This window comes from Nitrospira sp. Ecomares 2.1, assembly GCF_965152585.1.
The window spans coordinates 921061-1382433 of record NZ_OZ224219.1; the positions used below are offsets into that span (position 1 = coordinate 921061).

The 461373-nt window shown below is 48.3% G+C and carries 359 protein-coding genes, 1 tRNA gene, 5 pseudogenes and 2 riboswitches (2 of these 367 cut by a window edge); of the genes and pseudogenes, 230 read left to right on the forward strand and 135 right to left on the reverse strand.

Features of this window, described 5'->3' with window-relative positions; genetic code table 11:
• Window positions 1-118: the 3' portion of a hypothetical protein gene (locus tag ACWHYD_RS04205; protein WP_447964667.1), read on the forward strand. 821 nt of this gene lie to the left of the window's left edge; the window shows 118 of its 939 coding nt (coding positions 822-939); its start codon lies beyond the left edge, outside the window; the stop codon is at window positions 116-118.
• Between the two features lie 156 nt (window positions 119-274).
• Here the strand turns inward: ACWHYD_RS04205 and ACWHYD_RS04210 are convergent, their stop codons facing one another.
• The 12 genes from ACWHYD_RS04210 to ACWHYD_RS04265 all read right to left on the reverse strand — a co-directional run bounded on the left by ACWHYD_RS04210 (window position 275) and on the right by ACWHYD_RS04265 (window position 14589).
• Window positions 275-1297 (reverse strand): class I SAM-dependent methyltransferase, encoded by a 1023-nt coding sequence (locus tag ACWHYD_RS04210; protein WP_447964668.1) that lies wholly within the window; start codon window positions 1295-1297, stop codon window positions 275-277.
• 167 nt (window positions 1298-1464) lie between these two features.
• The gene (locus ACWHYD_RS04215; protein ID WP_447964669.1) at window positions 1465-2172 is read right to left on the reverse strand and encodes an acylneuraminate cytidylyltransferase family protein; all 708 of its coding nucleotides are present in this window, start codon (window positions 2170-2172) and stop codon (window positions 1465-1467) included.
• Window positions 2173-2287: 115 nt separating this feature from the next.
• Window positions 2288-2980, reverse strand: coding sequence for an HAD family hydrolase (locus ACWHYD_RS04220; RefSeq protein WP_447964670.1), 693 nt, complete (start codon window positions 2978-2980; stop codon window positions 2288-2290).
• Window positions 2977-4560, reverse strand: a complete 1584-nt coding sequence (locus ACWHYD_RS04225; RefSeq protein ID WP_447964671.1) for a D-lyxose/D-mannose family sugar isomerase — start codon at window positions 4558-4560, stop codon at window positions 2977-2979. Before ACWHYD_RS04225 ends, ACWHYD_RS04220 begins: the two co-directional genes overlap by 4 nt.
• 23 nt (window positions 4561-4583) lie before the next feature.
• Window positions 4584-5675 carry a Gfo/Idh/MocA family protein gene (locus ACWHYD_RS04230; protein WP_447964672.1) on the reverse strand — a complete coding sequence of 364 codons (1092 nt, stop codon included), beginning with the start codon at window positions 5673-5675 and terminating at the stop codon, window positions 4584-4586.
• 94 nt (window positions 5676-5769) lie between these two features.
• Window positions 5770-7170, reverse strand: a complete 1401-nt coding sequence (locus tag ACWHYD_RS04235) for a surface carbohydrate biosynthesis protein (protein WP_447964673.1) — start codon at window positions 7168-7170, stop codon at window positions 5770-5772.
• An 18-nt stretch (window positions 7171-7188) separates the two neighbouring features.
• Complete coding sequence (locus tag ACWHYD_RS04240; RefSeq protein WP_447964674.1) at window positions 7189-9552, reverse strand: ELM1/GtrOC1 family putative glycosyltransferase; 2364 nt, start codon at window positions 9550-9552, stop codon at window positions 7189-7191.
• A gap of 118 nt (window positions 9553-9670) precedes the next feature.
• Complete coding sequence (gene spt, locus ACWHYD_RS04245) at window positions 9671-10900, reverse strand: serine palmitoyltransferase (RefSeq protein WP_447964675.1); 1230 nt, start codon at window positions 10898-10900, stop codon at window positions 9671-9673.
• 2 nt (window positions 10901-10902) lie between these two features.
• Complete coding sequence (locus ACWHYD_RS04250) at window positions 10903-11148, reverse strand: acyl carrier protein (RefSeq protein WP_447964676.1); 246 nt, start codon at window positions 11146-11148, stop codon at window positions 10903-10905.
• Window positions 11149-11185: 37 nt separating this feature from the next.
• Window positions 11186-12130 (reverse strand): NAD-dependent epimerase/dehydratase family protein, encoded by a 945-nt coding sequence (locus ACWHYD_RS04255; protein ID WP_447964677.1) that lies wholly within the window; start codon window positions 12128-12130, stop codon window positions 11186-11188.
• A gap of 34 nt (window positions 12131-12164) precedes the next feature.
• On the reverse strand, window positions 12165-13928 hold the full coding sequence (locus ACWHYD_RS04260) for a fatty acyl-AMP ligase (RefSeq protein WP_447964678.1): 1764 nt from the start codon (window positions 13926-13928) through the stop codon (window positions 12165-12167).
• 229 nt (window positions 13929-14157) lie between these two features.
• Window positions 14158-14589 (reverse strand): HIT family protein, encoded by a 432-nt coding sequence (locus ACWHYD_RS04265; protein WP_447964679.1) that lies wholly within the window; start codon window positions 14587-14589, stop codon window positions 14158-14160.
• 382 nt (window positions 14590-14971) lie between these two features.
• On the opposite strand from ACWHYD_RS04265, the gene ACWHYD_RS04270 reads away from it, so the two are divergent.
• From ACWHYD_RS04270 to ACWHYD_RS04280, 3 genes are all read left to right on the forward strand, one after another.
• On the forward strand, window positions 14972-15706 hold the full coding sequence (locus ACWHYD_RS04270; RefSeq protein ID WP_447964680.1) for a sterol desaturase family protein: 735 nt from the start codon (window positions 14972-14974) through the stop codon (window positions 15704-15706).
• A 99-nt stretch (window positions 15707-15805) separates the two neighbouring features.
• Window positions 15806-16930 (forward strand): N-acetyltransferase family protein, encoded by a 1125-nt coding sequence (locus tag ACWHYD_RS04275; RefSeq protein ID WP_447964681.1) that lies wholly within the window; start codon window positions 15806-15808, stop codon window positions 16928-16930.
• 27 nt (window positions 16931-16957) lie between these two features.
• Window positions 16958-17788: an NTP transferase domain-containing protein gene (locus ACWHYD_RS04280; protein WP_447964682.1), complete on the forward strand. Its 831-nt coding sequence runs from the start codon at window positions 16958-16960 to the stop codon at window positions 17786-17788.
• Between the two features lie 69 nt (window positions 17789-17857).
• Here the strand turns inward: ACWHYD_RS04280 and ACWHYD_RS04285 are convergent, their stop codons facing one another.
• Window positions 17858-18586, reverse strand: coding sequence for a phosphocholine cytidylyltransferase family protein (locus tag ACWHYD_RS04285; protein ID WP_447964683.1), 729 nt, complete (start codon window positions 18584-18586; stop codon window positions 17858-17860).
• Window positions 18587-18645: 59 nt separating this feature from the next.
• On the opposite strand from ACWHYD_RS04285, the gene lptF reads away from it, so the two are divergent.
• The 5 genes from lptF (at window position 18646) to ACWHYD_RS04310 (ending at window position 24406) form a co-directional block, all read left to right on the forward strand.
• Window positions 18646-19704, forward strand: a complete 1059-nt coding sequence (gene lptF, locus ACWHYD_RS04290) for an LPS export ABC transporter permease LptF (protein ID WP_447964684.1) — start codon at window positions 18646-18648, stop codon at window positions 19702-19704.
• A gap of 94 nt (window positions 19705-19798) precedes the next feature.
• Window positions 19799-20869 (forward strand): LPS export ABC transporter permease LptG, encoded by a 1071-nt coding sequence (gene lptG / locus ACWHYD_RS04295; protein ID WP_447964685.1) that lies wholly within the window; start codon window positions 19799-19801, stop codon window positions 20867-20869.
• A 299-nt stretch (window positions 20870-21168) separates the two neighbouring features.
• Window positions 21169-22374 carry a CDP-alcohol phosphatidyltransferase family protein gene (locus ACWHYD_RS04300; protein WP_447964686.1) on the forward strand — a complete coding sequence of 402 codons (1206 nt, stop codon included), beginning with the start codon at window positions 21169-21171 and terminating at the stop codon, window positions 22372-22374.
• 107 nt (window positions 22375-22481) lie between these two features.
• The gene (locus ACWHYD_RS04305; protein WP_447964687.1) at window positions 22482-23447 is read left to right on the forward strand and encodes a diacylglycerol/lipid kinase family protein; all 966 of its coding nucleotides are present in this window, start codon (window positions 22482-22484) and stop codon (window positions 23445-23447) included.
• Between the two features lie 5 nt (window positions 23448-23452).
• On the forward strand, window positions 23453-24406 hold the full coding sequence (locus ACWHYD_RS04310; protein WP_447964688.1) for a hypothetical protein: 954 nt from the start codon (window positions 23453-23455) through the stop codon (window positions 24404-24406).
• 24 nt (window positions 24407-24430) lie between these two features.
• Here the strand turns inward: ACWHYD_RS04310 and ACWHYD_RS04315 are convergent, their stop codons facing one another.
• Complete coding sequence (locus ACWHYD_RS04315) at window positions 24431-25738, reverse strand: IS4 family transposase (RefSeq protein ID WP_447965821.1); 1308 nt, start codon at window positions 25736-25738, stop codon at window positions 24431-24433.
• Window positions 25739-25778: 40 nt separating this feature from the next.
• The gene (locus ACWHYD_RS04320) at window positions 25779-26114 is read right to left on the reverse strand and encodes a DUF6788 family protein (RefSeq protein WP_447963655.1); all 336 of its coding nucleotides are present in this window, start codon (window positions 26112-26114) and stop codon (window positions 25779-25781) included.
• 341 nt (window positions 26115-26455) lie between these two features.
• On the opposite strand from ACWHYD_RS04320, the gene ACWHYD_RS04325 reads away from it, so the two are divergent.
• Window positions 26456-26599, forward strand: a complete 144-nt coding sequence (locus tag ACWHYD_RS04325; protein ID WP_447964689.1) for a hypothetical protein — start codon at window positions 26456-26458, stop codon at window positions 26597-26599.
• On the opposite strand, the gene ACWHYD_RS04330 is transcribed toward ACWHYD_RS04325, so the two are convergent.
• Together ACWHYD_RS04330 and ACWHYD_RS04335 are read right to left on the reverse strand one after the other, a co-directional pair.
• Window positions 26596-27549 (reverse strand): lysophospholipid acyltransferase family protein, encoded by a 954-nt coding sequence (locus tag ACWHYD_RS04330; RefSeq protein WP_447964690.1) that lies wholly within the window; start codon window positions 27547-27549, stop codon window positions 26596-26598. The genes ACWHYD_RS04325 and ACWHYD_RS04330 overlap by 4 nt on opposite strands.
• A 732-nt stretch (window positions 27550-28281) precedes the next feature.
• Window positions 28282-29286, reverse strand: coding sequence for a polyprenyl synthetase family protein (locus ACWHYD_RS04335; protein WP_447964691.1), 1005 nt, complete (start codon window positions 29284-29286; stop codon window positions 28282-28284).
• Between the two features lie 307 nt (window positions 29287-29593).
• Between ACWHYD_RS04335 and gltB the strand changes: the two genes are divergently transcribed.
• The 3 genes from gltB to ACWHYD_RS04350 all read left to right on the forward strand — a co-directional run bounded on the left by gltB (window position 29594) and on the right by ACWHYD_RS04350 (window position 37349).
• Entirely contained in the window at window positions 29594-34165 is a 4572-nt protein-coding gene (gltB, locus tag ACWHYD_RS04340; RefSeq protein WP_447964692.1) for a glutamate synthase large subunit, read from the forward strand.
• Window positions 34158-35588 (forward strand): glutamate synthase subunit beta, encoded by a 1431-nt coding sequence (locus ACWHYD_RS04345; RefSeq protein ID WP_447964693.1) that lies wholly within the window; start codon window positions 34158-34160, stop codon window positions 35586-35588. Before gltB ends, ACWHYD_RS04345 begins: the two co-directional genes overlap by 8 nt.
• A gap of 267 nt (window positions 35589-35855) precedes the next feature.
• On the forward strand, window positions 35856-37349 hold the full coding sequence (locus tag ACWHYD_RS04350; RefSeq protein ID WP_447964694.1) for a multinuclear nonheme iron-dependent oxidase: 1494 nt from the start codon (window positions 35856-35858) through the stop codon (window positions 37347-37349).
• Window positions 37350-37436: 87 nt separating this feature from the next.
• Here ACWHYD_RS04350 and ACWHYD_RS04355 read toward each other — a convergent pair whose 3' ends face one another.
• Window positions 37437-38204 carry a hypothetical protein gene (locus tag ACWHYD_RS04355; protein WP_447964695.1) on the reverse strand — a complete coding sequence of 256 codons (768 nt, stop codon included), beginning with the start codon at window positions 38202-38204 and terminating at the stop codon, window positions 37437-37439.
• A 290-nt stretch (window positions 38205-38494) separates the two neighbouring features.
• Here ACWHYD_RS04355 and ACWHYD_RS04360 point away from each other — a divergent pair, with 290 nt between their 5' ends.
• Together ACWHYD_RS04360 and ACWHYD_RS04365 are read left to right on the forward strand one after the other, a co-directional pair.
• Window positions 38495-39133: an MBL fold metallo-hydrolase gene (locus ACWHYD_RS04360; RefSeq protein WP_447964696.1), complete on the forward strand. Its 639-nt coding sequence runs from the start codon at window positions 38495-38497 to the stop codon at window positions 39131-39133.
• A 380-nt stretch (window positions 39134-39513) separates the two neighbouring features.
• The gene (locus ACWHYD_RS04365; RefSeq protein WP_447964697.1) at window positions 39514-40011 is read left to right on the forward strand and encodes a hypothetical protein; all 498 of its coding nucleotides are present in this window, start codon (window positions 39514-39516) and stop codon (window positions 40009-40011) included.
• Window positions 40012-40100: 89 nt separating this feature from the next.
• Here the strand turns inward: ACWHYD_RS04365 and ACWHYD_RS04370 are convergent, their stop codons facing one another.
• The gene (locus tag ACWHYD_RS04370) at window positions 40101-40433 is read right to left on the reverse strand and encodes a hypothetical protein (protein WP_447964698.1); all 333 of its coding nucleotides are present in this window, start codon (window positions 40431-40433) and stop codon (window positions 40101-40103) included.
• A 228-nt stretch (window positions 40434-40661) separates the two neighbouring features.
• Between ACWHYD_RS04370 and ACWHYD_RS04375 the strand changes: the two genes are divergently transcribed.
• The 34 genes from ACWHYD_RS04375 (at window position 40662) to ACWHYD_RS04540 (ending at window position 84851) form a co-directional block, all read left to right on the forward strand.
• Window positions 40662-41159 carry a DUF192 domain-containing protein gene (locus ACWHYD_RS04375; RefSeq protein WP_447964699.1) on the forward strand — a complete coding sequence of 166 codons (498 nt, stop codon included), beginning with the start codon at window positions 40662-40664 and terminating at the stop codon, window positions 41157-41159.
• Window positions 41160-41169: 10 nt separating this feature from the next.
• Window positions 41170-41565: a Rieske (2Fe-2S) protein gene (locus tag ACWHYD_RS04380; protein ID WP_447964700.1), complete on the forward strand. Its 396-nt coding sequence runs from the start codon at window positions 41170-41172 to the stop codon at window positions 41563-41565.
• Window positions 41566-41614: 49 nt separating this feature from the next.
• Entirely contained in the window at window positions 41615-41929 is a 315-nt protein-coding gene (locus tag ACWHYD_RS04385; RefSeq protein ID WP_447964701.1) for a protease inhibitor I42 family protein, read from the forward strand.
• Between the two features lie 13 nt (window positions 41930-41942).
• Window positions 41943-42797 (forward strand): D-amino-acid transaminase, encoded by an 855-nt coding sequence (gene dat, locus ACWHYD_RS04390; RefSeq protein WP_447964702.1) that lies wholly within the window; start codon window positions 41943-41945, stop codon window positions 42795-42797.
• Window positions 42798-43075: 278 nt separating this feature from the next.
• A complete protein-coding gene (locus tag ACWHYD_RS04395) occupies window positions 43076-47950 on the forward strand; it encodes a hypothetical protein (RefSeq protein WP_447964703.1) in 4875 nt (1624 codons plus the stop codon).
• A gap of 441 nt (window positions 47951-48391) precedes the next feature.
• Window positions 48392-49333 (forward strand): formylglycine-generating enzyme family protein, encoded by a 942-nt coding sequence (locus ACWHYD_RS04400; RefSeq protein WP_447964704.1) that lies wholly within the window; start codon window positions 48392-48394, stop codon window positions 49331-49333.
• Window positions 49334-49697: 364 nt separating this feature from the next.
• Window positions 49698-50615 carry a carboxypeptidase-like regulatory domain-containing protein gene (locus ACWHYD_RS04405; protein ID WP_447964705.1) on the forward strand — a complete coding sequence of 306 codons (918 nt, stop codon included), beginning with the start codon at window positions 49698-49700 and terminating at the stop codon, window positions 50613-50615.
• A gap of 14 nt (window positions 50616-50629) precedes the next feature.
• Window positions 50630-51553, forward strand: a complete 924-nt coding sequence (locus ACWHYD_RS04410) for a carboxypeptidase-like regulatory domain-containing protein (protein ID WP_447964706.1) — start codon at window positions 50630-50632, stop codon at window positions 51551-51553.
• Between the two features lie 59 nt (window positions 51554-51612).
• Window positions 51613-52224, forward strand: a complete 612-nt coding sequence (locus ACWHYD_RS04415) for a hypothetical protein (protein ID WP_447964707.1) — start codon at window positions 51613-51615, stop codon at window positions 52222-52224.
• A 40-nt stretch (window positions 52225-52264) separates the two neighbouring features.
• A complete protein-coding gene (locus ACWHYD_RS04420; protein ID WP_447964708.1) occupies window positions 52265-53608 on the forward strand; it encodes a HEAT repeat domain-containing protein in 1344 nt (447 codons plus the stop codon).
• A gap of 212 nt (window positions 53609-53820) precedes the next feature.
• The gene (locus ACWHYD_RS04425) at window positions 53821-55689 is read left to right on the forward strand and encodes a thioredoxin domain-containing protein (protein ID WP_447964709.1); all 1869 of its coding nucleotides are present in this window, start codon (window positions 53821-53823) and stop codon (window positions 55687-55689) included.
• A 301-nt stretch (window positions 55690-55990) separates the two neighbouring features.
• Window positions 55991-56785, forward strand: coding sequence for a carboxypeptidase-like regulatory domain-containing protein (locus tag ACWHYD_RS04430; protein WP_447964710.1), 795 nt, complete (start codon window positions 55991-55993; stop codon window positions 56783-56785).
• A 185-nt stretch (window positions 56786-56970) separates the two neighbouring features.
• On the forward strand, window positions 56971-57948 hold the full coding sequence (locus ACWHYD_RS04435; protein WP_447964711.1) for a methyltransferase: 978 nt from the start codon (window positions 56971-56973) through the stop codon (window positions 57946-57948).
• A gap of 31 nt (window positions 57949-57979) precedes the next feature.
• Window positions 57980-58696 (forward strand): DUF420 domain-containing protein, encoded by a 717-nt coding sequence (locus tag ACWHYD_RS04440; RefSeq protein WP_447964712.1) that lies wholly within the window; start codon window positions 57980-57982, stop codon window positions 58694-58696.
• A gap of 7 nt (window positions 58697-58703) precedes the next feature.
• Window positions 58704-59183, forward strand: a complete 480-nt coding sequence (locus ACWHYD_RS04445; RefSeq protein WP_447964713.1) for a PCP reductase family protein — start codon at window positions 58704-58706, stop codon at window positions 59181-59183.
• Window positions 59184-59249: 66 nt separating this feature from the next.
• Entirely contained in the window at window positions 59250-60323 is a 1074-nt protein-coding gene (locus ACWHYD_RS04450; protein ID WP_447964714.1) for a hypothetical protein, read from the forward strand.
• Between the two features lies 1 nt (window position 60324).
• Window positions 60325-62196 (forward strand): cytochrome ubiquinol oxidase subunit I, encoded by a 1872-nt coding sequence (locus ACWHYD_RS04455; protein WP_447964715.1) that lies wholly within the window; start codon window positions 60325-60327, stop codon window positions 62194-62196.
• Window positions 62196-62930: a DUF3047 domain-containing protein gene (locus ACWHYD_RS04460; protein ID WP_447964716.1), complete on the forward strand. Its 735-nt coding sequence runs from the start codon at window positions 62196-62198 to the stop codon at window positions 62928-62930. The genes ACWHYD_RS04455 and ACWHYD_RS04460 overlap by 1 nt, the downstream gene beginning before the upstream one ends.
• Before the next feature lie 10 nt (window positions 62931-62940).
• On the forward strand, window positions 62941-63315 hold the full coding sequence (locus ACWHYD_RS04465) for a hypothetical protein (RefSeq protein ID WP_447964717.1): 375 nt from the start codon (window positions 62941-62943) through the stop codon (window positions 63313-63315).
• Window positions 63316-63365: 50 nt separating this feature from the next.
• Window positions 63366-64286, forward strand: coding sequence for a formylglycine-generating enzyme family protein (locus ACWHYD_RS04470; RefSeq protein WP_447964718.1), 921 nt, complete (start codon window positions 63366-63368; stop codon window positions 64284-64286).
• 85 nt (window positions 64287-64371) lie between these two features.
• The gene (locus tag ACWHYD_RS04475; protein ID WP_447964719.1) at window positions 64372-65244 is read left to right on the forward strand and encodes a formylglycine-generating enzyme family protein; all 873 of its coding nucleotides are present in this window, start codon (window positions 64372-64374) and stop codon (window positions 65242-65244) included.
• Between the two features lie 688 nt (window positions 65245-65932).
• Entirely contained in the window at window positions 65933-67900 is a 1968-nt protein-coding gene (locus ACWHYD_RS04480) for a cytochrome ubiquinol oxidase subunit I (protein WP_447964720.1), read from the forward strand.
• Between the two features lie 66 nt (window positions 67901-67966).
• Window positions 67967-69280 (forward strand): c-type cytochrome, encoded by a 1314-nt coding sequence (locus ACWHYD_RS04485; RefSeq protein ID WP_447964721.1) that lies wholly within the window; start codon window positions 67967-67969, stop codon window positions 69278-69280.
• A gap of 45 nt (window positions 69281-69325) precedes the next feature.
• Complete coding sequence (locus ACWHYD_RS04490; RefSeq protein ID WP_447964722.1) at window positions 69326-70294, forward strand: c-type cytochrome; 969 nt, start codon at window positions 69326-69328, stop codon at window positions 70292-70294.
• A gap of 13 nt (window positions 70295-70307) precedes the next feature.
• Window positions 70308-72182, forward strand: coding sequence for a c-type cytochrome (locus tag ACWHYD_RS04495; RefSeq protein WP_447964723.1), 1875 nt, complete (start codon window positions 70308-70310; stop codon window positions 72180-72182).
• A gap of 64 nt (window positions 72183-72246) precedes the next feature.
• On the forward strand, window positions 72247-72867 hold the full coding sequence (gene mobA, locus ACWHYD_RS04500) for a molybdenum cofactor guanylyltransferase (protein ID WP_447964724.1): 621 nt from the start codon (window positions 72247-72249) through the stop codon (window positions 72865-72867).
• A 388-nt stretch (window positions 72868-73255) separates the two neighbouring features.
• Window positions 73256-73951, forward strand: a complete 696-nt coding sequence (locus ACWHYD_RS04505) for a glycosyltransferase family 9 protein (RefSeq protein WP_447964725.1) — start codon at window positions 73256-73258, stop codon at window positions 73949-73951.
• 68 nt (window positions 73952-74019) lie between these two features.
• The gene (argS, locus tag ACWHYD_RS04510) at window positions 74020-75801 is read left to right on the forward strand and encodes an arginine--tRNA ligase (RefSeq protein ID WP_447964726.1); all 1782 of its coding nucleotides are present in this window, start codon (window positions 74020-74022) and stop codon (window positions 75799-75801) included.
• 1 nt (window position 75802) lies between these two features.
• Window positions 75803-77008, forward strand: a complete 1206-nt coding sequence (gene tgt / locus ACWHYD_RS04515; protein ID WP_447964727.1) for a tRNA guanosine(34) transglycosylase Tgt — start codon at window positions 75803-75805, stop codon at window positions 77006-77008.
• Window positions 77009-77049: 41 nt separating this feature from the next.
• Complete coding sequence (gene yajC, locus ACWHYD_RS04520) at window positions 77050-77373, forward strand: preprotein translocase subunit YajC (protein WP_447964728.1); 324 nt, start codon at window positions 77050-77052, stop codon at window positions 77371-77373.
• A gap of 19 nt (window positions 77374-77392) precedes the next feature.
• Window positions 77393-79027 carry a protein translocase subunit SecD gene (secD, locus tag ACWHYD_RS04525; protein ID WP_447964729.1) on the forward strand — a complete coding sequence of 545 codons (1635 nt, stop codon included), beginning with the start codon at window positions 77393-77395 and terminating at the stop codon, window positions 79025-79027.
• 158 nt (window positions 79028-79185) lie between these two features.
• Window positions 79186-80106: a protein translocase subunit SecF gene (gene secF / locus ACWHYD_RS04530; protein WP_447964730.1), complete on the forward strand. Its 921-nt coding sequence runs from the start codon at window positions 79186-79188 to the stop codon at window positions 80104-80106.
• A 63-nt stretch (window positions 80107-80169) separates the two neighbouring features.
• Entirely contained in the window at window positions 80170-83394 is a 3225-nt protein-coding gene (locus tag ACWHYD_RS04535) for a PAS domain S-box protein (protein ID WP_447964731.1), read from the forward strand.
• A complete protein-coding gene (locus ACWHYD_RS04540; RefSeq protein ID WP_447964732.1) occupies window positions 83391-84851 on the forward strand; it encodes a sigma-54-dependent transcriptional regulator in 1461 nt (486 codons plus the stop codon). The genes ACWHYD_RS04535 and ACWHYD_RS04540 overlap by 4 nt, the downstream gene beginning before the upstream one ends.
• A gap of 73 nt (window positions 84852-84924) precedes the next feature.
• On the opposite strand, the gene ACWHYD_RS04545 is transcribed toward ACWHYD_RS04540, so the two are convergent.
• Window positions 84925-86019, reverse strand: coding sequence for a WD40 repeat domain-containing protein (locus ACWHYD_RS04545; RefSeq protein WP_447964733.1), 1095 nt, complete (start codon window positions 86017-86019; stop codon window positions 84925-84927).
• 255 nt (window positions 86020-86274) lie between these two features.
• Between ACWHYD_RS04545 and ACWHYD_RS04550 the strand changes: the two genes are divergently transcribed.
• The 13 genes from ACWHYD_RS04550 (at window position 86275) to ACWHYD_RS04610 (ending at window position 100410) form a co-directional block, all read left to right on the forward strand.
• On the forward strand, window positions 86275-87273 hold the full coding sequence (locus tag ACWHYD_RS04550; protein ID WP_447964734.1) for a hypothetical protein: 999 nt from the start codon (window positions 86275-86277) through the stop codon (window positions 87271-87273).
• Window positions 87274-87389: 116 nt separating this feature from the next.
• The gene (locus tag ACWHYD_RS04555; protein WP_447964735.1) at window positions 87390-87944 is read left to right on the forward strand and encodes a 4Fe-4S dicluster domain-containing protein; all 555 of its coding nucleotides are present in this window, start codon (window positions 87390-87392) and stop codon (window positions 87942-87944) included.
• Window positions 87945-88264: 320 nt separating this feature from the next.
• Window positions 88265-89236 (forward strand): TorD/DmsD family molecular chaperone, encoded by a 972-nt coding sequence (locus tag ACWHYD_RS04560; protein WP_447964736.1) that lies wholly within the window; start codon window positions 88265-88267, stop codon window positions 89234-89236.
• 115 nt (window positions 89237-89351) lie between these two features.
• A complete protein-coding gene (locus ACWHYD_RS04565) occupies window positions 89352-90308 on the forward strand; it encodes an ethylbenzene dehydrogenase-related protein (protein ID WP_312643612.1) in 957 nt (318 codons plus the stop codon).
• A 252-nt stretch (window positions 90309-90560) separates the two neighbouring features.
• On the forward strand, window positions 90561-92333 hold the full coding sequence (locus ACWHYD_RS04570) for a B12-binding domain-containing radical SAM protein (RefSeq protein ID WP_447964737.1): 1773 nt from the start codon (window positions 90561-90563) through the stop codon (window positions 92331-92333).
• Between the two features lie 69 nt (window positions 92334-92402).
• Window positions 92403-93515, forward strand: coding sequence for a hypothetical protein (locus tag ACWHYD_RS04575; RefSeq protein ID WP_447964738.1), 1113 nt, complete (start codon window positions 92403-92405; stop codon window positions 93513-93515).
• Window positions 93516-93529: 14 nt separating this feature from the next.
• Complete coding sequence (locus ACWHYD_RS04580) at window positions 93530-94345, forward strand: tetratricopeptide repeat protein (protein ID WP_447964739.1); 816 nt, start codon at window positions 93530-93532, stop codon at window positions 94343-94345.
• Between the two features lie 22 nt (window positions 94346-94367).
• Complete coding sequence (tatA, locus tag ACWHYD_RS04585; RefSeq protein ID WP_447964740.1) at window positions 94368-94691, forward strand: twin-arginine translocase TatA/TatE family subunit; 324 nt, start codon at window positions 94368-94370, stop codon at window positions 94689-94691.
• Window positions 94692-94782: 91 nt separating this feature from the next.
• Window positions 94783-96036 (forward strand): hypothetical protein, encoded by a 1254-nt coding sequence (locus tag ACWHYD_RS04590; protein WP_447964741.1) that lies wholly within the window; start codon window positions 94783-94785, stop codon window positions 96034-96036.
• Window positions 96037-96407: 371 nt separating this feature from the next.
• On the forward strand, window positions 96408-97283 hold the full coding sequence (locus ACWHYD_RS04595; protein ID WP_447964742.1) for an ethylbenzene dehydrogenase-related protein: 876 nt from the start codon (window positions 96408-96410) through the stop codon (window positions 97281-97283).
• A 38-nt stretch (window positions 97284-97321) separates the two neighbouring features.
• Window positions 97322-97753, forward strand: a complete 432-nt coding sequence (locus ACWHYD_RS04600) for a hypothetical protein (RefSeq protein WP_447964743.1) — start codon at window positions 97322-97324, stop codon at window positions 97751-97753.
• Between the two features lie 9 nt (window positions 97754-97762).
• Window positions 97763-99100: a multiheme c-type cytochrome gene (locus tag ACWHYD_RS04605; protein WP_447964744.1), complete on the forward strand. Its 1338-nt coding sequence runs from the start codon at window positions 97763-97765 to the stop codon at window positions 99098-99100.
• A gap of 92 nt (window positions 99101-99192) precedes the next feature.
• Window positions 99193-100410 carry a multiheme c-type cytochrome gene (locus ACWHYD_RS04610; protein WP_447964745.1) on the forward strand — a complete coding sequence of 406 codons (1218 nt, stop codon included), beginning with the start codon at window positions 99193-99195 and terminating at the stop codon, window positions 100408-100410.
• 24 nt (window positions 100411-100434) lie between these two features.
• Here ACWHYD_RS04610 and ilvD read toward each other — a convergent pair whose 3' ends face one another.
• A complete protein-coding gene (gene ilvD, locus ACWHYD_RS04615) occupies window positions 100435-102108 on the reverse strand; it encodes a dihydroxy-acid dehydratase (RefSeq protein ID WP_447964746.1) in 1674 nt (557 codons plus the stop codon).
• A 668-nt stretch (window positions 102109-102776) separates the two neighbouring features.
• On the opposite strand from ilvD, the gene ACWHYD_RS04620 reads away from it, so the two are divergent.
• Window positions 102777-103607 carry a hypothetical protein gene (locus ACWHYD_RS04620; RefSeq protein WP_447964747.1) on the forward strand — a complete coding sequence of 277 codons (831 nt, stop codon included), beginning with the start codon at window positions 102777-102779 and terminating at the stop codon, window positions 103605-103607.
• Between the two features lie 11 nt (window positions 103608-103618).
• On the opposite strand, the gene ACWHYD_RS04625 is transcribed toward ACWHYD_RS04620, so the two are convergent.
• Both ACWHYD_RS04625 and ACWHYD_RS04630 read right to left on the reverse strand, forming a co-directional pair.
• Window positions 103619-104587 carry a Gfo/Idh/MocA family protein gene (locus tag ACWHYD_RS04625; RefSeq protein ID WP_447964748.1) on the reverse strand — a complete coding sequence of 323 codons (969 nt, stop codon included), beginning with the start codon at window positions 104585-104587 and terminating at the stop codon, window positions 103619-103621.
• Between the two features lie 55 nt (window positions 104588-104642).
• Window positions 104643-105338: a hypothetical protein gene (locus ACWHYD_RS04630; RefSeq protein WP_447964749.1), complete on the reverse strand. Its 696-nt coding sequence runs from the start codon at window positions 105336-105338 to the stop codon at window positions 104643-104645.
• A 435-nt stretch (window positions 105339-105773) separates the two neighbouring features.
• Between ACWHYD_RS04630 and ACWHYD_RS04635 the strand changes: the two genes are divergently transcribed.
• The 4 genes from ACWHYD_RS04635 (at window position 105774) to ACWHYD_RS04650 (ending at window position 114932) form a co-directional block, all read left to right on the forward strand.
• Window positions 105774-106739, forward strand: a complete 966-nt coding sequence (locus ACWHYD_RS04635; RefSeq protein WP_447964750.1) for a KpsF/GutQ family sugar-phosphate isomerase — start codon at window positions 105774-105776, stop codon at window positions 106737-106739.
• A gap of 233 nt (window positions 106740-106972) precedes the next feature.
• Window positions 106973-108259, forward strand: coding sequence for an O-antigen ligase family protein (locus ACWHYD_RS04640; RefSeq protein ID WP_447964751.1), 1287 nt, complete (start codon window positions 106973-106975; stop codon window positions 108257-108259).
• 1608 nt (window positions 108260-109867) lie between these two features.
• A complete protein-coding gene (locus tag ACWHYD_RS04645; RefSeq protein WP_447964752.1) occupies window positions 109868-111511 on the forward strand; it encodes an FG-GAP repeat domain-containing protein in 1644 nt (547 codons plus the stop codon).
• A gap of 1144 nt (window positions 111512-112655) precedes the next feature.
• The gene (locus ACWHYD_RS04650) at window positions 112656-114932 is read left to right on the forward strand and encodes an FG-GAP-like repeat-containing protein (RefSeq protein ID WP_447964753.1); all 2277 of its coding nucleotides are present in this window, start codon (window positions 112656-112658) and stop codon (window positions 114930-114932) included.
• A gap of 151 nt (window positions 114933-115083) precedes the next feature.
• Here the strand turns inward: ACWHYD_RS04650 and ACWHYD_RS04655 are convergent.
• The 5 genes and pseudogenes from ACWHYD_RS04655 to ACWHYD_RS04675 form a co-directional block, all read right to left on the reverse strand.
• A pseudogene (locus ACWHYD_RS04655) lies at window positions 115084-115735 on the reverse strand (IS1595 family transposase).
• Between the two features lie 154 nt (window positions 115736-115889).
• Window positions 115890-116138: a hypothetical protein gene (locus tag ACWHYD_RS04660; protein ID WP_447964754.1), complete on the reverse strand. Its 249-nt coding sequence runs from the start codon at window positions 116136-116138 to the stop codon at window positions 115890-115892.
• A gap of 772 nt (window positions 116139-116910) precedes the next feature.
• A complete protein-coding gene (locus tag ACWHYD_RS04665) occupies window positions 116911-118071 on the reverse strand; it encodes an IS30 family transposase (RefSeq protein WP_447964755.1) in 1161 nt (386 codons plus the stop codon).
• Between the two features lie 255 nt (window positions 118072-118326).
• Window positions 118327-122592: a PKD domain-containing protein gene (locus ACWHYD_RS04670; protein ID WP_447964756.1), complete on the reverse strand. Its 4266-nt coding sequence runs from the start codon at window positions 122590-122592 to the stop codon at window positions 118327-118329.
• A gap of 37 nt (window positions 122593-122629) precedes the next feature.
• The gene (locus tag ACWHYD_RS04675) at window positions 122630-123592 is read right to left on the reverse strand and encodes a tetratricopeptide repeat protein (protein ID WP_447964757.1); all 963 of its coding nucleotides are present in this window, start codon (window positions 123590-123592) and stop codon (window positions 122630-122632) included.
• A gap of 1210 nt (window positions 123593-124802) precedes the next feature.
• On the opposite strand from ACWHYD_RS04675, the gene ACWHYD_RS04680 reads away from it, so the two are divergent.
• The 24 genes from ACWHYD_RS04680 (at window position 124803) to ACWHYD_RS04795 (ending at window position 158508) form a co-directional block, all read left to right on the forward strand.
• The gene (locus ACWHYD_RS04680; RefSeq protein ID WP_447964758.1) at window positions 124803-125000 is read left to right on the forward strand and encodes a hypothetical protein; all 198 of its coding nucleotides are present in this window, start codon (window positions 124803-124805) and stop codon (window positions 124998-125000) included.
• A 1355-nt stretch (window positions 125001-126355) separates the two neighbouring features.
• Window positions 126356-126544 (forward strand): FAD-dependent oxidoreductase, encoded by a 189-nt coding sequence (locus tag ACWHYD_RS04685; RefSeq protein WP_447964759.1) that lies wholly within the window; start codon window positions 126356-126358, stop codon window positions 126542-126544.
• 1214 nt (window positions 126545-127758) lie between these two features.
• Complete coding sequence (gene rfbF, locus ACWHYD_RS04690; protein WP_447964760.1) at window positions 127759-128532, forward strand: glucose-1-phosphate cytidylyltransferase; 774 nt, start codon at window positions 127759-127761, stop codon at window positions 128530-128532.
• The gene (locus ACWHYD_RS04695) at window positions 128529-129524 is read left to right on the forward strand and encodes a GDP-mannose 4,6-dehydratase (RefSeq protein ID WP_447964761.1); all 996 of its coding nucleotides are present in this window, start codon (window positions 128529-128531) and stop codon (window positions 129522-129524) included. Before rfbF ends, ACWHYD_RS04695 begins: the two co-directional genes overlap by 4 nt.
• A gap of 162 nt (window positions 129525-129686) precedes the next feature.
• Window positions 129687-130925, forward strand: a complete 1239-nt coding sequence (locus ACWHYD_RS04700) for a methyltransferase domain-containing protein (RefSeq protein WP_447964762.1) — start codon at window positions 129687-129689, stop codon at window positions 130923-130925.
• A complete protein-coding gene (gene rfbC / locus ACWHYD_RS04705) occupies window positions 130922-131461 on the forward strand; it encodes a dTDP-4-dehydrorhamnose 3,5-epimerase (protein ID WP_447964763.1) in 540 nt (179 codons plus the stop codon). The genes ACWHYD_RS04700 and rfbC overlap by 4 nt, the downstream gene beginning before the upstream one ends.
• A 23-nt stretch (window positions 131462-131484) precedes the next feature.
• Window positions 131485-132780: a DUF4910 domain-containing protein gene (locus ACWHYD_RS04710; protein WP_447964764.1), complete on the forward strand. Its 1296-nt coding sequence runs from the start codon at window positions 131485-131487 to the stop codon at window positions 132778-132780.
• 165 nt (window positions 132781-132945) lie between these two features.
• Window positions 132946-133926 carry an NAD-dependent epimerase/dehydratase family protein gene (locus tag ACWHYD_RS04715; RefSeq protein WP_447964765.1) on the forward strand — a complete coding sequence of 327 codons (981 nt, stop codon included), beginning with the start codon at window positions 132946-132948 and terminating at the stop codon, window positions 133924-133926.
• 129 nt (window positions 133927-134055) lie between these two features.
• Window positions 134056-135258 (forward strand): glycosyltransferase, encoded by a 1203-nt coding sequence (locus ACWHYD_RS04720; RefSeq protein ID WP_447964766.1) that lies wholly within the window; start codon window positions 134056-134058, stop codon window positions 135256-135258.
• A 105-nt stretch (window positions 135259-135363) separates the two neighbouring features.
• Window positions 135364-136116, forward strand: coding sequence for a class I SAM-dependent methyltransferase (locus ACWHYD_RS04725; RefSeq protein WP_447964767.1), 753 nt, complete (start codon window positions 135364-135366; stop codon window positions 136114-136116).
• A gap of 157 nt (window positions 136117-136273) precedes the next feature.
• On the forward strand, window positions 136274-137293 hold the full coding sequence (locus ACWHYD_RS04730) for a glucosamine inositolphosphorylceramide transferase family protein (protein ID WP_447964768.1): 1020 nt from the start codon (window positions 136274-136276) through the stop codon (window positions 137291-137293).
• Window positions 137294-138620: 1327 nt separating this feature from the next.
• Window positions 138621-139103, forward strand: a complete 483-nt coding sequence (locus ACWHYD_RS04735) for a hypothetical protein (RefSeq protein ID WP_447964769.1) — start codon at window positions 138621-138623, stop codon at window positions 139101-139103.
• A gap of 322 nt (window positions 139104-139425) precedes the next feature.
• Window positions 139426-140277, forward strand: a complete 852-nt coding sequence (locus ACWHYD_RS04740) for an ABC transporter permease (RefSeq protein ID WP_447964770.1) — start codon at window positions 139426-139428, stop codon at window positions 140275-140277.
• 26 nt (window positions 140278-140303) lie between these two features.
• Window positions 140304-141653 carry an ABC transporter ATP-binding protein gene (locus ACWHYD_RS04745; protein WP_447964771.1) on the forward strand — a complete coding sequence of 450 codons (1350 nt, stop codon included), beginning with the start codon at window positions 140304-140306 and terminating at the stop codon, window positions 141651-141653.
• A gap of 203 nt (window positions 141654-141856) precedes the next feature.
• Window positions 141857-143035, forward strand: coding sequence for a phosphotransferase family protein (locus tag ACWHYD_RS04750; RefSeq protein WP_447964772.1), 1179 nt, complete (start codon window positions 141857-141859; stop codon window positions 143033-143035).
• Window positions 143036-143121: 86 nt separating this feature from the next.
• The gene (gene asnB / locus ACWHYD_RS04755) at window positions 143122-144963 is read left to right on the forward strand and encodes an asparagine synthase (glutamine-hydrolyzing) (protein ID WP_447964773.1); all 1842 of its coding nucleotides are present in this window, start codon (window positions 143122-143124) and stop codon (window positions 144961-144963) included.
• A 305-nt stretch (window positions 144964-145268) separates the two neighbouring features.
• A complete protein-coding gene (locus tag ACWHYD_RS04760; protein ID WP_447964774.1) occupies window positions 145269-146240 on the forward strand; it encodes a glycosyltransferase family 2 protein in 972 nt (323 codons plus the stop codon).
• Window positions 146241-146552: 312 nt separating this feature from the next.
• Entirely contained in the window at window positions 146553-147977 is a 1425-nt protein-coding gene (locus ACWHYD_RS04765; protein ID WP_447964775.1) for a hypothetical protein, read from the forward strand.
• Between the two features lie 167 nt (window positions 147978-148144).
• Entirely contained in the window at window positions 148145-149302 is a 1158-nt protein-coding gene (locus ACWHYD_RS04770; RefSeq protein ID WP_447964776.1) for a glycosyltransferase, read from the forward strand.
• A gap of 255 nt (window positions 149303-149557) precedes the next feature.
• Window positions 149558-150826, forward strand: coding sequence for a glycosyltransferase (locus tag ACWHYD_RS04775; RefSeq protein ID WP_447964777.1), 1269 nt, complete (start codon window positions 149558-149560; stop codon window positions 150824-150826).
• Between the two features lie 211 nt (window positions 150827-151037).
• Window positions 151038-152483: an O-antigen ligase family protein gene (locus ACWHYD_RS04780; RefSeq protein WP_447964778.1), complete on the forward strand. Its 1446-nt coding sequence runs from the start codon at window positions 151038-151040 to the stop codon at window positions 152481-152483.
• Window positions 152484-152627: 144 nt separating this feature from the next.
• Complete coding sequence (locus ACWHYD_RS04785; RefSeq protein WP_447964779.1) at window positions 152628-153791, forward strand: glycosyltransferase; 1164 nt, start codon at window positions 152628-152630, stop codon at window positions 153789-153791.
• Between the two features lie 13 nt (window positions 153792-153804).
• Complete coding sequence (locus tag ACWHYD_RS04790; protein WP_447964780.1) at window positions 153805-154947, forward strand: glycosyltransferase; 1143 nt, start codon at window positions 153805-153807, stop codon at window positions 154945-154947.
• Window positions 154948-156273: 1326 nt separating this feature from the next.
• Entirely contained in the window at window positions 156274-158508 is a 2235-nt protein-coding gene (locus tag ACWHYD_RS04795; RefSeq protein WP_447964781.1) for a right-handed parallel beta-helix repeat-containing protein, read from the forward strand.
• Between the two features lie 261 nt (window positions 158509-158769).
• On the opposite strand, the gene ACWHYD_RS04800 is transcribed toward ACWHYD_RS04795, so the two are convergent.
• The gene (locus ACWHYD_RS04800) at window positions 158770-159018 is read right to left on the reverse strand and encodes a transposase (RefSeq protein ID WP_447965822.1); all 249 of its coding nucleotides are present in this window, start codon (window positions 159016-159018) and stop codon (window positions 158770-158772) included.
• Between ACWHYD_RS04800 and ACWHYD_RS04805 the strand changes: the two genes are divergently transcribed.
• From ACWHYD_RS04805 to ACWHYD_RS04865, 13 genes and pseudogenes are all read left to right on the forward strand, one after another.
• Window positions 158980-159162 carry a hypothetical protein gene (locus tag ACWHYD_RS04805; RefSeq protein ID WP_447964782.1) on the forward strand — a complete coding sequence of 61 codons (183 nt, stop codon included), beginning with the start codon at window positions 158980-158982 and terminating at the stop codon, window positions 159160-159162. The two genes, ACWHYD_RS04800 and ACWHYD_RS04805, sit on opposite strands and share 39 nt — an antisense overlap.
• A 1282-nt stretch (window positions 159163-160444) precedes the next feature.
• Window positions 160445-160642, forward strand: coding sequence for a hypothetical protein (locus ACWHYD_RS04810; protein WP_447964783.1), 198 nt, complete (start codon window positions 160445-160447; stop codon window positions 160640-160642).
• Window positions 160643-160706: 64 nt separating this feature from the next.
• Window positions 160707-160988 (forward strand): hypothetical protein, encoded by a 282-nt coding sequence (locus tag ACWHYD_RS04815; RefSeq protein ID WP_447964784.1) that lies wholly within the window; start codon window positions 160707-160709, stop codon window positions 160986-160988.
• A gap of 758 nt (window positions 160989-161746) precedes the next feature.
• Window positions 161747-163066 carry a right-handed parallel beta-helix repeat-containing protein gene (locus tag ACWHYD_RS04820; RefSeq protein ID WP_447964785.1) on the forward strand — a complete coding sequence of 440 codons (1320 nt, stop codon included), beginning with the start codon at window positions 161747-161749 and terminating at the stop codon, window positions 163064-163066.
• A gap of 197 nt (window positions 163067-163263) precedes the next feature.
• Window positions 163264-164388: pseudogene (locus tag ACWHYD_RS04825) on the forward strand (IS3 family transposase).
• A 237-nt stretch (window positions 164389-164625) separates the two neighbouring features.
• Window positions 164626-165678, forward strand: a complete 1053-nt coding sequence (locus ACWHYD_RS04830) for a glycosyltransferase family 4 protein (protein WP_447964786.1) — start codon at window positions 164626-164628, stop codon at window positions 165676-165678.
• Window positions 165679-166326: 648 nt separating this feature from the next.
• Window positions 166327-167727 (forward strand): phenylacetate--CoA ligase family protein, encoded by a 1401-nt coding sequence (locus ACWHYD_RS04835; RefSeq protein WP_447964787.1) that lies wholly within the window; start codon window positions 166327-166329, stop codon window positions 167725-167727.
• Between the two features lie 552 nt (window positions 167728-168279).
• Window positions 168280-169893: a Gfo/Idh/MocA family oxidoreductase gene (locus ACWHYD_RS04840; RefSeq protein ID WP_447964788.1), complete on the forward strand. Its 1614-nt coding sequence runs from the start codon at window positions 168280-168282 to the stop codon at window positions 169891-169893.
• Between the two features lie 17 nt (window positions 169894-169910).
• Window positions 169911-171047 carry a DegT/DnrJ/EryC1/StrS family aminotransferase gene (locus ACWHYD_RS04845; protein WP_447964789.1) on the forward strand — a complete coding sequence of 379 codons (1137 nt, stop codon included), beginning with the start codon at window positions 169911-169913 and terminating at the stop codon, window positions 171045-171047.
• 682 nt (window positions 171048-171729) lie between these two features.
• The gene (locus ACWHYD_RS04850) at window positions 171730-172941 is read left to right on the forward strand and encodes a glycosyltransferase family 4 protein (protein WP_447964790.1); all 1212 of its coding nucleotides are present in this window, start codon (window positions 171730-171732) and stop codon (window positions 172939-172941) included.
• Window positions 172938-173852, forward strand: a complete 915-nt coding sequence (locus tag ACWHYD_RS04855; RefSeq protein ID WP_447964791.1) for an NAD-dependent epimerase/dehydratase family protein — start codon at window positions 172938-172940, stop codon at window positions 173850-173852. The genes ACWHYD_RS04850 and ACWHYD_RS04855 overlap by 4 nt, the downstream gene beginning before the upstream one ends.
• Window positions 173833-174840 (forward strand): MraY family glycosyltransferase, encoded by a 1008-nt coding sequence (locus ACWHYD_RS04860; protein WP_447964792.1) that lies wholly within the window; start codon window positions 173833-173835, stop codon window positions 174838-174840. Before ACWHYD_RS04855 ends, ACWHYD_RS04860 begins: the two co-directional genes overlap by 20 nt.
• Before the next feature lie 115 nt (window positions 174841-174955).
• Complete coding sequence (locus ACWHYD_RS04865; RefSeq protein ID WP_447965915.1) at window positions 174956-175165, forward strand: hypothetical protein; 210 nt, start codon at window positions 174956-174958, stop codon at window positions 175163-175165.
• Here the strand turns inward: ACWHYD_RS04865 and ACWHYD_RS04870 are convergent.
• Window positions 175102-175266, reverse strand: a complete 165-nt coding sequence (locus ACWHYD_RS04870) for an integrase core domain-containing protein (RefSeq protein WP_447964793.1) — start codon at window positions 175264-175266, stop codon at window positions 175102-175104. The two genes, ACWHYD_RS04865 and ACWHYD_RS04870, sit on opposite strands and share 64 nt — an antisense overlap.
• Before the next feature lie 127 nt (window positions 175267-175393).
• Between ACWHYD_RS04870 and ACWHYD_RS04875 the strand changes: the two genes are divergently transcribed.
• Window positions 175394-175714: a transposase gene (locus tag ACWHYD_RS04875; RefSeq protein ID WP_447964794.1), complete on the forward strand. Its 321-nt coding sequence runs from the start codon at window positions 175394-175396 to the stop codon at window positions 175712-175714.
• A complete protein-coding gene (locus ACWHYD_RS04880; RefSeq protein ID WP_447964795.1) occupies window positions 175711-176016 on the forward strand; it encodes an IS3 family transposase in 306 nt (101 codons plus the stop codon). Before ACWHYD_RS04875 ends, ACWHYD_RS04880 begins: the two co-directional genes overlap by 4 nt.
• A 131-nt stretch (window positions 176017-176147) precedes the next feature.
• Here ACWHYD_RS04880 and ACWHYD_RS04885 read toward each other — a convergent pair whose 3' ends face one another.
• On the reverse strand, window positions 176148-176345 hold the full coding sequence (locus ACWHYD_RS04885) for a hypothetical protein (RefSeq protein ID WP_447964796.1): 198 nt from the start codon (window positions 176343-176345) through the stop codon (window positions 176148-176150).
• Complete coding sequence (locus tag ACWHYD_RS04890; protein ID WP_447964797.1) at window positions 176342-176668, reverse strand: helix-turn-helix domain-containing protein; 327 nt, start codon at window positions 176666-176668, stop codon at window positions 176342-176344. The genes ACWHYD_RS04885 and ACWHYD_RS04890 overlap by 4 nt, the downstream gene beginning before the upstream one ends.
• Window positions 176669-176730: 62 nt before the next feature.
• Here ACWHYD_RS04890 and ACWHYD_RS04895 point away from each other — a divergent pair.
• Window positions 176731-177687 (forward strand): annotated as a pseudogene (locus tag ACWHYD_RS04895) (IS256 family transposase); the annotation flags it as partial.
• A gap of 64 nt (window positions 177688-177751) precedes the next feature.
• Here ACWHYD_RS04895 and ACWHYD_RS04900 read toward each other — a convergent pair.
• Window positions 177752-178878: pseudogene (locus ACWHYD_RS04900) on the reverse strand (IS3 family transposase).
• Between the two features lie 477 nt (window positions 178879-179355).
• Between ACWHYD_RS04900 and ACWHYD_RS04905 the strand changes: the two are divergent.
• The 7 genes from ACWHYD_RS04905 (at window position 179356) to ACWHYD_RS04935 (ending at window position 188302) form a co-directional block, all read left to right on the forward strand.
• The gene (locus ACWHYD_RS04905; protein ID WP_447964798.1) at window positions 179356-179526 is read left to right on the forward strand and encodes a DegT/DnrJ/EryC1/StrS family aminotransferase; all 171 of its coding nucleotides are present in this window, start codon (window positions 179356-179358) and stop codon (window positions 179524-179526) included.
• Between the two features lie 216 nt (window positions 179527-179742).
• Complete coding sequence (locus tag ACWHYD_RS04910) at window positions 179743-182289, forward strand: polysaccharide biosynthesis protein (protein WP_447964799.1); 2547 nt, start codon at window positions 179743-179745, stop codon at window positions 182287-182289.
• Between the two features lie 342 nt (window positions 182290-182631).
• Window positions 182632-183384, forward strand: a complete 753-nt coding sequence (locus ACWHYD_RS04915) for a polysaccharide biosynthesis/export family protein (protein WP_447964800.1) — start codon at window positions 182632-182634, stop codon at window positions 183382-183384.
• A gap of 126 nt (window positions 183385-183510) precedes the next feature.
• The gene (locus ACWHYD_RS04920) at window positions 183511-184656 is read left to right on the forward strand and encodes a polysaccharide biosynthesis/export family protein (protein WP_447964801.1); all 1146 of its coding nucleotides are present in this window, start codon (window positions 183511-183513) and stop codon (window positions 184654-184656) included.
• A gap of 3 nt (window positions 184657-184659) precedes the next feature.
• Window positions 184660-186138, forward strand: coding sequence for a GumC family protein (locus ACWHYD_RS04925; RefSeq protein WP_447964802.1), 1479 nt, complete (start codon window positions 184660-184662; stop codon window positions 186136-186138).
• 109 nt (window positions 186139-186247) lie between these two features.
• On the forward strand, window positions 186248-187516 hold the full coding sequence (locus tag ACWHYD_RS04930) for an AAA family ATPase (protein WP_447964803.1): 1269 nt from the start codon (window positions 186248-186250) through the stop codon (window positions 187514-187516).
• 9 nt (window positions 187517-187525) lie between these two features.
• On the forward strand, window positions 187526-188302 hold the full coding sequence (locus tag ACWHYD_RS04935) for a CpsD/CapB family tyrosine-protein kinase (RefSeq protein WP_447964804.1): 777 nt from the start codon (window positions 187526-187528) through the stop codon (window positions 188300-188302).
• Window positions 188303-188352: 50 nt separating this feature from the next.
• Here the strand turns inward: ACWHYD_RS04935 and ACWHYD_RS04940 are convergent, their stop codons facing one another.
• From ACWHYD_RS04940 to ACWHYD_RS05025, 18 genes and pseudogenes are all read right to left on the reverse strand, one after another.
• Window positions 188353-188688, reverse strand: a complete 336-nt coding sequence (locus ACWHYD_RS04940; protein WP_447964805.1) for an integrase core domain-containing protein — start codon at window positions 188686-188688, stop codon at window positions 188353-188355.
• Window positions 188689-188927: 239 nt separating this feature from the next.
• Window positions 188928-189302, reverse strand: a complete 375-nt coding sequence (locus tag ACWHYD_RS04945) for a hypothetical protein (protein ID WP_447964806.1) — start codon at window positions 189300-189302, stop codon at window positions 188928-188930.
• A 44-nt stretch (window positions 189303-189346) separates the two neighbouring features.
• Window positions 189347-189496 (reverse strand): transposase, encoded by a 150-nt coding sequence (locus ACWHYD_RS04950; protein WP_447964807.1) that lies wholly within the window; start codon window positions 189494-189496, stop codon window positions 189347-189349.
• Window positions 189497-189637: 141 nt separating this feature from the next.
• Complete coding sequence (locus ACWHYD_RS04955) at window positions 189638-190312, reverse strand: glutathione peroxidase (protein ID WP_447964808.1); 675 nt, start codon at window positions 190310-190312, stop codon at window positions 189638-189640.
• Between the two features lie 779 nt (window positions 190313-191091).
• A complete protein-coding gene (locus ACWHYD_RS04960; RefSeq protein WP_447964809.1) occupies window positions 191092-191421 on the reverse strand; it encodes a thioredoxin family protein in 330 nt (109 codons plus the stop codon).
• A 410-nt stretch (window positions 191422-191831) separates the two neighbouring features.
• On the reverse strand, window positions 191832-192221 hold the full coding sequence (locus tag ACWHYD_RS04965) for a thiol-disulfide oxidoreductase DCC family protein (RefSeq protein ID WP_447964810.1): 390 nt from the start codon (window positions 192219-192221) through the stop codon (window positions 191832-191834).
• A gap of 98 nt (window positions 192222-192319) precedes the next feature.
• Window positions 192320-193750 (reverse strand): cryptochrome/photolyase family protein, encoded by a 1431-nt coding sequence (locus tag ACWHYD_RS04970; RefSeq protein ID WP_447964811.1) that lies wholly within the window; start codon window positions 193748-193750, stop codon window positions 192320-192322.
• Window positions 193751-193905: 155 nt separating this feature from the next.
• Window positions 193906-194790 (reverse strand): phosphate-starvation-inducible PsiE family protein, encoded by an 885-nt coding sequence (locus ACWHYD_RS04975; RefSeq protein ID WP_447964812.1) that lies wholly within the window; start codon window positions 194788-194790, stop codon window positions 193906-193908.
• A 431-nt stretch (window positions 194791-195221) separates the two neighbouring features.
• Window positions 195222-196178, reverse strand: a complete 957-nt coding sequence (locus ACWHYD_RS04980) for an ethylbenzene dehydrogenase-related protein (protein ID WP_447964813.1) — start codon at window positions 196176-196178, stop codon at window positions 195222-195224.
• Between the two features lie 90 nt (window positions 196179-196268).
• Window positions 196269-196907, reverse strand: a complete 639-nt coding sequence (locus ACWHYD_RS04985; protein ID WP_447964814.1) for a globin — start codon at window positions 196905-196907, stop codon at window positions 196269-196271.
• A gap of 220 nt (window positions 196908-197127) precedes the next feature.
• The gene (locus ACWHYD_RS04990) at window positions 197128-198063 is read right to left on the reverse strand and encodes an FAD-dependent oxidoreductase (protein ID WP_447965823.1); all 936 of its coding nucleotides are present in this window, start codon (window positions 198061-198063) and stop codon (window positions 197128-197130) included.
• Window positions 198064-198221: 158 nt separating this feature from the next.
• Window positions 198222-198338 (reverse strand): annotated as a pseudogene (locus ACWHYD_RS04995) (FAD-dependent oxidoreductase); the annotation flags it as partial.
• 105 nt (window positions 198339-198443) lie between these two features.
• Window positions 198444-198800, reverse strand: a complete 357-nt coding sequence (locus ACWHYD_RS05000; protein ID WP_447964815.1) for a VOC family protein — start codon at window positions 198798-198800, stop codon at window positions 198444-198446.
• A gap of 60 nt (window positions 198801-198860) precedes the next feature.
• Window positions 198861-199367, reverse strand: coding sequence for a sirohydrochlorin chelatase (locus tag ACWHYD_RS05005; protein WP_447964816.1), 507 nt, complete (start codon window positions 199365-199367; stop codon window positions 198861-198863).
• A 21-nt stretch (window positions 199368-199388) separates the two neighbouring features.
• The gene (locus tag ACWHYD_RS05010) at window positions 199389-200348 is read right to left on the reverse strand and encodes a MerR family transcriptional regulator (protein WP_447964817.1); all 960 of its coding nucleotides are present in this window, start codon (window positions 200346-200348) and stop codon (window positions 199389-199391) included.
• Window positions 200341-201309, reverse strand: a complete 969-nt coding sequence (locus ACWHYD_RS05015; RefSeq protein ID WP_447965824.1) for a YbgA family protein — start codon at window positions 201307-201309, stop codon at window positions 200341-200343. Before ACWHYD_RS05015 ends, ACWHYD_RS05010 begins: the two co-directional genes overlap by 8 nt.
• Window positions 201310-201581: 272 nt before the next feature.
• The gene (locus tag ACWHYD_RS05020; RefSeq protein WP_447964818.1) at window positions 201582-202073 is read right to left on the reverse strand and encodes a PDZ domain-containing protein; all 492 of its coding nucleotides are present in this window, start codon (window positions 202071-202073) and stop codon (window positions 201582-201584) included.
• 22 nt (window positions 202074-202095) lie between these two features.
• Entirely contained in the window at window positions 202096-202572 is a 477-nt protein-coding gene (locus ACWHYD_RS05025) for a DUF4149 domain-containing protein (RefSeq protein ID WP_447964819.1), read from the reverse strand.
• A 174-nt stretch (window positions 202573-202746) separates the two neighbouring features.
• Between ACWHYD_RS05025 and ACWHYD_RS05030 the strand changes: the two genes are divergently transcribed.
• Window positions 202747-202953, forward strand: coding sequence for a hypothetical protein (locus ACWHYD_RS05030; RefSeq protein ID WP_447964820.1), 207 nt, complete (start codon window positions 202747-202749; stop codon window positions 202951-202953).
• 263 nt (window positions 202954-203216) lie between these two features.
• On the opposite strand, the gene ACWHYD_RS05035 is transcribed toward ACWHYD_RS05030, so the two are convergent.
• From ACWHYD_RS05035 to ACWHYD_RS05065, 7 genes are all read right to left on the reverse strand, one after another.
• The gene (locus ACWHYD_RS05035; RefSeq protein ID WP_447964821.1) at window positions 203217-204134 is read right to left on the reverse strand and encodes a TIGR01777 family oxidoreductase; all 918 of its coding nucleotides are present in this window, start codon (window positions 204132-204134) and stop codon (window positions 203217-203219) included.
• Between the two features lie 10 nt (window positions 204135-204144).
• On the reverse strand, window positions 204145-205113 hold the full coding sequence (locus tag ACWHYD_RS05040; RefSeq protein ID WP_447964822.1) for a hypothetical protein: 969 nt from the start codon (window positions 205111-205113) through the stop codon (window positions 204145-204147).
• Window positions 205114-205166: 53 nt separating this feature from the next.
• Window positions 205167-205775 carry a Tll0287-like domain-containing protein gene (locus ACWHYD_RS05045; RefSeq protein ID WP_447964823.1) on the reverse strand — a complete coding sequence of 203 codons (609 nt, stop codon included), beginning with the start codon at window positions 205773-205775 and terminating at the stop codon, window positions 205167-205169.
• On the reverse strand, window positions 205775-206602 hold the full coding sequence (locus tag ACWHYD_RS05050) for a formylglycine-generating enzyme family protein (RefSeq protein ID WP_447964824.1): 828 nt from the start codon (window positions 206600-206602) through the stop codon (window positions 205775-205777). The genes ACWHYD_RS05045 and ACWHYD_RS05050 overlap by 1 nt, the downstream gene beginning before the upstream one ends.
• Window positions 206599-206982: a hypothetical protein gene (locus tag ACWHYD_RS05055; RefSeq protein ID WP_447964825.1), complete on the reverse strand. Its 384-nt coding sequence runs from the start codon at window positions 206980-206982 to the stop codon at window positions 206599-206601. Before ACWHYD_RS05055 ends, ACWHYD_RS05050 begins: the two co-directional genes overlap by 4 nt.
• Window positions 206983-207025: 43 nt before the next feature.
• Entirely contained in the window at window positions 207026-208141 is a 1116-nt protein-coding gene (locus ACWHYD_RS05060; protein ID WP_447964826.1) for a formylglycine-generating enzyme family protein, read from the reverse strand.
• Window positions 208142-208213: 72 nt separating this feature from the next.
• Entirely contained in the window at window positions 208214-209164 is a 951-nt protein-coding gene (locus tag ACWHYD_RS05065; protein WP_447964827.1) for an SUMF1/EgtB/PvdO family nonheme iron enzyme, read from the reverse strand.
• 471 nt (window positions 209165-209635) lie between these two features.
• On the opposite strand from ACWHYD_RS05065, the gene ACWHYD_RS05070 reads away from it, so the two are divergent.
• From ACWHYD_RS05070 to ACWHYD_RS05100, 7 genes are all read left to right on the forward strand, one after another.
• Window positions 209636-210535, forward strand: coding sequence for a MerR family transcriptional regulator (locus ACWHYD_RS05070; protein ID WP_447964828.1), 900 nt, complete (start codon window positions 209636-209638; stop codon window positions 210533-210535).
• Between the two features lie 194 nt (window positions 210536-210729).
• Window positions 210730-211185 (forward strand): BLUF domain-containing protein, encoded by a 456-nt coding sequence (locus tag ACWHYD_RS05075; RefSeq protein WP_447964829.1) that lies wholly within the window; start codon window positions 210730-210732, stop codon window positions 211183-211185.
• A gap of 431 nt (window positions 211186-211616) precedes the next feature.
• Entirely contained in the window at window positions 211617-212432 is an 816-nt protein-coding gene (locus tag ACWHYD_RS05080; RefSeq protein ID WP_447964830.1) for a CPBP family intramembrane glutamic endopeptidase, read from the forward strand.
• 446 nt (window positions 212433-212878) lie between these two features.
• On the forward strand, window positions 212879-213769 hold the full coding sequence (locus ACWHYD_RS05085) for a formate/nitrite transporter family protein (RefSeq protein ID WP_447964831.1): 891 nt from the start codon (window positions 212879-212881) through the stop codon (window positions 213767-213769).
• Between the two features lie 53 nt (window positions 213770-213822).
• Complete coding sequence (locus ACWHYD_RS05090; protein WP_447964832.1) at window positions 213823-215439, forward strand: ferredoxin--nitrite reductase; 1617 nt, start codon at window positions 213823-213825, stop codon at window positions 215437-215439.
• Between the two features lie 99 nt (window positions 215440-215538).
• Window positions 215539-216057, forward strand: a complete 519-nt coding sequence (locus ACWHYD_RS05095) for a TIGR03546 family protein (protein ID WP_447964833.1) — start codon at window positions 215539-215541, stop codon at window positions 216055-216057.
• On the forward strand, window positions 216057-217847 hold the full coding sequence (locus ACWHYD_RS05100) for a TIGR03545 family protein (RefSeq protein ID WP_447964834.1): 1791 nt from the start codon (window positions 216057-216059) through the stop codon (window positions 217845-217847). The genes ACWHYD_RS05095 and ACWHYD_RS05100 overlap by 1 nt, the downstream gene beginning before the upstream one ends.
• Before the next feature lie 19 nt (window positions 217848-217866).
• Here the strand turns inward: ACWHYD_RS05100 and sthA are convergent, their stop codons facing one another.
• Both sthA and ACWHYD_RS05110 read right to left on the reverse strand, forming a co-directional pair.
• The gene (sthA, locus tag ACWHYD_RS05105; protein ID WP_447965825.1) at window positions 217867-219318 is read right to left on the reverse strand and encodes a Si-specific NAD(P)(+) transhydrogenase; all 1452 of its coding nucleotides are present in this window, start codon (window positions 219316-219318) and stop codon (window positions 217867-217869) included.
• A 260-nt stretch (window positions 219319-219578) separates the two neighbouring features.
• Window positions 219579-220544 carry a metallophosphoesterase gene (locus tag ACWHYD_RS05110; protein ID WP_447964835.1) on the reverse strand — a complete coding sequence of 322 codons (966 nt, stop codon included), beginning with the start codon at window positions 220542-220544 and terminating at the stop codon, window positions 219579-219581.
• A gap of 41 nt (window positions 220545-220585) precedes the next feature.
• Between ACWHYD_RS05110 and ACWHYD_RS05115 the strand changes: the two genes are divergently transcribed.
• Window positions 220586-220990, forward strand: a complete 405-nt coding sequence (locus ACWHYD_RS05115; RefSeq protein ID WP_447964836.1) for a hypothetical protein — start codon at window positions 220586-220588, stop codon at window positions 220988-220990.
• 276 nt (window positions 220991-221266) lie between these two features.
• Here the strand turns inward: ACWHYD_RS05115 and ACWHYD_RS05120 are convergent, their stop codons facing one another.
• Together ACWHYD_RS05120 and ACWHYD_RS05125 are read right to left on the reverse strand one after the other, a co-directional pair.
• Window positions 221267-222262 carry an acetyl-CoA carboxylase carboxyltransferase subunit alpha gene (locus tag ACWHYD_RS05120; RefSeq protein ID WP_447965826.1) on the reverse strand — a complete coding sequence of 332 codons (996 nt, stop codon included), beginning with the start codon at window positions 222260-222262 and terminating at the stop codon, window positions 221267-221269.
• A 19-nt stretch (window positions 222263-222281) separates the two neighbouring features.
• Window positions 222282-225746: a DNA polymerase III subunit alpha gene (locus ACWHYD_RS05125; RefSeq protein ID WP_447964837.1), complete on the reverse strand. Its 3465-nt coding sequence runs from the start codon at window positions 225744-225746 to the stop codon at window positions 222282-222284.
• A 612-nt stretch (window positions 225747-226358) separates the two neighbouring features.
• Between ACWHYD_RS05125 and ACWHYD_RS05130 the strand changes: the two genes are divergently transcribed.
• The gene (locus ACWHYD_RS05130) at window positions 226359-226679 is read left to right on the forward strand and encodes a heavy metal-binding domain-containing protein (protein ID WP_342349156.1); all 321 of its coding nucleotides are present in this window, start codon (window positions 226359-226361) and stop codon (window positions 226677-226679) included.
• Window positions 226680-226902: 223 nt separating this feature from the next.
• On the forward strand, window positions 226903-227376 hold the full coding sequence (gene bfr / locus ACWHYD_RS05135; RefSeq protein WP_447964838.1) for a bacterioferritin: 474 nt from the start codon (window positions 226903-226905) through the stop codon (window positions 227374-227376).
• A 158-nt stretch (window positions 227377-227534) separates the two neighbouring features.
• On the opposite strand, the gene ACWHYD_RS05140 is transcribed toward bfr, so the two are convergent.
• The 4 genes from ACWHYD_RS05140 to ACWHYD_RS05155 form a co-directional block, all read right to left on the reverse strand.
• Window positions 227535-229613, reverse strand: a complete 2079-nt coding sequence (locus tag ACWHYD_RS05140) for a TonB-dependent receptor (protein ID WP_447964839.1) — start codon at window positions 229611-229613, stop codon at window positions 227535-227537.
• Window positions 229614-229818: 205 nt separating this feature from the next.
• The gene (gene nikR, locus ACWHYD_RS05145; RefSeq protein WP_447965827.1) at window positions 229819-230235 is read right to left on the reverse strand and encodes a nickel-responsive transcriptional regulator NikR; all 417 of its coding nucleotides are present in this window, start codon (window positions 230233-230235) and stop codon (window positions 229819-229821) included.
• A 634-nt stretch (window positions 230236-230869) separates the two neighbouring features.
• Window positions 230870-231328, reverse strand: coding sequence for a hydrogenase maturation protease (locus ACWHYD_RS05150; RefSeq protein ID WP_447964840.1), 459 nt, complete (start codon window positions 231326-231328; stop codon window positions 230870-230872).
• A 102-nt stretch (window positions 231329-231430) separates the two neighbouring features.
• Window positions 231431-233263, reverse strand: coding sequence for a glycoside hydrolase family 15 protein (locus ACWHYD_RS05155; protein WP_447964841.1), 1833 nt, complete (start codon window positions 233261-233263; stop codon window positions 231431-231433).
• A gap of 357 nt (window positions 233264-233620) precedes the next feature.
• Here ACWHYD_RS05155 and ACWHYD_RS05160 point away from each other — a divergent pair, with 357 nt between their 5' ends.
• The gene (locus ACWHYD_RS05160; protein ID WP_447964842.1) at window positions 233621-234439 is read left to right on the forward strand and encodes a hypothetical protein; all 819 of its coding nucleotides are present in this window, start codon (window positions 233621-233623) and stop codon (window positions 234437-234439) included.
• Window positions 234440-234550: 111 nt separating this feature from the next.
• Here ACWHYD_RS05160 and ACWHYD_RS05165 read toward each other — a convergent pair whose 3' ends face one another.
• Window positions 234551-235072 (reverse strand): gluconokinase, encoded by a 522-nt coding sequence (locus tag ACWHYD_RS05165; RefSeq protein WP_447964843.1) that lies wholly within the window; start codon window positions 235070-235072, stop codon window positions 234551-234553.
• 9 nt (window positions 235073-235081) lie between these two features.
• Window positions 235082-235621 (reverse strand): ferritin-like domain-containing protein, encoded by a 540-nt coding sequence (locus tag ACWHYD_RS05170; protein ID WP_447964844.1) that lies wholly within the window; start codon window positions 235619-235621, stop codon window positions 235082-235084.
• Between the two features lie 410 nt (window positions 235622-236031).
• On the opposite strand from ACWHYD_RS05170, the gene ACWHYD_RS05175 reads away from it, so the two are divergent.
• Window positions 236032-237171, forward strand: a complete 1140-nt coding sequence (locus ACWHYD_RS05175) for a glutathione-independent formaldehyde dehydrogenase (protein ID WP_447964845.1) — start codon at window positions 236032-236034, stop codon at window positions 237169-237171.
• A gap of 162 nt (window positions 237172-237333) precedes the next feature.
• On the opposite strand, the gene ACWHYD_RS05180 is transcribed toward ACWHYD_RS05175, so the two are convergent.
• The 18 genes from ACWHYD_RS05180 to ACWHYD_RS05265 all read right to left on the reverse strand — a co-directional run bounded on the left by ACWHYD_RS05180 (window position 237334) and on the right by ACWHYD_RS05265 (window position 264498).
• The gene (locus ACWHYD_RS05180; RefSeq protein WP_447964846.1) at window positions 237334-237885 is read right to left on the reverse strand and encodes an inorganic diphosphatase; all 552 of its coding nucleotides are present in this window, start codon (window positions 237883-237885) and stop codon (window positions 237334-237336) included.
• A gap of 570 nt (window positions 237886-238455) precedes the next feature.
• Window positions 238456-238944 (reverse strand): HugZ family pyridoxamine 5'-phosphate oxidase, encoded by a 489-nt coding sequence (locus ACWHYD_RS05185; RefSeq protein ID WP_447964847.1) that lies wholly within the window; start codon window positions 238942-238944, stop codon window positions 238456-238458.
• Window positions 238945-239404: 460 nt separating this feature from the next.
• The gene (locus ACWHYD_RS05190) at window positions 239405-239614 is read right to left on the reverse strand and encodes a hypothetical protein (RefSeq protein WP_447964848.1); all 210 of its coding nucleotides are present in this window, start codon (window positions 239612-239614) and stop codon (window positions 239405-239407) included.
• 156 nt (window positions 239615-239770) lie between these two features.
• Window positions 239771-240181 carry a hypothetical protein gene (locus tag ACWHYD_RS05195; protein ID WP_447964849.1) on the reverse strand — a complete coding sequence of 137 codons (411 nt, stop codon included), beginning with the start codon at window positions 240179-240181 and terminating at the stop codon, window positions 239771-239773.
• Between the two features lie 126 nt (window positions 240182-240307).
• The gene (locus ACWHYD_RS05200; protein ID WP_447964850.1) at window positions 240308-243514 is read right to left on the reverse strand and encodes a PAS domain S-box protein; all 3207 of its coding nucleotides are present in this window, start codon (window positions 243512-243514) and stop codon (window positions 240308-240310) included.
• A 744-nt stretch (window positions 243515-244258) separates the two neighbouring features.
• The gene (locus ACWHYD_RS05205) at window positions 244259-244642 is read right to left on the reverse strand and encodes a type II toxin-antitoxin system death-on-curing family toxin (RefSeq protein ID WP_447964851.1); all 384 of its coding nucleotides are present in this window, start codon (window positions 244640-244642) and stop codon (window positions 244259-244261) included.
• A gap of 30 nt (window positions 244643-244672) precedes the next feature.
• Complete coding sequence (gene rhuM / locus ACWHYD_RS05210) at window positions 244673-245071, reverse strand: RhuM family protein (RefSeq protein WP_447965828.1); 399 nt, start codon at window positions 245069-245071, stop codon at window positions 244673-244675.
• Window positions 244969-245289, reverse strand: a complete 321-nt coding sequence (locus ACWHYD_RS05215; protein WP_447964852.1) for a hypothetical protein — start codon at window positions 245287-245289, stop codon at window positions 244969-244971. The genes rhuM and ACWHYD_RS05215 overlap by 103 nt, the downstream gene beginning before the upstream one ends.
• A gap of 193 nt (window positions 245290-245482) precedes the next feature.
• A complete protein-coding gene (locus tag ACWHYD_RS05220) occupies window positions 245483-248179 on the reverse strand; it encodes a hypothetical protein (protein ID WP_447964853.1) in 2697 nt (898 codons plus the stop codon).
• Window positions 248180-248375: 196 nt separating this feature from the next.
• Window positions 248376-249074 (reverse strand): hypothetical protein, encoded by a 699-nt coding sequence (locus ACWHYD_RS05225; RefSeq protein WP_447964854.1) that lies wholly within the window; start codon window positions 249072-249074, stop codon window positions 248376-248378.
• 692 nt (window positions 249075-249766) lie between these two features.
• Complete coding sequence (locus tag ACWHYD_RS05230; protein ID WP_447964855.1) at window positions 249767-250417, reverse strand: thiopurine S-methyltransferase; 651 nt, start codon at window positions 250415-250417, stop codon at window positions 249767-249769.
• A gap of 739 nt (window positions 250418-251156) precedes the next feature.
• Entirely contained in the window at window positions 251157-253673 is a 2517-nt protein-coding gene (locus ACWHYD_RS05235) for an ATP-binding protein (RefSeq protein WP_447964856.1), read from the reverse strand.
• A gap of 693 nt (window positions 253674-254366) precedes the next feature.
• The gene (locus ACWHYD_RS05240) at window positions 254367-256451 is read right to left on the reverse strand and encodes an amylo-alpha-1,6-glucosidase (RefSeq protein WP_447964857.1); all 2085 of its coding nucleotides are present in this window, start codon (window positions 256449-256451) and stop codon (window positions 254367-254369) included.
• A 3-nt stretch (window positions 256452-256454) separates the two neighbouring features.
• Window positions 256455-259124 carry an MGH1-like glycoside hydrolase domain-containing protein gene (locus tag ACWHYD_RS05245; RefSeq protein ID WP_447964858.1) on the reverse strand — a complete coding sequence of 890 codons (2670 nt, stop codon included), beginning with the start codon at window positions 259122-259124 and terminating at the stop codon, window positions 256455-256457.
• Between the two features lie 697 nt (window positions 259125-259821).
• Window positions 259822-261159, reverse strand: coding sequence for a M20/M25/M40 family metallo-hydrolase (locus ACWHYD_RS05250; RefSeq protein ID WP_447964859.1), 1338 nt, complete (start codon window positions 261157-261159; stop codon window positions 259822-259824).
• A gap of 499 nt (window positions 261160-261658) precedes the next feature.
• A complete protein-coding gene (locus ACWHYD_RS05255) occupies window positions 261659-262471 on the reverse strand; it encodes an SDR family NAD(P)-dependent oxidoreductase (protein ID WP_447964860.1) in 813 nt (270 codons plus the stop codon).
• A gap of 13 nt (window positions 262472-262484) precedes the next feature.
• Window positions 262485-263459, reverse strand: coding sequence for an LLM class oxidoreductase (locus ACWHYD_RS05260; protein ID WP_447964861.1), 975 nt, complete (start codon window positions 263457-263459; stop codon window positions 262485-262487).
• A 52-nt stretch (window positions 263460-263511) separates the two neighbouring features.
• Window positions 263512-264498: a zinc-dependent alcohol dehydrogenase family protein gene (locus ACWHYD_RS05265; RefSeq protein ID WP_447964862.1), complete on the reverse strand. Its 987-nt coding sequence runs from the start codon at window positions 264496-264498 to the stop codon at window positions 263512-263514.
• Between the two features lie 485 nt (window positions 264499-264983).
• Here ACWHYD_RS05265 and ACWHYD_RS05270 point away from each other — a divergent pair, with 485 nt between their 5' ends.
• Entirely contained in the window at window positions 264984-266300 is a 1317-nt protein-coding gene (locus ACWHYD_RS05270) for a hypothetical protein (RefSeq protein WP_447964863.1), read from the forward strand.
• Between the two features lie 68 nt (window positions 266301-266368).
• On the forward strand, window positions 266369-267271 hold the full coding sequence (locus tag ACWHYD_RS05275; RefSeq protein WP_447964864.1) for an NAD(P)-dependent oxidoreductase: 903 nt from the start codon (window positions 266369-266371) through the stop codon (window positions 267269-267271).
• A 364-nt stretch (window positions 267272-267635) separates the two neighbouring features.
• Here ACWHYD_RS05275 and ACWHYD_RS05280 read toward each other — a convergent pair whose 3' ends face one another.
• Window positions 267636-268094, reverse strand: a complete 459-nt coding sequence (locus ACWHYD_RS05280; RefSeq protein ID WP_447964865.1) for a hypothetical protein — start codon at window positions 268092-268094, stop codon at window positions 267636-267638.
• 275 nt (window positions 268095-268369) lie between these two features.
• On the opposite strand from ACWHYD_RS05280, the gene ACWHYD_RS05285 reads away from it, so the two are divergent.
• The 37 genes from ACWHYD_RS05285 to ACWHYD_RS05465 all read left to right on the forward strand — a co-directional run bounded on the left by ACWHYD_RS05285 (window position 268370) and on the right by ACWHYD_RS05465 (window position 311483).
• On the forward strand, window positions 268370-268969 hold the full coding sequence (locus ACWHYD_RS05285; RefSeq protein WP_447964866.1) for a Slp family lipoprotein: 600 nt from the start codon (window positions 268370-268372) through the stop codon (window positions 268967-268969).
• Window positions 268970-269066: 97 nt separating this feature from the next.
• Window positions 269067-269366, forward strand: a complete 300-nt coding sequence (locus tag ACWHYD_RS05290) for a hypothetical protein (RefSeq protein ID WP_447964867.1) — start codon at window positions 269067-269069, stop codon at window positions 269364-269366.
• Between the two features lie 560 nt (window positions 269367-269926).
• Window positions 269927-270691: a chlorite dismutase family protein gene (locus tag ACWHYD_RS05295; protein ID WP_447964868.1), complete on the forward strand. Its 765-nt coding sequence runs from the start codon at window positions 269927-269929 to the stop codon at window positions 270689-270691.
• Between the two features lie 425 nt (window positions 270692-271116).
• Window positions 271117-272376 (forward strand): DUF1207 domain-containing protein, encoded by a 1260-nt coding sequence (locus tag ACWHYD_RS05300; protein WP_447964869.1) that lies wholly within the window; start codon window positions 271117-271119, stop codon window positions 272374-272376.
• A 176-nt stretch (window positions 272377-272552) separates the two neighbouring features.
• Complete coding sequence (gene pdhA, locus ACWHYD_RS05305) at window positions 272553-273581, forward strand: pyruvate dehydrogenase (acetyl-transferring) E1 component subunit alpha (protein WP_447964870.1); 1029 nt, start codon at window positions 272553-272555, stop codon at window positions 273579-273581.
• A gap of 90 nt (window positions 273582-273671) precedes the next feature.
• Entirely contained in the window at window positions 273672-274640 is a 969-nt protein-coding gene (locus ACWHYD_RS05310) for a pyruvate dehydrogenase complex E1 component subunit beta (RefSeq protein ID WP_447964871.1), read from the forward strand.
• A 91-nt stretch (window positions 274641-274731) separates the two neighbouring features.
• Entirely contained in the window at window positions 274732-276033 is a 1302-nt protein-coding gene (locus ACWHYD_RS05315) for a dihydrolipoamide acetyltransferase family protein (RefSeq protein ID WP_447964872.1), read from the forward strand.
• Window positions 276034-276232: 199 nt separating this feature from the next.
• Window positions 276233-276913: an ankyrin repeat domain-containing protein gene (locus tag ACWHYD_RS05320; RefSeq protein ID WP_447964873.1), complete on the forward strand. Its 681-nt coding sequence runs from the start codon at window positions 276233-276235 to the stop codon at window positions 276911-276913.
• A gap of 92 nt (window positions 276914-277005) precedes the next feature.
• On the forward strand, window positions 277006-277557 hold the full coding sequence (locus ACWHYD_RS05325) for a GlcG/HbpS family heme-binding protein (RefSeq protein WP_447964874.1): 552 nt from the start codon (window positions 277006-277008) through the stop codon (window positions 277555-277557).
• A 396-nt stretch (window positions 277558-277953) separates the two neighbouring features.
• Entirely contained in the window at window positions 277954-278400 is a 447-nt protein-coding gene (locus ACWHYD_RS05330) for a VOC family protein (RefSeq protein ID WP_447964875.1), read from the forward strand.
• A 412-nt stretch (window positions 278401-278812) separates the two neighbouring features.
• The gene (locus tag ACWHYD_RS05335) at window positions 278813-279835 is read left to right on the forward strand and encodes a methyltransferase (protein ID WP_447964876.1); all 1023 of its coding nucleotides are present in this window, start codon (window positions 278813-278815) and stop codon (window positions 279833-279835) included.
• An 18-nt stretch (window positions 279836-279853) separates the two neighbouring features.
• Window positions 279854-280279 carry a VOC family protein gene (locus tag ACWHYD_RS05340; protein WP_447964877.1) on the forward strand — a complete coding sequence of 142 codons (426 nt, stop codon included), beginning with the start codon at window positions 279854-279856 and terminating at the stop codon, window positions 280277-280279.
• A gap of 66 nt (window positions 280280-280345) precedes the next feature.
• Window positions 280346-282397: a sigma 54-interacting transcriptional regulator gene (locus ACWHYD_RS05345; protein WP_447964878.1), complete on the forward strand. Its 2052-nt coding sequence runs from the start codon at window positions 280346-280348 to the stop codon at window positions 282395-282397.
• Window positions 282398-282514: 117 nt separating this feature from the next.
• Window positions 282515-283612: a cytochrome-c peroxidase gene (locus ACWHYD_RS05350; RefSeq protein WP_447964879.1), complete on the forward strand. Its 1098-nt coding sequence runs from the start codon at window positions 282515-282517 to the stop codon at window positions 283610-283612.
• A gap of 138 nt (window positions 283613-283750) precedes the next feature.
• Complete coding sequence (locus ACWHYD_RS05355) at window positions 283751-284191, forward strand: VOC family protein (RefSeq protein ID WP_447964880.1); 441 nt, start codon at window positions 283751-283753, stop codon at window positions 284189-284191.
• A 549-nt stretch (window positions 284192-284740) separates the two neighbouring features.
• Entirely contained in the window at window positions 284741-285235 is a 495-nt protein-coding gene (locus ACWHYD_RS05360; RefSeq protein ID WP_447964881.1) for a DoxX family protein, read from the forward strand.
• 124 nt (window positions 285236-285359) lie between these two features.
• Window positions 285360-285905 (forward strand): hypothetical protein, encoded by a 546-nt coding sequence (locus ACWHYD_RS05365; RefSeq protein ID WP_447964882.1) that lies wholly within the window; start codon window positions 285360-285362, stop codon window positions 285903-285905.
• Between the two features lie 124 nt (window positions 285906-286029).
• On the forward strand, window positions 286030-286713 hold the full coding sequence (locus ACWHYD_RS05370; protein WP_447964883.1) for an SDR family NAD(P)-dependent oxidoreductase: 684 nt from the start codon (window positions 286030-286032) through the stop codon (window positions 286711-286713).
• Between the two features lie 80 nt (window positions 286714-286793).
• Window positions 286794-287141: a nuclear transport factor 2 family protein gene (locus ACWHYD_RS05375; RefSeq protein ID WP_447964884.1), complete on the forward strand. Its 348-nt coding sequence runs from the start codon at window positions 286794-286796 to the stop codon at window positions 287139-287141.
• 115 nt (window positions 287142-287256) lie between these two features.
• Entirely contained in the window at window positions 287257-287535 is a 279-nt protein-coding gene (locus ACWHYD_RS05380) for a hypothetical protein (RefSeq protein ID WP_447964885.1), read from the forward strand.
• A 46-nt stretch (window positions 287536-287581) separates the two neighbouring features.
• Window positions 287582-288445 carry a pirin family protein gene (locus ACWHYD_RS05385; protein ID WP_447965829.1) on the forward strand — a complete coding sequence of 288 codons (864 nt, stop codon included), beginning with the start codon at window positions 287582-287584 and terminating at the stop codon, window positions 288443-288445.
• Window positions 288446-288673: 228 nt separating this feature from the next.
• Window positions 288674-289930 (forward strand): efflux RND transporter periplasmic adaptor subunit, encoded by a 1257-nt coding sequence (locus ACWHYD_RS05390; protein ID WP_447964886.1) that lies wholly within the window; start codon window positions 288674-288676, stop codon window positions 289928-289930.
• Entirely contained in the window at window positions 289927-293097 is a 3171-nt protein-coding gene (locus ACWHYD_RS05395; protein ID WP_447964887.1) for a multidrug efflux RND transporter permease subunit, read from the forward strand. The genes ACWHYD_RS05390 and ACWHYD_RS05395 overlap by 4 nt, the downstream gene beginning before the upstream one ends.
• A 1-nt stretch (window position 293098) precedes the next feature.
• Window positions 293099-294541 (forward strand): efflux transporter outer membrane subunit, encoded by a 1443-nt coding sequence (locus tag ACWHYD_RS05400; protein WP_447964888.1) that lies wholly within the window; start codon window positions 293099-293101, stop codon window positions 294539-294541.
• Between the two features lie 1060 nt (window positions 294542-295601).
• Window positions 295602-297041 (forward strand): sugar transferase, encoded by a 1440-nt coding sequence (locus tag ACWHYD_RS05405; RefSeq protein WP_447964889.1) that lies wholly within the window; start codon window positions 295602-295604, stop codon window positions 297039-297041.
• Between the two features lie 34 nt (window positions 297042-297075).
• A complete protein-coding gene (gmd, locus tag ACWHYD_RS05410; RefSeq protein ID WP_447964890.1) occupies window positions 297076-298122 on the forward strand; it encodes a GDP-mannose 4,6-dehydratase in 1047 nt (348 codons plus the stop codon).
• Between the two features lie 109 nt (window positions 298123-298231).
• On the forward strand, window positions 298232-299215 hold the full coding sequence (locus tag ACWHYD_RS05415; RefSeq protein WP_447964891.1) for a GDP-L-fucose synthase family protein: 984 nt from the start codon (window positions 298232-298234) through the stop codon (window positions 299213-299215).
• On the forward strand, window positions 299212-300048 hold the full coding sequence (locus ACWHYD_RS05420; RefSeq protein ID WP_447964892.1) for a WecB/TagA/CpsF family glycosyltransferase: 837 nt from the start codon (window positions 299212-299214) through the stop codon (window positions 300046-300048). Before ACWHYD_RS05415 ends, ACWHYD_RS05420 begins: the two co-directional genes overlap by 4 nt.
• Before the next feature lie 186 nt (window positions 300049-300234).
• A complete protein-coding gene (locus ACWHYD_RS05425; protein WP_447964893.1) occupies window positions 300235-301338 on the forward strand; it encodes a bifunctional UDP-4-keto-pentose/UDP-xylose synthase in 1104 nt (367 codons plus the stop codon).
• 140 nt (window positions 301339-301478) lie between these two features.
• The gene (locus tag ACWHYD_RS05430; protein WP_447964894.1) at window positions 301479-302630 is read left to right on the forward strand and encodes a glycosyltransferase; all 1152 of its coding nucleotides are present in this window, start codon (window positions 301479-301481) and stop codon (window positions 302628-302630) included.
• A 55-nt stretch (window positions 302631-302685) separates the two neighbouring features.
• Complete coding sequence (locus ACWHYD_RS05435) at window positions 302686-303930, forward strand: lipopolysaccharide biosynthesis protein (RefSeq protein ID WP_447964895.1); 1245 nt, start codon at window positions 302686-302688, stop codon at window positions 303928-303930.
• 16 nt (window positions 303931-303946) lie between these two features.
• Window positions 303947-305131: a glycosyltransferase gene (locus ACWHYD_RS05440; RefSeq protein WP_447964896.1), complete on the forward strand. Its 1185-nt coding sequence runs from the start codon at window positions 303947-303949 to the stop codon at window positions 305129-305131.
• A 37-nt stretch (window positions 305132-305168) separates the two neighbouring features.
• Window positions 305169-306530, forward strand: a complete 1362-nt coding sequence (locus ACWHYD_RS05445; protein ID WP_447964897.1) for a dTMP kinase — start codon at window positions 305169-305171, stop codon at window positions 306528-306530.
• A gap of 70 nt (window positions 306531-306600) precedes the next feature.
• Window positions 306601-307554: a hypothetical protein gene (locus ACWHYD_RS05450; RefSeq protein ID WP_447964898.1), complete on the forward strand. Its 954-nt coding sequence runs from the start codon at window positions 306601-306603 to the stop codon at window positions 307552-307554.
• Window positions 307536-308789, forward strand: a complete 1254-nt coding sequence (locus ACWHYD_RS05455) for a glycosyltransferase family 4 protein (protein ID WP_447964899.1) — start codon at window positions 307536-307538, stop codon at window positions 308787-308789. The genes ACWHYD_RS05450 and ACWHYD_RS05455 overlap by 19 nt, the downstream gene beginning before the upstream one ends.
• A 145-nt stretch (window positions 308790-308934) precedes the next feature.
• Window positions 308935-310134 carry a glycosyltransferase family 4 protein gene (locus ACWHYD_RS05460; protein WP_447964900.1) on the forward strand — a complete coding sequence of 400 codons (1200 nt, stop codon included), beginning with the start codon at window positions 308935-308937 and terminating at the stop codon, window positions 310132-310134.
• A gap of 41 nt (window positions 310135-310175) precedes the next feature.
• The gene (locus ACWHYD_RS05465) at window positions 310176-311483 is read left to right on the forward strand and encodes a hypothetical protein (protein WP_447964901.1); all 1308 of its coding nucleotides are present in this window, start codon (window positions 310176-310178) and stop codon (window positions 311481-311483) included.
• A 290-nt stretch (window positions 311484-311773) separates the two neighbouring features.
• Here ACWHYD_RS05465 and ACWHYD_RS05470 read toward each other — a convergent pair whose 3' ends face one another.
• The 5 genes from ACWHYD_RS05470 to ACWHYD_RS05490 all read right to left on the reverse strand — a co-directional run bounded on the left by ACWHYD_RS05470 (window position 311774) and on the right by ACWHYD_RS05490 (window position 320984).
• Window positions 311774-313450, reverse strand: a complete 1677-nt coding sequence (locus tag ACWHYD_RS05470) for a right-handed parallel beta-helix repeat-containing protein (protein WP_447964902.1) — start codon at window positions 313448-313450, stop codon at window positions 311774-311776.
• A gap of 635 nt (window positions 313451-314085) precedes the next feature.
• Window positions 314086-315732 carry a right-handed parallel beta-helix repeat-containing protein gene (locus tag ACWHYD_RS05475; RefSeq protein WP_447964903.1) on the reverse strand — a complete coding sequence of 549 codons (1647 nt, stop codon included), beginning with the start codon at window positions 315730-315732 and terminating at the stop codon, window positions 314086-314088.
• 337 nt (window positions 315733-316069) lie between these two features.
• Entirely contained in the window at window positions 316070-316843 is a 774-nt protein-coding gene (locus tag ACWHYD_RS05480) for a CpsD/CapB family tyrosine-protein kinase (protein WP_447964904.1), read from the reverse strand.
• A 180-nt stretch (window positions 316844-317023) separates the two neighbouring features.
• Entirely contained in the window at window positions 317024-318484 is a 1461-nt protein-coding gene (locus tag ACWHYD_RS05485) for a GumC family protein (protein ID WP_447964905.1), read from the reverse strand.
• Between the two features lie 229 nt (window positions 318485-318713).
• Window positions 318714-320984 carry an AAA family ATPase gene (locus ACWHYD_RS05490; RefSeq protein WP_447964906.1) on the reverse strand — a complete coding sequence of 757 codons (2271 nt, stop codon included), beginning with the start codon at window positions 320982-320984 and terminating at the stop codon, window positions 318714-318716.
• A gap of 967 nt (window positions 320985-321951) precedes the next feature.
• Between ACWHYD_RS05490 and ACWHYD_RS05495 the strand changes: the two genes are divergently transcribed.
• The gene (locus ACWHYD_RS05495) at window positions 321952-325464 is read left to right on the forward strand and encodes a PAS domain S-box protein (RefSeq protein WP_447964907.1); all 3513 of its coding nucleotides are present in this window, start codon (window positions 321952-321954) and stop codon (window positions 325462-325464) included.
• A 231-nt stretch (window positions 325465-325695) separates the two neighbouring features.
• Window positions 325696-326565, forward strand: coding sequence for a transporter (locus ACWHYD_RS05500; RefSeq protein WP_447964908.1), 870 nt, complete (start codon window positions 325696-325698; stop codon window positions 326563-326565).
• A 72-nt stretch (window positions 326566-326637) separates the two neighbouring features.
• Here the strand turns inward: ACWHYD_RS05500 and ACWHYD_RS05505 are convergent, their stop codons facing one another.
• Window positions 326638-327522, reverse strand: a complete 885-nt coding sequence (locus ACWHYD_RS05505; RefSeq protein WP_447964909.1) for a tetratricopeptide repeat protein — start codon at window positions 327520-327522, stop codon at window positions 326638-326640.
• A gap of 238 nt (window positions 327523-327760) precedes the next feature.
• Here ACWHYD_RS05505 and kaiC point away from each other — a divergent pair, with 238 nt between their 5' ends.
• From kaiC to ACWHYD_RS05525, 4 genes are all read left to right on the forward strand, one after another.
• A complete protein-coding gene (kaiC, locus tag ACWHYD_RS05510) occupies window positions 327761-329209 on the forward strand; it encodes a circadian clock protein KaiC (RefSeq protein ID WP_447964910.1) in 1449 nt (482 codons plus the stop codon).
• 159 nt (window positions 329210-329368) lie between these two features.
• Entirely contained in the window at window positions 329369-329737 is a 369-nt protein-coding gene (locus ACWHYD_RS05515; RefSeq protein ID WP_447965830.1) for a circadian clock KaiB family protein, read from the forward strand.
• Window positions 329734-330084: a circadian clock KaiB family protein gene (locus ACWHYD_RS05520; RefSeq protein ID WP_447964911.1), complete on the forward strand. Its 351-nt coding sequence runs from the start codon at window positions 329734-329736 to the stop codon at window positions 330082-330084. The genes ACWHYD_RS05515 and ACWHYD_RS05520 overlap by 4 nt, the downstream gene beginning before the upstream one ends.
• Window positions 330085-330093: 9 nt before the next feature.
• Window positions 330094-332208, forward strand: a complete 2115-nt coding sequence (locus ACWHYD_RS05525; RefSeq protein ID WP_447964912.1) for a response regulator — start codon at window positions 330094-330096, stop codon at window positions 332206-332208.
• Window positions 332209-332407: 199 nt separating this feature from the next.
• On the opposite strand, the gene ACWHYD_RS05530 is transcribed toward ACWHYD_RS05525, so the two are convergent.
• The 3 genes from ACWHYD_RS05530 to ACWHYD_RS05540 all read right to left on the reverse strand — a co-directional run bounded on the left by ACWHYD_RS05530 (window position 332408) and on the right by ACWHYD_RS05540 (window position 335006).
• The gene (locus ACWHYD_RS05530) at window positions 332408-333502 is read right to left on the reverse strand and encodes a zinc-binding metallopeptidase family protein (protein ID WP_447964913.1); all 1095 of its coding nucleotides are present in this window, start codon (window positions 333500-333502) and stop codon (window positions 332408-332410) included.
• A 93-nt stretch (window positions 333503-333595) separates the two neighbouring features.
• A complete protein-coding gene (locus ACWHYD_RS05535; protein WP_447964914.1) occupies window positions 333596-334510 on the reverse strand; it encodes a glutaminase in 915 nt (304 codons plus the stop codon).
• 79 nt (window positions 334511-334589) lie between these two features.
• Entirely contained in the window at window positions 334590-335006 is a 417-nt protein-coding gene (locus tag ACWHYD_RS05540; RefSeq protein WP_447964915.1) for a DUF5069 domain-containing protein, read from the reverse strand.
• Between the two features lie 658 nt (window positions 335007-335664).
• Between ACWHYD_RS05540 and ACWHYD_RS05545 the strand changes: the two genes are divergently transcribed.
• Window positions 335665-336108, forward strand: coding sequence for a CBS domain-containing protein (locus ACWHYD_RS05545; protein WP_447964916.1), 444 nt, complete (start codon window positions 335665-335667; stop codon window positions 336106-336108).
• Window positions 336109-336130: 22 nt separating this feature from the next.
• On the opposite strand, the gene ACWHYD_RS05550 is transcribed toward ACWHYD_RS05545, so the two are convergent.
• From ACWHYD_RS05550 to ACWHYD_RS05565, 4 genes are all read right to left on the reverse strand, one after another.
• The gene (locus ACWHYD_RS05550) at window positions 336131-339193 is read right to left on the reverse strand and encodes a PAS domain S-box protein (RefSeq protein ID WP_447964917.1); all 3063 of its coding nucleotides are present in this window, start codon (window positions 339191-339193) and stop codon (window positions 336131-336133) included.
• Window positions 339194-339209: 16 nt separating this feature from the next.
• The gene (locus ACWHYD_RS05555; RefSeq protein ID WP_447964918.1) at window positions 339210-339671 is read right to left on the reverse strand and encodes a response regulator; all 462 of its coding nucleotides are present in this window, start codon (window positions 339669-339671) and stop codon (window positions 339210-339212) included.
• On the reverse strand, window positions 339622-341223 hold the full coding sequence (locus ACWHYD_RS05560) for a sensor histidine kinase (protein WP_447964919.1): 1602 nt from the start codon (window positions 341221-341223) through the stop codon (window positions 339622-339624). The genes ACWHYD_RS05555 and ACWHYD_RS05560 overlap by 50 nt, the downstream gene beginning before the upstream one ends.
• A gap of 1068 nt (window positions 341224-342291) precedes the next feature.
• Window positions 342292-343287 carry a DUF488 family protein, N3 subclade gene (locus ACWHYD_RS05565; protein WP_447964920.1) on the reverse strand — a complete coding sequence of 332 codons (996 nt, stop codon included), beginning with the start codon at window positions 343285-343287 and terminating at the stop codon, window positions 342292-342294.
• A gap of 229 nt (window positions 343288-343516) precedes the next feature.
• Between ACWHYD_RS05565 and ACWHYD_RS05570 the strand changes: the two genes are divergently transcribed.
• Window positions 343517-344056: a hypothetical protein gene (locus ACWHYD_RS05570; RefSeq protein WP_447964921.1), complete on the forward strand. Its 540-nt coding sequence runs from the start codon at window positions 343517-343519 to the stop codon at window positions 344054-344056.
• Window positions 344057-344165: 109 nt separating this feature from the next.
• Here the strand turns inward: ACWHYD_RS05570 and ACWHYD_RS05575 are convergent, their stop codons facing one another.
• The 6 genes from ACWHYD_RS05575 to ACWHYD_RS05600 form a co-directional block, all read right to left on the reverse strand.
• Window positions 344166-344531 carry a cupin domain-containing protein gene (locus ACWHYD_RS05575; RefSeq protein ID WP_447964922.1) on the reverse strand — a complete coding sequence of 122 codons (366 nt, stop codon included), beginning with the start codon at window positions 344529-344531 and terminating at the stop codon, window positions 344166-344168.
• 615 nt (window positions 344532-345146) lie between these two features.
• Complete coding sequence (locus ACWHYD_RS05580; protein WP_447964923.1) at window positions 345147-346052, reverse strand: InlB B-repeat-containing protein; 906 nt, start codon at window positions 346050-346052, stop codon at window positions 345147-345149.
• Window positions 346053-346119: 67 nt separating this feature from the next.
• Window positions 346120-346201: riboswitch (cyclic di-GMP riboswitch) on the reverse strand.
• A 739-nt stretch (window positions 346202-346940) separates the two neighbouring features.
• Window positions 346941-348911: an FG-GAP-like repeat-containing protein gene (locus tag ACWHYD_RS05585; protein WP_447964924.1), complete on the reverse strand. Its 1971-nt coding sequence runs from the start codon at window positions 348909-348911 to the stop codon at window positions 346941-346943.
• Window positions 348912-348978: 67 nt separating this feature from the next.
• Window positions 348979-349060: riboswitch (cyclic di-GMP riboswitch) on the reverse strand.
• Between the two features lie 886 nt (window positions 349061-349946).
• Complete coding sequence (locus ACWHYD_RS05590) at window positions 349947-351188, reverse strand: FG-GAP-like repeat-containing protein (RefSeq protein ID WP_447964925.1); 1242 nt, start codon at window positions 351186-351188, stop codon at window positions 349947-349949.
• Between the two features lie 396 nt (window positions 351189-351584).
• A complete protein-coding gene (locus ACWHYD_RS05595; RefSeq protein WP_447964926.1) occupies window positions 351585-352286 on the reverse strand; it encodes a DUF2490 domain-containing protein in 702 nt (233 codons plus the stop codon).
• Window positions 352287-352503: 217 nt separating this feature from the next.
• Window positions 352504-352899, reverse strand: coding sequence for a DsbA family oxidoreductase (locus ACWHYD_RS05600; protein WP_447964927.1), 396 nt, complete (start codon window positions 352897-352899; stop codon window positions 352504-352506).
• Window positions 352900-353106: 207 nt separating this feature from the next.
• Here ACWHYD_RS05600 and ACWHYD_RS05605 point away from each other — a divergent pair, with 207 nt between their 5' ends.
• From ACWHYD_RS05605 to ACWHYD_RS05615, 3 genes are read left to right on the forward strand one after another with little or no spacing between them, the layout of a single operon-like run.
• On the forward strand, window positions 353107-354213 hold the full coding sequence (locus tag ACWHYD_RS05605; protein ID WP_447964928.1) for a saccharopine dehydrogenase family protein: 1107 nt from the start codon (window positions 353107-353109) through the stop codon (window positions 354211-354213).
• Window positions 354214-354247: 34 nt separating this feature from the next.
• Entirely contained in the window at window positions 354248-355768 is a 1521-nt protein-coding gene (gene amaB, locus ACWHYD_RS05610; RefSeq protein ID WP_447964929.1) for an L-piperidine-6-carboxylate dehydrogenase, read from the forward strand.
• 15 nt (window positions 355769-355783) lie between these two features.
• Window positions 355784-356380: a VOC family protein gene (locus ACWHYD_RS05615; RefSeq protein ID WP_447964930.1), complete on the forward strand. Its 597-nt coding sequence runs from the start codon at window positions 355784-355786 to the stop codon at window positions 356378-356380.
• Between the two features lie 35 nt (window positions 356381-356415).
• On the opposite strand, the gene ACWHYD_RS05620 is transcribed toward ACWHYD_RS05615, so the two are convergent.
• From ACWHYD_RS05620 to ACWHYD_RS05640, 5 genes are all read right to left on the reverse strand, one after another.
• Window positions 356416-356805 carry a hypothetical protein gene (locus tag ACWHYD_RS05620; protein WP_447964931.1) on the reverse strand — a complete coding sequence of 130 codons (390 nt, stop codon included), beginning with the start codon at window positions 356803-356805 and terminating at the stop codon, window positions 356416-356418.
• 12 nt (window positions 356806-356817) lie between these two features.
• Window positions 356818-357714, reverse strand: a complete 897-nt coding sequence (locus ACWHYD_RS05625; RefSeq protein ID WP_447964932.1) for a hypothetical protein — start codon at window positions 357712-357714, stop codon at window positions 356818-356820.
• A 347-nt stretch (window positions 357715-358061) separates the two neighbouring features.
• A complete protein-coding gene (locus ACWHYD_RS05630) occupies window positions 358062-359240 on the reverse strand; it encodes an SGNH/GDSL hydrolase family protein (RefSeq protein WP_447964933.1) in 1179 nt (392 codons plus the stop codon).
• Window positions 359241-360178: 938 nt separating this feature from the next.
• Window positions 360179-361411: a tetratricopeptide repeat protein gene (locus ACWHYD_RS05635; protein ID WP_447964934.1), complete on the reverse strand. Its 1233-nt coding sequence runs from the start codon at window positions 361409-361411 to the stop codon at window positions 360179-360181.
• A 106-nt stretch (window positions 361412-361517) separates the two neighbouring features.
• Complete coding sequence (locus ACWHYD_RS05640) at window positions 361518-362546, reverse strand: PA0069 family radical SAM protein (protein ID WP_447964935.1); 1029 nt, start codon at window positions 362544-362546, stop codon at window positions 361518-361520.
• A gap of 157 nt (window positions 362547-362703) precedes the next feature.
• Here ACWHYD_RS05640 and ACWHYD_RS05645 point away from each other — a divergent pair.
• From ACWHYD_RS05645 to ACWHYD_RS05735, 19 genes are all read left to right on the forward strand, one after another.
• Window positions 362704-362780: transfer RNA gene (locus ACWHYD_RS05645), tRNA-Arg, on the forward strand.
• Between the two features lie 534 nt (window positions 362781-363314).
• Window positions 363315-363989 (forward strand): polysaccharide biosynthesis/export family protein, encoded by a 675-nt coding sequence (locus ACWHYD_RS05650; RefSeq protein WP_447964936.1) that lies wholly within the window; start codon window positions 363315-363317, stop codon window positions 363987-363989.
• A gap of 30 nt (window positions 363990-364019) precedes the next feature.
• Window positions 364020-364631 carry a polysaccharide biosynthesis/export family protein gene (locus tag ACWHYD_RS05655; RefSeq protein WP_447964937.1) on the forward strand — a complete coding sequence of 204 codons (612 nt, stop codon included), beginning with the start codon at window positions 364020-364022 and terminating at the stop codon, window positions 364629-364631.
• A 67-nt stretch (window positions 364632-364698) separates the two neighbouring features.
• Entirely contained in the window at window positions 364699-367056 is a 2358-nt protein-coding gene (locus tag ACWHYD_RS05660; protein ID WP_447964938.1) for a GumC family protein, read from the forward strand.
• A gap of 258 nt (window positions 367057-367314) precedes the next feature.
• Window positions 367315-368376 (forward strand): TIGR03013 family XrtA/PEP-CTERM system glycosyltransferase, encoded by a 1062-nt coding sequence (locus ACWHYD_RS05665; protein WP_447964939.1) that lies wholly within the window; start codon window positions 367315-367317, stop codon window positions 368374-368376.
• A 442-nt stretch (window positions 368377-368818) separates the two neighbouring features.
• On the forward strand, window positions 368819-369643 hold the full coding sequence (locus tag ACWHYD_RS05670; RefSeq protein WP_447964940.1) for an XrtA system polysaccharide deacetylase: 825 nt from the start codon (window positions 368819-368821) through the stop codon (window positions 369641-369643).
• Between the two features lie 456 nt (window positions 369644-370099).
• Window positions 370100-371464, forward strand: coding sequence for a hypothetical protein (locus ACWHYD_RS05675; protein ID WP_447964941.1), 1365 nt, complete (start codon window positions 370100-370102; stop codon window positions 371462-371464).
• A 449-nt stretch (window positions 371465-371913) separates the two neighbouring features.
• Complete coding sequence (locus tag ACWHYD_RS05680) at window positions 371914-373092, forward strand: glycosyltransferase family 4 protein (protein ID WP_447964942.1); 1179 nt, start codon at window positions 371914-371916, stop codon at window positions 373090-373092.
• Window positions 373093-373120: 28 nt separating this feature from the next.
• Window positions 373121-374794 (forward strand): glycerol-3-phosphate dehydrogenase/oxidase, encoded by a 1674-nt coding sequence (locus ACWHYD_RS05685; protein WP_447964943.1) that lies wholly within the window; start codon window positions 373121-373123, stop codon window positions 374792-374794.
• A complete protein-coding gene (locus ACWHYD_RS05690; protein ID WP_447964944.1) occupies window positions 374791-375597 on the forward strand; it encodes a class I SAM-dependent methyltransferase in 807 nt (268 codons plus the stop codon). Before ACWHYD_RS05685 ends, ACWHYD_RS05690 begins: the two co-directional genes overlap by 4 nt.
• Window positions 375597-376586 carry an NAD-dependent epimerase/dehydratase family protein gene (locus ACWHYD_RS05695; protein ID WP_447964945.1) on the forward strand — a complete coding sequence of 330 codons (990 nt, stop codon included), beginning with the start codon at window positions 375597-375599 and terminating at the stop codon, window positions 376584-376586. The genes ACWHYD_RS05690 and ACWHYD_RS05695 overlap by 1 nt, the downstream gene beginning before the upstream one ends.
• A gap of 83 nt (window positions 376587-376669) precedes the next feature.
• On the forward strand, window positions 376670-377410 hold the full coding sequence (locus ACWHYD_RS05700; RefSeq protein ID WP_447964946.1) for an acyltransferase: 741 nt from the start codon (window positions 376670-376672) through the stop codon (window positions 377408-377410).
• Window positions 377407-378975: a class I adenylate-forming enzyme family protein gene (locus ACWHYD_RS05705; RefSeq protein WP_447964947.1), complete on the forward strand. Its 1569-nt coding sequence runs from the start codon at window positions 377407-377409 to the stop codon at window positions 378973-378975. Before ACWHYD_RS05700 ends, ACWHYD_RS05705 begins: the two co-directional genes overlap by 4 nt.
• 11 nt (window positions 378976-378986) lie before the next feature.
• The gene (locus ACWHYD_RS05710) at window positions 378987-379247 is read left to right on the forward strand and encodes an acyl carrier protein (RefSeq protein ID WP_447964948.1); all 261 of its coding nucleotides are present in this window, start codon (window positions 378987-378989) and stop codon (window positions 379245-379247) included.
• On the forward strand, window positions 379244-380353 hold the full coding sequence (locus ACWHYD_RS05715) for a glycosyltransferase family 4 protein (RefSeq protein WP_447964949.1): 1110 nt from the start codon (window positions 379244-379246) through the stop codon (window positions 380351-380353). The genes ACWHYD_RS05710 and ACWHYD_RS05715 overlap by 4 nt, the downstream gene beginning before the upstream one ends.
• A 9-nt stretch (window positions 380354-380362) precedes the next feature.
• Window positions 380363-381487, forward strand: a complete 1125-nt coding sequence (locus ACWHYD_RS05720) for a polysaccharide deacetylase family protein (RefSeq protein ID WP_447964950.1) — start codon at window positions 380363-380365, stop codon at window positions 381485-381487.
• 102 nt (window positions 381488-381589) lie between these two features.
• The gene (locus ACWHYD_RS05725; protein WP_447964951.1) at window positions 381590-383068 is read left to right on the forward strand and encodes a flippase; all 1479 of its coding nucleotides are present in this window, start codon (window positions 381590-381592) and stop codon (window positions 383066-383068) included.
• A gap of 474 nt (window positions 383069-383542) precedes the next feature.
• Window positions 383543-384451: a GNAT family N-acetyltransferase gene (locus tag ACWHYD_RS05730; RefSeq protein WP_447964952.1), complete on the forward strand. Its 909-nt coding sequence runs from the start codon at window positions 383543-383545 to the stop codon at window positions 384449-384451.
• A gap of 57 nt (window positions 384452-384508) precedes the next feature.
• A complete protein-coding gene (locus tag ACWHYD_RS05735; protein ID WP_447964953.1) occupies window positions 384509-385627 on the forward strand; it encodes a GNAT family N-acetyltransferase in 1119 nt (372 codons plus the stop codon).
• 81 nt (window positions 385628-385708) lie between these two features.
• Here the strand turns inward: ACWHYD_RS05735 and ACWHYD_RS05740 are convergent, their stop codons facing one another.
• Window positions 385709-386575, reverse strand: coding sequence for a formyl transferase (locus ACWHYD_RS05740; protein WP_447964954.1), 867 nt, complete (start codon window positions 386573-386575; stop codon window positions 385709-385711).
• A gap of 1661 nt (window positions 386576-388236) precedes the next feature.
• Here ACWHYD_RS05740 and ACWHYD_RS05745 point away from each other — a divergent pair.
• The 15 genes from ACWHYD_RS05745 (at window position 388237) to ACWHYD_RS05815 (ending at window position 410709) form a co-directional block, all read left to right on the forward strand.
• The gene (locus ACWHYD_RS05745; protein ID WP_447964955.1) at window positions 388237-389244 is read left to right on the forward strand and encodes a methyltransferase domain-containing protein; all 1008 of its coding nucleotides are present in this window, start codon (window positions 388237-388239) and stop codon (window positions 389242-389244) included.
• An 806-nt stretch (window positions 389245-390050) separates the two neighbouring features.
• Window positions 390051-391121, forward strand: coding sequence for a hypothetical protein (locus ACWHYD_RS05750; protein WP_447964956.1), 1071 nt, complete (start codon window positions 390051-390053; stop codon window positions 391119-391121).
• A 965-nt stretch (window positions 391122-392086) separates the two neighbouring features.
• On the forward strand, window positions 392087-393010 hold the full coding sequence (locus ACWHYD_RS05755) for a glycosyltransferase family 2 protein (RefSeq protein ID WP_447964957.1): 924 nt from the start codon (window positions 392087-392089) through the stop codon (window positions 393008-393010).
• 223 nt (window positions 393011-393233) lie between these two features.
• Window positions 393234-394223 (forward strand): glycosyltransferase, encoded by a 990-nt coding sequence (locus ACWHYD_RS05760; RefSeq protein WP_447964958.1) that lies wholly within the window; start codon window positions 393234-393236, stop codon window positions 394221-394223.
• An 85-nt stretch (window positions 394224-394308) separates the two neighbouring features.
• A complete protein-coding gene (locus ACWHYD_RS05765) occupies window positions 394309-396336 on the forward strand; it encodes a hypothetical protein (protein ID WP_447964959.1) in 2028 nt (675 codons plus the stop codon).
• A 2-nt stretch (window positions 396337-396338) separates the two neighbouring features.
• Window positions 396339-397322: a glycosyltransferase family A protein gene (locus ACWHYD_RS05770; RefSeq protein ID WP_447964960.1), complete on the forward strand. Its 984-nt coding sequence runs from the start codon at window positions 396339-396341 to the stop codon at window positions 397320-397322.
• Complete coding sequence (locus ACWHYD_RS05775) at window positions 397322-399037, forward strand: phosphotransferase (RefSeq protein WP_447964961.1); 1716 nt, start codon at window positions 397322-397324, stop codon at window positions 399035-399037. Before ACWHYD_RS05770 ends, ACWHYD_RS05775 begins: the two co-directional genes overlap by 1 nt.
• A 72-nt stretch (window positions 399038-399109) precedes the next feature.
• The gene (locus tag ACWHYD_RS05780; RefSeq protein WP_447964962.1) at window positions 399110-400591 is read left to right on the forward strand and encodes a lipopolysaccharide biosynthesis protein; all 1482 of its coding nucleotides are present in this window, start codon (window positions 399110-399112) and stop codon (window positions 400589-400591) included.
• A gap of 58 nt (window positions 400592-400649) precedes the next feature.
• Window positions 400650-402416: a glycosyltransferase gene (locus ACWHYD_RS05785; protein WP_447964963.1), complete on the forward strand. Its 1767-nt coding sequence runs from the start codon at window positions 400650-400652 to the stop codon at window positions 402414-402416.
• 12 nt (window positions 402417-402428) lie between these two features.
• Window positions 402429-403619, forward strand: a complete 1191-nt coding sequence (locus ACWHYD_RS05790) for a glycosyltransferase family 4 protein (RefSeq protein ID WP_447964964.1) — start codon at window positions 402429-402431, stop codon at window positions 403617-403619.
• A 198-nt stretch (window positions 403620-403817) separates the two neighbouring features.
• Complete coding sequence (locus ACWHYD_RS05795) at window positions 403818-404954, forward strand: glycosyltransferase family 2 protein (protein WP_447964965.1); 1137 nt, start codon at window positions 403818-403820, stop codon at window positions 404952-404954.
• 27 nt (window positions 404955-404981) lie between these two features.
• Window positions 404982-406157 (forward strand): hypothetical protein, encoded by a 1176-nt coding sequence (locus ACWHYD_RS05800; protein ID WP_447964966.1) that lies wholly within the window; start codon window positions 404982-404984, stop codon window positions 406155-406157.
• A gap of 64 nt (window positions 406158-406221) precedes the next feature.
• Window positions 406222-407586: an O-antigen ligase family protein gene (locus ACWHYD_RS05805; protein WP_447964967.1), complete on the forward strand. Its 1365-nt coding sequence runs from the start codon at window positions 406222-406224 to the stop codon at window positions 407584-407586.
• A 24-nt stretch (window positions 407587-407610) separates the two neighbouring features.
• Complete coding sequence (asnB, locus tag ACWHYD_RS05810; RefSeq protein WP_447964968.1) at window positions 407611-409476, forward strand: asparagine synthase (glutamine-hydrolyzing); 1866 nt, start codon at window positions 407611-407613, stop codon at window positions 409474-409476.
• 36 nt (window positions 409477-409512) lie between these two features.
• Complete coding sequence (locus ACWHYD_RS05815; protein WP_447965831.1) at window positions 409513-410709, forward strand: glycosyltransferase family 4 protein; 1197 nt, start codon at window positions 409513-409515, stop codon at window positions 410707-410709.
• 88 nt (window positions 410710-410797) lie between these two features.
• Here the strand turns inward: ACWHYD_RS05815 and ACWHYD_RS05820 are convergent, their stop codons facing one another.
• The 3 genes from ACWHYD_RS05820 to ACWHYD_RS05830 all read right to left on the reverse strand — a co-directional run bounded on the left by ACWHYD_RS05820 (window position 410798) and on the right by ACWHYD_RS05830 (window position 415785).
• Window positions 410798-412339 (reverse strand): hypothetical protein, encoded by a 1542-nt coding sequence (locus tag ACWHYD_RS05820; RefSeq protein WP_447964969.1) that lies wholly within the window; start codon window positions 412337-412339, stop codon window positions 410798-410800.
• A 725-nt stretch (window positions 412340-413064) separates the two neighbouring features.
• Entirely contained in the window at window positions 413065-413778 is a 714-nt protein-coding gene (locus tag ACWHYD_RS05825) for an Ig-like domain-containing protein (RefSeq protein ID WP_447965832.1), read from the reverse strand.
• A 21-nt stretch (window positions 413779-413799) separates the two neighbouring features.
• The gene (locus tag ACWHYD_RS05830; protein WP_447964970.1) at window positions 413800-415785 is read right to left on the reverse strand and encodes an Ig-like domain-containing protein; all 1986 of its coding nucleotides are present in this window, start codon (window positions 415783-415785) and stop codon (window positions 413800-413802) included.
• A 769-nt stretch (window positions 415786-416554) separates the two neighbouring features.
• On the opposite strand from ACWHYD_RS05830, the gene ACWHYD_RS05835 reads away from it, so the two are divergent.
• The 5 genes from ACWHYD_RS05835 to prsR all read left to right on the forward strand — a co-directional run bounded on the left by ACWHYD_RS05835 (window position 416555) and on the right by prsR (window position 424609).
• The gene (locus tag ACWHYD_RS05835) at window positions 416555-418039 is read left to right on the forward strand and encodes a sensor histidine kinase (protein ID WP_447964971.1); all 1485 of its coding nucleotides are present in this window, start codon (window positions 416555-416557) and stop codon (window positions 418037-418039) included.
• A 107-nt stretch (window positions 418040-418146) separates the two neighbouring features.
• The gene (locus tag ACWHYD_RS05840) at window positions 418147-418863 is read left to right on the forward strand and encodes a hypothetical protein (RefSeq protein WP_447964972.1); all 717 of its coding nucleotides are present in this window, start codon (window positions 418147-418149) and stop codon (window positions 418861-418863) included.
• A complete protein-coding gene (locus ACWHYD_RS05845) occupies window positions 418841-420274 on the forward strand; it encodes a sigma-54-dependent transcriptional regulator (protein ID WP_447964973.1) in 1434 nt (477 codons plus the stop codon). Before ACWHYD_RS05840 ends, ACWHYD_RS05845 begins: the two co-directional genes overlap by 23 nt.
• A 769-nt stretch (window positions 420275-421043) precedes the next feature.
• The gene (locus tag ACWHYD_RS05850; protein WP_447964974.1) at window positions 421044-423227 is read left to right on the forward strand and encodes an ATP-binding protein; all 2184 of its coding nucleotides are present in this window, start codon (window positions 421044-421046) and stop codon (window positions 423225-423227) included.
• A complete protein-coding gene (gene prsR, locus ACWHYD_RS05855; RefSeq protein ID WP_447964975.1) occupies window positions 423224-424609 on the forward strand; it encodes a PEP-CTERM-box response regulator transcription factor in 1386 nt (461 codons plus the stop codon). Before ACWHYD_RS05850 ends, prsR begins: the two co-directional genes overlap by 4 nt.
• A gap of 54 nt (window positions 424610-424663) precedes the next feature.
• On the opposite strand, the gene argJ is transcribed toward prsR, so the two are convergent.
• The 11 genes from argJ to ACWHYD_RS05910 all read right to left on the reverse strand — a co-directional run bounded on the left by argJ (window position 424664) and on the right by ACWHYD_RS05910 (window position 435415).
• The gene (gene argJ, locus ACWHYD_RS05860) at window positions 424664-425872 is read right to left on the reverse strand and encodes a bifunctional glutamate N-acetyltransferase/amino-acid acetyltransferase ArgJ (RefSeq protein ID WP_447964976.1); all 1209 of its coding nucleotides are present in this window, start codon (window positions 425870-425872) and stop codon (window positions 424664-424666) included.
• Between the two features lie 43 nt (window positions 425873-425915).
• On the reverse strand, window positions 425916-426992 hold the full coding sequence (argC, locus tag ACWHYD_RS05865; RefSeq protein WP_447964977.1) for an N-acetyl-gamma-glutamyl-phosphate reductase: 1077 nt from the start codon (window positions 426990-426992) through the stop codon (window positions 425916-425918).
• Window positions 426993-427189: 197 nt separating this feature from the next.
• The gene (rpsI, locus tag ACWHYD_RS05870) at window positions 427190-427582 is read right to left on the reverse strand and encodes a 30S ribosomal protein S9 (RefSeq protein ID WP_447964978.1); all 393 of its coding nucleotides are present in this window, start codon (window positions 427580-427582) and stop codon (window positions 427190-427192) included.
• 46 nt (window positions 427583-427628) lie between these two features.
• Entirely contained in the window at window positions 427629-428057 is a 429-nt protein-coding gene (gene rplM / locus ACWHYD_RS05875; protein ID WP_447964979.1) for a 50S ribosomal protein L13, read from the reverse strand.
• Window positions 428058-428094: 37 nt separating this feature from the next.
• Window positions 428095-428565 carry a bifunctional nuclease family protein gene (locus ACWHYD_RS05880; RefSeq protein ID WP_312642971.1) on the reverse strand — a complete coding sequence of 157 codons (471 nt, stop codon included), beginning with the start codon at window positions 428563-428565 and terminating at the stop codon, window positions 428095-428097.
• 55 nt (window positions 428566-428620) lie between these two features.
• Window positions 428621-429076 carry a bifunctional nuclease family protein gene (locus ACWHYD_RS05885; protein ID WP_312642969.1) on the reverse strand — a complete coding sequence of 152 codons (456 nt, stop codon included), beginning with the start codon at window positions 429074-429076 and terminating at the stop codon, window positions 428621-428623.
• Between the two features lie 235 nt (window positions 429077-429311).
• Window positions 429312-431033: a proline--tRNA ligase gene (locus tag ACWHYD_RS05890; RefSeq protein WP_447964980.1), complete on the reverse strand. Its 1722-nt coding sequence runs from the start codon at window positions 431031-431033 to the stop codon at window positions 429312-429314.
• 87 nt (window positions 431034-431120) lie between these two features.
• A complete protein-coding gene (gene rseP / locus ACWHYD_RS05895) occupies window positions 431121-432512 on the reverse strand; it encodes an RIP metalloprotease RseP (RefSeq protein WP_447964981.1) in 1392 nt (463 codons plus the stop codon).
• A 24-nt stretch (window positions 432513-432536) separates the two neighbouring features.
• A complete protein-coding gene (locus ACWHYD_RS05900) occupies window positions 432537-433706 on the reverse strand; it encodes a 1-deoxy-D-xylulose-5-phosphate reductoisomerase (RefSeq protein WP_447964982.1) in 1170 nt (389 codons plus the stop codon).
• A 33-nt stretch (window positions 433707-433739) separates the two neighbouring features.
• Window positions 433740-434549, reverse strand: a complete 810-nt coding sequence (locus tag ACWHYD_RS05905; RefSeq protein ID WP_447964983.1) for a phosphatidate cytidylyltransferase — start codon at window positions 434547-434549, stop codon at window positions 433740-433742.
• Window positions 434550-434629: 80 nt separating this feature from the next.
• Window positions 434630-435415, reverse strand: coding sequence for an isoprenyl transferase (locus ACWHYD_RS05910; protein ID WP_447964984.1), 786 nt, complete (start codon window positions 435413-435415; stop codon window positions 434630-434632).
• Between the two features lie 220 nt (window positions 435416-435635).
• Between ACWHYD_RS05910 and tldD the strand changes: the two genes are divergently transcribed.
• The 4 genes from tldD to ACWHYD_RS05930 all read left to right on the forward strand — a co-directional run bounded on the left by tldD (window position 435636) and on the right by ACWHYD_RS05930 (window position 439819).
• The gene (tldD, locus tag ACWHYD_RS05915; protein ID WP_447964985.1) at window positions 435636-437063 is read left to right on the forward strand and encodes a metalloprotease TldD; all 1428 of its coding nucleotides are present in this window, start codon (window positions 435636-435638) and stop codon (window positions 437061-437063) included.
• Window positions 437064-437100: 37 nt separating this feature from the next.
• The gene (locus ACWHYD_RS05920) at window positions 437101-438471 is read left to right on the forward strand and encodes a TldD/PmbA family protein (protein WP_447964986.1); all 1371 of its coding nucleotides are present in this window, start codon (window positions 437101-437103) and stop codon (window positions 438469-438471) included.
• Between the two features lie 92 nt (window positions 438472-438563).
• Window positions 438564-439064 carry a hypothetical protein gene (locus ACWHYD_RS05925; RefSeq protein ID WP_447964987.1) on the forward strand — a complete coding sequence of 167 codons (501 nt, stop codon included), beginning with the start codon at window positions 438564-438566 and terminating at the stop codon, window positions 439062-439064.
• A gap of 194 nt (window positions 439065-439258) precedes the next feature.
• Window positions 439259-439819 (forward strand): lysophospholipid acyltransferase family protein, encoded by a 561-nt coding sequence (locus ACWHYD_RS05930; protein WP_447964988.1) that lies wholly within the window; start codon window positions 439259-439261, stop codon window positions 439817-439819.
• A 931-nt stretch (window positions 439820-440750) separates the two neighbouring features.
• Here ACWHYD_RS05930 and ACWHYD_RS05935 read toward each other — a convergent pair.
• The 6 genes from ACWHYD_RS05935 to ACWHYD_RS05960 all read right to left on the reverse strand — a co-directional run bounded on the left by ACWHYD_RS05935 (window position 440751) and on the right by ACWHYD_RS05960 (window position 446090).
• Window positions 440751-441584 (reverse strand): hypothetical protein, encoded by an 834-nt coding sequence (locus ACWHYD_RS05935; RefSeq protein ID WP_447964989.1) that lies wholly within the window; start codon window positions 441582-441584, stop codon window positions 440751-440753.
• A gap of 224 nt (window positions 441585-441808) precedes the next feature.
• Window positions 441809-441976: a DUF1318 domain-containing protein gene (locus tag ACWHYD_RS05940; protein ID WP_447964990.1), complete on the reverse strand. Its 168-nt coding sequence runs from the start codon at window positions 441974-441976 to the stop codon at window positions 441809-441811.
• Between the two features lie 163 nt (window positions 441977-442139).
• Window positions 442140-442799: a uracil-DNA glycosylase gene (locus tag ACWHYD_RS05945; protein ID WP_447964991.1), complete on the reverse strand. Its 660-nt coding sequence runs from the start codon at window positions 442797-442799 to the stop codon at window positions 442140-442142.
• 34 nt (window positions 442800-442833) lie between these two features.
• A complete protein-coding gene (locus tag ACWHYD_RS05950) occupies window positions 442834-444222 on the reverse strand; it encodes an FAD-dependent oxidoreductase (protein ID WP_447964992.1) in 1389 nt (462 codons plus the stop codon).
• Window positions 444219-445109: a presqualene diphosphate synthase HpnD gene (gene hpnD, locus ACWHYD_RS05955; RefSeq protein WP_447964993.1), complete on the reverse strand. Its 891-nt coding sequence runs from the start codon at window positions 445107-445109 to the stop codon at window positions 444219-444221. The genes ACWHYD_RS05950 and hpnD overlap by 4 nt, the downstream gene beginning before the upstream one ends.
• A gap of 447 nt (window positions 445110-445556) precedes the next feature.
• Window positions 445557-446090 carry a hypothetical protein gene (locus tag ACWHYD_RS05960; RefSeq protein WP_447964994.1) on the reverse strand — a complete coding sequence of 178 codons (534 nt, stop codon included), beginning with the start codon at window positions 446088-446090 and terminating at the stop codon, window positions 445557-445559.
• A 336-nt stretch (window positions 446091-446426) separates the two neighbouring features.
• On the opposite strand from ACWHYD_RS05960, the gene ACWHYD_RS05965 reads away from it, so the two are divergent.
• Entirely contained in the window at window positions 446427-446840 is a 414-nt protein-coding gene (locus tag ACWHYD_RS05965; RefSeq protein WP_447964995.1) for a secondary thiamine-phosphate synthase enzyme YjbQ, read from the forward strand.
• 102 nt (window positions 446841-446942) lie between these two features.
• On the forward strand, window positions 446943-447965 hold the full coding sequence (locus ACWHYD_RS05970; protein WP_447964996.1) for a hypothetical protein: 1023 nt from the start codon (window positions 446943-446945) through the stop codon (window positions 447963-447965).
• 37 nt (window positions 447966-448002) lie between these two features.
• Here the strand turns inward: ACWHYD_RS05970 and ACWHYD_RS05975 are convergent, their stop codons facing one another.
• Window positions 448003-448848: a PHP domain-containing protein gene (locus ACWHYD_RS05975; RefSeq protein WP_447964997.1), complete on the reverse strand. Its 846-nt coding sequence runs from the start codon at window positions 448846-448848 to the stop codon at window positions 448003-448005.
• Window positions 448849-448859: 11 nt separating this feature from the next.
• Entirely contained in the window at window positions 448860-449771 is a 912-nt protein-coding gene (folB, locus tag ACWHYD_RS05980; protein ID WP_447964998.1) for a dihydroneopterin aldolase, read from the reverse strand.
• A gap of 118 nt (window positions 449772-449889) precedes the next feature.
• Here folB and ACWHYD_RS05985 point away from each other — a divergent pair, with 118 nt between their 5' ends.
• A complete protein-coding gene (locus ACWHYD_RS05985) occupies window positions 449890-450336 on the forward strand; it encodes a cupredoxin domain-containing protein (protein WP_447964999.1) in 447 nt (148 codons plus the stop codon).
• Between the two features lie 197 nt (window positions 450337-450533).
• Here the strand turns inward: ACWHYD_RS05985 and ACWHYD_RS05990 are convergent, their stop codons facing one another.
• Window positions 450534-450854 (reverse strand): hypothetical protein, encoded by a 321-nt coding sequence (locus ACWHYD_RS05990; protein ID WP_447965000.1) that lies wholly within the window; start codon window positions 450852-450854, stop codon window positions 450534-450536.
• Between the two features lie 262 nt (window positions 450855-451116).
• Here ACWHYD_RS05990 and ACWHYD_RS05995 point away from each other — a divergent pair, with 262 nt between their 5' ends.
• The 7 genes from ACWHYD_RS05995 to ACWHYD_RS06025 all read left to right on the forward strand — a co-directional run.
• A complete protein-coding gene (locus ACWHYD_RS05995) occupies window positions 451117-452034 on the forward strand; it encodes a glycine--tRNA ligase subunit alpha (protein ID WP_447965001.1) in 918 nt (305 codons plus the stop codon).
• 37 nt (window positions 452035-452071) lie between these two features.
• Window positions 452072-454261 carry a glycine--tRNA ligase subunit beta gene (gene glyS, locus ACWHYD_RS06000; protein WP_447965002.1) on the forward strand — a complete coding sequence of 730 codons (2190 nt, stop codon included), beginning with the start codon at window positions 452072-452074 and terminating at the stop codon, window positions 454259-454261.
• Between the two features lie 66 nt (window positions 454262-454327).
• Window positions 454328-454813, forward strand: a complete 486-nt coding sequence (locus ACWHYD_RS06005) for a hypothetical protein (RefSeq protein ID WP_447965003.1) — start codon at window positions 454328-454330, stop codon at window positions 454811-454813.
• Between the two features lie 221 nt (window positions 454814-455034).
• Complete coding sequence (gene ppdK, locus ACWHYD_RS06010) at window positions 455035-458151, forward strand: pyruvate, phosphate dikinase (protein ID WP_447965004.1); 3117 nt, start codon at window positions 455035-455037, stop codon at window positions 458149-458151.
• Complete coding sequence (ribD, locus tag ACWHYD_RS06015; protein WP_447965005.1) at window positions 458148-459278, forward strand: bifunctional diaminohydroxyphosphoribosylaminopyrimidine deaminase/5-amino-6-(5-phosphoribosylamino)uracil reductase RibD; 1131 nt, start codon at window positions 458148-458150, stop codon at window positions 459276-459278. Before ppdK ends, ribD begins: the two co-directional genes overlap by 4 nt.
• A gap of 109 nt (window positions 459279-459387) precedes the next feature.
• A complete protein-coding gene (locus ACWHYD_RS06020) occupies window positions 459388-460182 on the forward strand; it encodes an EcsC family protein (RefSeq protein WP_447965006.1) in 795 nt (264 codons plus the stop codon).
• Window positions 460183-460591: 409 nt separating this feature from the next.
• Window positions 460592-461373, forward strand: partial view of a carboxylesterase family protein gene (locus ACWHYD_RS06025; protein ID WP_447965007.1) — the 5' portion only. The gene runs 550 nt beyond the window's last position; the window shows 782 of its 1332 coding nt (coding positions 1-782); it begins with the start codon at window positions 460592-460594; its stop codon lies beyond the right edge, outside the window.

Consider the following 461373-nt stretch of genomic DNA (forward strand, 5'->3'; position numbering starts at 1 on the left):
CATCCAATTTCTCAACTGCTATTCCGCATTCCGACCAACGGCTCCATTCACTGTGCCTCCTGACCTTCCAGGATTTAAGCCGGACCTTGTTCAGAAGCTGGCCTTAGGGATCCATTGATTGGATCGGCTTCCGTATGGGATGTGCGGCTGCATAGTTGCCTAGGAGTGCATCGGAATCGGAATTTTGATGATCCTCCCTCGAAGATAGAAAAATTGTTGTGATAATGGCTTAGTTAACACCTATGGGCCAAAACCGTTAGCAAGACTATGCGTATTATGTTGGGGCAATCCGTCGACGGATTCGGCGTAGAAGTTTATGGGTTTTGCGTTTTCCTAAGAAGGAAATCTGTCTAAGTGTCCATGTCTGGTTGAGCCACCATAATCGCCTTCTGATTCTTTCTAGGGATGAATCATCTCGAATGGTTTGAGGTGGTACCCAGGAAAGGTTTTGAGCATCAGGCTTTCGTGCCACGGCCCGGATGTGATGGAAATCGCTTGTCCGGCCGTTGTCTATCGTGCATTCAATCAATACAAAGCCAGCGGCTTCAAGATATCTGGCAGTGGTCTGTGCGGTGAGATGATATTGGTGGACTGGACCTGATTGAAAAACCGATCCGGTTTTGTACCGAGCTGGCCGCAGCACATCCTTCTCGTCAAGAAAGAGATAGCCGCCTGGCGCGAGTACGCTGAAAATTTTTTCCAGGAGTATGCGGGGGGACAGGACGTGGGCCAGGACATGATGCGTCAGAACATTGACCGCATCGAAGGGACCTTGAAAGGGAATCGGTAACTGGGAAAACCGGGAAAATGGCAAAGGAAAGATCTCAGATAATCCGCGTCGGTCCCTAGCGTACTGTCTGTTTTTTTCGAACGGCTCCACGCAGAATACCTCCGCCCCCGCGGATCGGAGCCGTGCCGAGAATGCACCAGTTTGGCATCTCAGGTCGAGAATCCGTTTGTCTTTTACCTGAATGAAACGGTTGATAATGTTTAAACCCCACTCTGCGAAGGCATCCTGTTTTTGAATGTCATCTTCATCTTCGATTCCTTCCCCAGGCCTACTGCGGCTACCGGGGTCGTTGGCAAAGCTACTTTCATAGAATTTGTCCAAATCCTCCTGTTCAATTTGTGGAAAAGCGTACATCAATTGACAATGGATGCATATCACAATGCGGCAATTCAGTTTCGATGGTTCTGCCACAACAAAGGCTTCTGTGGAACGGCAGAGATCACAGTTTCCCTTTACGACGCGATCCCTGTCCATTTTCTGAACGGGTTGGGCTAGAAGTTTACTCAAGCCATTATTCCTTATCCTAAGGGTAAAAGTGGAACTTTAAGGGAAAGCACTGGTTGGTTCGTCAGGGGCTGAACATAGGGGGTGTTCATAGCCAACCGAGCCATTTGACCTGCGAGATGACCTCTGAATAGCAGATGGTTCATCCTCATCTTGACTGGATTCAGATGTTATGCCTGATTCTTGGCATAGATGAATTCTGCAAGTTCCAAATCCCACATGGTATCGATACTGACCAGATCCTCGTCGAGAAGGAGGGCTCCAGTTCGTTGACCCATGATGCTCCTTCCTTCCAGAAGGCAGTTTCGTGTCATGACATAGGCCACCCCGTTCCGGTGATAGACGGGAGTGAGTTGCTGTCGGGCGATGATTTGGCTCCCGTTGGGGTCATAATAGTCGATCCTGCCTGAGTCAAGAGTCAGTTGTTTGAGAGGGTGTGACTTGGAATCGGTTTCGGACAGCGTCCAGACGGCATCCCATTGTTCATTCACCAGCATTTCGATGGCCTGGATGACGTGTTCCGGCCGGCGAAGAGGAGATGTTGGCTGCAACATGATCACGATGTCGTATTGGACATTGTCTTGATGCTCCATTTCTTCTAATGCATGGATCAATACCGGGGCGTCGGATATTCGGTCCCCTGAAAGGTCGGGAGGCCGGAAAAAAGGGGCGTCTAGGCCAGATTTTTTCGCACACTCGGCAATTTCAGGATGGTCGGTCGAGACTACGGCTCGGTCGATGAAGGGGATCTCCTTAACCAACTGGCCAACTCTGGCGACTAACGGGATTCCTAGAAAGGGAGTCAGATTTTTGAGCGGAATCCCTTTGCTGCCGCCCCTGGCTGGACACACAGCCAGAATCCGTTGCGTACCTATCATTGGGTCTTTTTAGGGATATACCGCATTGTTGATAAAGCCATCGGTTGGGTGTAAATCATAACTTCCTGTGGCAAAAGTGTAAAGAATTTTCGACTGCAATGGTGCGAATAGATGCTCAATGGTTTTGGGTAGGTGCATTTCCGTTTTCCTGAAGGTTTTGCACGATTCCTCTGAGATTATCCAGACTTTTCACATGGAGTGATGGGATCAGTCTGAAGCGGCTGTTCTCACCAAGAATGACTCCCGCAAAGTGACAGCCAAATTTACCAGCAGCCTCCAGATCATCCTCACTGTCTCCAACAAAAAGCATCTCATCTGGTTTTGCCTGAGTCAGCTCTTGGATGTGAAGCAAGTTTTCCAGTTTACTTGCGGGAGCTCCGTATATCCCTGAGAAATAGTGGGTGAGGTTTCGTAGGGTCACAAGTCGATTGAGGGCGTTGGTGGGTGTTTTTGAGTTGAGGTATAGAGGAATCCCTTCATTCAACAGCCATGTCAGTATCCCTGAGGCCCCAGGTACTTCCTGGCACCTGACAATGGCGGTTTCGCAGGTAGCTGTGTAGGTCTCCGCCCATTGTAAGCCGAGGATTTCTGTGCTTGTGGGTGGCGGGATTAGCCCTTTCGCCTTGAACTCGCGGGCAAGTTCACGGGTGATTCCGTATCGATCTTTTTGAGAGCATCGCTGAAGAACTTCAGTGACAGTGCAACCGCTGGGATCGTATTCCTCGACAATCTTGTAAAAGGACTGAACCTTCACCTGGTTTGAATCAACCAGCGTTCCGTCAAAATCGAATGCGACGCAAGCAATCATTGCGCCTGAGGATCGGGCAAAGGCACTTCAGGAGCTTTCTCCGATGATGGCTGTTGGGCGATTTGAAACCGTCCCCAATGATCAACCATGGTTTTCCGCTCGGACCGTTGCAGCTTATTGATTCGTTTGTCGGCATAGAAGGAGTCGTTGTTGTAGTGGGTGGTGGACACTTCTTCAAAAACCACCCCGGTGTCTGTCCAAAAGGAATGCCAAACTCCAGGCAGGATGAGAATGGTTTCACCGGGATGTAAAATGCGGGGATAGCCGTCGATATTCACGTGGAGGATGCCAAACAGTATTTGAAAGGTTTCCTCTTTCCTCGCATGATAATGTGAGGGGTGTCGTTGTCCCGGCAATTGAATGACGAGTTTTTTGCAATACTCCCGATTGATACATTCAATAAGGACTGCGCCGGTTTGTCGGAAATTTTCAAGTCCGTAATGATGCGAATATTCGACTTTAAACTCACTGCCTAGTTGGATGTTGGCTTGGTTGAGCAAGGCTTTGACTTCGTGAATCGCTTGTTTAAGGGTCACGAGACCTTGGTTGACCGTGATCTCGACCGCGTCCCGCATGACCGGTTGATCCGGCGTCATGTCCTGGACGGCCGTATAGCCATCTTTCCATGCCCCGCTTTCCATCTGCCCTTCGACGTAGGGCATGGCAAAATACACAAGATCCCGTGTGAGTTCACGGCCTTTTTTAATGAGCCGTTTGGCAAAGACTCCACGCCGAAGGCCATCCAATGAGGCCTGTTCCACTTCTGAGGCCGGTGGACGGGTTTTTGAGCCACACAAGCCTTTCGCTCGATGGTAGGCTTGCAGCCAGGTGTCCACTTGCTGTGAGGTGGACGAGTAGGCATTCAATTTGATGGATTCGGTTTCCAGTCCAATGTGCCGTTCGAAAAGTCTGGCTCCAAGAGCGACGGCAATTTGAACAGGAACCGTGTCACCCGGATTTTCATGAGTGGACCAGCCGATGGGAATATTGGGATACCGGTTGCGCAAGACCTGGATTTGATTCAAATTCATTAACGGGTCAGGAGTTGGATACACCGACACGCAGTGCATGAGTGCGAATTGCACGGCCCGATGTTGAAAGAAACTCACCACATTATCGATGTCCTCCAGTGTCAGGCCACCGGTTGAGCACACCACGGGCGGCCCGGCGCCGGCAATTTCCTCCAGAAGCGGCCAATCCTTGGCTGAACAACTGGCGACCTTTAACACATTAAAACCCATGTCGACGGCAATATTGACAGATTCTTCATCGAAAGGGGTGCACATGGCTAGCAGCCCTTGAGCCCAGACTTCATTGAGCAATGTTTGAAATTGTGCCTGGTCCAATCGGGTGGATTGAAATCGTTGGATGTATTTGAGTTCGCTGTTGGATTGATGATCTGTATGAATAAAGGTGTCGAGTTGGCGGAATTGGAATTTAATTGCTGCCCGGACCTGATGCCGTTTGACCACCTCAGCCATTGATTGGATGATTCCCAGGCCGTGTTCCACGCTTCCCTGGTGGTTGTTGGCTAGATCCAATATGAATAAATCATGGAAATTGAAATCTTGGTCTATCATGCTTTTTCCCTTCCTCTGAAGATCTACAGCACTTCTAGTGCCTGTGGTGTATAGCCCTTGCGGTAATCGATGCGCACAGTTCGTTTCTTGGCTGATGAGAGATGCGCGGCGGCCACCACCAGCATGGTTTCCAGGCCTCGCTCCAGTGAGAGGACGGAATCTTTGATTTTGCCTGTCATCACGGCCTCGATATGCTGTAATTCCCAGATGAAATCATCCGGTCGCGTTTTCTGAATGGTGCGGAATTGGGCATCGTCTTTGCCGGTTTTCCAATCAACTCTGTCGACCCCTGGTTGGTGCCCGATGGTGAGTTCCGCGAAACCGTCATTTCCTTGAATCCTTGCCCACTTTCTGGAAGGGGAGGTAATGACGTCTTGCACCACCCTCCCGATTAAGCCTGTTTCAGTCCTCAGGGTAAGCAGGCAGAGTTTATCGTACTCCACCATATCTGTCTGGACATAATCCAGTGTCGCGGACACTTCGGTGATGCGGCCTTTTCCCAGGCCCCCACTCAAAAATTGCCAAAGGTTTATCGCGTGGGAATGTTCTCCGCTAGCACCTCCACCCCGTTTCCAAAACCCCAGATAACTGTCCTGTGGACCCTGTAACCATGAATGAGCCGCGAAGATGCCGCCCCAATGTTCACGAAATTCCACGTCGATAGTTTCAATGGTCGATAATTGGCGACCGGCTTGAAGTGTTTGCTGCGCGGCCTTTCCCACGACGTGGTCATATCCTACGAATGCGAATGTGCCAGACTCGGTTACCATATTTTGTAATGTTTGGGCCTGTTCCAGGTCTGGGGAGCAGAGAGGTTTTTCCACAAGAATAGCTTTGGGCTTTTCCTCAAGAGCCCCGAGGGCCAGGGGGAGGTGGGAATCTGGCGGCGTTCCAACGACAATGAGGTCAAACCCTCCTCTCGGGGCGTTTTTGACCAGGGAAAGCTTGATGGCCTCGTCCCATTTTCCATAACGAGTGGGATAAATTGTCTGTTTTGTCCGATCCAATGCCGCTTGGTCCACATCGCATATCGTGACGTTCCAACCGAGGGAGCGGGATGCATGGGCTAAATGGTTACCAATGGAGCCCGCTCCAAAAATTTTTACGTTATACATGTATCCTCCTTAGAATGTTCACGAGACTCGGTATATGGATGCACATTTATGCTCAGCAAAATTGCGGGTGCAGGGATTCTTCATTCCTGAGTATTTATTTGGGAAGTATTTCAAAAATATTGTCGTGCAGGGGCCTGACTTGTGTATGATGAAATCTTCCTAATGCATGTTGTAACCGCTTGATGCGGTCTTCGATCTGCGCCAGGTTGATGTCAGGGAAAATGTGGTTCAGATAATTGTAGCGTTGCGATCGATTTTGATCGCTCATGCGAAATTGAGCGTTGAATCGCCGCCGTAATTTTCTGCCGAGCGCCTGGGATTTTGCGGCCAATTGCGTGCCTAATTTCGGGGTCGGGGGTGAATAGGTGGTGTCGAATGTTTCGAGCGTATTCACGATGTTTTCTGAGGCAAAAGGCCCTTGAAGGGCGGCGAGATATTGTTCAATTAAACGGGTTTGGGCTTCAGAGTCATGTTCCTGTGCAGTCTGGTTACCTGAAAGGGTTGTTTTGACCAGTTCAATTAATTCCGGAGAGGATGTTGCACGGCGGCTAACGGCATTCGGAAGTTGTTTGTCAAAACGGTCGGACATGATCGGCTGAAAGGCAAAAACGGGACGTTTCAGAACATACCCTTCCAGGCCGGTGGTGCAACTATTATGAATAATGGCATCGGCCGCCAATAACCAGGGAATGACATGTCCTTCTATGTGAACCCGGACATTTGGATATCCTTTTGCCGCCTGTCTCCATGTCTCATGGCTTTCAGAGGGATGGGGACGGATCAATATGGTGTGTGCGGGGAAGGCTGCGGCCATTTGGCCTACCATATCCTGGAAATGCTGAAATAGCGCCAGGCGGTGCCGGGCCATGCCAAGTTCAGATTCGTCCACGTCAGATGGTGAGACCGTTGCTCGTTCAAGCGCCTCCTTCTCAGCTCCCTTGTTGGGCCTGAAGTGGTTCAATTTACCGAAATTGGTATTGATCAGGATGATCTTTCCGAATTTTTTATGGATGGATTCGACTTCCGGTTTCCAATATTGGCGCAGTTCCGGTCGTAATAAATCCACACGGGAATTTCCGGTTATATGGATGGGCATCCCGTTGTATTGGGGCTGTGACTTCCAGATTCTGGCATTCTCTGTTCCCCATGCTAAAAAGAAATTTGGTCGGGTAAATTCTGTCGAGCCCAATTTTTCTTTCACATACACTTCCGGAGAACAGTATACAATCGCCTCCTCGTCCGTTCCTACCAGCGCGTGCCCCAATTGAGCCAGAAGGGAGAAGACAATAGCATTCCGGTTATGAAGGTTTGTGGGGAGATAGATGGATCTGGGTAAAGAGGCCAGATTGAGTTGAATTTCATGCTTTTCGCCAATAATGACGGAAAATCCCCGTTCTGCGGCGAAGCAGGAAAGCAAAACTTTGGCGTCAAATTCCCTGTTGAAGACTTCAACGGGGATAGTCAGTTGTCGACGGGGTTTTGGTATGCGTGACAATGAAATTTCCGTAGATTTTCAAGACTGATCAAAAAAACCCAAGGCCTTTTTGACTTTTTTAGCCACGTCCCCGGTTTCGTTTAATTGTGGGCGCTTCCCGTTTTCTATGGGTTCGCCAAATGGTCGAGCCACCCCATTTTTGAAAAGGGAATCATGCAACATGCTGAGATTTCGTCGAGGCTGAATCAACCCCGAACGAATCAGGCGGGCGCAAAGCCGTTCAATCCCTTGTTGGGGACGGGCGGTTCCCCTTTTATTGAGGGGTTGGAAGTGCGCACGTTGTACAATCTTTTCACTGAGGCGCACTTTCCACGTTGGTGAATGTTCAGGAAGTGGGACGATATAGACGGGCTTGCCCAGAGATGCGGCTTCGGCCAACATCGATTCGCTTTCTCCTGTGACAATTAGCACGTCTGCGCCAGCTAAATACGCAAAATACGGATTGTCGGATTGGTTTGGTTGCCATGTATGAACAACATGGTCAGGAGTCAGAGTTTCCTCAAGGGCTTGACTCAGATCCTTACCCGTTCTGGGGGATGTGACAGCAAAAATCTTCCCATGGCATGTTTCGGCCAAGTCTTTGAGTTGGTTCCCAATCATGCGAGCCATATCCGGGGTAAATTTGAACCGTGCGGTGGAACCTCCCACGACAAAGACTATGCGAGGATGGGGAGCGTTGCCAAAGAGGTCCGGCCAACGTTGGCTGACTGTCTCCAAGTCTTCTTGTGTCAATCCGTTCAACGGGGCGAGTGTCTCAATACGGTTCGGATGCGGCGAAAATCCATAATAGGTTGGTGTAATCACGACATCAAATAAATCAGCAGGACCTCCTCCCTTCCGACCTAATTGAATGATTCGTGTTCTTCCCTGGCTCTGGTCACGAATCCATCTGGCAATTGGTGCGGGTCGCCATCCCGTCGAGATTACCACGTCAGGCCAAGGGGCCTGGAGTGGGGAAGAGTGACGTTGATCTAACCCTATAATATTCGGTGGGGCCAACCCCCACAGGAATTTTTGAATTTTATGCCACCCGTAGAATCGTAACTGTTTAATATCATAAGGCCACCCCAACGACTTTGCGAGTAATTCTGATTGGGTCGTATGTCCAGTTTTGCCGTCTGAGAGTATCCAGATTCGCGGAAGCGTCCCAATCCAATTGCCTCCACAACGGATTTGACTCTGTGTTATTCCCTTTGAGGAGTGGGTGTGGAACACGACTTTCCAGTGAATGGCCGGATAGCGGGCACTGATTGAGTCAATATGGCTGATCCACCAGTTGAAATCTCGTGTTAAATCTGATTGAAGAGGGGCGGGCGTGAAGGACTGGAGTGGATACGTGCTTTCTATTCCCACATAGACCATGCATTTTGCCCGATGAAACAGGGCTTCGATGACCCATGGAATATCGTCATCTGGAATGAGTTGCAGTCCTTTGGGTGCAAGAACAATGTCGAATTTTTGAAATCCTAGATCCCTGGAGTCTGGATGACAAAGGTCAAGAGTCGTCATGGCTAATGGGGAAAGGCCGCCGGACTTCAGATGTTCCGGAATGCGGTGAACAGGTTCCCCGAGATGACAATAGAGAAGAGTTTTCGGCTTGAGAATGTGGATTGCTTCTTCTATCTCGGATACGGTCTCGGTATCCTGGATAGGGATGTTGGACTGGATATCGCGTGCTTGAGTGGCAAATTTGGTAAATAATGAAGATGGATTGGATTGGGTGAAGGTCAGGAACCCTTCTTGATTCGCGCTGTATTCCAAATTGAACCACACATCTCCAACCGAGCTTTTCTGGTACACAAATTCCTCGGGGAAAGGCTGCCAGGGTTGCGTATGAAGAGCAGTAAAATGGAGGACTTTTGACCGCCCTGTTTGATATTCCTCGTCGCGGGCATTCCATTCGGGTTCCAATTGTCCCCAGAGGTTGGGTACATTTAAGGCGCGTTCCAATAGTGCATTTTTTCTTTCAAATTTGGCTGCATTAAGGGACCAGACCTTTGCCATTTTGGCGCAATCCATCAGCATGACGGAGGAATCATTTTGAGCAATAGAGAGAAAGCCATGATCGTTCAAGTCGTGGTCGAATAATTCCCCAGGATCGGCCAGGTAGATTTGGTCTACATCGTTGTAAATCGCTCGTCCGACCTGGCCTGCAAAGGATGGAATCGCAAATCGATAATTCGTAAACCCTGTGAGCCATTTCCGTCTGTCAAATCCTGATAATTCCTTCATGAGAAAAATTTCGTAGACTCGACCTGGATCACGAACCTGTTCAATGGACCACACGAGGATGCGTTCAGCCCTGTATTGGGATGATTCACTTCCAATAAAAATTCTGACTGGAGATTTCCCGGAGGAGGTATGTCCTTCTCTGGCTTCCAAGGTTATTTTTTCGGGAATTGCCCTAATGCCGTTTGGTCTAGAGCGGTGGCGTGTCATGGGAGGTTTGGAAATAGGTTTAGGTGGTTATTTCGACATGTGATCGAAACAGAAACATTGTTTAATTGAGAATTGCATCCGGTTGCACCTGAGCAGGGTTGGTGTGGGTTGGAGTGATATGAGACAACTCTGCAAATGCAGAAATAATTTTTTCAATTTGTTTCTTCGTATGGGCTGCGCTGACACTTAATCGAAGGAGGCATTCGCCGTTTGGTGTGGCAGGAGGAATCATGAGGTTGACATAAATGCCATATTCCAAGAGTTGTTGCCACATAGCAAGAGCCAATTCTCTGGTAGGGATCATCGCTGCCATAATCGGTCCGACCTCTGCCCCAAGCGTATACCCACTCTTTATTAATCCATTATACAAATCCTGTGAATTCGTCCATAGTTGTTGGCGAAGTTCGGGGTGAGACTGGATAATCCGAATGGTTGCCCGTGTGGAAGCGACAACAGATGGACATGGGGAGGCCGTAAAAATATAGGGACGACTGGCATAGCGGATTAACTCGAACTCTGGATGAGAACTTATACCGAATCCTCCTGTTGAGCCTAGGCTTTTACTGAATGTCCCGACGATGCAATCGACGTCCTGTTCGACGCCTGTTTCTTCCGCCAAGCCTCGTCCATGTTGGCCGAGTATGCCCAACGAATGGGCTTCGTCAACGATCAGTGTGGCTCCATACTTTTTCTTTACTTCGACGATCTCGGCCAGAGGAGCTCGATCTCCCAACATGCTATAAATGCCCTCGACGACAATTAAGGTTTGCTGACTTCTGTCCCCCAATCGACGGAGACGTTTTTCTAAGTCTGCCACGTCATTATGCTTAAACCGGATGATCTCTGCCCCTCCAAGCCTGCATCCATCGTAAATGCTGGCATGAGAGTCCCCATCCATTAATATGGTATCCCCCGCGCCTGCAAGAGCAGAAAGGACGCCAAGATTAGCTTGGTACCCCGTGGAAAAAACGATTGCATAAGGCGCACCATAGAATTCCGCGATGGCCTTCTCAAGCTCACGGTGGCTCGCAAAAGATCCATTCGCCATCCTCGATCCCGTTGTGCCGGTCCCTTCCTGAGCAAGAGCCTGTTGACCGGCCAGAATGGCATCAGGGTGAAAGGTTAGACCTAAGTAGTTATTCGTGCCAACCAGAATAGTCGTTCGCCCGTTGATGATGGCCTCTGTTGGTGAAAGGATCTTGTCGACTGTGATATGAAAGGGGTTGACTCCACTTTTTAGCAACTCATTTCTGGCTTCTTGAATAGGAAGAAATTTGTCGAATAATGACATGATTACCCTTTCAGCAATTTCTCAATCTCTTCGCCTAGGTCCTTCACTGTTCGGATTTTGGGAAGATTGTTCAGAGGGATGGAAATATCAAAGTGATCCTCGATTTTCAAGAGAACTTGCATAACCTGCAAGGAATCTAATCCCAACTCGGCAACCAGCTCTGTTTGTTCTTTTAACCGAAAGTTCTCTTTGGCAAACGGCTTAAGGGTGTCGAACAGTTGGGGGAGAATGTCAGAATAACTTATCATAATAGCCTTCTTGATGAGGGAGGAGGACGGATCTGTACTAATCCCTATGGGATGGCATGAGACTATCCGATGTGAACAATCGACGCAAGCCTTCTTTGAGTGAGATTTGAGGAGTCCAGCCGAGGGTCTGAGCCACCTGGGTATTGTCACAGACCCAATTGAGGTGGAGAAGTTCAGCCGCCTTCCCGCTGGTGAAAAGAGGAGTATATCTCAAGAGGTGGGAAAATATTTCATTACTTTTTCCTCCAATTTGTAGGAGGCTTGGTGGAATTCGCAAGCACAGGCGGAGGCGAGGATTGGAAATACGAAAAACATCCTCCCAGGAATATCCCCCAGGGAAGCCATCATCAATCTCAAAAATCTGAGAGGGTGGGGCCTGGATTTTCAGCCAATAAAGAATAGCGTTGCAGAGATCATCAACATGAATCAAGGAAAATCTGGCTTGGGAAGGACCAAGTTGAATCCCTATTCCTTTGCGTAATATGGTAAAAAGTGGGAGCAGGGCACGGTCTTGCGGTCCATAGACGGCAGGTGGACGAAAAATACTCCACTTCAGGTCCCCCGCCTCACGGGTTAAAACTGCTTCACCTTCATGTTTGCTCCAGGCATAGGGTGAAAGTGATGGCTCACGAGCGGCGAGGGATGAGAGAAGAACAAATCGTTGGGGAGAGGAATGCGCGAGACAGGCTTGAATGATATTAGAGACTCCCATCACATTGGTCGGATAGAAGTCCTCCCGGCTAATTCCGCGAATCGCACCTGCACAATGAATGACGGCAAACGAGTCTTTGACCAGGGCTAAAAGGCTGGCAGGATTTTCCAACCGGCATTGGACCGGTTCTATTCCGAGATTTTCGAGCTTTTGAACTTGGCGTGGAGAGCGGGCCAAACCACGGACATGCCACCCAGCTTTCTTTAAATGCTGAGCAAGGACTCCCCCAATAAAACCGGAAGCCCCTGTTAGGGCGACGGTAGTACCCATAGTGGAGGACGAGTGAGGAAAGGATAGTCCGGTCTTAAGCAGACCTGGCTATGGACAGCATTGGAGTGACCTCTTCCCACTGAATTCGAGTGAGAAAGTCTGCTTTGGCTCGAGATCGAGAAAGTTTTCCAGATGATGTTCGCGGGAGTGTCCTGGGGGGAATAAGTTCAATATAGCAGGGAATAGACAACTCCTTGTGAACTAAGGATCGTAGGCGCTGAACCAAGTCCTCCCGTTTTTGAGAATCCATTTCACGGCATTGCACAACCATGATGGCGATCTCATGACCGTCAGGGGAGGAAACGGAAAAAGCGGATGAATCGCCAGGTCGGACTTCCGCCTGTTGTTCTGCCATGAATTCTAAATCTTGAGGCCAGATATTCCGTCCATTAATGATGATCATATCTTTGGACCGGCCAATAATGACGAGACTGTTGTTGACCCAATAGCCGATGTCGCCTGTATTGAGCCAGCCATCTTGGGAGAGGACCTCTTCCGTCATGATTGGATCATTGAAATATCCAGTCATGGTGCTTGCCCCACGCACAAAAATTACTCCACTTTCTCGCTCATCGAGGACATCTCCGTTCATATTACGTATTTGAACTTCATATCCAGGGAGAGGAACACCGCAATTCACAAATTTGCTGCATCGAGCCTGGTTGTCATCAGTGGAGGATGGGACAAAAGGCATGGCTAACCGGTTATTCGAGAGCTGATCTCCGTCAACCCTGTCAACCTCGAGGCCTTTGTTCAATGGAGCGAAACTAACTGCCAAAGAACATTCAGCCATCCCATAGCAAGCCAAAAATGCTTCAGATTTAAACCCGCTGGCCTTCAGGGTTTTGGCAAAACGGGAGAGGCTATCGGCACGAATTGTTTCTGCTCCAGCGCCAGCGATTCGCCAGGAGCTGAGATCATACTGTTCATTGAAATCTTCCCCAAGTCTTCGCACGCAGAGCTCGTATCCAAAGGAAGGGCTGAATGAAATTGTTGCCCGACTCTTGGTCATTAAACTCAGCCACTGACGAGGACGCATGGCAAAATCGCGTGTGCTCAAATAATCAACAGAAAGCTGTGAAGCGATTGGACCAAGAACGAATCCGACCAGTCCCATATCATGGTAAAAGGGAAGCCAGGAGACACAACGGTCGCCAGTCTGAACTTGTAAGCCATGCTGAATGATTCCTGATAGATTGGTCATCACGGCCGATTGAGTGACTTCAACGCCTCTAGGCCAACGTGTGCTGCCAGAGGTGTATTGAATATAGGCTAATTCGTGCGGCTCCAGTGGTCTGAGCGGATCATGAGTTTCTTGCAATGAGGCGAATGTTTCTGGGCCTCCGATGAGGGCCAGATCCATCTCGGCTGCTGCTTCCTCTAAAAATGGCAAAAAGCCTTCAGGTGCCATGGCGATAGAGGCTTGGCAGCTCTCAAGTAGCCGTTTAAGTTGGGTGACGTATGCCTGATGTCCCCCTAAATGCAGCGAAATAGGGAGAGGAACCGGAACAAGTCCGGCATACTGACAGGCGAAAAAGAATCGAATGAAATCCGGGGTGGTGTCAGCAATGAGGGCCACCCGAGCGCCACGAGCTAGTTCTAATCCGTTCAGTCTTCTGGCTAGATTTTGAGCTTGTTGTTGTAGACCGGCATATGTCAACACGTGGGTGAGTTTGCCTCTCCCTGAATAAAAATTACAGCCGGTTTCTCCTGAAGCCGCATAATCAAGGGCCTCTGAAAGGGTGGAGAAGTTCCCATGTTTAAGTCTGAGTTGGTGATGAGTTGGTGTAGCGTTCATTCTATCTCAAGGATTAAAGGCAATATTATTCCAAATGGTTTGCTATAAAGCATTTTATTAATTAAGCAATTATAGTGCCATGATGATTTTTTGATTAATGATTAAGAACGAAGGAAAAGTGAAAGTGAATTTTCCTATTCGGTTTAAATTGTAGTAAAAAAACCGCAATTTGAGTCTATTTTGCAACAGTCAGTTTCCGGTATATAAGTAATTGTAGCTAGATAAAAGTTTAGAGAATCCAGTTGTTTTTGAGGTGACTGAAAATTGTTTGGTGCACCTCTTCTGAGGTGTCATTTGAATTCTTAAGTTGAGGTGGCCCAGGCCATCCATGGTCAAAAAATTGCTGCTGAGAAAATAATCGAGGCGTGTCATACCGGGGAATGACATGAAAATGAACCTCGGGGTCAACCATCATCAACATAAGGTAATTTATTTTGCTATAGCCAAATGTGCGTGAGACACTTGTCTCAATCTCACGTATGATCCCAGGCAGTTCTTTAAATGCATCGGCACTAATTTGGGAAAACGCTGTGGCCTCCTCTCGACAAATTAATACCAGGGAGCCAAGGGTCACCTGTTGGGGGCGTAGGAGCACAACCCATTGGGAAAAATCTTTGAGACAGGTATCGGGATACCCAAATTTTTTCATTGTGGTGTTCATGGACCTGCACTTATACCCAAAGAGATATTCTTGTGTCTATGAGGCAAAGAGTCTCTTCTGTCCCCATGGGCCTATATTGGCATCCCGAGTGGCCCATCGAAATATATCACGGGTTTTATGTTAAACCCGGTTTCAATATTACTATGCAGCTATGTTAGGCATTGATCCTGTAATGGATTGAACCAGGTTTTTGAGTGTGGGAATTAATGCATTCCGTTATAATCATTCAGGCTTTTCGATTGGAGGTATCGGTTTCCAGTTGTCTATTCTTGTGGCTTCTTCGGAAGGTTTCTATAATTGTCATAGGGGATGATCCTGAAGAATCAGGTGTGGGATGGATTGAGGGCAACAGGCAAATGAGGAAAGGGATGGAGGTTCCAGGGTGCTAACCAGTCAATGGTATCGTGAAAAGTATCTCCTTGATCGCATGACGTTTCGCGATCTGATATGGGCGTACGTTTTATACCCGAGTATTCAATTATATGGGGTGTTATTGGCCTGTAGTATCGTCGGTGCCATCGTCATTTTCGAGTACTTTCCTGTTTCTCCCCTTCGCATGGCAGTAAGTATTGTTCTGACCCTGCTTGCTTATCCCTTCGTAGAATATGCTGTCCATCGGTTTATTTTACATGGGCGATACCTGTATCGGTCGCCATGGACGGCAGCCTTGTGGAAACGGATTCACTATGATCACCACCAAGATTCCAATGATTTACGGGTGTTGTTCGGGGCGGGCTCGACCACACTACCTACGATTGTCGTGGCCACTTTCCCTATTGGGATGAGTGTTGGAGGCTGGGTGGGGGCCGCCCTTTCTTTTGGGACAGGATTGGCGTGTTTTATGGTGTATGAACTCTGTCATTGCATGCAGCATCTGCGCGTGAATCCCAAAGTTAAGTTTTTACGGCGGATCAAGCGACATCATTTGCTGCATCATTTTCATAACGAACAAGGAAACTTTGGGATCACGAGTCTGTTTTGTGACCGGATTTTCGGTAGTGAGTATGGGAGTGCTGAGGATGTGCCGTTCAGTCAGACCGTTTCCAACCTGGGTTATGCGGATGAGGAACGATCCCACTACCCTTGGGTGGCCCAACTATCCGAACAGAAGCCATAAAAGGCCCATGAAGATTCGTAGTAGTGATCCTCGCATCGCCTCACGAGGCCGCACTTCCTGTAGGCGAAGGGTGCGCCAAGATGGCTGGGGAAAGGCGTTTTGATTCGCATTGAACCGGTCACCGACCGCGCCGGTCTCAAAGAGTTTATTCGCCTTCCCTGGAAGTTGTACCACTCAGATCCTCATTGGATTCCGCCTTTATTGGTCGAACGGCTCCATACCTTTTCCCAGAAAAATCCCTATTTTCAACATGCTCGTTGGCAATGTTGGCTGGCTTATCGAGGACAGGAACCCGTTGGTCGAATTTCTGCCCAGATTGATGACCTGCATCTCAATCGTTATCAGGATCGGACGGGGTTTTTTGGCCTGCTTGAAGCAGAGGAGGAGTCCAGTATCTTTCAGGCGCTATTTCAGGCTGCGGAAACCTGGCTTCAGACTCAGGGGATGACGAACGTTCGTGGGCCGTTTAACCTGTCGATCAATCAGGAATGTGGTCTGTTGGTTGATGGGTTTGATTCACCGCCCATGATTATGATGGGCCACGCCATGCCTTACTACCCATACGGTGTTGAACAAAATGCCTATGAAAAGGCCCAAGATCTTCTGGCCTATCGTATTGGAATACATTTTAGTTTTCCCCCTGGAGTTTCTCTGTTTCTCAAAAAAGCGAAAATCTCGATGCGAATTCGTCCGTTACGGCGGAAGCATCTGAATGAAGATTTAGCGATTATTAAGGATATTTTCGAAGAGGCCTGGTCAGATAATTGGGGATTTCTTCCGTTTACCGATGCAGAATTTGCTGAGATCGGACAGCAGCTTAAGCTATTGGTTGAAGATGATTTTGTCCAGATCGCTGAAATCGATGGTGAACCAACGGCGATGTTGGTTGCCTTTCCCAATATGCATGAGGTCATTCGAGATCTGAATGGGCATCTATTTCCATGGGGTTGGCTGAAAATCTTATGGCGGTTGAAAGCGTCCTATCCCCGGTCGGGTCGGGTTGCCTTAATGGGCGTGCGTAAACGATTTCAATCAAGTCCGATGGGTGCGGCGATGGCCTATGGATTAATTGAAGCGGTGAGGGAAGCAGGGCTTCGAAAACAAATTCAGCATGTCGAAATGTCCTGGATTTTAGAAAATAATAAACGCATGCGTCACATTCTAGAATCCCTCGGAGCCGAACCATACAAGACGTATAGAATTTACGAGAAGCATCTTCAATGAATGCAGATATGTGTTTCGTGAAGCCATATGGAGCTTGACCATCCACCTGTGACGGCCCTGGTGCTTGCTGGTGCCCGATCCGGGCGAGATCCGGTTGCCCAGATGGCAGGGGTATCAACTAAGGTCCTGGCACAGGTGGGTGGGGAACCCATGATTTCCCGTGTATTGCAGACGTTAGACCAGTCGCGCACGGTGGGGAAAAGAATATTATGCGGGCCTTCATGGGAAACAATACAAAATAATCCGTTTCTAGGAACATTGATTGAGTCAGGAGGGGTACAGTGGGTGGAGCCTCAACAAGGTCCGAGTCTGAGTGTTGCGAGGTTTTTGGATGAACACCCTCAGGAATTCCCTGTTCTGGTCACGACGGCGGACCATGCCTTGTTAACGGCAGAAATGGTTGATTATTTTCTCCATGCGGTGCAGGAAAAACAGATGGATGTGGCCGTGGGGCTGGTGCCGTATTCCTCAGTTGTGGCGTCATACCCTCAATCTAAGCGAACGGTTACCCGACTCACGGGCGGAGGGTTTTGCGGGTGTAATCTTTTTGTTCTCTGCACCCCAAAGGCTAAGCGAATGGTGGAATTTTGGAGCCAGGTTGAGCGAGAGCGCAAGCATCCCATTCGCCTGATTCGAACTCTTGGAGGGCTGGCCCTGGTCCGTTATCTATTTGGTTGGTTGTCGCTTGCGGAAGCCTTGAATCGACTTGGGCGGAAGCTCAATCTTCAGGTGCAAGAAGTGCTGCTTCCGTTTCCCGAAGCGGCTATTGATGTAGACACTCCTGAAGATCTTGCCTTGGCGGAAGCCATCTTGGCGAAACGACAGGAAGACATGGAGAAAGGCGTGGCTCCTGGCTAATCATGGAGGAATGGGCATGGGCGTCTTCCTCGACAATCACCTAACGTAAGTAATCGTTGGAGCCCCATTTCACGAGGGATGAATTTTGAACAGACGTTCAGCATGTTCTAAGTCGGATGGATTATCGATCTCAGCCCAATTCAACCCCTTAATGCAAAAAGTGGACACATGACCCTGTTGGGCCAATTCGTCGAGGAGTGATAAGTACCATTGCTTGAGGGCCTCCGGTTTACGAATTCGTTGGTCTAGTGTTGATAGAAAGATTTTAGGTCCATTGCCCTGAAAACGGATCATGCCGATGGACTCTCCGTTTACCTGTTCGATTGGCAGGGTTTTGCCGATTCGATCCAATTGTGTGCCACGGACGATGACTTTCATGTCGTCAGCATCGTAGCAAGCTTTCTCATCGGTTACTAAGGTAATGGGCGTAGGGGGGGCCTGCAGCAGACCTTGTAGCACCGCCGATTCAAATAGGGTGTCCCCATTAATTAATATAAAATCCTGGGTCATGTCGTTTCGGGCCGCCCAACAACTCATCAAATTATCTGCCATGGCAAAAAATGGATTATAGATCGTACGGACAGAACCGGAGGCGATATCGTCAGCCAGAAGAGCTTCGACCTTCTCGGCCCCGAACCCTACCACAATGTGAATGGAATCAATTCCCAGGCGAAGAAGTTCCTGGATTTGCCATTTCACAATTGGTTGTCCATTGACCGGAACGGTACATTTGGGTTTGTCGACTGTATGCGGGAGTAACCGTTTTCCCTGTCCAGCACTTAAGATCACGGCTTTCATCGTGGTAAGCCTCCTATCATGAGATGTTCACTGTCTATTGCTGTGTTGAGGTATGGTCGATGTTAGTCAGATATCTAGTTCGAGAGGTCCTGAAGCCAACAGCTGTCGTCTGTGGCCTTTTGGTGGCCTTGTTTGCCGGATACAGTTGGGTCACATTTTTAGCCAAGGCCGTCAATGCACTTTTGCCGGCAAATATGATTCTCACGCTCATTGCGTTAAAAGTGGGAATTGCGCTTGAGGTCCTCATTCCTATTTCGTTGTATTTCGGGGTTATTTTAGGTTTTGGCCGTTTGTATACCGATTCTGAAATGAAAGCCTTTATGGCGTGTGGTGTCAATCCGTATCGGATCCTTCTGGCGATTTTTGTTCTTAGCTGTTTTGTGGGCGTGATTGTCAGCATCTTTTCTTTGTATCTTCGTCCATTGGCCTATGAGGAAAGTTATCGATTAAAGGCTGAAGGAGAGGCTGGATTTCGTTTGAGCAATTTAGATGCCGGGCATTTTTATGAACGACGAAATGGATCCCTGGTGTTTTTTGCAGAGGGTGTCGATCAAGACCATCAAAAATTAAGTGGGGTCTTTGTTCAAAGTGAAAACGGAGATAATTTGCAAGTCTTTTCGGCAAAGACCGCTCAAGAGGAGATTGATCCCCAAAGTGGTATCTCGATTCCAGTTCTCTTTGATGGATTCGAATATAAACTGACAAGGGAGGGGGAGATCAAGCACATTTCTGGTTTTTCACGGTTAGCAATTTATCCTCAGGAGCTTGTAGCGGAGTATAAACGCAAGGCCGAATCCACACAAAATTTATTAAAATCTGATGCTCGCAAGGATATCGCAGAACTTCAATGGAGGTTTATCGCTCCTTTTTCGGCTATTCTCATGGGTCTGCTAGGAGTTCCCTTGAGTCGTGCTTCTCCAAGACAAGGCAAATATGCCAAAACCTTCACAGCCACCGTAATTTTTTCAGTCTATTACTTTGCCCAGTTGATGGTGAAGACGTTGGTGGAGCAAGGCAACCTCCCCATCATTCCCGGTCTTTGGTGGATTATTCTTGGGTTAGGAGCCTTACTAGCCTATTGGCTGGCCCCCAAACGTTTCACCAGGTCTTTATCGTAGAAGCAGTAGTCCATGGTTTTCCAATATTCTCAGGTATTCTGACGGGATGCCTGGTAAGAGATAAACCCCCGTCAATGGGCTTCACGATATTTTCATGAAAACTCTCAATCGGTACCTGGCGGGTAGTTTACTAAAGGGATATCTTCCGGTCCTGGCGATCTTTTTGGCGGTTTTTAGTTTAATTGTTTTTGTTGAAGAACTGGATGAGGTAGGCAAAGGCCGTTATACATTTTGGAGCGCGAGTGAGTATTTGTTGCTGACCATGCCAAGCCGACTGGTGTTTTTGGCTCCGTTTGTAGCCTTATTAGGGAGTATTATGGCCTTAGGGGGGCTTGCCAATGGTTGTGAACTCATCGCAATGCAGGCCGGGGGAGTTTCTCCCTATCAAATAGCCTGGTCGGTGATGAAGGTTGGGGCATGTTTTATTGTACTCGTGGGAATTCTGGAAGAGGTTGTCAATCCTCCCCTGGACCAGGAGGCGTATTTTAAGCGATCAATGGCCCTGTCGGATTCCGGGGCCTATAAGGGAAAGCAGGGTTTCTGGTTTCGTGAAGGAAGGCGCTTCATCAGAATTCATCAAATTCGCTACGGAGAGAGTCCGCAAGGCCTTGATATTTTTGAATTTAATGATGGCGGCCAATTGGACTTCTATATGCATGCTCAAGAGGCAGAAATTGTCAATCCTCAGAAGTGGACTCTGAAAAATATTAAAAAGCAGGTCATTCACGGATATCGTGTTTCTCAGGAGCAGTTGGCGAGCCTGGAATGGGACTCTCCGCTTAAACAGAATGAAGTCCGGTTATTGACTCTTCCTTCTTCCACATTGGCCCCTTCGGAGCTCTACCAATACATGGAATTCTTAAAACGTAAAAAACAAAATTTTCTGAGATATGAGTTAAGCTTTTGGGACAAAATATTTATGCCCTTGAATACCGGTCTCATGATCTTAGTGGCCATACCGTTTGTCTTCGGTCCCTTGCGAATGTCTCCAGCTGGGAAGAGGGTATTCATTGGATCCCTGGTCGGTCTGGCATATTATTTGATGACGGAAATTTCTAAACATGTTGGAATTTTGTTCGGAGCCTCTCCGTTATTGACGACGGCCGCTCCCTTCCTACTGTTGTCCCTTGTCACGTTTGTTTTGTGGCGGCGTTATCTCAATTGAAAAGTAGTGGAAAGTGGACATAGAGATCATGCATGATCAACGACTCTTTGGTTCCATGTGGGTGTCTGGTCCCGGTCGATGGGGCATGGGGGATATTTATCGGCATCCCATTGATGAGGTATAAGCCATGTTGTTTGCGAATTCAGGCGTATGCTCTAGGGATTTGTTGGAATGAATTCCGATGGCAGTCATAGACCGGATTAAGACCGCAATCAGATTTATCTCCGTCAGTTAGTAAGGGAAAGTCAGTCGACTCTATTAATATTTAATGTGTAAGGGAAATAAGGCGTGGTAGTTCAATGACTGTGTCTGCATATATTATCAATGATCCGAATGTCCGTTTGTGGAATTTGACCTCCCGTATCCGGTATGAACGAATGTTAAGTCGATTGGGGGTTGGGAATTTTCTCAATAATCTCAGCGATCTTCCATCCGATCATTCGCTTCTTGTTATTAGAGGAGATTTTTTATTTGATGCGCGCATATTCTCCTTCCTCCTGAAACAAACCAATGTTGTCCTGGAAGTTGAGGTTCAAGCTGGGTTGCGCCCGGTTATGGCTCATGTCGATTCCACTTTAGCTTCCGCAACGTGTGAAGGGATGCAACGAGAACACACCAGAGATGTTGCAAACTTACAATCTGTGACATTGCAAGATCTTTCAATTTCTTTTTCAAACGAATTGCGAAAAACTGATCATCCCTACGTGTTCCCCATTCGCGAAAATAACCGGGTGGCTTTGGAAGAACATTTATTTACGGGATCATATAAAGGCGTCACTGATCTGGTGACGAAGTTTCTTTGGCCTGTTCCGGCCAAATGGGCCACTCGGCTTTGTGCGGGTTGGGGGATTTCGCCTAATCAGGTGACCTCGCTGAGCTTATTACTTGTGATTGCCGCGGGAGTGTTGTTCGCGTTTGGGCAGTTTTTCTGGGGACTTGTCCTGGGCTGGATAATGACGTTCCTCGATACGGTGGACGGAAAATTAGCTCGAGTAACGGTGACCTCCAGTAAATGGGGCAATATTTTTGATCATGGCATTGATTTAATCCACCCTCCTCTTTGGTATTTAGCTTGGGGGTTGGGTCTCACCGCGTTTTCCCCTTTTCTCTCTTGGTTGACTCTGGAAATCACCTTTGGAATCATTTTGCTCGGATATGTGTTGGGACGCATGGTTGAAGGAATTTTTCAATGGTGGTTGGGGGGATTTGTCATCTTTTGTTGGAAACCGTTGGACTCCTATTTCAGGCTTGTCACGGCTCGGCGTAATCCTAATCTCATCTTCTTAACGGCTAGCCTTCTTGTTGGACGTCCCGATTTGGGTTTGGAGGCTGTGGCCATTTGGACGGTGGGCTCGACTTTGATTCTTCTGGGCAGACTCCTAATGGCGGGCTGGGGAAAAGCTCGGGTAGGTTCCCTCACTTCCTGGTTGGCTGAGATCGATCCAGTGAATCGAAATTCTTTGGCAGTGAGAATGTTTACCAATCCTCCGGTCACCATCAAATGATCGTTCATGTAGATATGACATATTTGTACGTCTACCCGAACTCCCCAATGTAAATGCTTCCTATCTCATCTTTGCCGTCGCTTGAGCTCGGTCGCACCGGGTCTAAGATGCATGTGGGGATCCTTCATAATTCGCTGAGTGGTCGTAATAGGCGGAAGCCAGCCCTTTTCCAGGAAATTTACCTCAAATATCCCGAAGTGCAACGGGCTGAGGTCAGCACGCCTGCGGATATCCTGGAAGCTCTGAAGACGTTTGCCCACCGTCAGGTGAATTGTGTGGTCGTCAATGGAGGGGATGGGACCATTCAAGCCACCATTGGGGCTTTGTTTCATCATCGTCCGTTTGCCCTCATGCCCCGGTTGGCTGTGTTGCCAGCAGGGACGGCCAATCTGATTGCGGGAGATGTGGGTTTAGGGAGATTTGAGTCACACACGCTTGAACAGTTATTGGTTCAAGCCGAAGCCATGACTCCGGGATTATGTTTTGAAACACGACCAGTTCTTCGTATTCAATTTCCAGAAAGCCGCGAACCCCTGCATGGGATGTTTTTCGGGGCCGGGGCTATTTATCATGGCACGCAACTCGGCATTGAAACCAAACAATCGATAGGCCGGTTAGGGGAATGGGGAGCCGGGCTGATTCTGCTGAAATTTTTATTGGCGTTGGCCTCCGGGTCCCGAAAAGGGTTGAATCCGATCACGGTGCGTGTGGCAACTGGAGAATCAGCACCTCTCCAGCATGAGTATTTAGTCTTGTTGGTCACCACCCTGGATCGCTTATTTTTAGGGATGAAACCGTTCTGGGGCAAGCAATCCCAGCCTCTGCGATACACGAGTCTTCGAGTGCCGTATCGCTATTTATGGCGTGCCTTGCCAACATTGTTTCGTGGGAAGACCCACCCTTTAGCCACGACAGAACATGGCTATGTCAGTGAAAATCTCTCAAGGCTTCGTTTAGTGTTTAACAGCGGATTTGTCTTGGATGGTGAAGTGTATGCGTCTTCCCTGCCTGAAGAGCCTTTAACCCTGGATTCTCCTGGCGAGTTGTCATTTGTGCGGTTAAAGACTGAATAACTGTGATGGATGGCTCCCCAACAGTCCTCGAGGTCGTGAGCCAGCCGAGCGCTCGACCCATTCCTGTGCCTATTCAAGCAGCGGGAAATTTCCTGGCTAAAAAATACGGGAATGCTGTCCAAGGAATCTTATTGTATGGCTCCTGCCTGCGGGCGGGAACGGATCAAGACGGATTAGTGGATTGTTATGTCATTGTGGATCAGTATGCTTCGGTCTACCAGTCTGTTTGGTTGGCCCTCCTCAATCGTTGGCTTCCACCAAACGTGTTCTATGGAGAAGTGAACCTGGAAGGACGGATTGTTCGAATGAAGTATGCCGTGCTCTCGTTAGGGGATTTTGAGCGAAGTGTGACTTCAAAATGGTTTCATTCATACTTTTGGGGACGCTTTGCGCAACCGACGGCCGTGATGGCCAGTCCGAGCCACACGATAAGTCAACGGATTATTTCAGGCTTGGGACGGGCGGTCCTGACATTTTTGGGGAATGTTGTTCCTCAAATGCCGCAACAATTTTCTGCCAAAGATGCATGGAGTATTGGGTTGGCCCTCAGTTATAGCGCCGAATTACGTGCCGAATCAAAAGGGCGAATCGCCACATTGTGGGACAGTAACCAAGCCTATTATGAACAAGTCGCACATGCGGCGTTTTCAGCCAATTTCCCAAAGATCAAGGTCATTCAGGGGAATGACATAATCATGTATGAGATGGAATATTCCAGGTGGGACCACATGAAGAATCGCATAGCCTGGATTGTTCGGAAAGTGCAGGGGAAGGTGTTATCTATTTTGCGGTTGATGAAAGCGGCCTTTACGTTTCAGGGAGGGGCGGACTACCTCATCTGGAAAATCGAGCGGCATTCCGGAGTGAAAATCGAATTGACCCCCGCCCAGCGTCGGCATCCCATTTGGGCCGGACTTACGACATTCTGGCGCCTCTATCGCAAAGGGGCCTTCCGGTAGATGCCGGGTTTCGGCCCATAGGTGTTAAGCTAAGCCTTGCCCTTGCCCTCTGTAGAGTTTCGGATCGAAGCCCACTTCGAGCATGTCCAGCGTGCTCATCCGTGAGCGCTGTCGATGTTTTCGACAGTGCCTGAGCAGCGACTCAAGCTCTTGGGACAGATAGCCCATGGCGTGGGCCTCCGACCACATGACGAATTGCGCGAGGAGAAACGCGCGTTCCTGGAGCCGCTTGTAGAGCTTCGCCAGGCTGATCTCTTGGCGTGAGGTATTCCACCGGGCGGTGTTGGCGACCGCATGCAGCCGCTGCACCCACACCGCGGCAATCAATTTGCCGTAAAGCTCGCATCGCAAGCGATGAACATTGCCGGTGGCCGACTGATGCACACGCAGAATGGATTTAAATTGTTTGAACAGCAACTCGATCTGCCACCGGAGCGTATACAAGGCCCGGACCATGTCCAAGGGCACCCAGGGCTCCGGCACATTGGTGATCAAGAGCGTCCAGTCGCACATGGCCACATGCCGTGGACTGCCGGTCCGGCCTTGTCGGCGGGCGTGGGCCTTGAACCGCCGGCGTCGGGCCTGGGCCACCTGGGCGGTCACGCGCAGGCAGACCAGCCGACAGGCGCGCGTTTGATTCTTGCCCTGCCCCAGGCACACCAGGCGTTCCTCCGTCGTCCCCGGGGCGGCCCGTAAGACCTGGCCGAGGTCAAGCGGCTCGCCCGTCTGGCCATCGTGCACCGTGGTGTCGAGGAACAAGCGCGTCAGAAAGAAGGCGCCTTTCCTCATCATGGCGTTGACGGTCGCCAGCTTGAAGTAGCCCTGATCGAAGAGCACCAGGTCGGTCGTGTTGACCAGAGCGGGCAGGTGGTCGGTGTAGCGATTATCCGGCACGGTACCGGCGGTGTCCGCCAGAAAGGTCAGTTCGCCCTGCTTATAGTCATACGCCGTTTGAAGCTTGCAATTGGCGGTGGAGGCGTTGCCCCCCGAGCCGGGGAAGATCGCGCCCAGTTGCTCGCTGACATCCCAACTCGAGCTATCCACGAGCAGGACGCGAGCAAACGGCTGGAGCAGGTTCGTGCGGATCGGCACCGGCTGCAGTTTGTGTCGAAGCACGGTGTGCAGACAGTGGCGGAGAAAGACGGCCGCTGAGGCCGTAAAGCGTTGATGTAAGGCTTCGCGACTGATGCGCGAGGAGAGCGCCGCGACCATCCCCTCCAAGGACGGATGCATCATCCCCAGTTGGCCCAGCGTCAGCAGGACGAGAAAGTCATAGGGCGTGAGCCGCCCGTGGCGTTGCTGAAATCCCGTGTGTTTGGCCAGTCGAGTGATCTCGTTTTTTTTAACCCCGCAAACAACTTCGGCAGCCCCCTCATGCTGACGCCCCCCTGAAGCCCTGGCTGCGAGCCAGGCCGAGACACGCCTGGACCCAGGCCGTGGTTAACACCTTAAAGCGCTGATAGCGCTTGAGTCGCCGCCGTACCTCGCCCAGGTCCTCCTTCTGGACGAAGAGCGTGGAGCTCTTGCCCGCCACAGTAAAACTGAGCTGATAGTAGGGCCCATGCTTCTTGGGATTGGAGGGAGCTTTGCACCGGCAGCCCGGTGTCCCGCACACATTCCACTGCTCACTCAGGCTCCCCGGCAAAACCGGGCCCAAGGTGGCCAGCTGCCGTTGAATCCGTTGCAGGGTCTGCTCTTCTCGCGTCATCGGTGCCTCCTCTTAGTTTCTCATTAAACCCGATAGCTCTATAATGCTATCGGTAATATAGCACAAAAAAAGCGCAAGGCAAGCGGAGGAACAAGGAACATCTTTGGCTTAGCTTAACAGCTATGGGGCGAGACCCGGCAACGTCAAAAGTCGCTTGGATATAACTCAAGGGCGTGAGCTTCCACCGTTCAAGCGGTCACACGGATTGATGACAGGATGGATTTCCGCTAAAACTTGGGGAAATGACGGGAAAAAATACATGCAGGCTTTGTAGGTGTGTAAGGAAGAAGGCTATTCCTTAGGACATTCAATACCGGATTTATTGTTGGAAGGAGAGGCTATTGATCGCGGTTGACTATGTAGAAGGCGGTGATGGAGAGGAATCGTTTGGCTATGCAGGCGGAGAACGGTTCGAGGTCGAGACGGCGGTTTTGACGTATTCTCGTGCGTCGAAGCGTTCGAGAGTAGTCACAGGGGAGGGCTAGTGCTCTACCTCTACTCTATCTACCTTTGACTTTTTAGGCCAGCGACGTTTCAGGCATATCCATTGTCCCGGTGCTTCTCTAATCCACTGTTCAAATTTTCGATTCAATTGACACGTCATATCGATAGCCTGTTCCGAGGAAGATGCTGAAGGGTTGTCGGGGAGTATTGGTTTGTCCACACAGATTCGGTAACGATAGTCCGGCAGTCGCACCACATGAACCGGGATAAAAGCGCATTGGTTGCGCAAGGCAAGGCGAGCCGGCGTGGTATTCGTGGGTGCCTCAATACCAAAGAAGGGGATCATTTCGGCACCGTCCAGCCGCGTATCTATGGCCAAACCAATGGAATGGCCATTCTTGAGTTCGCGAGCCAGCGTTCGAATACCACCATCACGGGATACCAGGCGTACGGGGAAGGCGTTGCGTAATTTGAAAAAAAACTCTCTAAGATAGGGGTTGGACTCCGGTGCATAGATGATAGAGACACGCAAACTAAATTGGGCTGCCAAAAAATTCGTGAATTGCCAGGCTTGGGTGTGTGCAGTAACAAAAACGATGGGTCGATCACCGCACAAAACTTCTTCGCTCTCTGGGGCAACGGAAAATTCAAGGCGTTGGTCACGCTGTTCCCACACTGTAAGCATATGAATTAATTCTGAAAGAGCAAGCCCCAGGCTGTGAAAGGTTTCTCGGCTAAGTTGCTGGATCTCTTGTTCGGTTTTATCGGGAAAGGTCAGTCGCAAATTTTTTTTGGCTGTATTAATCCTTGGAGTGAAACCTGCGAATGTTTTGAAAATCCCGCCACTAAGCGCCCCCGAAAACTGCATAGGTAATGCTCTTAATACCAGAAAAACTCCAGCGAATAGCCATGCTTCAATTTTCCACACGATTTTTTTTAGCGAGGGGAAAGCCAGGCTTAGGCGGCGAGAAATTAAATAGTGTTCAGCCATTGTTAATCTTACGTCATATGGGGCGAAATTTCGAACATTTGCGTTTGAGTCGGTTTGCGATAGTCGTATCTGAGCCTAACTCCGAAGCGCTCGCGTCGGCGGGCTGGTCTAGCACGTGCCCATGTTGGCAGGGTAATTAGGCAGTCCCCTGACCTTTCAATTCACCCGTTCCGGTTTTTAGGCTTTAACTCCTGTGTTACAAATGACTCCTGCCTATGTGTTAAGCAAAAAATCGATTTCTCCATTTGCGCCGCGCCTTCGGTACAGCGCCTGTCAGCCACTTTTTTCATGGTGTGTTGTTCATTTGCTTACGACGCCTGCTGTCCGATCATGGGGACGGGCGCTCTTTTTTCTTGGCGGGCCTTGTTTGAGCCCTTCGCCCCGACTCAGGACAGCCTCCGCGAGTTGGACCGCCCTCTTGTATTCCGCGGCCGTCCTATCTAATGAGGTCGGACTGAGCGTCAATGGTTTTGGGTCCTTTTCCAGAAAGAAAAGGACCTTGCCTGCCGGGGCAAGACCCGGCAACATTGAACATCGCTCAGACATGGTCATTTGATAAACGAGTAAGACGCATTGTCTTAAAACACCGTTTTGGGGACTTTCAAAAGCGAAGATGGATTTCCGCCAAAAACTGGCGGGAATGACAGGGGGTGGAGGATGGGCTTAGGCGAAGAATGAGCCAATGCTCGATTCTTATACTTCGAAAAAGGAACTACGAAGAATTTTGGAGTGTTATTGGTCGCGGTTGACCATGTAGCAGGCGGTGATGGAGAGGGATCGTTTGGCGGTGCAGGCGGAGAACGGTTCAAGGTCAAGGGCCGCGGCTTCGACGAACTCCCGTGCTCGAGCGGTGGAATAGGCCAGTGATCCTTGTTTCTGCATTAATTGGATGATTTTCGTGACGTCCTCATCTTCAATGGCATGGGCCAAAATCTTTTCGGTGATCCATTGGTTGTCTTGAGAAGAGCAAGTCTGGAGAAGGTGGAGTAATGGGATGGTAATCATGCCCTGGCGAATATCCTGACCAAGGGCTTTACCGAGTTTTGCACGGTCTGCCGCATAATCCAAGCGATCATCAGCCAATTGAAAGGCCATGCCAAGATGATAGCCAAACCGATAAAGAGCGGCTTGTTCTTCGATTGAGGCACCTCCAACGATCGCCCCAACCTTACAGGAGGCAGCAACAAGGGCTGCTGTTTTATATTCAACAATTTTGAGGTAGGCGGCCTCCGATAGGTGTGGTTGACTATTGGCGCAGAGTTGAAGAACCTCCCCTTCAGCCATCTTTCGGCAGGCATCCGCTAAGGCTTCGTTGATGCCATGATTGTGGAAGGTGGCAATCAGGGCCATGGCCTGAGAATACAAATAATCGCCCACAAGGATGCTGGCCTGGTTTCCCCAGAGTTTCCTTGCGGTAGGTTGTCCCCGTCGGAGGTCGGCTTCGTCTAAGACGTCATCATGTAATAACGTGGCCGTATGAATAAACTCGACGAGACTGCCCAGCAACAAAAAGTCTTTTTGGAGATATCCACAGAGACGAGCGCAGAGAATCAGAAGCAGCGGACGGATACGTTTCCCTCCACTGGCAAAGATGTGACCAGCGACGGTATTTATGAGCGGGGCATGCGATTCAAGGTGTTTGGTAATCTGGCTTTCAACCTCAATTAGGTCCGGCCGAAAGGCTTCCCACACATCCTCCATGGATTCCAGGTCTCTGAGGGCTGGTTCCTGATGCATGGCGGCGATACTAGGGGGTAGCCTGTGGATTGTCAAGCTGAACCACATGCTGGAAATCGATCAACATATTTTTAAAAACCAAATGGCTGGATGGAAAAATTTCCATAGGGAAAAGGGGATCGTCTTGACAGATTTTTTGACCATCCATTAATGTTGTTCCTTAATTTTGATTCGTTCTTCCCTTATTCTTCCGTCGCTCTCCGGGACCACACAAAGGCATACATGGCCCATTGAGTCTCTGCTAAGGGGTGGCGTGTCTCCCTCGTGACGATGGCCAACAACATTTTTTAGGTGAAACGTGAAACAGGTGCATAACCAACCAGTGTGGAATCTCCCGGGATTGCCTTCAGCCCAAGGCCTCTACCACCCTGGAAATGAGCATGATGGCTGTGGAATCGGGTTTGTTGCCCATATAAAGGGGCAAAAATCACACGACATCATAGAAAAGGGCCTGGAGGTCAACAAAAATCTGACTCATCGGGGAGCACAAGGATCTGACCCATGTACCGGCGATGGGGCAGGAATTCTCTCCCAGATACCCCATGATTTTTTTCATCGGGTTGCCACTGAATCTGGTATCGACCTTCCGGTAGCCGGGGCCTATGGGGTAGGCATGGTGTTTTTGCCCCAGGATGCCAAGACCAGGCAACAGTGCGAAGCCGTCTTTGAAGCGATCATAGGGGAAGAGGGTCAAAGATTTTTAGGGTGGCGTGATGTTCCAGCCAAAGAGGATCAAATCGGGGAACAGGCTCGAAAAACGATGCCCGCCATTCGACAGTTTTTTGTCGCACGTGAATTACTGAATCCGATGCAGTTTGAACGAAAACTGTATGTCATTCGTAAACGCATAACCCGGGCCGTTCGGGAATCAGCTCTCCCGGGGAAAGAATGGGTGTATATATCCAGTCTATCCGGCAACACGATTGTCTATAAGGGAATGTTGTTGCCTGAACAGGTTTCACTGTTTTATCCCGATCTTGCGGATCCCACATTTACCTCGGCGTTGGCCCTTGTGCATTCCCGCTTTAGTACAAACACGTTTCCAACCTGGGCCTTAGCCCATCCCTATCGCTATTCGGTCCATAATGGCGAAATTAATACGCTGAAGGGGAATGTCAATTGGATGCGGGCCCGACAGGGGCGGCTGGCCTCTGAACTATTTGGAGAGGATCTGAAAAAACTCTTTCCGATTATCGATGATTCCACGCAAAGCGATTCAGCCTGTTTGGATAATGCCATTGAGTTTTTGGTGATGGCCGGCCGGTCCCTGCCTCATGCCATGATGATGTTGATTCCGGAACCGTGGGTGGGAAATCCTCAAATGGATTTTGACCGACGAGGGTTTTATGAATATCACGCGGCCGTGATGGAACCGTGGGATGGACCAGCGGCCGTGTGCTTTACCGATGGGAAACTTGTCGGTGCGACCTTGGATCGGAATGGTCTGCGTCCCTGCCGGTATCAAATTACCAAGGATGATGTCGTGGTGTTGGCTTCAGAAGCAGGAGTGCTTCCGGTAGATCCTAAGACCATTCGCATGAAGGGACGCCTGCAACCGGGTCGGATGTTTGTCGTGGATACCGTCCAAGGGCGTATTCTTGACGACGAAGAAATTAAAGCCGATATCACCAAACGGAAGCCCTATCGACAATGGTTAACGCAATATCGGGTGTCTTTAGATGAACTGCCTGAGCCACTCAATGTGCCGCAACCCGATCATCCGACGTTGCGCCAACGCCAGCAAGCCTTTGGCTATACGGTGGAAGAATTGAAAATGGTGTTGATTCCTATGGCGGTAACCGGTGAAGAGCCTATTTCTTCAATGGGAACCGATACGCCTTTAGCCGTGTTGTCCGAACGGCCGCAACTTCTTTTCAAATATTTCAAACAATTGTTTGCTCAAGTCACGAATCCTCCTATCGATCCGATCCGGGAGCATCTGGTGATGTCCCTTTTCACCAACATCGGGCCTAAGCCGAACGTTATTGCGGAGATTCCTGAGGCCTGTCGAAGGATTAAATTGCAGCAACCGATCCTTAGCAATCTTGACCTGCAAAAGATTCGCATGATTGGAGATCCTCACTTTAAAAGTAAGACCCTTTCATTGCTCTTTAACGTGGCTGAGGGACCTGAGGGCATGGCTGCAGCTCTTGATCAATTATGTCAGCAAGCTTCGAGAGCCATTAAGGATGGGGAAAAGTTTCTGATTCTGAGCGATCGAGGCATTAATGCCGAGTGGGCACCTATTCCCAGTTTATTGGGTGTCTCAGCCGTTCATCATCATCTGGTTCGAGAAGAAACCCGAACAGAGGTCGGGTTGATTCTGGAAACAGGGGAACCGCGTGATGTGCATCATTTTGCCTGCCTCATTGGATACGGAGTCGGGGCCATCAATCCGTATTTGGTGTTTGAGTCCCTCGTGGATATGGAACGGGAAGGGTATTTTCCTGAAAGTGTCGATGCGGCGACGGCCGAATCCAAGTTTATCAAGGCAGTTAACAAAGGATTGCTGAAAATTTTCTCAAAGATGGGGATTTCTACGGTCCAGTCCTATTGTGGCGCTCAAATTTTTGAGGCTATTGGCCTGAATAACCAGTTGATTGATCGGTTTTTTACCGGAACGGCTTCACGGATCGAAGGCATTGGTCTCAGTGAGGTGGGTGAAGAGACCTTGCGCCGGCATGCTCTGGCCTATCGTCCCGTCCCCATGCGCCAATTAGATTTTGGTGGCGAAATCCATTATCGGATTCAGGGAGAGCATCATAATTGGAATCCTGAAACGATTTACAAACTTCAGCATGCGTCGCGTGCGAATGATGCCAAAGCCTATGCCGATTTTTCAGCCCTCGTGAATAAGGAAGACCAACGGCGCTCGAATCTTCGTGGGTTGTTTGAGTTTAACTGGGCAGCCGAACCCATCCCCCTTGAGGACGTGGAACCTGCCAGTGAAATTGTGAAGCGATTTACCACGGGTGCCATGTCATTTGGGGCAATCAGTAAAGAAGCACATGAAACATTGGCCATCGCCATGAATCGCATCGGTGCCAAAAGTAATACCGGAGAGGGCGGCGAGGACCCGGAACGATTTAACCCCTTGCCCAACGGGGATTCCAAAAATTCCTATATAAAGCAGGTGGCGTCCGGTCGTTTTGGGGTGACGGCACATTATCTGGTGAATGCCCGGGAATTGCAGATCAAAATGGCCCAGGGGGCTAAGCCTGGTGAAGGAGGACAGTTGCCGGGACACAAGGTGGATGAAATTATTGCCAGGCTTCGGTATTCCACGCCAGGAGTGCAACTGATCTCGCCCCCTCCTCATCATGATATTTATTCTATCGAGGATCTCAAACAACTCATTTTTGACCTGAAGAATTCCAATCCCGAAGCCGCGATTTCCGTGAAACTCGTGGCCGAAGTCGGGGTCGGAACCGTGGCGGCAGGAGTGGCAAAGGCTCATGCCGATAAAGTCCTTATCAGCGGTGATTCCGGTGGAACCGGGGCTTCTCCCTTATCCTCCATCAAGTATGCGGGAGTACCCTGGGAATTGGGTCTGGCCGAAACGCACCAGACGCTCGTGCTCAATGATCTGCGTGGACGTATTCGAGTGGAAACCGACGGCCAACTTAAAACGGGCCGTGATGTGGTGATTGCGACGCTTTTGGGGGCGGAAGAATTCGGTTTTTCTACGGCGCCATTGATCGTTGAGGGGTGCATCATGATGAGGAAATGCCACCTCAATACCTGTCCGGTAGGAGTGGCCACCCAAGATGGGGAGTTGCGAAAACAATTTACGGGGAAACCAGAGCATGTTGTGAACTTCTTTATGTTTGTGGCGGAAGAAATTCGCTCTCTGATGGCAAAGCTCGGATTCAGGACCATTCGGGAGATGATCGGACGTGTGGATAAGCTCAAAGTGCATAAAGCTGTTGATCATTGGAAAGCCAAAGGGCTGGATTTGTCTCCGTTATTGATCAAGCCGGATGTCGGTCCTGAAGTGGCCACATCGTGTGTGCAAAAACAAGATCACGGTCTGAAGGAGATTTTGGATAATCAATTGGTGGAATGGTGTCAACCAGCCATTGAGCGGGGAGAGTCGGTTTCCTTGGATCTGCCTATACGAAATGTAAACCGGACCACCGGGACTGTTCTGTCAAGCCATATTGCCCGTAGGTACGGGCCGGATGGACTCCCTTCTGACACGATTCGGATTAAGTTTACCGGATCGGCTGGACAATCCTTTGGTGCCTTTTTGTCGAAGGGTATTACGCTCATTCTGGAAGGCGAGTCGAATGACTATTTGGGGAAAGGTCTCTCTGGAGGGAAAATTATTGTGATTCCACCGAAGGGAGTGACGTATTCGCCGGAAGACACGATTCTGATCGGGAACACGTCCCTCTATGGGGCGACAGGTGGTGAAGGGTATTTTTATGGCATTGCGGGAGAACGGTTTGCTGTCCGGAATAGTGGCGCACGGGCCGTCATTGATGGAACCGGTGATCATGGGTGTGAATATATGACCGGGGGTGTGGTGGTGGTTCTTGGGAAAACGGGACGTAATTTTGCGGCCGGGATGTCCGGAGGCGATGCCTATGTGTTGGATGAGGATGGGCAATTCCCCGCACGTTGCAATATGGGCATGGTGGAATTAGAACCTGTTGTGTCATCGGAAGATAAACAGACCCTTCGTGGGATGATAGAGGCCCATCTTCGTTACACCCAAAGTGCCAATGCCAGGAGGGTTCTTGAATCGTGGGATATGATGTTGCCGAAATTTGTCAAAGTCATGCCCAGTGATTACAAGCGAGTGCTGCAGGAAAGGAAAACGGCCTTGGCCAAAGAACATGCTCAACGGGAGCGGGAGGCGGTGAGCCGTGGCTGATCCTCGTGGTTTTTTGAAATATAAACGGGAAGGACCTCGACGACGGCCGGTTGAGCTACGGGTTCTCGATTGGAAAGAAATTTATGAACCCTTTTCCGACGACAAACTCAAAACGCAGGGTGCACGCTGTATGGATTGCGGGGTGCCATTTTGTCAAAGCCCCTCTGGCTGTCCTGTGGTGAATTTGATCCCGGAATGGAACGATCTGGTACATAAGGGACGATGGAAAGATGCCCTCAAAGCGCTTCATGCCACCAATAACTTTCCTGAGTTTACCGGACGTCTCTGTCCGGCTCCATGCGAGTCAGCATGTGTGTTAGGCATTAATAGCGATCCGGTCTCTATCCGAGTCATTGAATGGAATATTATTGATAAAGGGTTTGAAGAAGGGTGGGTTGAACCGGTGCTACCGGTTGTCTCATCCGGGAAACGGGTTGCCATTGTCGGGTCGGGTCCAGCAGGGTTGGCGGCGGCCCAACAATTAGCCCGGACTGGTCATGAAGTGACAGTTTTGGAAAAGGCTGATCGGATTGGAGGCTTGCTTCGCTATGGTATTCCAGATTTTAAAATGGAGAAGTGGGTATTAGACCGTCGATTGGAGCAGATGCGGAAAGAGGGGGTGACCTTTCAGACTAGCGTGTGCGTTGGTGTGGACACCACTGTCGAGGCACTCCGTCGTGACTATGATGCGGTGTTGCTGGCGATGGGGGCCGAGCAACCAAGAGAATTGCCCGTTCCAGGAAGAGATCTTAAGGGCGTTCATCTCGCCATGGATTATCTTACTCAACAGAATAAGCAAGTGGCCGGGGATACCCTTCTGGGAGAGCACATATCGGCTAAAGGCAAACGGGTGGTGATTATCGGTGGTGGTGATACGGGATCGGATTGTCTTGGTACGGCTCATCGTCAAGGGTGTGTTGAAGCTCATCAATTTGAGTTGTTACCCGAACCTCCACCGAATCGGGCTCAATCGACACCATGGCCTTTATGGCCCATGCAATTACGAACGTCGCATGCCCACGAAGAAGGGTGTGATCGCGAATGGAGTATCTCCACCACAAAGTTTTCAGGGGAAAATGGGCACCTCACCAGATTGCATGCGACCCGTGTGAATTTTGAGAATGGAAAGGTGGTTCCTGTTCCCGGGGCCGAGATCAAGATGGATGTTGAGCTGGTCTTGTTGGCGATGGGGTTTGTCGGGCCGGTTAAAGGGGGCCTGCTGGATTCTCTTGGGCTTCAATATGATTCTCGTGGGAATGTGGCTGTTGATGAACACTTCATGACTAATATGGATGGGGTGTTTGCCACAGGGGACACTAAGCGTGGCGCGTCTTTGATTGTCTGGGCTATTGCAGAAGGGAGAAAGTCTGCGGCCGGGATTCACCGGTATCTACAAGCTGGACGATCCTTTCGGGTGTCCTGATTTCTTTCCATCCCTGGATGTTTTCCGCTTAGGTCGGTTTTTCAAAAGCTCTTGTGAAATGTAAAGTGGGTGTGTGTCCATCACAGATCATCAAGAAAGTGTTGAGTCCTACCAACAGCAGTCCGTCCGTCACGTGGCTGTGACTATGCCTCCTTCCCCTGCTCTGTTCGTCCCGGTAATATTGAGCTTGCTGACGCGCATTTTTTGAACGTCTTTCCTCTGGATTATTATCCCCTTAGCTTCTTAAGTCACTGAATGAGGAAACCTTTGCGCTATACAGATTTGTCACGTGGGGAGGCTATTTACGAAGATTTCCTTCGGCGGGCAGGCAGGATTCCATTTCTGGGCCTTGGTTTATCGGTGGATGTGTATTCACCTGATATATTTGACCTATACGAGGAACTTCGAAGTCAGCAAATCCCGATGGCCTATCTTGAAATCTTTCATGCGGCTTCGGAGGCTTTGGCGATGGTTCGAGCCCGACTTTCTGACATTCCTCTGGCCTACCATGCCGAGGGGATTTGGGTCACACAACCTGATTGGGACACCGCGTACAATTCTCAAGAGCGATTACAGGCTACTGCCTTCAATCTTCGAATGTTACAGCCTCATTGGGTTAATCAAGAATGTGCGGCCAAAGAAATAGGCGGCTTTTCGTTCGGGACCTACTTGCCTCCCGTATTTACCAGAGCTTCTGCAGAAATTACGGCTTACCAGACGTGGAATGCTCAGCTGCAGCTCGATCAATTTGATTGGGGACAGCAGGTCAGCTCGCCATTGCTGCTTTTGGAGGTTCCGCCCTTAACCTATTTTTCGATGGGTGAGATGCCTTATGCAGAATTTTTCGCGAACATTTCAGCCAAGTCACCCTGCGGGTTGGTATTGGATCTGGGCCACGTCTGGACGGCCTATCGATATTCCGGCGCTTGGCGAAAACAGGGGCTGGAATCGTTTTTCGAAGCCTTTCTTGAGCAATTTCCCCTGGAGAGAGTCATTGAAATTCATATCGCCGGTCTGGATTGCCATCCGAACATCCACACCGGACTTGATACAGAGCCACACGGACCCCAAAATTGGATTGATGCCCATGAGGCTCCCATCCCAGACGAATTACTTATGCTCCTGACTCGGGTTTTAGGGGATTCTCGTCTTCTCAATCTCAAAGGAATCGCCTTAGAAGTAGACAATAAGCCCATACCGCTTATCTGCCGGGAAATGAAAATGGTGATGGAGATGGTAGAGCCTCCGGGGCATTTGATTGCTCAGGTGCGTTCGTCTGCCACAGAATTGCAAAGGGAATCAAACTTTCCAGTGGAAAACGTCGAGCCTTCTAGGGAAACCCGTGATGGATTAACCCTCCAATACAGGGAGTACATGGCACTGGTCAGAGAAGTCCTGAGTGGTCGGCTGGATGTACCTGGTTCTTTGGATGCTGAAATGAATATGGGGCTTCATGTGTATGCGACTCAGTATTTACCATATGAAATTCTCACATGGGGTGGAGATGTGAGGGTGATGTTTCCCAATGCGTGTGATCTTTTGGCTCAATACGGGATTTCATTGAAACAATTCGTGGAATTTTGGTTTGCCCATCCTCGAACATCTGAGTCTGGGATTGAGTATGATTTTTTTCTGCTCAAAATTGATTTATTTGTGAAATTTATTGGGCAGATCTTTCCTGAGGCAAGTTCCCTTGTCAAACAGGAAGCCGAACTTCTTATTCAGGGATACCTCCTCGCATCTCAGGGGGCATCGACGTAACCACGACGGTTCCTAGGAAAATCGGTTCTGTCTGTCAGTGACCTGATCAGGTGAATAGTGGATTGGGAACTTCTGCTTGGCAGGGATTTAAAAGTTCTTGGCCTGGGCTGCTGCTCCGGTAGACAGGGCTTGATGAATTTCCTGAATGAGGCGCAGTTCAATATCGGTGACTTCAGATTGCTGAGCTGAGAACATCTGGCCGTTTTTGGAAATTTTTTCGAATTCGGCACGGACCCAAATGATGGTATGATCGGAAGGCCCTTTCTCAATCGAGAGGAGGTATTGGTTCCGAAAACCTGATAGTTCCAGTGAGGGAGGAAGTGACGTTTTGCGATCAGTAATATAGACGGCTTTTTGATCTGTTTGCATGCTGGAAAGTATTGAATAGCCGTTTTTTGTGAGTGCGCCTTCTATGATTTCTGAAGCTGAGGAAAAGGGAAACGGCAACTCCTGGCTTTGACCACCAATTTGATGAAGGGTAAGGGTCTTCCTCATCTGGTCCCTTTGGCTCCTGAGCCATTTGTTTTCTCCTTCCAACTTTCGATGTTCTTCTTCCAATATTTTAATTTTGGCTCCATCTTTTTTGGGGCTGTTTGCCAGTTCCGCCATTTGAGCCTGTGCATCTCGAAGTTGTTCTTTGTGTGTCGCTTCGGCTGTTCTAGCATCTTGGTTCAGCCGGTCGATTTGTTGTTGTAGGACTTTATTGCCTTCCTGCAGTGATTGAATAAATGACTCCAATTTGTCGATCTTTTTGGTCAGCTTTTTATTTTCTTCTTGAAAAGCAGAATGATCTTCGGGACACCCGGTGAGAAAGAGTAGGAGTATGGCTGCCAAAAGGTAAAAGGCCTTGCTCACACTGCAGGGGAGTATTTCTTGCCTCTGCCGGAATGTTCGCGGGCGCTGGAAGAATGCTTGAGTTTTCACCGGCTCAGCGCATCCGTGAATGGAGGATAGTGTTGTGATTTGATCAAATGGGTACCTTTTATTAGGTATTTTATTCCTAATCAGTTCTTATTTCAAACTTCCATATTGAGGGGGTATAAAGAATGGGGAATAATCTGTTATTCCTTTGAGAAATCGTGAAAATCTGAAGACAACTTAAGGGTGGAAGGTAGGTCGTGTTGAAACATTATGAGGAATCTGAAATGGATCAGTTTATTAGAATAACTTTCCCCGTCCCTCCACTTTCATGTAATTGTTCGATCATCGGTGATAACGAAACTAAACAGGCCATTGTGGTGGACCCAGGGGGAAACCCTGAGCGCATACTCGGGGAAATTGATGCCATGGGATTCACGGTCACTGCCGTTTTGCATACGCATGCCCATTTTGACCATTTCCTAGCCTCCGGTCATATTAAGGAGGCGACCGGGGCTTCCCTGTTTTTGCATCCGCAAGATCAGGATCTTTGGGGCATGCTGGAAATTCAATGTCGAATGTTTAATATTCCTTATGTGCCTGTCCCTCCGCCGGACAAATGGATTAAAGATGAGTCAGAAGTGCAAGTTGGTCCCTATACGGGAACCGTGATCCATACTCCTGGCCACACTCCTGGCTCGGTTTGTTTTTTCTTTGAAAGCCAAAGTTTGGTGTTTTCAGGGGATACCTTGTTTCGTGGCGGAATTGGCCGAACTGATCTTTGGGGTGGAGATGGTCAGATAATCGAGCGATCTATTCGAGAACGCTTGTACACCCTCAAGGAAAGCACGCTTGTGATCCCAGGGCATGGGCCTGAATCATCCATTGGATGGGAACGAGAGCATAATATGTTTGTGCATGGATAAGCATTGAGGATTAATGTTTGAAAGATAATGGGACTTTTGGGATTGGCTATTAGGTATGTTGAGAAATAAGAGAAAAATAGTCTTAAAAAAATAATTGCCCCGTTATAAAAACCCATTCTTCATTGAGGAAAGGAATCTTAATCCTAAAAAAAATGAAAAAGGGTTGAGTATTTCTTAGTACTCTTATTGATTTAATAGGGCACACTTTCCTATTTTAATCTCCAAGAATTGCAATTATAAATACCATCTTGCGTCGAAGAATGTCATATGCTATAACCAACCCTCTTGTTGAAAACTAAGACGGTATAAATAAGAAATTTGGCTTGCGTTTTTCAGGTAAAACTTTCATTATCAACAGCTTCTCAATGAGGAGGTAGGCGATGCACAGAGTGCTTCTATCCGTCCTTTTAAGTGTAGTGTTCGTTGTGGCCGGAAGTTCAGCAGCATTTGCGTTACAGTCCGGTGGTGTGGAAATTGGCGACCTTGAAACAGGATCTGTCGTGGGCCAGCCATTCCAAAAGTTGGATGTGGATATTGAGTTGAATGCCATGGAAATTGGTGGCAAGAAAGTCTGGTATCCTCCGGTATCAATTTTGAGTCTTATTTCCAGTGCGACAGGTGGTAGAGCCGGAAGGCCGGTTTTGGTCAAGGTCACCAATACTATGAAGGAGGCGCACGGTTTTTCTCTTTCCGCGGCTTCCACACAGACTGGTCCAACTACGATGGAAATCAACCTTGAGTTGGCTCCAGGTGAGACCAAGTATATTGGGATACCCATCAGTGATCTCACCTATGTGACTTCGAACAGTTTGTTGAATTATAAGTGTCAACTACATTCAGCCCACCTTGGTGGACAATTATTAGTGTTGACCAAGTAGAAATTATTCAGACGTAGAGTTTTGTAAAGATAAGCCCCATCCTTTTCACAAGGGATGGGGCTTATTTAATATATGAATGCCTTTATCAACTACACTTCCTCATCGCTACGACAATCCACATTAGCATTCAACGGAATTTTCTGAGCCGCAAACAGTTCTCCTTCTACAACCAATAATAAAAAACGACTCTCCGTCGGTGCCTCATCAGGTAAATTTCTGACGCTGGTGTTGAGGTCGACAATTATTTCTTCGGGGGATTCGGTTGTGGTGTTATTAATCACCCAGAAGTAATGGCTACCCTTTGGGTACAGGGTAGAGACAAACCGGTCGATGGCGGTTGAAATCGAAGGGTGAGCTGAGGTGCTGGTAAAGGAAATGAATACCAAAGAGATTCCGAGCAGGAGAGTTGGGAGGTAGCGCATACGAGGCCTCCATGGTATGAGGTAAAGGTTTACTTTGTGATGAATGTCGAGAGAGGGCTTTTTATCCATATTTCATTGTGGCTGAAATGTTAACAATCTACATGATATCTTAATATCTTATCCCTCGTCTGTTGTTTGAGCAAATCGGGAAATGATTCAATTGAGGTTGCCTGGGGAAATTTCCATGGACCGAGGCAAGGGAAGAAAAATAAGGAAATATGTAAAATCATGTTGTCTTTTCTCAAAGGTAAAGGGGCTCCAAGTAAAAAGCGAATTATCTTTCTTCTGGTAATGGCGTTGTTCCTGATTTCCGGTGCATTATTGTTTAATGCTCCGGAACAGACACAGGTGATCAATATAAATTTTCCCGAGGGCGGTGTATTGAAAGCGGAGGTTGCGGATACACCGGAAAAACTTTTATTCGGATTGGCATTTAGAAATGCTCTTCCTCCCAATGAGGGAATGATTTATATTTTTGAAGATTCCGGTCTCCATCGGGTCTGGACAAAAGAGTTTCAATTTCCTGTTGATGTGATTTGGGTCGATGAGAGTAAAATTGTCGTGCACATAGTCGAAGGGGCTCTTCCATGCCGTGAAAGGCAATGTCCCTGGTATGGTCCCCCGCCTCAAGATGCGCGTTATATTGTTGAAGCCAATGCTGGGTTTGTGGACCAAGCCAAAATTAAGATAGGTGCGCAGGTAACCTTTACATTGCTTGTCTCGTAAAGATAAACGGATGATGAATGATTCCAGTTCCGAGCGTGATATGGACTGCAGGATACATGAACCATTGAGTCCCAAAGAGGGATTTGTGTTTGTCGGGAAGCTGGAGGATATCCCCAAAGGAAAAGGGCGTGTATTCAAGGTCGGCGGGAAAAGTGTGGCTGTATTTCGCATTGATGATCGGTGCTTTGCTATTAATGATATTTGTCCGCACCAGGGAGCCTCATTGGGGAAAGGCCGATTGAAAGGTTTTGTGGTTTCTTGCCCGTGGCATCATCAACAATTTGACATTCGATCGGGATTCGGGCCAGATGGCGGAGGTTATTGTGTGGTCAATTATGATGTGGTGGTTGATAAGGGAAATGTTTTTGTCTGTCTGAAAAAACGTGATTGGCTGACAGGAGAATGATAGATTTTACAGGCGTAACAAGGAGTCAAGGTTTCGTCAAGGTGAAAGCATGAACATAGAGCAGGTGCAGACAAAAACTATTCAGGTGTTCAAATCGGCCACCTTTATGGTGCATTTATGGGAAGATCGGACCCGCGGGGAACAATGGGTGCCAAGTTATGACCCTAAAGCGCTGGGATTGGTGGGAGATGAATTTCTTCGAACTGTTAGTAATAATGCGGTAGATTCCGGTCGGCGATCATTTGAATTTCAAGCGTTGGAACCAGGGACCCATCATTTGGAATTTAGTAAAAGGATGGCTTGGAAGTTTACAGCAGAGGATCGACGGATTTTTAAGGTCATTGTCCTGCAGTCACCTTCCTGAATAAATTTTCATCATGCCGGATATCGGGTATCTCAATGGACACTTTTCTCCATTAGGAGAGGTGAAGATCTCTCCGGATGATCGTGGGTTCTTATTTGGGGATGGTGTCTATGAGGTTATTCGTGCTTATCATGGGGTTCCCGCCTTTTTGGGTGAGCATTTCAAGAGGCTCGTTAGGAGTGCCAAAGAAATCCAGCTCCCTTTTTCTTTAGAACAAGCCGAATTTCAGCGTCTCCTACTTCACGGCCTTCAGCAGAGTGGGTATCAGGAAGGGAAAATCTATATTCAGGTGACCAGAGGGGTGGCTCCACGGGAGCATATCTTCCCCCCAATTGGAGAACCAACGGTCTTTTTGGCATTTCGGAAAATGGTTGCCTTGCCGACAGAAGTCTGCCAACGGGGAGTCAATGTCATTACCCTACCTGATACACGTTGGCACCGCTGTGATATAAAAAGCCTGAATTTGCTTCCGAATGTATTGGCTAAGCAAAAGGCCCGGGAGGCCAATGCCTTTGAGGGAATTTTTGTGAGAGACGGACAGGTGACCGAAGGGGCTACCAGTAATATCTTTGCTGTGAAAAATGGCACAATTATCACTCCGGAACGCAATCATTTGGTTCTCGCCGGTGTGACGCAACAGCAGGTGGTGACCTTAGCTCAGGCAAAAGGTTTAAACGTCCAATTTCGACCTATTCCTATTTCAGAGTTCCTGCAATCCGACGAAGCCTTTCTTGTGGGTACCACAATTGAAATTCTGCCAGTCATTCAAGTTAATGGGGAAACGCTACGGGATGGAAAGCCTGGTCCCATTACCACAATTCTGCAACAGCAGTTTACTGCCCATGTTTCCCGCCTCACGATGTCGTAGTTTCTAAAAGTCAGAATTTTTAATCTGAAGGGGAATTAAACTGGCAGCCATTCGGCGACCGTTTGCCTAGATTTACATTTTCATTTCGGGTATGCCATTTTAATATTTCTGATGATAAATGCGAATGAAATCAAACTTAAATCTTTCGGACTTGACAGCCTGAATCGATTGGATTACCTTTGGCCCTTCCCAACATTTTGATGGAATATTATCGACTGTTTGATTTGTAAGAAAAGTCTTTGGTTTGTCAGTTTATTTCACATTAAGGAGGCCGGTCCATGTTTCACGTGAAATCTAGGAAAGCCATCACCACACTTTCCATTGGATTGTTAGTCGGGGGAACAAGTTTTTTGTCAGGGGGAACGCTCCTGGCCGAAGAAATCCAGGATAAAGTTATCCACAGCACGGGAATGGTTCATCAAGAATCACCTGGATGGGCAGAGCGGTTAAAGGGGCAGACAATCATGGAGGACACCCAGGAAGGTCGTCCGAACAGGGCCGCCATGGTAGAACGCCAACATGATCGGATCATGTTGAGAATGGAAAACGAATCCGGTGCCCAACATGCCGACCATACAGCGACCGGTTTTTACAATACGATGACCAACATGCATCAATATGGCGCAGGAGGCCAGGATTTACTTTTGGCATCCGATCGGAATGTGGAACCTGTTGCGGCGAGTGGTGGAAATTGTCCATCAACTGCCCCTGTCAGGGAATATGACATTTCCGCCATCAATGCCGAGATTACCCTCAACCAATGGCTTGATTACTATCCGGGCTACATGTATGTCCTGACGGAGAATATCGATAAGGTACGCGAAGAGGAAACCAAGAATGCGGAAGCGAGAGAGGTGGATGGTCATGGTGACCCCGGCGCGGTGACAAACGGTCTTCAGAACCAATGGATTCAACCTCTTGTGATCAGAGGAAATCAAGGCGATTGTGTGAAATTCACTCTCCGGAATCAACTCGAGTTTGGTGAGGAGGCCAGTCTCCACATTCATGGTTCGAATATGGTTATCAGCAAAACCGGACAGCCTGCTACGACAACCAATCGTGATACCGTGGCTGAAGAAGGGCAAGTTGTAGAGATGGAATGGTATATCCATCCAGACACCCAGGAGGGTGGCCGACAATTTCATACATTTAGTAATGATCGCGAATTAACGGTTATGGGTCTCATGGGGACTTTTGTGGTTGAACCACACGGTTCCGAATATTTGGATCCGTTAGGAAACGGGGACCCAACACCTATGGCCAGTGGATGGCAAGCTATTATCAAAAATGGAACGGGACCAGATTTTCGTGAGTTCGTGTTGATTTACCATGAGGTGGGTGATGAAGCGTTTCGCCCGGTAAACAAGCATGGTGATTTCTTACCACAACGGGATCCCCTCACCGATGCCTATCGTCCTGGGGCTCGAGCTCTTAATTATCGGAGTGAGCCATTTGGCATCAACAACATGCATGTGCAGCACGAATATTTCGGTTTTGAAGATGAATCGATGGGCTATAGTTCTTACACCTTTGGTGATGCTCCAACGACGATTCCTCGATCCTATCTCGGTGATCCTGCCAAGTTCAGGTTGGTTCACGGAGGGTCTGAGGTATTTCATTCCCACCATCCACATGGTGGGACGATCCGATGGCCGAGGAGCCCGCGGGCAATTGACGAAATGCCACTGTGGCATGCCGCGAAAAACGGTCCGGTCAAATATCCCGTAATCAGGACTAAAACCGACAGGGTTGATGTTGAAGTAATCGGGCCTTCAGAAGCTTTGGATTTGGAGACGGAATGTGGGTCTGGCTTATGCCAACAACTGGCAGGGGATTTTCTATTTCATTGCCATGTCGCCCATCATTACGTTGCAGGAATGTGGGGGTATTGGCGGGTATATAATACCATGCAGACAGATGACAACCGCACGGATGTCATGCCAAACCTCAGAGAGTTGCCCGATAGAAAAGGGCGGATGAAGGCGGGTGTCACTTCTGATCAATTGATTGGAAAAACAGTCGATTGGTTTGGGAAAAAATTCACCATCGTTGAAAAAGGAAAGAGCGATTGGAAATCGAACCCAGCGGTTATCAATATTAAAGAATGGGTGGAAATTCAGTTGCCGGCCCAAGGAAAGCCTGGTCATAAAGATGACGAAAAGGGTCAGATTATTTCTTATGATGCAACGGTATTGGATTGGGCTTGGGATGGTAATAAAGCCATGTCCGAGAAGGAAAGCACAATTGAAAATCCCAAGTACCATTCCCGAACTCCTGGTAAGCGCCGGCCGATCCTATTTGAGTCGATGACGGGAAAGGTATCATGGCCGCATTTGACTCCACATTTCGGGAAACGGGTCATGTTCCCACCAAATCACAATCCCGCCCCTTGGTTGGAAATGATTCATCAGGATGAAAATGGTCTACGAACTTCTGAGCCGGCCAAACCAGGAGAAAACGGCCGGTGGAGTTTGTGCCCGGAGAATGCCGGACGAAAATACTATAATATTCATTTCATCAACACTCCAATTGAAATGGCCGGCCCTCAGGGTAAGGAAGCTCCTGTCATTGATCCTTACGGGTTGATTTATGTCCTTCATGAAGAGGAAGAGGAAACACGAAAAAATAACGACAAAAAATTGCCGTTGGTGTTTCGTGCCAATGTTTATGATTGTGTGGATTATACGCTGACCAGCGAATGGTTGGATGACGACTTTACAAACTTCCAATCCTCCAAAATCAATATTCATCCTCATTTTCTCCAATTCGACAACCAGGCATCTGATGGAGTGATCACCGGTTTTTCATATGAACAGTCTGTCCGTCCGTTTACAATGCTGGAGAAAAAGACCAAGAAGGGTCTTCCTGTGCCGATGAATACAGTCTTTACGGCAAAGGCAAAAAAGGGCGATTCCAGCATTAAGGTCAAAAATGCGGCGCAATACCATGTCAATACGGAATTGTTGGTTGGTGCCGATAATGTCAAGGGCAACGAGATTCGTCGCATCAAATCTATTAAGGGCGACACCATTACCTTTGTTCGACCCCTGAAGCATGATCATCCCGTCGGGGATATCGTGACGGTGGAATTTGTGCGGTCACGACTTTGGGCTGATGCTGACGTGGGAACCGTGTTTTGGCATGATCATGCCTTCGGGGCCACTACTTGGCCTCATGGTGGATTCGGCACCTTAGTCGTGGAACCAGTTGGATCAACCTATCATGATCCTAAGACCGGGAAACTGGTCAGGAGCGGTCCAATTGCGGATATCCATACCGTTGAACCGGTTGGCTATGGTGTAGATAATAGCTTCCGGGAAATGGTGGTCCAAGTTCATGATACGGTTCCTCATACGGTCAATATTGTGACCGCTGGCAACCCGCCAGGGCAGCCGGTTGAGGTAGCGTTGGAAGCCGGTAAAACGGTGTCATTTATGATGCCGGAAAAAATTCTTATGACCCCAATGCCCTTCCTCAACGGAGGGACGCATACAACGGGAAGCGGCCTGAATTTCAGGGCGGAACCCATCGCCCAACGTTTGGCGGTGAATCCCGATGCTTCAAAAATATTCAGTAGCGCTGAACATGGTGATCCGGATACGCCATTATTACGAGCGTACCTGGGAGATACTGTAGTTTTCCGTCTTCTTCATACCCTCATGAATGAGACGATGACCTGGACAATATCAGGGCACACGTTTTTGAGTGAGCGGTATGCCGGTGATGCCAATAGGAAAAATTCCATGCATATTGGGATCGCTGAGCGATATGATTTAGTGGTTCCAAAGGCAGGCGGTCCTCGTCTGCAACCTGGAGACTATATTCATTTTAATGGACGGTCCTCAAAGTTTTCCGAGGGAGGTTGGGGAATCCTGAGAGTCTTGGATAAGGAGACGCCAGATCTTAAGCCGCTACCAACAGGGTATTCAGGTAGAAATGTGATTCCCAAGCCCCTTCCTGTTTGTCCGGAAGAGGCTCCTGTGAAATCATTTAATGTGGTCGCCATGGACTTTCCAGGGATGAGTTTTAATCCCAGTGCTCCGGAATCCATTGAGATTGACTTTGAGAGGACCATTGAGCTGAGAAATCCTGAGGGCAAGATCTACGTCCTTGAGGATGAGGTCACTAAAGTGGCCGGGGATTACCACCCGATGCCATTGACTATTCGAGCAAACGTGGGAGATTGCATTAAAGTTAATCTCAAAAATAAAATGAAGGAGAGCCGGGCTTCCTTCTCCGCCATTTCATTGGCCTTTAATCCACAAGATTCATTGGGGGCAAATGTCGGTAATAACAAAGGCGATCAAACGATTGCCCCAGGCGAGTCAAAGACCTATACCTATTATGCAGATCCTTTTAACGGAGAGATTTCTTCCTTGGTATGGGATTGGGGAAATGTGATGGTCAACCCACGAAACGGTTTGTTCGGGGCGGTCATCATCGGGCCTAAAGGGTCGCAATACCGTGATCCGAAGACCGGTGCGGACATTTCCTTGAAAAATAGCTGGGAAGCGGATGTGATTGTCGATAAGGCCATTCCAGGTCAAGAAAACCGCAAAAATTACCGTGATGTGGCTTTACTCTTTCAAGATGAAGACAACATCATCGGCACCAGCTTTATGCCGTATGTTCAGAATGTAGCCGGTCTCACCGGTGTCAATTATCGTTCTGAGCCTTACCTTCACAGAGAAGAAGCTGGTTGTACGCTTGGACGCATGTTTCAGCCTTGTGAGGTAGATAATCCACAAGATCCTGTTACACCGCTTATCCAGGCGCATGCTGGCGACCCTGTGAGGATTCATGTGTTCGGTGCCAGCAGCGAGCAAAACGGGATGTTTAGTGTGGAAAAACATGAATGGCCCATCGAACCATTCATGCCGGGAGCGGACGAAATCAGTGTGGTGGAGTTCGCCGGTTCGGAAACGATCGATGTGTTTATTCCGTCCGCTGGCGGACGTGATATGCTTCCCGCAGATTATGTCTGGAATAATCAGCGGCTGCCTTACTCTCAATCAGGTCAGTGGGGCTATTTAAGGGTACTCCCGAAAAATGACCAACGGATCCTGCCTCTGGAAAGAGGAGCGAGTGAGATCAAGCAAGCTTCGATCGACGCGGTGGAGACTGGAAGGGTGTTGCCGGTGGCAGCCAAATAACCAACTTCATCATTAAGGTTTTAAGAATGGGGGATTCGCAAGGATCCCCCATTTTTTTATATTTGTATTGGATTTCTTTTATCGGTTGTGAAACGAAACGGATCAAAGTTTTAATTTAAGCCAAATTGAAAATGCCGTTAGGTAAGCTGTTATGATATTTCTACAAGAAGTATCCCCCATTTAAGCGAATCTAGGATTATTAATTCTAATAGTTTTTTTTTAAGCCAATTATGGCTTTTGGCAAATGCCTTGACCTCGTCGAAAGGTGAAGCTACGATTTGGTCAATTAAATGACCATACTGACATAAAAATATTGGGGTTCCCAGCGAATGCCTTCTTTTCCGAGCGAAATGAAGTCATCCGAATTCGGCCTTGGGGTGGTGAATTCTCCAATTTTTCCATCAGTGGCGTCTTAGTCATCGGATTAATTTGGAGGGGTTTATGCGTGGAAGACAAAGTAAGAAACGTCTTGTTGCGACCGGTTTGTTGGTGATCGGGTTTACTTTGATATCGGTGATGATGGCATGGGCGTTGGACGTGTCAGACATACGACCGGAATGGACTGAAGCTGGTAAGAAATTGGCTTTACAGCGAGCCCAATGGCCGACTAAAGAAAAGAAAGTGGTAATTCCAGCCGGATGGTTTACCATGGGGAGTAATAAAAAAATTGATCGGAAGGCCTACCGGCCTGAGATGCCCCAACGCCAGGTGTACCTGGATGCCTTTGAGATTGATGCCTATGAAGTCACGGCTTTGGAGTATTTGCGTTTTGTCGTGGACACGGGTCGTCCGCCATTACCGGATTGGAAGTTCGACGGAGGAAACTTTCAGGAGAGTATGGCCCATCATCCCGTGATGCATGTCTCGTGGTTTGAAGCCGATGCCTATTGTCGGTGGGCAGGAAAGCGGCTGCCTACGGAAGCGGAGTGGGAAAAAGCTGCCAGAGGAACGGACGCACGAATTTATCCATGGGGAAATACCCCGGCAGGGCTTACGCGAGCAAATTTTGGGAGATCGGGCATTTCCGGCCCAGTTCGTGATCGACCTGAACGGCTGCTTCTTTATCCACCTATAATCTCCGTTGATAAGTATGAAATCGGGGTCAGTCCTTATAACGTTTTTCAAATGGCAGGGAATGTCGCAGAATGGGTGAACGATTGGTACGATCCGGAATATTATCAGACGGCTCCGGACCGGAATCCGCAAGGCCCGTCGACCGGTGAACATCGGGTATTTCGTGGCGGTGGCTGGATGGATAGTACTCCGACTGTGCGGACAGCCCAGCGCAATGGAAAAGCTCCTGAGGCACAGGCCAACTGGCTGGGCTTTCGGTGTGCTGCTGGATTGAAGAATGACCTCACTCATTCGATTTCCACTCCCTAATGGTGAGAAATGGATGCGTTCTCGTTGCTGAGTTGCTCTCCATTTCCTCTCACAAAGATTATTGATGTATTTTTCAATACTTCTTACTAAACGCAGGGGACGGTACTGATTTCAGAGGGTTTGAGTTCGCAAAAGGTTTAAATCTGAATTTCTGGTGATTCGAATGTGATAGGGTGATATGAGAGGAGTGGCTCACCAAAGAAAGCTACCAATCACTATGAGATGCTCGCAAGGATATTTTAATGCTCGAGTGTCTTGTTGTATGTGACCGGGAGTACTTCCTGATTATAGGGTTTTTGGGAAGAGGGCAGATATAACACATTGATATTTTTGGGCCGGCAGTGATGAGAAGGAGGGCGTTGGAATGATGATGAGAGTTTTGGTGGTCGTGATCTTCCTGATGATGGTGTCATCCATGGGGTGGGCCTATCAAGAGAGCCAGGTCAGCAATGGAGGGGCAATTCAAGGGCATGTCCGTTTACTTGGTGAACCCCCAAGACCGATGGCGTTTAATCTCGTCACGATCCCGGATGCCGTATATTGTGGAAGAATTTCTACCGGAACTGGGTGGCGCATTGTTGAGGATTTTATTATTGGGCCTCAGGGATCGCTTAAGGATGCGGTGGTGATGGTGAAAGGGGTAGACAAAGGCAAACCGTTTTCTTTGCCAAAGGTCGAGGTTGAGGCGATTGATTGCGATTTTTTGCCATTTGTCAATGTCTTAAAGGACCAGGATGAAATCACCGTGATTAATATGGATCCGGTAGAACATGATATCCAGGGATATGAAACGGCAAGAGAACGAGGGGCCAGGGTCTTGTTTAATCGTCCGTTGCCCATGAACCCCTTTCACAATGTAGTTGGTATGTTTGGGGAAAATGTCCATACCCATCTTCCCGGAAAACCGATGATTGAAAAAATTCATTTGCGAAAGGGCCGTGATGTGTTTGTTATGCAATGTGGATTTCATCCCTATATGTTTTCTTGGGGATTAGTGGTGGAAAATCCCTATTATTCGATTTCCAAAGAGGATGGAGCCTACGAAATTAGCGATATTCCAGCAGGAGAATATGAGGTGGCTGTTTGGCATCCTGGTATGAAAACCTATTTAGAAAAAACAGTCCGGGTGGAATCGGGAAAAACGCTGACATTAGACTTTCAATATGAGTCTCCCCAGGGACGGCGAAGCGTGCATGAAATGCAGGAAAATCCGCATTTTGGGCTGGAGATGCTTGGAGAGGGCGTTGAGATTATCCCGTCGTTACGACGACAAGTTCCCTGAGAGAAGGGGTGAGCATGAAACAGAAGCGAGTGATGGAAATTGTCGTGATAATAGGCTTGCTCTGGATCACCAGTTCGACCGCTTTCGGTTATGAAGTGATTGACGTAACGGATGGGGCCACCATTGTCGGCACGGTGACTCTCAAGGGCATTCCGCCTTCTCCTAAAGCGTACAACCTGGTGACGTTCCCTGATCCAGAGTATTGCGGCCGCATTTCTGATGGCCAGGGTTGGCGGCTCCTTAAGGACTTTGTGGTGAATGATCACAATCAACTTCAAGGGGTCGTGATTGTGGTTGAAGGTGTAAATGCCGGGAAACCGTTTTCCCTTTCTATTCCGAAGGTGGAAGCTCGCGACTGTCAATTTCTCCCATTTACGACGGTTGTTCGTGATGAGCATGGGATTGAAGTGGTGAATATGGATCCGGTCATGCATGATATTCAAGCCTATGAGACGTCGTTGAGCCAAGGTACGCGGGTGTTATTTAATTCTCCTCTGCCCTTTAATCCCCGGCATCAACGTGAAGATATTCATGCGACACATGAGCATCTGCCGGGGAAATCCTTGGTCCATCAATTTCAACTGAGCAAGGGACGTAAAACCTTTGTGATGCAGTGCGGGTTTCATGCCTACATGGAAAGCTGGGGGATTGCGGTGGATAATCCCTATTTCAACTTTACCAATGAAAGGGGAGAGTATGTTATTTCATCACTCCCGCCTGGAAGTTATCGCATTCGTGCATGGCATCCAAGTGTGAAGCATGAGCAGGTTTATGAATTTTCCGTGGAACCGAATCAAACCGTGAGAAGGGATTTTTCCTTGGAATCTCCCGTAGGCCGTTGGACGGCACATACCATCAGGACCCCGCCTCGATTTTCTGCCGCTGCTCTGGGCCACCCTGTTCTAATAGAGCCTTTGGTTGAACACCAAAGACCATGAAATGGATAGACGTTTCCCTTCTTTTCTCCCGAACTTGTGATAAGAAATTGGCGGGCGTGGTGGGTTGTGCCATTTTTGGAATAGTGGCTTGGTTCCCGCCCGGGTGGGCCTTCGCCGACTCTCCCAACATCTCTGACCACAGTCCCAGGGAATTCTCCGCAAGACTCATATGGAAGACGGGAGGCCATATCGCCAAAGCCCAGTTGTTTGCGAAAAAGGATCGCTATCGCATTGAGCCGGCAGGGGGAATACGAACAGGGTTAGGCTATGCGGGCGTTCTCATTATTCGATTGGATAAACAAAAAACCTGGTATATGTTGTCGCAACGGCGAATGATCTTAAGCGTTCCCTTAATTTTGGATTATTTGTTACCATTTTCTATCCGGTTGGAGGGAGAGACGAGTCGAACGGTTATTGGGGAATCCGTGGTAGGGGATCAACCTGCCCTGCTCTATGACGTGGAGGTCAAAGATCGTTTTGGCCAACTCGAACGATTTTTCGAATGGGTGGATCCTCAACGGGAGGTTCTCTTGAAACTCTTAAGCCAGGATCGGGACTGGTTTGTGGAATATCATCATGTGGTGCTTTCTTCGCAACCAGATTATTACTTTGAAGCACCATTAGGCTATCGAATTATTGAGGCTCAGGAAGCCCCGATTCCGAGGGGGTAGACATATGATGTGGCTAGCAAATGGGGGTAAATAAAAAAGGATGAATCGTTATAATGCAATGTTTTTTCTGGGAGTCCTGTGGATTTTCTCAGGTTCGGTTTGGGCGGAAGAGGCACAGGAGGAAACGGTTGTTCAGGTGCAAAAAGCCTATGAGCAGGGTCTTTTTCAGCAGGTCGTTGACCTCGTTAAGCCATTAGAAAAAGAGTTCTCTTCCCCCTCGCAAGTTTCTCGCCTGTACATTCTTGCCTTGGCTAACCTGGGAAAAACTCCTGAAGCCATTGAAACCTATGATAAAGAGGTTGGCGTAACCAAGCGGGAAGACGAGCCTTTGCTACGGCAGATGGTCATTGCCAGTATATTGCCTCTCCGTTCCGATATGCGGGAGCAAATGCGAGGGGCCGCCTATACCGCGTTAAAGGAAATCGAATCTGATAATGCCGTGGAATATTTGGAAAAAGGCTTAACTGATGAAAACGGCATGGTGAGAACATTGGTGGCAGAAGCTTTAGGGCAAAGAAAAGCCGGACTGCGTTCCAAGGTGTTTCGTGAGGCATTGAACGACGAGGCCGGTTTGGTACGGGCAACCGTTCTGGGTGGACTTGGACAATCTGGAGACGTGAGTCTGGTGCCATTGATTGAACCATCGTTGAACGATGAGCAGCATCTTGTCCAAATTGCCGCAGCAAGAGCATTATATCAGTTGGGTCACAAGCAATATTGGGCTCGTTTGGAGCAAGGTGCGAAAAGCGAGGAAGGGTATGAACGGGGGGCAGCTATCCGTGCCTTTGGCGAATTAGGGGATCGTCGGGCAATACCAATATTGGAAAAAACTATTTCTGACTCACAGCCTTCGATACGTGCCGCAGCTATTGCATCCCTAGGGAAATTGAAGGCGCCTGAATCCCTACCGACATTGAAAGCAATGTTGTTTGATCGAATTCCTGCAGTACGGAGTGTGGCGGCTTTTAGCATGGGGTATTACGAACAACATCAAGTGTTAACACCGTTAACCAGGGCCTTGGCCGATTCCAATTCCGGCGTGCAGGCGGCGGCCGTGGCGTCATTGCTAAAGTCAGGAGCGCCTTATTCAGTAGTCAGGAATACCGTCCAGCATCTTCTCAATGACCAAAATCCGGCCATACGGTCCGGTGCAGTCAAGGCGCTTGGAAATGGGAAAGGTCAGGATGTCCTCAATGCTCTCATGTTGGCTCTCAATGATCCGTTGCCTCGTCCCAGAATTGGGGCTTCCCGCGCACTGGGTCGTATTGGCGACCGCACTCTCTTACCGACTTTGAAGCGCACACTTCGAGATACTGATGAAGCGGTGCGGGTGACCGCCGCCGCTGCCATTGTGAGGATTTTGGATAAGGAGATCGGTATTTAACCAGTTTGGTTGTTGCCCTATAAGCGGTCTTCCTGAAGATGGACAGGTACGACCAGATAAAGGGTGTTCACATGTTCCTCCAACTTGTGCGGTGCATTGGGAAATGCATCCCTTTGGGCCAATTCTGGCGCACGATCATCAAGTTCGCATTTGTCTCGGTGACTGAGGTGCGGAATGACTTATGCCGTATCCAGGGAGGTTGCAGATTATGGATGCTGGCCGGATTCGGTGCATGGCTTCTCGTCAGTCCCGTTCATGCTGAAATACGGCCTCATAGTGAGTCTATCGACCATCCAATTATTCAATGGCATGAATGGGGAAATGAAGCGTTCGAACGTGCGCAAGCCGAAGACAAATTAATTATTTTGGATCTAACCGCCATATGGTGTCATGCCTGCCATGTGATGGATCAGACGACTTACGCTAACCCTCGTATCGTACAGTTGCTCAACACCAAATTTATTCCTGTTCGGGTCGATACGGATCAGCGCCCAGATTTGGATGCTCGTTATCGAGCGGGAGGGTGGCCGACGACCAACGTCCTTCTGCCGACCGGAGAAATTCTTTTTCAGGCGAACGCCTTGGGTTCTGAGGAAATGGAAACCATGCTCCTTGAGGTGCAGTCTATTTATGTCGCCGACAAAGGTGAGTTGCTCAAGCAGGCCTCTCATTTATGGGAGCGGGTAAACGAGAAGGTGAAGAACGATTCTTCCAGAGGGAATGAGCTTCAGGCGTCTATGGCAAAGCAAAGTGTGGCTATGATGAGAGCTCAATTTGACGCTGTCAATGGAGGGTTTCGGGATGCCCCTAAATTCTTCGAACCGGAAGCCATCCAAATGGTTTTTGCCTATGGCTTCTTTGAGGAGGATCCTGAGCTACTCAAAATAGGATTGGATACCTTAAAAAGACAAGTGCGCTTACTTGATCCGGTTTGGGGAGGATTTTACCGCTATGCCGAACAAGCAGATTGGAGTCAACCGCATTTTGAAAAGATGTTGTCGATTCAAGCTCTGAATCTTCGTAACTATGTTGAAGCCTTCCAACTCACCGGGGATCTTCAATTTAAACGCATCGCCCTGGCGCTCATTGAATATGTTTCGCGGTTTTTAACCGATTCGCAAACGGGGTTATTGTATGAAAGCCAAGATGCCGACGTTCTGGGAACTGAAGGGGAAGCTTTCATGCCTGGAGCCGAGTACTATTCTCTCAATGAGAGCAAACGATTGGCCGTCGGTATCCCATATGTGGACCAACGAGTTTTTACAGGGAGTAATGCATTGATGGCTTGGGCCTATTTGCATGCCTCATTGGTATTGGAAAAAGTCGAAATAGGGAACATGGCTCTTCAGATGTTGAGCCGATTGTATGAGAAGCGTTTTGACATGGAAAAGGGGCTTGCTCATGTTGAGACGGGAGGGGTTCCAAGCCTTTACGGTTTATTGTCTGACCATGTGCTCTTTGGTCAAGCGTTACTTGAGGCCTTTAAAGTGACAGGGCAATCTCAGTATTTACAAAACGCTGAAGCCCTCGCCGATGTAAGCCGGCGGTTATTGCACGATTCGGAGAATGGGGGATTTTTTGATCATCCACAGACGTCTGGTAAATTAGGTCTTCTGAAGTTCCCAGCTAAACCGGTGAAGGAAAATCTTCAAGCCGCCATTTGGTACCTCGATCTTTTTCATCTGACGGGGAAGCAACCATATCGTTTTCTGGCTGAGAATGCCTTGCAGGCCATGGTCACGTCCCGAGAGCCACTCCCTCTCGCATTGTCCGGATTGGCTATCGATCAATGGTTTCGGATCCCTATTCATATTGCGGTGGTAGGAGATTTTGACGATGCCATGACCAAAACCCTATTGGTGGAAGGTCAGCGAATGTTTTGCCCTGGAAAAATTGTGAAAAGTTTTGACTCCAATGAGGGACCGCCGAAATGGGGTGACATTATTTTTCCCTATGAGGAACGACCTGTCGCGTTTGTCTGTACTGACCGGATGTGTTCGGCTCCGGTCTTTCATGCAGAGGACATGAAAAAGAGTGTGGCCGACATGGTGGCCCTACTCAGGGACCCTGTACAAAAATGATGCGAGTGTGTTCAGATGCCCGGTTACCATTCCATTGATTTTTAGGGAAAATATTGTCTGTTCAAACTTTTCATGTTTCCGCGAACTAAAAGGCCTAATGGTTAGCACAAAGGACCTAGTTCTTGTTGGGTTTCTTGACACGTTTTTTTTATTCCTGATATATACGGAAGTGGGTGCTGTCGGACGATCCATTTCAAGATCAGCTTTTTTATACCTGGCCGGGGTAAAAGGGGTTGATCTCATCAAGTTAGGTTGTTTTCCCACGTCAACTCAATTTCATTCTTAACTAGGAGGAAGAATCATGAGGAACCGTCAGTCTTTAACTATGTCTTTTTTAGTGGGCTGCATGCTTATTGCTGCCCCATTAGTCGCCCAGGCGGGGGGAACTATTAAAGGGAAAGTCACGTTTGCCGGAGAAGTACCCCCACCAAAAGAATTTGCTTTCTCAAAATTTCCCAATGTGGAGTTTTGCAAAAAAAATGAGAGCAAGAGTGCGGATGGAGAGACACGATTGCTGAAGGAAGTGGAAGTAGATGGAAGCAAGGGTTTAAAGAATGCGGTGGTGGCGGTTACGGATATTCAAGACAAAGCATTCTTAGGCAAAGCCGACAAGGAAGCTCCGCAATTGGTGGAGGCTGAATTGTGTGAGTTTAAGCCATATACCGGAGTAGCCGTAAGTAAAGGACTGTTTAAGGTTGTCAATAATGATGCCGATCCCAGCGACCCTAAGTCGGCGGAAGGTGTGTTGCACAATCCTCATAGCTTTGATCAATTAGGTGCCAAGTCCAGCACCGAGTTCAATATCGGTCTGGCCAAAAAAGGTGATTCTTTAGAAAAAAGCGTCAAATTGAAAATGTCGAAAAAGGGGTCTGTGTTGCGGTTGCAATGTGACCAACATGAATTTATGCAAGGCTGGTATTTGCCGGTGACCAATGCGCATTATAGTGTGGCCGGTGCCGACGGAACCTTTGAAATCAAGGACGTGCCTGCTGGTAAGCACAAAGTAAAGGCCTGGCATCCTATTGCCGGGGAAGTGGAAGCCGATGTGGATGTGAAGGACGGGGGAACCGTCGAAGCCAATTTCGAGATTAAATAAGTCTCTTTCGATTGAGGCATAGCTCTTCTGTCAAGGGCAACTAGCCACGGGCTAGTTGCCCTTGTTTTTTGTGAGAAGCTTAGGCGATTTTTCTGATCGTTCAGCATTTGACCTCGCAAAATGACCCCGTTAAGATCGACATCGAAAATGATTTTTCATGTTGCCAGTTGAGTTTGAGGCCCCATGTGATTCGTGAATCATCTCTCGCAGATATTTTTCAGATAGGCTACTACTGGGAAACCAAAATTCTCCTCACCGCTGTGAAGCTGGATCTTTTTACCGCACTCAAGGGACAGTCGCTCACGGTTAATGAGGTTGCCGATTCTCTGAAGCTCAATCCACGGGCCTTGGAGTTGGTGATGAACGCCTTAGTGGCGATGCGTGTGTTAACGAAAGAAGAGAAGTTGTATGCCAATACTCCTGTGGCTGAACGACATTTGGTGCAATCAAGCTCAGAGTATGTAGGGCATTTATTACTGTTGCATGATGCGGAGTGGAGTCATTGGGGACAGCTGGAACAGACAGTAAGAACCGGACGGTCACCGGTAACCCAACATGTGTTTGAAACCAATCCGGAATTGGGGGCCCATGTGCTTACCGTCTTGGATCGGATCGGACAGGGAAGTGGGCAGGGATTGGCGAAAAGTGTCCCCATTCATGGAGCGGTGCGAATGCTGGATGTTGGCGGTGGGGCAGGAACCAATGCCATTGCCTTTTGCCTGGAACATCCCGGATTGTCCGCCACGGTTTTCGATCTTCCACAAACACTGAAGGTAACTAAACAACATGTCGAGCGTGCGGGATTAGCGGATCGTATTCACTTGCAAAGCGGAAACTTTCATGTTGATGCATTTCAGGGATCGTATGATCTTGCCCTCATGTCGGATATTCTTCATTATCAGGATGGCAAAACCAATGCGGAATTGGTGAAAAAAGTATATGCCTGCCTGAGTGAGGGTGGAAGACTGATCATTAAAGACCGGTTTTTGGATCAGACCAAAACGAGTCCTGCTTGGACGACAGCCTTTGCTGTTCATATCCTGGTGAATACCGAATGTGGCGAATGCTTTACGATTCAGGAAAGTCGCCAATGGATGGATCAAGCCGGGTTTCGAATCGTGGAAGAATTAGAACCGCGTGCCATGATTCAAGGCACCAAATAACAGAAGGGCATGGCACAAAATTATGGATGAAATGGCGGTATGGCTGAGAGAACCCGGATTTTTCGGCACCCATGCCACGGTTGGAGCGGATGTGAGCCAACTTATGGCGACGTTCTTTACGGCATTGTTTATTGTCGGATGGATTCAGGCGAGGCAGCACAACAATGATCGGCACCATTGGCTGATGTTCGGTGGGATGATTGCCATGCTCGCCTTCTTTATCAGCTATTATTTGTTTCGCAGTCTGGGTGTCCTGGCTTTTGAGGGAAAGGAAGGCTTTGGCGGACCTCAATGGTTATATGACCAGGTGTTTGTCCCTGTCTTGACCCTTCATATTCTCCTGGTCGTGATCGGCCTCGTGATGGCCATTTATATGATGGTGTTGGGGTTCCGGTCACAGACTTTCGTGGAAGGGAAGCGGGTTTTGAAGGATGCGATATTAAAGACTTCCGGGAGACGTATTGCGATGATCCTGGGAGGGGTGACCACCATTGTCCTCCTATTTTTCCTGTCACGGGTCATGACCTCTGGATTTTCCATGGGAAAATTCAGTGTGTATCTTGGTCTTATTCTTCTCATTGCATTGGTGTTTGGCATTGAAATATCTATCCAGCGGATTTGGCCAAATGGGGCCAGGCGGCATCGAGTGCTTGGACGATTCACCATGGTGATTTACTGTGTCTTGTTCGTAACGGGAACGTTCACCTACACGATGCTCTACATCCTCTATCCAGGAAAAATTGGGTAGGCTGTTCATGCAATGCGGTTGTGATTATTTCTTGCGGATCATGGATATTGAAGAGTTGCCCTCCGATTCTGTGTTTGCCAAATTTCATTGCGATCGGTGTGAATTTTCTCTCGGGGCCGAAGGAAGTGCCAAGGAATTGGATTCTATGGCCCCTCACACTTTATGGTCAGATGAGGCTTTATATCAGTTGAGCCGGCTTCCTCCCTATTTACTTCCCCTTGTTCGGGAAGAGGTGGAGGAGTTTGCCTCTACCAGGGGGCAAAGGGTTGTGACGGTTTCCCGAGTTGGGTCGGCGCGGAATAAGGGGATGGTGGAGTGGAGCCCGGACGCAGAGCGCCGTATCAATAATGTTCCGTCAGGAATTCGGGCAATGGCGAGAATTGAATTGGAGCGTACAGCTTTGGATCGCGGGATGCCTGCGGTCACGGTTGCACTCATGGAAGAGGTGAAAGCCCGTTATTTTGGTATGGCGGCAGGGCGCGGATGAAACGCCTTGTGAGCGAATTAGCGAAAACGATTAATCTCTGGAAATCTCTTCAAAGCGAGTAACGATATGTTGCATCGACTTTCCCTTCGTGTTCTTCCGCAATTGAATGCCTTAGTAACGGATCAACCCGTTCGCAAGCGGAAACGTTTGGTGATGCTGGCTCCCGGCTTAGTGGCCTTTGGGATCTATCACCTTCTCAAGCCTGTCTTGCCGCTTGCCGATCCGTTGGTGCTTCTGGCATTCACCGGCTGTATTTGTATGCTTACCGCCATCTGGTCCTATCGACAGGGACGTGGAGTCTCTCTCATGGAATCCTGGCGCGAAGACGGGGTAAAGCAGTGGGTCTGGTTGGTGGGATGGATTGGTCTGGTCTATGGGATTCAATTATCCCTTTTGGTTTTGGCGATTCTTCAAGTTTTTGTGGCCTATGATTTTTTGCTCCATCCGGAAGGTCCAGCCATGATGGCAACCATCATTTCATGCACGTCTGTCACCCGGGATGCCTTTGAAATCGGGCATGTGCAACGGATGAGGCAACAAGGGGTTGTCGTCCCAACCTTTCCTGACGGAGAGGCGTTACGAAAATGGATTCCGCAGGAAATAGGAAACATTGTGAAATGGGGCGCGTTGGCAACCATGATAGGGATAGCCGGTTCGTGGCTCCTGTTCACTGTGGGGCCGATTGAACTGCAACCCATCCTTCAATCATTGCTTGTTCCCGTTATGATCGCCTCCATCGGAATGAAGACGTTTTTCAGCGGGGAATCGTTATATGCTCAAAATACACAGGGAAGTAGGCCACGAACCTGGCTGTCATCCCTTTGGTTTTGGATGTGGCCAAATCTGACCTTTTCAGCGACGTATTTTCTGGTTCTCATGGGGATGGCCGCCTTTGTCTTCCGGGTGGAGCAGATTTCCCAAGTAGGATTTATGGGGATAGCCGCCTGTACCGCCATGGTGATGGCGCTGTATACCCTCTTTCTTGGTTGGCGCAAATCCTATGAAGAACAGCTTGTCGGCATTCCTGAATCCATACAACGGTGTCCCTTTGTGATGGGGATACTCCAAAATTCTAAATCCTCAGAACCTCTTCCTTCCCTCGCTGCTGCCAAAGTCGGGCATGGCAATTTGGTGAATTAAATTGAAAAATCTTTTCAAACCATTATTGAGTGTGCTGTTCATCTTTCTCATGCAGTCCGGAATTGCGTTGGGTATGGATGCTTATTCCTTACCGGCAACTGATGGGCAGGCAAGCCAGGATATTTTCTACAAAACTCCCGGAACGATTGAGGGTCCATCTGTCGCGGAGACCCACCAGGATTATTCAGCTTATCCTCTCGTGGATAACCGGTTGGTGGTCTGGTTTGTGACTCAGCAACACACCTACTTTGGGGGATTTGTCTTATCAATTCCCCTATTTTGTCTATTATTGGAATTCATAGGAATTACTCGAAAGCAGCCGGCATCCCAACAGAAGTTCGATGGACTGGCTCGTGATATTTTGCGCGTGGCCCTGTTGTCCTTGTCCATAACCGCTTTATTAGGCTGTCTCATGCTCATAACCTTTGTGACTCTTTACCCTGGGTTTATGAGTTACATGGGATCGACGTTTAAGCCCGTCATGCCGGTGTATGCCACGGTGTTTGTGAGTGAAGCATTCCTGTTGGCCCTCTATTATTACACCTGGGATTTCCTCAAGACTCCGGCGGCAAAGTGGGTCCATATGACTCTTGGAGTTCTTTCAAACGCAACCGGAGTGGTTTTACTGTTGTTAGCCAATTCATGGGCTTCGTTTATGATGGCACCAGCCGGAGTTGATGCCGAAGGGCACTTTTTAGGAAATGTGTGGCATCTTTTGCATTCTCCATTATGGAATCCACTGAACACGCATCGCTTTTTGGCGGATATTATGTCAGGTGGCGCCGTGGTCGTCGCCTATGCGACATACCGGTATTTCATGGCAAAAACCCCTGAGGATCGGGCGTATTATGATTGGGTTGGGCATGTCTTTATTGTGGTTGTGGTCTGTGCGCTCCTGCCCATGCCACTTGCAGGCTACTGGTTGATGCGCTCTGTGTTTGAGTTTCGGCAAACTATGGGCATGGCCATGATGGGGGGCATGTTGTCGTGGCTGTTTGTGCTTCAAGCCATTATGGTTGGTGTCTTGTTTTTGGGAATTAATTATTACATCTGGCAATCATTGGCCCGCCTTCAGGGTGGTGAGCGCTTTCATCCACATTTTAAGGCCATTCTCTTTACATTGATGGTGTGTTTTCTCGTGTGGTTTACCCCGCACACCATTGCGATGAGTGGGAGTGAGATGAAAGCCATGGGCGGGCAACAGCATCCGGTGCTTGGGAATTATGGGGTCATGTCCGCAAAGAATGGTGCGGTTAATGTCATGATCTGTTTAACCGCACTGAGTTACATTCTGTATCGGCGAGCCAATTATGTGATGACAGTACCGTGGGCATCCAAGGGAAATATTTTTCTTGTGGGGTTGTTCCTCATGGGTATTGCCAATATTGTGTGGTTGGCTATTTACGGATTTTATATTCCGGCAAATGTCCGCGTGGGCCTTTCTTACCCTCAAGGGATGACGACCGCGACTATGGTGGTTGGTGGGTTATTGTTGAATCGGTTGTTATTGCGTGGCGCTCACATGAACGGGCCTGTGCATTGGGGACGAATTACCCCGCGTGGGATTGTGGCATTGTTTGTTGTGGCTGCCGCCTTTACCTGGGTAATGGGGTTGATGGGGTATATACGGTCCGTTGGCCGATTGGAGTGGCATATTTCCGAAATAATGCCGGATCAATCCTCGTGGGCATTTACCCCTTCTCTGGGATTTGCAGCAAAAATGGTCACCCTCAATATGATTGTTTTTTGGTCTTCAGTCTTTTTCGTGTTTTGGCTTAGCCGACGGGATCAACAAGTGGTAGAGCGGCGAACGGCTGAATTTGCAAGGCCTTCTCCGGTGATTCAGGTTATTTCAGAAGAGGAATCCGCATAATGAAAGTTTATCATGGGCAATACAATAATTTAGGAAATGTGAAGCGAGTCCGTGCAAGGTCTTCTTTTTTGGCCTGTTTAATCGTGAGTATTTTAGTATATGGAAGTGGTGCCGCATGGGCCCAAGAGGTTCCGAACACAGGGTCTTCCAGTAGTTCGATGGTGTTGGAGGATTTTCAGCATCCTGATGCTAAAGGATTTCCCGTGGGATGGGAAGCGCAGCGGAGTACGGTCACTGCCCATGAAACCTATACGATTCAGGAAGAGGATGGGACTTTTTTCCTTTCGGCAAAGGACGCCAATCAACGGGTTTATACCAAGCACATGACGTGGGACCCGAAGCAGCACCCTATTCTGACCTGGCGTTGGCGGATACAGACGGTTCCCGATAACGCCGATTTCCTGGCCGCAATCTACCCGTCATTGGATGTTGACTTGATGTTTATTCCCGTGAATACGAAATATGTGTGGAGTGCAACGCTTCCGGTAGGGTCAGTTAAAGAGGGTGGCATGTTTAGCTCCACGGAAATTGTCATTCGTAGTGGGACTGAATCCCTTGGGACGTGGGTTGAGGAGCGGGTTAATGTATATGAAGATTTTCTGAGGATTCATGATCATGAGCCGGCTCCACATGCCTGGGGTATTTCTTTGTTAGGAGGGCCGGGAGTGGAAGTGGACTTTGGGTCCATTCAGGTTCAGGCTGAATCATCCAAAGGTGATCTTGTGCGTGAATGAAGAGTGAAAAGTGAAGATAACTCCAGCTAAAATTTTTGATGTCCTCCTTGGAGTCCTTGGATTAGGGACAGTGGGCCTCTTGATCGGGGTCTTCATGGGGGATGGGTGGCTTCCTGTTGCGTTAGCATTGGGAGCCATTCTTGGGGCCGGAGTGGGCTTGGTAGGCGGACGAGGATTTTTTTTGAGTATTTTTATCGGAACCATTTTAGGTGGTTTGCTGACATTAGGAGTGAGTGGAACCGAGGCTGTGACGGTTGGCGCAGCCTCGGGTGCGGCAATGGGTGGATTTTTGGGAATTTGGATTTCGATGCTTATAGAGACGTGGCGACAACGGAATCAAACCGTTCCTGAGTGCGACAAGCATCCTAATCATTTACAACCGTAATCAATCTGAATCATCGAGGTGAGCGTGTCAAAGCGAGAGGCAAGGTAGTCATGGAAAATCAGCGGGTACTCATCGGCTCAATTTTATTTGTATTCGGCTCATTTATCATGATGATCGTGATGTTGATTTATATGACTTATAAAGGGAAGGCTGATTTGGCGGAATTGTCGGCCGGCCAACCGGCCAACGTCAGGGTCTTGCAGCCAATGCCCACACAAGATTTTTCCATGTATAAAACGTTTGTCGGGGATGATGGCCGGGAAATGGTCGAAATTCCTGAAGGGCCGTTTACCATGGGCATTGAGGATGGGGATCCCGATGAAGGGCCATCGCATCCGGTGTATCTCCAAACGTTTTATATCGACCTTAAAGAAGTCACACAAGCAGATTATGATCGGTATATCAAGATGACGAAACGGGACAAACCTAAGGTGCCGGTCTTTGAAGATGATGTCTCCAAGCTGGTCGGTCTCGATTATCCGGTGGTGGCTGTGACCTGGAACGATGCCTTTGGGTATTGTCAGTGGGCTGGGAAGCGGTTGCCGACCGAAGCGGAGTGGGAAAAGGCGGCCAGGGGAGAAGGGAAGCGGCGTTATCCTTGGGGGGAAAAATTCGAATATCAGTTTGCCAATGTTGATGGGAAGGAAGATGGCTTTCAGTATTTAGCTCCTGTGGGATCCTTTGAGGTAGGGAGAAGCCCTTTCGGACTCTATGATGCCACCGGCAATGTAGCCGAGTGGGTCATGGATAGTTATGCTGCTGACTATTATCAACAGGCCCCATATCGGGATCCCCCAGGACCAAAAGTCGAAGATGAGAATAAAGTCATTCGTGGGGGCTCTTGGCGAGAATCTCGTATCGGCGCCAGGGTTACCAAGCGTTTTGCAGCTAAAATGTGGAGGAACGATGCCAGTGTTGGATTTCGGTGCGCAAAAGATCCTCCGGCCACTGAGACTCCTCAATCCTCCTAAGCGGTAAGCAGGCTCCTCGCCGGCGTGAATAATCGCCCATGGTTTCTCGAGATAGGACATATTGACGGATAAGGAATAGGGAGACATGGACGGTCGATTTAAATTAATTTTTCTGATTGCGGTCCTGTTTATGACCGGCCTGCCATTATTAGGGATTTTGAAAGGGACCGACACTCCCCCAAGTCTCCCGGACCCAACTCCCCAATCAATGCCTTCTTCAGCATTGGAGCCGTCCACAGAATCGATGGTTCCTGATCCTGACATAGGGAATGAGATGGTTGAGATACCTGCAGGGGAATTCATTCTTGGCAGTAATGAAGGCGGATTTAATGAAAAGCCTGCCCACGTCGCTAATTTAGGGACGTACTGGATTGATCGATATGAAGTCACCTATAAACGGTATATGGAATTTGTGGAAGCTACAGGCCATCGGCAACCTGGCCCGCCATCTCGTTATGCCGCAAAGCTCGGACTGTTGAGAGGGCCTTATCAGCCGATTACCTATGTGTCATGGAGCGATGCGAATGACTATTGTCAGTGGAAAGGCAAGCGTCTCCCTACTGAACAGGAATGGGAAAAAGCTATGCGAGGGACAGATGGACGCACCTGGCCGTGGGGTGATGGGTTGACCGGACATCCTGCCAATTTTGCAGGGGAGGGCGATGGGTTTGAAGTATCGGCTCCAGTAGGTTCGTTTCCCCTTGATCAAAGTGTATTCGGGGTCTTTGACGGGGCAGGAAATGTTATGGAATGGACGGATAATTGGTACGTGGAAGATCTATATCTACAGAAAGATTCAGTTTCGCAAGAAAATAATCGGCCAACCTCGACTTACAAGACAATGAGAGGAAGTGGGTATACGAGCCGAGGCGTAGATCTCCGAATCACCAATAGGAGTTTTATGGTTCCTGATTTTCGAGATGAGACAATTGGTTTCAGATGTGCACGTTCAAATTAATGACAATAAAGGTGACGAAATTCTGTTGAGGAAAATCAAAAAAATTAAAGAAAATCAAAATAGTAGAGGATGAGAAAGACGGCAAGCAGAATATTGACAACCATTCCGGCCAAAACTATAATGTCGAACACTTTTGCATTTGTACGCATGTGCAATCCCTCTTTTTACGTGATCAATAAATGTTTGAATAGCACGAAAAATTATATTATGTCAATGAAGTTTATTAGGGAAAATCATTTAAGATTCAGTTTCGAATTAAGCACAGGGAGGAATTGAAATGGGTGATTCGACGGCTGTCATAAGAGAGTCAACGGAGTTAGAGACTAAAATTGGAAAAGCGATTTTTTATGTAACCTGCTCGGTAAGCCTTTGGTTTTTCTATTGGTTTTCAGGCATTCAGTGCCCCTGCTAAAAAAGCATGATTTCCAATAAGACAATCAATTATTTAATACTCTTAGACGCAAGGAGGGGCGCATGCAGACAGCTCTGTATGTAATAGTTTCATTGGTTATTTGTTTTGTGTATTTTCAGGCACTGGATTATGTACTGATGGACGCTCAGGGGTTGGACTATTTCTACATGTTCAGATAGTCGTAAGAATGGAAATATTTAAGATTCACATTCATGACGAATTTTAGGTAAATTTGATGGGTTTAAACACAACACGTTTTCACAAGGAGGTAGGTCAATGGGTCGCCTGTTCAATCAAATGACCCGGGGGAAGAAAAAGTTGTTCGCCGTTTCGGCCCTGATGGTAATGGGCGGTCTGCTTTTGCTGCCAATTTTCCTGTCGGTCTCAGCTGTGGCGAGTGGTGGCGGGGCACCAGCAGGTGGTCCTCCACCAGATGTCGTTGCCGCACAAAAGGCGGGAGAGGAAGGCGAGGCGGAAAAGGTGGAGATGGGCCGTGACATTTATTACAAGACGGAAGGTCCAGCCATTGGAGAGGGCGCACCGGTAACGGCCGACAACGAAACTTTTTATCCTCGGTATAACTTCGAGAGTCGTGTCCTCCTTTGGGTAGCCAACCAGCAGCATCTTTATTACGGTAGCTTTGTGTTGGCGGTTCCAATCTTTTGTATGTGTATCGAATTTGCCGGTATGGTGAGCAAAGATAAGGCTATGGCCAAGAAGTATGACCAATTGGCTTATGATTTTATCAAGATCAGTCTGACGGCCTATTCTTTGACTGCGATCCTGGGTGGGATCCTGATCTTTACCTTCCTGACTCTTTATCCTGCCTTTTTTGGATACTTATCTAGTATTTTCCGTCCGGTCATGCACATTTATGCATTAACATTCGTGGCGGAAAGTGCAACCCTCTACATTTATTACTACGGATGGGACAAGATGAGGGAAGGGGTCCTGAAGTGGGTTCATCTCAGCATGTCCGTGATTCTGAATGTGATTGGAACGGTGCTGATGTTCCTCGCTAATTCATGGATTGCGTTTATGATGTCCCCGGCTGGAGTTGATGAGCAGGGGAGATATCTTGGAAATATTTGGCATGTAATTCATACGGCCCTTTGGAATCCTTTGAATGTTCATAGGATTCTTGGGAACATGGCATTTGGTGGTGGTGTGGTAGCTGCCTATGCTGCCTATCGCTTCCTTTCATCAAAAACGGATGAAGAGCGTGCTCATTATGACTGGATGGGCTATATCGCAATGAGTTTAGGTGTGGCGTTTTTAATTCCGCTACCCTTTGCCGGATATTGGTTGATGCGGGAGGTGTATGCCTACCGTCAGCAGATGGGAATTACCTTAATGGGTGGGTTGCTGGCTTGGTTATTTATTATTCAAGCCACCATGATTGGAATTCTATTCCTCACCACCAATTATTACCTGTGGCAAGCTCTTGGCCGTATGACGGGTGGGGAGCGTTTCCAAAGGTATATTAAATATCTCGTGTTTATCTTAGTGGTTGGGCTTCTGGTGTTTATTACGCCGCACACGATCGTGATGTCTCCCGCGGAATTGAAAGCGATGGGCGGGCAGCAGCATCCGGTCCTCGGAAATTATGGTGTCATGTCTGCCAAAAATGGTGGAATTAACGCCATTATCATGACAACCATTCTGAGTTTTATTTGGTACCAGCGAGGGAACAGGGTCCCCACAGTTAGCTGGGCTAAGTTTGGTAATATTTTTATGGGCTGTTTTTTTGTCATAGCACAGCTAAATAATGTTTGGTTGGCTTGTTATGGGTACTTTATACCTGCAAACGTACGAATCGGTTTGTCTGTGCCTCAGGTGGCGGGAACCTTGTCTTGTCTGCTCTTAATGACCCCGCTCAACCTGGCGATGTTGAAAAATGGAAGACAATTGGGGCCGATCAGATGGGGCCAAATTCCACCACGTTCACAATATGCGATCATCATGTTGGCCACAGCATTCACGTGGATGATGGGATTAATGGGGTATATCCGTTCTTCGGTGCGATTATTCTGGCACGTGAATGAAGTAATGCGGGATAATTCTCCATGGGCCTACACCCATACAATTGGTTTTGCGGCAAACGTTATTTCGTTTAATGTGCTGTTTTTCTGGATCAGTATAATGTTTGTCTTTTGGCTTGGCACACTAGGTGCTAAAAAAATACCGGTTCCTTCGCCTGCAGGGCAGCCAGTTCCATCTCCTCAATCTGCAACTGGTCATTAACGAAAAATACAATTACAAACAATCGTGGGGCTGCATTAGGCAGCCCCCAAGTTGGAGGATTGCACTGTGGTTGAGTTATTGGGACGGGCGATAGGAATGGGTTGGCCAGTATTACTGATGCTGGTTGGGCTATTGCTGTATTTCCAGGCAACTATTTCGGATCCTGAAAAAAAGAAAAGGGCAAGTTTTCAGACCATAATTGGAATTTTTTGTGCTTTTTTAGCGTTTATCGCTATTTCCAATTATACCCATAATTTTGAAGGGGAAAGTCGGTTGCTGCCGGTTTCCCTTGTCATGATCACAATCATGTCTTTTATTATGGGTCTCTATTTTCCGAATATCAGTGCCCTAATGAAAATTGGAGGGTTCATGTTTTTTGTGGCGGCCGCGCTTTCCGGGTACGGAAATTGGCTGCCTCAGGTCGAGGGCGGATTTCCTCCACCGGTCGTGAAGTTAGACTTCCAAAGTATGTCACCGCAACAACTTGGTGATGAAGGGGAAAAAATTATATTTGGTGGGATTGGGCAAAGTAAAACCCAAGGAGCCATAGGGAAAGGCCAGTGCCCGTTGTGTCATGGGTTCCAACAGGGATTTTTAAGTGAACGGGCACCTAATTTATTTGGAATTCCTGAAAGATCTGAAGAAAGACTAAAAGAGCCAAATTACCATATGAATAATGCCGCTGCTCGAACTACTGAACAAAAGGAAGCTTTTGAAGGATCGGGGACGGCTACAAATGCTCAGGAATACATTGCTGAGTCACATGCATGCCCGAGTTGTTTTGTAGTAACGGGATTTGGGGTCAAAGGATCAAATGATACCGTAAGTCCCATGCCTAAGATTCATAAACCACCGATATCTTTAACAATCGGCGAAATGGCAGCAGTGGATACCTGGATGTATACGAGGGAAGGAAAAGAAGCTCCTGCTTATGATGTGATTGCTACCTCATATGAAAAGTTCATTCCAGAAGCCGATCGCCCCTCTGCTGGTGGAGAAGAAGAAGCTGGTGGTGGTGGTGGGAATCTTTTAGCGGACGGGAGCGAGCCTTACGACAAGCTCTTTATGAAAGCCGGTTGTCCTGCCTGTCATACCATTCCCGGGATTGAAGGAGCCACGGGAAAAGTTGGTCCTCTTCTCATGGAGGGATCAAATGCTCCCAATCGGATTAAAGATCCCAACTATAAGGGTAAAGCAAAATCTCCAAAGGAGTACATTACTGAATCGATATTAGACCCAAGTGCCTACGTGGTGAAAGATTTTCCTGACGATCAAATGCCAAAGGACTTTGGTGTAAGGCTCACAGGCGGTGCACTTAGTAAGATGGTCGATTACTTGGCGCAATTAAAAGAAGGCCAACCTTTACCTCCAAAAGAATAAGAAATATTAATTTAGGGTATAACCCTTTATAAGGAGTAAGGAAGAATGACGTGGCTTAAATTAGTTGAAGGCTACATGCCGATGCAGATGATTTCCGAGTTGGCGATCTGCATCCTTGTGTTTTCTATTATTAATTACTCTCTCAAGAGAGCAGGCATGGGATTGCCAAAGTTTTGGGCAGGAATCTTTGTCTGGTGTTTCGTGAATTTGTTTTATTTGAAATATCGAATTTACCCACCAATACCATTTAGTGTGCGGGCTATTTATGGCACCGTGGCCGCTTGCGGTATTTTTATGTGGGTTTCGGGGTCACAGCAGGAATGGGAAGAATTCAAGCGCCCAATTATCAATGTGTTGGACGCAAAAACGGGTTTGACCAAGTTCGTTCGTACGGCCCTATTGATTTTATTACCAATTGGACTCTGGGGATTTGCCTACAACTCCTTCCTACCAAGTTTTGATGAACCAATTGAGCTAAGAACTGTGCATCCGGCCCCACCGGCCACAACTAAAGTGCATGGGAAAACCTATGTATTGCAAACCGCGGCTAATCCTTTTCGTATCAATACGGAAGGGAAATACGATCAGGCATACAGCAACGCTCATATCGTCAGCCAGGATATGGGGCGATTAATGAAGGATGTGAAAAATCCGGAAGATAACCCCTGGGATCCCAATGCGAAAGGCTACATCAAACATGTTCGTGAGGGGGGGGAGATCTTTTTTCAAAATTGCCATTTTTGCCATGGGGATAATTTAAATGGCCGTGGTCTTTGGGCATTCGCCTTCAATCCAATACCTGCCAATTTTACGGATGCAGGAACTATCGCTCAGCTACAGGAAACCTTTGTTTTCTGGAGGGTTGCTAAAGGTGGAATTGGTCTTCCTGGTGAGGGGTTCCCATGGGCATCAGTTATGCCACCGTGGGAACAGCATTTAACCGTTGATGAAATATGGAAAGTCATCATGTTTGAATACTGGCACACCGGGTATTACCCGCGGACTTGGGAATAAGGAGGACGCGGACATGAATGGTAATAAATCCCAAAATGGACTTTTTGAAAAGAGGATGGTCATGAACGAAACGACGACACCGGCCGAATATGGAAGGAGGGGTTTAGGAGCCTGGCTTCTGAGTTGCGGTCTCCTGATTGGTGGCCTAGGCCTAGCCACCACCTCCCACGCGGAAATGGCGGAAGGATTTGCCGAAGGGAGTCGCCCCGCCCCGCCATCTGCGGAACAGGTTGAAGCAGGGAAGCGAGTGTATTTCACCAAATGTGTATGGTGTCATGGGGTTGAGGGGGCTGGTGACGGACCCGGAGCCGATCGATTATGGCCGCGTCCACGGAATTTTAATGCAGGGACATTTAAAATCCGACATACCGCGAGCGGTGAATTGCCCCTAATAGACGTGGATTTATTTCAAACCGTTACCCATGGATTGCCTGGTTCGGCCATGCCGTCATGGGAGGGTATTTTGACCGAAGATCAACGCAGAGATGTATTGGCTTTTGTGACAACTGAGTTAGTCAAGGATCGTAGTTGGCAGGATACGGAATTTGAAGAATTCCATGTTTTGCAATTGGATAAAATTCAACCGGTTGCTCCCTCGGCTGAATCAATCAAACGCGGTTCGGAGTTAGTAAAAGAAATGAAATGTATCGAATGCCATGGGGTAGAAGGTCGGGGAGATGGGAATGCCTTTAATCTCAAAGATGACTGGGGCTTTTCCATTCAACCTGCGGATTGGCATAAATGCTGGAATTTCAGAGGCAGCCGACAAGATGCCTATAATGTAAAAAACATTTTCCGGACATTTTCCACAGGGGTAAGTGGAACGCCGATGCCATCTTTTGCAGATAATACTACTGTAGAGGACAGGTGGCATATTGCCAATTACGTCAATCATCTTTGTGAACGTGATGTTGATGTGGATATTGCCGGCGGTAATGTGACGGATGAAATTGCTGCGGCTTTACTAGCGGCAAAGCCCAGGGGAATTGATCCTCTTACGGATAAACCCAAAGTTGATTTCGTGGTTCCTTCTAAGTTTGTCGAAGGAGAGTTGCCGGCTGACGAGCATGATGAACGGTGGAAACTGGTTGACCGTCGCATTGTAGCCATGGGAGGGCAGATCACCCATAAACCAAGAAACTTTGTGACAAGAATTGACGATGTGTGGGTTCAATCCTTGTACAATGAAACCCATATCTCATTTATGTTCCGTTGGGATGACCGGACCAAGAGTGTGCAGCAAGATAGCGTTGACTGGGAACCCTATGAGGTAAATCTTGGAGACTACGGTATAGAAGAACAGGCACCAGGAGGATCAAAATTTGCCGATGATCCTGAACACCCTGAATCGATTGCCGCGAAACAAACGGCCTATCAAGTGTTTAATGACGGGCTGGCTTTTCAGTTCCCAATAAAATGGCAGGAATTGCCTGCGCCAAGAAAGCCTAGATATTTCTGGGGAGATGAGGGATTTCCCGTGGACATCGCCAAATGGACGGCTGATGGAGAATTGAAAGCGTACCAAGGTGAAGGTTGGGATGTTGATTTCGAAGATCGTGACGATTTCACCGAAGAACTGAAAACTGTGAAAGCTGAATGGAAAGATGGACGATGGACGGTTATCATAACGCGCCCACTCAAGGGTGACTATGAGGAAGATGCTTACATTGAATTGGGAAAATATATTCCTATTAATTTCTTTGTTTGGGATGGTCACAATGGGGATGTCGGGCGAAAGATGGCAGTCTCCGCTTTCTATTATCTCGTGTTAGAGCCACCCATTGAAAAAGAAACATATATTTACCCAACACTGGCCGCCATTGGGTTGGTCCTTGTTGAAGGGTGGATTTTGACCCGACGGGCTAATCGTCGTAAGGGTAAAGTCTAAGGAAAATGTGAACTTCGGAAATATCCGAAAAAATGAAGGGGGTGGGCAACCACCCCCTTTTTTTATGACCAATATTAAAAAATTTACAAACATTTCCGGTGTAGTCTTAGCAGGCGGGAAAAGCCGGAGGATGGGGAAAGATAAGAGAATCCTCGAATGGGAGGGGGTTAAATTTCTCGATAAAGTTTGCCTCACCCTCGTAGAATTATTTGATGAGATCATTGTGGTGACTGCCATTGAAGATTACCCTTGCGGACACCTCCCTGTTAGATCAGTGACCGACGCCATTCCTCATACAGGTTCCTTAGGGGGCATGTTTACCGGGATCAAGGAGGCCTCTCATTCTTCTGTATTTGTAGTGGCCTGTGATATGCCATTTTTAAATCCATCGGTTATTTCAAGACTGTGCGCTTTACCTGATAATGATGTGGTGATGGCCAATCTTTCAACTGGATATCAACCTCTTCATGCACGATATTCCAAACGTTGCTCCCTCATAATGGAGAAGATGATTCAGGACGGGAATCTTCGAATTCATAGCCTGATTCAGGACTCATCTCTCTCGGTCCAAATCGTTGAGGAATCTTTATTCGATGATATCGATCCTCATGGGTATTCTTTTTTGAATATTAATACCCCCGTTGATTATGAATTCGCTAGAAAAGCTGCTTCTCATCTGAAATAATAGTATGCCTCCCGCCCGCCACAATTTATTGATTATTCATCCTGGAGCATTAGGGGATGGATTATTAGCTCTGCCTGCTCTTCGGATATTGCAGATTAGATTTCCTGACCATCGCCTAATTTGGTTTGGTCATAAGGAATTGGGTGAGGTACTTGTGCATACGCAGGAGGTTCATCAGGCCTATTCTTTTGATAGACTGGAATTTTTGGCATATCGTGTGGAAAATGACTCCCTTCAAGAGAATTTTCTGTCGATTCTCCGTCGTTGCGATAGAGCCATATGTTGGTTAGAGGACACAGACGGAATTTGGTTAAGTTGGTTGAAGACTGCGGGAATTCCAAACTGTATTCTTCGGTCCCCTCGTGACCCGACATTGATAAATAAACATATGGTTGATCGGTATGTTGAAATACTTCAACCTTGGGCTAGGACGACAGAGGTCCGTAGTGACATAGGAGCACATGAGAGGCCTGCACGGCATCTTGTTTTCCACAAATCACTCTCGTTAAGAGTCCATTCTCCCATCAAGGAGCCACTTATTGTTCTTCATGTTGGAAGCGGTTGTCGATATAAATGTGCCTCTCCGATGTTTTGGGCGAGTATTGTAAATGGCCTGATGAGGACGAATCCGAAACGGAAGATTTGTCTTGTAGGAGGACCCGCAGATATTGACTCTCTTCGAAATGTGCAAGGGTTACTGACTGACATTGAGTATGCCACTCTTACCGGAATGGATCTGCTTCAGGTCGCAAAATATTTACAATATGCCCAAATATTTATTGGGCATGATTCTGGACTTTCGCATTTCGCTGCAAGCTTTGGCATTTCTTCCGTATTGTTGTTTGGGCCAACCGATCCGGCAAAATGGGCGCCGCAGGGAGCTCATGTAACCATTATACGAAAATCCTGTCATTGCATTGGTAAGACGTCCATTGCTGGTTGTATGGATAGACAATGTCTTTCTGTTTCTCCACTTGAAGTCCTCGGAAAGGTTGAAGAGGTATTATGTGGAGTGAAGACAGCCGTAAATTACCCAGCCTTTGAGTGCGTTGATGAAGACTTAACTGTGCCTTGCCTTGGTTAGAATGCTGTGCTACATTCGCCGCGGCCATTGAAAAACCCATATATTCTGCGGAGATAGGATGTTTCAGCGTGGAGAAAATCCTCCAAAACCAAGTCATTGAGGCAATTGCGGTTATCCTTAGCACGGCCAAGGAATCCGGCGAGTTAATGGTGGATACGATTCCTACCATCGTTGTGGAACCTCCTAAACGGCCGGAATGGGGAGACTTTTCTTCTAGTGTCGCAATGACATTGGCCTCACAAGCTCGACAACCACCTTTGAATGTAGCCGAACTGTTGGCAGCAGGCCTTCGTGCGCAGTTTTCAGATCTATTCGTCCACGTTAACGTTGTCCCTCCAGGATTTTTGAATTTGACCCTCCATCCCCACCGGTGGATTCAAGTCCTACGGATGATTCAGGACAAGGGATCGTTATATGGAACCAGCGACATTGGAAAAGGGAAACGCATCCTCCTGGAGTTTGTGAGTGCGAATCCGACAGGCCCGTTGCATGTCGGCCATGGACGAGGTGCTGCATTGGGGCAAGCCATTGCCAGCTTATTGAAATCTACCGGATTTTCGGTTTTTCGTGAATATTATATTAACGATGCCGGTCGCCAATTACAGTTGTTGGGCCGTTCCGTCCATGCCCGTTATCGAGAGCATTGGGGCAAACCGTCATCGTTTCCTGAGGATGGCTATCATGGAGACTATATAAAAATTGTGGCTGAATCGGTGGCGAAGACTCATGGGCAAACCTTACTGGATGAATCATCGGAAAAGGCGGAGACACTCTGTGCGCAATTGGCCAGTCAGATGCTTTTGGATCGAATCAAAGAAGATTTGGCCACATTTGGTGTTGAATTTGAAACCTGGTTTAGCGAGACATTTCTGCATAAGACTGGTCTTATTCAACAGTCGTTGGACGAACTTCGACAGAAAAGGCTGCTCATAGAAGAGGAGGGAGCCTGGTGGTTTCGTTCATCTCAGTTTGGAGATGAAAAAGATCGTGTGGCTCAAAAACAGGATGGGAGCTATACCTATTTAGCGGCCGATATAGCCTACCATCGACAAAAATTAGAACGTGGGTTTGATACCTTAATAAATATTTGGGGTGCTGATCATCATGGCTATATTCCACGGATGGAAGCCACAGTTCAAGCGTTTGGCTTTGCCAAGGAGACTTTGCGGATCGTTTTGGTGCAAATGGTGAGTCTGCGACGTGGTGGGCAAAAAATTGAGATGTCGAAGCGAGCTGGTGAATTTGTGACCCTACGCGAGGTGATTGATGAGGTGGGTCCAGATGCCGCTAAGTTCTTTTTCCTGATGAGACGAGCCGATACGCATTTGGATTTTGACTTGGATTTAGCCAAACAACAGTCTTCGGATAATCCCGTCTATTATGTTCAGTATGCGCATGCTCGATTGGCCAGTCTCTTTCGAGTTGCCCAGGAACGCCAAGTACGCCTTCCGGTCATCCAGGACGTTAAGCAGGCATTATTGATTCAGGATGAAGAGTTAGGGCTTATTAAAACATTGGCACAGTATCCTTTGGTGGTCGAAAGCAGTGCTCTCGCGTTAGAGCCTCATCGGGTGACGTTTTATCTCCAAGAGCTTGCTGCGCAATTGCATGCCTACTACAACAAAAATCGGGTCCTTCCCTCATTGGATCCTGAGAGGGACACTGGGGGTAGGGGAGAAAATATTAAATTCGAGACAAGTGGGAATACTGGAACGTTGAATCAGGAGCTCAGGTACGAAAGTATTTCGCCGGATTTGACCGCTGCTCGCTTAGCCCTGCTTCGGCAAGTCCAGACGGTTCTTGGTAATGGGCTATCTCTCCTGGGAATATCCGCACCGGAGAAAATGTAACGTGCGTGAAGGTCAAGCATTCGCGAAGATAATGCCTCAAGAGCCATCCATCTCACAGTCAGGTCCAAATCGTTTCCATATTCAGCATACTGTGCCTTCGGGTCGTGCGAGGGTTGGACGATTATTTACCGCCCATGGAGAGATCGAGACTCCGGCATTTATGCCGGTTGGCTCACAGGGGACGGTCAAGGGACTGGACCCGAAGGAAGTCCGCGAATGCGGGTTTCATATGATTTTGGCGAATGCCTATCATCTCTTTTTGCGACCTGGCCATGAACTCATTGAATCTCTGGGAGGGCTTCATGCCTTTATGCAATGGTCAGGAGCGATTTTGACTGATAGTGGTGGGTACCAGATGGTGAGCCTGGCAGATCTTTGTAAGGTGACGGAGGAGGGAGTCGGCTTTCGTTCCCATATCGACGGTGCGTGGCATTTACTCTCACCGGAAAAAAGTATGGCCATCCAAGTCGCACTTGGATCCGATATTATGATGGTTCTTGACCATTGTCCGACCTTTCCTTGTACCGAGCAGCAAGCGCGTGAAGCCGTACAGCGAACGACCAGGTGGGCCAAGCGATGTGCGGTGGTGCCGAGAAAAGAGCACCAATGGTTATTTGGAATTGTTCAGGGTGGAGTTTTTACCCAGTTGAGAGAAGAGTCGACTCAGGAGTTGGTTAATCTGAACATGGATGGGTATGCCTTGGGTGGATTATCCTTGGGGGAAGAAAAGCCAGCCATGTTGACCATGATCGAGACGGTAATTGATCAGCTTCCCCCTAGCCACCCGCGTTACTTAATGGGAGTTGGGCTTCCTGAAGATATTGTGGAAGGGGTAGGCCGAGGATTGGATTTATTTGATTGCGTCATCCCGACCCGGCATGGAAGAACTGGCTGGCTGTTTACCTCTACAGGGAAGGTGTTGATTAAACAGGCCCGCTACTCTCGTGATCCAAATCCCATAGATGCCGAATGTGGTTGTCCTGTATGCCAACGGTTTTCCAGGGCATATTTGCGACACCTGTTTTTATCGCATGAAATGTTGGGTGTACGTCTGAATACGGTCCATAATCTTTGGTATTATGGCTCGCTCATGAAGGAGTTACGACAAGCTATCAGCGCGAATCGGTTTGACGACTACCGGAGAGATTTTTACCGGCGACGCGAATGTGATCCGAGTGAAACGCTCATTCAGGATGTGACGACCTGATCGAATGGATTGACCACAGAAACAATTACATTGAGGTACTTATGAATTTAGATTCCTATGCCTGGGCCCAAGCCGGAGGAGCCGGCCCCGAATCCTCAGCCGGCTTATTATCGCTCATTCCTTTTCTTCTAATTTTTGTAGTGTTTTATTTTTTGCTTATTTTGCCGCAGCAACGTCGACAAAAAAAACAACGGGAATTGTTGGATAGCCTCAAAAAAGGCGATAAGGTGATTACGTCTTCAGGGATTTGGGGAACCGTGACCAATTTGGATAAGGAAACGGCTACCCTACAAGTCGCGGATAATACAAAAATCCGGTTGCAACGCGATCATGTCGCGAGCATCCGTACGTCGAATGAATCATGATGGATCAAGGGGTAGATGAATGAAAAAGCTTCGTGGGAGGTTGTTTCTCCTTTTCGTGGTCACGGTGGTGTCCGCCATCCTGGCCCTTCCTTCGTTTCCAGGTCTGTTCCAGTCGTTACCTGATGGGGTCAAGAGGGTATTGAGTCATCGCGGACTCTCCTTGGGCCTGGATCTTCAGGGAGGAATTCACCTGGTCCTGGAAGTAGAAGAGGAGCGTGCGGTGGAGATTGCCGTTGATCGAATTCGAAAGGCTGTCGAGGATCTGCTGAAGGATAAGGCAATCGAGGTGGAGGGTGTGCGTCGTGAGGGCTCGAAAATGATTGTCATCACCCTTCAACAAGAGGCGGATGGGGAGGCAGTCCGAACGCTTCTCGATGAGTCTTTCCCGAACTTTATGTCGCAAAATCCAGCGGGAACGCGCTTAGTATACGAACTCCGAGACACCGAGGAAGAGCGAGTTAAAACTTCAGCCATCAATCAGGCACTTGAAACCCTCAGAAACCGGATTGATGAATTTGGCGTGGCGGAACCTCTCATTCAGCGGTTGGGGCTCAACCAAATTGCAATTCAATTGCCTGGGGTCAAGGACCCTCAACGGGCTAAAGATCTCATTCAAGAAACGGCTCTCTTGGAATTTAAATTATTGGAGGAGTCCAAGGCGGCATTGGATTTACCGCCTCAAGTGGAAAAAGGCCAAGAAGACACGGTACGGAAGACGTTGGAAGGAAAAATTCCTGAAGGGGCAGAAATTCTATTTGAAACGGCGGTTTCGGAACCCGATGGGCGGGCGTATAGTATTCCCTATCTTGTGAAAAAAGATGCGGTTCTCATTGGGGATGTGTTGCAGGATGCACGCGTGTCAATTGGTGAGTTCAATGAGCCGATTGTCAGTATTACCTTTGACAGCAAAGGGGCACGAGAATTTGATGAGCTGACGGCTGCCAATATCGGTAAGCGGATGGCTGTGGTCTTGGATGGAAAGGTGTATTCAGCGCCGGTCATTCGAGATCGGATCAGCGGCGGACGAGCGATCATTGAAGGTACCTTTTCCACGGCAGAAGCGAATGATCTGGCTGTGGTGCTCCGGGCCGGTGCATTACCGGCACCGTTAAAAACCTTGCAGGATTTAACCGTGGGGCCCTCACTGGGACAGGATTCAATTGAGAAAGGGTTACGAACAACTATTATTGCCGGGTCGTTGGTCCTGATCTTTATGATTGTGTATTACCGACTTTCCGGCGTCATTGCGAATATGGCCGTTTTTCTTAATTTAATTTGTTTGCTGGGAGCCTTATCTGGGCTCAATGCCACCTTAACTTTGCCGGGTATTGCCGGAATTATTTTGACTATTGGAATGGGAGTCGATTCCAATGTCTTGATATTTGAGCGAATTAGGGAGGAGCTTCGTCAGGGCCGCCCCGTTCGTTTAGCCGTAGATAGTGGGTATAATAAGGCCTTTTTAACAATCGTCGATTCCCATGTGACGACCCTGATTACCGGGTTAGCACTGTTTTTATTTGGAACCGGACCCATCAAGGGGTTTGCGGTGACCTTGTGCTTGGGCATTGCTATTAACTTGTTTACGGCGTTGGTCGGGACAAAGGTGGTATTTGATTTCATGAATCGACGAAAGTTGGATACGCTCAGTATCTAATGGGTCATCTGGATTGAGAAGTGCTTCGTGAGCTTAATTGTCGTGGTTGGTGGGAGAATAGACATGCGGATTTATTGGGCTTGAGCATTCTTTCATGCGGGGCGTCAACGCAAGCATATGGGCATGAGACATTCTTTGGGGAGGAGCGCTGATAGATTATGATGGAAATTCTGGGGAAAACAGATATTGATTTTATGGGAAAGCGGAACATTGCCTTCATGGTATCAGGCTTTCTGGTTTCTCTGGGATTGTTGGCCGTTATCGCCATTCTGGTGGGATGGGCCAATTTGGGGATTGATTTTGCCGGGGGGACGGCCGTCCAACTGAAGTTTGATAAGCCCCTCCTGATTGCCGACGCCAGGAAAGCCTTGGATGCCCATGGATTGGGTGCCGCGGAACTTCAGGAGTTTCCCCAGGATCAAAAACTTTTGATACGCGTGAAAACTGAAACCACAATTGAAGAGGGCGTCAGTAAGAATATCATTCAGGCTTTTCAAGCTGAATTTCCTGATCATGGGTTTGTGGTGGACTCCAGTACGTCAATAGGTCCCACGATTGGGAAGAAACTACAAGAAGATGCCTTGATTGCCGTTATACTTTCGCTCGCAGGAATTATTCTCTATGTTGCCGTTCGTTTTGAGTTTCGTTTTGGCGTGGCTGCGGCCATTGCCACATTTCATGACGTCCTTGCAGTATTGGGGATTTATTTTTTGTTGAATACCGAAATTACGTTGCTGGTGGTGACGGCCCTATTGACCCTGGCAGGATATTCTTTGACCGATACCGTGATTGTGTTCGACCGTATTCGTGAAAATCTTCGACAGAGGAGACGTGAGACGACGACGACGATGATCAATAACGGGATTAATCAGGTCTTAAGCCGGACATTAATTACGACGTTGACTGTTGTTCTGGTCCTGGTTCCATTGACCATTTGGGGAGGAGAAGTGTTACACGATTTTTCTTTGGCCTTATTGTTGGGCGTTCTCATTGGAACCTATTCCTCGATTTTTGTCGCGAGTCCGCTCCTCTTACTGTGGCCTGGTGCAGAGGGAAAGCTATTAGGTCGAGGTAAATAGACTTCTCTGTTACTGTTTCTTGACAGCAAGGAAAAAGGAGCACCAAAATGTAGAAAAATATAGGTGTTAGATGTTCTCTATGGATTTTTCATTGTTGCCAAAGTGAAAAGCTTTGGGTTTCCCCTCCAACTGAAGGGCAAGACGATCCTGGCTATGGTGCTGGTCGGTCTATTGCCCCTTATTCTTTCTCTTCTCCTCACCTATTTTGAAGAAAAACGGGCACTACGGGAAGCCGCCGGTATCACCATGAAGGGGATTGCCGTGGAAGTGGCTCGTAAAGTCGAGACCCAGATTATTCGTGGGATCAATGAAGCACAACAGTTGGCCACCATTCCCTTTATTCGAAGTGCCGTCCTAAATTCGAACCGGAGTTATGCTGATAAAAATCCAGACGAAATTCAGGCCCTTATTCAACAGTGGCAGGAAAGTTGGCGGATCCAATCCAGTCTGGATGAGTCTCCGGTATTTCTGAACAAATATGCCACGGACTACCTGATTCAATGGCATGCGATCAGAAAATCGGATTATCTCGCCATAGTTGTGGTCGATGCGCAAGGAGCGCTGGTATTAAGCTCTTTCCCACAAGTCAATTTTTTCCATGGAAACAGTCTCTGGTGGGAGGCGGTCGTTCAACATCATGAAACCCAAGCATTTGTGAGTGATTTGTCATTTGATCCAGAGTTTGGGACTCATGTCCTGAATGTTGGTGTCCCTATTTGGGACGATCTTCGTCAGCATGTAGTGGGAGCCATTAGTATTCTTCTGAGGAGAGACTCGTTATTTCGGTCGATTTCTGAAGTGGCGGCCGGGAAAACAGGTCATGCCATGTTAACTGCTTCTGATGGGATGCCAATTCTCTGCCCAGCATTTTCCTTGGAAGAGCATGTGATGCCCTCTAATGTGGTCAGTGCGTTCCAACAAGGTGGTGTGGGGTGGTTGGTTGCTGATCCGGATTCACATGGTATGCCGAATGCCATAGTTGGCTATGCTCCTCTCCACTTGGGGATGCCACTTGCTCCAGAAAGTTTTGGAGGTAAGTCCTGGCATATGTTGACCAGTCAAGACTCTGCCGAAACGTATGCTCCGCTGGATCAATTATTAAGCAAGGTCATCTTCTATGGAATCGCCGTTTTTGTCATCTTGTGGGGGGCGGGGGTCGTGGTTGCTGGCCGGATTGTGAAGCCCATTCAGGTCTTATCCCAAGGAGTTGAGCAATTTGGAAGTGGGAATCTTTCGGAAAAGATTGCCATCCGTTCCGGTGATGAAATCGAACGTTTGGCTGACACATTTAATGCCATGGCGGAGAATCTTCAACATTCGTTTTTTGAGTTGAATCAGAAAGTTGATGAAATTGGGCGTTTGGAACAGAAATATCGTGATCTCATTGAAAATGCTCCGGAAATGATTCATCAATTGGATCCTGCAGGGCGGTTCGTGCATGTCAATACGACCGAGTTGCAAAAGCTGGGATACTCACTAGCCGAAATGCTTGAGATGTCGCTCTGGGATATTGTTCCGGCGGAACAACAAGAAGTGGTGCAGGCCTACGTCCAAGGGTTAGCCTTAGGCGGGGCTCGCTCCATCGAAACCGTCTTTCGGACGCAATCGCGTGAAGTGATGGATGTGGAAATTCATTCCACGACTTTGATGGATCCAGGAACCCATTTGGTGGTGTATTCGAGAGGATTTGTGAGGGATATCACAGCACGAAAGGCTCTGGAGCGTGAGGTTGAGCGGTATACCAACCAACTGGAAGGGATTGTGGCTGAACGAACCCAACAATTGTCTGAATCAGAGGCGGGATATAAGGCGCTTTTCAATTTGGCTGCCGATTCAATTTTTGTGGTCGATTCGGAAGGCCGGATCTTGGATGTCAATGCCCGTGAACGGGATATTCTAGGGTATGTCCCTTCTGATTTAGAGGGTGCTTCCTTTGTGAAGCTTGTGCCACCGGCGTTCCAAGTCGTCAGTCAGAGTTTGTTAGATCGGGTCAGCGGTGAGGAGCCAAAGGTGCCCACGACAGAGATTGAAGTTTATGATCGGCAAGGCGTGATGAAATCCGTGGAGATGGACCTCGTTCGGATTGATATGGGAGGAAGAGCCTCAATCATGGTCCAGTTACGAGATATAACCGAGCATAAAAAGTTTGAAGCTGAACTACAACGATACAATGAAGTCTTGGAAGAGAAAGTCTCTGAGCGTACTCGGGAAATTGAACAAGCCAAACTGTACATTGAAAGTTTGTTGGAAAATGCGAATGACGTGATTTATACCTTGGACGTTGATTTACGGTTTACTTATGTCAATGGAAAAGTTGATGCCTGGGGATATCGAAAAGAGGACTTGATTGGTAAGCCGTATCTCTCGTTACTCTCCAAGCGGTATCGTGGACGGTATTTGAAAGAGACATTGGATCTCGGGACAAAGCAAGTCTACGAAGTGGAGGTGGTGAGTCGAGAGGGAGAGTTGCGGGCGGTGATGGTGAGTGTGGCACCGCTTCTCAATGATGCAGGCGTCTACACAGGAGTCTTGGGCATCGCCAGGGATATTACGGAGCGCAAGCATTTGGAACGCCAGGTGCAGAATTCTGAGCGATTAGCGTCCATTGGGAAGCTGGCCGCCGGGGTTGCCCATGAAATCAACAATCCGTTAGGGGGAATTTTGAATTGTTTATACAATATCCGAAAAGGGACGTTGACGCCTGAGCGATCTCAGGAATATTTGCATTTTATGGAGGATGGGTTGCGACGGGTTCAACGTATCGTTCGCCAGCTCCTGGATTTTTCTCAGCAACGCGAACCGGAATTAGCCATGACAGATCTGCATCAAATTTTAGACCGGGTCCTGGTATTGACCGAGCATGTATTTTTGGTCAAACATGCTACGTTGAGTAAGTTCTATGATGAGACACTTCCTTTGGTGATGGTCGATGCGCATATGATTGAGCAGGTGATTATGAACTTAGTCCTGAACGCGGTTCAGGCACTCAAAGAAGGTGGCCAGGTGACGTTGCGGACTCGAAAACAGGAAGATGGATATGAAATTGAGGTTGAGGATACTGGGTGCGGAATACCTCCAGAGATTCGTCCTCATATTTTTGATCCTTTTTTTACGACGAAAGGGACCGGCGAGGGGACCGGGTTGGGATTGTCGGTGAGTTTGGGAATTGTCCAGCGGCATGCAGGTGAAATGTTGGTGGACAGTGAAGAGGGGAAAGGGACTCGGTTTACCATTCGCATGCCATTGGTTCGATCTCGTTCGGGCATTCCTGTGAAGGTAGGCACATGACTCACGCTTCAATCCTGATTATTGATGATGAGCCCTTGATGCGAGTCTCTATGGTGGATGCGCTGAAGGCGATCGGCTATGTGGTACAAGAAGCCAGTTCCGGGTTGGAGGGACTGGAGCGGTTGCGGACTTCCCGGTTTAATTTGGTGATTACTGATTTGCGATTACCAGGTGTGGACGGCCTTCATATTGTAAAACAGTGTAAGGAGCATTGCCCTGGCACGGAAGTGATTGTCATAACTGCCCATGGCTCTGTTGACACGGCTGTGGATGCGATGAAAAGCGGTGCTTACGATTACATCACGAAGCCCTTTTCCATGGATGAATTGTTGTTGAGTGTGGAGCGAGTCTGTGCAGTGGTGGCTCTTCGGGAAGAGAATCGGGTCTTACGGGATGAATTGGAAAAGAAATTTAGTTTTCAAGGGATTGTGGGAAAAAACGAGCGAATGCGCCAAGTACTGGAAAAGATCAAGTTAGTTTCGGTCACCGACGCGACGGTATTAGTGGTTGGTGAAAGTGGAACGGGAAAAGAGTTGATCGCAAATGCCATACATGCCAATAGCGCCCGCCGAAATCATGCTTTGGTCAAAGTGAGTTGTGCCGCGCTACCGGAAACGCTATTAGAGGCTGAGCTGTTTGGCCATGAGAAAGGGGCGTTTACGGGGGCTCTCCGGCAACGGCATGGTCGATTCGAACTTGCTCATCAGGGCACCCTCTTTTTGGATGAAATCGGCGAAATTTCCCCTTTGGTCCAAGTTAAATTACTTCGTGTCCTACAGGAACGGCAGTTTGAACGCGTCGGGGGAAATGACACGATTGAAGTGGATGTGCGATTGGTGTGTGCAACACAGAAGGATTTACGGAAAGAAGTTGAACAAGGACGATTCCGGGAGGATCTCTATTATCGATTGAATGTGGTGCCGGTTCAGCTTCCCCCTCTCCGAGAACGTCGAGAAGATATATTCATGATTGCCCAGCATTTTTTGAAGACGATGTCAGGTCGAAATCACCAAGAACCAAAAGCCTTGTCACGGCAAGCTCGCGAGGTGTTGTTGCAGTATTCCTTTCCGGGGAATGTCAGAGAATTAGAAAATACCATTGAACGTGCGTTAGCTTTGGCACAACACACTCAAGAAATCCAGGTTTGGGATCTCTGTGGGCAGAGTCGATGTCCATATGCGGGTGGGGAACCGCAAAAAGGATGCGGGCTTTGCGGGGACCAGGAGGGGAGGAGAGGGGTGAAGAACGGGGCGATGGAAACCTTGGCCGAAGCGCGAGAAAATTTTGAACGGGGGCATATTCTCGAAATACTTAATCGAACGGGGTGGAGTCGGATGACGGCTTCGAGGGTTTTGGGATTATCCAGAAAAGGTCTTTGGGAAAAATGTAAACGGTATGGGATTGTTCGGGCATGCGACGACACGAATTCTGAGAAGGACGATCGGGATGACGATTGAAAGCGCAGCCCTTTTTTGAAAAGAGCTGCGCCATGAGTGCTTGCCCCTTAGGGTTTCTTAGTCGGAAAATAGATTATTCTCCACCCTCCCAGAGGGTGATGATCCGGTCGTTTCCAGCCGTGGCAAGGTATTTCCCATCAGATGAAAGGGTAATCCCTCTGACAGGTCCCTTGTGTGACCGAATCGTCCTGAACTGACGCCCAGTTTGAATATCCCACATTTTGACGGTCCCATCATCACTGGCGCTGATAAGCACCTGTCCATCCTGGGTCACAAGAAGATTTCTAACCCATGCCGAGTGGCCTTTAAGTGTGCGGCGTTCTTCCATCGTCGGCATGTCCCAGAACTTAATCGTACAGTCGCGACTTCCGGAAATCATGGTGCCCCCATCAGGAGTGAAGGTGAGCGCCCCAATCCAATATTCCATGGGCTTTTGAAATCCGCCCTGGTCGTCTACGTAAAAACCACGACTTTCGGTCGATTCGTCGTCGGCATCATCTCTCCAATGGCCGTTGTGAACAATTCTTTCTTCCCCGCTTGGTAGAACTTCATAGAGCTTAATTTTCCCGACATCGGTACCAGCAACTAGGTGGATACCGTCCGGGGAAAACGCTGTGCAGACGCTCCAATTATGGTCATATTGGTCTTTCCCAAGGAGCGTCATGAGTTCAGTGCCTGTGGTTACTTCCCAGATTTTAATGTCTTTATTCTGGCCAGCCCTAGCGAGCATGAGGCCATCTGGGGAAAATGAAATGCTGGTCACGCCATGGTCGTAACGAGTAAAGAGTAATCGAAGTGATTCCCCTGTTTGAGGATTCCAAAGCCGAATGGTCCGGTCTTCACTTGCTGAAGCGATCATTTGCCCATCAGGGCTATGCTTGACCTCTCGAACGGTAAGGGTGTGGCCTCGTAGAGATCGAAGAAGACGGCCGGTTTCAATATCCCAAATCCTAATAAAACGATCATTTCCTCCGCTTGCTAATGTCAGGCCATCAGGGGAAAAGGAGACAGACCATATTTCCTGTGTGTGACCACGAAATGACTTCAGTTCCCTAACACCGCTTTTCCAATAGGCGAGTGAATCAATGAGTGGCGTGGGTTGGAAATCTGGATTATGGATGAACCCGGGATTGGAACTTAGTGTGTCAGGACTTGTCGGCTGGGTCATGAAATTCCTCGCTTCGGAAACAGATTGACAATAAATGGTCGGTTAAATGACCTCGGGAATGGATCAAGGGAATTCTCTTGCCAAAGGGGAAAACTCATTCCTATAATTCAACTAGTTATGATACTAAACGGCGCTTTTCGAGGGAGTCAAGATAGCTACCTCCCAAATCCAATGCGAATTTATAATTACGGTGATCATCTTTCGAGAAATGAAACTCGTCTTGTGGTGATCTTGCGGTAAACGGAGGTTTTTCTCATGGAAATTCGTTTTCAACCCGCCCTCCTTCAGGAGGTGATTGACTCGTTTGCTGAAAAGACTGAGCGTGAGGGCGATCCGACTTATTTTAATGAGTTTCATGAGTTTGCGGATCCCATTTACGAGAAGTTTTCTCTTGATGACCGGGATCCGGAGTTCAAGCGGCTCTATCAACATTTATTTGCTAAATGGGGGTTTGCTGAAATTCTCAGGGATGCTTTTGATGATTTTCCGGTTTTGCGAGATAAAACTGGGATTGTATTGGTGCGAGGAGTATTAAAAGAAGATCAGGAAGGGGTTGATGTCCTCCGGAAATGGGGGGTGGTCGAGGAGAAATTATCCCGCAAATTTGAGGAGGCCGGGAAAAAAGGGGTAGGAATTAAATTGATCCCCAGGCGATTTTATGATCCAGCCATTACCCGTTACCTACGACATGAGTTAACGCATATTTCTGATATGTTAGATGAGGCCTTTGGTTACGATCCTGACACAAAAGTGGGGTTGAACCCCGGGGAAGAACATTTGATTTTAAATCGTTACCGTGTGCTGTGGAACCTTCATGTCGATAGCCGGATTGCCCGAACAGGAAAAGAGCCGATGTTTTCCAAGGAATATCGGTTTCGGGAGTTCCGTTCCTGGTATCGAAAGATTCTTCCCGGTCAGGTGGAATCCGTGTTTGAAGGGATCTGGCAGGCGGATTATCTCACTCATGCTGAATTAGTAGAGATGGCTTCGGATACGATACGAGTTATCGAGAGGGCTATTGAGGTTGAGGACAGTGAAGTTCCTGATGTGCCAACCAAGCCCATGCTTCTCCCGGGGTTCCCTTGCCCTCTTTGTCGATTCCCAACCTATACCTGGGTAGAAAACATGGATGAGACCCTAGAAGGCTTTGTCTTAGATTATATCCGCGAAAACCATCCAGGATGGGATGTGGAGTATGGGGCCTGTGACAGATGTGTCGAGGTGTATAAGCTGCGGGCTTCTGGAGTAGTATAAATTCTTAAAATGCCTTTCCTCTTGTCCAATTTGGTTTATACGCTATTGAAAGTGGCATAATGGCGGAATCCGATAAGCCAAGACAGCCTTCATCTAATCCGACATTAGGTCGGAGAATGTTTCTTCGACAATCGGCAATTTCCATTGGCGCGACTGTTCATGAATTTGTGAAGCACAGAGATGCTCCTTCCCCGATAAAAAAGGAGCAGCCTGTTCCTGAAAAAACGGGATGGCTTCGTCCCCCAGGAGCCGTGGAGGAGAAGTTGTTTTTGGAGCGCTGTACCGGATGCGCTGATTGCGTTGAAGTCTGTCCTCACGACGCCATTCAAGTGTTATCGAGTAATGACACTCCCGTTATCTATCCTGGAGAATCCCCATGCAAATTATGTGATGATCTTCCTTGTATTGGGGCGTGTACTACGGAAGCCCTTTTACCGGTTGAGGATAGTTTTCAGGTCAATATGGGCGTGGCGAAAGTTTGGGCAAAAATGTGTACGGCAGGAACCGGCTGCAATGCCTGTGTTTCTAAATGCCCCACTGATGCTCTCTCGATGGATTTTTCCTCATATCACATTCGTGTAGATGATTCGGTATGTGTGGGTTGTGGAATATGCCAATATATCTGTGGCACGGTAAATGACCGTACAGCTATTCGAATTGTTCCCAGGTAATGGGTCGAGGGCATCGTTAGGATGGATGGAATCCTTTGGGACAGAAAAATGCGAATATGGAAATTTTGGATTGGGGGTATGGGAAATGGATGGAGGGATAAAGGGGGAGTCTTTTGTGGATTTTTAAGGTAAGAGTAGGGGATTCAGGATGATAAAAAACTCTGGAAATCTGTGGGGCTATGAGGGATATTGAAGTCTTGACTTCATAGGCCTGTTGTCCTATTATCTGATCCCTTTTTCATGAAGTGTAAATGGTCCTGAGATGATCCTAATTGAAGCAAAAGCTTGTGAAATGAAAAATTTTAAAAGTTAGGTGAAATATGACATCAGGCGTTAAAGAGGGGAAAAAAGCAGGAAAAAACGGAACGACAGTTTCCGGAAGTGAAAAGTCCGTCAAGATATCTCCAAAGGATGCGCCAGCTGTTGATCGAGCACTTTGTCGGAGTAAGCTCTATCTTCTTGTGTCATGGGGTTATCTGTATCCAGAAGATGAGGAATTTTTGGATTATCTTCAAAGTGGAGAATTTGTTGAAGATGGGAAATTAGCCCTGGAGGGTTTGAAAAAAGAACTGCAAAGTATAGGCGGAGAAGAGGCACAGGAGCGTCTTGCTGCATTGGTCGGCAATTTTAATGCGATTGAAGCCTGGATATCATCCGAAGGGGAAAATTGGAGCCTCCAAGATTTACGTGATGAGCATCGAAGAGTGTTTAGTAATGTCATTGCCTTGGATTGTCCGCCGTACGAAACATTGTTTGGAAATGATCATGTGTTTGGCCAGTCATACGTAATGGGAGATATTTCTGGTTTTTATAGTGCCTTTGGCCTTCAGCTTTCTCCTGATATTCATGAGCGTCTTGATCATTTAAGTGTAGAGTTAGAATTTATGCATTATTTGGCCTATAAAGAATCATATGCCATTCTTCATGATGGAGCAGAAAAACTTAAGACCGTCATTGAAGCGGAGAAGAAATTCGTCAAAGAACATATTGGTCGATGGGTGCCTTTGTTTTCAGGAATGTTAATTAGAAAAGCCGATTATGGTTTTTATAAAATTTTGGCCGATTTCACATCAAATTGGATGGCCTTCGACATTGCATTTTTAGGGGTAACTCCTCAGCCTTATTCGGAAACTGATTATCGCCCTGCAACATACAATAACCCTGAAGGTCAAAGCTTTGAATGTGGAGCTCAAGATAAAGGGAACGAACTGAGCCTTCTTATGAGTGAAGTTGGGGCTGATGCCTTTTTGGATAAGGAAAGTGGAGCATCCGAGCAATCAGATAATGCTTAGTGAATTTTTGAAAAAGTCATTTTTAAATTTTGTTTTGAGTGGTGATAGGTTTGAGGAAACAGTTAGTTAACTGTCTTTTCGGTTTTAATCTTTTATCAAAGGAGGATGCGTCATTATGAGATTGGTGCAGACGCGTAACAAACGACTGGTGTTTGGCGTTCTTCTGTCTGTCTTAGTGGTCTGTGTAGGTTTGACCATGGGACAGATTCCGCTGGCCGTCTCGCAACCGGTAACGATTCCGGTTGGCAAAATTACTGGCCCAATCCCTATGGATGCGGCAAATCCTGTATGGGAATCAGTGCCTGGAATCGTTGCTCCATTAAGTGGGCAGACGATAACGACCCCAATGCATCCGAACATCTCAGTGAAAACTGTGATGATCAAAATGGCAACAAATGGCGAAGAAATCGGAGTTTGGGCCAACTGGGGTGATCAAACATTAAATAATACCACCATTGGTCCTCAAGATTTCAGGGATCAAGTGGCGGTGCAATTCCCTGTGCAATCTGCAGGGGCTCCTCCATTCCAATGTATGGGACAGTCTGGTGGGACGGTCAACATATGGCGTTGGAATGCGGAATGGCAAAAAGATCTTGGTGCTGGCGTAGCAGGCATGTGGGATGTTGACAATCAATATCCATCCATTGCCTGGGATTATTACTATGAAGAGCCAGCTGGTGGTGTGACCTATCCTGACCGAATTGGTCGGAGCCTTGGGCCATTTAACCCAGGAATTTGGTCTGGCAACATTATGTCAGATCCTAACCTGCGGTTGGGATCAGTCGAAGATTTGAATGCAAATGGATTTAGCACGTTGACCACCCAAGCGTCACAAGACGTGGTGGGAAATGGATTATGGGAGCCGTATGGATCATTGAAGGGTGGCTGCTGCAGCGGTCCAACCTGGCGGGTGGTTATGAAGCGGAGCCTCAAAACCCAAGACCCCAATGATGTTCAATTCGCGGCAGGTGCCAGCTTCCCGGTAGCTTTTGCAGTCTGGGACGGTTCCAACGTAGAAAGAAACGGAATGAAAGGGATTTCCACTTGGTTCACGGCTCAAATGCCAAACTAAGTTCCAGCCTTTTCTGGATCAGGTCCATTTTCCTTTAGGACTTTGATTGGGTTTGAAAACCTCCGGTAATGGACTCCAGTAATGGGGAAAATTACCGGAGGTTTTTTTTTAATAAACATCTACTCCTTATGAAATAAAAATTTGTCTGATAGGGAGTGGCCAATTGTTGCATTGAAGAGAATGCGACGTGTATAAATTTAAAATAGACAATCTTCGCGTTTCTTATTATCCCCATTACCTGGGAGCCGCATTGTGAAAATTTCACTTTTATTCCCTCCAAGTTGGCATCCCTCACAGCCCTATTTGAGTGTGCCCTGCCTTTCAGCCTTTCTTGAAAAATCCGGTGTTCCTGTTCATCAGCAACGTGATTTAAATATTGAGTTACTTGATAGGGTCTTAACTAAAGGTTTTGGGTTGGATATTCATCCGCGGTTAGTTGATTTGGTGAAAAAGCTGGAAGAGTCCGTTTCTGGAGAAACCGGCTATGGGAGTAGGGAGCATTACGCTCGTGTGGTGGAATCCCTTGATCGTTTTCCTTATTTAATAGATGAAATCGAGCCAGTTAAAGCCTCCTTGCGTAGTGAAGAATTTTATGATCTTGAGCGGTACCGAGAATGCCTCTTTTTGATTGATCGGTGGTTGGAAGTTGTCTCTTCCCTATATTTCCCGACCAGGCTGACGGTAGTTGACAACCAATTTGCGTATTCTATCTATTCTTCACGCGAAATTCTTCAAGCTATCCATGATGAAAGCCAAAACCCCTATCTTGATCTTTACCGGAAATTCTTTCTTCCTGCCTTTGGTGAAGACCTTCCAAACTTTGTCGGGGTCTCCATTACCGCAACATCACAGATTATCCCTGGGTTAACCCTTTGTAAATTAATTAAGGAAATTCATCCTGATGTTCATGTAACCGTCGGGGGAAGTATTTTCACCAGGTTGGTTGATAATCTCAGGCGATGTGATCGGCTATTCCAATTGACTGATGATTTCATCGTTTTTGAAGGAGAAACAGCCCTGTTGGAACTGATAAATCAGTTAGATGGAAAAAGAGATTTCAGTAAAGTGCCAAATCTCATTTGGCGGCAAGATGGAAAAATCATTGTGAATCAGCCATTTTACTCGGAAAACCTCGCGGAGCATCCAGCACCGAATTATGATGGGTTTCCTTTGGGAGAATATTTAGCGCCCCATACGGTGTTGCCAGTACAATTTTCTAGAGGGTGCTATTATAAGGATTGCGCTTTTTGTGCACTGACTTTAGATCATCAGAATTTTCGTCAAAAGGATCCGATGAAAGTTGTTGATGAATTGGAAGCCTTATCCAATAAATATGAAACACCGTATTTTTTCTTTACTGATGAGTGCCTGGCACTTTCACCAACTAAACGGTTGTGTAAGGAACTCATTCATCGAGGGTTGGATTTACAGTGGACGGCCGAGTTGAGATTTGAGAAGAATTTATCTCGTGAGTTACTGGCCTCCATGCGTGAGGCAGGATGTCAGAAAATTGTCTTTGGATTGGAAACCTATAATGCCAGGCTGATGGATTTTATGGTGAAGGGGATTACGCAAGGAAATGTTGATCGAATCTGTTCCGATTGTGTTGACCTTGGAATTGCGGTGCATTGCTACGTGATCGTGGGATTTCCGACTGAAACGGAAGAAGAGTCCTTGGAAACATTGAATTTTATTGTCAATAATACAAAGCTGCATTCTTCCTATGGATTTTCCTGTCAACCTTGTCTGTTTGATCTAGAAAAGGAAGCCCCCATTATGAGTGATCCTGGGGGATATGGGATTCAACGAATAATGCGGCCAGCTTCGGAAGATCTGAGCTTAGGGTTCTTTTATGAAGTAAAATCAGGCATGACTCCGGAGCAAGCTGAAAAAGTGTACCAATACGTGTATGAAAAGATCAGTGAAGTTGTGTGTGAATTACCATTTAATTACTCCATGGCGGATGGGTTGCTATATATCACCCGCCATAACAAACAGGTTGAGGTGGAACCCTCTAGGGTTTAGAAATTATCTGGGATGAAAATCTAGCCATCTCAATACACACATGCGCTTCAATTTCTAATATACAAAAATATGATTTCTACTACTGGAAAGAGCCAAGAAAGAATAGACGGCCCCGGGCTTCTTTTTGAATGGGGTCTCAAGAGTTTGTTGTTTGCAGCCTTTTTTGAATTGGTGCTGTATCGGCTGGTTTCACGGTTGGGTATGCACCTTGGCAAGTTAGCCGAAAAATATGAAGCGGTTAGAATAGGATTTCGCACGCTCTCTTCCTTAGGGTTTGTACTATTGAATATGACTGCGATTCTGGTTTTTCTGATTTTAGGGATTTTGCTGGTTCAAAAAATACGGACAAAGCTTTGGGTGGGAGAATGGGATAAGTTCGTTATTCCATTGGCGGCCTTATTGGTAGCCTGTACGGTGGGCTATTTACTCTTTCCTCCGGTTATGGTCGGAACGATTTTCTATAATGTTTTGGCGTTTGGATTGCTTGTTTTTCTTGTTTTGGAATACTGGGCTACTCACCGGGTGTTGAGCCAACGGCTCATGGTGGGTACTTTTTTCCTTGGGATTAGCGGATGGTTGTATTATCAGACGATGTCAACGACTTATGGATGGCTCAATATTTTTGATGCCCCACCCCTGGTGCATGAAGGTAATAGGCTTGGGGAGGCATTAATGGTGCTTTCAAGCATTCTGGTGTTTTGGGCCTATGGGACCACGTCGATCATCACCAAAAACAAGCAACAGCGCCGATGGGGGTTAACCCTGGTTATTAGCGGGGGGAGTGCCTTTCTAGCCCTACTTTTCATGGATTTTTTCCTTTCTCTCTGGAATCCTGAAGTGGCGAAAGAGGTCAGAAAGGCTGGCGAGGGGATAGGCTGGATTTTTCAAATGGGAATGGGCTATACCTTTTATCTTCCCTTTGCATTTTATGTGTTGGGCTTTACCTGTTGGGCGTATACCGTGATTAAGTTGGTGTTGATCGGTCGGTTAGCAGGATATGGGCTGGGACTCATGTTTATGGCTGGCTATGCGCTCCAATTATCCCATTTGACCTTGATGGTAGTGCTTGGGTTAATGTTGCTAAATATTGATAAAAAAGGAACTTTGGGAAAGCTTCGTAAGAAAGCCCAAGAAGGGGTAGTCTATCAACCAATTCGTCCCGTTTACGGGCAAACACAGTAGTTAGGACACACGCAATGGAAGAACAAAGTGCTGCAAGCCAAACGATGGAACCGCAGTCTGGCGAGACGACCACAGAAGAACGCCCATTAACGGTTGATGAGGAAATTGCAGAGATTGAAAAGTTGTTGAGCGAGGAGCCGGACGACTTCCAAGCACGGTGTCGATTGGGCGAGCTCTATTTCAATAAAGGCCGGATGGATGAAGCTTTGGCAGAAGTAAAGAAGTCGATTGAGATGGCAGAAGGCATTCGGGTAGAAATGGATCGGTCTCTGGCCATGTACTATTCGAACCTTGGAACGATTTATGGAACGAAGGGGATGCTGGAGGAGGCTACGGCTCAATTTAAACGAGCATTGGAATTAAACCCCTATGATGTACTTGCTCTTTTTAATGTCGGCCGACTCTATAATGATAAAAATGCATTTTTAGAGGCCAAGGAGTATTTCGAACGTCTGATTGAAATTTCACCTGAGGATCCCATTGCCTGGTATAATTTGGCCGGAGTCTATGAAAAATTAGATGACCCTAATATCTCCGACTTTAATACGTTAGACATGGCAATGCAGGCTTATATGAAAGTACTCCAGTTTGATCCAAGTAATTTGGAATCGAGTTTTAAGCTTATGGAAATTGCCTTAAATCTCAAGAAATCCGATCTGGCAGTTAAAATAATGGAAGATGCCGTTGAAAATAATCCTGATGAACCATTGGCCTATTATAATCTGATTAACACCTATGAAAAGTGTAAGATGTTTGAGCAAGCGGAAGAGGCCAGAAATCGTCTCAAAGATCGGTTTAGCAAGCGTTCGAGAGAAATGGTAAAAAAGTGATACCCCAACAAGGAGAGGTACCATGTTCGGAAGCTTAGGATTTACAGAATTAATTCTCATCCTCATGATTGTGCTGATCATTTTTGGGGCGGGGAAATTGCCGCAATTGGGCGAAGGGGTTGGAAAAGCGATTAAAGGTTTCAAAAAATCTGTCCATGAGGCAGAGGCGTATGACCTGGACCCCCAAACCCAGGCCGAAAACACGGCCTCAGCCAACCATGGCAATCCTCAAGCACAAATTTCACAGCCTATGCAAACTGTCCAGACTGAAACGGTTCCCCAAATCCAAACGGAGGGAGCACACCCTGCTCCACAAGAACAGGTTCCTGCCTCTTCTAAAGCCTAGTTTTGCTTAAACGGCAATGGGGCAAAAGTCTTTTTCGTAGTGGTCGTCGAACCAGATTGTTTTCGGAATAACCATAAAGGGTAAATCTTCTATGAGCATAGAGACCGCGTTGGAAATCGGGGTAATTGAAACCTTCGCCGGCAACGGAAAATCACGGAGCACAGGGGATGGCAAGCGAGCCGTCAAATCTGGAATTCCGTTGCCTAACCATGTCACCGTTGATCGGGATGGGCGGTTTTTCTACATTGCGGAATCTGGGTCTGACCGAATCAGGCGAGTGGACATGGAGACTGGGCTGTTGCATAACTTCGCTGGGACTGGTGAGACCTGTTATAGCGGCGATTACGGGCCATGTGGGGAAGCTGGGCTCTATCTTCCATTAGATGTCTTGTGTGATTCACAGAATCATATTTATGTCTGTGATTCAGGTAGCAATCGAATTCGAAAAATTGACGCGGATTCTGGAATTATTACAACCATCGTTGGTACGGGTCAGTGGGGATTTAATGGTGATGGGCCAGCACTGGAACGCAATTTAACGTATCCGGCAGCCATAGCCATTGACGATCAGGATCATCTTTATATTGCAGATACGCAAGCCCATCGCATTCGGCATTATAATCCTCAGACAGGAATGATTACGACAATTGCTGGTTGTTGGACGGCAGAAGATGATGAGCGTGTGAGTCCCTTGACGGCCCAAAATCTTATTGTCCTGTCCGGCGATGCGATAGGGATTGATTTTAGCAATGATGAAGGTTTATTGAGGCCGCGGTGTTCAGATGGACTGGATTTATCGTTATATCTTGACGATGGCAAGTCTGCTTTAGAGTGCAAATTGTACGATGTGGTTGATATCGATGTGGACCGGCATGGGGATTTGTATATCACGGATAAGGGAACAAACCGCATTCGAAAGCTAGATCGGAAAACTGGCACGATGTCCACCGTGGCTGGAATCTGCCGCTATGGGTTTGACGGTGATGGAAAGTTAGCGGTGAAATCCATGCTTAATGTCCCTGAAGGCGCTGTGGTAGACTCAGAGGGGAATGTCTATATTTCCGACTCGATGAATCACCGGGTTCGTAAAGTTGATAGCCAGACCGGTGTGATTACTACCATCGCGGGAAATGGGGATAGTGGCTATGATGATAAGAATATGGGTGGGTGCGGTGCTGCTCGCTTTGTGGCAAAAGAAGATGCTGGGATGTTGAAGCATGGTGATGGCCTCATTGCCGTAGAGGCGATAGTGAACACTCCAGCTGGCTTAACCTTGGACTCACAGGGGTATTTGTATATTTGTGAACGAAATGAAAATAAAATCCGTCGATTGAAATTGCGATAACGAGGCTAAGTTGATTTTTCAATAGAAATTGCCTGAATTCGGTGGAGCCATTCTTACCCCAGTGAGATAAATAATTTGCTGCCCCACGTATTGGTTCAAGGCTATATTATTCGTTTTTCTTCTCCCCCCCATCCTGTTGGCGGAGTTCAGTCATTTCCCAGTTGCCATTTTTGGTCGAAACTCTTGAAACTTTCTTCCCGGTTTGTACTCCGTATCGCTCTGCATTTAAAATGGGGAAATGCAGTTATTCGAGAACCATGCACTCAAATAGAAAATGATCGTCCAGAAGATGTGTTCGAGAATGGACTGATTTTTTTATTTTTGAATTATCATTGGTATTGAATCTTTAAGAATTCCAAGGGAACCAAGTATTGAGCACAATTCACGCCAAAAAACGGATTGCTTTGTTCGTGGTTTTTGCTGTGGTGGTTTTATTTGGATTGACTTGGTATCAAGTCCCCCTTGTCAGTTCACAGGGAATGGTTGTCCTTGCGCATTTTTCAAAAGGGGAAGTTCCTACTCATCCTTCCGATTCCGCGTGGGAGTCCGTGGCTCCTCTACCTGTTCCTCTCAGTGGCCAAATCATTACCAGACCGGTTTGGCCGGAGCCCAGTGCACGAGCTCTCTCCATCCGATCAATTCATAACGGAAAAGACATTGCGTTTTTACTGGAATGGCAAGATGCCACAATTAATGAATCGTTGACGCCTGGGGTCTTCAGGGATGGGGTTGCATTGGCTCTTCCACTGGGAGATGCCCCCGCCTTTTTTTGCATGGGCCAACTCGATCATTATGTGAATATTTGGCATTGGAAAGCGGATTGGCAGAGCGATGTGGACCGACGTGCCGAGCGAGCCAAAGAATCTAAGCGTGAGAAATCAGGTCCTCGTCGGTTTGAAGTGATCCCGCGTCGGCCCTCATCGGTCGAGGACCTCGTAGGAGGGGGGTTTAGCACCCTAACGAGCAAGGAACAGCAGGGACGCATTCAAGGGCAAGCGGAGTGGAAAAACGGTTTATGGCGAGTGGTCATGAAACGGCCCCTGACCTCCACTGGAGATGATTTGGACAATGAAGCGATGCTGGTTCCTGGGCGAATGCAAGCTATAGCCTTTGCGGTTTGGAATGGAGAAAATAAGGAGCGGAATGGGCAAAAGTCTGTTGCCTCCTGGATGCAATTACTCATTGATCCAGTTCCACTATCACAAAATGGGCCTGGAGCAATGGAATCCACGCATAGGTCATCATGAGAATCTTAGAAATGAAAAGGATGAGATCTATAGGTGGGATGCGAATTTTTTTAGGTATTTTGTGTCTGTGGCTTGGATTGATCGCCCTCCAAGCAGAGACATTTGGTCAGCTTCCAAATGAGAATATGACCGAAGAAAAAGCCCTGATATTGGCCGAACAATTTGGAATTGATGTGGGGGAAGTAGACGAGGAAATCAAGAAAATTCTTGGATTGACCAAAGCTGAAGGGGTTGTCGTATATGCCGTCATAGGAGGGTCTCCTGCCGAATTATCAGGAATAAAGGTGAAAGCGATCATAAAGGAAGTTGATAAGTATGAAATTAAATCTCTTGTAGATTTGGGGACGGCCTTGGAACAGACCCTCCCCACAAAGAATTTTACTGTCGCCACCTATGAACCTGCAGATCCAGAGAATCAAGGGGTTACCGGCGGGCTTAATTTCCATTTTGTACGAATCCTTCAGGATTAAACCATTTGCATGAAAAATCTGGTTAATAAAAATTTTGGGTTGTTGAAAATAGCATCCTTGCAAAACCGATGGATTTTAACGGCAATATTAGGGATTTTCTGTTTGTCTGGAGTCGGGCTTGGTCAACAGCCTAGCTCAGTTATTGGTGAAGGAGATGAATCCTGGATTGAGGAAATTGAGCAGGTTTTTATCCCTTCTGAACAATGCAAACAATGTCATGACCGGCATTATGAAGAGTGGAAGGGGATGCGTGAGCAGACCATGGATTTGAAGACCTTTGGCCGGGTGGATGGAGCTCTTCTCCATGGGACAGCTCTCACCTCACCGGTGTTCAAAACTGTCTTGGGCCTGTGGCTTCAAACCGATCCCGATCAGGAACAACGTACTCGTTGCCTTTCTTGTCATGCTCCCGCGGTGACCGTGTTCCCACAGCACACTGATCGGATTATTGATCAAGTGATGAAGGGAGGAAAGCGGGGTAAAATTGAAGGCATTAGCTGTAGTGCCTGTCATCTCATTACGGGGATCCAAGAAAATGCCTATGGACATCCCACTTTCAAAATTGAATCAGGGGCGATTCTTTACGGACCATACGCCGAACCAGATGAGAATCTCGTGCATCCCTCTGCGCAGGCGGATATTTATCGAGGAGCACATTACTGCGCATCCTGCCATTTTGATAAAGTTAAGGACGTCACTCGACCTGATATCCCTGGGGAAATTCTGAAAGGCACGATTTGTCAGGATTGTCATATGGAGCGTTCTACGGGGAGTTCAACCTCTCAACGTGGAGCCCTCACTCGTCCAATCGGAAGACATTGGTTTCAAGGTATTGTGATTCCTGGGATTATGCTGAGTAATAGGAATTTACAGGCCGAATGGTTTTCAAGGGTGGATATTGAAGCTAAAAAGGTCAATGGACAGGTTGAGGGAGAGGTCCTGCTACGGAATGGTGCCTTGCCTCATACATTTCCCGGTGGCGATCCAGTATTGAAGCAATTTTATGTCACGATTACGCTCAAAAATTCAGATGGACAGGTTATCGACCAATACCAGGAACGGTTTGGCCGAACATTTGAGGAACTGCTTCGCGGTCCGATCCCCAGACCATTTGTCAATGGAGGTACAACCAGGCATATTCCATTTACATTGAAAGTTCCCCAAGGTACAGAGGTTACCCTGATTGAGGCTGCAGTGAGTTATTCTCTCATTCCCGAGCCATCTAAGGCTCTTTCCACAAAATTCATCGAAGGCTTGGCCACCGATAAAGAACGGGAAACGGCAGAACGGATTATTAAAGATTATTCTTCCCCGCGGCTCCTCACGTTTCGCACCATGAGTTTATAGACAGTCAAAACTTGCGGATTGTTTGTTGGAAAACATAAAAGGATTGTCTGATGACCAAAAGCTACAAAGAGAGAACACCCGGGGGTGAAGTTATGAGGGGGGGGATATTGTTGTTGTTGTTGGGATGTTTTCTGCTGGCGATGCCTCCTCAGGCCTCTGTGGCAAGTGAATCGTCTTTAAACAAAAAACCAATAGAAAAATCATTTCCCAATTCTGAAAAATGTAAACGTTGTCATCTTCGAGTCTTTGATGAATGGGAAGCTTCGGCTCAATCGCGTTCTATTGTGACTGCCGCTTTCCGGGTAACCCTGGACAAATTTCTCGCTTCATCCGATAAAAAAGACCATGCAATGTGTTTTCGTTGTCACGCTCCGCACATTCTTGAATATGGCGACCATCTGCCTCATTTTATTAAAGAGGTTCAATCAAAGGATCCACGGATGGATGGAGTTGGATGTCCGCAATGCCATCTTATTCAGGATGTAGACATGAATTCGCATCCTCCAACGCCAACATTCCAATTGGGAACAACAATTTTTGGAGGATATGATAAAGCCGCTGAGAATTTGGCACATCAATCACAGAAGCTGGAACTCTATCGAGAGTCTAAATTCTGCGTGACCTGTCACGATTCCCTGCCAAAGATCACGGACTCTGCCAAGGACCTTCCTGGTTGGCTAGGGTCTTGGGAAAAAACTAACGCTGAAACCAGTGGGAAACCCTGTCAAACCTGTCATATGCCAGAGGCAGTTGATGAATCTGCAAATGGAGAGAAGGTCAGGAAGGTCGCCAATCACAGCTTCCCTGGTAGGTTCGGAAAGGTCCGTGCGGATGCTGTTACCTTGGACTTTTCGACTGAAGCCTCCGCCGAAACTTCTCAAGTCCAGGTCAATATTCAGAGCCTGGTCCCACATAATTTGCCTTTGCCGCATCCTGGGTGGTCTCGGGTGGTCGTTGATCTTTCTATTTTTGGAAAAAATCTCAAAAAGGTTTATAACGAACAACGGTTTTATGAGCGCACGTTTGGCAATACGGAGGGAAAGGAGACGGTCTTTGATTTTGAGGCAAAAAAGGTTTTACACGATACCCTTCTTAAGCCTGAAGAAATGCGGGTAGAGGTCTTTACGTTTCCCACCCCACAGGATGCGCCTTCCATGGATGTGGTGGTGACCCTTACGTATGCCCCAGTCCACGGACCACAGGATTTCCTTGAAAAAGTGGAAGAGGAAGCGGCACTCGGGCAAAAGGACAAGGCCTTTCAATCAGTCCAAATTGCCCAAAAGAAGATGAACATTCCCCTCAAAAAATAATCGCATCTCTCTTGAGGAGAATCGTTAGGAAGTCACGGCTCCCAGAGATGCGGAGGAAACCATCTTGGCATATTTGGCTAGCACGCCGGTTGTATATCGTGGTGCCGGTGGATTCCATTTTGCCAGACGGGATTGAATGTCTTGATCTGATAGTTCAACATCCAAACGTCGCGCAGTAATGTCGATATTAATCAGGTCTCCGTTTTGAACTGCCGCAATTGGTCCGCCTTTCGCGGCCTCTGGGGCGACGTGTCCAGCCATGAAGCCAAAGGTGGCTCCTGAAAACCGTCCGTCCGTCAAAAGGGCGACTGATTCGCCTAACCCTGCCCCAACAATAGCACTCGTCACGCCTAACATCTCCCGCATCCCTGGTCCTCCTTGTGGTCCTTCATAGCGGATAACGACCACGTCCCCTGGCACGATTTTGCCTTTTTGGACTGCCTGAAACGCATCCTCTTCGCAATCGAAGACTTTGGCGGGTCCATGGTGGGCTAATTTGGCATGCCCCGCTACCTTGACGACACAACCTTCCGGGGCAAGATTGCCTTTCAGTATCACAAGCCCTCCCGTTGGTTTAATTGGATGAGAAGGGGAAAAGAGAACTTTTTGACCGGGAGTTTCCTTGGCTGAGAAAGCTTCTTCAGCTAAGGTTCGTCCTGTGACAGTCATTTGGTCCCCATGGAGATGGCCAGATTCCAAAAGCCACTTTGCCACCAACGGGGTTCCTCCTGCTTGATAGAGGTCGGCTGCCATGAACTGACCCCCTGGTTTCAGGTCAGCCAGGAGCGGGACTTGGCGGTTAATAGTATCAAAATCATCAATATTTAATGGGAGTGACATTTCATGTGCCAGGGCTAAAAGATGGAGAACGCCATTGGTGGATCCACCGGTAGTGGCGATTGCCGCGATGGCGTTTTCCAATGCGGAGCGAGTAATAATATCCCTGGGGCGAAGATCATTTTTCAGGAGATTGATCAGGATTTTTCCGCATTCCTTGGCCACTTGGTGCTTTTTGGGGTCGAGGGCTGGCACGCCATTGAATCCCATTGGGGAAATTCCTAAAAACTCAAACGCAATTGACATGGTATTCGCCGTAAATTGACCACCGCACGCGCCGGCTCCTGGACAGGCTCGGCGTTCTAATTCAATCAGCTCCTCCGTTGTCACTTTCCCTTTGGCGTGTGATCCGACGGCTTCAAAGACATCCTGGATCGACACAGGTTTTCCATGGAATTCTCCAGGCATGATGGAGCCTCCATAGAGCATGATTGATGGAAGATTCAGACGGGCCAGGGCCATCACGCATCCCGGAATGGTTTTGTCGCAACCTGATAAGGCAATGACTCCGTCAAACAGATGTCCTCGAACCACTAATTCAATGGAGTCTGCCACTACTTCCCGACTAATCAAGGAGGCTTTCATGCCCTCCGTCCCCATGCTGATGCCGTCTGAGACCACGATCGTGTTGAATTCGATAGGGGTCCCTCCCGCCTCACGAATCCCTTGCTTCACACTTGCTGCGAGATCGCGGAGATGATAATTGCAAGGAGTGATTTCAGACCAGGTATTGGCGATCGCGATAAGGGGCCTGGAAAAGTCTTCGTCGGTCAAGCCGACGGCCCTGAGCATCGCACGAGCGGGGGCACGGTCGGGTCCCTCAGTCAGGACAAGGCTGTTTTTTTTCAAGGTTTTTGACATGAAACGGTGCTCCTTCGATCATAACCGTTGATGAATGGAATATTGGGTCAGCCAATGATTCGATGCCTGAATGTCTCATAATGCTAGGAAAATGGTCAATGTTAGAGGCCAAAATATTGCGCGTTTGTCAGCCCTAGCGATCATGCTTTTCCATGAAATCAACTGTAGAAGAGAAGAAGACGGGCGGTGAGTAACGCCGGACAGTCCTTTCCTCTGAAATGGAAAGAGGAGGGAGGTCTTGATCCTGAAATTCCCGGGAGGTGAGTTTACGAAGTGTCACCGATGAAAGGCTACGTTGTAGCCGGAACTTCCATCCATTCCTGGGGATGAGGGAGTAAACAATATGAGCAAATAGGGATTGGAGAAATAATAGGTCTCACCATGACGGTAAAACTTTACAAGCTGTCGTAATCTGGAATGCTTCAACTAATTTCGCAGGGGCTTTGATTCCATGGCCCCTTGTTGAAGGTATTCCAAGAGTCGATCATGCCGGATTGAAATGCTGTGGGTGCAGGATTTTCTCAAAAATTAATTATCGCTTTTAATACTATCTAAGCCAGCATTTAGCAGCTCTACAGAATAATAGGGCATTGAGCGTGAGTGGAGCCTTCTTGAGACAAGGTTTGGCGAAGTTGTAAAGAATGCCTCCTGCTTGGTGAGACCAATACATGCAGTTTCAAGTTTTTCTGAAATCTGAAGGCGGAAAGCGAATGGTTCATAGAATCAAAGGACAAGTGAAAGACATGAGTTCGTTGATCTACCAGGGCGGCAATCGTAAAGTGTGGTGGATCTCCCTGACTGTATGGGGCGTGGTGACTGTCCTGCCCGTGTGGGGGGCTGGTGAAAGTAGAAGTGAAGGAGGCTTGGAGAATGAACTCTCATCAGGAGTTGAAAATCTTGAGCCATTTCAGAAGGAGAAGGAAAACGTTTCCTTCGCCGATATCTATAAACAGCGGGTACCGGGTTATGTATTTCTCGCTCACAGCGAAATTGCCTCGTCGCCCCAGCCTTCGCCGGATATTGTTTCAAAGGGAGATGGTTCAGCCTTAGTTGGTTCCGTTATGGCCCTGTTAGCCACGTTTGGGGATGCCAATGTTCTTCCGCCCGAGGGGACCTCTCAGGCCAATCAACTGATTCATGGCCTCATCCAATTGCAGTCGGCCCTAGTGAAATCCGAATCTTCAGAGTTGAGCGAATATTTTATAGCGGCGGTTGAGCAGCGTTTTGATAAGGAAGGTGCAGGGATTTTACAGTCAATTTATCAGAGAGGGTTGACATCAAAAATGTTAGATGCCCTCGTGAGTTATAACCACAAAATACCAATGTGGGAAAAGCCAGCTCTTACTGAACTCTTTCAACGTTATAATGTTTCCCGGCAAGATTGGGAATTAATTGAGAAAATCTTTGGCGAAGCCGACGTAGCCTATCGTAGGAAAGGATCATCCATCCATGATGCCTATGAACTGTGGAGAGCACAAATGCCGGGAGGTCGGCCATGAAGATACAGGAATTAATTGAGGAAAACGGGTTTCCCGGTTTGTGCTGATCGGTAACACGCATCGGCAAGTTCGACTGCTCGTAACCCATCTTCCGCAGTAACGGGCATTGGTCCTCCGGTTCGAATCGCCTGACAAAAGTCTCGAAGTACTTCAATTAACGTGGCACTGGGAGGGCAGGAATGGTCTAATATCTCATTGCCCATGGAAATTTTTCGAACGATGTTGGTCGTCCAATCGGCGAATGCTTGGCCATATGACCCCATAATTTCTGCGCGGGTGACTCGTCCCTGGCTTACGCGTGAAATATCGAGGTAACAGGGAAGTCCTTTTTGCGTAACCAGTTTAATGAAAGCCCGATTTTCGGGGTCATCGGCCCCAGGCCGACTAATGTCAGCCGAGACCGAATGGATCTCATCCTGAGTGAGGACACGGACCAGATCCAGCAAGTGAATCCCAAACTCCATGAGGGCCCCATAATTGATCCATGACGGGTTTTTCCCCGGCAATGCTGAGCGGGATTCGAATCGCATGGTGCAAACAAGATATTGCCATTGGCCTAAGGATGAGGCGAAGGCTTGCAATTGGCGTATCGCTGGCTCATACCGTAGAGTCTGAGCAGTCATTACAGGGACTTTAGCTTTGGTGGCGGCCTCAACGATTTGGCTGCTCTGGATTTGGTTCAGAGCGAGGGGTTTTTCCAGAAGAACCGCTTTGCCATGTTGAATGGCTTCTAATGCAATGGGAAGATGGAGTGAGGGAGGGGTCACGATCAGAACGGCCTGAATAGCCGGATCGGCTAAGAGATCGTGATAGTTCGGGTAAAAGCGGAGAGGGTATTCTGTGGCGAGTCGAATGCCTTCTTCCATGTTTTTTCGGCTGATGGCAATCAATTTTCCTCCCGTCTCGATTGAGAGCAAATGATGAAGGTAACGGGAGCCGTGTCGTCCTACGCCAATCAATCCAAGGGGAATCGGTTTCATGTCAGCCCTGGTTTTCTCCTTTATCCCGCGTGAGTATTAAGTAAATGAGGTGTCTTCATCCAATCCGTATAAAACACACAGGATCGCCTACTAAGGCAGTTGGATAGGTCCGATCCTCAACTTGATAGGGAATACCATGTAAGTGGCACCAGTGTTCAACCCAGGGCATTTCTTCAACCGAGGTTGTGAGCAACCCTGGCAGAGTAAGTTTGGCCATGCAATTGGCAAATAAGCGAACTCCTGTTTCCCGTTCGTGTGAAAAGGCCGATACGTCAAAGGCTAGAGGGTCCGCACGGCCGTAAGAAAAAAGGACTGAGAGATTGGGGAATTCTTCCGGGTCATTCAGAACGCTGACAATCCAAAGATGATCAACCTTGCCTGTCGCAGTCTCTGCCGACCCGCAGTAAAAATGGATTCCGTTTTCGCCCCCGGCATGGTTGAGAATATCCACTTCTGCTTGTCGAAGATTATAGGGACATACCGTTCGATTTAATTCCAGCCGTTCCATGAGCAAAACGGGAATCTCCGGGACTCCTGCACCCACATATAAACTTCGCCCCATAGCAGGCAAATGGGCGCGGAGGGCTCTCGCAATCGCGATCCCCAGTTTCTTGCAGGGACCTCGGCGATCCTCCCAAAACGCGTCTCCACCTTCGTCACAATAGACCGGGCCAAGCCCATCATAGTCCAACACATTATACATTCTGGAAATTTCTTGAGTCGTGGCAGATGATAATTTTGGAGTTTTCATCCTGTGTGTGGGCCTTTCGATATGTCTTGGTTTCCTTCTTTTTACCAGGTTGGGCAAAGGAGATAATAGCCCTTAAAGGAAGAGGTGGTGTCATGATCTAAGCCAGGAAAGTGAGCTCTATCTCAACTTGACCCATATTACGATTTTGTGTATTGATACACTTGAAATGGCTTAGACGTTCTTCTATGTAAAGAGGTCTATTCCCAAAAGTGGCAAAAAGTTCCTCCTATCACCGATTCCATTCCTCTTTTACTGTGCGTCATGGGAAATGCCTTGGTTGGGGTTTCAGTATAGCGAAGGTACTCCTCAGGAGTGGGACACACCTCGCGCCTTAAGGCTGAACCAATCGGTGCTGATTTAGCTAATGATTGTTTTACCTTGAAAGTTTTTTGCCACCATAGCCTGTTTTTCTAGAGATCACGAGGTCAGATCCTTATGGATATTCTTCAAGAAATTCGTCGGGTGATCAGGCTGGAAGGTCAAGCCATTGCGCACCTTGAGGAGAGCATAGGTCTTCCTTTCGAGGAGGCGATAAAGATGTTGCAATCCTGTCAGGGAAAAGTGATTCTTACGGGGGTAGGGAAATCCGGCCTGATAGCGAACAAAATTTCGGCTACGATGGTATCCACCGGCACGCCTGCGGTGTTTTTACATGGCTCCGAGGGATTGCATGGGGACATTGGGATTGTGGCGAAAGAAGATATCGTGATTGCGGTAGGAAAGTCAGGCGAAAGCGAAGAATTGCTAGCACTGCTTCCATTTATTCGAAAAATGGGCGCACGAATTATTGCCATTACCGCGCAGGTAAATTCCACCCTGGCACGCGGGAGTGATCTTGTTCTTGTGACGCCCATTCAAGAAGAAGCTTGTCCGCTCAATATGGCTCCTACGTGCAGCACCACCGCAGCCTTGGTCTTAGGGGATGCGTTGGCCATGGCCTTGATGAAATTGCGAAACTTTCAGCCAGCCGACTTTGCCATGTTTCACCCTGGTGGACAATTGGGAAAACGACTGCTTTTGAACGTTGGGGATCTGATGCGAACAGGTGAGGGAAATGCGGTAATTCGTCTTTCTCATACGATTCAATTCATGTTGTGTGAAATGACGAGTAAACGTGCTGGCGCAGTGTCTGTGCTGGATGAGGAAGATCGTTTATTGGGATTGATCACCGACTTTGATATTCGTCGGGTGTTGGAGGGGGGACAAAACATTTTTGCTCTCACGATTGCAACGGTCATGAATCCAAAGCCCAGTTGGGTATATCAGGATGAAAAAGCCGTCAAGGTTCTTCAATTTATGGAAAAACGGGAAAAGCCCATCTCCGTGTTACCCGTCCTTGATCGACAGGAAAAAGTCGTCGGCATGATTCATATTCATGATCTGATTTCCCGTGGTCTATAGCAAATATTCGTGTTCAATGCGAGGAGTCTTGGATTTGATTCAAGAGGTGCCTCGTAGTAGGGGGACAGCGTGATGGTTAGCATCCATATTGATTCCTTAAATTCGGGTAGCCGGTTTGCCTGCGTATGGGGCAACAGAGTTTCAAATGTTTTTGCCCACCGCTGAATGACTATTGAGGGTTGGCTTAAAAGCGTACCTTCTGCCAGACTGCTTGTCTCAAATGAATTGAAACAATGAGCATCCACTTAGACGTGGGACAAGTCGGTAACAACCCCTCTTCAAAGGTTTTCTCCAGCTCCGATCTTTGGACTGCCCTGGGGTGGGGCCTTTGTGCGGTCATTCTTTTAGGATTCTCTCCCAGACTATTTCATATTCAAGAATATTTTTTTTTCCCTCTTCTGGGTATGGCAATCCTCCTTTGTTTATGGGAGCGAAAACTCTTCTGGATTCATGCCTCACTCCTTATCCCGTTTATCTGTTTTGTATCCTGGGTTGCGTTTACGATTCCTTTTTCAATTGATCCTATGATCAGTCTACGGGAATGGCAAAAAGTTGTGGCACAGTTTGCGGTTTTCTATGGAACCTGTTTGATTGTGCAGGAACAACGAAATGATTATTTTTTAAAAAAAGTTCTCCCCGTCGTCCTCTTGGGGGCCATTGCTTGTTACACCTATTCCCTTCTGGATTTTTTTGACCGAGGAGGGAATCTTTTAGATCGCACGATTCGTGCGGGTTTTCCAAAAATAAACGGTGCAGACTTTACCTGGTTGAGTACCAATGTGTTGATGGTTTTTCCTCTGTTTATCACGGGATTTTTAGCGGTGACTAATCCATGGAAACGGGTGATGTTGGTCTGTGGCATACTTCTCTCTTTCTTGGCCCTCCTGCTTTCCTATAGTCGTGGTGTCTGGTTAGCAGCCCTGGCGCAAATAATTGTCGGAGGATATCTAGTTCATAAACGGCATACGCTCCGATTGCTGATCATAGGAATAGCGGTATTCCTTTCAATTGGAGTCGTCCTTAGTCAATTGGGGCTACATCGTGAAACCTTCAATTCCTGGACTATTAAGGCTCGGTTAGCGGTATGGAATCTTAGTGTTTCAGATGTTTTGAACCATCCCATTGTTGGAGTCGGTTATGGCGTACCTATTTTAGAAAAACGTCATGGGCAAAATATTGTTGACTTGGAAGCAGTGAATCTCGGAATTCCTGATATTCCGGAAAAACCGCATAACTGGTATCTCATGGTGGTCACGGGGACGGGATTACCAGGGCTGGCCTTGTTTCTTTGGTTGCTCGCCAAAGTGGGATTAGCTATTTATGAGAAATGGACTAAAGCTATGACTTCCGCTCATCGGTGGTTACAGATGGGAGTATTTCTGATGGTTCTTGGATTTTCCATCCGTATTTTCTTTGAGGACAGCTTCGGAGGAAGCCATTCCTATCTGTTTTGGATACTTGTCGGGACGAGTGCGGTACTTGTGGAAATTAGGAGTGGAGAGAAAAAGACAATTGGGTGAGCTGAGAAGTGCCTAGCCGGAAAATGTATAGAGATGATTAGGGGAATTTGAGAGGCGGTAATCCATCCTTTCTTTACCTGATGGGCAATTCCTCACATTTTTTCGAGAGTTACGCTGAAAAGCGATAGGTGACCTCATCCGGGTATATGGTAAGTGAGCCTTGCTTACTCCACATTTTGGAGCGCGCAAAGAGTCCATCGCTTTAGGAGGTCAGTAGTTCTATAGATCACGGGCGTCAGGACGTAAGCAGGGTCCGGGCTATCGGAAAGGACGGTGACCGTTTGTTGAAAACCAACGGTAGGAGAGGAGCGTACCCTGTCCAGCCATCCGTTTGAGCGGGGGGCTGGGTTTAACCCCACTTTCTAAATGAAGTGGAAAATGTGGTCCAGACACATGGGAGATATGGAGTAGTGAGATTCTTTCGAGGATCCCTGTTCTTTCATCTTTGCCGCAATGGCCGCGAAAGCTTTAATGATTGTGTGTCATTTCGGCACACGAGCTTTCCACCCCAACACAGCTTTCATTGACCTCCACAGGACCAACCAGTCGGTCTCTTTCAGGACGCACCCTTTTCCATGGGAGTTCGTGGAGCCATGGCTAAAAGGTAAAGTAACTGGACAAGCCAAGGACTCGTTGCAATCGACAAGCTTTCGCGCCGTATTTCTGACTCGTCAAATTCCAGATGGTGCACAGTCGAAGGTGCTTCTGGATTCCCTCAAATATTGTTCCCCCAATCGCACCTGTTTCCCACAGAGTTGGCGCGACCTTTTATGGGGGAAGAAACCAAATAAATCCTCCAAGGTGGGAGAATAGACACTCAATTTAGCCCAAATTGCTGTCGGGACTCCCGGGCCATAAAGTTATTATGAATTCCCCATAATTGGAATTAGGAATAGAAAAGACCGTCATCCAGAAATATTCAACGGAAAGATTTAGAAATGATTTGAAATTCTTTAAATAGTTAAAGAATTAATCATCTGACTCGGAATACCAGGTAAAGAGGATTTCCTCATCGTCGGAAAATTTGTCTAAGTCAGAAATATATTGTCTCACCTGTTGGAAGTTGTTCCTTGTTTTTTAGCCCTGGAACGATTGGGTACCCTATTCTGTCAAAGATTTTTTCGACTTTAGAAAAACATCTGGCTTCCTATCTACTAGATTCGAACACTGATTTCACAAAACATACTCGGATCGAAGGAATCTAGAGAAATAATCGTGGAGATGACAAAGGTGGCAGAAGTTTTGCTGTACTAAGCCGGAAGAAAGATATTCATCATTTTCTATCAAATAACCAGTATGGACTTATGGAAAACTGAGACTTGTTCCGGGATTATCAGGCAGGAAAAACAACTCAATTTCTGTAGAAATACAAAGGAGGTGGTACCAGGTAGAACACTTGAAAAGAACTGCGAATTCGGATGGTTTGAAAATTTATCCCCACTTTCAATCCGTTTGAGAGGGAAACAGCCAATTCAGCATGCGGTCATATTCATATTTTATAGGTGTGTTAACCATTGCCCGGGAAAGATTTTTTATGGAGATTTATTGAAAGGATAGGCTTCCATGAAAGATTTGGTCTTATTCCTGGAAAAAAGGAAAGGCGGATTTATGAAAAGGAATACATGTCGGTCTTCAGGGTGGGTAGCGGGTTCACTAGCGACTGCTATGTTGGTTATGGGGACGGCGTCTATGGCCGCTGCGGCGGGTTTTACCGCATATAACGATTTGGCCTGGGGTACTGGTCAGCTCGAAACGAATATCACGAAGTACACCTCGCCAGATGGCGGTTCTGGCTTGCCCAGTACCGGCTTACTTAAAGATTTTGCCACTGGTGTCGATACCGGCGTCACCCTAGCCGTTATGGGGGGCTCATATCTCGGTGCTCCCCAGGCCACTCAAGGGGCAGATCCAACCACAGGAGATGCCTTTATGATCTTTGATGGCAAGGTCAGCGGCCAGGGCGCGCTTTCCTATGTCGATGCTGTTGGCAGTTCCCTCGTGTTGACCTTTAGCGGGCTCAATCCAAACAGGACGTACGATTTGGCCTATTTCGCTCATCGAAATGCGAACGGGTGGGATCGGGCTTCCCTTGTGACCATTTCCGGAACGGCTGGGCGAACGAATACGAGTTCGGTGGCAACTGATAATCCCAGTGAGCCTGGGGGTGTGATTTTCTCTGGTCCTGGGGATAGCTCAACTCGGTTACCGGCCGACAATGACAATGGTTATGTGGCGCGGTGGAGTGAGGTGAGTCCCGGCAGCGATGGTATCGTGGTGCTGACTATTAGTTTTGATGGAAGTGTGGGTGAGCAATACAAGGGAAAGTATGGCAGTGCAGTCCGATTGATTGAGTCATCTGGTTCTGTTGGCCATGATTTGGATGGGGATGGCAAAGCCGACCTTGTCTGGCGACATACAAATGGTAATGCTGCGGTATGGTTGCTGAATGGGACAGCGGTTCCCTCCTCCATGGGCTCTCTAGGAGGCGTGAGCTCTGCATGGCAGGTTGCGGGAGTGGGTGATACGGATGCTGATGGCAAGGCGGATATCATTTGGCGCAATACCACGAGCGGCGCAGTGGCTGTATGGCTGATGAACGGGGTGACCATGACTTCCGCTGGTTTTCCCGGCACAGCATCCACGGCCTGGCAAATTCAGGGAGTGGGGGATCTAAATGGTGACGGCAAAGCCGACCTTGTTTGGCGACACACGAATGGGAGTGCTGCGGTATGGTTGCTGAATGGGACAGCGGCTCCTTCCTCCATGGGCTCATTGGGTGTGGTGAGTTCGGCGTATCAAATTTCGGGAGTTGGTGATACGGATGCCGATGGTAAGGCGGATATCATTTGGCGCAATACCACGAGCGGCCTTGTGGCCGTGTGGCTGATGGATGGGGTGACCATGACTTCCGCTGGCTTCCCCGGCACTGCGTCGACAGCTTGGTCCATCCAGGGAGTCGGGGACCTGAACGGTGATGACAAGGCCGACCTTGTCTGGCGGCACACGAATGGAAGTGCTGCGGTATGGTTGCTGAATGGGACAGCGGCTCCCTCCTCCACCGGCTCATTAGGTGTGGTGAGCTCTGCCTGGGAAATTAGACAGGTGGGTGATACCGATGCCGATGGCAACGCGGATATCATCTGGCGAAATACCACGAGTGGGGCAGTGTCTGTGTGGCTGATGAACGGGACGACTATGACCTCCGCTGGTTTCCCCGGCAGCGCATCGACCTCCTGGGAAATTCAACCTTAGCCTGAAGCACTTTTTGAAAAGAGAGTTCTGCTAAATGTGATTCCCGTTTCTTGCTAGAAACGGGGGTCACGTCAAGCTGGAGCCCAACGCTTTAGGGAATTGTTGAGTAGGCCAGGGAAGAGGGGAATCTCATCTAAGAGCTGGGGGGCATGACGGAATAAAGAGGATAAGATTTATACCTCTTCCGGCATTGCCCCCCACTTGCTTTATGCGAGCTAATGAAGAAAGCCCAAAAGGCCTCACGTTTGAAAGGCACAGAGAAGGCTTAGAATAGTTTATACTTGGGGAAATTGGGCTCTCCTGCTGCAGATAAGCTACGTGTGGGAGGCGTCTCTAGATCACCTGAAAGGCATGATGAGAATTTAATACCATGATGAAGTAGTCCATAAGACATCATCGGATTGGAGTATGTGAATGGAAATGCAGGAGAAACCTTTGCTCCTTTCTTGGAAGCTCCTGATGCTAAGAGACCAGGGGAGTATAAAGATTCATTCAAAAATTTATAAATTCAGGAGGTGTCTCCAAGTTTTATTTGAATTGTAAGGAAATGGGTTAACTTCCTTTGTGTCAGAGAGAGCTTAAGCAAATTTTAAATCTGAAATATTCGAAAGGTCTCTAAAAAGAAAATTAACTGAGGTCTATCTGGGAAGGAAGCATTGGACGAGTGGGAGTGTGGGGTTATTCCCATATAGTATTGATTAATCTTCAATTTGTAGGGTGTTGGGGATCCCAATAAAAAAACTCTATGATTATTATGTCCAAAGGACGCAGGTTTTTCTACAGTGTTTATTCGTTTTAAAGAAAAATGACCTTTTAAAAACAAGATTTCAGCTATTTTGATCATTTTCCTGACCGCCTATCCGCCAGTTGACATTTGCTGGGCACGAGATATGCTGGAGTTTTGACAGTCTTAATTTGGTATTAGCCTTATATTGGTATTTTTATAGGAATGAATATTTGTATATATTCATACCGTAGGTTATGTATCAAGGTTTGAAGATCTGATTTTTTTGGATTTGCTCAGGCATTCTCTTACATGTTTGTGATGCCTCAATATAACCAGTAAAGTTTCCTTCGCATTTTATTCTAAAAAATTTGGGGATGACTTTTTCCCCCCAACATTAGGACATTAGGGATCGTAAATATGAAGAAAATTGGTGTGGTGAGTTTTGGCTGTGCGCTATTTTTACTGGTGGCCTCTGTGACGCCAGCGACCGCTGCTGTGGTGCGGCAACCCTATCTGCAACTCGTCACTCCCACCTCCGTTACGGTGGTGTGGCGCACGGACCTGAATTCGGCAGACAATAGCCAAGTGAAATATGGCACAGTGGCCGGCTCTCTGAGCCAAACGGCTACCGGCACGGCAGTCACACGCTCAGGGCTCAACGTCAAGGATCACATTGTTACGATTACCGGGCTAACCGCTGCCACCAAATATTTCTATAACGTCGGCACCGTGACGAACGGGGTGCAAGTTACCGGCACTACTCAGCACTTTTTTGTTACGGCGCCCCCCGTCGGGTCGGCCACACCCGTTCGGGCGTGGGTGCTGGGGGATTCAGGCGATGCCAGTAACAACCAAAGGAATGTGCGGGATACGATGCTGACTGAGACCGCGCAGAATCCTCCAGCTCCCAACTTGATCTTGCACATGGGGGACATTGCGTATGAAAGCGGGACCGATGCACAATTTACCAACAACCATTTTAAGATCTATGAAGATATTCTCCGCCAGACACCCCTTTGGCCGACGCTGGGCAATCATGAGGTTCCGAACAGCTCCAGTTCCCTGGGCATTGGACCTTACTACGAAGCCCATGTCCTGCCGAGCAGCGGCCAAGCAGGGGGAGTGGCCTCCGGCACCGAGGCCTACTATGCCTTTGATTACGCCAATGTGCATTTCATTGTGCTCGACTCCATGGACAGTAGTCGGGCTCCGGGCTCGCCGATGTTGACCTGGTTACAAAATGATCTGGCTGCTACCGGGCAAGAGTGGGTCATCGCCTTCTGGCATCATCCGCCTTATTCGAAAGGCCACGACTCGGACAATGCCGCCGACTCTGGTGGACGATTGGTCGATATGCGGGAGACGGTGCTGCCCATCCTGGAGGCCGGTGGAGTGGATTTGGTCATTTCTGGGCATTCCCATGCCTATGAGCGGTCTTACCTTCTGGATGGCGCCTACGGCTATGGCACCTCACCTAACTTTGCTACACCGTCCTTCAATACCCTTCTGGCCGATGGCCATATTCTGGATGCGGGCAATGGCCAGCCCTCGGGCACGGGAGCGTATCAGAAAAGTGCCGGAGGTGTGTCGCACGAGGGAACCGTGTATGTCGTCGCCGGCCATGGGGGGCATGATCTTGATTCCACCCATCCCGTGCATCCGGTCATGGCGGTGTTTGATGTGGCCTATGGCTCGGTGCTCCTGGACATCACGGGCAGCAGCCTCACCCTCCGAAATCTGCGGGCAGGAGGCGCTATCACCGACACCATGAGCATCATCAAAAATTCCACTTATCCACCTGGTCCAATTGCTTCGACTGACTTTAATAAGGACGGAAAATCCGATATTGTGTGGCGGAATACCAGTACTGGGGCCTCGGCCATTTGGCTCATGAACGGTGTTAATATTGCCTCTAACGGGTTTCCAGGCGTGGTGTCTTTAGCTTGGCAGATCGCCGGAGGTGGTGATATGAATGGAGACGGGAAGTCGGACTTCGTCTGGCGAAATACGAGCAGTGGTGCAGTGTCGGTGTGGTTCATGAATGGATCAACCGTCACGTCGACGGGTTTTTTACCCGGGGCTCCTTTAGTGTGGCAAATCGCGGGCGTGGGAGATCTCAATGGCGATGGGAGGGCTGACCTCATCTGGCGAAATACCAGCAGTGGCGCAGTGGCGGTGTGGACTATGAATGGGACGACTGTAACCTCGACAGGATTTCCAGGTAGTGTCTCGTTGGATTGGGTGATCCGGCAAGTAGGCGATCTCAATGGCGATGGGAAAGCCGACCTCGTCTGGCGTAAAAACAGTACAGGGGCTGTGGCTGTGTGGCTAATGGATGGGGCGACTATTACGTCGACGGGTTTTCCGTCAGGTGGATCCTTAGCGTGGCAGATTGCGGGCGTGGGAGATTTGAATGGGAATGGCACGGATGACATTGTTTGGCGCCATGCGAGCTCAGGTGCGGTAGCTGTGTGGTTTATGAATGGGGCGACTATCGCATCGACAGGTTTTCCGGGGAGTGTTTCGTTGAATTGGGTGAATCGGCAGGTGGGCGATCTCAATGGTGATGGGAAGGCCGACCTCGTGTGGCATAATACAGTTAGTGGTACAGTAGCGATATGGTTAATGAATGGGGCGGCCATAACCTCAACAGGCTATCCCGCTACTACGTCCCTAGATTGGCAAATTCAATAGTCGGAGAATTCAGGATATTTTTGCCTTTGAAAGCTCCCTTTTTTGCAGAAGCGAAGCTCCTTCCCTAACTTTGAAAAAAGCTGATACGAATGTGGCAAGAATGATATTGGCAAAAGAATCGTATTATTAAATTTTTGGCTGTACCAGCTAATTAGACCAAATACCGTTTAGCCCAGCGTTTTAATTGGTGTAATTGTGCTTTGGGTTGAGGGGTATTAAACCGCCACTCGCATTCTTTTAAAAACAGCGGAAAATGCATTTTGGGAATCCCGTTAAATCGCCGCAGGTGGCGCTTGGCCTAATTCCAAAAGTTCTCAATGCCATTAATGTGGGTCTGTTTGTCTGCAAAACGTTCAGAATGATTAATCAGGAAATGTTTCAAGCCTGATACGTCCAAGACATTATACGATCAGTAATGGTGAGCAAACACAATGCTATCAGGGCCTACACGCTGTTCAATAATACTCTTGAGGGTGTGGCTTTGCGTATAGGGGATGACCTTGGCGTAAACCCGGCCACCACGCTTGAGCAAACCAAAGACCGGGACTTTGCCAGCCGCACCGCCACCACGTTTTCCTTTGCGCACGCCACCAAAATAACTTTCATCCACTTCGCCTTCGCCGGCGAAGGCCGTTTCATCTTGGGTGGCCTGATCAATAATCATCCGTAGGCGATGAAAGTAATAGGCGGCGGTCTTGAAATTGACCCCCGACCAAGTCGGCAGCACATCGAGCCGTCGCTCCGGACACAAACAGTTCCATTAATCGCCTCTGTTTCTCAGGATTTAATCGGCTCCTCCTCATCCTGTACCTATAACTGAGTATCAGTTATCTGGTACAGCCCCTTAAATTTTACATTCAAGTTTTACGAACATCTCTCGTTGTTTTCAATGAGCAACGCATAAAATCCTCATGGTTTGTTTTAACCGATCAACGGAAGATGTCTTCACCTGAATTTTTATCCACCGTAGACTCCTAGACAAAATATAGACCCTGATTGAAGCCTCGCGTTATCAACCGATGATCGCCTTGGTTTCCCATTTTGACGGAGTATCTGTCCTCCGAGAGAGAGGTTATCAATAAACTCTTTGAAAAATCCTGAGCGACGCCCATGGTTGTTATACGCCACTTTCGTCCACGAAGGGCTTTGATGCTCCCATTCCTCGATGGTCTTCATGACTTGAGCATTATCTGCAAAGCCATTCATACTGTTAAATTGCTTCTCGCAGTACAGCAACACTGGCCCCAGTCAATGCTGGAGCCTCGCGCTGCCTCGGGTGCATTTGATTTTTCGCTCGTTTTGGCGAACCAGTGGAAACATGGTCGCAGGGTTGGTCGACATCAGTGTCTTGTGCAGTTGTGCCAGAAGCTTCACATGATGAAACGTCGACATTCTTTGAAGGCTTCCAGAACCGAATTCGCCGTCAATCACATGATTTTCGATGGAACCTTCCCAAAGTCCTTGGCCATCTTCTGGTCGCTCAGGTCCATGTCCAGTGAGATGAGGCTTAGCGGCCCGGATGGGGCGGGCCGAAGAGGATCGTAAAAGCCATGAACGCCATAAGCGACCGCTCTTGGAATACCTTTAGGTCCTGGGCCGTTAGCGTCACCATTTTCTTGAGGCGGGTTAGGGCGAGAAATGAAAAGCTTGCGTCGTTGCCTTAAATATGATCATTTCGTATTGGTCACGTCGCGGAGCCGTGGGTGCGTCATCTTGACCTTTTGGTCGTCCATGGAAGATCGCCCCATTCTTGAGCACCCAATTTGGGAAAGCTCGGTCGGTAGGAGGTCCCGTCAATTTTTCTGGCTCGATCAACATGCCGCTATCCGTGATCATCCAGCCCATATCCATCATCACTGCGTTAAGCGTTTACTTGCCCGCTAGAGCACGCGGGTTGCTAGATCCCTCGAGAGCCTTTAGTGGCCTTTTTGCATCGCCTCCTGTCTGTTCTCATCAGTGGCTCCTTTCGTTTGCGGTTTCAACCGGTCGCTGCAACACATGGGTTAAATCGTTCAGCAGGTGTTTCAAAGTTTAACGTTTTTCTTGGTCGTTCGTTGAGACGCCGTGCAACGGCGTTTAGCTTGGCTTGTGGAACTCTCGACAGATCCATTCCTTTCGGGAAGTATTGCCTTAACAGACCATTGGTATTTTCGTTGGACCCTCGCTGCCAGGGATTGTGTGGATCACAAAAGTATACCTTTATGTCGGTCGCCAGCGTGAAGCGTTTATGGTCGGCCATCTCTTTGCCTCGGTCCCAGGTGAGTGACTTGTAAAGCTCCCGAGGTAACTTATGCGCTTGCTTGATCAAGGCATTGATCACCGTCTCGGTGTCTTTGCTGTCGACTTTGACCAGCATCAGGTAGCGTGTATGACGTTCGACCAGCGTCGCCATCTGGCTGTTATGACTACCGAATAGCAGATCACCCTCCCAGTGTCCCGGTAAGGCTCGGTCTGCCGCAGAGGCAGGCCGCTCACGGATCGATACGGTGTCGGTAATCCGGCCGTGCTCCTCCGTTTTTTGTGTGTGGTGGCGTGAACGACGCATCATTCGTGTGCGCCTCAAATGCTGCATCAACTCTTTCTTCAAGGCACCACGTGCCTGGATGAATAGGCTCCTATAGATCGTCTCGTGGGACACCTGGTAACGTTCGTCGTCCGGATAGGTGTGCTTAAGCCAACCGGCAATCTGCTCGGGTGACCACTCCAATTGTAGCTTCCTGGCTACGATTCGAGCCAGTGCACGGTTCTCTACTAGTTTACAGGTTTTGGGGCGATGGGCCCGAGCCCAGGCCGTCTGATCAGCCTGACTTGCCCGGTAACCGCCTTGCCCATGGTTGCGTTTGATTTCCCGACTGATGGTCGAAGGCGCACGATTCAGGGAGGCTGCGATGGAACGAATGGAGCAACCTGTAGCTATGCCGCGTGATATTTCCTCCCGCTCCGCCAGGGTTAGTGCGCATGATGATCGTCGACGCTCTGGCGGGCGTATCCCCCCATGCTCTCGAAGGATACGTTCAATCGACGGATGATGCCGATCAAATAACCGCGCAATCGACTCCAGAGATTCACCTTTCTTCCAGCGATCCCACATTAAGGCCTTTTGTTCTTCTGTGTAATAAATCCTTGGGCGCCGCTTCATTTTCAACATCCTCCTCTCTATTATTAGAGATTAGATGTTGCAGCGACCGGTTGAAACCGCATTCCCGTCGGGAGTATTTCACTGACTGAGGAACCACTCGTCCCAAATACAACTGACTTTAAAGAAAACCATCACAAGAGATGGGGATATGCTTTCACTTGGATGATTGCGGAGTGGGATCAGCCAGCGCCCCAAGGCACCCAGTGACGGTCCCATTCCTTGGTATTATGTTGTAATGCTTGGTAAAAGGCCCGTTTACTGAGGAGGACTCTGTGGTTGAACGATGACGGAATACATGCTGCAACATCCACCGCTCGCATTGCCCCCGAGGGTAATGGTGCCGGCCGGGAAGGACCGCACAAACAGGCTAAAGGTCGCATCCGAGGTCACCAGATTGGTGCCGGTATCCGAAAAGGTGCTCAACCATGAAGGTTTCGAAGTAATACGATCGCCATGGGCGACATACACCGATACCGGTTGATTGACCGTAAAACTAAGGAAAGCGGCATTGGTTGCCGCCTTGTCATTATTGGCGGTACGGATATAGGTGGCGCCCTGCACACTGGAGGGGACGGTAGTAAAGGTATAGGCACGGTCGATATAGACGGTGCCCCCGGCTTGGAGGCCTGAGGCGGGCACCACATATGTTTGCCCACTGGCGACGGTCAGATTCGAAAGGGTTAATGATGAGGGTGGGGGTGTGCTAGATACTGTTACTTGAATGGTCGCGGGGGTGGGGTCGGCTAGTCCAAGGGCATCCGTCACCGTATAGGTCACGGTGAATACGCCGGCGGTATTAAAGGTGACGGAGCCGGGGTCCTCCACGGTGCGATCGGCCAGCCCCGAGCCCGAGCCAAAGGTCCACCGATGGGTGAATGGCGTATTGCTGTCTGGATCCGTGCCGGTGCCGGTAAAGGTGAGGGCTTGGCCTATCAGGATGCTCTGCGTCCCACTCGGCGTGTTGATGACCCCATTGGGGGCTTGGTTGACGGGCCCACTTCCGCCCTCGGGTTGGATGATGACGGAATACATGCTGCAACATCCACCGCTCGCATTGCCCCCGAGGGTAATGGTGCCGGCCGGGAAGGACCGCACAAACAGGCTAAAGGTCGCATCCGAGGTCACCAGATTGGTGCCGGTATCCGAAAAGGTGCTCAACCATGAAGGTTTCGAAGTAATACGATCGCCATGGGCGACATACACCGATACCGGTTGATTGACCGTAAAACTAAGGAAAGCGGCATTGGTTGCCGCCTTGTCATTATTGGCGGTACGGATATAGGTGGCGCCCTGCACACTGGAGGGGACGGTAGTAAAGGTATAGGCACGGTCGATATAGACGGTGCCCCCGGCTTGGAGGCCTGAGGCGGGCACCACATATGTTTGCCCACTGGCGACGGTCAGATTCGAAAGGGTTAATGATGAGGGTGGGGGTGTGCTAGATACTGTTACTTGAATGGTCGCGGGGGTGGGGTCGGCTAGTCCAAGGGCATCCGTCACCGTATAGGTCACGGTGAATACGCCGGCGGTATTAAAGGTGACGGAGCCGGGGTCCTCCACGGTGCGATCGGCCAGCCCCGAGCCCGAGCCAAAGGTCCACCGATGGGTGAATGGCGTATTGCTGTCTGGATCCGTGCCGGTGCCGGTAAAGGTGAGGGCTTGGCCTATCAGGATGCTCTGCGTCCCACTCGGCGTGTTGATGACCCCATTGGGGGCTTGATTAACGGGTCCTCCTCCGTTACCGGACTCCATCAGCCGGATTGCACTACCATACTTCCCCGTGTATTGGCTGGCGACGTTTCCATCAAAGCTAATGGTGAGCACGATCTTCCCATCGCTTCCGGACTCAATGTTGCTAAATCGCGCCACATAACCCTTATCATTGTCTGCCGGTAGCCGAGTCGAGGTATCTGAAGACCCGGAAAAGATTCCCCCGCCGACCTCATTGGGATTATCGGTGGCGGCGGAACTCGCATTGATAAATGCGTCCTGTCCGGAAAGAGTTACGAGGGAGGCCCGATCCCAACCGTAAAAGTCTCGATGGGAAAAGAAGGCCAAGTCGTAGGTCTTACTCGGATTGAGCCCATTAAAGGTCAATAGGAGCGAGTTAGCGTCTTGATTGACATAGGAAATGACGCCAAGGGTACTGACTTTTCCATTAAAGATGGTGAAGGCGTCTCCCATGGTCGGATTTGCACCCTGAGTGGCTTGGCCACCGCCGATAAACTCGCCACCCGTCACGGTTAGGGTCACACCGGTATCGAGGCCGGTGGTGAAATCTTTGAGCATGCCACTGCTGGGTAAGCCTGAGCCTCCGACGGGAGAGGTGAACTTCGTGATATTCGTTTCGAGTTGTCCTGATCCCCAGGCTAGGTCATTGTAAGCAGTAAAGCCTGTGCCTTGTGGCTGGACTGTTACTTGAATGGTCGCAGGGGTGGGATCGGCTAGCCCAAGGGCATCCGTCACCGTATAGGTTACGGTGAATACGCCAGCGGTATTAAAGGTGACGGAGCCGGGGTCCTCCACGGTGCGATCGGCCAGGCCCGAGCCAGAGCCAAAGGTCCACCGATGGGTGAATGGCGTATTGTTGTCTGGATCCGTGCCGGTGCCGGTAAAGGTGAGGGCTTGGCCCACCTGGATGCTCTGCGCCCCACTCGGCGTGTTGATGACCCCATTGGGAGCTTGATTGGCAGGTCCTCCGCCACTCTGTGGTTGAACGATGACGGAATACATGCTGCCGTTCCCAACGCTAGCATTGCCCCCGAGGGTAATGGTGCCGGCGGGGAAGGACCGAGCAAAGAGACGGAGGGTGGTATCCGAGGTCACCAGATTCACGCCGGTATCAGTAAAAGTGCTCAACCACGTAGGTTTCGGGGTGATACGCAGGTCATGAGCGACCGATACGGAGACGGGTTGAGTGACTGTAAAGCTGAGAAAGTCAGCATTCGTCGCGGCTTTATCATTGTTGGCGGTTCGGATATAGGTGGCGCCCTGCACACTGGAGGGGACGGTAGTAAAGGTATAGGCACGGTCGGTATAGACGGTGCCGCCGGCTTGGAGGCCTGAGGCGGGCACCACATATGTTTGCCCACTGGCGACGGTCAGATTCGAAAGGGTTAATGGGTTTGGTTGCGACCCACTCTTCTGAATAGCCATGGTGTCGGTGATGGCGCCTCCTGCCCGCAGATTTCGGAGGGTGAGGCTGCTGCCCGTGATGTCGAGGAGCACCGAGCCATAGGCCACATCAAACACCGCCATGACCGGATGCACGGGATGGGTGGAATCAAGATCATGCCCCCCATGGCCGGCGACGACATACACGGTTCCCTCGTGCGACACACCTCCGGCACTTTTCTGATACGCTCCGGTGCCCGAGGGCTGACCATTGCCCGCATCCAGAATATGGCCATCGGCCAATAGGGTATTGAAGGACGGTGTAGCAAAGTTAGGTGAGGTGCCATAGCCGTAGGCGCCATCCAGGAGGTAAGACCGCTCATAGGCATGAGAATGCCCCGCAAGGACCAAATCCACTCCGCCGGCCTCCAGAATGGGTAGCACCGTCTCCCGCATATTGACCAATCGTCCACCGGAGTCGGCGGCATTGTCCGAGTCGTGGCCTTTCGAATAAGGCGGATGATGCCAGAAGGCGATCACCCACTCTTGCCCGGTAGCAGCCAGATCATTTTGTAACCAGGTCAACATCGGCGAGCCCGGAGCCCGACTACTGTCCATGGAGTCGAGCACAATGAAATGCACATTGGCGTAATCAAAGGCATAGTAGGCTTCGGTGCCGGAGGCCACCCCCCCCGCTTGGCCGCTGCTCGGCAGGACATGGGCTTCGTAGTAAGGTCCAATGCCCAGAGAAGTTGTGACCGACAGGGCTTCATGATTGCCTAAAGTCGGCCAGAGGGGTGTCTGGCGGAGAATATCTTGATAGATCGCAAAATGTCTGGTGGTAAATTCTGCGTCGGTGCCGCTTTGATACGCAATGTCCCCCATGTGCAAGATCAAGTTGGGAGCTGGAGGATTCAGCGCGGTCTCAGTCAGCATCGTATCCCGCACATTCCTTTGGTTGTTACTGGCATCGCCCGAATCCCCCAGCACCCACGCCCGAACGGGTGTGGCCGACCCGACGGGGGGCGCCGTGACAAAAAAGTGCTGAGTAGTGCCGGTAACTTGCACACCGTTCGTCACGGTGCCGACGTTATAGAAATATTTGGTGGCAGCGGTCAGGCCGGTAATCGTAACAATGTGATCCTTGACGTTGAGCCCTGAGCGCGTGACCGCCGTGCCGGTCGCCGTTTGGTTCAGAGAGCCGGCCCCCGTGCCATATTTTACTTGGCTATTGTCTGCTGAATTCAGGTCCGTGCGCCACACCACCGTGACGGAGGTGGGAGTGACGAGTTGCAGATAGGGTTGCCGCACCACAGCGGCGATCGCTGGCGTCACAGAAGCCACCAGCACAAAAAGCGCACAGCCCAGCGCCACCATAATCCATTCTGATTTATTTAATTTTTCCAAGTGCACCGCTTTTATGTGGGGGGCTGGTGGCCAGTATTTATTGGTTTTCTAATTTTCTTAAGAGGTCATTCGCCTCGGAAAAGTGCGGTGTCTTTTGAATAGCCACACGGAGATCTTGTTTGGCCTCTTCCATTCGACCCATCGCTTGATAAACTTCCGCGCGGGCAAGTAGTTGCATGGCTGTCTGGCGTTTCCCCAGTACACGATTGGCCTCAGCTAATGCCTGTTCATATGCGAGGCTGGCTGCGTCTGATCGACCCATATTATCTAGGATTTCCGCTCGTTTGAGGTGCCAGGATGTATTTACTGACGAGCCAGCTATCTCTTTGTCTACTAAGGCTAGTGCTTCCCCGTATTGTTTTTGAACCATCCGTACACGGATGAGGCCATTTTTTAGTAAGATGGCATTTCCCAGCTTGGCAAGACCATCCTGATATCCTTCTGCCGCATCCTCAAGCTTTCCCAAAGATTCCTGAAGTTTTCCTCGAACAAGGTATAACTCAATTGTAGGTTGCAACTGAATGGCTGACGTAAAGTCTGTAATGGCCAGTTCAGCTTGACCAGTTCGTACATAAATGCTCCCGCGTTCGGCCAAAGCAAAGACTCGTTTCGTGTCTGATTCATCCTCAAGAAAATAATCCAATGCGGTCTTGGCTTCCTTGTCACGCCCTAGGGCAGAGAGAGTCAGCGCGCGTTGTAAAACGACAGTGCGGTTCTCGCGGTTCAGCAGCCAAGCCCGTTCTAAATCAAGCAAGGATTCGATGTATTTCCCATTGGACCGATAGACTTGCCCACGCTGGACCAGCAGGTCCACATTATCTGGATCCTTGATCAATTTCTCGGTGATTTCATGAATTTCCGGATCAGGCCCGGAATGGGCAGTGGCCAGCTGGACGAGGCCAAAGCATCCGAGTGCCAGAGCCAAAGAGGCCATTGCCACGACGACCCAAGATCTGTGTCGAGATCTGACTTGCTGGTCAATTTTAATGCAAACAGACATGAGTCTTTCCTTTTTATTATTGGGAAATAGGGGCAACTTGCTCATCTGTAGGCCTCTTTAAAGGGGTACCGCTTCAGATTGATCCATCTTCGATGTGAGGATAGTTGGCATGTTGGTCTGGTCGACGATAAATTTTTCTGGTTTTGACGAGCCTTTTGACAAGCGATAACTTCTTTGATCAAGGGAAACATATTGTAGACAGTTTATTATGAATTTGTAAAAGAAGCCAATTTGTGAAGCTAAATTTTCAGGGATAAATAAACCCTTGGGCAATGCCTCTTTTAACCTATCGGTTGCCTTATGTCCGAATGAACGGCATGTTCAGCGTTGCACTCGATTTGGTGTTTGAGTCATCGGCCGACGCCCTTATTCCAACCTGGTAAGGGCGTCTGGCCTATTTACTGGGTTATACCTTTTTAGCGCAAATAGGAGGACCGAAGGATCTGTGTCATGTCATTACCAGCCAGGAAATTACCTAAGGTCCGGCCAACTTCAGTATCGACCTAATTAGTGAACAATTTGTGGCTCAGACGTGGGAAGCCAAGCTGAAGGGGTTTTTCTTGGCGATTGTAGGCGTCTCCTCAAATCGCAGTTCGGATATATCCAGAAACTGGTTGTGGAACTTCTGAAAATCTAAGCATTGTGATTACCTAATCCATGGCCCGACTAGTCAATGTCAACGATTTTGCCTAAAACAAGGACACTTGTCTGGGGCAAAACATCCTGGTTCCCATTGCATCCTGCAGTCGCACGTCCTAACGGTAATGAGGCTTCTCTGGTTCCCTCCCTAAATAACCCCCTCCATCAGCCTTGTTCTTTCCCTGACCTGATTGTTAACAGCAAGGGTAGAGAGTGCAAACACTAGCTTTTCTACGTTTCCTCCCTGCTAGTGATAGGCAACTATGGCCCAAACGCCACCTAGATCAATCAGTTGACGGCATCCCTATCGCGCTCTTGTTGTGTGGTGTGGCCGTAGAAGCGGCATTGCATCAGTCCTGAATGGGAGCGCATAGCAGTTTATTTAGCCTGGTCTGAGGCAGGGATCGTTAAAACCTCCAATAGACAATTGGGGACCAAAAAACCTGGAAGAAATTCAACGTGGAGAGAGTCTTTTTCTATTTCATCGTTCCTCCTGAATGAGTACTGCCGAGTATTCTGCCGAAGATCTAAAACAATATTACAGATTTCGTTGCCTGGAACCAAATACAGGATGGCTGAAGAAATTAGGGCCTCAAGCTCCGTTGATTTATACACTCCAATATGGTTGAAGGTTGAACCAACTAAAAGGTCGGGGCAATTGTTATTGGAGCAGAAAAATGCCTATGAGGTTAGAGGAGAAATGTTGAATGAGAAATACATTCCTGTTTATTTAAGAAATGCTAACGAAAAAATTGGAGTAAATCGTTGAGTTAATTGAATTTTCTGATATGCTCTAATGAAGATGGAGGCAGTATATTGTCGGACTCTCGGTGGTATCTCGTTCATAGTAAAGCTCGTCAGGAAGACGTGGCGGAGGCCAACTTACAATTAATTGGGTGTTTATACCTTCTGTCCAAGTTTAAGAGGAAAGAGTTTAAAATCGACCCGAAATAAGGCGAAAAGTGATGGAGAGGTATTATTCCCTGGGTATCTCTTTATATAAGTTGACATGAAGACCGATACCGGAAAGTGACTTATGCTCATGGGGTTCTGAGGATGGTCAAGTTTGGTACCGTACTAGCAATAGTGGAAAAAGAAATCATTGACTCAATTAGGAAGAGAGTTCACAATGGAGCTGTTTTCCTTCCCCCTTTAGCTTCCTTTGAATCTGGATAAATTATTCGTATTAATCACGGGCCTTTTCATGGCCTTGAAGCAATTTTCGAACAGAACAGAACGGAATGGGACCGAACGAGTTTCACTTCTTATGAAACCGTGGCGTTTCAAGGCCGCATGGTTATTGGTCGCAATTGCGTGGTGTTGTAATGAGAATTGATTCGGCCCATTTGGCCGTTACGCGGAAAATTGGGTCGAAATAAGACCAATTGGCACATTTAGTCAATTGAGGTTACGAACTCGTTAAATATATTTAGCAACTATTCATACTTTTTTCTTCATACTTGAAGAAGCATTCAAGTAAAATAGCCTAGTTATCGCAAGGCCAATTTAAAAATCTCAAGGAAAAATATGGCATTACATGCCATAGTTTCTTGGTTGTTTTGAATAATGGAATCAGAAGTGTTGGTGCCGTGTTTTCTAATGCACTCCCATTTGTCCTCCTCTTGTCGGGATGAGTCATTTCGGTATTTATTGGATCGGGAAAATTTGACCACAAGATTGTTAACTCAGTTAGCTGGGTATTGCGGCAGCTTGTCCATTTTTGTCACAGGGTGGAGTTGCCATTACCTCGAAACAAAACGTGAAGTCATTATTTAGGTCCGGTAAATTTGGTGAAAATGGCAATAATCATTGCACAATTGAGTTCTGATGTTTTTAATTTAGGGAAAACTTGGCCAAGCCAAGTAGGAATTTAGAAGGACTTTAATCGGCTGGCAGATGCAAAGCCGACTGGCTTTTTCTTAGTTTTCCCATACGTAGGAATGAATTACTGGCTAATATATCTGTCCATATAGGGGGCTGTTTCAATGTGTACGGATTTTTTCTCCTTGTTGAATAGATGGCAATCTTAGTAATTGTGAGGACGTCCTTGACAAAGTTCTCAAGGTTGATTCCGTCAGGGGTTTAGGGCTCAAATATTTTTCCCGAGTTATGCTAAGAAAATAGATGATAACCTCAAATTTTCTGGTCATTGGTGGTGGGATCATCGGTATCAATGTCGTCCGACAACTGAAACGGCAGTTTTACGATGCGACGGTGACTGTTTTTGAAAACGGAAATTACTGTGGCACTCACGCCAGTGGTTGGAATAGCGGGGTGTTGCACGCTGGTTTTATTATTCACCGGAAAGGCTGAAGGCTAAATTTACACGCATCGGGAATAAACTGCTAACGGAATATTGTGAATCCAAACAGATTTCGATGAATAGGCTTGGAAAGCTCATTGTTACCAAAGATGGTAGGGAACATTCGGCTCTAGATTTCTCAGGCGAGGAAAAATACACGACATTGAATTACAAGCCATCATTACCGTGGAAGAAGGCAAACCCATTGAGCCTAGTGTGCAAACTTACCAACGAGCTCTGTTTTTTAACAATTTCAACAATCGATCCAATTGAAGGTTTGCAATCAGTGCCCAGCGATGCCAATGATGAATGGGTACAAATTCGTTGCGGAGTTTAGTATCTCAAGAAAAAGAAGGAGAGTCATTTTACGTCAGGCGGTGCCTTTATATTTAGGGTATTTCATTAATGCGGCTAGACTTTATGGAGACAATATTGCAAAGAATTTCGGTTTTTCCGAGAATTATAAAAATTTGCCCTTTTTAAAAGGACTCTCATACTCGGATGAGCCAAGAGGAGCTATCCGAACAAATTTTCATCCATCTCCAAATTTGCGAAATCCTTTTCTCAGAGCTCGTGTCACAGTCAACTCGGAGGGAAAGGGAAGATTGGACCAACGGCAATTCCGGCCTTTTGGCGGGAGCAATGTTCCTGAATCTAGAACTTTAGCCTTCAAGAGGTGAGGAAATACTCCTGCGGCCATCTGGTTACTTTGGCTTCCACCTTACTAGATGGGGTACAGACAGGAACTAGTCAATGTGAAGGAGAAGAGGTGCTAAATGGATTGTGATCCTTGAAGGAGATTGACAAATCCCTACAAATTTTAAATGCGGTCTCTCCGGGTTTATATGCTCTATCCCTTTTTCATAATGGACCTGTGAGGATTTAGCCGAAATGGAAAATTGATTTAGTTTAGTTGGTTCAATTGGGCCATTAAGGGTCATCAATGTGGGTAGGGAATACTGAGTCTGAATGTGGGCATGTAGATGAGACCCCCTGCTTAAAGCCATGGTTTAATGGCCCGCTGCAAAAAACCAAGTGGAAGAGCTGTGGATATGGTGGGAATTTTCTGATCGCATCAGATCCATGCCCCTCAAAAAATTAGGTGGTCACATACGGATTAGTAGGTTTTCGGAATTGGGTTGTTGACTGTTTTTCTTTTAGCCTCTGGGTGCGTCCTTGGCCTGGGTATTATAATTGACGAGCAAATAAGAAAAGGGACAGGATTATGAAAGCCGTTATTCTCGCTGGTGGATTGGGAACTCGATTTTCTGAGGAAACCGCCTTAAGACCAAAGCCCATGATAGAAATCGGAGGGAAACCAATCCTTTGGCATATCATGAAAGTGTATGCGGCTTATAATGTTACCGAGTTCATCGTGGCATTAGGGTACAAGGCTGAGGTTATTAAGGAATACTTTTTGAACTTCTATGCTATCAATAATGATCTTACGATCGATTTAGCGAATGGAAAAACCACGATACATGACGGCAAACAGCCAAACTGGAAAATCCATCTAGTGGATACTGGAATGCATACGCAAACAGGTGGAAGGCTCAAACGCCTTAAAAGATGGTTAGGTGATGATGAAACTTTTTTATTTACGTATGGTGATGGCGTGGCGGACCTCGATATTGAATCGGTGATTAAATTCCATCATTCACATGGGAAGCTGGCAACTGTGACAACTGTTCGTTCTCCTGCCCGTTTTGGGCGAATCGGGTTTGACGGAGACAGGATCTGTAATTTTCATGAAAAACCTGAGTCAGGGGAAGGATGGATAAATGGTGGATTTTTTGTGTTAAATGGTAAGGCCATTGATTACATCGTTGATGATGAAACATCCTGGGAGAAGGAGCCGTTGGAGGGTCTGACCAAAGATGAGCAAATGATGGGATATCGGCATTTTGGCTTTTGGTCCTGCATGGATACCCTAAAAGAAAAAAATTATTTGGATGAATTGTGGAATTCCGGGCAAGCCCCTTGGAAGGTATGGAAATGAGTATGTTGTGGAGTGAAAGCCGGGTTTTAGTAACGGGCGCAACCGGCATTGTCGGTTCCTGGCTAGTGAAAAGTCTGCTTGAAAAAGGTGCCTTTGTGGCTACCCTAATTAGAGATTGGAATCCTCAGAGCGAGCTCATACGAAGTGGTGATGTTAAAAGAACAACGGTGGTTTCAGGAGAATTGGAAAATTATCAGGCTCTGGAGCGTGCCATCAGCGAGAATGAAATAGATACCGTGTTTCATCTGGCCGCCCAGCCGCTGGTGGGGATTGCTCTGCGAAGCCCGCTGCCCACGTTCGAAGCGAATATTCGTGGCTCATATCATGTACTGGAAGCTTGCCGGATTCATAAAAACCTGGTCAAACAAATTGTCGTGGCCAGCAGTGATAAAGCCTATGGTGATGTTGAGGTCTTGCCTTATACGGAAGATATGCCGCCTTTGGGACGGTTTCCCTATGATGTGAGTAAAAGCTGTACCGATTTGCTCGCGCGCTCGTATAGCCAGACATATGATTTGCCTGTCACGATTGCAAGGTGTGGAAACATTTTTGGAGGAGGCGATCTAAATTGGAGTCGCATCGTTCCGGGTACGATTCGAAGCTTCCTGAAGCAGGAATGCCCCATTATTCGGAGCGATGGAAAATTTACACGGGATTACATCTTCGTCCTTGATGTTGTGCAAGCCTATCTTCTTCTGGCCTTACACGCACGGGAGGAGGGAGTTCGTGGCGAGGCGTTTAATTTTAGCGGAGAACAGCCGTGGACGGTCTTGGATGTTGTGCGCGAAATTCAAATACAGATGGAGTGCCATCAGTTAGCCCCAATCGTGATGAACCAGGCCAATGCCGAGATTCGGGATCAATATCTCGACTCCAGCAAAGCTAAACGGATGCTCAAGTGGGCTCCCTTGTATAGTTTGGAAAAAGGGCTGGCTGAGACAATTACATGGTATAAAGAATTTCTCGAGCAAAAAAGTATGACGAAGTGTTAAAGAAGAAGGCCCCTCACATTGGGCCCTGTTAAAAATATTCCTCCCAATACACAATACGTGACTGGTAGATCGTCGAAATGTTTCGTTTTTGGCGTGGATTGCAGCCGACCCCATAATCCCCGGTTTCCGGAATGAAGGCGGTCGACTCATGAGGGGAAAACTATGAAAAATTCACAGTCTTGTCGGTTTTGCCGTACGGTACTAGAGCATACGTTTCTTGATCTAGGGACTTCCCCTTTTTCAAATTCCTATGTGAAAGCCGAATGCTTGGGGGAGATGGAACCGTTTTTCCCATTGTATGCCTTTGTCTGTAGCCGGTGTCTTCTGGTGCAGTTAAAGGACTGTTCAACTCCTGAGCGAATCTTTAGCGATTATGCCTATTTTTCTTCCTATTCTGATTTGTGGCTTCAACATGCGCGCGCCTATACAGATATGATTCAGGAACGGATAAAACTGGATGAACGGAGTCTTGTGGTTGAAGTCGCCAGTAATGACGGGTACTTACTTCAATATTTCGTCAAAAAGGGCATCCCCGTTTTGGGAATCGAACCGGCGGAAAATGTGGCCAAAGTGGCTACCGAAAAAGGGATACCTACACGGGTATCGTTTTTTGGTGAACGATCGGCTCAAATTTTGGTTGAAGAAGGAAAGCAGGCAGATTTGTTGATTGGCAATAACGTCTTAGCTCACGTCCCGGACTTGAATGATTTTGTCCGTGGGCTTCAAACGCTGCTCAAACCTCAGGGTGTCATCACCATGGAATTTCCCCATGTGATGCGCCTCATGGATGAAAATCAATTTGACACGATTTACCACGAACATTTTTCGTATTTCTCTTTTGGTACCGTAGAACAGGTATTCCGGAAGCACGGGTTAATTCTTTTCGATGTCGAAGAGCTCCCAACCCATGGCGGGTCTCTTCGAATCTATGCTCGCCATGAAGCCGATCACTCAAAGCCAGTGGAGTCCAGAGTTGCGGCCTTGCAGGATCGGGAGAAAAAGGCAGGCTTACAAACCTTAGATCATTATCTTTCTTTTGCTGAAAAAGTCCATCATACCAAGAGGCAACTCCTGTCCTTCTTGATTGAGGCCAAGGAAAAGGGGAAGACTATCGTAGGGTATGGTGCTCCGGCTAAAGGGAATACCCTCTTGAATTATTGTGGGATTCGTACGGATTTCATTGATTACACCGTTGATCGTAGCCCTCACAAGCAAGGGCTTTACCTGCCAGGGACGCATATTCCAATCCATGACCCCGATTCGATCAGGAGAACGAAGCCTGATTACGTCTTGATCCTTCCCTGGAATTTGAAAGATGAAATTATGCAGCAAATGGCTTATATCCGCGAATGGGGCGGGGCATTCGTGGTGCCGATTCCGGAAGTCCGGGTGTATCCGTGATTTTTACCGAATCAACAATCAAGGGAGCCTTCTTAATTGATCCGGAGCGTATTGAAGACAGTCGGGGGTTCTTTGCCCGAACAATGTGTCAACGAGAGTTTGAGTCCCATGGAATCACATTCAGACAGGTGCAATGCAACCTTTCTTTTAATAAAAAGAAAGGGATCCTTCGGGGGATGCACTACCAATGTGCTCCGTATGAAGAAGCCAAGCTCGTCTGGTGCATCAAGGGCGCAATCTACGATGTGCTGATCGATCTGCGGCCTTTATCTCAAACGTATACTCAGCATTCCGCGGTCATTCTCACCGCGGAAAACCGGCGGATGCATTATATCCCTGAAGGATGTGCCCATGGATTTCAGACTCTTGAAGAAAATACGGAGATTTTTTACCAAATGTCGGCGTTCTACGATCCTCGATGTGCTAAAGGGGTGCGGTGGGACGATCCTGCGTTTGGGATTCAATGGCCAGCCGATGAACGGCTCATATCTGACCGCGACCTAAGTTACCCAGATTTTATCGAACCCCAACATTGAACACGATAAGGCTGCGTGGCCGTATGGATAACAAAGTTTCAAATCAAATCGGGCATGAGATCTATCAGTTTCTTGCTGAACTGTATCCCTTCTGTCGGAGTATTACAGGTCATGGCGTTCGGGAGACACTAAAGGGAATTGCACGCCATGTCCCCGTGAAGATGCATGAGATTCCAAGCGGAACCGAGGTGTTTGATTGGGTAGTGCCACAGGAGTGGAACATTCAGGATGCGTATATTAAAAATAAAAAGGGAGAACGGATTGTCGATTTTATGCAATCGAACCTGCATGTTGTCAGTTATAGTCAGCCCATTCACACCACGATGGCGCTTGAAGAATTAAAACCCCATCTGTATTCATTGCCCGAGAATCCTGATTGGATTCCATACCGAACCTCCTACTACAAGGAAAGCTGGGGATTCTGTCTGACTCATCGGCAATTGATGGCGATGAAAGATGAGGAATATGAGATATGTATCAATTCAACCTTAGAATCCGGGCATTTGACCTACGGGGAATACATCATAAAAGGGGAAACTGAAGAAGAGATCTTGATCTCCTGTCACACCTGCCATCCATCCTTGTGCAATGACAACCTGTCCGGAATTGCCGTTACGACATTTCTGGCCAAGACGTTGAGCGGGCGCTCATTACGGTATTCTTACCGCTTTCTCTTTATTCCAGGGACGATCGGGTCTATTACCTGGCTGGCGTTGCATGAAACCCAAGCGTTCACAATCACCAATGGCATGGTGGTGACCGGGGTGGGAGATCCCGGACCATTGACGTATAAAAAGAGCCGGCAAGGCAATGCCGGGATTGATCGGGCCTTCACGCATATCCTGAAAACCTCGGGGTTGGAGCATGACATCATCGATTTCTTCCCCTATGGGTATGATGAAAGGCAATATTGTTCCCCGGGCTTCAATTTGCCAGTGGGCTGTTTCATGAGGACACCTCACGGAGAATATCCCGAATATCATACGTCAGGCGACAATTTAACGTTTGTCCAGCCTCAGTCGTTGGAAGAGTCCTTAATCTGCTGTGAAAGGGCGTTAAATATTTTGGAAAGGAACAAAACATTTCTCAGTCAAAATCCCAAGTGCGAACCCCGTTTAGGAAAAAGGGGCCTCTACCGGGCCATTGGTGGTCAATCGGAAGGCGCGAGAAGGGAGATGGCGATGTTGTGGGTGTTAAATTTTTCTGATGGAATGCATTCGCTCTTAGACATTGCCGAACGATCTGGATTGGAATTTGAGTCCATTGACAAAGCCGCTGAATCGTTGGAAGAGCACGGACTTCTAAAGGAAGTATCATGAGTGCCACGCCCATTGAATTCTCATGGCGGACACCATGGACATCAAGGTGAGTGAGGCTGCAGTGGAGAGGAAAGACGACTTGTGCGATGGTTCAAGAAAAAATTACTACGGCAGGCCCTCGATCACGCGAATGATGATCTTGTCCATGTGGTCGGGAGGTGAAAAATGACCTCTCCCAATGGGAACCCTCTGGTGGAAACGACCTCTTCATGGAAAGCTCGCACAGTTATGGTCACCGGTGCCAGCGGGTTTTTGGGATCGCATTTGTGCCGTCACCTAGGCATGCGCGGTGTGGAAGTACATGCGATATCCCGATCTCAACGAGACCGTCAGAAAGGTGGACCCATCTGGTGGCAATCGAACCTGGAGGATTTCGGAGCGGTCCGCAGGTTATTCGAATCCATAAAGCCCGACGTCATTTTTCATCTGTCTGGGTTAGTCTCAGGAATTCAGAACAGAGAACTAGTTCTGCCGTCATTCCACAGCCTGCTCACCAGCACGGTGAATCTTTTAACGGTTGCGGCGGAAATGGGATGCCACCGCATCGTGCTGGCCGGATCCCTCAATGAACCATCGGATGATGGAGAGAGTATTCCCAGTTCACCCTATGCGGCTGCCAAGTGGGCGAGTAGCGGCTATGGGCGTATGTTTCATGCGCTCTATGGTACGCCCGTGGTCATTGTCAGGACCTTTATGACATATGGACCAGGACAGGAAACCCGCAAGCTGATTCCCACCGTCGTACATTCTCTGTTCAAAGGAGAATCGCCTAAACTTTCCAGCGGGCAGTGGAAGGCGGACTGGATTTATGTCGATGACGTTATCGAGGGGTTTCTTGCCGCTGCTCAAGTGCCACAAATTGAAGGGACCACGGTGGATTTGGGATCGGGAAGACTGGTGACCGTTCGTGAATTGGTTGAACGGCTGGTTGAGGTAGTGGGGAGTGGAGCTCCACCTCTATTCGGCGTCCTCCCTGATCGCGTAATGGAACCAGCGCGAACGGCCGAGGTGTTGAAGACATTTGAGACACTCGAGTGGAAACCAAAAGTTTCGCTTGAAAGTGGGCTAGAGCAAACTGTGGAATGGTATAAAGCTCAACTTTCTGACTCCAAAAATTCTCAACTCCCAGGGCATTCGAATGAATGAGGGTTTTCCATGGTGTGGGGGGTGGGGGTTCCAGATTTGCAGTTTCTCAATCAAATAATCTTTGCCAGAGGTTTTTGTCCTCTGTAGTCAAAGCTTCCAAACCCAAATGAGAAGAAAGCGCTTTTACTAATGAGGATTGTTCGTAATTATCCGAAACATATACTTAAGTTTTCCCATGCAGCACTCGGAAGTATTCTTGAGCAATTCAATTCGCCTTTTAATAGAAAGGTGATATCCCTTAAGCCTGATGGTCCGCCTCGAGGTCATGTGCTTCTCTCCTATAGAATTGAACTTTTTTCAACCAAACCGGGACAACCAATCCCTTATTATCACTATAACCGTCAATTGTCCGTCGTGATGGCAAGAACTTTTACTGATCTCGGGTTTGCTGTTGATGTCATTAGTAATCAGAATAAGAGTTTTCTTCCTAAAAAGAAATATGATTTTTTTATCGATACCCGGATGAACTTTGAAAGACTCGCCCCTCACCTTAATAAGGACTGTATTAAGATACTTCATGCGACTACGGCCCATCCCCATTTTAATAATTTTGCCGAAGCGAAACGACTTTTGGCTTTACAGGAAAGAAGAAATGTAACCCTACGTTCCAGGAGATTCATGATGCCAAGCTTTGCTATGGCAATTGAGTATGCAGATTGTGTGGTCGTTCATTGTGCATTTGGTGCCAAAAATTTCAATTATGCTAATAAGCCGATTTATCTGGTTCCGAATGCGGTTCCCTACAAATATCCCTGGTCGGATTCAAAGGATTTCGAATCCTGTCGATTCCGGTTTTTGTGGTTGGGGAGTGAGGGAATGGTGCATAAAGGTCTTGATTTGGTTTTAGAAGCATTCGCAGGAATGCCGGAATATCATTTGACGGTTTGCGGTCCGGTCGCGAGAGAAAAGGATTTTGAGCAGGCATATTTTCAGGAGTTGTACCATACTCCCAACATTCATACTCGTGGATGGATTGACGTAGAAAGCGCTGAGTTTATGGACCTGACCAATTGCTGTCTCGGATTGGTCTATCCATCCTGCTCTGAAACGAATGCCGGTTCGGTGTTGACTTCGTTGCATGCTGGCCTTATCCCAATCATAAGCTATGAGTCCGGTGTGGATGTGAGTAAGGACGAAGGTGTTGTCCTTGAGGATTGCTCAATCGAGGCTATTCGGGAGGCGGTTCGTCAAACTTCGTCTCGTTCTACTCAGGAACTCAGACGTATGTCCAGGAAATCATGGGAGTTTGCTCAAGAAAATCATATGGTCAACAATTTCGAAAAAAAATATCGAGACGTGATAGGAAAATTGATTAGTGAGTATAAAAAATAATATTCAGGATTTTGTTGTGGTTATTAGTCTGAGTTTAAACGGGAAATAGCCAATTGCTAAAAGACCGTTTAGAGAATTAAAAAAAGGATTTTAACGATATTAGAGATGGTATTAAAATTAAAAAGATTGATAAAAAAAATTCCGGGTGCCTATTCTGCCTACCAATGGATTGTGAAAATTTGCAAAGAAGTGGCTTCACGTCTGAAATCCACGGAGGCTATATTCACTGAAATATACAAGGAAAATTATTGGAGGGGTAAAAATAGTGTATCCGGGCAAGGTTCAGATCTTGAGCAAACACAGACGATTGTGAAAGAACTGCCAATTCTCTTTGATAATTTGAAAATTTCCACAATGCTTGATATCCCTTGTGGCGATTTTTTCTGGATGAAAAGGGTGGATTTAAGAGGAATTCATTATACAGGAGCAGATATAGTTGGAGAATTAGTTGAGCGGAATCGATACTTATATCAGACAAATAATATCATTTTTACTAAGCTAAATCTTTTACGAAATGACTTACCTAAAGTTGATCTTATTTTTTGTCGGGATTGTTTAGGGCATTTTTCCTTTTCGGACATTTTCATGGCCTTGCAGAACATGAGTAGGAGTGGATCGACCTATTTGCTCACAACAACATTTCCTGAACGACAAGCAAACCGCGACATAAAAACTGGCCAATGGAGGCCCCTAAATCTTGAAGCGGTCCCTTTCCAATTTCCTCCCCCCCAATCACTTCTTGTAGAACATTGCACTCAAAAGACTAGTAGGGGGGAGTACAAGGATAAATCTTTGGGGCTCTGGAAAATTAGTGATATTGAAATCATTTTAAAACGGCTGCCCTCCTCTTATTTATGAGGGAGGATTGGGCCACAGATTTCCTGACGAATGTTGATGGCAGTTTTAGGGTTTTACTCTGAGTGGGAAAAATGAAATTTTTCATGCTCCTAGACGGACAGGGAAGATTGCTGTACGCCTTCTCTCTAGGCACAGACTAATTGGAAGTAAGCCATTAATGAAGAAATTTACAATATCCCCACTTGTCCTTGCTGGAGTAATCATCATTAGCCTGGTAATAGGGGCATTGATCTGGAGGGTGAGTTCTCCGTACTTTGGGGTTGTACGAGGCTTTTTAAGTCCGCAGTTAGAGAACGTTGGTTCCGGTCCCTGGTCGATTGGAATTTACAAGGGTGAATCTCCCTTTGAATTACATGATCCTGAAGACATCTTGAATCCCGTTCTTACGGCAAAGGATGTTAAAGATGTCGATGCCAAATTTGTAGCCGATCCCTTTATGACAACCAAAAATGGTCGTTTTTATCTGTTTTTCGAAGTGTTGAATCGGGCCAATAATCAGGGAGATATTGGATATGCCGAAAGCGAGGATGGTAAAAAATGGGAATACAAGAATATTCTTATCAATGAACCGTTCCACCTATCCTATCCTTACGTGTTCGAATGGGAAAGCAATCATTACTTAATACTGGAAAGCCACGAGGATCTCTCGATCAGACTATATCGGGCCAAGTCATTTCCTGCGGAATGGCAATTCGTGAAAAGCATATTCAATGGAGAGCACTATGTGGACCCCTCAATTTTTCGATATGAGAATATCTGGTGGTTGTTTTATACAAACCCGCAAAATGACGCATTAAATCTCTATTATGCTGACGAGTTAATGGGGGATTGGAAGCCTCATCCGATGAATCCGATCGTGAAATTAAATAAGCATATTGCCAGGCCGGGCGGAAGGGTTCTTGTTCATGATGGGCGAATTTACCGGTTCACTCAAGATACTGAGCCACGTTATGGTATTCAGGTGTTCGCCTTTGAAATAGAAAAATTATCAAAAACCGCCTATAAAGAAAAAATCGTTTCAGAAAAACCTGTCGTCACGATGTCAGGAGAAGGATGGAATGCGTATGGCATGCACCATGTCGATCCGCATTTCATCAATGGGCAATGGATAGCCGCGGTTGATGGAAGATGCGGACCCAGTTCAATCCCCTGTAAGACATATTCAACAAGAAAATAGGCGGCTAAATAATTATGTTGTCGGTAGAAGCCTGTCGGAAAATTTCACATAAAACGCCCCCATTGTTTTGGAATTTGGTTACCCCAACCCCAACCTCTTATCCTAAACCCTTATTCAAGTACCGCCGGGATGGGTGACATTTGCTGATCGGTTGGTGAACCAGCTCTGTCAAGCTATCCCTTCTTTGACGGAGCCCATGATGGGATTTCCAAATTGAAGGGAGCCTCAACCTCCTAGCTGAGGATGAATGGGGAATGACAGTAAGACAGCCAGCAAAAATAATAAGAGGAAATCTTAAAAGCCTAAGGCTAGGAGCATTTCGGGACGATAGATAAAAGGAGTCTGAATGCGCTTCTTCTGAAATTGGGTGGAATTATTCTCCAGTCCGGCAATATGTCATCCAGAGGATTGAATCTCTGAGTGAGTAATTCGTTACTTCTCATATAATCTGAGAAAAGGTTGCTTCTATTGATGGTTTCGCCTGGAGTTGAATGAAGGTTTTTCCCATGCGAATTTGCTGTAGATGGTTATTCGGTCATGGGTTCAACCCCCAAATTAATGGAAAGGCCAGCAATATCTATAAACTAACTACTACCTAGCTCAACGTACAGAAAGGAATGAGTTTTGCTTTCTTTCATTGTATTCTCGGTTGAGTAGTTAGGTCATTCTCCCAAGTTATAAGTTGGATTCGGATAGGGAAATTTTGAAAAACGGGATTAAAATTCTCCTTATTAATGTTGGCGTGGTAATCCTAATTTTTGTCCTGGCCGAAATCGGGTTAAGGACATATTCTACCCTCAAATCTTACCTGACGGGGCAATATGATGGATCATTATTCACCAGGTTCAATTTATTCCATGAAAATAGAATGCTTGGCCTTACCACCTATGATCCCGTCCTTGGGTATAAGCCCAATCCCGGTTTTAGGGGGCTCATTCATCATCCACCGTATTGGGATAACGTGTATGTCTCTATTGACCGCCACGGATTTCGTCAACATAGCGATGACAACACGATGAGTGATCATTCCGGAACAAAAGTGTTAACCGTGGGTGATAGTTTCACTTTTGGCGACCAAGTGAATAACTCTCAAACCTGGCCGGCTTGTCTCGCACAAAAAACAGGTCATAAGGTTTTAAATGGCGGAGTGGGTGGTTATGGAGTTCTTCAATCGGTCTTGAGAGCTGAACAGGAAGTCGCCAAGCATGGACCTTTCGACACCATTATCTGGTCGATTACAGTGGGAGCAGATTCTCGTCGCGCTCGATTAATGGTTCGGTCGAATTTCCCTAAGCCCCATATCGCCACGGTGGAAGGAAAGACGAGGATGGTGCCGCCAATGGATTTTAATCCTTCTCCGGATTTCATGTGGTTGCTTGGATATTCGGTGATCCTTCAGAGGCATTTGTTGCCGATACTTCAGAAAAGATGGAATTTTGAATATGACGGACGATATGAAATTCCAGGGAGGAATGCTGCAGAAATAGAGGATATCATTGATTTTACCTTTCAACAATATGCCAAGCTAACGGGGACGAAAAGAAAGGTAATCTTACTACAGTATGGTCAGGGAATTTTTCTGGAGGAGGGCTTTGAAAGAAGAAATAATGAACGAGAGCTGATTAGAAAATATGGGGAAAAATATGATCTTGAAATAATTGATTCATTTGATGAGATTTATGTTCCTGAAAAGAGGGAGGAGCTTTGGTTTGGATATAGGGACTATGGTCATCACACCCCTTATGGGAATAAAGTGGTTTGCGATGTTGTTTTTAATTGGCTCAAAAAAGACACTTCCAAAGCATTTTAATTGTCCAACTGAAACGCGTTCTAGCATTCCGATGTTCTCCTATGAAATACTTGAGCTATGGAAGACAGCATCTAACAAAGAATCTGTTCTTTTTCAATAGATGAGTGGTAAAGGTGGCCCGCCAAAGGTATGCACAATGTGGGCGTATATTTCATAAATATACATGGATAGTAGTGGGTAACGAAAAGTCCAAAGTCGCCAAATCCGTTATAATCCGCTGACCTAAATGGTAGAGTCGTTAGGCAGAGAGGGCAGGATCTGTAATAGTCCCACTTTTCCGAATTCGTGACAAAACTTAAGGATTAATATGTTTGGAAGCAAAATGAAGAATACAGAAGAAACTGGGTGCTCTAGTGCAGATGTGGTAACCATTATTCAACCTGATTCCGGCTGGAAGATTATTAATTTTAAAGAGCTGAATGATTATCGAGATCTGTTTTACTTCCTCACTTGGCGGGATATTAAGGCGTTATATGCGCAAACCGTTTTGGGATTTTCATGGGCAATCATTCAACCCCTTGTGCAGATCATAATTTTCACGGTTATTTTTGGAAAAGTTGCGGAACTGCCAACGGAGGGAATTCCCTATGTTTTATTTTCAAGTGTGGCAGTGATCCCCTGGACGTATATGTCACAGGCGCTCACGCAATCGAGTCAAAGCCTCCTTCAGGGATCGAATATATTGGGAAAGATTTATTTTCCTCGAATAATTTTTCCCATTACCCCCGTTTTGGCGAAGCTGGTTGATTTTGGAATTTCCCTGTTCATTGTCCTCTGTATCATGTTGTACTATCGAGTGTCGCCCACATGGAATCTCCTGCTTTTCCCCGTGCTAGTAGTCATGATGATGGCTGTCCCGTTGGGGATAGGATTGTGGCTATCTTCACTGGCCATTCGATTTCGTGATATCAAACAAGCCATGCCATTTTTTATTCAAATGCTCATGTATACTGCCCCAATCGTCTATTCGGCATCATCAATCCCTGAGGGGTATCGGTTGCTGTACTCGCTAAATCCTCTCGTAGGCGTCATAGAGGGTTTCAGAGCGTGTTTGCTAGGTACGCCCATTCTCTGGCTGTACATCTGGCCTGGAGCACTGACAGCGGTCCTGTTGGTCATCAGTGGAGCGGTGTATTTTAAGCGGATGGAGCGTATCATTGTGGATGTGATTTAAGGAACCAGATCATTGTCAGGAAAACCATGAATAACCGAAATTGTGCCATCAGAATAGAAAATATTAGTAAATGCTACCGGATCGGATTGAAAGAGAACATCCAGGATAATTTATTTAACACCGTAGTGAATTTCATCAAAAATCCTCTCAAGAACTACCGGGTCTATCGCTCCCTCTATAATTTCGACGATGTGAATCCCGATCAAGATACCAATCCTCCCGATGTCATCTGGGCTGTCAAAAATGTCTCGTTTGACGTAAAAGAAGGGGAAGTTATCGGCATTATCGGGAGCAATGGCGCTGGGAAATCCACTCTCCTCAAAATTCTGTCGAAAATTACCTATCCAACCAGTGGGCAGGTCACGATCCGTGGAAGGCTTTCAAGTCTTCTCGAGGTTGGAACCGGATTTCATCCTGAGCTGACAGGGAGAGAGAATGTCTACCTGAATGGGACCATTTTAGGCATGCGGAAAAAAGAAATCGACAGGAAATTTGATGAAATTGTGGATTTCTCGGGAGTAGAAAAGTTTATCGATACCCCTGTGAAACGGTATTCGAGTGGCATGAAAGTGCGCCTGGCATTTGCCGTCGCCGCTCATCTTGAGCCGGAGATTTTGATTGTTGATGAGGTGTTGGCGGTCGGCGACGCACGTTTCCAACAGAAATGTCTGGATAAAATGAAAGAGGTTGGCCAACATGGGCGCACCGTACTGTTCGTCTCGCACAATATGCCGGCCGTCACTCGACTATGTTCCAGGTCGATTTTGCTTGACGGGGGAAGAGTGCAACAGGATGGTCCAACCCATGAAGTCATAACAAGTTACATGAATTCAGATAAATGTACCAAAGCTGAGCGCAGATGGACTAATGTTATGGAGGCACCTGGAGACGAAGTCGTTCGATTATGTGGAGTAAGAGTGCGGACACAGGATGGCCTGGTGTCGGACGTTGCAGATATTAGTCAACCTGTTCGAATTGAAATAGAATATGAAATACTTCAACCGGGCTATGTGCTGCGGATCTATTACCATGTTTTCAATGAAGAGGGTATTGAAGCTTTTTTACCGATCGAAAATGATAGGGCCTGGAGGCAGAAGCCGCGCCCCATTGGGCGATACGTGAGTACGTCCGTGATCCCTGAAAATTTGCTTTCCGAAGGGAGGTTTTTTATTTCGCCGACGATAGGTACCGAAAATCCCTGGGTGAAGCGCTTGAGAATTAATGATGTGGTAGCATTTCATGTGATTGACAGTATGGATGGTAATGGGGCTCGTGGTGATTCCGTCGGACATATCCCGGGAGTGGTCCGGCCTCTCTTAAGGTGGGAAACACAATTTAGCCCAAAAGAAGCACACACAGAAAAGACCAAAGTGTAGACTGAAGAATATAATATTTCTATTTTCTCAGAAGAATTTGCTCTTTTTTCAATATCTCACTACTCAACTTTCTCTTCAACTTACTCCAAAAAATACTGTACCACAAAATTTCAAGCGTAAGTCACAGGCACGGTGGTGTAGATGAAGCACCCGCTTGATTTTACCTATCTCAAATTCAAATAAAAAAATCGGATGATTAAGGGATGAGCTCTCATCAGTCAGTAATCTTTCAATATATAAAGATCCCATCTGAAAATAAACGACTTTTTTGTTTAGAGCAAAACATTCTTGTTTTAGCTTGGATGTTGTTTTTCATAAAAGACTCCTTAACCCCTATGGTGAGGGTCGACTCAAAGATTTCTCGTGGCAGGTTGTTAGTAAGGCAGATGCATAGTTACCTAGGATTTGTGAAAAGTAACGTCAGATGTCTTGGATTTTTTTTAGGTTATAAGCTTCAATTGTTAAGCTGGGAAGGGGGCGTTGAGTTGCCGTGCTATGGTCAAATATGTGTGCCTATTCATAAGGGGTACAAGATATTTGATTTTCATAGGGGGGTTGCCATTAAGGTGTTTGATCATGATGTGAATGCTTACGCTATTCGCGAGGAAATTGAAATTTTGAAGGTGGTCTCCCGGATCGAATTTGCCTCTTCTATAAAAAAATGGAGCCTTAAGGAAAGATGGTACGAAGAAGAATATGTGAATGGAACTTTGGATTCCTCCTATAAGCCTTTAGATTCAGTCGCGTTATTAGAGAAGTTTGTTAATGAGATCATTCCGTATTTGACACATTTAATGCTGTTTCAAAAGCCAATATCCAAAAATGCTGTAGAACATGCTCTTGATAGGAACAGGGAATTAAGGTCGAAGCTATCGTCAAAGCCGGCATCCGCTGGATCAGAGTATCAAAGAATTCCATTATTTATTGATTCCATTGTGAATCGGCTCCAAACGGAAGGAAATTACCCAATATTTTTGGTATTTGCCCATGGTGATTTTGTTCCAGCCAATATGCTCAATACGCAACATGGAATGAGAATTATTGATTGGGAGGGTGCTGGATATTGGAGTGCATTATTTGATTTTTACAGTTATTTTTTTTATCGACCGGCTTGTAGGGAAGTGCCGGTGAGCAAATTAGGTTCAGAAGTAATGAAAGCCCTGCCGATGTTTATTTCAAAATTAACCGAACACGCTCCCGAAGTTTCAAGTAGTCTAAAGGCGCTGGAGAAAACCTATCGATGGATATTTTATATTGAGATGATCTATAGATTAGTGGATCGGCAAATGACAGATACAAACCTGGATGTTATGCATTATATCCAAGAATACATTAAGGCTTTTAATCTTTACGAAGATCTGGCTATCGGTAAAAACGTATGACGTTTCAGAAATCTATGCCAGACAATTTAGCGGCATCGCCCACCTTCATCTTGAAGTGTTGTTTTATTGAGGGAATAGAATAGAACATGTGCGGGATAGCTGGAGAATTGCAATTCAATCAGGCTGTGGAGTCGAAAGCCGATTGGGAAAAGATTAGTGCATTGATGGCGCGTCGGGGACCCAATGACGAGGGAATTTGGACCGACCATAAAACCTGTACCTTGGTCTTCCGCCGTTTGGCCATCATTGATTTAAGTATGAATGCCCACCAACCTATGGCGGCTCATAATGGTCGCTATACTCTCGTTTTTAATGGTGAGATTTATAATTTTCAGGACTTACGGAAAAAATTAGAAGGCCGTGGAGTACGTTTCCGTTCAACTAGTGACACCGAAGTTGTGCTGTATGCCCTAATGGAATGGGGAACGACTGCCTTAGAACGTTTTAACGGGATGTTTGCCTTGGGTTTTTTTGATTCTGTAGAAAAGCGATTGCTATTGGCTCGGGACCATGCTGGGATGAAACCGCTATATTATCTAAAGAAGGCAGAAGGGATGGTATTCGCATCACAATATAATCAAATATTGGCCCATCCTTTGAGCCACAATCTTGAAGTTTCGCCAGAAGCACTTGGCCTCTATTTGCGGTTGGCATACATTCCTGCGCCTTATGCTCTCATGCAGGGTTCACAGATGCTTGAGCCTGGAACCTGGGTCCAATTCACGGGGAATGGACAGGTAGAAAAGGGGCAGTACTTTAAATTTCCACAGTATGAAGTACCAAAATTAAAAGGGCAGGAGGCTTTGGAGGCTGCGGATTCGGCAATCACAGAGGCTGTGAAACGGCATCTGATCAGTGATGTGCCCGTCGGAGCATTCCTTTCGGGTGGCATCGACTCACCTTTAGTTGTAGCGAAAATGAGAGCGGTGAGTGCAGGCCCCATTGAAGCATTTACAATCGGAACAGGGGAAGAAGCCACGGATGAAACACAGGATGCCATGGCCTATGCGCAGGAGTTTGGGGTTGAGCATAGGATTGAATGTATGGATCCTGCCAAAGCGCTTGATTTCTTGGATGATGTGATAGAAAGCTGTGGAGAGCCGTTTGGAGATTATTCTATTTTCCCCACCATGATGGTATCTCGTCTGGCCAGTCAAAAATATAAGGTCATGCTTTCCGGTGATGGCGGTGATGAACTGTTTTGGGGCTATACAAGCCGCTTTGGTTCCTTGGTGAGGAATGCAAGTGATTTTTGGTATCCTTTCTGGTGGCGTTGGTTATGGCGAGGATGTAAGAGAGTTCTACAAGGTAGAAATTACAGCCATTTAAATCAACATACCCTTGGAGACTATCATCGTCTAATGCTCACTCATCTTTCTGAAAAATGGTTAAAACAAATTTTTCCGTCTTTGCCATCCTGGCCAAAAGCCTATGAAACATTTGATTACCATAGTTGCGATCCGGATCGTGTAGCACAATCTTCCCGAATAACGGAATATGAATGTCATTTGCCCTATGTGTTGATGAAAGTGGATCGGGCAAGTATGTTTCATTCATTAGAAGTTCGGGTACCCCTACTGGATAAGGAGGTCATTGAGGTCGCAGCACAAACTGACTGGCATCAATGCCTTGATGTGGAACAAAAAATGGGAAAGATGGTGTTACGACGGATCTTATCCAAATACACCAAACAACAGTCTCAACGAAAACGGGGTTTTGAAGTGCCTATGAGAGCATGGTTGCGAACTTCACTCCGGGAAATGGTTGAAGAAAGTTTACTGAAACGAAATGAAATTTTGGGGTTGGAAATAAATAAGAAAGCCCTTCGACAACTTTATACTTTACATCTCGATGGACGGAGGGATTATTCATGGGGACTATGGCCTCTGCTCAGTTTATCACTATGGATTAATAAATATAATCGGTAGCCGAGAACGAATTCACAAAAAACAAAATGAATTCCTAAATAATTGAACGAAAAAATGGCTAAGCCTGCAATTCTGAGCCATCGGTAAAGGGATCGAGCCAGGGTATGAAAGTGGTATCATCCTGACTGGGTTGAAGGATCTGTCCGAGTTGTGAGGTTTGCCATAGAGACTCGACTTGCTCAGTATCCGATCCGGATTGTCTGAAATATGAATTTCATGTTTTTAACCGTAAGGGGTAAGTGCGACACCTTTTCAGGTAAGCCTGTCATGCGAATCTTCTCTGAAAACATTTAAAGAGGTCCAATATGCTCAATCAGGAAATGCCACTAGTCACGATAGCTATTCCGACCTTCAATCGAGCAGGCACTTACCTGAAGCATACTCTGCAAAGCGCGATAGGCCAAACCTATAAAAAAATAGAAGTTATCGTTTCAGATAATTGCTCGACTGATCATACCGAAAGAGTGGTGAAAGAATTCAATGACCCTCGCATACAATATGTAAAGCACAGTCAAAATATCGGGCATTTCAGGAATTTTAAATTTTGTATAGAACAAGCACGGGGAGATTATTTTCTACTTTTACAGGATGATGACCTTATCGATGAGGATTTTGTTGATGCGTGCTTGAAAACCGTCAATTATTCCATTATGGAAATTGGGGTAATCAGAACAGGAACTCGCTATATTGACCCAGATGGCCATTGTTTGGGGGAATGGCCCAATGAAGTGGGTGGGCTATCAACCGAAGAGTTTTTTTTAGCTTATCTATCGTTTAAAACGGGCATTTACCTCTGCAGCACTTTATGGAATACGAAGCGATTAAGAGAAGCGGGTGGCATGTCTTCTAAGCATAATTTATTCTTGGATGTCATGGCCGTCGCAAGGTTGTCTTCTCAGTTTGGCCGAAATGATATTCAAGAAAGTAAAGCAAGTAATCGGAAACATCCTAATGAATTGTCTTCCTCTGTGAAAACCAAGGAGTGGTGCGAAGAATCATTTCTATTGGTAGATGTAATGTGTAATTTAGCTTCTGAAAAGAGGATGGCGCTAAGCTTGAAAAGGGCGGGAAGAAATTTTATCTTCAAACATAATTATAATCTGGCCAAGAAAGAGAAAGTCGTGAGCAATCGATTGAAAGGCTTTCTTCTGATTTCCAGGAAATGTGGACACCTGTTTTTTATCAGCCGGTTTTTGAAATATGTTGTTCTTGATGGGTGGAAGGCGGTGAAAAGGAAAATAAAACAATTGATTGTTCCTGTGGGATATGCGACGTAAGGAAGGACTAGGTGTTCCAACCCTATACATTCCGCCATTATATGAAGGAGTGACATGAATTCACGAAACAAAATATATCCTACGGATATATTTTTTGGGAAAGGGGATAGAGAAGAAAGTATTTTTCAGTCGACTGATTTTGCGCGTCTAAAATATCATGTTGATGAATGCTGCTCGAAATTGGTGGATATACATAAAAGCCACAAGATGGAAATACATTTCCTCCAAGTGTCCTCAGCGGAGGGAGCTGGCCGCATTACATTTCTTAGTTCAAGTAAAGTCTTAAGGGTTTTTAATGGGAATGAATTTGGAATGTTGTTGGCCGTTGAATTTGAAAAACGAGTCTTCACGGTTTGGTTGCCCTCTGCTTCTGTGAAATGTCATTTCGACAAATTCCAACGTATGTCAGCGCCAGAGGAACCATTTCTTCCCTGGCATTGGGAGGTGAATGTAAGCATTCAGTTGCAACTGTTTCTTTCCGGAATCCCGGGCGAGCAAGCCAATGTTCCGTATATGTTGATCGAGGATGCGAATGGGGAATTCATTGAAGAAATCAAATCTTTAAATTCCGTTGAACAATGTTTGTATCGAAAATCTGATTGGTTTTTTGCTAACAAACCCTCAGATATCTGGAAGTATTTGATCAATGGAAGTATTTATGATCCTCGGGGTCATAAAGGAATGAATAAGCGATATAAATGCCAACAATGCGCATATACATGGTGGAGTTATTTCGGGTATTTGAAGAAGGAAACCGGTAAAAAATTGTATGACAGCATGCAGGATATCCTGGCGTATTCCGTCCTAATAGATCTGTCGCCAAAGGGAGAATGGAGACATGGGTTTTGGACGGACGACATGGAAATCCATGCCCGTTTTCAATTGGACGGCATTCATCTGCTCATTTCGCAACATAAAAAAACCGGTGAGTCCTTATGGGTCGAAGGGGCAGAACGTGCCATGGCCTATGTCGCCGAACACCTCATGGATCAATTCGATGACGGCAGCCTATGGTTTTTACACGATAGCACGGAGCATCAGGATAGGCGGACACATTTTCATTCAACCCTGTTTGGGAAATCTCCCGGCAATTCACTGTGTATTAATACGCATGTGCAGGGCCTTACAGTGCTCCATCGCCTCCGGCAGGCGATCCCGCAAAAGCCCATGTATGCGGAAATGTTGGAGAAAGGGGTAACTGCCCTGAAGAGAGTTCTAGACCATCAACCGGCTGATCCACTCTATCGCATATTTCTTGCCATATGGATGAAAATTCGAAAAAAGCCAAAATCCAAAGCTGAAATCGTCATGCATGCCGTAATGACGAGAAGTATCATTAAAGTGTTTTGGCCGGTGCGACGTCAGTTTCCTAGGCTGACGTATCCCGGGGGATGGATTGACCGGGATTTAACCATCAGTTGTTTTTCTGAAAATTATCAAGTGACCAATCTGAAGGATTTTCTCACCCTGTATAAACAAATGCCGTTACCCTGGTTGCTCCCGTACATTAAAAATAATGTTGTAGCACTCAGGAAATTTCTTTCTCAATTTGGTCTGGCTAATGCCCTTGAAGCCAGCCCCTATTACATTGAATTTCTGGATGTACTGTATATGTATGACAAAGAAATTGGAAAAATCGATGAGGAGGAAATTAGAAAATCCCAAGAAATCATCTATCGGCAAACGGGTGGATCTTCGGTTGATTGGGTGGCTTCAGAACTTGTCAGTGGGAAATAACGCGTTCAACTAAATTTTTTCATGGATAATTTACCCGACACACATGCATTTTCATAAGAAACAGCCACGAGGCCTTATAAAGGGACTAGGGTAAGGTGAAAATCGCTTATATCGTGAGCCAGTTTCCCTCTCAGACACAAACCTTTATACAGAGCCAAATAATTGGAATGATAGAGGCTGGCCTTGATGTGCATGTTTTTGCCGGAAAGCCAAGGGACGATTTTCAGATTCCGGGAGACCTGAAAAAATATCATTTGCGGGAACGCACGAGTTATCAAGGCATTCCCAATAGTGCACTTGTACGATTTGGCAATGGAGTAAGGCTGGTTATTAAATATATTTGGAGGTATCCCGTCCCCATCCTGAGGTCACTAAATGTGTTTCGCTACGGGAGATCAGCTGCAACCTTTTCCCTTCTGTATCAAATTATTCCATTTTTGGGAAAAGGGCCGTTTGACATAATTCACTGTCAATTTGGCACGTATGGCCCACAAGGGCTCTATCTTAAGCAGGTGGTGGCCGAAACTGCTAAAGTCGTTACTTCGTTTCGCGGGTTTGACGCGACAAAATCCGTTCAGGCGCACCCCGATCTGTATCAGACCTTATTTAGGGAAGGGGATCTGTTTTTGCCGGTCAGTCATTCACTCAAACGTCTTATCATACAACTGGGATGTGATGAGGACAAAATCGTCGTCTTACCCTCTGGCATTAATTGTCACACACTCCCCTTTTCACCTAAAACTCTTAAACGGGGTGAGCCTGTTCGAGTCATCACGATTGCTCGGTTGGTTGAAAAAAAAGGCATTGCCTATGCCATTCACGCGATCGAAACCCTCGTGAAATCCGGAAAATTCATCCAGTATTTCATCATAGGAGACGGTGAGTTACGAGGTGATCTGGAGCGATTGATTGGGGAGAAAGATCTCACAAAGTATGTGCAGTTCTTGGGCTGGAAAAGTCATGAAGAAGTCATCCGATTGTTGCAAGGTTCCCACATATTAATGGCCCCCAGTGTGACTGCCAGAGACGGTGATCAGGAGGGAATTCCCAATGCGATAAAAGAAGCGATGGCCTTAGGGTTGCCCGTGATTGGCACTCAACATAGCGGGATTCCTGAAATTGTGGAAAATGGTGTGTCAGGTTTTCTGGTACAGGAACGAAATGCGGAGGCCTTGGCTGATCGACTGTCTTTCCTGATCGATAATTCTGAAAAATGGGCGGATATGGGAAGAGCCGGACGTGTGCGGGTAGAAACGGACTATGACGTCAAGATTCTTAACGATCGGCTGGAGGAATTATATGGCCAGGTATGTAAAAAAACGTGACCTTGCAGGTAATTGGAAATGGTGTATGCCGGGGGATGTCATTCAACGTCATCCTGAGCCAACGGAAAAGGGTTTGTGTCTACGGTTGAAGATCATTTTTGTCAGTTGCAAAGCATCTATGGTGCTAGATTAATTAATAAAAAATTCTTGCAAAGTATACAGCCGAGATTTGAAATAGGTGTATGCCTACTCCACGTATTTAAAAAAAAATGAGTTATATTCCGTCCTTGCCAAATAGTGAAAAAGGATAGAGAAATGCCCACCAAAAAACCCAAAATTTTATTTCTGGCCTATTATTTTCCCCCATTAAATGGTATCGCCTGCGTGCGAACCTGGAATATTGCCAAATATCTCTCTCGATTAGGATGGGATGTTACCGTGGTGACGCCGGATCCTCACCTATGGCGGTTGGGGGACTCTAGAGATATTGAGAAAACAAATCTTCAACTACAGAAAGAAAACATTAAGCGAATTTCTACAGGGCATGGCTGGCGGTTTCTTTCACCTGGATCTTTAAAATGCGAAAATATGGGAATAAGATGGTTTGTGGGAAAGGTCTGTCGACGAATCGCCAGCCAGTGGAGAATTGATCGGGAAATCGGCTGGATCAAAGAAGCCAAACGGTCCTGTTTAACGCTGGTGAGAGAGGATGTAGACATCATTCTGGCCAGTGGGAAGCCTTTTTGCTCCTTTCGATTGGCGAAGTGGCTGTCAGACAAACTGAACCGGCCATATGTGCTTGATTATCGTGATCCCTGGACCGACAATCCTCACGCCAAACTTCCAAAACTTCAGAAAACCATTCAGGAAGAGCAAGAGCTACTTCAAAAGAGCGCGGCCGTCACGATTGTTTCTCCTTCATGGGCATGGGATTTACGAAAACGATATGATCTCAAGGAAAAAGTCCATATTATTTCAAATGGCTTCGATCCGGAAGAACTGACTCAAGTACAGCCTACTCAATTTCCATATTTCACTATTGTCTATACAGGAAATTTCTATCCTCCCAAACGAGTAATTACACCGCTCATGGCTGCTCTTAAGCAGTTAAAGGAATTCAGGGAGGGGGGGGAAGTGAAATGGTTCCTTCACTATTATGGGCAAATGGGAGAGCATGTCAGGGAGGAAGCCGAGCGATTTGGGGTTATGGATAAAGTGAAACTCCATGAAAAAGTTCCACGGAGTGTGGCTCTGTCGGCTGTTGCCGGTGGCAATATCAGTGTGGTGATTACTTCCATACCCGACCATGTCACCCTTGCCGATCAGGGAATGGTTACCGGCAAGGTCTTTGAACCGTTAGGGTTGGGAACTCCGATTCTCCTCATTTGCCCATTGGAGAGTGATGCAGCCAAATTAGGAAGTTGCCAAGGAGTGCGTGTGTTCCAAAAAGAGGATGTCAGGGGCATTACCCACTATCTGAACGAACGTATTGAGGGGAAGGTGGAGGAAATAGCAGGGGGAGAGGAGTATTCGTGGGTTAATTTAAGCAGTCGGCTGAATGATGTTCTTCTCAAAAGTCTGTAAAGAACTAAAATTCAGTTAGCCAATCTTAAAAATCGAATTAACTCGTGGTGACTGCAGTGGATTTCAACAGGACCGTTATCCTGAGACTGAGCGAAGGATCGGTGCTCGGGTTGAAACACCTCCCGTTCAGCGAGAAACTACATGGGAGGTGCCGGCCGGTATAGGAACCATGAAAGGCAATCACGTACCTGAACGTTTTTGAAAAAATAGCATGAGTCCTTCCACAGCAAACGTAACTCAGGGAGTCAGAAAGTCCGGCACCATCCAATTGCGGAATAAACCAATATCTCCGAACAAACTGGATAAAATCATCCTGCTACAGGTGGCATGGTGTACCTTCCCGGCTTTAGTTCTGGTCAGGCTTGGAGCATTGCGGCCTGGAAGTATCTGGTGCTTTGTATTTTTGTTGACCTTTCTCGGATGGTATGCCCTCAAAAGAAAGGTCCCGGCTTTCATGGCTTTATTGATTGCGACATTGCCGGCACTTGCCTATACCCGAGGGTACTTTTTCTATAATTCTATTGTGGCGTTACTTGGCCTGGGATTGGGCCTATGGTTCGTCCGGTCTCCCAAAGAATGGGCAAAGCTATGGGGCAATCAATTACTCAGGTGGTTTTTTATCCTAGGAACAATGTATTGGCTCATATCCTTAATAATAACGGGGCAGTATTATGCCAATCTTCGTGCCATGGAAATGGTGTTTGCGGTGGGTAGTATATATCTGTTAGCGCAGTACCAGAAATATTTGGCAACAGCCCTAGCTGGGCTAGGAATTTCAGTTTTTTCTGTGGCCATTGGCATGATTGGACAGGGAGATCGATTGGGCATGGCCGATATCGACGGGGAGCATGTGGGCAATGCCATTACCTTTGGACTTCCCGTAGCCTTAGTCCTTCTTTTGGCTATGGCCGACAATGGCAAATGGCTATTTCTTCAAAATTCTAAGATTATCAGGAACGGGTTGATCGCTATGTGCGGAATTTTTTTATTGCTATCCACTTCCCGGGGCAGTTGGCTGGTTGCTTTGGTGGGTATAGGGGTAGCAGTCTTTTATCAATCTCAACAAAGAAGGAAAATTTTTTTCGCGATTCTTTTGATGGGGTGTCTGTTGCTTGGAGTAATGCAAACCAAAAGTGGAGAGAAAGTTTCCGAACATTTCGAAAAAATTTTCGATTCCGAAAGAACCTTGGCTCAAAAGAGTACCGGACGTTATGAAATGTGGCTGCTCTTTCCAGAAGTTTTGAAGGATTCTCCTATTTGGGGCGTGGGACCAGGATTAGGGAAGGAGGCGTATGCCCACTATTCCTGGGTGGACAGGGAGGTGACCTATAGAGAAGGAAATGAAGTGGCCTGGCATGCCTTATATCTACAAGTGGGGGTTGAAACCGGCCTAATAGGACTGACAGTTTTAGGAATTTTTTTAGTTAAATTGATTTTCAAGACTTTACTGTATCGGAAATTGACAGGACAGGTTATTCCGTTAATTGGTATTTTAGGTTTTATGACCATCGGAATTTCTGTGCCAGGGATAGATGGAATTTCAGGTCTTTACCTGGGACTTGCTTTTCTAGGGACCTTGCCTCAAAAAAAGAAGGCTAAGCAAATTCCACAACCTGTTCAAAAAATCAAATTCGCAAAGATGCCTTCCCCTGTCTGATTTCTCTGTAAAACAACCTGAGGTTGGTTCGATTAAAGTAGGTTGGATCCCTTTGGGGGGTGCAAGGTCGAGGACTCTTTTCCTTGCAGTTGAGGAGTGCAGACAGCGGTAACAAGAAATGGGTTTTATATGGAACTGTTAATCGTGACAAGTACAATTCATTATGAAATGGGAAAATGTCTTTTCGGCTATGGTCCCTATTCCCGGGAAATCGATATCTGGGCCGATCTGTTTGGCAAAATATTTATTGCCGCTCCATTAAGAAAGACGTCACCCCCAGCGGATTGTATTCCCTTTACCAGAAATAATATTTTCATTGTGCCGCAAATGGAAACGGGCGGGCCCCGCTACAGCGACAAATTTTTACAGGTACTTGCACTACCCGTTCATCTTTGGAATTTGAGTGTAGCAATGTCAAAAGCAGATGCTATTCATGTTCGGTGCCCTGGGAATCTTGGCTTGTTGGGAGTAATTCTCGCTCCACTATTTTCCAGGTTTTGTATAGCCAAGTATGCCGGACAGTGGAATGGATTTAAGCGCGAGCCCTTCGCTACACGTCTGCAGCGGTCAATTTTAGGTTCATGGTGGTGGCGAAAGGGACTGGTCACTGTGTATGGGGAATGGCCGAACCAACCTAAACAGGTCATTCCCTTCTTTACTTCCATGATGACGGCTGAGCAGGTGCAGCATAGCGCCGTCACGGCCAAGAGTAAGCAGCTGACACTCCCAGCTGCAATTCTCTATGCAGGACGACTCGCATCGAATAAAGGCGTCGAAATCCTATTGCGAAGTCTTCACGTCTTGTCCGAGCAGGGAATGGCCTTTAACCTTTCTATCGTCGGGGATGGACCTGAACGAAATCGTCTTATGAACCTAACTCTAGAGTTAGGTCTAACAGAAAAGGTCTATTTTGCGGGCGCCGTGCCTTATGACCGAATCATGAGTTGGTATGAAAAATCCCATATTCTCGTCTTGCCGTCTTTTCATTCTGAAGGTTGGCCAAAAGTGCTAGCGGAGGCGATGTGCCATGGAGTGGTCTGTGTGGGTACGGATCACGGTCTGGTTCCCTGGTTACTCCAGAACAGAGGAGTGGTCGTTCCCGTTGCTGATGTGGAAGCCTTGGCAAACGGTTTAAGAGCTATCCTGCAGGATGTGGAGGGCTATAAAAAACTATCCCAACAGGCCAGTGCCTGGGCGCATGGCTATTCTCTCGAAAGACTCAAGGAATCATTAGGTGAACTTTTTAAAAAACACTGGGGATACCAGTTGCCAGTTGTAAATTCAAGTCTTCCTCTTTCAAAAAAATAAAGGTGAAATCATCATGCCCGAGCCTTTAGCCGTCTTGCACATTACAGACACTATGCAAGCCGGAGGTTTAGAACGCGTGGCTGTGAATCTGGTCAATCTTTTGCCTCCAGACCGCTGCCGGGCGTTATTGTGCAGCACACGACGGGATGGCCCGCTCCTGGAAGGATTAGCCCCTCATGTGATGAGGCTTACATTGTGGCGTCGGCATCGGTTTGATGTGCAAGCCATAAACAAATTGGTGAATTTTATTCGAGAGCAAAATATTCAGATTCTCCATGCGCATGGGCCTTCACTGTTTATTGCGGTTGTGGCAGCCATTTTTGCGCCTTTTCCTGCAGTCATCTGGCATGTTCATAGCGGCAGGTTGGCGATCGGGGGGAGATCTACCTGGCCTTATAGACTGGTGGCCAGACGAATCAAGGGAGTTTTTGCCGTCAATCAGGATCTCGCCGATTGGGCGTGTCAAAAATTACACCTGCCCTCTAGTAAAGTATGGTATGTCCCAAATTTTTTAAGTGAGGATCATGAAAGAAAACCAGAGAAAAATATAAATCTTCCCGGCCGGGATGGGGGGAGAATTGTGTGTCTGGCGAACCTTCGCCCATTGAAGGACCATCCGACCCTTCTCCAGGCTATGGATCTGGTCATTCGTCAGGCTTCCTATGCCCATCTTCTTCTAATAGGGTCGACGAGTAATACCGCTTATCTTGAGAATCTTCAAAGGTTGATATCGAAATATCAATTAGGTAAACATGTTTCCTTCCTTGGTCACAGAGATGATGTGATGAGCATACTCAATTCATGCGATATTGGTGTGCTCAATTCGAGCTCTGAGGGCTTTCCCTTGACTCTCTTGGAGTATGGAAGGGCGGGGCTACCAACGGTAGCCACACGGGTAGGACAATGTCCTGAGGTATTAGATGATGGACGTGCCGGGATCTTAGTGCAGCCCCGTTCCCCAACGCAGCTCGCGGAAGCCCTGGTTGAATTACTACGATCGCCGGACCGACGTGAATACTTTGGCAAACAACTAAACTGCCATGTTCATGAAAAGTTCAACCAACATCATGTTCTAGAAAGATTTTGTCTTTGTTATGAATCGATCTTGGGTGGGCAGAAAGATACGATTCCTTCTTCTCTTGAGCCATCTCCCTGATTCTGTTTAAAAATTAGATGGAATTTTTGATCATCCCCCCTCTCGTCAGACAACCTCAAGCCCCTGGTTCGATCACAAATCAAAAAAATTGTGTGAAATTCTAAGGCTCGATCATTTTTTCCTGTAAATCCCCTCTTTTATGTCGTTCCCTAAATTTTATCGGGAAGGCGTCCTACCCGTTTCGACTTCCTCTTAAAATCTTGCACTAGGTATTATTTTCCGTAGGAGAATTCTGGAGAATTTTCCTTCAAGTGTAGGTCAGACCATTCATGTTTAGTAGAAACCCATTGAACAAAATATCCTATAGCATTGGATATTTTGTCTATTGTTTAAATGGTGTAGGAGTTTTTTGGGAGATTTTTTTGTTTAGGAACGTATTTTGCTTTTACACGATCTGAGCGTTTGAGTGAATGCGTTTTCTGGCAGGTCATGTCGACCCACAAATAGTGAAAAGATAATTCGATTCTTATTAATTTAACAGGGCATGGTTATGGAGTTTCTGAATATCCTGAAGGATAGGGGACATTGTCGAGTTTATATGTTCTCCATCAGTGCCCATATAACCAAAACCTTATTCCATTCTCTGAGCATCATTTATGGACAAGCTGGAAGATTTCTTTTCGTATGGAGAGAACAATGATCCTGGAAATTTTATTGTCATGTTGAAAATGTTACTTACTTCATATCGTGTACATCTCTTTGTCCTCCAAAGTTTTATCCCGCTTCAATTTTATCCTTCTCCCCCTTCATTCCCATTTTCATTCCGTAAAATCGCAAATATCTTCAATTTTCCATGATTTAATGATTGGAAAATGAAGGGCAGGTTGTCTGTGTAATTAATCACAGCATTGTCTTTCGATCCTTGTGGAAGCTTGGCCACAAAGAACCGAGAAACCCCACTTTGTTTCGAAAGGGAGTTGAGATAGATAGGTAGACGCCTAATGCAGGGAAAATGTGTCATGGGGAGTAGATATAAGGAAATGTGTTCGCCCCACATGACACAAAAGTTGTCTAAGAAGAAAACCAGTCGTCGGAGTTGGTTTATTCTGAAATCCGGACAATCCTAATTTTCCCGCGAACTCATCCTTCACAACGATTTTTTTAACCAGCAGAAATTTCCTGAAAAACCGTACCTCATTTAAACTTGGAGATAAAAAAATGCAAAACCAAAGGAACGGTCTATCTGTTAAAGAAGGCCTAACTACCAGTAATTTTCAGAACACAATGTCGCATCGAGGGCACTTCCTTCTAAGGTTTCCTAAAAACGTCGTAAAGACTTTCACAAAACCAATTATACGTTTTTTTTCTTGGATGTTCCTCAATAAAATGTCGAATTATATTCCGTTCTTAGCTTTAGCTATTTTGGTCCCTTGCTCTCCTGTTTTTTCAGCATCACTCAGTATTTCGAACTTGACCGTGGCCAGTGGGCAAACGTATGTGGTGTCCACCTCCGGCCTCCAGGTCGGAGGTACGGTGTATCGCGACCGCAGCTATACCTTTAAAACAGTTCCCTCCAGCGTGCAGGGAGCCGCGTATATCCAAACTGCCAATAATGACAAAGCGGCGACCAATTCGAACTTCCTTAGCTTTACGGTCAATCAACCGGTATCGGTGTATGTTGCCCATGGCGATCGTATTTCCTCGAAACCCTCGTGGCTGAGCACCTTTACCGATACCGGCACGAATCTGGTGACCTCGGATGCGACCTTCAGCCTGTTTGTGCGGGCCTTTCCCGCCGGCACCATTACCCTCGGGGGCAATGCGAGCGGTGGATGTTGCAGCATGTATTCTGTCATCGTGAAATCTGGGAGCGGGGGGACTACCACCACGCCCACTACCACCACGCCCACCACCACGTCTTCATCCTCACTCAGTATTTCGAATCTGGCCGTGGCGAGTGGGCAAACGTATGTCGTACCCACTTCTGGCCTCCAAACCGGAGGTACGGTGTATCGCGACCGCAGCTATACCTTTAAAACAGTTCCCTCCAGCGTACAGGGAGCCGCGTATATCCAAACCGCCAATACTGACAAAGCGGCGACCAATTCCAACTTCCTTAGCTTTAGGGTCAATCAACCGGTATCGGTGTATGTTGCTCATGGCGATCGTATTTCTTCGAAACCCTCGTGGTTGAGTAGCTTTACCGATACCGGCGCAAATCTGGTGACTTCGGATGCGACCTTCAGCCTGTTTGTGCGGGCCTTTCCCGCCGGCACTATTACCCTCGGAGGCAATGCGAGCGGTGGATGCTGCAGCATGTATTCGGTCATCGTGAAATCTGGGAGCGGGGGGACTACCACCACGTCCACTACCACTACGCCTACTACCACCACGCCCACCACCACCACGCCCACCACCACCACGTCATCAACCTCCTCATCCTCCTCCAGTAGTTCGGATGGGGATACCTATTTCGTGGCTGCAAGCACTGGAAACGATGGAAATTCAGGAACACAACAATCCCCGTTTAAAACGCTGGAAAGGGCGGTTGATGTTTTATTGCCAGGTGACACTCTCTATGTCCGAGGTGGGACTTACCAGGGATTTTACTTTTCTATAAAGATTCCAAGTGGCAATTCCTGGTCCCAACCGGTAACCATTAAAGCCTATCAACAGGAAAAAGTGGTGCTTACATCCCCCTCCCATAAAACCGCTCTACAATTTAGAGATCAAAGTCATCATATTATTGTGGATGGATTTATTATTAACGCCACTGGAGGTCCATCTGGCATAGGGACGGGGCATAATAGTCACCATATTCGTGTGATCAATGGGGAGGTAATGAATGCTTATCACTCCGGTGTGACTACTCACTCGGGTTCTAGTGCATTTGAATTTATTAATCTCCGTGTACATGATAATGGAATTGTGGGGGGAGCTTTCAATAAATCTCACGGTTTTTATCTTTCAACTAGCTCCAACCTAGTAAAGGATTGTTCGATCTATCAAAATACAGGTTGGGGAGTGCATATTTACAGTGGGGGGGGGAACAGTCCTAGCAACAATCTCATCCTGAATAATAAGGTCTATGAAAATGCCAAAGGAGGAAGGGGGGTAGGCATAGGAATCTATAATGGGTCGAATAATTCTGCAATCAACAATCTTATTTGGGGCCATAACAAGACAGGTATAGAAGCTGGTTCGGGAGCAACCAATTCAGAAGTGTATAACAACACTATTTATAAGGAAGTCTATGGGATATATGCAGACAATAACTCAGGTACAAAGATCGTTAACAATATCGTTAGTGAAAGTACTTCCTATGGTCTCTTGGTGAAACCAAATAGTGTGAACTCTCAAGTTAAAAATAATCTTGTTTTTGGGAGTGGAAGTGGAAGAGATATCCTTAATCAAGCCACAACTACCACCTTGAGCAAAAATTTGGAGGGAAATAGTTTTAATCCTAAATTTCAAAACCCTGGAGATTTTGACTTCCATCTGCAAAGTGGAAGCCCTGCCATTGATGCCGGGGTAGGCCTAAGTGAAGTAGTTAAGGATTTTGATAATAATTCTAGGCCCAAAGGATCTAGCCATGATATTGGAGCATACGAAAGGCCATAGGATTTGGTCTAAGTCGCAATATTTTGTATTGGTCTGTGAAGCAATTTTGTTTGCTTAGCTTTTCTTGAAAAACCACTTTTTGGGTTTAATGTATTGCCATTTGGAGGCTCCTACGCATTTTCTGTGTAGGAGCCTCTCTACTTCCCCATGGTCAGCATGTTTAAATGGTCGGAATTTTAGAAGTGGACTACGGCCATTGGATGGAACCTCTCGGATGATTAAGATAAAACTTCTGTGCGATATTTCCTTCCAGACGCGGGTTTAAACTAGTGCAATCAATAGGTTGATGCCAAAACATACTTGATTGGGTGTTTTCATGCCAAGGCATTTCCTGGGTCGGTTGTTGAGTTTGTGCATGACGTAGTCAAAATTCGGCTGAGGCCTGGTTTTGAAAACACAGCCCCTAGAAAAATATTGGCGAATGAGGCCATTGGTGTTTTCGTTGAGGCCCCGCTCCCAGGAGGCGTATGGATGAGCAAAATAGAAATGGGCATTGAGGGCTTTGGCGATGGCTTCATGTTGGGCAAAATCATTTCAGTTTTGAGCCGTGAGAGTATGGACTTACCCAGACAGAGGCGCCAGAATTTTCAGGATTGCATGAGTGACGTTCGCCGCTTCCTTAATGGGCACCTTCGCGATCAGCGTCAAGCGTGAAGTGCGTTCGGGCAGCGAAACGAGGCCTTGCCGGCGGCCTTTCACGTTAATGGTATCGATATCTCAGTCACCGAGGGGCGTACGGTCTTCGACAATGCCGGGTCGATCCTCGATTGAGACCCGAATGCGCAGGTGCCTGCGGCGGTCATAGGCTCCATAACGGTTCTTGCGGCCTTCTGGGAGCGGAGACGTCGGTGGAGGTGTCTGATGATGTTGATAGCCTGTTGATCAACCAACCACAGACTGATCTGTTCAAGATTCCAGTCTTTCTGTAGCCGACGCTCGATTAGACTTCAGTGCTCCTGTATAAGGCGGCATTGAACCTTGGTCTGGCGCCGGTGAATTTCAAACTGGTGGGTCTGCAAGGGACGATGAGCTTCTCAAGCCTCCGTTGCGCCGCACCTCACGGCTGATCGTGGATGGAGGGACCCCCACGACTCCAGTAATTTTGGTTTGGCGATGAGAAAAGCCACGTTCCTATTGCAACTTGCCTTCTATCCACCATGGTAGAGTTGCACTTACGAATTTAATTGCCAGCGAAAGTTATGAAGATGAGTAAATAACCACAATGGAATCATTTTTCGGGGTTTTAAGTCGAATGTGGTCTTGTTCGACGTCACCGGGGATTGTCTACTGGCAGAGTTAGCCGAGTTTTTAAATGTGAATCCGAATCAGTTTTAAAACTAGAAACAGAAACTAATAACCACGGCAGACATGGGCTGGGGGAAGGAGGGGCCGAAGCATTGACTATGAAAAGGTGCAGCAAAAGTTGTATGCCGAGACCGAGGACCCAAAACCGGAAGTCTAGGCCATCAGAGCTTAGAAAATCGGATCACTACCTAGGGGGAGACGGGCGGGGTAAGGGTTGAGCGAAAAACGGGAGTTGCAACAGTTACGCGCAGCAAGCACCAAGATCAAGCGGTTGGTGGCGATTTTGTCATTGAATCGCCATATGCCCTCGAGGCGGTAAATGTGACGATCCAATGAGTGAAGAAAACCGCCTGCGGGTTCCGCAACGTCGAACATTTCAAGATCGCGGTCTCTTTTCATTGTGGAGGTCTCGATCTTTACCCACGCTAACCCCGCAAAAGCCTAAAAATTTAAGCTATAATATATCCTGTTGAATTCTCAGTCTTCTTGTGGCGGGAATAATTTATTTCTCCAGAGCCGTTGAGCTAAAGTACGAAAGTGAATTTTGAGGGTGTTGAAAAAATGTGCCGTCTCGGGTTGCTCTATAGGTGTTGCCAAACATCCACCACAGCCACAAAGAAGAGACGCCAGGTTGCCACGGCGTAGACAAACAGCGGAAGAAGATCGAGCCAGCAAGAATTCCCTCATGGACCCCATTCGAACCGGGGCCCCACAGCTCATTGCTCAGGCCCTAAAGTCGGAGGTGACGGAATTCTTGGCCACCTATAAGGAACAACGAGATGAGCAGGGGCATGCGATCCTCAGCGGCCATCATTCCGAACCACGATAGTCAAACGAACATGGGGTTTGTGACGGTACGGGTGCTCAAAGTGCTCAGTCGCTAGGGCGGCCCCGTGAGGTTTCCTTCGACCTTGGTGCCGCCATGTATGCAAGTCAGTGAGTCTGGAAGCGGCCACCCGTGCCTGTATTTGAAAGGGATTTCGACGGGGGAGATAGGGGCGCTCGATGCGTTAGTGGGCCCGGAGGCCACGGGACTGTCGGTCAGCACGGTGGCGCGGCTCCAGCAGATTTGGCGCGAGAAATATGACAGCTGGCATCACCGGCCCCTGAATGTTGACCGGTGGGTCTCTATCCGGGTGGATGGTCACTCTAGTGGCTTACAAGCGGAGACTTAGCGTTTGTGTGCGTTAGTCGTCATTGGCATGAATGTCCACGAGCAGAAGCATCTCTTGGCGATTGAAAACGGGATTTGCGAATCCACCCAGAGTTGGCGGAAAGTGTGGAAGCCGCTTAAGCCGGGGGGCTGACCGCTCCGGCCTTGGCCATGTGCTTTTGGGGGGGGGCTGGAAGAAATTTATTCAATCACGCAGCCGAAACGGTGTTGGTGCCATAAGACGAGAAATGCCTTGCCCAAGAGTGAGCAGCCGAAGGTGAAGCAGGCCCGATAGTAGATTATCTGGCAGGCCCCACCGGAGGATGGGTTCGCTGTCTTCGTCATCAAGTAAGAGGGGAAGTGCCTGAAGGCCGCCGCCTGTTTTGCAGAAAGATCGGGCCTTTTATGCCTTTCCCGCTGAGCGTTGGCTGAGTTTACGCAGGAGAAATCCGATTGAATCGACGGTTGGAAGGCTTCGGCATCGAACATTTCGGACGAAGGGAACGCGGGATGGCATGCCCCCCATAATGTTTAAGTTGGGCTAATGTGAAAAGAAGACCGGGCGTCGCTTGCGAGGATAAAGCAGATGCCGAATGTCAGCGAAGGGATTTAGGTTGTTGAGGGATTAGAGGAGCACACCACAAATTCGATCGCCGCGTAACATAAGCTCAGATACCAGATAACAATAATTCGCTAAAGTTTTTTCCGATTCTGTCGAACTTTGACTTTGATAGCTAGGAAAATACTCGATCATGGATTTTTTGAATCTGGAGGAGAGAATTGGGAAATTGTAATAAACATCAAGGGATAAAGGTTTCTCTCTGCTGTGTGTTGTTTATTGTAAGTTATGGCATTACGGGAATAAAGGAAGCCAATGCAAAAGATTATTTTGTGTCGGCTACCGATGGCAAAGATGAGAATACCGGTACCAAAGAGGCCCCGTTTTTCACACTCGAAAAGGGCCTAAGTGTCCTTTACCCAGGGGACACTCTCTTGGTGAGAGGCGGCACATACCAAAGAAACCATGAGAAGTGGGGGCCAGCCAGTGGGGTTTCCTGGACGAAACCAGTCGTGATTAAAGCATACCAAAATGAAAAAGTGATTGTTAAACCATTACCCAGTACAAATTTTCCCGGTAATTCCGTTTTTTATTTTAAGGATAATACCCAATACATCATCATGGATGGGTTAACGGTTGATGGTACAAATGGGGGGTATGGGTATCGCATGGGAACCGGCAGTCACCATATACGCGTGAGCAATGGTGAAATAAAAAACACGTCCAATAGCGCGATTCAGGGAAGCGGGGCGCCGTTTATTGAAATTCTCAATGTTAAGATTCATGACAGTTGGTTGGGCACCAAACGGTATACTACTGGCGAAAGATCCTACGGGTTTTATCTGAATGGAGACTATAACCTCGTTAAGGATTGCGAATTCTATAGCAATCATGGACGTGGTATACACATTTATAGTGCCACTCGTAGACCAAGCAACAATCTCATAATAAATAATAAATTTTATGACAATGATATGGTCGGTTTGGGAATTTATAGCGGTGATGGGAACGTTGCCATCAATAATGTTTTTTGGAACAATGAGCGTGGGATTCACGTCGATTATGGTGCAACCAACACAATCGTGTATAATAATACGTTTTATTCAAATAATGGAGAAGAAATTCTACTTGGCCCCGAAAGTGACAGATCGTTTGTTAAAAATAACTTAGTCGTCGGCACCAACTCTGGTCCTGTTCTTCTCGCTATTAATGGCAGTGGTGCATCCGAGATTGAAAATAATCTTATTTTAGGAAATTCGATGGACCCAAATGATCTGCTAAAAATTTCAGATAAGTCTGTTATATCTAGCGGTAATCTTATTGGAAATTCGTATAAACATGGCTTAAAAAATCCCGCTAACTTTGATTTTCATATTAAAGAAACTAGTTCAGCCATTGGGGCTGGCTTACCCTTGTCAGAGGTAAAGACTGATATAGAAGGGGAGGCACGAAATTCCATTGTTGGCTTCGATATTGGCGCTTATCAATTCAGTGGCGTGAATTCTCTTGACCCACCAACTGATCTAAGAATTAGCCGTTAAAAGCAGAAGGCTGGGATATCAAAACGATAAATGAGTGTGCCTAAAGCTGATATACGGTCAAGTCAAATAGCGGAAGGAAAGAATGCTTAACGGCAAATGGACAATCGATCAGAGGTAGCCCCGGAAAATTTGACCCCGTCTTAAGTAGATAAGTAAGCCTGTTTCAATCATCTTCACGGCATTCACAGGAACTTATCATGAGTCGACGAATCAGACGCAATCACAATTCCGTGTTCAAGGCGAAAGTGGCGCTGGCTGGCTGAAGGGTGATTTAACCACCGCCAAGATGGCCAAAAAATTTGAGGTCCATCCAAACCAGATTGCCCAATGGAAAGCACAGCCCCTGGAGCATGCCCCTGGAGCCTTCGAATAAAAGCCGCCCGAGACGCCTCCTGCCGTCGATATCCAAACCCTGCATGCGAAGATCGGTCAACTGATGCTGGAGAATGATTTTTTAGAAGGGGCGCTCGGCAAGGCCGGACTGCTGAGCCTAAAGCCATGATCGACCAGACCCAAAGACTTCCCGTTTCGCAACAAGCGAAGGTCTTCGGATTGTCTCGAGGCTGTCTCTACTACCAATCCGTGCCATTCAAATGAGAGTGAACTGTCCTTGAGGCATCGTCTGGATAAAATGCATCTGGCACCTCCGTTCGCTGGTTCACGGATGTTGAGAGATTTGCTGCGCTTGGAGGGCTTCCGCGTTGGGCGGAACCATGTCAGAACACGGATGAAGCGTATGGGCATCGAGGCGCTCTATTGCCCGCCCAGGACGACTCAGGCGCATCGAGGACACGCCGTATACCCGTACTTATTCAGGAATTTGTCCATTACGCGCCCCAATCAGGTGTGGGCCTCAGATGTCACCCACATCCCGATGGCCCATGGATTTGTCTATCTGACCGTGATCCTGGACTGGTATAGTCGCCGACCCCTGGCATGGCGTATCGGTAACGATGGATGTGGAATTTATCATGGATGCCTTGGAAGAGGCGATTGAGCAATATGGCTGTCCTGCCATCATGAACACCGATCAAGGCAGCCAATATACCAGTGAACGCTTAACTCAAGCGCTCAAGAATCGAGATATTCAAATTTGCATGAACAGAAAAGGAGCCTGGCGGGACAATGTTTTTTTTGAACGACTGTGGCGCTTAGTCAAATATGAGGATATTTACTATGCCTATGAGAACCCGACTGAGGTCAAACAAGGACTGACATGGTATTTTGTCTTTTACAATACCAGTAGCCCACATCGGGCATATACTGGGCAGATACAAGATACGGCGTATTTCACCCAGTTGCCAATAGCCGAAGTTGCATAATTCATTGGGTTACTGTCTACTTAAAGATTGGCTTGGGGTGTTCAGATAAAGGGGACCTCTTCTCAGTAAACTTAAACTTTCCACTTTAGGCCGAGGAAATTCTTTTTAATCTAGGGTAAACTTTTCTTTTTTCGAAATCTAAGGGAGCTTTGAAGATTTCGGTGTAATGAATAGTTGGCATGGGGGAGTAAACTGAATGCGTGGGGTTTTAAGGCCAACACTGCAGAAAACGTTGCCATGATACGAATCGCTGTCGTTGGGGTCATGGCTGGTCACAATCAAGGGCAAGTACCATCCCAGGGAGAGACCCTTTCTCATTTATGGAGGGAAGGAGGTTATCCTGTAGTTTGTGCATCGTCTTCTCCTAATCGCTATTGGAGAGTTGCTGATATTATAAAAACACTCATTTGCCAAAAGAATCAAATTGACCTTCAATGCCTTCAGGTCTTTAGTGGACCTAGTTTTATTATTGCCGATGTGGCCAGTAGATTGGGTAAAATTTTTGGACAACCGGTTGTGATGGTTTTACGTGGGGGAGGACTTCCGAAATTTATGGCGCGTTATCCTCGTTGGGTTCGTCGTGTGTTGCGCAGGGCCGATGCTCTGATTTCTCCATCTGCATTCCTTGCACGGGCGTTGACTCCTTATAACTTTCATGTTCAAGTCATTCCTAATGTGATAAACCTTTCTCAATACCCGTATCGACATCGTCAGGTAATCCGTCCTCGTTTATTATGGATGCGAAGTTTTCATCCAATATATAACCCTATGATGGCCATAAGGGTGTTGGCTAAGGTAAGAGAAAAAATCCCGGATGCATGCCTCGTGATGGGAGGGCAGAATAAAGGGCTCGAAATTGAGGTTGACCAGCTGGCTAAAAAAATCGGAGTTGAAGGTGCTGTACGCTTTGCGGGGTTTTTGGATATGAATGCCAAGACTCATGAAGGACATTCTGCGGATATTTTTCTTAATACTAATCATGTTGATAATATGCCGGTTTCCGTTGTTGAGGCTTGTGCGATGGGTTTGCCTGTTGTCGCCACGGCGGTAGGCGGAGTACCCGACTTGTTGACTCACGAGGAAACGGGGTTGTTAGTTCCAGACAATGATGATCAAGCGATGGTTTCGGCTATTATTTGTCTGCTTAATGATCCAATCTTGACCGGCAAGTTGTCTGCAAACGGAAGGTTGCTTGCGGCCCGTTCTTCACGAGAAGAGGTGCTTCCACAGTGGGATCACCTATTTGCGGAAGTAATGAATCGCCGAAATAAAGATAGAGCCTTGGACTAAGTATTGTTGCCTGCGAGAGAATCGATAGTTTTCCCTGGAATGGGAAAGGCTGTTAGTGAGAATTGGCGTATGATCTTGGTTGCCTTAAGGTTAGTCATGGCAAACATATACCAACAATATACCTCGGCATGTCTTCGCTTCGTTTTAATCTTTCAAAATCAAAAATGACACTGATACTGAAAAATGGAAAGGAGGCTAATTTGGGAATTGGCATTTGTTTCAAGTCTACCTTCATTTCCTGTCTCAGTCTGTTTAATCACGGTTAGATTGCATGGGTAATATCTCCCTTCCTAATTTATATTCAGAAACCTCTGAGTTATAGGAGGGGTAGTGCAGTGTCATCTTTGCTTCTTATACCGACCAATGAAGTAGCAGCGCTGCATAAATTAACTGACTCTAGTGCACTTCCATCAGATCCAAGCCTTGTAGAAACTGGGCCACCATTATCAGGAGATTGCCAATATGATTAGTGTACACAAATTCATCATGAGAACCGACCACACGTGGGCCTTGGGCATTTAACGTCTCTGAAATTTATGAAGCAGGTAATCACAATCGGGGCAGGTCAGCGATCTGGTATTAGAAAAATGGTCAGTTGCACTGGCAAGTTGATTCCAAGTAATTCGTTTATGGTTATACAGTAATATTATGGGTTTTATTCAACAGCACATTTATCCAAAATTGCCCTTATTCTTGCAAAATTTGCTGATTAGTGCTTATGGCTATTCTCTGGATAAAAGACGATATGGTGGAATTTTTGAAGTAGAATATAAAAAGGCCAAAGACAGAGAAAAATTTTCTAAAGAACAATGGCATGAGTATCAAACTATTGAGCTACGAAAAATATTGCTACACGCTTTCAATTCTGTACCTTTTTATTATCAAAAATACTCAGCTATTGGTATCACTGCGGAAAATCTATCTACCTTTGAACTGAGTGATCTGCCTAAACTTCCATTTTTAGAAAAAGAGGAACTGCGGAAGTTTGGCAAATCCATTCTGCTGAGCTCCCATCTTGAAAAAGGAGGAAAATATTTAGCCAGTAGTGGAAGCACGGGAACGCCAGTAAACATATTATTCTCTCTCAATTGTTATAGAAAATGGATGGCTCTTTATGAAGCTAGAGTGAGAAATTGGGCCGGTCTGAGCAGAAAAAACAGTAGAGGCATGATTGGTGGAAGAAGGATTTTGCCAGGCTCCCACTCCACTCCGCCTTTTTACAGGTATAATTCTATTGAAAAACAGGTTTATTTTTCAGCTTATCATTTGTCACCTTCAACCGTGAATGATTATGTAGAAGGTTTAAAGAAATATTCAGTTGAATACATGGTCGGGTATGCTTTCAGTAACTATCTCTTGGCCAAGCTTATTGTTGATCAAGGTATTCACGCTCCAGAATTGAAAGCCGTTCTAGTATCAAGTGAAAAGCTTACACAAGAGATGAGAGATATGCTTAAAATAGCATACAATTGCAAGACTTTTGATGCATGGAGTGGTGTTGAAGCTTGTGGTTTGATTAGTGAAACATCTGAAGGAGAGTTATTGTGTAGCCCCGACTCAGCCATATTAGAATTCTTAAACAATGATTTAAAGCCGGTCGAATTGGGTTCTTCAGGAGAAGTAGTGTGTACTGGTCTTTTAAATTACGATCAGCCACTTATCAGATATAGGATTGGCGATTCGGTCATTTTAGATCCAAACCAAGGGACCCGTTGCGGTAGAGCTATGCCCAAAGTAAAAGAAATTATGGGTAGAACAGAAGATATCATTACTGGACCTGATGGGAGACAGATGGTTCGTTTTCATAGTATTTTCATTGATCTTCCTAATGTAAGAAAAGGCCAACTCGTTCAAAAAGATATTTATAATTACCATTTACGCATTGAGTCAAAACCTGCACGCCTTACAAAGGCAGAAAAGGAAATGATGACCAAACGAATGAAAAGCCAGTTGGGGGATGAAATCCAGGTAACATTTGAAGAGTTGGCCTCAATTCCGCTTACTCCTAATGGTAAGTTTAAGGCTGTTTTTGCATTGAAAAAGAATTGATGAATTCCGTTTTTGCAAATTTAAAAGATTAGGTATAGCGGATGGGACTTTATTGTGACTCCGAATTGGGTTCTAGATTTGGTCTTTTCTGGTTTTGTGGACACATTCGAAAAGGTCCATAATGAGCCAGGAAGTGTGTCATAGGCAAGCGGAGGAGATTTTTGAAAGAATAAACACGGGGCCATTCAAATGGCGACGGGTGAGAGTCTGTCTATTAGGCAAATGGCTGCAGAACGCATGAATCGCTCTGCGCTGATGGAGCATCGTCGCTCGGTCGCCACCCAGCTGCCGTGGGCGTTTTCGGCACGGGCACAGATGTACCCCTTGTGAACTTCCAGGGCGATGTATTCCCTAAGGGCTCCTCTCCTTGAACACGTATCCTATCCCTCGACCATGGCGGAATACGGCACTTTAATAATAATCAGAATAACACTTATACCCCATTCTCCTAATTGTCATTGCGTGCTATCATTTTTCCTAAAAGCATCTATCATTGGTCGACAAAAAATCAATTTAGAAGATTCAGTTTTTTTAAAAGAGGGAGTTTTATGTATGACGACTTTTTTAGAGAGTGAGCAGCAATCGTATGGATCGCCTCGTGTCGCGGTCATAGGGACCGGTTACTGGGGAAAAAATCTGGTTCGGAATTTTCATGAACTCCAAGCGCTTGCCGCCATTTGTGATAGTGATGACAAAAATCTTCACTCCATTGTCGAGAAATACCCTTGCGGAAAAGTGACAAATTCGTATGGTGACGTGTTAACCGATTCTAGAATTAAAGGTGTGGTCATTGCCACTCCTGCCGAGACCCATGCCGATATGGTGCGTCAAGCTTTGTTAGCCGACAAGGATGTGTTCGTTGAAAAGCCTCTTTGCCTTTCCGTGAAAGAAGGCCGAGCGCTTGTGGAGCTTGCTAGTGAGCGCCAGTGTGTTCTGATGGTGGGCCATTTGCTTTGGTATCATCCCGCTGTGCTAAAGCTCAAGGAGCTGATCGAGGAAGGGGAGCTTGGGCGTATCCACTATATTTATTCAAATCGCCTGAACTTGGGGAAAATCAGGCGCGAGGAAAATATTTTATGGTCATTCGCGCCTCATGATATTTCCGTAATTTTGGGATTGGTAGGGGAACTTCCGACCGACGTCCAAACCCAAGGCGGCAACTACCTTCATCCCAACATTGCTGATGTGACCGTGAGTTTGTTGTCTTTCCCGAGTGGAGTGAAAGCCCATATCTTTGTGTCCTGGCTCCATCCCTTTAAAGAGCAGAAGTTAATCGTCGTTGGAGACAAAAAAATGGCGGTTTTCGATGATATGGAAAAGAAAGACAAGCTTCTTCTCTACCCTCACTCAATTAACTGGAAACAGCAGGTTCCGGTCGCCAATAAGGCTGAGGCACAGATTGTGTCTCTGGAGGCGACTGAACCGTTACGAGCGGAATGTCTTCATTTTTTAGAATGTATCCAGACGAGGAAATCTCCACGGACCGACGGAAAAGAAGGGTTGAATGTGTTGGGTGTCCTCCAGCAATGCCAGCAGGCTCTTGAGGGTGGGAATGTGAAAACGCCTTCCGTCTCGGCGCCACCTTCCAGTCCCAAGCCCTTCTTCGCTCACGCGTCGGCGTTTGTTGATGATCACGTGGAAATTGGGGAGGGAACGTCTATCTGGCATGTGTCTCATGTGTTAAAGGGCAGCCGGATCGGCAGGAACTGTAAAATTGGTCAGAATGTGGTGATCGGTCCCAATGCGGTCATTGGCAATGGCGTAAAAGTCCAAAATAACGTGTCGGTGTATGAAGGTGTGACCCTGGAGGATTTTGTGTTTTGCGGCCCATCTATGGTGTTTACCAATGTCTTTAATCCCCGAAGCGAAATCCCTCGTATGCAGGAATTAAGGCTTACTCGTGTGCGAAAGGGCGCCACTCTTGGGGCCAATTGCACGATTCTTTGCGGGTTGACGATCGGCGAATATGCCTTTGTCGGTGCTGGGTCGGTCGTGACGAAAGATATTCCGGACTATGGACTGGTCGCCGGGGCTCCTGCAAAGCTTATAGGATGGATGTGTGCCTGCGGAACGAAATTAGTGTGGGAAGCGGAGAAGGCTGTTTGTGCCTGCGGAGAAAAGTATCTGAAGACCGGCGCCGTGGTCTCCCGTGTTTTTAACCATTAGAAGAAATGAGGTACTCCGTGAATGTTCCATTATTGGATTTACATGCTCACCATCAGCCCATCCGCAAGGAAATGTTGTGTGCGATTGAAGGGGTGCTGGAAAAAGGCGATTTTATATTAGGCGGAGAGGTAAAAACTTTGGAGGCCCGGATTGCTGAATATTCGCAGGCACGCTTTGGCATTGGCGTCTCATCCGGGACCGATGCATTGCTGGTGTCGCTCATGGCGCTGGGGATCGGCCCGGGAGACGAGGTAATCACCACCCCCCTCTCGTTTTTCGCCACTGCCGGCGTCATTTCGCGGGTAGGGGCCAAACCGGTGTTTGTAGACATTGATCCGGTGACCTACAATCTGGACCCTCACAACATCGCTAAAGCGGTGACATCGAAAACGCGGGCCATTATCCCGGTGCATCTCTATGGGCAATGCGCCGATATGGGGCCTATTCTGAATGTGGCCAAGGAATATGGACTGGCAGTGATTGAAGATGCGGCACAAGCGATCGGTGCTGAATACCGGGATGGCCGTCGCGCGGGAAGCATGGGAAATTTGGGATGTTTGTCCTTTTTTCCGAGTAAAAATCTTGGCGCTGTGGGGGATGGCGGCATGGTAGTGACCAATGACGAAAATCTGGCCGACCAAGTGCGTTTACTCCGAACGCATGGCGGGCGCCCAAAATATTATCACAAGGTGATTGGAGGTAATTTTCGTCTCGATACGATTCAAGCCAGTGTGTTAAACGTGAAGTTGGCATATTTGGATCGATGGACGGCTTTGCGCCAACAGCATGCGGAACAGTATGAACGGTTGTTTTTAGAAAGCGGCTTGATTGAAAAGGCGGGGTTACGATTGCCTGTCGCGGTATATCGAGAGAGCAATGTAAAACATTTTCATATTTACAATCAATTTGTCATTGGACTTCCCAATCGGGAAGCGCTTCGGACCTTTATGAAAGATAAAGGCATCGGAACCGAGGTCTATTACCCGGTCCCGTTTCATCTGCAGGAGTGTTACCAGTCTCTTGGTTATTGTGAAGGGGATTTTCCCGAGGCGGAGCTGGCTAGCCGTGATTTGCTGGCAATTCCAGCTTACCCTGAACTTACCTCTCAACAGCAGCAGTATGTTGTTAACGTCATACAGGACTTTTTTAAATAAGAAATTTACTTGGATAAAGTATATCTGAAGTGGCCACTCTATGGCTGCCGTCTAGCGATGTACTAAGGGCTCTCGAGTGGGTGTAGCGTCTGATGCGCCAGATGGGACTGCGTGCATCTATCCCAATGAACAGGCACAGGGGCACGGACACAAGATTTGTCCTTACCGACTGCGTGGGCGAGCCGGTATTCGGTCCAATCAGGCATAGTCGATTGATATCTGTGACATTCTGATTTGCCAAAAGCTTTATGTATCTCAGGGTATTCAGGACTAGTCCTTTCGCGGAATTTTGACTTGGCTGGCATTGAATACCCTGGAGATCGAGGCCTGCGTGGAGGCCTTAGGAAAATCTCTGCGGCGCTAAAGAGTCCCAGAGATCTTGAACACAGATCAGGGAGCGCAATACACCAGGGATACATACTGGCCTGGCTCAAATCCCACGGCGTTACGATAAGTAGGGATGGGAAAGGCTGGTGCTTAGATAATGGGTTTGTCGACGGCTCTGGTAAAACGTACGGTATCAGGACGTGTTACTCAGCGTATTATGAGTGGCCGGTTCTATTTTTATTATCCACCCGGGAAAACCCCCAAAATATTTAGAATCATTTATTGAATACGGTTTGCAAGCGGAAGGATCTTCTCAAATTTACGAACCGAGGTTTTTGGGGGAAACTAAAATTCCATGAAGTATCGGATTTGGATAATCAATTACTTTGCAGGCAATCGGGATTCAGGTTGGGGGGAGCGCCATTTCTTTTTGGCAAAGGAACTTTTACAGAAGGAGTGCGAGGTTCTAATCATTTCATCGGCCAGCAACCACTTATTCGATCGAAGGATTGAGTCAAATTGCCATTTTACAAATGAGACATATGAAGGGGTGCAATTTTGTTGGGTTAAAGTCCCACAATATCATCCTCAAAGTGTTTTGCGCTTTTGGAGTATGGGTGTGTTTGCATTGAAATTGTTTTTGTTTCCCATTCACAAACATCCAGTTCCTTTATGGATTATTGTCTCATCTATGCCCATTTTTTCCATACTCCCTGGGCTATTTCTAAAATGGAAGTTGAAATGCAAGAAGCTGGCTTTTGAAGTGCGGGACCTTTGGCCACTCACACCTGTGTATTTGGGAAAAGTCTCTCCCATGAATCCAATGATTATTCTTATGAAACTTCTTGAGAAGATTGCCTACCGGCGATCGGATATTATTATCTCTTTGCTTCCCAGGGCCGATCGATATATTAATCCCATTTCTCGTATAGCAGATAAATTTATTTATTTACCCAATGGGTTCAGTGAAGAGGTGAATACACAGGATGATTTACCTTTTGATCTTGACTCGGTGCTGCCTAACGGTAAGTTCATTGTTGGATACGTTGGTACGCTCGGCGTGGCGAATGCCATGAGTTATGTTATTCGAGCCGCTAATCTGCTGAGAGAAGAAGAAAATATTCATTTCATGATTCTTGGAGATGGCTATCTCAAGGAAGATCTCATGAAGGAGGCAGACGGCTTATGTAATATTGAATTTTTACCAAAAATTAAAAAAGGAATGGTCTCAAAAGTTGTTTCATGCTTTGATATTGGTATTATTAGTTGGCATAAATCGCCTCTCTATCAATTTGGGGTTTCTGCCAATAAATTGTTTGATTATATGTATGCTTCGAAGCCCATAGTCTTTGCCGGCAATATTCCTGAAAATCCAGTAGAAAAAGCTAAATGTGGAATCTGCATTGAACCCGAAAATCCTGAAGCAATAAAGCAGGCAGTTCTATCCCTTTATTTTATGAATAAAGTTGAACGTGAAGTTCTGGGAATGAATGGGAAAAATTATCTCTCGGAATATCATTCCTATTCTGTTCTGGCCACCCAATTATTTTCTAAGTTGACCGAATGAAGCAAGTACTCGTCACAGGTGCCTCCGGGTTCCTTGGGAAGCATTTGGTTGGAAATCTTAAGCTAGATTTCGAATTGCTTACCATAGGAAGAACGAAAGTCAATGATATTGTTTTTGATCTTAGTTCCGGACCATTTTTGAATTTGGGTCCATTGGATTGCGTTATTCATGCTGCTGGCCTTGCCCATACCATTCCTTCCTCAAAAACGGAGCAAAATAAATTTTTCTTGATAAATCTTGGGGCAACCGAAAGTTTATTGAAAAGTCTTCTTCATGGAAAAACGTTGCCGAAATCATTTGTATATATAAGTTCTGTTTCAGTGTACGGATTGATGAGAGGAGAAAATATCTCTGAAGACCATCCAATGCAGGCGATTGATCCTTATGGAAAAAGTAAAGTTGAGGCAGAATGTTTATTGCGGCAATGGTGTGATGCGCATGGTGTGGCACTTGCAATTTTACGGCTGCCGCTTGTGGCTGGCGCACATCCACCTGGAAACCTCGGGGCTATGATAAACGCCATAAAAAATGGGCGCTATTTTAGTATTGATTTGGGAAGGGCTAGGAAAAGCATGGTGATGGCCTCCGATGTAGCAAAGATCATCCCACGGGCAATGCATTTTCCTGGCGTTTACCACCTGACGGATGGTCATCATCCTTCATTTTTTGAACTTGAGGGCATCATTTCAGCGCAGCTGGGTATTAGAAGACCGAGAAATATTCCAGGCTTCGTCGCCCGTCTTATCGGTTCCTGTGGAGAGTTAGTGGATGCCATCGCTCCCGGGAGATCGCCAATTAACCGTGGAAAAGTTGAAAAAATAACTTCAACTCTTACCTTTAATGATCAAAAGGCCCGGCAAGTGCTAGGTTGGAATCCCAGTCGAGTGATTGATGTTTTTAGAATATTCTAAAGCTGTTTTTCTCATCGCAACATTAATAGCACTTATTGTCGCGAATCAACTTTATTTTAAAATAGCCCTTCACGCAGGAATTGTTGATATTCCGAATCAACGCAGCTCACATCTATCGCCCACCATACGTGGTGGGGGAATAGTCTTCGTAGTCGCTCTCCTGTTCTGGTCTTTTTTTAATATCAAACTGTATCCATGGTTTATTGTTGCAGCGTTGTTAATAGCTATTGTGAGTTTTGTTGATGACGTTCGGAGCTTGCCTGCATCCGTCCGTTTTTTTGTACACCTCGTCAGCATCATTTTGCTTGGAATTCAGGTTGGGCTGTTTGACGAGCCGATTTGGATTCTTTTTCTGATTATCGTTGTTGGTGTTGGTGCAATAAATGCCTTTAATTTTATGGATGGGATCAATGGTATTACCGGAATATATGGTCTGGTCAATCTCTTGACTTTTTTCTTTATCAATCATGAAATCATCCATTTCATGGATGAAAGCCTACCACTCTATATCTTGATGAGTATTTTGGTGTTCCTTTTTTATAATTTCCGAAAACGGGCTTTGTGTTTTGCCGGTGATGTTGGAAGTGTGACCCTGGCCTTCATTCAGGTTTTTTTGTTGGTGAAATTGATTCTTGTCACGCAACAATTCGCTTGGATATTTTTGTTTTTGGTTTTTGGTGTCGATTCAACATTGACTATTTTGTATCGGTTGAGAAATGGGGAAAATATATTTAAACCACACCGGTCACATTTGTACCAATATCTTTCGAATGAAATGGGGAAATCACACCTGATTATTTCCAGTGTTTATGGACTATTGCAGTTGGCAGTTAATGCTATATTAATACTTTTTCTTCCTAATAGTTCCGTTGGGCTAGTAGTATTATTTGCCACAATTTTTGTGGTTTTGTATGTTGTAGTTCGTGAGCAGGTCTTATTTCGATTGGGTATTAAGGGGTTTGTGGGAGATTTCAAGCTGTCTGTGTAAGTGGCGAGAGTTATTCTCGAAAGTAGTGCATGGAGTGAGTTGAAAAGACGCGGCGTCTCGGGTTGCAATGAGTGTTGCAAGACATCCACCACAACCACAAAGGAGAGACGCCACGATGCAAGAGCGTACCAAAACAGAGCAAGAAGATCGAGGAAGGCCCGATGCGCTGACGGACTTGATTCGGAGTGGAGCCCAACAGCTTCTCGCCCACGCCCTGAAAGTGGAGGTGGCCGAACTGTTGGCTGTAATGCTCCCCCGAAATCAAGCCACCTTTGCTCCTTGTTCACGTCGATATCTCCGCGGACTTTTGTACTGTAAGGCCTGATGCGGCCGCTCCTCGTTGTACCATTGCATCCAGGTTGAGACCGCCCGGCGCGCATCCTCAAATCCCGCAAAGTGGTATTGCCACACACATTCCTCTTTCAAACTGCGAAAGAACCGTTCAATGAGCCCATTCTGTTCCGGTGTATATGGCGTAATAAACTCCTATACTGCTCCCCTTGAAAGTGAGACCACCTTTAAGACATAACCCATTTCTTAAAGGAGGGAATCGATGGGACAGGACGAACCGATTGACCGCTGGATGGCGAAACGACGAGCTGCTCTCGTCTTACGCGTACTGAAAGGTGAAACGTCAGTGGCGGAAGCGGCCCGACAGCATGGGTTGACGGTGGCCGAGGTCGAGGGGTGGCAAGATCAGTTTCTTCGGGCTGCAGAAAACGGTCTGCGGCGGCGGCCCAAAGACGAAGACCTGCTGAAGGAGGAACAGATGAAGAAACTCAAACAGAAGATTGGGGATCTGGTGGTAGAAAATGATGGCTTACGGGAGGCCTTGAAACCATACCCTTTGGGCCGGGAGATGTCCGACGTGTGAAAGCGACCTTTCCTGACATCTCAGAGCGACAGACCTGTCGGGTCTTACGTGTCGCAGGATCGACGCTCCATCGGACGGCCGCGAGGAAGGAAGCCCCTCCCACACTTGCCGAGCCTGTAGTCATGAAGCTGCACACACTCATTCAAGAGTATCCGACCTATGGCTACCGCCGGCTGTGGGCGTTGTTGCGGTCTCGAGAGGGACTGGCGATCAATCGGAAAGCGGTGTATCGCGCCTTACGGATAAAGCAATGGCTGGTGCATCAACGAACCCGCACGCCTCGCCCTTGGGCCCAGCGCTGATTACTGTGCGGCGCGCGACTCCGCAGCCGTTGAGTCCGGGGCCGCAAGGCCGGGCGCCGTTGATGAACCAACCAGCCTTTTACCCGCAACACCCGATGCACGGCTTTCCGGTTGAGGCATTGCCCCTGGCCTTACCGCAACAAGGCCCATAACCGACGATGGCCATCAGTCGGGTGCTGTGCAATGAGGGCCTGTAGTTGGGTCGCCAAGACTCCTGAGACCATAGCCTTACGAGCTGAGGCTGCAGGAGCCCGTCGGACGGTGGCTCGCCCCGCGTCCAAGACCCGACAGACCCGGCGTTCCGAGACATCCGTGTGGGCCGCTTTCACACGTCGGATGTCCCCCGCGCTAAAGGGTACGGCTTCAGAGCCTCCCGCAACACATCATTGTCCACCACCAGATCGCCACTTTTCTGCTTGAGTTTCTTGTTTGGTTCCTCCTTCAGCGCCTCTTCATCTTTGGGCCGCGCCCGTAACGCGTTTTCCGCCCCCGTGAAAAACCGCTCCCGCCATTCCTCAATTTCTCCCACTGTGAGGCCATGCGCCCGCGCCGCTTCGGCACAGGTGGTTTCCCCCTTTAAAAGGCTCATGAGCAAGGTGAGGCGTCGTTTCGCCGTCCACCGTTGAATAGGTTCGTTGGGTTCGTCAGTCATGGTCCACCTCCTGTTTGAAAATTATGTCTTATGGGTGGACTTAACTTCGAGGGGAGCAGGATATGGCGGCCTATGGGGACCAGCGGGATGAGCAGGGACATGCAAGGGTTGTCCTCAGCGGCCATCATCCGACGCGAGAGATTCAGACGGGCATTGGGCCGGTGACGGTGCAGGTGCCAAAAGTGCGGAGTCGCCAGGGCGACCCGGTGACGTTTCGCTCAGCATTGGTGCCGCCGTATGTGCGCAAGACGGCCAGCCTGGAAGCGGCGATCCCGTGGTTGTATTTGAAAGGCATCTCAACCGGGGAGATGCAGCCGGCCCTGGAAGTCCTCGTGGGCCCAGAGGCCAAGGGGCTGTCCGCGAGTACGGTGGCTCGGCTCAAGCAGATCTGGCGGGAGGAGTATACCGTCTGGCGGCAACGGCGGCTTGATGCTGACCAATGGGTTTATATCTGGGTCGATGGGATTTATAGTGGCTTACGAGCGAAGCAGCAGCGCTTGTGTGCGCTGGTCGTGATCGGCATGAATGTCCATGGGGAGAAGCAGCTGTTGGCCATGGAAGATGGCATGTGCGAGTCCACCCAGAGTTGGCGCGAAGTCCTGTTGCAGCTGAAAGGCCGAGGACTGACCGCTCCGGCCTTGGCCATTGGCGATGGCGCCCTGGGCTTCTGGGCCGCGCTGGAGGAAATCTTTCCTGGCACGCGCCACCAACGCTGTTGGTGTCACAAGACACAGAATGTCTTGAATGCCCTGCTGAAAAGTGCGCAGCCAAAAGCCAAGCAGGCGTTACAGGAGATCTGGGGATCGGAGACCAAAGGGCTGGCTGAGCAGGCCTTTGACGGGTTCCTCGAGACCTATGAGCTCAAATATCCCAAGGTGACAGCCTGTGTACAGAAAGATCGGGAAGAGCTGCTGATGTTCTATGCGTTTCCGGCTGCCCATGGGCCGAGTCTCCGGACGACGAATCCCATCGAATCAACCTTTGGCACGATTCGGCATCGAACGGCCCGCACGAAGGGGAGAGGTGGTTCCCTTTCTCTGAACACTCGAACCCCATTCTTAAGTGGATACGCACCCCCATGAATTATGCGACCTCAGCCACTGGCAACCGAGTGAAATACGCCGTGTCTGGGGCCAGTCCCGTATGTGCCTGATGTGGGCGATGCGTATTGTAAATGCAAAATACCGTTTCAGCCCTTGCTTGACCTCGTTCGGGGTCTCATCGGCGTACAGGTATATATCCTCATACTTGACGGATCGCCATAATCGTTCGACAAAAATATTGTCACGCCACGCGTTTTTGCCGTCCATGCTCACTTGAAGGCCTTGATCTTGAAGCGCTTGAATGAATCGCGCACTGGTATATTGACTGCCTTGATCGGTGTTCATAATGGCCGGGCAACCATATGTCTCAAGCGCCTCTTCCAAGGCATCCAAGATAAATTCCACCTCCATCGTCACCGACACGCGCCATGCCAGCACGCGGCGACTATACCAGTCGAGGATCACGGTCAGATAGACAAATCCATGAGCCATTGGGATGTAGCTGACGTCCGAGGCCCACACTTGATTAGAGTGCGTAATGGAAAGATTCCTGAGTAAGTACGGATACACGGGGTGGCCACGATGCGCCTGCGTCGTCCTAGGCTGGCAATAGCGCCTCGATGCCCATCCGTTTCATCAGGGTTCTGACGTGTTTCCGTCCGACGCAAAAGCCCTCCAATCGCAGAAGATCTCGCAGCATCCGCGATCCAGCGAATGGGTGGGCCACATGCCGTTGATCCAGACGATGCATCACTCCCAGTTCATGCTCACTGACTGGTGCTGGTTTATAGTAGAGAGAGCCTCGCGACAATCGGAGTGCCTTTGCTTGCTGCGAGACGGGTAAAGCATGGTTCCGGTCAACCATGGCTTTGCGCTCAGCCGTCCGGCCTTGCTGAGCGCGCCTTCTAAAAAATCATTCTCCAGCGTCAGTTGCCCAATCTTGGCATGAAGGGTTTTCACATCCACAGCCGGGGCCGTCTCGCGCCACTTCTCATCAAAGGCGCCGGGGGCCTGTTCCAGCAGCTGGGCTTTCCATTGAGCAATCTGGTTGGGGTGGACCTCAAATTTCTTCGCTAACTCAGCAGTGGTGAAATCGCCCTTCAGGGCCGCCACCGCCACCTTCGCCTTGAACACCGGGTTGTGATTCCGTCGGATTCGTCGACTCATGATAAGCTCCTGTGAATGACATGAAGATGTTTGAAACAGGTCTACTTATCCACTTAAGGCGGTGTCAAATTTTCCGGGACCACCTCTGTTAACAGGTGGCTTGATTTCTGTGGAGCATTACATTAACCTCAATATTTTCCAGGGGTTGCAATGAGTCAAGCCACTTCCGCATTAAGGGCATGGGCGAGAAGCTGTTGGGCTCCACTCTGAATCAAGTCCATCAGTGCATCGTTTCTTCCTCGCCCTGGTTTGCTACGCTCCTTCATCATGGCGTTTCTCCTTCGTGGTGGTCGTCTTCCAGCACCCATGGCAACCCGTGAGGCCGGGACTTTTCAGTTTAGGTCAAACACTACTTTCGGGTTTTGCTCGGATTAGGATTCACCCTGTAATGGAAAATGTTGAGTACAGCTGATATCCCTCCATCATTACATTTAGGCCTAGAAAGATTTAGTTCGGACAGAACCAAATGATAGATTATTGAATAAACAGGGCATCGGAACCAATGTGCATTTTATCCTCTTGCATCTTCACCCCTATTATAGGGATAATTACGGGTATCTCCCCAAAGTATTCTCTGTGTCTAGTTCCGTATTTGAAGGAATTATTTCTCTTCCCATTTATCCCAAAATGACAGAAGGTCATATCTAATATGTCATTGAGGTCGTCGCAACCCTTATCAAATCGCTCTGGCGATAAGTAATCGAGGCATTGAGACTCAGATTCTTGAAGCTTTCTAGTGGATACATGGTCTGTTCCCCCCTCCTTGTGGTGGTAGCTCTCCTTTTCCGTCTAATTGGAAAATGATAGAGATCAAAATTTACATTCCATTGAAGTGGTTTCAATGTTAATTCAGGAGTACCGGTGATGACTAAGCGTGTTGTTGACACCCTTGGTGCGTTTTTTGGCTTAGTGGTGTGTATGCCACTCTTTGTCCTGCTCGCCTTCCTTATTAAAGTGAACTCCCGCGGGCCTGTGTTATCCCGTCAGGTGCGCGTGGGACGAGGGTTTCGGCTATTTTGTCTGTATAAATTTCGCACGATTGAGCAGGACGTTTCTGCAAAGGGAGGGGAGGTGACCTATGGCGAAGATCCCCGTGTGACCTGCATAGGAAGGTATTTGCGCCAGTTGAAGCTTGACGAGCTTCCGCAGCTGTTCAATGTCTTGATAGGGGATATGAGTCTGGTGGGCCCCTGTCCGGAGGTGGCCTATTATGTTGAAAAGTTTAAAGATGACTATCATGATGTCTTGACGGTCCGGCCTGGTTTAACGGATCTGGCTTCTCTGAAGTACATCGATGAACAAGGTGTGCTCGGAAAGGTCGAGAAACCCGAAGACGAGTATACGAATAGGATCTTGCCTGAAAAAATCCGCTTAGCAAAGCTATATATTGAACATGCTTCTTTAGCTTTTGACCTCGCCGTTATTGCCCAGACGCTATTGCAACTGCTGGGCTTGCGGAGTGTCATTTTGAAGGTTACTGATCGTGACAATCATGATGAGGTGGCATTTTTTGAGGGGTCTGTGGTTTTCCAGCTTATAACCAAATACCGGCGGCCCATTATCATAACGCTGGATCTGGGCCTGATTGTGTTGTCCTATTATTTGGCGTTCTGGTTAAGGTTTGACGGTCACATCCCTCAAGATGCCACACAACTTTTTCTCAAGACTCTGCCAGGTCTGCTTGTAATTCGTGGGATAGCCTTTGGGGTTTTTCGCCTTAATGAAGGGCTGTGGCGGTATATTAGTATCTGGGATTTTAAGAAAATTACTGGTGGGGCGTTGGCTGGGACTGTGGTGTTCTATGGCCTCGTCAATTGGGGGTTTGGTATCCCCGGCTATCCTCGGTCTATTTTTATCATTGATAGTATTCTTTTAGTCGGGTTTCTTTGTGGGATCCGGCTTGCTGTTCGAATTTTTCGGGAGCGAAAGATTTTGAGGAAGACAAAACGAGTCCTCATTATTGGGGCTGGCGATGCGGGGGAAAATATCGTTAGGGAGATGCAATCGCATTCCACCTCCTCCTATACGCCCATTGGATTTGTGGACGATGATGTCTCCAAAGTGAGCAAGCGCATCCATGGAGTCAAAGTTCTGGGAACACGCCAGGATTTGTCACGCATTCTTCACACGTACATACCGGAGGAAGTCTTGGTGGCCTTGCCTGGGACGAATTCGGCCGTTCTTCGAGAGATTACAGCACTGCTGGCTCCCTTTGATGTGCGTATAAAAACTCTGCCGAACTTGGGTGACATCCTGGAAGGCAAAGTTACGATCAATCAAATCCGGGACCTCGCGATTGAGGACCTGCTTCAGCGCCCACCTGTGGGGTTGGATCCCCTGCCCGTTCGCAATTTAATCGATGGGAAGCGAGTATTGGTGACCGGAGCAGGTGGGTCCATTGGTTCGGAACTCTGCCGTCAAATTGTCGCGCTTGCTCCTAAGGCCCTCATCCTATATGAACGACATGAGAACAGTTTATACGCGATTGCGGGGGAGCTGACGGACCAGGGTCATGCCGGTGTGATTCATGAGGTGCTGGGAGATATCACGGATGTTCCACGTCTCCACGAGACATTCAAGAGGTACCGTCCCGAGATCATATTCCATGCGGCGGCCCACAAGCATGTACCGTTAATGGAAGCGAATCCCGGAGAAGCTTTTAAGAATAATGTCCTGGGCACACGTTTGGTGGCCGAAGCGGCCGCACACTTTGGTGTCGAGCATTTTGTGTTGATTTCAACAGATAAGGCCGTGAATCCATCCAGTGTCATGGGGGCGACCAAACGGGTGGCGGAATTGGTTGTCCAGGCCATGGCGAGTCAGAATAAGAGTCAAACGCGATTTCTGACCGTTCGCTTTGGCAATGTTTTGGGCAGTAATGGCAGTGTCGTGCCCCGTTTCCAAAAACAGATAAAAGCTGGCGGACCAGTCACAGTCACAGTCACACATCCTGAAGTTCGCCGCTATTTTATGCTCATTCCTGAAGCGGTGATCTTAGTATTACAAGCTGCTGCCCTTGGGGAGCAAGGCGCTATTTATGTCCTGGAGATGGGCGGACAAATTAAACTTTTGGATCTCGCGCGAAACCTCATCCGACTCTCTGGTCATGTGCCTGAAAAAAATATTCCCATTCAGTTTATCGGTCTTCGCCCTGGAGAAAAACTCGAAGAAGAATTGGTTGGGGAATGTGAGCGAGCTGTGCCTTCATCAATTGATAAGATCCTCAGGATTCAATCAATCCAATCCCTTGATCAGGCATTCCTGACTAACATTCTGAGCAAGTTGGAGGATGTCCAGATATTGGGCCATTCTCCCTCGGTGATTGAGCTTCTTCAGCAGTTGGTGCCGACTTTTCAACGTCCTGAAATTTTGGAACTGGCAGCGATGGGTGAGGAATATCAAATTCATTGATAAGATTGTCTAGCTAAAGCCTGCGAGTTGGACGGATGGTCGGTGACAATAGGTTGAATCTTGATTCTGCTAGACAACCGATAGGATCCAAATTTCCTGTTACTCTTAATTTTCAGTTCGATTCATCCGAGAGAACCTAAAGCCCCAAGCTTGCTTGATCTTGATAAAAATTGTCTTTATAAGTTAATGTTTTTAGTTAGGGTAAAAAGGTGTGAATTGATTACCCTTGCCTGCAAGCGGCAGTTGCTGTGGTAAGTAAGTTTCCCCTCGTTATTGGTGGTAAAATGGAAAATATCTTTTAGAAACATATGCTTGAGTGAATCGATAAGGCTTCCTGGCCGGATGGTGTCAATTGGGTTATCTAGAGAGGGTTTGCCACTAATGAAGGAACTTAAGAGGATGAGAATTCTATTTGTTTTGGGTACGTTTATTCTCCTGTGTGGTTGTAATTCAGGGTGGAAGGGAATGAAAACCGTTGATGCTTCAAATTTGGAACCCGATGGTTACCCTGCTTTTTCTGGAAAAACACCAGTTGATCCTCCATCTTTGGTTCCTGGGCAAGAGCATGAAAAAATCAATATCGATGATCCGCGTTATATAATCCAACCTGGCGACCAATTAAGCGTAAAATTCTTTTTTAATCCGGAATTAAATGAAGAGAATTTAGTTGTGCGCCCTGATGGGCATATTTCCCTCCAATTGGTTCATGAAGTTAAGGCCGCAGATTTGACACCCATTCAGCTTAAAAGCATATTGGAGAAAAAATATGTTGGACAACTGAAAAATCCGGAGATTGCCGTCATTGTTCGCTCAGTCCGGGAGCCTTATAGAATCTATGTCGATGGAGAAGTCAAAACACCAGGAGAATATGAAATGGTCGGATCACTAAGTGTGTTGCAAGCCATTGCGCGTGCCGGCGGTATGAAGGAGGACACGGCTAAGAAAGGCGACGTGAAAGTCATACGAGAGGATCAAGATGGTCAGAGATTTGTTATTAATGTGGATTTGGATAGGGCTCTCAATGGAGGGGATTTGAGCCAGGATATTCGACTGCTTCCGTCTGATATGGTTTATGTCCCCAGGTCATTTTGGTAGGTCAATGTGTTTGCATGTGTAAGTAAGAATGTTGCCTGCATTTCCAGGCTCAATCCTTTTCTAATTTATAATGGAGATTAATACCATTAAGGGAGATTTGTTTTGAAAAGGAATGAAAGGAATACTGTGGATATTACAAATATTCAGTTAGCTTTTCGACGTTTCTATACACATTTTCTGATTACGCCAATCACAGCGCCTCTTTTACTCGCACTCGTCCTGGGTGGGGGAATTCTCGTCCATCAGGCACCCGCTTTTGCCGACCCCGGATCAGTAGTAATCGGAAAGGCTTCGAACCCTGAAGATATAGAAAAAATTGACAATGAAGTCTTTTCGATTATGAAACAACAACTCCGCTCTTATCAACAGAGTCTGGAGGAATCGGAGGGGCGTCTTCAAGATTTTCAACGGAAGCATGGAATAATTTTAATTGAAACCCAAATGAATCATCTTCTTGAACAGCGTAAATCTTTGGACAATTCATTAAAAGAGGCCGAAAACCATGTCAAGGGTTTTCAGGAGAAACTTGCCTGGATCCAGGGGCAGATTAGTCAGATTCCTCCTGAGGTCCCACTTTCGAGTTCGGACCAAGAGGGAGGGCTTGTTGGTGGGGCTAAGAATAATTTACTGAGCCTCCAATTAAAAGAGCAGGAATTATTGAACAAATATAACGAAAACAACCCTCATATTCAGTCTCTTCGAAGGGAAATGGAATTGATTAATCAGTTCATTGAGGAACAAAAAGTATTCTCCACCGGCAAGAACCCCCTTTATCTTGAGATGGAAATGCAATTATTTCACACGCAAGCTGAGCTCGTCTCGGCTGAAGCCCAAGCTGGAGTGATCAAGCAGCAGATTGCTGAAGTGGATAAGGAACTGAATAGGCTAAGAAATTTGGGGCCTGAACTCGATGAACTGCGGCGTCAAGTCACGGCAGATGAAAAAAATTATATTAATTACCTCACAAAAGTAGGGAAGACCCCCCCACAAGATTACCAAATCCAGGTTGGCGATCAGCTCGATATTAAATTCTTTTTTAATCCGGAACTCAATGAAACCGTTCTAGTTCGCCCTGATGGGCGTATCGCGTTGCAGTTGGTCGGTGAAATCACGGTTGTTGGACATACCGTAGAACAAATTCGAGCGATGTTAATCAAGACGTATTCCGGACAACTCAAGAATCCTGAAGTGGCTGTCCTTCTTCGATCAACAAATGTGCCTGGGGAAGATACCGGTACTACATCAGCCCAAGGAACTCCTGGAGGGAAATGAGATATGGAACCTGAGTACTCTGAAGCAGGAGATGGTTTTCCTTATCCTTTAGGAAGCGTACGAGATATTCTGACAGCCATTTTTAAGCATAAAACTAAGATAATTACTGTTTTTTTATTAATTTTTGGAATTGTCGCAGGCTATGTCTTCACATTGGTCCCTCTCTATGAGGCTAAAACCAGTCTCCTTCTGAAGCTTGGGAGGGAACATATATTCCGTCCTGAAGTAGGGAAAGAAGGTCAATTTGTTAAATATAATGAAGATGCCGCTCTTCAATCAGAAATGGAGATTATTTCGAGTAAAGACCTCATAAGACGGGTCGTGAGTACGTTAGGCATTGAAAAAGTCTATCCGGAATTTTTAGATCCTTCATTGGAGATTAGCAACCCTTTAGAGAAGGCTGTTTCAACCTTTTTGAAAAATCTTACACCCATCCCGGTCAAGGGTTCGAGCGTGCTTGAAATATCGTATTTGAATCCACGACCTGCGGTGGCAGCCGAAGCACTCAACCTCCTTGTTGACTTGTTGAAAGAGAAGCATCTTCAAGTGTTCAGCGATCCGAAGGCTTCGTTTTTAACGAAGCAATTACATACCTACCAGGAGAAATTAGAACAGTCAGAAGCAAATCTTCAGGCTTTTAAGCATCGGCATGATCTTTCCTCTCCCCTTGTCGAACAACAACGCCGTCTCCTGGATCAGCGGGCCACCCTGGATAGTGAATACAAGACGACCAAGAATAAGCTGCAAGGGTTGGTAGGTAAAATCGCTTCACTTGATACTCAGATGCAAACTATTCTCGATAATATTTCTGTTTCTAAAGTGGAAGAAGGGGGAAATCTGGAAAAGGCCAAAGCGGAATTATTTGCTCTGAAACGGGAAGAACAAAAGCTCTTAGCAAGGTACACTGAAACTAGTTTTCCTGTTTTGAGTCTTCGAAAAGAAATTGACCAGGTAGAACAGTTTATTCTCGCCGAACAGAAAAACGAACGCGCCAATACCATAGCCAGTGGAAAAAAAGCGATGTACAGCGCGCTTGAAAAGGAGAGGCTTGGGGCGGTGTCCGAGTCAACGACCCTCCAGGCAAGCCGTGAGGTAATTGCCCTTCAAATCGAGGATCTTGACAAAAAAATCCAGAGACTTGATGAATTAAATAAAGAAATGATTGTCCTGGAGCGGCAGAGGGCAGCAGATGAGCAAAATTACAATTTGTATCTTGCTCGGGTAGAGGAAGCGAATGTATCTGAAGAAATGGACCGGCTTAAGATGGCCAATATTAGTGTGATCCAACGAGCTGAGGTCCCCGGGGGGCCAGCGGGACGTTCTCCAATACTGCTTGTAACTTTGGGAGGGATTTTGGGGATAATGGCTGGAACCGGATTTGGACTTCTTCTAGAGTACTTTCAAGGTGCCTATACTCGCCCGGAACAAGCAGCAAATGATTTAAACCTCCCCCTCCTGGCTACTTTCGGTCAAAAGCTGTAAGCAGAAATTTAACACTATGTATCTGGCGTTTTACGGTCTCAAAAAAGAACCATTTCATACTACTCCTGACCCAAATTTCCTTTATCTGAGCCCCAGCCATAAGGAAGCGATGGGGGCTATTATCTATGGAATTGAGAGAAGAAAAGGTTTTGTCGCTATTTATGGCGAAGTCGGCGTTGGAAAAACGACGATTATTCGTGCGTATCTTGAAAAGACGAGTGACCGGAAACAGAAAACAGTCTACATTCTTAATCCAGTATTATCATTTCATGGGCTTCTGACCGACATATTTCGAAGCCTGGACCTTGTCCCGTCTTATGATGATTCCGCTGAGATGGTCAATCAACTTCAGGAAGCATTGATTCAAGAATACCGGCAGGATAGCACCGTTGTGCTGGTAATTGACGAAGCTCAAAATATGCCGGTTAAAACATTGGAGCAGTTGCGGCTGCTTTCTAATCTGGAAACCTCCACAGACAAACTCATCCAAATTGTTTTAATCGGGCAACCAGAATTAACAACATTGCTGAATCATCCTACCTTGAAATCCTTAAACCAACGCATTGCCCTCCGGGCAACAATACATCCGCTGCAACCGAAAGAGAGCCAAGCCTATATTGAGCATCGGATTGCACTATCATCATCCACCGGGGCGCCTTTATTTACGCAAGGGGCCATGAAACTGATTATTCGTGAGGCTCAGGGGATTCCACGGAGAATTAATATTCTTTGTGATAATGCGCTGATTACTGGATATGGCAAGCAACAAAAACCCGTCTCTATTAACGAGGTGCGAGAAATTCTTGTTGACATGAATGGCTCTCGTTCCTCATATCTTGTGAAGTGGGCGGTCGGTGTTGCCGTGGTCATTCTCTTGGCAATTGGAGCTTTTTTATTAAGCCCGATCTTTCTTCCTGGAAACGCTGGAGTATCCCAAGTCGGTCTGAGCGAACGTGACAGTCAGAACGTGAGGGCGACCTCCTCTGAAAAAATGTCTCAGGAAAGCATAGGTCAACCTGGAGAGCAGTTGATGCCTATGGCCTCATCTGGCTCAGAAATTGACAGACCTATTCCTCATACAGATAGAGGAGGGGAGAGTGTTGTGACGAAAACACCAGTCGAAAAGGTAATAGAATCAGCTAAGTCTGATGGTAAAATTAAGGGTCACACTGAAGCGGCTTCAAAGACAAGCCCAGTTTCTCCAGTTACCAGGGCCGTCAGAGAGGGGGATAATTTGAGTCGAATTGCCAATGAAGCCTATGGTTCTTCAAGCCGGCAATATGTGGAATGGCTCCGTCGGCATAACCCAGAAATCAGCGACCCCGATATCATTCTTCCAGGTCAAAAGATTGTGTTACCTGAGTACGTGAAAGAATAAGACAATATTATGAGTAAAATTTACGATGCTTTGCAGATTGCCTATGGGGAAAAGTTGGGTTCCGGGAATGAGTCCAAAAAAGAACCCATAGAAGTTCCTTCTGTGTCGATCCCATCGCCTTCTTTATTACAAGTTAGAAATACAACGTCTTGTCCAAGGCTTTATAATGAATCCGAATTGATGGTCATGGCACAAAATATCGCTGCACTTCTTCCAAGCCCTGACAAAAATGTCATTCAGTTCATTGGATCAAGAAAGGGCGAAGGTACGTCCACGCTTGTTCGGGAATTTGCTCTGGTCTCCTCTCAGCACAGCAATAAGCCTGTCCTTCTTGTTGAAGCAGATCTTATGCACCCCTCGCAGTATCAGGCATTCGGGATCGAGGCTAAATCCCCTTTGGATCATGTATTAAAGGATGGGAAAGCCCTTGATGGGGTCGTTTCTCAGGTTGACCAATCGAATCTTTTTTTAGCTACATTATCTTCCAAAGTTCAATCAGCTCTCACAACACGAACTTTTTACAATCCTACTGATATGTGGAAAATTGTTCGTGAGCAGTTTTCCCTCATACTCATAGATTCCTCTCCGGCCAATGTCACAGCAGATAGCTTGGCACTTTGTGAAACTGTTGATGGTATTGTGTTGGTGGTTGAAGCCGAACAAACCCGTTCGGCTGTCGCAAAAAAAGTCAAAGATCAGATTCTTATGCAGGAAGGAAATCTCCTTGGTATGGTGTTTACAAAACGGCATTTATATATCCCGGAATCTCTCTATAAATTCATCTAAGTTTCCCCTTTCCCAATCTGCCAGTTTTTTCTCTGTCATTTAACTTCACATTACTTTCTTCGTTGTTCCCTTTGAGGAGGATCTCCGCAGTAGTAAGCTTTCCAAAAATACAGACTGAGCCATACTAAATTTTTCTGTTTTGTGACGTTTGTCCCATTCCGAAATAGTTTCCAACCAGAACACAGGGCGGTTTCGGCCGTTTGAATGACCTGACATTGTCTCATGAACTCATTCGGTGTCAGGTGTCCGAGAGAGCTATGTGGGCGGCGTTGATTATTGTCCTGTCCCCACGCTTCGATGATCGTTTGGACGGCATGAGCGACTCGACCTGATGAACGACTTAAGCACTCGTCTCGCAACTGCCCGTAATTGGAATTTGGTGTCATGATCCAGGTTTTCGACCGCGGCCCTGGTTTCCCTTTCACCACACAATCCAAGGCCCTGCCTGCAATATTCCCGATATTCGAAACCCTGCCTCTGGGACTGGACTGTGGCGACTCCAGTTTTTTACGACTGGGAGAATCCGAAACGACCATCCCCTCGCCAGAGTATCTTGCACGAAATTCATGCTCCGGTGCATAGTTGGTCCCATGGGCGTGGGAGCGGGACCGCGATGCCAAGCCATCTATTTCCGTCTCCGAACCCGTATGCGGAGTTGGAGCCCTCCGAGTCGACAGACGGCGGATGGGTTTTTGATCCACCGGGGACTCTTCGCTACACAAGAAGACCCAGATCCCCAGATATCTAAATCGCGGACGGGCATACGCCCAATCAAGGATCCGATAACGCAAGGCCGATTTATCCTTGGCCCGGCTCCGTCGATACCTGAGGCACGCTTCAACTGAGGAGCTAACGGACAGGCCCGCCCACCACTCACCGTGAACGTCCCCTGAAACCACTGAACTAATTCCCGGCGGTGAACGGGGCCGCCGACTTTTTTTCGCAACGCTTCCAACAGCCTATGCTGACCCAGCGAGAGATAGGCTACTACTCGCTTCAACCGACCATTTTCTTATTCCAACTGCCGGAGTCGCCTTAATTCACTCACTCCAAATAGGCATACTTTTTCTTCCACCCAGAAAACGTTGTCTTTGCCACGCTTGGTTGGCGGCAGATGTTCCCCACCGAGGTGTCCTCTTCCTCTTGGGCCAGGGCAGAGATGACCGGCTCCTCCGAGAATTCAGAACGCTTCATAGATTTTTCCTTTCGTGTTGGACCACCGAAGCTGCCTTTTTTTTTTCTCGTTCTGATGGGCGTTCATTTTTGGGGCAGACGTCAATTGGTTCTATGAGTTGCATGCAGGAGTAGCAATAATATTGAGAAACGATCTTAGGTTTAGGAAAATCGTAGAGTATTTTCTATATCGTCCACAATCTGTGGAGACAGGGGCTTCTGTTTAGGATCATACCGAGCAATGACCGCTCCGTTCCGGTTAATAAGAAATTTTTGGAAATTCCAGGTGATCTCCCCCTTAAAGCTGGTGTCTTCGGTGAGATAGCGATAGAGGGGGTGCTTCTGTTCACCAATCACCGTGATTTTACTAAACAACGGGAATTCCAAGGAATACTTTGTATAGCAAAATTCCGCGATTTCCTTGTTGTCTCCAGGTTCCTGTTTGCCAAAGTCATTCGCCGGAAAGGCCAAAATCGTAAATCCTTGATCGCGGTATCGTTCATATAAGGTTTGGAGTCCGGCATACTGCGGCGTATTTCCACAAAAGCTTGCCGTATTCACGATCATCATGACCTGTCCTTTGAACTCGTTGAGGGAGCGTGGTTTATTATCAATATCTTCCATGGTGAAGTTGTAAATTTGTGAAGCCGGTTTATCCTTTGTGAAATCAAACTTTGAAGCTTGTTGATCTGAAGGGAGTAGTTGGGGCTGGGGTTCATTGGCAACTGCTTCTCCTATAGATGTTGAATACTCCTGACTACATCCGCTAAAGATTACTAGCGCACACAGTGTGGCTATTGAGGCATAACGAGGAATGAATAGATTTGTGCCTGCCATGGTGAATCCTCCTGAGATAATGGACAACCAGTCATTCGTTTACTCCAGTGTAATTCTGAACCTCCGGTCAGGGCAATTGGCCCAGATAGAAATATCAACTGGACTATTAGGTGTTTGAACTTTTTCCTAATAAACCCATACTGGGTTCTAGAAAAATAGCCAAAGGCATTTGTGCTTGAGAATATGATCGGAGATGGGATTAACAGAAAATGGCTGGTCCCGCCTTCGATAGCCTTAATCATCGTCGACCGAGTGGGATCTGCAGGCATCATGACCACTGAAATGGTCAGATCTTTTCCAGAGTTGGTTTAGCGTCGTCAAGTCCTCGATGATCGGCATTTCAAGGTCAAGGAAAATCTCATTAACGGATTCCGTTTTAAGGGCCGTAAGTCTCTCCAGGTTGTTCGAGGAAGGTGGAAACTTCAAATCTAATTTTTCTCAATCTGTCGTGAAGAAAAAATTATAGTTTCCTGTTCATCGACTACCAGAATTCGTTCGCCGATAGGAGGTACACCTGATTTGTAAACCAACATTTCTCTATGGTTTATTGCTTTTTATCTTTATCACTATCATATCGACTTCATCCCTTGTGGGGGCCAAAGAAATATAATGAAACGTTAGACAATTTGGAGTAACTAGAGGGTATGGGGGGAGGCATATGACGTGAAGAAAGAAGCTCTCATCGTAATGAGCCTGGCATCGTCCTTCCAAGTGTGAAACATATTTGAATCACATTAAGAAAGAAACCCGTAAAAATTTTCAATAAATCCAAAACCGGGCTAATGGGAATTTTCAAGCCAAGGAGAGAGCTGCTCGATGATCTGATCCTTTTTGCCGATCCCACCAATGAATTGCTTGAATTCCCCATTCAGAAATAGGGCTAAGGTAGGAAGGGAATGAATCTCTAATTCCCCGGGAATGAGGAAATTCTCCTGCACGTTCATTGTGAGGATGAGAAGGCGTTTCCCAAGCTCTTTCTGCAAGTGCTCTAATTCTTTGGTCAGAGCTCGACAATGGCCACAGTCGGGCTGCCAAAATTCTACTAAAACGGGGACGGGCGATTTTTCAATCATCCCATCAAACTCTCGATCAACTACTCCCTGAATCATGTTCGCCAATCTTGATTGCTTAATATTGCCTAGGAAATTCGCGCATTTTCCGGAAACAATGAATGATCATGATGTTAACTGATTTGTAAGGATAGGTTGAAGAATTTGCCTCTGGTTTTGGGTATCTTTTGGGTAGTAGGGTCTTCTCCCGGTTTCCCAGTGAGACTTGATGGGCACCATGTCAGGACCATGGGAGGCTTCCCGGCTCAACGGGCCTATTTTATCATGACGTTGATCTTCTAGGACGATAACCCAGTTTCACTTTCTCATGCCTTTTGTGGATGACTTCAATTTGTTGTGAAATTCATTCATGAGGCCTTTAGTAAATTTAGGAAAATGGAATCCGTGCGATCATTAATGTAAGTATGAGTAGGAAGGTTACGGAAAATTTTCTGCCTAGATGAATACTATTAGGCACGGCCAGTCAGTCGCAATCGATTTTTGGCAAACCAGGTATATGTGTTCACCAAGAGTTTATTGAAGATTGGTCTTCGGCTACACCGAGCAAGAAAGCCTAGCCCAACTCCCTCCCACATTTCCCTGAACACCTCGACACCTGTAATGAGGGTTCCATCCGACCAGCGGGCATGGATCACTTTCTCCAAATTACATTGGCTCAGTCCATGGTCTGTGGCATGATAAGACGAATTTGAAAAATCAATGAAATGAAGATGGGCTTTTCGATTGAACATTTTCATCAGATCGATCTCTCGACGACAAATCTGGCATTCGCCGTCATAATAGACCCTCAGTGGGTACGGCTTCGTGCAATGGAGGCGTGGCTGTGTCTTCGGGTTCAAAGCAGGTTTTGTTTTTTAAGATCTCATGAATGACTCTTGAAAACCAGGGAAGTCCCCGTATCCAATTGCGACCGAGTTGTATGGGGCATTTGCGATGCTTAGGTCAATCCCGAAAATGCTTCCAGCGCTCGCTCACGGGAATCGCTGAGTTTGACGATCGGCAGGGGATAATTCTCTCCGAGTAGCACCCCCGCTTCTGCCAACACTTTTTCGGGTGCTTCCCAAGGATTATGCAGGTATTTCATCGGCATCTTTTTTAACTCGGGGATGAACCGTCGAACATACTCGCCATCTTCATCGAACCTTTTTCCCTGCGTGACTGGGTTGAAAATTCTAAAATAGGGTGCCGCATCGGCCCCACAGCCTGCAATCCATTGCCAGCTGGCACTGTTGTTGGCAAGATCGGCATCGACCAATGTATCCCAAAACCAGTCTTCCCCAAGGTGCCAGTGCAACATGAGGTTTTTAACCAGAAAGGATCCGACAATCATGCGAATACGGTTATGCATGTAACCGGTTCCCCACAGTTCACGCATGCCGGCATCCACGATGGGGTAGCCGGTTTGACCTTGTTGCCATCTTTTCAGGGCTTTTAGATCTTTACGCCAGGGAAAGGTATTAAATTTCTTTTGCAGATTTTTTCGGGGGAGCTCCGGGAAATGAAAGAGCAGACTGTGAGAAAATTCCCGCCAGCCCAGTTCACTTAAAAACGTCTCCCCCTCCTTCCGCCATCCTTCAGCGCCCATGTGTTGTTTGGCGGCATGCCACACCGCATTCGGTGAGATTTCTCCGAAATGCAGATGCGGCGATAACCGCGAGACATTGTTTCTGGAGGGATAGTTTCGGCCTTCTTTGTAGTGTTTGAGGCCGCTTTTGAGAAACGCTTTCAGTCGAGCCTGTGCCCCGGCTGCTCCGGGCTCCCAATGTTTGGCAAGTTTTTTGTGCCAGGGAATATTTGGCAGCAGGTCCAGATCTTTCAGTGCCACACCTTTGTATGTGGAAAGCCTTAAATTTTTTGGGGCTTTTAGGGGTTGTCGGGGTTCATTGCCATTTCTGAGACATCCATTTTGATAAAAGGGAGTGAACACCTTATACGGAGTGCCGTCGCTTTTGAGCGCTGTCTGGGGTTCAAAAAGCAGGGAGCCGTTACAGGTGTGAACCTCGATTCCTTTGGTCTGCAATGTTTCTTGTATGTGTGCATCCCTGGCGATTCGCCAGGGTTCGTAACATCGGTTCCAATAAATTGCCGCTGCTCCTGCCTCTTTGATGACGTCCATCAGGACCTTTTGAGCCGGTCCTTTCTTGAAGCACAGATTGCCCTCGAATGTTACGTTCAGCACCTTGAGACTTTCATGCAGCCACCAGCGGCTGGCAGCGCCTAACTTCCATTCTCCGCTATTTTCCTCATCAAGAATAAATAGTAGGAGGATAGGGTGCCCTGTTTTATGGGCCGCCAACAATGCCGGGTTGTCCTTGATGCGTAAATCCTGGCGAAACCAGACCACGACTGGGGAGTTGTTTGTTGTCATGCTATGCCTTTGGCACAATTCAAAGCCGAAAATTCAATGCTCCACACTAACTAAAGGAAAAAATTTCGTGATTACCATTTGGCTAAATCCTGATTCAGCCAAAGGATGGTATTGGGTTGAATTCCGATGGAGGGGGCAACCCAACATTCGTTGTATTACAGATTATCTGGTTCTCCCCAGGTAAACCGTCTTTCAATGAGCCAGTAGGTAATGCCTAGCGCCAGCACCACCGCAGCAGTTGCAAAAATATAGGGAGGTGTGATTTCTTTGAAATCGAAAATGATCACCTTTCGGGCTATGGCCATTAAAGCTGTAGCTACGACCATTTTAATGTGAATGACGTCTTTGCGTATATACAGCGTAATGTTAATGAAAATTTCTATGGCAATGAGAACGGCTAGAAATGCTCCAAATGTGGTGACGATATCCCTAATGGTAAATGTCGTGAAACTCGGCAATATGAGTTTTTGATAAATGAGGTACACCACATCAACGACTCCCCACAAAATGGTAAACACCATCAAGACTGCCAGGACTTTTACGGCTGCCCGTATGGTCTGGTGGAGAACTTGTATGAGACGATCTTCTTGATCGAGGGATAATTCTTCCTGCCCGATTTTTTTGAGCCGGTCTTTGCGGAAATGCTCCATCAGGGAATCCACAATACTCTCGTGGCTTCCCAAAAAAGTCGTATTGAAATCCTTCTCAACGAGGTTTTCGAGGCCTTTCACGGCCTGAAATTCTTCTCCGGATACCCTTTTAAATCCCATGCTCCAGTCGGCATACTCGCGACGATCCACGGTTTTTTTCTTCAGCACTTGAAAGTCGGTGTGGCGAGGATCTTTTTTGATTCTCGCAATCAATTCATGTACAGCCTGCTCTTCCCCTTCCAGTATTTGGATGAAGGTATTGTTTCCATACAGCAACATTCCGGTTATGCCTAATCGTGCATTGTTTTCACGGCTGCTCCTTAGAATCTGTTCCAAATCCTCTTGTGACATCGGTTTCGTGGCGGTACTGATGTACGAAATTTGGATCATTAATTTAATCCCCCTTCACATGAGCGAATGGTCTATGATGTTGTTTTTTAATTGTAACCATAGGGGAATGAGTCCGATAGGTCATATGGCACAGAAGGGGGATAGGAATAAGAACAGTTTCCATCTCAAGCCGTAAAAAAGGGTACCCAGGCTTTAGCGGAAGGAATTATTCCTCGTGGCGTGGAGTAATTTATACTGAATTGAGGGAGAGCTCCACACTTGAAATGCTGAGGTTGAAAGCAAGGTCCATTTCCGCGGTCTCATGGGCACCTGATAGGCGCAGTTTGTATTCTCAAATTTTCATGCCCCGAATGGCGTGGAAACACAAAGTTCTTCAGATGCCTATCCGCTAAACCCTCACAATACTTTCCCTTGGACTCTAGGGCCTTGGTGAGATTTGGCACTCCTGAAGAGTTTATTGCAATATTCCGCTAATTTGGCATTTGAGCCGTAAACCAGGTCGAAATACCTTTCATGCCATTACGCTCTACATTCGAGCCGTCCCACACGGCAAAGGCCACTGGAAAGCTTGAACCAGCAATAAACTGGACATCATTGGGATCATCAGTCGTCAGGGCTCGTTTCATGACGACGCGCCACGTCGGTCCATTACAACAACCTCCTTTAAGGGCGCCATAAGGTTCCCATAATCCGTTGCCCAGTACGTTTTGTGCTGACTGGGTGGTGAGAGTGCTAAAGCCATTGGCGTTGAGATCTTCTACAGAACTGATCCGGAGGGAGGGATCTGACATGATATTGCCTGACCAGATGCCCTCATTGAAAGGCCCGGAGCTTCGTCCGGTTCGATTAGTATATGTGACCCCTCCGGAGGGTTCCTCATAATAATAATCCCAGGCGATTGCGGGGTATTGTTGGTCTACGTCCCACATGCCTGCCACTCCCGTGCCAAGGTCTTTTTGCCATTCAGCGTTCCATCGCCAAATATTCACGGTTCCCCCTGATTGCCCCATGCATTGAAATGGAGGAGCTCCGGCATCCTGAACCGGAAACTGGATGGCCATTTGATCCCGAAAATCCTGAGGCCCGATAGTGGTGTTGTTAATGGTCTGATCACCCCAGTTTGCCCAGACGCCAATGTCTTGTCCGTTGGTGGCCACCTTCACCATCACGGTCTTAACCGAAATATTCGGGTGCATGGGGGTGGTAATGGTCTGACCGCTCAATGGCACGACAACTCCGGGGACGGACTCCCAAATAGGATTTGCCCCATCCATCGCGATGTCTCCCTTAATGGAGGCAATGGGAATCGTCACCGGTTGGCTCACGGCTAGAGGGATGTCGATCATGGCCAAGATCGCCGCTACAAACAGAATTCCAGGGATTGGCAGGATTAAAATCATTCGGTGTTGATATCTAGGCTGTTTCATGTTGCTCCTGTTCGCTGAGCCATTAAATTTCAATGTTCCTGATTCATGGCTCGGCTCGTTTTGGAAGGGTCTCATCACATCAGTGGTTATTCAGCACCAGACTTTTTTTAGCCCTGGCTTCTTTGACAGCTTTACTTCTGCGAGGCGATAACGACTCCACAGGCCGATAGAGGCGATGCTCCCCGCCAAAATTATGAAGGCTCCCCAAAAAAGTGCAAATGGTTGGCTCATACGATTATTTCTCCTGTTGATGAATGGAAAGGCCGATGAAAGTGCTAAAAAGGAAAGGGATTCAGGTTGGTGCCCCCACAAACTGTTGCTCACCTGGTGAATGATTTTTCTCCAGGCAGATTCCATGGCAGGGCTCCAGGCATCTTCTGCCAATTCAGAAAAAATGTCTAAATAGGTCTCCGCCATCCTGAGCAGGTGATGAGGTTGCAGGTGGCTTACCGTTGTGGGTGCCAGATCTGCCCATTGTTCTCTGATGGGTGACCGAATTTTTCCGCTTAAGCGGATTTCCTTGATGATCGTATCGAGAATCTGGACGATGCGCCTGCTGAATGGTTGTAGCCCCATTGTTTGGAGAGAAGTGGCGATCTCAGGATGCTCTCGCAACAAGCGATGGAACAGCTTGTCGGCAAATGCATCTTCACTTTCCTTGATCCATCCTAGGCCGCATTCAAGTATATGAATCTCCGAATCTGAAAACTTGTGGGTAATTTGTTCCATGGGAGAAGTGCCTTTCCTATGGTTCTCTAAATATAGCTTCTTTTTCAATGTACACCCTGGGGTCTAGGAGAGGTCAAAGAAAAATGAAAAACCTTCGACAACGAAAGGCCGCTCAAGACTTGCGTGCGCATGTCGGAAGGTAGACCGTCTCAATGACGACTATGGAGATTGAAGTGTTGGTGGGTCGGGGAATTCTAGAAAACGGGGAGGATGCCGGATATCAGGTCTCTAGCCATTTTCGAATCTTTTCTGCCGCACGACGACCGGAAAAAAGGGCTCCATCCATAGTCCCGGTGGCAGAAAAATCCCCACAAACAACGACTCCATCCTGAATATGTGTCTGACGAGAGAACGGGTTAGGAAATGGTGAAACCTGGGCAGGTTGGGCGGCGGTGATGGAATAGGCTCGAATTGGTTGCCAGCCTTCAACTTGTGAGCCAAACCATTCACGCAATTGTTGGCGAACCCGGGTGGCAAGGTCTTCTTTGGAAGAATCAGCATGGTTTAACACTGAAACGGAGATCAATTGTTTGTTGGTCGTGGAATAGGTCGGGGCGATTTGAGTGAGGACACAAAGATTATTAATTGGACCGACTCCCTCTCCGTTCAATAACAGAAACGGCCCTGAAAAAGGCGGCTCAGAGGCAGCATAGTATAGACATGTTACATGGCGATAGGGAGCTGGATTGAGTCCGGGAACAAGCCTGGTTGCGGCTGGTCCGTCGGTGGCCACGACAATGGCGCGAGCGGATAGAGCCTCCCCTGATTCCAAGGTTACCGAAGTCTTTTGCATGGATGTGACCCTGGCTTGAGTGCTAATTCGCCCTGCCGGAAGACGGGATACCAATTGTCGGGGAATGGCTCCCATCCCTCCGTCGGGAAGTGAAATGTCTCCAGACGCAAATATCCGAAAAGCAAATTCCGCCATACGACTGGAAGTCTGTAAATCCGAATCCAAAAATACGCCACCAAGGAATGGTCGAAAAAATCGTTCGACTATGGAGTAAGAAAATCCGAAAATTTTAAGGTGTTGGAGTGTTGAGGTTTCGGGCCTTTGAAATAAATCGTTCAAGCTTCCTGTATTTGCCCGATGGCGAAATGTTGTTACCCGGATTTTGTCTGAAAGGGTGCCGATAGGAGTGAAGAGCGCTTGAATTCCCTGAAAAGGATGTCAGAAGGGATCCGGCATCCGATGCCATTTACCAAGACACCGAATCACTGCACCTGGGAAAAATTGATGGAGCTCGAGGGCAGGGTAATTCAATATGCGTTTGGCCTCAGGATACGCAGTGGAAAAGACCTGGAAACCCCGGTCTAGAAGGAACCATCAACGTGATCTGTGCGAATCCTCCCCCCTACGTCTTCTGATGCTTCAAGCAGTAAAAAGTTTATCCCATAATCCGCTAATGTTTTCGCGCAGGAAAGTCCGGCAAGACCTGCTCCGAAAAGGGCACATCAGCATTCATGGGAGAAATATGTTGGTTGAGGCCGAGAAAGGAAAAAGGTATATGCCTGATGTTCGGAAAGTCGTGCAAATTATGACTCTTCCATCACTTCAATTGAATTGCCGAAGGGATCGGTGATATAGACCGAATTGAGTCCGTCCCGGTGGGTGATGAGATCTCCAAATTTGTTGGCATCTGGACGGCTGAGCGCAAAATGAGAAGGATGGTCCCGAGGCAGAACAAGGGCCAGTTTGGTATTGGCGAAGGCCAGAAGCGCCCAGGATTCATCGATGTAGTCCACGCAACAGTTGAAGCGGGAGGTATACCATTCGACCGCTTTGGCCACGTTCGGGACTGGAATCGCCACATGATGGATGGTATCCAGTTTTGGGGGCCTGGACGGTGGCTTTCGCTTTCTGGTCAAGGGGCTTTGCCCTTTGGGTGCCATGCGCTTGTGTCTACCTCTCTACGCGTATTGAACGGTGGATGAAAAACCTTATTAAGCCTATCAAAATTGTTGGATATGCTCCATCAGCATTCTTGAGACCTTCTCCAGGTTGAACGGCCAGGCATAGATGAGAGTCACCTTCGGATGTTTCTTTCTAAGTTCCTCCAGTTCTTCAGGGATTTCACTTTCGGAATGCGATCCTCCCGGAGTAAACATGGTCGAAACTACGGTAATAGTCTCTGCTCCCTCTCGAATGAGGGATTCCACTGCTTCGGCGAGGGTCGGTCCGCAGAACTCATTATAGGCCAAGCCAAACAACGATCCGTTCAAGAGTGGCTTCATGGCAGCCCCAAGGGATTCGAGGCCGGCCTGGTAAGGATCGGTCTCAGGGGTCCGTGGCCAAGTACGAACCTTGGTATCCAATTCTAATTCTTCAGGTGACATGGGAGTGCCGGCTGCTCTTCGCTGGGCTTCAAGGCGTTTCAATTTGGTAATGAGGTCCGATGGATATCCTTTAGGGATGCCTCCGTGTCCGACAAGAAGAATAGCTTTTTTAAGGTCTGCCATAAATCAAACTCCTTCAATAGACTAGGTGGTGAATGAGGACGAGCTTATGTTCTTTGCCATGTGAGGAAGGGGAGTTCGGGGTTGAACCGTTTTGACTTCTTGAACCTGACCAAAATAGGAAATATTGTGGGTGCCGAGTAGTTGGGCGAAGGGTGTGAACCCGCGTCCGCCCACCACTACCTCACACAATGGCTGAAGATGTTGAGTAATATCACGAATCCAGGTTTGTAGTGTGCCTTTACCCGGTTCAATAATGCAGGAAAGAATAATAAGCTGTGCGTGTTTTCGGCGCAAGGCCATTTCCAACATCTCAAATGAGACATTGGGCCCGAGATAAATACTATGCCATCCTATTCGTCGTAATAGCACCGAAGCTGTGAGCGGACCGATTTCATGAAAGTCTCCAGGCACGCAGGCAATCAAGGCGTGCGGTCTTCCAAGAGGAGATTCTTCCCTGATGATGTTGATGAGGTGTTGGCGCACCAAACGGCTCACATTTTGTTCTCCCCTCAAACTGATTCCTCCCTGATGCCATAGTTCACCAATCAGTCGCAAGAAAGGAAAGATAATGATAGTCAAAGCCTGTTCCAGCCCCAGACCATCAATCCAGTTTTCAAGCATGGTGGTGATTTCCTGCACATCCTGCCGCCGCGCGGATCGAATCATTTCCTGTGCGTCATTCCAATATGTGGAGGGTATCCCTGAGAGATCAAGGGGGACATGCTGCATCAACTGTCGGAGTTCGTGCTCACCGGCCTGGGCTAATTGACCAATGGACTCACCATGATCCACCTGTGATTTCAGGTACAGGAGAAATTGAATATCGTCTTCAGTAAAAAGTCGATAGCCGTTAGAAGCTCGCTGAGGATGGACCAATTGGTAGCGTTCTTCCCATTTCCGAATCACGTGGGCGCTGAGTCCTGTCGTACTGGCCACAGATTTAATGCGAAATTTCTGGGAATCATTTGCAACGTTAGACATGATTGCGCAACATCAGCTCTTTCGGATGTGGATTGAGATAAACCTGATCCATTAAATAGGGAACAGCCAGGATGCGCACATAATGTTTAATGAGCGTCAGAGGAACAGCCAGGGGTGTGAGATGCCGGTGGTAATCCTGAATGGTTTCCTGCAACTCGGCCCGTTCAATGGTGCTCAGTTGTTTTTTGAAGTAGCCGGCCAGATGCTGGAGGACATTGACATGCTTTCGCACGGTGGCCTTGATTTTCAGCGCGTCCATAAATAATGGACCGTATCGGTTGGCCAGATCACCAGCTGTGTATTGGCCTGCCTGCGCGATGAGTTGTCCAAGTTCGTGATAATGTGGACGGCTGTGGGTGAGCAATAAATATTTGTGGCGGGTATGGAATTGCACAATGGCCCCTCGGCTGATCCGGTGCTCCTGAAATAAGGTTTTCCACCTTCGATAACAGAAAATGCGCTCGATAAAGTTTTCCCGAAGGGGGGCATCGCTCAAACGACCTTCCTCCTCCACAGGAAGCAGGGGAAACGCGTGTTGGAATGCGGAGGCAAAGATACCCGTTCCCTGCTTGGAAGGTTGACCTTTATCGGTATAGACCTTGACCCGATACACACCGCAGCTTGGGGAACTTTTTTTAAAAATATACCCATCCAAATCACTTTCCTGTAACTCCTGAACCCGGCGCTGACTAAAGTCGTGCAGGGTGGCGGTGTGATCAATGTGGGAGCGGATGGTCAGGAGTTGTGGAGCCTCAGGATCGCCGGCCAAATGCATGGCTTCTCGCGGAGTACTCAGTCCGGCTTCCACTTCTGGGCAGACCGGAAGCCATTCGACGAACGGGGCTAGGACGTCTGTGAGAAAGGCATCACGTTTGTGCCCACCATCGTATCGAACGGTATCACCGAGGAGGCATTGGCTGATCCCAAGTCGCGGCTTATGATCAGAAAGGGGCTCAGCCATATTGTTGTCGGGTCGGGTCGTTTTTTTGTGAGGTTTGTGATCGATGTCGATAAGTGGTATGGTCATAGGGGTGTGTAATCCCTTTCCTGACGGGTGACGGATCCACCATGCCCATGTCGCATGTTTCTCAATCCTTCTCCGGCGTTGAGTGCTTATTATTCATGACAAGTCTCCCCCAAGGGTTTGGCGTTCCTGAATCCTTCCTAACTTCATTCAACCCCTCGGATTCGGTTTCCCAGGGAAGATGGCCTGCCCTGCAACTTTTACTCCATTTACATGGCTTGAGGTGTTTGCTCCATTAACACCGATTCGTTAATTCTCACGACGCTGACGGTGCGTTCACCTTGCGGGCCTGTAAGTCCCAGTCGGACGGTGCTTCCCACTTCTCCACGTATAAGCCCAACCGCCTCCTGATAGGTTTTCCCGGCTAGGGGGAGCCCGTCGACTGTCAGAATTTCCTCCCCATGATTCAGTCCAGCGCGTGCGGCGGGTCCGGACGGATGCACGGCGCGAATGATCAATCGAGCAGGTTCTCCAATTCGAACCGCTGTAATATGCAGGGCAAGTCCGACAATTCCCGAGGGAGCGGGTGTGTTGGCGCCTGGAGGGCTGGCGTGGGGGTTGCTGGAAGTTGGGGGTTTTTCATCTGCCTCTTCGTAAGCGAGACTTCCGGGAGCGAATGAGCTAACCAGGAGCAAAGCCATGGCGAAACAGGGAAGCATGAATCTGCTTACGCGATTGTTGAAAGGTGCATAGAGGCGCATATCTCAATTCTCCTTTTATAAATTACGGCGAGATGCCGAATAAGCCCATGAGGCACAAACCCATGAATAAGACCAGGGAATTCAGTTGGACGGAAAGGCGGTGAAGACCATCCCGTTGTTGTTGAAGTAACGGGGTCGTGAGGCCTCTAGCCTGCTTGGCTTTCAATTGGTCACTGAGGTCATTGATTTGAGCAATGAGGGGTGTCCGGCAGTAATGCTCAATGGCCAGAACGCCTAACCAGATGGTGGCGGGAAGCAGGACGATGGATTCAAATCCATTCAGCAGTCCCAGGGCAATGCTGGTGGTCCAGCCAACAGCAGCACTGATCATTCCCAATCCATAATACTGAGGAAACAGGCTTCGGACGACTTTGGCGAAGGTGTCGGTATCCAGGGTCCGTGAGAGAACCGGCGCGGTCACAAACGACAGAAAGACAATCTTGCCCACCAAAATGGCCATGGCCAACAAATTGAAAAAAATAAGAATGTGTTCAGTCATCGTGTCACCCCCTTAAGAAGCATTGGGCAGCAGGCTTTGGGGCACCCGCAAGGCCTGGGAAAAATCAGGTAACTGGTCCATAGGAACTGTTTCAACATATCGAATACTGCCCTTGGCATCCAGTATGAGCATCGCGCCGGAGAATGCTCAAGTCTTCCAGAAGAAGGCCTGTCTGTGTGCCGAACCGATATTCAAGAACGTCCGCTAAAATGGTATATGATGAATATTCGCCTTAGCAGAAAATTCCTGTTGATCGTTGTAGGCAATCGTACTCAAGGTGACGAACGTCATCAGGTGATCCAATCCTCCATTGCGTTCGCTGAATCGGTGTGTCTGTTCATCGCACACCGGCGTATTCAACTATGGTACGACGTTGATTAACGTCATGTTCCCCCTGAGGTTATCGAGGGCAACGGTCCCTCCATCTTCTCCGATGGCGCTCGCAGAGGGAATGAGGTTGCCTTTCTCCAGGGATGGCGATGCTCCCAGAACAGAGGATTCCCAGAAAAAAGAACGACTCCGAGAGTAAAAATTGAAAAGCACAGCATGAAGAAGATGACCGAAAGTGATTGTTTTTTTGCCTCTAATATTCATCGGTTCGCTCATTAGATTCTATGGGAATAGTCCGGCTGCGTCCCTTGAGTTCATGCTTTGCCCAATATTGATTGTAATGCTTTCTGTAGGGTGGGAAAGGAATATGAAAATCCGCTATCCAGGGCTTTTTGCGGGAGAACGCGTTGTCCGGTTGTCAGCATCGTCGCGAGCTCTCCCAGAGCGATCTTCAACGCAAATCCAGGAACCGGCAACCAGGATGGACGATTCATCGTTTTTCCCAATGTCGTACAAAAGTGCTGCATGGTCACTGCTTCCGGAGCGACGCCGTTAACCGTCCCATCGAGAGTGGGGTGGGTGATGATAAAAAGGATAAGGCGAGCAAGATCATTCCGATGGATCCACGAAACATATTGAGTGCCGGGTAGAACGGGACCGCCCAGAAACACGCGAAACGGCACAGTCATTTTTGATAGAGCTCCGCCATCCGGTCCCAAGACCATTCCGAATCGGACTGGAATCACCCGAAGGTCCAAGGCTTCGGCCTCCATGGCCGTATTTTCCCAAACCTGAGAGAGATCTGAAAGAAAGCCCTTCCCACGCGTGGATGATTCATTCAGCTCTTCCTCACCCCTGGCTCCATAGAAGCCGACTCCTGAGGCGGAAATAAATGTGTGAGGTTTGTGTTTCCAGGTCGGGATTGCCAGAAGCAAGGCTTGGATCGGTTCCACCCGGCTGTCAATGAGCGCCTGTTTTCGCTTGTCGGTCCAGCGGGAATCGGCAATCGGTGCACCGGAAAGATTGATGACAACATCTGCACCCTCACATTCCTGCGCCCATGGCCCCAGAGTGACTCCATCCCACTGGACGAAATGACGTTGTGGGGTGGCAGACGCAGTGTAATTTTCTGCATGGCGGGTGAGAATGATGACGGAATGTCCTTCTTCAATCAACATCCGGCAAACCTCTCGTCCGATAAATCCAGTTCCACCGGCAATGACCATCTTCATGTTCAGTCTCCTATCTCATGATTTCAGAGGGGGCATCCCATTCTTGCAATTCCACCGTAGGAACAATATGAGCATCTCCCACCAGATCAATGCCAAAAGGATCGGGCTTATGCGTATCTTCAGGGTAGGCAGTTGTCGAAGTTGAGGAAACATCCACGTCCACGTTGAGGGTGCGTCCGGGAAGGATGTGAATGGACGTGATGGTCTGACCCATCGGGTGCCAGATGACGAGATTGTAGGTTCCCGGCGGAATGTCAGTGATGGAAAATTCACCTCGTTTTCCCGCCTGAGTGACATAGGGATGTGGAAGTACAATACCCCACCCTTCCATAAATTCATGATAGCTACAGCGAAAGAGGATAATGCCAGTCTTCTCCACCGCATACGTGACTTTCGTCCCGGCTCGATGGGTGCCGGTCTTGCCTTCTGAAAGAAAATCACTCTTACGATTATCGGGATGCGGTGGAAGAGTCTGCCCGAACAGATGAAGTCCACCCGTGGCAGAGGTTAGAAAAATTTCGAGTTTGTGTTCAACAGGATCCCAATTTTGAAAATGGAGGTCCTGACCGGCTTTTGCGGTGCCGACATGAGGAAGAAACATACAGTCTTTGGTTTGAACCATGGCCGGTGTCGAGGGAGCGGCTTTTCCTCGGGGGACGTTCTCCAGATAAACCACGGCACCAGGCAGGGAGTGGTTTGGACCCGGTCTGGTGATGGGAGACAACCGCCAACCTTTTCCGTCAGAAATTCGTCCACAATAATAGGGATCGGCTGAGAGAACGAGGTTGTACCGTCTTGGTGAATGAAGTGTTCCCTTCATGAAGACGGATCCCTCAAGATCCCCCCCAGCGAAATTTGGGATTTCTTCATAAGCGAATCCTGAATGCACAGGATTCAGCACCGCACAAAAAGTCACGGCGAAGACCGCGAGTATGGTTCCTCTAGCGGGAAAGAGGGGCTCTGTTCTCAAAATCAACATGATTGTCTGCCTGTCGATATTCCATGAATCGAATGATGTTCTATGCCTCTACATTATTCAACCGGAAAGGAGATGATAATTCCTCCCATGACGTCACCCAGTTTCCGATCACGTTTTGGGCTGAGGAGGTGTGTGTTATGACAAGTGACGCAGGCCCTGGAGATTGCCCGGTCTGCATAGATCGCCTGGAAATATGTTTGTTCCCCCTTGGTGATGTAACCTGTGGCCGGTTGAGACGGCTCACGTTCTACGGCCGCCAGACCAGCTTCTTCGAAGTCCGAGGCCGGACCATTTTTTTGGTAAATAGGCAGACGGCTTGCCAGACGATACTCAAGGCCGATGCCTTTCTCCTTCACGGCAGATCCCGACAGCAGCAGCATCTGAGCCTGAAGGGGCAGAGCGTTCCGGGACTCCCAGGTTTCCGAGGCGATGACCGTTCCTGTTTCCTGCATGCGGTCGACGATATGGGTGGTATACAGGGTCCGGTCAGATTCGATCACCGCATAAATGAAATCTGCCACGATTTCCGGTCGAACGCCTTTGATCGAATGAGTGCCTTCTTCGCTAGCAGCGATGTCTGACATAGAAAAGCCCAAGAGGATCACCGCTGAAGTTAAATAGAGGACTTGGAGCGTTTTCATCACAACACCTTTATGATTCATTACTGTGTATTGCTTTCTGACTCGGTCTGACCCGGACCAATGTCCCGCGCACATCGAAACCCGATGCCATGAGTTTTTAGTGCAAATCCACCCTTGCCTCGGGAGGTGGCTCTCAAATCAGTATCAAAACTTTTCCACGATCCTCCACGGAGAACTTTTAAAATTCCGGTCTCCGGGCCTTTGGGATTTTTGTCCGGAGCGCTGGCATAGTATTCGGAGGCATACCAGTCCTGCACCCATTCACGGACATTGCCGGCAAGGTTTCGGAGTCCGTATGGTGATTGGCCTTCCGGAAGGGCCGTCACTTCGACAAAGGTCTTTTTCTCTTCCCAGTCTCTTTCAAAATTGGCTTGTTTCGGAGTAGGTGCTTGGTCCCCCCAGGGGTAGAGACGACCATCGTTTCCTCGAGCCGCTTTCTCCCATTCGGCTTCGGTCGGCAGACGCTTTCCGGCCCAAAAGCAATAATCGACGGCATCATGCCAGGTGACCTGGACGACTGGGAGTTCCGCAATGCCCTCTTCCTTGTTGAACGGGCGTTCGGCGAACACATTCATTGGCGGTTTATGTAACGTTTCATCCAGGAATTTCATGTAATGCGCATTGCTCACTTCATACGTATCGATGGCAAAGGCATTGAGGTAAATCTTGCGGCGAGGCTGTTCGTCGAGGCGACCCTCTCCTGGGGCGCTTCCTCGTATGAACGGACCGGCCGGAATAGTCATCATTTCGACTGGGTCCTTTTCTATCGTGGTCGCTTCCGCTGCCGTGGCAGTCGGTGGGGTAACTGTCAGCATGAGTGCGATTATCATTAAACACCACATCTTCATTGTTTCTTCTCCCGACTTGCCTGAACAATGTTCTGAGTGATCCGCATGATCTTTTGTGTGAGAGTGTTTACGGCATCAAATTGGTTGTCCCGCTCAGCCTTTCTGGCCTCCATCAACAACGCGCGGGCTTCGTGTAACTGTCGTTCAATGCTGGACTGAACTGCTGGTGAAGCCAGGGTTCCTCCGATGGCCGCAGCATGAAACTCCTCCCAGGCTTGTTCGGTGGCCTGGGAGGCTTGATAAATAAGGCCCCGGCTCCCTTCCTGCTCCTGTGCCGCCACTGGGGGAACTCCGTAGACCGGAGTTCCACCCTGGATCATGGGAATGCAGGAGAGGAAGAGGATTCCTGCCAGATAAGAGGAGGCCACTCGCATGTTCATTACTATTATATTCCTTGCTTGATTGACCCTCATGGGAATGTTCCTACCGAATATTGTCTTGAACGATCGCCTGCATCTGTTGAAGTTCTGTATTATGAGGCTCGAGTTCAAGGGCGGTGGCAATTTGTGTCTTGGCCTCCTGCCATTTTTCTTGTCCCATTCTCTTCATGGCGTCAATCGTAGCCGTTCGTACTTTGTCATTGACTACCGTGGAAGCGGATTTTGCGCATCGGAATCCCAGTCCTACCCCGTAGCTGTTATTGGATGGATGATTCCAAAACCGATGTGTGGTGGTGATGCTGGATTGTGCGGCAATCCATGATCCACCCCGAATGACCCGCTTCTCACCGACGGTCAGGCGATCCACATATGTGCCGGTTCCGCCGATCCAGATGGGTTTAAGTGGCCCCATGGTGTTCACCGAATGGGGAGTCTTCCTGTAAAAATCCGGGTCATACCAGTCTTCCACCCATTCAAAAACATTCCCAGCCATATGGTGAAGGCCGTACGGGCTTGCCGCTTCCGGCATGGAGTCAATCGGCAGGGTGGCAGCATGATTTTTGCCAAAGTTGGCTTTTGCTGCATCGAACTCGTTACCCCACGGGTATTTCAATCCCTCAGGGCCTCGAGCGGCTCGCTCCCATTCGGCTTCTGTCGGGAGTCGCTTGCCTTTGAATTCGCAATAGGCCTTGGCATCAAACCAATTCACTCCCACCACCGGCTGGTTGGGTTTGTTCAATCGCGGGTCGTCCCAATAGGCTGGTCCGGGATGCCCCTTGGTCTTCATGAACTCTGCATATTTGCTGTTTGAAACTTCGTATTTGTCAATAAAATAACCATCAACCACGACCCAATGGGCCGGTCCCTCATCATGAAATGCCTCTTTGGACCAGGGCATACTCATTCTCCGTTGATAGAGTGTTGCAGAGTCGCCCGTGGTTGACGTGGCCTTAGACGGATCTTTGTCGATGCCCATGATGGAAGGGCCGAACGGCACATACGACATTTTGTCTGGCACGACCGCACTGTCCTGAGCGAATGCTGCCGATGGATGAAGGGTTAACAGGAGACTGCCGAGGAGGACGCCTGCCACAGGCAGGCGTCCTCCTGATCTGGTCAATTTTTCATTTCTGACTTCTCCAGATTTTATGTTTGTCATAACGTTCTTCCCGTTTAGTTAAAGGCTGTCGAATAAATGATCAAGGATCATGACGATCGGGACTTCCATGGTTTACTTTTTGTCTTTATTGATTTGATCCATGATCAATGTTTGGGTCTGCAGATATTCTTCATTTTTCGGATCGGCCTTGAGAGCCTTCTCAATGGATGTGAGAGCTTCCTGCCATTTTTCCTGCCCCATGCTGATCAGAGAGAGCATGAAGTCATATTGGACGTTCTGAAGCCCCGCTGGAGAGGCCGCCTGGGCACAGCGGAAACCTAAACCAACGCCATAAGAATTGTTCTCAGGTTGGTTCCAGAATCGATGGCTGGTATGAAGGGAGCTAGCCGGTGCTAACCAGGAGCCCCCTTTTAACACTTTGACCTGACCCTGATTCGCAAAATTGAGACCTGTGGAAGGACCTTGGGGGTTCATGGCAGGGCTGACGTTAAAATAACCGGGATCATACCAATCTGACACCCATTCAAAAACGTTGCCGGCCATGTTATAAGCCCCGAATCCACTCTTACCTTCTGGATAGGAGTCCACAGCGGTTGTCTGCCCGACGGTTTGACCATAGTTGGCCTTGGAAGCATCAAGCTCATGTCCCCAGGGGTAATGGGCATGTCCATCAGGCCCTTTCGCCGCTCGCTCCCATTCCGCTTCTGTCGGCAATCGTTTCCCTTTCCATTCGCAGAAGGCGCTGCTGTCATACCAATTGACTCCCACCACCGGTTGCTCGGGTTTGTTAAGTCGTGGATCATCCCAATAGGCCGGAGCTGCGTGTCCTGTGTTCTTCATAAATTCCTTGTAATCTTTGTTGGACACCTCATACGTGTCGATGTGGTAGGCATCGAGGACCACGTTGTGAGGTTTCTCATCCTGATGATTTTCACTGCCCATCACAAATTCACCTTTAGGCACGAGGACCATATTTTCAGGACCGGCGCTCAATGCAGGAGTAGTGATGAGGAGTAGTGAGGCCATCATGGTGCCACCGATGGTCTGATGAAACGGCTTCATAGAGAAATTCTTCCGATAGAGTGAATGGGAGATTGAGAAGTTCCGTGGTACATTCATGACGATAACCCTCCGGTTAATTGTTTGAGTGATGGTGAAAGAGATGCCGGTTTTTTAAAACCGTGGCATCAAATAGATCTCCGCATTGCAGGCATTTCCACACGGGGATCTGAAATTCAGAGGTTCCTTGATCGGGAGAGATGCAATAACTACTCACCAAGAACCCTCCACAGCGCGAACAGGCATGAAGCAATCTTCCAGCATTTTCAGTTTGCCTCCTTCCCGTTTGCTGGTTGGTGTGTTTTGTGGTGTGTGTCATTGTAGTCCCTCCGTTTTAAATTACAATTAGACAAATGTTGTTTGACTTATGTTTGTCTAATGTATGTTCATAGTTATAGCAATGCGTTCAATGTTTGTCAATTGTTTTAAAAAAAATGATTTGACATACATTATACACATTGATATAAATACCTAATGCCAATGTATAGAATTCATCGTTTTTCCAAGCTTACCGGCCTTTCTCCCCACGTCATACGAGCCTGGGAGCGGCGATACGGGCTGGTCAACCCTGTTCGAGGCGATAATCGTTATCGCCTGTATACGGATGACGATGTGGTGTTGTTTCGATATCTCAAGTCTCAGATAGACCAGGGGTTGTCGATTGGGGAATTGTCCGTGCAAGGACGTGAGCATTTACAGGAGCAGGCTCAGCGGGTATTTGTGGAAACCCATCGTGAGCCGCCACCGTCTGAACGTTTGGTTACCGATTTATCACAGGCGTTAGAGGAGAATGATCGTGTGGGTTTTGAAAGGAAATTGAATGGCGCCTTAGCCGTGATTCCTTTTGAAGAAGCGTTACATCGTTTTTTACTCCCCTTACAAGAACGGGTTGGACAACTCTGGCATGATGGAAAGCTTGGCGTGGGCCAGGAACATTATGCGTCGAATCAAGTCAAACAAAAAATTTTTTCGGCCTTGAACCATTTTCAAACTTCAGATGTGGGACCTGTGGTAGTCATTGCCTGTCCTACGAATGAATGGCATGAAGTTGCGGCAATGACCGCAGCCTATGTCTGCCGGGCACGGGGTTGTCGAGTACATTATTTGGGGGCCAATTTGCCGATTCCTGAATTAGCGGCCTATTGTGACCGGAACCGTCCCACCTGTGTGTTGCTTTCTGTGACAATGATGGAGTCTTCAGAAGAAGCCATCGCCCTGGCACAAGAAATAGCCGGTACGATTGTCCCGCTCACTCCTGTCGGTTTAGGGGGCCAGGCCATCCAAGCTTATGCTGAGGCATTTTTGCAGGAAAATATCATCGTCTTTCAGGACTTGAAGGCTCTTGATCGTTTTGTGGTTTCTCTCAAGCACTAAGCCTTCCTCCATTTGTTTTAGAGAATTTTTTCCCTTCCGATATTCCCTGTTTCATATTTGAGAAAGCTTTGATATGGTGCCCTTTTCCGCCATTCAGAGTCGATAGAATTCGAAGGGCATGTTCCTGAATCAAGGCTTTCAAAATGAGCAGAGCTCTTTGCCTGAGACAATGATTTGAGGGAGGCTGCAGGGTTATGGAAAACGACTTGTATCAAATTATCTATGCCAGTGCAGCAACACGGCGAATTGAAGAAGACGAGCTACTGTCGATGTTGAAACACGCACGTAATAAAAACAAGCAACTTGGAATCACGGGTATGTTACTTCATTGTGATGGATCATTTATTCAGGCACTTGAGGGGCCCAAAGACCAGGTGATGAATATGCTTGGGGTCATTCGGCAGGATTCTCGCCACAATCGAATTGTGGTGTTATTTCAAGGTCCGATCAAGAACCGGAGTTTTTCCCAATGGTCAATGGGGTTCAACAGACCTTCCAAAGAAAAACTGGCAACGAGCGAGGGGTATACCCCCTATCTTGACGTAGGCGATGATTCCCAGGCCATTAACAATTACTCCAGTGTCGCCCTAAAATTAATTGGCGCGTTTCGTGAACTATCTGATAAACAATCTTCATCCATGGAGGGCTAACTCCATGCTCACTTGCATATTCTTCGGGAACATAGACCGGACCCTACCTATTTCGAAAACACTGCTGTGAAAGGACGGGTCCCCGCCCATAACACACGGGGTGCTTTGTCTTGTGCGAATGATTTTTTTGCAACGATGTCGTTACTCTTCAATTTTCTAAGACATGTCGGTGGACCCTCTACCCTCAAAGACATGCCCTTTCCTCTCTGAGCAATACGTGGAAGTGTCCCTGATTTAAAATGTCTGGAGCCTCCTGTGTTCTCTCCCACCCCCTTCATGCATGTTTAAATGGCTTTTGTGATCAAAAATGAATCTCGGTCCGAGGTATCGCATGGGTTGAGATGTGCTGGAATAAAGGAATGTGTGACTTCTGAAGCAAGGTCTACCATGTTGAGACATCAAGAAATTGCGCCAACACCCGAAAGAACAATATGCCTCTCCCGGTCCTCTGCTCTGAAGATTCTCCACCTCACGCTCCACCCCGGTTGAAACCCTGGCGGCACGCATGGTCGGCGGTCCTGATTGTTGGATGTTTCTATGTTGTTCAGGCCCTTGGGATCTTCATGGTTTCCGCTGTGGGCGGGGCGGTGGAGACGTTGGCCGGGGGAATTGACGTCGGGGCGCAGTTTGGCACGGTACCTCAGTATAAGGAAGTTTGGTTACTTCCCCTGTCGTTATGTGTGGGGACATTGGGAGCCATGATGGTGTCGATAGACCTGGCGAGACGGCGAGCGGTCCTATCTTCGAATGCAAATGGGTTCAGTGAGCTACTTGGGAAATCCTATGATTTTCGAAATCTGTGGCGTTTTTTTTTGATGGGATTAGCCTTGGGTTTTGGATTTGTTGCCTTTACTGAATATGGTGGGCTCCCAGCGGACGATCTTCCTCAACCGCTCTTTGATGCCATGATCAGTGCGCCTCCTTCGTTACAGACTTTATGGGCTTTGATGTTTATTGGGGTATTTCCTGTTGTGGAAGAGGTGCTCTTCCGGGGGATTTTGTTTACCGGAATGTCGGAATCCTGGGGACCGGGTTTGGCTGGTTTCATGACCACGATGATCTTTGTTGGAGTGCATATGCCGAAAGTGCTTGAGTATTGGCCGGCACTATTAGCCGTTTCATTGGTTGGTTCGTTGACGATCCTGTTACGCATTCGAACAGAAAGTCTTGTGCCAGGAATCGCGCTCCATGGCACATATAACGGCGTTTTAGTCATGGTAGCGTTTCTCACGCAAGCCACTTCGTAGTGCATCCGGTTGGCGCGGGGTTTCGTTGTTAGCGTTTTCCTAAACTGATTGAATAGGTCTTTAGCCCTGATTGACAGGGGCTGACATGTCTGCTAAATAATTTACTAGCAACAATGAAGTTGCTGGTCATTTAGCAAAGATGTGTTTTTGGACAATGATCGTCCAATTCCTTTTCAAGGGATTGGGCGTTTTTTTTTGCCGAATGCGAAACATGGGGTGATGGGTTTTCAGGGAACTGACGTATTGATCCGACAATCTTCCGAAACGAACGGTGTAAGAATTCGGTAGGAACAAAGAAATCAGACTTTATCATTTCGAGGAGTGAATGGTGGGGGAAGTGGCAAAGGCGCCACTGTTTGGGCAAGGCGGATTAATCCGGCCTTAGACCAGGCAGTTGGCGCTTTTTTATTATGCGGATTACGGAATAACAGAATAAGGAGAGAGTCATGCATACGGGGGATGTCGAACGAATGGTTCAGTTGGCAGAAAAGAAAGTGGGGTACTTCCGAAGTAATCCCATTGGGTACCTGGTCTTATCCGCCCTGGCTGGCATTTATCTCGGTTTTGGGATTTGTTTGATCTTCAGTGTGGGCGCTCCATTTTGGGCCGAAGGATCAGCCGGGTTTAAATTAGTGATGGGCGTGTCCTTTGGCATTGCGCTGACGTTGATCATCTTTGCGGGTTCGGAACTGTTTACCGGAAATAATATGGTGTGTGCTCTTGGTGCTTTGGCCAAGTCCATCACGATGAAACAGGTCGGTCAGATTTTTTTCTGGTCGTTTGTGGGTAACCTCGCGGGATCAATGGGGTTGGCATGGTTGGTCGTACAATCTGGGGTGGTGGGACAGGCGCCTCAAAGCGATCTGCTGCTCAAGGTGGCCGCGCTTAAAATGAATCTTCCGATGTGGGAGCTGTTTATACGCGGGGTTCTTTGTAACTGGCTCGTCTGTTTGGCAGTGTGGACGGCATCCCGCACGACCAATGATGTCGCGAAGATCATGCTGATTTTTTGGTGTCTCTTCGCATTCATCGGAAGCGGGTTTGAGCATAGCATTGCCAACCAATCGCTCTTGGGCATTGCCTTGTTTCTCCCGCATGGCCCGGATATATCCTGGACCGGTTTTTTGTGGAATCAGTTGTGGGTCGTATCGGGAAATATCGTCGGTGGTGTCGTATTTATGGGAGGAGCCTATTGGATCATCAGTCCTGTGCGTGGGTGGATCAAGAAAGCAGAAGCCGTAGCGGAAGGTGCGTCACTTGAATCGTCACGGAGGATTCCTGTACCAGCGGAGAGGGAGTTATTGTCTCAGCCCCTGGCGGTTGGGCGGGAGAATTAGGAACTAGAGCAGGTCGTGTGACTGAATCGAGAAAGAAACGTGAAAGGATTCTGATGAATAAGATTGAGGTGCTCAAAGGCGAAAAAGACGGGTTGGACATCAAAGAGGATATTGCCCGATATGCTGAATCGGGGTGGGAGGCGATCCCGGATGAAGATATTCAACGGCTGAAATGGTATGGACTATTCCTTCGAAATCCCACACCGGGGTTTTTTATGATCCGGGTCCGTATTCCAGGAGGAAGAACCACTTCGGTCCAATTACGCACATTGGCGCATCTGGCCAACACCTATGGAAATGGCGTGTTGGATCTGACGACCCGTCAGCAGTTTCAGTTGCGGCATCTGAAGATCGAGCATGTCCCGGAAGTCTTTCGTCAAATGGAAGAGGCGGGCCTTTGTTCGTTGCAAACCGGCATGGACAATGTCCGCAATATCATGACCTGCCCGGTGGCCGGGTTAACCACGCAAGAACAACTCGATGCAACAGACCTGGTGAAACGGCTGACAGAAGCACTGGTGGGACATCGGGCTTATTCGAATCTTCCTCGAAAGTTTAATTTGGCCATCACCGGTTGTCTCGACAATTGTTTACACCTCGAAACTCAAGATCTGGCACTGGTTCCGGCAATGCTGGAGGGACGGGACGGAGCGGTCATCGGGTTTAACCTGTTAGCGGGGGGGAAACTCGGCTCTGGCGGGTATCGCATTGCCACTCCGCTAGATGTATTCGTCAGCCCCCAGGAAGTGGTGGCCGTGACCGGAGCCATCCTTCGCGTCTTTCGGAATCATGGATGCCGGGACTCGCGCACCACTGCCAGACTGGCTTTTTTATTGGATGACTGGGGTGAAGAACGGTTTCGCATGGAAGTTCAGCGGGAAGTGGGATGGGAATTATCGCGAGCAGGAACCGATTCACGGAAGCACTCCGTCAATGATCATATGGGGGTCTACCGGCAAAAGCAGTCCGGCTTGAACTACGTGGGGCTCAAAATTCCCGTCGGCCGTATTCAGGGGGATGATTTACACGGAATAGCCGGCCTGGCTGAATCCTACGGCACAGGGGAACTCCGTCTGGCAGCCAATCAAGCGGTCATCATGCCCAATGTTTCGGACCGCGTGTTGGGAGACCTGACGGAGGAGCCTCTATTACAACGCTTTGTCTACAATCCCACGCCGGTACAAAAAGGTTTAGTCAGTTGTGTGGGAAGCGACTACTGTAATCTTGCTGTCATCGAATCCAAAAGCCGGGCGGTGGAAACGGCAAAACGAGTTGAAGCGATCATCGGCACGGAGATGAAACCCATCACCATGCACTGGTCGGGATGTCCCGCCGGTTGCGGCAATCATCTGGTGGCGGATGTGGGTCTGTTAGGGAAAAAGATCAAAGTTAAAGGGCAGATTGTCGAAGCCGTGGATATCTTTGTCGGCGGCCGGTCCGGTCCCGATCCCAAACCGGCCATTAAGTTGCTGGAGGATGTCCCGTGCGACACCCTGGCGGAGGTCCTAAGCGGAATCCTTCCGTACCATTCTCGGGAGAAAATGCATCGCACAAAGGCTAAGACCATAAGTAAACGCAACATACCCCGGCGTGCCATTGAGCCAAAAAATCCAATCAGCGGACAAAGCGAAACGTCTGCGGCCATTCTCACATCAACAAGTATGAATTGAGCCACTACTTGGTTGGAAGCTTCTTCCATCCATTGTGTGGACGTAGCACGGGTTCAAAGGTATTCTGGTATTGTGCTCATATGGATTGTCTATTAACGAATGATTAAGCTTCTTGCCAAACTACTTCGTGTTCTGAATTCCGAGACCGAGCCGGGCCAACTCTCGTTGGGATTGTGTTTTGCCATGATCGTTGGGCTTACCCCGCTTCTGAGCTTGCACAATCTCTTTGTGCTCCTGTTGGTATTTATCCTGCGTGTGAATCTATCGGCTTTTCTGTTTGGGCTGGCGCTGTTTACCGCGATGGCTTATCTCCTTGATCCGCTCTTTCATCTACTGGGGTTGACCGTTCTGACCGCTCCAACGCTGGAAGGGTTTTGGACCTCCCTTTATCAATCGGTGTGGTGGCGATTGGAGCATTTTAATAATTCTATTGTGATGGGCAGCCTGGTGTTTTCTGTTGCTATGTTTGTCCCTGTTCTTCTGCTTTCGAACCTCTTGATTCGTCGCTATCGACAACATGTCCTGGCCTGGGTACAAAAAACCCGGATTATGCAAATGTTTAAAGCTAGCAAGTTGTATCAGACCTATGAAACCTTTTCGTCATGGAGGCCTAGCTGATGACGAAATGGATTCGGTGGTGGGGGCTTGGGGCGTTTGTCGTGTTTGCAGGCATTTTCGGTTGCGTGTGGATATTTTTGGTGGATGGATGGGTGAAAAGTTTGATCGAAGGGGCAGGGACCGAAGCCCTGGGAGCTCAGGTAGAGCTGGATGCGGCTGATCTCAGCCTGTTTCCCGCTGGCCTCTCGTTGACCAGATTGCAAGTGACGAATCCCAGGAAGCCCATGACCAATGCGGTGGAAGTGGCCAACGTGACTATGGGTTTAGATGGACTGAATCTCCTACGGCGAAAAGTCATTGTGGAAGAAATGGCTTTGGAAGGTGTTCGTTTGGGCACTCTCAGAACCACATCCGGCGCCGTCAAGCCAATCCCAGACGTGTCTGCTGAAGAGGAGTCCGGGATGTTTTCTCTTGCGCTTCCGGCTCTTGAAGTTCCTGACGTGAAAAATATTTTAGAAAAAGAAGACCTGGAAACCATCCGATTGATTGAGGCATTGAAAGGGGATGTTGAGCGGGAAAAAGAGGCATGGGAGGCAAGGTTGAAAGAGTTGCCGGGGAAAGCCCGGTTGGCCGAATACAAAGAACGGGTGAAAAGTCTGAAAAAGGCTGCAAAAGGCGGACTGGAAGGCGTTTTGGGCGGAGTGGGGGAAGTGCAGGTCTTGAAACAGGATATTGAGCAGGAAATTGAATCGCTCAAAGGGGCGAAGAAGGAGTTCGAGGAGAAGTTGGCGTTACTACGCACACGCCTCGATCAGGTGAAAACCGCACCGCAACGGGATATTCAACACCTCAAGGCCAAATACAATTTATCCCCAAAAGGGTTGGCTCATGTGAGTCAAACATTATTGGGGCCCCAGATTGGATCATGGGTTCATCAGGGAGCGGCCTGGTATGAACGAGCGAAGCCGTTTCTGGAAGGGGACCGCGCAGGGGGAGGAGAAGATGGCCCACAGGTGGACAAGCCTTTGCGTGGGAAGGGTGTGGATGTGCATTTTCAGGAAGTGCATCCGCTTCCCGATTTCCTGATTCGTCTGACGAAGGTATCGATCAGTTTAGGAGCAGGTGATTTGGCCGGGACTATCCATAATATCACCAACGACCAACCGACATTGGGACAACCCATAACGTTTGCTTTTTCCGGAGACCGGTTGAAGGGGGTACAGTCTATTTCGTTGGAAGGGTTTCTCAACCATGTGGTGCCCGCCGATTCCAAGGATCATCTGACAGTGCAGGCAAAAAAGTATGAACTGGATAATCTGGCATTATCCAAAAATGATAAATGGCCCGTCACCCTGGCTAGCGGGGTGGGTGGTGTCAACGTAAACGCGGATCTCAAGGACCGGGGATTAGCAGTTCATGGCATAGGGAATTTCCACAGTCTTCACTTCTCGGCAGGAAAAGATGGTGATACCAATCCTTTAACCAAATCCCTCAGCTCTGCCGTGGCGGGTGTATCTGAGTTTTCTGTTCAGGCTAATGTGACGGGGACATTGGAACAACATGAAGTCACGGTATCCTCTGACCTGGATGGTGTTCTTCAGGATGCGGCTGGCAAGATGGTGAATGAATTGGCTGCAAAGTTTGGCACTGAACTTCAATCGGCCATCTCGGCGAAGATTGCCGAACCGATGCAACAACTTCAAAATAATTTGGGCGGGTTTGAAAAAATTGCCGGTCAATTAACCGAGCGCGTCACGCAGCATGATGCTGTGCTCAAAAGTCTTCTTGAAAAAAGCCTTCCTATCAAAGGATTTAAGGATCTTCCCGGCGGACTCAAGCTACCGTTTTAACCGATACGTGAAAAGTCTGCTATGTTTCACAAAGTTTGTTGTAGGCGTCGAGGGCCGCTACTTTGTAGCATTCCGCCAGCGTGGGATAATTAAAGACGGTCGTGAGGAAGTATTCGAGCCCACGTTCGGTGTGAAGGATGGCCTGTCCGATGTGAATGAGTTCTGTGGCTCCCGTTCCGATCACATGTACGCCCAAGAGCCGGTGATCGTTTCGATGAAATAATAGTTTCAACATGCCGTTCAAATCTCCCATGATTGTGCCACGAGCGATTTCGCGGTAACGGGCTATTCCCACCTCATACGGAATTTTCTGGAGGGTCAGTTGTTCCTCTGTGGCTCCCACCATCGAAATTTCCGGAATGGCATAAATACCAACAGGGAAGAGGCTTGTCATGGGGTTGGCTTCCAGACCAAAGGCATAGCAGGCCGCTAAGCGGCCTTGCTCGGAAGATGTGGCGGCCAAGCTCGGAAAACCGATGACATCACCTGCCGCCAGAATATGCTGGACTGGGGTACGATATTGAGAATCGACCGGCAGACGGCCGCGGGCATCTACAGTCAATCCCGCCTTCTCGAGCTGGAGTGTTGCTGTGGCTCCCGTTCGTCCGACGGAATAGAGGGCAAGGCCTGAGACCAGTCGTTTCCCGGAAGCCAAATGGATCACGACTTTCCGGGATGGTGTGTCCGTAATTTCTAATTTTTCGACAGTTTCACCGAGACGAAAAGTGACCTGGTGATTCCGCATTTGATAAATGAGCTCATCAACAATCTCACCATCGAGAAATTCCAAGGGACGAATTCGTGAATCCACAAGGGTGACTTCGACGCCAAGTGCCCCTAACATTGAGGCATATTCAATACCGATGATCCCGGCTCCAACCACGGTCATGGTTCGTGGGAGCTGTTGCAGGTGGATGATGCCATCACTGTCAAAAATATATTGGCCGTCTATGGGAATATTGGGAGGAGGTGTCGGGATGGTTCCTACCGCAATCAGAATGTGGGCGCTCGACAGGGTTTGTGACTGGTTGTCGGTGTGAACCAACAGGGTGTGGGGATCCACAAAAGTGGCTTCCCCTTGGATGAGCTCCACATCGTTTCTTCGTAATTGATCGTTCATCACCTCACCTTCGGTGCGAATAACCTCCGCCACGCGCGCGACCAATTGGTCGGCCGTGGGTCGAATTTTCGCTGTATCCGGTGAACGACCCCAATGTTGATGGGGTCCGGTAAAGGACATGACGGCTTCTCGAAAGGTTTTACTGGGAATGGTCCCGGTCTCTAAACAGGCACCGCCCACTGTACGCTTTTTTTCAATGACCGCGACCCGTTTCCCTATTTTGGCGGCTTGAATCGCCGCCCGTTGACCCGCTGGTCCGCTCCCGATACAAATGAGGTCGTATTGAAATTGAGAGGGTGTAGTGATTGAGGAACTCATGAGGATAAGACGGGGCAGGATGCCGTTATGGATGCTCCCTCAGAGCATACCGTGAGAAATGAGGGAAGTACAGATGAAATTTATCATTAATTCGACTGCCTCACGATTCTACAGAAATTGTATGAGGGGCCTGCGAGTAATCTCGGGCAGAGATAGCCTGCGTCTAAGGTGCGATTATCAACATTCTCCGGGAAAAGGCATATCCTCAACAATCGATGCTGGTTGTCACCCTTCCATTTCTCCGTCAGTTTTCCCGATGGAGAAGATCAGTGTATGAATTGACCAGGCGATTTTCAAGATTGGGGAGCTCGTGTGAGCGTGTGAATGATGATTTCGGGAAAGCAGAAGAGGCGAATGGGAAATAGGGACGTGCCGACCCCTCGGGAGGTGTATCCTTGCATTGAACGGTATTGCCATGGGCCTGCCTTATAGGACCTGGGGCAACGACAATGGGTGATGATGGGATTGCCCCCAGGTAGACAGATTTGGCCTCCGTGCGAGTGGCCGCAGAGATAGAGGTCCATGCCGGCGTTCGAGGCTTCGGGAATAATTTCCGGCGAATGCACTAAGAGGATACGCACGGCGTCGGTGGGTGCGAGGCGTATGGTTTTCTCCAGATCACCCGTTTCGTAATAATGGACATCATCCAACCCGAGGAGCCAAATCGCATCCGACCCCTTTTCCAGGGATTGCGCTTCATTGAGTAGCATTCGGATTCCACATCGCTCGAGCCCAGGCACCATTTCGAGCCAATCATGATTCCCCAAAATGCCCGTGACCCCGTAAGGAGCCTTGAGGGTCTTCACCAATTCCTCCATGAGTATCAACGTCTTGTCATAATGGCCATAGGTGAGAAAGCGAAAATCACCGGTCATGACGCACAGGTCGTACTGCAGCCTGGACATGGCGGCCTGGAGCGCATGGCCTTTATCGATCATCCCCTCAATATGGAGATCTGACAAATGCACAATGCGAAATCCCTCAAAGGATTCTGGCAGGTGAGGGATGGAGACGGTGTGTTCGACAATTCGGTATTGTGACGTATTCTTCACAGCTAATGGCCAAATACCGGTTGTTTTTAAGAGAGTCTTGATAAGCCAGGCAATGGCTGGAAATTCCTCCATGTGAATATGGAGGTGATAGCCTTTTAAGAGAAGGGCCGAATAGTGGGCCTGCATCTCCATGCGTTGGCCTGCATGTTCAGGCCCGATACGGTCCACTAATTTTGCAAAGGCTTCTTGGTCGTGGTGTTGGGTCATGTGCTTGTCAGCCATGTGGGATCAGAGGTACCATTGCCATCATGCAACGACTAGATCTCTTTCAACCCGGGTTGCCTGATATCCAGTTTGTTCTCATGGTTTTGGCATTGTGTACTGCAGAACTGGAGACCATGAATGCGCCAGGATCCGTGAGAGAGACCGTGTTCAATCGGTGTTGGGCATTAATGCATGAAAGCCCTCCGCCTGTGAAGACACAAGAGCGGGTCCTTGATTTGACGCTTAGTGATGAGATTACCCTGGAGGCTTTGGTCCATGTCATTCGACAGACCTTCGAGGAGCATGGCTTTGTTGAATTGACCTGGGATCATCCACCAAGTGAACCCAGACGCGAATCGACTCCCGAAGCCGGCCCTTTGGTCGAGCGGTTACGGCAGTGGGAACCTCCTTCAGACAATTTGAATCCTCCCTCATCTTCATCAAACTAGTCCTCCATCCTGATCCTCGGATGTCTTGGACCGGTTCCCTTTTCTGGCGGATGAAGATCTTTCCTGCCCAGCGGAGAATCACCCTCTGAGCTATGGCGATCGGTCAATGGTGGCGTTTGTCTGGAGCACAAAAAAATAATCGGACTGCAATACGTGGACTTCGTGGTGTCTAATGGGGGGAGATGAACAATCGCATGGAGAACGTGCGAACCAATCAAAAAAAAGGTATCCTGTGGGCCTTTGGTAGCTTGGAAATGGTTACTGACTTCATGCAGGTTACGAGTTGACTGTCTTTACCTGTTTTGGCGTGGCCTGGGAAGAGCCAAAGGTTCCCAGGCTCCTGAATTTGGCCTCTCGTTGTTGTCGGAGCGCTGCCGGCGACAATTTCTGTAATTGCAGGAAATGGGTATCCAGTGCCTGCGAGATACGGTCGGCCATAGTTTTTGGATCTCGATGGGCACCTCCCATTGGTTCGGGTATGACCTCCTCGATAATATTAAGTTTGCGTAACTCCGGCCCCGTCATTCGTAAGGCGGTAGCGGCATCGGCAGATTTTGAGGCGTCTCCCCACAGAATTGCGGCACAGCCTTCCGGAGAAATCACCGAATAAATTGCATGTTCGAGCATCAGAATACGATCTGCCACTCCCAGGGCCAACGCTCCACCACTACCGCCTTCTCCTGTGACCACAGCCAGAATCGGCACCTGCAATCTGGACATTTCCAGCAAATTTCTGGCGATAGCTTCGGCTTGGCCGCGCTGCTCCGCATCAACGCCGGGGTATGCTCCTGGAGTATCGATAAAGGTGATAATGGGTCGGTTGAAGCGTTCCGCTAATTTCATGAGACGCAACGCTTTTCGGTAACCCTCTGGTTTGGCCATACCAAAATTCCGGCGCATGCGTTCCTTCAATGATTTTCCTTTTTCATGACCGATCGCCATGATTGAGCGGCCCCTCCATGTGGTAAACCCTCCCATGATTGCGCGGTCGTCGCCGAACAGGCGATCACCATGGAGTTCCATGAAACCTTCCGTCATATGTTCCAGGTAATCAGAAATCGAAGGGCGCTGTGGGTGTCTGGCGATCTGGCTATGTTGCCATGGCGAGAGATTGGCAAAGATCTCACGCTCAAGATTTGCCAGTTGTTCGGTTGATTTGACGATGGCTTCCTGAACCGAAACCTTTTTAGATTTTGATTTCACCAACTTGGCAATGCGTTCCTCAAGTTCTTTCAGGGGTTTTTCAAAGTCCAGGTATTCACGCACGGACAGGCTCCTTGGTAGAGGGAAATTATTGGAAGGTGACCGTGGATGTGCCGAGGAGATGTTCCACTTCTTCTAAAAACTCCGGGGACGGAGAAATGCCGATGTCCGACAATCCTGACATGCTGGCGGTCAGATCCGGATGCAAGTGAAACGCCAACGAAATAGGGGTCGGACCACGGTGACGTTCGAATATGTCCTTTAAGTCTAGCAGATTATGGGGGAGAACGTCCTGTTCGTGGACCTGGAGCGTCACATGCTTCACGGTTTCATTTTCTAATTGGGAGAGCGATTCGACTTTGGTGGCCTTGATGCGGGCGCCGTTATCCATCAGGTCAACGGTACCCGATATCCGAACGACCGATTCCGGTCCCAATAATTCTTCGTGTTGCTTAAAGGTTTCAGGGAAAATAATGGCTTCAACGGTTCCGTGTAAATCTTCCAATTGGGCATAGGCCATCCTGTTGCCTTTTTTCGTCGTGGTAATTTTGAGGCTTGAAATGACCCCGCAGACTTTGACCTCTCGTCCGTCGCCGACGTCGCGAATCGTCTGGGTCGAGCAGGTAGAAAAATGAGTGATCCCCACGCTGTGGCGGTTGAGTGGATGCGCAGTAATATAAAAACCGGTGAGCTCTCTTTCATATTTGAGTAAGTCATTCTGAGACCATTCGGGAATCTGTGGAATGACGAAACCAAACCCGTCTTGCTTTGGCGTGGCCGGTTCCGGAGCCAATATTTCAAACAGACTGGTTTGGCCTTCCCGTTTATTGCGTTGAATCGTCGAGGCATGCTCAAGGGCTTCATCCAGGACCTGAAACGTGCTGGCGCGCGTGAGACCCATAGAATCAAAGGCACCGACCTTAATGAGTCCTTCCAACACCCGTTTGTTGACCTTCTGCGAATCAATGCGGCAACAAAAATCAATAAAGGAAGAAAATGGGCCTTCCGTGTCTCGGGATTCTAAAATCACGTCCACGGCGTTTCCGCCGACGTTTTTTATCGCCACTAACCCGAATCGGATACCCTCAGAGACCACACTGAAGTTTTTTAAACTTTGATTGGCATCGGGCGGCAGAATGTGTACTCCCAATTCGCGACATTCCGAAAAATAGCCAACCATCTTGTCAGTATTTCCCATTTCAGATGTCAGCAAGGCCGCCATAAATTCAGTGGGAAAATGGGCTTTCAGGTAAGCGGTCTGGTATGTCACGACCGCATAGGCGGCGGAGTGTGATTTATTGAACCCGTACCCGGCGAAAAAGGCCATTTGATCAAATAATTTTTCGGAGATTTTTTCCGAAATTCCCTTTCCTTTGGCCCCTGAGACAAACAATTCCTTTTGTTTGGCCATTTCCTCATGTTTTTTCTTACCCATCGCCCGTCGGAGTAGGTCGGCTTGCCCAAGTGAAAATCCAGCTAACTGGTTGGCGACGGCCATCACCTGTTCCTGGTAAACGATCACCCCATAGGTTTCTTTGAGAATGGGTTCCAATTGCGGGGGGTCATAGACAATTTGGGAGGCATCGCGTTTTCGTTTAATGAAATCGTCCACCATGCCGCTCTCTAAGGGGCCGGGGCGATAGAGTGCGAGAATGGCGATCAGGTCCTCAAAGGTTTCCGGTTTGATTTTGACCAACAGGTTTCGCATGCCGGAACTTTCCAGCTGGAATATCCCTGAGGTTTTTCCGGAACTGAGGAGCTCAAACGTCTGGAGATCATTCAAGGCTAGATTGTTAATATCCAAGGGAGACTCAGTTGGAAGCTTGGCATTGACCATCCGAACCGCGTCATGAATCATCGTCAGGGTTTTGAGACCCAGAAAATCAAATTTCACCAACCCGACTTTTTCCAAATCGGTCATGGTGTATTGGGTGACGATTTCGTCGTTACTTGTTTTGTAAAGGGGCACATGATCCATGAGGGGTTTTTGCGAAATGACCACACCGGCGGCATGAGTCGAGGCATGCCGAGCCAAGCCTTCCAGGGCCATCGCCGTATCCATGAGTTCCTTCATCTTGGCATCTTGATCGACAAGTTCTTGCAGCCGGGGTTCCAGTTTCAGGGAATCCTGGAGGGTGATGTTGAGTTGGGTGGGAACCAACTTCGCGACCCGGTCAACTTCCGCATAGGGGAAGTCCATGACTCTTCCCACATCCCGAATGGCCGCTTTGGCGCCTAGCGTGCCAAAGGTAATGATCTGACACACATGCTCCTCACCGTATTTCTCAATGACATAGTTGATGACTTCGCCGCGGCGGTCCATGCAAAAATCCATGTCGATATCCGGCATGGTGACGCGTTCGGGGTTGAGAAAGCGTTCAAAGAGCAGGTTGTAGGTGAGGGGATCGAGGTCCGTAATGCGCAGAGCGTAAGCCACGAGGCTGCCGGCGGCCGATCCTCGTCCGGGCCCGACTGGAATTTTTCGGGATCTGGCGAAATTGATGATATCCCACACAACCAAAAAGTATCCGGCATACCCCATGGCATTCAGCACGGCGAGTTCGGTGTGGAGGCGCTGCTGGTAGACCTCGGGGGCTATGGCCGTCGGGCGTTCCCGTAAACGGGCTCGAAGGCCTTCTTCTGAAAGATGCTGAAGGTAGGAGTCATGTGATTGACCCTCAGGTACGTGATAATCAGGCAGATATGTGGTTCCGAATTCCAATTGAAGATCGCACTGCTCGGCCACCTGGGTTGTATTCAAGACTGCACGGTCAAATTCTGAAAATTCCGCAATCATTTCTTCTGTGGACTTCACATATAACTGGTCGGTGTCAAACTTCATCCGGTTAGGATCTTTGAGCGTTTTTCCCGTTTGAAGACACAGCATGATTTCATGCGGACGCGCATCTCGTTTATTGAGATAATGACAATCGTTGGTGCCCACCAGCGGGATGCCAAGCTTCTTATGAATCTCCAGTAATCCCCGATTCGCAACAAGTTGATGATCCAGGCCGTTGGCCTGCACTTCCAGGTAATAGCGGTCTTTTCCAAAGATGGACCGATACTCATCGGCCACCCGGAGAGCCCCTTCCATATCCTGATGGTTAATGAGCTGAGGCACCTCACCGCTCAAACACCCTGAAAGGGCAATGAGACCTTCTTGATGTTCCTGTAATAATTCCTTGTCCATGCGAGGCTTATAATAAAAGCCTTCAAGATAGGCTTTGCTGGAGAGTTTAATCAGGTTGTGATAGCCAACTTGATTGGTCGCAAGAAGAATCAGATGAAAATACTCGTTATGCGCAAGGTGGCCTGCCCGCTGGGTACGGTTGCCTGGAGCCATATAGGCTTCACACCCGATAATCGGTTTCACATCATGAGCTTTGGCTTTTTGATAAAAATCAATGGCGCCAAAGAGATTGCCATGGTCGGTCATGGCGACGGCGGGCATGCCGAAATTCTTCACCTGTTGGAACAGGGGTGTGAGTTGGTTGGCCCCGTCGAGGAGGCTATACTGGGTGTGAAGATGGAGATGAACGAATTGTGCCGGCACTCATATGATCCTTCCGTAAAAAAATTCTAATGAGCACTTCGAGTGAAGTCAAATGAAATCACCATCTGAAAAATATCGCGGTGTCCGGTTTCTGAATTTTTTGAGAATTGCAAGAATAAAAGACAAAATTATGAGGAGAAATAAGGATAAAGTAATCCAGAAAAAATGGGCACAAGTATGTGGATAAATCGGCAGTATCCGATTGAAAGGCAAGAGAGAGAATGTGTTAAGCAGATTGCTTATTTGGTGGGCATTGTATTGAACGATGAAACCCCTACCACAGGTTGGGTCATCAGGATGTTCAGAAAAATATCTGATTTAAGAGTCAAATTCTGCGCCATTCGTTCTCGACCATTTGGGGACTGTTGAATATTGTAAAAATTTTGCTATTTCATTCGCTGCTGAGGCACCGAGGCCACCAGAAAATAGTGGAGTGTTCAAAAAGGCCGCTAGCGGCATTTTTCAACACTCCCCTTTGTCGTGCAGACATACTGGCATGCGCGCGCGCTTTGCGGAAAAGTTGTGAGGGGAAACTCAGGATGAATATAGTATAGTCAGCAGGAGAGAGCGTATCTGAAGTATGTGTTTTTCATGTAAAAGGAGTGGGAGGACATGATACTGACAACGACGCACAATGTTGAAGGCCATCAGATTAAAGACTATTTAGGTGTGGTCGCCGGAGAGGCTATCTTGGGCACTAATTTTTTCAAGGATTTTTTTGCCAATATTCGTGATATTGTCGGAGGCCGATCGGGGGCATACGAAAAGGAATTGCGACGCGCGCGTGAAATTGCCTTTCAGGAAATTCAGGAAGAAGCCTTGAGGGTAGGAGCCAATGCCATTGTTGGAATCGATTTGGATTACGAGGTTATGGGGGAAACCGGGAGCATGCTCATGGTGAGTATAAGCGGGACTGCCGTGAGGGTTGAGTGATCGAATGGGTGACGGAGGAAGAACTTCACACCTTCATTAACTCGAAAGGTTGAACTTGAATATTCAGATCAACGAAGTTGAGAAAGGAATTCAATGTTAAATAATTTTCCCTAAATAAAAACATTGACCAAAATGAAGTTGGGCCGATAAACTATGTCAGTTGAATGAAACAGAAATTCTCATTTCTTACGTCTGAAACAATCTTAAATAAAGGAGGGCTTCCATGAAGGCAAAAAAAGGCGTCGTCGATTTTCTGAATAAGGTTCTTACCAATGAACTCACCGCGATCAATCAATATTTCCTACACGGCGAAATGTGTGGAAATTGGGGGTACGAACAATTACATAACGAAATTAGAAAACACTCAATTGATGAGATGAAGCATGCGGAAGAGATTATTGAGCATCTTCTTTATTTAGAGGGTGTTCCGAATATGCAGCGGTTGGGAACGATTAAAATTGGGGAAACGGTTCCTGAGCAATTTAAATCAGATTTGGCTCTTGAGCACGAAGCGGTTGTTCTTCTCGCCGAGGCCATTGCTCATTGTACCACTGTGGGAGATTTCACTACACGGGCAAAGCTCGAAGGTATCATTAAAAGTGAAGAAGAGCATATCGACTGGATAGAAACCCAATTGGAAACAATTAAGCAGGTGGGAGTTGAAAATTATCTCAGCCAACATATGCATGAAGAGTAGCCGTTTCTTTTTCTCAAATCTGACAGGGCTTTCCGGGATTGCCGATGCATCCTGGAAAGCCCTTTTTCATGGAATGATTGAGGGTTAGCTCGACCGTGAAACAGCCTGCATAGAAGGCCGGTTGTAGAGACTGGTGAATGCGATCATGGTCCTGCCCGTTATGTCGGAAAAAACCACGTCAGCCCACCCATGAACATTCGTGGAGTGCCGGGGACAAAGTGAATATCGGCAACACCTCCGGCGGGTTCTCCCGGAAGACGGGACTCATAATAAAACTGGGCCTGACGCCAATTGGTATCGGTCAAATTGCGGATGCTAAAAAATGCCTCCAGGCGTCCGGTTGGTGGCGCAAGTGGGATTTTGTAGCGAAGAACCAGATCGAAAATCGTAAATGGTTCCAGTTTCACATTGTCATCTTCCGTGCCGGCACGGCTTCCCACGGTCAACATTTGCAACGTTCCCGATAGTCCAATCGGAAAGCGGGCTGTGACGGATGAAAACGCCGTGAACTGCGGCGCCAATGGGACGGCATCCCCCGTTTTTCGGAACTCGGCATGCGTATACGTAACATCGCCTCGAATGGTGAGCCAATCCAGAGGGGTGATTCGAGAGCTGAATTCTGTTCCCAGGCGACGCGTCTTTCCTCGCGGTTCCGTTGTCCCTTCATCCCCCACGAATACCAATTCAGATCCCAGATCCAGCAGCCAAAATGTGGCGAGAAATTCGGACCAGGCCCACGGGCGGCTCCTGATACCGATTTCATAGCCAATAGCTCTGGTTAAGCTGTTAGTCGATGGATTTTCCACGGCATCGCGCGCATCATTGCTGTGAAAACCGGTTCCAACATTCAAGAAGAATTCCGTCTGGTACCAGGGACCAAAGACGAGATTGGCTTTTCCACTGGCGATGGCATTAGAGGCTGTCCCGTTTGGTCTTTCTGAGCAATCTGCCCCGCAACGATCTTTCACATTATACGTGAAGACATCAACACGACCGCCTCCCACAAATCGCATCCAGGGAAGGAATTGAAGGTCCAATTTCAGATAGGGAGAATAGGAGGCCTCGAATATGTCTGATTCCTGCGTGATCGCCAGGGACGAACGTTTCTGTTGCGTGCCCAAACGCACTTGGATTTGATCAAAGCGTGTCTGAAGTCCTGCCGTCATGGTGCCTTCATAATCGAGCAGGCGAAAAATCTGCCGATAACCGATATCACTTCCGGTCAACCATCGTCGGTCGGTCTGTTCAATCCCGTCACCATTTACTGGATCATTAAGATAAAACGTGAAGTTGCTGAACAGGGACAGGTAATAATATTGAGCCCATAGATTGGCGAATACTGTCCCTCCGCCGGGTAGATCGTAATGGTAATCCAATCGACCGGTGCTCCGTAACGATTTGCCGCCTTCTGAAGGATCAATGGAACCAAAGCGGTCTACCCCTCCGGACGTCACATCCCGCAAAGGAATCTGGCCTGACCCGTTCCATCGTCCATAATATTGAGAAAGCGTCACACTGAGTTGCGATGTGGCTGAGGGATCAAACGTTAGTTTCGCCAGCCCGTTGTATCGGGTATTGCGATTGACAAAATCATAGGGGCCGTCGGTGTAATAAAATTCTCCCGCAAGAAGGGTGCGGAATCTATCGTGAGTGGGAGAAGTCATGAACAGATGGCGTTGGGTATTAAAATTCCCTCCGGCGGATTGGACCACGGTTTGGGGAACTGTCTCACGGGTGACATAATTGGCAGCGCCGGCGGTGGCAAAATCACCATATTCTACATGGTAGGGTCCTTTTTTTACCGTAATTTCTTCGATAGTTTCCGGAATAATGAAATTGATGTCCCCGTATCCTTGACCATGAGCATGGCTGCGCATGTTGATCGGCATGCCATCCACATGAAGGGCCAGGTCTGTGCCATGATCAGCGTCAAAGCCGCGCAGGAGAAACTGATCGGCCTTTCCGGCGCCGCCTGAATGTTCCAAGGTAATAAGACCGGGAGCCAACCGCAATAAATCGGCAGGCCGGCCTTGAGGCTGAAGCAGAATATCCTCATTCAGAATGATTCGGCTGGAGGATGCCGCGATAGGGCGTTCTCCAACGACCTGCACTTCCTCTAAAACCGTGACCTCCTCCTGGTCATGGCCTGATGCCGAATCCACCCACAAGAAACTGAAGAGAAGGAAGACCTGTATCCACCAGGCAGGATGAGGTGTGTGAGGATGTAGGGCAACCATCGGGTTGATACTGAGGAAGAGGATAGAGGGGTAAAGGGGGAAAATCTGTTGGTAACACGAAAAAACAATAAGTAACACGATTTGTAGCAAGGTCCGGTAATATTGTCAATTTAAAATTGTGCGGGTTAGGGAGAGAGGAGGCATGGGGAGAATCGGAAGCCATGCGGTGAGCAAGGAATATCTTGAAAGGAGGAATGAAGGAGCGCTATTTCACGGCCTTTCCGGTGGTCGTCATAGTAAGTTGTCCATGCTTGACCCCTTTGGTTTTAATCAGCAGATTGGCTAAATCGACGAGAGCCGAACTTCGCCCTTTGACCACAATAACTTCCAGACAGTGGTCGTGATCCAAATGCACATGCAGATTCGAAATGATTTGCTTCCCGTATTCGTGCTGATGATGAGTTAATTGTTGCAGCACATCTGATTGATGATGGTCGTACACGAGAGTAATGGTGCCGACGGTCTCTTTATTTCCGCCCCATTCTTCCCCGACAAGTTGATTGCGGATGAGGTCTCGAATCGCCTCCGAGCGATTCTGGTATCCTTTCCGAGTGATGTGTTGATCAAATGCGGCAAGGAGTGGTTCTTCAAGAGAAACCCCAAAACGGACGAGTTGACTCATTGGCATGTTCCTTCCAGATTGGTTTTGGCCGTCCCCCTATCCTATGGCCTTCTAAATACAAAAGACAATTGATGGGCCATAAGGTGTCCGAGTAATGCGGATGCCGGTTGGTCTACAACCGTTGCAGGTTTGAAGTCGTCTTGAGGAGGGTGAAAAGTATGAGGGGGTGAGAAAGTAGCGGTTAATCCCAGAGTGACGAACCTGAGGGCAATGTCATCAGAGCGCCAAGAATGGTCCTCATTACACCCAGGCGGGCCTGGCACGCAATCAAATCCGGGGCAAAATGTTCAATGTGGTGTTTGGCGCAGGTCGCAAAAAATTGAATGCCCCCGTTGGCATTCAAGACGCGTCCGCGAAGGCGGTAGCACTGCGCAGGTTCCAAACGGGCGGCCGGGAGCTTACTCCCTGAACAAGGTCCTCGACATGGATGGCCAAGGTTTCAACTTGAGCCCGTCCAATAAATGTGGCGTCAATCATAACCGAACGTCTGTCGTTTGGGGAGTTGCGTAACTCCTGAGGCTGGTGCCGAAACGATTTCCAGAGATTGGAAGGGCCTCGTGAAAAACGATAAGAAGTGTATCTCAAGCCAATGGCGGAGTCCGGATTATTGAATCGGATGAGGGATATGACCGGACTAATGAGTGAGAGATCTGATCCTGACGCAAACATTGTCAACGGAAGCGGCGACAGGCTGGCTCAGATTTTCTCCAAAGGTGGTATCGAAGACTTCAATGAGAAAGACGGTGATATCTTGAGGAAACTCATCTTGAAAGATGATACGGCCGGTCTGGACGGCGTGATCCCAACGAAAATTATGTGGGTTGAAACTTGGAGAAGGCTGGTTGATCAGGTCAGGGTCTGAGATCTGAAAGACGGTTCCCGGTTCTGATCCGCTGGAGCAGGCATCGATAATGGTCAGCTTACTGGCGCCATGGGCCTGAAGGAGCACATCGATCCCATTGGTACCTGCCTCAACAATCTGAAGATCGGATTGGGGATGTTTGGAATAATATGACTGAAGCCGTTGAGCCACAACGACTCCTATTCCATCATCCTTTCGATAGAGGTTTCCGCATCCAATGATCACATGCATCGATGAAGTGTAGGATCATGTTGAGGGACTCGGCAATGGTTGCCCGGATCGCGGAGTCGGATCCGGAGAGGGGAGAGAGCGTGGAAAGGGGCCGTAACCTGGTTACTTACCTAGCGCCCGGTCCAGATTGAAGGCGGCGCTGATGAGGGCGAGATGCGTAAAGGCTTGCGGAAAATTGCCGAGTGCCTCACCGTGATGGCCGGTTTCTTCGGCATAAAGCCCCAGATGGTTGGCATAACCGAGCATTTGCTCAAACACAAGACGGGCTTCTTCTAAGCGATTGCGATCCGCTTGTCCAGCGCGCGTCATGGCTTCTACGAGCCAAAACGTACAAAGATTGAACGTGCCTTCCTCTCCGTCCAGCCCGTCCTGAATTTCCGCTAAATTATACCGGTAGACCAGTCCGTTGGAGACCAGGCCACCCTGTTCCGGCTTCCGGTTGATGGCATCCAGGGTCTTGAGCATACGGGGATCGGTAGGTGACACAAAAAACACGAGAGGCATCACTAAATTCGCGGCATCCAACGAAGTGCTTCCATATCGCTGAACAAAGGCTTGTCGTTCTGAATCCCATCCCTTGACCATAATTTCTTCATAGATATTATCCCGGGTCTTTAACCATCGCTCGCGGTCGGCCGGGAAGGACCGTTTTTCGGCCAGGCGCAGCCCACGGTCCAAGGCCACCCAGCACATCAATTTGGAATAGACAAAATGTTGCTGGCCCCCTCGGACTTCCCATATGCCTTCGTCCGTGCGTTGCCAGTTGTCGCACACCCAGTTGATCATGCGCCGAAGATGTTTCCAGAGATCGTAGGAAATGGGTGTGCCGTATTTATTATAAAGATACACCGAATCCATTAATTCCCCGTAAATATCGAGTTGGAGTTGGTTGTAGGCACCATTCCCCACCCGGACGGGGCGTGAGCCCCGATAGCCCTCGAGATGATCCAATGTTTCCTCGGTGAGTTGATGGCGTCCCTCGATGCTGTACATCAGTTGTAAGGATCCGTCAGGATTCAATTCATGACAGCGGGCTTCCAGCCACTGCATGAAGGCCGAGGCTTCTTCGGTGAAACCGATACGTAATAAGCCATATAAGGTAAATGCGGCATCCCGGATCCAGGTATAGCGGTAATCCCAGTTTCGAACGCCGCCGATCTCTTCAGGAAGACTGCAGGTCGGAGCGGCGACTATTGCCCCGGTCGGCTGGAACGTTAACAATTTAAGAACTAAAGCCGAGCGGTGGACCATTTCCCGCCAGCGACCGGTGTATGTGCATTGGGATAGCCAACGACGCCAATAGTCGACCGTGTGTTTAAATAACTCTTCCGCTTGGGTTTCCGGGCAGGAGGAGGTGGCTTGGGTATGGCCGGATTCGATCTCTTGCAGACAAAAATCGACTTCTTCCCCTTCTTGAAGGGTGAACTCGGTAATGATCATGTCGCCGTCCTGCGTCAGTGGAATGGTGGATCCCAGTCGAAGTGTCAGGCGGGAGGTTTGAAATCGAGCTCCATCTTTGGTGATCGTGAGCGTATGGGTATCTCGACCATAGTTGAATGCCGGACGGCATTCGAGACGAAACGTCATCGATTTTCTAATGGCTTGCACCCGGCGGATCAACCCGTCCCGGATGCAGTCAGTGGTGCGAAACCCGACCGGCATAAAATCGATCACCCGCCCGACTCCTGCCGGAGTATGAAACCGGGTCACGAGGACATTGGTATCGGGCCAATAATATTGTTTGGATTTGACTCCGTCAGGAACAGGAGCAACCTTGAACCGCCCACCCTTGGCATCATCCAGAATGGCGCAGAACACGCTGGGAGAGTCGAAATACGGATAGCAGAACCAATCGATGGACCCGTTCATGCCGACCAGGGCGGTCGTCTGCATGTTTCCGATCAGGCCGTAGTTTTCAATGGGCTGATAGGGCATGGTTTTTTTGTCGGCTCAAAAACGTTGAGTATTGATGACCAATCGAATGGGCACAACCTGCGGTCCGAAGGCAATCATACTATGACACAAGGGCCTCGTGAAGGCTCGAAGGTGCCGGGATCAGGTGAGTTTTCTATTTATACCTGGAGAATTCGAATAAGGCTAGTCCAGGTCATTATTCCCCGAGTCTGAGCAAGCGGCCCGTGGTTGCAAGGAGCAGTTGCATGGATCAATGACCGCTCCTAAGTGTGAATCAAAGGATGAAAATCCTGGTCAATTGCGATACATTGTGCAAATCTTCTCCGGGTTGTTCAACTCGCAAGGAATAGGGAGTTCGATGTCAGTGCGGGAAGCCTGATGCCTGTCTATCCATCCCACGTTATGATTGAGGGGCAACTCTATGCCTTTCAGCGTATTTTGAAAGATGATTTCTTTTCACGCAACCTCCTCTATAAGAACCAGGCGGATGAAGGGTATGTCCTCAAGCTGAGCGACTTTCGATTTGTGCTGGGCTGGCTGTTTCGCCCCCTGACGGGCTGGATCTCCAGGCGGGAATATCGAATCTATCAAATGGTGGCCGATCTTCCGGGCATTCCAGCGTTAGGACCGCGATATGGGAAACGAGGGTATTTTCATCGGTTTATTGAAGGACATACGCTTCATGAAATAGAACGGCGTATTCAGGACCAATTTAACGTGGTGGTGGGGGATCCCGTCATTGCAAAGTATGCCACATCGCTGGCTCCCGATTTTTTTGATCAGTTACGGGTCATTGTTCAGGCGGTCCATCGCCGGCGCATTTTTTATGCGGACTTGAACAAACGGGGGAATATCATTTGTTCGACGGAGGGAAAGCCCTATCTCATTGATTTTCAAATTTGTCTGCCTATTCCTGTTCGACAAGGATGGGTCGGTACGCTGACTGACAAGATCTTTCACGTGTTGATTCGGGAGGATCTCTATCATCTGTATAAACACAAACACACCTTTCAACCGCAGATGTTATCCGAGAAGGAGCAGCAGTTGGCCCAACGGTCGAACTTAAATAGGCGATACCGCCGCTATCTGTGGCGGCCCTACATTGTGCTGAAGCGGTTAATCTATCCGCATGGGAGCAATGAAACCATCTGGTATAAGTGGAAAAAGGAAAAAGACCAATCCCCCAGAATGTCCTAATTCTTTGATAGAAGTGATAGGGAAATGACCTCGCTCATGGTCAAAATCTCTGCAAACGGGCGCAACATACCTCTCATTTTCAGCCGTTCTTATCATGACGTCGCAGCGATGTCATGCCGGATGTAAGGGCAGCATTCTTTTAATTTGCTCCACAATCACTTCAGGTGCTTGAGAAACATCAACGAATGGAGCGTCGTGAGGCTCTTCGAGCGCTCTGAACTGACTGGCTAACAGGTCGGCTTTCATAAAGTGCATTGTTCGGGATTGCAGGCGTCGATGGATCACTGTGTAATTGCCTCGCAAATACACTATTGCCACCTGGGGCTGGCCCTCGGTAAACCACTCGCGGTAGGTCTGCTTTAAAGCGGAACACGTAATAACGGCGCGCTGGGCCTTCGTGATCAGGTCGAGAACAAGGTTATGCAAAGCCTGAAGCCAGGGAAGCCGATCTTCGTCATTCAAAGGCATCCCTTCACGCATTTTGGCAACGTTCTTTTGTGAATGGAAATTATCACCTTCGTAAAATGACCATCCGAGATCTCTGGCCAGGAGTTGACCAATGGTCGTCTTTCCCGAACCAGAGACACCTATCAGGATTACAATCCATATGTCCCGTTCCTTTGTCTCTCTCATAGCCAAACTTTAGGAACCCATTTCCTCCAGAAGCGAGACGAGGTCATCAGCATGCTCTTCCTCGACAGCCAAAATGCCCTCCAGCATTCGGCGGGATGTCGAATCGTTTGTGCCCAGATAATTGATCACTTCCCGATAGCTATCAATGGCAACACGCTCTGCCACCAGGTCCTCCTTGATCATGTCGACCAGGGATGTTCCCTCCACATATTCGGAATGACTACGCATCAGCATGCCATCCGGAGAGAGATTCGGTTCGCCACCCAGTTGTACTATCCGCTCCGCCAATTGGTCCGCATGACCCTGCTCTTCATTGGCATGTTGAAGAAACTCCGCCGCCACACTCTGAGCATGAATTCCCGATGCCATGTAATAATGCCGCTTATATCTGAGGACACAGACGATTTCAGTTGCCAGGGCTTCATTGAGTAGCTTAATGACCGTGTCTCGGTCGGCCGCATAACCCTGGGTCACCGCTCCTTTTTCGATGTGTTCTCTTGCGCGTTTGCGTAAGGTTTTCACGTCTGTGAGAAATGGTTGGTCTTTCATTCCCGCCTCCTAACGTTGTTGATTCTTCTTCATGAGCAGCCATGCCAGTTCATAAACCGTCCTCCGCCTGTTCCCATACCAGGCCTGTATAGACAGCCTTCATTTGTATGATCAAATTTTCTCAGTCCTGTCCGTTAGTGGACAATGCCCAAAATTTTCAATTCATTCTGGATTTTATCCAAAAGACCAAAGAAACGTGGGAAACGTAGGGGGAGAGTTACTTATTTGGGTCAGCCAGGGTTCTTCTCAGTGCCATCTTCAGCCTGTTTCCTCTCTAATACTATGTATATTGACTCCGTCGAGCTTCAGATGTGGTTTGCCGATAATGTCGTCCACCATTCACTGTGGCAGCGGCTGTGCCTCTCACACAAATTGGAATATCCCTCACAAACAGAGGAAGGAATTATGCCATGAAAGCAGTCGTGTATAACGGTCCCCAAGATGTCAGTGTGAAAGAAGTTCCCGACGCAAAAATCGAGCGACCGACGGATGTGCTCGTGAAAATGACGACGACCAATATTTGCGGGTCTGATTTACACATGTACGAGGGACGGACGGCGGTCGAGTCAGGCACGGTGTTCGGACACGAGAACCTTGGCGAGGTGATCGAGGTCGGCAAGGGGGTCACACAGGTCCAGGTTGGCGAGCGTGTGTGTCTGCCCTTCAACATCAGTTGCGGATTTTGCAAAAACTGCGAGAGAGGTTTGACTGCGTTCTGTCTGACGGTCAATCCGGGAACCGCTGGTGGAGCTTATGGTTATGCGGGAATGGGTCCGTATCCGGGTGGACAAGCGGAGTACTTGCGTGTTCCTTACGGTGATTTCAATTGTTTGCGTTTGCCTGAGGATGCACAGGAAAAGGAAGCCGACTATGTCATGCTTTCGGACATTTTCCCTACCGGATACCATGCGACGGAGATGGCTGGCGTTCAGCCGGGCGACTCGGTTGTCGTTTATGGCGCCGGACCGGTTGGGCTGCTGGCGGCCTATTCGGCGATCCTCAAAAGCGCCAGTAAGGTCATGATTGTGGATCGTCACCCAGATCGATTACGACTGGCCGAGAAAATCGGTGCTATTCCCATCGACGACTCGAAGGTTTGTCCGGTTGATCAGGTCCTTGAGCTAACCGGCGGAGAGGGAGCGGATACGGGATGTGAGTGCGTGGGATATCATGCTCATACCCCTCAGGGTCATGAGCAGGCCAATATGACTATGAATAATCTTGTAGGATCAGTGCGAGCGACCGGCGGCATTGGTGTGGTGGGCGTGTTTATGCCTGAAGACCCCAAGTCATTCGATGCATTGGCTCAAAAGGGACAGTTGGCATTCGACTGGGGGCTCTTCTGGTCTAAGGGACAGCGGATAGGAACCGGGCAAGCCAACGTGAAGGCGTATAATCGCCGATTATGCAATCTCATTGAGGCCGGTAAAGCCAAGCCCTCGTTCCTCGTCACCCACGAGTTGCCTCTTCGGGAGGCCCCGGAAGCGTATCGGCATTTCGATGCGCGGGAAAACGGCTGGATCAAGGTCCTGCTCAAGCCTGCGGCGTGAGAAGGGAAATGGAAAATACTCACGATTCCACCAGTTGTTGGGGGCTCGAGATTTTCCGCAAACTCCGGATTGAATATCCTGCTGAATGAGGCGACGGCCGGAAAGGTCCACTATGACTTCATCCGGCCTGTCGGCCGTGAGTCCAACAGGGAATGCCGTGTTTCAGAACAAATCTTTATACATGTGCAGGCTTTGATTCAGAATATTTTGAGCGACCTTTTTCTCTAAAAATTCCTCCACCACGACCGCTTTGTGTTCAAGGGTCTTGTACTCTTCAAAGAAATGGCGCATTTCGGAAATGAAGTGCTGTGGCAGTTCTGAAATATCTTTAATGTGACTGACACTGGGATCGCCTGCCGCAACCGCGATGATTTTGTCATCGGCCTCTCCGTTATCAAGCATGCGCATGACCCCGATGACTTTGGCCGGCACAATACACATCGGAACCACATCAATTTGTGAAATAATCAGAATGTCCAGGGGGTCTTTGTCTTCACAATACGATTGCGGAATGAATCCGTAATTGGCAGGGTAATAGACGGAAGAATATAACACCCTGTCGAGTCTTAGCAGGCCACTCTCTTTGTCTAATTCATACTTTGCTCTGGTGCCTTTTGGAATTTCAATAATTCCATTGACAAATTCGGGAATCTTGTCGCCTGGGCTGGCATGATGCCAGGGGTTAAAAAACTGGGGCTTGGATAATTTGTCCATCGTGTTTTCCTGATAAAAAGTGAAAGGTGAATGTAGTTCTTGCTTTCGATACGCATGGCAAATTTTGCGGCGTTAAATGAATGTTGCTTCAGTTGGTCCCACACATGGGATCTGGGTTCCAGCTCTTTGGCCGTCTCGTTTTCTCTCTGTACTTCAACCCCTTTGTTGAGTTCGTCTTGCGAGCGATCCAGGACTTCGCATCCTTCCTTGCATGGACGTTCCCTGATACCTGTTCAAGCATCTCACTTCGTGTGATTTCAGCCCGCGAGGGAGCACGCAGGGAGGAAATTCACACCTATTCGAAATGTACGGATTGCCGTCCGATGGAGTCCGCTATCCTTTGTGAGGGGGAGGATCCAGGAGGAGCCGTGGCTATAGCCAGAGGACCAAATCCCGGGCTACAAAGCCCGAGGTTGCACCATGACGATCTTTTGTGTGGTAGAGAGTTCCCTGAACAGTTATCGGGAAGGTGTCTTCAGTCCTTGGCAAGAATAGCGAACCCTCACTCTCCTGTAAAGTACAGAAAAGCGTTTAGGGCTGGAATAGAGGCCGGCCAATTGATTAATCAAACTATCCAGTACGGGCATGGTCGAAGACCGACAAGTCTTCTCCAGACAGGGTGTACGCTTTTCCAAATCCCATCACAAACTGTCCACTCTTCTTGTGCAGGTGAAATAGGACAAAGTCCGGCAACTGCCGTAACAGGCCGGCCATCTTGCCATGCCGTTGCTCATAGTCGTCCAGCACCGACTCGTAATCGGGACTGTTGGGTGGGATATGTTTGGCATCACACACGTAATTCACCCTCGTCCGGGCGAAAATCTGTGACGTCGACTGTTCATCGGCGATGATCATGATCGCGACAGTCCCGTTTGCCAGCAGATGACGGGTATGCGCGGCGAGTTGACTGACAAAAATGTAAAAACTGTCCGGAGCCCGGTGCAAGTAGGGCGTATAGCTGCAGTGGGGAATGCCGTCGACCCCGACGGTGGAAAGCTGGAGACTCTGCATACCCTCTATGAGACTGGCGCAGACCTTAGCCGGCTGCTCATCGTTCATGGGATTCAACTACCTCCGTGTAAAGGGTTCCTCGCTCTTTCATATGGGTTCTGGAAAGGTTCGTTTCCCCTGTTCCGACGCCTACCGTCCGGCCCTCTAGATGGACGCTCTCATGTGCCAGCGAGCCTTGTTTGAGTCCTTCGATATGGCTCAGGATAAACTCCGCGAGTTTGTCCGCCTCCACAGGCTGGCATCCGTTCGATCTAATAAGGCCGGACGGGGCGTCAATGGTTTTGGCTTCTTTTGCCGAAAAAAAAGGGGCTCGGCTGCCGGGCCGAGAACCGGCAATACAGAACATCACTTTGACACGAAAACCGGGTACATACGTACGAGAGATTCACCTACCAGAGATCCACCCATAAATTGGATTTCCGATACTTATCATAAAGCTATAAGGCCAAAACGATAAATCCTGAATGATCTCCGCTTTCCCCCGGAAATATGGTTCTGTGGCAGATATTCATAGAGCGGGAAAAAATGTCGGATACCTTTTTGGGGAACACGCGAGTTGGAGAGCGGCTGCCGCATCGGACAGTTCAAGAGCGAGGAGCAACCGCTGTTCAGGGGTGAGTTTTCGAGCCGCGTCAATCTTGTGTTTCGCGAGCCTTTCGCCAAGTTGACTGGGACGGCGTGAGTCAATAAAACTTGGATCGGACGTTTTCAATTTCATAAAAATATCTTACATGGAAACATCGGATTCGTCACTGGAAAAATGGATTGGCATCGTTACCGACAGGTGTGATCATGCCCCCGTGCCTTGGTCGCATTCATAGCACCCGTTGAATTTTTCCAACAGCAGAGTACTACTTACAAATCATGGAAGGTCTCAGTACCCCCGCCCGGTGCTCCCGCCTTTCATGCTGCCCAACGGGAGAGCATCGTAGCGTGCTTTCAGATCAGGATGCTCGTTGAGATACCCATTTACGGCCTCCTCATCGGCGAACACCTCAGGGCTGCGCTGGCGATATTCCTCAATCGTCAAATCATGCTTTGCCAATAACGCACTCAGTTTTGTATTGATATCAGCGCCCATTTCCTTCATCGCCTCTGGTGAGGGTCGCTGCCCGTCTCCATATCCCTTTCCACCCTTAAAATAGTTCGTCATCATCTCGCCGATTTCAATACGGGACTTCACAAACTTCTCCACCTCGGCCGGTTCGGTGGCCAAGCCGGTCCCTGCGAAGAGCGCAACACTTAAAGAAACTCCGATCATCATGCGTGGCAGATTCATAGTCATGATTTCCTTTCAGAATGTGATTAAATAATTCAGTCAATCAAGTGGTATGCTATCATAGCATTCCAAGAAACCCCGTGCAGTCTGAGCGCAACTCACAGGTCGTTCTGCCAACTATCAGAAGACCACCTATGGCTGTGACGTCATGACGGTTGTAATCATTTGATAGAGATCGGCGACAGCAGCTTCTTTTGGCAAGAGGGCGACCGCTCCGGCCTTGAGCATAGCTCGTTGGTTTTCTCCACCGGCATTGACAGATAATCCAATAATAATGATATCCGGATGATGCGCTTTTATGCGCGATGTGGCCTCAATCCCATTCAGTCGTGGCATATTGACATCCATGATCACTAGGGCAGGTTTCAGGCGTTCAACTAGATCGATGGCTTCTTCCCCGTTCCCGGCTTCCCCCACCAGTTCCAGGTCTTCATGGCTCTCCAACATTTTCCTTAATCCCTCCCGCACCATCACATGGTCATCGACGATTAAAATGCGAATTTGGTTTTTTGTACTGATCTTTGGGAGATCGCCTGCCTCCGGAAGCGATTGATCGACCCTGGTTGGATCGATGTTCTGCCCGTCCGTATCCTGTTGTAGTGTAGGACCCTTTTCCAACTTTAACGCGATGGGTACAATGAGGCGGGCCGTGGTTCCATGATCAGGCAGTGATTCAATTTCGAATGTTCCTCCAAGGGTAATCATGCGTTCGCGAATCGAGAACAGGCCAAATTTCATCGCTTGGTCCGTGAAAGGCTGGGTGGCAGTTCCTTTGGGGGGATGAAACCCCTTACCCTCGTCGCGGACGGAAATATGTAGCACCCCCTCCTCTTTGCGAAGTGTGAGTGTGGCGCGGTCCGTGTCGGCATGTTTTATCACGTTGAGAAACAGTTCGCGGACCGATTGATACAACAAAATCGCCTGTTCCTCCGGGACCTTCCAGTCTTGAATGCCCTCGCAGGTCATTTCTACTTTCAGGCCATGATGGATCATTTGACCGGCCAACCATTGCAAGGCCGCCAGCAATCCAAATTCAAATAAGACCGAAGGGCTTAATTCCGCGACGAGCGTTCTTGTGTAGGTGAGGGCTTGATCGAGGACCTCTTCGGTTTCTTTGACCAGATCGGAGCTTTCAGAGTCCATGCCGGGGGCTGGTCTGATCTGGCCCAGTTTCAAGCGGCACACCACTAGTAGTTGGCTGAGGTAATCATGAAGTTCCGTCGCAATACGTTGCCGTTCCCGTTGTTCGGTCAAATTGAGGGCGGCCGCTAATTCCCGTAACAGTTTCTGAGAATTGACGAGCTCCTCGGTTCGATCATTGACCTGTCTCGCCAATTCCAGCGTAAAAAGTTGCCGGTCCTTCTCGGCCCGTTTCAGGTCTGTAATATCCAGAACTTCGATGACATTACCTATCCGCTCCCCTTGCTTGAAAATCTGCCTGGTGTTGCAGCGTACAGGATAAAAATGGCCATCTTTATGGATGAATACGTCTTCATGATTGGTCAGAGTCTCTCTTAAGAGAGATATCCCGGCCAGGGGACATTCTTCTATGGGAAATGGGAATCCATTTGGACGGGTATGGTGGACCATTTCATGCAAAACCCGGCCAATCAGCTCTTCAGGTTTGAACCCCATCACGATTTCCGTGGAGGGATTGGCAAAGGTCACTCGTCCGGCGGTATCAATCATAAGCAGGCTGGTCGAGGTATTATCGGTGATGGTTTTGTTGAGAGACAATTGTTCATGAAGCGCGATGGTCGACTGGCGAATGGTTTCCCTGTCCCGTTGGCGTTCGGTAATATTCGTCATCGTCACCAATGTCGTTTCATCGTCTTCCTTCCCCATCGGATCGAGCCTGATGGTGAGTGGGATGGTCCTTCCGTCTTTACCACGCCCACGAAACTCAGGATCGGGTTCCATGGATTCGACGTAAGGAATCAAGACGAAGCCAGATCGCGCGCCGGCCTGGTGGACTCGAAATTGCGCGGGAATAAGACCTTCAAATGGCTTTCCAATTAGCTCCTCGCGGGGATATCCGAACCATTCCTCTATTCGTGAATTGGCAAAAAGAATGTGTCCCTTCTGGTTCACCACCAGCATGCCATTGGGGGAGGCTTCAAATATGAGACGCCGTTGGTCTTCAAGGGATTTTTGTTGGCTGATATCCCGCCAGATCGAGCGGCTGGAGATAATACGTCCAGACGCATCACGCACGGCCGTGGTATTCAGGCTGACATCAATCGTCTTTCCTTCACGAGTCCGCAATTGCAATTCCGCATTGTGTTCGACTCCAAATTGGCGGAAGTGTTCAAAGGATTTCAGGGCGTTCGGGAGAGAGTCCTTGGTATACCGTTCGAAAACGGATCTGCCGATGACCTCTTCGCGGGAAAACCCGGTCTTTTCCAGAAGGGTCCGATTGCACTCAACAACGCGCTCTGTCTCGGCATCAACGGAAAAAAACATATCCGGGGCATTCTCGTATAAGTCGCGAAGGAGGGCTTCACTTTTTTTCAAGGCTTGTGCGAGCCGGTGAGTGGTGCGTAATTCCTGCAACTCGGCATGGAGCTGTGAGCCGAGTTCGAACCGTGTGGCGTCCTGCATTTTCTGCAGGAGAGGTTCGACCAGTGCTTGCTGTTCTCGAAAGAGAATTTCTATGTCCTCTTCGAAAACCAGTTGAGGAGTCTGATCGATGAGGGCATTATCCCCGGGGGAAGACTGTTCACTCGCCATCGGTATCATGGCATCATACGATGCATGAACTTCTGTCCAAAAATGCGCGGTCCGCACAAAGGCGAGAAAAAGCAGAAGCCATTCGAATTGAGAAGGTCCCAAAAGTCGCCGAAGGGCAGTGCACCATGTGGTGGAGTGTCCCGGTTCCAGAAAAATCATCGCACAGGCGATGCGCAGGTGTTGCTCTACCATCGAATCGTGAGCCGGCCAGTCCTTGAGGGGAGCACTCAGGGTGGCAAGGGCGGACAGAATATCGGAAAGTTGTTCGCCCTCGGGAAACGGCTCGCTGAGCAAGGTGATGACTTCTTCGGGTGTAAGAGGAGGACAGGTTGGGTCGCCGGCGATGTTCCCTCGTCCTAACAAAAATGCGGCATGTCGTGTGACGCAATACCGGACCCCGCAGAATCGGGAAAGATAGGTGAAGAGCTTTTCCTTGAAGCTTGAGGGCAGAGGGCTTTCCAGATAGGCGAATTTGGCCAGATCGAAAAGGCCCCGGGCGACGATCGGCTCCGGGCTGGCCAACCGGAAAAAGGACGGACAGACTCCCATGAATCCGCGGATTTCTTCCCAAAGAGTTTCTAAGCCGGTATCCTGGGTATGAGGGCTCACCTGTATATTCCTAATTTTAGTGAAAGGGTATCGGGCGTCTTGTCGTCCGATTATACAAGGCTTGGAGGGGATCGGACAAAGCCAAACTGCCACATCAAACACATCCGAATCCATCTCAGGGGACTCATCTTCAAAATTGTGGAGATCGAATTTTATCGATAAAGGGCTGTTGCCATTAGCGTTTTCAGGGGATGCACCCGCTACCCTGGTCAGCAAAGATCGGAATCAAGTTTTTTTTTAGCCCATTTTGTACAGGTACTGAGTTGAGACTCTTTTTCACATTTGAGGCAGGGAAGTGATGTATCAAAAGAAGTTTTGGGAGAGGGGGTTGTGCTTGTTAAGCCTCCAGTTGGATCCTAATGTAAGATTTATCTCCCTTTTCACTTATAAGGGTAAAGGTAAAATAAGGGGGACCGTGGCCCCTGTTCAACATTCTTTGGCCAGGGTGGGAGTCACGAGACAGTAGATATAAAAGGAGCCCCAAGCCGAATTTTGTATAGGGAATGAGGCACACACTTGCCCGACAAATTTTCAATTGAGTGTCCAGCCAAGCGACAGACTTTTCTCTGCGTGGAGTACAACAGTCAAAGAAACTCTGATCATAATGGGTGTCAAATCCGTGGTTATGAATTCCATTCAGAACGAGGAAATGAAAAAGCGGTACAGCCCAGCCATATCCATCCGGCATTGCCGTCTAACGTCTAGTGTGGCAATCGGCACAGAAAGGGTCTGCTGTGTCGGTGCTCATAATGGATCGTGTTGACAAAGGAGGTGCATGACAATGCGTACCAACACGTCCTTTTCTTCCGGACGGCTTTCCGCGATCATCAGGGTCATGGCCACGAGTGCGGCATTTGAAATCAGGCGCGCCCCGGTGGTATTGGCCAGTACGCTGTTGCGTTCCAGAAACCAAAGAAATAAGGCAGCCGCGATACGCTTGTTGCCATCCACAAAGGAGTGGTTTTTCACCAGAAAATACAATAAGTGGGCCGCTTTCTCTTCCAGGCTTGGATAGAGGTCTTGCCCACCGAACGTTTGCATGATCGCTTGAAGACTACTGTGCAGGCTTTCATCTTTTTCCTGACCGAAGAGGGCTGAGCTTCCAAAGCGCTCGCGGAGGCGCGCCACGATATCGATGGCTTCTTTATAAGTTAAGGCCTAACGTGTCTGGCTCCCTGCCCTAGGGGCGGGCACCCGTTGGTGGTCATAATCGTCAAGCAGATTCAGCGCCTGGCTATACTCGCCTACCATGCGGAGGAGCGCGGTGGCCTCATCGCCGGAAAGGTCCTTGTGCTTCGCCATCGTCGCCACCAGCCGGACCGTCTGTTGGAGTTCCTCCAGCCGACGCTGGTTAACGGAATAGCCTTTCACCAGATGATCTCGCAATATCTGTGTTGCCCAGATGCGGAACTGGGTTCCGCGTTTGGATTTCACCCGATAGCCGACGGAAATGATCACGTCGAGGTTATAATGGTCAACTTGATAGGTTTTCCCATCTGCGGCAGTATGTGCAAATTTTGCACATTGCTTTCTTCGGGGAGCTCGCCTTCTTTGAATACGTTACGAATGTACTTGGTGATGACTGAACGTTCCCGCTGGAATAGGGAGGCCATCTGCTGCTGAGTCAACCAGACGGTGTCCTGGGTGAGTTGAACTTTGAGGCGAACTATCCCATCCGGCGACCGATAAAACATCACCTCCCCGGCAGGACTTTTGGAAGGGGTGGCAGGTGGTTGCACGGAGCCGGTTGTTTGCCTCTGGCGTTTAGTCGGCAATGATAGCCTCTTGGGGAGTCATGGCCATATTAGCCTCTCCAGCTTTCTGTTTCGCGGCGGAGGCATAGCTATGATGTTCTCTCGGAGTGAAATTTAAAAAAATCTGACTATCGCTCAACATTTACCATACAGACTTCACAAACATGATAAGGGAAAAGGCACCTTTGGACTATGTGCCCATTGAATTAAGGTTTTATCCTCCCTGCTCTTGTCTCGTCAGTAGATTTAGAAATTGTCGGCTCCCTTTCGCAGCCAACCAATTGATGAAATCAATGGCATCCTCTCGGCCTCCGGGGTCTGTTCCCTGGATTGCATTAGAAAGAATCGTGCGAGCATACCCTTTGTAACTCAACAGGAGCCAACCATCTCTATCTCTCTCGACAAAAAGCCTGAGGGCTTCAACTGCATTGGCAGAATGGTGAGGTTCCAATTCAGCTAATCGCTCAAGTACAAGGTGATCTGGTTCTGCTTTCCCGACTAGTCTGAGAACTTCCAGGAGTTGGCCCATACTCCATTCGAGATCCATTTGCCCAGAAGCAAACAAGCCACCGAATTCTGCTAATTCCTTTGAATATTTTGTAGGGGCACCGGGATTGGTCACCGTGTGAAAGCGCCATGTCCATAAGTCAGTAATTCGGGTAATAACCTCAGATGACGGAGTCCTTATGCATTCTCGCAGGCATCGTCCGACAAAACCGAGCGCATGAGCACACAACTCCGGTGAAGCCTTCTCGTAGAACTGTGTCAAATGCCCGATACTGCTTAAGGATAGCGCTCCATGCCAGTAGAAGATCATGAGATGCTCTGCAAGGCGTTCCTCAGGGTCTTGCGATCGTAAATTGTCTTCCGAAAGTGACCCGAGTCGACATATGGCAGCACCGTATTGATCTTTCAATAATTCATAAACCCTTAAATATGGCTTGGAGAATTTAATATATGAATCCCATGCTGCCAAGTGGAGGCTTCGTGTTGGTTCCTGATCTTCCTTGGGAAAGATCTTTTGGACCAAACTGGCTGCCCATTGTGAATCGAGCCAGACAAGGGTGGTGAACCACTGCCCGTATATTGAGCGAATTGCATGAGAAGGATCCCGAGAAGGATCAAGGTGGGCATCGAGAAGCGCCTGAACTTCCGGCATTTGGTCAGAGACTTGGCCAACTAGTTCTGGCTGCCTAGGGTCATTTTCTGTGTACTTCCTGATCCAGCGGGCGTAGCGCATGATGGCATGCATGGTTAGCCCACGAGTGGAGTTAATTGACAAACTGGAGGGTGCCCATCTGTTTGAGTATGAATCCGCCTCGTCTTCCCCAGATGGATCTGGATCATTGGTGAGTTCCTCCAACGTCACCCACACTATCTCTCGAAGATTCAATGGAATACTGAGAAATTCGTGCTCGAATCCCACAGAGAAAAGACTTGCTAGCTCTTTGCGAGTCCACCCCCAGTCAGGATCAATATCGCGATTCGTTACCATTCTCCCTTCAATTATGCGGGGTTGGTGAACTACCCACATGCAAAGTTCGATAACTGGAGCCCAAAGGACCGACCGGTTTTTTTTAAGGGCCTCGCGGAACCCTGCCAAAATTGAGCGAACGTAGGTAGGATCAAGTTCCTTAAAATCCCGCGCCTTCTCTGCATACGGTTGAGGGTTGTTTGCAATCACAGTGGTTAGTGTTCTCCCTAAACCATTTGGTGAGGGACCTAAGGCACGATGATCTCTTTCGGGTTTCCATTTGACCAAGAAACTCTTTAACTCCGAAATTGGAAGGTTTTGTAATTCTTCAACATCCTTTGGGCTTGTTGGTCCCGTCCAGCTAGCTGCATAAGTCGAAAACTCGGGACATTCTGGTTCTCCTAACTCGGATACTAATGTGTCGAGTCTCGCTTTCCATTGTGTGTCGAGTGCTGCCCGGATTAAGAAAAGTTTTTTCATTTTCCAGTTTTTTTTGTATTTTTCTACTTGCTCCGTGGGCGGGCGCTCTCCCTTTTCTTGTTCCCAATCACTAATCAGCTCCTCTACATCGGGGGGACCATTCGTGATCATATGAAAAATATTTTCCTGAGCAGAAGGAGAGAGTCTGACAAAGAGATCACGCTGAAGGAGGCGGAATTCATGCACCGATTCATAAAACAGGTCGCGGTTTGTCAGACGATCAGTAACCCAATCCATGATCGTATCTGGGTTTAATCGTATAATATGAAGTGCTACGCGTTGAAAAATTTTACACGGCTTTGACTCAAGTAAACTAATAATGTGTCGAATTTCCTCTGGATGCGACGTGGCTATTTGCTGAGCCGCATCACGTACCGCTGACACCAAAAGATCCTTCAAGTCATCATGGAAATTTTGTTCATGGTCCTCAACGGCATTTCTCCAGAAAACAGAATAATCTTCGGGTCCTTCGTCATTCGATCTGATGCGAGAGAGTCGAACTGCTTTCCCTAATAGTTCACACAGCCAATCAAGAGTTTTTATCGGTGAGGCAGCTACCAAATCGGGAATGTTTCGCTCAAGAATGTGCTCATAGTCCCACTCTTCAAACTGTGCTAGTGGATTTTGCGCAGGGGGATACATTTGGCTCTCTTCTTTTCCAGTATCTGATTGCCCTGAAGGATCAGATGATACGGTTATTAGGGCTTTAGCAAGGTCCATAGCAGCCTTACTATGTCCATCTTTTGCAAGATGGGAAATGAGATTGCCAAGCTTTTCGGGGAGCAGAAGTTGGTAGGGTGAATTCAGCCAGGTTTTTGCCTTCGAGACAAATTTTGCAGCAAGAGTTGAAGGTAAATTTAGTGCAATGTCAGCGAGATCCTCGTTCACCCGGACGTTTTCGGTTAAAGGGATGGCTAAGGCAACCTTTGCCACTTCTTTCGGTGCATGTTCAGCCATCCGTATTAAGTATCGTGAAGCCGGCCATATCGGAAATCTGACATGACGACCATCATGGAGAAGGGGATATGGATCATCAAAAAACTTATTCTCGTAAAGGGGTATGATCCATTCTGGCGAGTTAAGGTTGTCAAAGAAGTAATCGAAGTCGGATGCCCGCTTTATTGCATTCTTTGTTTTTTCAATAATTTCACGGCTAATCATTGGACTCTCCTTCTTTGATGATTGCCGCAATAATAGAAAAGTCATCAAACGTCTGGGGAACCAATCTATCTAAAAGAAAAACTTCGAGGGCATTGATCCACTGCTCCATCTCTTGCTGAGCAGTAGAATGATTATGATGTGAGACAGCCACGAAATAGTCGCGGCAATGATCCCATTCCTTCACCCGTAAATTTTCAATTGTCAGCGGGAGGGTTTGCCCTTGTGGGTCAAGTCTTCGAATTACGTTAGCAGCCTGCTTTTTGTGGGATGGACGATTTTTGTCAAATTTAGAGAAAAAATTCTCCGATTCACCGAGGTATTTTCTCAACGGTTCGTCAAGTACTCCATCCCATAGGGTGTCATTATGACACTTGGATTGATTCTTTGCTCTGCGCCATTGATCTGCAAGCGTTCTAGACATTTGCATTAGGCTGGTATCGTTGGCCTCAATGGGAATTTCAAGGTATCGTGGTAGCTTTTCCATTAGTTCACGCAGTCCGTGTGCGGCTAAAGCAAAACGATCGGGATTTTGGTTTTGGTTTAGGACATGTAGAGCACCAAGGTATATCGAACCCAGTTGGGTATTCTTTTGTCCAAGCTTACTATGGAGGGCACGTTGTCTTCCTGATAAAACAAATTCATTTGGAAAATCCTGTTCCTGGTTTGTATCGGATCTATCAGTCACAGTCATTGTCTTTATGTCCAACTCCTCTTGTGGGAAATAGCATTACTTTATTTTTATGATTTGGTTTGACCTGCCCCGAACATTAATCCGGAAGGGCCAGTCCTTTCTTTGGCAAGAATAGCCAACCCCCAAATTAAAGTACAGATGGGTTTTGAACTTTCGGAAGATGGATTTCTGCCAACAGGAGAAAGGAATTAAAAGGCTGAAAGATGAATCCCCGATGACAGATGTCGGGGATGACGAATGAAGGATTTTTGCCAATAGTGAGCAATCAACGAAATGAATATGTCCTGAGCGACCATGTCATTCTGAACCATTCGGCAAAGCTCAGGGCAAGGTCCACCGAAGGATCTCGCTGAGCTGGGGGACTTTCGGCCTTGGCACAGATTTTTCGGCATGGCCTCAGAATGATAACTCTGGTGGGGGACTGTTTTAGGGAACGGAAGGATCTTGGTGGGGCGAGAGGTCGTTAGGCTGGGCACAGATTCTTCGCCGAGGGCTCAAAATAACAAGTCGTCGTGGGCTGGGAATGACAAGCCGGTGGTGGATCAGAATGACAACTTAGGTGAGGACTGTCTGGATGATGTGCCAGGCGCGAAGTGTTTCGGCGATCGTCCAGGGTTGGGTGACAATTCTGCGAGGCGAAAAATGGTTGTCCGTCAAAGATTTTTTCGATGGTACCCATTTAGCGGAGAGTTTCACAGGATCTTTTCAAGGACATAGACTGTCTGGTGAAGGCTGTCTATGGCGGAGAGTCTTGTTCCTTCATTTTTTGGCTTTTGGCTTTCTTTCAAAGTAATGGTGAATTGATCTTCGTACAGATCATGAATTTCTTTGCCACCAACATGAAAAGGAGGCCCTTCCATTTTTGATTGGTCATAATCATAGACGATGAGAAGGTATTTCCCCCCGTGTTTGAGGGATTGCTTGATAACTTGCGCGTACCCTTTTCTCATTGGGGCTGGCAGAGCCACGAGTGCGGCCCGATCGTAAATGTAATCGTAAGAGTGGTGTTCATTGAGTTTGAAGAAGTCCCCGCAGCTGATGATGATATTTCCGTGGGTGAAATGGGTGAAATCTTGATCTTGGTCTATGTGAGGGGATGAAAGTCCATTTTCAGAAAAAAAGTCTTTCACGGCCTGGGCATGCAATTCGACTCCATGGACATGAAGATTGAGCCCATGAAGCCAAAGAAGATCTTTTGATTTCCCACAGAGGGGAACGAGTACTCGCTGCCCCTTTCCAGGATTGAATTGAGGAAAGTACTCGGTCAGCTTTTCGTGATAGTGTTCTCCGTGGAAGGCTGTCCTTCCTTCGTTCCAGGCTGTTATCCAAAATTGTGAATCCATTGTCTCTACTCCTTGTCTTTCTGTTTTGACGTCGGTCTTGTCACCATTGTAAGGCGATCGTTGCGAATCTCAGCGATGAAGCTTTCAATGTAGGCCAGGATTACATGCCTTTCTCATGGAAAAATTCCAGGGCATGATACCCAACTCCTAGAAAAAAGGACAGATGGGTTTAAGGTATATTCGGACAGGCTGCGGTAGGAGGAAGGCTTCCTTAAAAAGATGGATCACCGATACACGATGTCGGGGATGAGGGAGGAAGAATCGTTTATAGAGATGAGCAGTCAACAAAAAGAAGGCCTTCTTCAGGATTAGGTGATCTTGTGGCTGGGCACAGAATCTTCGGCGAGGCCTCAGAATGACAATGCTAGAAGGAATGACTTGGTTGACAGGAAGGGGGAGGATCTTGCTGCGTGGGGGTGTCGTCAGGTTGGGCACAGATTCTTCGCCGGAGGCTCAGAATGACAATGTTAGTGGGGACTATCAGGATGCCAGGATAGCCTAATTATTTAAGAGTGTGGTTTTCTTTTGTTTCTCTGTGGGCGGAAGGTTGAAGGACATGCCAGGCGTGAAGGATTTCAGGCTTGGGCGATGCAACCATGCGGGGAAAACGGTGGTTGTCCGTCAAAAATTTGGCCGAGCGTTCCCAGGCCGTAATCATTGAGATAGCTCTTGCGGCGGTATCCTCGTCGAACACTTCCGGGCTGCGCTGGCGATATTTCTCAATCGTGGGGTCATTCGCTTAGGCGTTCACCCCAACCACTTGATAGACGGAAAGGGGTCTTTGAATGCCTTTCAATGCGAGTTCTCCGAGCGGTTCGGTCGAGATCAGATTTCCAAGAAGGGATGCAACTTGTTCCGGGATCAGGATTTGGCCGTGTTGGGCCTCGTTGCAGAGTCTGGATGCCAGATTGGTGACGGGGCCGATCGCGGCATAGTCCGTTCGTCCTTCAAATCCGATCGCACCGATCGTTGCATATCCGGTTGCAATCCCGATGCCTACTCCAAGGGGAATGCCGCGTTTCTTCCATTGCTCTTCCAACGAAAAGACCTCACGTCGCATGGCGATTGCCATGCGCACCGCTTGTTCGGCGTGATTGGGACAGGGCTGCGGGTCGTTAAAATAGACCATGATGCCGTCGCCGGCAAATCGCTCAAGCGTTCCACCATATTCGGAGATCAGGTAACCCATCGCCGCCTGGTACTCACGGAGGACGGCCATCACCTCTTCGGGAGCCACCGTTTCAGTAAAGGGTGTGAATCCTCGAAGATCGATAAAGAGCACGGTGATTTTGCTGCGATGCCCTTTCAGGAAATCCTCGTGGTCGCCCGACATGATCAGGTCGGCCAGATTTTGGGGTAAGAACCTGGCTAATTTTTCTTTCTGTAATTGCACGAGTTCCCGTTCTTGTGCGCGTGCTCGAATCAGGTTGCCGACGCGAGCCAGGAGTTCGGGTTCGTCGAAGGGTTTGGATAGATAATCGTCGGCTCCTGCTTCCAGACTTTCAATACGTGCTTCGATTCCAGCGCGGGCTGTTAAGAAAATCACGGGGGTCGATCGAAGAGTCTTATCGTTTCGAACGGCTTTCAAAAGGTCCTGTCCACTCATTTTCGGCATCATGACATCCGTCAGGATCAATGCCGGACGCAAGTGTTGAGCTATCTCCAGGGCTTCCGCCCCGTCCCTGGCTACTACGATCTGATATTGTCTGTGCAATATTTTTTTGACGTACCCGCGCATATCGGCATTGTCATCGACCACCAACACCAATGGGGCGTCCTTCTTTTCAGCGGGGGAAAGGAAAGACTCCTCGTCTATCTGTTCTTTTTCGGCTAGTCTTGGAAGAAAGGAACGATCGTCCTCGTCGTCTTGAACCGCAAGCAGCTGATCGGCCGTCACGTTCCCGCGAGGCAACGTGATGGTAAACACAGAACCACGGCCGGGATCGCTTTCCACCGCAATTGTTCCCCCATGCAGCAGGACGATTTCCTTCACTAAGGCCAATCCGATTCCGCTGCCTTCATAACGCCTCGTGGCACTGCTTTCCACTTGCGTGAATCGGTCGAAGATTCGCCCTAATTGATCGGGCGGAATGCCGATGCCGTTGTCTTCAACCTCCAGTTCAATGGAATGTTCCTTGGAGGAGAGACGAATCCACACTTGACCCTCATGGGGGTCGCTGAACTTGAAGGCATTGGAGAGCAGGTTATACAAAAGTTTCTTCATTTGGAGTGGATCGGCCTCCAAGGGCACCGGTTGCATCAGGCCTTTGACATGGATGCGACGAGTCGGGCTGGAATCAAAGTTCATGACCACGCTGCTGACGAGCGCAGCGAAATCCAGGCATCGTTTGTTCGGGGTGGTGCGACCGCTGTCGAATTTAGCCAGATCCAACAATTCATTGATGAGGAACAAGAGCCTGGAGGCATTCCGTAAGCCGGTCTGGACCACATCTTTAGCTTCTGCGCCTAGTGAAGATTTCAAGAGAGTCTTAAATGCACCTACCGCCAGAGTGAGCGGCGTGCGAATTTCATGGCTGATGTTTGCGAAGAACTCGCTTTTCAACCGATCCAGTTCGAGGAGTTTTTGGTTAGACGCTTCCAATTCAGCTCTGGCGCTTCGCTCAAAAAGCCGCGCTTGAAATTCGGCTCGTTGCAGTCGCTCGTAGAGGAAAACCGAGAAGAGTAATGCGACGCAGGTCCATATGAGAAAAAACGAGTTTCCTATGGCTGCGTCGATATCCGCCGTCCCGGAGGTACTGAGAAGATTCATCCCATAATACGACATGAGCGTTCCAGCTTGAGCGATCAGATGACTCGGCCAGGACACCGGCACAATGACCGCTGCGGCCAGGAACACCAGGTTGAGCCCGTTGTAATACTGGGCGGCGAATCCCCCAAGCACGACGGTCATCTGGACGATGCACAGATTGCCGATCAATACCCAAAGGATTAAGAACGCATGTGGCGGGATTGCAGCAGGTTGGTATCTCACCAGCAGAAAGCAACCGAGGAGCCCTAACTCCAAAATCGTGCGTATGTCGAGAATCGCATCGAGATGCTCTCGATGGAGGAGGACGTCGGCTACAATGAACGCAGGGTTGGCGACCAATCCCAAAAGATAAAGGACCGTCAGACGTTCCCAGGCAAAACGGGTGCACCAATTTGTGTAAGATTCGGATTCATGGAGCTGCGAACTGTCTTCCTTGTTTGTGGCGAGTCTTATGAACAAACTGCGTAACGGGGAGATGAGGGTCATCGTGAACCTCGGAAGGATCTGGATAGTTTGGATAATCTATCCATCGATCACCGCCTTGACAGCGCTAAAGTTATGCGCAGTTTGCTCAATAAATGATGCGGCCCAAGGAAAAAGCCAATGAGAAGAGAAAGAAGGGCCATGCACACCCCCAAGGACTACACGAGTGGGAAGTATTTATTACTGTGACGTATGAATTACTCCTTTGGTTGATATCCGACCACGAAGGTTTGACCCATGTGAGCAGCCGACCTCATCCGGTCAACCGACCGGAAAGGCAGGAAGTCTTGGGGTCCGTCGGGTTCCTGGGCACTTATCGCCGATTGTCGAGATCATGAGTAATACGGTTTCTTGCCGGTACGGGGGCTTCAGAAAAAAGCCACGGCCAGTGTGTTAGGAACTGACGTGAGTGTGTCGGCCGCTGGCCGTCCGTTCTGCATCCGGTCTGCCACGATCCAGAGAAATGGGACCGTCAGACTATAGACAAACCACTCATTAACTTCAAATTCCCTCAACCCCTTTCAACGGAAGACCATTAGGGAGATGAACGAAGAGAAACCCGTGGTAGAAAGTGTCATCTTGAGCCATTCGGTAGGGTAAGTCCAAGGTCCATCCAAGGATTTTCCTGAGCCGTGGCATCTTCAGGCTGGGCTCAGTGACAACTTTAATGGAGACTTCAAGGATGCCAGGTTAGTCTTACTTTTGGGGAGTGTGGTTTTCTTTTGTTTCTCTGTGGGCGGAAGGTTGAATGAGATGCCAGGCGCGGAGGACTTCGGCGACGGTCCAGGCTTGGGCAATGCAACCTTGCGGGGCAAACGGTGGTTGTCCGTCAAAAATTTCGCCGAGCGTTCCCAGTCCGTAATCATTGAGATGATGAGCCATCGGGACAAGATGAGACAGCGCAACTTCGGCATTGTGATAGACCCGAAAATGTGCCAGCACGAAAGGACCCAGGAGCCAGCCCCAGACCGTCCCCTGATGATAGGCTCTATCCCTCTGCCGGATATCTCCTTCATATTGTCCCACATATTGGGAATCATCCTGTCCCAAGCTGCGTAATCCATATGTTGTGTAGAGATGTTGGGCGCAATAGTCGACGACCGCATGCTGCTGCTTGTAGGTGAGTGGACTGTGTGGTAACGACACGGCGAACAATTGATTGGGGCGTGGGGCCGGATCATGTCCATGGGGTCCGTCCAGCACGTCATAGCAGCGGTGTAATGGTTCGTCCCAGAACCGTTGAAAGGATGCGTGGATGGCCTTGGCTGTTTGCAGAAATTCCTCGTGCGGTTCTTTCAAGGTTTTGGCCAATTGTCCCAAGGTAAGCCAGGCTTGATACCACAGCGCATTGATTTCGACCGGTTTGCCGATGCGGGGCGTCACGACCCAGTCTCCGATCTTGGCATCCATCCAGGTGAGCTGCACCCCCGTCTCCCCGGCATGAAGGAGGTGATCGGCGGGATCCATGCCGATTCCAAACCTGGTGCCCTTGCGGTACCACGCCAGCATCTCGACAAGCACGGGAAAGATCGTTTTGAGAAAGACGTGGTCATCGGAGGCGTCCACATATTGGCGGACAGCCTCGACGTACCAGAGCGTGGCATCGACACTATTGTATTCCGGCGCTTCTCCCTCCTCGGGGAATCGGTTGGGAAGCATGCCTTGGTCGGCATATTGCGCAAAGGTGGAAAGAATGCTGCGAGCGATGTCAAAGCGTTTGGTGGTCAGCGTCAGTCCGGGCAGACTGATCATGGTGTCTCTCCCCCAATCTCCAAACCAATGATAGCCGGCGATGATCGTGTGGCCGGTGTCGTTGGGTGAGAGGGGACGAGAGGCGATGAACTGGTCGGCGGCCAGCGTGAGCTGTTGGATCCAGGTTGGCCCATTCGGGGGTGAGTGTTTTGGCGTTGATTCCGATTGGAGCAATGCCGTTTCATGACGTCGGCGTGATTCGAAACAGGAAGCAGCGGGTCTGGACGGCTTTAGACGGGTGCTGGCCATCCAGGTCATCTGTTCGCCTGGTTTTAAGTCGAGGCTCCAGGTGCCGATGTGCAGATGATGCTCCCGATCGGGAAGTCCGCGCTCCCGTTCCAGGGGCAGATGATAATTGTGAAACCAGGTACTGACGCTCTCTACCAACCCATCCGACGCGGAGAGGATAAACGGAGCACCTCCTGTGGGGAGAATTTGTAGTCCATGGGGTACGGGCGTGGTGGAGAATTCCGGCAGGGTGTCCAGCGTCGTCCCGTGATAATCCCGATGATTAATAAAGGCGCGCAGATTGAGCCGAACCGGAAGGGTTCCCCGGATCAAGGTATACCTGACATACGTGGTATTCTCCCCCGGCTCCATCCAAATTCGTTTTTCCAATTGTGCGTCGGCGATGGCAAACGTCCAGACCGGCGTGGTGCCTTCCAAACGGAACCGCTCCAGATATAAAAAGCCGGTGGGTGCAATCGTGCCTCCATCCCAATGATTTGTTGAAAGTTGTACCGTCTGCTCCCGGTATTTCACGGTCTCTTCCAGCTTGCTGACTAATAAGGTCCGCCCGAGAGGTGGCTTGAGCGCGGCCATCAATAGCCCGTGATATCGGCGGGTGAGAGAGCCGGCTACCGTGCCGGAGGCGAATCCTCCGATGCCGTTAGTGACGAGCCATTCCCGGCGTTCCGCCATCCAGATATCTCCGCATATCTCCCTGCCAAAATCCACGATCTGTGGCAGGATGGAGGCGGGCAGGGGAGGTGGGAAGTCCTGGTGTTGTTGTCTTCGGTCGGGAGACATATCCTATTCTCCTGATTGTTCCAATAGCTTGGTGACAAGTCCGGTCCATCCGGTTTGATGGCTGGCGCCCAATCCGGCCCCGTTGTCCCCGTGGAAATATTCATAAAATAACAAATAATCCCGCCAATGCGGATCGTTCTGAAACACGGCGACTCCTCCGTTGACCGGTCGATGGCCAGCCGTATCACGAAGGAAGATGCGATTGAGGCGACGGGAAATTTCCGCCGCGACTTGCCACAAGGTTTGTTGCGATCCCGACCCGGTCGGGCATTCAACGGTGAGATGGTCACCAAAAAAATGATGGAATTTTTGCAACGATTCGATGAGCAGAAAATTCACCGGAAACCAAATCGGTCCTCTCCAATTGGAGTTGCCGCCGAACATCCCTGTTTTGGATTCGGCCGGTTCATAATCCACGCGATGTTCATGTCCATTCAGGTGGAGCACATAGGGATGATCTTGATGGTATTTGGATAAGGCTCGTATGCCATAGGTGGAAAGAAACTCTTCTTCATCCAACATGTACTTCATGACCCTGGGGAGTTGCTCCTGATCCACAATGGAAAGCATCCGGCGCACGCTTCCATCCGGAAGACTGGTTGAACAGACATGACGCCGGAATTCCGGGCGATTCTCGATAAACCATAACAGGCGCCGTTTAAAGCCGGGCAAGGCATCCACCACTTCCGGTTCCAGGGTTTCAACGGCAAAGAGAGGAATCAACCCCACCATGGACCGGACCTTCATTTGTTGAGAATGGCCGTTCGGAACATGCAACATGTCATAATAGAACCCGTCTTCCTCATCCCACAGGGAGGCTTCGTGATTGCCTTCCCCGAAGTGATTGATGGCATGAGAGATGTAAACGAAATGTTCAAAGAACTTGCTGGCCACATCGCCATAGGCCGGATCGTGCCGTGCCAGTTCCAAGGCAATAGCCAGCATATTCAGGCAGTACATGCCCATCCAACTCGTGCCGTCCGATTGATCGATATATCCGCCTGTGGGCAGTGGTGCTGAGCGGTCGAAGACGCCGATATTATCCAGTCCCAGAAAGCCGCCTTGAAAAATATTGCGCCCGTCGGCATCTTTCCGGTTCACCCACCAGGTAAAGTTCAGCAGGAGTTTATGAAATATCTTGGCCAACCACACACGGTCGGCTTTGCCCCTGATGCGTTTTTCAATTTTATACACCCGCCAGGCTGCCCAGGCGTGGACGGGCGGATTCACATCGCCGAACGCCCACTCATACGCGGGAATTTGCCCGTTGGGATGCATGTACCATTCTCTGACCAATAACCGGAGTTGATCTTTCGCGAAGTCCGGGTCCACCAGGGCTAATGGGACGCAATGAAAGGCGAGGTCCCAGGCCGCAAACCACGGGTATTCCCATTTATCGGGCATGGAAATGATGTCTTCATTGTAGAGGTGTTTCCAATCCGCGTTCCGGCCATTTTCGCGGCCTGCGGGCGGTGGTGGCTCTGTGGGATCTCCGGCCAGCCAGGTGCGCACGTCAAAATGATAGAACTGTTTGCTCCACAGCATCCCTGCAAACGCCTGACGCTGAACGTTTTGCGCGTCCTTGGATTGCGCCGTTCCGAGTCGTTTGGCAAAAAACTCATCCGCATCTTGCTGGCGTGCAGGGAAAATGGTTTCAAACTCTTCGCCCAACTGTCCCTCGGTCGGAGGTAAATTGGTCAATCGGAGTCGATAGGTGACGCATTGTCCAGGGGCAATCAGGGGATGATAATGAACCGCAGCCTTCGTTCCCACCTGTTCCGGGTTCACCGCCTCTTTTGTGCCGGAGACGATAAAGTCATTGATCCCGTCTTTGACGTACGGATTGGCGTTGGGCACCCCATACAGCCGTTGCATGTTGGTGTCATTTTCCGTAAACAGCAATTCCGGAGTGCCTTCGCTTAACAACCACCGCGATCCATATTGTTCATGGTCGAGGTGGATGACTTGCGCATCGCCAAGGTCCTCATCCCTATTGAGTGTGGGACGGGGAGCATGCGGCGTCCAGGACCAGGTATTGCGAAACCAGATGGTCGGTAATACATGAAGCTCCGCAAAATCAGGCCCCCGGTTGTGAGCGGTGATCCGGATGAGGATGTCTTCGTGCGTCGCTTTGGCATATTCGATAAACACGTCGAAGTACCGGTTGTCATCAAAGACACCCGTGTCCATCAACTCATATTCCCAATCGTGTTTGCCGCGCTTCCGGTTTTCTTCCATCAATTGGGCATAGGGAAACGGGTGTTGGGGATATTTATATAAAAACTTCATGTAGGAATGCGTCGGCGTGGAGTCCAGGTAAAAGTAATATTCTTTGACGTCCTCCCCGTGATTGCCTTCGTTCCCGGTTAATCCATACAACCGTTCCTTCAGAATGGGATCTTTTCCGTTCCAGAGAGCCAGTGCAAAACAAATCTGCTGGTGACGGTCGCAGATTCCCCCGATGCCATCTTCGCCCCACCGATAGGCCCGTGAACGTGATTGGTCATGAGAGAAGTATTCCCATGCGTCTCCATGAGGGCTGTAATCCTCACGGACCGTGCCCCATTGCCGCTCACTCAGGTAGGGTCCCCATCGTTTCCAATGCACCGTTCGCTTTTTAGATTCTTCGAGCCGTATTTCTTCTTGTGTCAGACGGGGTGTTGCTTCGGACATGGACGAGGCTCCCTATGGCAGATGTTTGAGGGTTTATGGCTGAAGTCTTTGCAGGACATGGCTAGTCGGGTCACGAATCATCTATCCACGGGAACATCCCAGCTCCGAAGTCCGGAGGCTCACAGGCTTCCATAACGGAAAACGGTTCTGAAATCTTGGCAATGTGTCACACAGTTGGGTGAAGGGTTGGTAGCCAAACAGGCCTGTGGGGAAGTGGTTGTTTGCACGTAAAAAGACTCCTGTCGGGCTTCCTTGCTCTGTTTCATAATTTTCATGTTCTCCCAGGATCTTCACGACTAGTGTATCACGAAAAAACCGTTAACTGGTCTGGGTATGTTCGGCCAGGAATAGAGGGATCAACCCCCACAAGTTCTTCATCAGGCCGTGGAATATTTCTTGATCTTCCGAAGAAACTTACAGGGTTTCAGGGGCAGTCGGTCAGGGATTATAGGAAAATGATGGTTCGAGCCATGCGATGTTGCTCTCAGAACAATCCTTTCAGCAAAGCTCAAAACAGGCTCTATAAAGTCCCGTGCCTCCCCTTGTTGTTATCCCGAGAGCAACGAGGGATCTGTGCCCAGGCAGACTAGCCGGATGCTTCGCGTACCTGCCCTAAGTCCTTCGGCTTTTACTCAGAATAAACTCCGTCGAAGGGGCTCGGCACGACTATTCTGTTCCCGGAAAGAGAAACCAATGCTTAGTGGGCTGCGACTTCAAGCAGGGTTTCGTAATAAATTCGGATTCCCGTTTCGAATTGGTCAACAGGGATTCGCTCAGCGTCACCGTGGATGGACGTGGCGAGTTCGGTGGTGAGCACGAGGGGCAGAATGCCATAGCACTTGGCCCCGCGCAGACGAAACATCCTCGAATCGGTTCCGTAAGGAATAATCATCGGCACAACGGTCGCGTCGGGATGGTGCCGTGTAATGGCATTGGACAACGCTCGAAACATTCCGGTGTCATGCGGCGTTACGACAGATTGACTCGCGGGGTGAATGACCTCAACTTTTATCTCATCGCCGAGTCGAGACTTCACCTCCGCCAGAAAGTCTTCAGCATCCATGCCCGGCAGCAAACGAGCATCGAGAGTCGCCGTGGCCAGCGAGGGAATGACATTCGTCTTGGCCGGATGTCCTACACCTGACTGGAGCGAGGTGAGCGAGACCGTCGTCTGCCTGATGGCGTTCGTGAACTGGTTTGGCTCAAGCTTTCCGAGCTTGGTCACGAGTGCGTCAAGGACAGGATTGGAGACGGTCGGAAATGGCGCATTGAAAAGCCTGGTAAGCGCACGCATCAGTTTATCATTCGGATTGTGATCGTTCGGTTGAGAGCCGTGTCCGGCGATGCCACGGGCCGACACACGGAGCCAGAATGCCCGCTTCTCCGCAACGGAGATACCGAAAACCAACTTCCCGTTCACGAAAATCTCACGACTGCCAAATCCCCCCTCGTCGAGAACAAATTCGGGATCGAGTTCCTCATAGTGGTTGTCGAGCAGGAAGCGGGTCCCCATTGTCCCACCGATTTCTTCGTCGTTCACCGCCAGGAAGATGACATCGCGGTCGAGCGGAATCTTCTGCCGCGCAAGCGTCAGAAACGCGTAGAGCTGAAGGACACCCGTGCCTTTCATGTCGATCGCGCCACGGCCCCAGATGTAGCCGTCTTTGAGTTCGCCGCCAAAGGGATTCATGCCATTCCAGCGACTCGCGTCTGCGGGCACAACATCCATATGGTGAAGTAGCAGAATCGGCTTGGCCTTGCCCGTGCCCTTAAGCCGGGCGGAAAGATTAATTTTTCCTGGTGCGGCTTCGTACCGCGTGACCGTGATCCTCTCTTTCTCAAGAAGCTTCTGAAGGAAGTCGGTTGGCTCGGTGACATCACCAGGCGGATTGGTGGTGTTGAACCGAAGATACTGTTGCAAGCTGTCTACCGCCTCGCCGACGGTCCTCTTCCAGTCAACATCCTCCCCCATGGCCGCGGTTGCAGGCGCCAGCAGGAACAACAGGCAGAGAGTTCTCAGGATCAAACTTGTCATTGCGGTTGATTTGTGGGAGTTCACGTTCATGGTCTGAATAGTGGGAAAAGCCCAATAGTGTGTACCATTGGAAGACCAAAGGATACTCTTTTAATTTTTCAGGACACAATCCCGATGTTCGGCCTCACGCTTCGCCCAGAAGCTTCCCCTCGTTATGTGTCGGTGCAAGCCCTGATCTCATCTCTTTTCCCCAAAGGTTAAATGTTTATAAAGGTAAGGTGGCCTTTTTGAACGTTCTGAATCCCTGACGAGAAAGTGAAGGTATGGTTTCAAAGGCCATCTCTGTTGAACATTTTCAATTTTTTCAACAGTCTCTTGGTAATAGTGGGAGCCACCATTGTGTAGGCTTCCCCTGTCTAGGTGATCAGTGCCTTGGGCGCCAAATGCTCCTCTTTTTCCAGGCTCAGTAAATCGCCGACCTGCTTCTGTAAGTCCTCCGACGAAATCACGGAGCCTCCGCGCTCAGCTTGCAAGATGGATTATATGGAGAAAAGATGTTCTAGGATCTTTTTATTTTAATCACCACCCTCTTGATTACCCGCACAATCTCCTCGCACTTTTGGTGGTTGAGTGCATCGGAATGGGGCGAGGCAAATTGCCCCGTATCGTTGTCGAAATACTGACCGGAGGCCGTCGCGAATTCATCTGCCAAAGCCGCACGACTCAGTATTTCTGAGCCTATACCGATATCACCACCGTCCACACCGAAAGCCTCTTTCACCATTTTGCTGCCGAGCATCGACCCGGGATTAATTGCGATGATCGGTGGTCCCTCATCTTTGAGCGAAAGCCCCATAGTGCGAGACCACATTGTCAACGCAAGTTTACTTTGCGCATAAGCCGCGTCGTCGGACAGCCTGACCTGTCCGGCCAGCGCTCTCGGATCGACTGGAGACTGAGCCGCGGAGGATACATTGACTACTCTTCCGGAGGAATCAAACAGCGGCAAAAGCCGTTGCGTCAGCAGATAAGGCGCAATCGTATTGACCGCGAACCGCACATCGAGCCCGTCCTTCGTGACCGTTTGGGGCGACTGATAGACGCCAGCATTGTTGATCAATGCATCAAGCCTCGTGTGTTTTTCCGCGACGACCTTTGCGAATGCCTCGATATCGGCTATGCGAGACAGATCAGCCACATAGCTTTCAAGGCGCCCATCACCTGGCAGCACAGAAAGGGTTTTTTTCACTTCTTCCAGTTTTGCCGGATTGCGCCCGTGCAGCAAAACATGGTGACCCATAGAGATCAACAACCTGGCCGTTGCTAACCCGATCCCGTCTGTGGAACCGGTAATGAGAATGATTTTTTGCATGGGAAAGCCTTCCTCACCCGGAGAAGTCCGGCAATATGTCATCAGCTAGACGTTTCAGTGTTGTCTCGATATCTGTTTGGTTATAACGCAGGTTCAGTGCAATATGGTTGACGCCGATCTCTTCCCGCAATTTCAGATAGTCCCGAAGGTGGTGCGTACCCAATCGGAAGCCTAAATGGATTGGCTGCGGCGGGGTTTCCGGGTCTTCAGCCAGATCGACATAAAAAGGTTGCATGACGGGCTGCGGAGACCTTCCTGCTGCCTCAACCCGCGACTGCCAGTCGCGAATGATTTGCGCCTGTAGAACGGTATGACGCGGATAGATCATCCAGCCATCCCCGTTCTGCGCGATCCATTCGGGGTTTTGTTGACTTCCCCCTGTAACTAACAACGGCAACTTTCCCGACGCCGGTTTGGGAAGCATATCTATGTCGCCGTTCGGGCTGCCAAAAGCGTTATCAAAATCTGGTTGCTCGTCGCTCATGCGTCTGATGTAGTCAAAGCACTCTCGGAAACGTGCCCCTCGATCCGCGAACGGGATGTTGAGCGCCGGGTATTCATCCGGACGGTCGCCGGAAGCCACTCCAAGGATCAATCGTCCGCCCGAAAGGACGTCGGCAGTTGCTGCGGCTTTGGCAACGTGAGCCGGATGTCGTAAAGGCAGAATGATACTCGCCACCCCAAGAGCGATCCGGTCTGTTAGTCCGGCCAGCAGCCCAAGATAAACGAACGGATCGTAGGTCTGTCCCGCGTCGCCAAATGACGGAACATTGAATGGCACATCTCGTAACCAGACTGCGGAGAACCCGAGTGCTTCGGCGAGCTGAACACGTTCAATGTGGCGGTGCATTTCCGGTACAGGACCCTTGGTGTAGTTCTCAATTGGCACGACCAGACCAAGGCTCAACCGGTTTGCGCGGAACACGGAGTTGTATCCTCGATTGATAGACTGGAATCCGGTTGTGTCGAAGTTCGCCTCCAGTGTCATCTCGCAAAGCCTCCGAATGGTTTCGGCCGTTGTTGATGATGCCTTACAATTCTCAATTTTCAACAACCACTTTACCCATAGCTTGTCCACTCTCTAAGCGAGCATGGGCTTGTCCAACTTCTTCAAGGGAATGACGCTTTTCATCAAGCACAGGTTTGAGGCTGCCAGATTCAACAATCTGAGTTAAGTTACGCAAAATCTCCCCATGTGTTTCTCGTTTAAAATTATGCAGGATGGGAATTAACATAAATACGACATGCAACGACAATCCCTTAAAGTGGGCCACAGTTAAGTCCAGCTCACATAAGGCAACGGTAGAGGCAATTTGACCATTGAGTGCAGCTGCCTCAAATGAGTTCGCCATATTTGCACCGCCAACAGAATCGAACACCAAATCAAATCCTGACCCATTGGTATGTTTGGCAACGTACTGCTCAACCGTTTCAGTTTTATAGTTGATGGCAGTTGCCCCCAGTTGTTCGATCAATGCCAATTGTTTTGCACCGCCACCCGTCGAATACACTTTGGCACCAAAATGTTTTGCCAGCTGCAAAGCCACATGGCCAACGCCACCAGAACCACCATGCACCAGAACTTTTTGGCCCTGCTTGATACCTGCTCGAGTCAAACCTTCGTAGGCAGTAATGGCAACCAATGGCAATGCCGCGGCTTCTCGCATCGACAAATTCTTTGGCTTATGGGCGATTAAGTTGCGATCCGCCACTATGTATTCAGTCAATGTGCCGGGTAAACCTGCTAACCCACCTGCACATCCATATACTTCATCGCCGATTGAATATTCTTTAACACCGTTGCCGACTTCCTCAATCTCGCCGGCAAAGTCGGTTCCTAAAATGGCCGGCGTATCAGGAGATAACGGTAACTCTTTACCCATTTTTCGAATCATGGTATCAACGGCGTTTACGCTTGATGCCGCGATCTTTACGAGAACATGACCGGCTTTTACTTCAGGTTTTTCAACTTCCGTCGCTTCAAATACGGCGTCTTCGCCATAGGCATTCACAAGCATAGCTTTCATGGCGTGTCCCCTTCCTAATGAATGCAGCTGAGTATGATCGTCTTGGACTTTTCCGAGCTGCTTATTAATGTTATGTCTAACATACGGAAAAGCTAAATGTTCAACAAGTACGCACATAAAATTTGAATGTTGGGTGGTCTCTGTTCTCCTGGAATTTGTTTAAGCTACCCTGGAGTTATTTTTTGCTTTATGGCCCCAATTCGAGCTCAGCCGTCCTGCCCAATCGGCACGCCGTCTGTACAGTAAACGTCTTATTGAGTTCGAGCGGGACCTGATCGCGCAGCACGTAATAGCAAGCCAGTGGGAGTTTATGAGCCACCGCCTTGATGGCCACCACCCCATGCGTCTGAACCTCTCAATTTAAACCAGTATAAAAAGGGAAGATCCAGGAGCGGTCAATTGACTATCCGGAGGTGTTTTCCCAACAATAGGCAGGAAATTTGTGTTGAAATTTCTTTCCATTCTTTCTGATTAAGGAACGCACTATGTTTCAAAAATTTCAAAGGACACGCCAAGCGCTCATCGTCAATCATTCATCCTATCCATTTTTGCAACACCGACATGTTGTGACGCTCAAGGGCTGTTTCTTGACTTTGATCTTGGGAGTCGGCTTGTTGATTCAATCTGTCTTGTTACCTATGCCGGCCTTTTCCGAATCGGAAGAGATTTATCCAGAGGGGGATAAAGAATATTTTAAAGCCCTCATAGAACTCGAAAAAGACGAGGAGTATAAAAAATTCTTGCTTCAAAGTGTTTCATACGCCGGTGATAAGAAAGTGGATTATATTGACTATAAAGGTGTCAGACCCACTGTCGATGGACAAGGAGCCGACCCTGCTGATACTGAGACAGATGCCGCTCATTTCAGGAAACAAACATACGAAGCCATGCGCGACCTGGATTGGTTTAGGAAAAACAATTATCAAAATTTCATCCGAAACGTGGGGCAGAATATTTATCCCTTGATCATTGCGAGTGACTATGAGCCGGGCAAAGAGGGGGTTGGCAGTACTTATTACCTGTACCGTAGAGGACTTCCTGTCGAAACAGTCACGCCTACGTCAGTCATGTATGAGATGGAGAAAATCCTTGCGCACCTGCCAATGGGAGTCTTTTTTTTAATCTCCCCCTACTTTGATAATGTGGCCAATCGACCAGAGGGATGGGAAGAACCGCTGATTGAATATAAGAAACACGTGGAAAATATTAAAGACGTTCTGGAAAAAAGTGATATGAGTCCAGCCACATCCGTCAGAGCTCTTAAAATGTTAGATATGGTGCATGAATATTTACAGGACTGTATCGCAAATGGTTCCGGTGATGAGAAATCGTATAGTGCGTTTGCTCATAACATCATCCCTTTCGTTGCCGAGGCCATGAAAGCCGCTGTGGAGTTGCAAACACAAGCGGGGTTGAGCGCAATGAGCCAATGGAAAAAAGAGTTAGGTCCGCAAGAGTGGGACAAACTCCATGTGGTGATTCCCGTGGTGTGGCCCGTGGCTCAAGGCAATCCACGACGGCAGTTGTTTGAACATCTCATGACTCCTGAACGGGCAAAAACCAACATCTTTGAAGTTCATGCAAGTTCGCACGATGAGGCCCGGACGACCTTAGGCCGAATAAAAGGTGATTCGGTGATGGCCAGCCTTACCTTTGACAAGAACACTCCCTTTGGCATGGGCAGTTACTTACGGTTATCCTCACCAACAGATCTCGTTCAGGGGGCTACTAAAGAGGAATTAAAGAAGTACCCGAAAACACAAGAAAATATTCTCCCTCTGAAAACACCCCACAGCAATTAAGAGAAGGGGTTTACGTTTAAATGTTTATGCGTTTTGCAAGAGGCTGCTAGGCAAGGATGGAGGAGGACGTGAATACACAAACTGAAAAAATTGGATTTGTGGGGGTGGGGCGGATGGGGGCCAATATGGCTCGCCGGCTTCAGGATGTGGGTTATCCCGTGACCGTGGTTTTCGATGTGGACAGCGAACGGGCCAAGGCTCTGGCCAAAGAATTGGATTGTGAGGCCGTGTCCACACCGGGTGAGGTGGCAGCCTTATCGAATACGATCTTTACCGTGGTGACCGATGATGGCGCGATGCGGGAAATCTTTTCAGAGAGTAATCAGGTAAGTCTCTTGAAGAATGCCGAGGGACGGTTGTTTGTGAATTGTGCGACGCTGTCCCCTCAGGTTCATATTGATATCGAAAAGCAAGTTGAAGCTCGCGGTGGGAAGACTCTGGAAGCATGTATGGCCAGCAGCATTCCTCAAGCGCGCGAGGGCACCTTATACCTCATGTGCGGGGGCAAGCCTGAAGTCTTCGAACGAGCCAAACCGATTTTAACCACCTTAAGCGCTCAACTACGTCTCATTGGCCCCGCCGGTCAAGCCGCTAAGGTCAAGGCCTTGGTGAATATGGTGATGAATATCAATACCGCCGGTTTGGCAGAGGGGTTGGGACTGGGAGATGCTCTTGGGCTGGATCTGACGATGTTACGAGAAGTCTTTGGCCAAACGGGAGCGGCGTCGAGAGTGTTGGAAACCGATGGGGCCGATATGCAAAATCGCGATCACGAATGTTATTTTTCGGTGGAACATGCCGCAAAGGATTCCGGCATTGCCCTGGCCATGGCTCAAACCCAAGGTCTGACTCTGCCTCTGGCCAAAGCGACGTTGGAGCAATATCAGCGATTGGTGAAGTTGGGGAAAGGTGAGTTGGATAAATCCGGTGTTGCCGAACTGACCTTTAAAGACCGCTCATCCCGACAATAGTATCAAACTCGTTTTCTCTTCTTCCTTACGATCAAAGAGGCTATTGTCATCCCGATCTATTCGGGAATGCTCGGGACAAGGTCTCCCGAAGGATCACGCTGAGCGGTAGCATTGTCCATCTGGGCACAGATGCTTCGCCATGGGCTCAGCATGACAAGTTGCTTTGGGACTACCTGAGTGGAACGAAGGATCTGGCGGAGACGTGGAATCGTCAACCTTGGCACAGACCCTTCGTCGTGGTCTCAGGATGAACGGTCGGTTGAAGGGGGGTGGCAAGCACGCATTGCTTACCCGCTTACTCTTCAGGATGAAATCAAAATTTTCCTATTTAATCCCACCCCTTCAAGTTTTGCGGGACAACCGTCTATTTGCTCAGGAGGGTTTTGCCATATTCCTGGGCCTGTTGGACCAGTTGCTCAACCGTTTTTATGGCTTTCCCCACATTTCTCCCTACAGTTTTCCCTAACGTTCTCCCGGTTTCCTTGGCTGCGGTGCTAACGGTGTTTTTCGCTTTTTGAGTCTTCTTTTGAGCGGTCTTAGTGGTCGAGGCCACTGTCTTTGCGCCTTTCTTTTTTAATTGGCTCACGGTTTTCTTTGCACTCGAGGAAACGCTGGCAGCTCGCTTGGTCGCTGTTTTCTTGGCTTGGGATATGGTGCTTTTTGCCTCTTTGGTTGCGCTCTTGGCTTTTTTGATCCCGGTTTTGGCCGCGGTCTTGGCTTGCTTGGCCACTGCCGCTGATTTTTTCTTTGCCGCCGCTTTGACTTGAGAGGCTTTCTTGGATGCTTGTCTCGCCGTGCTCTTTACCGCTTTTTTTACAGCCATCGTCTGCTCCTTTGGTGTATGTAGAGGTCATTGGATAGTTATACGTGAAATGTAACCTGGAACAAGGGAAATCACAAGTTAAAGAACCAACCGATCATAGGTGTATGCGATTCGTGTATGGAACACATGTGTCCTGTGATTTCTCGGTGGCCTCTGAAGAAACTAAATGATTCGGAATCTCCTCAATCGGGCAGAAAAGCTTTTCATGCCGTTTTTTCCTCTTCAAAGGCCCGGGATAGGGGGTATAATGCCACCAGGGGGTGAGAGAGGAATCTATGAAAATTGGAGTATGGATCATTCATCTGGCGGTTCTGTCGGTTGGCCTGAGTGGGTGCGCGACATTTTCCTCATCCCCTTTTTCCACCAACCAGGAAGCGCAGGTGACGACCGGCATATCATTTTCCCAGGTGGTTCAAGATTCCTCCGCGCATACAGGCCAGATTGTGAAGGTGGGCGGGGTGGTGTTATCTGCGAAACGTTTCATGGACCGGACCGAAGTGATGGTGCTTCAAATCCCTTTAGACAACGATTCTGTTCCAGAATGGGACCGGACGGAATCCAAAGGCCGTTTCATTGCCACTCAGAAGACTTTTCTTGATCCGGCCACGCTTCCCCAAGGCACTCGCTTAACAATGATAGGTGAAGTCACCGGGCAAGCCTCCAGGAAAGTGGATGAAGAAGAAAAAGTCTATCCTGTTCTTGCCATTCAGGCGTTGAAAGTGTGGCCACTGATTCCCCGAAACGGGTATGGGTATCGTCCCAATTGGGGGCCTTATCCATATTGGGGCGGTTATTGGGGTTCGTATTGGCCTTATCCGCCTTATGCTTTTGGGTATGTTGGGCGAGGGTATGGTGGCGGGAGACGGTTTCGTTGATAGAAATGGTCCATTTCCCAGCTGATTGACTTCAGTTTGAGTAAAGGTGCAGAGTAATTTTTCCCTCTCATTCACGTTCTTCCTTAAGGAGGTTTTTATGAAGCAGGTACTATCTGCAGTCCTTTCCGTGTTGTTTGTGGTGGGTTTAGTCGGAGTGTCCTCCGCAGGAATGAAAGATACCTTAAAGGGTGCAGCCGAAAAGCCACCGGAGACTTCAGCTGATGCTCATGCGGGCATGGACATGACGGAACATGCAAAAGAGCATGCGATTGAAGCCCAGGATGCCACGAAAAAAGAAGCCGGTGGCATGATGGATCAATTCAAGGACGGGGCCAAGGGAAAAGTAAATGAAACGCAGGAAACGGCTAACGAAAAGATTGACAGTATTGGTAAATAAGACGCCTTCCTAAGTTGGTCTTGGGAATATCCCAAGAATAGAACTTCAGCGTCCCTTGAGTCTTGGGCGGTCTGCCGAAAGTGTCTTTCTTTCGGCAGGCCGTTTTTTTTTGTCGTGTAATGAATGGAAGAAATGAGAGACAACCATCTATCTTCCTACGTTTGTTTAAGGTTTTCCCCAACGTGCTCTTTAACGGGGAACGGAGTCATTCGGTCACACAGGGAAGATTCGTGAAAGTCCCGACTGGTCTGAAAGTCGCTTTATTGATAGGCCATTGGCCGCTTCACCGTCACGGAGCAGACCCTCCGCAGACCCTTCCGTACGAGCATTTTTTATGGTATTCCTTACCTTTACCTGCTGTGGCCTTTCTCCACATCTCAAACTTTCTTAAAAGATTATTTTTTCCCACGTGCCGGCTCTAACGTCGACCGCCATGCGTGGTGATTCCCGTTCAACAATTCCGAAGGGGGATTCCAGAGAGATCTATCCGGTCATCCGTAACCCGAACGTTTGCCATTCGCATGTTTAAAAGTAAAACTCAGGTAAGAAGGAGTGAAAATATGCCCGTATTACTATCCTTGGTGTTCATTGCGGTCGTGCATTTTGGTTTGTCGGGTTTAAGCTGGGCTGCCGATGCCCCTGTTTTTGGGACCTTTGCCCTTTATGAGGTGGATAAAGATTGGAAGGATTTGCCGATGGAGGAAAGACAGAAAGGCGGGGAGGAGGCCAAAGCTCTGCTGGAGGCATTCAAAAGTCAGGTGACCGTGGATGGATATTGGACCTATGGATTGACGACAGAATCCCATTTTTTGCTTCGGCTGCATTCTGCTGAACTCAAAGCCAACCAGCAATTACTGACCCAACTTCGGAGTACCGGCTTTGGCCGGCATTTGGATTTGGAGTACACGATCAGTGGGGTGACCAAGGAGCTGAATTATGCTCCGGATTTTCCTGATTTGCTTCAACAACTCAAAGGGGCAAAATACGAGGGTGATCCGTCTACCTATGCGATTATGATCCCCATTCGCAAAAATGCCGAATGGTGGAACCTGTCCAAAGAGGATCGTGTGGCGCTGATGAAAGAACACACCATTCCCACCGTTGCCTATTTAAAAACGGTGAAGCGGAAATTGTATCATTCCACCGGGATCTCGGATGTGGATTTTCTCACCATATTTGAAACCAATAATCTGGTGGATTTCAATGATCTGGTTATTGCATTGCGGATGGTTCGTGAAGATATCTTCAATGTTCAACTCGGAGAGCCGACGATCATCGGCACATTGAAAAGCTGGAATGATATTGTTGACCTTCTTGTGAAATAGCCGGATGACGGCCTGGTGATGGGCCCGTCATCCTTGGGGCAATCAATCTTGGCATCAGAGGTGAAAGGATTTGTACATGCCAAAATGGGTAAAATGGAAAAGCAATCCATGAAAGAGGAACCGATGAAAAAGTAACCCTCATTCCTTTTATACATCTCTTAGAAGGCCGGCTGTGGACTGACTCTGCAGCCGGCCTTCTTATTGGAAACAAATAGGACCAAAGACGTCTTTGTTGAATAAATAATCAGTCCCTTGCGCGTGAGATCCGGTGTTTTACTTGTTTGACAATGGCCAAATTAGGCCCCTCGCCATGACCTTTTGTCTGTCCAACCAAACACAATCATCCTGTTATTTTATGTTCAGGGCTTCTTCAGTTTAGACCAGCCGATAAGCCCCAACCTGACCGCTCAAAAAGGGTGGTTGCCGTGTCAGCACTGAGAACTATCGGGTATTTCTCCAAGCGTTGGTTATGTTTTAGCCAGGTTCTTCACACCACCATGTTTCGCCAAGGAAAGCAGATTCCAATGATTCAAACGCTTGCTTCTCTCGGGCTTGGTTCTACCGTGTCTATAAGTATCCATAGAGTATTACGGAAAAGGACAACAGTGATCGTGGTCCTGCTCTGTCTTCTCTTGGGCTGGATGCCTCCCGCTATCGCGGTGGAAGATTCTTACATCGCAGGCTATGCTGCCGCAGTTCTTCAACATGAGTTCAATGCCACCAATGCCTCCCTGAACGTGAAAGATGGTGTCGTGACCGTCTATGCCGTTTCGCTCGGCACCCTTGACCGAACGAAGGTACAGACCGCTTTAGAAGCCATTCCAGGTGTGACACGTGTGGAAATCATAGAAGGCATTGGCGACTCCGAGATTCCCGTTACTCCCGCGACGGATGCCATTTCCCAAAAAATTCCCGAGCCCGAATCCAAATTTCTTCCCGATGGCCTTCTTTTCGATCCGCTTCATACCGACCCGCGTTGGCCGCATTTCTCCGTGGCCTACCGTGATATTTCAAAAGGTTCGGAACCAAAAACAACCGGCTCGGCAAATTTTGGAGAAACGTTCGCGATTTATCGCGATGCTGCGCCATTCAATGGCCAATGGGAAATCGCCTTCCAGGGCGGAGTCTTTAGCGTATTCGATTTGGACGCGTCGTCCAAGGACCTTGTAAACGCGGATTATACGGCCGGTCTTCTTGCCAGCTATCGGACCGGTTCGCTTTCCGGCTTCATTCGCGTCCATCATCAAAGTTCACATCTTGGTGATGAATTCATTCTCAATAACCAGCCGAACAGAATCAATTTGTCCTATGAAGAATTCGATCTGAAGTTGTCCTATGAACTATTCAACTGGTTTCGTGTGTATGGCGGCGGCGGGATTCTGGTAAATCGGGATCCCAGCACGCTCGGGCGCGGCACCAGCCAATTCGGGGCTGAACTGACAAGCCCTTGGACGTTGCTGAGCGGGAAGATTCGCCCGGTGGCGTATGCAGATTTCCAGGTCAACGAGAGAAGCAATTGGACAGTCAACCGTTCACTCATGGCTGGGCTTCAATTCGAAAATGCCCGCATCGGCGACCGCAAGCTGCAATTATTAATGGAGTATTACAAGGGGGCTTCACCCAACGGTCAATTCTATTCTCAGCAAACCGAGTGGATCGGAATTGGCCTTCATTTGTATTACTGACACCAAGCCTGGCCTACCTTGAAAGCCATCCCGGCGCACATGCTTTTGGGCTACGGATGGTAAACATGAAATTGCGGTAAAGACCTTAAGAATTGTATCGGTATGCGATCTCTTGCTACAGTTCTTCTAAGTTCTTCTAAGTTCTTCTAACATTCCAGAGACAGAACCTATGGGGAATGTCGATCCGCAATGTTGAACAATCCGGGCTTCTCATGGTGAAGAGAAAATTGGATACTAACTCGAACAAGAACGATCTTTTGGCGTTGTATCGGGATATGCTTCTCATTCGACGCTTTGAGGAGAAGTCCGCCGAAATGTACGCCTTAGCGAAAATCGCCGGCTTCCTTCATTTATACATCGGCCAGGAAGCGGTCGCCGTGGGATGTATCCATGCCATTCGCCCGGATGACTATGTCATTGCCTCCTATCGGGACCACGGACATTGTCTGGCCAAGGGCTCGGATCCTAAAAAGGTGATGGCTGAATTGTTTGGAAAAGCCACAGGCCTGTGCAAGGGCAAAGGTGGTTCCATGCATCTCATCGACGTCGAACGCAATTTCATGGGCGGGTATGCCATCGTCGGTGGGCATTTGCCGCTTGCTGTCGGTCTGGCGTTTGCTTCACGTTATCGCAAGGAAGACCGGGTGGTTCTCTGTTTTTTTGGTGATGGGGCGGTTCCCAGTGGGCATACCCATGAGGCCTTTAATTTGGCTGCGTTATGGAAATTGCCGGTTATCTTTATTTGCGAAAACAACCGGTACGGAATGGGTACGCCCGTTGAGCGCGAAATGCTGCTGTATAAAGATATTGCCGAACGAGCCAGAGCGCATGGCATTGAAGCGGAACAAGTGGATGGGATGGACGTGCTGGCGGTGAAGGAGTTGACGGCGCGTGTGGTGAAGATGTTGCGAAAGGATCCTCAGCCATTCTTTATTGAGGCGTCGACTTACCGGTTCATGGGCCATTCCATGTCCGATCCTGCCCATGGCCATTATCGAACCAAGGAGGAGGTGGGAGAAGCACGGAAGCAGGATCCGTTGATTTTCCTCAAAACCCGGATCCTTCAGGATGGCCTGGCCAAGGAGGCCGATTTTAAGCAAATGGATAAAGAGGTGATTCAGACGGTGACCGAATCTGTGAAGTTTGCCGATGAAAGCCCCTTTCCTGATCCCGGTGCACTTCATGAGGATGTTTTGGTCGAGTGAGGAGCATGGACTTAATAAGAATTCGGAAAGGTATTAAGTTACCTTCATCATGACACTCGATTATCAACAATTCTTGAATGACGGCCAACCATGTTGATCTCCTATAGGGAAGCACTGAATCAGGCGATGCGTGAGGAAATGCAACGGGATTCTCGTGTTTTTTTAATCGGAGAAGAAGTCGGGTATTACCAAGGGGCCTTTAAGGTCAGCAAAGGCTTTGTGGAGGAATTCGGCGTAGAGCGGGTGTTGGATACCCCGATTACCGAAGCGGGCTTTACGGGTTTGGCTGTTGGCGCGGCAATGGCTGGATTGCGTCCCATTGTCGAATTGATGACCTTTAATTTCGGCATTCTTGCCCTTGACCAAATCGTGAATAACGCGGCGAAAGTTCGTTATATGTCCGGCGGCCAATTGTCGGCTCCCATGGTGATCCGTGGGCCGGGGAGTGCGGCTCATCAGTTGGCTGCCCAGCATTCGCAAAGTCTTGAAGCCTGGTTTTGCCATGTCCCTGGTCTGAAAGTGATTGCCCCGGCGACGCCCTCTGATGCGAAAGGTTTATTGAAAAGCGCCATTCGTGATGAGAACCCGGTCATTTTTATCGAAGCGCAACTTCTGTATGGCACCAAAGGCGAGGTGCCCGACCATGATTACTCTTTGCCGATTGGGAAGGCCGCTGTGACGCGAACAGGAAGCGATGTGACCATTGTCGCCTATTCCAAGATGGCACTACTGGCGCTTGAGGCTGCTGAAGCCTTATCAAAGGAAGGCATCAATGCCGAGGTCATCGACCTGAGAACATTAAAGCCTTTGGATACCGACACGCTCCTGGAATCTGTCAAGAAGACAGGCCGTGTTGTCATTATAGAAGAGGGGTGGGAGTTTTGTGGGTTAGGCGCTCAGATTGCTGAGACCATCTATTCAAAAGGATTTGATTTATTGGATGGGCCTATCGTCAGGGTCGCTGGTGAGGAAGTTCCCATGCCGTATACCCGGCCGCTAGAAGACCTGGCCATTCCAGATGCAGCTCGGGTCATCTCGGCGGTGAAAAAAATTCTCTAATCGGCAACACATTTTTGAAATGGTTGTTCCTCAGAACGTCATCACAACAGATTCTTTCCAAGAATTCCCCTGCCATAAATAGGAGAGGCCTATGATTACGCGCGTTGTCATGCCCAAACTCACGGATACCATGGAAGAAGGGGTCGTGGTGGCTTGGAAAAAACATGAGGGTGACGCTGTCGACTCAGGGGATATTCTGGCGGAAATTGAAACGGACAAAGCGGTCCTTGATCTGGAATCCTTTGGGTCCGGTGTGCTGAGAAAAGTGTTAGTGCCCGAGGGGGAAACCGTGAAAGCCGGGAAGCTCATTGCCGTGATTGGGGAACAGGACGATGACATAGAGGCCACGCTGGCTGAGACCTCTGAGGAAAAAACTGCAGCACCTGAACCTCAAAAAGATTCTGCGGCTCCTTCTCCAAAGCAAAAGCCCTCTCAAACTTCGCCGGCACCATCCACCCCGACCAAAGGTGAAAAATCTGGCAGTGCCAAGAAAGAAGTCCAGGCAACGAAGGCGGATACGAGCCAGGAGGTCAGGATCAAAGCATCACCTCGAGCCAAGGCGTTGGCGAAAGAACAGGAAATTGATTTGTCAACAATCACAGGAAGCGGTCCGGAAGGCCGGATCGTGGAAGCCGATATTCAAGGACAGGTTAAAACACCAAAAGCTCTGGAGGGAGAAGCCCAAGACATTCCCCTGAGCCAAATGCGCAAGGCGATCGCTCGAGTGACCACGTCAAGTAAGGCCCCTGTCCCGCATTTTTATCTCACAACAGAAGTGGCAATGGATCAGGCCGAGCGTCTCCGAAAGCAAATGGAGGAATTGGGCAATGGCCCATTGAGTTTAACTGTGTTGTTCGTCCGAGCGGCCGCGCTCGCTTTAGTCCGTCATCCTGAAATAAATGTTTCATTCATGGGGGAAGCCTTGCGTCGACATGCCGCGATCGATATCGGAATTGCGGTGGCTCTGGAGGAGGGACTCATTACCCCTGTGATACGGGATTGCGCCGGAAAAAATCTTCTTCAAGTCGCCGAGGAGATTCGTGATCTGTTTGTCCGGGCCAAAAGCCAACAACTCACTCCCGAAGAATATGCCGGGGCTACATTCTCCATTTCTAACCTTGGCATGTATGAGGTGGACAATTTTATCGCCGTCCTGATGCCACCCCAGGCGGCTTCTCTGGCCATAGGCGCGGTGAATATTGTTCCCGTGGCACGAGGGCGAGCCATCAAACTGTCGCGTCGGATGAAAGTCACGCTTTCCTGTGATCATCGGGCACTGGATGGTGCGCAAGGGGCACGGTTTCTCCAGTCATTTAAACGAGCCCTGGAAAAACCATTGGAGCTGTTTCTTCCGCTGAAAACCCGATCCAAAAACAACCATGAAATCGATTAATAACCGGTTGTGCGGTGATGGCGGGCATTTCAATCTTGAGGCCGGTGTGTTGAGGCGGTAATAAGCCGGAGTTTTATGGTTCAGATAATACGGCTGTCTTGTTCCTCATTTTCTTTGCCGGATTGAGATATGGTCTTATCTGGTCCCTCCCTCTCCTGAGTCCAAGCCGAGATTAATTAAAAAGGGGATGTACGAAGATATGAAAGGATTGGGAATCCTTGTGATGGTGTCGTTTCTTCTGATGTTTGCCGGACCGGGATTTACCAAAGAGATGGTCACGAAGACAGGGCTGAATGAAGCCTTATTCGAGGCTGTAGGACGTAATGATGTGGCTATGGTCCGGCAACTGTTGAACCAAGGTGCCAGCATCCATGCTCAAGACGGAAAGGGACAAACGGCGTTACTCGTGGCGGTTGATCGCAACCATCTTGAAAGTGCCAAGGTGTTGATTGAGGCCGGCGCGGATGTGAATGCGCAGGATCGTCAACTGGACAGTCCATTGCTCTTAGCCGGAGCGAGAGGGTACCTCGAGATTTTACAGTTGATATTAGAGGCCAAACCCGATTTTGGAATTTATAACCGGTTCGGGGGAACGGCCTTGATTCCGGCATGTGAGCGTGGGCATGTGGAAACGGTGAGGCGTTTATTAGAGACCGAGGTGGATATCAATCATGTGAATCGATTGGGGTGGACCGCCCTGTTGGAAGCCATTATCCTGAGCGACGGGGGGCCCAGACATCAGGAGATTGTACAAATGCTTATGAAGGCGGGTGCCGATGTGAACCTGCCGGATGGGGATGGCATCAGCCCGCTGCAACATGCCCGGACCAATGGTTTTACACGAATTGTTAATATCCTGGAATCGGCGGGAGCCCAGTAGGGGTGTGAGATATATTGACAACGTTGCAGCCTGAACAAGACAATCGTCAGGTCAGCACCTGGATGATCTCATGTTTATCAAAGGAGCGTTTCATGATCGGCAAAAAAAATCTGCAATGTACATCGGAAAAAGGTTGGTATCTCTCTGGAATGGTTACCCTCAGTCTAAGCGCACTATTCATAGCGGGCGTGTCGGCGGCCGAGCTGCCGCGTGAGGCGGTCCTGCCACTCTCACTGGCCACGAAGGCTGCAAGTGCGGCGGTGGAGCAATGCACAAAAGATGGATATCGGGTGAGTGCGGCGGTTGTCGATCGGGCCGGGGTGGTGAGGGCGATATTGAGGGAAGATGGTGCCGGTCCGCATACCGTGGATAGCAGTCGCAAGAAGGCCTATACCTCGGCCAGTCTGAAAAGGCCTACGGCTGAATTGGGCGAGTTGATTGCCAAGATGCCGGCGGTTCAAGCATTACGGGATATGAATGAGGATATGCTTCTTCTTGGTGGCGGGCTTCCTATTGAAATTGGGGGAGAGGTTGTCGGTGGTATCGGGGTGGGTGGAGCGCCGGGTGGTCATCTGGATGCCGCATGTGCGCAGGCCGGGTTGGAGACTATCGGCGCCGGGTCCAAGGAACAAAAAGATAAATAAGAGAGGGTTTCGTCTACTCATCTGAACGCAGATTCTCCGTCCCGGAGAATCTGGGTTTAGTCTATTGTCCAAGCTGCCTTACCTGGTGTCCTTTCTTTCCTGCCTTTTTGGTGCCGGGCCTATTTCGTTTCATCCCTCAAGTTCCCTCAAGCTGCCGGAATGTCGTCATTGTGTCGATATTTCGGCAATAATTTTCTTTTCCTGTCACGAGCGTGGATTGCTCCAAGAGCAATTTGGCTTGCCAGAGCATCATTTGTGTTTGAAGGGCCTCTAGAAAGAAACTGGAACGATCATTGCGTTAATCAAAGTTGAGTAGGAAAACAGGCAAGAAGTGGAAAGCCATGAGGATTCATTGATAACCGTTTCGTTTTTCTAAAGACGGAGGAGAAATTTATTATGAAAGCCCAATATTTAGGACATGTGGTGTTTTACGTCAAAAATCTCGAAGAGTCTTTGAAGTTCTATCGAGATGTGGTGGGGTTTCAGGAAGTCGGACAGATTTTTGGAGGAAAAGCGGCGGCGCTCACCTCTGGCCGGACTCATCATGAACTGTTGTTAATTGAAGTGGGCGATGTTCCTGGACCGCCTTCGGGAAGGAGACGGGGCCTCTATCACATTGGCATTAAAGTTGGAGATAGCCTGGAGGAACTTCGTACTGCCAAGCAGGATCTCGATCGGGCCGGTATCACCATTGAAGGTATGAGTGACCATACGGTCAGCCAAAGTCTCTACCTTCAGGACCCCGATGGTAACGAAGTGGAACTCTATGTCGATGCACCGGAGGTGGATTGGAAGCGTGACCCGACATTGGTGCTGGCGCCGATCAAGCCCCTGGTGTTGTAATCTTCCCCCAGTTGTTGTTCTTCGTCGTACGGCTGGGCCTCTACGACGTTGAAACACAGGGCCACTCGAGGAGTCGTGTCAATTCCCACGCATTTATTATAGGAAAGCTCTTAAGCAAATTGTGTGGGTTGTTTGAGCAACAGGAATTTCCGAGGAAATCCCCTCCTTTGTAAGGCTTTGTTACAAAGAGGAACAAAGACAAGGGGAGGTAGAAAGGCCAGATGTCAATTTGTCGCGAGGGCTGTTGGCCCAATAATATGAGCACATAGCTGATTCTTTTTTTCGCCACCTTCACCTCACCTTACAAAGGGGAGGAAGCTGTAGGCATAGGACTTAAGCATTGTCTCAGGGGTATACCCACACTAAATTCGGAAGAGCCATAAGAAGATAATCCAAAAGACTAGGAGAACACATGACGACCATGAAATCACCCGAAGGACCTTCACCTCAATTATTCTTTCAAACCGTCAATGGACATATGCGGACGGCGGCATTGAAATCAGCCATCGAACTGGATGTGTTTTCCGCTATCGCGGAAGGCTACCATACTCCCAAGGCCTTAGCTCAACGATGCGGGGGTTCTGAACGAGGCCTGAGAATGTTGGGAGACTATCTGACTGTGGGAGGTTTTCTGACCAAACAGGGGGAGGAATACGGGTTGACTCCGGATTCGGAGTTATTTTTAACCAAGACTTCTCCGGCCTATTTAGGGCCGACTCTGGATTTTATGTTGTCATTTCCCCTTGTGGAGGGCTTCAAGCAGCTGACTGGTGCCGTTCGAAAAGGCGGAACCGTGGTCGGGGAGAAAGGAACCTTGGCACCGGAACATCCGGATTGGGTGACGTTTGCGCGGTCTATGGTGCCATTGATGAAAGGTCCGGCAGAGTGGATTGCTTCCTGGGTGAAAGAGAATGCGCCCGATACCCACAAAGTTTTGGATGTGGCAGCCGGTCATGGGGTGTTCGGCATCGAAATCGGTCGCAAATTATCAGCGGCGGACATTACCGCTCAGGATTGGCCCAATGTATTGACGGTTGCCAGAGAGAATGCTCAAGCAGCCGGGATCTCCAAGCGATTCCATGAATTGCCGGGGAGCGCCTTTGAGGTGGAATTCGAGAAAGACTATGATGTGATCCTTCTCACAAATTTCCTGCATCACTTCGATGTGCCGACCTGCGAGGCATTTTTGAAAACGGTGCATGGTTCCCTCAAACCGGGGGGATATGTGATCACGCTGGAATTTATTCCTAATGAAGATCGTATTTCTCCCGCGCTGATGGCTGAGTTCTGCTTGATTATGTTGGCCACGACTCCTGACGGGGATGCCTATGTCTTCAGTGAATATGACCGCATGTTCCGCCATGCCGGATTTGGCGAGAGCATCATGCAAGATGTTCCTGCATCCAATGAACGTGTCATCATTACGAAAAAATAATGGAAAGGAGAAACTAAAATGCCGGTACAAGTCTATGGAGTCAATCATGTCGTGATTGAAGTTGACGATGCTCAGAAAGCCGTCGAGTTTTATGCGGATGTCTTCAACCTTGAAATGCTACGGGGCGGAGAGGGGGCTGTCTGGTGCAAAATGGGGGAGCACCAGTTTTTGGCGATCTTTGAAGTTAAAACCCTTCAACCTGATCGGGCCAAACATTTTGGCATTATGGTCCGGGATGACGCTCAGGTGAAGGAAGTTCGGGAAAAAATCACCAAGAAATACGGATTGGAGGTGCGTCCTGATTTTCGATGTGATTTCCGGGATCCCTGGGGTAATCGAATCCAAGTCGGAGATCTGCATGATGAATCGTTGGTCTGGCTCCTTCCCTACCGGGAGGTACAGGATATCGGGATCACATTTGCCTCGCCTTCCAAAGCCCCTTGACCATCTGGGGCACAAAAGGCAACCTGGCTTTTGTTTGTGAGGGGGAATCGGCGATACTGTACCCCTATGGATAAACGCATTCAGCCGGTTTTGGGAGATCAGTCATCGCCCTATCAGGCTCTTCTCGAGGTTTCGGAGGCGATCGCGGTTCACCGGGATCTCACTAACCTGATACAGGACCTGGCTCAACGCCTTCCTCGTATCGTTCCACTGAGTTTCATTGGCTTGGCTTTGTACCAGCCCGAGCGGAACACTATCCAGGATTATATTATTCAGGCCAATATTCCTGCGGATATACAGGGCGGGAAAGAATGGGCTTTGGATGCCCATCCGAGTGGCTGGGTGTGGCAGGCCCAGCAGCCATTGATTATTTCCGACCTGACTCAAGACTCCCGTTTTCCAGCAGTGCTGCCCCTCATGCTCGAAGACGGCGTGCAATCTTTATGCACGGTTCCGCTGACCACCTCCTTACGCCGTCTGGGATCACTCGACTTCGCGAGTGTGGAAAAAGGAACCTACCAGGAGTCGGAATTGACGTTTCTGCTTCAGGTCGCCAAGCAAGTGGCGGTGGCGGTGGACAATGTCCTGCATCAAGAGGAATTGTGCCGCGAGCGGGATCGTCTGCAAGTCTTGCTGGACGTGAACAATGCGATCGTGTCGAAGCTGGAACTTGGGGATTTGTTTTCGACCATGGTCACGTCCTTGCGACGGGTGATTCCGCATGAAGCCACCAGCTTATATTTCTATAATCCGGATGCGCAGAACTTTCATCGACATGTGCTGAATTTTCCTTCAGGGAAAGGCTTGTTGGGGGGAAGCCATTCCATTGCGCTTGATGACACGCCGGCCGGAGAAGCATTTCGATCACGAAAAACGGTGTGTTGGCGTGAAACTGATCTGCAGCAATTTCATTCCGTCACCGCCCGACAGTTGATCGCGGAGGGTGTGAAATTTGGATGCTGTGTGCCACTCATGCTCCCCGATCGGGTTTTGGGGACGTTGAATGTCGGCAGTACCCGTTCTTCAGCCTTTTCCACGGGGGATGCCGACCTGCTGACGCAGGTCGCCGGACAAGTGGTGATTGCCCTCGAAAATGCCCTTGTCTATCGGGAAATTACCGAATTAAAAGAAAAGCTGGAAAAGGAGAATGTCTATCTCCGGGATGAAATCCGGACAGAAGCCAACTTCGAGGAGATTGTCGGCGAGAGTCAGGGCTTAAAGCATGTCCTTCAACAATTGGAAATTGTCGCCCCAACCGATTCGACCGTGCTGATTTTGGGCGAAACGGGCACAGGCAAGGAACTCATTGCTCGAGCTCTCCACCAGCTCAGCACGCGAAATGACCAGGCCTTTGTGAAAATTAACTGTGCGGCTATTCCTACGGGTCTGTTGGAAAGCGAACTGTTCGGCCACGAGAAGGGTGCCTTCACAGGAGCCATTTCTCAAAAAGTCGGTCGCTTTGAACTTGCGCATCGCGGAACCATTTTTTTGGACGAAATCGGGGAAGTGCCATTAGAGTTGCAATCCAAAATGCTTCGGGTGCTTCAGGAACAGGAGTTTGAACGATTGGGCGGGACGCGCACCATCCGCGTGGATGTTCGGCTGGTCGCGGCCACCAACCGCGATTTAATGCAGATGGTGGAAGCCGGCGAGTTTCGCAGTGACTTGTATTACCGTTTGAATGTCTTTCCCATCACGGTTCCGCCCCTTCGCGAACGGCAGGAGGATATCCCGATTCTTGTTCGGTATTTTGCCCAGCGTTATGCCACCAGGATGAAAAAACCCATCGAGACCATTCCTGCCAAGACGATGGAACGTCTGGAAGGCTATCCCTGGCCGGGGAATATTCGCGAACTGGAAAACCTGATTGAGCGCGCGGTTATTCTTTCCCAGGGTTCCGAACTGGCTGTGCCGTTATTAGACCTCAAAGCCGGTCTTCAGCGAGGGACTCAGTCTGGCGCGACCTTAGAAGGTGCGGAACGGGACCATATTCTTCGTGCCCTGCAAGACACCAAATGGGTAATCGGGGGCTCTACAGGCACCGCGGCCCGCCTCGGGATGAAACGCACCACGTTGATCTCGAAGATGAAAAAACTCGGCATCTCCCGCCCGACCTAATTTGGTGTGTTTTCTGCAAATTCTCTCCAACTTTTCATGTGAGTGACTATCCCCGGTCTCCTGCTCAAAGAAAAAAGGCTCTGGCCATACATGTTTCATTCAATCTGGAGGTTCATCATGTTTCAGCGATTCTCAATCAATCATCTCCCATGGAGAGGGAACTTGGGTCTTCTCCTTCTCACGGTCCTGTTTCTGCCTGGAGCGCCAGGGGCTCTCGCTGCCAATGCACAACCTCCTGAGTCGTGCAAACCTGTCAGTACCCCGTATCAGTTGAAAATTCCGTTCGGGCTGGAGGATGAGATCAAGCCATTTATTCCGTCAGACAATCCGCTGACGGTCGAAAAGGTTGAACTCGGGAAGCTGTTATTCTTCGATCCACGCCTGTCACGTGACAATACAATGTCCTGCGCGAGCTGCCACAAACCGGAGCTGGCCTGGACTGACGGCACCAAGCTCTCCATGGGTATCGATAACCAGGTGGCCACCCGGAACGGAATGACTGTCGTCAACCGACTGTACGGCCATGCCCAGCTCTGGCATGGGAAAATGGCCACGTTGGAAGCGCAAGCGGTCAATCCCCTCACCAAGGCGGTACGGATGGGAATGCCGTCCACGGATGCGGAGGTGGAGAAGCTCAATGCCATCAAGGGATACCGGGAGCGATTTCAGCAGGTTTTCTGCACGGATGTCACCATTGATGGGGTGGCCAAAGCGATTGCGGCGTTTGAACGGACTCTTTTGTCCGGCAACAGTCCCGCAGATCGATTCGACATGGGCGGAGAAGAGGACGCGATCTCCGAGTCCGCCAAACGAGGGCTCCAAGTATTTCAGGGCAAGGGCCGCTGCACACGCTGCCATTCGGGATTCAATTTCGCCGACGAAGAATTTCACAATCTCGGCATCGATTGGGACACGGCGAAAGCCGATCTGGGACGGTATTCGGTGGAGAAGCATCCGGGGACCGTTGGCGGATTCAAAACGCCAACCCTACGGGAGATTGCCAGGACCGCTCCGTACATGCATGACGGGCGTTTCGCCACCCTTGAAGACGTCGTCGATTTTTACGACCAAGGGGGAATCCAGAACCCGCATCTGTCTAATTTGATTATTCCTTTGGGATTAACCGACCAGGAAAAGAAGGATCTGGTGGAATACATGCGGGCTCTCAATGGTGAAGGATGGCAGATGACCGCGCCAACAGAATTTCCTCAATGACGCAGCGTTCTAGAGACCAGGGGCGTATTCACGCCGGTGATACCCTTCACCCTCTCGCCTCAAAAAAGGTCCTTGGGCTGGGCAGATCCGGGAACGTGTTGAACGTACCAACAGCTTTTAAATATGGAGCATTCGCAAATGCAAGGATTTCTCGATCATATTGTCCTGAATATTGAACATGATGAAGCGATGATCGATTTTTATACCAGAATTTTGATGCTACCGGCAGAGCGGCTCGAAGAGTATCATGCCGGGAAAGCGCCGTTTCCTTCTGTGCGGATCAATCATGATACCGTCATCGATTTATTTCCCAAGAAGTTATGGGAGCAAAACATTTCAGCAGGGACAGGCTTTAGCAATCTGAACCACTTTTGTCTTGCACTCACCAAAACGGATTGGGAAGACTTATGCGGTCGACTTCGTGACAATAATATTGCAATCAGTGAAGGGCCTGTCCAACGGTGGGGAGCGCGGGGAACAGGAACCTCCATTTATTTTCTCGATCCTGAAGGAAATGCGATCGAGGCACGATTTTATGAAGTAAATGATCAGCCAGAGAAATGCCTGCTTGGCACTTAAGGAAGTCGTTGCCAATCTCTCATAGCAAGACTCTCAATAAACAATCTCGGACATGCCCAAGCGTCTCCTCCTCTGTCATCCCCGCAGTTCGTCAGCGGAGGTCCAATTGGAACGACACCAAAATGGATTCCCGATGACTACTGTCGGAAATGTCCGCGATGGAGGGATTCACGAGGCATGGCATCCCGAGCACTTTGCCAAACTACTCAATGGATTGTCCTCCTGCCGTTCGTCATCCCGAATGAGAGAAGCGAAGGCATCGGGAATTTCATGAAAATCCCTTCTGCCTAACCATCTTCCGTTCGTCTGTCTGTCGCCCCCTCGACACGAGTCGACATATCGTCACATTTGATTCGACACACCTCTTCTCTTTCTTTTGCATCTTCGATAGAAACATCAATTCATTCAAATGTTTGTGTCTTTTTTTGATCTTTTGTGAAGGTGGAATGGCTCTTGCCATATGTAAGAGGTAAGAGTTCAACAAAGCTTTCGTTAGAACAAATAATGACAAACCACACACATTTATTCATTCACAAAGGAGAGGAAGCCATGAAAACATTATTTCAAACAGAAGAGAGTTGGGCGCCGGTTATTTTGAGAGTGATGCTGGCCTTGGTCATTTTTCCTCACGGCGCTCAGAAGCTGCTGGGATGGTATGGAGGAAACGGGTTTGAAGGCACGATGGGATTCTTTACTGAGCAAATGGGTTTGCCTTGGGTGATTGCATTTCTGGTCATTATGGGAGAATCGGTTGGCGCACTGGCAATGGCAGCCGGATTCATGACGCGGTTCACTGCCGCGAGTTTAGGCATCATCATGTTAGGCGCCATCACAACGGTGCACTGGTCTAATGGGTTTTTTATGAACTGGTTTGGCCAACAAGCCGGTGAGGGATTTGAATATCACCTGCTCGTCATTGGCATGGGTCTGTCGTTAATGGTGACGGGCGCCGGCAAATGGTCGGTCGATCAGGTCATTGGAAAGTGGCTTGCACGGCAGGAATCATTGCACGCTGATGGGACTCGTCGGACTGCGGCAGCCTAAGTGTGACAGATCTAAATGTACGACTAGAAAATGAATAATTATGGAAAGGAGTCAAGACATGAATAGTAGGCAACTTCGTCAGGATAGAAGCAGGGATCTCTCAATAACCATAAAGGAGGAAGTGATGAACCGTACAATGAATCTTCACGTGATTATGTTATCAGCGGTGATGGGCATGTTTCTTATCATGTCCGGTATCGGTTACGCAGACTCTAAGAGTGTCAGCCATGGACATAAGCAGGTCACCGGAGTCGTGACAACGGAGAAGGGTGGTGTTCTCACGGTTAAAACACCCACGGGAGACTATTCTCTGACCGAAAATGCTTCTCATCGTCATGGCCATGCCGTCCCCAAGGTGGGAGATGAAGTAACCTTGGTTCTGGATGAGAACAATGCTGTCATAGAAGCCCACCCTAAAGGCGAGGAAGGAATACATCAGTTCTATACGGGGAAATTGGTGTACATGGGGAAAATGAATAAAGAGATCAAATTGCAGACCCCTGATGGGGAAAAGGTCTTCCCTCTTGGTCGGCTGGAAATCAAAACCAAGCCCATCGAAGAAGGTGCCATGGTCACGGTTGAAGTGAATGAAGGCGGGACTGTGATCGATCTTCACCGTGCGTCGGATGACGAAACAAGCATTAATGCCAAAGGGAAGACTCACGAGTAACGAGTCGGATGTTCACAATGATGTGGCTCGGTCTCTTGCCGGGTGGTGAGAGATCGGGGCCACCTTCTGAGGCGGGGAATTGTGGTATGAGAAAAAGTCAGAGAGACGAAGAAGGAGCCGAAAGATGATATCCCTTAACGGAAAAGTTGTCATGATCACGGGGGCATTGGGTGGTTTAGGCCAGACGGTGACCGAGGCATTCGCCCAGGCGGGAGCCAAGGTGGTGGTCGTGGGCCGGGAACTTCCAACGAAGCTTCCGGAAGGGCTAGTGGGCCTTTCAGCGGATGTCACCGATGAGGCTGAGGTTCATCGACTGATGAAGGAGGCCGTGCGCAAAACCACACGCATTGATTGCTTGATCAATCTTGTTGGCGGGTTTGCCATGGGTCGTCTGGCAGAAACAGAAATGTCCACCTGGTCCAAAATGTTGTCTCTCAACCTGACCTCGGCCTTTTTGCTGTCGAGGGAGGCAACTCGCTTCATGTCCAAGCAAGGCTCTGGTCGAATTATCCATATGGCCGCGCGTGCCGCTGTGGACCCGTTCCCCGGTGCGGGTGCCTATATTGTCTCTAAGTCGGGGCTTCTTGCCCTGATCAAGGTGCTGGCTCTGGAGTTAACCGGTTCAGGCGTGACTGTGAACGGGGTATTACCGGCGACCATTGATACCCCTGCTAACCGCAACAGCATGCCGGATGCCGATCCCAACGAATGGGTGAAGCCGGAAGCGATTGCCGCACTGCTTGTGTTTCTCGCCTCCGAGGAAGCTGAGGCTCTGAATGGGGCGCTCATTCCTATCGGGTCATCATAGGAATGATGTTTGATGAATTGATCGATGTTTCAATTCGAGGTGTAAACGGTAAATTTTATTTATTGAAAGGAGAAGGTAGCATGAGTATTCAACAACAGGTTCAAGCATTGATCGATGGGATTTTGGCCGGGAAGCTTTTGGAGACCTTTGACACGTATTATGCTGATAACGTTGTCATGAGTGAGAATCGAAAAGAAGAACGAGTCGGGAAGGCTGCCAACCGGGAATATGAACAAAAGTTTTTAGGGAATATTCAGGAATTTCACGGAGCTCAGGTCGGACGGACGATCGTTGACGGGGACCATGCTGCGGTGGAATGGACGTTTGACCTGACCTTTAAAGGCGGAAATCGGGTGAAGATGCAGCAGGTGGCCGTGCAAACCTGGAAGGATGGAAAAATCATTCGTGAGGACTTTTATCACGGGTAAAAGGGTTCTTATGTGTTGAACCATGTGTGCTCACGACAGGTTTACGCTCAAAAACAATGGCAGCCTAAGAGATCCCGGGCTCCTGTTCTCAACTGTTTTGATAAGGAATGAAGTTATGCTCAGAGTCACCCCCCGCATAGATGAGACGACAATCACCCTCCAGTTGGAGGGTCGATTGGCCGGACCGACAGTCATCGAAGCTGAGCGGTGTTGGCAGGTGACATGCGCGGAGAATCCGGGGCGATCCCATCGACTGGATCTGCGGGGGGTGACATATTTGGATCAGGAAGGGAAATCGTTTTTGAACCGGGTCTTTCAGCAGGGCGCGAGTTTTCTCTCTTCCGGTTGTTTGACCCGGGCCTACGTTGAGGAGATCACGCGGTCTGGGAAATAATTTGCTGAGAAAACAGTATTGAGGAAAGGAGGGTGCCATGACGCAGATGAAATCGATTTCAGGAATCTACAAATCGGGATCTACTCATATGGTAGGGGACGGGTTTCCGGTACGGAATATCTTTCCAAGTCAGAATCTGACCGAAGAGATCAGTCCCTTTCTGCTCTTGGATTATGCGGGTCCGGCATCGTTCCCTCCTACGAATCAACGGCTGGGTGTCGGGGAACATCCTCACCGGGGATTTGAGACCGTGACCATCGTCTATCAGGGAAAAGTCGCGCATCGGGATTCAGCCGGAAACGGAGGAACTATCGGACCGGGCGATGTGCAATGGATGACGGCGGCTTCGGGTGTGGTGCATGAAGAACTTCATGAACAAGCCTGGGCCAAGGAGGGTGGCACGTTGCAGATGATTCAACTCTGGGTCAATCTTCCCAAATCATTAAAAATGGGCGCGCCCCGCTACCAAACGGTCCTCAATGAAGACATTCCGCAATCCAATCTTGGGGGACAAGGCAGTGTGCTCCGTGTGATCGCCGGTGAATATGAGGGACTCAAAGGGCCGGCCAAGACGTTCACGCCTGTGCACCTGTATGATCTGAGATTGGTTGCCGGACATCTGGGTGAGCTCAGTCTTCCGGTCGGATATAATACGGGCCTGTTCGTCCTTAGTGGGAAGTTGGTCTTGAATAAATCTCACGAAGTCGGGGAGGCCGAAATGGCTCTCTGCGACCCGCAGGGAACGAAGGTAAATTTTGAGGCCACGGAGGAGGCAAGGGTGTTGGTGCTGAGTGGAGAACCGATTCCGGAACCGGTCGCCCGCATGGGCCCTTTTGTCATGAATACTGAGGAAGAGCTTGTGCAGGCTGTGAACGATTATCGTGCGGGAAGAATGGGACGACTTGAGTAAGCCGATATTCGAGCTTCTTGATGGAAGGAAAGCGTGAAAAATTTTGTTCGGCTGTAATAATAGTGGTGAACCTTCGTCTACACATTTACAGAAGATGATGCCCTGCAATGAAGATGTAGGAAAGACAACCCTTATGGATAAGCCAATCATTCAGAGGACAGCACAAATTGAAAATTACGACTTAAATGTTGTGAATGGAATAGAACGGAATTGGTGGGAACCAACCAGATGAATGCAGCCATACTCAGACCCGTTTCAGTATACATTGGCAATGGGCGCGCCGTGATTCGTAGGAGTGTTGGATTACTCCTGATTCTTCTTGCAGGATGTGGGCAGGGAGATACCTCCCCTCCGGCTCCTCCACCGCCGACGGTGGAAGTGGTGACGGTCACCACCCAGGATCTCCCCGATGAACCCGAATTCATCGGACAAACCGAGGCCTTTCGGCCTGTGGAGATCCGGTCACAGGTGACGGGCATCATTAAGAAAGTTTTTTTCACTGAAGGCAGGAATGTCAAGCAAGGTGACCGGCTGTACCTCATTGACCCCGTGCCCTTCAAAGCGGCTTATCTGAGTGCCAAAGCCAGGGTGACGCAAGCGGAGGCTCGACTGGTACAAGCGAAGCAGGATTTTGCTCGAGTCAAACCTCTTCTGAAAGAGCAAGCGGTCAGTCAAAAGGACGTGGACGATGCGGTGGCGGAAGGGTTAGCCGCCAAAGCCTCCCTGGAAGCGGCGCATGGGGATCTGGTCAAGTCCAGGTTTGACCTGAGTAATACCCTGATCGTCGCTCCGATCGGTGGACGTATTTCGAAAAGCCGGTTTTATGAAGGACGTCTGGTGTCCGCCCAGACAGACCTGATGACCACCATCGATCAGCTGGATCCCATGTATGTCAATATGTCCGTTCCGGAAACATATTTGTTGCGGCGGCGGCGTGAGTTGGCGGACCACAAAGTCGAGAGGCCCGATCTCTTTCAATTGCGCGGAGTCATGACGTTCGCTGATGGCAGTGTCTATCCCCATGAAGGCAAATTGGATTTTGCCGATGTGGCCATCCGGTCGGAGACGGGGACCTTACAGGGCCGGTTTGCCTTCCCCAATCCTGAGGCTGATCTTTCTCCCGGTCAATCCTATTTGTATCCCGGACATTTTGTCCGCATCCGGCTGAAGGGGTATATCCGGACTGATGCGATTTTGATTCCTCAACGTGCGGTTCAACAGGGTCCTAAAGGCACATTTGTGAATGTGATTGGACCCGACGATAAAATCGAAGTGCGCGAAGTGGACGCGACCGGTTGGCGTGGCGGCGATTGGCTCATTGAAGAGGGCCTTCAACCGGGAGAGCGAATCGTCGTCGAAGGGTTTCATCGAATTCAACCGGGTATGCAGGTGAATCCAGTGCCGTTCCGGAATGGTGAGGCCACATCGGAAACCCCGGGCCATGAGAATCCGACACCTCCCGAAGCCACGCAGGAGAACTCATGAGTTCTCATTTTTTTATTGACCGTCCTATTTTTGCCACGGTCATTTCCATTGTGATTGTGGTGGTGGGACTGGTGTCTCTCCAGGTTCTTCCCATCGCTCAATTTCCGGAAATCACTCCGCCTGTGGTCCAAATTGAAGCCGATTATCCTGGTGCCAGCGCAGAAGTCGTGGCCGAAGCCGTGGCGAGGCCGATTGAGGTGCAACTCCCTGGGATCGATAATCTCCTGTACTACGATTCTTCCAGCACCAACGACGGTCATATGACCATCCGATTGACCTTTGAAATCGGGACGGATGTCGATATCGCACAGGTCCAAACTCAAAACCGTCAACGTTTGGCCGAGCCACAGCTTCCGCCGGAAGTTGTCCGGCAGGGTATCACCGTCAAAAAAGTGTCTCCCGATCTACTCGGGGTGGTGGCGTTGAGTTCCAGTGATCCTCGTCAGGATACGGTCTTTCTTTCTAATTTTGCGATTTTGCGGATTGTGGATAACATCAAACGGCTTCCCGGAGTGGGGGATGCGTTGATCTTTGGCGGACAGAACTACTCCATGCGTCTTATTTTGGACCCCATTCGTATGGCTCAAATGGATGTGACGCCCACTGATATTGCGAATGTGGTTCGTGAGCAGAACCGGGATTTTCCGGCTGGCCGGATCGGACGCGAGCCTGCCCCGAGTGGAACTGAGCTGACCATTCCCGTGATCACGCAAGGACGGATGAGCGAGGCCAAAGAATTCGAGGACATGATTGTCCGGGCGTATCCGGATGGTTCCATGGTGCGTCTCGGCGACGTGGCTAAGGTTGAGTTGGGGGCACAATCCTATGACCTCGAGGGACGGTGGAATGGCAAACCCAATGTCTTTATGCTGACATTCCTCTCCCCAGGAGCCAATGCCCTTGAAACCATGAAACGAATCAAGGACGAGATGAAGAGTCTCACGAATATTTTTCCTGCTGGAGTCTCATACGACATCCCGTACGATACAACCCGATTCATTGAGGTTTCTATTCAACAAGTGGTGAAGACCCTGGGAGAAGCATTGATCCTGGTTATTTTGGTGGTCTACCTCTTTCTTCAAAGCTGGCGCGCAACATTAATTCCAGCCGTGGCTGTCCCCGTTTCTTTGATCGGCACGTTTGCGGGTATGGTCGCCCTCGGATTTTCGATTAATACCTTGACTTTGTTCGGCATGGTCCTGGCCATCGGGATTGTGGTGGATGATGCGATCGTGGTGGTGGAAAATGTGGCCCGGCACATTCAGAACGGACATCCCCCAAAGGAAGCCGCGAAGCTGGCCATGACGGAAGTGACCGGCCCGGTCATTGCGCTCGTCGTGGTGTTGGCGGCGGTTTTTCTGCCAGTGGCATTTCTGGGAGGTATTACCGGCGAACTCTACCAGCAATTTGCGATTACCATTACGCTGTCCGTGGTCCTTTCCGGGGTCGTGGCCTTGACACTCAGTCCGGCCCTCTGTGCGTTGATTCTCAAGCCGGATCAGGAACGGGAGGCCGGGTTTTGGAAGAAATTTAATGATGGATTTAATTGGACGCAGAATCGATATGTGGGGACGGTTGGCTCGATACTTAAACACGCGGTGCTCTCGCTGGCGGTCTTTGGGGTTCTGCTTTTTGTCATCGGTGGACTGTTTCAAGTTCTGCCGTCCAGTTTTTTGCCGGATGAAGATCAGGGATATTTTATTTCGGTCGTGCAATTGCCGGACGGGGCATCCAAGCAGCGAACCATTGACGTGATTGAACAGGTTGAAAATTATTTTCTTTCGGTTCCCGAAGTGCACTCCACCGATGCGCTGGTCGGGCAAAACTTCGTCTTTAACACTCGAGGGTCGAATCAGGCGACGATGTTTGTGCCCTTGCATCACTGGGATGACCGCACGCAATCGGATCAGCATGTTAAATCTCTGATTGGGAATGCCTTCAAAAAGTTTGCCGAAATTCCCGAGGCGCTGATCCTGGCTTTTAACGCACCTTCCATTCGTGGATTGGGGACGACCGGAGGATTCTCACTGCAATTACAGGATCCGAGCGGTGGAGATTTCAAACAGTTTTCCGCCATCACGCAACAATTTGTGAGCAAGGCGAAACAAGACCCGGCCATTGGTGCGATCGGCACAAGTTTTCGCGTCACCGCGCCGCGTTTGTATGCCCGCGTCGATCGGGAACGAGCCAAGGCCTTGGGTGTGCCTATTTCCGAAGTGTTCGATACGATGCAAGCGTATTTCGGCAATTTCTACATCAACGATTTCATTAAATTCGGACGAGTCTATCGAGTGCAGACCGAAGCGTTGCCGGAGTTCCGGTCGAGTCCCGATGACATTGCGAAAATTTATGTACGTGCCCGAAATGCCAAGGGTTCGACGATGATTCCGCTTGATACGGTGGTCAGTACGGAATTTACGAGCGGCCCGGATACCGTGACGCATTTCAACGGTTTTAATACCGCCTCCGTTCTGGGAGCTGCGGCTCCGGGGTATAGTTCTGGGGCTGCCCTTGATGCGTTGGAACGACTGGCTCAGGAGGTGTTGATTCCCAAGGGCTATGATATCGATTGGAGCGGGATTTCCTATCAGGAACGGAAGACCGGCACCGAGTCCATTTTTGCCTTCGCCTTCGGCCTCTTAATGGTGTTCCTGGTGCTTGCCGCGTTGTATGAAAGTTGGTCGGTGCCTTTTGCCGTGATTCTTGCCGTGCCGTTCGGTCTCTTCGGGGCTCTATCCGCCGTCTGGATTCGGGGCTTGAGCAATGATATCTACTTTCAAATCGGCTTAGTGACCTTAATCGGGCTTGCGGCACGAAATGCGATTCTGATCGTCGAATTTGCGAATCATCGCTATGAGGGAGGGATGCCGCTGGTGGAGGCAGCCTTAGAGGCCGTCCGTCTTCGATTCCGGCCGATCATTATGACCTCTATGGCGTTTATTTTAGGCGTGGTTCCCTTGGTCATTGCGTCCGGTGCGGGTGCGGCCAGTCGTCAATCCATCGGGACAGGGGTCTTCGGCGGCATGTTGGCGGCGACATTTTTAGCGATCTTTTTTGTTCCGCTGTTTTTTGTGCTCATCAGGAAGTTGGGGTCACGAATGAAGGGGAAATCTGCCGACATTCTCGCTGAAGATCAGGATGAGCACATCCTTGATGGAGAACGATAACATGCGTTCGTTCTGTGCCCTCTTCTTGTCGTCCGTGTTGCTTATGTCCTGTGCCATGGGACCGGACTACTCACGGCCCGATATTAAAACGGCCGACCAGTTTCGCATGTCCGACACCGAAGGGGAGTCTATCGCGAATCTTCCCTGGTGGGAATTGCTTCACGACGAGGAATTGCAAAAACTCATTCGTGTGGCGTTGGAGGAAAATAAAAATCTTCAAGAAGCCGCCGCCAGTGTCGAGGAATTCCAAGCTCGAGTGTTCATCGAACGAATGGAATTTGCCCCTCAATTAAGTACGCAACTCAATGCTCCGGTTTTAGGGAAATTTGGCGGTTTTGCCAGACAGGGATTCCCCAGCAACTTTAGTTATTTTGGAATCGGGAATTTGAATTGGGAGATTGATATCTGGGGACGCATTCGTCGGTCAAATGAAGCAGCGTTTGGCGATTTGCTTGCCCGCGAAGAAAATCGACGGGCCGTCATCCTTCAGTTGGTCAGTGGTGTGGCAGGAGCGTATTTGGAACTGTTGCAATTCGACATGCAGTTGGACATTGCCAAGCGAACACTTGGTTCGTGGGAAGAATCGGTGAAAATTGCCCGTGCGCGATTACGACAAGGGGTAAGTTCAAGACTCGATGCAGACCAATTTGAGGCTGAACGGGCCAATGCGGCGGCCCGGGTCGCTCAATTCGAGCGGCTCATGGTGCAGAAGGAAAACGAACTGAGTGTATTCCTTGGGCGGAACCCCTTTAGAATTCCTCGGGGCCAGATTCTCACCGATCAGATTTTTCCGCCAACAGTCCCGCCCGGTCTCCCTTCGGAATTGCTCCAGCGCCGTCCGGATATCGTACAAGCCGAACACGAATTGGCAGCGGCGACCGCCCGAATCGGTGTTGCGAAAGCGGAACGGTTTCCCAAGTTTTCGATTACGGGTATTCTTGGTCTCGCAAGCCCACAACTTTCGAGTCTGGTCAGTTCCGGCAGTGAATTTGGGCAAGCCGGCCTGGGACTCGCCGGTCCGGTGCTCAATGCCCAGATTCTGGGGTTTCATCAAGAAGCCGTGGTGGCACAGGCAAAGCAGGTGTTGGCGCAATACGAGCAGACCATTCTTGTGGCATTCAAAGAAGTAGAGGATGCCCTGGTGGCAGTGCGCACGGCCGAATCCCAAGGGATTGCCCAGCAGGAACAGGTGACGGCTCTCCGGTCGGCCTTGCGTCTGGCCGACCTTCGCTATAAAGGCGGCCTGACCAGTTATGTGGATGTGCTCATCGCCAAACGGGATTTGTTCAATGCCGAACTCGAGCTTACGTCCACCCGTCGTCTGCATTTGGTGTCGATGGTGCAACTCTATAAAGCGTTGGGTGGAGGATGGTCCCCGGAATCTCCTGAAGGAACCATTGCCATTTCCAGCTCATCATCCGAGCAAAGCAATCCCGGTAACTGATAAAGTTGAATTTCAGTGCCGGATCGTCATTTCGCAATTGATGTGGTGGAATTCTCACAAATACGTGTTACTATGAACTTAGGTACCTCTGACTTCATAAGATAATATGAAAAAGTTTTACTTTCAACATTTAGACATTGGCCGAACAAACATCATGGGCCTCGATTAGACCGTCTGACAACCTTTCCCAAGTCCATGTAAGTTTCTGCCAATTACAGTCGTGTCAAGCCTTGCTTATCACTTAAATTCAGATTTTTAAAAAAATGGCAGTCAGGTGTATCGCGTGTTCAATCCTTCCTTGTTTCTCTGAGTAGGCTGAAAGCCACCTCACGGACGTTTCTATCCCGCACACACGTTTGGGTATATCCGCTCCTTGATCAATTATCCGCTTGCTGGAATGCGTTCCTTTATATATGCTGTTTTCTGATGGTGGATGGTTTTCAAAGTGGGATTGAGTTTTCGATGTAGGGAGAAACCTACATTGCTGAAATATTGAGGACGATGGTTGAAAACGTTGGAAACACTAGGAATATGGCGGAAGTTAAGCGCATGGCGGGCCGAGATTGCGTAGTATTACTGTTTCTTTATTAATACATCATTCTTGTGCTATTAAAAAAAATTCTTGGAACGAATCGCCAAACAGTGGGTATTGAACTGGAATGGCCTGCATTACTCTCTGATTTCCTCTTAGGTACATATTTTGCTTTATGTAATATATACTCATTATTCTAAATAATGGTTGCTTTGCACAAATCTATTTGTGTATGTTCGCTTAGGATTTGCACTTAATTATTTAATATTACGCATCACTATTTTTATATTATGTTTTAAAAAGTGCGATGGATTATATTTTAATTTCATTTAATTATTCTTATACCAATTTTTTCATCTCCCCACTTTCATTTCCCCCCAATTCATTTTCATCCATTTTTTATCCTGATGATGTATTACACGATGTTGCAACGTAATACTCCCGGAATTTATTCGTTCAGAATCTGAATTAGGTTCATTCAATTAGGGCAGGGTATTCGACTGTTTTAAGTAACGGGCGGGTTTGTGTATGCATTTTCGAAGAAAAATTCTAATTAAATTAATGCATTTCGGTGACCTGCTGTTACTCGGCATGTCTTTTCTGATTGTTTTGTGGGTGTTCTATGCACAGAACAACAGCCTAATGGCCTTTGAGGAATTTTTGGCATTGCGAATTAAAATTGAAAATTTTCTCGTAGGGGCTGTCATGGTGGGAATCTGGCATGTTGGGTGTGCCTCCTTGGGGCTCTATGAATCGAAACGACTGTCTACGATCGCCCAGGAGGTACCGGATATCCTTAAAGCCACTTTGCTCGTGACCTTTGTCACGGCAGGGATCGCTCTACTATTTCGAATCGATATGGTGTCCGCCGAAGTACTTCTAAGCTTTTGGATTCTTTCGACTGTACTGATATGTCTCAGCCGGGTAGGTGTGCGAGTAACGTTGGCATGGATGAGACGAAAGGGAAGAAATTTACGCAATATTCTCATCATTGGCACCAATCCACGTGCATTAGCATTCGCTAAAGAAATTCAATCCAAGCCTGAATTGGGATACTGCCTACTAGGATATGTGGATGAGCCGTGGGATGGACTCAATCATGAGCACCTTGAGGATGTTCCTATTCTAACTGATCTCAAAAAATTCCCTGGATTTATTCGAACGTTTTCGGTTGATGAAGTGCTCCTCGCTCTTCCTTTTCGCTCTTTTTATCAAGAAGCTGCTCAAGTCGTGGCACAATGTGAAGAGCAGGGTATTCTCGTTCGTGTGTTGGGAGATCTTTTTTCTCCGAAGCTGGCAAAGTCTACCATTGATGAGGTGGGACTTCATCCCACTTTCAGCCTCAATACCGGAGCAATTGGAGATCAGGCTGTTTTGATTAAACGAGCTATTGATTTAATTATTGCCATCCCTTCGGTTATTCTCCTTCTCCCATTTTTTGCAATCGTCGCTGCGGCCATAAAATTGAGTTCACCTGGACCGGTCTTTTTCATACAGGAACGAGTCGGGTTGAATAAACGGTTATTTCCTTTTATTAAATTTCGGACCATGGTGCCCGATGCTGAATTACAGCAGGCGGAACTCGAACATTTAAACGAAGTCGATGGAGCTGCATTTAAAATTACCAACGATCCTCGGGTGACACCATTAGGGCGCTTGTTGCGCAAAGCCAGTATTGATGAATTACCGCAATTAATAAATGTCATCAATGGAGACATGAGCCTGGTTGGCCCACGGCCGCTTCCGGTTCGAGATCTTCAGGAGTTCTATGAGGATTGGCATCGTCGACGCTTTAGCGTCAGGCCAGGTCTCACCGGTCTATGGCAGGTCAGTGGGCGAAGTTCTACCTCCTTTGCTAAATGGATGGAACTTGACCTGCACTATATCGATAAGTGGTCAATCTGGTTGGATCTAAAAATCTTGTTCAAGACCATTCCGGCTGTAATGAAAGGAAGTGGGGCGGTTTAAGATCTCTTTTTTAATTTCCCCCCAAACTTAATATATGTCAAAAACTGCGCTTATTACCGGTATTACCGGACAAGATGGGTCCTATCTGGCCGAGCTTCTTCTTTCCAAGGGATACTCCGTTCATGGAATAATCAGACGGGCCAGCACCTTTAATACTGCTCGCATTGATCACATCTATGCCGACCCTCATGATCCCCATACCAAGCTTTTCCTTCATTATGGCGATCTTACCGATTCAGGCCAACTGACCAATCTGATCTATAATACGCAACCTCAAGAGGTCTATCATCTCGGAGCGCAAAGCCATGTCCGGGTGAGTTTTGATACTCCAGAATATACCGGAGATGTGACAGGCCTAGGCACCACCCGTATCCTTGAGGCTATAAAGCGAAGCGAGGTATCCTGCAAATTTTATCAAGCTTCCTCGAGCGAAATGTTTGGAAATGCCAGCCCCCCTCAATCGGAGGATACCGCCTTTTATCCCAGAAGCCCCTATGGAGCGGCAAAGGTCTATGCCTATTGGATGACAGTCAATTACCGGGAAGGGACTAATTTATTTGCCTGCAATGGGATTCTTTTTAACCATGAATCCCCCAGACGAGGAGAAACCTTTGTCACGCGGAAAATCAGCCGCGCAGTTGCTCATATAAAAGCTGGAAAGCAAAAAGATTTGTATATGGGAAATCTGGAAGCTAAAAGGGACTGGGGTTTTGCGCCAGAGTACGCAGAGGGCATGCACCATATGCTTCAAATGGATACACCGTGTGATTTTGTTCTGGGTACTGGAGAAACTCATACAGTTCGGGAATTTGTCGAGGAAAGCTTTGGGTACGTTGGTCTCGATTGGCGTGATTTCGTGAAGGAAGACCCACAGTATCTGCGTCCAACCGAAGTCGATGTCCTGGTTGCCAACCCTGAAAAGGCGCATAAGATACTCAAATGGCAACCACGGATCACCTTCAAAGACCTCGTCAAAATCATGGTCGATGCGGATATGCGAAAGTTGGGAATGGAACCCAAAGGGGATGGCGATTCCATCCTTCGTCAGAAATTTCCACAAAAGTGGTGGAAGGGTGATTAGTCATTTCAGGATACTGAGAATGCAGCACTCATGTACCCATTTTATCCAATTCACCTGCGGCAGGAACACCTCAGTTGTGCCATGCTAATTCTAGCCGTAATGCTCAACAATGGAACCAACCAGTAAAATATACATAGCCGGTCATATGGGAATGATGGGTTCGGCCTTTCTGCGTCAACTTCAGGCCAGAGGGCAGACGCATATTCTTACACGAACTCGTCGTGAACTGGACTTGACGAATCAAGCTGCAGTCCAAGGCTTTTTTGAAAATGAAAAACCGGATTATGTATTTGTGGCGGCAGCCAAGGTCGGAGGTATCATGGCCAATGCCACCTATCCCGCCGATTTCATTTATCAGAACCTGGCGATTCAAACCAATATTTTACATGCGGCCTATCTCTCCGGGGTGAAGCGAGTCTTGTTTTTGGGAAGCGTGTGTATTTATCCCAAGCATTGTCCCCAACCGATTAAGGAAGACTATCTGTTGACCGGCGCGCTTGAGCCGACTAATGAACCCTATGCCATTGCCAAAATTGCAGGATTAAAAATGTGCGAGGCGTATAATCGACAATTCGGGACGCAATATTTGTGTGCGATGCCAACGAACCTCTATGGAAGCGGGGATAATTTTGATCTGGAAACCAGCCATGTGTTACCTGCACTCATCAGGAAATTTCATGAATTAAAGGTTTCTGGCACTCCTGTTACGCTTTGGGGCACAGGTCAAGCCAGCCGGGAATTTCTTCATGTTGATGACTGTGCGAACGCCTGCCTTTTCCTCATGGATTTGGATCCTGAGCGATTTCAGACCTTGCTCGAATATCATGCCGGTCCCTTGGTGAATGTCGGGAGTGGAGAGGACATTAGTATCCGGGGTCTGGCTGAAATGATTAAAGAGCTTATTGGAGTATCCGGGCAGATCAATTGGGATTCTACTAAACCAGACGGAACCCCCAAGCGGAAACTGGATATAACCCGTCTCCATGCGCTGGGTTGGCAGCCCAATATTTCTCTTTCCAACGGCATCAAAATGACCTATGACTGGTATTTGCGACACGATACGCCTGGGCAACTTATGGAGGCTCATTCTTGAATACTATCGGAATGCTCCCCTCCACCAGTCCCTCTGAATTATCTGATTCCACGAAAGGGATGGCCAGGCAACATTCTCCTTGTCCGCCAAAATTTAATCTATTCGGTATCGGAGTCAGTCGGACTGATTATCAGGAAGCCACCATTCTCCTGATTCAGGCAGCTCAAGAACGCCGCTCTCTGATCGTGGATCATATGCCTGTGCATGGCCTCATCGAAGCCTGTTCAGATTCTTCCTTGAAGAATAAAATCAACCAGTTCGATATTGTCGCCCCGGATGGGCAGCCGGTTCGGTGGGCATTGAATCGATTTCATCAAGCCAATCTTTCTGACCGTGTATACGGTCCCGAGTTAATGCTGCGGTTATGTCACCAGGCCGAGCAAAAAGGAGTTGGTGTCTATCTCTATGGAAGCCAGCCGGATGTCTTGGGGGGATTGAAACGAAATCTTCTTCACCGGTTTCCTTCGCTACGAATCGTGGGAGCCGAAGCTCCTCCCTTCCGACCGCTCACCCAAGATGAGGATCAGGCGGCTGTAGCTCGAATCAATGCGAGTGGCGCCGGGCTTATTTTTTTGGGTCTGGGATGTCCAAAACAGGAGCATTTTGCCTTTGATCATCGTGAAAAAATCCACGGTGTGCAATTGTGCGTCGGTGCGGCCTTTGATTTTCATGCCGGCACGAAAGAAATAGCACCGCCTTGGATGCAACGAAACAGCTTAGAGTGGGTATTTCGTTTGTGGTGCGAGCCCAAGAGATTATGGAAGCGGTATCTTGTCACGAATTCCATCTTTTTATGGAAAATACTAAGGCATGAATTCGGTATTTTGAAATGATCAATCTGAAAATGGTTTTTTCCGTATTCTTTGCCTCGAGGCTGGGTTCTTATTCTAACCGGTTCAATCGATATGCATAAATTTTAATTGCTAAAATTAACACCTAAATCTTTATCTATCATATATTCCTAACATACATATCTATATTATATTTCTAACATACACAATATTATCGTGAGGTAGACTGTGAAAATACTTTGCCTTGGGGGAGCCGGATTTATTGGATCTCATCTAACAGCTCGACTCCTTAAAGAAAGACATACTGTCACTGTGGTCGATCAAGCCCACGACAAGATTCAAGAGTGGGTCGGTTTTGATAATCTGAGAGTCGTCAAGGAAGATATTCGAAGGCCAGATTGGGGGTTGAGGGAACTGGTTCAAGACGCGGATGTGGTCATAGATTTGATTGCCTATGCGAATCCCGGGCTTTACGTAAAAATGCCATTAGAGGTTTTCCGGTTAAATTTCACCGAAAATTTGAAAATTGCCGAAACCTGCGTAGCACTGAATAAACGATTAATTCAGTTTTCGACGTGCGAGGTATATGGCAAAACCCCTGCTAGTTTCATGAACGGTCATTTGCTGAATTCTGACGATCCCCGACATGCCACTTTCTCGGAAGATAGCACAAACCTCATCATGGGGCCGGTTAATAAGCACCGTTGGATTTATGCATCAGCTAAGCAATTGTTGGAGCGAGTGCTTCACGCCTATGGTTTAGAACTGGGTTTTAATTACACGATTATACGTCCATTTAATTTTATTGGCCCCAAGATTGATTTTCTCCTAAGCGAAGGTGAGGGGATACCGCGAGTCTTTTCATTTTTTATGGATGCGCTTCTCACTGGAACCAATATGAAGCTCGTGAATGGGGGACATCATCGGCGTTGTTATACCTATATAGATGATGCGGTTGACGCGATTTATCGTATTATCATGGATGTAAATGGTGTCTGTAATAGGGAAATATTCAATATTGGAACACCTTCGAATGAGATTTCCATCAGGGAACTTGCAATCAAAATGCAAGATATTTTTGTTCGAAGGTACCCGAGAAATGACCTTCCTCTTCCTCAGATTGTCGATGTTTCCGGTGAAGAGTTCTATGGTAAAGGCTATGAGGATTCAGATAGGCGAATCCCTGACATTTCAAAGGCAGAAGCGTTAATTGGGTGGAAACCTCAATGGGGATTAAACGAATTGTTAGAAAGTACGATGGATTACTATGTTAATCACGTGAACATGACACGGGAAAAGATAGCACCGGCACTGAAGGAAACCCATATTTAGTATATGAATGAACAATGGAATGCCCTTCTCTCACTTTCTTTACACAGGATTAATCCCAAAATTAGTTCTTCCTATCTGCCATGACCTACGACCTCAGGGCTGATGAGCGGCCTTTTAGTTTGTAGGCCTTTCCTGTCGACGTGAAAATACTTCATATATTTCATGATTTACTTGAAACCGGAGGGACTCCGTTTCAAGTAAGAAGCTTGGTTCAGGCTCAGGCTGATCTTGGTCACGATGTTCTTGCTGTCTCGTATAAGGGTGACTCTGAAAGAATTTCCTCAAATGTTCAGTCCGTTCAATTGGGAAAAGGTTTGCGCAGTGTGTTGCAATTTCGGAAGGTCTTGCAATCGTTTAAACCTCACATCATTCATTTATCCGGTATCTGGATTCCGGTTCATCATGTCTGGTTGAAAGAGGTTTTTCGTTTTGGTGTACCCTGTATTATTTCAACGAACGGGAATTTGAGCCCCCATGGATTCGGTGTCCGTTTTGGAGGAAAGCGAACGCACTTTTACCATATTTGGAGAAAAGAACTATGGCATAAGTATTTTGATGCCCCAATGCTTAAAGCCGTAGCATGTGTTCATACCCCATCAAAATACGAAGCGGAAATTCTGGCAGAGCTTGGAGTAACAAAACGGTTTGTAGCGCCGGTCGGTATTAATGCATCCTGGATAAAGTCTCAGCCATGTGATGGTAGGAAATTGAACGATCCGGTGACCTTTCTCCATTTAGGTCGACTGGATATTTTCCATAAAGGATTAGATTTAGTTTGCGATGCGGTTGAGGTTCTGATGCGTTCCCCGAACCCCAAACCATTCCGTGTCATAATGGCTGGTCCGTCGGTAAATGATTCTATGGAAAAACTTAAAAAGCGTGTAGCGGGGATAGGAAGCGAGATTTTTGATTTTAGAGATTATGTCTCAGGGGAAGAGAAGAAGATGCTTTGGACCGAAGCAGATTATTTTCTTAATGTGTATCGTTATGCTGGCATTGCGCTTGCTCCCTGTGAAGCCTTAGGGAATGGTATTCCTCTCATTGCCTCATTGGAAGGGAATCTTGGGGATTGGACGCAGCGAATGAACATGGGAATAACCGTGCCCCTGAGTGGTACGCATTTGGCTGATGGGATGGCTACGGTTTTGGAATATTCAGAGGATATGTATCAACGGGTTTCAGAGAATGCAATGAAATTTTGTTTGAGCTACTCCTGGGAAAAAGTAGCGCAAGACTTGGTTGATGAATATAAACGAATCATCGATGACTATTCTTGCGGGATGATGCCATGAGTTTGAGTAGAGGGTCTTGTATCGCGTTGTTTAAATCTGAATCCGCATTACCGTGATGGTATTGAATCGTTGGGGGAAAAGAGGCGGTATTTCACTTGTTGACCAGGCGATACATGGCGGTACGAATTTTCTTATCAACATTATTCTCGCTCGCTGGTTGAGCCCGAACGAATATGGCGCGTTTGCCGTAGCATATACGATTTTTCTTCTTATTGGCGCCATTCACACCTCAGTGATGATAGAACCGATGATGGTATATGGGGCAAAGAAATACATCGAAACATTCAGAGGGTATATCGGGAGTCTCTTGTTAGGACACGGAGTGTTCTCGGTCTTAGTGTCTTTTATTTTAATCGTTTCTTCCCTAACATTCTTGGCTTTTGACTCTAAGGAGCTGGCTGATGCCTTTCTGGGCTTAGCTATTGCAAGCCCTTTTATTCTTCTACAGTGGATGATTCGGCGAAGTTTCTATGTCGTTTCCCAGTCGACGTGGGCCCTTGCAGGAAGTTTTATGTATTTCACATTGAATGCATTGATGATATTTCTCCTTTTTCAGAAGGCTTCCCTAACCCCGTATTGGGCATTTTTGTCGATGGGTTTTATCGGTTTACTTGTGAGTGTTTGTCAGTTGCGCATACTTAAACCTGAGTTTAAATGGACTGGGCCTTTAAGTCTTTATTCGATTTTTCATGATCATAAGGAATTCGGAGCATGGAATATTGTCGGAACAGTTATCAAATGGGCGTCGACCGGTATTTTAACAATTATGGTATCGGCCTTTCTTGGTCTAAAAGCAGCTGGAGTTTTGTCTGTAGTGCGAACCCTTTTCCGACCGCTAGATCTTATGTTGAATGCTGTTTCACTCGTTGCATTACCCGTACTCTCTTCCGTTCAGGGTGAGCATGCTTCGATTGAACGACGCAAGAAAATGCGTGATCTTCTTTGGTTGGTCTGTGGAACGGTAACGCTTTATGGGATCCTTCTTTCCTCGTTTTCCGAATTCATACTTCATTATCTTTATAAAGGGATTTATGATGGCCATCGCCACCTTTTTGTGTTGATATCCCTCAGCTTTGTTGCGTCTTCCTTTGTGTTTGTATACACGCTGGGACTTAAATCGATTGGAGTAACTCGCGAAATTGCCAAAATCTGGAGCACGTCCGCAATTGTAGTTTTCGTTGGTTCAATTCCGATGATTAATGCCTGGGGAATTCCTGGAGCGTTGACTGTTCAAATATTTTCCATTTGTATTGCTGGGTATCTTGCCTGGTTGGCAGTGAGGCAGAAAATTCTTGCATAGAAAAGGGAAAAATTAGTTGAAGATTTTGCATTGGTATCCCAATCTTTTGAGAGGTGGTGCTGTTGCGAATGGCGTATTGGGTTTATCCCATAGTCAGGCGAAACTCGGGGCGGATGTTGTCATTGCGACTGCCAGCACCACCACCGAACCATTGTATTATTCCATAGAGCGTCCCAAGGATGTAGAGCTCTTTGAGTGGCACCCAAGGTGGTTCATAAATTTTCAAGGGCGAGGATTGCGTATCCTATCCAGAAATACGATTAAGAAATTGCAATCATTCGAACCCGAAATTGTGCACGTCCATGGCGAATTTAACATAGATAATTTGCATGCCTGCCGAATATTTCACTGTCCAGTTGTATTGAGCCCCCGTGGAGCATTTGCCCCACGTTTATTAAAAAGAGGAGTTGGCCTGTGGGGTGGGAAATATGCCTATCTTAAGCTAGCAAAAAAGATTTTATATGAAAAAGTCGTTGCATTTCATGGGCTTTCTCCATTGGAAAAAGTGCAAATTGAGGAACTTCTTCCAATGAGTCACGTCTATTGTGCGGCTCAAGGACCAAATCTTCAATTAGAAAAATACCTGATACCTGGAGTGAGAGAGGAAAGCTTTGACGCAATACAATTGATTTGTGTGGGTAGATTGGATGTCTACACAAAAGGATTAGATTACTTGGTGCAGGCTTTTGCCTATGCCGTGAAACGTATGCAAGGAAAGCGTCTTTGTCTAAGACTCATTGGCCCAGATTGTAGGGGCGGAAAAGAACACCTGAGGCGACTGGCCCGAAGCTTAGGTGTCCTTGGACAAATCACGTTCGAAGGTGTGGTCATAGGAAAGGAACTCATCCAAGCCTTGAAGGCATCTGATATTTATGTCCAGATGTCGAGATATGACGGTTTTGGGCAGAGTGTTTGTGAAGCCCTGTTGATGAATAAGCCTGCTATCCTTTCTCGAGAAATCGGTTGCATCTCATATGCAGATATTGAGGATATGTCGCATATAAGGAAAGTTCATCTAAATGGTGGTGAAGCGGGTGATGCCATCATTGACTTTGCTGGACGCCTTAATGAACTTAACTCTTTGGCAAAGTTTCATAGCAGTCAATTAAGGACCATTTTTTCTTGGGAAAGCGCAGCCCGGGCCCACCTTAATGCCTATGCGCAGTTTTCCGGAAGTCGCCTGCCAGCGTACAGTAATTAATATCATGCAAAGGGACAGAGTATTGGAAAAGGACCGAATGAGACAGGCCGCGCCCATAGTCCTGTCTGATGGGGTTTTGGCATCAAATCTCTTTCGACTCTTTGAAAAAGAGGGAATTGGTTATGTACTGGTGGGGGATTCCCGGGAGTATCCAGCAAAAATATTGAGTGATGTGGATGTAGTGATTGAGCCGGAGTGCGTTAGTAAGCTTGTTCCCTGTCTGATGAAATTTTGTGATCTTTATAATTTAAAACTTATTCAGATTCTTCAGCATGAACAATCGGCATGGTTTTTTGTTTGTTCCTGGACCGGTAATGATGGCAAGCATCATGTTTTTTACCCGGATGTTTGCACTGATTATATTCGATGGGGAAGGCGATTCTTAGGGGCTCGCTGCTTGTTGTCCGGGCGTATTCGAAAGCAGGTTGACGCAGATGGTCAGCAATGTTCTTTTTTTGTACCCGCTCCTGAACAGGCGTTTATCTATTACCTATTGAAAAAAATTGATAAAGGTTTTTTGGCTCCCAGTCATCAATCCTATCTGAGCGGAGAATGGAAAAAAGCGCAGAAGGAATCAAAGAAGCAGTTGAAAAAATTTTGGAAGGAGCCGGAGGTAGAAATGCTTTGTGACGCAGCAGAATTTAATTCGTGGAATGAGGTGTGTGATGCCTTGCCTAGGCTTCGAGTCGCTCTTCGCGAAAATCTCCCCTTTTCATTCAAAAGTTTTGCTTTAGATGTGCAAAGAAAAATTCTAAGAATAATGAAGCCAACAGGAGTTCATGTTGTCCTTCTTGGTCCGGATGGGTCTGGGAAAAGCACCATTCTGGAATGTATTGAAGGAACACTGGCATCTGCCTTTCGTAGGACCAAGCGGTATCATCTCAGGCCATTTTTTGGAAGTCCTCAACATGCTCGAGAACCAGAACCGAATCCGCATGGTAAACCGGTGAGGGGATTCCTGCCTTCCCTGATTAAGCTTGGGGTCTGGTGGATTGATTTTACCATTGGATATTTTATCAGTGTGTTTCCATTTTTGGTTCGTTCGACGCTTGTATTGTTTGATCGGTATTATTTCGATTTAGCCATTGATCCTAGGCGATATCGATATGGTGGTCCTCTTTGGTTAGCGAAGCTTTGTGGGAATTTCATCCCTCGGCCGGATTTAGTGATATTGTTGGATGTTCCGGCAGAGGAATTGTATTCGCGAAAAGCAGAAGTTTCGATAGAGGAAAGCCATCGACAACGACTAGCTTACCGTGAATTTGTTGGCGCGTTGCCAAATGGACATATTATAGATAACTCGGATCGATTAGAGGAAACGATCCATAAGGTTGAGGCTGTCGTACTCAATTATATGGCGATCCGTGCCATCTCCAGTCTTGGTCATGTTAAGCACTGAGATGAGGGCTCTAAGCCTATTTCCACCGGATGCAGAGATTAGGGCTCTCCCCACTTCCAAAAGCCCGCGGTTGCTTCTTGCTGGGGCGACCGTAAAACGTCGCTGGCAGGAAAGTGCTTTTTATCCTGCTCATAGAAGAATTGCCAAGTGTTATCGTTTCTTCTTGCGTTTAAAAGTGGCAACAGGATTGGGTTTAATGGCGCCCGTGGTAAATCATCATGCAAGTATCAAAGAATTGATAGGTGACATTTTTCCAGATGTGGATTCCGCTGCACTACTCATTGGGACTGCAGGACCCAATCAGAAAAATACTATCCAATTATGGAGTCGAGAGAGGGGCGTCGTTGGGTACATAAAGTATGCCGAGACGCACATTGCTCGCTCCAGGCTAGAAAACGAGTTCAAAATGTTGGAGCGTATTCCTAAGGGAGTTGGTCCAGAGGTACTGAAGTACACATCCTTTAACGACGGGAATGCCCTGGTCCTCAGTCCCATAGTTGGACGTGCTATTTCAGTAAGTATGCATCCGCCATCCTGGATTCACGAATTTTTGAATGGCCTTCAGATCTCACCCTGCGAAGGAATAGGAGAACACCCTGGAGTAAAAATTTTCCAGGCGAAATACGGCAGTGCTGTCCTACCTTGGCTTGAGTCTCTTTCTCATCGAAAATGGCCCGTTGTGTTTTATCATGGTGATTTTGCACCTTGGAACCTGCTGCATTGGTCAGGTAGAAATGCCGCTGCGATTGATTGGGAGTACGGATTATCAGAATCCCTTCCGCACCTTGATTTAATCCATTACCTTTTACAAGTAGGGCGATTGATCCGGTTTTGGACTCCCCGCCAAACAAGGGTATTTGTCATTAACTACATGCTGAGACACTTCTCATTAGACCTTGAGGAGATCGAAGGATTAGTGAGGCTGTTAGCCTATCATGTTTATCGTGAGGCAATTGCTGACGGTCATTTGGAAAATACCAATCGTGTTCTTTGGTGGAGGTCCGTATGGGAATGCGAAAAGTGAAGCGACTGAAAGTCCTGATCTCAGCCTATGCTTGTGAGCCGGGGAAAGGTTCAGAGTCTGGTGTCGGCTGGAACGTGGCTCTGCAAATGGCAAAATATCATGATGTCTGGGTGATTACTCGCATCAATAACCGATCTAGCATAGAAGCCGCATTAGAGCAGTATGATCAACCTAAGCCTCATTTCCTCTTTTATGATCTTCCCCGATGGATGCGTTTCTGGAAGAAGGGGGGAAGAGGCGTCAGAGCCTATTATTATATGTGGCAAATGGGAATTTTGGTATTGATCCGGAGGCTGCATCGCACAATGACCTTCGAACTAATACACCATGTGACATTCGTGAGATTTTGGACCCCGAGTTTTCTCTCTTTTCTCCCAATTCCATTTTTGTGGGGACCCATTGGTGGAGGAGACACTACGCCAAAGGTGTTGCGTAATCAGTTGGACTTTAGGAGTAAACTCTACGAGACAGGTCGACATCTGGCTTTGTGGATTGGAGAACATGATCCGTTTGTGTGGCGCACAGCAGCAAGAAGTCGTATGGGCATTGCCACGACAAAAGGAACCGCAAACCGCTTAAAAAGGCTGGGGGTTTCTAATGTAAAAGTCTACGGTGAGGCAGGACTAGAGAAGAGTGCAATTGCCCAACTCTCGCAATCCTCGCAAAGGTCGGATTCTTCGTTTAGGTTTGTGACAATTGGAAGACTCTTAGGCTTTAAAGGGGTTTTCTTTGCGTTACGAGCATTTGCTCACGCAAATATTCCGCATTGTGAATATTGGATCATTGGTGATGGTCCGGATAAAAGAAGATTGGAGCGACTAGTCGTCTCTCTTGGTATTGCAGAACGGGTGAAATTCTTCGGCGAGATTCCCAGGTCCGAAGCGCTGCGTAAACTTGTCGAATGCAACGTCCTTGTCCACCCCAGTTTCCATGAGTCAGGTGGTTGGGTGTGTTTGGAGGCCATGGCTGCTGCACGACCCGTCATTTGCTTAGATCATAGCGGGCCTGCCACCCAAGTAACAGATGAAACCGGAATCCTCATTGCTGTAAATTCTGCCGAGCAGGTATTGCGGGATATGGGGGAGTCAATGAAGAGGTTAGCTGGTGCGCCTTCTCTTTGCGAGCAAATGGGCAGAGCAGGCCGGGAAAGAGTGTTGCAAGATTATAGCTGGGATTCCAAGGTTGATGTTCTCAACGAGTTTTACCAGGAAGTGGCATTTCAGGGAACGTCCTGAAACGATTGTGTCATGGTCTCCTAAGACCCCGCATTCCACAACGCCAGAAAACCTTATTCTTTATCGATAGGCCTCAGATTAACCCCTCATTCAATTTTCTTATCCATAGACTACTGCTCTAGATAAGACGTGCCCCATAACAACAATGGAAAATAAGCTAAGGGTTTTGCTTGCCCACAATTTTTATCAAGAGCCGGGTGGGGAAGATGAAGTTTTTGCTGCAGAAGGCAGGCTCCTCGAAGCGAATGGCCATAAGGTCATTCGATATACCTTACATAACGACTCCATTCAGAATTGTTCGAAGTTTGATCTCGCCAAAACGCTCATTTGGAATACCAAGGCGTATCATGATCTTCGTATGATCATCCAACGGGAACGACCGCACATTGCTCATTTCCATAATGTCTTCCCGTTAATCTCTCCTTCGGCATTTTATGCAAGCCAGGCGGAGAAAGTCCCCGTGATTTTAACCTTACACAATTATCGGCTCCTGTGCTCCAACTCACTTTTTTATAGGGACGAAGCCGTATGTGAGGATTGCCTGAAAAGTACCTTCCCAGTTTCTGGAGTTATTCATGGATGTTACCGAGAAAGTCGCGTAGAAAGTGCTGGGGTAGCAGCCATGCTTAGTATCCATCGAATTTTGGGGAGCTGGAAGAAGAAGGTCAGTATTTTTATCGCACTAACGGATTTTGCGAAGAAAAAGTTTATTGAAGGAGGATTACCAGAGGGGAAAGTTGTGGTTAAACCAAACTTTGTCGAGCCGGATCCAGGGATTGGGAGGGAGAAAGTACAAGATTACGCGTTGTTCGTTGGGCGCCTTTCCTCCGAGAAAGGTCTTAGTACACTGTTAGGTGCCTGGTCAGAGCTCCATGATCGGATCCCACTCAAGATCGTCGGCGATGGACCGCTTGCTTCCCAGGTTCGTTCTGCTTCAAGTGCTCTTAGGGGAGTCGAGTGGTTAGGACGGTTGCAGAAGGAGGAGGTCTTATTGGCCATGAAGCAGGCGATGTTTTTGGTCTTCCCATCCGTTTGGTACGAGGGGCTTCCTATGACAATCATTGAAGCATTTTCTGTCGGGTGCCCCGTTGTTGGTAGTGCGATTGGAGGAGTGAATGACCTGATTGCTTCTGGAAAAACCGGTCTTCATTTTCGTGCCGGGGATGTAGAGGACCTGGTGAAACAAGTAACCTGGGTTCTTGCTCACCCTACCCAAGTGTTGGAGATGCGGAGGGAAGCTAGACAGGAGTATGAAACACATTACTCGAGTGCAGGAAACTATAGAAATTTAATAAATATTTACGCCCAGGCTAGAAGTGAGGAAAAGGGCCAGGTCTTTTCATAATAGTAAGCGCAAGCAAGCCAAAAATTGAGCAATAGAAAACGATGAACGTCATTGTAGAATTACTAGGTATGAGAAGCTGGCTGTTCGGGTTGCTTGCGCTATCCACAGTACTTTATGGAAGAATTTTGACAGAGTTAGGCGGGCCGGCAGTTGTGAAGTTTTTTCATTTTGCCTTAGTGGCCATTTTCGCAATTCTTCTTCTTCCGTTTTTGAGTAATTCTATTTCCTGGTCGCTTGTTTATGGGCTTTTATTGCTCTCCTGGGTTATGGTTTTAAGTGCAGTCATCAATGGTGCTGGCTTATTAAATATTTTGCTCGATTTCCTGATACTTTCCGAGCCATTTCTTCTTTTAGTCCTGATGATCAATCGACCGATGTCCAAATCACAGATTCAGACCTTTCGTTGGCTGCTTGTGGTTTTTATTTGTATCCATGTTGGATTATCGTTTGCTCAGGCTCTCGCAGGTGGAGGAACCGATGACGTTAAAGGTGTTTTCCTTGAACAGGGCGCTGGGCACCATGTTGCCGGGGCCGTTGCTTTGACGGCAGCAGTGTATTTTTTTACGGCCCTGGAAAATTTTTCTTTACCTGTACGGGCCATTATTAGTCTCATTATAGCTAGTGTGGTCATTCTTTCGGACTCAAAACAAGTGATTGCTGTTTTTTTGTTGGGGCTCGGTTGTTTATTGTGCACAAAACTGGGAGATATTCGGAAATTTTTTATATACGTTTTACTGTTTATGACTTCAGGGGCGGTGCTTCTATTTTCGGCCTTTACTATTTTTCCGGCGCTTACGACCTGGGCGGATCTGAACTTGATTCTAAAAGGGTTGACTGTAAAGTTTGGGATTTTACCCCTTCTTTTTTCTCACTATGACTCGGTATTGAATTGGATTTTTGGTTTAGGGCCAGGACATACCGTTGGCAAGTTGGCTTTCATGTTGCCTCAGTATGAGGAACAGCTTCGTTCTTTAAGTGTGTCGTTTTCATCTGTGACTCAACATGCATGGAACTATCAGCAGGGAAATTATCTTTCCCATTCCGTTACAGGGTCGAGCATGTGGTCTCCTTTTTTCTTCTGGGCCGGGCTATGGGGTGATCTTGGGATTTTGGGTGTTGTATCTTACGGACTGCTTTGGGTCATTGTAATTTTGCGCATCTGTACGAACGATCTCGCTCGTTTTCTCGCCTTCACAGTGCTAATTTTTGGGATCGTCTTTTCCTGGTTAGAAGAACCCGGCTATATGCTATTTGTGGTGACCATTATTGGACTTAGTTGGCAGGAGCAACAATCTAGATTGCCTATGCAAGGTTTGGAGATGGAGAAAGAGTCGTCATTGCAATGTTAATTAAGTGAGAACGCGGGAATGGATAATGGAAAGTTGCTCCACGAAATCCGGGGCCTATGCTTGGAAGGAAAGATGGATGTCATAATCAGGGCTATGAACCCTTAGCCCTATCAGTTTTTGTCGGTTAAGTTAATATTCTAGAGAGAGTATTGTGAGGCAATAGATTTTCGGGGTGAAAACCTATTGCCTCACTTCGGTCTCCCAATAGCTTTTAAAAATTCCGAGGTTATAACTCCTGACTCCCAATTAGAACGTTATGTTTGTTTCAGGAGCGAAGACTCATCGGAGCTTTAGTTCTGTTTTGTTAGGGTTGGAGGGGGGGCAGGGGGATAGATGCAATCCATTGCCAGATTCGTCGCAAGCGAGTTCGGATGTATAAAAAATGAGTTTTGATCCTGCTTTGCAGTTGATTGCCATTCAGGGAAACGTATACTTTTCCCTCCTTCCCCCAGTCGAAATGCTCCTGGATGTGAGGGCTTCATCCATATGTTTCCATCTGAAAATAAGCCATTCAGGAATATGGAATGCGGATCTGTAATCAACAAGGCATGATCGCCTGAAATGATATTATTGGTTAATTGCCATCGCTCTGTTTTGTGCTCTATTCTTTCCCCTGTTTCCCAATTGTTGACCATTCGGGTAAACGGAGCCTGCACAATAAGTTGATACCCCCGGTTGGCATAAATCCGGCTTCCAGTTAATGTGAGGTCAGGTGTTTGCACGGTTCGAAATCCCCACTGATTATTCTGGTAAATTTTGGCGTTGGTTATGGTGATCCGTTCACTGGCTTCGACGAATAATCCGTACGTTCGGTTTCCACACCAACGGCCGTCTTCCATCCGAATATTTCGATTGTCATAGTCTAACCAAAATCCCGTGGTGTGGTTCCCTTGTGCCATGTGACGTCTAAAAATGGCATCATGAATTTTCAAGCCTTTAAAGCCAGCCACTCCCCAGTTAACGAACTCCCCTTTTACTCCCCTCCAATTATTGCGTAACGCTTTGTCATCCTCAGATAGGAGGTTCTTGATCGTAGAGATCTGATACCCTGAAGCACCATTGTTGCTGGTCTCATTTCGTTTGCTTGTTAGGTTTTGGATGTTATGCAAAAAATAACCCATGCCATTATTCCAGGAAAAGAGAAGGTCCTCCAACGTAACATTGTTTCCATCTGTAATGACTAAAGCGCTACCGAGATAATCAGAAGCGGCGTGCTGAAAGGTTAGGCCTTTGAGAACAAGATTTGTTTTTCCCTTTATAAGTACTGGGCGGCTACGAATGGCGACTTCAATTAAACTTTCAGAAGGGGTTAATCCTTCAGGTAGGGCAATGAAAAGCTGGCTGGTGCTTTCTGTCGCAAAAAATGTCCCAGCTACTAATTCATTTGCCGACAAGACCTGTTTTAATGGAATTCCATTGACGAAAACCATTTCTTTTCTTCTCACAATATGACTTACGTTGACCCTACCTTTCCAACTTTCTGGAAGTGATTTCACTCCCCACTTATAGGGCCAGGCATGAACGAAGATATTGGGAATTTTTGTAGGTTTCCAATTTCGAAAAACATCTGATCCGGAAATGATAGCTTTGCCAATTTCGGTCGCCTCAAAGACAATTGGAGGATCTGAATCCTGTGGATTGACGATTAATTGGAATTTTTCCCGGTAGACACCAGGGGCCACAAGAATTTTTGTGCCAAGTCCAAGCTCACGATTTTCAATGGCTCTTGTTGTGGCCTGCCCCACGGTTTTGAGTGGCAAGTCGGCAGTTCCCGGATTAGAATCAGAAGCAACGAGGTGTTTATTGTTGACATAGATGGTTCGATCTACCTCTATGAGTCCTAAGGGGAGCGGGGCTCCATAGGAACTGGCTTGCAATATATTCGGTAAGCCTAAGACGAATAATATTGAACACAATTTCACATAGTTCAGAACGTTTACCCTGAGATGTACTAAAACTTTGCTCATGCTCTCTCCTTTATTGTTAATTCACCACAGTAACAAGAGGTACGAATTCTCCTTGCACAAAATATTCTCCTGGTATATCACGAGGTCAAGCTTATGGATTCAGAATGACCTTCAGGCAAGTAAGGTCTAGTTTAGACTGAAGTTCTCAGCTGACGATCTATTGTTCTTGACCAATGCCGACTTAGGGATTTAAGTAACTCAGAAAAAAGGGAAAAAATGGTAAAGAATGAAGAGAATGGATGAGGAGAATGGATGAGTTAAAAATTCAAGGTAACGATGTGAATACTTTCAATGGCAATAATTGATTTCACCTGGAAAATTTGCAAAAAGTAATATTAAGAGGCCTTCATCATTTCATACTAAACAACTTTGGTGCTTAATGGAAGATTCGATTTCAATTATAATGGGCATTCTTTTTTGGACTCATGCAATTATAACCCTACAGCTATACACCTGAAATGTGGCGTATCAATTTTGTGGATCTATTAGAAGAATTTCAAGGAAGAGGAGCACCCAGATAGAGGGGCACTCCATAGCAAAAAGAATTAAGGGACCTTCAACGCAAAAATAGACAGAAAATTAAACTTACAATATTCTAAAAGACGTCGAATAAAATCTTGTGGACCAATTGGAATTCAGTCGAGACCCCGATAGGTGCAATTATCTAAAAGGGCTTGGCCTGACTCCGGTTGTACGGTAAAGGCAAAGGTTGATGTCTGATCTTGGTTCATTGAAGTTTGCCATTCACTAAATGTCAGGCGGTCGGCCGCCGCTTGAAATGGTTTGGTGTTAGATGCGCTTGACCAAAGATTCCCGTTAGACTTCAATCCCGGTCCTAAGGGATTCTTGAAACTGCTTTGGACTAATAGTCCATCACCAACAATAATGTTATTCTCCAACGTCCATTTTTCTGCACCAAGGTTAAGTCTTTCTCCTGTTTCCCAGTCGTTTACCCCTCTGGTCTTCTGTCCTTGGACTCGAATCTGGGGACCTCGATTGTGGTAAACCTGGCTTTCTGTAACATTGATCTGACTTGAATTCACAATCCTGATTCCCCATTCCTGGTTTTGGTAAATCTTCATGCTTGTTATTGTTAGAGGGCCTTGGGTGGCCTCAAGGAATAAGCCATGCTTGAGATTTCCACAGGATACTCCATCTTCAATTTCAATGTTCTTGTTATCGTAGTCTAGCCAAAAACCGGCAGTGTGATTTCCTTGGGCACGATGACGACGAAATATGGCGTCGTGTATCCCCATGATTTTTGTTCCGGCAACTGCCCAGTAAACGAAATTACCCTTTGCCCCTCTCCAGTTATTGAATGAGGTCTCATCATCTTCAGAAAGATAGTTTTTTATTCTCCAGGCTGTGTGCCCGGGACCTCCATTGTGTGTCGAGACATTTCGTCGTGTTGTCACATTTTGTACATTATAGAATTGATATCCTCCCCAGTTATTCCAGGCGAACACACAATCTTCAAGGTAAACGTTTTTCGCATTGGTGATACCGAGGGCGTGTCCGACAAGACCAGATGCGTCATGTTGAAATCTTAGTCCTTTTAAGACAAAATTGCTTTTTCCTTTTAAAGTGAACAGTCCCTTCTGAACTGCTACTTCAACCTCGCTCTGCTTTATGTCAACATTGTCTGGTAAAAAAATCGTCACTTCCGAATTTTCCTCTGAGACCGAAAAATCTCCCGGCTTCATCTCAGAATGCAAATCTACTTGATTGAACTTGATTCCATTCACAAAAACCATTTCCTGACGTCGGACAATTGGTTGGAGAATGGTTTTGCCTTCCCATCCAGGAGGATACGGCCTCACCCCCCATTTGAATGGCCATTTATGTGTGTAAATATTTTTATGTTTTGTTCCCTCCCAGTTTTCCCAGATTTCTGAACCGGAAATAATGGTCTTCCCGTGTTCAATAGCTTCAAATGTAATAGTCGGATCCAGTTTCTTGCTGCTGAATTCCATATGAATTTTCTCTCGATAAACCCCGGGATATATAAGAATTTTTGTACTGAATCCTCTTTTATGATTTTCTAGAGCAAGGGTTGTTGCCATTCCTATGGTCTTAAGAGGCAATGCCTTCGTTCCTGGATTGGAGTCTGATGCGTGAGGCGGGAAGTTATTGACATGAATAACCCTATCCGATTGAAGCGCTTGGAGTGCGTTTGGCGCTCCGATGGCTGCAAAGATTTGTAATGGTATAAGGAACGTACAAAAAAATCCCATTGCGTAGAATAAACGAAATGTATAATTCAGCCTGATTCTGTTTTTCATTTCAAAGCTTCCAAAGTTTCTTGTGACATAAAAGCCAGATTCCTTAAACGACTGCAGTTCGTCAGACGATAAACTTCCAGCAGGATTTTCCTCGCATGGGAATTTTGGACCCCACAAGAATCCGGAGTATGGTTATTAAATCGGTAAATCGTTTGAACTCTCTCTGTCCAATTTCTTTAGATAGCGAAAGGATGCTGGTGTAATTACCAGGAATAGGTTAGTCAGCCCATGGTTCTTGACCAGGCAAAAGGGCTGTTCGAGTCATCCTGGGGCTTTTAAGATTCCCTCCGAGGGATCGCAATAGGATTGGCAATGGGATGGAGGTTTATGAATGCAATCAGAGTCTCCTGTAAATCCAGTCAGGTATGTATCGTTTTTGTTTATTAAACGCAATGCCAAGAATGTTTCCACCACTTTCGATGAGTTTATCTCTTGAGCTTTGAACTACGTGGGAACGAGAATGCACTGCTTCCATTACGAGCACTACACCATCAACCAACGAGCAGAGGGCCAAGCCATCATGTGAGGAGCTTATTGGTGGAGAGTCAATGAGGATATAGTCGAACTGCTTTTGGACTGGCTCCCATGGGACCATATCTCGCGATAACCATGACGTGCTTGAATTCGAGTCATGATTTTCTGAAAGGAAACAAAGGGAAAGAGATTGTTGAGGGTGGGGGATTCTTGATATCGACAGATCAAGAGAGCCTCCGTGCCTAATGGTTGATTCCAATGGGATTTTAGGTTCCACATGAAATGCCTGATGCTGATCCGCATGCCCTGGACATGTATCGACAAGTAGTACTGACTTATTGTTCTGCTTCGCTAATAGCATTCCAAACTCTCTGACAATTAAAGAAGTACCTTCACCTTTACCTGAACTAATAAATTGAATGATATTTCTCCCTGGCGGAGGAAGAAGTGAAGAAATACTTTGGCGCATACGCGCCATTTCATCCTGCATTTCCAGTGCTGGCAAGGGGGAGGTAAAGGAGGGCGTATAGGATGGCGTATAGGTAGAATTGACAGAAGGGAAATCGGATCTTTGTTCCTTCTTTTCCAATTCACGCTTATCATATGCATATTGTAAAGCTTCAAAAACTTTGCTCATTCATCTAAACCCTTCTTGATCCATTCGGTTACATCGACTTTCCTTATTGCTGAACATCTTGTCGCCTTTTCGATTCAATTTAAAGCTATGGGGTGGTTTGTCATTCGTCGTGTTCGTTAGTGGTAACATTCGTCCATTTGATCTTTGGGATTTTTTTGAAATGTCAGTGCCTGCATACAATCATAAGTTCTTGTAGGGAATGCTTGTTAGAATTGGTAACCCTAAATCCTGTGAAGCATATTCGGGTCGAGAATAACCGCTTTCTAAATATTCGGTCGCAATGACCCAGAGGATTGCTGAGATACCCCCAATAATTATTCCGAGGAAAAGAATTAACCCTTTTTGGGGTTTGACAGGTCTCAGGGGCAAAGTCGCCGGCTGAATCACACTGATATTGGCCATTTTAAGTTGGTCCATTGCCTCCGATACTTTTGCTTCCTCAACTTTCGTTAAGTACATCTTATAATTATTTTTATCTGAATCAACTTTCATTTGGAGCGTCTCAAATTCTTTCTCTAAAAAATCCAATTTGGCTAACTGTTCATATAATTTTTTGAGTTGAAACGTAACCTCGTTGATCTGGGAGGCATGAGCATTGATTTCTGACTCTACTGTAAGAATTTCAACTTCCAATCCCTGATAAACCGGGTTGATTCCCTTCGTGACTTTATCGTTTAAAGAGCCCTCTTGATTTTTTATGAACTGTTCGACCAGTCTAATCTCGTTCCTAATATTAACCACAAAACGGCTTGTTTCATGGTATTTGGCTAATAGACGCTGTTCCTCTAAGCCCAATTGAAGTAAGTTGGCCTGGGCTCCGTCAATGACCTTTTGTTGCTCAGAGACACTCGTGAGGGCCACATGCTTGGGGACATTTTTTATCTGTCCTTTTAATGATTCATATTTACTTTTTAACCCTTTTTCTTCGTTTTGTAGGTTTTTGTGAATTGTATTTAATTCATTTCGCTGTCCCAGCAGAAGCGCTTTTTCTTCGTCCAAATGGGTAAGCTTATTCTGTTGTTTGAATGCTTGGAGTTGCGACTTGGATTTGTGCAGTTTTTGTTCGTAGTCATGTAACTGGTTGCTTAAAAACAACCCTTTTGGATTACTGAAGATTTCAAGATGCTTTTCCAAAAGGAGATCAACAAGAAGGTTGACCACTTTTTCAGCAATCTCCGGTTGTTGGTGAAGAAAGCTGATTTCAATAATATTTGACTCACTAACTTTAGATACGGAGAGGTTTTTCCGCATTTCGCTAATGCCGGCATCTATGGAAGAAATGTTTTCAGGAGCGTTTTCAGTGATGTTTGGATAGACCACTCCTACCTTCAAGGCTTCGAGTACACGTTTCGTAAGGTCTCTGGTGAGCAATATTTGGACCTCTGACTCAATCATGCTTTTCTGGTCCATTGATATTTCCGGACTCATGGCGCCTATTTCGGGATGATAAACATTTTCTCTGCCCATTTTTACCATGACAGATGATTGCGCTTGGTAAATCGGTGTCATGAGAAAAGCTGTACCAATAGCTATGGCGACAGTACCACCGAATATGGCAAGAAATTTGTTTTTGTGTTTAAAAAACAGAGTAAGGATATCTCTGATGCTAATAAATTGTGTGGCTGTTTTTTGAGGTGTCATCCGACGTAATTTATCCCTTGAAAGATATTTCAGGATTTATGTATTTCTCTGGTACTTTGGCAAGTATGGATTAGCGACTTTTGGGCAAAACCTCAAAGGAAAAAATGTTGCATATACTTGTGGGAAACTCCATCCAGGAACGGCCTTGCTCCGCTTTGTTCAACCGAGACTTTTCCGGCTCCAAACAATTGCTGGGCCATCCGGTGCCCTTGCAATCATAGGGTTCAATCTATTCGTTTGAATTGGATTGAGACGCTTGGGTTGTCCGGGTTTTCATTTCTCCAGCTATTTTAGGAAAGGTAATGTCCTGCCCTGGAAAGATTTCCTTGGGATTCCGAATTTTGGGGTTGTATTCCAGGACACGTTGAACATAGCTAGGATGCGAGGATCCATATACGACCTTGACCAATTTTTCTAAAGTATCGCCTTTTTGTACGGTGGCCACCGCGTAAGGAAGATCTCGGTTGACCTCAACCTTTTTCTCACTTGGTTTAATTTGTAAGGAAGAGTGAGCAAAGATTTTTGTAGACATGGGTAATACCGTATCTTTACCTGCCCCCAAAGACTTTTTAGCCTCAGCAACCGTATTGTTGCTCTCGATGTTTTCCAAAGGAGGAAACATAATTTTTTGCCCTGGGTACATTTTTCGCGCGCTCACAATATGAGGGTTATGTTCAAGAACGAATTGAACGTGAGAAGGACTAGCTGTACCATAAATACTCTGCAATAACTTTGCCAGGGTGTCACCCCTTTTCACTATTCTGGTAACGGGTGAAGGCGATGCTTCCGCCTCGGATTGTTTGTTCGTTATTTCCTGTGATGTCATAGGTGTTTGAGCGATAGGGACAGAAGTAAGGCTATCTTGGCTAGGGAGGCGGATTGGTTCTTGAGCGACTATCGTAGGTTTTCCCATACGTTCACTGAGGGGTTCCGGCCTCAGGTGAACAAGGCTGTTATCACTGGCATTCTCAGATGGTGTTTCTGCCTCATCCTGAATCAGCGTCGCTGCTTCTACCATACGGTTTGCCTCAGCAGCCGTCGCAATAGGTTCTTCCTGGACTAAGAGCTCAGAGAGTGCCTGTTGGGCGGACGGGATAAATTGTGTTTCATCCCGAATAAACCGCGCTCCCTTTTCCTGACTGTCTGCTTCAGTCTTCGCGATGCTTTCCTCCTGGCTTGGGAGATCGAAGATTGTGTCTTGGGGGAGCAGGATGCCTGGTGATACCGTCTCTGGAGTTACAGCAGCTACCTCCAATTCTTCTGTAGCATCAGGTACCTTCTCCTGGAAATTATCGGGTGAAAACCCCAGCAGGAGGTCTTCATGATTATCGGGATTGGTATTCGTTCTTTCTTCGGGTGGAGTCGTGGTTGATTCGGAATGAGAGTCGACCCGATTCCGTAAATTCTCAAAGACTTCAGACACTGATTCCGTGAGGAGCGCCTGAGTCCTTTCTGTCAGGGTTGAACCTGTTTGACCAGAGGAAGGGATAATTTTCCCTCCATTTACGAGGTCTTGTTCAGGTACGAGGGTTTGTTTCGGATTCTCCCTTTCTTTATCCCGTGGCCCGGTTTCATATATTGAAGGGATATCGGAAAATTTGGATTCAGTCAGGGGTAGGAGTGCAAAAAGTGCCAGGACAAGGATGAGAGCCAAGCCTGTCAAAGGTACTAAGTTCCAGAGTGAGTGGGAGGGGCGGCCGGTCAGGTCATCGATCACTTCTTTAGCAATTTTTGCTGTCACCAGGGCTTTATTGTAGCCAAACGCGGTGACCAGGGCGTTATCACAAATAATATTCAGACGCCGGGGAATCCCCTTGGCTTCCTGAACGATTAACGCTAAGGCCGTATTCGTGAAAATACTTTTCCCTTCCCCTCCGGCCTTGTCCAAGCGATGTTGAATATATTCAAAACTTTCGCGCTTGGAGAGGGGGTGAATGATGGCTCGAACGGCGATGCGTTGCCGTAATTGTCTTAATTCATAACGATCCAGAAGGCCATCTAATTCCGGTTGACCCAGCAGCACAATTTGAATGAGCTTGTCTTTTGGCGTTTCCAAATTTGACAACATCCGCAGATGTTCTAATGTGTCCACGGGCATATTCTGCGCTTCATCAATTAATAGAACCACCGTTCGGCCTTCTCGATATTTTTCAATAAGGACGAAATGCAGTTGTTCCAACGCTTCGGCCTCGTCTCCCTCAATCGGGTCATGTCCCAGTTCACGCAGCAGGGTTTTGAGTAAGCTTGTAAAAGACAGGTTGGGATTGAGGAGATAAACTGTTTCCTGGTTGGCCTGATGATTTTGATTCAGAAATGATCGAAGAATCGTGGTTTTTCCAAGGCCAACTTGCCCTGTGACGGCGATAAACCCTTTTTTTTCTCTTATTCCATAGATCAGGGAGCCCAACGCCTGTTTGTGGCCCGGACTGAGATACAAAAAATCCGGATCCGGGGTAGTATTAAATGGTTTGGTACGTAAACCGAAAAAATTAAAATACATCGCGTCTTCCTAATATACTTTTATTAGCATCACTAGCTTAAAAATGGAGTCATAACCCTTTGGCTACTGCACGGTCTTTCGGTTACCGCTCCTGTCTTAATAATTAGCCAAAAAAACCAGACAGATTACCTCTGAGATATTTCAGGAAATAGAGCAACGACTTTTTGTTGTTCCCGTTCTGAATACCCAAAATATAGAGGCCACTTCGTGAATGGCTGTAGAGTCGTTTTGATTCTCTCAGTTCACAATCAAGACGATGCCCACAGGACTTTCCAAAATGAGTTAAGACACTGCACTTGGGGGAAAGGACGAAGATCCGAGCTTCGCATGTACCGCACTTAAGGATGAAAGAAAATTGAGAGGTCTAATGGTAAAAATGAATTAAGATACGCCATTCCGGGTAAGTAAGATATGATTAGGAAGATGAAAGAACCTTAAGAATATGTACTGCATGAATAAGTACCAATTATAAACAAAAATATCCATATATAGCTAGTGGTTTTCTATAATTGCACTACTCTGTTCTACATTACAAAAGGAACCCCTCTCGTGGGAAGAATCCGTGCCCCGGAAATACTTTGGGGGAGGGCTGGCTATGGTTGTCGCTATCAGTAAGATCTGGGAGACCAAGACTGCACGGTTTTCTGGTCTCTCCAGAGGCGGATTGCTTTGGTGGGTTTCGGTTCTTCATTTGCTGATGAAATGACTAACTTTTTGAAATATTTAACTGCTCCTTGAAATGTACACCATCTGTGGCGGTTCTTTTTAAATTCCAAGCTCTGGTTACCTTTATACGTTTCTCGGTCGCTCTGTTCATCCCGGTGGCTTTAAGGATGGCAATCAAGGGTTTTTGACAGTTTGACTTTCTCAGGAAAGTTGAGGATAGTGGCCAGAGTCTATTGTATAAATACCACACCTAGGCCTCCATACGAATGGCTTCCAAGAGGCTATGCCCGGAATGTGTCCCATGAAGAAAAATTCGCCAATCCCCGACCCAGATTTTGAACATATACCGGAGGTCAATCCTCCCATTTCGGCTACAAATCTTGATGTGCCGGACATACAAGAAGGTCATGCTAAGACCGGGGTCGAGAATCGACTCATTCAGGGTGCCTTAGAGCACACGAGAGAAGCCCTGATCGTCTGTGATGCATCAGGAACCATCATTCGAACCAGCCCGGCAGTCAATCATTACTGTCAACATCCGTGTGTGAATCGGCCTTTTGATGAAGCTTTTCATTTATCTACCTTTAATGGGAAGAAGTCTCCTTCGGGCGCTTCTTCTCCAAATCTGAGTCGAAAACTCCTTTCACAGGTCTTCAGCGGCGTGACCCTTTACCGCGAAAAAGTTCATCTGGAAAAACAGGATGGAAGGGTTGAGCAGATCGTATTCAGTGCCAGGCCTATAAAAGATGACCGTCAACATATTATTGGTGGAGTAGTGACGTTGATGGAGATCGACTCCGGGAAACGGACCGACCAAATCCTTCGGCATCAAAATGAGGTGCTGGAACAAATTATCAACGATACCTCTCTTTCGGACATTTTGGATAATCTCTGTCTGGAAAGTGAGCGCCATTTGGGTTCAGATGTGCTGACAGCTATTCTTTTGCTGGATGAGGATGGCTGTCATCTTCGACATGGGGCAGGCCCCTCCGTGGCTGAAAGTTACAAGAAAGCTATTGATGGCGTTGCCATAGGTCCTGAGGTGGGTGCGTGTGGTGCGGCTGCGTATCTGAAGGAACCGGTCATTATTCCGGATATTTCCACCCATCCGAATTGGGCTCCATTCAAGGATCTCGCAGAAAGACATGGGTTACGGGCATGCTGGTCTATGCCGATTCTAGCCAGCGACGGTCATACGCTTGGTACCTTTGGCATGTATTATACGGTCCCCCGTTTACCAACGGATGAAGAAACAGAGTATGTGGAGCTTCTTGCACATTCTGCCTCCATTGCCATTGAAAAAGTGCGGGCGAAGGAACAGCTACGGCGGCAGACTCATGCGTTGGAGGTGGTGAATCAAATTGGCAGGTCGTTGGCAGCGGAATTGAACTTAGAAAAACTCGTTCAAGCGGTCACGGATGCCTGTCGTGAATTAACCGGGGCGGAGTTCGGGGCATTTTTTTACAACGTCATGGATGAAAAAGGAGAATCTTTTGTTTTATATACGATTTCCGGAGTTCCTCGTGAGGCATTTGAAAAATTCCCGATGCCAAGAAACACACCAATTTTTGCTCCGACCTTTTCGGGTCAGGCCATCGTTCGAATTGACGACGTGACGGTCGATCCCCGATATGGACAGTTGCCTCCCTTCCATGGCATGCCGCCCGGCCATCTTCCCGTCAGAAGCTATCTTGCGGTTCCGGTCGTTTCCCGCACCCGGGAAGTGTTAGGAGGATTATTTTTCGGTCATTCACAGTCCAAAGTCTTTACCCACACTGCGGAGACGATGGTGAACGGCATCGCATCGGGAGCTGCCATTGCCATCGATAATGCCCGCCTCTACCAATCCGCCCAGAATGAAATAGAACAGCGAAAACACACAGCAGAGAACCTTAAACGGTTGGCGTCAATTGTCGAATCATCTCAGGATGCCATTTATAGTATCAATACGGACGGTATCATTATGAGTTGGAATAATGGTGCCGAAAGGATGTATGGCTATACCGCTTCTGAAATGTTTGGTTCGTCTTTTTCCTGTCTCCTTCTCCCGGATGCTCGCCAGGACGCTTCTTCCCAGTTGGAATTCATTCTGAAACAAAACGGTAACATGACTCATGAAGTGCTCCGGATGAAAAAGAACGGTGTGGTGTTTCCTGTGTCGTTATCGATTTCTCCAATCGTAGACGTGGATGGAGTCCTGAGTGGGCACTCCTTGATTGAACGGGATGTTTCCGAACAAAAACGCATTGGAGAAGCCCTTCAATCGAGTGAAAGTCGTCTCCATGCGATTTGGGAGAATTCGCCTACTGTGAAATTTGTGAAGGATCTAGAAGGAAAATATCAACTGGTTAATAAACGGTTTGAATCAATTCTCCAAAAATCGCGTGAAATGATTATTGGAAAAACAGATTGGGACCTCTTGAGTCCGGAGTTTGCCGGTCAATTAGTCGCGCATGATCAGCAGGTTCTCAGCAGTCGAAAACCTCAGGAATTTGAAGAACAGATACAATCACCCCATGGAGTATGTACCTATCTGGCAACGAAATTCCCCTTATACAATGCCGATGGCATTCCCTATGCCGTTTGTGGAATCGCGACCGATATTACGGCGCGAAAACGGGCAGAGCAGGACCTGCAAGAGTTGAACGAAACCCTGGAGCGGCGGGTGACGGAACGGACTCGCGATCTGGTGGGATATCAGGCAAATCTGCGAGGTATGGCCTCTGAGTTGGTTGTTACGGAACAACGGGAACGCCGTCGATTGGCCACTGAACTGCATGACTATCTGGCGCAATTACTTGTGGTGTGTCGGATGAAACTGACTCAGGCCAGGAACGATTGGAGTCTTCCTGCATTAAAGTCGAATCTGGAAGAAATAGATAAAATCCTGTCTGACTCGCTTTCCTACACCCGCACGTTGATTGCCGAGCTCAGTCCCACCATTTTGTACGAATTGGGTCTGGTGCCGGCCCTGAAATGGTTGGGGCAGCAAATGGAACGACATGGCCTCCATGTGCAGGTGCAGGCAAGTGACCAGTCCGTCCGCCTTCCTGAAGATCATGCCATTTTTGTGTTTCAGGCTGTTCGCGAATTGCTCTTCAATGTTATCAAGCATTCCGGTGTCAGCAATGCGACTGTTTCTCTTGATGGTCAGTCCGAGCAGAACCTTGAAGTCCTGGTTCAGGATGGGGGCCATGGATTTCAACCGACCTTGGAATCCACGGATTATACGAATCCGGGAAAATTCGGCTTGTTTAGTATTCGAGAACGAGCGGAGGCGTTGGGTGGTCTCCTTGTCATCGAATCCACCCCAGGGCAGGGGACTCGGGCCAAACTCGTCGTTCCCTTCCAAGCGACTTCTGCACCGGTATCGGCAAATTCCGCATTTTCGGAATCCCCCAAGCCGCCGAATGAATCATTGCCACGACTTCAGAAAAAGAAAGTCGTTCGAATACTTCTGGTTGATGATCATGCCATGATTCGTCAAGGAATTCGGACGTTATTGGAACACCATGATGATTTTATGATCGTTGGTGAAGCGAAAAATGGAGAGGAAGCTCTGAAAGTGACGAACCTGGTTCTTCCTGATGTGGTGGTCATGGATGTCAACATGCCTAAGATCAACGGCATTGATGCGACAAAAGTGCTGACCAAAGAACACCCTTCAATCAGGGTCATTGGATTGTCCGTTCATGAGGACAAGGAGATCGAAAGAATGCTGCTTGAAGCCGGGGCGGCCATGTATGTGACCAAAAGCAGTGTTGCCAACACACTGGTCGATGCCATCCGGGATGTCGTGAATCAAACTTGCTAAGCCTTGTGTGTATTGGCTTCCGAGAATCGTTTTAGACGGGCTTCATTGAGACAACACCTCACAGTCCTAGCCGGATTGACTCTTGGATTACACCATCATGTGATTTCATAAGTTGCTTGCGGTTACTACCTGGCGTAAAAGGTGGCTCCATCTCATCTCTCCCTGAACGACAGCCAATCAAGGTCATCACGGGTAGGTTTTTGAGTTTTTTTTTACAGAACTCCAGTTTCTATGCGTATCTCCTATGTTGTAACCATTTCAAGAATCGGACGGTCGCTGCCTGGTGTTCTAGGGTGGTCGTTGTGTGTGATCCTGCTCGGACCATCCTGGTGTTATGGTCAAGAAAGTAATCGTGAACCTTCTTCGCCTCGCCCGTGGATCATGGGCCAGGCCGGCGCTTTTACCGAGCCGATTGAGACGGATCGGCCGACATTCGGCCTGAGTCCTGCCACTATCACCAAGGGACGCATTCAAATCGAAACGGGATATACCTTTTCTTTTGAACATGCATCACCCGGTGTCAAAACGCATAACTTCCCTGAGACCCTTGTCCGTATTGGATTAACGGAGAGGACTGAATTTCGCCTGGAATGGCCAAATGTGACCTTCATTGACAATGGCAGGGATGTGCATGGTTTCAATGATCTTGGCCTGGGATTTAAAGTCCAGGTCTGGCAGCAACAAGGGCTCAGACCCCGGTTGAGCTTTGTCGGCCGACTGTCGATTCCCACGGGAGATAAGAATTTCTCTTCGGATAAGCTCGACCCGATCTTGCGGACGATTTTGACGTATGCGTTGAATGAAAAGGTAGGGTTGTTCGGGACGGTGAATATTGGCAGTCCCACTTCTCAGGGAACGCGGTTTGTGCAGGTTTCTTCGTCACTGGGGCTCAGCGCAGCCCTTCGAGATCGATTAACCGGATTCGTGGAATATTTCGGATTGTATCCCAGAGATGTGGCGAGTGGGAGCGCCAATTTTCTTCAAACGGGATTGATCTATCGTTTGACGTACAATTTGCAAATTGATGCACGCATAGGAGGCGGGCTGACCCATGGTTCTGATGATCTGTTGACGGGTGCCGGGATTTCGTGGAGATTTTAACCCGATCGAAAACGAAGACAGGTGTCGTTTGTTCACCTGACACAGAGTTGCGCTCAGGAACGAATGATACCTTTATTCCCTTCGGAAAAGAATCCGTAAAATTTTATCGGTCTCAAGGACGAGTTGATCCTTGTTGAGTTTGAAGGTCTCAGCCAGTTCCAGGCGGGAATGGGCCTCTGAAAAATCCGGTCGTAAGCGAATGGCTTGCCGGAGTGCCTTCATGGCATTCTGGGATTGTCCTTGGGCCATGTACGTCAGGCCTAAATCGGAAAAAGCTTCCGCATCATCGGGCTTCAGCCTCGTCGTCTTCCTCAGCACTTCCTGAGCCTCAGGAAATTTGTGTTGAGCTAAAAGTGACCGACCCAGCCAGTATTCGGTCTGGTTATTTCCGCTATATAACTGCGCGGCTCTTTCAAGCACTTCTTCTGCCTTCTTCCATTCATGTTGATCAAGGTAGACGGCTCCCATACCCTGAAACGCAGCGGCCAGATCGGGATCAAGTTGAATCGCGGCTAGATATTCCTCGATGGCGCCGTTCGGATCGCCCTGCTGATTGAGTCGTTCCGCCAATTGGAGGTGAGTCGCGGGGGTCTTAACCTGGAATGCGGGTTCCGCTCTGATAACTTCACGTCTGGCCCGTAGACCAGCTTCCACGCATTCGTTTGTGACCGGAGCGTGCGCAGTGCAGATCTCTGAAGATGGTGGAGAAGCAGGTACCCCTTGAAGGGTTTCCGGGCGAATGGAAGGTGGAGGATCTACCAACCATACCGTTACAGAAAGCAGGAGAATGGATTGGCAACAGCTGGAGGCCCGAGAAGCTAAACGAGTATGCATGAGCCAAACCACTAGGGGATGAAGGGTAAAGGTTTTTTTAATGAGACGGTCGAATGTACGGAATGAAGAAAAAATTGTCGAAATATTCGACAAAATACTCGGAATTCGGTCTATTCTGTCCATTCTTCTGTGTCCACACTTACTGATACGGTGTCTCCTAAACTGCTAAAGTGACGCATGAAATTGACTCCCCGACGCTGAAAAGGATTCGAGATACGGTAACCAATTAATGAGTGGTAGGGAAATCAATCACTAATCGTTGCCGTTGGAATCTCGAGTTTTTCGCCAATTTGTATTATTTTTTAAAGATATTATGTTAGATTTTGATGTCAATTTTTTCCATCTCAGGAAACTATAAATCATGCCCAGAAAGAAATCATCAAGTAACACGGTCCATTCAGAATTTCCCAAAGCGCTCACCGGTATTCAAGGCCTGGATGAAATAACGGGCGGCGGGCTTCCCCGAGGACGAACGACGTTGGTCTGCGGAAGTCCTGGCTGTGGGAAAACACTTCTGGGCATGGAATTTCTTGTCCGCGGGATTGTGGAAAGCGGAGAGCCCGGTATCATGTTGGCGTTCGAGGAAACGGCCGAGGAATTGACCCAAAACGTCCGGTCCCTGGGATTTGATCTAGATAGATTAATCAAGGATAACAAATTGATTTTGGATACGATTCCCATTGAAGCCACCGAATTTGAAGAGAATGGAGAATACGATCTCGAGGGCCTATTTGTGCGGCTGGGTGATTCCATCGACACCATTGGCGCCAAACGGATTGTGTTGGACACCATCGAGGTCCTGTTCGGCGGGTTATCCAATCAGGGGATTATCCGTTCCGAGTTGCGGCGGCTGTTTCAATGGCTGAAAGACCGGAACATGACCTCCATTGTCACCGGCGAGCGGGGAGAGGGGTTGTTGACCCGTCAGGGGCTTGAGGAATATGTGTCCGACTGCGTCATTCTGCTGGATCATCGAGTGAACGATCAGATGTCCACCCGTCGATTGCGTGTGGTTAAATACCGGGGGAGCATGCATGGCACCAATGAATTTCCCTTTCTCATTGAACAACATGGGCTGTCCGTCCTGCCCATCACGTCCTTGAAACTTGAACACAAAATTTCAAAAGAAAAAATCTCGACCGGCGTTCCACAGTTGGATGAGATGTTCGGGGGAGAAGGTGTGTATCGGGGGTCGACGGTTCTGGTCACAGGAGGAGTCGGGACGGGGAAAACGAGCCTGGTTTCGCATTTTGCGGATGCTGCCTGTCGCCACGGAGAACAGGCCTTGTATTTTGCCTTTGAAGAGTCCAGCCCTCAGATTATGCGGAACATGAAATCGATCGGGCTCTCGCTGGACAAATGGGTAAACAAGGGCTTATTGCACATTCTCGCCTCACGACCCACGCTATTCGGCTTGGAATCCCATCTCGTGAATTTTTATAATGCCGTGAAAACCCATCATCCGAAGCTGGTGATTATGGATCCGATCAACGATTTTCTATCCATTGGTTCAACTCGCGAGGTCAAGGCGTTATTTTTACGGATGGTGGATTTTCTGAAATCCCAACAAATTACCTTGGTTTGCACGGGCCTCAGCGCGCCTTCGGAACCTGCTCAGGAGGCGGAGATCGGAGTTTCCTCACTGGCCGACACCTGGATTCTCCTCTCAAACCGGGAATTTGATGGTGAGCACCAGCGGCAACTGTATATTTTGAAATCCCGGGGTATGGCGCATTCGCATCAGGTTCGGGGATATACGATGAATCATCGTGGCTGGCAGGTAAAAGAAGTGTCTGGAGGTAACCGTTAGGTCCATGAACCGGCTCGATTCAACATACCCATTGGAACCTATGAAGTCGGGGGAGGGTGTCCCTAGCGGCAAGGGAGAAATGGATAGAATGCTTGCAAGGATTGTTTTTGCCTCAAAGCATCCACGAATGATTAGGTGATCGAGGAGGGTCTCATGACTATGAAAAATGCGTCTAAAACCTCATCGACGCCCAAGCGGGGTTCTGCCAAGTCTTCTCCTTACCACTTAACCCTCTATGTCGCCGGACATTCCCCCAAATCACGCCTGGCCATGAGTAATCTACAACAATTGTGCGATACGCATTTATCCTCGAAATATACGGTGGAAATTGTAGATCTTCTCCAGGAGCCTAAGAGAGCCAGACTTGATCAGATTTTGGCCATTCCCACCCTGGTCAAAAAATTGCCGCCTCCCTTAAAAAAAATCATTGGAGATTTATCGAATGTTGAAAAAGTTTTAATGGGGCTGGATCTGATCGACGAATCGGGTGAGGTGCTTATGTCAAGTTCAATGAAAGTCTCATCATGAAATCCCATGCGCCAACCACCCCCAGGAAAGTACCCCCTGGCGGGAAACCATCGGGGATGCGCCTTCGATTGTATGTGACCGGGGCGACGAGTCTCTCGCTCCGTGCCATGGCCAATATCAAAGTCATTTGCCGTGAACACCTCGACGAACAGAATCCTGACCTTCAAATTATTGACCTGTATCGCAATCCCGCTGCCGCCCGTGCCAATCATATTTTTGCGGCTCCCACCCTCATCAAAGAGTTTCCTCTTCCCAGTTGCAGAATCATCGGAGATCTTTCGAAAAAAGACCGTGTCCTGCATGCCTTGGGATTGACCCCTCCTCTTCCATTGCCTTCTTCTGGATAAAGTATAGCCATGGCCCCAAAGCATAAACCGTCCCTCGCAAAGTCTCGTCTTTCAAGCCGTGAGGAAATATTACAGCTACGGTTGAAAGAAGCGGAAGACACGCTTCAGGCCATTCGGGAGGGAGCCGTCGATGCCCTCATCGTGGAAACAGGTGAGGGAGATCAAGTCTTTACGCTCAAGAGTGCGGATTATCCCTATCGACTCATCATCGATCAAATGATGCAGGGCGCGGTGATTTTTGATGAGAGCGGTATTATATTTTATGCGAATACCACCTTCGCCAGTATGGTCAATCACTCCCACCAGGAACTATTTGGTTTTCCTATCGAATCATTTATTGCTGAGGACGATCGGGAATTTTTTCTGACTCTGGCTGGTTCTCATTCACCGGTTTCCGGGAGAACAGGAACGATTCATTTGGTCTCCCAAGACCATTATGATCTTGCCGTTTTCATCGGCATGACGTCCATTCACATTGATAATCAGCACTTGCATTGTGCGATTCTGACCGACCTGACGGAGCAAAAGAAATACGACCGGGCGTTGGCGGAAGAAAAATTTTCCAGAATGATCTTGGAGCAAACAGGAGAAGCGGTGGTTGTGTGTGATCGGTCCGGTCGAATCATACGCCACAGCCGCGCGATCGATAGACTGATCCAGCAACCTATCCTCCATACCCGGTTTCATGAACATTTTCGTTTCACATTCATCCAGACTCCGGTTCCCTCCGGCGGTCGTGAGCCATGGAATGAAGAGAGGAATGTGGTCCAAGAAGTGCTCGCCGGCAGGACACTGCGTGGTCTTGAAGGCAATTTGCAGATCGCGAACAGAAGCATTCCTGTGCTCCTGAGCGGCAGTCCTTTGCAGGACGACGAAGTGAACACGGTGGGAGCGATTTTCACGATCGTGGATATTACGGAAAGGAAAATGGCCGAACGGGATTTACAGACCTTTAACAATTCTCTTGAACAACGCATTCAGGCTCGCACACAGGATTTGTTGAGTTATCAAAAACATCTTCGGGAGATGTCATCAGAATTAGTCGTGACCGAACAACGCGAACGACGACGCCTGGCCAATGAACTGCACGATTACCTTGCCCAATTGCTGGTCGTCTGCCGGATGAAACTTGCCCAACAGAACCGGGAAGACTGGAGTCCGGAATTGAAAACGGATATCGAGGAAATCGATACCATCCTGTCGGATTCACTCACTTATACGAGGACCCTGATTGCGGAGTTGAGTCCCAGTATTCTTTATGAACTGGGAATTGTGCCTGCCCTGGTCTGGCTTGGGGGGCAATTTGAGCGGCATGGTCTTCAGGTGGACATACAGGAAGAAGACAAAAACATTCAACTTCCGGAAGATCACGCGATATTTGTGTTTCAGGCTGTCAGGGAACTCCTTTTTAATATCAAAAAACATGCCGACACCACACAGGCCACGGTTTCTCTCAAAAAGACCGCATCCCACGAATTCCAAGTGAAGGTGGAGGATACAGGGAAGGGGTTTCCCCTGTCCGATGCCTCGCATGATTATTCCAGCCCGGGAAAATTTGGACTGTTCAGCATTCGTGAACGGGTAGAGGCTTTGGGCGGGAGTATTGATATCAAAGCGGAAGTTGGACAGGGAACTTGCATTACGCTCGTGGTTCCGTTTCATTCTCCCATTACATCAGAGGCTTCTCTCGATACCAAGGCAAAGTCTGTGACATCGTTGGCATCTTTCCCCTCAAACACCCCGCAGAAAAAAGGGACTCGTATTCTTCTTGTAGATGATCATGCTCTTGTCAGACAAGGCATTCGCGGGATATTAGAGGTTCAAGCAGATTTTCAAGTCGTGGGGGAAGCACAAGACGGACTGGAAGCCATTGAGTATGCACGCACCCTTCATCCCGATCTCATTGTCATGGATGTGAATATGCCAAAGATGAATGGCATTGAGGCGACCCGCAGAATTATTCAGGAATTTCCCTTGATGGCCATTATCGGGCTGTCTGTCCAGGAAGATAAGCATGTCCAGGAATTACTCCTGAAGGCAGGCGCGGGCATGTTTCTCACCAAAAATGGAATTGCCAGTGAACTCGTTGGCAGCATTCGTCAGATGGTTGCCCACACTCCATAGCCCTCCAACCTTCAGCTCGTTGGTGGCAGAACCGCTTTTGAAGTTCATTCCAGCGTCGTGTGAACTCTTCCTTTCTGCATTCTCAGGTGGGACCTCTTGTTATCGGGTCCCGTGTGTCAGAGCACAACCCATCAGTTCTGCGCGGATTGATCCCGCTTGCGCTGCTTGTGTCCCCTCAATAGTACGGAGCCAGCGGGAGCTATGTTGAGGAACGAGTGGCTGGCGGAATGGACATTCCCGAACGCGCCTCAAGAATAATCTGATGAATATACTGGAGCTTTGCGATAACGGGAGGAACCAGCACCTCCGGCATCAGATCAATTAAGCCCATGGCTCGATTCATTTCGTTCAATCCCAGCCCAAGCCGTTGGTAGGATCGAATCATGTCTCCGATGTCGGCTTTGGTCGGATCGATTCCCTCTCCGATTCCCGTATGTCTCGCGGTATCGAGCACACTCACGATCGCAAGGTATTTGGCAAATGTCTCCGCAAAATCCTCCCATGGGTGCATGGTGGCATAGACACTGATGTAGTTGGCTTGCCAGTCAGAAGGCGGGCCTTCCCGATAGTGCCGTTCAAGGGCTTGCGCATAGGTTGGCTGTTGATAATTGCCGAAGATCCGGTTGAACGTTTCTTCCTGCTTGTCCTGTATCAACATTTCCCAATAATAGTGGGCAATCTCATGTCGGAAGTGACCAATGATGGTCCGGTGAGCTTCCCCAAATGAGACGCGTAATTTTTCCCGCTCAACATCTTCGGCCTCACGCAGATTGATGGTGATTTTCCCGTTCTGATGTCCCGTGAACACCTGTTCATGGTCTCCCATGGTATGCCAGTGATTCCCGGAGAGGCTGACATCGGCTTTGAAGTCAAAGGATAAGGCGGGTTGAATGCCGTCTTCTGCTTTCCCATAGGGAAGACCCAATAGGTCCAAGGTGTATAGTAGGCGTCGTTTGCCGGTTTCCAGACGATACCAACGCTCTCGATTTCCCTCCACAGTCAGATCGGGAATCGTGTCATTATAGCGGCAGTAGTCACAGAGCTGCGTGACGAGTTGGTCATTGGGGCCTGCCTGAAGACATCGATTACAAACCTGTTCGACAACATAATTATGACATTTCAGTAGTGGGGCATGGCATGCCGTGTAGCCACATCGATAGGCGCCGTCAGGACTCACGAGTAGCCCCGACATACGATGGCAAGCCGGGCACCATCCCACTTCCGAATTGCAGGATAGGCAGTGGATATTTTCAAAAAACAACGTATTGCCGCAATGGCAGGTAAACATTTTCATGGTCATTTATTCCCGGTTAAGAGTGAACGTGAGAATCCAGGCGAGGGGAAGAAAGACCCTTCATCCGGCTGTCCAAACAGCCATCATCCTGAATCAGAAAATAGACACGCCGGTTTTGGTGGTGAATAATTCGAGTGCATATTGGCCCGCCAATGAATTGCCCTTTTCGTTTAATCCGGGAGACCACACGGCTACAGTGAGCCGGTTCGGGATGACAGCGACAATTCCGCCACCCACCCCACTTTTCCCCGGCAATCCGACATTGAAGGCGAAGTCTCCCGCCGCATCATAGGTTCCGCAGGTGAGCATGAGGGCATTCACTCTCTTCGTTTGGCTTTGGGTGAGGACCTGCTGATTGGTCCAGGGACAGAGTCCTTTATTGGCGAGAAAGAGAAAACCTTTTGCCAGGTCTACACAACTCATCGACAGTGAGCAGTGGAAGTAATAAAACTCCAACACCTCTTCAACTTCATTCGTGAGGTTGGAAAAACTTTTGAGGAAATTGGCCATGGCCGCATTCCGAAAGCCGGTTTGTCGTTCGGAGCGGGCCACCTGGGGATCATCTTGAACGGCGGCATTATTGGCCCGTTGCCGGACATAATCGAGAAAGGAGGATTTGGCATCTTTGAGATATGATACAAGGATATCAGAGATGACCAGGGCTCCTGCGTTGATAAATGGATTTCTGGGTATGCCATGTTCATATTCGAGTTGGACGAGAGAATTGAAGGTCGATCCGGATGGTTCGAGTCCAACCCGTGTCCAAATGTTATCGCCTTCAAATGGAAATCCGAGGGTCAGCGTATACACCTTTGAAATGCTTTGAATCGAGAAGGGCTCTAGGGCTTGCCCCACCTGGAACACATCCCCGTCAACGGTCTGGACCGCCATTCCAAAATTCTGAGGGGAAACGGATGCCAATTGGGGAATGTAGGTGGCAACGGTTCCGCACGGTAACAGGGTTAGGACTTCTTGATGGATTTCATTCAAAATGGCTTGATAGTTCATACAGGTTCACATCTTTTACAGGCAGGTATGTATGTATTGGTGTTGGGTGAGGGCCCATGATAACAGGAAGGGAGCGGACTTAAGGGGCTTCATCCTGTTCAATCATTTCAAAAAGGCTGTTCACCGGGTGCTTAATGGATTTGGGATAGACGAACCATTTGATGAAATGTCGTACAAAGGAGACAGGGTAGCCTGGGGTGCCTAGCCTGGGAGCAAAGTCATTCCAGCTCGAAATAGTTGAGGGATTCACTCCCGGCTGATTGAGAAACCACTGTTCCAGGTCTATGTCCGTACGAGTTTCCATGACGGCATTTCGAAATTGACAAAAAGACAGGCCGAAATGCCGAAGAAAATAGCCGTCAATGCCGACCGGACTGCCCAAGGATATGCGATAAAGAAGCGGGAAGTTCCGCTGTTGGCAAGCCCGCACTTTATCGGTCATACGGGCGAGCCAACAGCAACTTGCTAAGGTGTTTTGTGGGCGACGAAGTTTCATATTTATGTGCGTAAAAGAACCCGTACGAAATCTTACCTCATATTAGTCGAGGAGGCCTTTGCTAGTAGACAATGTAATTCAGGGCCCTCAAGAATTTTACGGGAATGCTGAAGCACACGTCATGTGTTTTTCTAATAGTGCTGCTCGTGGTCTTTTTTCGCACAGCACTGTTCATCGTGCCTGTGCCCGGGTTCTCTTAAAAAGAGGCGCTTTACTTTTATTCAAAAAAAGCGCATGGTAGAAAAAATCTAGAAAATCGAGGTCGTCATGGGGTAAATCGTTATTCCTTCACCCTATCGGAATTGATCCATAAAAAGGCCTTTCGGGGATGCACATGCCCGGAAGGCCTTCTTGTTTTCGTCATGAAACACACATAATAGATCCAAAGATGAAGCTGAAATTCTCATAGGTGAGTGTCGTCGAGGAGGGGAAGGAGGTGAGGCCATGCGAAAAGCCTGGCAGGGGTGGATGATGTGTAAAGTATGGCTGTTGAGCCCCCGATTGACAGTTTGGGGGGAAGGGATGATGGAAGGTCTTATTTTCAGCCTCATAGCGTTGGGAATGTGGAGAGTGACTTTGGATTGAAGGATCTGATAGTGCCCTATGGTCTTTCAACACATGAGTTCACCCCAGTTCTCTGAACAAGGAGGGATGGATTATGCGACGCGTTGATTACATCGTTGGAGCCAGGGACTTTAAAGGTCTTATTGCCGAGCAATTTATGCAAGATGCTGTGTATGCCTATCATCCTGAGGATTCGGCAGAAGCCTTGGCGCAGACGATGACCGAGGAAGGTTTCGGGAGTGTGCCGATCGTTGACCATGACCAGCATTTGCTTGGTATCGTCAGTGAGTTCGATCTTCTCCATGCCATTAAAGAGGAGCGTTCTTTATTAGGAGTTCCGGCGAGCGACTTGATGACACCTGCACCGGTTACGGTGAAGCGGGAAACGCCGGCTATGGATATTATTGATCGACTTGAAGGGAAGCATTTGATTCGAATGCCGGTGGTCGATGAAGAGGGCAAACTCCTTGGCGTCGTGGCCAGGCGGGATATCCTTCTGGGGTATTTGAATGCCACCCGTCAGACAAAGGTTTTTTAGGAGAGAAATCCTAGAGTCTCAGTCATGATCCGGGAATTTCGGGTTTGGAATGCGACAGTACCCGGGTGAGCGTCTGGCTTAGTTGATCCAGCAGGATTGGCTTGTAGAGGAATGCGCTAATTCCCTGTTCCAAAGCCTTTTCCATGTCAATGGTATGACTGAAGCCCGTACAAAGGATGATGGGCATATCGGGGCGTATTTTGAGAATTTCTCGAGACAGCAGGTCTCCTCCAAGTGTGGGCATCGTTTGGTCGGTGATGAGACAGTCAAATTGGTGGGGATTCATGCGAAACACTTCAAGGGCCTCCAAGGGGTTAATGCGGACAGTGACGGTATATCCCAGATGCTCCAGGAATTCTTTCAAGACTTCCGTAATCGACACTTCATCATCCACCATTAGCACATGACCACTTCCGGTGAAGATGGGGGAAGGCTTTGAATCAAGGGAGGAGTCAGTGGGTATCTGGTACTCGGGCAGGGCGATGAGAAAGGTGGTTCCCTCCTTATTGGAGGATTGTACCGAAATGTGTCCTCGGAGATTTTCCACAATGCCATGTACCACTGCCAATCCCATTCCGGTTCCTTTTCCGACGGATTTGGTGGTAAAGAACGGGTCGAAAATTTTTGGAAGGATATGATCGGGAATCCCAGGGCCGGAATCACTGACGACGATCTGTACATACCTTCCTGGATTCAGTGTAGGGGGAAATCGGAGGTCGTCTTTTTCAATGATGATGGCAAGAAGGTTGATGGTCAGAGTTCCGCCATTGGGGCGAAGGGCCTGTTCGGCATTAGAGCAGAGGTTCATGATGATTTGGTGAATTTGAACGGGGTCGGCAAACACCATATTCATTTTTTGATGAATAACCACACGCAGGTCAATGTTAGAAGGAAAGGTGGCACGGAGCAGAGTCAGAGATTCTTCAATAACCGGCCCCAGATCGACCGGGCGAGGTTGGTGTTCTGTTTGACGGCTGAAGGTGAGGATTTGCTGGATGAGATCCCGTCCACGTTTTCCCGCTATTCCAATTTGCTCAAAATATTTATATGCGGGATCCCCTTGGGGATGTTTCCAGGTTCCCATTTCCGCCCATCCGAGAATCGCCATCAGAATGTTATTGAAGTCGTGTGCGATTCCTCCGGCCAGGGTGCCTATGGATTCCATCTTCTGTGTTTGTCTCACATGCTGTTCCAGGCGTTTTTGCTCGGTGAGATCCCTCCATATGGCCGTCACGCCTGAAATAATTCCGTCCGGCTCTACATAGGGATTCAGTCTGACTTCCATAAAGCGAATGGTTCCTTCTGGAAATGTCAGGTGCTGATGAAAACAGACGACCCGCCCTTTTCGGCATTCCGCTAAATGACTGGTTAGCTGTGTTTCAAACAAATCCGCTCCGACAAAATCCCGGATGTGACGACCGGTGATTTCCCGGGCAGGCAGATTGAAATATTCACAAAATCCATGATTGACGGCTTGCAGGCAGTTTTCCTCATCTAAAAAACAGAGAAAATCGGAACTGGTCGACACTATTTGTTCATATCGGCGGAGCGCTTTAGTTGCGTGATACCGCTGGGTGATATCCCGGGCGACGGCATAGATGGCTTTTTCCTGAAGCTGGGGAGTGGCACGCCATTCCAGCCAGAGGTAATTGCCTCGGATATCACGGATGCGGTTCTGGAAATCCACCACATCTTTTTCTTCAGCGAGTTGATGGAACGCTGCCTGGGTAGATATCCGATCTTCGGGATGAGTGAAAAATATCAATGGTTGGGATAGCAGTTCCTCTTGGGTATACCCCAGAAGTTTTTCAAAAGCGGGATTGGTCTTTTTGAGATATCCGTCAATGCCGATGCTACACATGAGATCCAGAGAGAGGGAAAAAATGTGATCCCTCTGGATCTCGGCTTTGAACTGACCTGTGACATCAATCGACACACCGCCCAGTATCGGTGGCCGGTCATTTTGAAGGATTGGGAACTTGCAGGTTAAATACTGATGGAGGCCGTCTTTGAGAGGAATGTCTTCGAGAATTTCGAGGGATTGACCTTGGGAGAGCACCCGGGCATCATCGTATTGGATCCTGGACGCTGTGTCGGGAGGCATTAGGTCGTGAACGGTTTTTCCTATCCAGTTTTTGAGATCAATATTGAACACCTGTTCAAATTCCGGATTCAGATACATCAACCGATACTGTTCGTCTTTCATATAGGCCAAACCCGGAAGATGGGCCATGAACTGTGCAAAGCGTTCCTCGCTGGCTTTAAGTGCTTCTGACATCGTGGTGCGGTCGGTGATGTCTTCAGCCAGCCGGGTTATCCGGTAGGGATACCCTCCTTGCCTGTGGTTGATAAGTCCTCGTTCATGGATCCATCGGGTGGATCCGTCCCGCTTAATAATTCGATAGATTTCGTTATAGCCTCCGGTGATGCTCAATTTCAGATAGGCGTTTTCGATGCGGTCCCGGTCCTTGGGATGAAGGGCTTCAAGCCAGTCCAATGGATTTTGAGTTAGCTGAAGAGCCGGGCGCTCCCAAAGCCTTTCATAGGTTGGGCTGACATACAATAACCTTCTTGGTTCTTGAAAATCGGTCAGCCAAAAAATCCCCTGATAATGCTCCATTAATTGGCGAAACCGTTCATTGGCTTCTCTGAGTGACAATTCCAGTAACTCATTTCTGATTTTCAAGCGATGATGCTGGATGACTTCCGCCACCAGGGCCGGCAATAAATCCAAGTAGCCGCTTTGAGACGCTTTGACCAAATAGTCATTCACCCCGGCTTTAAAGGCTTCAATGGCAATCTGTTCGGACCCATTGCCTGTTAAGAGAATAAACGGAGATACGCATTTCATCTGACGCAATGTGCGAAACAGAGTGAGGCCATCCATGCCTGGGAGTTTGAAGTCGGCGATGATGACGTCAAATTCGGAAGGGGATTGTTCCACATGACGTATGGCTTCCTCCGCACTTTCGCATTCAAGAAGGGTGTGAACGTCCTTCTTAAGCGAACGACGGATCGCGATTCGCTCGTGGGAGTTGTCCTCGATGAGGAGAGCTGATAATCCGGATTCCTGGACCAGGGACATGTGGTTACCCGTTCGTTTAGGCTGATAATGGCTTGGCGTAGGGTTCCACGCAACTCCAGAATGTCCGGAGGGATTTTAAGAGATTGGCAAAGTTGGCGTATCCGACCGGTTTTTTGAGAAATGCCGTACATCCATATTCATATCCTTTGTTCCGGTCCCTCTCAAGAGTGGAATTCGTGAGAATGATGACAGGTAAAAACCGGAACTGATCCTTTGCCCGAATGGTTTGGAGAACCTGATGGCCATCCAGTTTGGGAAGCTTGAGGTCCAGAAGAATGAGGTCAGGGTCAGGAAAGATGTTTGATTCCAAATATTTCCCCTGGTGAAACAGATATTCCAGACATTCTTCGCCATCCGACACAATATGCAGATGATTTCCAAAGCCAAATTGTTCCCAGGCCCGTTTGGTGGCAAGGACATCATGGGGGTTATCTTCCGCCATTAAAATCGTTAAGTTCCGCGTTTCCTGCATCATCATGTTTTTCTCCCATCGGTACCGTGAATGAAAAAATGCTGCCTTTGCTCAATTCGGACTTCACGCGTATTTCTCCGCCCAGCCGGCTCACCGCTTTTTTGACAATTGCCAGACCTATGCCGGTTCCCTCATATTCCCGAGTCGTATGCAATCGTTCAAAGACTTGAAAAATTTTATCCTGATATGATTCAGAGATCCCGATGCCATTGTCCTCAACCGTAAAGGTGATAAACCCCTGGCGTTCCTGCATCCAATTTATGTTCAGAACTTTTGGGGAGGAGTGGTTGAATTTGACCCCATTGGCCAGGAGATTCTGGAAAATCTGTTTCAGAAGATGTTCATGGCCAAGGACTGTTGGCCATTCAGCAGGCGTGTGAACTTCTACGTCTTTATCGAAATTCAGAAGGAGCAGGATTTTGGGAATGATGGTACCGATGTGGCAGACCTGAGGAGCAGAATCTTTGTTATTTAACAGCGAGAGTTCAAGGAGATCAGAGACCAGGTCTTCCGCTTCGCATACGGCGGTGGTAATGCCGGTCAAATACAGTGTTTGATCTGATGAAACTTTGGTGGACAAGTCTTCTAACAGGAAATCTGCATAATTCTGAATCGCTCTCAAGGGCGTTCGCAAATCATGTGAAACGGCATAGTTATAGGCTTCCAGTTCCTGATTCTGGTTGGCCAGTTGTTGATTTAAGCGTTTGAGTTCAGCTTCGTGTTGTTTCCTGGCTGAAATGTCTACGACTGAACTGAGCACCATAAAGCCATCTGGCGTGTTGATGGGATTCAGGCCGATTTCTACGGGAAACTCGCTTCCATTTTTCCGTCGGGCAAACAGATCCCGTCCTGCCCCCATGGCTCGGGTACTTGGGTTTTCGAGAAATGCAACTCGATGTCGGGCATGTTCCTGCTGAAATCTTTTGGGAACGAGCGTGTCGATGGATTGCCCCATTAATTCATCTTGTGAATACCCAAAGAGAGTTTCAATTAATTTGTTGGCAAAGACCACCTTGCCGAGATGGTCAACAATCAACATGCCACTCGGGAAGGCATCAACGAACACGCGTAGCCGACGCTCCTTGTCCTCAAGGTCATTTTTGATCAATTTCATATCTTCTAGCAGAACCGTCATTGTGTGATTTTGCTCTTTCAGTTCCTTGGTTTGTAAGCCATATTTGACTTCGAGATCTTCCTTGACCGTTTGGAGTGCCTGTCTGGAAGAAATGTTTTTCAACGTCATATATCCTGTTACCAAGACGCAGAGAGTGGAGAGGGAGCGATTAAGCGTGGCTCTTTCATATTCTAACCTTGAAATAGAGCCCCAATAGCCCAGGAAAATTAAGAGAATCGCGCCGATTAGCGCGATTTTTGTCGCCCCTGGATTGTTGAGGGGGAAAGTGGCCACGACGACCAGAATGTACAGACTGCCCATGCCAATTCCAAGTGGAGTCAGGCAGTCCGCCACGAAAATTCCCAATGCCAGCCCCCCAATGAGAGCCTTCTGAAGATTCGGCTGTGGCTTTTGGACTGTTATGGGGGGAACCCTCATGGTCATAGAATTGAACGACCTGTTATCTAGGCGCTTTTCCCATCGGTCCATTCAATGAATGAGTCATAATAGGGAACCTGGGAGGATTCGGTGCAGGGGGGAAAGTTATGTCGGTGGGTCGTGTTTTTAGGACTGCCGGAGCTTGATGTGATGGCAGACTGACTCCTTTAAACATACCAACTGAGGGTAGTCTATGGCTTAGAAATTGGGCGAAATGGTTCATGCTCAGGCGCACCGCATGGCTATAAAGTGGGGTCCCGAAACAGGACTTGCTTTGGTCAAAAGATGATCACAAATATCCTTCGACCTTTTGTTTATGTTGACTCAAGGAGCCGACGAATTCGCACCCGAAAAAATTGATTGTTGTATCAAGCCGATTTTTGAGAAGAATGTTGAATCTGCCGGTACATTGGCGAATCCTCGATCATGATGCACCTCCCCTGAGCGATTGGATCGGGCTTGTGACATCTCTCGACATGATAAAAATAAGGCAGGATGAATTGGAAATGAGGCTAATGATAAAATAATGCGCGATAATAACGGTTTTTTTAAATGTACGCAAGGAAAATGCGTTCAATCAAAAGCGAAAAATTTGATTAATATTTTTATAGAAATTCCTTAAATCAAATGATGGACGGCGATAAGTCATTTGTGTCGAATTTTTCGAAATCGGTACGGACGTGTTTGCGGAGAGTAAATGTATGATCCATAAGCACGGGTTGGTTGGAATTTTTCCAATAGATCACCCAATGTCAGAACGCTTGCTTTTTTTGCGGTGCCATTTCGTGGCAAGGAGTACATGGGAAGGCAGGGCCTTCCAGGAAACAATCTGTTGTTCTCTCGACAGGGCTTAAATCCTATTCTGGTGGCACGGTGTTCGAAAGAAGCCCGAATCAGACCAGATGCGAATCCGTCACGGTGATTCCCATTGCCAGTGCGATTGTTTTGATTTCCTTAGGAGACCTTGGCCAATGTGGCCACACAAGCTGGCCCACATCCCGTGACATCATATTGTCCAACACCTCTTCATACGTTCTGATTCAAAAGCTCTGGCCGGTTATAGGAATGGCGCTTTTATTCATAATTCTGGGAGAGATAGGCTTTGAGGGCGAGTGCATGGTTACATTCTTGATTTTTTGCCCCGAAGAGAAGGGTGACTGGACCCTGTTGTATGCGTTGCCATAGCTCTTCGACTGCTTTGGGTTTTTGCCCAAGCTCTTTTGCGTAACGTCTTTGAAATTCTTCCCATCGCTTCGGTTCATGGTGAAACCAATTTCGCAGGGCTGTTGATGGGGCAAGATCCTTTTGCCACAGATCCGCTTTGGCCGCTTCTTTTGAAAGCCCTCGAGGCCATAGCCGGTCAATGAGAATCCGACACCCATCATCTGGGGCCGGGGTGTCATATATTCGTTTGACTTTGATTGCCCGATAATTGCTTTTATTCGGGACTTTAGCAACTTGGGAGGAAGTTTGTGGTAGGAGGTTGGAAGGGTGTCTGAAACAATCAGTGGTGTGGTCATTCACCAATCCGGCCGCTTGCATATGGGCGTAGATGACGGTACTTCCCACAAAACGAAATCCTCGTTGCTTGAGATCTTTTGAGAGGGCGTCACTCTGTGGAGTCGTGGCTGGAACCTGTGCCATTGCTTTCCAGTCATTGATTATTGGCGCACCTCCCACAAAATCCCAGATGTACTGATCAAACGACCCAAACGTTTCCTGAATGGTGAGAAAGGCTTTGGCGTTTGTGACGGTCGATTCAATTTTGAGGCGATTCCGAATGATCCCGGTATCTTGAAGGAGCACCGCGATTTTTCTGGAATCGAAGCGTGCGACTTTTTCGGGGTCGAATGCGGCAAACGCCCGACGATACCCTTCACGACGAAGCAGAATGGTTGACCAGGATAGGCCAGCCTGCGCCCCTTCCAATGTCAGCATTTCAAAGTGGCGGTGGTCTTCGTGGACGGGGATTCCCCATTCTTCATCATGATAGGGAATGAAGTGCGATTTCGTGCCCACCCACCCACAACGGATGGGTTTTTGAGTCTGTAACCGTGTGGTGCGTCCCATGCGAAATCAATGTCCTTTTGGGGAGTAACGTCTTCGTGCCCTGGCCTTAAAGAATGAAAACCTCTGTGCAAGGGGAATGGGGTGAATGCTACGAATTCCGGAAAAAGGTGTCAATGGATCATTCGGGACTTCATGACTCTTCAGGTCTTTATTAGTCTGAAGGCCTCTCGTTTGTAGGACCACGCAAAGCCATGATAAAATCTTATATGCCTTCAATTAGGAGGAGGACATGAACACAATCATGAAGCAGTTCCCGTCAAAGACCTCCCGGTTAAGCCGTTGGATCGGATGGGTGCTAATTTGTGGAGTCGGGGTAGGGTTGTCTTTGAATGATCCCCAGGCCTTCGCAGAAGCTACCACTATTCCTTGGGAATGTTCCGGATATTCTGGAGATGCTCAAGACCGATGCGTGACCACGTTGAGGGAGCTTCAACAAGAAAAAATCGACCAGTTGGCAGAAAAATTGAAGGCACAGGAGGGGATAATCAATCAGCTCAAAGAGAAATTAGATCGTCAGGAAGCGTTAGCCCTGAGCAAAGCTCAGAACTCTAAGCAGAATTCCCGTTATCGGCCGCCTTATGTTTCTCCCTACGCGTACTCCTATGGTTTTTCCTATGACTATGCCCAGTTTCCGCCTATCGGCACCTATCTCCAACCTCCCTGGGGTTATCCACGCTATTATGGCGATGGCCCTGGATATTGGGGTTATGGGCCTCAGGCATTCGGCTATAATTTCCGGTTTGGCGGGGGCCACCATCATCATCCGTAAGCATCAACATCTTTAGCCTGAGTTTGGCATCTGCGGTTGCCATGTGCGCGAAGGATTTTAGCGGCGGTTAGTCCCGGCTCTCTGCTAAGTGCTTTCATGGAAACCCGTTTCAATCCGTATCGCGATGTACCGTCTCCGGGGAAAATGCCTGGAGACATACCGCGATATACTCCGCCCCCTCAGGACCGGGGGTGCTGTACCGCACCCATTCATTGCGATAGGCGATGACCGCCTGTCCGGTATTCACCTCAATTATCCCTTCTTTGGTTTCCACCCGTAGTTGCCCGGAAAGGACCAGGGTATATTCATCAAATTCAGGCGTCTGCCCAGGCTCTTCCCAGCCGGAAGGACTTTGCATGCGCGCGATGCTGATTTGGTCTGTTTCGCAATTCACCCGTCCGATGTATTCGTCGATGAGTTTGGGTTTGTTCCCTGCAGGTTTAATCCTTGTGGGTTGCTCGATCAGTTTAGCCATACCGTCTCGTTGACCTCCTCTTCGTGAATTTAAGCGTGCATTGACTGGGTGAATGCTTGCCTTCGTTAAATTTTTATGCCAGGCCTGCTGGCCTGACAGATCTCCATTGTATTCTCTCAGGAAAAACTTTTGAAGTCCTTATATGGCATAACGGCTTGTCCGATCAGTGTCAAATTTAGAATAGCCTCAGATACCTTCGAGCAGCAAGAACAAGGACGAGACCGAATTCAAAGTTGTTTAGTTCAAGCGATTGGTTCCTGCCTTTAGGCTTTAGAAATCGGTTGGGAATGGGTATGAGGCCTTGGCGAACGGCATGAAAGAAAACACCAATGGGCTATTGCGGGACTTTTCTGAAGGAGAAGTCGGTTTTCGGAAAACATTCAAAAGGTAGTTGCTGGTTGGATTGGATTACTCATCTATTATCTGCCATCAGCGCTGGGGCGTCTGGTTTGTTAAATCGGCTGAGATCTCTTCTGGCATTCGGGAACGGACCCATCAATTTTGAATCCATCGGTTGGCTATTTGCCACCGTCAAAGGGCTAGTTTAATGCCACCGCCAATATCTCTAAGTCTATAACCGTGCATGGGCACCCAGGGAATGGAGAAGCTTGTGCGTTATCTCGTTCGCCTTTGTCTTCCAATATTTCTAGAGTCTTTAACCGATCTGGCCTTGGTAACCTTTGTGAAATTAGCGTTAACGGTCCTATTGTTTGTGAAGGTTAAGGAACATGTTGCCGTTCCGGTACAACTGCCGGACCATCCCGAAAATGTCCAGCCCTTTTCTGGTTGAGGGGTCAATGTCACCACGGATTGCTGTGGGTAGCTGGCTAAGCAACTTCGTCTCGGGCAATTAATTCCGTTAGGAGTCGAAACAACGGATCCACTGCCGCTGACGAACACCTCCAGTTGAGCTATTCCCTTGGCAGTAGTGACCTGTAGGGGAGCAGACGATGCGGACACATTCCCGTCGGCATCCCGGGCTTTAACAGTATAGTGATAGGTCATTCCCGGACTGGTCGTTTTATCCACAAAAGCATTAGTGCCGGGTTGCCCGATAACCACATTATTCCTGGTCACATCATATCCGGTTACTCCGACATTATCGGTAGAGGCTGTCCATGAAAAGGCCACCTGGATATTTGATGCTGAATTCAACGTGAGATTTCCAGGCATTGTCGGCGATATGGTATCGGGAATTTTTATACTCACCTCTTCCGAGGGGAGGCTTTCGTTTTTTGTCTGATCAAATGCAGTGACCGCGAAATAATAGGTGATTCCCTGCGGCAGGTTCTGGAACACGTAGGAAGGATTGGGTCCGGTAATTTTTGTGGTGTGATAGGAGCCTTGGGATGTGCCCATATACACATTATATCCCATCAAATCGGGTTCCGGATTTGCGTCCCAGATTAGTTGGATGGAAGATGCCGAGGAAGCGGGGTTAGTGCATAATCCGATGAAAAAGAATGCAAGACCGGCAATATTTTTTTTGGTGAAATTCAGGGGGATCATGTGGCGGAGCATATTCGACTCCTTGTGGTATTCGGACCGAAGTCCTCATCCTCTCCTCCCCCTGCGAATGACGACTTCCTTCGGTAGTCGGACGATCAGGCGTTGGATCCTGACTCCTGACTTTGCGACCCTACTTCACAGTAGGTGTGCCGTTTCGGGAAGAGGATTTCATGAAATGGTGGACTTTCTTTCGACTGTCTGTTTCTTTGGTTTGTAACTTAGACCTCCAAACGGTCTGCCGAACTATATCGGATCTGTAAGGAAAAACTTTAGAAAGAGCAGAGTTTAAGGGAGTACAAAAAGTTTATGAGAAAAAATCTCAAAAACAACGGAACGTAAATGGAGTTGAGGCAAAAAAATGGGTCCCATTCTTCATTTGGAATGGTAGCGCAATGTGGGATTGGTATCTCTCTTGGATAAACGAGAAAATATATTCGGATAAATAATTGCATCCGGGCTTGCCATCGGGGGAAAGGGAATGTCTGTCAGGGCGATTTCTACTAAGGGCTAGAACAAATGACAAGCTTGAGAAAAGATTGAATCCCGGTTTTCCATGTCGTGCATGATGTAGTAGGACCGATTTCCCGATGTGCTCGAGATGGTCGCGTTCCACGGCTAAGATGGAATTGGAAGTCTGCAAATTATGTAGAAGCCGGGGCCGCGGGTTAAAGAATGGGAGAGGGGTGTTTGAGATGAGGACCGGGTAAACCTGGTTGTAGTTTGTGAGAGTGCCCAACGTGCTGTTTTGTCGGATCGGCAGTTACATTATCATTATTATTGCCGGATCATATGAAGTAAAGGCTTAGCCCGTCCTCCCTGTTTGGAAATTTCCAAGATTTCATATCCCAAGTTGTGCGCGAGACCATGTAGCGTAGTCATTCTTGTACCGTAACTTTCGTACTACCGAATTTCCCATTCTGTGGAAGTGGTCCCGGGAAAACCCGTCGATGCGATGGTCAAGCCGTTCATCAGCCATACCGCCACACCTCCATTGCTGCGGTTCCGCCAGATAAGATCGGCGTTACCATCACCATTCACATCGTTCGCTCCTGCTATCTGCCATGCCACCGATACTGCCCCCGGGAAGCCGGAAGAGGCAATCGCTGTTCCATTCATGAGCCATATCGCGGTATTGCCGTCTGTGGTGTTGCGCCAGACAAGATCGGCTTTGCCATCGCCATTGGCATCCCCGACGGCATGGATTCCCCAAGCGGTCGGGACGCTGCCTGGAAAGCCGGTGGAATTGATGGTTAAGCCGTTCATCAGCCAAATGGCCACCGTGCTGCTGGTGTCATGACGCCAAATGACATCGGCTTTACCATCACCATTCACATCGCCCACTCCGGCGATTTGCCACCCTAATGAGACACCAGCTGGAAAACCAGTAGAAACAACCGCCTTCCCATTCATAAGCCATATCGCGGTGTTGCCATCAGTGGTGTTGCGCCAGAGAAGGTCGGCCTTGCCGTCACCATTCATATCGTCAATGGCTTGAATGGCCCAACTCGTGGAAACGGAGCCGAGAAAGTCTGCCGAGGTGATGGTCAATCCGTCCATCAGCCATACGGCAACTGCGCCGCTGGTGTTATTGCGCCACACAAGGTCTGCCTTGCCATCCCCATTCAAATCGCCCACTCCACTCATGGCCCATTCCATGGGTAAATGGCCCAGAATTCCCAATGTTGCGACACTCGTCCCATTGAGCAGCCATCCGGCAACCTCGCCGGTCTTTGTATGTCGCCAGATGAGGTCGGCTTTCCCGTCCCCATCCAGATCGTGATTTTTGGGGGTCCTTTGATTCGAGTTCTGTCGTTGGACGATGACGGAATACATGCTCAAATCACTACCGGCATTGCCACCAAGGGTAATGGTCCCTACGGGGAATGCCCGAGCAAAAAGGTGGAGGGTGGTGTCCGATGTACCAAGGTCATTACCCGTATCAGTAAAGGTCCTCAACCAAGACGGTTTGGAGGTAACACGAACGTCATGGGCGACATAGACCGTTACTGGTTGATTCACATGGAAGCTGAGGAATCCGTTGTTCGTAGCTGCTTTGTCATTATTGGCAGTCTGGATAAATGCAGCTCCCTCGACGATTGCAGGTACTGTAGTAAACGTAAAGGAGCGGTCAATATACACCACGCCCCTGGCTTGAAGGCCTGCTGCGGGCACGACATATGATTGCCTGCTGGCGACGGTCAGATTGGAAATAGTTAATCCAGGCGAGGTTCCCTTGGATACCGTGACGGTCACCGGCACAGAGGTTGTCGTATTGCCTGCGGCATCGCGGGCTGTGGCGCTGAGGGTGTAAGAGCCATTCGAGACGGCTGTTGTGTTCCAGGATGACGAAAATGGGTTGGTGGTATCTTCTGGCCCCAGATTGTTTCCATTGAGTTTGAATTGGACACCCACCACACCAATGTTATCTGAGGCGGTGGCGGATACAGTAACGGTGCCGCTTAGGGACGCGGAATTTTGCGGGCTCATGAGGACAATCGTGGGGGGCGTGGTATCGGGAGGTGGGACATTTCCACCCTGTGTCGGAAGAGCTATGGCCACTTCCTTCGATGGTTCGCTGATATTTCCTGATTGATCATAGGCCGTAACCGTAAAATAATAGGTGATCCCTTCCGGCAGGTTCTGAAATATGTGCGATGGGGTGAGGCCGGCATTTTTCGTGGTGTGATAGGAACCTTGGGATGTGCCCATATACACATAATAGCCCATCAGGTCCGGTTCGGAATTCGGGTCCCAAGTCAGTTGGATGGAAGAAGCGGAGAAAGCGGGGCTAGCGAACAATCCGAAGAAAAACAGCGTCAGGCCTGCCAAGTGTGTGCTTGCGAAACCCAGGTGGGGCAAATGTTTGACCATGCTTTCCTCCTTGTCCCAATCGGATCGACGCCTTCATCCTCTTCTCCCCCTGCGAATGACGCCTTCCTTCGGTAGCCGGACGATCAGGCGCGGGCACCTGACTCCTGGCTTTGCGACCCTACTTCACAGTAGGTGTGCCGTTTCGGGAAAAGGATTTCATGAATTGGTCAACTTTTTCCTATCCTCTGTCTCCCTATTGTGTTGCCTACACCCCCAAACTGTCTGCCGAACATTTCGGAGAAGTAAGGAAAAACTTTAGAGAAGACAACATTGGGTTATGAAGAATCTAGGCAGAGGAAAACCGGAGAATATAAAAAAACGAGCGGAATGATTATGGGAAAAAGGAAACGAAATTAAACTTAGTTAGAAAAGGAGGGGACGGAGGGTCAGGCTCATAGGTGAAATTCCTGGAGGCCGTGCCTAATGACTATCGTTGTAATTTTACGATTTCTATGAAAATTTTGATTCGATCATTACGGCAATGGTGAAAGTTTTGCATTGTCAGGATGAAGAACCATGGAGGCAGGTGCGACCAAAAAAAATACAAAACGACCCGGACCGTCATGCCCCCAGGTTGTTCACCTCAGGGATGGGTTTGTTGGCAACTATTCCGGCTGCTCATCCGGACATGACCACACCGGCCTGATGATTCCGTCGAACATTCTCTTATGGTGTGATGAAATGACTGTGCGCCACCTTTTGGGAAAGGCCATGTTTGGCAGATGACGTGCTGCTAACAGCAAGAAGATGTAACTGGCTCAACGGCAGATGGAAGCGCGATTGTCACTGTTATGCAGTATAAAGGAGGAGGAATTCTCATGGTACTCAAAATCATTACGTACCACGAGGAGGGGTCGAATAATGGATGCCGTTTTTGCGGAAAAGAAGATTGAGTCGAGCGAATTCTTTCAAATTGGGGAGGGGGGGCGGTTAAATCAAGGGAAGTGGGGGGGAAGATTTTTTTTATAAATTCCATTCGTCGGGTTGGCCCATGAGGCCATTTTGAGAAGCGGCCTGGTGTTTTTGAATTCCTGCTCATTGGATTTCCCAGTCTGTGGAAGCGGTACCGGGAAAGGTTGTAAAGGTAATGGCGACCCCGTTCATCAGCCATACCGCCACAGCTCCATTGCTATTGTTGCGCCAGATGATGTCTGATTTGCCATCCCCATTCACATCTTCTGCTCCCGCTATTTGCCATGTCGTCAGCACAGTCGCCGGGAAGCCTGATGAGGCGATTGACGTTGCATTCATGAGCCATATGGCGGTGTTGCCATCAAGGGAGTTGCGCCAGACCAGATCGGCTTTGCCATCGCCGTTGAGATCCCCGACGGCTTGAATATCCCAAGCCGTTGGCGCGCTGCCGGGAAAACTCGTGGAGGTGACGGTCGAGCCATTCATCAGCCATAAGGCCACCGCGCCGCTGGTGCCATTGCGCCAAATGATATCTGCTTTGGTATCCGCATTTACATCGCCCACTGCAGCGATCTGCCACCCTAATGAGACGCCCCCCGGGAAACCAGCAGAAACAATCGCAGTCTCATTCATGAACCATATGGCGGTGTTGCCATCAAGGGTGTTGCGCCAGACGAGATCGGCTTTGCCATCGCCGTTGAGATCCCCGACGGCTTGAATAGCCCAAGCCGCCGGTGCGCTGCCGGGAAATCTGGTGGAAATGATGGTCAAGCCATTCATCAGCCAGATGGCCACCGCGCCGCTGATGGCATTGCGCCAAATGAGGTCGGCCTTCCCGTCTCCATTCACATCGCCCGATCCCTTCAGAGCCCATTCGTGGGGTAATTGGCCCAGAATGCCTGATGCCGTGCCGCTCGTGCCACTGAGCAGCCACACGACTACCTCTCCGGTTTTCGTGTTTCTAAAGACCAGATCGGCCTTGCCGTCCCCATTCAGGTCCTGATTTTTATGAGGATTCGGGTTCGTGTTCTGTGTTGGAAGTGTCATTGCCACTTCCTCTGCGGGTGCACTGATGTTTCCTGATTGATCATACGCCGACACCGTAAAATAGTAAGTGAGTCCCTCTGGTAGGTTTTGGAAAACATATGATGGGTTGAGGCCGACATTTTTCGTGGTGTGGTAAGACCTTTGGGATGTGCCCATATGCACATAGTATCCCATGAGGTCCGGTTCCGGACTCGCGATCCAGGCTAGTTTGATGGAAGAAGCCGAGAAAACAGGGCTAGCGAACAATCCGAGGAGGAAAAAGACAGGGATGGCTGTAACTCTGGCTGCAACACTCAAGGAAGGTATTTGTCGGGTCATACACTATGCCTTGTGGTATTCGGACTAAAATCCAAATCCTCTTCATAGGGATTACCCCTCCTTGGGTGGCTGGATGAGATCAGGTGTGCTCACCTGACTTCTAAGTTTTCGAGTCTACTCCACAGTAAGTGGAGTCGTTTCGAGGAAAAATTATATAAAACAATTGTGTTTTCAAAGGTGGTGCATCTTAGAGGAAGATACATTAAGGAGGATATAGGGTAAAACATGTAGTTGCTCCGTACTGAACCCCAATTTTTCTGTGCTGATCTTCACAAAAGTTGGGAGAGAGAAAAGACTGAGAAACGGGTTTTCCAGAATAACCATCTGGCATTCGTCAGAGGATCTATTAGCCACTATCATGGCTAACCGATCTCAATTTGATAGCTGTGGGAAATTTTACAGATTGATGAAGAACTGCAGAAGAAGAATATGGTTAGCCTGGTTGACTGTACCTGAAAGGGGCGTGTTAATGATCTGTAGTTGATACCCGGCATCCACATTGAGATTGGGGGAGAACGTGTAGTTGAGACCCAGAAAAAACCGGTTTTGTTCGAATCCGGCTTCAGGCCCCTGGCGAATAGTATTGAGGTTAACAAAAATTTCATCATAGACGGCGATTGCGAGGGCAGGGGAGGCCGGCAGCGGGAACGTTCCTCGAAGCATGGTTCGGGCTCGAACGGCTGTTCCGATGGCATGTTGGATCCACCGTTCTTCGAGACGGGACCGGCTGAATAATGTGAATGTTGAAAATTTGTTGTTGTAAATGAGTTGCTGAAATATCCGATGTTCCTGGCTGTAGCTCGGTTGGTAATTAGCAACCCAGGCGTACCCTTGCCAGAGCGAGATGGTGGATGTGAGTTGATAGCCGATAGCCGGTCGAAGAAGGAGCTGGTTGATTTGTGAGGCATCGTCGGAAAGTCGTGGATTGGCCTCCAAGTATCCTTTCACCGGGCCGGAGATAGGAAAGTTTAGATACACTGGAGTCCACAGTCGAAAATCTTGAATCGTTTCGGAGCCTGCAAAGCAGAAGACGGGTCCCCACAGTAAGAACGCGGCAACCAATCCTGCCACTATTCTTTTCGTCTTTTTCACATCCATCACGTTCTCTTCTTTTTGAAATGCTCAGTCTTTAATCTTTCTCAGAAATAATCGAAGTTGTAAAGAGAGGGTAGCCTCTCAAGTCTGTGCCTGCCCTTTAGTAAGGTCGGAATGGTTGTGATATGTCTCTCTTCTTGTGCGTCCCGGGGAGCCTGTCGGTGGCGTTCCTGATATTTCCTTGAATTTAGCGCGTGTTTAAAACCCAATGTTTTAAATTTCAGTTCCTCTGCTCTGTGGCTACCGAGAGTTCTCCGATGTTGCGTTCTCCCTGGAAGAATGCGGTAAACATTCGGCGGGTATACGCTGGCCTCCGTCCCTGACTGAGTGCGTATTGATACCCCTCAAATGCCAGGCCAGTATGGGGTTGAGGGAAAATGTTCGAAAGTTTGATGGGAATACCCAACCGTTCGGTCATGGGACAGACCCAATCCCACCACACCATTTTAACGTATTCCCCGTTCGGTCGTAATGTGGGTTGAGGATCCGGACACAGTCCATATGGCATCCATTTGATAGTCAACGTTTCGGTGGCGGCTACTTGGGAAATGAGTTGTACCGCGTAAAAGCAATACGGACCAACATAGTCGGAATACAAAGTGACAGAGGATGTCATCAGGCTGTATTTGTTGGAGGCGTCACTTGAGTGACGCTATCTCGGGTTAATTCAACTGTCAATGCCATAACCTTTCATCTTCATGTTCCAGGCTCTACATGGAGCCGTGGGTTGTGGGTAGAATTTTTTTTATCCTCCCACCCACTACCATGAGGGCTAAAAAGGAGTAAAATAGAAAAGAAGGGAATTTTTGGAAAAGGGGTGCCTATGGGGAAAATCTGTATCCTTGGAGGTGGAAAAATAGGGTCGCTCATCGCTACGTTATTGGCTGAGTGTGGCGACTTTGAAATATGCCTTGGAGATGTGGATCAAGAGGTGGTTGTGCGCCTGAAAAAGGACATTGGACCTGAGCATTTTCACGTGTCTTCCGTCGATGTGCAGGACTCGCGAGCTCTGAGTAAATTTATTGAATCGGTTGAGCCGGACGGAATCATTTCCAGCCTTCCCTATTATTGTAACTTAGCAGTTGGAGAAGTGGCGCGCTCATGCGGCGCCCATTATTTTGATTTAACTGAAGATATCGAAGTCACCAAGGGCATCAAGGATGTCAGTAAAGGGTCGCAGAAGGCATTTGTTCCGCAATGTGGCCTGGCGCCAGGATTTATCAGCATTGTTGCGCATGAACTGATGACCCGCTTTGATACAGTAGATATGGTGAAGATGCGGGTAGGGGCGTTGCCGGTGAATCCGAGCAACGTGTTGAAATATTCGTTGACGTGGTCGACGGATGGTTTGATTAATGAGTACGGCAATATGTGCTATGGAATTGAAAACGGTCAGGAAGTTGACTTGCTTCCGCTTGAAGGGTACGAAACTATTTCAATTGATGGACTCTTATACGAAGCGTTTAACACGTCTGGTGGGTTGGGAACTTTGGCGGATACCTATTCCGGCAAGGTGCGAACGATGAATTATAAAACACTTCGTTATCCAGGCCATTGTGAAAAAATTCAACTGTTGATGAATGATCTGAAACTGAATGATGACCGAGAGACCCTGAAGCGTATTTTGGAAAAGGCCGTGCCGAAAACTTTGCAGGATGTGGTCCTGATCTATACCTCTGTCACCGGTTTGCGAAAGGATGAACTTTTTGAAGAAAATTTTGTGCAGAAAATTTATCCGCGCATGATTGCCGGAAAGCTGTGGTCTGCCATTCAGGTGACGACGGCCGCCGGGATGTGCAGCGTGGTGGATCTTGTCTTTCAGCGTCCCGAACTGTTTCGGGGATTTGTGACACAAGAGACGTTTGGTCTCCCCTCAATCCTGGCCAACCGGTTCGGGAAGTTGTTTGATCCGGAAGATTCGTATTCGTGATTATCTTGGGATGTGAGAGGAAGTGAGGTGTGTAATGGATGTCTTACATGAATTAGGGCTGAGAGCGGTAAATGCCGGTGCCTGTTCCGGCCCTGGGGGATGGGTGGCTACCACTAGCGAGGGCCTGTTGGATTCGGTGAATCCTGCGACGGGACAGGTCCTTGCACAGGTGAATCGTAGCTCAGCCAGCGATTATGACGCCCTCGTTCAAGCATCCCAGCGGGCATTTCTAGAGTGGCGACAGGTTCCTGCTCCCAAGCGTGGTGAAGTGGTTCGGTTGATCGGAGAGGGGCTTCGCGCGAAAAAACATGCATTGGGCTCCTTGGTATCAATGGAGGTGGGAAAGATCAAGGCTGAGGGGGACGGTGAAGTGCAGGAGATGATTGATATGGCGGACTTTGCCGTGGGGCAATCCCGTATGTTGTATGGCATGACGATGCCCTCTGAGCGCGACAAGCATCGTATGTTTGAACAGTGGCATCCGCTGGGAGTGGTCGGAGTGATTACCGCCTTTAATTTTCCCGTCGCGGTGTGGGCGTGGAATGCGTTCCTTGCTGCCATTGCCGGTGATTCGGTGATCTGGAAGCCTTCTCCGAAGGCGCCTCTCTGTGCCCTGGCCGTTCAACAAATCTGTAATCAGGTCATGAAAGAACAGAGCGTTCCTGGAATTTTTTCCGTGTTCATTACCGATCAGGTAGAACTGGCCAAGACCATGGTCGCCGATGAGCGGTTGCCGCTCATTTCGTTCACCGGTTCTGTCCCAGTGGGGCGGAAAGTTGCCAAAGTTGTTGGGCAGCGTTTAGGGAGGAGCTTGTTGGAACTCAGCGGAAACAATGCGGTGATTGTGGACGAGACGGCAGATTTGGGACTGGCTATTCCGGCAATTGTGTTCGGAGCTGTGGGCACTGCCGGCCAGCGCTGCACGACGACCAGACGGGTGTTGGTGCAGGAGACTCGCTATGAAGAAGTTGTGCAACGTCTGCTCCATGCCTATCGGCAGGTGAAGATTGGAAATCCTTTAGATCCAGGGGTGTTGATGGGGCCGCTGATCGACGAACGGGCTTTGGAAGAGTATCGCATGACCCTTGAGGAAGTAGTTCAGGATGGCGGAGAGATCCTTTATGGCGGAAGAGTCCTTGAAGGCCCTGGGTTTTTTGTGGAGCCGACCATTGTGCGTGCGGAGAATCGATGGAAAGTCGTGCAGCGGGAAACCTTTGCGCCGATCGTCTATGTAATGCCATTCTCCACGCTGGATGAAGCTATTCTGCTTCAGAATCAGGTACCGCAGGGATTATCCTCTGCTCTCTTTACCTTACACGTTCGGCATGCCGAACAATTTTTATCCGGACAAGGGAGCGACTGTGGAATTGCGAATGTGAATGTCGGTACGTCCGGCGCCGAGATTGGTGGTGCGTTTGGAGGGGAGAAGGACACGGGCGGGGGGCGAGAGGCCGGCTCCGATGCGTGGAAGGCGTATGTGCGTCGGCAAACCAATACGATTAATTGGGGAACTGAATTGCCCCTGGCGCAAGGCATCGCATTTTCCAGGGACTAATCGGGAGGAAAAGTTATGAAGCAGGGGGTCGAACTCGAACAGGTCATCACTCGCTATATACACGACTATGTTGCCAGAAATCATGCAGCTGCCATGGTGAATCAGGCTTTGGAGGAGATTGGCATTGGTTTGTTTCCGGTGGTCGATCATATTACGATACGGACAGGGTCAATTGATCCACGCGCTGAGGAATTTCTGTTGTTGGGATATGCCTATGCTGAAACGCTGGAGTATGACGATTGGTGGGCCAAAGTCTATCGGGCTCCTGGGTGTCCCGCGTTATTTGTGGATCAGGCGTATGATGGTGAACGAGGGAAAACAAGTATTATTCCTGCTTGGGTGAAGCAATTTGGGGATCGAACATTACACCATATTGCGGTGCGGGTGGCGGATATTGAAGCTAGCATTCATCGGCTGACTGCCAAAGGGGTTATGTTTGCCGGACAGATTGTGGGCGAACGGGGAGGAGATTTACGGCAGATTTTTACGGTTCCCGAGCAGGTCAATGGGAATGCGTTCTCCGTCCTCGAACTTGCCGAGCGGCATAGGGGTTTCCAGGGATTTTCCCCACCACACGCAAATAGTCTGATGCAATCGACGGTGACCCGGTAAGATATATTTGGAGAAAATCGGAATGATCGGGCTGGCTATGCGTCGGCCGCTTCGAGAACACGTTTTGCATTTTTGGCTATAGCGCCTGGGTCTTTAGCCACGATCGCTGCAGCAAGCCCAACCGTGGCGGTGGCGACTTTGATGACTTCACCGACCTTTTCCAGTTTTTTGATTGCCCGCTTGGCTTTGCCCACCGAACTCTTAATGCTTTGGACATTGATCTCTGATTCTTCCAAAGCCAACCCCACGGCTTTCGTGGTCATGTCCGAGGAGGAGTTCAACAGCGACCATTCCTCGTCCTCTAAATCACGCCGTTGAGTCGGGGTAAGATTATTCCAATTGGCAAACCGGTAATTGCCTAGGTTGATCCCGAGATCACGGAATTGTTTGGATAACTCAAAGGCGTCTTCAGCGCTCAGGGGCATTACGGTCCTCACTTACAGGTTTTTAATGGTTTTCAGCAATGTTCGAAGGTCTTTAACCGAGTTTCCAACCTGTTGTAACACCTCTTTCTTGGTCAAATTTTGACGTTCTTCGAAAAGCCGTTGGTGTCCGTCAGAAATTTTGTCCAGGACCTTCCCGTAAATTTTGACAGCTTCAGACCGTTCATCCACCTGGGACATTCTAAATTCTTTCCATTCAGCTAATGCGGCTTTTCCTGCGGGATCTTGGGATTCCATGGTCAGGGTCATGTAATAATTTTGGATGGCGGCTTCTTCAGTTTGGAGATCTCCACCAAATCCGTCTGACACAATGCGGTGTAAGGATTCGAGAATTTGTTGAATCGGTGGATTGGCTTGTTCGATAAGATTCTGAAGTTGATCTTGTCGCCATCGTTTCACCGCCACAGTGGTCACGATGCCGGCTATTTTTTTGTAGGCCTCTGCCTCTTGTGGATTGGTGGCAGGCTGAGACTGTAGGGCTGCGGAGAGTTGCGTCAGTTCTTCGGTATTATCGACAACTTCATCAGCCGCCAGATGTCCTAGGGATTTCATATATGTCTCAATAATAGATTGGCGGAGGAGTAAAGCTGTTTTTTGTGTGGCACGGTCCTGCGCCATTACATCCAAATTGGCATGACGACTTTGGGGTTGATAGCGTTTTTGCCGGTTGGGAAATTCCAGGTACTCATCAACCAGGGTGGTGTACTGGGCGGATTCTGCGGACAGATTACCGAAATCTTGAATAGCTTTAAGGTTCGTCGTACAACCTTGCGTGAATGCGAGCAGGACCATCGCAGTGAGGATAATTGTGGTGGAGCGGAAGAGGGAGAGAGAAATGTGACGGGTCATCATCCGGCCTGTGGTCAATCCGATCTGGAGAAAAAGCTCCATGATTTGTCGGCCATGTCAGGGTTGAGTTGCAACCATAGGGGATTATCAAAAAAGTGTCAAGAGAAATTCACGTTTCTTATCTCAGAGTGAACATCAGATTAAAAACATTACGGCGGGATGAAATCGGAAATGACGAGCAGACCAAATCTCGACTCTGATGCCATAGAGCGATGGAGTCGTACAAGTCATTTGAACAGTGGCATTGGACCTGTCGATATTATGCGGCGAGCAGGTGATCCGTGGTCGCTTGACCGAAGAGATTGTAGAGGAAAATGCCTCGTTCCCCACAGATTGGGCTTCATCTCTATACACATCTCTAGAGGTATTGTGGGATGTTGATGAGGTCTTTATAGAATGGAAGGATCCTCACATATCCGTTTGGATATCAATTTCGCTGCTAAATCGTGACCCTTTTCATTCCAATGCCCTGCGCCAAGTTTCGTATTCGGGAACCCGTGAAAATGTACGTGATGTTGCTCCGCATATTGTTGAAAATCATATAACAGATTGAGCACGGGAAATCCCTCGTCTTCGCCAAGTTTTCTGAGCCGTTTCTCCGGGTAATCCAGTTTTTGGGCATGAAGGCGCTCCTGCAACAATAACTTACTTTCCTGGTCGATTTGATCAGGGCTTGTGGTGGTGACCAGAAAAAATTTTGCGCCATGCTCCAGGACTTCCTTATGCATTAATTTTAGAATGGCTTCGGTAATGTCCCATGCTTCACGATGAATCGGTGTCTGGGGTTGAGCATAGACAAAGTCTGCTAGACCAGTGTTGCTAGAGACGTTTTTGTGACTTTCCCCAATTTGTCGTGCCGCCAATACCCGGTTGGCTTGGTTGAGCAGTTCCAACGTACGAAAATTATGTACTCCCCAAAGCAGGAGTCGATATTTGAGGAGCGGTGGAGACCACTCTTGAAAATTGTACACTAGCTTCAATTCTCCCTGATCAAGATGAAAGTACGGACGAGGGATGTACTCTGGTTCGCGCAGCTCAGCGCGGGGAAAATTGTCTATGAGATCATTCCCGCTGAAAAACATGGTGAGCACAAGGTCGGGGTCATAGTCCCAACCACGGGAGCGCAGCGTGATTAATTCTTCTGCATTTCCATACCCTGGGACGCCAAAATTAATAATTTCTACATTGTGCGGGAGTAATCGCTCACATGATCGGAGCTGTTGTTCGACTTTTCTCCCGAAGGTGTCTTCCAGCATGACTTGCCTTGCCTCCGTATAGGAGTCTCCCAAGAGCAAAATCCGGTAAGTGTTTTTTGGCTTTTGAAGTGGATGTTCGACATCCCGAAATCCGGCTGAGTTAATTTTGATGTAGGCGTTTCCCTCACCATGAAACCACCCTTCCATTCCCGGTTCAAGAACTCGTCCTCTTTCAGGGTCAAACCCGTGAAATACCGGATAGGATATGTCCAATAGTCGAAGCCCAGCTTCTGCAATCAGGAAACCTCCAAAGACACCAATCAGCATTACCAGGCCAATTTTCGCGAAGTAATTGAAATTTTTATTCCTCACTGTTAGCCATTCTCCTCTATCAGGTCAGCGGCCTTGCTCATTTTTTCCCAAACGCGGAACATGCGCCGTATTTAATGATAAGTCCTCCGGGTATTGACCACGGGCATATTTCAAAGTGATCCTGACTCCCCGAAAAAGGTTACAACGGTTTTCGTTTCTGACGAACGGGAGAAGACACATTTTTCATGAAATGTCGGAGGTTAGATTTTGACCAAAGCGACGCTTCTCTTATGTGCCATGGACGTCCTCGACTACGGCATGTTTGTGCTCTCTAGGTTCAGATCGGTTTTTTACACGTTCGGCTTAAATGAAATAATGTTGAGCGATCAATGGGAAGTGAATTTCTGAGCAATCTTGTCGCTGAGCGAAAGAAGAGGTTCCTGTGAAATGAGATTGCGTTCCAAGATATTTTCGTATGCGGGTGATCCCATTCCGCAGCAAATAGAGTATTTTAGGACTTGGGATGGGGACGTTGAAAAAGGAAGACGGGCCTACCCCTTCATAGCGAGTGTGGGCAGTGAGCTTTTCCTGATTAACCGCACGAAATTGAATTGGTTTCAAAGGGGTAAATGGCGTCTCATGCAGGAGAGGGGACCGAAGGAAAGTTAGCCATGAATTTAAACGCGGTGCGGTTTAACTGGCTATTCAAGGGACCTTAATGTCGGGATGGCTTGGCGGCAGCCATGTGGGGGTAAACGGGTTTTAACGGATGAGATGCTAATAGGATCAAGCGAGTATTTGGCCTAGGCCAGACAGAGGGTTGTGAACGAGATAATTGGGTAGAAGGAATGATCCTATTTTAGCAGAGTTGGGCTTTGAGTCAGGAGCATGAGAACGTGTGGCCCGAGGTCTCGATGCCACCTGGGCCACAACCTTATGAAGGTAGCCTATTCCAGGACCGGATTCAGTGATGTGAGAACATGGCTTGAGGATAGCTCCTATCCCGGAGAAGATGTCAGTGTAGGATTATTTTTTTCGTGAATGGCATTGGCCCTCGTTTCCTGCGTGACTGCGTCCTCGGTTCGACCTATTTTTCGCAATAGGGTGGCGTAATTTCTAAGCGCTCGTTCCACCCGAAAATGATCTTTCCCCATGGTCTGTTCCGTGAGAGTGATGGTCTGTTGAAACAAGGGTTCGGCTTTATCATATTGTCCTGTTGTGACATACAGTAACGCTAAATTATTGAGAGGGCCGCTCAAGCTTGAATGTTCGGGCCCTTCTGCCTGTTCAATAATGGCAATGGCGCGTTGGATTAAGAGGATGGCTTGCTCAGGTTGGTCTTGTAGTCTGTGGATTTCTCCCAATTGATTGAGAATGATGGCCACCCGGGGATGGTCCTTGCCAAACCCCTCTTCGCTAATAGTCAGCATTCTTTCTAACACAGGTGTCGCTTGTGAAAATTGCTTAGCCGTACTATAGAGAAGCGCCAGATTGTTCAAGCTGCCGAGGAGATGGGGGTTGGTGGGGCCAATTTGCTTCTCTTTGATGGCTAAAGCCCGGAGTAATAACGCCTCTGCCTGGGCATACTGTTCCTGGGCGCGATGTAGGAGTGCAAGATTATTGAGTGGTTCAACGAGTTCGGGCGCATCCGGTCCTTTAGTTCTTTCCTTGCTGTCCAGAATGCGCTTTAAATATGATTCGGCCTCGGCATAGTGGGATTGCCGGACAAACAGTGCGGCCAGGTTCTCTAGGTCACGGATCACCTCCGGGTTATCAGGACCCAGTGCCTGTTCCCGAACGGCCAAAGCTCGTTCAAATGAGGATTGAGCCTGGTCGAACTTTTGTTGGGTGACATACAACGCACCAAGATTACTGAGGCTTGCTGCTAACTCGGCTGTCTGAGAGTTTGGTCCTTCTTTATGAATGTCCACAGCTTTTAAAAGCAGGGTTTCAGCCTGTTTGGGCTCGCCTTTCGCATTGTGCAGAATCGCAAGGTTGGTGATGGATTGGATGAGGCGAGGGTCTTGGCCTTCGAACTGTTCTGCCAGTTCAAGAGCGGTCTTAAGCTCCTGCTCAGCTTCCGGGAACTTTCCCTGTTCCATGAGGGTCGTGCCTTGTTCCGTGTGGAGCTGCCAGGGCGTTTTGTCTTCGCTGCACCCGACGAGGGTGATGGCGAACAGGGTGAGGGTCAGGGAGCGGAGAATATGTGAGGGCCAAGAGAGAAGCATCATGAGATGGGGTGTGTCCTTTGGTTTTGAGTGAGCAAGCAAAAATTTTCAGAAGGTGATTGTACTGAAGGGCTCTGGGTCTTGCCAAACCGAGTGTTTCCGGTTGAAGTTATGATTGAGGATCACCAAACAATGAGAGTTGTGCGGGGCTTGGCCGTCGAAACGTGGCAGGAATTGGTGTATCGGGACTGTCCTGAAACCCATGTTTTCGGTAGGCGGTCTCAAACAGTTGGGCAATGACATCCCACGTTCTCCCCTCGCCGACATGGCGTTTAAAAAAAATTCGTTCTCCGACCTGCCCTTCCCGAACCTCTTTGAGGCGGGCGAGGATTTTCTGGATGCGGTCGGGAAAATGGTGTGTCATCCGTTCAACAAACACCTCTTCTACGTTATCGTTCAGGCGAAGCAGGATATAGGTGGCATGTTGGGCCCCGGCCTCGCGGGCTTGAGATAGAATCTGGGGAATGTCGTGTTCATTGAGTCCTGGAATCACCGGGGCAATGGAGACCGCTGTGGAAATCCCGGCTTTGGACAAAAGTTCTAACGTCTCAAACCGTTTCGTAATTGAGGGGGCTTGTGGTTCAACTTTCCTCGCAATGTCATCTGAGGCAAATGGAATACTCATAAAAACACGCACCCAGGCCTTGTCACGCAGTTCCTGTAACACTTCAATATCTCGCACGATGAGGGCTGATTTCGTAATGAGTCCCACGGGATTCTGGAATTCTGCACAGACTTGGAGGCATGATCGAGTGAGTTGGTAAGTGGCCTCCAGGGGTTGGTATGGATCGGTATTGCCCGAAAAAACTATTAATTCGCCTTGCCAGGAAGGTTTGAGCAATGATTCTTGAAGTTTAGCCGGGGCATTCACCTTGACGACCAGCTTGGATTCGAAGTCCGTTCCGGATCCGAACCCCCAGTATTCGTGGGTAGGGCGTGCATAACAATAGGCGCAAGCATGAAAGCAGCCTCGATAGGGATTCACGCTCCATCGAAAGGGGAGGTCCGGGCTGGTATTGTGGCTGAGGATGGTCTTGACCCTTTCTTCGTAAATGTCCGGAGTCACGGGTGCGGCCGGCTCCAGGTGCTCCCGGACTTCAGGGACAAAAGGATTTTGGGGGTTTGAGATCGGTTTCATATCAGGTCAAAGAATTCGCTGGCTCCTCTTGTTCCCACTAGGTAAAAAGGGTAACCTTTCACGTCTGCTGTGTGCCACCTGGACATTCTGGTATAAATATATATGACACACCAGGCATTGTAGATGAAAACTACAGCTTTTTAACATAAAACTTGTTGCCCCCGTAGCTCAGTCGGATAGAGCAGCGGTTTCCTAAACCGCGGGCCGCACGTTCAATTCGTGTCGGGGGCACCAAATTTTTTCATACTCTGCAGGTCTTTCCGCAGCACATTTTTTACGCATTTTTCTGCCTTGTCCCGCCTACATTTCCTCTCACAGTGTTGGGTTTTTTAGGTTCAAATCAAGACCTACACGGAATGTTCTAACTTATTTATTCGGACATATTATGTAACCACTTGTACATTGGAAGTGGTTCTGCCCCAGATTTCTGCTTCGGGGTGTTCATAGCCCCGCTCACTTCTTTTTAATTTTTTTCTCTCAGCCTCGTTGCAGCCATGTGTGTGAATCACGCAATTGCAAGATTCTCGACTATTATTTAATTTTCATCCGCTATTCACCGATTGATAGTTTATTGAGCGGGTTCTGAATGCAAACCAGTGTGCTGATCAAGTTGAAAGTCAACAAAGGAAGTGGATTTAAGACGTACTGTGGCCTGTTTCGTCTATGAATTTGCCCGAATGATACCGTCATGGTCTTTGTGTCGATGAAGCGGTTAGAGCTTAACTTACAGGGGTGTGTGGAGAACTTTCACGGGGAATGAGGTGAGTTATGATGCAGAGTGTGTATCGTAGGAGTGTCCAGGTCTTCTTTCTGGTAACTGGTTTGTTGACTCTAAACCTTACCGGGTTGGCTTGTGCTGATTCAAACATGGGTTCAATATCCGAAGAGGCGAAACGAGCCGAAAGTCGTGCCGAAAAACGGGCATTAATTGTGATTGATGATTACATCATTGGTCCGGAAGACATTTTGGAAATCAGTGTTTGGCGCAATCCCGATTTGTCGAGAGAAGTGATGGTTCGACCCGATGGGAAAATTTCGTTGCCACTGATTGGGGATGTGAAAGCGGTGGGGCGCTCCACCTCTGAACTTCGCGATGACATTACGCAAAAACTCAAGTCCTATAAGGAAAATCCGACAGTGGCCATTGTGGTCAAGGCGGTGAATAGCTATTACTTTTATGTGCAAGGGGCCGTCGGAAAAATTGGAAAATTGCCTTTGTTAAGCCGAACGACTCTTATCCAGGCCATTACATTGGCGGGTGGAATGGCGCCTGATGCAGTGCGGAGTCGGATTACCATTTTTCGATTGGGAATGGATAACGAGGCACCTCAGAAATTAGTGGTCAGCTACGATGATATTATTTTGCGGGGGGCTGACAATGTGGAGTTAAAGCCCGGAGATACGATTGTCGTGCCTTCTGAGACCATGGTTCTGATTCCGTAAATACTCATTTTTTAGTTTGATTGAGGGCATATGAGGAATACCTTTCCATCCATAGGCAGCAAGGTGTGTATTCTCCTGATGGGTTTTCTGACCTGTATGGGGTGTTTAAAGCCTGACGTGGTTGTTTCACCAGGCCACCCTGAAGAGGGCTTTGTATTGGGTCCGGAAGATGTCATTGAAGTGATCGTCTGGAAAAACCCCGATTTGTCGAGGCAGGTGGTGATCCGGCCGGACGGAAAAATTTCTTTAGCCTTAATCGGTGATGTGGTAGCCAGCGGGTTGACGGCTGATCAGGTCGCCAAAAAAATTGCAGAAAAATTTAAGGCAGTAAAAGAAAATCCTTCGGTGTCTGTGAATGTGATCGAAGTCAATAGTTACTATGTCTTTATTGTTGGAGAAGTGGTGAAGCCAGGGAAATTGCCATTGAAATCCTATACGACGATCCTCCAGGCCATGTCTTTAGCCGGTGGATTTACCCAATTCGCTTCCCGAAATGACATCATTGTCGTTCGCACGGAAAAAGATGAAAAGGGGCATCTCATAGAAACACGTATCCCGCTTCGATATTCCGATCTTATTTCGGAGGATGGGGGAGTGTATAACATCACTCTCCGGTCGGGGGATACAGTCATCGTCCCGTAAATCAGGAAGCCGCTTAAAAACCGGATTGGCCAGGTAGATCCTGGGATCTCGCAATAGAAAGAATATCATGGGCTCCATGTCTGGTCCTACTGCAGCGCATAACAACACCGATCCTGCACTTATTGTCCAAAAATATCTCAAAGATTTTTGGGATTTGGCGGTTCGACGGAAGTGGTTGATTCTGAGTTTTGTCATATTGGGAATAGCCATTGGTGGAACTTTGGCTTGGCTGAAAGTGGATATGTATCGCTCGGAGACAGTCATTCTCATCGAACAACAAAAAATTCCTGAAAAATATGTCTCGTCCGTGGTCGGAGGCAGTACCGCCGACCGAGTGTCTACTATGACCCAGCAGGTGTTAAGCCGAACCAGTTTGCTGAAAATCATAGAAGAATTTCACTTATACTCTGACGATATAAAAGCCCGGGGGTATGAGGGGGTGATTGAGGCATTACGAACAAACATTCTGATTGAAACGAAGGGGAGTGGTGGGCAAATCGAGGCTTTTAACATATCGTTTGCGCACCGTGATCCGAAGGTGGCCATGAAAGTGACGGAAAGGTTGGCTTCTCAATATATCGATGAAAATATCAAGATTCGCGAACAATTTATTGAAGGGGCGATGGAGTTTTTGGACCAAGAGCTTATTTCGGCGAAAGAAGCCTTAGATCAAAAAGAAAAGGCCTTGTCGGAATATAGGATGAAGTATGTCGGGGAGTTGCCTGCCCAATTGGAGGCGAATTTTAGGACGCTCGATCGATTACAACTCGAAAAAACCCGGATTCAAGATTCCATGAATTCCATCAATACCCGGTTGGATCTGTTGGAAAAAACCATTTTGGATTATGAGGCAAATCCCGGAGCGGTCGCTAAAATCCCGGGATCCCTCCTTCCGGGGAAAACGGATCCCCTGACCCAGCGTTTACATGAGCTGACCCGTGAACTGGCGAAGTTGTCGAGTGAATACAAAGAATCCTATCCGGATATCATTTCCTTGAAGAAACAAATCAAAGATGCGGAGCAGCAACTGGCGAACCGCCCCATGGTGCGTGGAGGACAACAGACTCCTTCTGATCCCTATCTGGCCGAGCTGTTGAACACCAAGAAAGAATTAAATTCTCAACTCCCTCCGTTGAAATCACAGTTGGCCGATGTTTCCAAAAACATGAAAAACCTTGAGAAGCGCCTTGAGGACACGCCTCATCATGAACAGGCATTGCTTGCCCTTGAACGGGACTACGACAATATCCAGAGGCACTATCAACGCCTGCATGAAAATCGGATTAATGCCAGGATTTCTGAAAACCTAGATAAACGACAAAAGGGAGAGCGATTTCGTATTTTAGATCCGGCCAATTTGCCGACCAAGCCAGAGGGAAAGCCTCGGGAATTAATTGCGGTGGGTGGGTTTATTGTAGGGACCGGATTAGGCTTTGGACTCGCCTTTCTTTTGGATTTGTTATGGCCGACGTTCCGACGTTCGGAGGAAGCTGAAATATCTTTAGGGCTTGCCACCCTGGCCACCATACCCAGTTTTAAAATGGCTTACGGGAAATCGATGAAGATGGTGGCAAGTGAATTGGAAGCTCAGAATGGCTCCAATGGGAAGCACCTTGCATTGTCTCAGTGCGTCGATTCCCTGTTGAAAGGGAATGGTTCTGACACGGAAAAGGAGGAAACCGAAAGTGGGGCCTCTGGACACCGCCACAAAACCTTTCAGGAGGCGTTTCTCCCTCAGTTGAATTTAGTGACCAAATGGCGTCCTCAATCCATTGTGGCTGAGCAGTACCGGGTGGCCGCGACTCGGCTGGATCTTCTGGATCCCGGTGCTTCCAACCAGGTGGTGTTAATTACGAGTGCCATGAAGGGAGAGGGAAAAACCAGCACATCTGCGAATATCGCCTATACTCTGGCAAGGGATTTGAATGAGCCGACCCTCATCATTGATTGTGACTTTAAATGTCCGAATTTGCACAGGGTTCTAGGTTTAAATCAGGCGCCAGGTGTTGCAGAATATTTTTCCGGGACTAATCGGTTGTTGGAACCCTGTCTGCAAAAAATTCCTGATCTGCCGTTGTGGTGCATGACGGTGGGGGATGTTGGTCGGTATCCTGTTCCGCTTGCCAAGTTGCAAAATCTCTCTTCTATGTTAGAGATGATGACATCACGTTACCGGTTTATTATTCTCGACGCCCCACCCGTGTTGCCATTGGCGGATGTGAATGTCTTAAGCGGATTGGCTCAAGTCGTGTTGATGGTCGTTCGGTCCGGGGTCACCCCAAAGGATGCGGTGCAAAAAGCTGCTGAAATGATTCATCATGCAGGCCCCACAAGACTCGTGTTGACCGATGCTTGGACGCAAGGTGTGCCTTACTATGTGCGGCAAAGTTACATTATTCCTTATTCCTTGGGTAGCAAGGGGTAGAGATAGATTGTGGGGAAGTAAAATTTCCACGATGGGTCGTAGGCTGAATGTGAGAGATCCGGTGTGCGACGGGTGATTTTTATTTTGACTTCATTCGGATTGCCTGCTTAGTCGTCTTCCAGTCTGTTGTTGGAGACGTTGAGGCATGTGCTAGGGCATGAGGCTGCTTAAATACCTACCACCGGGTGTGAGACAAAGCAGGGAGGCTCAATCCAATATCCAGCCAGGGCTTGACCGAGTATATTGAATGTGATGCTGATGAGGTGGACTCGCCTCGGATTGCTAAGGCTTTTTATGCGAAGTCAATGGAGGACGTATTTTTTTACATTGGCCCCAAAGCGGTGGCCCAAAAAACGTGTTCTCATTGTAGGGGATGGGGTTTTGGCCCAAGCCCTTGCGCGTGTCTTAGTGTTCGATCGATCCTACCGGTATGACGTCAAAGGGTTTTTGTCGAATAATCCTGCCTTGGTCGGAACTTCATTGGTCAATCCCATGGTTCTTGGGACGACCGAGCAGTTGTTTGAAGTCGTTGAAAAATGTGAAATAGAGACGGTTGCGGTCTGTGTAGAGGATCGTCGGGGAGGCTTGCCCCTGGATTCTCTTCTGGATGTAAAATCCATGGGCCTGGAGGTGATTGATGGACACCGCCTGTATGAAACTGAGTGTGGTCGCCTGTCGATTGATGAGCTCAAGCCCAGCTTTCTCATTTTTTCGTCAGGGTTCAGAAGAAAACCAATCGTTATGTTTCTTAAGCGTGTGGGGGATGTCCTCGGCGCGTTTCTGGGCCTGATTGCGTTAGCCCCCTTATTTGGTTTAATAGCCTTATTGGTAAAATCAGACTCTCCTGGACCGATCTTTTATCGCCAGACTCGAGTGGGACATCATGGGTATCCCTATGTCCTGTTGAAATTTCGTTCGATGCGAAATGATGCGGAGGCCCAAGGGATTCAGTGGGCGAGCCTGGGAGATGTGCGCGTGACGAAAACGGGGGCCTGGCTTCGAAAGCTTCGGTTGGATGAATTACCCCAATTGATTAATGTTTTAAAAGGGGATATGAGCTTGGTCGGCCCTCGACCTGAGCGTCCCCATTTTGTGCAGGAACTGCGCAAATCCATTCCCTACTATGACCTTCGACACACCGTTCGCCCAGGAATCTCAGGCTGGGCGCAGATCTGTTTCCAGTATGCGGGGTCGCTGGAGGATTCGCATGTTAAATTGCAATATGATCTCTATTATGTCAAAAATCTCTCGTTATGTTTGGACCTACGAATCCTGATGAGAACCATTGGTGTCATGTTTACGGGAGAGGGTGCGCGATAAGCGAAATTGACAAGGAGTTCGCTGGACTTTTTTAGAATGACTCCACGTGATCAGCCTCGGGCAGTATTTCGTAAGGCATAACGGGTGAGGCGTGAAGAGTGTAATGGTAGTCGAATCTCTTCCTGTCATGCAGCACAGGCTGTTCCGGGCATCCATCTTTTAGTTTTATGAAACACGTGAGAAGTGAGGGGTAAAGGGTGAGACAAATGTGTTGGAGTTCTACATCGTAGATTTTCTCTCTCCAGCGTCACTCAAAAATCCCCTCCTACTTCTCTTCCTCTATTCCTATCACCTCCCGCTTTTCTGCCTCATGCTTTCAAGTTCCCACAGTTGAATCGTGAAGGATCCCTCGCAGCGCCACTCGTTCATCTTCAACGGACTTCAGTGTACCCTCCGATAAACCGAAAGGGTCTGAAAATATGTTAAAGGATGGACATTCAGTATGATCCACGGGTTGAGCTTCGATATTGAAGAACATTTTCAGGTTGCTGCCTTTGATTGTGTGGCCCGCCGTCGCCATTGGGAGAGACATGAAAGCCGGGTAGAGCGTAACACTCATCTTATCCTGGATCTCCTGGAGAAGCAGGGGATTCATGCCACGATGTTTGTGCTGGGTTGGGTGGCCGAACGACACAAGGGGTTAATCAGGCGTATTGTGGAGTCGGGGCATGAATTGGCCTCTCATGGGTATGGGCACGAACTCATTACAGGGCAAACGCCTCAGGCGTTTCGGGAAGATATTCGCCAAGCCAAACATATTTTGGAAGATATTGGAGGGGTGCCCATCATCGGTTACCGTGCCCCGACCTTCTCGATTACGAAGGAATCGGAATGGGCCTTGCCGATTCTTGTAGAGGAAGGGTACCACTATGATTCCAGTATCATGGCCGTCGTGCACGATTACTATGGAATTCCTGGGGCCATCCCAACCATTCACACCATCTCCACCGATTCAGGGCCAATTTGGGAGGTGCCACCGTCAACCTGTAAATGGGCAGGGATGACCTTTCCGGTTGCAGGAGGCGGATATTTTCGTCTGTTTCCTTATCGGTTGCTCAAGCCACTCCTGCAGCGAATCGAATCACAGGGGCATCCGCTTATTATGTACCTCCATCCGTGGGAGCTGGACCCTACTCAACCCCGTATGAGGGGCTCCATGCTTTCAGAGTTTCGTCATTACTTGAATCTCGAAAAGGTTCATGGTCGTCTCATTCAACTCATTCAGGATTTTTCCTTCGGGCCGTATCGCAATCTCATTACCTCCTAATTCGGAGACGGTGCCTGTCAGGAAATCACGCGCATCCTCTATTTAATAATTTTTTTCGTGCTAAGGGGCATTAGTAGGGGACCTTTACATTTATTCCTCCAATTGTCTAACGCACCCATGTCCTTCCAATAGTAGGCCCACATCTTTATTGCAAATCTCCTTAAACCTTCTGAAGTGAGCCACAAATTAAGCCACCTCATCAGTTCTCGGGGGAAATGGTTGTTTCTCGTCGTGAACTGCAGTCAAGTCAGAAAGAATTTTTCATGGCCCAATATTGAGACTGAATTATTTTTGGACTTGTGGCTTATTTTTTCATCTTTTTGACCGATACATAACATTATGCACGGTTTTATCGGTTGTTTCCCTTGTATTGAGGTTGGGAGGCGACAGTGCCAGATTTTTGCAGGGCTTGGGGTAGTGTCTGTTTGACCAGATGAGGAGGATGTGATTTAGAACATGCGAAATCAAAACGTCTTTCGTCCAGGTATGGTTTTCCTTTGCTTGGCTATCGCTTACCCTTCGAGTCTCGTTTTAGCTGCTCTTACTCTGGAATCCTCCTTCAACCTTACTGAAACCTATACAGACAATCTATTTTATAATGATAAAGATAAAGAGGATGATTTTGGAACCTTAGCAGGCCCTAATCTTGAGCTGAGATATGACAATCCAGATATTGTGTTAGGTGCGACCTATTTCGGCAGGTTTGCGGCATTCGTCAACAATCCTGATCAAAATCGCTATATTCAAAACGCGAATATTCTGTTGGACCTCCCTTTCCTTACTAAACGATATAAGAAATTGACTGTGACTATTGATGAAACTATGAATTTTACTCCTCAATTAGATGCCTTCTCTTTGTCTGGAGCACAGGATGCTTCTACTACGTATTCTGGGAGAGGGGGAACTGATTCTGGAGGCACGGGAGGAACTGTGGGCGCCGCAGGAGGAGCTTTGGGGGGATCTGGAATTTCACAAGGAACCGGTGGCACCCAGGGAGTGTTTACTTCCCGAGCCAGTGCGTTTTCGAATATGTCCGGAATTACCGTAGGCTATGCCATGACGCCTTCGGTGACTCCGACTTTTAGCTACAAAAACCAGTACCTTCACTTTTTTTCCAGTGGTTTCCAGGATCAGTTGACACATATCGGAAGATTTGCATTGAGCTATGGGAAGTCTGAGCAAACCACGATCATCCCTTCCTATACCTATTTGCAAACAGACTATCTCGGCACACCGACCCAGGTCACCGTTTCGGATAAACTGATTTCTCACCAGCCTCGATTAACCATTTCCCATAACTTCACTCCGTTGTTGACAGGAGCTCTACAGGGCGGGGCCGCGTTTAGCAAGCAAATAGGTGCTAAAGAGACTCAGGATAATGGGGCAACCACCCAAGAGCTTTCTGATAAGTGGCAGAGCACATTTATTGGGGGGGCGACAATTACGAAAAGCTACCGAAACGGAAACATTTCCCTGAATGTGGATCAAACTATCGGGGGTGGTGGAGGGTTGGCCTCTCAAGAGACTCGCACACAAACCCTTACGGGAAGGATTCAACACAGCCTGAGCACAAAGTTAAATGGCTTTGCGTCTTTCGGTTACGCGAGGAACAAATCGACTCAAGACGGCAATGCCTTTGATACCAATACCTATCGGGTTCAGGGGGGAATCTCTTATGCCTTTCTGAACTGGCTTTCCGGCAATGTGAGCTACTCCCATATTAATCAGAAGTCCAAGGGCCTGGCGGTCGGTGATATTAAAGTCAATCAGGTCTTTTTTGGGTTGACGGCCTTTGCTGATCCTTGGGTGCTGATGCGATGAGGATGGGTCCAGAAAATGTTCAGAATTGGGACCAAAAAATCCTTTCGTTGCCAATCGCATCAAGCTTCATCCTGCCCGCACCATTCCTTATCCCATCAATATGCTCAATCGGTTGTCTGAATACAAATTCAGTGACCGCGCCTCTAACCGCGCCCGCCTGTGGATTTGGTCATCTTCTTCGTGACAAATCTTCAATTCGTCTCGCGAATTAACCGATAGATTTCTAAAAGTGTTGTCTGGGTAACTTTAGGATTTTCTCTTTTAAACCTAGAACCTGTGGAAGGTTTGGTATTGGCAACAGGTAGGAATCCTAGTGGTCAAGTCATGGCTGAGAAAAATCCTGATCCCGATTTTCGTGAGGCTTAATCCCTCGGTAAGGAAACCCAGGTGTGAATAATCGTAAACATTCGCTACGGATTTCCTTATTAAGAATTTCATGAAAGTCTGATATGGATATTTTGCTGCTAGCACCCCATCCTTTTTATCAGGATCGAGGGACTCCCATTGCAGTCAATCTTGTCCTCAAGGTCTTATCCGAACGGGGGGATCACGTTGATGTGCTTACGTTCCACGAAGGAAGGGCTGTGGACTATCCAAACGTCAGTATTTACCGAATACCCGCATGGCCGTTCCTCCGCAACATTCGACCAGGATTTTCGTTGAAAAAGTTGCTGTGCGATGGATTGCTGGGCGTCAAGTTGATCTTGCTGCTTTGTCAAAAGCGATATCACCTGGTTCATGCTGTGGAAGAATCGGCCTTTATGGCGCTGGTGGTGAAGTGGATATTACGGATTCCCTATCTCTATGACATGGACTCTTCGTTGGCACAACAAATGATTGAGAAATATCCTCGTCTGGCTATTCTGTCCCAGGCATTCACATATTGCGAACGTCGGATCGTCAAGTCTGCCTCTGTCGTGCTGCCTGTCTGTGAAGCATTGGTCAAGAGAATTGAACCGTATCGCCCGTTAAAAGTCATACTCCTTGAAGATGTCCCCCTTCTTGGAGAATCGACAAATTCCTTCACAGCGGTGAACCAGGATCTGGATGTCCCAGGCATACGGATCTTATATGTCGGAAATCTCGAGGCCTATCAAGGCATCGATTTGTTGTTGGAAAGCTTTGCTCTGGCCTTGAGGGAGGTCTCACCGATCACGTTGTTTATTGTTGGCGGGGAAAAGGACGATAGAGATTCATATTACCGGAAAGCCGGAAAATTAGGTGTCGACGGCCACGTGTATTTCCTGGGGCCACGGCCTCTTGACCAATTATCTGTTTATCTTTCGCAAGCGGATATTTTGGTGTCGCCAAGAATCAAAGGCAATAATACTCCGATGAAATTGTATTCCTATCTCGCCAGTGGAAAGGCCGTCCTCGCCACAAATTTGATGACCCATACCCAGGTTATCAATCGGGATGTGGCCATGTTGGCCGACCCGACTCCGGAATTATTTGCTGATGGGTTGGTTCAGCTTATTCGGAACCGACCCTTGCGAGTGTCTCTTGGGCAGGCCGCGCAGAAACTGGTTGAGGAGAAATACAGTTATCCCGCATATCGCATGAAATTGAATGCGGCCTATGATCATCTCATGACGACCATACAACAGCCCTCCGAATCTATAACTTAGGTCGGACTTTCTATTTATTTTAGCTGCGATGTTGACCAGAAATTTACCTCGTTTAGCGAACGCCCGGTACGATGTCGCGGTGGTAGGCGGAGGAATTTATGGTGCCTGTGTGGCCTGGGATGCGAGTCTTCGTGGATTATCGGTGGTGCTGTTTGAGCAAGGGGATATCGGTTCAGGGACATCGGCCAATAGCTTAAAGATCATTCATGGAGGATTTAGATATTTACAGCATGGGGATGTTACGCGAATGCGGGAATCCATGCAGGAGCAAATGGCTCTTATGCGGGTTGCCCCCCATTTGGTTCATCCCTTGCCTGTCCTTATTCCCACCTATGGGCATGGCCTGCGAGGAAAAGAGGTTTTTGCATGTGCCTTAGCAATCAACGATCTTATCGGGTTTGATCGAAACCGATTGGACGACCCGCAAAAACATATTCCACGAGGACGAATTCTCTCCCGACGTCAGGTACTGGAGCTGTTGCCGAATATTCCTGAACATGATCTGACGGGTGGTGGAGTGTTTCATGACGGTATGGTGTACAACTCAGAGCGATTGCTTCTGTCATTTCTCCATTCGGCCGAATCAATGGGGGCGGAAGTGGCGAATTATGTCAAGGTGGTGGGATATCTCAAAACGAAGGATCAGATTCGTGGGGTAGAAGCTGAGGATCAGCTCTCAGGGGAGCGCTTTCAAGTCGAAGCCAACGTGGTGGTGAATGCGTGCGGACCCTGGTTGGATCAAACGGAAGACATGTTGTCTGATCGACCCGGATACCACAAGATCCCGTGGGTCAAGGCTTTTAATATTATTACCCGTCCATTGTTCTCTTCCTATGCGGTCGGGCTGGCGGCCAGAGAAGTCTATTCCGATGACCGAGCTCTGCTGAAAAAGGGGAAACGATTGCTCTTTATGGTGCCCTGGCGTGATTGCTCCCTCATCGGAACATCCTATCGCTCCTATGAAGGCAAGCCGGATGAGTTCAGGATTTCCGAGGAAGATATTCATGAATTTTTGGAGGAGATTAATCAGTCCTATCCCCACGCGGCTCTCACGATGGAAGATGTGGCCATGGTCAATGGCGGATTGCTCCCTGGAGCGAAGGCGGAGTCTCGTCGAAGAGATATTCAACTGGAAAGTGGAGTTTACATCCGTACAAGGGAAGATGTGGGCGCGCGAAATGTTATCTCGCTGGTGGGGGTGAAATTCACAACGGCACGAAGAGTGGCCGAGCATGTGGTTGATCGGGTGTTTCGGGTGTTGGGCAGAAATCCATCACCTTCACAAACGGCTATAACTCCTCTTTATGGAGGAAATATTGGCAGGTTTCAGGAATTTTTAAATCAGGAAATGAAAAGTGCACCAGGGAAATTGAGTCAAAAAACTGTACATCGCTTGATTCACAATTATGGGTCTTCTTATCGCATGGTACTTCAGTATTTGCCTGATTCGGGCGAGAGAAACACCTCCGACGGGTCAGAATCTATGGAGATTCTCCAAGCAGAAGTCCGGTATGCCTTGCGGGAGGAAATGGCCCAACGATTAAGTGATGTGGTTTTTCGCCGAACAGAGTTAGGGACGGCTGGTTATCCAGGCGATATGGCCCTGGATTTGTGTGCGGATATTCTTTCCCAAGAGTTGGGATGGAGTGAATGCCGGACCCTAGAGGAGTTGGCCATGGTGCGAGGTCGGTATCCAGGATGAACAGGACGAAACACGCAGAGCCCATATGGCCCTTGCGACTCTTTAAAAAATCCGTCTTGAAACAACGGAAATACAAAGAACTCACCGAAGCACTTGGCGAAACGACGACATTACACTGTCTGGATATTGGCGCGGATAATGGTGTGATCAGCTATCTGCTTCGTCAACGGGGAGGACAGTGGAAAAGCGCGGACTTGGATCAAACCACTGTGGAAACGATTCAAGATTTGATTCAGGAACCGGTGTTTCAGATTGATGATCGTCCAACACCATTTGCCGACAATGAATTCGACCGTGTGGCCGTGATCGATTTCCTTGAACATATTCACAATGATGAGGCCTTTATCCGTGAGCTGCATCGGATTGTGAAGCCTCATGGACGAGTCGTTCTGAATGTGCCGCACATAAAACCGACTCTCCTCAGAAAAATTCGATTGGCCATTGGCCAGACTGATGAAAAACATGGGCATCTCCGCCCGGGATATACCCTCGGTGACATCAATCGGATACTGGGCGATCATTTCCAGGTGGTATCGGAGAAGACCTATTCCAAATTCTTTTCAGAATGTATCGATACGTTGATCACGTTTGCGTTTGATCTCCTGAAGAGAGGGAAGCGGACTTCTGCGAAAGGGCTGGTGGTGACCGGGAAAGATCTGAAGCAATATCAAAAAATTTTCACCATGTATTCATTGCTCTACCCGATTATTTGGACGATCTCGAAACTTGATACCGCCTTATTTTTTACGAGTGGATACATGCTTTTAGTGGTTGCTCAAAACAAAAAGGATGCAAACGCGTAATGGGACGAGTCATGGTCACGGGCGGAAAAGGGTTTTTGGGGACCCATCTTGTCAGGCGGTTACTCGCAGACGGTCAGGAGGTTCGGGTCTTTGCGCATCGGGGGAGCAAGCAGGGTGAGGCCTCGCCAGCCACTACGGGGTGTGAAGTCATATGGGGGGACATCCGTAATCTCCAGGATGTGGAGCAGGCCGTGAAAGGAGTGGAGAAAATATTTCACTTGGTCTCCAACTTTCGAAAAGGGGGATCGGATAAGACCGATGCCTATGCCGTGAATGTCGAAGGGACAAAGAATGTGCTCGGTGCCGCCAAGAAATATGGGGTTGGTCGGGTGGTGCATTGCAGTACAATCGGCGTCCATGGGGATGTGCAGTCGATTCCGGCTCATGAAGAAACCCCGTTCAACCCCACGGATTTATATCAGGAAACGAAGCTCCTGGCGGAACAGTACGTGTGGAAATTTCATCAGGAAACAGGGTTGCCCATTAGCGTCGTTCGACCGATTTCTCTGTATGGGCCGGAAGATCTTCGAATGCTGAAACTGTTTCGCACCATAAAAAAGCGACAGTTTATCTATATCGGGCAAGGCAATGTATTTTTTCATCCCGCCTATATTGATGATGTGATTGAAGGGTTTCTGCTTTGTGCATCACATGAGAAGGCCGTAGGTGAAGCGTTCATCATCGGAGGAGATGGATACCTTCCCTTGCATGACCTCGTGGATCGCATTTCCGCGCAACTTCAGGTTCCTGCCCCGAGTATGCATATTCCCCTTAGGCCCGTGGAATGGCTTGCCGGTCTCTGTGAGTCGGTCTGCACCCCACTGGGAATAGAACCTCCTCTGCACAAACGACGGGTGAGTTTTTTTAAAAACAATCGGGCTTTTTCCATCGAAAAAGTCAAACGCGTGCTTGGCTATGCTCCACGCGTATCCTTAGAGGAAGGGCTGAAACGAACCATCCGTTGGTATGAGGATCATGGACTCCTCTAAACGTTGCCCATGGTCCATATCAAGAATCTACGGGGATCTCTAAACACTATGTATCTGTTTGCAATCGGCAAGGGAGCACCGGGATGAATGAGAGACCGCTAGTCGAGTCGCTTGGGGACGAAAAACTTTCTCCGTATCGTCAATACCTCAGCATGTTCGTTGGCGAGGAATCTCTTGGTGCGCTGGCCAAATATGAACTGTTTATCTCGGTGCTGGGTCGATTACCCGGTGCCATCGGGTATTTCGTACGGGGCAAGTGTTATCCAAGGCTGCTGGGGTCCGTGGGTCGAGGGACGGTCTTTGGTGCAGGGGGCGTGCTCCGTTGTCCGGGAAGAATTCACCTGGGGCGGGGAGTGATGATTGATGATTGCGTAGTTCTTGATGCCAAAGGACACGGCTCTTCCATCGTGCTTGGCGATCAGATCCTCCTGGGCCGGAATAGTATTCTCAGTTGTAATGACTCCTCGATGTCCATCGGCAACTTCGTGTCGATTGGCCCATTTTGTTTTCTGGTTTCACGCAGTCATTTGACGATAGGGTCAAATGTCGCGATCGGAGCAGGAACGCACATGCTTGGTGGCGGCCATGCGCATGATGACCCCGATGTGCCGGTCATTCAGCAAGCCCGGACATCGAAGGGGATTACCGTTGAAGACGGTGCCTGGATTGGCATTGGCGCAAAGATTCTTGATGGCGTCACGATTGGGAAAAATAGCATTGTCGGTGCGGGCGCCGTCGTCTCCAAGGATGTCCCCCCATGGACCGTGGTGTTGGGTAACCCCGCCCGAGTCGTCGAGAAACGAAAGCAGGTCAACGGAGCATGAAGAGTCTTCCCATAGTCTGGCAAGAAGCGGAAGGTCTGTGGCCGGATAAGATTGCTCTGATCACTGCGGAAGAAGAACTGACCTATCGTGAATTGGCTCGGCGTATACGTCGTGTATCCAACGCACTCATTCGTCAATGGGACGTTCGGCCGGGCCACGTGGTGGCTTTGCTGGCTCCGAACAGCGTTGAGTTCGTCGTGAGTTACTTTGCGGTGACCGCGATTGCCGGGATTGTTCATCCTGTCGATGAGCGTCTGAAGCCTGAGGAGATCGGCTTTCTTCTTGAAGACTCCGGTGCCCGGTGCGCGATTGTTCATCAGGCGCTCTGGTCCAAATTTTCGACGGTGTGGAAGACACTTCCCGCCCTCGAACATGTATTGTCTATTGGCAAGGTTGAAACACATTCAAATGTTGAATGTTTCGATAGGTGGTTGAACCTGCCGGCCGATCCCGGGGATCTCCATGAATCGGGGATTTCACCAGCGCCTGACGCCATCGCCGAGTTCATGTATACCTCGGGTACGATAGGCAAGCCGAAGGGCGCCATGCGGTCCCATGGCAATGCCAGAGCTGCATCCGGTAACGCACGTCGGGCATTTGGCTACCGGCATGAGGATGTCATTGCCATCGTCATGCCACTCAGCCATTCCAGTGCCCTGGTTAGTCAGATGTTGCCCATGATTGAAGTGGGAGGAACAGCCGTGTTGGTAGAACGTTTTGATGCGGTTGATCTTCTGGCACGAATTCGTAAGTGGAACGTCACCTGCTTCCGTGCGGTGCCGGCCACCTTCAAAATGTTAATGGTCTATCCGGAGTTTCATGCCGATTATCTTCCCTCTTTGCGTTTGTTGATGAATTCCAGCGCGGCGATCGAGTCTCAAACCCATTTGGCCATCAAGGAGCGGTTCCCCAACGTAGAGTTGGTCAATTCGTACGGGCTGACCGAAGCCTCTACCTGCACGATACTCTCAGATACCGTCGGACTGGAACATCCGGATTCCATCGGTGTTCCGATACCCGGTGTGGAGATGGCAGTTATGGACGACGAGGGTTGCCCTGTGGAGGAGGGACTGACGGGCGAGATTTGGGTTCGAGGTCCGCATGCGTGCCTTGGTTACCATCGACTTCCGGCGGAAACGGAAGCGTTGTTTGCACCCGGAGGTTGGTTGAAAACCGGTGACATGGGCCACAAGGATTCCCTAGGGCTTTTTTACTTTCATGGACGTAAAGTTGATGTCATTAACTGTGGGGGTAGGAAGTATGCCCCCGTAGAAGTGGAACAATGCATATTGGAGCTCAAGGATGTTGCCGAGGTGGCGGTGCTTGGTGTGCCCCATCGTGTCCTTGGCCAGGTTGCCAAGGCCTATGTGGTTTTTCGGGACCGCGCGACTGGAGATCTTAAAGCGGTGACCCGCCATTGTGCCAGGTCTCTTCCGAGTCACAAGGTCCCGTTTTTTATGGAGGCGGTTGATGCCTTGCCGAGAAACAGTCTTGGCAAGATGCTGCATCGGGAGCTGAAGGCAGAGTCACCACCAGCGTTGCACAAAGTGTCACGGAATGGATAAGGACGAACATTATGTCAAACACACATGCGAAGGTGATCGAGTTTCTTTCAGGATTGCTTCAGGTGGATATTCCTCCGGATATCGACGATCTGCACCGCAGGGAATTCTCCGACTGGGATTCCATCAATCATCTGCGTCTGATCATGGAGCTTGAAGAAATGTTAGGTGTGAGTCTTGAGGACGAACAAGCCGCAGACCTATCCTCATCGCGACAAATTGAGGCCCTGTTCCTTAAACATGGTTTGACGTTACCTGGAGAGGAATCCTCATGAAAATAGGCATTTGTGCCAGAACATGGGGAGAAAATGGCGGCATTGGTGTCTATACGCGAAGCGTGATTGAGGCCATTTTACATTTGGATACTCGAAACGAGTATCACATTCTTTACTCCAGTAAGGCACACCTTGGATCGCTTCCTGGCACGGATCGCGTCCGGGAGGTGTACCTGTCTGCCAAAGGCAAGTGGATGTGGGATCAATGGGCAGTGCCGAGGTATGCGCATCGTGAGGGTCTCGACCTGATCTTTCACACCAAGTTTGCCATCCCGTTCCTGGCGCGATGTAAAACAGCCATGGTACTCCATGGGACTGAACGGTTTGTCCACCCTGAGTTTCATCAGACTGCGGATCTCTGGTTTTTTAAAACCGTCTATCCCCAGTATTTAAAGCAGGCCTCCCTTATCATTGCGGTATCCAATCGAGCGAAGGAGGATATTATTTCCTACTTGGGTATTGATCCGGATAAAGTGAAGCTGGCCTACCTTGCCACTGATCCTATCTTTCGATCGATTACTGATCCAAGACAGCTGGACCCGGTCAGAGTTAAATACAAACTACCATCGCGATTTATTCTGTTTGCCGGCCATATCTATCCTGGGAAGAATTTCACACGCCTTTTGGAGGCTTTTTCGAAGGTAAGAAAACATGTCGATGTTCATCTTGTCGTGGCCGGCGGTATGCGTTGGAAGTATCAAGAAGACATGAAAACTCTAGAAAGCTTGGGATTACAAGACTGCGTTCATTTCGCCGGGTATGTTCCGCAACATGAACTTGTCGCGTTTTACAACCTCGCTGCTGCAACAGTGTTTCCTTCACACTACGAAAGCTTTGGCCTGCCAAACATAGAGGCGAATGCGTGCGGATGCCCGTTAGTCACCAGTCGTACAGGAGGAAGTCCTGAAGCGGCAGGAAATGCCGCTATCTATGTCGATCCACTGGACGTTGCGGAAATTGCAAATGCCATTGGTCGGGTCTTGACCGATGACGCCCTGCGGCAAACACTTATTGCCAAGGGATATGAAAACGCGGCACGGTTTTCTTGGGAGAAAACGGCAAAAGCCACGCTGGATGCCTTTGAGTGGGTCGTTGCTCCTGCCTAAGGTGCAACATTGACTATACGACATTTCAAGAGAAGCTTTGAGAAGAACCGTAACGAGCTGCTTGGATTGGGGCTCGGACGGTATCCTCTATTTGTGCGTTCGGATGTGCAACCCGAACAGATCCCTGTCTTTCAGTTTCACGACGTTTCAACGGCCACCCTCCAACCGATCTTGGAATTTATTGCCCGAAATGCCTATGTCACCCTGACGGGAGATGAGTATTACGAACGGACAGTCGGGGCTTCGCCACGTGGGGATCGTGAAGTGTTGCTGACATTCGATGATGGTCAAGCCAGCCTCTATACCGTCGCCTTTCCCTTGCTCGGTAAGTTCAAGCAAAGGGCCGTGGCCTATATCGTCCCTGGGCGAGTGCCAAATGGCGGAACGAATTTGTCTGGAACCGATTTAGAGGGTGCTCTTTGCAGTTGGCCACAGATACGCGAAATGCATTCAAGTGGTGTCATAGATTTCCAGTCACATTCTCTGTATCACCACAGTATCGCCATCTCTCCGACGGTAGTGGATTTCAAAAGGCCAGGCCTTTCCACTTCGTTTCTGGAGTCAGATCTTGCGCCGATTCGTCAGCAAACTTTGGATAGTTCTCGCACCGAACTTCATAACCTTTGGGGATCGCCGATATATCAATGGAATGCACGTATGTGTGCCAATCCAGCGTTTATCGAAAACGTTCAAATCGAAGACCTGTGTGTCAGATACGTGGCAGATCACGGCGGTCAAGAATTCTTTTACGATCGGGACTGGCGGCGTCAACTCAAACAAATCATAAAGAATGCACAGGGAAAATGCGCTCCAATTGAATTCGAAACTGCCGATGAACAACGAAACGCTATCCTCACGGATCTGTGTCAGTCGAAGGCAGCCATTGAAGCCAACCTACCAGGTAGCCGGGTGCGGCATTTTTGTTTTCCCTGGTACAGGGGGTCTGCACTTGCAGCGGAGCTTTCCCTTGAGGCCGGGTACGTCACCAACGCTTGGGGGAGTCTCCTGCCGCAATTCGTGAATAAGGATGGGGTCCAACCGCTCCCAATCTCACGGCTTCAACCGAAGTATATCTTTAGGCTTCCGGGCGTTGGGCGTAGGCCATTATGGAGGCTATTCGGTCGAGCAATGTAGTGGGTGGTTGTCACATGGATGGGGTAACGAGGAAGGGTAGAGATGTTACGTTGCCGAATTTTAGGAACGAACCATTTGTTCCCATGAGAGATTAGCTGTCTTATGAATGAAGATGCCAATAATGATGTTGGGGCAGGAGCAAGGATATTCAGGAATTTCGGGTATTTAACCATCGGGAAGCTCCTTGCTGATGGATGCACATTTCTGTTCTTCCTTGTTCTCGCTCGAACCTATGGCCAAGAAGGCATCGGGCAGTATTCGTTTGCCATGGCCTTGACGGGTGTACTTTCCGTTTTTGCCGATTTCGGGATCCAAACCCTGTCCATAAAGAATCTGAGCCGTTACAGGGATCAGGTAACGACCTACTATGGCCGCCTACTGGCGGTTCGTCTTTTGCTATCGGGAATGGTTATATCTCTGCTGCTGGTGATGACGGCCCTGTTCCCCTTCCCGGATGAGATGAAGCTTCTCATCGTTGTGATCGGAGCCTATCAAATTTTTCTCACCCTGGTTGAGGGATTTGGAGCTGTATTTGTCGCCTGGGAGGATATGCACATCACGAGTCTTTTTGAGGTCTCCCTTCGAATCACGACAGCTTTAACAGGGATGGTGATTGTTTATCTGGGTGGAAGCCTGTTACTCGCCGTATCATCCCTGCCAGTCATGACCTTACTTCATGTGGCACTTGGGTATCACTTAATTCTCAGGCGTTGTGGGGCGCTTCGTATTTCGGTTAGGACTGCCGGTGTTCGTCAGGTGTTGCGCGAAGCGTTCCCCTATGCCCTGTATTCCCTGTTGGATCTATTCTCCTCCAGGGTTGCCTTATTATTTGTCGGGTTCATGCTTACTGTATCCGCCACCGGGGTCTTTAATGTCGCCTATCGATTTATTGTGGTCCTGTTGTTTATGCCGATATTCGCCGGCCTCGCAATCTTACCGCTTGCATCCCGTCTTTATGTCAGTTCGTTGGAGGAGTTTCAGGAACTCTATCGAGTCACGCTAAACGTGGCTATTGTTCTTGGTCTTCCAATGGCGGGGGGTATTTGGCTGATTGCACCAAGATTGATCGAGCTTCTTTATGGATTAGAGTTTGTTGAATCAATTGTCATACTCCGTTGGCTTGCCTGGCTCGTCCCGGTGGTATTTCTCAGGTGTATCATGCGGGTTTTTCTCATAGCCAGTGATCGCCAGGAGGCCGTCACCAGAAGCCAATTTCTTGTTGCGTGTGTCGGGGGCATTCTTCACTACTGGCTTATTAGCAGGTTTGGTTTGCAAGGGGCAGCGGTAGCAACGCTCTTGGCGGAACTTTTGCTCATTGGGCTTCTTGGCTTTCAGCTTAAGAAGTTTTTTGTGTGGCAGAACGTCGGTATCAGAATTGTTGTTAGTAGCACTGCGGTCGCCGTTTTTCTGATGATCTTAGTGTTTTGGTTCAGTTTGCCACTGTCTGCCACGATACTTTGTGCTGTCCTCATTTATAGTGGCGTGTTGGTTCTTTTTAGCGATATTCGACAGGATGAACTTCGGCTGCTTCTCAACTATTTATCGCATAATCGTCCAATACAGAGTGGTCTTACCAAATAACAAGCTAAAAAACCGGGCAGAACTAGAGAAGGTAAGTGAGACATGTGCCCTATGAACATAAAAATACTCGACCATGCCGGTGGTCCGGCGTTGAATAAAGAGTACACTTTTAGGCCGAAGGGGTGTTCGAATGAAACTCCATCTGTTCACGAGCAAAATTTGAAGTGGGGAGCAAGCGTCCATAAAGGATCGTAAGAAAGTTGTGTTCATATACTCGTGGTCTAATTTAAAAGGATGATGCCAGTGAACATACAGGTAGTGAGATCGAGTCAAGATTTGGACCGCTTGGGCCCGGTCTGGGACGAGGTAGCGAGAACCAACACTACCTGTCCTCCCTGGGCCACATATGATTGGTTTAGCTCATGGTACTACGCGTCTTCCGAAGCGATTAGTCCTTTCATTATCCTATTTCTGGAAAATGGAAAGCCCATCGGTCTGGCACCGCTTGTACGAACTGTAGTCAGGCACTATGGGATGTCGTTTGTTCAGCTAGGCTTTGTATCTGACACTAATCCCAATGAAATAATCATTGGTCAGTCTGATCAATCCCGGTGTGTTGCGGCATTCTTCTCGTACCTTTATGAGGCGGAAAACGAATGGGATGTCATGAAATTGCGGGGCTTGAAGAAACAGTCAACGACAATGCATTTATTAGAGGATTTTTTGAAGAAAAATCCACGTAGATGGATATGGGATACCAGTATTGAATCACCCTTCTTGCCTATTAAAACTGACTGGGAGAATTACTACAAAAATCTTTCAAAAAATCTTCGAAATTCTATACGTAGGGGTATCAAGGATATTCAGAAGTGCGGAACGCTCAAGACGTTAGATTATTCAACCCCTGATAGGGTAGACGTAGGAATTGAAATTATTTATGAAATATCCGAACGGAGCTGGCAGGCTCAAGAGGGCACTGATATTTCCTCAGGCAAGGACGGTCGATTTTATGCTTCCTTTGCGAAAGCGGCGGCCGATCGTGGGTGGTTGAATCTCAAAATTCTATTTCTCGATGACCATCCCATAGCCTTTGAATACAATATATGTTTTGGAGGTACCGTGTACGAACTCAAGTCTGGCTACGACCAAGCTTATCGGCAATTTTCCCCGGGGAAAATATTAATGAGGTACAACGTCGAGTATTTTATTTCCAATAAATTCAGTGAAATTGATTTTATGGGGGCGTCAGATGACTATAAGCTGCAGTGGACAAAGCTGGTTTGCCCATATACGAACCTCTGGATGTATGCACAAAAGAAGAAGTCGATGGTCCATTACTTCATAAGAGCCAAAATTATTTCAAAAGTTAGGCACTATAAGAGCATTAAAAAGCTTCAGCGTAAGATTAGTCGCCTAGGGAGCAGACCCGACAAACAACTATAGATATTGGTCGCTTGCAATGGTACTTGCCGGCCCGAGGGCATTACAGGAGACTGTGACATGAAATTGAAGATCAAGAGAATCCAGACCTATAAAGAATTGGACGGCTTAAAGGTAATCTGGGAAGAATTTCAGAACGCTAAAAATGGGCCATCGGTATTTCAATCGTGGACCTGGAATCGTGCATGGTGTGAGGAAGTTCTCCAATCACAAAAATATGCCAATTTAGATGTCCGGGTGGCAGAAGAATCAAATGGAAAGATAGTAGCTATTCTACCAACGTATCTCGACAAAAGGACGATACCGGGAATTTCCACACTGCAATTCCTTGCCCACCGGATGTCGATCTACAACGATATACTACTCTGTGAGCCTGAAAATCAGGAACTTGCCCTGGCTGTAGCTGAATCGCTCATTGAATCCCTCGGTCCAACTACCATAGTCCACCTCCGTCACTTGGGAGGGGAGTCAACCTTCACAAAGGCACTTCTCCTGAAGAATTGGGCGCAGATTCAGTGCCCACGATTATTGCTGAGGAATGATCCCGCTATCACCGATCAAAGCAAACGCCTTGGTCAGACAAGGCGAAAAGCTTTTCGTTCAGCGCATAATCGACTAATGAAAGAGTATTCGATCGAATACCGGGTAGTTAAGTCGCAGGACTTCAGTCCTGCCATGAGTGAACTCATTGAACTTCATTTGCGACGATTTGACGCAAAAGGCCAGTCCAGTTTGTTGCAGGGGCAAACTCTTCCATTTCTTCAGCGGGCCATGCAAGATAGCACGAACCGGAATCAATTTGAGATCGTCCAGCTTCGAGCTAATGACACCACAGTGGCAGCCGTCTTAATGGTAAAGGATCGAAAGAGTTATATTTACTTTCAAGGCGGTTTTGAACCAGAGTTTTCCCGTTATTCACCCATGCGCCTTCTTTTAACAGAGACGATTCGTAGAGGTTTTGAGGAACTCGGCTGTGAAGTTTATGACTTAGGTGATGGTTACGGGACCTACAAGTGCGACTGGTCGCCAACAGCTGCTATGAATTATTTCTGTTGTCGAGGTAATAATCCCCTCTACGCAAATGTTTTTGCGACAGCAACAAGATATGCATTTCAGCGGAGAACCTTGAGCTGTCTTTCCGAAGAAGTCCTAGAATTATCTGGAATTCAACCGCACTAGCCACCAATTCACTCACCAGATTTCAGGGAGCAGGCTCTGATTGCTGTCATTAACTTGGCTAGGAAGGGGGAGTGAGATCGATTAAATTACAATTTTCTCCTGCGTGGATCCGGGGTCCTCGTGGCCGAGTTCCCCCTGAGATTGCCGTATGTCCCCAAAGTATTTAATGACCTCTGCAGGGCGATTGGGAATACGCAATAGACCAAAAGTCCTTTTCGAGTGATACTCGATCCGTTTCCAGATAGTACGCTCCTTCTTCTTGTAATTTCTCCCAGCACCCGTTTGCGGTATCCCCGGAACAGCGTGAGACTGCTCGATGAGTGCCAAGAATTCCAGAAGGACTCCAGGCAGAAGATGCGTTATCTTAAATTCAACAGATAGCAGCCCGTCTTTCGGCTGGAGAGCGGGGCGAATCACCGCGAGCAGGTTCCCCGTATCAACACCCTTCGTCAGATGGTGTATGCAGGCGCCGAGATTTTTGAAATCCCGCTTTAGCATCGGCCAGAACAGCGTGTTGTTGCCGCGGTAATGAGGAGGGATTCCGTAATGTATATTGATAGCTGCTAGCTTTGGTATCCCGATCAGCTCGGCGCTGAGCATTGGCGCACCGCAGGACATCAGTACATCAGGCTGAAGGCTGTCGATCAGTTCAACTCCCGGGCGAGAATTCATATCTGATTCAGGAAACGGAACGATGTTCGGGATCGATGGCTGTGTTCCGCCGGGGTAGAGCCTATTAATCAGGCGGTCCCTGTGGCGCCTTTCACCCATCTTTCCGAGCCAGTTTCGAAGTAATCGAGTTGCACCCGTGAGGGAGCTGATATGTACCTCGGGTGCTTTCTGCGAACGGACGGGTTGAATGATGACGGTTGACGGATATTGCTCAATGATTTTCCTGGCCACATAGGCTTCGCTGGCGCCGCAATAGCTAATTATGACGACCTTCAATGACACCTCGTGAATCCTTTTGCCGAACCCGGTTCGATCGCGTGAACTGCCAATGAAAACAACCTATCGCTGGACCATAATTATGTCAAGGCGAGCCTGATAATTGAGTGAATTGGGAATAACACATCGCAAATACTTGGGACCGCATAGAGTGTGCCGAATGATCATGGACCACTCACTAATTTTCGCGCACCTTCACAGGGTCTGTGCAGAGCTCTCGTTGCTGGTATACAAATTTCTTCGCTTTTACTCCATATTCCAGATTCTCAGGGGTTTGGATCGTACCCCACGTTGTCGTGGCATTCAGCATAGTCCACTTTATTTGAACACTCCAAGTTCCTCCTTAAATGGAAAGTGGTCCAAGGAACGACTCGACTTTAGTTGTCGACAACAGGGTGACATACGCCCCCTCGGGTGTTTGTCACCCTGGGCCTGATAGTGGCTACTGGTATTGTTTAAGGCAATACGGCCTCTGTTCTTGTGTAAACTCAATTGTGATCTCATAGGCGTGCAAGTTCAGATCTTTAAATTAACTGAGCACCTCAGTCATTCAACAATAACAATGTCAGTACAGGTTCCTCTTCCGTTAATGCGCACGTAAATAATTTTATCTTTACATGTTTGAGTGAAGTGTTCACGGGTAAATTGGCTGCCTTGATCGGAGTTCATGCTAACTGGGCAGTCATATTCTTCAGTCGCTCCTTTCAAGACATCCATGGGGGAATATAATTATTTGGGACTCTCTCACTTAAGAGATGTCAAGTTATCCGTGGCCACCTCACTGGAACATGGAACGGCCACCAGGTGACATGACGGATCACCGAGAGTTTTTACTTGGGCTTGGTCATGGCTATGCGCCTAGTCATTGGCCGGGTCCGAGGCGGATCAAAACACACCCCTCCATCGGCAACTGCCCGATGTTGCATGCGGCTTTTGCTGTAACGGTTTAGGGGTAACAGAGGTGGCTATCCCTGTCCAAATACGTTCTCCCCCCTGGCGATTTGGTGCTTCTTCCAGTCCTGCACCTGATCGTGATGTAGGTCGAACAGTTTGGCTCATTCCACCAGGGTGCGGTCCACTCCGTATAGTTAAAGTGGTCTTTCACCTTGAGGTTCGGAGAGGGAAAATGCCGCGCGCTTTGCATCTTCAGAAATATTGGTTAAAAGGAAACATACTGCAGAAAATTTCCCTGAGAATCCCATGCTTTCTGTCTATGGTTGCAGTGGTCTTCCTGACTATCGACTTAGTCAAATATTCGTTTTATGCTAATTACTGAATTTAATTAATGCTACGAGGCCCATTAGCCTCGCCGGTTTTTGGCCATGGAAAGCATCTACGGGGAGGTTGGATATGTGGCATGTATGGTTAATATATTGTCCCGGGTTTTTTGGAGCGGTCTGATGAAGCGTGCAATTCTAGTTTGAAGCGTGAACGTCCATGAGTTCCTTTCCAACTCTGGGTGCCAGCAACGTCCTATTGGCAGCTAAAGGATTTCAGGCAGCGATCAGCAATACTTGGCGATAAAAAGTCACTGCCCAAAGCTGTGGCTAGTCACAAATTGTGGGAAAGATAATTGTGGGTACCGTGCCGGTGTCGCATCTTCTCATGATCTTAGTGCATTAAGAGCGTGTTCGAAAGGTGAGAATTCTAAGGAGGGAAAAATGATTGATGGAATGGTCAGCCGAATAACCGGCCTCGCAAAGAAGGTCATCATGTCTAATAAAGCTCTAGACAGGCTGTTTTATGATTTTTCTAATATGGGGGAGTTTAGCAGTCTTTACCAGCATGAAAAAATGTTGGCAGACCATTTACGCGTCGATACCTATCATGACGCTATCCGTGCGCATGTTAAGGCGGGAGATACGGTTATTGATCTGGGAACCGGTACGGGCATTCTTGCACTTTTTGCGGCACGACAAGGAGCCAAGGTTTACGCCATTGATCATTCCAGTTTCATTGACATCGCACGGACAACAGCCGCAAAGAATGGTATCGACACCATCACATTCGTACGTTCTAACAGCCAGCGCTTCAATCCCCCGGAGAAAGTTGACTTCATCATACATGAACAAATGGGCGATGATCTGTTTAACGAGAATATGATACATAACCTGCTGGACTTGAAACGACGGGCTTTAAAGAGCACCGGAAAGATTTTACCTGGGCGATTCGAACTGTTTCTGGAACCTGTTGCTCTGAAGAAAGGTCGCAGAATGCCCTTTCTCTGGGAGAAGCCTGTTACCGTGCGTGACCTTCCTCAGGGGGTTGACTTCAGCTTCTTGCGTGATCTTCCAGAAGCCAAGGCATTCCAACCACCTGGTTATATCCGACACATGGTGGAAGAAGCTGCAGTGGATTTTTTCCTTTGTGAGCCTCAGCCAATTATGACATTTGATCTGAATAAGATGGATGATGCCAGTACGGTACCAATGCATTGGCAGGCGAACAAACGTGTTAATCGGGCTGGAGGTCTTGATGGATTTTGTCTGTACTTCCTGGCTGACTTTGGAGAGGGTTTTCAGCTTGACACTCGTCCTGGGCGTACCCATTGGCCAAACCGGCTTTTCCGAATGCCTCGTGTGGAGTATGCCGTTGGGGATACGATTCGATATGCAGTGCACGTCGGGGATATTAGGAGATCATATACTTGGACCTTCACAGTTGAATAAACGATACTGGCATGTATCCAACCAACCAACCAATCAATCCCAGAATTCTCAAACTAATTTGGACTTATTGGCCTAGAGGAATGGGAACTTTCCGCCTGAAAAGATAAATGAGTGAACAAGGTCTCAGGTATCCTGCGATAGAAATTTGAAGCTAAGAATAGCTGCAAAGGCTGCTCTTACTGAGGTCCCTTGTGCTGATTGCCTCCTGTATGAGGAGTTATCCTGGCTAAGGGGACAGTTGTTTCGCACAAGGTGCTCTTGTAAGGAGTGCGAAAAAATCATGAGCAAAGCCAAAAGCATGCTTTCCCTTCGTTGGCCTGTCAATCTAATCCTGACGCCAACGCTCTAGAATTTTTATGATTAAACAGATTGGCCTCAATACTGGTTTCTTTGCAGCTACGTATTATTGATGAATGATTATGACTGCGTTTAAGGTTTTTATTTTGATGCACTGGTCTATTATTGATTTAGTTTTCTTATTCCATATTTTTATGGAAATGAACTTTTTTGCATTACCAGCGACTCCAACTTACTTCCTGGTACCTTGATATGCCTTAAGATTTGGCTTTTTCTCCGAATGGAAGAAAGGGATTTCTTGGGGTAAAACCCATTCCTTTGAATCGCATCCGGCATGCTCCTGGTACGATGGCGTAGATTTTGCTTGCGCTTACAATCAGTTTTTAGTGAACCACAAATCTTACCACAGGTTGAAAAAACTAAACGGGGGCGAAATGAAAATGGAAAAGAGCAAAACAGGAAAAGTGTCAATTTTGAAAATTCAAGGAAGGCATGACGTATGTATCACAATGCGAATTTTATTCCTTGGAATTATAAGTTTGGCAATGCTAGGGCAGGCGTTTGCCCTTGATACGATTCCGGAAAAACTCTCTGATTGGACTGAAAAAGGGGTTGTTCTCCAAAACAGTTCAGGCGTTGCTTGGGAAAATAAACCTGGTATCGCCGTGAGTGGTATCTCGAAAGTGGGCGGGATCTATTATCTCCATTATCTCGCAGGGTTTAACGGGTGTTGGGATGCGGATGGTGATGTCAACCATCAATCTCTCGGTCTTGCCACCAGTACGGACGGAGTGAATTTTACGAAATTCACAGGTAATCCATTGTTGAAACCCCATGATTTTGTATCTGTAAGTTCCCAGGAAGAGGGGATCCGAACTGCGTATATTCAGTATCTTCCCTCGAAGGGGAAGTTTTACGGATACTTTGGTGTTGAATCGCCAGGGGGTTCTCAGACATGTAACTTTGGTGGTGGAGGAACCTGTGGATGTAATATAAGTGTTGATTCTCGGGTGTATGGAGCGACGTCGGTTGACGGGAAAGCTTGGACGGTGGAAGGGTCAGTCGGTGGCACATATTCCTCAAGTGGGAGCGAAGTCTATGCTGCAGGTTGGGTTTATGATGGCAGCCAATTTGGTCTGTACGTGACTACTGCTGAGGGTGGCCAGCTAAAATCTGCCTCTAGAGGATCAAATGCATGGAGCCTCAATGAATTGGGCGGTATCAGTGCATTGGACTGGGGCTGGTCCGGACTCGATGTCTATTTACACGATGATAACAACACTCTCACATTAATATATAATCCCCAGGGTGGTAGTCATCCCGGGAGTAGCAATGACAATCTGTATTTTGCTACCACTCACCTCGACGACATGAGGAAAATACAAAATGAGCGGGTCATCACGACATCAGGAGTACTACAAAATAAAATATTGCGGGATGGCAATGAATGGAAATGGTATTACAGTGATGACCCGAGTTGGAATAATAATGTCATCAGGCTTCGCACGCACCCGATTGCCAATTCAGACAATGTGCCACCCGAACCTCCCAAAAATCTGAATGTCGCGCCCATTCCTTAATTGCATTTTTCAGTGCAACTCTTGCTCTTGATTGAGTGAATGGTTTTGATAGCCTCGTGGCTTTCTTTCGCCGATCAATAATGAACGGTGCGCATACAGGAGCAGCTAGAGGCGGCTGATCTGTGAGTAAGGTTACCAATTGCGCATTGATTGTGAACGGTTGAGAATCAACTTCTAGCAGTCTAGATAATGGGAGTGAATATTTCCAGGATCAGTCGTGAACTTTCATTAAGCTGAAGCCTTTCTCTCTATCATTTTCAAATGCCCATTCGCCCTCCCTTTCCGCACTTTTAGATTTCAGATTGGTTCGCAGATATCGTCTTTTACCTACAAGACTTTTTTCTTTTTGAGATTCCTTCTATGACGAGGCACCCAGTCACCGTTTTGTGCTCCGCCTAGACCTCGATTTTAATCCTATCCACCCAGTTCACAGAATCAATTCGTTGTAGTTGCCAGGGACCCATCCCCCGCATGTTAGTGGCATGGAATGGACGGAGCGTCCTATGGTTTTCTGTTCAACTTGGATTTGTAGGAAGGCTTGTATCTCCATGGTGGAGTTGTATTAAAAGATAGGACAGCAGGTCTTTCGCCTGCCTACAAACGAATAGAGTTGTTCAGAAGGTGACAGGTTCCTCTCGACGACTTTGGCCTGTGCGGTCACTTGGCTAAGGACCTTTAGTTTCGTCTTTCCCTATCCGAAACATAACTACATATTCATTTTTGTCAGTTCTCATGATAAATAGGAATTCTGTGTTGTTTGTTCCCTATTTTCTTTGCTTGGGATTCCTTGTCTTTGAGAAATGTGGTTGAGCGTAAGGGGAGCTCATGACTTTCTCCCGAAATAGTCCTTGTGACCACGCTTGATCGGTGTAGGGAATGCGAGCGGAAACACAGGTGAGTCATTTGAGTTCATTATTCAAAGGCGCATAGGTTTCTGTTCGGAGTTTCTTGGATAAAGGTTTTGGATGATGCGACCTCTCCTTTCTATTGTTGTTCCAATTTACAATGAGGAGGAATGTGTCCATCCCCTTTATGAAGCGATACGAACGGCCTGTGAGAGGAATGAACAATCGTATGAAATCGTGTTTGCGGATGATGGAAGCAAGGACCGTACCTATGAGTTACTTGAAGACATTCATCGAAAAAATCCTGAAGTCACCGTGATTCGTTTACGAAAGAATTTTGGACAGACCGCAGCGATGGCTGCAGGGTTCAGAGCGGCTCGCGGGCACATTATTATCAGTATGGATGGGGATCTTCAAAATGATCCCAGTGATATCCCGCAATTGTTGGCCAAGATCGCAGAAGGCTATGACGTGGTCTGTGGATGGAGGAAGGAACGGAAAGATAAATTTCTTTCTCGGCGATTTCCTTCACTCATTGCAAACTGGCTTATCGGCAAAATCACAGGAGTAGCCATTCATGATAATGGATGTTCACTGAAAGCCTATCGAGCCTCCATTATTAAACGCGTAGCTCTATATTCAGAATTGCATCGGTTTATTCCGGCAATGGCAACTTTGTCCGGTGCGAGAATTACTGAATTGGTTGTCACCCACCATCCACGGATGTTCGGAAAAAGCAAATATGGAATTTCAAGAGCGTGGCGTGTGTTTTTGGATTTGTTTTTAGTGAAAATGGTGACCGGGTTTGCCGCCAGGCCGGCATTGTGGTTTGGCATACTCGCCATTCCTGGAGCGTTGTTGGCGGGGCTGAGTTTGGTCGGCATGGTTTTCTCAGATACCATTGGAATTGTATTCCCTGCTACGACTTTTTTGTTATGCGCACTGACAGGGCATTTGCTGACTATGGGAATGCTTGGTGAAATGATTCTCTTTTCCGGGGATTTTCGTCCGGATCAGATGATTTGGAGAGATCAGACTCAATGATTCTTTCGTCCAGTCTTCAAAATTGGCAAGGGAATGACCTAAATCGGTTTGGAATGATGTATCGACCGCCTCACGCATATGTCCGGACGGGGGTGGACTTTCATTGGATTGCCAGTCTTTTTGAAGGCCAATGCATATCCCAAATACACAGGGTTCTCTCCTACCTTCTCCCATTTGTCATTTCTTGTGCTTTGCCATGCTTAACATTAAAAGGCGAATTCTCATGACTGTCCATTCCGTCCATCCAGCATGTGTCACTTCAGAGCCATTGCAGGTTGCCGTTTCGGTTGTCGTCCCGGTAACAGAACGGTGTGATGCCCTCGATGAGGTTTATCGTCTGCATGCGGACATCTTACGTCGTATGGTTCCCTCCTTTGAATTTATATTCGTCCTGGACGAAGGGTTTGAGCAACAAGCCGAATCTCTCAATGCCCTGATAGCCAAGGGTGAACCGATTCGAATGGTTCCGCTTCAGCGACATTTTGGAGAGGCCACTGTTCTGATGGTGGGGTTTCAGGAGGCCAAGGCTGAGGTCATTATTACGTTATCAGCCTATTTTCAGACACTGCCTGAAGGTCTGCACACGGTGATGGATTCCCTTAAGGAGGGATATGATTTGGTGGCGACTCGCCGTTATCCCCGAAAAGATCCCTGGATCAATCGTCTGCAAAATCGCATCTTCCATTTTGCCATGGGATTGCTGACTGGCGTGGAGTTTCATGATATGAGCTGCAGCCTTCGTGGCATTCGAAGGCCTGTGGTTCGTGAAGTCAATCTTTATGGAGATCTTCACCGATTCCTTCCCTTGCTTGCCTATCAACGGGGGTTCCGGGTGGTGGAGCGAGATGTCGCCCAGCATCCGGCCGATTGCCACTCCCGAATGCTTCGGCCCGGCGTATACCTTCGCCGTTTTCTGGACATCATTACGGTCGCCTTCCTCTTTAAATTCACAAAAAAACCATTGCGATTTTTTGGGTTGATCGGAGCGGGATTGTTTTCAGGTGGCCTGGTCATTTCTATGATTTTGGCTATCCAAAAACTCTTTGGTCTCACTGGACTCACCGATCGGCCACTGTTAATCCTGGGTGTCCTATTGATGGTACTCGGAGTCCAAACCGCCTCGGTCGGCCTCCTTGGTGAAATGATCGTTTTCACTCATGCCAGGAAGATGAAAGACTACACCATCAAAGATCTCTTAAAGGCAAAACCTTAAGAATAGTCGCCAAATCAATATCAAGTAAGAAAACGATAGTCTGAAGTTAGGTAGCTCGAACACGATTACTGGTCACTCTGTTCTTATGAATTCCCCTCTGGCTTCCTCTCCAGGTGTATCCATTTCGAAAAGCGAGTTAGGTTGTGCCATTGTTTGTCTTGCCGCCTTTTTAATTGGGGTCTTGGCCAGGTTCGATGCGTTAGGTACCTGGTGCCTGGCTGTCGATGAATTTTATATCGCAAAATCGGTTGAACTGATTCAGCAAAAGGGGATCCCTTTATATCCCCATGGTGGCATGTATTGGCGAGGCTTGCTTTTCCAATACTTCGAAGCTGCCAGTGCAGGCCTATTCGGTCTGAATGAATATGCGCTTCGATTGCCAGCGGTCCTGTTTAATCTGTTAACGATCCCCCCTCTCTATTTGTTGGGTAGAAAACGAATTGGAAACGCAGGAGCACTTCTTCTAGTTGCCTTTTTTTGTGTATCAATTTGGGAAGTGGAATTTGCTCGATTTGCACGAATGTATTCTATGTTTCAATGTGCCTTTCTTTGGTTTCTTTATTATTTTCATGAAGGATTTTTTCTTGGCCGAAAACAGGCAATTCCTTGGTCATATGCCATTGCTTCCATCAGCACCGTCATCTATGAGGGTTCGATTTTCATGGCGTGCTTACTGTTCTTGCCACTATTGATTCGAGGGGTAAGCCTTGTAAATCAGTTACGGTATGGTATTTGGGCTAGTGCAATTCTTCTTTTGAATGTTGTTTTTCCGAAGGTGTGGTTGTGGCTTTTCCCTGGAGGTTCGGAAAACGAGTACCCAAAGGGATTCGTTCTCCCTCAGGAGGGGGGAGGCCCTCTTCTACTGCCAGACATTTCCTTGTGGGAGTCTGTCTTCCTGCGAGGAGATCTCTGGGGTGTGGGATATATGGTACTTGTCCTGATGGGAATAGGTCTCGCCTATATGGGGATGAAAAATTCCTTATGGGATTGGCGGCAAAAAGCCATAGCCGTAGCGTTACTTGGCGCGGGCCTATTCCAGTTGTTTGGAGTCGTGCTGGCCATTCTACTTGTATCATATTTCACTCAAACCATTGATCCACAGTCGGTCTTACGAAGGTCAATTGAAAGGAGTATTGCCATATTCCTGGTCGCATGCCTTGGATTCTGGCTTACCGTGGGGTTTCTCACGACTACTGGGTATATGGTTACACAAGGACCAGAAAGTCTATCTTTGCATAAAATTTTTGCGATTGTTTTTCATTATCCAAGAGTGATGGAGGAGTTTGTCTTTCTCTGGCTTGATGTGATGCCCTATTTCCTGATGGTGTCCTGTCTTTTCGGATTTATGGTGTTGTGGGGTTCGACAGAATCCCGCCAGTTCCTGAACAATCACTTTCTCCTTCTGGTGTTAGTTAGTTGTGTCCTCATCTTGGGAGTGATCAATACGATGTACAACTCGACAAGATATTCATTTTTCCTGTATCCCTTGGTTCTTCTTCTTTGGTTTGAAGGGGGGCTGGCCTTAAAATCATGGCTAGACTCGAAATTTTTCACCAATACTAATTTGGGACGAATTCCGAAGTGTGCCGTGGTATTTCTGCCATTTGGACTATTGCTCTGCTCGGAAGATTTTTCCTTCGCACATATCATGAATGTCGGGAAAGCCGAGGTGAACTTTCGGATGAATGTTCCCGAAAAAGTTTCCGTTCACTATTATCAGCGGGCTGATGTAAGAGGTCCTGCCGACTTTATTAATGAAGCTTGGAAGCCGGGCGACCTGATTCTCAATGCCGTCCCTTCTTCGTCATTTTATCTCACGCCTGAGAACTATATATTTTATGACGATCAGTCTTCCTTATTTAGGGAAAATTCCCAGGACCGAGGAAGGAAAGACCGATGGGGAAATTTAATTCTTCATAATAAGGAGACCGTACAAAAAGCTGTTCAGGAAATTAATGGAACGGTCTGGATTTTGACCAAACCAAGATACCGGTCACTGCTGATTGGATGGGTGACCGAGGTTTTTGGTGAAAAAAATTCGGTGATCCAAAGTGGGGTGGCCGGAAAAGATCGCCGAATACAGGTTGTCAGAGTTGTCCGATATCCATCATAAGCATGGGCCATAAATTGAATTTTACTGAACAAAGCATTGTACGTTTACCTTTAGTCTCTGTGGTTGTTCCAGTCTATAATGCCGCTAAATTTTTAACTGAAACTCTTAATTCCATCCTATGCCAGACCTATAAACAAATTGAGGTTATTGCCGTAAATGATGGCTCTACGGATTCCTCGAGAGAAATTTTAAAAGAATTTTCTGGTCGGATTCATTGGATAGATCAGGAGAACTATGGGGTGGCCATTGCTCGAAATGTGGGAATTGCCCACAGTAGGGGAAATTTTGTCGCGTTTTGTGACGCCGATGATATTTGGTTTCCTGAGAAAATCGAATGTCAAATGGACCTTATGCATAGGCATCCTGATGTAGGGGTTGTCGGGGGGTTGTTGGAAAATGTTGATGAATTGGGAAGAAAAATCGAAGCATGCCTGTGTTATTTAGACCTATATGACAAGCCGATAAATCTTAGGCAGATTCTACTGATGGAAGGTAATGTGAACGGTATAGACATGTCGACTGCGATCATTAGAAAAAATGTTTTGGAAAAAATCCAGGGATTTGATCCTGAGCATAAACATCTCAAGGCGGAGGACTATGATTTTTGGATACGAATTTCGAACCAAACAAAATTTTACCTGCCATATGAATATTTTGGTCAATATCGGGTTCTCAGAAAATCCAGGAGTCATGGAAGCTTGCGAAAAGAATATTCTGCGCAATTCCAAATATTGCAAATGTACAGAAGTGAGTATTCTCTCGAGAATTACAACATACGTAAGGCCAAGATTTATAGTGAATGGGCCGAGAGTAGCTTTGTTGTTGGGGAAAAGCATGCCTGGAAGTTGCAAGCCAAGGCTATGAAATTGCATCCGGCAAACCTCTACCACCAGGTCCGGTTCGGCTGGGGATTGATTAAACACATGGTGAAAAGCCTTGTTCGTCCTTTCCAAGGGAATATTGGTTTTCGCAAGGATATCGGGTGATGGCCTCAACGATACATGAACGTCTTGCCGATTTGGTGGAAGGATATGGCTGGCTGGACGGTGTCGGAAAGATTCTGAATGAATTGGGCTCCGAAGAGCGAAAGAAACTCTTTTGGGAAATCCACCTCGGATCCCAGGCAGCATGGATGTTATGGGTGGGAAGAACAAGCCAGGATACCGTCCTGGTTCTTGATGCGGGGTTAGGAACCACAACGGTGGCCCTATCCTATTTATTTATCAATGTGACGGGGGTCTATCGGGATGAGCCTAGCAGGAGATGTGCCATTGCTCGCGCCAGGCAAGAGGGCCGAAAAATTAAGACGGTCCTCTATGGACTTAATCAGTCCCTTTCTTTTCAGGAAGGCCTCTTTGATCTTGTGTGCCTTCCTGACCCGCAGGTTTGGTTGGAAGCCGGCGTAGGCACTGTGCGCAAGGCTAGGGATTTTTTTTCCGAACTCTTCAATTTATTGACTCCTGGTGGAATGATCTATTTGGGAATGAGGGAAGGGCCATTATTCTCTGACATTGGCTATGAGGCAACCCGGGTATACCAACGCGGCCTTGGATCTGCAATGGTGAGGAATTCAAGCAGAGTTCTCAACAGACTCAGTTTTTATCCGACTTGCGGGCCTGTTGAAGCGGTATTTGAGGAGCGAAACAAAAAGTCGTGGGTCTCGAAAGGTCGGTCCACATTGAAAAAAGTGCTAAGAGGGGAGTCGTACGGTTTGATTGTAGGAAAGTCCTGCCCGGAGCGGTCTTCTGGGGTTATAGGGGACATCGTGAGTCAGCCTGAGATTGACCAATCGGACCGATCAGATATTCAAGTGTATGTCGGAACTGCCAATACACTTGTGGGGAAACTTCCAGGTCGGATTGTCCGGTTTCCTTTAGGCGACGAGCCTTTGTTTCGATGTCGAAATAATTATGAGACCTTACATGCGTTACAGGGTAAAGCTCCTGTGGCCATTCCAGCCCCCTACAATCTTCGTCGTTTTGGGGATTTGAGGTATTTTGTCGAATCCAAACTACCCGGTCTTGAACCAACAGGGACCCGAAAATGTTCGTGGGAATCTGACAGGATGACGGCTCAGGCCCTTCACTTCATTTTGCAACTTCATACCGCAACAGCACAGAAAGTGATTCTTGATGACGCGCTTTTTGAGCGCCTTGTGGGTGCTTCTCTTTCCCATTTAATGGGGTATTCCAATGGAACCGATAAAGAGATGGTTGCAAAGGTTGAAGCCCTATTGAAAGAAGGGTTGCTGGGAAAGGAAGCGGTTCTGGTGCGGACCCATGGTGATTTTAAGCGGACAAATTTACTTGTCAATGAGTCCGGGGAAGTTGTCGGTTTGATCGATTGGGATTTGTCGCGAGAGATGGGTTTTCCGTTGATGGATTTATTGTGGTACTTGAGTTACGAAGTCTATTTGAAGCAGCGAATTCCCTTTTACCAAGCCATTGTGAGAGTGGCCTTTGAAGAAGATCTTTTTAAGAATGAGTGTGTCCAAACGTATTGGCACGCACTCGATTTAGGCCCTGGAGATCGGCAGAAAATTTATGCGGTCATTCTGCTTCTCTATCAATTTCATGAGCATTTCGATCATTGGCATAAATCGGAAGAAGATTGGTTCTCTCACGCCATGATGCCAATTTTGCGTTCTGCTTTTGAGAAGGCGTTAGCTACGGTCACTGAAGCAAACTGTTCCGTTTCATAATGTTCCGATTGAATATAGGGTCATAAACAGCCAGATGGTTTCTGTTGAAGGTTTTGCTTTTGAATGGGACTTATGAAAATGCAGTCAGATATGAAGCGCCTCTTCAAGCATTCTTCCATTTATGCAGTCGGAGGAATTGTCAATCGCGCTGGAGCATTTCTTCTTCTTCCGCTCTATACAAGCTATTTGACGCCTTCTGAGTATGGGACGCTGGAGTTAGTTTACGGGGTCACGGCACTCGTCTCTTCTTTGCTGGGAGTGGGATTGGCGCATGCGACATTGCGATTTTATTTTGAGTTCCAAGAAGAGTTGGAACGAAAATTTCTGGTGAGTACGACATTGGTCGGATCCAGTGTGATTGCCTCCAGCGGGGTCGCCTTGTTGTGGTTTACGACACCGATTTTGTCAGGATTTCTGCTTGGCTCAAGACAAGACGCGAGTCTCCTACAGCTTGGCCTCCTTATTCTCATTCTACAATTATCCACGGAAATTGGTCTCGCGTACTTCCGGGCCAGGGAGTATTCCACCCGATTTGTGGTGGCTTCCTTTCTGCGATTACTTTTACAGGTAGGATGTAATTATTACTCGGTGGCTATCCTTGGATGGGGAGTGTGGGGGATTCTTCTGGGAAATCTCATGAGCGTTGGGATATCGTGGGTCTATGTTGTTGGCACCACGGTGTATGAATGCGGGCTACGGTTTCACCAAGCCAAGTTTCGCCAGGTGCTCACCTATAGTTTCCCCTTTCTCTTGAGCACCATTGTTGGGGTTGCCGTTCTGTATTCAGATCGGTTTCTCCTGAAGGCTTTGTATGGACTCGAAGCGGTCGGACTTTATGCTTTGGCGCTGAAGTTCGTGGAATTGGGCAATGTGCTGGTTCTCGAGCCGTTTAAAAACAGTTATGGATCTTTTCGATTTTCAATAATGAAGAATGAAAATGTGAAAGAATTGCAAGCCAAAATTGTTATTTATATGGCTTTAGTGGTTGGCCTGTTGGCACTGGGAATTTCAGCTTTTTCACCGGCTATTCTGCGGATGCTGACGACATTAGAATATTGGCCGGCTGAACACCTTATCCCGATTCTGGCCGCGGGTCTTTTGGTGTCAAGCTTGGGCTACCCATTTCAGACCGGTATTTTGTATTTAAAAAAAACGAAGTACTTATTTTATGTGACTGTGTTGGCCGGCTTTGTGAAAATCATCTTCAGTGTTGCCATGATCCCTCGTTTGGGGGCAATGGGGGCAGGGTTTGCGTATCTTTTGGCGGAAGTCGTGAGTGTGAGTTTAATGCTGTTTTATTCGCAACAGCTTTTTCCCATTCAATATGATTATCGGGCTCTGGGAAAAATTGGAGGGATTTGTGCTCTCCTTTTAGGACTCAATTGGGGAATTCTGTTTATGGGATATGGGGGATTCCTGGGTGCCGGGATAGCTATTGTGAGTTTTTATCCATTTCTCATATTAAGTGCAGGCTGTCTGAACTGGTCAGAAGTCGAGGCAGGGTGGCATTTCGCTGTCGAAGAAATCCGGCGGTTGCGGGGAACAACTATATAGGGGAATCCCTTTGTCCTGAATGGAGGCTTTTTCAACAAGCTTTAATCAGAGGAATGCATTGGCCAATCAAACAAAAGTTGCTCATGTGGTTTTAAGTCTTCAACCCGGTGGACTCGAGCGGTTGGTATGTACGCTTGTTTGTTCTCCTATTCTTTCAACTTTGCCAACGATTGTCCTTTGTTTAGATGAACCGGGGGTTCTTGCTCCTATGGTAGAAAATGCCGGCTGTCGGATTGTGGTCGTCAAACGTAGGCCAGGACTTGATTTGGGTTTGATTGGTCGTTTGGTCAAAGTATTGAAGCGGGAAGGAGTTACCGTGGTGCACACCCACAGTCTTGATCCGATGTTGTATGCCGGGTGGGCAGCGTGGTGGATGTCTGTCGCCGTTCGTATTCATACGCAACATGATATCTGGTTGAGAACATACAACTGGAAGGACCGTCTGAAGTTTCGAGTCGGTTCTCTGTTTTTTCATAAAATCGTCGGTGTCTCTCAAGATACAACGCGGGCGTTTGGGGAGTATGGAATCTCTTCTCCTCAAGGTCTTACGATTTTAAATGGGATCGAAGAAAAGAAATTTTCGAACCCCCACAATGGGAAGAACATGGCTTTTCGCGAGGCCCCCGATTTTCAAAATCAAAGAGAATGGGTGGTGGGGACCGTAGCCCGGCTCTCTCCTGAAAAAGGAATACATCATCTTTTGCACGCTTATTCGGTCCTTCAGGCACGAGGCATTGCCCTTCGACTGATCCTTGTTGGAGACGGACCTCAGCGCGGTGAATTGGAAGCGCTAGCAGAGGGTCTTGGTATCTCTTCAAGCGTAGAATTTATGGGGTACCAGGAAAATGTTGAAATCTTCCTGTCCACTTTTGATTTTTTTGTTCTTCCATCTTTGACCGAGGGCATACCACTTTCATTGTTGGAGGCGATGGCCAACGGTCTTCCCGTTGTGGCGACGAATGTTGGGGGTATTCCTGAGATTATAGTTCATCAGGAATCAGGTCTTTTAATTCCTCCGGGGAATCCCGAAGATATTGCTCAAGCTCTGTCCCGACTTATCCAGGATCCTGGTGAAGCCAAGCGAATGGCTAACAATGCCCAAAACCGAATTCGAGACTATTTTGGAATGACTCCGATGACCGAGGCCTATCAATATCTCTATGAGATGGAGCCACCACCTTCATTCTTGAAGAATATCGTGAAAAAGGTAGCTCAGAAGTTTCCACGGCGATGGATGTTATGGAATGGGGAGCGGGATACCCGTCACATTGCCATCACAGTCGACGATGGCCCCGATCCAACCTATACCCCGCAAATTCTTGCAATCCTCAAAACCTATGGTGTCACCGCAACATTTTTCCTTGTTGGTGAAAAGATCGAGCGGCACAAAGAGTTGGTTTTACGAATGATTGAGGAAGGTCACGAATTGGGGAATCATTCGTTTACTCATCCTTCCTTCGATCACTTGTCATGGAAGGAAGTCGTCGTGGAAATTGAGCGCACTCAGGCACTCTTTCAAAGCATCACAGGACGCCCCTGTCGATTATTCCGTCCTCCCTATGGAAAATTATGTTTGGGCTCTATTGGGGGAGCTTGGCTTGCACGTCTCACGTGTGTCATGTGGAATGTTGATCTCAAGGATTTCCAGGCAGAGAGTCCAGGAGAAATTCTTGCCGCGCTACAATGCCAGTCTCTTCAATCCGGGGATATTCTGTTATATCACGGAACCAATCCCTCTGCGGTCAAGGCACTTCCGAATATCCTGGATGTTATCGTCCGCCAAAACCTGAACCCGGTTCATATTTCAAAAATGCTCACGGTTTGACGGAGAGCCACGGTGAAATTTCTTTATCATCACAGAACGCTGGGTCGAGGAGGGGAAGGGGTTCATATTGCCAGTATGGTTCGGGCTCTTGAAACGCTAGGCCATACGATTCAGGTGGCATCTCCGTCTGGTGTAGATCCACTCCGGATGGCCGGCGCCTCGCCCGTTGATAAAGGTCAGGCCCAGGTACGAGGGATAACCCGAATCTGGAAATTTGTGAGTTGTTGGGTTCCTGATATTTTCTTTGAAATTCTTGAAATCGGCTATAACGTGGTGGTGATGATTCGATTGGGGCCAATTTTACTACGGCGAGGCCAAGATGTGTACTATGAACGGTATGCATTTTTCATGTCTATGGGAGTGTTTTTAGCCAAATTTTTTGGGTGGCCTGTTTTGCTGGAGGTGAATGAGGTAGTCGGAGTTCAGAGGGCTCGAAACCAGGTGCTGGTTCCTGTCTCTCAATGGTTTGAAAAAATGATATTCAAAAAGGCCGATGTGATACTCACTGTCTCGAGCTTTTTGAAAGAAGAGGTGTTAAAGCGAGGCGGAAAACCAGGTGCAGTTCATGTCATTCCCAACGCGGTGGATGCCCAAGTGATAGAAGCGACGGAACGGGGAGATCAGATTCGAAAGCGGTATCACCTCAATGGTCATACTGTCGTTGGTTTTGCAGGATGGTTTGATACCTGGGATCGGTTAGATCTGCTGATTAAAGCGGTCGGAGATGTTCACAAGGAATTTCCACATATTCGGCTTATGCTGGTAGGCAATGGCCCGGTTGTTGATGGGCTCATCGAACAGATTCGAGCCAGCAAGTTAGAAGAGGTTGTGTTTCTCACTGGCCCCGTGCCCAGATCTCAGGTGTTATCGTATATTGCGGCTATGGATATCTGTGTGCTTCCAGATTCAAATGTCTTTGGTTCTCCGATTGTCTTGTTTGAGTTTATGGGCATGGGGAAGGCCGTGATTGCGCCGGACCTTCTGCCTATTCGAGATATTATTGAAGATCGTAAGGATGGATTGATCGTCCAATGTGGCAATCCTGGTGCGCTCCGGCAAGCCCTCTCACTATTATTGGGCGATAGTGCACTGCGAATGGAGTTAGGTTCCCGTGCCAGGAAAAAAGTTCTGGGTCAGCATACCTGGCATGAGAACGGAAAAAAGGTTGAACGGTTTGCCTCCGCACTCATAGACAAGAGTTGAAGACCCTGGTTCCTCCTTCCGCGCTATATTGATCCGCTTAGGATTGTCGAAAAATTACCGACATAAACAGCATACACTTAACTTTAATTGAGTTTAATCTCTCCTTTCCTTTTTGAGAACGAAGCATGGCCTTAGGCTCTGCTTGAAGGGCAATTGAGGGGAAGGGGTCAATCCCTATTCCGGTGAAAAGGAATTAGCATGAAACTGCTATTTTGGGTGGCCTTTGTGGCGGTGCTGTATACCTATTTTGGGTATCCCCTGCTCGTTTGGCTTTTGGCCTGTGTGAAACCCAAGCCAATTGCGCAGGGAGATTTCTCTCCTTCTGTCTCTATGATTATTGCCGCCTATAACGAGGAGAAAGTTATTGGTAGCAAAATGGCTAACACTATGGCGCTGGCATATCCGGAAGGGCAGTTAGAAATTATTGTCGTTGCGGATGGGTCCACTGATCAGACTGTGAGTATTGTTCAGTCGTATGTCAAAAAAGGAGTCACTGTCTTGCATCGACCGGCCAGGCAAGGAAAGACGGCAGCTTTGAATCATGCCGTTTCGGTGGCTACTGGGGAGATTATTTTATTTTCTGATGCTAACACCGTCTATGAGCCAACGGTGATTCAGAAGATTGCACGAAATTTCCATGATCCTTCTGTGGGTGGGGTTTCGGGCCGAAAGGTGATTTTAAAAGACTGCGATAGGCAAACCAGTCAAGGGGAGACGGCCTTCTGGAATTACGAAGGTTGGCTTAAATTGGGGGAAAGCCGTTTAGGATCCATCGTGGGTGCGGATGGTGAAATTTTCGCCATCCGCAGAGCTCTTTTTACTCCTATGCCATCCTTCATTGTTCATGACGATATGTTTCTTTCTCTGAAAATTGTTGAAGCCGGATTTCGAGTGATTTATGAAGGAGAAGCGACATCTGCGGAATATTCCTCAAAAACGCTTCATGATGAATTTTTTCTCAAGGTTCGCTATGCATCTGCCGGGTATCAGATTTTTACCCAATTCCCCGAGATGTTTTTTCCGCCAAAGACGTTCTTTGCCTTCCAGTTTATCTCTCACAAATTATTCCGCTGGTTGATCCCATTTTTTCTTTTAATCATGCTGGTGAGCAGTGCGCTGATTCCTTCCCTTTGGTATCACAGTCTTTTCTGGGGGCAAGTGTCTTTTTATCTTGCTGCGGTCCTGGGATGGGTTCTCATGAAAACACTCGGCCGCGCTACTCTTTTTTATGTGCCGTTGTACTTCTGTATGGGGAATGCCGCTGCGTTGTACGGATTTTTCCTTCATTTCTTTAGTGCCGGACAAACCAGTCTTTGGCGTAAAGCCGAACGTTAGGATTCGCTAACCTTGGAGAATGGCTAAGTGTATCTCGTATCTGGACTTCTCGGTGGGTTTTTGATCATTTTGGGATTTGTCTGGCTCGTATTGCGGCAAAAGCAGATGCATCTCTGGATTGCGAGTTATGTCATCCAGCAATTTCGTTCTCGTCCAAAGGTGACTGCGGGGCCGATTCATATATTTTTTTGTGTGACCGACCATTATGAGCCCGCTGTTGGTGGGGTGTCGTATGAACAAGAATGTGCCCGGATAGAAAAATGGATGAAAAATTATCCGCATATCGCGTCCAGGCATCGGGATGTGAGTGGGAGATGCCCCCAGCATAGCTTCTTCTTTCCTGCGGAAGAATATCGACCGGCTCATTTAGATCATCTCGCCACTTTATGTGGAATGGGGTTTGGAGATGTTGAGATTCATCTACATCATGATAATGATACCCCCGAACATTTGAGGGATACACTTCATGAATTTAAGACCATTCTTCATGAGCGCCACGATCTCCTCCGAAAAAATCCTGAATCAGGAGAGATCGAATATGGTTTTATCCATGGAAACTGGGCCTTAGATAATAGTGGTGGTGCAGGGAGATGGTGTGGAGTCAATAATGAGATCTCCATTTTGCGTGAGACGGGGTGTTACGCAGATTTTACCTTTCCTTCCGCTCCCGACGAGTCTCAGGTTGCCACAATTAACTCTGTGTATTATGCCACCGATGACCCCCTGAGACCGAAATCCCATAACACCGGTGTTGCTGTTGAAGCTGGGAGGAAGTCCAGTGGAGATTTGATGTTGATCCAAGGTCCATTGGGGTTGAATTGGAAATCTCGAAAATTAGGGTTACTCCCCAGGATTGAAAATGGAGAACTCTCCGGGGATAACCCTCCCTCCAAAGAACGCGTTGACCTTTGGATTAAGACTCATATTCACGTACAAGGACAGCCCAATTGGATCTTTGTGAAACTTCATACTCATGGAGCCGATGAGCAGAACATGGCGGTTTTGCTTGGAGAGCCCATGGACCGTATGTGGACCTATCTGGAGGACGAATATAACGATGGTCAAAGATACTGTCTCCATTATGTGACTGCCTACGAATTATTTCAGGCAGTCAAAGCTGCGGAAAGTGGAGTCGCGCTCGATCCTTCTTTCTATTTAGCAAAATTTGGGAGATCTTTCCAAGCTACAACAAAAAACAAATGAATTAAATACAACTCTCCAGGCTATTCTATTCCGAAACGGCGAAAAGGATTTCATTTAAAACATTATGGTCAAAGAAGAAACCGCAGATCTAGAGCCTGTGGACTCTATTGGGCCCAACCGGGCATCTGGGAATGGACCTATACCTTCACCGCTGTCTTTTCTTCTATTTCTTTACTTCATCACGCTTTATTTGCGGCCCCAAGACTGGGTGCCGTTTATGTTGAATTGGCCTGTTGATTATATAATTTTTGCCTTTTTGCTCGGTGGCTCCATTTTTCAAATGGATGGATGGCAGCGTTTGTGCAAGTTGCCATTATTGTATGTATTGGTAGTCTGGCTTGTGGTGATCAGCCTGTCAAACCTTGCGCAAGGAGGGGAAGGAGCATGGTATGCGCGTGCGGCTTTCACGGAGTATTCGAAATCCTTTCTTATTTTCATGTGCTTGTTTCTGTTTTTAAACTCAACTGGACAAATCCGTCGGCTGATATGGTTCCAAATTTTCCTGTCAGGGCTTCTCGCCTACCAGTGTATTGATCAAGTGGCGACTGGGGTTGGGTGGGCCGGGCAACATCTTGGTTGGGATGATGGTCACGGTGGTCGCGCAAAGTGGGTGGGGCTTTGGGATGGGATGAATGTTCTGGCTTTGCTTTTTGTCATTTCCTTTCCTTTTCTCATTCAATTTATGTTCTCTCCCTGGAATATCTTTATTCGGATTACATCCTTTCTTTTTAGCCTACTTATTTTTCAAGGACTTCTTTTGACTCAGTCACGCGGAGGATTATTGGCCACAATCGTAGCCTTGTTCGCTTCGTTGGTCTTACGATTTAAGCCACGTACCGCGTTGATCCTTGGTGCCATTGTTCTGGTTCTGGCCGCGCCGTTGGTTGGCTTTCTTACGACACGGGGGTTTGATGATAGTGATGGGAGTAAGTCAGCGGCACATCGTGTGGATCTTTGGGCTGCAGGTTTGGAGATGGCTAAAGAAAACCCTGTTTTTGGTGTAGGAAAGATGCGTTTTAAGAGCGCTGCGAGAGATAAAACAGGGCTCAGCCTCATTGCACATAATTCTTATGTGGAAAATCTTGGCGAAACTGGCTTTCCCGGGCTGTTTATCTACATCTCATTGTCGTATCTGTCGATAAAAGGGCTGTGGCATGTATCGAGGCAAGTCTCTGATCCTAAGGATCGCTCACTCGCTTTGGCTCTTTTAGCGAGCATTTGTTCGTATGCAGCCACCTCGATGTTTGTGACCACAGATTTTATTCTTTTTTATGTACAGCTTGGTATTGCTGCAGCCTTTTGCTCATTAAATGGTTTTCTTCCTCGGTTGACTCTAAATGATATTTTTTGGATTGCCGTGATAGAAGTTGGATTTGTACTGTTTCTTCGATTATTTACTGCACTGTTTTTTGCTGGCGGAATGTCATAACCTTTTTCTTCGGAGTCAAATGCTATGTGTGCCATATGTGGTGTGGTGAGGTTTAGGGACGGTGAACCTGTCGAACAAAATCTCCTTGTGCAGATGAGGGATTCGATGGCTCATCGGGGTCCTGACTCCGCGGGAATATTTTTGAATAAGCATGTGGGCTTTGGACACCGAAGGCTGAAGATTATTGATTTACATGCTGGCGCACAGCCTATGTTTAATGAGGATGGGACTATTGCGGTTGTCTACAATGGCGAGATATACAATTTTTTGGAATTGCGAGAGCACTTAATAGCTAAGGGGCACACCTTTCAAACCAAGTGTGATACTGAGGTTATTGTGCATGCCTATGAAGAATATGGAATTGACTGTCCCAAATGGTTTGACGGCATGTTTGCCTTTGCCCTTTATGATGCCACCAAGAATTCGGTCTTTCTCGCTCGGGACCGGGTTGGGATAAAGCCACTCTACTTTTATATGGACCAGCATCAGTTCCTCTTTGCTTCCGAGGTGCGCGCCATTCTCAAGGTGCTTGAATTTCGCCCATCCGCAAATATAGCTGCTTTGGATTTCTACGTGTCGGTAGGATTTGTACCCGGAGAAACTACATTGTTCCAAGGTGTCCAAAAATTGCTCCCTGGGTATGGTTTAATTCTTCAGGATCGACAGGTGACGCTTTCACAGTATTGGGATCTGAATGATGCTCCGCCCAGCGAGTTATCTTTTGGTGAAGCTCAAGAACGGTATGCAGAATTACTTCAAAAAAGCATTGAAATGAGTCTGATGAGTGATGTCCCATTGGGGGCATTTTTAAGTGGTGGGATTGATTCCAGTGCGGTGGTTGCAGGAATGAGTAAATCTATGACCGAGCCGGTCAAGACCTTTTCTGTTGGATATCATGATGATAAAGATGCCAGCGAACTTCCCTATGCCCAGTGTATTGCAAATATTTTTCACACGGAACATCACGAGTATATTCTTGAATCGGAAGAATTCTTTGCCTCATTGGATTTGTTACTTGAGTACACGGAAGAACCCATTGTGGAAAGTGCGGCAATTGCACTTTTCCACCTCTCTCGGTTAGCCAAAGAGCATGTGACGGTTATTCTCTCAGGGGAGGGAAGTGACGAGATTCTAGCCGGCTATCCCCTGTACCCGATTATGGCAAGGCTTGATCGAATCCACCGTGTATTTGGCTACCTCCCATCCTGGATTCATGAATGTCTGTCGACGAGCCTCAAGGCCAATGAGAAATACACAAAGTATGTTGATTGGATGAGAATGTCTCTTCTTAACCGCTATCGAGGAATCTCTAACGATGTGACGCCGAGCATCAAGCGGAAAATGTATCAACCGGGCTTTGCTTCTCGTTTAGGCAATGATTCTGATGTATTTTTTGAAAAACTTCTTGGCACACTTTCCCAAAGTTCCGGATTGAGGAAAATGGGCTATCTTGATATTAAGTCTTGGTTGCCTGATGATTTGCTGGTCAAAGCGGATAAGATGACCATGGCCAATTCCCTTGAACTGCGTGTACCATTTTTGGATCACCATTTACTTGAATTTGCCATGTCCTTGCCTGATGAGTATCGATTGAAAGGGTGGGAGGGGAAATTGGCCTTAAAAAAAGTTATGGAAAAAGTTTTGCCTCATGAGATTATTTATCGAAAGAAGAAAGGATTTCCCGTGCCAGTGGCAAGGTGGTTTAAGGAAAAACTTTATCATCAGGTTCGTGATGTCTTGCTGGATAGCAAAAGTCTCACACGAAATTACTTTCAAGAGTCGTATATTGATAATGCTTTGAAGCGACATCGGCAGGGAAAGGAAGATTTGAGCCGAAGACTTTTTTCCCTTGTCGCTTTGGAAATGTGGCACAAAAAGTACATTGATTGATCACTCTCATTTTTGATGGTTCTGTTCGTCATGCCAATGTCCTTAAAAGTTCTGTTTATTTCTCAAATTTTTCCAACTCCCGTGAATCCAACTAAGGGAGTCTTTAGCCACCAACTTGTTCAAGGTTTAACGAACTATTGCGAGGTCCGCGTCGTTTGCCCACAACCCTGGTTCCCGAAGCTCCCTGGATGGAAATTTTTGGAAAGATGGCATGGGTATTCATTAATTCCAATTGAATATGCTATCGATAGCATACCCGTCTTGAGCCCCAAATATCCGTTTATTCCTAAATGGGGTGAGCATTACCATAGCTTCCTATTATTCCTAGGTCTTGTTCGATATACGTACGCCCTGAGGCGCTGTTTTCGGTTTGATGTGATAAATGCCCATTGGCTTTATCCTGATGGAGTGGCTGCTGCCCTGCTTGCCAGAATTATGGGGGTGCCCTTGGTACTGACAGGTCTCGGATGTGATGTGAATATGTTTTTGTTTGAGAAGCGCAAGAGGGGGCCGATTCTTCGGGCCTTGAATCAGGCTTCTCGAGTCACAGTCGTTTCAGAAGAATTGAAGGCTCACCTGCTAGGCGTGGGGATAGACCATAAGCGTGTCACGGTTATTCGTAACGGCGTTAATAAACAATTATTTTTTCCAAGGGATCAGACCGATTCGGAAACCATCCTTGGTCTTCCACAAAAGGGCCCCTGCGTTCTATTTGTGGGAAGATTAGCAGAAGAGGAAGAGAAGGGGCTTCGGTATCTGATTGAGGCCTTCCAAGAACTTGTTCAAATTAGAAAGCCAATAACCCTGTATATTATCGGGGATGGCCCCATGCTCAAAGCGTATCAAGAACTCGTCCACAAGCAGGACCTTCAAGGGCATATTCAATTTGTTGGTGCGAAGGCACATCAGGATATCCCTCTATGGATCGGTGCATGTGATGTTTTCTGTTTGCCGAGTCTTCGTGAGGGGTGTCCCAATGTGATTCTTGAGGCATTATCCTGTGGCCGTCCAGTGGTGGCATCCAGAGTGGGTGATATTCCCAATCTCATTGGGAAAACTAATGGGATTCTTGTTGAGCCTGGCAATAGTCACCAATTATCTGAGGCGTTGGATATGGCACTGGCCAGGGAATGGGATGAAGGGGAAATTTGCAGGTCTGTCGGTAACTTGACCTGGGATGCCGCCGCATCCCAATACTATTCCGTTCTCCTCGGCGCCTGTTCTGATGTGTGATTTTCTAACGGATGGGTGGAAGTATTTCTCGGAAGGGGGAGGTGCAGCAAACCTTTCATGGCTGATTGCTGCACCAGGTTAGACCATATTATTGAATGGTAAGGGTAAGGCCTTTTGGGGAAGCCGGAGGAATCGTATCTGAGGTGCCCCCCCCATTCGCATATTCTGCTGGAAGTGGGTTCCCAAGAAATTCCCAAATATAATGTGTGAGGGATGATTTGCCGCAGAATCCTCGTGATTCATTTGCACAGAGATCCGCCTTAATCCGTGCCTCATTGGGGAATGGCCAGAGATTTTGGTTGGTTAAAGTGCCATTTTGATAGCGTTTGATGATTGTGGCGCCAATATCTCCACCATCCGAAGCCACCCCTTTATTCGGTGTCCCTGTTTCCGCCCGCAGCAGATATTTCAATCCTGGTTGTATACTGGAATCGTGAGCACCAGGACTTGCGCCGTTATAATTAGGACTATTCGAATAGACGTTATTGTAATCTGATGTGACGGATCCATTGATTCCACTATTTGAATTATTGTGTATGAGGCTATTTTTTAGGGAGACATTGGTCACCTGATTGCCGCCCCCACCGAAATACGTCCCATAAGATCCCCCACCCAATGTGACATGGTTGAGTGTGGTATTACTGCTTTTCCTAGGAACCGTAATTGCGTATTCGTTGCCCCAGGAAACAACATTTTCAAATCGATTATTGTTATTGATTCCCCCTCCTGACTCAGATGCCAGACCGTTTCCGACATTATTGAGGCTAATCATGCCAAGAATGACGTTATTTGATGAGCCAGTATAGGGAGCGGTGTCACCATTGCTATTTCCGGCAAGCAATATGCCACCACGATCTCCTCCTCCTGTTGCAGTCGTCCCATCCAGGAGAATCACATTTTCCACCAAGCTGTCATAGGTATTATATAAACTCATGTTGAATTTCGGGTCACCGGGTTTGTAGGCTAATCCATCCCAACGATCCCATCGGAGCACAGCCCGCCGGACGGTCACTTTGGTGCCGCCATAGACACTCAGGACATATCGGCCGGCTCCCCAGCCCCACACATCTTCGAATAGAGAGTCGCGAATCCTGGACAAGCTCCAGACATTATTGTTCGTGTTTACCGCACTCCCATACGCACCTGTACGGCGAATTGTAATATTATTGATTTGATTGGTTAACGATGTGCCATCTGGGGATTGGACCGAAACGGACGGTCCTTCGCCGCAATTCTGGAGGCGGAGCCCTTCGATAACGATATGATGGGTGCCCGCTTGACGGATGTCCACCCCCGTACGAACTCCTGCACCATCGATCACGGCTTTGCCATCGTGTTCTGCTTGAATTATCGTGGGTGAAGTTGTTGACCCACTTGGCGGATTCACGATGGTGCCTCCCTCATAATTATATAGGCCATCTTTAAGGATATACGTGTGGCCTCCTCCCTTCGAAAAGGCATGCGTGAGGGTATAATAAGGGTTCTGGCTGGTGCCATTACCTAGGACATTACTCCCTGTGGGGGAGATGTAATAGGTCGCGGCAATGCTCTGAGTGGCATTCAGCATGAAAACTGCTGCGAGGAAAGACCAACAGAGTATTGCTGGATTTGTTGCATATCGACTTTTCATGGATTTCTCCTTGTGGTGCTATGTCGTGACTTCTCTAGAATCCCTTACGCATGGGAATTTAATGGACGGTAAAGCTATTAGACATATTCCCTTATAGTTTCCTGAAAATTGGGTTGTCACATCCCGTGACTGGTTATGTTTCGGTAATATTTAGAAAAGCTTTAAGTTTTTAGGAATTTTTTTAACCTTAACTAGGGCATAGTTCGAAAACTCAACCTTGTTGACGGACGAAGTTTTCGGAAAAAGCTGCTTGCTGTGCGTCTGGTTGGAGTTTGTATGGTTCCCCTGCCTAATCTGGGTATCTGTGGTTGGTAAAAGAAATATGTCAATGGATTCGTCATCATAGGCTAAATCTCTCTCCTACGGGGATGCTTAAGTTTAAGTACCGCTTAATTTGCTAACCTTTAATACAAGCAGTATTTAGTGAAATCCTATAAGCCAGTTTAAAACACGTATAATTTGTTGAGTGTGTCTTTAAATCTTTTTAAGGGAAGCAATAGAGATCAAAAGCCCTTTCAAAGGCATTTCCCTTATCTGATCAGGCTTCGACCAACTGCTCCTCATCTGAAGAGTTGTCTGTAAGGGATGGTGCTGAGCACTCAAAGCTTTCCACCACCTCCTTCTTGGATCTGTTATATCTAGTCGAAATAATATAGGTATCACTTATCTTTCTCCGGATAGTCTCTTATAGTTTCGCCATTGATGGTTCATGGGATAATCCCGCCCTACTGTTTGACGATGACGGAATACATGCTCAAATCATTTCCCGCATTGTTATTGCTGACATTTCCCCCGAGGGTAATCGTGCCGGCCGGGAAGGACTTCACAAACAGGCTGAAGGTCGCATCCGAGGTCACCAGGTTTGTGCCGGTGTCGGTAAAGGTGTTCAACCAGGAGGGTTTCGAGGTAATACGATCGCCATGGGCGACATATACGGAGACGGGTTGATTGACCGTAAAGCTGAGGAAAGTCGAATTGGTCGCCGATTTGTCATCATTGGCGGTTCTGATATAAGCACCTCCCTGGACGAGAGTGGGGACGGTCGCAAAGGTATAGGAACGGTCGATATACACGGTGGCGCCGGCTTGGAGGCCGGAGGTGGGCACCACATAGGCTTTCCCACTGGACACGGACAGATTCGAAATGTTGAGTGGTGATGAGGGTGGTGGTGGTGGCGCACTGGTATTGCTCACGGTGACCGTTCGGGCTGTAGCGGTTTTCGTATTGCCCGCCGCATCGCGGGCGATCGCCGTGAGGGTGTACGAGCCATTCGGGACGGTGGTGGTGTTCCAGCTGGTGTTGTAGGGATTGGTCGTATCTTCAGGGCCGAGGTTGGCGCCCTGAAGCCGGAATTGGACGCCCGCGACGCCGACATTATCACTGGCGCTGGCGCTGACTGTCACCGTGCCGGAAACCGTACCGGCGCTGGGAGCCGTCAGCGTGACGGTCGGGGAGTGGTGTCACCTGCGGGGGCCGCCCTCTGGTTTGATGCTGACGGAATACATGCTGCAACAACCCCCGCTGGCATTGCCCCCGAGGGTAATGGTGCCGGCGGGGAAGGACCGCACAAACAGGCTGAAGGTCGCATCCGAGGTCACCAGGTTTGTGCCGGTATCGGTAAAGGTGCTCAACCAGGAGGGTTTCGAGGTAATGCGATCGCCATGGGCGACATATACGGAGACGGGTTGATTAACCGTAAAGCTGAGGAAGGTTCCATTGGTGGCCGCTTTATCATTGTTGGCGGTTTGGATATACGTGGCTCCCTGCACAGCGGTAGGGACCGTGGTAAAGGTATAGGTGCGGTCGATATAGACGGTGTTCCCGGCTTGGAGGCCGGAGGTGGGCACCACATAGGCTTTCCCACTGGACACGGCCAGATTCGAAATGTTGAGTGTTGATGAGGGTGGTGGTGCTGGCGGCGGACTCGCATTACTCACCGTGACCGTGCGGGATGCAGAGGTGGTCGTATTGCCGGCGGCATCGCGGGCGATAGCCGTGAGGGTGTATGAGCCATTCGGGACGGTGGTGGTATTCCAGCTGGTGCTGTAGGGATTGGTCGTATCTTCCGCCCCGAGGTTGGCACCCTGGAGCCGGAATTGCACGCCGGCCACGCCGACTGTATCGCTGGCGCTGGCGCTGACGGTCACTGTGCCGGAGACCGTACCTGCGCTGGGAGCTGTCAGCGTGACGGTCGGGGAGGTGGTGTCCGCTGGTGGTGTGGTGATGTTGCTCACCGTGACCGTGCGGGATGCAGAGGTGGTCGTATTGCCGGCGGCATCGCGGGCGATAGCCGTGAGGGTGTATGAGCCATTCGGGACGGTGGTGGTATTCCAGCTGGTGCTGTAGGGATTGGTCGTATCTTCCGCCCCGAGGTTGGCACCCTGGAGCCGGAATTGCACGCCGGCCACGCCGACTGTATCGCTGGCGCTGGCGCTGACAGTCACTGTGCCGGAGACCGTACCTGCGCTGGGAGCTGTCAGCGTGACGGTCGGGGAGGTGGTGTCCGCTGGGGTACCACCCTGGGGTTTGACGCTGACGGAATACATGCTGCAACAACCCCCGCTGGCATTGCCCCCGAGAGTAATGGTGCCGGCCGGGAAGGACCGTACAAACAGGCTAAAGGTCGCATCCGAGGTCACCAGATTGGTGCCGGTATCGGTAAAGGTGCTCAACCACGAGGGTTTCGAGGTAATACGATCGCCATGGGCGACATATACGGAGACGGGTTGATTGACCGTAAAGCTGAGGAAGGTCGAATTGGTCGCCGCTTTGTCATTATTGGCCGTTTGGATGTACCTGGCTCCCTGCACGAGAGTGGGGACGGTCGTAAAGGTATAAGTGCGGTCGATATACACTGTGGCGCCGGCTTGGAGGCCAGAAGTGGGCAGAACATAGGCTTTCCCACTGGACACGGCCAGATTCGAAATGTTGAGGGTTGAAGAGGGTGAGGGCGACGTGCCTGTGGGTACAGAAATTTGCCTTTCTGTTGAAGGGGCACTTTCATTTCCGGCATTGTCAAATGCTGTCGCTATAAATCCATAGGTTGTGCCAGCACTAAGTCCGGATACGGTTGTTGAGGGTGAGGATGGATTAGTGGGCATTCCTGAAAATAGTGGTTGTCCAAAATCTTGGGATGGTAGCGTCCGTTTGTAAATTTTATATCCTGCTAAATCCGATTCGGTATTTTTATTCCATGTGACCGAAACATCAGCTGAAAAAACAGGGGGACAAGGTATAACAGTTATTATTGCTATCAGGAGAATGAAAAACGAAAGTATTTTTTTTGGAGATGCGTGAGAGGCTAGGCCCATGATTAATTGTGCAAAAAACTGGATGAGGTTTTTGCAAAACCTTTGTGCGATTTCCTCAAGTTGAGACGAAGCGATCTTAGGATCATTGGTTGTGAAAGTTTCCTTAACTAAGAGGAAGGCGCTTTGTAATTTCATTATTCATCTCCTGCTTTTAGTAGTCTTTTTCCTATTTCATTACCAGTTTTCTTGAACGGTTTTTCTCTGTGCGTGTCTATTGTCAAATTCGCCTCTCTAGTGGGATTTCAATCTGAGAGAAGAAATCAAGGGTTTCTGTCTGCTTGGATGTTTCCCAGCAGAAGAAATCCAATCCGAATATTTAATCCAGCAATAGAACCTAAACTTCCAAGTACTACCTAAGAAAAATTGGAAGATGTTTCCAGTTCAGGGGGAGGTTGTTGAAAAATCATGAAGATGGATAAATTTGGGGGGGACACGAAGAAAAAACGCAAAATGAGTAAATATTGTTTTAAGCACGATAATAAAAATGCCAAAGGCAGACTTTTCATCAGATAATAAGGAGAAATTTAAAACGTGGGCTTTGATAGAATTAAAGATCTTTCGAATTAATTATAATCGCTACGGAGGCATATGCAATATGGAGACCATTGACGGCCTAGGCTTAATATTAGGTTGTTAATAAAGAAAAAAATATTTGGTGGGTTTACGGAAATTCTATCAAGAAATGGAATTCTGCTGTAGGGTTACTCAATGTAATGTAGGAAATACAATTCAGCATTGCTACGTAACTAATATTTATGTGAAAGTTATTTGGTGATTCTGAGGAAGAAGATCTTTAAATTTTTAGGATGAAGAAAAACGGATTGTTTGGGGAAATTCTTCGCCTCGAGCCAGAGACAACGGGATTTTTTTTTAAACGATCCTAAAGAATTTTGGTGTTTGAACAATGTTGCCACGCTTGTCCATATTTTGGCGATTAACCCTGGGATACCTGACAATCCTTGCGTTAGTGGTTGGGGTGAATTTATATATCCTCCATCAGTTTCGTGCATTAACGGAATTAGGCGCTGAGTTAGCAACGCACCATTTTCCGGCAGTGGAAACGGCAAAACGACTCATTACCAGTCTGTATGCGCAATTAAAAAGTGATAAGCAATACTTGGTGCTTCGGGATACGGCCCTTCTGAAGGATTTCCTTCAGGAAGCTGAAAATTTTCGCAAAACCTTGAAAGCCCTTGAGGATCAGGAAAATCCTGGCAGTACGCTTGAATTACTTGCGGAAACCAAAGAACTGCATGAAGAATTTCATACCTTATTTTTGAGCGTTGGCGTTGAACAAGCCGACCGTTCTCCTCAGGCTATCGCCAGATATGAACAAAACCGGGATACGTTGATTACTGCCATAACCCAATCCATCACAGCCTATATTACTTCTCAGGAAGCCAGTGTTGGCGCGATTCTCAAGGATTCTCATCTTCGCTCGGTACAGGCCCAGGAAATTACAAAACAGCTTCTCGTGATGGCGTTGGTTCTAGGTCTTGGCTTGGCCGGAATCGCCAGCTATAGTATTCTTCGCCCCCTTCGACGAGTCAAAGCGCAAATCCGCCGAATTGGACAAGGTCAATTTGGAGGCACAATCTCCTTGTCTGTTCCCCAGGAGTTACGCGAACTGGTCGGCCAGGTAAATTGGATGGGCGAAAAACTACAAAAGTTAGATGAGATGAAGTCGGAATTCCTGGCAAATATATCCCATGAGTTGAGGACGCCGTTAACATCTATTCGTGAGGGCTCACAGCTTCTGCTCGATGGCATTCCTGGAACGTTGACCAAGGACCAACGAGAAACGCTCACCATTATTTCTGAAAGCAGCCAACGACTCAATCACTTGATCGGGAATCTTTTAGATTTATCCCGGATGGAAGCCGACATGGTTTCCTATAATTTTAGTCCCACCGACTTGAATCGTTTGGCCGTTCGATCGACAGAAAAGGTGAAATTTCTTGCGGAACGCAAAAATATTCATCTGACCCTCGATTTGTTTCAGAACAAGGTGAGGTTCTATGATCTGGATGGACCGAGGATGGAACAGGTGCTGGAAAATCTTTTATCCAATGCCATTAAATTTAGTCCTGAAGGAACGACGGTGTTGATTCGATCGAGGCCAGAAAGTTCAGGAGAAGGGTTGCAATTTACCGTGTCTGATACGGGACCAGGAATTCCCGAAGCCGATTTGCCTCATATCTTTGAACGATTTTACCAGGGGAAAACCCAAGAAGGTCGTGTGTATGTGGGGAGTGGGATTGGGCTGGCTTTGGCGAAGCGTGTGGTGGAAGCCCATGGTGGAAAAATTTGGGCAGAGAGCATTCTTGGAACCGGGACGGCGTTACATTTTACCATTCCGAAGCGAAAACATACGGGGACTGTCTCTTGATACGCAAACAGTTTGAGTCGTTGATCTGGGTGTTTTTTGGGTCTCTGATAATTCTAATTTCTCTTGAATGGGGAGAGTGGAATTTTACCGGCTGGAAGAGTTTGGCTATGGCTCAATCTATTTCACCCGGGTATTCAACTGGGCCCTCGGTGTTAACTCCTGACCCCGAAGATGTTCCATTTTTTCGGGCAATTGCGGATGATCAGGAAAAGAAGCTGGGTTCATGTAAAAATGAAGCTGAATGTCGGGCGGTTCATTTCCTTCTTGGAGTCGCTGCGTTATATGAAAATAGGGAATTGGCTGCGCTTCATTTTCGAAAAGTGGTGGTCTCAAATCCCAATAGTGCCTTGGCGAGTGAAAGTCGATTCTGGTTGTGGTTATTGGATGTATTGAATGCTCCGGGAGGAGGGACTTTACCAGAGGGTCTTACAAAGCGATTAGTTCGTGAAATTGTGAATAAAGAATTACTGGTTCATGAATTAAGTCGTCAATTAGAAACAGACTCTGTTGATGCACTTAAGCAAGAACTGACGAATCGGGAAAAGGCTGTCGAAGAGTTGAATCAGGCTCTCTCGAATCTTTCCAAACAAACAGAGCAATTGAAAAAGGAGCAGACGCTCCGGCAGGATGCACAGCTGGAACTTAAGGCCAGTGAGAGAAAAGTTCAAGAATTGACGAATCAATTAGAGGCTTTACGCCGTATCGATCAGGAAATACGCGAGAAGGCCCCGCCGACCCGCCCGTCTGAAAAAATGGCCCCAACCCCCAAACTCGAAAGAGCCGAGGAGAAAGAAATACCATATGAAGGTGATGGAAAAAAATAAAGGAACTGTGATGGCTGATGAACGAATTCTTGTTGTTGATGACGATCCAAGTTTACTGACCCTCCTGAAAATGCGCCTGCATTCCATGGGGTTTGTGGTGACTGCGTGTGGGTCGGGGGGAGATGCGTTGAGCCGCGTACAGGAGGATCCCTATGATTTTGCCATTCTGGATCTTCGATTGCCGGATGCTGATGGCTTGGATCTCATGGAAGAATTGCACCAGCATCAAACCAATCTTCCAATCCTGATCTTGACAGCTCATGGCTGTATTCCCAATGCAGTGGAAGCGATGAAAAAGGGTGCGTATGGGTATTTGACCAAACCGTTTGATGACAAAGAGTTGCTAGAGAGTATTGATAAAGCCCTCACTACCAAACGAATGAGTCAGGAGATTCATCGGCTACAACTGCTGGTGAACGAATTGTATGGGCTCGAAAATGTCGTGGCACGGAGTGCAGAAATGCATACGGTGTTGAAGCAGGTGGCTCAAGTGGCGAAGACCGATACCACCGTTTGTATTTCCGGAGAAACAGGGACCGGAAAGGAAGTGATTGCACGCGTGCTTCATTGTAATAGCCCCCGAGCTTCAAAGCCGTTTATGGCCGTCAATTGTGCGGCAATCCCAGAAACTTTGTTTGAAAGTGAGTTGTTCGGACACATGAAGGGTTCCTTTACCGGAGCCCATCAAAACAAGCGGGGTTTAATCCAAAGTGCCGATAAAGGGACATTATTTTTAGATGAAATAGGTGAAATGCCGCTGTCATTGCAAGGGAAACTCCTGCGAACTATTCAAAATCGGGAAGTGTTGCCTGTCGGCGGTCAAGTGCCTACAAAGGTGGATGTGAGAATCCTGGCTGCAACAAATAAGGATTTGGAATTAGCTGTGCGGGAAGGGCGATTTCGAGAAGATCTGTATTATCGAATTCACGTCGTTCCCTTGTGGATTCCCCCGCTTCGACAGCGTCGGGAGGATATTCCTTCTCTCGCCCAGTTTTTTCTTAAGCGGAGTATTGAGCATCATGGGAAAGTCGTCAAGGGATTTTCGCCGGAAGCCATGCAGGCCTTAATTACCTATCCCTGGCCTGGAAATGTTCGAGAACTTGAGAATATGATTGAGCGCGCGGTTGTCATGTCCCCTCAGGATATTATTACAGCAGAATTTCTCGCCCTTTCTCCCCACGAACAAAGCAAGCCAGGTAGTCTTCAACCATTAACCGATGCGAAGGAAGCGTTTGAGAAGGAGTACCTCCAGGATCTGCTCAAGGCCACACAAGGGAATATCTCCAAGGCAGCACAAATTGCCGGTCGCTATCGGGCGGATTTTTATAAACTGCTTAAAAAATATGGCCTGCATCCTTCCGATAGACAGGATGACGCGCCTCCTTCAAACGGCCAACCAGGACTCCAGTAATTTTTGTACAGCTGTCCAGAAGCTTATGTTTCGCCATGGGGTCGGGAAGGCGCCAGGTTCGCTTCACTTTAAAAACGGCAGTTAAGTAGTCTCACGCTGATTTATACTTCCAGATTTTCGGCAGAAATCGGCTGAAAAGGCCTATATATACCTGGTATGTTTCATTCCAGCAATTCGGATAAGGCGTTCCTGTCGAATAGCCGCATGTCCCCCTTTCTGCATGACTCAATTTATTGGCTGAAACGGGACGGCTCTGTCCTGTAGATTGAGAATCTAAAAATACTCCTATTCATCAGAATCGAACCCTAGCTTTCGTTGTCAGGCGAGAGGCGAGGTCGATTTGAGAAGCCGAACCCTACAGTCCCCCTCCTCATCTTCCGAAAAAACTACTACAGTTGTATTCTGACTAAAGTCCTGTGATGCAGGCTAGAGTGGTTCTCTATCTTGAACTTTCTCTCCATGAAAGAGGTGGAATCGAAACCTGTTGGGCGAAAATACTTTATCTATTAAACCAAGCTTTAGTCGCTTAATGACTGAATCCTCATGAGCCTGGCCGTAAGAGGTAATTTTGCCTTGATACGCAAAGGACTCGATGACTAGCGTAGGTAGTCGGGTGTTTATTCCATAAACCCAGGTGCGCCAGAGTGATTGAGGCATGTGCTACGTAGCATGTCCTCATCAATCAGAAAAATAGAAAGGCTGTGTCCTTTGGTAGCACCGAGAAATGAACTTGTCTCTGTTTAACTCTCAATAGGTAATGTGGGTCGGTATGAGTGTGTGGGTTTTTCCATCTATTCTCACGGCAGGAGTCTCCCTGTTTTTGGCGACGATCATATTTTGGAGGAGAAAGGATGGTGCTCATTATTTTCCTTTACTCTTCCTGATGGTGGTTATGGTTTGGATCCATGGGCTGAATGTCATTCAAGAAGCGTTGTCAGCCCATCTCATTATTTCCAGGAAATTAATTCTCATTGGTGAGATAATTCTGCCGGTTATGATCGGCAATGTCGGGTATTCATTATTACAGGAATTTTCTGCTAATTCCTTGGCATTGGGCAAAGGGTGGTGGAAGGTCATCGCCGGTGGGGCTGCTCTCTTAGCAATGTTGATCATAGGTATTTCAGATGGATTCATGCAGGTCAATTCAGAAAGGGAAGTTGTTTTCAAAAGACCAGAGGGTTTGATGGTCTGGGGGTTTATTGTATTGGCATCGTGTGTGGCAATATTTCAGTTGGAACGTATGCTCAAATCTTTTCCAGATCCCCTGCAATATCGATTGAAATACGTGTTAATTGGATTGGGAGGTCTGGCCTGTATATCCATCGCACAGGCTTTTCATGTGGCCGTGGCTTCGGTGTGGAAACAGGAAGATGTGTGGGCGGGGGAAATCGCATCGTTTATTTCTCTGGTTGTCATGGCACTGGGGTTAAGGCGATGGCCAGGATCCCAGGTAATTCAGAAAATTCAAATCAGTCACCATGCAGTATATGCCTCACTGGCGGTGGTGTGTGTCAGCGGGTATTTCGTTCTTGTGGCTATGGTGATCGCACTGGTGCAAAAAACCGGTTGGGAGGTCAAGGAATCACTGGGTGTGATCCTTAGTTTTTTTGCCGTTATGGGGTTGGTGATCGCCGTGCTTTCCAGGCGTATTCGTGTCGAGTTTCAGCAATTCATTTCTCGTCATTTTTTAAAAGATAAATATGATTATCGAGAAAAATGGATAGAGGTTACCGAGACGTTTGCGGCTTGTCCGGATGTCCAACAAATTTTGAATCGGTATCTAGAGTGCCTCAGTCGAACATTTGGAACCTCTCGAGTCACAATTTGGAAGTATTTTGATGTTGACGGCCGATATCATCAAATACGAAAGGAACGGCGTCGAAGAAAGTTGAATGATCGGTCACCGAATATTTCAGAACCGATTCCCATTCCTGAAACTCACCCTCTCATTCAACAGTTGAAAGCACAGCAAGAACCCTTGTTTGTACAGGCGGGTCAGCGGGCGGCCGAGGATTGGAGAGAATTTCTTGATGTCACTCACGCCCATGTGTGTGTGCCTTTGGTGACTGGACAGGGCAGACTGCTCGGGTTTTGTACGCTTAGTCAGGAATCGGCTTATGAATGTTATGATCAGGACGATTTTGATTTACTGCGAGCTGTTGCGCATCATGTGACGATGCTGCTCATTCAATTTGAATTAGTTGAAGAGCGCAGTTCGGCCGCCAAATGGGAAGCGGTGCATCGGTTCTCTGCATTTTATTTACATGATTTAAAAAATTTGGCCTCGAGTTTATCTCTTGTGGCTCAGAATGCTGCTCAATACGGGAGTAATGTTGAATTTCAGGCATCTGCAATGCAAACCGTTAAAAATACGTCTCAGCGAATTATTGATTTAATGGGGGAATTGTCTCGTCAGGCGAAGGAACCAAATCTGAGTGAAGGAACCGTTACGGAATCAGTGGATGTGAATCTGTTAATTCAGGATACACTGGCTGCCGTAAATGACCCTGGATGCCAAACGAATTTTACACCAGGGCTAGAGGTTCCCGTCCTTCAGCTCAAAAAGGATGCAATCAAACAGGTTTTCTTAAATTTGATCCTTAATGCGCGTCAGGCGACCGACCGGAATGGTACGCTTGATATTTCTACCGCCTATGATGGTGAGCAGGTGATCGTTGAACTGGTCGATTCGGGGGATGGGATCCCTGCGGCCCAGCTTGAAAAGATTTTCCAGCCATTTAAAAGTTCCAAAAAAAATGGATTGGGTGTGGGGCTGTTTCAATGTAAGCGAATTATCGAGGACCATCATGGCATGATTCACATTGAGAGCCAGGAAGGGCGAGGTACGACAGTAATTGTTACATTTCCGGTACAAAGTGCCGATAACGCAAGTAGTGTGGTGTTTGGTGTTTCTAATGCCGGGGTAAAGTCTGACTCAGGAAGAAACGAATGACCATGAAGTCTGATCCTCTTGCCGAATCTTCACGTCTTCCTTCCCTACTATTGATTGATGATCACCCAGAGATTCTTGAACAGATGAAGTGGGGATTGAAGTCCTCTTATATGATCTATGAGGCGGATCATCGTGTGGCGGCTGTCGATATTCTTCAGCGGGAAAAGATCTCACTGGTAACCTTGGATTTAGGTTTGCCACCTGATACCGGCGGGGTGACCGAAGGATTGGCTGCCTTAGAACAATTGCTGGCGGTAAACCCTTTGGTGAAGGTGGTCGTCATCACGGGAAATCAAGATCGCGCCAATGCGCTCAAGGCGATTCAATTGGGCGCATATGATTTCTTGGAAAAGCCGGTAGATTTGGAGGTGTTAAGAGTCGTTCTTCAGCGGGCCGGGTATTTGGCTGGCTTGGAAAAAGAAAATCAAAAGCTTCTGGACCGTGAGGCGAAACGAGGATTTCCAGAAATTATTGGAAGCAGCCCGGTTATGGTTAAAGTGTTCGATACTATCCGGCGAGTGGCCGGGTCGGATATTTCTATTCTTATTGTTGGGGAAAGTGGCACCGGGAAGGAGTTAGTGGCTCGGGCGATTCATCAGCAAAGCCACAGAAAGGATGGCCCGTTTATCGCGATTAATTGTGGGGCTATTCCCGAAACGTTGCTAGAAAGTGAGTTGTTTGGGCATGAGAAAGGTGCGTTTACCGGGGCTCATCTCCAGCGTCCAGGTCGAATTGAGTCGTCTCAGGGCGGGACGCTTTTTCTCGATGAGATTGGTGAGATTTCTCCTGCATTACAGGTCAAACTGCTTCGGGTCTTACAAGAACGAAGCATCGAGCGGGTAGGCGGACGCGTAGAAATTCCAGTTGACACGAGAGTTTTAGCGGCCACCAATATGGATCTTCAACTGGCGATGAAAGATGGCCGTTTCCGGGAAGATTTGTATTATCGATTGAATACCGTGACAATTACGGCGCCTCCCTTACGCGAGCGGGGTGGCGATATCGTGATGTTGGGCAAATCGTTGCTTCAGCGTTATTCAGAAGAGGCCAAAAAGAAGATTTCAGGATTTACGAGGGAAGCCTTATTGTCGCTAGAACAGTATCATTGGCCTGGCAACATTCGAGAATTAGAAAATCGGATTCGTCGGGCCGTGACACTAACCGACAATCCAAGAATTGCCCCGGAAGATTTGGATTTGCCTGAACCCGATGAGAGTCAGGTTGGACTCACTTTGAAGGTAGCCAGAGACACGGTAGAAAAACGGGTGATTGAGCAAACTCTGGCCAAGACCGGTGGAAATATTACGAAGGCTGCGACTATTCTTGCTGTGAGTCGTCCGACCCTGCATGATTTAATATCCCGTCACCACATAAAAAAATAATCCTCCCTCGGTAATGGGCTATTCTCAATTTTCAGATTGAATGCTGGATGGAATTTACGATCGATAGGATGCGTTGATTTTCACGTAATCGTAGGTCAAATCCGTGGTCCAAATCTTGGAGGAGCCCTTTCCCATTCCGAGTGAAATGGAAATCGTCAGGAAGGGCTTCTTCATTTCCTGTTTAATTCGTCGTTCGACCTGAGGACCCAGCCCTTTCCCATTTTGGACGATGGGAATCTTATTGAATTCGATAAGGAGTTTCTCCGCTTTGACAGGGGAACCTGCCCGTCCCAATGCGGCCACAATTCTTCCCCAGTTGGGATCCGTGCCAAAAATAGCGGTTTTGACTAAAGGGGAGGTGGCTAGAGTATTGGCAAATTGTTTCGCGGCCCGGTCACTGGAAGCCTGGGTAATCTGAAATTCTATGATTTTGGTGGCGCCTTCGCCATCCCGAACAATTTCCATGGCCAGATGGTGGCAGACTTGAAATAAGAGTGCTTCAAATTTGCCATGTGCCGTCGTTCCGGTTTTGATGGTTAAATTTCCGGCTTTCCCGTTAGCCAGACATAATGCCGTGTCATTGGTGCTGGTTTCTCCGTCAACAGAAATGCAGTTGAATGTTTGTTTGGTGACGGCGCGAAAGGTTGCTTGTAGCGTTTTTTGGTCAATGGCCGCATCTGTCGTGATATAGGCCAACATGGTGGCCATGTCAGGGTGGATCATTCCTGAACCTTTGGCGATCCCGCCAATGGTTACTGTTTTTCCACCAATACGGTCCTGAATCGCGATTTCCTTAGGACAGGTGTCTGTCGTCATGATGGCTTTGGCAGCTTCACGGTGACCAGCCTTGCGTAGACGTGAAATCAGAATCGGAATGCCGCTACGTATGGCGGATATGGGTAGAGGAACCCCAATGACACCAGTGGATCCGACAAACACGTGGTGGAGGGGAATTGTGAGTTGGTCGGCAACTCTCTGACCCATTTCCCTTGCATGTGCCAATCCTTCCTGTCCGGTAAATGCGTTGGCATTGCCACTATTAATAATGAACGCTTGACCCATGCCCCTCTTGAGATAGAGCCGGTCGAGAATCACCGGAGCGGCAGGGAGCCTGTTAGAGGTGAACACCCCGGCGATGGGTCCAGGCTTTTCTGACATGATCATGGTCAGATCAAGCTGCTTGGTCTTTTTAATGCCTGAATGCATTCCTGCTGCTACGAAACCTTGGGGGGCAGTGATCCCACCTTTTACGCGTTTAGACATGGAGACATCCTCTTCTCGTCAGGAGAAACCGGTGAAAAATGGTTTAGGGAAAGAGGCCTGGCGCGGTCAATCCGAGTGTTTCGGGAAAGCCTAACATAAGATTCATACATTGAATCGCCTGTCCGGCTGCGCCTTTTACGAGATTGTCCAGAGAACCTGTGCTGACCAGATACCCCGTTCGAGGATCATAGGTGCAACTAAGGTCACAAAAATTCGATCCTCGCAAATTTTTCGGATTGACTCCCTCGGAACTGGGAAAGAGTCGAATGAAATATTCGTCTTGATACCGACTTTTATAGGCGGCATCCAAATGGGACTGATCAATGCCAGGTTTCAATTTGGCATAGGCCGTGCTCAGAATGCCTCGATTAATGGGTATGAGGTGAGGCGTGAAAATTATGGATGGACTGGAGGAAGTTGTTTTGGAGGCTGGAGCAGGAGCCAGTCGTGCTAACCCCTGTTCGATTTCAGGCACATGGCGGTGTTTGCCGATTTTATAGGCATGAATGGCTTCATGGGATTCAGGGAAATGGGTCCCGAGTGCAGGTGTGCGACCCGCTCCTGAAATTCCAGACTTTGCGTCAATAATAATGGAATTTTGGTCAATGAGGTTTTGGGCTACAAATGGCGCGAGTTGCAAAATGGCGACGGTGGGATAACACCCGGCGACTGCGACAAGATGGGTCTTGGAAATAGCCGCGCGATTGAGTTCTGGTAGTCCATAGACCGCATTTTTGAGCAAGTCAGGAAAAGTATGAGCGGTCTGATACCATTGTTCATAGACCGTCGGGTCTTGAAGACGATAATCGGCACTCAAGTCAATAACATGTTTCCCTAGTGACAGAAAATCGGCTACTGGTTGCAGGGATTGTGTGTGGGGAAGAGCGAGAAACACCACATCGACTTCCTTGGCGATCGCTTCGGTATTCAACGATGACAATGAACAGTCAAAAATCTTCGTAAGATGAGGAAGCAGCGAAGCGACAGCGATGCCTTCAGATTTTTCAGACGCCACCACGCGGTTTAGTGTGACCTGTGGGTGCAGGGTGAGTAATCGAAGTAATTCACCTCCCGTATAGCCACTGGCTCCGATCACTGCGACGCGAATTTTTTTATTCATGGTCATTTCAAAGAAATTGGTTTTGGGAGAAAAGGACAATACCTATTAGGAAATCATTTAACTCTGTGCCAAATGCCTGTTTGTGGAAAGGTAAATTGAGGTTTGAGGTGGGCAAAGGCATCAGAAGATGACGGATTAAAAAAGGGGGAGGCTGGATGGCCTCCCCCATGGTCCTAGGTGAACGGTGAGCCGGCCAATTATCGTTTGGAGTATTGGAACCTGGCCCTGGCACCTTTTTGCCCGTATTTTTTTCGCTCTTTCACCCTGCTATCTCTGGTGAGCAATCCATTTTTTTTCAAGGGATCCCGTAAGGAAGGATTATATAAAGCTAAGGCCTTTGCAATCGCATGGCGAAGAGCTCCTGCCTGACCCGAGACGCCTCCACCCGTCAACGTGGCTTTGACATTGAATTGTCCACCGGTTTTGGTGACCTCGAATGGTGTTTGAATTTGGATTTGATGTGTCAATCGTGGGAAATACGAATCTACTGATCGTGCGTTGATCAGAATGTCGCCTTGTCCTGGTTCTACCCATGCTCGGGCAATCGCATTTTTCTTTTTTCCTGTTGCGTATTGAACTGTATCGACCATGTGAGAATAGATCTCCTTTTTTACGGTTGAACGGTAACTGATGACTTTAGAGGTTTAGAGGCGTTGGGCATTGCGCTCGATGCAGATGCTCGGCACCAGGGTAAATTTTGAGTTTTCTAGCCATTTGCTTTCCTAACGTACATTTTGGAAGCATCCCACGAATGGCTTTAGAAAGCACTTCAGTTGGTTTCTTTGCATGAAGATGCTCCGCAGTAATGGCTTTGATGCCTCCAGGATACCCGGTGTGGTGATAGTAGATCTTTGAACGAAATTTATCGCGGGTGAATTGAATTTCACTGGAATTTATGATGACGACATGATCCCCCGTATCGACATTCGGAGTAAACGTTGGCTTATGCTTTCCACGAAGGATAGAGGCAACCTTCGCGGCCAAGCGTCCAACGGTTTTTCCTTTAGCATCGACTAAAAACCATTGTCGTTCAACTTCTAGCGGTTTAGCTTGATAGGATCGCATGAGTGTTGTATTTCCTTTCCTCTACTTGATTATATGCCTAGATATCAGTCTGCTCTAATCCTTTTTGATCGAGTTTGGAAAGCCAGGTATCCAAATCTTCTCCGCCGCGACGTTCCAAGACTTCAGGGGTGACGTAGATTGGACATTGACATCGAAGAGCCAGGGCAATCGCATCACTCGGCCTTGAGTCGATCGATTTTTCCAAATCATCTTTGGATAAAAATAGCGTGGAAAAATAGGTGTTATTTTTGACTTCTGTGATCACCACTTTATTTAGGGTAAAGCCAAGGTGCGAGGCAAAGCTGCAAATAAGGTCATGGCTCATGGGGCGTGGTGGGATGACGTTCTCCAACGCCAACCGGATCGATGTCCCTTCGGCGGTACCGACCCATATGGGAAGAACCTCTGAGTTTTTTTCATCCCGTAAGACCACAATCTGTGTATCGGTATTCGGATCGACCAGGACCCCATGGACCTTTAACGGAATTAATGTGTTTATTTCAGTCATCACCCGCACACTCACTATTAATCGTTACTATTTCAGATGGCCTCATGAACATCAGCTAAACATCTGATTTGCCAAAATCCTCAGGCTTGAGGTTTTCCAGCCATCGTTCCAATTCTTCCGAGTTTTGTTTATGGAGCACTTCTCCTGATGCGAAAATTGGGGCATCCGTACGAAGAGCCACGGCAATTGCGTCACTTGGCCGAGAGTCAACCGTAAATTCCGAGTCTCCAAAGAGGAGATGGATTTTAGCGAAATATGTATTGTCTTTCAGATCCGTGATAACCGTACTGATAACCTTGGCATCCATATTATCAAGCACCGTTTTCATGAGATCATGGGTCATTGGCCTTGGAGGAGCTATCCGCTCCAAGGCAAAGCTAATCGCGCTGGCTTCGGCTTTCCCAACCCAAATAGGGAGCATATCCGAATTTTGTTCATCTCTCAGGATGACAATATAGGCGTTATTATAGGGGTCAAATAAAAGACCCCTGACGTTCATTTGATTCAACATTCGATATGCCAGTCATAGATAAAAAGTGATTTTCACTTGAAAATCAAACCTAGAAAAGTAGCATTCAATGAGATCTTTTGTCAATGAAAATAAGGGCTTTCCAATCTCATCATGCTCTTGGTTGATATCCCGTCATTTGTCCTCCCCAGAAGAGAGGATGAGGGTTTCAAAGAATTATATCATGCATAGAAGGACATCGGTAACCAGCCTGCATTTGATCTGCCTTCCTTGCTGTTTATGCCTGGAATTCGAGTTTCGCTTTGACTGTAGCGGTTATCCACTCACATGCTTCCTCACGGGAAATGTGATGCTTTTCGCCAGTTTTACGGTCTTTGATTTCAATGGTGTTCTGTGCCAGGCCCTTATCCCCAAGGATAATATGGAACGGAATGCCTAGCAAATCCGCATCGTTAAATTTAACACCACCTCGTTCCTCACGGTCGTCAAGCAACACCTCTATCCCGTTTTTGGAAAGGTCCTGGTAGAGCTGATTGGAGGCTTGACGTACGTTGTCTGATGCCGTGACGGAAAGAATGTGGACATGGAAGGGGGCAATGGGCATGGGCCAACAAATACCTTTGTCGTCATGGTTCTGTTCAATGGCTGCTGCCGCTGCTCTGCTGACACCAATGCCATAGCATCCCATGATAGCGGGGAGCGTCTGACCCTGGTCGTCAAGGTAGGTTGCGCCCATTTTTTCACTATATTTTGTCCCTAGCAAAAAGATATGACCTACTTCGATTCCCCTTGCCGTTTGCAGCGAACTGCCCCCACGCGGGGAAGGATCACCTGCCTGGGCCTGGCGAAAATCTCCTATGCTCTCAATGGAAAAATCCCGATCGATGTTGACATGGATGAAGTGGACGTCCGGTTCGTTCCCACCGACAATGAAGTTGCTCAAGACAGCCACGGCATGGTCAGCCAGAATTCGAACGTTCTGAAGACCGATTGGTCCGACAAAGCCGATTGGGGCTGTTGTGAAGCGGGCGATCATTTCAGAAGTCGCCAGGGATAATTCATGAATACCAAGATGTCGTTGAATTTTGATTTCGTTTGCTTGATGGTCCCCTCGAATCAGGACTGCGGTTATCTCATCCGTGCCAGTCTGATACAAGAGGGTTTTCACCAGACGGGAAGGAGGTACGTTAAGTAGGGCACATACCTCTTCAACTGATTTGGCATTGGGTGTGGAAACCTTTTCTGACGGTAGTGGGGCGTCACGCTTCCCGATGGTGGGTGGAGCAATCTCAGCTCGCTCGACATTGGCAGCATATTGTGTATCCGGATCAAAAACGATGAGTTCCTCTCCGGTATTGGCTAGGACCATGAATTCGTGAGAAGAGATGCCCCCGATCAAGCCGGTATCGGCCTCCACCGGACGAAATTCGAGGCCCATGCGAGAAAAAATACGGCAATAGGCGTCGTACATGCCTTGATAGGTACGTTTGGCTCCTTCCGCATCCTGATCAAAGCTATACGCATCTTTCATGATGAATTCACGCCCTCGCATAATGCCAAACCGTGGCCGAATTTCATCACGAAACTTTGTTTGGATTTGATAAAGGGTAAGGGGCAATTGACGATAGGAACTGACCTCTCGACGGAATAAATCAGTGACAACTTCTTCGTGAGTGGGGCCCAGGCAAAAGTCTCGATCATGACGATCTTGTAATCGGAACAGTTCCTTTCCGTAGAAATCCCAGCGATCGGTTTCCTTCCACAGCTCGGCCGAAGAAAGAATCGGAAGTAAAAGTTCTTGAGCTCCTGTCCGGTTCATTTCTTCCCGAACAATGGCCTCGATTTTCCGAATGACCCGCAATCCAAGGGGAAGGTAGGAATAAATACCGGCTGCGACTTTCCGGATCATTCCGGCGCGAAGCATAAGTCGGTGACTGACCACCTCGGCTTCACCCGGATCTTGTCGCATCGTTGGGATTAAGGATTCTGATACACGCATGAAGACACCTGGTTATATGGTTGAGGAAAAAAGCCGCAAGGCAGATTCATAGGGCTTGAAAGGCAGTAGACGTTAAACAGGATAGAATTATTGCAGAAGTCGACTAATGTCATTCCAGGTCGCATAGGCCATCAGGAAGACCAACAATACCAGGCCAATTTGTTGGGCCATTTCTCTCGACCGATCCCCTAAAGGTCGACCTAAAATAGCTTCGCAGGCAAAAAAGAATAGATGGCCTCCATCAAGAATGGGAATGGGTAACAAATTTAAAATTCCCAAATTAATACTCAAAATCGCAATAAGCCACACGACGCTGGCCATGCCTTGTTGGGCCTGCTCGCCGGACACGGTGGCAATCATGAGCGGTCCGCCCAGGTGTTTCGATGAAATTTCTCCAGTTACGAGCTTATAGAGCCCCATAACGGTTAATTCACACCATTTCCATGTCGCCTTGAGGCCATCCCAAGGTGCGAGGAAGAGAGACGTACTCTTGAGCACCGTACCCGCGCCGGCTAGTTTGACGCCAATGCGGCCAATAGACGTTGTTTCTCCATCCGGGGAGGTGCTGGTTTGGCCTTCAGGGGTGATGCGAAGTGACACCGTCTGCCCTCCGCGTTCGACCTGTACCTCGAGAGGGGTTCCAGGGTGATTGCGTACGATCTCGGTCATCTGAGACCAGGTGGCAATCGGTGTGTCATTAATTTGGATAATTCGGTCATCCTGTTGAAGACCCGCAGCCATGGCAGGCGTGTCTGGCATGACTCCTCCGACTAGTGGAGCATGATCCTCGATCCCTAAGGTGTATTGAGGTTCGTCCGGGCGATCAGGCACCATTTGAACGCTTGGAGTGATGATCAGCGTTTTCACGCTATTTCCACGAATAACATCCAAGGTGACGGGACGCCCATGGGCTTTGCCCACCTGTTCGTAGAGTTCACCCAGGGTCGAGATGTCTTCTTCGTTAGCCCGAATTACGCGATCACCGATGTGTAATCCGGCAGTTTCGGCCGGAGAGTCCGGGATGATCGCTTCAATGACCGGGGTGATGTTGTCGATGCTGGGAACAAACAGCGGTGACCCTAAGGCCAGCATTCCCGTAAAGATCAGGTAGCTGAGGATAAAGTTGAAGCCGGGGCCAGCCGCCACAATCAACGTTTTGTGGGGAAGCGACTGGTGAATAAAGGATTCACGTTGTTCAGCAGCTGAAACCGCCTCTGACCCTTCTTCTCCATATAATTTGACATATCCCCCAAGAGGAATGGCTGCCAGGAGATATTCTGTATCTCCAATCTTGCGACCAATCAGTTTGGGTCCAAACCCGATGGAAAATTTGAGGACCTTCACTCCCACCCAGCGAGCGGCCAGGTAATGTCCGTATTCGTGAAAAGTCACAAGGACTCCCAGGACGACCAGGAACCACCATAACTTTTGCCCGAATAGGAAAATGGAATCAGGAGAAAACGCCAGGAGGTTATTCATGGATGTGTAATCGTGGGTTGATATTCATAGAGGTGAAGTAGAGCAGGCTTTCATCATTTCCGTGGCTGTTCGTCGGGCCCATTGGTCTATCTCTAAGGTGTCTTCAATGGATGTGACGGGAGTCGCGTTATAGGCATTCATGGTTTCTTGAATCACTCTGGGTATATCCAAAAAGGCAATCTGCTCCTTGAGGAAGGCATCCACGGCAATTTCATTTGCGGCGTTTAATGTGGCTGGAAGCCCGTCCGCTCCTGCCAGGGCGTCGTAGGCTAACTGGAGACACGGGAATTTTTCCGAATCAGTTGGATAAAACGTGAACTTTCCGATTTTCCCTAAATCCAGGAGTGGGGGATTCAAGGGAATGCGTTCCGGGTATTTGAGAGCATAGGAGATTGGTGTTCGCATATCCGGGTGGCCTAATTGCGCAATGACTGACCCATCACAATATTCTACCAAAGAGTGGATAATACTTTCTCGGTGAATGATGACATCTATTTGATCCTGAGGGATATCAAAGAGCCATCGGGCTTCAATCACCTCCAGGCCTTTATTCATCAAGGTGGCGGAATCGGTGGTAATTTTAGCTCCCATTTTCCAATTGGGGTGTTGCATCGCCTGTTCGGGTGTCACGTGTTCGAGGTCATTGATGGGCCAATCCCAAAATGGTCCGCCGGAAGCCGTTAGCACGATCCGGCGAATGTCGACCTTCCGGTGGCCTTCCATCGATTGGAAAATAGCACTATGTTCGCTATCGATGGGAAAAATCGTCACGTGATGTTTGTGGGCTTCCAGTTGCATTAATCGACCTGCCATGACCATTGGCTCTTTATTTGCGAGGGCAACCTGCCGGCCTGCTTGGATGGCTGTCAATGTTGGTTTGAGTCCTGCCCCCCCGACGATAGCGGAAATCACTAAATCGCCTTTCGATGCACTGGCGACGGCGCAAAGCCCCTGTTCTCCGTCCAAAATTTCAGTTGACGTGCGTCCCATCCGTGCTCGCAATCGGTTGGCGGCATCCTGGCAGAAGAGCGCAGCCACGTCGGGCTTGAAGCTGCGGATTTGTTCCTCAAGGGCCTGATCATTTGAGCCGGCGGCCAGACCGACGACTTGAAACTCTTCAGGGAATCTGGAGATCACATCTAAGGTGCTGTTCCCAATCGACCCGGTAGATCCTAAAATGACGATGTGTTTCACCAGATTCTCTCCCTATGGTTGCGTACAGTCTGGTTATGGGTTTGATCCCGTGAATAAGGCATAGTAATAAATGACCGGGGCGGTAAAGAGCAGGCTATCCACACGATCTAACACTCCCCCATGTCCTGGAATGATTGTGCCTGAGTCCTTGACACTCACGCTACGTTTGATCGCGGATTCTGCAAGATCACCAAGGGTTCCGATTATGGCCATCCCCATGCCGAGAATAGCGCATTCCCCCAGCGAGAAAAAGGGGAGAAACCAAAAGTGGCTGATGAGAGCTCCCAGTACGGAAAAGAGAATTCCTCCGAACAAGCCTTCAATTGTTTTTTTAGGACTCAGGGTTGGAGCCAGGGCATGTCGTCCAAGAGATAAACCCACGACAAATCCACCGGTATCAGCCAACCACGTGATGGCTAAGACAAAAAAGATTAAGGCGATTCCATGAGGGAGTTGCCGGAGGAGTATGAAATGCCCGAGCAGAACCACAACATAGAGGATCCCAAAGGGATAAGCCACCCATAAGGGGAGACGTTGTCTCATGGTGGTCGGAGATATGAAAAATCCTGTCAAAATGACCCCAACGATTCCCAAGAACCAAGGATTCAAGGCGAGGGAGTAGCCGGTATACATAGCGACAAGGAGCATGACCGCACAAAGGCAGGAGATCACCTTGGGGATAAGGGTGCCGGTCCGTCCAAAGTAGAGCGTGAGAAATTCCCACAATGCAAGGAGGGAAGCGCCCCCAATCAGGATGGAGAGCAGCCAGGGTGGAGAATAGCGTATTCCCGCATAGAGCAAAGGAATAAATACGATGGCTGAGTAGAGTCTCCGGGGATCCATTGTTTAGGGGAGTACAATTAGCAGTGGGTTAGATGAACAAGAAGTAGGGTATTAGGAATGCGGGATGGCCACAGCCCGTGTTATGGCGAAACGGTTTGAGTGATTCGGCCAAAACGACGCTCCCGTTTTTGATAATCGAGTAAGGCAAGAAGAGTCTCAGCGCGACGAAAATCAGGCCACAGGGTTTTGGTGAAATAGAGTTCCGTGTAGGCAATCTGCCAGGGAAGGAAGTTGCTGATTCGCGCTTCTCCAGAAGTGCGAATCAGCAAATCGGGATCAGGGAGACCCCATGTGCTGAGATATTGCTCAAATAAGGACTCATCAATTTGGTCTGGTGTGAGCGATCCCATCTGAACCTCGATCGCAACTTTTCGAGCGGCATCGACAATTTCGGTGCGTCCTCCATAGCTCAGGGCGACGGCCAGAGTGCGCTGAGTTAAATGGCGGGTTTCTTCCGCTACTTCTAAGGCCAGAGACCGGACGGAAGACGGCAGTTGTTCAAGCCGTCCAATCGGCAGGAATCGTACCTGTCGCTCTTGAAACCGTTGGCGTTCTTGATTGAGGTACTGCTCAAGCAACCCCATGAGGAGTCGAATCTCAGAATGAGGACGTTTCCAATTTTCCTGGGAAAATGCATAGATAGTGATATAGGGAATCCTGAGTTCATGCCCGATTTCCAGAACGTCCTGGAGCGCACGAAGCCCTTCTTTGTGACCGGCAATTCGAGGCAATCCTCGTTGAGCGGCCCATCGGCCATTGCCATCCATGATGATCGCGATATGTCGGGGAAGGGAGGTGAGGTCAAGTTGATCCAGCAATTCCCCTTCAGCAACTTGCCTTGCATCCACCGCGTGAAAGTCATCCATTGAATTGTGTTGAAACCGATTGTGAGGGTGAGAACCGCGTTGCAATTCAGTTGAAAGGTTTTAGAAACTAGCAAAATTTCACAATAATTTCAGTCTAATAATGAAACCGATTCTTGTCAAATTGCGGGCAGAACTTTCACCGGAAATTGCGCCCACCTAGGAGATGGGCTATACTCCAGTTTTTCCTTCTTTGATACGTAATTTGTTGTAATTGAGGTTTATGGTACCCAGCCTTTCAGATTTTGCCCTCCAAGAAAAAGATGTCCTCCAGGCCTTAAATAAGGCCATCGCTCGCGATGTGGATTACGTGGACATGTATGTCGAGTCCTGCGTGACCGATTCCGTTTCTATGGAAGAAAGCCTGGTCAAGCGCGCGGTCAAAAGTATTTCCCAGGGGGCAGGCATTCGAGCGGTGGCTGGTGAACGAACAGGGTTTGCGTATTCAGATGATCTGTCTGTGCGAGATCTTGAAATTGCCGCTGATACGGCACGATATATTGCGGATTCTCCTCAAGGGGACAACCCTATAGCCGTCACCCATCGTTCTCAACCAACACAGAATCTCTACCCGTTGTCTCAGCCGCTCACCGATATTACAACCGAAGCCCGGGTTGACTTACTGAATAAAATAGACGTGGAAGCCAGGCGTTATGATCCGCGAATAACCAAGGTCATGGCGTCTTTTAACACGGAACAGAAAATATTTTTAGTCATTAACTCCCAAGGGCAGCTGGTGGGAGATGTGCAGCCTCTCTCTCGTCTTCAGATTACCTGCATTGCTGAAGATGGATCCAATCGCCAGGTTGGGTCATTTGGAGGAGGGGGACGGGTCGGATTTGCTTTCTACCTGGAGCAGAACCGCGCGATGGAGTTTGCGCGGGAAGCTGCACGTCAGGCGATTCTTAATCTAGGCGCGGTCGAAGCTCCGGCTGGCACCATGCCGGTTGTGTTAGGTGGGGGCTGGCCTGGCATTTTGCTTCACGAAGCGATCGGGCATGGGTTAGAAGCGGATTTCAATCGTCGCAAAACCTCAGCCTTTAGTGACTTAGTCGGAAAGTCCGTCGCATCCGAATTATGCACCATTGTGGATGATGGGACGCTCCCATTCCGGCGTGGATCTATGAACATCGATGATGAGGGGACGCCGACGTCACGAACCATGCTCATTGAAAAAGGTATTTTGCGCGGCTATATCACGGACCGGCTCAATGCCCGCTTGATGGGCATCCCGTTAACAGGGAATGGAAGACGGGAAGATTTCAGAAGCATTGTTCTTCCACGTATGACCAATACCTTCATGCTAGCGGGAGAATCCGATCCGCAGGATATCATCCGGTCGGTGAAGAACGGGTTGTATGCCGTCTCGTTTGGGGGAGGGCAGGTTGATATCACCAGTGGAAAATTCGTCTTTTCAGCCAGCGAAGCTTATCTGATCGAAGATGGGAAGGTGACCAAACCGGTCAAAGGCGCAACGTTGATTGGGAACGGTCCTGATGTTCTCAAGAAAGTTTCGATGGTCGGACATGATATGAAATTGGATGAAGGAATCGGTACATGCGGAAAAGATGGGCAATCGGTTCCGGTCGGCGTGGGACTTCCTACCATTAAAATCGATGAAATGATCGTCGGTGGCACGGCGATGGGCTGATGGATAACCCTTCCGTTTTGTTTTTCTCCATTTAATAATGTCAAATCTGTCAACCATACATGGTGACCGTTTCCCGGAATTGGCGGACACGGTTCTCAAGCGAGCCAAGGCCTTGGGGGCGACAGAAGCGGATCTTCTTGTGGCTGAAGGTGATTCAGTCTCGGTGCAGGTGCGGATGTCAGAAGTGGACCGCCTCTCCAAAGCCCGTGAGAAGGTCTTGGGGATTCGGGTGTTTTTTGGCAAACGTTCAGCCAGTTCTTCAACATCGGATTTTTCCAAAGCCTCGTTGGATCGTTTAGTCAGTGACACATGTAGTTTGGCCAGGGCTGTGGTTGAAGACGAAACGTCAGGACTGCCGGCGCCGGATCACATGGTAGCCGATATCCCCGACATGGATATGAAAGATGATCGGCAATTGACAGTTGATGAGGAAATAGACCTGGCCAGGAGAACCGAACAATCCGCGTTTTCCGCTGATACCCGAATCACCAATTCTGAAGGGGCTGAGTGTTCGGCTGGTTATGGGTCGATTTTGTTGGCGAATTCCCATGGATTTATTGGATCGTACGCCAGTTCCTCTTACTCACTCTCTGTGTCGCCCATCGCATTGGACAGCCAGAATGGCGGCATGCAGCGGGATTATTGGTATTCCGTGAAACGGAAATTTCATGAATTAGAGAGCCCGGAAAAGATCGGACAGGAGGCAGCTCGCCGAACCCTGCGGCGGCTAGGCAGTCGAACCATTACGACGCAAGAAGTTCCCGTGATCTTTGATCCGGAAACGGCCAAAGGCCTCCTAGGGCATATTTCCTCAGCGGTTTCAGGCTACTCCCTGTATAAGGGGGCCTCATTTCTGTTGGGACAACTCGGAAAGTCTATTGCCTCAGATTTAGTGACCGTGATCGATGATGGTCGATTAGCCGGAGGGCTTGGGTCTCGACCTTTTGATGGTGAAGGGTTACCCACGAGAAAAACCCTGGTGGTCGATAAAGGCGTGCTGTCGAGTTACATGTTAGATACGTATTCTGGACGAAAACTGGGAATGGCATCCACCGGCAATGCGTCACGATCCGTGGGTGAAAATCCGACAGTGGGTGCCACGAATTTATATCTCTCGCCAGGCTCCTATTCACCGGAAGAAATTCTCAAGTCAATGAAGCGGGGGTTATTCGTTACGGATCTGATTGGGTTTGGCGTCAACCTTGTCACCGGAGACTATTCAAGGGGAGCAGTAGGGTTTTGGGTTGAAAATGGAGAACTGACCCATCCTGTGGAGGAGGTCACCATTGCCGGGAATTTACAACAGATCTTGAAGGATATTGAAATGGTCGGGAATGATTTAGAATTTCGTGGCCGGTTGGCCAGTCCTACCGTCAAAATTCGGAAAATGATGGTTGCCGGTCATTAGAGAAATACACGACAAGAACTCATTCAAGGGTCTATCGATACCTATCCATTTCATGAAGACAGAAAACGGCCGCAGGCCCATAAGGAGTTAGGATGCCACTGGAAAAAGAGGACGGAGCCAAAGTTCTCCAGTTGATCACCTCCCGGTACAATGACCGGGAATGGAGAAAAAAAATTGAAAAGACCTTAAGCTTACCCCCATCGGGGTTGAAAGACGAAGATCAACGCAAGGCATTTCTCTATCTCAAGGTCGGGCTGCAAATGTACAAATCCCGCAGGGCGGATGTCCCTTCTTGGATTGTGGGAGGTTTTGCCACGAAGGAAGTGATTGACCGGGCATTGTTTAAGCCCACGGTTATTGATCCCAATTTTACCAAAGACCAGGTGGCTGGCTTTGGAGAAGATCCGGGTTCGGAAGTCGATGCGGTCTGGTGGGAGGACATGCTCGTCAATTGGTTTGAAGAGCCGGAAGAAGAGGGCGATGACGAGGCCGAGGCAGAATCATCTGAGGAAGGAGAACTATCTACTGAAGCCGCTAATGCCTCTGACGACTCCACAAAAAGTCCATCTCACGCAAAAAAACCCACTACCTAAGTTATTTTTGTCAGGCTTCTCGCAGGTCTCTTGTGCCTATTTTCAACAGTAAGGGCATGGAGGGACATTCTTCTATACCGACTCACCGGCCTTTTTCCTCTTCATCGTTGAAAATTCCAGCGACACACTCGGGCTTCGTCTATTCTTCCCTGCATCGATTAAACTCCTGGGTTTGTCGGCTTATGTATGGTGTGGTGGCAAAGCGATTCCCGGTTCCGGTAGACGGACCGGCGTTGATTGTCTGTGACCATACTTCAATGGGGGATCCATTGGTGTTATTGGCCACAGCAGGACGTCCTATTCGATTTTTGATGGCAAATGAGATCTATGCCAAGTCGCACATTCGTTGGGTATTTCGAGCGTTTCGTTGTATTCCGGTACAACGAGGCAAGCGGGATATTCGTGCAATTCGCACGATGTTAGAGGGGTTGGCAGCGCAGGAGGTGATCGGCCTTTTTCCAGAAGGCGGATTGGATCGGCATCGTTTAGATGCGGGGCATTTGGGGGTGGGCTATCTGGCGATCAAGTCCGGTGCACCTGTGGTTCCGGCGTCCATTGTCTGGGACGGACCCCATTCGGTGACGTCGATGGTTAAAACCCTATTGGTTCCGAGTAAGGCCAGGATTAAGTATGGGAAACCACTGCTCTTTCCTCAAGAGGTTCGTCCGCGGAAGGAATCCCTTCAATTGTGTACGAGGGAAATTATGAAGCAGATTGAAGTGTTGAGAGAAAGTATTCTTTCGGATGTCTGCTGAAGCTAACTTGCCCTACCGTTCTCGGTGGGGGCGAGTATTCCATTTTCTCCCAAGATAGCTCCTCGCTAATAAATGGTGGGGAATCCCCATTGAAGTTTTGCCGGGTTTCGCCCCGGCAGCCGAGCCACTTTTGTTTCGGCAAAAGTAGCCAAAACCATCTTGGCCATGCTGTGGCCCTTCGGGTTCCCTGCGCGGTTCGCCGACCCCGGTGGCGCGCAAACTCGCAAGGCTCAAACAATGCGCGCCTTTTCTCCGGGGTCGGCTGCACTGCGCGGCCACATCATAAGGCCAGGGGAGTCTGCTGAAACAAGGCTTTCTTTAATTATACAGTAACCACTCGCGGAGCCTGCCCTGAGTTTTCGAAGGGCTCAGACAAGGCCCGCCGGTTAATGAGAGCGTCCACCACCAGGGCCGGGCGGAAGGCGTTTGACAGGGGCAAGCTGAGGATATGGGGGGCTTAGGGAGTTTCACGGAGTATTTTAGACTGGGCTAGATTTCCCCCGACGTTCATCGTGTGGTCAGCGACGATGGTTTCGATCCTTTGCAACTCTGTCATACCCGCAGGTGTAAATGGGTATCCATCCGATATCATTCCAAATTAGATTCCCTTTGGCAGACTATTGAGTATAACCCAATGAAGTTTTGGCGGGTTGCGGCCCGGCAGCCGAGGTTCTTTTGTTTCGGAAAAAAGATCCAAACCCATGGTCATCCCCGATGGGCCTCATCAAAGTAGGCGGACGCAAACCACGGGAGGGTCAATTCGCTGCGCTCACAGAAGGATAGGGAGTTGAATTCAGATAGAAAACCGAGTGGAGTTTTTTAAGGAGAACATCAAGCTTTTGAGAGCTTTTCTTTTTCATATGTATAAACCGAGAGAAGGGGAGGACGCAAAAACATTCCTCCCCTTCAGTTAATTCAATGGGAACACAATTCACTTTTCCCTGGTTAGGTGAGTGGTGCCCTTTGGGAGTTTTAGGGGATCAAAGCCTTCTGTAACGGTCTCAAAAGGTGGCGGAATTAGATTAGGATCAATCTTTGGCTCTTGTGGTTTCCCTGGTTCTTGGGAAGGATTGGACTCTGGAATTTCTGATGGTTGAGGTGCGTGCCCCTTTGTTATTGCCATTTGGCCTTTCCTTTCAACCTTTTCAGGTTCTTGCGGGTGAGAAATACGGGATTTACTTTCCCATGTGTGAATTCCAAAAATTAGTAATAAAAATAACATAACAATTCCATTTATCATTATTAAACTGAACGCCAGGGATAGCTTCCGTAATTTTTTATTTCCAACTTGCCGATTTACTTCTTTGGCTTTTCTAATGCCTTCTGTCATTCCCCGATAAATATTTGGTAATGAATGTTCGCCAAACCATTTAATCGTTTCCTCCGTTAGAGGGATTTTTTGTAATTGACTATTGCGTAGAACCTGGAGCGCATTCCACCAAGCGATGAAAAGAAGTATAAGCGAAAAAAGTGCTAGGATTACTAATGCCCATTCAATGGAATTTTTTGGCGGGAGCGTACTCTCAAATATCCATTTTGCAAAAAATCCCCATGTACCAATGATAACTGTAAGCGCTGATAGATATCTTGTAGCTTTTTCATCGATTCGATTGAGTCGTTCCTGTTCTTCCTTAAAGACCTCTTTGGCTAAAAGATAAAGCTCGCGATGATTTTCCGTAGAGTTTGCCTTAGGTGTAGAGTAATTCTGTGGATTTAATAAACGAAATTCACGAAATAATAAAGTCAAAGAATTAAGAAAAGACATGCCATTTCAACTGGTATTTCAAATGATTTAATTCTTCTGCTTTTTCAGTCCTCTTAATTTAGGGCGTTTTGGAAAGTTTTAGTTTTAGGGTCAAGCGTTAATTCTTTATATTTTATGCTTGATGCTGGCATTGTCAATTTTACGAGGTAAGTAGGGAGTGAATCATTATGCCAAGCTCTTATATACAAGAAGACTTTTGGCTTTATCCCCCTTGAAAGCTATTTCTAGTGTTTGCGAATCCAGGTTCCATCGGATTGCATGGTGAATTGCCCAGATGTGATTTTTTCGATGGCGTTTTTTCCTGCTAAGGCTTCCACGGCCGGAAGCGCTATGCGGTTTTTCTGCGCAATACCCTTGTAGACGTCCCGCCGTTTGTTATTGATGTCCTTCATAAATTGAATGTATCAGCGATTGAAGAAGGGGTAAAGAGTTCCAGATAGCCGTCAGGGCGGTGGCTGTGAGGGTGTATGATTAGCCGCAGTGTGAGCGGAATATTATTAAGGGAGATCAGAAGTAGAGGGCTTTACCCCAGGGGAGAATTCAGAGAGGACTTTTTTAGAATAAGTTCATTTGGGCGGGGGGCTCGGATGGGGTTTCTTCTTTGGGGGAGGCGTTGGATGTGGGAAGGGTTGGCGGTGACGCGCTTTGAGGAAGGGTGGGAGTTTTGCTCATACTTTCCAGGACAGCCTTGAGTTTTTGGAAATCTTCCTTGAGAGGAACCCGTAGATTTCCCTGGTGGAGTGCGGCTGCCGGATGAAGCAGTGGGAACACGATGAAGTTGGGCATTCGGATGACCTGCCCGCGTACTTTGGTGATACCGACTTTTCTTTCCAGTAACGTTTGGGTGGCAAAGTTTCCTAACGTGCATACCAATTTAGGTTTGATGAGTTCAATTTGTTGAAGCAGGAACGGTTTGCATGTCTCGATTTCTTCCGGAAGAGGATCTCGATTGTTGGGTGGCCGGCATTTAATGACGTTGGCGATAAAAATATCTGCGCGACTGAGTCCGATTGATTGCAGCAACTCGTTGAGTAATTTTCCTGCCGCTCCGACAAAAGGCTCTCCCTTCTGGTCTTCATAAAAACCCGGGGCTTCTCCGACAAACATGATGTCAGCCTGAGGATGGCCTGTCCCAAACACCACCTGAGTGCGTCCTGAAGATAATCCACATCGTCGGCATTCGTGAAGGAATGTTTTGAGTTCAGGAAGATCCATTGAGGGGGGATCTTAAATTTGACGGTTTAGGATGTCAATGTGAAGAGGTTTGAACCCATTCAGTCACAGCCCTTGCACAGGCAGAGGCACTCAAGACGGTGCTTTCTAGAGAAGGAGGGAGGAGGCTGGCCGTCCAGGGGCCGGCAAGAAAGAGATTGGGAATGGGCGTGTGGGGCAGAGGGCGAAATGTGCGGAAACCGGCCAGGCAAGGAAGATATGGGTAAGCTGAGTGCGTGACGGGTGGCTCACCGGACGGGAAGGATTGCTCAGGAGAAATGTGAAGCATGTTTTTGATATGAGGCCAGACCGTTTTTTGCAGCCAGTCGTCGGTATGTCCTGAGGATGGCGAAGGGGTAAGGTTAATGCCCGTGATCGATGTCCTGGCGCCATCAGCATTCCGAACGGCCTGGCTGGTTATCCAATCAAATACACCGGAGTTGAGGATAAGGCGAGGAGGAAGGAATGTGTCGTTCAGGGTGAACCGGACCATTGTTCCTGAGGATTCCTGCAGGTGAGCCAAATGGGAAAAAGAAGAAAAACGAGCCGGGGCTCTTTCCGGCAAGAGTCGAAGAAGCTCTGGAGGGGAGAGAGGCGAGACGTAGATGTCAGCGGTGAGACGTTCGCCCTTATCCAGGGCAATGGCTCGGATGCGTTCTGTGTCGGCTTGAATGAGGGTGATTTCATTTGAGGGATAAAACGTCACGCCTTTTCCAAGTAAGACTTCTTTAAGCTGTTGTTGTAGGTGGTCGAGCATGTCAGGTGAGGCTAGAAATGTCTCTGGTCCATTGGGTTTGGATAACCAGAACCGCGCAAGGATCTCCAGGAAATACTCGAGCGATGCCTGGGTCACATCACATCCTAAAAATAATCGACAAAATGGGTTCCAGATACGTTGCCTGGCAAGAGTCGATTGTTGTGTCGAATTCAGCCAGGATTCAACTGTGAGCATGTCAGGGTGGTGGTCCGGTGAATGGGGATCTTCCCATTTTTTTTCTAAAAAATTTATCAAACGCCATCGATCAGCCCAGGGAAGGCCACGAAAGCCGGCGAGTCGGATCATGGGATGAAGAGTCGTAATTCCGTGCGGGTTGGATAGCGTCTCTGTTAAGCCTTCGGATGTCCCAAACTCCAGCTCAACCGGTTGAATGGATTGGCCTGTATGTTCGAAGGCCAGTTCCTGAAAAAGTGCCCATGTAGCATGGTAAAACCGGGGAAGAATGAGCGGGGAGGGCTGTGTTATGAGGTGTTGAAAGGATGTTGGAGGTTCCGGTTCTTTCGATTCGGAAAATTGGGGGGAGGCTGTTGCCGGAGAAAAAGATCTGTGGTGTTCGAGAATGGTGATCCGGAATCCGTAGGGGACGAGCCGAAAAGCCGTGAGTAATCCAGGCAGATCTCCACTCAGTATCAGAATGTGGCGTGTCACACTGATGGGGCAATGTTATGGGAGAGAAATGATCGAATCCAGATATTGGCGGCAATCCCAAGTCGTTGTATGGGGGCGACCCGAATCCGTGGGCCGAACACCTGATAATGTTGGTCTTCGAGTTGTGTGAGGATGCGGCTGTAGACCCCACGCATGATTTCGGAAACCACCAGGGACTTCTGGTCGGTGGGGGGAAGGGTTTGGAGAATTTCTTGAGCTTGGCGGTAATAGGTGTGAGCTCTTTCGCATTCAAATTTCACAAGTTCCACCAGCGCTGGCGATTCTTGTTGACCCAGGAGAGCTTCCTCCGAGTAGCCGAATCGCTGTAAGTCCTCTAGTGGAAGATAGATGCGGTTCTGTTCGGCATCCCCTTTGAGATCGCGAAGAATATTGGTTAATTGAAACGCCAATCCCAAATTGACCGCATAGTCTTCTGCCGCAGGGGATTGGGTTTGGAAGATCTTGAGGCAAATGAGTCCAACCACCGACGCGACCCTGTAGCAGTATTGATAGAGATCGGCAAACGTCGCAAACCGATTGGTCGTCAGATCCATTTCGACGCCAGAAATTAATTCTTGAAGGAGTGCTTCCGGAATATCGAAGGTCTGTAGGTGGGCGGCGAGGCTCGTCGTGACCGGTTGGGTCGGGTGGCCTTGATAGGTGGCCGTCAATTCTTGTCGCCATTTGCGGACTTCTTCGATGGGATGGCTTCCCGGTGCCGGTTCATCAACCGCGCTATCCACCATTTTGCAAAAGGCATAAATGGTATACATCGCTTCCCGCCGCTGCTGTGGCAGGAACAGAAAAGAGTAATAGAAATTGCTGCCACTTTCTTTCGTATATTTTGTGCAGAACGTCTGCGCTTCGATAGGAGTCATCGGCTTCATGAAGTATTTTCCAAAGGCGGTGGTCAGTCAATGATCGTGAACCGGGGGTACAAATGAATGGCGGCAACTTTTCAATTTCAGGGCAAGTTATGTCTGACTAAGCCGCTAACGAGTTTCGTTCCCGCGCTGCCCTGGAGGGAAATTTTGAGTCCCCCTTTTCTACGCATCACCCTGGGTGACTCATCTATGGATCAACAAGCTCAATATGGCAACAATCCGATTACCGGATACACAACTGATAAACGTCAGTGCAGAGTAGCAAGGATTGCGAAGCTCTTCAATGGATGGGAAGAGGGTACTTTTCTGGATTGGGCGGGATGTTTTCCAGGTGATTCAACAGCAAGCCGGGCTCATTCCCGGTAATTGACCCCGGATTCTCAAGTGGAACAAGTCCTGCCATCCCAGTAAAAAATGGGAAGGTTCCTCCTTACCGGGTGGGAACCTCTCCTATTTTTTTGCCTGTGGTTCGAGCTTATCGGCAGAGATCCAGCCTGTTTTTCCCGTTTGTGTTCGAACCTGGTAGACCCATCCGGTTGGCTGATATGCTCCATCCAGAATCGTTAATGTTTCTCCTAATTTCACGATGGGACCAGGCGTGGCGTTAGCAGGATCTCCCATCAACAAGGACCTTCCAAGAATATTCGTAAGTGTTACCTGCTGATTCTCGTGAAAGTTTGGATCTTTCATTCCAATCTTGGATTCATTACCCTTTTGATTCCTGGTGATGGCAGTTGTCTCAGTGGCGGTCTCTTGGGGCAAAAAGGTATTTGAATTGAGGGCCCAATACGCTACTCCACCAATCACCAATAAAAGGACGATCCAGAAAAGCGGTTTCCTTGAAGGAGGCTTGGATTGGTTGAGGTCGTCCTCTTCCAATCCTTCGTCGAATTCCAAATCTTTATCAGGCTCCTGGGCAAAGAGCACGTTCCATCGAGAAGGTTGTTCTGGGGTGAACACCGTACCGATTGTCGAGGTCATCATGCCTATCTCCTTTTTATTCGTGAGGTCTGCAAGCGAGTGTCAGTGCCGGATTGGCGCGGGATGAATTTGCCAAATCAGCGGGTTGTGTACGAAGAAATACCCATCCATGAAGTTTATTAACATCACTTCTATTTCCTGTCAAATCTTCCAGCCATATCAATGAGGCCACATGGTCGCGTCTTCCCGCGAACAGAACGTCCTGGGGAAACGATCGAGTTCATTCGAAGGATGGAAGGACCCGGTCGGTCAGTTGTGTCTGGCAATAATGACGATTGATATCGTGATCGGCGTTATGGAAAATAGACCTGGTATGGAATCTTTGATTTGGGGGACATCATGAAATCGTATCGAGAAGAACTCTGGTTTCAGACCAAAGAACGAAGGGAATTTCGGAATATTACCCCTCAGGTGGAACGTGTGGTACAACAGAGTGGGATTCAAGAGGGATTTGTCCTGGTGAATGCCATGCATATCACCGCGAGCGTTTACATTAATGACGATGAACCCGGATTGCTACATGATTATGAACAGTTTCTTGAGCGTCTGATTCCGCAGACGGGAACGTATCGGCACAACCTCACCGGAGAGGACAATGGTGACGCGCATATCAAACGCCAAATCATGGGCCGGGAAGTTGTCGTGGCTATCACCAATGGACGCTTGGACTTTGGTCCTTGGGAACAAATCTTTTACGCGGAATTTGATGGCAGACGTCGGAAGCGGGTGTTGGTGAAGATCATTGGAGAGTAATGAGTTGGCAAACGGGTTCCGGTCATGTGAAAATACCTTGGATATTTTGATGATTTGCCTTTTCAGAAGTATTTTTTACCTCCGCCTGGATCGTTTACACCCATGAATGCAATGTCTAGTTGGTATCGTCCTGATCCCCTCACCCGGGATTTAATTCATCTCATTAATGCCCGGCGACACGAACATGGGGATCCCAGTTTAGCCATTGAAGTGTTGCAGGCGTTGCTCGATCAGGACCGCGAACATGAGGTGCTTACCGTTCTTGCAGCCTTAGACGAAAGTATGGCGGAGTGGTTATTCGATTTGTTGGCGGAAGCGGCCAGCTCGTGTCTGATGGAGGATGAGAGCGAAGACAGCGAGCAGTATGGGATTCTGGCCTCATTTGAATTATCACTCCAGGCCAATCTGGAGTTTCCGTTGAAGTTGAAAATCGATCCTGTGGAAACCGCGGATTTGTTACGGAGACATCTGCATGTCCCGCCAGAGGCCGTGATTACGGTTGAACCAAGGCTTCTTACCGATTCTACCCTGGAATTTTTAAGCTTGCAGAAGATTCACGACCATATTTCCAATCTGGCTGATGGACAGCCGCGCCAGGCGATTGCGGCAAGGCTTCATCCACCGGTCGAAGCCACCGCATTTTTATTTTTTGAAATTCTTGGCGTTCCTGACACCACGTTACCGGAAGCTCTTTCCGAGGATGATTGTCAGGCAATTATGGATCATCTCGTCAATCAATGTCCCGAAGTGGCCAAGGCGCCTCAATTATTGGAAGCGCCTAATTACGCCGCCTATGCCTTGTATGATGCACAAAACGCCGTTCGTCTTCATCGATTGGCTGATGAAACAGCTGCGGTGTGGCATGACCTGGAAGGCCCGGTTCGAAGTCGAACCGTCGTTCATCTGCATACTCAATGCGGGAATGGCGTGTATATGCCCGTGTGGACGGATCTGTTTGATCCGGATCTACCTGAAGACCATGGACCGATTTGGACGTCTCCGGATGTGTGGGTGTTTACGGCAGACTTACCCATTGAATGGCCTGGGGAATTGTTAACCAATCGCCTGCTGGCTGAGGGCTGCACGCGATTTGAAAACCACATTGTGGAAGCCACGGACAATTGAACAATCGTTATGGGGCCTGGCCCATGCGACTTGGGTTTTACCGGGCAGCCGCCTGACGTAAGTGATCGATCAACTTGGGAGGAACCCGTAGCGAACCACGTCCGGTTCCGACCGAAATATCAGGCTTCAGGGTGCCGTGAAAATCACTGCCTCCTGTCATGAGCAGGTCAAATTTTTTGGCTAAGTTGAGATTGATTGAAATTTGACGAGCGGAAAAGGTTCCATAGAAGACTTCAAGCCCCCGTAATCCCTGGTCCATCAACGTCCGGCATGAGGACTCCGTCTTATCCGCACCCAATCCCTCCCAATAGGGGTGAGCAAGTATGGGGATGCCCCCAGCGTCTGTGATCCACGTCATGATTTCGGCTGCTTCAGGGACCATTCGTCGAACATAAGCTGAGCCTCTGACCCCCAGGAAGCGATCGAACGCTTCTTTCATTCCCTTCACATATCCTTTTTCAATTAATATCTGTGCAATGTGCGGGCGACCGATCGTTCCGCTTCCGGCGACATGCTCCACTTCAGCGAGAGAAACCTCTACATGGAGGGTGTGGAGCCGGTCAAGGATGTGGTGAAGACGATCAAAGCGTGTCGCGCGAAGCTGCTCAAGCCTGGCTTGAAACACAGGATCAGCCAGATCAATGAAATACCCGAGCATATGCGTTTCCCGCCCTTCAAACTCTGTACTTAATTCAATGCCGGGTATGATTTCAACCGGGAGGTCCTGAGCGGCCTCCAAAGCTTCCATGAGGCCCTCAGTGGTGTCATGGTCGGTTACCGCCAGGATGCTCACGTGTTGTTGATGAGCAAGCTCCACGAGTGCGGTGGGAGATTCGCTTCCGTCCGAGAAATGGGTGTGAGTATGAAGGTCGATACGGCTCATATGATTGGGGTTTATGGTTTGCGTGCTAAGATTCGTGCGGTAAACGCGGGTCCTGAAGAGCCCGCATGATCTCCTTCGTCGTAATGAAGAATGCTGAGCCCTTGAAGAAGCCCGAGTAATTCATTGGATTCAAGACAGAACTCTTTCCGGCGTGGGTGTTGTCGATGGATATGGTTGTCCAGAAGAAAGGTTTCATACATGATGACGCCACCGGATTTAAGGGCTTGAATGAGTCGGGGAAAAAGAGGCCGGTTCAGGTAGAAAAAGACGAGAATGACATCATACATGGCCGTGCCCAAGTCAGGAGGATGTTGCGGATTCATTTCTAAATCTATGGATTCGGTTGTGATCGAGGACAAACCGGCTTCCTGGGCTTGCGCCTGAAGCTCATGTAGCGCGTCGGCATCACGATCGATTCCATGAACGGAAAACCCTTTGGAAGCCAGATACAGCGCATGACGACCTCGTCCCGTTGCCACATCCAACGCTGTTCCGTCAGGAAGTCGTGAGAGGTGGTCTACCAGAAATGGAGAAAGTTGCATGAGATCGGTTGAGGCCATTGGTTGGCGTGACCGGATCAACTGAACCCCGACTGACCCCTCAATCCTCTTCAACGGAGGGCGAATTTTTCTGACCCATATTTTAAGACGGGTAATGGGAAATTCATGAAACAGGGCTTGGCAGATTTTCTCCGCCATTGTTTCAATCAGGGAAAAGGCTTGCCCTTCCCCAATGTCCTGAATTCGTTGGGTGATTGATCCATAATCGACCGTATCGGATAATTCATCGCTCTGAAAGGCCGATTGATTGGGGCAACGGAAAATGAGATCGACCAGGAGGGGTTGAGGTTGCTGTCTTTCCTTTTCAGTGACCCCGCATCGTGCGGACAACTGGATACCTTTGACGACGATGGATGATGACATGGGCCATTATGTCAGATCTTCCTCGTCGTGTGCATGTGATTTTTGAAAAGAGCTCATTGATAGTCCCATTCGTATTCCGGAATGGAGGGATTTCGTATGTTCCCTTCGGGAGATGTTGATGAAATTCGTGAAATGGATTTCCCTACAGCCTGGGATTTACTGGAACGCTCGCTCGGGCCTGCTGTGGGTCATCGGTTTCCTCGTTCTGCAGGGGTCGTGTAAGTGGAGTGGTCCACCCACCATCATGTTGACTGCTGAGGAATTTCGATTTAGTCCTACCCGGATTGAATGGGAATCCGACCAGCCTCTTCGTCTGCTGATTCGGAATCAGGGACGTGAACGCCATGTGTTTCACAGTCAGGAATTGTTTGGTCCGGATGCTAACATCCTATGGCATCAGCCAAGGATTGCGCTGCAGGAGACCAATGCCGTTGTGCTTGAGCCGGGTCAATCGATTGAGTTGTTTTTTACTGCATCTGCCGGTCTCTATCCCTTTCGATGTTGGATAAAAGGGCACACCGGCATGGAGGGAACGATCCTTATCAAAGATCTCTCCTCAAGCTAATAGAGATCATCTTGATGAAATCACAATAGGACCACCATCAGGGAACCAGAAAGCCCTGGATCTTCTTGTTGGCGTATATCGTGGCTTGAGAAGCCCGAAGACCTGAGGGACTTTAATTATCTAGGATTTTTTGGATCTGAATGATGGCGAGAGACAAAACGCTTGCTGGTGGCAGTGAGCCGCCAGCAAGCATGGTCCTATTTGCCTGGAACAGCGTCAATGGAGGTTCTGGCCTGGGCGTCACGTTCGCAACTCGTCGTGGCGATCATTCGTTGGCCTGCAGTTGCATCAGCGGGAATCCTGGAGATACAGGCTTCAAGCGTGTCGCCCTGCGTGCCAGTAGAGACTCGGGTGGGTCCCGTGGTAACGGCTGTGGTTTCAGCGCTTGAGGACGGCGAAGTAGGTGAAGCTGGAGCGCCACTTGCACCGGTTGCGCCGCCATTCATCTCAGCGCAGCCCATCGTCAAGGTTGCGAGACCGAAAGAAGCATAGAGGAACAGTGTAGAAAATGATTTCATTGGTCGAACCCCTCCTCAATAGATAAACAAGTCGCGAAATATACTTGAGACTCCAAAAAAAAACAAGGTGTGGAGAGCAAAATCTTCTTTACTGATCTCTACCGCATTTGGGTCGTTTCCCATCCGATAATCTTGACTGATTTAGGGTTTATTGCTAACGTAAAATTTTCCTCCCTACGCGCAGAAAACGGACGGAATTATTCATGGCGTACCTCATTGCTCGACTGTTCCGGGGTCAACCTAGGGGCCAGGGTCAAGTGTTGTGACCTTTCAAGACATTATTCTCTCCCTTCATCAGTTTTGGAAATCCCACCACTGCATTTTGACTCAGCCGTATGACACTGAAAAAGGGGCTGGAACGTTTAATCCGGCAACCTTTCTTCGCGCGATCGGACCCGAGCCTTGGCGTGCGGCGTATATTGAACCCTGTCGAAGACCAACCGATGGCCGATACGGGGATAATCCGAATCGCCTCCAGCATTACTTTCAATATCAGGTGGTGTTAAAACCGGCTCCTGCGGATTCGCAGGATCTGTATCTCCAAAGTCTTGCCCATTTAGGGTTAGATCCCTACCAACACGATATTCAATTTCTTCAGGATGACTGGGAGTCTCCCACCTTAGGGGCCTGGGGGTTGGGATGGGAGGTCCGGCTGGATGGGATGGAGATCACGCAATTTACCTACTTCCAGGAGATCGGGGGTTTGGAGCTGGATCCGGTCACAGTGGAGTTAACGTATGGGTTGGAACGCATTGCGATGTATCTGCAGCAAGTCGACAACGTGTATGACCTGATGTGGACAGAAGACGTTCGATACGGAGATCTCTATCATGAGTCCGAAGTCCAGTTTTCTGTCTATAACTTCGAGGCGGCCGATGTGGACTTGATTCAGACCGGCTTTGATCGCTACGAAAAGGAATGTGAGCAGTTACTGGAGCATCCACGGGGATTGGTGCTGCCGGCTTATGATTGCTGTATGAAATGCTCTCATCTCTTTAATTTGTTGGATGCCAGAGGAGCGATCAGTGTGGCTCAACGGACAGGCTATATCGGCAGGGTTCGAAGCCTTGCCAGGAAATGTGCGAAGGCCTATCTTGGTCAACGGGAGCAGATGGGGTTCCCACTCTTACGACAGGCGTCAGCTTCCTCCCGTACTCATAGAAAACAACAGATCATTTAAATCGATGCCCCGAGGCGGGGCTGTGGCAATTAGGCTTATGGCACCATCAAGAACGACCCGTAAAAACGTCAAGGCCAAGTCTGTCCCGAAATCTCAACCAAAGACTGTCCCGTTTTTGTTAGAAATTGGGACGGAAGAATTGCCGTCGGCTGTTATCCCGCAGGCATTGGAAGACCTGGCAAATCTTGGGCAACGGCTCTTTGCGGACAGCCGGTTGGAGTATGAGTCCTTGAGGGTCGTGGGTACGCCGCGGCGCTTAGCCTTGCTGGTCAAAGGTGTGCAACCACAGCAAGCTTCCTTGACTCAGGAAATATTAGGCCCTCCGGTCTCTGCAGCCTTAGATGCTTCGGGGCAGCCCACCAAGGCAGCCTTGGGGTTTGCCAAATCTCAAGGAGTGCCGGTTGACCGACTTCGTAGGAAAGATACCCCAAAAGGGGCCTACATGGCGGTCGAAACGCATCAACGAGGTCAGTCGGCCAAGCGGGTGATCACGGAGGCGCTTCCGCAGATCTTAAGTAAATTGGTCTTTCCGAAAGCGATGCGCTGGAATGCCTCGCGGGCAAAATTTGGTCGTCCGATTCGTTGGGTGGTCGCGTTAGTAGGCGACCAACCGCTCAGAATAGAATTTGCGGGAATTCAATCCGGCGCCATGACGAAAGGGCATCGATTTTATCGAGCGAAAGGGAAAAAGCCGGGACAGGCGTTTCCTCTTACCACCGCCAACAATTATATCGAGGCCATGAAACGACTCGGAGTTCTGGTTGATCCTGAAGAGCGTCGGAGCCTCATTATGCAACAAGTCTCAGCGTTGGCTAAGGCGGCGAAAGGCCAGGTGGACCCATTGTACCGGGATGAGCTGATTGAAACAGCAGTCTTCGGTGTGGAATACCCTCACGCTATTCTTGGAACGTTTCAGAAAGAATTTTTAGCGGTTCCCAAACCGGTGCTGATCTCATCGATGAAAGAGCATCAAGGATTTTTCTCGCTGATCACCAAGGATGGTGGGCTCCTGCCAAAATTTATTGCGGTGACGAATATGCCGTGGGGAAATACCCCGCTCATGACCAAAGGGAATGAACGAGTCCTGGCCGCTCGCCTGAGTGACGCTCAATATTTCTTTACAGAAGACTCGAAACGCCCACTCCATGAACGAGTGCCGGCGTTAGAAGGGGTTCTGTTGCATCACAAATTAGGCACGGTTCGTCAAAAAGTGGATCGGGTGGGTCATCTGGTCGGATGGATGGCTGAACAGATCGGCGGAAAGGATCTGGACGAGATGTGCCGTCGCGCCGCTTTTCTGGCCAAGGCGGATTTGACGACCGGAATGGTAGGTGAGTTTCCGACCCTGCAAGGGGTCATGGGGGAAGAATATGCCAGGCATGATGGCGAATCTCCAGAGGTGTGTCGCGCCATTGGTGAACAGTATTTTCCCAGGTTTCCAGATGACCAATTACCGAAAGAGCTGCCAGGAGTCCTAGTCGCCGTGGCCGATCGGTGTGATTCCATCGTGGCTTTTTTTGCGGCCGGCATGTCTCCGTCCGGCTCGGAAGATCCGTTGGGGTTGCGCCGCGCTGCGTATGGGTTGGTGCGGATACTCGCCGAAACGCCCCTCCGGTTGAATGTCACCTCCGTTGTGGATCAGGCGCTGCGGATCTTAGATGGACAAGGTGGGAAGGTGCGTGGCACCCCTCAAACCGGTTCAGATGTGGTGGCGTTCATTCTTGACCGGCTTCGGTTCTATGGCAGGCAACATCTGGGCTTACGGGAAGATATCATGGAAGCGGTCATCCATGTTTCCAATTCGATGGTCTGTGATATGGCTGATTTGGTCGCACGCATGCAGGCCTTGGAAGCCATGGTGCCTCAGCCGGATTTTGATCCGCTGATGATCGGATTTAAGCGGGCTCATCGAATTGTTGAAAAAGAACAATGGACGAACGCGCAGGCCCTGCCTGAACAGTTTGTGCATGAATCGGAGCGTCGGCTGTTTCAGGCCTTGGAAGTGGTGCAACAGCAAGTCCGCGATTCGGTGAATGACCGGAATTACGGGAAAGCCCTTCTTTCGTTGTTGGAACTCAAGAGCCCGATTGATGAGTTCTTCGGAGCTGTGATGGTCAATGATTCAGACCCACAGACGCGGGCTAATCGCCTTTCCTTATTAAAGGCGACGGATGACCTGTTTCTCACGGTTGCCGATCTGTCCTGTCTGCAATCGGCAAGTGGATAACCGTCGCTGGAAGAGGATTCCTGGACGCCCTCGTGAAAGCGAGACGGTCATGGGAAGGAACATCCGATGGGGGGTAGTACGGACGGGGGAGTGAGCCCAAAGATTTCACGACGCCTGAAACGCTTTACCCTGGTCGTGACGGTTGCCCTTATTATTGTCTGCAATGCCTTAATTCTGACCGGTCTTTGGGTGAGCGGTGTTGATTTGGAGAGCATCGTGTCAAAATCGGAACTCTTTGATCCGGAAAATGGGCATTGTGTTCAGGTCACGTGGTTAAAGGTCGCGGGTGTGGACGGGTTGGTCAAGGTCTGCTCCGAATGGCTTGATTTCTCCGATATCTCGGGTGAGACACATCGGTTGCCGAAAGGAAAACCCCTGGCCATGGGGCCGGATGGCAACCTGTATGTCCCAGGGAACCCGGCGGAGAATTACCGATTGATTGCGCTCATGATTTTTGCCATAGTTGTCATAATATCCGGCATGTGGACAAAGCAAATATTGATAGCTAAATATCAAGACCGTCTTCAATCTGTAAATCATCATTCAACCTGAATGCTTGTGTATCCAACCTTTGTTCTAACAACCAGCTCACATATTTATATTCATACACCACGCCTATCCCAGGCGTCTCTGAAAAACAAGACTGTTGACCGTGAGGGTCTCCTGACAACAGGGAGAATGGTCGGGAGAAGAATGCCAGGCATTCAGTCCTCTCCGGTGCTGACGTCTTTTTTTCCGGGAGGCCGGTGGATCGGGTAAAGGAGAGCGAAGAAATGCGGCACAAAAAATATGTCTATTTCTTTGGCGGCGGAAAAGCTGAAGGATCCGGCAACATGAAAGAACTCTTAGGAGGGAAAGGGTCGGGATTGGCCGAAATGACCAACCTGAAAATTTCCGTGCCTTCAGGGTTCACGATTACGACCGAGGCCTGTGTGGAATATTTTTATTCAAAAAAACGCTTTCCAGCCGGGATGTGGGATCAAGCGCTGAATGGCCTGCGGCAGGTCGAAAAAACCATGAAGGCCAGACTCGGCGATCCGGACAATCCGTTGCTGGTATCGGTGCGGTCCGGGGCACGAGCGTCCATGCCCGGTATGATGGATACAGTCTTGAATCTCGGCCTCAACCAACAAACGGTTCAGGGTTTAGGCAAAAAGACCGGCAATCAACGGTTTGCCGTTGATGCGTACCGGCGTTTCATCACCATGTTTGGCAGCGTGGTGATGGGCATTCCCCGTGAGCGGTTTGAACATAGCCTGGAAGCCATGAAACAGGCGCATGGGGTCAAGCATGATACCGATTTGTCTGAACAGGCCTTGGCGGAGTTAGTGGTTCAATATCAGGAATTGGTTAAAACCGAGACAGCACGAGACTTTCCGCAAGATCCCTTTGAACAACTCCGGATGGCGGTGGATGCGGTGTTTGATTCCTGGTTCGGGGATCGTGCCGTGACGTATCGCCGGCTCTACGATATACCCGATGAATGGGGAACGGCCGTCAATGTCCAGTCCATGGTATTTGGCAACATGGGGGACACCAGCGGGACGGGGGTGGCCTTTACCCGAAATCCTGCAAACGGCGTCCCGGTCTTTTTTGGCGAATGTCTGTTGAATGCCCAAGGCGAGGATGTTGTAGCCGGGATTCGAACTCCCATGCCGGTGTTGGCATTACAAGACACGTTGCCGGGAGCCTACAAGGATCTCATCAAAACCCAGCGTACTCTGGAAAAACATTACCGGGACATGCTCGATCTGGAATTCACGATCCAAGAGGGCAAACTGTATATGTTGCAAACCCGGGTTGGAAAACGGACCGGGATCGCGGCAGTTCGGATTGCCGTGGATATGGTTCGTCAGGGACTCATCGACCGGAGAGAAGCGGTCAAACGGGTCGCGCCCGAACAACTCTCTCAATATTTGTACCCCATATTCGAAAGCAGTGATGAAGCCAAATTTCAGTCTGTCGGGAAGGGCCTTCCGGCCGGTCCGGGAGCGGCGGCCGGGCATATTGCTCTCACTCCGGATCAAGCGGTGGCCATGAAGGCCAAGGGCGAACGTGCCATTCTGGTCCGTCATGAAACCAGTCCTGATGATATTCAGGGGATGCATGCAGCCGAAGGATTTCTGACAGCCAAGGGCGGGATGACTTCGCATGCGGCCGTGGTGGCCCGTCAGATGGGAAAAGTCTGTATTGCCGGTTGTGATGCCGTGGAGGTCTTGCCCAATGGAAAGGTCCAGTTTGGGTCCATGGTTCTGTCCGAAGGAGATTTTCTCTCCTTGAACGGGTTTACCGGACAGGTTTATGCGGGGGACATTCCGGTGGTGGATTCCGAAGTGATCCAGGTCATCCAGGGAAGAATGGATCCGAAAGATTCCGAAAAATATCAGTATTTTTCCACGATTTTAAAATGGGCCGATGCGTTTAGAGTGCTCAAGATCCGGTCCAATGCGGACATTCCCGAGCAGGCACACATCGCGCGAGGATTCGGGGCCGAGGGCATCGGCCTCTGCCGGACGGAGCACATGTTCTTTGCCGAAGACCGTGTACCCATCATGCAGCAGATGATCCTGGCATCTTCAAGAGAAGAACGGGAGCTGTATTTAGAGCAACTTCTTCCCCTTCAACGGCAGGATTTTATCGGACTCTATCGGGAAATGAAGGGATTTCCCGTCACGATTCGCTTACTCGATCCTCCCCTCCATGAGTTTCTACCCAAACGAGAACATCTCCTGGTTGAAATCGCGAAATTGGAAGTGACCAATGGAGACCCTCAAGTCATTCAGGAGAAACAGCGCATCCTGGATCGAGTCGAAGAGTTACATGAATATAATCCCATGCTGGGTCTTCGTGGATGTCGGCTTGGGATTACCATGCCGGAAATTACCCGCATGCAGGTTCAGGGGATTTTTGAAGCGGCCTGTGAAGTGGCGCGCGAAGGCAAAAAGATTGTGCCGGAAATTATGATTCCGTTGGTGGGGATGCCGTCAGAGATGAAAGCCCAAAAGGAGCTGATTCAAGACGTAGCGGAAAAGACCATGGCGGAATATGGCATGAAGTTGAGTTACTTGATCGGCACCATGATCGAGCTGCCTCGTGCGGCTGTAACGGCAGGGCGAATCGCCGAACATGCTGAATTCTTTTCCTTTGGGACCAATGATCTGACGCAAACGACGTTCGGGTTTTCGCGCGATGATGCAGGACCCTATATCGGCTTTTATCTGGATCGCCAGGACCGGTGTCCGGTCTGCCAACGGACCAACGTCGATTGGAAGAAAATGGTATGCCGGATGTGTAAGGCCACGATCGACAAAAAAGCCGAAAATATTTTGGAGGCGGATCCCTTCGCGGTATTGGATCAGGAAGGGGTTGGAGCCTTAATGAAATGGGCGATTCAGGAAGGGCGGAAGACCCGCCCTTTAATTAAACTTGGAATCTGCGGAGAGCATGGGGGGGAACCGAGTTCCGTGGCTTTTTGTCATGAATTAGGCCTGAACTATGTGAGCTGTTCGCCTTACCGTGTGGCGATTGCACGTCTCGCTGCGGCTCAAGCGGCAGTAGCGGTGCTCGAACGTGAGGAGAGTCAACGTGAGTCTCGATCAACGTTTCGCATAATCAACAAATCCCGGGCGGTGTCATCCAAATCCGGTTCTGCCAAAACGCCTAAAAAGGCGCCATCAAAGAACACGACCGGGAAAAAAGTCACGACGAGGAAAGTCGTGGCCGGGAAGAAACCGGCCACAAAAAAATCAGCCCCAAAGAAACCGGCGGCGAAGAGTACCGTGAAGAAAAATGTTGTGACAAAGACCACAGCCAAGAAGAGCACATCCAAGAAAAAGACTTCTCCCTCTCCTACACGTAAAAAACCGACTGCGGCTGCTAAAAGGCGGTGACGTCCGTCCCATCAGATAACACTTTCATGAAGCGAGCCCTTTCCCTCGCAGCCAAAGGGAAAGGGCGTACGAGTCCCAATCCCATGGTAGGGGCTGTGATCGTCAAGGATGGGCAGATCGTCGGAGAAGCCTATCACCGTCAGTCCGGCGAACCTCATGCAGAAGTATTAGCGCTCCATCAAGCGGGCCCTCGAGCGCGAGGGGGCGTCCTCTATGTAACGTTAGAACCCTGTTGCCATACCCACAAGCGCACGCCTCCCTGTGTCCCTCTCCTTATTCAGTCCGCACTAGCACGGATATGCGTGGCGATGATCGATCCCAATCCACAGGTCAATGGACGGGGGCTTCAACAACTCAAGCACGCGAATATCCCCGTATCGGTTGGCATGTTAGAACAGGATGCCAGAAACCTGAATGAGGTCTATGCATATTGGATTACGACCGGACGTCCGTTGGTAACCCTCAAAGGGGCCATGACGTTGGATGGAAAATTGGCGACCGCCACCGGCAAGTCACGATGGATCACAGCTGAACGCGCCCGACAGGATGTCCATCGTCTGCGTAACCGGATGGATGCGATTCTGGTGGGAGTCGGCACGGTCATCGCCGACGATCCTGAATTATCGGCCAGAGGAAAAACGATGACCAGCGGACGGGTGGGACGCCAACCGGTGAGAGTCATTCTCGATAGCCGATTGCGCATTCCCTCCAATGCCAAGGTGTTACAAGGGGTGGAGGAGCAGCCCACCATTTTGTGTACGACCACACAGGCTCCAGTCAAAAAAATTGAGCACTTTGAAAAACGTGGCATTCAGGTTTGGGTGTTGCCTGGGCAAGCGGGACGCGTCTCGTTGAAAGCCTGTCTTGCTCGATTAGGGAAACAGGGTATCACTTCGGTCCTCATCGAAGGCGGCAGTAAGGTGAATGCGACTGCGCTTCACCAGGGATTGGTGAATCGGGTAAGATTGTATACGGCTCCAATGCTGCTGGGTGGGCAGGATGCCATTGGCCTCATCGGCGGACAGTCGCCGAAAAAAATTGATCGAGCCTGGCCACTCGCGGATTGCCAACTCAAAAAGCTCGGGAAGGATTGGCTCATGACGGGAACAATTGAGCCACGACGGTGAGGGGGTTACTTAGTCATCGATAACGGGCAGGCTGACGGTGTCTGCTATTCATTACCATAGAGAATACTCCAATCCTGTGCACTATAGAGAAACCGGGGAGATCGCGCTCATGTCCAATCTCAATAAAGTTGACGAGCAGTATTTAGCATTAGCAGTAGATCTCTTAGAAACCCCCAGCTTTGCCGCCAAAGTCACGAATCTCATCGGAGGGCCGGTTGAACGGGCCATCACCATGCTACCCGAGGGATTTTCCAACAAACTTCTGACGACCACGCAAAAAGCTTTGAATAAAGCGTTAAATCTGGCCGTGTCCAGTATAAATGAACGGTATCGGGGTAAGCCGGCCAATGGGGCTCACCGGGTATTGACGACCGTCAGCGGTGCAATCGGGGGATCGATGGGGCTCATGGCGTTGAGCGTAGAATTGCCGATCTCTACGACACTGATGTTGCGGTCTATCGCGGATATCGCGAGAAGTGAGGGAGAACCGATTATGGAGGCCGGGAGCAAGCTGGCCTGTTTGGAGGTGTTCGCCATGGGGGGCACCAGTCAAGCGGATGACGGGGCGGAAACGGGATATTTTGCAGTGAGGGCGGCGTTGGCGGGTGCGATGACCGAAGCGGGCAAGTATCTGCTTGAACGTGGCTTGGCGGGGTCAGGCGCTCCGCCGTTGGTCAGACTTCTGTCTGAAATTGCCTCACGATATAGTATCCAGGTATCAGAGAAAGCTGCCGCTCAGGCAATCCCGTTGCTGGGGGCCGCAGGGGGAGCCACCATCAATTTTCTGTTTATGGAACATTTTCAAAATATGGCGCGCGGCCATTTTATCGTCAGGCGTTTGGAACGTACTCATGGCAAAGAGGCCGTGAAGGATGCCTATCGCCAATTCGCCGCCAGAAATTAGATCCGTCGCGTTCTGTTTTGTCCTACCCGCCGGTTGTGAGGGTTGTGAGCCGGTGCCCATCTGGAAAAGTTGGCCGAAGAGGGGCTGGGCTCAGATCCTTCGTTGCTCCCCGGATGTCAATGAGAGGGGTGGAGTCCTCTAGAGGTTTTCCTGAACTTGGCCGAAGGGCTCGAATTATTATTTCCGTATGATTCCCAAAAAGTTTATTTTGAGTTCAGCGATTAATTCCCTCGATATTTCTTCTACAAAAATTCCGCATAATTCCCGTTTCCTTCTACATTGAAGCTTTCAGAATTTTACCGTCGACTACGCCTCTGACCCTATAGGAATGTCCGGTTGAATATGAGAGGATAATTGAACGGTCATTAATCTGACTGTTCTCATGGTCAAAAAAGTCAGGGAAATGTTCATGATGCACTGGAAAAAAATTATTGTCCTTCTCTCATGTCTGGTACTGAGCCTGGTAGCTCTACAGAGTTGGGCTCATCCACTTCCGGAAACAGCCGGAGACCAGACCGCACAGCCTTCTGAGCGGAATCTGGCCTCAATGGTGAAAGAATATGTGGAGGCTGCTCCGGATAGAGCCAAAGAGTTGTTGGCTGACATTCAACAGCGCCCCGACGCCACGGTTGAATCCATTTCAAAAATTCTTCAGCAGCCCCGCCAATATGAGACTCAACCGGTTGGTGCCCAACCCAGACGACCAATACGAGTGAGGGGTGAGGGTGCTGAGTATGCCTTGTATGTTCCTCCTTCCTATTCACCCGAGAAGCCTATGGCCCTCATTCTCTGTTTGCATGGGGCGGGGTTTACGGGGGAGGCCTATCTGGATCGCTGGATTCCACGTCTGGGTGAAAAATACATTCTGGCTTGTCCTTCGGTAACCATGGGGTCATGGTGGACCCGATTCGGCGAGGATTTGGCGTTAACGGTCTTAGATGAGGTTCAAACGCAATACCATATCGATCCCGATCGGATCTTCCTCACCGGCATGTCCAATGGTGGTATTGGAACCTGGATCATCGGGATGCATTATGCGGATCGCTTTGCGGGTATCGCGCCGATGGCCAGCGGTATTGATGATGTGCTGTTTCCCTTTGTCGAAAACCTGGCCCACACGCCCGTCTATGTCATTCACGGTGCGGCGGATAGGGTCATGCCCGTGCAGTTGAGCCGAGACTTGGTCAAAGA

Coding starts and splice junctions, on each gene's coding strand:
- ACWHYD_RS04375 (WP_447964699.1), top strand. CDS start 40,662: ATGTTGTCTTTTCTCAAAGGTAAAGGGGCTCCAAGTAAAAAGCGAATT.
- ACWHYD_RS05090 (WP_447964832.1), top strand. CDS start 213,823: ATGAATAAGATTGAGGTGCTCAAAGGCGAAAAAGACGGGTTGGACATC.
- ACWHYD_RS04385 (WP_447964701.1), top strand. CDS start 41,615: ATGAACATAGAGCAGGTGCAGACAAAAACTATTCAGGTGTTCAAATCG.
- ACWHYD_RS05435 (WP_447964895.1), top strand. CDS start 302,686: ATGGTATTGAATCGTTGGGGGAAAAGAGGCGGTATTTCACTTGTTGAC.
- ACWHYD_RS05495 (WP_447964907.1), top strand. CDS start 321,952: ATGAAGAAAAATTCGCCAATCCCCGACCCAGATTTTGAACATATACCG.
- ACWHYD_RS04910 (WP_447964799.1), top strand. CDS start 179,743: ATGACTAAGCGTGTTGTTGACACCCTTGGTGCGTTTTTTGGCTTAGTG.
- ACWHYD_RS05685 (WP_447964943.1), top strand. CDS start 373,121: ATGTTGACCAGAAATTTACCTCGTTTAGCGAACGCCCGGTACGATGTC.
- ACWHYD_RS04300 (WP_447964686.1), top strand. CDS start 21,169: ATGACTGTGTCTGCATATATTATCAATGATCCGAATGTCCGTTTGTGG.
- ACWHYD_RS05925 (WP_447964987.1), top strand. CDS start 438,564: ATGCCACTGGAAAAAGAGGACGGAGCCAAAGTTCTCCAGTTGATCACC.
- ACWHYD_RS04285 (WP_447964683.1), bottom strand. CDS start 18,586: ATGAAAGCCGTGATCTTAAGTGCTGGACAGGGAAAACGGTTACTCCCG.
- ACWHYD_RS05360 (WP_447964881.1), top strand. CDS start 284,741: ATGAAAACATTATTTCAAACAGAAGAGAGTTGGGCGCCGGTTATTTTG.
- hpnD (WP_447964993.1), bottom strand. CDS start 445,109: ATGAAGCCGATGACTCCTATCGAAGCGCAGACGTTCTGCACAAAATAT.
- ACWHYD_RS05940 (WP_447964990.1), bottom strand. CDS start 441,976: ATGAAGGACATCAATAACAAACGGCGGGACGTCTACAAGGGTATTGCG.
- ACWHYD_RS05285 (WP_447964866.1), top strand. CDS start 268,370: ATGAAAATTGGAGTATGGATCATTCATCTGGCGGTTCTGTCGGTTGGC.
- ACWHYD_RS05845 (WP_447964973.1), top strand. CDS start 418,841: ATGAAGGTGATGGAAAAAAATAAAGGAACTGTGATGGCTGATGAACGA.
- ACWHYD_RS04395 (WP_447964703.1), top strand. CDS start 43,076: ATGTTTCACGTGAAATCTAGGAAAGCCATCACCACACTTTCCATTGGA.
- ACWHYD_RS04890 (WP_447964797.1), bottom strand. CDS start 176,668: ATGACTGACGAACCCAACGAACCTATTCAACGGTGGACGGCGAAACGA.
- rpsI (WP_447964978.1), bottom strand. CDS start 427,582: ATGGTCGATACAGTTCAATACGCAACAGGAAAAAAGAAAAATGCGATT.
- ACWHYD_RS05385 (WP_447965829.1), top strand. CDS start 287,582: ATGAAATCGATTTCAGGAATCTACAAATCGGGATCTACTCATATGGTA.
- ACWHYD_RS05650 (WP_447964936.1), top strand. CDS start 363,315: ATGATGCAGAGTGTGTATCGTAGGAGTGTCCAGGTCTTCTTTCTGGTA.
- ACWHYD_RS05575 (WP_447964922.1), bottom strand. CDS start 344,531: ATGGCTAAACTGATCGAGCAACCCACAAGGATTAAACCTGCAGGGAAC.
- ACWHYD_RS05765 (WP_447964959.1), top strand. CDS start 394,309: ATGAATTCCCCTCTGGCTTCCTCTCCAGGTGTATCCATTTCGAAAAGC.
- ACWHYD_RS04625 (WP_447964748.1), bottom strand. CDS start 104,587: ATGAAACCGATTCCCCTTGGATTGATTGGCGTAGGACGACACGGCTCC.
- ACWHYD_RS04405 (WP_447964705.1), top strand. CDS start 49,698: ATGATGATGAGAGTTTTGGTGGTCGTGATCTTCCTGATGATGGTGTCA.
- ACWHYD_RS04940 (WP_447964805.1), bottom strand. CDS start 188,688: ATGACACCAAATTCCAATTACGGGCAGTTGCGAGACGAGTGCTTAAGT.
- ACWHYD_RS05640 (WP_447964935.1), bottom strand. CDS start 362,546: ATGAAACCGATCTCAAACCCCCAAAATCCTTTTGTCCCTGAAGTCCGG.
- ACWHYD_RS04620 (WP_447964747.1), top strand. CDS start 102,777: ATGCAGTTTCAAGTTTTTCTGAAATCTGAAGGCGGAAAGCGAATGGTT.
- ACWHYD_RS05405 (WP_447964889.1), top strand. CDS start 295,602: ATGCATTTTCGAAGAAAAATTCTAATTAAATTAATGCATTTCGGTGAC.
- ACWHYD_RS04610 (WP_447964745.1), top strand. CDS start 99,193: ATGAGGGGGGGGATATTGTTGTTGTTGTTGGGATGTTTTCTGCTGGCG.
- ACWHYD_RS04650 (WP_447964753.1), top strand. CDS start 112,656: ATGAAGAAAATTGGTGTGGTGAGTTTTGGCTGTGCGCTATTTTTACTG.
- ACWHYD_RS05805 (WP_447964967.1), top strand. CDS start 406,222: ATGGTCAAAGAAGAAACCGCAGATCTAGAGCCTGTGGACTCTATTGGG.
- ACWHYD_RS05315 (WP_447964872.1), top strand. CDS start 274,732: ATGATTACGCGCGTTGTCATGCCCAAACTCACGGATACCATGGAAGAA.
- ACWHYD_RS04470 (WP_447964718.1), top strand. CDS start 63,366: ATGGAAAATCAGCGGGTACTCATCGGCTCAATTTTATTTGTATTCGGC.
- ACWHYD_RS04725 (WP_447964767.1), top strand. CDS start 135,364: ATGGTATTAAAATTAAAAAGATTGATAAAAAAAATTCCGGGTGCCTAT.
- ACWHYD_RS04475 (WP_447964719.1), top strand. CDS start 64,372: ATGGACGGTCGATTTAAATTAATTTTTCTGATTGCGGTCCTGTTTATG.
- ACWHYD_RS05795 (WP_447964965.1), top strand. CDS start 403,818: ATGAAACTGCTATTTTGGGTGGCCTTTGTGGCGGTGCTGTATACCTAT.
- ACWHYD_RS05535 (WP_447964914.1), bottom strand. CDS start 334,510: ATGAACTATCAAGCCATTTTGAATGAAATCCATCAAGAAGTCCTAACC.
- rseP (WP_447964981.1), bottom strand. CDS start 432,512: ATGAATAACCTCCTGGCGTTTTCTCCTGATTCCATTTTCCTATTCGGG.
- ACWHYD_RS04795 (WP_447964781.1), top strand. CDS start 156,274: ATGTCGAATTATATTCCGTTCTTAGCTTTAGCTATTTTGGTCCCTTGC.
- ACWHYD_RS04460 (WP_447964716.1), top strand. CDS start 62,196: ATGAAAGTTTATCATGGGCAATACAATAATTTAGGAAATGTGAAGCGA.
- ACWHYD_RS04760 (WP_447964774.1), top strand. CDS start 145,269: ATGCTCAATCAGGAAATGCCACTAGTCACGATAGCTATTCCGACCTTC.
- amaB (WP_447964929.1), top strand. CDS start 354,248: ATGGATGTCTTACATGAATTAGGGCTGAGAGCGGTAAATGCCGGTGCC.
- ACWHYD_RS05840 (WP_447964972.1), top strand. CDS start 418,147: ATGGCTCAATCTATTTCACCCGGGTATTCAACTGGGCCCTCGGTGTTA.
- ACWHYD_RS04740 (WP_447964770.1), top strand. CDS start 139,426: ATGAAGAATACAGAAGAAACTGGGTGCTCTAGTGCAGATGTGGTAACC.
- ACWHYD_RS04980 (WP_447964813.1), bottom strand. CDS start 196,178: ATGAAACAGCCTAGATATCAACACCGAATGATTTTAATCCTGCCAATC.
- ACWHYD_RS04445 (WP_447964713.1), top strand. CDS start 58,704: ATGCAATGCGGTTGTGATTATTTCTTGCGGATCATGGATATTGAAGAG.
- ACWHYD_RS05770 (WP_447964960.1), top strand. CDS start 396,339: ATGGGCCATAAATTGAATTTTACTGAACAAAGCATTGTACGTTTACCT.
- ACWHYD_RS05075 (WP_447964829.1), top strand. CDS start 210,730: ATGGAAAACGACTTGTATCAAATTATCTATGCCAGTGCAGCAACACGG.
- ACWHYD_RS05555 (WP_447964918.1), bottom strand. CDS start 339,671: ATGATGATGCAGGAAACGCGGAACTTAACGATTTTAATGGCGGAAGAT.
- ACWHYD_RS04930 (WP_447964803.1), top strand. CDS start 186,248: ATGGGGGCTATTATCTATGGAATTGAGAGAAGAAAAGGTTTTGTCGCT.
- ACWHYD_RS05775 (WP_447964961.1), top strand. CDS start 397,322: ATGGCCTCAACGATACATGAACGTCTTGCCGATTTGGTGGAAGGATAT.
- ACWHYD_RS05760 (WP_447964958.1), top strand. CDS start 393,234: ATGACTGTCCATTCCGTCCATCCAGCATGTGTCACTTCAGAGCCATTG.
- ACWHYD_RS04680 (WP_447964758.1), top strand. CDS start 124,803: ATGGCTGAAGAAATTAGGGCCTCAAGCTCCGTTGATTTATACACTCCA.
- tldD (WP_447964985.1), top strand. CDS start 435,636: ATGGTACCCAGCCTTTCAGATTTTGCCCTCCAAGAAAAAGATGTCCTC.
- ACWHYD_RS04305 (WP_447964687.1), top strand. CDS start 22,482: ATGCATGTGGGGATCCTTCATAATTCGCTGAGTGGTCGTAATAGGCGG.
- ACWHYD_RS05280 (WP_447964865.1), bottom strand. CDS start 268,094: ATGGCTGTAAAAAAAGCGGTAAAGAGCACGGCGAGACAAGCATCCAAG.
- ACWHYD_RS04675 (WP_447964757.1), bottom strand. CDS start 123,592: ATGTCTGTTTGCATTAAAATTGACCAGCAAGTCAGATCTCGACACAGA.
- ACWHYD_RS05035 (WP_447964821.1), bottom strand. CDS start 204,134: ATGAAGATGGTCATTGCCGGTGGAACTGGATTTATCGGACGAGAGGTT.
- ACWHYD_RS04450 (WP_447964714.1), top strand. CDS start 59,250: ATGTTGCATCGACTTTCCCTTCGTGTTCTTCCGCAATTGAATGCCTTA.
- ACWHYD_RS05160 (WP_447964842.1), top strand. CDS start 233,621: ATGCCTGTCTATCCATCCCACGTTATGATTGAGGGGCAACTCTATGCC.
- ACWHYD_RS04555 (WP_447964735.1), top strand. CDS start 87,390: ATGTTTCTTCGACAATCGGCAATTTCCATTGGCGCGACTGTTCATGAA.
- ACWHYD_RS05560 (WP_447964919.1), bottom strand. CDS start 341,223: ATGACCATGAGGGTTCCCCCCATAACAGTCCAAAAGCCACAGCCGAAT.
- ACWHYD_RS05465 (WP_447964901.1), top strand. CDS start 310,176: ATGAACGTCATTGTAGAATTACTAGGTATGAGAAGCTGGCTGTTCGGG.
- bfr (WP_447964838.1), top strand. CDS start 226,903: ATGAAGGCAAAAAAAGGCGTCGTCGATTTTCTGAATAAGGTTCTTACC.
- ACWHYD_RS05070 (WP_447964828.1), top strand. CDS start 209,636: ATGCCAATGTATAGAATTCATCGTTTTTCCAAGCTTACCGGCCTTTCT.
- ACWHYD_RS05325 (WP_447964874.1), top strand. CDS start 277,006: ATGATCGGCAAAAAAAATCTGCAATGTACATCGGAAAAAGGTTGGTAT.
- ACWHYD_RS04230 (WP_447964672.1), bottom strand. CDS start 5,675: ATGTATAACGTAAAAATTTTTGGAGCGGGCTCCATTGGTAACCATTTA.
- ACWHYD_RS05095 (WP_447964833.1), top strand. CDS start 215,539: ATGATTAAGCTTCTTGCCAAACTACTTCGTGTTCTGAATTCCGAGACC.
- ACWHYD_RS05045 (WP_447964823.1), bottom strand. CDS start 205,775: ATGAATCATAAAGGTGTTGTGATGAAAACGCTCCAAGTCCTCTATTTA.
- ACWHYD_RS05395 (WP_447964887.1), top strand. CDS start 289,927: ATGAGTTCTCATTTTTTTATTGACCGTCCTATTTTTGCCACGGTCATT.
- ACWHYD_RS05235 (WP_447964856.1), bottom strand. CDS start 253,673: ATGACCCTCATCTCCCCGTTACGCAGTTTGTTCATAAGACTCGCCACA.
- ACWHYD_RS04865 (WP_447965915.1), top strand. CDS start 174,956: ATGCAAGAGCGTACCAAAACAGAGCAAGAAGATCGAGGAAGGCCCGAT.
- ACWHYD_RS04630 (WP_447964749.1), bottom strand. CDS start 105,338: ATGAAAACTCCAAAATTATCATCTGCCACGACTCAAGAAATTTCCAGA.
- ACWHYD_RS04695 (WP_447964761.1), top strand. CDS start 128,529: ATGAGTATGTTGTGGAGTGAAAGCCGGGTTTTAGTAACGGGCGCAACC.
- ACWHYD_RS04915 (WP_447964800.1), top strand. CDS start 182,632: ATGGTGTCAATTGGGTTATCTAGAGAGGGTTTGCCACTAATGAAGGAA.
- ACWHYD_RS04550 (WP_447964734.1), top strand. CDS start 86,275: ATGGAAATTCGTTTTCAACCCGCCCTCCTTCAGGAGGTGATTGACTCG.
- pdhA (WP_447964870.1), top strand. CDS start 272,553: ATGTCGATCCGCAATGTTGAACAATCCGGGCTTCTCATGGTGAAGAGA.
- ACWHYD_RS04685 (WP_447964759.1), top strand. CDS start 126,356: ATGATAACCTCAAATTTTCTGGTCATTGGTGGTGGGATCATCGGTATC.
- ACWHYD_RS05110 (WP_447964835.1), bottom strand. CDS start 220,544: ATGACCCAACACCACGACCAAGAAGCCTTTGCAAAATTAGTGGACCGT.
- ACWHYD_RS05670 (WP_447964940.1), top strand. CDS start 368,819: ATGATCCACGGGTTGAGCTTCGATATTGAAGAACATTTTCAGGTTGCT.
- spt (WP_447964675.1), bottom strand. CDS start 10,900: ATGTCATTATTCGACAAATTTCTTCCTATTCAAGAAGCCAGAAATGAG.
- ACWHYD_RS05530 (WP_447964913.1), bottom strand. CDS start 333,502: ATGAAAATGTTTACCTGCCATTGCGGCAATACGTTGTTTTTTGAAAAT.
- ACWHYD_RS05815 (WP_447965831.1), top strand. CDS start 409,513: ATGTCCTTAAAAGTTCTGTTTATTTCTCAAATTTTTCCAACTCCCGTG.
- ACWHYD_RS04440 (WP_447964712.1), top strand. CDS start 57,980: ATGGCGGTATGGCTGAGAGAACCCGGATTTTTCGGCACCCATGCCACG.
- ACWHYD_RS04770 (WP_447964776.1), top strand. CDS start 148,145: ATGATAGAGGCTGGCCTTGATGTGCATGTTTTTGCCGGAAAGCCAAGG.
- ACWHYD_RS05055 (WP_447964825.1), bottom strand. CDS start 206,982: ATGAACATGCGAGTGGCCTCCTCTTATCTGGCAGGAATCCTCTTCCTC.
- ACWHYD_RS04310 (WP_447964688.1), top strand. CDS start 23,453: ATGGATGGCTCCCCAACAGTCCTCGAGGTCGTGAGCCAGCCGAGCGCT.
- ACWHYD_RS04430 (WP_447964710.1), top strand. CDS start 55,991: ATGAGGAACCGTCAGTCTTTAACTATGTCTTTTTTAGTGGGCTGCATG.
- ACWHYD_RS05665 (WP_447964939.1), top strand. CDS start 367,315: ATGAGGTGGACTCGCCTCGGATTGCTAAGGCTTTTTATGCGAAGTCAA.
- ACWHYD_RS05085 (WP_447964831.1), top strand. CDS start 212,879: ATGCATACGGGGGATGTCGAACGAATGGTTCAGTTGGCAGAAAAGAAA.
- ACWHYD_RS05880 (WP_312642971.1), bottom strand. CDS start 428,565: ATGACTGAAATAAACACATTAATTCCGTTAAAGGTCCATGGGGTCCTG.
- ACWHYD_RS05690 (WP_447964944.1), top strand. CDS start 374,791: ATGAACAGGACGAAACACGCAGAGCCCATATGGCCCTTGCGACTCTTT.
- ACWHYD_RS04765 (WP_447964775.1), top strand. CDS start 146,553: ATGTTGTTGGCCGTTGAATTTGAAAAACGAGTCTTCACGGTTTGGTTG.
- ACWHYD_RS05150 (WP_447964840.1), bottom strand. CDS start 231,328: ATGCATGTGATCATTGGATGCGGAAACCTCTATCGAAAGGATGATGGA.
- ACWHYD_RS05605 (WP_447964928.1), top strand. CDS start 353,107: ATGGGGAAAATCTGTATCCTTGGAGGTGGAAAAATAGGGTCGCTCATC.
- ACWHYD_RS05115 (WP_447964836.1), top strand. CDS start 220,586: ATGCAACGACTAGATCTCTTTCAACCCGGGTTGCCTGATATCCAGTTT.
- ACWHYD_RS05545 (WP_447964916.1), top strand. CDS start 335,665: ATGCGACGCGTTGATTACATCGTTGGAGCCAGGGACTTTAAAGGTCTT.
- ACWHYD_RS05485 (WP_447964905.1), bottom strand. CDS start 318,484: ATGACACCTCAAAAAACAGCCACACAATTTATTAGCATCAGAGATATC.
- ACWHYD_RS04745 (WP_447964771.1), top strand. CDS start 140,304: ATGAATAACCGAAATTGTGCCATCAGAATAGAAAATATTAGTAAATGC.
- ACWHYD_RS04260 (WP_447964678.1), bottom strand. CDS start 13,928: ATGAACGCTACACCAACTCATCACCAACTCAGACTTAAACATGGGAAC.
- ACWHYD_RS05500 (WP_447964908.1), top strand. CDS start 325,696: ATGCGTATCTCCTATGTTGTAACCATTTCAAGAATCGGACGGTCGCTG.
- ACWHYD_RS05585 (WP_447964924.1), bottom strand. CDS start 348,911: ATGGTCAAACATTTGCCCCACCTGGGTTTCGCAAGCACACACTTGGCA.
- ACWHYD_RS05375 (WP_447964884.1), top strand. CDS start 286,794: ATGAGTATTCAACAACAGGTTCAAGCATTGATCGATGGGATTTTGGCC.
- tatA (WP_447964740.1), top strand. CDS start 94,368: ATGTTCGGAAGCTTAGGATTTACAGAATTAATTCTCATCCTCATGATT.
- ACWHYD_RS05620 (WP_447964931.1), bottom strand. CDS start 356,805: ATGCCCCTGAGCGCTGAAGACGCCTTTGAGTTATCCAAACAATTCCGT.
- ACWHYD_RS05005 (WP_447964816.1), bottom strand. CDS start 199,367: ATGGCAGACCTTAAAAAAGCTATTCTTCTTGTCGGACACGGAGGCATC.
- ACWHYD_RS05550 (WP_447964917.1), bottom strand. CDS start 339,193: ATGTCCCTGGTCCAGGAATCCGGATTATCAGCTCTCCTCATCGAGGAC.
- ACWHYD_RS05185 (WP_447964847.1), bottom strand. CDS start 238,944: ATGAACGATGAGCAGCCGGCTAAGGTCTGCGCCAGTCTCATAGAGGGT.
- ACWHYD_RS04975 (WP_447964812.1), bottom strand. CDS start 194,790: ATGATCCAAATTTCGTACATCAGTACCGCCACGAAACCGATGTCACAA.
- ACWHYD_RS05040 (WP_447964822.1), bottom strand. CDS start 205,113: ATGTTGATTTTGAGAACAGAGCCCCTCTTTCCCGCTAGAGGAACCATA.
- ACWHYD_RS05220 (WP_447964853.1), bottom strand. CDS start 248,179: ATGGCTGAACATGCACCGAAAGAAGTGGCAAAGGTTGCCTTAGCCATC.
- ACWHYD_RS04750 (WP_447964772.1), top strand. CDS start 141,857: ATGAGCTCTCATCAGTCAGTAATCTTTCAATATATAAAGATCCCATCT.
- secF (WP_447964730.1), top strand. CDS start 79,186: ATGATGGAAATTCTGGGGAAAACAGATATTGATTTTATGGGAAAGCGG.
- ACWHYD_RS05460 (WP_447964900.1), top strand. CDS start 308,935: ATGGAAAATAAGCTAAGGGTTTTGCTTGCCCACAATTTTTATCAAGAG.
- ACWHYD_RS05600 (WP_447964927.1), bottom strand. CDS start 352,899: ATGACATCCTCTGTCACTTTGTATTCCGACTATGTTGGTCCGTATTGC.
- ACWHYD_RS05370 (WP_447964883.1), top strand. CDS start 286,030: ATGATATCCCTTAACGGAAAAGTTGTCATGATCACGGGGGCATTGGGT.
- ACWHYD_RS04250 (WP_447964676.1), bottom strand. CDS start 11,148: ATGATAAGTTATTCTGACATTCTCCCCCAACTGTTCGACACCCTTAAG.
- secD (WP_447964729.1), top strand. CDS start 77,393: ATGAAAAAGCTTCGTGGGAGGTTGTTTCTCCTTTTCGTGGTCACGGTG.
- ACWHYD_RS05195 (WP_447964849.1), bottom strand. CDS start 240,181: ATGACTATGAATCTGCCACGCATGATGATCGGAGTTTCTTTAAGTGTT.
- ACWHYD_RS05715 (WP_447964949.1), top strand. CDS start 379,244: ATGAAAATAGGCATTTGTGCCAGAACATGGGGAGAAAATGGCGGCATT.
- ACWHYD_RS04330 (WP_447964690.1), bottom strand. CDS start 27,549: ATGGCTGAACACTATTTAATTTCTCGCCGCCTAAGCCTGGCTTTCCCC.
- ACWHYD_RS05175 (WP_447964845.1), top strand. CDS start 236,032: ATGAAAGCAGTCGTGTATAACGGTCCCCAAGATGTCAGTGTGAAAGAA.
- ACWHYD_RS04360 (WP_447964696.1), top strand. CDS start 38,495: ATGGATCAGTTTATTAGAATAACTTTCCCCGTCCCTCCACTTTCATGT.
- ACWHYD_RS04590 (WP_447964741.1), top strand. CDS start 94,783: ATGAGCATAGAGACCGCGTTGGAAATCGGGGTAATTGAAACCTTCGCC.
- ACWHYD_RS05475 (WP_447964903.1), bottom strand. CDS start 315,732: ATGAAAAACAGAATCAGGCTGAATTATACATTTCGTTTATTCTACGCA.
- ACWHYD_RS05155 (WP_447964841.1), bottom strand. CDS start 233,263: ATGCCCTATCAGCCCATTGAAAACTACGGCCTGATCGGAAACATGCAG.
- ACWHYD_RS05260 (WP_447964861.1), bottom strand. CDS start 263,459: ATGACACTGGAGGCGAACTTCGACACAACCGGATTCCAGTCTATCAAT.
- ACWHYD_RS05990 (WP_447965000.1), bottom strand. CDS start 450,854: ATGAAATCATTTTCTACACTGTTCCTCTATGCTTCTTTCGGTCTCGCA.
- mobA (WP_447964724.1), top strand. CDS start 72,247: ATGACCAATATTAAAAAATTTACAAACATTTCCGGTGTAGTCTTAGCA.
- ACWHYD_RS05570 (WP_447964921.1), top strand. CDS start 343,517: ATGAACACAATCATGAAGCAGTTCCCGTCAAAGACCTCCCGGTTAAGC.
- ACWHYD_RS04950 (WP_447964807.1), bottom strand. CDS start 189,496: ATGAAGCGTTCTGAATTCTCGGAGGAGCCGGTCATCTCTGCCCTGGCC.
- ACWHYD_RS05345 (WP_447964878.1), top strand. CDS start 280,346: ATGGATAAACGCATTCAGCCGGTTTTGGGAGATCAGTCATCGCCCTAT.
- ACWHYD_RS04220 (WP_447964670.1), bottom strand. CDS start 2,980: ATGATTGCTTGCGTCGCATTCGATTTTGACGGAACGCTGGTTGATTCA.
- ACWHYD_RS04480 (WP_447964720.1), top strand. CDS start 65,933: ATGGGTCGCCTGTTCAATCAAATGACCCGGGGGAAGAAAAAGTTGTTC.
- rplM (WP_447964979.1), bottom strand. CDS start 428,057: ATGCGATCCTATCAAGCTAAACCGCTAGAAGTTGAACGACAATGGTTT.
- asnB (WP_447964968.1), top strand. CDS start 407,611: ATGTGTGCCATATGTGGTGTGGTGAGGTTTAGGGACGGTGAACCTGTC.
- ACWHYD_RS05080 (WP_447964830.1), top strand. CDS start 211,617: ATGCCTCTCCCGGTCCTCTGCTCTGAAGATTCTCCACCTCACGCTCCA.
- ACWHYD_RS04605 (WP_447964744.1), top strand. CDS start 97,763: ATGAAAAATCTGGTTAATAAAAATTTTGGGTTGTTGAAAATAGCATCC.
- ACWHYD_RS05025 (WP_447964819.1), bottom strand. CDS start 202,572: ATGACTGAACACATTCTTATTTTTTTCAATTTGTTGGCCATGGCCATT.
- ACWHYD_RS04735 (WP_447964769.1), top strand. CDS start 138,621: ATGGTGCCGCCAATGGATTTTAATCCTTCTCCGGATTTCATGTGGTTG.
- yajC (WP_447964728.1), top strand. CDS start 77,050: ATGAATTTAGATTCCTATGCCTGGGCCCAAGCCGGAGGAGCCGGCCCC.
- ACWHYD_RS05910 (WP_447964984.1), bottom strand. CDS start 435,415: ATGGATGACTTTCACGCGGTGGATGCAAGGCAAGTTGCTGAAGGGGAA.
- ACWHYD_RS04495 (WP_447964723.1), top strand. CDS start 70,308: ATGAATGGTAATAAATCCCAAAATGGACTTTTTGAAAAGAGGATGGTC.
- ACWHYD_RS04410 (WP_447964706.1), top strand. CDS start 50,630: ATGAAACAGAAGCGAGTGATGGAAATTGTCGTGATAATAGGCTTGCTC.
- ACWHYD_RS05970 (WP_447964996.1), top strand. CDS start 446,943: ATGAATGCAATGTCTAGTTGGTATCGTCCTGATCCCCTCACCCGGGAT.
- ACWHYD_RS05920 (WP_447964986.1), top strand. CDS start 437,101: ATGTCAAATCTGTCAACCATACATGGTGACCGTTTCCCGGAATTGGCG.
- ACWHYD_RS05480 (WP_447964904.1), bottom strand. CDS start 316,843: ATGAGCAAAGTTTTTGAAGCTTTACAATATGCATATGATAAGCGTGAA.
- ACWHYD_RS05935 (WP_447964989.1), bottom strand. CDS start 441,584: ATGTCTTTTCTTAATTCTTTGACTTTATTATTTCGTGAATTTCGTTTA.
- ACWHYD_RS05885 (WP_312642969.1), bottom strand. CDS start 429,076: ATGTTGAATCAAATGAACGTCAGGGGTCTTTTATTTGACCCCTATAAT.
- ACWHYD_RS05355 (WP_447964880.1), top strand. CDS start 283,751: ATGCAAGGATTTCTCGATCATATTGTCCTGAATATTGAACATGATGAA.
- ACWHYD_RS05890 (WP_447964980.1), bottom strand. CDS start 431,033: ATGCGTGTATCAGAATCCTTAATCCCAACGATGCGACAAGATCCGGGT.
- ACWHYD_RS04600 (WP_447964743.1), top strand. CDS start 97,322: ATGCGAATTTTTTTAGGTATTTTGTGTCTGTGGCTTGGATTGATCGCC.
- ACWHYD_RS04850 (WP_447964790.1), top strand. CDS start 171,730: ATGAAGTATCGGATTTGGATAATCAATTACTTTGCAGGCAATCGGGAT.
- ACWHYD_RS04790 (WP_447964780.1), top strand. CDS start 153,805: ATGCCCGAGCCTTTAGCCGTCTTGCACATTACAGACACTATGCAAGCC.
- kaiC (WP_447964910.1), top strand. CDS start 327,761: ATGCCCAGAAAGAAATCATCAAGTAACACGGTCCATTCAGAATTTCCC.
- ACWHYD_RS05390 (WP_447964886.1), top strand. CDS start 288,674: ATGAATGCAGCCATACTCAGACCCGTTTCAGTATACATTGGCAATGGG.
- folB (WP_447964998.1), bottom strand. CDS start 449,771: ATGTCATCATCCATCGTCGTCAAAGGTATCCAGTTGTCCGCACGATGC.
- ACWHYD_RS05470 (WP_447964902.1), bottom strand. CDS start 313,450: ATGAGCAAAGTTTTAGTACATCTCAGGGTAAACGTTCTGAACTATGTG.
- ACWHYD_RS04640 (WP_447964751.1), top strand. CDS start 106,973: ATGAGCATCCACTTAGACGTGGGACAAGTCGGTAACAACCCCTCTTCA.
- ACWHYD_RS04805 (WP_447964782.1), top strand. CDS start 158,980: ATGAGCAAAATAGAAATGGGCATTGAGGGCTTTGGCGATGGCTTCATG.
- ACWHYD_RS04505 (WP_447964725.1), top strand. CDS start 73,256: ATGGTTGATCGGTATGTTGAAATACTTCAACCTTGGGCTAGGACGACA.
- ACWHYD_RS05000 (WP_447964815.1), bottom strand. CDS start 198,800: ATGGCACCCAAAGGGCAAAGCCCCTTGACCAGAAAGCGAAAGCCACCG.
- ACWHYD_RS04540 (WP_447964732.1), top strand. CDS start 83,391: ATGACTCACGCTTCAATCCTGATTATTGATGATGAGCCCTTGATGCGA.
- ACWHYD_RS05190 (WP_447964848.1), bottom strand. CDS start 239,614: ATGAAATTGAAAACGTCCGATCCAAGTTTTATTGACTCACGCCGTCCC.
- ACWHYD_RS04775 (WP_447964777.1), top strand. CDS start 149,558: ATGCCCACCAAAAAACCCAAAATTTTATTTCTGGCCTATTATTTTCCC.
- ACWHYD_RS05130 (WP_342349156.1), top strand. CDS start 226,359: ATGATACTGACAACGACGCACAATGTTGAAGGCCATCAGATTAAAGAC.
- ACWHYD_RS05635 (WP_447964934.1), bottom strand. CDS start 361,411: ATGATGCTTCTCTCTTGGCCCTCACATATTCTCCGCTCCCTGACCCTC.
- ACWHYD_RS05060 (WP_447964826.1), bottom strand. CDS start 208,141: ATGACAAACATAAAATCTGGAGAAGTCAGAAATGAAAAATTGACCAGA.
- ACWHYD_RS04720 (WP_447964766.1), top strand. CDS start 134,056: ATGAGGATTGTTCGTAATTATCCGAAACATATACTTAAGTTTTCCCAT.
- ACWHYD_RS05655 (WP_447964937.1), top strand. CDS start 364,020: ATGAGGAATACCTTTCCATCCATAGGCAGCAAGGTGTGTATTCTCCTG.
- ACWHYD_RS05100 (WP_447964834.1), top strand. CDS start 216,057: ATGACGAAATGGATTCGGTGGTGGGGGCTTGGGGCGTTTGTCGTGTTT.
- ACWHYD_RS05380 (WP_447964885.1), top strand. CDS start 287,257: ATGCTCAGAGTCACCCCCCGCATAGATGAGACGACAATCACCCTCCAG.
- ACWHYD_RS04875 (WP_447964794.1), top strand. CDS start 175,394: ATGGGACAGGACGAACCGATTGACCGCTGGATGGCGAAACGACGAGCT.
- ACWHYD_RS05290 (WP_447964867.1), top strand. CDS start 269,067: ATGAAGCAGGTACTATCTGCAGTCCTTTCCGTGTTGTTTGTGGTGGGT.
- ACWHYD_RS04635 (WP_447964750.1), top strand. CDS start 105,774: ATGGATATTCTTCAAGAAATTCGTCGGGTGATCAGGCTGGAAGGTCAA.
- ACWHYD_RS04225 (WP_447964671.1), bottom strand. CDS start 4,560: ATGATAGACCAAGATTTCAATTTCCATGATTTATTCATATTGGATCTA.
- ACWHYD_RS05595 (WP_447964926.1), bottom strand. CDS start 352,286: ATGGATGTGAAAAAGACGAAAAGAATAGTGGCAGGATTGGTTGCCGCG.
- ilvD (WP_447964746.1), bottom strand. CDS start 102,108: ATGTCAAAAACCTTGAAAAAAAACAGCCTTGTCCTGACTGAGGGACCC.
- ACWHYD_RS04420 (WP_447964708.1), top strand. CDS start 52,265: ATGAATCGTTATAATGCAATGTTTTTTCTGGGAGTCCTGTGGATTTTC.
- ACWHYD_RS04320 (WP_447963655.1), bottom strand. CDS start 26,114: ATGACGCGAGAAGAGCAGACCCTGCAACGGATTCAACGGCAGCTGGCC.
- ACWHYD_RS05985 (WP_447964999.1), top strand. CDS start 449,890: ATGAAATTCGTGAAATGGATTTCCCTACAGCCTGGGATTTACTGGAAC.
- ppdK (WP_447965004.1), top strand. CDS start 455,035: ATGCGGCACAAAAAATATGTCTATTTCTTTGGCGGCGGAAAAGCTGAA.
- ACWHYD_RS05525 (WP_447964912.1), top strand. CDS start 330,094: ATGGCCCCAAAGCATAAACCGTCCCTCGCAAAGTCTCGTCTTTCAAGC.
- dat (WP_447964702.1), top strand. CDS start 41,943: ATGCCGGATATCGGGTATCTCAATGGACACTTTTCTCCATTAGGAGAG.
- ACWHYD_RS05330 (WP_447964875.1), top strand. CDS start 277,954: ATGAAAGCCCAATATTTAGGACATGTGGTGTTTTACGTCAAAAATCTC.
- ACWHYD_RS05335 (WP_447964876.1), top strand. CDS start 278,813: ATGACGACCATGAAATCACCCGAAGGACCTTCACCTCAATTATTCTTT.
- ACWHYD_RS04545 (WP_447964733.1), bottom strand. CDS start 86,019: ATGACCCAGCCGACAAGTCCTGACACACTAAGTTCCAATCCCGGGTTC.
- ACWHYD_RS05050 (WP_447964824.1), bottom strand. CDS start 206,602: ATGAAGATGTGGTGTTTAATGATAATCGCACTCATGCTGACAGTTACC.
- ACWHYD_RS05320 (WP_447964873.1), top strand. CDS start 276,233: ATGAAAGGATTGGGAATCCTTGTGATGGTGTCGTTTCTTCTGATGTTT.
- ACWHYD_RS05615 (WP_447964930.1), top strand. CDS start 355,784: ATGAAGCAGGGGGTCGAACTCGAACAGGTCATCACTCGCTATATACAC.
- ACWHYD_RS05490 (WP_447964906.1), bottom strand. CDS start 320,984: ATGTATTTTAATTTTTTCGGTTTACGTACCAAACCATTTAATACTACC.
- ACWHYD_RS05695 (WP_447964945.1), top strand. CDS start 375,597: ATGGGACGAGTCATGGTCACGGGCGGAAAAGGGTTTTTGGGGACCCAT.
- ACWHYD_RS05820 (WP_447964969.1), bottom strand. CDS start 412,339: ATGAAAAGTCGATATGCAACAAATCCAGCAATACTCTGTTGGTCTTTC.
- argJ (WP_447964976.1), bottom strand. CDS start 425,872: ATGTCTAAACGCGTAAAAGGTGGGATCACTGCCCCCCAAGGTTTCGTA.
- gmd (WP_447964890.1), top strand. CDS start 297,076: ATGTCAAAAACTGCGCTTATTACCGGTATTACCGGACAAGATGGGTCC.
- ACWHYD_RS04580 (WP_447964739.1), top strand. CDS start 93,530: ATGGAAGAACAAAGTGCTGCAAGCCAAACGATGGAACCGCAGTCTGGC.
- ACWHYD_RS05580 (WP_447964923.1), bottom strand. CDS start 346,052: ATGCTCCGCCACATGATCCCCCTGAATTTCACCAAAAAAAATATTGCC.
- ACWHYD_RS04860 (WP_447964792.1), top strand. CDS start 173,833: ATGTTTTTAGAATATTCTAAAGCTGTTTTTCTCATCGCAACATTAATA.
- ACWHYD_RS05245 (WP_447964858.1), bottom strand. CDS start 259,124: ATGTCCGAAGCAACACCCCGTCTGACACAAGAAGAAATACGGCTCGAA.
- prsR (WP_447964975.1), top strand. CDS start 423,224: ATGACCATGAAGTCTGATCCTCTTGCCGAATCTTCACGTCTTCCTTCC.
- ACWHYD_RS05975 (WP_447964997.1), bottom strand. CDS start 448,848: ATGAGCCGTATCGACCTTCATACTCACACCCATTTCTCGGACGGAAGC.
- ACWHYD_RS04840 (WP_447964788.1), top strand. CDS start 168,280: ATGACGACTTTTTTAGAGAGTGAGCAGCAATCGTATGGATCGCCTCGT.
- ACWHYD_RS05505 (WP_447964909.1), bottom strand. CDS start 327,522: ATGGACAGAATAGACCGAATTCCGAGTATTTTGTCGAATATTTCGACA.
- ACWHYD_RS05340 (WP_447964877.1), top strand. CDS start 279,854: ATGCCGGTACAAGTCTATGGAGTCAATCATGTCGTGATTGAAGTTGAC.
- ACWHYD_RS04780 (WP_447964778.1), top strand. CDS start 151,038: ATGAGTCCTTCCACAGCAAACGTAACTCAGGGAGTCAGAAAGTCCGGC.
- ACWHYD_RS05365 (WP_447964882.1), top strand. CDS start 285,360: ATGAACCGTACAATGAATCTTCACGTGATTATGTTATCAGCGGTGATG.
- ACWHYD_RS04955 (WP_447964808.1), bottom strand. CDS start 190,312: ATGGCAGGCACAAATCTATTCATTCCTCGTTATGCCTCAATAGCCACA.
- ACWHYD_RS05445 (WP_447964897.1), top strand. CDS start 305,169: ATGAGACAGGCCGCGCCCATAGTCCTGTCTGATGGGGTTTTGGCATCA.
- ACWHYD_RS04560 (WP_447964736.1), top strand. CDS start 88,265: ATGACATCAGGCGTTAAAGAGGGGAAAAAAGCAGGAAAAAACGGAACG.
- ACWHYD_RS05905 (WP_447964983.1), bottom strand. CDS start 434,549: ATGGATCCCCGGAGACTCTACTCAGCCATCGTATTTATTCCTTTGCTC.
- ACWHYD_RS04215 (WP_447964669.1), bottom strand. CDS start 2,172: ATGATAGGTACGCAACGGATTCTGGCTGTGTGTCCAGCCAGGGGCGGC.
- ACWHYD_RS05065 (WP_447964827.1), bottom strand. CDS start 209,164: ATGAAGCCGTTTCATCAGACCATCGGTGGCACCATGATGGCCTCACTA.
- ACWHYD_RS05965 (WP_447964995.1), top strand. CDS start 446,427: ATGAAATCGTATCGAGAAGAACTCTGGTTTCAGACCAAAGAACGAAGG.
- ACWHYD_RS05830 (WP_447964970.1), bottom strand. CDS start 415,785: ATGAAATTACAAAGCGCCTTCCTCTTAGTTAAGGAAACTTTCACAACC.
- asnB (WP_447964773.1), top strand. CDS start 143,122: ATGTGCGGGATAGCTGGAGAATTGCAATTCAATCAGGCTGTGGAGTCG.
- ACWHYD_RS04335 (WP_447964691.1), bottom strand. CDS start 29,286: ATGCATCAGGAACCAGCCCTCAGAGACCTGGAATCCATGGAGGATGTG.
- ACWHYD_RS05240 (WP_447964857.1), bottom strand. CDS start 256,451: ATGTCTCCCGACCGAAGACAACAACACCAGGACTTCCCACCTCCCCTG.
- ACWHYD_RS04575 (WP_447964738.1), top strand. CDS start 92,403: ATGATTTCTACTACTGGAAAGAGCCAAGAAAGAATAGACGGCCCCGGG.
- ACWHYD_RS05020 (WP_447964818.1), bottom strand. CDS start 202,073: ATGCGCCTCTATGCACCTTTCAACAATCGCGTAAGCAGATTCATGCTT.
- ACWHYD_RS04565 (WP_312643612.1), top strand. CDS start 89,352: ATGAGATTGGTGCAGACGCGTAACAAACGACTGGTGTTTGGCGTTCTT.
- ACWHYD_RS04830 (WP_447964786.1), top strand. CDS start 164,626: ATGATACGAATCGCTGTCGTTGGGGTCATGGCTGGTCACAATCAAGGG.
- ACWHYD_RS04935 (WP_447964804.1), top strand. CDS start 187,526: ATGAGTAAAATTTACGATGCTTTGCAGATTGCCTATGGGGAAAAGTTG.
- ACWHYD_RS05400 (WP_447964888.1), top strand. CDS start 293,099: ATGCGTTCGTTCTGTGCCCTCTTCTTGTCGTCCGTGTTGCTTATGTCC.
- ACWHYD_RS05850 (WP_447964974.1), top strand. CDS start 421,044: ATGAGTGTGTGGGTTTTTCCATCTATTCTCACGGCAGGAGTCTCCCTG.
- rfbF (WP_447964760.1), top strand. CDS start 127,759: ATGAAAGCCGTTATTCTCGCTGGTGGATTGGGAACTCGATTTTCTGAG.
- ACWHYD_RS05165 (WP_447964843.1), bottom strand. CDS start 235,072: ATGAGAGAGACAAAGGAACGGGACATATGGATTGTAATCCTGATAGGT.
- ACWHYD_RS05565 (WP_447964920.1), bottom strand. CDS start 343,287: ATGGGACGCACCACACGGTTACAGACTCAAAAACCCATCCGTTGTGGG.
- ACWHYD_RS05520 (WP_447964911.1), top strand. CDS start 329,734: ATGAAATCCCATGCGCCAACCACCCCCAGGAAAGTACCCCCTGGCGGG.
- ACWHYD_RS04490 (WP_447964722.1), top strand. CDS start 69,326: ATGACGTGGCTTAAATTAGTTGAAGGCTACATGCCGATGCAGATGATT.
- ACWHYD_RS06005 (WP_447965003.1), top strand. CDS start 454,328: ATGGGGGGTAGTACGGACGGGGGAGTGAGCCCAAAGATTTCACGACGC.
- ACWHYD_RS05295 (WP_447964868.1), top strand. CDS start 269,927: ATGCCCGTATTACTATCCTTGGTGTTCATTGCGGTCGTGCATTTTGGT.
- ACWHYD_RS05265 (WP_447964862.1), bottom strand. CDS start 264,498: ATGAAAGCTATGCTTGTGAATGCCTATGGCGAAGACGCCGTATTTGAA.
- ACWHYD_RS05415 (WP_447964891.1), top strand. CDS start 298,232: ATGGAACCAACCAGTAAAATATACATAGCCGGTCATATGGGAATGATG.
- ACWHYD_RS04380 (WP_447964700.1), top strand. CDS start 41,170: ATGATGAATGATTCCAGTTCCGAGCGTGATATGGACTGCAGGATACAT.
- ACWHYD_RS04970 (WP_447964811.1), bottom strand. CDS start 193,750: ATGACAACAAACAACTCCCCAGTCGTGGTCTGGTTTCGCCAGGATTTA.
- ACWHYD_RS05750 (WP_447964956.1), top strand. CDS start 390,051: ATGCGAATTTTATTCCTTGGAATTATAAGTTTGGCAATGCTAGGGCAG.
- ACWHYD_RS04710 (WP_447964764.1), top strand. CDS start 131,485: ATGGATAACAAAGTTTCAAATCAAATCGGGCATGAGATCTATCAGTTT.
- ACWHYD_RS04855 (WP_447964791.1), top strand. CDS start 172,938: ATGAAGCAAGTACTCGTCACAGGTGCCTCCGGGTTCCTTGGGAAGCAT.
- ACWHYD_RS04700 (WP_447964762.1), top strand. CDS start 129,687: ATGAAAAATTCACAGTCTTGTCGGTTTTGCCGTACGGTACTAGAGCAT.
- ACWHYD_RS04960 (WP_447964809.1), bottom strand. CDS start 191,421: ATGATTCAGGGAGTAGTTGATCGAGAGTTTGATGGGATGATTGAAAAA.
- ACWHYD_RS04365 (WP_447964697.1), top strand. CDS start 39,514: ATGCACAGAGTGCTTCTATCCGTCCTTTTAAGTGTAGTGTTCGTTGTG.
- ACWHYD_RS05015 (WP_447965824.1), bottom strand. CDS start 201,309: ATGGCTGAGCCCCTTTCTGATCATAAGCCGCGACTTGGGATCAGCCAA.
- ACWHYD_RS06020 (WP_447965006.1), top strand. CDS start 459,388: ATGTCCAATCTCAATAAAGTTGACGAGCAGTATTTAGCATTAGCAGTA.
- ACWHYD_RS05010 (WP_447964817.1), bottom strand. CDS start 200,348: ATGTCTAACGTTGCAAATGATTCCCAGAAATTTCGCATTAAATCTGTG.
- ACWHYD_RS05310 (WP_447964871.1), top strand. CDS start 273,672: ATGTTGATCTCCTATAGGGAAGCACTGAATCAGGCGATGCGTGAGGAA.
- ACWHYD_RS04665 (WP_447964755.1), bottom strand. CDS start 118,071: ATGAAGCGGCGCCCAAGGATTTATTACACAGAAGAACAAAAGGCCTTA.
- ACWHYD_RS05780 (WP_447964962.1), top strand. CDS start 399,110: ATGAAAATGCAGTCAGATATGAAGCGCCTCTTCAAGCATTCTTCCATT.
- ACWHYD_RS05350 (WP_447964879.1), top strand. CDS start 282,515: ATGTTTCAGCGATTCTCAATCAATCATCTCCCATGGAGAGGGAACTTG.
- ACWHYD_RS05170 (WP_447964844.1), bottom strand. CDS start 235,621: ATGAAAGACCAACCATTTCTCACAGACGTGAAAACCTTACGCAAACGC.
- ACWHYD_RS05625 (WP_447964932.1), bottom strand. CDS start 357,714: ATGGAGCTTTTTCTCCAGATCGGATTGACCACAGGCCGGATGATGACC.
- ACWHYD_RS04730 (WP_447964768.1), top strand. CDS start 136,274: ATGAAGAAATTTACAATATCCCCACTTGTCCTTGCTGGAGTAATCATC.
- ACWHYD_RS04425 (WP_447964709.1), top strand. CDS start 53,821: ATGCTGGCCGGATTCGGTGCATGGCTTCTCGTCAGTCCCGTTCATGCT.
- ACWHYD_RS04660 (WP_447964754.1), bottom strand. CDS start 116,138: ATGAATGGCTTTGCAGATAATGCTCAAGTCATGAAGACCATCGAGGAA.
- ACWHYD_RS05705 (WP_447964947.1), top strand. CDS start 377,407: ATGAAGAGTCTTCCCATAGTCTGGCAAGAAGCGGAAGGTCTGTGGCCG.
- ACWHYD_RS05725 (WP_447964951.1), top strand. CDS start 381,590: ATGAATGAAGATGCCAATAATGATGTTGGGGCAGGAGCAAGGATATTC.
- ACWHYD_RS04715 (WP_447964765.1), top strand. CDS start 132,946: ATGACCTCTCCCAATGGGAACCCTCTGGTGGAAACGACCTCTTCATGG.
- ACWHYD_RS05745 (WP_447964955.1), top strand. CDS start 388,237: ATGATTGATGGAATGGTCAGCCGAATAACCGGCCTCGCAAAGAAGGTC.
- ACWHYD_RS04985 (WP_447964814.1), bottom strand. CDS start 196,907: ATGGAACAAATTACCCACAAGTTTTCAGATTCGGAGATTCATATACTT.
- ACWHYD_RS05680 (WP_447964942.1), top strand. CDS start 371,914: ATGGATATTTTGCTGCTAGCACCCCATCCTTTTTATCAGGATCGAGGG.
- ACWHYD_RS05675 (WP_447964941.1), top strand. CDS start 370,100: ATGCGAAATCAAAACGTCTTTCGTCCAGGTATGGTTTTCCTTTGCTTG.
- argC (WP_447964977.1), bottom strand. CDS start 426,992: ATGAATAAAAAAATTCGCGTCGCAGTGATCGGAGCCAGTGGCTATACG.
- glyS (WP_447965002.1), top strand. CDS start 452,072: ATGGCACCATCAAGAACGACCCGTAAAAACGTCAAGGCCAAGTCTGTC.
- ACWHYD_RS05660 (WP_447964938.1), top strand. CDS start 364,699: ATGGGCTCCATGTCTGGTCCTACTGCAGCGCATAACAACACCGATCCT.
- nikR (WP_447965827.1), bottom strand. CDS start 230,235: ATGAGTCAACTCGTCCGTTTTGGGGTTTCTCTTGAAGAACCACTCCTT.
- ACWHYD_RS05230 (WP_447964855.1), bottom strand. CDS start 250,417: ATGGATTCACAATTTTGGATAACAGCCTGGAACGAAGGAAGGACAGCC.
- ACWHYD_RS04645 (WP_447964752.1), top strand. CDS start 109,868: ATGAAAAGGAATACATGTCGGTCTTCAGGGTGGGTAGCGGGTTCACTA.
- ACWHYD_RS05515 (WP_447965830.1), top strand. CDS start 329,369: ATGAAAAATGCGTCTAAAACCTCATCGACGCCCAAGCGGGGTTCTGCC.
- ACWHYD_RS05945 (WP_447964991.1), bottom strand. CDS start 442,799: ATGGATCTTCCTGAACTCAAAACATTCCTTCACGAATGCCGACGATGT.
- ACWHYD_RS05540 (WP_447964915.1), bottom strand. CDS start 335,006: ATGAAACTTCGTCGCCCACAAAACACCTTAGCAAGTTGCTGTTGGCTC.
- ACWHYD_RS04265 (WP_447964679.1), bottom strand. CDS start 14,589: ATGAACACCACAATGAAAAAATTTGGGTATCCCGATACCTGTCTCAAA.
- ACWHYD_RS04280 (WP_447964682.1), top strand. CDS start 16,958: ATGGAGCTTGACCATCCACCTGTGACGGCCCTGGTGCTTGCTGGTGCC.
- ACWHYD_RS05225 (WP_447964854.1), bottom strand. CDS start 249,074: ATGACTGTGACTGATAGATCCGATACAAACCAGGAACAGGATTTTCCA.
- ACWHYD_RS05180 (WP_447964846.1), bottom strand. CDS start 237,885: ATGGACAAATTATCCAAGCCCCAGTTTTTTAACCCCTGGCATCATGCC.
- ACWHYD_RS05710 (WP_447964948.1), top strand. CDS start 378,987: ATGTCAAACACACATGCGAAGGTGATCGAGTTTCTTTCAGGATTGCTT.
- lptF (WP_447964684.1), top strand. CDS start 18,646: ATGTTAGTCAGATATCTAGTTCGAGAGGTCCTGAAGCCAACAGCTGTC.
- ACWHYD_RS05730 (WP_447964952.1), top strand. CDS start 383,543: ATGTCGTTTGTTCAGCTAGGCTTTGTATCTGACACTAATCCCAATGAA.
- ACWHYD_RS05455 (WP_447964899.1), top strand. CDS start 307,536: ATGGGAATGCGAAAAGTGAAGCGACTGAAAGTCCTGATCTCAGCCTAT.
- ACWHYD_RS05140 (WP_447964839.1), bottom strand. CDS start 229,613: ATGGTTGCCCTACATCCTCACACACCTCATCCTGCCTGGTGGATACAG.
- ACWHYD_RS05960 (WP_447964994.1), bottom strand. CDS start 446,090: ATGATGACCTCGACAATCGGTACGGTGTTCACCCCAGAACAACCTTCT.
- ACWHYD_RS05590 (WP_447964925.1), bottom strand. CDS start 351,188: ATGACCCGACAAATACCTTCCTTGAGTGTTGCAGCCAGAGTTACAGCC.
- ACWHYD_RS04925 (WP_447964802.1), top strand. CDS start 184,660: ATGGAACCTGAGTACTCTGAAGCAGGAGATGGTTTTCCTTATCCTTTA.
- lptG (WP_447964685.1), top strand. CDS start 19,799: ATGAAAACTCTCAATCGGTACCTGGCGGGTAGTTTACTAAAGGGATAT.
- ACWHYD_RS05270 (WP_447964863.1), top strand. CDS start 264,984: ATGTTTCAAAAATTTCAAAGGACACGCCAAGCGCTCATCGTCAATCAT.
- ACWHYD_RS05250 (WP_447964859.1), bottom strand. CDS start 261,159: ATGACAAGTTTGATCCTGAGAACTCTCTGCCTGTTGTTCCTGCTGGCG.
- ACWHYD_RS04255 (WP_447964677.1), bottom strand. CDS start 12,130: ATGGGTACTACCGTCGCCCTAACAGGGGCTTCCGGTTTTATTGGGGGA.
- ACWHYD_RS04400 (WP_447964704.1), top strand. CDS start 48,392: ATGCGTGGAAGACAAAGTAAGAAACGTCTTGTTGCGACCGGTTTGTTG.
- ACWHYD_RS04835 (WP_447964787.1), top strand. CDS start 166,327: ATGGGTTTTATTCAACAGCACATTTATCCAAAATTGCCCTTATTCTTG.
- ACWHYD_RS04370 (WP_447964698.1), bottom strand. CDS start 40,433: ATGCGCTACCTCCCAACTCTCCTGCTCGGAATCTCTTTGGTATTCATT.
- ACWHYD_RS05735 (WP_447964953.1), top strand. CDS start 384,509: ATGAAATTGAAGATCAAGAGAATCCAGACCTATAAAGAATTGGACGGC.
- ACWHYD_RS05700 (WP_447964946.1), top strand. CDS start 376,670: ATGAATGAGAGACCGCTAGTCGAGTCGCTTGGGGACGAAAAACTTTCT.
- ACWHYD_RS05755 (WP_447964957.1), top strand. CDS start 392,087: ATGATGCGACCTCTCCTTTCTATTGTTGTTCCAATTTACAATGAGGAG.
- ACWHYD_RS05835 (WP_447964971.1), top strand. CDS start 416,555: ATGTTGCCACGCTTGTCCATATTTTGGCGATTAACCCTGGGATACCTG.
- ACWHYD_RS05255 (WP_447964860.1), bottom strand. CDS start 262,471: ATGCAAAAAATCATTCTCATTACCGGTTCCACAGACGGGATCGGGTTA.